This is a genomic window from Rhodobacter capsulatus, assembly GCF_052363185.1.
Taxonomy (GTDB): domain Bacteria; phylum Pseudomonadota; class Alphaproteobacteria; order Rhodobacterales; family Rhodobacteraceae; genus Rhodobacter; species Rhodobacter capsulatus_E.
In genome coordinates, this window is the sequence record NZ_CP198955.1 from 1921060 (window position 1) to 2372318 (window position 451259).

394 protein-coding genes, 3 tRNA genes and 16 pseudogenes (2 of these 413 only partly in view) are annotated in these 451259 nt (G+C 66.2%); 190 read left to right on the plus strand and 223 right to left on the minus strand.

What is annotated here, in order from left to right:
* A protein-coding gene (locus tag ACTTAG_RS09540) for a helix-turn-helix transcriptional regulator (protein ID WP_444462108.1) crosses the window boundary here: on the plus strand, window positions 1–501 show its 3' portion. The gene continues 258 nt to the left of window position 1, outside the view; 501 of the gene's 759 nt are visible here — the last part of the coding sequence; its start codon lies off the left edge, out of view; it ends in the stop codon at window positions 499–501.
* A 326-nt stretch (window positions 502–827) separates the two neighbouring features.
* Here the strand turns inward: ACTTAG_RS09540 and tsf are convergent, their stop codons facing one another.
* Window positions 828–1736 (minus strand): translation elongation factor Ts, encoded by a 909-nt coding sequence (tsf, locus tag ACTTAG_RS09545; RefSeq protein WP_444462109.1) that lies wholly within the window; start codon window positions 1734–1736, stop codon window positions 828–830.
* A gap of 70 nt (window positions 1737–1806) precedes the next feature.
* The gene (gene rpsB / locus ACTTAG_RS09550; RefSeq protein ID WP_444462110.1) at window positions 1807–2562 is read right to left on the minus strand and encodes a 30S ribosomal protein S2; all 756 of its coding nucleotides are present in this window, start codon (window positions 2560–2562) and stop codon (window positions 1807–1809) included.
* Window positions 2563–2875: 313 nt separating this feature from the next.
* Here rpsB and ACTTAG_RS09555 point away from each other — a divergent pair.
* The 3 genes and pseudogenes from ACTTAG_RS09555 to ACTTAG_RS09565 all read left to right on the plus strand — a co-directional run bounded on the left by ACTTAG_RS09555 (window position 2876) and on the right by ACTTAG_RS09565 (window position 5475).
* Window positions 2876–3775 (plus strand): annotated as a pseudogene (locus ACTTAG_RS09555) (PfkB family carbohydrate kinase).
* A complete protein-coding gene (locus ACTTAG_RS09560; protein ID WP_444462111.1) occupies window positions 3772–4689 on the plus strand; it encodes a pseudouridine-5'-phosphate glycosidase in 918 nt (305 codons plus the stop codon). The pseudogene ACTTAG_RS09555 and the gene ACTTAG_RS09560 overlap by 4 nt, the downstream one beginning before the upstream one ends.
* 60 nt (window positions 4690–4749) lie before the next feature.
* The gene (locus ACTTAG_RS09565; RefSeq protein WP_444462112.1) at window positions 4750–5475 is read left to right on the plus strand and encodes a DUF502 domain-containing protein; all 726 of its coding nucleotides are present in this window, start codon (window positions 4750–4752) and stop codon (window positions 5473–5475) included.
* 197 nt (window positions 5476–5672) lie between these two features.
* Here the strand turns inward: ACTTAG_RS09565 and ACTTAG_RS09570 are convergent, their stop codons facing one another.
* On the minus strand, window positions 5673–6446 hold the full coding sequence (locus ACTTAG_RS09570) for a 3-hydroxybutyrate dehydrogenase (protein ID WP_444462113.1): 774 nt from the start codon (window positions 6444–6446) through the stop codon (window positions 5673–5675).
* Window positions 6447–6708: 262 nt separating this feature from the next.
* On the opposite strand from ACTTAG_RS09570, the gene ACTTAG_RS09575 reads away from it, so the two are divergent.
* The 6 genes from ACTTAG_RS09575 (at window position 6709) to ACTTAG_RS09600 (ending at window position 12593) form a co-directional block, all read left to right on the plus strand.
* Window positions 6709–8532 carry an extracellular solute-binding protein gene (locus ACTTAG_RS09575; RefSeq protein ID WP_444462114.1) on the plus strand — a complete coding sequence of 608 codons (1824 nt, stop codon included), beginning with the start codon at window positions 6709–6711 and terminating at the stop codon, window positions 8530–8532.
* Window positions 8529–8645, plus strand: a complete 117-nt coding sequence (locus ACTTAG_RS09580) for an entericidin (RefSeq protein WP_444462115.1) — start codon at window positions 8529–8531, stop codon at window positions 8643–8645. The genes ACTTAG_RS09575 and ACTTAG_RS09580 overlap by 4 nt, the downstream gene beginning before the upstream one ends.
* Window positions 8646–8742: 97 nt before the next feature.
* Window positions 8743–9060 (plus strand): hypothetical protein, encoded by a 318-nt coding sequence (locus tag ACTTAG_RS09585; RefSeq protein ID WP_444462116.1) that lies wholly within the window; start codon window positions 8743–8745, stop codon window positions 9058–9060.
* A gap of 65 nt (window positions 9061–9125) precedes the next feature.
* Complete coding sequence (locus ACTTAG_RS09590; protein ID WP_444462117.1) at window positions 9126–10664, plus strand: class I adenylate-forming enzyme family protein; 1539 nt, start codon at window positions 9126–9128, stop codon at window positions 10662–10664.
* Entirely contained in the window at window positions 10661–11284 is a 624-nt protein-coding gene (locus ACTTAG_RS09595; RefSeq protein WP_444462118.1) for a DsbA family oxidoreductase, read from the plus strand. The genes ACTTAG_RS09590 and ACTTAG_RS09595 overlap by 4 nt, the downstream gene beginning before the upstream one ends.
* Before the next feature lie 91 nt (window positions 11285–11375).
* Entirely contained in the window at window positions 11376–12593 is a 1218-nt protein-coding gene (locus tag ACTTAG_RS09600) for a multidrug effflux MFS transporter (RefSeq protein WP_444462119.1), read from the plus strand.
* Between the two features lie 6 nt (window positions 12594–12599).
* On the opposite strand, the gene mfd is transcribed toward ACTTAG_RS09600, so the two are convergent.
* Together mfd and ACTTAG_RS09610 are read right to left on the minus strand one after the other, a co-directional pair.
* Window positions 12600–16046, minus strand: a complete 3447-nt coding sequence (mfd, locus tag ACTTAG_RS09605) for a transcription-repair coupling factor (protein WP_444462120.1) — start codon at window positions 16044–16046, stop codon at window positions 12600–12602.
* 38 nt (window positions 16047–16084) lie between these two features.
* Window positions 16085–16618, minus strand: coding sequence for a component of SufBCD complex (locus ACTTAG_RS09610; RefSeq protein ID WP_444462121.1), 534 nt, complete (start codon window positions 16616–16618; stop codon window positions 16085–16087).
* Window positions 16619–16785: 167 nt separating this feature from the next.
* Between ACTTAG_RS09610 and hemB the strand changes: the two genes are divergently transcribed.
* Together hemB and ACTTAG_RS09620 are read left to right on the plus strand one after the other, a co-directional pair.
* On the plus strand, window positions 16786–17784 hold the full coding sequence (hemB, locus tag ACTTAG_RS09615; RefSeq protein ID WP_444462122.1) for a porphobilinogen synthase: 999 nt from the start codon (window positions 16786–16788) through the stop codon (window positions 17782–17784).
* A gap of 108 nt (window positions 17785–17892) precedes the next feature.
* Window positions 17893–18450 (plus strand): YSC84-related protein, encoded by a 558-nt coding sequence (locus ACTTAG_RS09620; protein WP_444462123.1) that lies wholly within the window; start codon window positions 17893–17895, stop codon window positions 18448–18450.
* A gap of 75 nt (window positions 18451–18525) precedes the next feature.
* Here the strand turns inward: ACTTAG_RS09620 and ACTTAG_RS09625 are convergent.
* Window positions 18526–19147, minus strand: a pseudogene (locus ACTTAG_RS09625) (lytic transglycosylase domain-containing protein).
* Window positions 19148–19337: 190 nt separating this feature from the next.
* On the opposite strand from ACTTAG_RS09625, the gene ssb reads away from it, so the two are divergent.
* On the plus strand, window positions 19338–19862 hold the full coding sequence (gene ssb / locus ACTTAG_RS09630) for a single-stranded DNA-binding protein (RefSeq protein WP_444462124.1): 525 nt from the start codon (window positions 19338–19340) through the stop codon (window positions 19860–19862).
* A 183-nt stretch (window positions 19863–20045) separates the two neighbouring features.
* On the opposite strand, the gene ACTTAG_RS09635 is transcribed toward ssb, so the two are convergent.
* Window positions 20046–20918 (minus strand): NAD(P)-dependent oxidoreductase, encoded by an 873-nt coding sequence (locus ACTTAG_RS09635; protein WP_444462125.1) that lies wholly within the window; start codon window positions 20916–20918, stop codon window positions 20046–20048.
* A gap of 99 nt (window positions 20919–21017) precedes the next feature.
* Here ACTTAG_RS09635 and ACTTAG_RS09640 point away from each other — a divergent pair, with 99 nt between their 5' ends.
* Window positions 21018–23492 (plus strand): penicillin acylase family protein, encoded by a 2475-nt coding sequence (locus ACTTAG_RS09640; RefSeq protein WP_444462126.1) that lies wholly within the window; start codon window positions 21018–21020, stop codon window positions 23490–23492.
* 85 nt (window positions 23493–23577) lie between these two features.
* On the opposite strand, the gene hflX is transcribed toward ACTTAG_RS09640, so the two are convergent.
* The 7 genes from hflX to dusB all read right to left on the minus strand — a co-directional run bounded on the left by hflX (window position 23578) and on the right by dusB (window position 32451).
* Window positions 23578–24861 (minus strand): GTPase HflX, encoded by a 1284-nt coding sequence (gene hflX / locus ACTTAG_RS09645; RefSeq protein ID WP_444465226.1) that lies wholly within the window; start codon window positions 24859–24861, stop codon window positions 23578–23580.
* Entirely contained in the window at window positions 24858–25091 is a 234-nt protein-coding gene (gene hfq / locus ACTTAG_RS09650) for an RNA chaperone Hfq (RefSeq protein WP_013067525.1), read from the minus strand. The genes hflX and hfq overlap by 4 nt, the downstream gene beginning before the upstream one ends.
* Window positions 25092–25279: 188 nt before the next feature.
* Window positions 25280–26710, minus strand: a complete 1431-nt coding sequence (gene ntrX / locus ACTTAG_RS09655; RefSeq protein ID WP_444462127.1) for a nitrogen assimilation response regulator NtrX — start codon at window positions 26708–26710, stop codon at window positions 25280–25282.
* On the minus strand, window positions 26707–28956 hold the full coding sequence (locus tag ACTTAG_RS09660; protein WP_444465227.1) for an ATP-binding protein: 2250 nt from the start codon (window positions 28954–28956) through the stop codon (window positions 26707–26709). The genes ntrX and ACTTAG_RS09660 overlap by 4 nt, the downstream gene beginning before the upstream one ends.
* A gap of 76 nt (window positions 28957–29032) precedes the next feature.
* A complete protein-coding gene (locus ACTTAG_RS09665) occupies window positions 29033–30409 on the minus strand; it encodes a response regulator (protein ID WP_444462128.1) in 1377 nt (458 codons plus the stop codon).
* A gap of 3 nt (window positions 30410–30412) precedes the next feature.
* Window positions 30413–31480, minus strand: a complete 1068-nt coding sequence (locus tag ACTTAG_RS09670; RefSeq protein WP_444462129.1) for a two-component system sensor histidine kinase NtrB — start codon at window positions 31478–31480, stop codon at window positions 30413–30415.
* Window positions 31477–32451, minus strand: coding sequence for a tRNA dihydrouridine synthase DusB (gene dusB, locus ACTTAG_RS09675; RefSeq protein ID WP_444462130.1), 975 nt, complete (start codon window positions 32449–32451; stop codon window positions 31477–31479). The genes ACTTAG_RS09670 and dusB overlap by 4 nt, the downstream gene beginning before the upstream one ends.
* 192 nt (window positions 32452–32643) lie before the next feature.
* Between dusB and ACTTAG_RS09680 the strand changes: the two genes are divergently transcribed.
* The 4 genes from ACTTAG_RS09680 (at window position 32644) to ACTTAG_RS09695 (ending at window position 36076) form a co-directional block, all read left to right on the plus strand.
* Window positions 32644–33783, plus strand: a complete 1140-nt coding sequence (locus tag ACTTAG_RS09680) for a bifunctional 2-C-methyl-D-erythritol 4-phosphate cytidylyltransferase/2-C-methyl-D-erythritol 2,4-cyclodiphosphate synthase (RefSeq protein WP_444462131.1) — start codon at window positions 32644–32646, stop codon at window positions 33781–33783.
* A 1-nt stretch (window position 33784) separates the two neighbouring features.
* Window positions 33785–34279 carry a phosphatidylglycerophosphatase A family protein gene (locus tag ACTTAG_RS09685; protein ID WP_023915966.1) on the plus strand — a complete coding sequence of 165 codons (495 nt, stop codon included), beginning with the start codon at window positions 33785–33787 and terminating at the stop codon, window positions 34277–34279.
* Window positions 34276–34743, plus strand: coding sequence for a CinA family protein (locus tag ACTTAG_RS09690; protein ID WP_444462132.1), 468 nt, complete (start codon window positions 34276–34278; stop codon window positions 34741–34743). The genes ACTTAG_RS09685 and ACTTAG_RS09690 overlap by 4 nt, the downstream gene beginning before the upstream one ends.
* Before the next feature lie 154 nt (window positions 34744–34897).
* Entirely contained in the window at window positions 34898–36076 is a 1179-nt protein-coding gene (locus ACTTAG_RS09695) for an ammonium transporter (RefSeq protein ID WP_444462133.1), read from the plus strand.
* 72 nt (window positions 36077–36148) lie between these two features.
* Here ACTTAG_RS09695 and ACTTAG_RS09700 read toward each other — a convergent pair whose 3' ends face one another.
* A complete protein-coding gene (locus tag ACTTAG_RS09700; protein ID WP_444462134.1) occupies window positions 36149–36619 on the minus strand; it encodes a type II toxin-antitoxin system RatA family toxin in 471 nt (156 codons plus the stop codon).
* 81 nt (window positions 36620–36700) lie between these two features.
* On the opposite strand from ACTTAG_RS09700, the gene hpt reads away from it, so the two are divergent.
* Entirely contained in the window at window positions 36701–37249 is a 549-nt protein-coding gene (hpt, locus tag ACTTAG_RS09705) for a hypoxanthine phosphoribosyltransferase (protein ID WP_444462135.1), read from the plus strand.
* Window positions 37250–37297: 48 nt separating this feature from the next.
* Here hpt and ACTTAG_RS09710 read toward each other — a convergent pair whose 3' ends face one another.
* The 10 genes from ACTTAG_RS09710 to ACTTAG_RS09755 all read right to left on the minus strand — a co-directional run bounded on the left by ACTTAG_RS09710 (window position 37298) and on the right by ACTTAG_RS09755 (window position 45010).
* Window positions 37298–37828, minus strand: coding sequence for a DsbE family thiol:disulfide interchange protein (locus tag ACTTAG_RS09710; RefSeq protein WP_444462136.1), 531 nt, complete (start codon window positions 37826–37828; stop codon window positions 37298–37300).
* Window positions 37821–37979 (minus strand): heme exporter protein CcmD, encoded by a 159-nt coding sequence (ccmD, locus tag ACTTAG_RS09715; protein WP_444462137.1) that lies wholly within the window; start codon window positions 37977–37979, stop codon window positions 37821–37823. Before ccmD ends, ACTTAG_RS09710 begins: the two co-directional genes overlap by 8 nt.
* The gene (locus tag ACTTAG_RS09720; RefSeq protein ID WP_444462138.1) at window positions 37976–38704 is read right to left on the minus strand and encodes a heme ABC transporter permease; all 729 of its coding nucleotides are present in this window, start codon (window positions 38702–38704) and stop codon (window positions 37976–37978) included. Before ACTTAG_RS09720 ends, ccmD begins: the two co-directional genes overlap by 4 nt.
* Window positions 38705–38786: 82 nt before the next feature.
* Window positions 38787–39443, minus strand: a complete 657-nt coding sequence (ccmB, locus tag ACTTAG_RS09725; RefSeq protein WP_444462139.1) for a heme exporter protein CcmB — start codon at window positions 39441–39443, stop codon at window positions 38787–38789.
* 118 nt (window positions 39444–39561) lie between these two features.
* Window positions 39562–40206, minus strand: coding sequence for a heme ABC exporter ATP-binding protein CcmA (ccmA, locus tag ACTTAG_RS09730; protein WP_444462140.1), 645 nt, complete (start codon window positions 40204–40206; stop codon window positions 39562–39564).
* Window positions 40203–40577 (minus strand): Mth938-like domain-containing protein, encoded by a 375-nt coding sequence (locus ACTTAG_RS09735; protein WP_444462141.1) that lies wholly within the window; start codon window positions 40575–40577, stop codon window positions 40203–40205. The genes ccmA and ACTTAG_RS09735 overlap by 4 nt, the downstream gene beginning before the upstream one ends.
* A complete protein-coding gene (gene secF, locus ACTTAG_RS09740) occupies window positions 40564–41547 on the minus strand; it encodes a protein translocase subunit SecF (RefSeq protein ID WP_444462142.1) in 984 nt (327 codons plus the stop codon). Before secF ends, ACTTAG_RS09735 begins: the two co-directional genes overlap by 14 nt.
* 9 nt (window positions 41548–41556) lie before the next feature.
* Window positions 41557–43221 carry a protein translocase subunit SecD gene (secD, locus tag ACTTAG_RS09745; RefSeq protein WP_444462143.1) on the minus strand — a complete coding sequence of 555 codons (1665 nt, stop codon included), beginning with the start codon at window positions 43219–43221 and terminating at the stop codon, window positions 41557–41559.
* 22 nt (window positions 43222–43243) lie between these two features.
* Window positions 43244–43579, minus strand: a complete 336-nt coding sequence (yajC, locus tag ACTTAG_RS09750) for a preprotein translocase subunit YajC (RefSeq protein ID WP_444462144.1) — start codon at window positions 43577–43579, stop codon at window positions 43244–43246.
* A gap of 267 nt (window positions 43580–43846) precedes the next feature.
* On the minus strand, window positions 43847–45010 hold the full coding sequence (locus tag ACTTAG_RS09755; RefSeq protein ID WP_444462145.1) for a M20 aminoacylase family protein: 1164 nt from the start codon (window positions 45008–45010) through the stop codon (window positions 43847–43849).
* A gap of 62 nt (window positions 45011–45072) precedes the next feature.
* Here ACTTAG_RS09755 and mazG point away from each other — a divergent pair, with 62 nt between their 5' ends.
* Window positions 45073–45903, plus strand: a complete 831-nt coding sequence (gene mazG, locus ACTTAG_RS09760) for a nucleoside triphosphate pyrophosphohydrolase (RefSeq protein WP_444462146.1) — start codon at window positions 45073–45075, stop codon at window positions 45901–45903.
* A gap of 45 nt (window positions 45904–45948) precedes the next feature.
* Here the strand turns inward: mazG and ACTTAG_RS09765 are convergent, their stop codons facing one another.
* Together ACTTAG_RS09765 and dusA are read right to left on the minus strand one after the other, a co-directional pair.
* Window positions 45949–46764 carry a sulfite exporter TauE/SafE family protein gene (locus ACTTAG_RS09765; protein ID WP_444462147.1) on the minus strand — a complete coding sequence of 272 codons (816 nt, stop codon included), beginning with the start codon at window positions 46762–46764 and terminating at the stop codon, window positions 45949–45951.
* Between the two features lies 1 nt (window position 46765).
* Window positions 46766–47710, minus strand: coding sequence for a tRNA dihydrouridine(20/20a) synthase DusA (dusA, locus tag ACTTAG_RS09770; protein WP_444462148.1), 945 nt, complete (start codon window positions 47708–47710; stop codon window positions 46766–46768).
* A gap of 194 nt (window positions 47711–47904) precedes the next feature.
* On the opposite strand from dusA, the gene ACTTAG_RS09775 reads away from it, so the two are divergent.
* A complete protein-coding gene (locus tag ACTTAG_RS09775) occupies window positions 47905–48195 on the plus strand; it encodes a hypothetical protein (protein WP_444462149.1) in 291 nt (96 codons plus the stop codon).
* On the opposite strand, the pseudogene ACTTAG_RS09780 reads toward ACTTAG_RS09775, so the two are convergent.
* The 4 genes and pseudogenes from ACTTAG_RS09780 to ACTTAG_RS09795 form a co-directional block, all read right to left on the minus strand.
* Window positions 48196–48598, minus strand: a pseudogene (locus ACTTAG_RS09780) (transposase); the annotation flags it as partial. It lies immediately after the preceding gene.
* A 391-nt stretch (window positions 48599–48989) separates the two neighbouring features.
* Window positions 48990–49475 (minus strand): transposase, encoded by a 486-nt coding sequence (locus tag ACTTAG_RS09785; RefSeq protein WP_444462150.1) that lies wholly within the window; start codon window positions 49473–49475, stop codon window positions 48990–48992.
* A 175-nt stretch (window positions 49476–49650) separates the two neighbouring features.
* Window positions 49651–50394, minus strand: a complete 744-nt coding sequence (locus ACTTAG_RS09790; protein WP_444462151.1) for an FHA domain-containing protein — start codon at window positions 50392–50394, stop codon at window positions 49651–49653.
* Window positions 50394–51122, minus strand: a complete 729-nt coding sequence (locus ACTTAG_RS09795; protein WP_444462152.1) for a hypothetical protein — start codon at window positions 51120–51122, stop codon at window positions 50394–50396. Before ACTTAG_RS09795 ends, ACTTAG_RS09790 begins: the two co-directional genes overlap by 1 nt.
* A gap of 124 nt (window positions 51123–51246) precedes the next feature.
* Here ACTTAG_RS09795 and ACTTAG_RS09800 point away from each other — a divergent pair, with 124 nt between their 5' ends.
* From ACTTAG_RS09800 to ACTTAG_RS09860, 13 genes are all read left to right on the plus strand, one after another.
* Window positions 51247–51972 (plus strand): hypothetical protein, encoded by a 726-nt coding sequence (locus ACTTAG_RS09800; RefSeq protein ID WP_444462153.1) that lies wholly within the window; start codon window positions 51247–51249, stop codon window positions 51970–51972.
* Between the two features lie 62 nt (window positions 51973–52034).
* A complete protein-coding gene (locus tag ACTTAG_RS09805) occupies window positions 52035–52493 on the plus strand; it encodes a hypothetical protein (RefSeq protein WP_444462154.1) in 459 nt (152 codons plus the stop codon).
* Between the two features lie 74 nt (window positions 52494–52567).
* On the plus strand, window positions 52568–54187 hold the full coding sequence (locus ACTTAG_RS09810) for an FHA domain-containing protein (RefSeq protein ID WP_444462155.1): 1620 nt from the start codon (window positions 52568–52570) through the stop codon (window positions 54185–54187).
* 127 nt (window positions 54188–54314) lie between these two features.
* Window positions 54315–54923, plus strand: coding sequence for an FHA domain-containing protein (locus ACTTAG_RS09815; protein WP_444462156.1), 609 nt, complete (start codon window positions 54315–54317; stop codon window positions 54921–54923).
* Window positions 54920–56353 carry a protein phosphatase 2C domain-containing protein gene (locus ACTTAG_RS09820; RefSeq protein WP_444462157.1) on the plus strand — a complete coding sequence of 478 codons (1434 nt, stop codon included), beginning with the start codon at window positions 54920–54922 and terminating at the stop codon, window positions 56351–56353. The genes ACTTAG_RS09815 and ACTTAG_RS09820 overlap by 4 nt, the downstream gene beginning before the upstream one ends.
* A gap of 6 nt (window positions 56354–56359) precedes the next feature.
* Complete coding sequence (locus ACTTAG_RS09825; RefSeq protein WP_444462158.1) at window positions 56360–57508, plus strand: serine/threonine protein kinase; 1149 nt, start codon at window positions 56360–56362, stop codon at window positions 57506–57508.
* Entirely contained in the window at window positions 57508–58944 is a 1437-nt protein-coding gene (locus ACTTAG_RS09830) for a trypsin-like peptidase domain-containing protein (RefSeq protein ID WP_444462159.1), read from the plus strand. Before ACTTAG_RS09825 ends, ACTTAG_RS09830 begins: the two co-directional genes overlap by 1 nt.
* Window positions 58941–59651 carry an ATP-binding cassette domain-containing protein gene (locus tag ACTTAG_RS09835; protein WP_444462160.1) on the plus strand — a complete coding sequence of 237 codons (711 nt, stop codon included), beginning with the start codon at window positions 58941–58943 and terminating at the stop codon, window positions 59649–59651. Before ACTTAG_RS09830 ends, ACTTAG_RS09835 begins: the two co-directional genes overlap by 4 nt.
* Entirely contained in the window at window positions 59648–60841 is a 1194-nt protein-coding gene (locus tag ACTTAG_RS09840) for an ABC transporter permease (protein WP_444462161.1), read from the plus strand. Before ACTTAG_RS09835 ends, ACTTAG_RS09840 begins: the two co-directional genes overlap by 4 nt.
* A gap of 46 nt (window positions 60842–60887) precedes the next feature.
* Complete coding sequence (locus ACTTAG_RS09845) at window positions 60888–62534, plus strand: formylglycine-generating enzyme family protein (protein ID WP_444462162.1); 1647 nt, start codon at window positions 60888–60890, stop codon at window positions 62532–62534.
* Window positions 62535–62552: 18 nt separating this feature from the next.
* The gene (locus tag ACTTAG_RS09850; RefSeq protein ID WP_444462163.1) at window positions 62553–62828 is read left to right on the plus strand and encodes a hypothetical protein; all 276 of its coding nucleotides are present in this window, start codon (window positions 62553–62555) and stop codon (window positions 62826–62828) included.
* 14 nt (window positions 62829–62842) lie between these two features.
* The gene (locus ACTTAG_RS09855; RefSeq protein ID WP_444462164.1) at window positions 62843–64210 is read left to right on the plus strand and encodes a serine/threonine-protein kinase; all 1368 of its coding nucleotides are present in this window, start codon (window positions 62843–62845) and stop codon (window positions 64208–64210) included.
* A complete protein-coding gene (locus ACTTAG_RS09860) occupies window positions 64207–66264 on the plus strand; it encodes a vWA domain-containing protein (protein WP_444462165.1) in 2058 nt (685 codons plus the stop codon). Before ACTTAG_RS09855 ends, ACTTAG_RS09860 begins: the two co-directional genes overlap by 4 nt.
* A gap of 12 nt (window positions 66265–66276) precedes the next feature.
* Here the strand turns inward: ACTTAG_RS09860 and ACTTAG_RS09865 are convergent, their stop codons facing one another.
* The 3 genes and pseudogenes from ACTTAG_RS09865 to ACTTAG_RS09875 form a co-directional block, all read right to left on the minus strand.
* Window positions 66277–66426, minus strand: a complete 150-nt coding sequence (locus ACTTAG_RS09865) for a hypothetical protein (protein ID WP_444462166.1) — start codon at window positions 66424–66426, stop codon at window positions 66277–66279.
* Window positions 66427–66512: 86 nt separating this feature from the next.
* Window positions 66513–66713 (minus strand): annotated as a pseudogene (locus ACTTAG_RS09870) (type 1 glutamine amidotransferase); the annotation flags it as partial.
* A 253-nt stretch (window positions 66714–66966) separates the two neighbouring features.
* Window positions 66967–67419 carry an ATP-binding cassette domain-containing protein gene (locus tag ACTTAG_RS09875; protein ID WP_444462167.1) on the minus strand — a complete coding sequence of 151 codons (453 nt, stop codon included), beginning with the start codon at window positions 67417–67419 and terminating at the stop codon, window positions 66967–66969.
* A gap of 108 nt (window positions 67420–67527) precedes the next feature.
* Here ACTTAG_RS09875 and ACTTAG_RS09880 point away from each other — a divergent pair, with 108 nt between their 5' ends.
* A complete protein-coding gene (locus ACTTAG_RS09880; protein ID WP_444462168.1) occupies window positions 67528–67920 on the plus strand; it encodes a hypothetical protein in 393 nt (130 codons plus the stop codon).
* A gap of 52 nt (window positions 67921–67972) precedes the next feature.
* Here the strand turns inward: ACTTAG_RS09880 and tnpC (ACTTAG_RS09885) are convergent, their stop codons facing one another.
* From tnpC (ACTTAG_RS09885) to ACTTAG_RS09895, 3 genes are read right to left on the minus strand one after another with little or no spacing between them, the layout of a single operon-like run.
* A complete protein-coding gene (tnpC, locus tag ACTTAG_RS09885) occupies window positions 67973–69559 on the minus strand; it encodes an IS66 family transposase (protein ID WP_444462169.1) in 1587 nt (528 codons plus the stop codon).
* A 54-nt stretch (window positions 69560–69613) separates the two neighbouring features.
* Window positions 69614–69946, minus strand: coding sequence for an IS66 family insertion sequence element accessory protein TnpB (gene tnpB / locus ACTTAG_RS09890; RefSeq protein WP_444462170.1), 333 nt, complete (start codon window positions 69944–69946; stop codon window positions 69614–69616).
* A gap of 17 nt (window positions 69947–69963) precedes the next feature.
* Window positions 69964–70350: a transposase gene (locus tag ACTTAG_RS09895; protein ID WP_444462171.1), complete on the minus strand. Its 387-nt coding sequence runs from the start codon at window positions 70348–70350 to the stop codon at window positions 69964–69966.
* Between ACTTAG_RS09895 and ACTTAG_RS09900 the strand changes: the two genes are divergently transcribed.
* Entirely contained in the window at window positions 70349–70678 is a 330-nt protein-coding gene (locus ACTTAG_RS09900; protein WP_444462172.1) for a molybdate ABC transporter substrate-binding protein, read from the plus strand. The two genes, ACTTAG_RS09895 and ACTTAG_RS09900, sit on opposite strands and share 2 nt — an antisense overlap.
* A 460-nt stretch (window positions 70679–71138) precedes the next feature.
* Here ACTTAG_RS09900 and ACTTAG_RS09905 read toward each other — a convergent pair whose 3' ends face one another.
* The 10 genes from ACTTAG_RS09905 to recA all read right to left on the minus strand — a co-directional run bounded on the left by ACTTAG_RS09905 (window position 71139) and on the right by recA (window position 84829).
* Window positions 71139–71654: a chemotaxis protein CheD gene (locus ACTTAG_RS09905; RefSeq protein ID WP_444462173.1), complete on the minus strand. Its 516-nt coding sequence runs from the start codon at window positions 71652–71654 to the stop codon at window positions 71139–71141.
* A gap of 2 nt (window positions 71655–71656) precedes the next feature.
* Window positions 71657–72703 (minus strand): protein-glutamate methylesterase/protein-glutamine glutaminase, encoded by a 1047-nt coding sequence (locus ACTTAG_RS09910; protein ID WP_444462174.1) that lies wholly within the window; start codon window positions 72701–72703, stop codon window positions 71657–71659.
* Window positions 72704–72749: 46 nt separating this feature from the next.
* On the minus strand, window positions 72750–75827 hold the full coding sequence (locus ACTTAG_RS09915; RefSeq protein WP_444462175.1) for a methyl-accepting chemotaxis protein: 3078 nt from the start codon (window positions 75825–75827) through the stop codon (window positions 72750–72752).
* Window positions 75828–75841: 14 nt separating this feature from the next.
* On the minus strand, window positions 75842–76723 hold the full coding sequence (locus ACTTAG_RS09920) for a squalene/phytoene synthase family protein (RefSeq protein ID WP_444462176.1): 882 nt from the start codon (window positions 76721–76723) through the stop codon (window positions 75842–75844).
* Complete coding sequence (gene cimA, locus ACTTAG_RS09925; RefSeq protein WP_444462177.1) at window positions 76720–78342, minus strand: citramalate synthase; 1623 nt, start codon at window positions 78340–78342, stop codon at window positions 76720–76722. Before cimA ends, ACTTAG_RS09920 begins: the two co-directional genes overlap by 4 nt.
* Window positions 78342–79724 (minus strand): cysteine--tRNA ligase, encoded by a 1383-nt coding sequence (cysS, locus tag ACTTAG_RS09930; RefSeq protein ID WP_444462178.1) that lies wholly within the window; start codon window positions 79722–79724, stop codon window positions 78342–78344. Before cysS ends, cimA begins: the two co-directional genes overlap by 1 nt.
* A 67-nt stretch (window positions 79725–79791) precedes the next feature.
* The gene (locus ACTTAG_RS09935; protein WP_444462179.1) at window positions 79792–80586 is read right to left on the minus strand and encodes a class II glutamine amidotransferase; all 795 of its coding nucleotides are present in this window, start codon (window positions 80584–80586) and stop codon (window positions 79792–79794) included.
* An 88-nt stretch (window positions 80587–80674) separates the two neighbouring features.
* Entirely contained in the window at window positions 80675–80965 is a 291-nt protein-coding gene (locus ACTTAG_RS09940) for a DUF1330 domain-containing protein (RefSeq protein ID WP_444462180.1), read from the minus strand.
* Window positions 80965–83619: an alanine--tRNA ligase gene (gene alaS / locus ACTTAG_RS09945; protein WP_444462181.1), complete on the minus strand. Its 2655-nt coding sequence runs from the start codon at window positions 83617–83619 to the stop codon at window positions 80965–80967. The genes ACTTAG_RS09940 and alaS overlap by 1 nt, the downstream gene beginning before the upstream one ends.
* Window positions 83620–83761: 142 nt before the next feature.
* Complete coding sequence (gene recA / locus ACTTAG_RS09950; RefSeq protein WP_444462182.1) at window positions 83762–84829, minus strand: recombinase RecA; 1068 nt, start codon at window positions 84827–84829, stop codon at window positions 83762–83764.
* Window positions 84830–85072: 243 nt separating this feature from the next.
* On the opposite strand from recA, the gene ACTTAG_RS09955 reads away from it, so the two are divergent.
* Window positions 85073–85666, plus strand: coding sequence for a hypothetical protein (locus ACTTAG_RS09955; protein WP_444462183.1), 594 nt, complete (start codon window positions 85073–85075; stop codon window positions 85664–85666).
* A 9-nt stretch (window positions 85667–85675) separates the two neighbouring features.
* Here ACTTAG_RS09955 and ACTTAG_RS09960 read toward each other — a convergent pair whose 3' ends face one another.
* The 6 genes from ACTTAG_RS09960 to ACTTAG_RS09985 form a co-directional block, all read right to left on the minus strand.
* The gene (locus ACTTAG_RS09960) at window positions 85676–87979 is read right to left on the minus strand and encodes an ATP-binding response regulator (protein WP_444465228.1); all 2304 of its coding nucleotides are present in this window, start codon (window positions 87977–87979) and stop codon (window positions 85676–85678) included.
* Between the two features lie 134 nt (window positions 87980–88113).
* Entirely contained in the window at window positions 88114–89232 is a 1119-nt protein-coding gene (locus tag ACTTAG_RS09965; RefSeq protein ID WP_444462184.1) for an RsmB/NOP family class I SAM-dependent RNA methyltransferase, read from the minus strand.
* A gap of 48 nt (window positions 89233–89280) precedes the next feature.
* Window positions 89281–91131 carry a cation acetate symporter gene (locus tag ACTTAG_RS09970; RefSeq protein WP_444462185.1) on the minus strand — a complete coding sequence of 617 codons (1851 nt, stop codon included), beginning with the start codon at window positions 91129–91131 and terminating at the stop codon, window positions 89281–89283.
* An 8-nt stretch (window positions 91132–91139) separates the two neighbouring features.
* Window positions 91140–91433 carry a DUF485 domain-containing protein gene (locus tag ACTTAG_RS09975; RefSeq protein ID WP_444462186.1) on the minus strand — a complete coding sequence of 98 codons (294 nt, stop codon included), beginning with the start codon at window positions 91431–91433 and terminating at the stop codon, window positions 91140–91142.
* 293 nt (window positions 91434–91726) lie between these two features.
* Window positions 91727–92944, minus strand: a complete 1218-nt coding sequence (locus ACTTAG_RS09980) for an N-acetylmuramoyl-L-alanine amidase (RefSeq protein WP_444462187.1) — start codon at window positions 92942–92944, stop codon at window positions 91727–91729.
* A 56-nt stretch (window positions 92945–93000) separates the two neighbouring features.
* Window positions 93001–94140 carry a pyridoxal phosphate-dependent aminotransferase gene (locus ACTTAG_RS09985; RefSeq protein ID WP_444462188.1) on the minus strand — a complete coding sequence of 380 codons (1140 nt, stop codon included), beginning with the start codon at window positions 94138–94140 and terminating at the stop codon, window positions 93001–93003.
* Window positions 94141–94289: 149 nt separating this feature from the next.
* Here ACTTAG_RS09985 and ACTTAG_RS09990 point away from each other — a divergent pair, with 149 nt between their 5' ends.
* On the plus strand, window positions 94290–95036 hold the full coding sequence (locus ACTTAG_RS09990; protein WP_444462189.1) for a DsbA family protein: 747 nt from the start codon (window positions 94290–94292) through the stop codon (window positions 95034–95036).
* A gap of 43 nt (window positions 95037–95079) precedes the next feature.
* On the opposite strand, the gene ACTTAG_RS09995 is transcribed toward ACTTAG_RS09990, so the two are convergent.
* From ACTTAG_RS09995 to ACTTAG_RS10015, 5 genes and pseudogenes are all read right to left on the minus strand, one after another.
* A complete protein-coding gene (locus tag ACTTAG_RS09995; protein ID WP_444462190.1) occupies window positions 95080–96183 on the minus strand; it encodes a CaiB/BaiF CoA transferase family protein in 1104 nt (367 codons plus the stop codon).
* Window positions 96184–96273: 90 nt separating this feature from the next.
* Window positions 96274–96525, minus strand: coding sequence for a putative hemolysin (locus ACTTAG_RS10000; protein WP_444462191.1), 252 nt, complete (start codon window positions 96523–96525; stop codon window positions 96274–96276).
* A 90-nt stretch (window positions 96526–96615) separates the two neighbouring features.
* Window positions 96616–98427, minus strand: a complete 1812-nt coding sequence (locus ACTTAG_RS10005) for an ABC-F family ATP-binding cassette domain-containing protein (RefSeq protein ID WP_444462192.1) — start codon at window positions 98425–98427, stop codon at window positions 96616–96618.
* Between the two features lie 180 nt (window positions 98428–98607).
* Window positions 98608–99367 (minus strand): annotated as a pseudogene (locus ACTTAG_RS10010) (GNAT family N-acetyltransferase).
* Window positions 99368–99469: 102 nt separating this feature from the next.
* Window positions 99470–99934 carry an outer membrane protein assembly factor BamE gene (locus ACTTAG_RS10015; protein WP_444462193.1) on the minus strand — a complete coding sequence of 155 codons (465 nt, stop codon included), beginning with the start codon at window positions 99932–99934 and terminating at the stop codon, window positions 99470–99472.
* Window positions 99935–100046: 112 nt separating this feature from the next.
* On the opposite strand from ACTTAG_RS10015, the gene ACTTAG_RS10020 reads away from it, so the two are divergent.
* From ACTTAG_RS10020 to ACTTAG_RS10055, 8 genes and pseudogenes are all read left to right on the plus strand, one after another.
* Window positions 100047–100613, plus strand: a complete 567-nt coding sequence (locus ACTTAG_RS10020) for a YceD family protein (RefSeq protein WP_444462194.1) — start codon at window positions 100047–100049, stop codon at window positions 100611–100613.
* 198 nt (window positions 100614–100811) lie between these two features.
* On the plus strand, window positions 100812–101018 hold the full coding sequence (gene rpmF, locus ACTTAG_RS10025; protein WP_023912988.1) for a 50S ribosomal protein L32: 207 nt from the start codon (window positions 100812–100814) through the stop codon (window positions 101016–101018).
* A 126-nt stretch (window positions 101019–101144) separates the two neighbouring features.
* A complete protein-coding gene (gene plsX, locus ACTTAG_RS10030; RefSeq protein ID WP_444465229.1) occupies window positions 101145–102233 on the plus strand; it encodes a phosphate acyltransferase PlsX in 1089 nt (362 codons plus the stop codon).
* Complete coding sequence (locus ACTTAG_RS10035; protein ID WP_444462195.1) at window positions 102230–103204, plus strand: beta-ketoacyl-ACP synthase III; 975 nt, start codon at window positions 102230–102232, stop codon at window positions 103202–103204. Before plsX ends, ACTTAG_RS10035 begins: the two co-directional genes overlap by 4 nt.
* Window positions 103205–103315: 111 nt before the next feature.
* A complete protein-coding gene (gene ihfA, locus ACTTAG_RS10040; RefSeq protein WP_444462196.1) occupies window positions 103316–103618 on the plus strand; it encodes an integration host factor subunit alpha in 303 nt (100 codons plus the stop codon).
* A 54-nt stretch (window positions 103619–103672) separates the two neighbouring features.
* Window positions 103673–105544: a MerR family transcriptional regulator gene (locus tag ACTTAG_RS10045; protein ID WP_444462197.1), complete on the plus strand. Its 1872-nt coding sequence runs from the start codon at window positions 103673–103675 to the stop codon at window positions 105542–105544.
* 91 nt (window positions 105545–105635) lie between these two features.
* Window positions 105636–105713, plus strand: a tRNA-Pro gene (locus tag ACTTAG_RS10050).
* A 72-nt stretch (window positions 105714–105785) separates the two neighbouring features.
* Window positions 105786–106875, plus strand: a pseudogene (locus tag ACTTAG_RS10055) (2'-deoxycytidine 5'-triphosphate deaminase).
* A 233-nt stretch (window positions 106876–107108) separates the two neighbouring features.
* Here ACTTAG_RS10055 and guaB read toward each other — a convergent pair.
* The 3 genes from guaB to ACTTAG_RS10070 form a co-directional block, all read right to left on the minus strand.
* A complete protein-coding gene (guaB, locus tag ACTTAG_RS10060) occupies window positions 107109–108557 on the minus strand; it encodes an IMP dehydrogenase (protein ID WP_444462198.1) in 1449 nt (482 codons plus the stop codon).
* A gap of 68 nt (window positions 108558–108625) precedes the next feature.
* Window positions 108626–109591, minus strand: a complete 966-nt coding sequence (locus ACTTAG_RS10065) for a tellurium resistance protein (RefSeq protein WP_444462199.1) — start codon at window positions 109589–109591, stop codon at window positions 108626–108628.
* Between the two features lie 115 nt (window positions 109592–109706).
* Window positions 109707–110597, minus strand: coding sequence for a GNAT family N-acetyltransferase (locus ACTTAG_RS10070; RefSeq protein WP_444462200.1), 891 nt, complete (start codon window positions 110595–110597; stop codon window positions 109707–109709).
* Between the two features lie 56 nt (window positions 110598–110653).
* Here ACTTAG_RS10070 and ACTTAG_RS10075 point away from each other — a divergent pair, with 56 nt between their 5' ends.
* The 6 genes from ACTTAG_RS10075 to ACTTAG_RS10100 all read left to right on the plus strand — a co-directional run bounded on the left by ACTTAG_RS10075 (window position 110654) and on the right by ACTTAG_RS10100 (window position 115198).
* Window positions 110654–110818 (plus strand): hypothetical protein, encoded by a 165-nt coding sequence (locus tag ACTTAG_RS10075; RefSeq protein ID WP_444462201.1) that lies wholly within the window; start codon window positions 110654–110656, stop codon window positions 110816–110818.
* Between the two features lie 256 nt (window positions 110819–111074).
* On the plus strand, window positions 111075–112193 hold the full coding sequence (locus tag ACTTAG_RS10080) for an outer membrane protein transport protein (RefSeq protein WP_444462202.1): 1119 nt from the start codon (window positions 111075–111077) through the stop codon (window positions 112191–112193).
* 114 nt (window positions 112194–112307) lie between these two features.
* Window positions 112308–113222, plus strand: coding sequence for a DMT family transporter (locus tag ACTTAG_RS10085; protein ID WP_444462203.1), 915 nt, complete (start codon window positions 112308–112310; stop codon window positions 113220–113222).
* 25 nt (window positions 113223–113247) lie between these two features.
* On the plus strand, window positions 113248–114108 hold the full coding sequence (locus tag ACTTAG_RS10090; protein WP_444462204.1) for an ATPase: 861 nt from the start codon (window positions 113248–113250) through the stop codon (window positions 114106–114108).
* Window positions 114109–114147: 39 nt separating this feature from the next.
* Entirely contained in the window at window positions 114148–115068 is a 921-nt protein-coding gene (locus ACTTAG_RS10095) for a homoserine O-succinyltransferase (RefSeq protein WP_444462205.1), read from the plus strand.
* 54 nt (window positions 115069–115122) lie between these two features.
* Window positions 115123–115198 (plus strand) — tRNA-Val (locus ACTTAG_RS10100).
* Between the two features lie 631 nt (window positions 115199–115829).
* Here ACTTAG_RS10100 and ACTTAG_RS10105 read toward each other — a convergent pair.
* From ACTTAG_RS10105 to ACTTAG_RS10185, 17 genes are all read right to left on the minus strand, one after another.
* Complete coding sequence (locus ACTTAG_RS10105; RefSeq protein WP_444462206.1) at window positions 115830–118718, minus strand: hypothetical protein; 2889 nt, start codon at window positions 118716–118718, stop codon at window positions 115830–115832.
* On the minus strand, window positions 118718–120517 hold the full coding sequence (locus tag ACTTAG_RS10110) for a hypothetical protein (RefSeq protein ID WP_444462207.1): 1800 nt from the start codon (window positions 120515–120517) through the stop codon (window positions 118718–118720). Before ACTTAG_RS10110 ends, ACTTAG_RS10105 begins: the two co-directional genes overlap by 1 nt.
* Window positions 120518–120958 carry an NlpC/P60 family protein gene (locus ACTTAG_RS10115; protein WP_444462208.1) on the minus strand — a complete coding sequence of 147 codons (441 nt, stop codon included), beginning with the start codon at window positions 120956–120958 and terminating at the stop codon, window positions 120518–120520. It lies immediately after the preceding gene.
* Between the two features lie 2 nt (window positions 120959–120960).
* Window positions 120961–121488 (minus strand): hypothetical protein, encoded by a 528-nt coding sequence (locus tag ACTTAG_RS10120; protein WP_444462209.1) that lies wholly within the window; start codon window positions 121486–121488, stop codon window positions 120961–120963.
* Window positions 121485–121907, minus strand: coding sequence for a hypothetical protein (locus tag ACTTAG_RS10125; RefSeq protein WP_444462210.1), 423 nt, complete (start codon window positions 121905–121907; stop codon window positions 121485–121487). The genes ACTTAG_RS10120 and ACTTAG_RS10125 overlap by 4 nt, the downstream gene beginning before the upstream one ends.
* Window positions 121904–125038: a phage tail tip lysozyme gene (locus ACTTAG_RS10130; RefSeq protein WP_444462211.1), complete on the minus strand. Its 3135-nt coding sequence runs from the start codon at window positions 125036–125038 to the stop codon at window positions 121904–121906. Before ACTTAG_RS10130 ends, ACTTAG_RS10125 begins: the two co-directional genes overlap by 4 nt.
* 3 nt (window positions 125039–125041) lie before the next feature.
* Window positions 125042–125281, minus strand: a complete 240-nt coding sequence (locus tag ACTTAG_RS10135) for a DUF1799 domain-containing protein (RefSeq protein ID WP_444462212.1) — start codon at window positions 125279–125281, stop codon at window positions 125042–125044.
* Between the two features lie 104 nt (window positions 125282–125385).
* Window positions 125386–125718 (minus strand): hypothetical protein, encoded by a 333-nt coding sequence (locus tag ACTTAG_RS10140; RefSeq protein ID WP_444462213.1) that lies wholly within the window; start codon window positions 125716–125718, stop codon window positions 125386–125388.
* Window positions 125719–125734: 16 nt separating this feature from the next.
* Window positions 125735–126673, minus strand: coding sequence for a phage tail tube protein (locus tag ACTTAG_RS10145; RefSeq protein WP_444462214.1), 939 nt, complete (start codon window positions 126671–126673; stop codon window positions 125735–125737).
* Between the two features lies 1 nt (window position 126674).
* Window positions 126675–126836, minus strand: coding sequence for a hypothetical protein (locus ACTTAG_RS10150; RefSeq protein ID WP_444462215.1), 162 nt, complete (start codon window positions 126834–126836; stop codon window positions 126675–126677).
* Window positions 126833–127261, minus strand: a complete 429-nt coding sequence (locus ACTTAG_RS10155; protein ID WP_444462216.1) for a phage tail terminator protein — start codon at window positions 127259–127261, stop codon at window positions 126833–126835. The genes ACTTAG_RS10150 and ACTTAG_RS10155 overlap by 4 nt, the downstream gene beginning before the upstream one ends.
* Window positions 127261–127689, minus strand: a complete 429-nt coding sequence (locus tag ACTTAG_RS10160; RefSeq protein WP_444462217.1) for a gp436 family protein — start codon at window positions 127687–127689, stop codon at window positions 127261–127263. The genes ACTTAG_RS10155 and ACTTAG_RS10160 overlap by 1 nt, the downstream gene beginning before the upstream one ends.
* A 1-nt stretch (window position 127690) precedes the next feature.
* Complete coding sequence (locus ACTTAG_RS10165) at window positions 127691–128107, minus strand: hypothetical protein (RefSeq protein ID WP_444462218.1); 417 nt, start codon at window positions 128105–128107, stop codon at window positions 127691–127693.
* 80 nt (window positions 128108–128187) lie between these two features.
* Window positions 128188–129078 carry a Mu-like prophage major head subunit gpT family protein gene (locus ACTTAG_RS10170; protein ID WP_444462219.1) on the minus strand — a complete coding sequence of 297 codons (891 nt, stop codon included), beginning with the start codon at window positions 129076–129078 and terminating at the stop codon, window positions 128188–128190.
* A 19-nt stretch (window positions 129079–129097) separates the two neighbouring features.
* A complete protein-coding gene (locus ACTTAG_RS10175) occupies window positions 129098–129532 on the minus strand; it encodes a hypothetical protein (protein WP_444462220.1) in 435 nt (144 codons plus the stop codon).
* Complete coding sequence (locus ACTTAG_RS10180; protein ID WP_444462221.1) at window positions 129532–130506, minus strand: phage protease; 975 nt, start codon at window positions 130504–130506, stop codon at window positions 129532–129534. Before ACTTAG_RS10180 ends, ACTTAG_RS10175 begins: the two co-directional genes overlap by 1 nt.
* Window positions 130507–130944: 438 nt before the next feature.
* Window positions 130945–131421, minus strand: a complete 477-nt coding sequence (locus tag ACTTAG_RS10185; RefSeq protein WP_444462222.1) for a thermonuclease family protein — start codon at window positions 131419–131421, stop codon at window positions 130945–130947.
* A 135-nt stretch (window positions 131422–131556) separates the two neighbouring features.
* Between ACTTAG_RS10185 and ACTTAG_RS10190 the strand changes: the two genes are divergently transcribed.
* The 4 genes from ACTTAG_RS10190 to ACTTAG_RS10205 all read left to right on the plus strand — a co-directional run bounded on the left by ACTTAG_RS10190 (window position 131557) and on the right by ACTTAG_RS10205 (window position 135043).
* The gene (locus tag ACTTAG_RS10190; RefSeq protein ID WP_444462223.1) at window positions 131557–132345 is read left to right on the plus strand and encodes a DNA adenine methylase; all 789 of its coding nucleotides are present in this window, start codon (window positions 131557–131559) and stop codon (window positions 132343–132345) included.
* A gap of 173 nt (window positions 132346–132518) precedes the next feature.
* Window positions 132519–133598, plus strand: coding sequence for a nucleoid-associated protein (locus ACTTAG_RS10195; protein ID WP_444462224.1), 1080 nt, complete (start codon window positions 132519–132521; stop codon window positions 133596–133598).
* Window positions 133595–134578, plus strand: coding sequence for a GTP pyrophosphokinase (locus tag ACTTAG_RS10200; RefSeq protein WP_444462225.1), 984 nt, complete (start codon window positions 133595–133597; stop codon window positions 134576–134578). The genes ACTTAG_RS10195 and ACTTAG_RS10200 overlap by 4 nt, the downstream gene beginning before the upstream one ends.
* 210 nt (window positions 134579–134788) lie before the next feature.
* Window positions 134789–135043 carry a hypothetical protein gene (locus tag ACTTAG_RS10205; protein WP_444462226.1) on the plus strand — a complete coding sequence of 85 codons (255 nt, stop codon included), beginning with the start codon at window positions 134789–134791 and terminating at the stop codon, window positions 135041–135043.
* A 193-nt stretch (window positions 135044–135236) separates the two neighbouring features.
* Here ACTTAG_RS10205 and ACTTAG_RS10210 read toward each other — a convergent pair whose 3' ends face one another.
* From ACTTAG_RS10210 to tnpB (ACTTAG_RS10240), 7 genes and pseudogenes are all read right to left on the minus strand, one after another.
* Window positions 135237–135755 (minus strand): phage virion morphogenesis protein, encoded by a 519-nt coding sequence (locus ACTTAG_RS10210; protein ID WP_444462227.1) that lies wholly within the window; start codon window positions 135753–135755, stop codon window positions 135237–135239.
* An 11-nt stretch (window positions 135756–135766) separates the two neighbouring features.
* Window positions 135767–136714 (minus strand): phage head morphogenesis protein, encoded by a 948-nt coding sequence (locus tag ACTTAG_RS10215; RefSeq protein ID WP_444465230.1) that lies wholly within the window; start codon window positions 136712–136714, stop codon window positions 135767–135769.
* Window positions 136712–137670, minus strand: a pseudogene (tnpC, locus tag ACTTAG_RS10220) (IS66 family transposase); the annotation flags it as partial. The pseudogene tnpC (ACTTAG_RS10220) and the gene ACTTAG_RS10215, both read right to left, overlap by 3 nt.
* Window positions 137671–137776: 106 nt before the next feature.
* Window positions 137777–139470, minus strand: a pseudogene (tnpC, locus tag ACTTAG_RS10225) (IS66 family transposase).
* A gap of 63 nt (window positions 139471–139533) precedes the next feature.
* A complete protein-coding gene (gene tnpB, locus ACTTAG_RS10230) occupies window positions 139534–139887 on the minus strand; it encodes an IS66 family insertion sequence element accessory protein TnpB (protein WP_444462228.1) in 354 nt (117 codons plus the stop codon).
* Complete coding sequence (tnpA, locus tag ACTTAG_RS10235) at window positions 139884–140291, minus strand: IS66-like element accessory protein TnpA (RefSeq protein ID WP_444462229.1); 408 nt, start codon at window positions 140289–140291, stop codon at window positions 139884–139886. The genes tnpB (ACTTAG_RS10230) and tnpA overlap by 4 nt, the downstream gene beginning before the upstream one ends.
* A 228-nt stretch (window positions 140292–140519) precedes the next feature.
* Window positions 140520–141167 (minus strand): IS66 family insertion sequence element accessory protein TnpB, encoded by a 648-nt coding sequence (gene tnpB, locus ACTTAG_RS10240; protein ID WP_444462230.1) that lies wholly within the window; start codon window positions 141165–141167, stop codon window positions 140520–140522.
* A 176-nt stretch (window positions 141168–141343) separates the two neighbouring features.
* On the opposite strand from tnpB (ACTTAG_RS10240), the gene ACTTAG_RS10245 reads away from it, so the two are divergent.
* The 5 genes and pseudogenes from ACTTAG_RS10245 to ACTTAG_RS10265 form a co-directional block, all read left to right on the plus strand.
* A complete protein-coding gene (locus ACTTAG_RS10245) occupies window positions 141344–141646 on the plus strand; it encodes a transposase (RefSeq protein ID WP_444462231.1) in 303 nt (100 codons plus the stop codon).
* A gap of 61 nt (window positions 141647–141707) precedes the next feature.
* Window positions 141708–142058: an IS66 family insertion sequence element accessory protein TnpB gene (tnpB, locus tag ACTTAG_RS10250; protein ID WP_110807476.1), complete on the plus strand. Its 351-nt coding sequence runs from the start codon at window positions 141708–141710 to the stop codon at window positions 142056–142058.
* Window positions 142059–142115: 57 nt separating this feature from the next.
* Window positions 142116–143216, plus strand: coding sequence for an IS66 family transposase (gene tnpC, locus ACTTAG_RS10255; protein ID WP_444462232.1), 1101 nt, complete (start codon window positions 142116–142118; stop codon window positions 143214–143216).
* The gene (locus tag ACTTAG_RS10260) at window positions 143198–143434 is read left to right on the plus strand and encodes an IS66 family transposase (RefSeq protein WP_444465231.1); all 237 of its coding nucleotides are present in this window, start codon (window positions 143198–143200) and stop codon (window positions 143432–143434) included. The genes tnpC (ACTTAG_RS10255) and ACTTAG_RS10260 overlap by 19 nt, the downstream gene beginning before the upstream one ends.
* Window positions 143352–143714 (plus strand): annotated as a pseudogene (locus ACTTAG_RS10265) (IS66 family transposase); the annotation flags it as partial. The gene ACTTAG_RS10260 and the pseudogene ACTTAG_RS10265, both read left to right, overlap by 83 nt.
* 156 nt (window positions 143715–143870) lie before the next feature.
* On the opposite strand, the gene ACTTAG_RS10270 reads toward ACTTAG_RS10265, so the two are convergent.
* The 4 genes from ACTTAG_RS10270 to ACTTAG_RS10285 form a co-directional block, all read right to left on the minus strand.
* Window positions 143871–144482 (minus strand): helix-turn-helix domain-containing protein, encoded by a 612-nt coding sequence (locus ACTTAG_RS10270; RefSeq protein ID WP_444462233.1) that lies wholly within the window; start codon window positions 144480–144482, stop codon window positions 143871–143873.
* Window positions 144483–145829: 1347 nt separating this feature from the next.
* A complete protein-coding gene (locus ACTTAG_RS10275) occupies window positions 145830–146690 on the minus strand; it encodes a ParA family protein (RefSeq protein ID WP_444462234.1) in 861 nt (286 codons plus the stop codon).
* Between the two features lie 1168 nt (window positions 146691–147858).
* Window positions 147859–148437 (minus strand): PIN domain-containing protein, encoded by a 579-nt coding sequence (locus ACTTAG_RS10280; RefSeq protein ID WP_444462235.1) that lies wholly within the window; start codon window positions 148435–148437, stop codon window positions 147859–147861.
* Complete coding sequence (locus tag ACTTAG_RS10285; RefSeq protein ID WP_444462236.1) at window positions 148434–148895, minus strand: helix-turn-helix domain-containing protein; 462 nt, start codon at window positions 148893–148895, stop codon at window positions 148434–148436. The genes ACTTAG_RS10280 and ACTTAG_RS10285 overlap by 4 nt, the downstream gene beginning before the upstream one ends.
* A 361-nt stretch (window positions 148896–149256) precedes the next feature.
* Here ACTTAG_RS10285 and ACTTAG_RS10290 point away from each other — a divergent pair, with 361 nt between their 5' ends.
* The gene (locus ACTTAG_RS10290) at window positions 149257–150132 is read left to right on the plus strand and encodes a recombinase family protein (RefSeq protein WP_444462237.1); all 876 of its coding nucleotides are present in this window, start codon (window positions 149257–149259) and stop codon (window positions 150130–150132) included.
* A 137-nt stretch (window positions 150133–150269) separates the two neighbouring features.
* On the opposite strand, the gene ACTTAG_RS10295 is transcribed toward ACTTAG_RS10290, so the two are convergent.
* A complete protein-coding gene (locus ACTTAG_RS10295) occupies window positions 150270–150869 on the minus strand; it encodes a hypothetical protein (protein WP_444462238.1) in 600 nt (199 codons plus the stop codon).
* Between the two features lie 255 nt (window positions 150870–151124).
* Here ACTTAG_RS10295 and ACTTAG_RS10300 point away from each other — a divergent pair, with 255 nt between their 5' ends.
* Window positions 151125–151748, plus strand: a complete 624-nt coding sequence (locus ACTTAG_RS10300) for a hypothetical protein (RefSeq protein WP_444462239.1) — start codon at window positions 151125–151127, stop codon at window positions 151746–151748.
* A 31-nt stretch (window positions 151749–151779) separates the two neighbouring features.
* Here the strand turns inward: ACTTAG_RS10300 and ACTTAG_RS10305 are convergent, their stop codons facing one another.
* Complete coding sequence (locus ACTTAG_RS10305; protein ID WP_444462240.1) at window positions 151780–153426, minus strand: DUF6538 domain-containing protein; 1647 nt, start codon at window positions 153424–153426, stop codon at window positions 151780–151782.
* Window positions 153427–153897: 471 nt separating this feature from the next.
* On the opposite strand from ACTTAG_RS10305, the gene ACTTAG_RS10310 reads away from it, so the two are divergent.
* On the plus strand, window positions 153898–154995 hold the full coding sequence (locus tag ACTTAG_RS10310) for an MraY family glycosyltransferase (protein ID WP_444462241.1): 1098 nt from the start codon (window positions 153898–153900) through the stop codon (window positions 154993–154995).
* A 15-nt stretch (window positions 154996–155010) separates the two neighbouring features.
* Here ACTTAG_RS10310 and ACTTAG_RS10315 read toward each other — a convergent pair whose 3' ends face one another.
* The 14 genes from ACTTAG_RS10315 to ACTTAG_RS10380 form a co-directional block, all read right to left on the minus strand.
* On the minus strand, window positions 155011–156054 hold the full coding sequence (locus tag ACTTAG_RS10315) for an EpsG family protein (protein ID WP_444462242.1): 1044 nt from the start codon (window positions 156052–156054) through the stop codon (window positions 155011–155013).
* Window positions 156055–156056: 2 nt separating this feature from the next.
* On the minus strand, window positions 156057–157040 hold the full coding sequence (locus ACTTAG_RS10320; RefSeq protein ID WP_444462243.1) for a hypothetical protein: 984 nt from the start codon (window positions 157038–157040) through the stop codon (window positions 156057–156059).
* A complete protein-coding gene (locus ACTTAG_RS10325) occupies window positions 157037–158014 on the minus strand; it encodes a carboxylate--amine ligase (RefSeq protein WP_444462244.1) in 978 nt (325 codons plus the stop codon). Before ACTTAG_RS10325 ends, ACTTAG_RS10320 begins: the two co-directional genes overlap by 4 nt.
* A gap of 238 nt (window positions 158015–158252) precedes the next feature.
* The gene (locus ACTTAG_RS10330; RefSeq protein WP_444462245.1) at window positions 158253–159359 is read right to left on the minus strand and encodes a glycosyltransferase; all 1107 of its coding nucleotides are present in this window, start codon (window positions 159357–159359) and stop codon (window positions 158253–158255) included.
* Window positions 159356–160591 carry a glycosyltransferase gene (locus ACTTAG_RS10335; RefSeq protein WP_444462246.1) on the minus strand — a complete coding sequence of 412 codons (1236 nt, stop codon included), beginning with the start codon at window positions 160589–160591 and terminating at the stop codon, window positions 159356–159358. Before ACTTAG_RS10335 ends, ACTTAG_RS10330 begins: the two co-directional genes overlap by 4 nt.
* Window positions 160592–160595: 4 nt before the next feature.
* Window positions 160596–161738, minus strand: a complete 1143-nt coding sequence (locus tag ACTTAG_RS10340) for a glycosyltransferase (protein ID WP_444462247.1) — start codon at window positions 161736–161738, stop codon at window positions 160596–160598.
* Complete coding sequence (locus ACTTAG_RS10345; protein ID WP_444462248.1) at window positions 161735–162178, minus strand: acyltransferase; 444 nt, start codon at window positions 162176–162178, stop codon at window positions 161735–161737. Before ACTTAG_RS10345 ends, ACTTAG_RS10340 begins: the two co-directional genes overlap by 4 nt.
* Window positions 162179–162295: 117 nt before the next feature.
* A complete protein-coding gene (locus ACTTAG_RS10350) occupies window positions 162296–163189 on the minus strand; it encodes a sulfotransferase domain-containing protein (protein WP_444462249.1) in 894 nt (297 codons plus the stop codon).
* Window positions 163186–164517: a lipopolysaccharide biosynthesis protein gene (locus ACTTAG_RS10355; protein WP_444462250.1), complete on the minus strand. Its 1332-nt coding sequence runs from the start codon at window positions 164515–164517 to the stop codon at window positions 163186–163188. The genes ACTTAG_RS10350 and ACTTAG_RS10355 overlap by 4 nt, the downstream gene beginning before the upstream one ends.
* On the minus strand, window positions 164517–165815 hold the full coding sequence (tviB, locus tag ACTTAG_RS10360; RefSeq protein WP_444462251.1) for a Vi polysaccharide biosynthesis UDP-N-acetylglucosamine C-6 dehydrogenase TviB: 1299 nt from the start codon (window positions 165813–165815) through the stop codon (window positions 164517–164519). Before tviB ends, ACTTAG_RS10355 begins: the two co-directional genes overlap by 1 nt.
* The gene (locus ACTTAG_RS10365) at window positions 165800–166639 is read right to left on the minus strand and encodes an SGNH hydrolase domain-containing protein (RefSeq protein WP_444465232.1); all 840 of its coding nucleotides are present in this window, start codon (window positions 166637–166639) and stop codon (window positions 165800–165802) included. The genes tviB and ACTTAG_RS10365 overlap by 16 nt, the downstream gene beginning before the upstream one ends.
* Window positions 166581–167597, minus strand: a complete 1017-nt coding sequence (locus tag ACTTAG_RS10370) for an NAD-dependent epimerase/dehydratase family protein (RefSeq protein WP_444462252.1) — start codon at window positions 167595–167597, stop codon at window positions 166581–166583. Before ACTTAG_RS10370 ends, ACTTAG_RS10365 begins: the two co-directional genes overlap by 59 nt.
* Window positions 167598–167694: 97 nt before the next feature.
* Window positions 167695–168819, minus strand: coding sequence for a glycosyltransferase family 4 protein (locus ACTTAG_RS10375; protein WP_444462253.1), 1125 nt, complete (start codon window positions 168817–168819; stop codon window positions 167695–167697).
* A gap of 88 nt (window positions 168820–168907) precedes the next feature.
* A complete protein-coding gene (locus ACTTAG_RS10380) occupies window positions 168908–169105 on the minus strand; it encodes a hypothetical protein (protein ID WP_444462254.1) in 198 nt (65 codons plus the stop codon).
* Window positions 169106–169500: 395 nt separating this feature from the next.
* Here ACTTAG_RS10380 and ACTTAG_RS10385 point away from each other — a divergent pair, with 395 nt between their 5' ends.
* The gene (locus ACTTAG_RS10385) at window positions 169501–169974 is read left to right on the plus strand and encodes a hypothetical protein (protein WP_444462255.1); all 474 of its coding nucleotides are present in this window, start codon (window positions 169501–169503) and stop codon (window positions 169972–169974) included.
* An 86-nt stretch (window positions 169975–170060) separates the two neighbouring features.
* On the opposite strand, the gene ACTTAG_RS10390 is transcribed toward ACTTAG_RS10385, so the two are convergent.
* From ACTTAG_RS10390 to ACTTAG_RS10415, 6 genes are all read right to left on the minus strand, one after another.
* The gene (locus ACTTAG_RS10390) at window positions 170061–170357 is read right to left on the minus strand and encodes a hypothetical protein (protein ID WP_444462256.1); all 297 of its coding nucleotides are present in this window, start codon (window positions 170355–170357) and stop codon (window positions 170061–170063) included.
* A gap of 77 nt (window positions 170358–170434) precedes the next feature.
* Window positions 170435–171028 (minus strand): YjbF family lipoprotein, encoded by a 594-nt coding sequence (locus tag ACTTAG_RS10395; protein ID WP_444462257.1) that lies wholly within the window; start codon window positions 171026–171028, stop codon window positions 170435–170437.
* Entirely contained in the window at window positions 171025–173136 is a 2112-nt protein-coding gene (locus ACTTAG_RS10400) for a YjbH domain-containing protein (protein WP_444462258.1), read from the minus strand. Before ACTTAG_RS10400 ends, ACTTAG_RS10395 begins: the two co-directional genes overlap by 4 nt.
* A 134-nt stretch (window positions 173137–173270) precedes the next feature.
* Window positions 173271–175472 (minus strand): polysaccharide biosynthesis tyrosine autokinase, encoded by a 2202-nt coding sequence (locus ACTTAG_RS10405; protein WP_444462259.1) that lies wholly within the window; start codon window positions 175470–175472, stop codon window positions 173271–173273.
* Between the two features lie 81 nt (window positions 175473–175553).
* Window positions 175554–175994 carry an arsenate reductase/protein-tyrosine-phosphatase family protein gene (locus ACTTAG_RS10410; RefSeq protein WP_444462260.1) on the minus strand — a complete coding sequence of 147 codons (441 nt, stop codon included), beginning with the start codon at window positions 175992–175994 and terminating at the stop codon, window positions 175554–175556.
* Between the two features lie 6 nt (window positions 175995–176000).
* Complete coding sequence (locus ACTTAG_RS10415; RefSeq protein ID WP_444462261.1) at window positions 176001–177077, minus strand: polysaccharide export protein; 1077 nt, start codon at window positions 177075–177077, stop codon at window positions 176001–176003.
* A gap of 274 nt (window positions 177078–177351) precedes the next feature.
* Between ACTTAG_RS10415 and ACTTAG_RS10420 the strand changes: the two genes are divergently transcribed.
* Together ACTTAG_RS10420 and ACTTAG_RS10425 are read left to right on the plus strand one after the other, a co-directional pair.
* Window positions 177352–178752 (plus strand): phosphomannomutase, encoded by a 1401-nt coding sequence (locus ACTTAG_RS10420; protein WP_444462262.1) that lies wholly within the window; start codon window positions 177352–177354, stop codon window positions 178750–178752.
* Window positions 178753–178810: 58 nt separating this feature from the next.
* Window positions 178811–180088 (plus strand): mannose-1-phosphate guanylyltransferase/mannose-6-phosphate isomerase, encoded by a 1278-nt coding sequence (locus tag ACTTAG_RS10425; RefSeq protein WP_444462263.1) that lies wholly within the window; start codon window positions 178811–178813, stop codon window positions 180086–180088.
* A gap of 742 nt (window positions 180089–180830) precedes the next feature.
* Here ACTTAG_RS10425 and ACTTAG_RS10430 read toward each other — a convergent pair.
* On the minus strand, window positions 180831–181622 hold the full coding sequence (locus ACTTAG_RS10430) for a S24 family peptidase (RefSeq protein WP_444462264.1): 792 nt from the start codon (window positions 181620–181622) through the stop codon (window positions 180831–180833).
* A 163-nt stretch (window positions 181623–181785) separates the two neighbouring features.
* Between ACTTAG_RS10430 and ACTTAG_RS10435 the strand changes: the two genes are divergently transcribed.
* The 11 genes from ACTTAG_RS10435 to ACTTAG_RS10485 all read left to right on the plus strand — a co-directional run bounded on the left by ACTTAG_RS10435 (window position 181786) and on the right by ACTTAG_RS10485 (window position 187314).
* Window positions 181786–182025: a helix-turn-helix domain-containing protein gene (locus ACTTAG_RS10435; RefSeq protein ID WP_444462265.1), complete on the plus strand. Its 240-nt coding sequence runs from the start codon at window positions 181786–181788 to the stop codon at window positions 182023–182025.
* Window positions 182022–182339: a hypothetical protein gene (locus tag ACTTAG_RS10440; protein ID WP_444462266.1), complete on the plus strand. Its 318-nt coding sequence runs from the start codon at window positions 182022–182024 to the stop codon at window positions 182337–182339. The genes ACTTAG_RS10435 and ACTTAG_RS10440 overlap by 4 nt, the downstream gene beginning before the upstream one ends.
* Complete coding sequence (locus tag ACTTAG_RS10445) at window positions 182329–182823, plus strand: hypothetical protein (protein WP_444462267.1); 495 nt, start codon at window positions 182329–182331, stop codon at window positions 182821–182823. The genes ACTTAG_RS10440 and ACTTAG_RS10445 overlap by 11 nt, the downstream gene beginning before the upstream one ends.
* Window positions 182820–183776, plus strand: a complete 957-nt coding sequence (locus ACTTAG_RS10450; RefSeq protein WP_444462268.1) for a DNA-binding protein — start codon at window positions 182820–182822, stop codon at window positions 183774–183776. The genes ACTTAG_RS10445 and ACTTAG_RS10450 overlap by 4 nt, the downstream gene beginning before the upstream one ends.
* A complete protein-coding gene (locus tag ACTTAG_RS10455; protein WP_444462269.1) occupies window positions 183773–184219 on the plus strand; it encodes a phage protein GemA/Gp16 family protein in 447 nt (148 codons plus the stop codon). The genes ACTTAG_RS10450 and ACTTAG_RS10455 overlap by 4 nt, the downstream gene beginning before the upstream one ends.
* Window positions 184220–184438: 219 nt before the next feature.
* Entirely contained in the window at window positions 184439–184876 is a 438-nt protein-coding gene (locus tag ACTTAG_RS10460; protein ID WP_444462270.1) for a peptidoglycan-binding protein, read from the plus strand.
* Window positions 184876–185109: a hypothetical protein gene (locus ACTTAG_RS10465; RefSeq protein WP_444462271.1), complete on the plus strand. Its 234-nt coding sequence runs from the start codon at window positions 184876–184878 to the stop codon at window positions 185107–185109. Before ACTTAG_RS10460 ends, ACTTAG_RS10465 begins: the two co-directional genes overlap by 1 nt.
* A complete protein-coding gene (locus ACTTAG_RS10470; RefSeq protein WP_444462272.1) occupies window positions 185024–185344 on the plus strand; it encodes a hypothetical protein in 321 nt (106 codons plus the stop codon). The genes ACTTAG_RS10465 and ACTTAG_RS10470 overlap by 86 nt, the downstream gene beginning before the upstream one ends.
* The gene (locus ACTTAG_RS10475; protein ID WP_444462273.1) at window positions 185341–185604 is read left to right on the plus strand and encodes a hemolysin XhlA family protein; all 264 of its coding nucleotides are present in this window, start codon (window positions 185341–185343) and stop codon (window positions 185602–185604) included. The genes ACTTAG_RS10470 and ACTTAG_RS10475 overlap by 4 nt, the downstream gene beginning before the upstream one ends.
* Window positions 185594–186097, plus strand: a complete 504-nt coding sequence (locus tag ACTTAG_RS10480; RefSeq protein ID WP_444462274.1) for a DUF1804 family protein — start codon at window positions 185594–185596, stop codon at window positions 186095–186097. Before ACTTAG_RS10475 ends, ACTTAG_RS10480 begins: the two co-directional genes overlap by 11 nt.
* Complete coding sequence (locus tag ACTTAG_RS10485) at window positions 186094–187314, plus strand: hypothetical protein (RefSeq protein ID WP_444462275.1); 1221 nt, start codon at window positions 186094–186096, stop codon at window positions 187312–187314. The genes ACTTAG_RS10480 and ACTTAG_RS10485 overlap by 4 nt, the downstream gene beginning before the upstream one ends.
* A gap of 4 nt (window positions 187315–187318) precedes the next feature.
* On the opposite strand, the gene ACTTAG_RS10490 is transcribed toward ACTTAG_RS10485, so the two are convergent.
* Window positions 187319–188152 carry a sulfotransferase family protein gene (locus ACTTAG_RS10490; protein WP_444462276.1) on the minus strand — a complete coding sequence of 278 codons (834 nt, stop codon included), beginning with the start codon at window positions 188150–188152 and terminating at the stop codon, window positions 187319–187321.
* A gap of 47 nt (window positions 188153–188199) precedes the next feature.
* Window positions 188200–193431 (minus strand): beta strand repeat-containing protein, encoded by a 5232-nt coding sequence (locus ACTTAG_RS10495; protein ID WP_444462277.1) that lies wholly within the window; start codon window positions 193429–193431, stop codon window positions 188200–188202.
* 259 nt (window positions 193432–193690) lie between these two features.
* Here ACTTAG_RS10495 and ACTTAG_RS10500 point away from each other — a divergent pair, with 259 nt between their 5' ends.
* From ACTTAG_RS10500 to ACTTAG_RS10530, 7 genes are all read left to right on the plus strand, one after another.
* Window positions 193691–194251 (plus strand): ImuA family protein, encoded by a 561-nt coding sequence (locus tag ACTTAG_RS10500; RefSeq protein ID WP_444462278.1) that lies wholly within the window; start codon window positions 193691–193693, stop codon window positions 194249–194251.
* Window positions 194193–195665, plus strand: a complete 1473-nt coding sequence (locus ACTTAG_RS10505; RefSeq protein WP_444462279.1) for a Y-family DNA polymerase — start codon at window positions 194193–194195, stop codon at window positions 195663–195665. The genes ACTTAG_RS10500 and ACTTAG_RS10505 overlap by 59 nt, the downstream gene beginning before the upstream one ends.
* Window positions 195662–199012: an error-prone DNA polymerase gene (locus ACTTAG_RS10510; protein ID WP_444462280.1), complete on the plus strand. Its 3351-nt coding sequence runs from the start codon at window positions 195662–195664 to the stop codon at window positions 199010–199012. Before ACTTAG_RS10505 ends, ACTTAG_RS10510 begins: the two co-directional genes overlap by 4 nt.
* A gap of 217 nt (window positions 199013–199229) precedes the next feature.
* Window positions 199230–200981 carry a hypothetical protein gene (locus ACTTAG_RS10515; protein ID WP_444462281.1) on the plus strand — a complete coding sequence of 584 codons (1752 nt, stop codon included), beginning with the start codon at window positions 199230–199232 and terminating at the stop codon, window positions 200979–200981.
* Window positions 200982–201138: 157 nt separating this feature from the next.
* The gene (locus ACTTAG_RS10520; RefSeq protein WP_444462282.1) at window positions 201139–202503 is read left to right on the plus strand and encodes an NAD(P)/FAD-dependent oxidoreductase; all 1365 of its coding nucleotides are present in this window, start codon (window positions 201139–201141) and stop codon (window positions 202501–202503) included.
* Between the two features lie 10 nt (window positions 202504–202513).
* Complete coding sequence (locus tag ACTTAG_RS10525) at window positions 202514–202876, plus strand: DUF5368 domain-containing protein (protein WP_444462283.1); 363 nt, start codon at window positions 202514–202516, stop codon at window positions 202874–202876.
* A gap of 192 nt (window positions 202877–203068) precedes the next feature.
* Window positions 203069–205264: a Hint domain-containing protein gene (locus ACTTAG_RS10530; protein ID WP_444462284.1), complete on the plus strand. Its 2196-nt coding sequence runs from the start codon at window positions 203069–203071 to the stop codon at window positions 205262–205264.
* Between the two features lie 22 nt (window positions 205265–205286).
* On the opposite strand, the gene ACTTAG_RS10535 is transcribed toward ACTTAG_RS10530, so the two are convergent.
* From ACTTAG_RS10535 to ACTTAG_RS10610, 16 genes are all read right to left on the minus strand, one after another.
* The gene (locus tag ACTTAG_RS10535) at window positions 205287–206669 is read right to left on the minus strand and encodes a GGDEF domain-containing protein (RefSeq protein ID WP_444462285.1); all 1383 of its coding nucleotides are present in this window, start codon (window positions 206667–206669) and stop codon (window positions 205287–205289) included.
* A gap of 224 nt (window positions 206670–206893) precedes the next feature.
* Window positions 206894–208528, minus strand: a complete 1635-nt coding sequence (locus ACTTAG_RS10540; RefSeq protein WP_444462286.1) for a hypothetical protein — start codon at window positions 208526–208528, stop codon at window positions 206894–206896.
* A gap of 102 nt (window positions 208529–208630) precedes the next feature.
* On the minus strand, window positions 208631–209002 hold the full coding sequence (locus ACTTAG_RS10545; RefSeq protein WP_444462287.1) for a response regulator: 372 nt from the start codon (window positions 209000–209002) through the stop codon (window positions 208631–208633).
* A gap of 16 nt (window positions 209003–209018) precedes the next feature.
* Window positions 209019–209276: a hypothetical protein gene (locus ACTTAG_RS10550; protein WP_444462288.1), complete on the minus strand. Its 258-nt coding sequence runs from the start codon at window positions 209274–209276 to the stop codon at window positions 209019–209021.
* Window positions 209276–211549 carry a chemotaxis protein CheA gene (locus tag ACTTAG_RS10555; protein ID WP_444462289.1) on the minus strand — a complete coding sequence of 758 codons (2274 nt, stop codon included), beginning with the start codon at window positions 211547–211549 and terminating at the stop codon, window positions 209276–209278. Before ACTTAG_RS10555 ends, ACTTAG_RS10550 begins: the two co-directional genes overlap by 1 nt.
* On the minus strand, window positions 211546–212001 hold the full coding sequence (locus ACTTAG_RS10560; protein WP_444462290.1) for a response regulator: 456 nt from the start codon (window positions 211999–212001) through the stop codon (window positions 211546–211548). Before ACTTAG_RS10560 ends, ACTTAG_RS10555 begins: the two co-directional genes overlap by 4 nt.
* A 12-nt stretch (window positions 212002–212013) precedes the next feature.
* Window positions 212014–212889 (minus strand): CheR family methyltransferase, encoded by an 876-nt coding sequence (locus ACTTAG_RS10565; RefSeq protein WP_444462291.1) that lies wholly within the window; start codon window positions 212887–212889, stop codon window positions 212014–212016.
* A complete protein-coding gene (locus tag ACTTAG_RS10570) occupies window positions 212886–213476 on the minus strand; it encodes a HEAT repeat domain-containing protein (RefSeq protein ID WP_444462292.1) in 591 nt (196 codons plus the stop codon). Before ACTTAG_RS10570 ends, ACTTAG_RS10565 begins: the two co-directional genes overlap by 4 nt.
* Window positions 213477–213478: 2 nt before the next feature.
* On the minus strand, window positions 213479–214552 hold the full coding sequence (gene cheB, locus ACTTAG_RS10575; RefSeq protein WP_444462293.1) for a chemotaxis-specific protein-glutamate methyltransferase CheB: 1074 nt from the start codon (window positions 214550–214552) through the stop codon (window positions 213479–213481).
* Window positions 214553–214563: 11 nt separating this feature from the next.
* Window positions 214564–216198 (minus strand): chemotaxis protein CheW, encoded by a 1635-nt coding sequence (locus ACTTAG_RS10580; RefSeq protein WP_444462294.1) that lies wholly within the window; start codon window positions 216196–216198, stop codon window positions 214564–214566.
* Window positions 216199–216210: 12 nt separating this feature from the next.
* A complete protein-coding gene (locus ACTTAG_RS10585; RefSeq protein ID WP_444462295.1) occupies window positions 216211–218148 on the minus strand; it encodes a methyl-accepting chemotaxis protein in 1938 nt (645 codons plus the stop codon).
* Between the two features lie 235 nt (window positions 218149–218383).
* Complete coding sequence (locus ACTTAG_RS10590) at window positions 218384–219310, minus strand: FAD:protein FMN transferase (protein WP_444462296.1); 927 nt, start codon at window positions 219308–219310, stop codon at window positions 218384–218386.
* Complete coding sequence (locus ACTTAG_RS10595) at window positions 219300–221507, minus strand: PepSY domain-containing protein (protein WP_444462297.1); 2208 nt, start codon at window positions 221505–221507, stop codon at window positions 219300–219302. Before ACTTAG_RS10595 ends, ACTTAG_RS10590 begins: the two co-directional genes overlap by 11 nt.
* Window positions 221508–221531: 24 nt before the next feature.
* A complete protein-coding gene (locus tag ACTTAG_RS10600; RefSeq protein ID WP_444462298.1) occupies window positions 221532–221999 on the minus strand; it encodes a DUF2271 domain-containing protein in 468 nt (155 codons plus the stop codon).
* 11 nt (window positions 222000–222010) lie between these two features.
* Window positions 222011–222388: a hypothetical protein gene (locus ACTTAG_RS10605; protein ID WP_444462299.1), complete on the minus strand. Its 378-nt coding sequence runs from the start codon at window positions 222386–222388 to the stop codon at window positions 222011–222013.
* A gap of 138 nt (window positions 222389–222526) precedes the next feature.
* Window positions 222527–222883 carry a PepSY domain-containing protein gene (locus tag ACTTAG_RS10610; protein ID WP_444462300.1) on the minus strand — a complete coding sequence of 119 codons (357 nt, stop codon included), beginning with the start codon at window positions 222881–222883 and terminating at the stop codon, window positions 222527–222529.
* Between the two features lie 130 nt (window positions 222884–223013).
* Between ACTTAG_RS10610 and ACTTAG_RS10615 the strand changes: the two genes are divergently transcribed.
* Together ACTTAG_RS10615 and ACTTAG_RS10620 are read left to right on the plus strand one after the other, a co-directional pair.
* Entirely contained in the window at window positions 223014–223673 is a 660-nt protein-coding gene (locus ACTTAG_RS10615) for a response regulator (protein WP_444462301.1), read from the plus strand.
* Window positions 223670–224995: an ATP-binding protein gene (locus ACTTAG_RS10620; protein ID WP_444462302.1), complete on the plus strand. Its 1326-nt coding sequence runs from the start codon at window positions 223670–223672 to the stop codon at window positions 224993–224995. The genes ACTTAG_RS10615 and ACTTAG_RS10620 overlap by 4 nt, the downstream gene beginning before the upstream one ends.
* 131 nt (window positions 224996–225126) lie before the next feature.
* On the opposite strand, the gene ACTTAG_RS10625 is transcribed toward ACTTAG_RS10620, so the two are convergent.
* The 6 genes from ACTTAG_RS10625 to ACTTAG_RS10650 form a co-directional block, all read right to left on the minus strand.
* Entirely contained in the window at window positions 225127–227814 is a 2688-nt protein-coding gene (locus tag ACTTAG_RS10625) for a pre-peptidase C-terminal domain-containing protein (RefSeq protein WP_444462303.1), read from the minus strand.
* Between the two features lie 196 nt (window positions 227815–228010).
* The gene (locus ACTTAG_RS10630) at window positions 228011–231967 is read right to left on the minus strand and encodes a two-component regulator propeller domain-containing protein (RefSeq protein ID WP_444462304.1); all 3957 of its coding nucleotides are present in this window, start codon (window positions 231965–231967) and stop codon (window positions 228011–228013) included.
* A gap of 80 nt (window positions 231968–232047) precedes the next feature.
* The gene (locus ACTTAG_RS10635) at window positions 232048–234255 is read right to left on the minus strand and encodes a calcium-binding protein (RefSeq protein ID WP_444462305.1); all 2208 of its coding nucleotides are present in this window, start codon (window positions 234253–234255) and stop codon (window positions 232048–232050) included.
* Window positions 234210–234860 carry a calcium-binding protein gene (locus tag ACTTAG_RS10640; protein ID WP_444462306.1) on the minus strand — a complete coding sequence of 217 codons (651 nt, stop codon included), beginning with the start codon at window positions 234858–234860 and terminating at the stop codon, window positions 234210–234212. The genes ACTTAG_RS10635 and ACTTAG_RS10640 overlap by 46 nt, the downstream gene beginning before the upstream one ends.
* Window positions 234815–237703 carry a calcium-binding protein gene (locus tag ACTTAG_RS10645; protein WP_444462307.1) on the minus strand — a complete coding sequence of 963 codons (2889 nt, stop codon included), beginning with the start codon at window positions 237701–237703 and terminating at the stop codon, window positions 234815–234817. Before ACTTAG_RS10645 ends, ACTTAG_RS10640 begins: the two co-directional genes overlap by 46 nt.
* A gap of 464 nt (window positions 237704–238167) precedes the next feature.
* Window positions 238168–242265, minus strand: coding sequence for a calcium-binding protein (locus ACTTAG_RS10650; RefSeq protein ID WP_444462308.1), 4098 nt, complete (start codon window positions 242263–242265; stop codon window positions 238168–238170).
* A gap of 240 nt (window positions 242266–242505) precedes the next feature.
* Here ACTTAG_RS10650 and ACTTAG_RS10655 point away from each other — a divergent pair, with 240 nt between their 5' ends.
* The 7 genes from ACTTAG_RS10655 to ACTTAG_RS10685 all read left to right on the plus strand — a co-directional run bounded on the left by ACTTAG_RS10655 (window position 242506) and on the right by ACTTAG_RS10685 (window position 246619).
* Window positions 242506–243336 carry a metalloregulator ArsR/SmtB family transcription factor gene (locus tag ACTTAG_RS10655; RefSeq protein WP_444465233.1) on the plus strand — a complete coding sequence of 277 codons (831 nt, stop codon included), beginning with the start codon at window positions 242506–242508 and terminating at the stop codon, window positions 243334–243336.
* 2 nt (window positions 243337–243338) lie between these two features.
* Window positions 243339–244346 (plus strand): ArsJ-associated glyceraldehyde-3-phosphate dehydrogenase, encoded by a 1008-nt coding sequence (locus ACTTAG_RS10660; protein ID WP_444462309.1) that lies wholly within the window; start codon window positions 243339–243341, stop codon window positions 244344–244346.
* 39 nt (window positions 244347–244385) lie between these two features.
* Window positions 244386–244559: a hypothetical protein gene (locus ACTTAG_RS10665; protein ID WP_444462310.1), complete on the plus strand. Its 174-nt coding sequence runs from the start codon at window positions 244386–244388 to the stop codon at window positions 244557–244559.
* A 72-nt stretch (window positions 244560–244631) separates the two neighbouring features.
* On the plus strand, window positions 244632–244922 hold the full coding sequence (locus tag ACTTAG_RS10670; RefSeq protein ID WP_444462311.1) for an ArsR/SmtB family transcription factor: 291 nt from the start codon (window positions 244632–244634) through the stop codon (window positions 244920–244922).
* Complete coding sequence (locus tag ACTTAG_RS10675; RefSeq protein WP_444462312.1) at window positions 244919–245974, plus strand: permease; 1056 nt, start codon at window positions 244919–244921, stop codon at window positions 245972–245974. Before ACTTAG_RS10670 ends, ACTTAG_RS10675 begins: the two co-directional genes overlap by 4 nt.
* Window positions 245975–245985: 11 nt before the next feature.
* Window positions 245986–246216 (plus strand): thioredoxin family protein, encoded by a 231-nt coding sequence (locus tag ACTTAG_RS10680; RefSeq protein WP_444462313.1) that lies wholly within the window; start codon window positions 245986–245988, stop codon window positions 246214–246216.
* Between the two features lie 10 nt (window positions 246217–246226).
* Window positions 246227–246619, plus strand: coding sequence for a rhodanese-like domain-containing protein (locus ACTTAG_RS10685; protein ID WP_444462314.1), 393 nt, complete (start codon window positions 246227–246229; stop codon window positions 246617–246619).
* 127 nt (window positions 246620–246746) lie between these two features.
* Here the strand turns inward: ACTTAG_RS10685 and ACTTAG_RS10690 are convergent, their stop codons facing one another.
* Both ACTTAG_RS10690 and ACTTAG_RS10695 read right to left on the minus strand, forming a co-directional pair.
* A complete protein-coding gene (locus ACTTAG_RS10690; RefSeq protein WP_444462315.1) occupies window positions 246747–250172 on the minus strand; it encodes a DEAD/DEAH box helicase in 3426 nt (1141 codons plus the stop codon).
* Between the two features lie 167 nt (window positions 250173–250339).
* The gene (locus tag ACTTAG_RS10695) at window positions 250340–251068 is read right to left on the minus strand and encodes a hypothetical protein (RefSeq protein WP_444462316.1); all 729 of its coding nucleotides are present in this window, start codon (window positions 251066–251068) and stop codon (window positions 250340–250342) included.
* 164 nt (window positions 251069–251232) lie between these two features.
* Here ACTTAG_RS10695 and ACTTAG_RS10700 point away from each other — a divergent pair, with 164 nt between their 5' ends.
* The 3 genes from ACTTAG_RS10700 (at window position 251233) to ACTTAG_RS10710 (ending at window position 255727) form a co-directional block, all read left to right on the plus strand.
* Window positions 251233–253746, plus strand: coding sequence for a calcium-binding protein (locus ACTTAG_RS10700; RefSeq protein WP_444462317.1), 2514 nt, complete (start codon window positions 251233–251235; stop codon window positions 253744–253746).
* Between the two features lie 158 nt (window positions 253747–253904).
* Complete coding sequence (locus ACTTAG_RS10705; RefSeq protein ID WP_444462318.1) at window positions 253905–254642, plus strand: hypothetical protein; 738 nt, start codon at window positions 253905–253907, stop codon at window positions 254640–254642.
* Window positions 254643–254767: 125 nt separating this feature from the next.
* Complete coding sequence (locus ACTTAG_RS10710) at window positions 254768–255727, plus strand: GSCFA domain-containing protein (protein WP_444462319.1); 960 nt, start codon at window positions 254768–254770, stop codon at window positions 255725–255727.
* An 83-nt stretch (window positions 255728–255810) separates the two neighbouring features.
* Here the strand turns inward: ACTTAG_RS10710 and ACTTAG_RS10715 are convergent, their stop codons facing one another.
* On the minus strand, window positions 255811–256839 hold the full coding sequence (locus ACTTAG_RS10715) for an AraC family transcriptional regulator (RefSeq protein ID WP_444462320.1): 1029 nt from the start codon (window positions 256837–256839) through the stop codon (window positions 255811–255813).
* Window positions 256840–256969: 130 nt separating this feature from the next.
* On the opposite strand from ACTTAG_RS10715, the gene ACTTAG_RS10720 reads away from it, so the two are divergent.
* The 4 genes and pseudogenes from ACTTAG_RS10720 to ACTTAG_RS10735 all read left to right on the plus strand — a co-directional run bounded on the left by ACTTAG_RS10720 (window position 256970) and on the right by ACTTAG_RS10735 (window position 261352).
* Window positions 256970–258400 carry an APC family permease gene (locus tag ACTTAG_RS10720; RefSeq protein ID WP_444462321.1) on the plus strand — a complete coding sequence of 477 codons (1431 nt, stop codon included), beginning with the start codon at window positions 256970–256972 and terminating at the stop codon, window positions 258398–258400.
* A 54-nt stretch (window positions 258401–258454) separates the two neighbouring features.
* Window positions 258455–259594 carry a tyramine oxidase subunit B gene (locus ACTTAG_RS10725; RefSeq protein ID WP_444462322.1) on the plus strand — a complete coding sequence of 380 codons (1140 nt, stop codon included), beginning with the start codon at window positions 258455–258457 and terminating at the stop codon, window positions 259592–259594.
* Window positions 259595–259635: 41 nt separating this feature from the next.
* On the plus strand, window positions 259636–260055 hold the full coding sequence (locus ACTTAG_RS10730) for a Rid family hydrolase (RefSeq protein ID WP_444462323.1): 420 nt from the start codon (window positions 259636–259638) through the stop codon (window positions 260053–260055).
* A 3-nt stretch (window positions 260056–260058) separates the two neighbouring features.
* Window positions 260059–261352: pseudogene (locus ACTTAG_RS10735) on the plus strand (NAD(P)/FAD-dependent oxidoreductase).
* On the opposite strand, the gene ACTTAG_RS10740 reads toward ACTTAG_RS10735, so the two are convergent.
* Complete coding sequence (locus tag ACTTAG_RS10740) at window positions 261331–262263, minus strand: LysR family transcriptional regulator (RefSeq protein ID WP_444462324.1); 933 nt, start codon at window positions 262261–262263, stop codon at window positions 261331–261333. The pseudogene ACTTAG_RS10735 and the gene ACTTAG_RS10740 overlap by 22 nt on opposite strands.
* 97 nt (window positions 262264–262360) lie before the next feature.
* On the opposite strand from ACTTAG_RS10740, the gene ACTTAG_RS10745 reads away from it, so the two are divergent.
* The 10 genes from ACTTAG_RS10745 to ACTTAG_RS10790 all read left to right on the plus strand — a co-directional run bounded on the left by ACTTAG_RS10745 (window position 262361) and on the right by ACTTAG_RS10790 (window position 277534).
* The gene (locus tag ACTTAG_RS10745) at window positions 262361–263284 is read left to right on the plus strand and encodes a serine hydrolase (protein WP_444462325.1); all 924 of its coding nucleotides are present in this window, start codon (window positions 262361–262363) and stop codon (window positions 263282–263284) included.
* The gene (gene pip, locus ACTTAG_RS10750) at window positions 263281–264300 is read left to right on the plus strand and encodes a prolyl aminopeptidase (protein WP_444462326.1); all 1020 of its coding nucleotides are present in this window, start codon (window positions 263281–263283) and stop codon (window positions 264298–264300) included. Before ACTTAG_RS10745 ends, pip begins: the two co-directional genes overlap by 4 nt.
* Complete coding sequence (locus ACTTAG_RS10755) at window positions 264297–265880, plus strand: peptide ABC transporter substrate-binding protein (protein ID WP_444462327.1); 1584 nt, start codon at window positions 264297–264299, stop codon at window positions 265878–265880. Before pip ends, ACTTAG_RS10755 begins: the two co-directional genes overlap by 4 nt.
* A gap of 56 nt (window positions 265881–265936) precedes the next feature.
* Window positions 265937–266860 (plus strand): ABC transporter permease, encoded by a 924-nt coding sequence (locus ACTTAG_RS10760; RefSeq protein WP_444462328.1) that lies wholly within the window; start codon window positions 265937–265939, stop codon window positions 266858–266860.
* Complete coding sequence (locus ACTTAG_RS10765; protein WP_444462329.1) at window positions 266853–267962, plus strand: ABC transporter permease subunit; 1110 nt, start codon at window positions 266853–266855, stop codon at window positions 267960–267962. The genes ACTTAG_RS10760 and ACTTAG_RS10765 overlap by 8 nt, the downstream gene beginning before the upstream one ends.
* A gap of 1 nt (window position 267963) precedes the next feature.
* Window positions 267964–269556, plus strand: a complete 1593-nt coding sequence (locus tag ACTTAG_RS10770; RefSeq protein WP_444462330.1) for an ABC transporter ATP-binding protein — start codon at window positions 267964–267966, stop codon at window positions 269554–269556.
* 92 nt (window positions 269557–269648) lie between these two features.
* Entirely contained in the window at window positions 269649–270611 is a 963-nt protein-coding gene (locus ACTTAG_RS10775; RefSeq protein WP_444462331.1) for an ABC transporter substrate-binding protein, read from the plus strand.
* 45 nt (window positions 270612–270656) lie between these two features.
* Window positions 270657–271481: an ABC transporter permease gene (locus tag ACTTAG_RS10780; protein ID WP_444462332.1), complete on the plus strand. Its 825-nt coding sequence runs from the start codon at window positions 270657–270659 to the stop codon at window positions 271479–271481.
* Complete coding sequence (locus tag ACTTAG_RS10785; protein ID WP_444462333.1) at window positions 271478–272281, plus strand: ABC transporter ATP-binding protein; 804 nt, start codon at window positions 271478–271480, stop codon at window positions 272279–272281. The genes ACTTAG_RS10780 and ACTTAG_RS10785 overlap by 4 nt, the downstream gene beginning before the upstream one ends.
* 213 nt (window positions 272282–272494) lie before the next feature.
* On the plus strand, window positions 272495–277534 hold the full coding sequence (locus tag ACTTAG_RS10790; protein ID WP_444465234.1) for a RecQ family ATP-dependent DNA helicase: 5040 nt from the start codon (window positions 272495–272497) through the stop codon (window positions 277532–277534).
* Window positions 277535–277938: 404 nt separating this feature from the next.
* Here the strand turns inward: ACTTAG_RS10790 and ACTTAG_RS10795 are convergent.
* Window positions 277939–278022, minus strand: a tRNA-Leu gene (locus ACTTAG_RS10795).
* A 175-nt stretch (window positions 278023–278197) separates the two neighbouring features.
* On the opposite strand from ACTTAG_RS10795, the gene ACTTAG_RS10800 reads away from it, so the two are divergent.
* From ACTTAG_RS10800 to gluQRS, 7 genes are all read left to right on the plus strand, one after another.
* On the plus strand, window positions 278198–278782 hold the full coding sequence (locus tag ACTTAG_RS10800; RefSeq protein WP_444462334.1) for a YqaA family protein: 585 nt from the start codon (window positions 278198–278200) through the stop codon (window positions 278780–278782).
* 2 nt (window positions 278783–278784) lie between these two features.
* The gene (locus ACTTAG_RS10805) at window positions 278785–279270 is read left to right on the plus strand and encodes a disulfide bond formation protein B (RefSeq protein ID WP_444462335.1); all 486 of its coding nucleotides are present in this window, start codon (window positions 278785–278787) and stop codon (window positions 279268–279270) included.
* Between the two features lie 251 nt (window positions 279271–279521).
* Window positions 279522–282173, plus strand: coding sequence for a DNA gyrase subunit A (gene gyrA / locus ACTTAG_RS10810; protein WP_444465235.1), 2652 nt, complete (start codon window positions 279522–279524; stop codon window positions 282171–282173).
* Window positions 282174–282207: 34 nt separating this feature from the next.
* A complete protein-coding gene (locus ACTTAG_RS10815; RefSeq protein WP_444462336.1) occupies window positions 282208–282912 on the plus strand; it encodes a porin in 705 nt (234 codons plus the stop codon).
* Between the two features lie 60 nt (window positions 282913–282972).
* Complete coding sequence (locus ACTTAG_RS10820; protein ID WP_013067686.1) at window positions 282973–283323, plus strand: DUF6614 family protein; 351 nt, start codon at window positions 282973–282975, stop codon at window positions 283321–283323.
* 34 nt (window positions 283324–283357) lie between these two features.
* Window positions 283358–284698, plus strand: a complete 1341-nt coding sequence (trmFO, locus tag ACTTAG_RS10825; RefSeq protein WP_444462337.1) for a methylenetetrahydrofolate--tRNA-(uracil(54)-C(5))-methyltransferase (FADH(2)-oxidizing) TrmFO — start codon at window positions 283358–283360, stop codon at window positions 284696–284698.
* Window positions 284695–285531, plus strand: coding sequence for a tRNA glutamyl-Q(34) synthetase GluQRS (gene gluQRS / locus ACTTAG_RS10830; RefSeq protein ID WP_444462338.1), 837 nt, complete (start codon window positions 284695–284697; stop codon window positions 285529–285531). Before trmFO ends, gluQRS begins: the two co-directional genes overlap by 4 nt.
* A gap of 50 nt (window positions 285532–285581) precedes the next feature.
* On the opposite strand, the gene hisI is transcribed toward gluQRS, so the two are convergent.
* Window positions 285582–285944, minus strand: a complete 363-nt coding sequence (gene hisI / locus ACTTAG_RS10835; RefSeq protein ID WP_444462339.1) for a phosphoribosyl-AMP cyclohydrolase — start codon at window positions 285942–285944, stop codon at window positions 285582–285584.
* Window positions 285945–286001: 57 nt separating this feature from the next.
* Here hisI and ACTTAG_RS10840 point away from each other — a divergent pair, with 57 nt between their 5' ends.
* Together ACTTAG_RS10840 and ACTTAG_RS10845 are read left to right on the plus strand one after the other, a co-directional pair.
* Complete coding sequence (locus ACTTAG_RS10840; RefSeq protein WP_444462340.1) at window positions 286002–286430, plus strand: iron-sulfur cluster assembly scaffold protein; 429 nt, start codon at window positions 286002–286004, stop codon at window positions 286428–286430.
* Between the two features lie 66 nt (window positions 286431–286496).
* Window positions 286497–287906 carry a methyl-accepting chemotaxis protein gene (locus ACTTAG_RS10845; protein WP_444462341.1) on the plus strand — a complete coding sequence of 470 codons (1410 nt, stop codon included), beginning with the start codon at window positions 286497–286499 and terminating at the stop codon, window positions 287904–287906.
* A 113-nt stretch (window positions 287907–288019) separates the two neighbouring features.
* Here ACTTAG_RS10845 and ACTTAG_RS10850 read toward each other — a convergent pair whose 3' ends face one another.
* From ACTTAG_RS10850 to sciP, 5 genes are all read right to left on the minus strand, one after another.
* Window positions 288020–288142 carry a hypothetical protein gene (locus ACTTAG_RS10850; protein ID WP_444462342.1) on the minus strand — a complete coding sequence of 41 codons (123 nt, stop codon included), beginning with the start codon at window positions 288140–288142 and terminating at the stop codon, window positions 288020–288022.
* Window positions 288143–288213: 71 nt separating this feature from the next.
* Entirely contained in the window at window positions 288214–290307 is a 2094-nt protein-coding gene (gene recG / locus ACTTAG_RS10855; protein ID WP_444462343.1) for an ATP-dependent DNA helicase RecG, read from the minus strand.
* On the minus strand, window positions 290304–292424 hold the full coding sequence (gene ligA / locus ACTTAG_RS10860; RefSeq protein ID WP_444462344.1) for an NAD-dependent DNA ligase LigA: 2121 nt from the start codon (window positions 292422–292424) through the stop codon (window positions 290304–290306). Before ligA ends, recG begins: the two co-directional genes overlap by 4 nt.
* Window positions 292425–292488: 64 nt before the next feature.
* Window positions 292489–293202, minus strand: a complete 714-nt coding sequence (gene ctrA, locus ACTTAG_RS10865) for a response regulator transcription factor CtrA (protein WP_013067387.1) — start codon at window positions 293200–293202, stop codon at window positions 292489–292491.
* A 95-nt stretch (window positions 293203–293297) separates the two neighbouring features.
* Window positions 293298–293576 carry a CtrA inhibitor SciP gene (gene sciP, locus ACTTAG_RS10870; protein WP_444462345.1) on the minus strand — a complete coding sequence of 93 codons (279 nt, stop codon included), beginning with the start codon at window positions 293574–293576 and terminating at the stop codon, window positions 293298–293300.
* A gap of 125 nt (window positions 293577–293701) precedes the next feature.
* Here sciP and mnmA point away from each other — a divergent pair, with 125 nt between their 5' ends.
* Window positions 293702–294841, plus strand: a complete 1140-nt coding sequence (gene mnmA / locus ACTTAG_RS10875; protein WP_444462346.1) for a tRNA 2-thiouridine(34) synthase MnmA — start codon at window positions 293702–293704, stop codon at window positions 294839–294841.
* On the opposite strand, the gene ACTTAG_RS10880 is transcribed toward mnmA, so the two are convergent.
* From ACTTAG_RS10880 to ACTTAG_RS10900, 5 genes are all read right to left on the minus strand, one after another.
* Entirely contained in the window at window positions 294831–297080 is a 2250-nt protein-coding gene (locus ACTTAG_RS10880) for a PAS-domain containing protein (RefSeq protein ID WP_444462347.1), read from the minus strand. The genes mnmA and ACTTAG_RS10880 overlap by 11 nt on opposite strands.
* On the minus strand, window positions 297080–298246 hold the full coding sequence (locus ACTTAG_RS10885) for an FIST N-terminal domain-containing protein (RefSeq protein WP_444462348.1): 1167 nt from the start codon (window positions 298244–298246) through the stop codon (window positions 297080–297082). Before ACTTAG_RS10885 ends, ACTTAG_RS10880 begins: the two co-directional genes overlap by 1 nt.
* A gap of 49 nt (window positions 298247–298295) precedes the next feature.
* Window positions 298296–299009: a response regulator gene (locus ACTTAG_RS10890; protein WP_444462349.1), complete on the minus strand. Its 714-nt coding sequence runs from the start codon at window positions 299007–299009 to the stop codon at window positions 298296–298298.
* Window positions 299010–299166: 157 nt separating this feature from the next.
* Entirely contained in the window at window positions 299167–300936 is a 1770-nt protein-coding gene (locus tag ACTTAG_RS10895) for a PQQ-dependent methanol/ethanol family dehydrogenase (protein ID WP_444462350.1), read from the minus strand.
* Window positions 300937–301150: 214 nt separating this feature from the next.
* Complete coding sequence (locus ACTTAG_RS10900; RefSeq protein WP_444462351.1) at window positions 301151–301537, minus strand: c-type cytochrome; 387 nt, start codon at window positions 301535–301537, stop codon at window positions 301151–301153.
* Between the two features lie 187 nt (window positions 301538–301724).
* Here ACTTAG_RS10900 and ACTTAG_RS10905 point away from each other — a divergent pair, with 187 nt between their 5' ends.
* Genes ACTTAG_RS10905 through ACTTAG_RS10925 form a run of 5 tightly spaced genes read left to right on the plus strand, consistent with a single transcriptional unit; the run spans window position 301725 to window position 305788 of the window.
* On the plus strand, window positions 301725–302894 hold the full coding sequence (locus tag ACTTAG_RS10905; RefSeq protein ID WP_444462352.1) for an ABC transporter substrate-binding protein: 1170 nt from the start codon (window positions 301725–301727) through the stop codon (window positions 302892–302894).
* Complete coding sequence (locus ACTTAG_RS10910) at window positions 302891–303853, plus strand: YVTN family beta-propeller repeat protein (protein ID WP_444462353.1); 963 nt, start codon at window positions 302891–302893, stop codon at window positions 303851–303853. Before ACTTAG_RS10905 ends, ACTTAG_RS10910 begins: the two co-directional genes overlap by 4 nt.
* A 9-nt stretch (window positions 303854–303862) precedes the next feature.
* Window positions 303863–304288 (plus strand): hypothetical protein, encoded by a 426-nt coding sequence (locus ACTTAG_RS10915; protein ID WP_444462354.1) that lies wholly within the window; start codon window positions 303863–303865, stop codon window positions 304286–304288.
* On the plus strand, window positions 304281–305003 hold the full coding sequence (locus ACTTAG_RS10920; protein WP_444462355.1) for an ABC transporter ATP-binding protein: 723 nt from the start codon (window positions 304281–304283) through the stop codon (window positions 305001–305003). Before ACTTAG_RS10915 ends, ACTTAG_RS10920 begins: the two co-directional genes overlap by 8 nt.
* The gene (locus ACTTAG_RS10925) at window positions 305000–305788 is read left to right on the plus strand and encodes an ABC transporter permease (RefSeq protein ID WP_444462356.1); all 789 of its coding nucleotides are present in this window, start codon (window positions 305000–305002) and stop codon (window positions 305786–305788) included. The genes ACTTAG_RS10920 and ACTTAG_RS10925 overlap by 4 nt, the downstream gene beginning before the upstream one ends.
* Before the next feature lie 228 nt (window positions 305789–306016).
* On the opposite strand, the gene ACTTAG_RS10930 is transcribed toward ACTTAG_RS10925, so the two are convergent.
* Genes ACTTAG_RS10930 through ACTTAG_RS10940 form a run of 3 tightly spaced genes read right to left on the minus strand, consistent with a single transcriptional unit; the run spans window position 306017 to window position 308417 of the window.
* The gene (locus ACTTAG_RS10930; RefSeq protein ID WP_444462357.1) at window positions 306017–306610 is read right to left on the minus strand and encodes an ABC transporter ATP-binding protein; all 594 of its coding nucleotides are present in this window, start codon (window positions 306608–306610) and stop codon (window positions 306017–306019) included.
* On the minus strand, window positions 306607–307437 hold the full coding sequence (locus ACTTAG_RS10935) for an ABC transporter permease (protein WP_444462358.1): 831 nt from the start codon (window positions 307435–307437) through the stop codon (window positions 306607–306609). The genes ACTTAG_RS10930 and ACTTAG_RS10935 overlap by 4 nt, the downstream gene beginning before the upstream one ends.
* Entirely contained in the window at window positions 307437–308417 is a 981-nt protein-coding gene (locus ACTTAG_RS10940) for an ABC transporter substrate-binding protein (protein WP_444462359.1), read from the minus strand. The genes ACTTAG_RS10935 and ACTTAG_RS10940 overlap by 1 nt, the downstream gene beginning before the upstream one ends.
* A 195-nt stretch (window positions 308418–308612) precedes the next feature.
* Here ACTTAG_RS10940 and pedF point away from each other — a divergent pair, with 195 nt between their 5' ends.
* Window positions 308613–309296: a cytochrome c-550 PedF gene (gene pedF / locus ACTTAG_RS10945; RefSeq protein ID WP_444462360.1), complete on the plus strand. Its 684-nt coding sequence runs from the start codon at window positions 308613–308615 to the stop codon at window positions 309294–309296.
* Window positions 309293–310198 (plus strand): amino acid ABC transporter substrate-binding protein, encoded by a 906-nt coding sequence (locus ACTTAG_RS10950; protein ID WP_444462361.1) that lies wholly within the window; start codon window positions 309293–309295, stop codon window positions 310196–310198. The genes pedF and ACTTAG_RS10950 overlap by 4 nt, the downstream gene beginning before the upstream one ends.
* On the opposite strand, the gene ACTTAG_RS10955 is transcribed toward ACTTAG_RS10950, so the two are convergent.
* Window positions 310195–311046 (minus strand): FAD:protein FMN transferase, encoded by an 852-nt coding sequence (locus tag ACTTAG_RS10955; protein ID WP_444462362.1) that lies wholly within the window; start codon window positions 311044–311046, stop codon window positions 310195–310197. The two genes, ACTTAG_RS10950 and ACTTAG_RS10955, sit on opposite strands and share 4 nt — an antisense overlap.
* A complete protein-coding gene (locus tag ACTTAG_RS10960) occupies window positions 311043–313088 on the minus strand; it encodes a 4Fe-4S binding protein (RefSeq protein WP_444462363.1) in 2046 nt (681 codons plus the stop codon). Before ACTTAG_RS10960 ends, ACTTAG_RS10955 begins: the two co-directional genes overlap by 4 nt.
* A 174-nt stretch (window positions 313089–313262) precedes the next feature.
* Between ACTTAG_RS10960 and ACTTAG_RS10965 the strand changes: the two genes are divergently transcribed.
* From ACTTAG_RS10965 to ACTTAG_RS10990, 6 genes and pseudogenes are all read left to right on the plus strand, one after another.
* Entirely contained in the window at window positions 313263–316691 is a 3429-nt protein-coding gene (locus tag ACTTAG_RS10965; RefSeq protein WP_444462364.1) for a transglutaminase family protein, read from the plus strand.
* A 20-nt stretch (window positions 316692–316711) separates the two neighbouring features.
* Window positions 316712–319132, plus strand: a complete 2421-nt coding sequence (locus tag ACTTAG_RS10970; protein ID WP_444462365.1) for a circularly permuted type 2 ATP-grasp protein — start codon at window positions 316712–316714, stop codon at window positions 319130–319132.
* A 3-nt stretch (window positions 319133–319135) separates the two neighbouring features.
* Window positions 319136–320020: a transglutaminase family protein gene (locus ACTTAG_RS10975; RefSeq protein WP_444462366.1), complete on the plus strand. Its 885-nt coding sequence runs from the start codon at window positions 319136–319138 to the stop codon at window positions 320018–320020.
* On the plus strand, window positions 320017–320736 hold the full coding sequence (locus tag ACTTAG_RS10980) for a 5-oxoprolinase subunit B family protein (protein ID WP_444462367.1): 720 nt from the start codon (window positions 320017–320019) through the stop codon (window positions 320734–320736). Before ACTTAG_RS10975 ends, ACTTAG_RS10980 begins: the two co-directional genes overlap by 4 nt.
* A complete protein-coding gene (locus ACTTAG_RS10985; RefSeq protein WP_444462368.1) occupies window positions 320733–321746 on the plus strand; it encodes a biotin-dependent carboxyltransferase family protein in 1014 nt (337 codons plus the stop codon). Before ACTTAG_RS10980 ends, ACTTAG_RS10985 begins: the two co-directional genes overlap by 4 nt.
* A gap of 20 nt (window positions 321747–321766) precedes the next feature.
* Window positions 321767–322402: pseudogene (locus ACTTAG_RS10990) on the plus strand (5-oxoprolinase subunit PxpA); the annotation flags it as partial.
* A gap of 66 nt (window positions 322403–322468) precedes the next feature.
* Here ACTTAG_RS10990 and lpxB read toward each other — a convergent pair.
* The 13 genes and pseudogenes from lpxB to pyrH form a co-directional block, all read right to left on the minus strand.
* Window positions 322469–323622, minus strand: a pseudogene (gene lpxB, locus ACTTAG_RS10995) (lipid-A-disaccharide synthase).
* Complete coding sequence (locus ACTTAG_RS11000; RefSeq protein ID WP_444462369.1) at window positions 323619–324425, minus strand: LpxI family protein; 807 nt, start codon at window positions 324423–324425, stop codon at window positions 323619–323621. Before ACTTAG_RS11000 ends, lpxB begins: the two are co-directional and overlap by 4 nt.
* Window positions 324422–325216 (minus strand): acyl-ACP--UDP-N-acetylglucosamine O-acyltransferase, encoded by a 795-nt coding sequence (gene lpxA, locus ACTTAG_RS11005; protein ID WP_444462370.1) that lies wholly within the window; start codon window positions 325214–325216, stop codon window positions 324422–324424. The genes ACTTAG_RS11000 and lpxA overlap by 4 nt, the downstream gene beginning before the upstream one ends.
* Window positions 325217–325218: 2 nt before the next feature.
* A complete protein-coding gene (gene fabZ, locus ACTTAG_RS11010; RefSeq protein ID WP_110803939.1) occupies window positions 325219–325680 on the minus strand; it encodes a 3-hydroxyacyl-ACP dehydratase FabZ in 462 nt (153 codons plus the stop codon).
* A 100-nt stretch (window positions 325681–325780) separates the two neighbouring features.
* Window positions 325781–326383 (minus strand): OmpH family outer membrane protein, encoded by a 603-nt coding sequence (locus ACTTAG_RS11015; protein WP_444462371.1) that lies wholly within the window; start codon window positions 326381–326383, stop codon window positions 325781–325783.
* Between the two features lie 10 nt (window positions 326384–326393).
* Window positions 326394–328769 carry an outer membrane protein assembly factor BamA gene (gene bamA, locus ACTTAG_RS11020; protein ID WP_444462372.1) on the minus strand — a complete coding sequence of 792 codons (2376 nt, stop codon included), beginning with the start codon at window positions 328767–328769 and terminating at the stop codon, window positions 326394–326396.
* A gap of 121 nt (window positions 328770–328890) precedes the next feature.
* Window positions 328891–329064 (minus strand): hypothetical protein, encoded by a 174-nt coding sequence (locus ACTTAG_RS11025; protein ID WP_444462373.1) that lies wholly within the window; start codon window positions 329062–329064, stop codon window positions 328891–328893.
* A gap of 99 nt (window positions 329065–329163) precedes the next feature.
* The gene (gene rseP / locus ACTTAG_RS11030; protein ID WP_444462374.1) at window positions 329164–330504 is read right to left on the minus strand and encodes an RIP metalloprotease RseP; all 1341 of its coding nucleotides are present in this window, start codon (window positions 330502–330504) and stop codon (window positions 329164–329166) included.
* Window positions 330505–330507: 3 nt separating this feature from the next.
* Complete coding sequence (gene dxr, locus ACTTAG_RS11035; protein ID WP_444462375.1) at window positions 330508–331680, minus strand: 1-deoxy-D-xylulose-5-phosphate reductoisomerase; 1173 nt, start codon at window positions 331678–331680, stop codon at window positions 330508–330510.
* Window positions 331681–331683: 3 nt separating this feature from the next.
* Entirely contained in the window at window positions 331684–332478 is a 795-nt protein-coding gene (locus ACTTAG_RS11040; protein ID WP_444462376.1) for a phosphatidate cytidylyltransferase, read from the minus strand.
* On the minus strand, window positions 332475–333230 hold the full coding sequence (uppS, locus tag ACTTAG_RS11045) for a polyprenyl diphosphate synthase (RefSeq protein ID WP_444465236.1): 756 nt from the start codon (window positions 333228–333230) through the stop codon (window positions 332475–332477). Before uppS ends, ACTTAG_RS11040 begins: the two co-directional genes overlap by 4 nt.
* Window positions 333231–333250: 20 nt before the next feature.
* Window positions 333251–333814: a ribosome recycling factor gene (gene frr, locus ACTTAG_RS11050; RefSeq protein ID WP_444462377.1), complete on the minus strand. Its 564-nt coding sequence runs from the start codon at window positions 333812–333814 to the stop codon at window positions 333251–333253.
* Window positions 333815–333919: 105 nt separating this feature from the next.
* The gene (pyrH, locus tag ACTTAG_RS11055; RefSeq protein WP_444462378.1) at window positions 333920–334651 is read right to left on the minus strand and encodes a UMP kinase; all 732 of its coding nucleotides are present in this window, start codon (window positions 334649–334651) and stop codon (window positions 333920–333922) included.
* 50 nt (window positions 334652–334701) lie between these two features.
* Here pyrH and miaA point away from each other — a divergent pair, with 50 nt between their 5' ends.
* From miaA to ACTTAG_RS11070, 3 genes are all read left to right on the plus strand, one after another.
* Window positions 334702–335637, plus strand: coding sequence for a tRNA (adenosine(37)-N6)-dimethylallyltransferase MiaA (gene miaA / locus ACTTAG_RS11060; protein WP_444465237.1), 936 nt, complete (start codon window positions 334702–334704; stop codon window positions 335635–335637).
* A gap of 100 nt (window positions 335638–335737) precedes the next feature.
* A complete protein-coding gene (locus tag ACTTAG_RS11065; RefSeq protein WP_444462379.1) occupies window positions 335738–336634 on the plus strand; it encodes a helix-turn-helix domain-containing protein in 897 nt (298 codons plus the stop codon).
* A gap of 74 nt (window positions 336635–336708) precedes the next feature.
* On the plus strand, window positions 336709–337242 hold the full coding sequence (locus tag ACTTAG_RS11070; RefSeq protein WP_444462380.1) for a TIGR00645 family protein: 534 nt from the start codon (window positions 336709–336711) through the stop codon (window positions 337240–337242).
* A gap of 51 nt (window positions 337243–337293) precedes the next feature.
* On the opposite strand, the gene adh is transcribed toward ACTTAG_RS11070, so the two are convergent.
* The 4 genes from adh to ACTTAG_RS11090 form a co-directional block, all read right to left on the minus strand.
* Entirely contained in the window at window positions 337294–338820 is a 1527-nt protein-coding gene (adh, locus tag ACTTAG_RS11075) for an aldehyde dehydrogenase (protein ID WP_444462381.1), read from the minus strand.
* Between the two features lie 368 nt (window positions 338821–339188).
* On the minus strand, window positions 339189–340163 hold the full coding sequence (locus ACTTAG_RS11080; RefSeq protein ID WP_444462382.1) for a GAF domain-containing protein: 975 nt from the start codon (window positions 340161–340163) through the stop codon (window positions 339189–339191).
* Between the two features lie 93 nt (window positions 340164–340256).
* On the minus strand, window positions 340257–341036 hold the full coding sequence (locus ACTTAG_RS11085) for an RlmE family RNA methyltransferase (RefSeq protein ID WP_444462383.1): 780 nt from the start codon (window positions 341034–341036) through the stop codon (window positions 340257–340259).
* Window positions 341033–342163 carry a Ppx/GppA phosphatase family protein gene (locus tag ACTTAG_RS11090; RefSeq protein ID WP_444462384.1) on the minus strand — a complete coding sequence of 377 codons (1131 nt, stop codon included), beginning with the start codon at window positions 342161–342163 and terminating at the stop codon, window positions 341033–341035. The genes ACTTAG_RS11085 and ACTTAG_RS11090 overlap by 4 nt, the downstream gene beginning before the upstream one ends.
* A 398-nt stretch (window positions 342164–342561) precedes the next feature.
* On the opposite strand from ACTTAG_RS11090, the gene ACTTAG_RS11095 reads away from it, so the two are divergent.
* The 9 genes from ACTTAG_RS11095 to ACTTAG_RS11135 all read left to right on the plus strand — a co-directional run bounded on the left by ACTTAG_RS11095 (window position 342562) and on the right by ACTTAG_RS11135 (window position 350851).
* On the plus strand, window positions 342562–342885 hold the full coding sequence (locus ACTTAG_RS11095) for a virulence factor (protein WP_444462385.1): 324 nt from the start codon (window positions 342562–342564) through the stop codon (window positions 342883–342885).
* Entirely contained in the window at window positions 342885–343775 is an 891-nt protein-coding gene (locus ACTTAG_RS11100; protein ID WP_444462386.1) for a methylenetetrahydrofolate reductase, read from the plus strand. Before ACTTAG_RS11095 ends, ACTTAG_RS11100 begins: the two co-directional genes overlap by 1 nt.
* A 3-nt stretch (window positions 343776–343778) precedes the next feature.
* Window positions 343779–344750, plus strand: a complete 972-nt coding sequence (locus ACTTAG_RS11105; protein ID WP_444462387.1) for a methyltetrahydrofolate cobalamin methyltransferase — start codon at window positions 343779–343781, stop codon at window positions 344748–344750.
* 723 nt (window positions 344751–345473) lie between these two features.
* A complete protein-coding gene (locus ACTTAG_RS11110) occupies window positions 345474–346676 on the plus strand; it encodes a DUF2927 domain-containing protein (protein WP_444465238.1) in 1203 nt (400 codons plus the stop codon).
* A gap of 45 nt (window positions 346677–346721) precedes the next feature.
* Window positions 346722–347903: a vWA domain-containing protein gene (locus ACTTAG_RS11115; RefSeq protein ID WP_444462388.1), complete on the plus strand. Its 1182-nt coding sequence runs from the start codon at window positions 346722–346724 to the stop codon at window positions 347901–347903.
* Window positions 347900–348262, plus strand: coding sequence for a hypothetical protein (locus ACTTAG_RS11120; protein ID WP_444462389.1), 363 nt, complete (start codon window positions 347900–347902; stop codon window positions 348260–348262). Before ACTTAG_RS11115 ends, ACTTAG_RS11120 begins: the two co-directional genes overlap by 4 nt.
* Window positions 348259–348852: a DedA family protein gene (locus ACTTAG_RS11125; RefSeq protein WP_444462390.1), complete on the plus strand. Its 594-nt coding sequence runs from the start codon at window positions 348259–348261 to the stop codon at window positions 348850–348852. The genes ACTTAG_RS11120 and ACTTAG_RS11125 overlap by 4 nt, the downstream gene beginning before the upstream one ends.
* A 31-nt stretch (window positions 348853–348883) precedes the next feature.
* Entirely contained in the window at window positions 348884–349573 is a 690-nt protein-coding gene (locus ACTTAG_RS11130) for a M48 family metallopeptidase (RefSeq protein ID WP_444462391.1), read from the plus strand.
* A gap of 63 nt (window positions 349574–349636) precedes the next feature.
* The gene (locus tag ACTTAG_RS11135) at window positions 349637–350851 is read left to right on the plus strand and encodes a hypothetical protein (protein WP_444462392.1); all 1215 of its coding nucleotides are present in this window, start codon (window positions 349637–349639) and stop codon (window positions 350849–350851) included.
* A 146-nt stretch (window positions 350852–350997) separates the two neighbouring features.
* On the opposite strand, the gene ACTTAG_RS11140 is transcribed toward ACTTAG_RS11135, so the two are convergent.
* From ACTTAG_RS11140 to ACTTAG_RS11150, 3 genes and pseudogenes are all read right to left on the minus strand, one after another.
* Window positions 350998–352467, minus strand: a complete 1470-nt coding sequence (locus ACTTAG_RS11140; protein WP_444462393.1) for a carboxypeptidase M32 — start codon at window positions 352465–352467, stop codon at window positions 350998–351000.
* Window positions 352464–353651 (minus strand): COX15/CtaA family protein, encoded by a 1188-nt coding sequence (locus tag ACTTAG_RS11145; RefSeq protein ID WP_444462394.1) that lies wholly within the window; start codon window positions 353649–353651, stop codon window positions 352464–352466. The genes ACTTAG_RS11140 and ACTTAG_RS11145 overlap by 4 nt, the downstream gene beginning before the upstream one ends.
* A gap of 184 nt (window positions 353652–353835) precedes the next feature.
* Window positions 353836–354575, minus strand: a pseudogene (locus ACTTAG_RS11150) (RNA methyltransferase).
* An 81-nt stretch (window positions 354576–354656) separates the two neighbouring features.
* Here ACTTAG_RS11150 and ACTTAG_RS11155 point away from each other — a divergent pair.
* The 7 genes from ACTTAG_RS11155 (at window position 354657) to ACTTAG_RS11185 (ending at window position 359768) form a co-directional block, all read left to right on the plus strand.
* Window positions 354657–355274 (plus strand): thiamine phosphate synthase, encoded by a 618-nt coding sequence (locus ACTTAG_RS11155; RefSeq protein WP_444462395.1) that lies wholly within the window; start codon window positions 354657–354659, stop codon window positions 355272–355274.
* The gene (locus tag ACTTAG_RS11160; RefSeq protein ID WP_444462396.1) at window positions 355274–355957 is read left to right on the plus strand and encodes a hypothetical protein; all 684 of its coding nucleotides are present in this window, start codon (window positions 355274–355276) and stop codon (window positions 355955–355957) included. Before ACTTAG_RS11155 ends, ACTTAG_RS11160 begins: the two co-directional genes overlap by 1 nt.
* Before the next feature lie 193 nt (window positions 355958–356150).
* Window positions 356151–356795, plus strand: coding sequence for a PAQR family membrane homeostasis protein TrhA (gene trhA / locus ACTTAG_RS11165; RefSeq protein ID WP_444462397.1), 645 nt, complete (start codon window positions 356151–356153; stop codon window positions 356793–356795).
* A gap of 81 nt (window positions 356796–356876) precedes the next feature.
* Window positions 356877–357425, plus strand: coding sequence for a helix-turn-helix domain-containing protein (locus ACTTAG_RS11170; protein WP_444462398.1), 549 nt, complete (start codon window positions 356877–356879; stop codon window positions 357423–357425).
* A gap of 7 nt (window positions 357426–357432) precedes the next feature.
* On the plus strand, window positions 357433–358128 hold the full coding sequence (locus tag ACTTAG_RS11175) for an AzlC family ABC transporter permease (RefSeq protein WP_444462399.1): 696 nt from the start codon (window positions 357433–357435) through the stop codon (window positions 358126–358128).
* The gene (locus ACTTAG_RS11180; RefSeq protein WP_444462400.1) at window positions 358125–358454 is read left to right on the plus strand and encodes an AzlD domain-containing protein; all 330 of its coding nucleotides are present in this window, start codon (window positions 358125–358127) and stop codon (window positions 358452–358454) included. Before ACTTAG_RS11175 ends, ACTTAG_RS11180 begins: the two co-directional genes overlap by 4 nt.
* Window positions 358455–358547: 93 nt before the next feature.
* Window positions 358548–359768, plus strand: coding sequence for an NnrS family protein (locus tag ACTTAG_RS11185; RefSeq protein ID WP_444462401.1), 1221 nt, complete (start codon window positions 358548–358550; stop codon window positions 359766–359768).
* A 50-nt stretch (window positions 359769–359818) separates the two neighbouring features.
* Here ACTTAG_RS11185 and ACTTAG_RS11190 read toward each other — a convergent pair whose 3' ends face one another.
* Window positions 359819–360517 (minus strand): Crp/Fnr family transcriptional regulator, encoded by a 699-nt coding sequence (locus tag ACTTAG_RS11190; RefSeq protein WP_444462402.1) that lies wholly within the window; start codon window positions 360515–360517, stop codon window positions 359819–359821.
* A gap of 145 nt (window positions 360518–360662) precedes the next feature.
* Here ACTTAG_RS11190 and ACTTAG_RS11195 point away from each other — a divergent pair, with 145 nt between their 5' ends.
* The 9 genes from ACTTAG_RS11195 to ACTTAG_RS11235 all read left to right on the plus strand — a co-directional run bounded on the left by ACTTAG_RS11195 (window position 360663) and on the right by ACTTAG_RS11235 (window position 368623).
* Window positions 360663–361217 (plus strand): ferredoxin-type protein NapF, encoded by a 555-nt coding sequence (locus tag ACTTAG_RS11195; RefSeq protein ID WP_444462403.1) that lies wholly within the window; start codon window positions 360663–360665, stop codon window positions 361215–361217.
* The gene (locus tag ACTTAG_RS11200) at window positions 361193–361456 is read left to right on the plus strand and encodes a chaperone NapD (protein ID WP_444462404.1); all 264 of its coding nucleotides are present in this window, start codon (window positions 361193–361195) and stop codon (window positions 361454–361456) included. Before ACTTAG_RS11195 ends, ACTTAG_RS11200 begins: the two co-directional genes overlap by 25 nt.
* Window positions 361457–361471: 15 nt before the next feature.
* A complete protein-coding gene (gene napA, locus ACTTAG_RS11205; protein WP_444462405.1) occupies window positions 361472–363955 on the plus strand; it encodes a nitrate reductase catalytic subunit NapA in 2484 nt (827 codons plus the stop codon).
* 30 nt (window positions 363956–363985) lie between these two features.
* A complete protein-coding gene (gene napG / locus ACTTAG_RS11210; protein ID WP_444462406.1) occupies window positions 363986–364825 on the plus strand; it encodes a ferredoxin-type protein NapG in 840 nt (279 codons plus the stop codon).
* Window positions 364822–365697, plus strand: coding sequence for a quinol dehydrogenase ferredoxin subunit NapH (napH, locus tag ACTTAG_RS11215; RefSeq protein WP_444462407.1), 876 nt, complete (start codon window positions 364822–364824; stop codon window positions 365695–365697). The genes napG and napH overlap by 4 nt, the downstream gene beginning before the upstream one ends.
* Window positions 365694–366140 (plus strand): nitrate reductase cytochrome c-type subunit, encoded by a 447-nt coding sequence (locus ACTTAG_RS11220; RefSeq protein ID WP_444462408.1) that lies wholly within the window; start codon window positions 365694–365696, stop codon window positions 366138–366140. Before napH ends, ACTTAG_RS11220 begins: the two co-directional genes overlap by 4 nt.
* A gap of 21 nt (window positions 366141–366161) precedes the next feature.
* Window positions 366162–366878, plus strand: coding sequence for a NapC/NirT family cytochrome c (locus tag ACTTAG_RS11225; protein ID WP_444462409.1), 717 nt, complete (start codon window positions 366162–366164; stop codon window positions 366876–366878).
* A gap of 9 nt (window positions 366879–366887) precedes the next feature.
* On the plus strand, window positions 366888–367892 hold the full coding sequence (gene moaA, locus ACTTAG_RS11230; RefSeq protein ID WP_444462410.1) for a GTP 3',8-cyclase MoaA: 1005 nt from the start codon (window positions 366888–366890) through the stop codon (window positions 367890–367892).
* A 68-nt stretch (window positions 367893–367960) separates the two neighbouring features.
* Window positions 367961–368623: a GntR family transcriptional regulator gene (locus ACTTAG_RS11235; RefSeq protein WP_444462411.1), complete on the plus strand. Its 663-nt coding sequence runs from the start codon at window positions 367961–367963 to the stop codon at window positions 368621–368623.
* 24 nt (window positions 368624–368647) lie between these two features.
* Here the strand turns inward: ACTTAG_RS11235 and ACTTAG_RS11240 are convergent, their stop codons facing one another.
* Entirely contained in the window at window positions 368648–370039 is a 1392-nt protein-coding gene (locus ACTTAG_RS11240; RefSeq protein WP_444462412.1) for an aspartate aminotransferase family protein, read from the minus strand.
* A gap of 158 nt (window positions 370040–370197) precedes the next feature.
* Window positions 370198–372933: a Hint domain-containing protein gene (locus ACTTAG_RS11245; RefSeq protein ID WP_444462413.1), complete on the minus strand. Its 2736-nt coding sequence runs from the start codon at window positions 372931–372933 to the stop codon at window positions 370198–370200.
* 221 nt (window positions 372934–373154) lie between these two features.
* On the opposite strand from ACTTAG_RS11245, the gene ACTTAG_RS11250 reads away from it, so the two are divergent.
* Entirely contained in the window at window positions 373155–375653 is a 2499-nt protein-coding gene (locus ACTTAG_RS11250) for a putative bifunctional diguanylate cyclase/phosphodiesterase (RefSeq protein WP_444462414.1), read from the plus strand.
* A 19-nt stretch (window positions 375654–375672) separates the two neighbouring features.
* Here ACTTAG_RS11250 and ACTTAG_RS11255 read toward each other — a convergent pair whose 3' ends face one another.
* The 10 genes from ACTTAG_RS11255 to modA all read right to left on the minus strand — a co-directional run bounded on the left by ACTTAG_RS11255 (window position 375673) and on the right by modA (window position 385439).
* Complete coding sequence (locus ACTTAG_RS11255) at window positions 375673–376323, minus strand: pyridoxamine 5'-phosphate oxidase family protein (protein WP_444462415.1); 651 nt, start codon at window positions 376321–376323, stop codon at window positions 375673–375675.
* An 11-nt stretch (window positions 376324–376334) separates the two neighbouring features.
* The gene (locus tag ACTTAG_RS11260; RefSeq protein ID WP_444462416.1) at window positions 376335–376856 is read right to left on the minus strand and encodes a gamma-glutamylcyclotransferase family protein; all 522 of its coding nucleotides are present in this window, start codon (window positions 376854–376856) and stop codon (window positions 376335–376337) included.
* Complete coding sequence (gene anfO / locus ACTTAG_RS11265) at window positions 376853–377533, minus strand: Fe-only nitrogenase accessory protein AnfO (protein ID WP_444462417.1); 681 nt, start codon at window positions 377531–377533, stop codon at window positions 376853–376855. The genes ACTTAG_RS11260 and anfO overlap by 4 nt, the downstream gene beginning before the upstream one ends.
* Before the next feature lie 63 nt (window positions 377534–377596).
* On the minus strand, window positions 377597–378979 hold the full coding sequence (gene anfK, locus ACTTAG_RS11270; RefSeq protein ID WP_444462418.1) for a Fe-only nitrogenase subunit beta: 1383 nt from the start codon (window positions 378977–378979) through the stop codon (window positions 377597–377599).
* 13 nt (window positions 378980–378992) lie between these two features.
* Window positions 378993–379340 carry a Fe-only nitrogenase subunit delta gene (gene anfG, locus ACTTAG_RS11275; RefSeq protein ID WP_110806351.1) on the minus strand — a complete coding sequence of 116 codons (348 nt, stop codon included), beginning with the start codon at window positions 379338–379340 and terminating at the stop codon, window positions 378993–378995.
* A 10-nt stretch (window positions 379341–379350) separates the two neighbouring features.
* Window positions 379351–380934 carry a nitrogenase iron-iron protein, alpha chain gene (anfD, locus tag ACTTAG_RS11280; protein WP_444462419.1) on the minus strand — a complete coding sequence of 528 codons (1584 nt, stop codon included), beginning with the start codon at window positions 380932–380934 and terminating at the stop codon, window positions 379351–379353.
* Between the two features lie 56 nt (window positions 380935–380990).
* Complete coding sequence (nifH, locus tag ACTTAG_RS11285; protein ID WP_444462420.1) at window positions 380991–381818, minus strand: nitrogenase iron protein; 828 nt, start codon at window positions 381816–381818, stop codon at window positions 380991–380993.
* A gap of 443 nt (window positions 381819–382261) precedes the next feature.
* Window positions 382262–383878 (minus strand): sigma 54-interacting transcriptional regulator, encoded by a 1617-nt coding sequence (locus ACTTAG_RS11290; protein WP_444462421.1) that lies wholly within the window; start codon window positions 383876–383878, stop codon window positions 382262–382264.
* A gap of 163 nt (window positions 383879–384041) precedes the next feature.
* Window positions 384042–384728 (minus strand): molybdate ABC transporter permease subunit, encoded by a 687-nt coding sequence (gene modB / locus ACTTAG_RS11295; RefSeq protein WP_444462422.1) that lies wholly within the window; start codon window positions 384726–384728, stop codon window positions 384042–384044.
* Window positions 384729–384731: 3 nt separating this feature from the next.
* Window positions 384732–385439, minus strand: a complete 708-nt coding sequence (gene modA / locus ACTTAG_RS11300) for a molybdate ABC transporter substrate-binding protein (protein ID WP_444462423.1) — start codon at window positions 385437–385439, stop codon at window positions 384732–384734.
* Between the two features lie 109 nt (window positions 385440–385548).
* On the opposite strand from modA, the gene ACTTAG_RS11305 reads away from it, so the two are divergent.
* Together ACTTAG_RS11305 and ACTTAG_RS11310 are read left to right on the plus strand one after the other, a co-directional pair.
* Window positions 385549–386253, plus strand: coding sequence for an ABC transporter ATP-binding protein (locus ACTTAG_RS11305; RefSeq protein WP_444462424.1), 705 nt, complete (start codon window positions 385549–385551; stop codon window positions 386251–386253).
* Between the two features lie 16 nt (window positions 386254–386269).
* On the plus strand, window positions 386270–387001 hold the full coding sequence (locus ACTTAG_RS11310; protein ID WP_444462425.1) for a type 1 glutamine amidotransferase: 732 nt from the start codon (window positions 386270–386272) through the stop codon (window positions 386999–387001).
* 87 nt (window positions 387002–387088) lie between these two features.
* Here ACTTAG_RS11310 and ACTTAG_RS11315 read toward each other — a convergent pair whose 3' ends face one another.
* The 3 genes from ACTTAG_RS11315 to ACTTAG_RS11325 all read right to left on the minus strand — a co-directional run bounded on the left by ACTTAG_RS11315 (window position 387089) and on the right by ACTTAG_RS11325 (window position 389351).
* Window positions 387089–387655 carry an HNH endonuclease gene (locus ACTTAG_RS11315; protein WP_444462426.1) on the minus strand — a complete coding sequence of 189 codons (567 nt, stop codon included), beginning with the start codon at window positions 387653–387655 and terminating at the stop codon, window positions 387089–387091.
* A 404-nt stretch (window positions 387656–388059) separates the two neighbouring features.
* Window positions 388060–388722 carry an alpha/beta hydrolase gene (locus tag ACTTAG_RS11320; RefSeq protein ID WP_444462427.1) on the minus strand — a complete coding sequence of 221 codons (663 nt, stop codon included), beginning with the start codon at window positions 388720–388722 and terminating at the stop codon, window positions 388060–388062.
* Window positions 388719–389351, minus strand: coding sequence for a DNA-3-methyladenine glycosylase family protein (locus tag ACTTAG_RS11325; RefSeq protein ID WP_444462428.1), 633 nt, complete (start codon window positions 389349–389351; stop codon window positions 388719–388721). Before ACTTAG_RS11325 ends, ACTTAG_RS11320 begins: the two co-directional genes overlap by 4 nt.
* 81 nt (window positions 389352–389432) lie before the next feature.
* Here ACTTAG_RS11325 and ACTTAG_RS11330 point away from each other — a divergent pair, with 81 nt between their 5' ends.
* Complete coding sequence (locus ACTTAG_RS11330; RefSeq protein WP_444462429.1) at window positions 389433–390650, plus strand: MFS transporter; 1218 nt, start codon at window positions 389433–389435, stop codon at window positions 390648–390650.
* Between the two features lie 186 nt (window positions 390651–390836).
* Here ACTTAG_RS11330 and pgi read toward each other — a convergent pair whose 3' ends face one another.
* From pgi to ACTTAG_RS11355, 5 genes are all read right to left on the minus strand, one after another.
* Complete coding sequence (gene pgi, locus ACTTAG_RS11335) at window positions 390837–392450, minus strand: glucose-6-phosphate isomerase (protein WP_444465239.1); 1614 nt, start codon at window positions 392448–392450, stop codon at window positions 390837–390839.
* Window positions 392447–393118, minus strand: coding sequence for a 6-phosphogluconolactonase (gene pgl, locus ACTTAG_RS11340; RefSeq protein WP_444462430.1), 672 nt, complete (start codon window positions 393116–393118; stop codon window positions 392447–392449). Before pgl ends, pgi begins: the two co-directional genes overlap by 4 nt.
* On the minus strand, window positions 393115–394590 hold the full coding sequence (gene zwf / locus ACTTAG_RS11345) for a glucose-6-phosphate dehydrogenase (RefSeq protein ID WP_444465240.1): 1476 nt from the start codon (window positions 394588–394590) through the stop codon (window positions 393115–393117). The genes pgl and zwf overlap by 4 nt, the downstream gene beginning before the upstream one ends.
* Before the next feature lie 163 nt (window positions 394591–394753).
* Entirely contained in the window at window positions 394754–395314 is a 561-nt protein-coding gene (locus tag ACTTAG_RS11350) for an RSP_2648 family PIN domain-containing protein (protein ID WP_444462431.1), read from the minus strand.
* Window positions 395314–396522, minus strand: a complete 1209-nt coding sequence (locus ACTTAG_RS11355; protein ID WP_444462432.1) for an RSP_2647 family RNA methyltransferase — start codon at window positions 396520–396522, stop codon at window positions 395314–395316. The genes ACTTAG_RS11350 and ACTTAG_RS11355 overlap by 1 nt, the downstream gene beginning before the upstream one ends.
* A 230-nt stretch (window positions 396523–396752) precedes the next feature.
* On the opposite strand from ACTTAG_RS11355, the gene edd reads away from it, so the two are divergent.
* On the plus strand, window positions 396753–398573 hold the full coding sequence (gene edd, locus ACTTAG_RS11360) for a phosphogluconate dehydratase (protein ID WP_444462433.1): 1821 nt from the start codon (window positions 396753–396755) through the stop codon (window positions 398571–398573).
* A gap of 94 nt (window positions 398574–398667) precedes the next feature.
* The gene (gene eda, locus ACTTAG_RS11365) at window positions 398668–399321 is read left to right on the plus strand and encodes a bifunctional 4-hydroxy-2-oxoglutarate aldolase/2-dehydro-3-deoxy-phosphogluconate aldolase (RefSeq protein WP_444462434.1); all 654 of its coding nucleotides are present in this window, start codon (window positions 398668–398670) and stop codon (window positions 399319–399321) included.
* On the opposite strand, the gene ACTTAG_RS11370 is transcribed toward eda, so the two are convergent.
* Both ACTTAG_RS11370 and ACTTAG_RS11375 read right to left on the minus strand, forming a co-directional pair.
* A complete protein-coding gene (locus tag ACTTAG_RS11370) occupies window positions 399322–399591 on the minus strand; it encodes a hypothetical protein (RefSeq protein WP_444462435.1) in 270 nt (89 codons plus the stop codon).
* Between the two features lie 15 nt (window positions 399592–399606).
* Window positions 399607–402378: a glutamine-synthetase adenylyltransferase gene (locus ACTTAG_RS11375; RefSeq protein ID WP_444462436.1), complete on the minus strand. Its 2772-nt coding sequence runs from the start codon at window positions 402376–402378 to the stop codon at window positions 399607–399609.
* Between the two features lie 248 nt (window positions 402379–402626).
* Between ACTTAG_RS11375 and ACTTAG_RS11380 the strand changes: the two genes are divergently transcribed.
* The 8 genes from ACTTAG_RS11380 (at window position 402627) to ACTTAG_RS11415 (ending at window position 410557) form a co-directional block, all read left to right on the plus strand.
* Entirely contained in the window at window positions 402627–403079 is a 453-nt protein-coding gene (locus ACTTAG_RS11380; RefSeq protein WP_444462437.1) for a DUF2852 domain-containing protein, read from the plus strand.
* Between the two features lie 146 nt (window positions 403080–403225).
* Window positions 403226–404047: an arginyltransferase gene (locus ACTTAG_RS11385; RefSeq protein WP_444462438.1), complete on the plus strand. Its 822-nt coding sequence runs from the start codon at window positions 403226–403228 to the stop codon at window positions 404045–404047.
* A 228-nt stretch (window positions 404048–404275) separates the two neighbouring features.
* Window positions 404276–405373, plus strand: a complete 1098-nt coding sequence (locus tag ACTTAG_RS11390) for a TRAP transporter substrate-binding protein (protein ID WP_444462439.1) — start codon at window positions 404276–404278, stop codon at window positions 405371–405373.
* Between the two features lie 97 nt (window positions 405374–405470).
* Window positions 405471–406241: an SDR family oxidoreductase gene (locus ACTTAG_RS11395; protein ID WP_444462440.1), complete on the plus strand. Its 771-nt coding sequence runs from the start codon at window positions 405471–405473 to the stop codon at window positions 406239–406241.
* Window positions 406234–406569: a dihydroneopterin aldolase gene (locus ACTTAG_RS11400; protein WP_444462441.1), complete on the plus strand. Its 336-nt coding sequence runs from the start codon at window positions 406234–406236 to the stop codon at window positions 406567–406569. Before ACTTAG_RS11395 ends, ACTTAG_RS11400 begins: the two co-directional genes overlap by 8 nt.
* A gap of 65 nt (window positions 406570–406634) precedes the next feature.
* Window positions 406635–406949 carry a hypothetical protein gene (locus ACTTAG_RS11405; RefSeq protein ID WP_444462442.1) on the plus strand — a complete coding sequence of 105 codons (315 nt, stop codon included), beginning with the start codon at window positions 406635–406637 and terminating at the stop codon, window positions 406947–406949.
* Between the two features lie 63 nt (window positions 406950–407012).
* Window positions 407013–409358, plus strand: a complete 2346-nt coding sequence (locus ACTTAG_RS11410) for a glycoside hydrolase family 3 N-terminal domain-containing protein (RefSeq protein ID WP_444462443.1) — start codon at window positions 407013–407015, stop codon at window positions 409356–409358.
* Window positions 409355–410557: a glucoamylase family protein gene (locus tag ACTTAG_RS11415; RefSeq protein ID WP_444462444.1), complete on the plus strand. Its 1203-nt coding sequence runs from the start codon at window positions 409355–409357 to the stop codon at window positions 410555–410557. Before ACTTAG_RS11410 ends, ACTTAG_RS11415 begins: the two co-directional genes overlap by 4 nt.
* Here ACTTAG_RS11415 and ACTTAG_RS11420 read toward each other — a convergent pair.
* Entirely contained in the window at window positions 410554–412293 is a 1740-nt protein-coding gene (locus tag ACTTAG_RS11420; protein WP_444462445.1) for an ABC transporter ATP-binding protein/permease, read from the minus strand. The genes ACTTAG_RS11415 and ACTTAG_RS11420 overlap by 4 nt on opposite strands.
* A gap of 219 nt (window positions 412294–412512) precedes the next feature.
* Between ACTTAG_RS11420 and ACTTAG_RS11425 the strand changes: the two genes are divergently transcribed.
* The 5 genes from ACTTAG_RS11425 (at window position 412513) to ACTTAG_RS11445 (ending at window position 417993) form a co-directional block, all read left to right on the plus strand.
* Window positions 412513–413169 carry an SDR family NAD(P)-dependent oxidoreductase gene (locus tag ACTTAG_RS11425; protein WP_444462446.1) on the plus strand — a complete coding sequence of 219 codons (657 nt, stop codon included), beginning with the start codon at window positions 412513–412515 and terminating at the stop codon, window positions 413167–413169.
* A gap of 262 nt (window positions 413170–413431) precedes the next feature.
* Window positions 413432–414220, plus strand: a complete 789-nt coding sequence (surE, locus tag ACTTAG_RS11430) for a 5'/3'-nucleotidase SurE (RefSeq protein WP_444462447.1) — start codon at window positions 413432–413434, stop codon at window positions 414218–414220.
* Complete coding sequence (locus tag ACTTAG_RS11435) at window positions 414217–414864, plus strand: protein-L-isoaspartate(D-aspartate) O-methyltransferase (RefSeq protein ID WP_444462448.1); 648 nt, start codon at window positions 414217–414219, stop codon at window positions 414862–414864. Before surE ends, ACTTAG_RS11435 begins: the two co-directional genes overlap by 4 nt.
* 62 nt (window positions 414865–414926) lie before the next feature.
* Window positions 414927–416177, plus strand: a complete 1251-nt coding sequence (locus ACTTAG_RS11440) for a peptidoglycan DD-metalloendopeptidase family protein (RefSeq protein ID WP_444462449.1) — start codon at window positions 414927–414929, stop codon at window positions 416175–416177.
* 136 nt (window positions 416178–416313) lie between these two features.
* Window positions 416314–417993 (plus strand): putative transporter, encoded by a 1680-nt coding sequence (locus ACTTAG_RS11445; protein WP_444462450.1) that lies wholly within the window; start codon window positions 416314–416316, stop codon window positions 417991–417993.
* 161 nt (window positions 417994–418154) lie between these two features.
* Here ACTTAG_RS11445 and ACTTAG_RS11450 read toward each other — a convergent pair whose 3' ends face one another.
* From ACTTAG_RS11450 to tatA, 4 genes are read right to left on the minus strand one after another with little or no spacing between them, the layout of a single operon-like run.
* A complete protein-coding gene (locus tag ACTTAG_RS11450) occupies window positions 418155–418994 on the minus strand; it encodes an ATP-binding protein (RefSeq protein ID WP_444465241.1) in 840 nt (279 codons plus the stop codon).
* Between the two features lie 8 nt (window positions 418995–419002).
* Complete coding sequence (tatC, locus tag ACTTAG_RS11455) at window positions 419003–419848, minus strand: twin-arginine translocase subunit TatC (RefSeq protein ID WP_444462451.1); 846 nt, start codon at window positions 419846–419848, stop codon at window positions 419003–419005.
* Window positions 419845–420285 (minus strand): Sec-independent protein translocase protein TatB, encoded by a 441-nt coding sequence (gene tatB / locus ACTTAG_RS11460; protein WP_444462452.1) that lies wholly within the window; start codon window positions 420283–420285, stop codon window positions 419845–419847. The genes tatC and tatB overlap by 4 nt, the downstream gene beginning before the upstream one ends.
* 24 nt (window positions 420286–420309) lie before the next feature.
* Window positions 420310–420504 carry a twin-arginine translocase TatA/TatE family subunit gene (tatA, locus tag ACTTAG_RS11465; RefSeq protein ID WP_444462453.1) on the minus strand — a complete coding sequence of 65 codons (195 nt, stop codon included), beginning with the start codon at window positions 420502–420504 and terminating at the stop codon, window positions 420310–420312.
* A gap of 156 nt (window positions 420505–420660) precedes the next feature.
* On the opposite strand from tatA, the gene ACTTAG_RS11470 reads away from it, so the two are divergent.
* Genes ACTTAG_RS11470 through ACTTAG_RS11480 form a run of 3 tightly spaced genes read left to right on the plus strand, consistent with a single transcriptional unit; the run spans window position 420661 to window position 422325 of the window.
* Complete coding sequence (locus ACTTAG_RS11470) at window positions 420661–421020, plus strand: helix-turn-helix transcriptional regulator (RefSeq protein ID WP_444462454.1); 360 nt, start codon at window positions 420661–420663, stop codon at window positions 421018–421020.
* A gap of 55 nt (window positions 421021–421075) precedes the next feature.
* Window positions 421076–421708 (plus strand): MarC family protein, encoded by a 633-nt coding sequence (locus tag ACTTAG_RS11475; RefSeq protein WP_444462455.1) that lies wholly within the window; start codon window positions 421076–421078, stop codon window positions 421706–421708.
* A 41-nt stretch (window positions 421709–421749) separates the two neighbouring features.
* Window positions 421750–422325, plus strand: coding sequence for a retropepsin-like aspartic protease family protein (locus tag ACTTAG_RS11480; protein ID WP_444462456.1), 576 nt, complete (start codon window positions 421750–421752; stop codon window positions 422323–422325).
* Between the two features lie 173 nt (window positions 422326–422498).
* On the opposite strand, the gene ACTTAG_RS11485 is transcribed toward ACTTAG_RS11480, so the two are convergent.
* Entirely contained in the window at window positions 422499–423467 is a 969-nt protein-coding gene (locus ACTTAG_RS11485; RefSeq protein ID WP_444462457.1) for a magnesium transporter CorA family protein, read from the minus strand.
* Window positions 423468–423646: 179 nt separating this feature from the next.
* Between ACTTAG_RS11485 and ACTTAG_RS11490 the strand changes: the two genes are divergently transcribed.
* Both ACTTAG_RS11490 and ACTTAG_RS11495 read left to right on the plus strand, forming a co-directional pair.
* The gene (locus ACTTAG_RS11490; protein WP_444462458.1) at window positions 423647–423772 is read left to right on the plus strand and encodes a hypothetical protein; all 126 of its coding nucleotides are present in this window, start codon (window positions 423647–423649) and stop codon (window positions 423770–423772) included.
* A 116-nt stretch (window positions 423773–423888) separates the two neighbouring features.
* The gene (locus tag ACTTAG_RS11495) at window positions 423889–424263 is read left to right on the plus strand and encodes an ArsR/SmtB family transcription factor (RefSeq protein WP_444462459.1); all 375 of its coding nucleotides are present in this window, start codon (window positions 423889–423891) and stop codon (window positions 424261–424263) included.
* Window positions 424264–424804: 541 nt separating this feature from the next.
* On the opposite strand, the gene ACTTAG_RS11500 is transcribed toward ACTTAG_RS11495, so the two are convergent.
* Window positions 424805–428023, minus strand: a complete 3219-nt coding sequence (locus ACTTAG_RS11500) for an efflux RND transporter permease subunit (protein ID WP_444462460.1) — start codon at window positions 428021–428023, stop codon at window positions 424805–424807.
* Window positions 428016–428995 (minus strand): annotated as a pseudogene (locus tag ACTTAG_RS11505) (efflux RND transporter periplasmic adaptor subunit). The gene ACTTAG_RS11500 and the pseudogene ACTTAG_RS11505 overlap by 8 nt, the downstream one beginning before the upstream one ends.
* A gap of 341 nt (window positions 428996–429336) precedes the next feature.
* Here ACTTAG_RS11505 and serS point away from each other — a divergent pair.
* On the plus strand, window positions 429337–430626 hold the full coding sequence (gene serS, locus ACTTAG_RS11510) for a serine--tRNA ligase (RefSeq protein ID WP_444462461.1): 1290 nt from the start codon (window positions 429337–429339) through the stop codon (window positions 430624–430626).
* Between the two features lie 54 nt (window positions 430627–430680).
* On the opposite strand, the gene ispG is transcribed toward serS, so the two are convergent.
* From ispG to hemA, 3 genes are all read right to left on the minus strand, one after another.
* Window positions 430681–431802, minus strand: a complete 1122-nt coding sequence (gene ispG, locus ACTTAG_RS11515) for a flavodoxin-dependent (E)-4-hydroxy-3-methylbut-2-enyl-diphosphate synthase (RefSeq protein ID WP_444462462.1) — start codon at window positions 431800–431802, stop codon at window positions 430681–430683.
* A gap of 83 nt (window positions 431803–431885) precedes the next feature.
* Window positions 431886–433094, minus strand: coding sequence for a helix-turn-helix domain-containing protein (locus ACTTAG_RS11520; RefSeq protein ID WP_444462463.1), 1209 nt, complete (start codon window positions 433092–433094; stop codon window positions 431886–431888).
* 106 nt (window positions 433095–433200) lie between these two features.
* The gene (gene hemA, locus ACTTAG_RS11525; protein ID WP_444462464.1) at window positions 433201–434430 is read right to left on the minus strand and encodes a 5-aminolevulinate synthase; all 1230 of its coding nucleotides are present in this window, start codon (window positions 434428–434430) and stop codon (window positions 433201–433203) included.
* A 239-nt stretch (window positions 434431–434669) separates the two neighbouring features.
* Here hemA and ACTTAG_RS11530 point away from each other — a divergent pair, with 239 nt between their 5' ends.
* The gene (locus ACTTAG_RS11530; protein WP_444462465.1) at window positions 434670–436046 is read left to right on the plus strand and encodes a M20/M25/M40 family metallo-hydrolase; all 1377 of its coding nucleotides are present in this window, start codon (window positions 434670–434672) and stop codon (window positions 436044–436046) included.
* Between the two features lie 169 nt (window positions 436047–436215).
* On the opposite strand, the gene proB is transcribed toward ACTTAG_RS11530, so the two are convergent.
* The 11 genes and pseudogenes from proB to ACTTAG_RS11585 form a co-directional block, all read right to left on the minus strand.
* Window positions 436216–437322, minus strand: coding sequence for a glutamate 5-kinase (proB, locus tag ACTTAG_RS11535; protein ID WP_444465242.1), 1107 nt, complete (start codon window positions 437320–437322; stop codon window positions 436216–436218).
* On the minus strand, window positions 437319–438344 hold the full coding sequence (gene obgE / locus ACTTAG_RS11540) for a GTPase ObgE (protein ID WP_444462466.1): 1026 nt from the start codon (window positions 438342–438344) through the stop codon (window positions 437319–437321). Before obgE ends, proB begins: the two co-directional genes overlap by 4 nt.
* Before the next feature lie 223 nt (window positions 438345–438567).
* Complete coding sequence (locus ACTTAG_RS11545; RefSeq protein WP_444462467.1) at window positions 438568–439041, minus strand: GNAT family N-acetyltransferase; 474 nt, start codon at window positions 439039–439041, stop codon at window positions 438568–438570.
* A complete protein-coding gene (locus tag ACTTAG_RS11550) occupies window positions 439038–439577 on the minus strand; it encodes a GNAT family N-acetyltransferase (protein WP_444462468.1) in 540 nt (179 codons plus the stop codon). The genes ACTTAG_RS11545 and ACTTAG_RS11550 overlap by 4 nt, the downstream gene beginning before the upstream one ends.
* 213 nt (window positions 439578–439790) lie before the next feature.
* The gene (gene rpmA / locus ACTTAG_RS11555; protein WP_013068008.1) at window positions 439791–440060 is read right to left on the minus strand and encodes a 50S ribosomal protein L27; all 270 of its coding nucleotides are present in this window, start codon (window positions 440058–440060) and stop codon (window positions 439791–439793) included.
* Window positions 440061–440066: 6 nt separating this feature from the next.
* Window positions 440067–440513, minus strand: a complete 447-nt coding sequence (rplU, locus tag ACTTAG_RS11560; RefSeq protein ID WP_444462469.1) for a 50S ribosomal protein L21 — start codon at window positions 440511–440513, stop codon at window positions 440067–440069.
* A gap of 435 nt (window positions 440514–440948) precedes the next feature.
* Window positions 440949–442451 carry a ribosome biogenesis GTPase Der gene (gene der, locus ACTTAG_RS11565; protein ID WP_444462470.1) on the minus strand — a complete coding sequence of 501 codons (1503 nt, stop codon included), beginning with the start codon at window positions 442449–442451 and terminating at the stop codon, window positions 440949–440951.
* Between the two features lie 75 nt (window positions 442452–442526).
* Window positions 442527–443834, minus strand: coding sequence for an outer membrane protein assembly factor BamB family protein (locus ACTTAG_RS11570; protein WP_444465243.1), 1308 nt, complete (start codon window positions 443832–443834; stop codon window positions 442527–442529).
* Between the two features lie 49 nt (window positions 443835–443883).
* Window positions 443884–444528, minus strand: a complete 645-nt coding sequence (locus tag ACTTAG_RS11575; protein WP_444462471.1) for a hypothetical protein — start codon at window positions 444526–444528, stop codon at window positions 443884–443886.
* A 233-nt stretch (window positions 444529–444761) separates the two neighbouring features.
* Window positions 444762–446601: pseudogene (locus ACTTAG_RS11580) on the minus strand (ABCB family ABC transporter ATP-binding protein/permease).
* Between the two features lie 121 nt (window positions 446602–446722).
* Window positions 446723–447940, minus strand: coding sequence for a LysM peptidoglycan-binding domain-containing protein (locus ACTTAG_RS11585; RefSeq protein ID WP_444462472.1), 1218 nt, complete (start codon window positions 447938–447940; stop codon window positions 446723–446725).
* Between the two features lie 126 nt (window positions 447941–448066).
* On the opposite strand from ACTTAG_RS11585, the gene ACTTAG_RS11590 reads away from it, so the two are divergent.
* Complete coding sequence (locus tag ACTTAG_RS11590) at window positions 448067–448627, plus strand: TIGR00730 family Rossman fold protein (RefSeq protein ID WP_444462473.1); 561 nt, start codon at window positions 448067–448069, stop codon at window positions 448625–448627.
* Window positions 448628–448953: 326 nt separating this feature from the next.
* Here the strand turns inward: ACTTAG_RS11590 and rarD are convergent.
* Window positions 448954–449676, minus strand: a pseudogene (gene rarD, locus ACTTAG_RS11595) (EamA family transporter RarD); the annotation flags it as partial.
* 224 nt (window positions 449677–449900) lie between these two features.
* Between rarD and ACTTAG_RS11600 the strand changes: the two are divergent.
* On the plus strand, window positions 449901–451259 hold the 5' portion of the coding sequence (locus ACTTAG_RS11600) for a tryptophanase (RefSeq protein ID WP_444462474.1). Its footprint extends 6 nt past the window's final position; the window shows 1359 of its 1365 coding nt (coding positions 1–1359); it begins with the start codon at window positions 449901–449903; its stop codon lies off the right edge, out of view.

Sequence of the window (451259 nt, forward strand, 5' to 3'; positions counted from 1 at the left end):
GCCTGTTCCTGGCGCGTCGTCGCCGAACGCGCGGCGGCGGGGCTTCTGACCGAGGCGGAAAAGAAGGTGCTGGAGCTCAACCGGCGCTTCAATGTGCAGGCGGGCTATTCGATCGGCTTTGCCGACACCTCGGCCCGCGCCAAGGGGGCGATCGGTCTTTGCGCCAAACCCGGTCTGGATCAGGATGCGGTGGACGCGATCTGGGACCAGCACGGCCGCGACCTGCGGGTGTTGAACACGGTCATGCACATGAAGATGAGCGCCCTGCCCTTTTCCACCACCCGCCGCCCGCTGACGGCGCGCCAGCGCGAGGTGCTGGAATGGGTCGGCGACGGCAAGACCTCGGCCGATATCGCGCAGATCCTCGGGCTGAACATCGCCACGGTGGAGAAGCATCTGCGGCTGGCGCGCGAGGCGCTCGAGGTCGAAACCACCGCGCAGGCGCTGCTCAAGGCCTCGATGCAGAAGCAACTTTTCATCACCTCGCCAGGCCAGCACTGACAACCTGTCCAAAAGGCCTGCGACATTCCTTCACGGTAAGGAAAACCTGACTACTCCGAATCCTCGGAAAAGCCTTAGATACACGTGTTCCGTGAGTGGTGGCTTCGGCCAGGAACGGGGAAGCAGTCGAAGATTGATCCGACGAGATCCCACCCGGTTTTCCGGTACGGCCCAGCGGGTATATAGTCACCCGTCTGGGCCGTTTCAATTTCCGCCCCCGCCATCCCCCCCATCGTCATCGCCCGCCCGTTCCGGCGCGGAAGGCCTGCGGCCAAAGAAAACGCCGCCCCGAAGGGCGGCGCAAATCCGTGCCGAGGGGGCAGCGCTTACGCGCCGACCATCTTCGCCACTTCCGCGGCGAAATCCTCTTCCTTCTTCTCGACGCCTTCGCCCACGACGAGACGCGCAAAGCCGGTGATTTCCACGCCCGCTTCGGTCGCGGCCTGCGCCACGGTCACATCGGGGTTCATCACGAATTTCTGGTTCACGAGGGTCGATTCCTCGAGGAACTTCTTCATCCGGCCCGGGATGATGTTGTTGTGAATCACCTGCTCGGGCTTGGGCTTGGCCGAGGTGGCATTCTCTTCCAGCGCCTTGGCGGTCTGCACCTGCAGCTCGCGCTCCAGGATCGCCGGATCGAGGCTGGCCTCGTTCAGCGCCACCGGAGCCGTCGCCGCGATATGCATGGCGAATTGCTTGCCGATTTCCTGCGCCTTCGCGGCATCGCCCTTCAGCGCGACCAGAACGCCGATCTTGCCCATTTCCGGCGCGGCGGCGTTATGGACATAGGACACGATGGTGTCGCCTTCCAGAACGTGCAGACGGCGGAAGGTCATGTTCTCGCCGATGCGGGCGATGGCTTCGCTGATCACTTCGTCAACGGTCTTGCCGTTCAGCGCAGCCGCCTTCACCACTTCGACCGATTCGCCCACTTCCAGCGCGGTTTTGGCCACGTCGCGCACCAGCGCCTGGAAATCGGTGTTCTTGGCGACGAAGTCGGTTTCCGAGTTGATCTCGATCGCGACACCGCGGCCCGTGGTCACGGCCACGCCGATCAGACCTTCCGCGGCCACGCGGTCGGCTTTCTTCGCGGCTTTCGCCAGCCCCTTGGTGCGCAGCCAGTCGATGGCGGCATCCATGTTGCCGTCGCATTCGGTCAGCGCCTTCTTGGCGTCCATCATGCCTGCGCCGGTGGTTTCGCGCAGTTCCTTCACCATCTGAGCGGTGACAGCCATCGGATCTCTCCTCTGAATGGGGTGAGGGCGGGGTTACCCCCGCCCGATGTCATTTGCGTGACGGCCGGGCTCAGGCCTCGGCGACGTCTTCGACCGGGGCTTCTTCCAGCGCACCCAGATCGACACCGGCGGCGCCCATCTGCGCGCTCATGCCGTCAAGGGCCGCGCGCGAAACCAGGTCGCAGTAAAGCGCGATGGCGCGGGCGGCGTCATCGTTGCCGGGGATGATGTAATCCACGCCCTTGGGCGAGCAGTTGGTGTCGACCACCGCCACGACCGGGATGCCCAGCTTCTGCGCTTCGAGGATGGCCAGATCTTCCTTCGACACGTCGATCACGAAGAGCAGGTCCGGCAGACCGCCCATTTCGCGGATCCCGCCCAGCGAGGCCTGCAGCTTGGCCTGCTCGCGTTCCATGCCCAGACGTTCTTTCTTGGTCAGGCCTTCAGCGCCCGAGGCCATGATCTCGTCGATCTGCTTCAGACGGGCGATCGACTGCGACACGGTCTTCCAGTTCGTCAGCGTGCCACCCAGCCAGCGGTGGTTCATGTAGTATTGCGCGCATTTTTCCGCGGCATCGGCGACGGCTTTCGAGGCCTGACGCTTGGTGCCGACAAAGAGGATGCGGCCGCCCTTGGCGACGGTGTCACGGACCACGTTCAGCGCCGCGTCCAGCATCGGCACGGTCTGGGTCAGGTCGATGATGTGGATGCCGTTGCGCTCGCCATAGATGAACTCGCCCATGCGGGGGTTCCAGCGTTGCGTCTGGTGGCCATAGTGAACGCCAGCTTCAAGAAGCTGACGCAGCGAGAAATCGGGAAGCGCCATGTTCCATTTCCTTTCCGGTTTGCGCCTGAGCGGAGGATTTCAGGGTTTCCCCCAACCGGTGGACCGAACGGGGATGTCTCCCGCCGCTGGCCCGCCTCCGCCTGTGAAGTGCGCGCCCTATAGACCAGCCTTCCCTCTCTGGCAAGCCCCCGCGCCGGTCTTTGACGGCCGAAGCCTCCGGCGGGGATAATTGGCGCAAGATAAATCGGTGTTCCTTTATCTTGCCGCAAATATCCCGGGGGAGAGGCGCGAAAGCGCCGAGGGGGCAGCGCCCCCCCTTGCGCCCTCCGCGAAGCCGTAGCACCAAGGGACCATGAAAGACACGCCCGACATCCTTTGCATCGGTTCGGTTCTGTGGGACATCATCGGCCGCGCCCCGGTGCATATGCGGGCGGGGGCGGATGTGCCCGGGCGGATCACCCGCCTGCCCGGCGGCGTCGCCATGAACATCGCGATGACGCTGACCCGGTTCGGCCTTTCTCCCGCCATCCTGACCGCGATCGGCCGCGACACACAGGGGGCCGAGCTGATCCAGTCGGCCGAGCTGATGGGGATCGACTGCCGCTTCCTTTATCGCTCGGACGACCTGCCCACCGACCGCTACATGGCGATCGAGGGGGGCAAACGGGCTGATCGCCGCCATCGCCGATGCCCACAGTCTGGAAGCGGCGGGGGACAAGATCCTGCGCCCGCTGACCGATGGCCGTCTGGGCAGCGCCGCGCAGCCCTGGGCGGGGCCGGTGGCGCTGGATGGCAACCTGACCCAGGCGCTGCTGGCCGAGATCGCCCGTTCGCCGCTCTTTGCCCATGCCGATCTGCGCGTCGCCCCCGCCAGCCCCGGCAAGGCCGAGCGGCTGGCCCCGCTGCTCTCTCTCATCCCGGCGCGACGATCTATGTGAACCGCGAGGAAGCGGGCCTGCTGTGCCAGCGCGATTTCCCCACCGCCGAAGCCGCGGCCGAGGGGGTGCTGGCCCGCGGTGCCCGCCATGTCCTTGTCACCGATGGCGGCCGCGCCGCCGCCGATGGCAGGCGCGGGCAAGGCGTCATCACCGCCACCCCGCCCGAGGTTCTTGTCACCCGCGTCACCGGCGCGGGCGACACGTTCATGGCCGCCCATCTGGTGGCCGAACGCGAGGGGGCGGATCGGATCACCGCGCTTTCCCGCGCGCTCGCCGCCGCCGCCCGCTACGTTTCCGGAGACAAACCGACATGACCGACCTGCCGCTTGCCTTTTCCCCCGAGGTCCGCGCCGCCCTTGACACGGGCGCGCCCGTCGTCGCGCTCGAAAGCACGATCATCACCCATGGCATGCCATGGCCGCAAAATCTCGAAACCGCCCGCCGGGTCGAGGCCGAGGTCCGCGCCGCCGGCGCCACCCCGGCGACGATCGCGGTGATGGGCGGACGCATCCACATCGGCCTGACCGCGGCGGAGCTGGAGGCGCTGGCGCAGGCGAAAGGGGTGATGAAACTTTCGCGCGCCGATCTGGCCTTTTGTCTGGCCAGCGGCGGCATCGGCGCCACCACGGTGGCCGCCACGATGATCTGCGCGCATCTGGCCGGGATCGCGGTCTTTGCCACCGGCGGCATCGGCGGCGTGCATCGCGGCGCCGAGGAGAGCTTCGACATCTCGGCCGATCTGACCGAACTCGGCCTGACCCCGGTCACCGTCGTCGCGGCCGGGGCCAAGGCCATCCTTGATCTGAAGAAGACGCTGGAAGTTCTTGAAACGAATGGTGTTCCCGTGATCGCCTTCGGTCAGGAGGAGCTTCCCGCCTTCTGGTCGCGCGCCTCGGGCCTGCGCGCGCCGCTGCGCGCCGAGACCGCCGCAGAGATCGCCCGGGCGCATCTGATGCGCGCCCGTCTTGGCCTTGCGGGCGGCCAGCTGGTCGCCAATCCGATCCCGCCCGAGGCCGAAATCCCGCGCGAAGAGATCGTGCCGGTGATCGAGACCGCGCTGGCCGAGGCCGAGGTGCAGCGCATCGCCGCCAAGGAGGTCACGCCCTTCCTGCTGTCGCGGATCTTCGATCTGACCGGGGGGCGCTCGCTTGCGGCCAATATCGCCCTCGTTTTGAACAATGCCCGCCTTGGCGCCGCCATCGCGCGCGAAATCGGGGCGCAGAGGTGAGGGGGCGCATTGCGCCCGCCGCCCCCCGACCCTAACTGTGATGCAAACACGAGGCCCAGCATGACCGAGCACGACCCGCATCCGACGCCCCAAGAACAGCTGTCGCTGCTGCCCCATCCCCACAAGCGGGGCTTTCTGGCGGGGTTGCGCGCCTCGTTCTTCACCGGGCTGATCGTGATCGCGCCAATCGCCGCGACGCTGTGGCTGATGTGGACGCTGGCGGGAATGGTCGATGGCTGGGTGCTGCCCTTCATCCCCGCGCATATGCGCCCCGAAACCTATGTCGGCACCAATCTGCGCGGCGTGGGGGTGGTGATCTTCCTGCTCTTCACCCTCACCGTGGGGGCCTTGGCGCGCAACTTCATCGGCCGCGCGGTGATCCGCTTCGGCGAGGCGCTGGTGGACCGGATGCCGGTGGTGCGCTCGGTCTACAACGGCGTCAAACAGATCGCCGAAACCGTGCTGAGCCAGGGCGACACGAAATTCGACCGTGCCTGTCTGGTCGACTATCCGCGCCCCGGGCTGAAGGCGATCGCCTTCGTCTCGGCCCGCGCGAGGGGCGAGATCGCGGCACGGGCCGCGCCCGAGGATCCGCTGATCTCGGTCTTCCTGCCGACGACGCCGAACCCGACATCTGGCTTTCTGCTTTATGTCCCCGAAAGCCAGATCACCTATCTTGACATGTCGGTCGAGGATGCGGCCAAGCTGATCATCTCGGCCGGGCTCGTCTATCCGTCCGAAAAGAAAGCGGACCCGACGGTGAAGACGCCGAAGAAGGCGGCCTGAAACCGGTTTCGCCGCGCCGCAGCGCGGCGACCCGCGGGGGCGCTGCCTGCCCCCGCACCCCCGGCGTATTTTGCCAAGGAAAGGCAGGCCCGTCTTCCGGACTGCGGGCTTGCTTTTATCTTGCCTCAAATATCCCGGGGGTCCGGGGGCAGCGCCCCCGGCGGGTCGCCTCGGGCTTGCCCCGAGGCGAAATCCCCCTAGAGCGCCGTCCAGCCGCCATCCACCGATATCGTCGTGCCGGTGATCTGCGCCGCCGCCTCCGAGCACAGGAAGACCGTCGTCCCGCCCAGTTGTTCCACCGTGGCGAATTGCTTCGACGGCTGGCGCGTCAGCATCACCTCGCGGATCACCGTCTCGCGGTCCATCCCGTGCACCTTCATCTGATCGGGGATCTGCGCCTCGACCAAGGGCGTCAGCACATAGCCCGGGCAGATCGCATTGCAGGTGATCGGCTCCTCGGCGGTTTCCAGCGCCACCGTCTTGGTCAGGCCGACGATACCATGCTTGGCCGCGACATAGGCCGATTTGAACGGCGAGGCGGTCAGCCCATGCGCCGAGGCGATATTGACCACCCTGCCCCAGCCCGCCGCCCGCATCATCGGCAGCGCCGCCGCCGTGGTATGGAAAGCCGAGCTGAGGTTGATCGCCAGGATCGCCTCCCATTTCTCGACCGGGAACTGATCCACCGGGGCCACATGCTGGATGCCCGCATTGTTCACCAGAATGTCGCAGCGCCCCGCCTGCGCCACCAGCGCCCGGCACTCCGCGCCCTTCGACATGTCGGCCTTGATATACCGCGCCGTCACCCCGAACTCTGCCGCCAGCGCCGCCGCCAGCGCGTGATCTTCGGGCCGGTCGGTGAAGGAATTGAGCACCACATCGGCCCCCGCCCGGGCCAGTTCCCGCGCCACCCCCAATCCGATCCCCGAGTTCGACCCGGTGATGATCGCCGTCTTGCCCTTCAGGCTCATGCTGTCCTCCTGCGACTGTCTTGTGCAACCACATCCCACCGCGGAAAATTCTGCAACGGCCAAGGGCATGCCGGAAAGAAAAAGACGCCCGCACAAGGCGGGCGTCAAGTCATGAGGCAGGTTTCATACAGGCAAGAAACCTATCGAGCAGTAAGATCTTTATAAACCCGCACGCCGCCTCTTCCAAGGGAAAAGTTTGCCTGGGCCTGCGGCAGGCGTTAGCTTGGCGCCTGAAAATACAGGCAAACGGGAGATTGTTGCGATGCTGGGATCGGTGTTTTTCCGTGCTCTCGCCCTTGTGATATTGGCTTTCGGCGGGGTTTCGGCAGGCTTTGCGGTCCGGGCTGAGCCGATGTCGGGAATCGCCATGCAGGGGGCGCCGGCGCTGGACCCGGGGCGCCAGCATCTGCCCTATGCCGACCCGAATGCGCCCTTCGGGGGCCGGATGCGCATGGGCGAATCGGGCAGCTTCGATTCGCTCAACCCCTGGATCTTGCAGGGCCGCCCGGCCCAGGGGATTTCGGGCTATGTCGTCGAATCGTTGATGCTGCGCAGCTATGACGAGCCCTTCACCCTTTACGGGCTCTTGGCCGAGAGCATCGAGACCGACGCAAGCCGGTCCTGGGTCAGCTTCACCCTGCGCCCCGAGGCGCGGTTTTCCGACGGCAGCCCGGTCACCGTCGCGGATGTGATCTGGTCCTTCGAGACGATCGGCACCCAAGGCGCGCCGCGCTATCAGACCGCCTGGAAGAAGGTGAAGTCGATCCGTCAGACCGGGCCGCGCAGCCTGCGCATCGACTTCACCGAACCCGACCGGGAATTGGCGCTGCTGATGGGCCTGCGCCCCGTCTTGTCGAAAAAGCAGTGGCAAGGCCATGATCTTGCGTCTGAAATGCAAATGGTTCCGATGGGCTCCGGCCCCTATGTCGTTGAAAGCCTGGATATGGGGCGGTCGATCACGCTCAAGCGCAATCCCGATTGGTGGGGCAAGGATCTGCCGATCACGCAGGGGCTGCATCGGCTCGACCGTCTGCGCTGGGATTATTTCGGCGATCAGAACGTGATGTTCGAGGCCTTCAAGGCCGGGGAAATCGACCTTTACCGCGAAACCAACGCCGCGCGCTGGCACGGCGATTACGATTTTCCCGCCCTGACCGAGGGGCGCGTGATCAAGGCAGAGATCCGCAACCATGTGCCCTCGGGGATCAAGGGGCTGGTGATGAACACGCGAAAGCCCGTCTTCGCCGATTGGCGGGTGCGGCAGGCGATGATCCTTGCCTTCAACTTCGAATTCATCAGCAAGACCCTGACCGGCGGAACCGAGCCGCGGATTTCGTCCTATTTCGCCAATTCGGCGCTGGCGATGCAGCCCGGCCCCGCAACGGGCAAGGTGGCGGAGCTGCTGGCGCCCTTTGCCGCCGGTCTGCTGCCCGGAACGCTGGAGGGCTATGATCTGCCGGTTTCCGATGGCAGCCCGCAAAACCGGCGCAACATGCGCGCGGCGCTGCAGCTGCTTGAGGAGGCGGGCTGGCGGGCAGATGCGGACGGGGTGCTGAAAAATGCCGCCGGAATGCCCTTCGGCTTCGAGATCGTTCTGCAGCAGGGCGCCGCCGAATCGCATTCGGTGGTGGACATCTATCTGGAAGCGTTGCGGCGGCTGGGCATCTTTCCGCGGGTGACGGTGGTCGATGACGCGCAGTTTCAGGCGCGCAAGACCAGTTACGATTTCGACATGACCTGGATGTTCGTCGCCACCTCGCTTTCCCCCGGAAACGAGCAATCTCTTTACTGGGGCGCGAAGGCCGCCGAGGCGCCCGGTTCGCGCAACCTGATGGGGATACGGGATCAAGCCGCCGATGCGATGATCGCGGCGCTGCTGTCGGCGCAGGCGCCCGAGGATTTCACCGCCGCCGTGCAGGCGCTGGACCGGGTTCTGACCGCGGGGCGCTATGTGATTCCGATCTGGTATGCGCCGGTCACCCGGATTGCCCATGCGCGGGAGCTTCACTTTCCGGCGCGCGTTCCGCTATACGGAGACTGGCCGGGCGTGACGCCCGATGCATGGTGGCATGAGGCGAAAGAATGAAAGCGTTCCTGCTGATGGTGGCTCTGGCCGCGGGACTTTGCGGCTGCAACACGGTGGCGGGCGTCGGGGCGGATGTGACCGATGGCGCGCACAAGGTGCAAAGCTGGTTCTGACCGCCGATCCGCGGTCGGGACGGAATTTTCCCTTTTCACAGCGCGATTTGCGGCGCAAGATCGAGACCTGCAAAGGGGCTCGCAGAAGGAGGTCGGGATGAAATGGCATCATGTGCAGGACAATTGGCCTGCCTTCTTCGAGGCGATCCTCGACCGCTGGCCCGATGCCGAGGAGGCCGAGCTTGACGAGATCGACGGCGATCAGCGCGCCTTCATCGCCTATATCATCGAGCTGACCGGGCAGGAACCGGAAGAAGCCCGGGCCGACATCCGGGAATGGCTGACGGGCGAGTTGCCCTCGGATGTGGTGATGGACCCGCGTCACGACAATCACTCGATCGCGCTGTCGAAGAAATACGTCCCCGAGGGCGAGGACGAATACGACGACGACGCGCGTTTCGGCAACGAGGACTGATCGGCCACACGACAAGCTGATCCCGCGCGGCTTGCAAGCGCAGCCATCGCGGCTTAGCAAGGCGCATGCTGTCGATCCATCGTTCCGCCCCCCTGGCCCCGCCGCCCGCCGCCTTCAACATGGCGGCCCATGTGCTTGCCCGTGCCGATGAGCTGGCCGATCGCTCTGCGCTGCAGATCGTCGGGCCTTCCGGGGCCGAACGCTGGTCCTATGGCCGGCTGGCGGCTGCGGTGCGGGGCACCGGCACCGGGCTCTTGCACGCAGGCCTCGTGCCCGGGGATCGCGTGCTATTGCGTCTTGGCAACACGCCCGAATTCCCGGTGGCCTTTCTGGGCGCCATCGCGGCGGGGCTGATCCCGGTGCCGACCTCGGCGCAGCTGACCGCCGAGGAGATCACGAAGATGGCGGCGCAGATCGCCCCCGCCGCCGTGATCGCCGGAGAGGGGATTTCACTGCCCGATATGCCGCCGATGATCCTTTCCGAAGCCGATCTGCGCCGGTTCGAAACCCTGCCGCCCTGCGATTATGCGATGGGATCGGCGGATCGGCTTGCCTATATCGTCTTCACCTCCGGCACCTCGGGCTCTGCGCGGGCGGTCTGCCATGCCCATCGCGCGATCTGGGCGCGGCGGATGATGCTTGACGGCTGGTATGGGCTGAGCGGGTCGGACCGATTATTGCATGCCGGTGCGTTCAACTGGACCTATACGCTGGGCACCGGCCTGATGGACCCCTGGACGGTCGGGGGCACGGCGCTCATCCCCGCGCCCGGCACCGATCCGGCCCTGCTTCCATTGTTGCTGCGGCGTTTCGATGCGACGATTTTTGCTGCCGTTCCAGGTGTTTACAGGCAGATCCTGAAGCATCATGCGCAGCTTGACCTGCCGCGTTTGCGCCATGGGCTGACGGCGGGTGAAGCGCTGCCCGCGCTGACGCGGCAGCATTGGACAAAGGCCAGCGGTACCCCGCTTTTTGAAGCGCTGGGCATGTCGGAATGCTCGACCTTCATTTCCTCCTGTCCGGCGAACCCGGCGCCAGAGGGAACGATGGGCTGGCCGCAACCCGGCCGCCAGATCGCGGTTCTCTCGCCCGAGGGCCTGCCGGTGCCCCGCGGCGAAGCCGGGGACCTCTCGGTGCATCGCAGCGATCCCGGGCTTTTCCTGGGCTATTGGGGCGCCGAGGAAGAAGCCCGGGCGAAATTCACCGCCGACGGGGAATGGTTCCGCACCGGTGACATCGTGCGGATGACCGACGCCGGCGCCATCGCCTATCAGGGTCGCGGCGACGACATGATGAACGCGGGCGGTTTCCGGGTCAGCCCGCTTGAAGTGGAGGCCGCCATGGTCACCTGTCCCGAGGCGGGCGAGGTGGCCGCGATCGAATTGCGGCTGTCGGAAGAAACCAGCCTGATCGCCTTGGCCCATACGGGCCCGGCCACGACCGAGGCGCTTGTCGCACATGCCGGGGCGCATCTTGCGCGCTACAAACAGCCTCGAATCTACCAGCATTTTTCGACCCTGCCGCGCAACCGCAACGGCAAGATCGACCGAAAAGCCCTGCGCCAGCTTTGGCCGCCACTTGCAGACAGGCCCTTAACAAAATGATCGCGCTCGATATTTTCGCAGATCCCGTTTGTCCCTGGTGTTACCTTGCCAAGGCGCAACTGGACCGCGCGCTGGAAGCACGTTCCGCACACCCGTTTGTGCTTTCCTGGCATCCGTTCCAGCTCAATCCGACGCTGCCGCCTGAAGGCATGGACTGCGGCGCCTGGCTGCGCGCCCGATTTGGGGCCCAAGCAGACCAGGCCGACCTGCCCGTGCTGGAGGCGGCCCGGGCCGCGGGGGTGGCGTTGAACCTGCCGATAATCACCAGGATGCCGAACACGCTGAACGCCCATCGGCTGCTGCATTGGGCCGGGATCGAAGGGGCCCAGACCCCCGTGATGTCGGCCTTGCTGCGCGCTTATTGGCGCGATGGGCGCGACATCGGGCAGACAGAGGTGCTGGTGCAGATCGCGGCCGATGCCGGGCTTGATGCCGCCATGATCCGACGCCTGCTTGCCACCGAAGCCGACACCGACACGATCCGCCTGCGCGAGACACATGCACGCGAGCGCGGCATCGTCTCGGTCCCGACCTTCATCCTCGACAATACCCATGTGATCACAGGCGCGCAGCCCGCCAGGCTCTGGATGCAGATCATCGACGAGATTGCCGCGGCCTAGCTGCGCGGTCCTGCACGGCAATGTGCGTGAACGCGCACTGGCCTTCGGCGCGCAGTCGGCTATGGTTATGCGCAATTTTGAAAGGCTGTGCATGTCCGACCCTCACGCATCTGCGGCGCCTGCCCGCATCCCCGTTTTCGAATTCACCGCGCTGATGGCGCTTCTGGCGGCGACGGTCGCCTTTTCGATCGACGCGATGCTGCCCGCCCTGCCCGAGATCGCCGCCAAACTCAGCCCCGAGGCGATCAACCGGGCGCAACTTGTGCTGACCTTCTTCGTTCTTGGCATCGGGGTCGGCACTTTCGTCGCCGGACCGCTGTCGGATGCGATCGGACGCAAGCGGACGATCGTCGTGGGCGTGACCATCTTCGTCATCGGGGCGGTGATCGGGGCCCAGGCGCAAAGTCTTGAAGTGCTGCTGGCGGCCCGGTTCGTGCAAGGCCTTGGCGCCGCAGCCCCGCGGATCGTGCCGATGGCGCTGGTGCGCGACATGTATTCGGGGCGCGAGATGGCCAGGGTGACGGCCTTCATCATGATGGTCTTCATCCTGGTGCCCGCGCTCGCCCCTTCGGCCGGGCAACTGATCATCGGCTTCGCGGGCTGGCGCGGCGTGTTCTACGCCTTCATCCTTTTCGCGCTGATCGGGCTCGCCTGGCTGAGCCTGCGTCAACCCGAAACCCTGACCCCCGAGCGGCGCCGCCCGCTGCGCCCGGCCTTGCTCTGGACGGGCACCAAAGAGGTCCTCGGCGATCGCGATGTGCGGCTTTACATCCTGACGATGACACTTGGCTTCGGACAGATGTTCGCGCTTCTTTCCTCGTCACAACAATTGTTTGCGGCCTTCGGTGCAGTTGAGAGCTTTCCGAAATGGTTCGCTTTGATGGCCATTCTGGCGGGGTCCGGCACCGCCTTCAACGCGCTTTTCGTGATGCGTCTGGGGATGCGCCGGATGGTGCGGGGCACCTATATGATGCAGGTCGTCTCCTCGGGCGCGATGCTGGCGCTGGTGCTGGGAGGTGCGGTGACCCCGCCCGACGGTTTCGTCTTTCTTTTCGCCTGGACGGTCACGGTCTTCATGATGGCGGGGATCACCTTCGGCAATCTGAACGCGCTGGCGATGCAGCGGATGGGCCATCTGGCCGGTCTGGCGGCTTCGGTGGTTTCGGCGCTTTCGACGATGGGCGCGGTGCTGATCGCCGCCCCGGTCGGTTTGATGTTCGATGGCACCGCGCTGCCGATCGTCGTTGCGACGCTGAGCTGTTCGACCCTTGCCGTGATCCTGATGGGGTTTGTGCGCGAAAACGGCTAGGGGGCGTCACGCCCCCTTTTTCTTCTCGGCCTTCTTGCCAGCCACAACCTTTTCCGCCAGATCGCGGGCAATCGCGAAGGCGCCCTTGATCTTATCGGCATCATTGGCCCAGTCGCGACGGATCACGACCTTGTTGCCGTTGATTTTCGCCGTCCCTCGTTCGGCGTTCAGGAATTCCACAAGCCCGGCTGGATTCGGGAATTTGTCCAGATGGAACTGCACCGTGGCGCCTTTCGGCCCGGCATCCATGCGCGAGATCTGCGCCCGCTTGCACATCGCCTTGATCCGCACGACCAGCATCAAAGTGTTCACTTCCTTCGGCAGCGGGCCGAAACGGTCGATCAGTTCCGCCGCAAAACCCTCCATCTCGACCTTGCTCGCAAGGTTCGACAGGCGCCGGTAAAGCCCCAGCCTTACATCAAGATCTGGGATGTAACTTTCTGGAATCATGACAGGAACGCCAAGATTGATCTGCGGCGACCAATCCCCGTCACCGGTCGTTTCCGTCAACTCGCCCGATTTCAGCTTCGAGATCGTCTCCTCGAGCATCGCCTGATAAAGCTCGTAGCCGACCTCCTTGATATGGCCCGACTGCTCCTCGCCCAGAAGGTTGCCCGCCCCGCGCAGATCCAGATCCTGGCTGGCGAGCGAAAACCCCGCGCCCAGATTGTCGAGGCTGCCCAGAAGCCGCAGCCGTTTCGTCGCCTGCGGGGTCAGCGGCAGCCGCGGCTTTGTCGTCAGATAGCAATAAGCGCGCTGCTTCGAGCGCCCGACCCGGCCGCGGATCTGATAAAGCTGCGACAGGCCGAACATGTCGGCCCGGTGCACCACCATCGTGTTCGCCGTCGGAATATCCAGCCCCGATTCGACAATCGTCGTCGCCAGCAGCACATCATGCTTGCCGTCGTAAAAGGCGTTCATCCGGTCATCAAGTTCGCCCGCCGCCATCTGGCCATGCGCGACAATGAAACTGACCTCGGGCACATGGGTGCGCAGGAAATCCTCGACCTCGGCCAGATCCGAAATCCGCGGCACGACATAGAAGCTTTGCCCGCCGCGGTAATGTTCGCGCAGCAGAGCCTCGCGAATGGTGACGGTGTCGAACTCGCTCACATAGGTGCGGATCGCCAGACGATCGACCGGCGGCGTGCCGATAATCGAGAGATCTCGCACCCCGGTCAGGCTCAGTTGCAGCGTCCGCGGGATCGGTGTCGCGGTCAGCGTCAGCACGTGGATTTCGGACCGCATCTCCTTCAGGCGTTCCTTGTGCTGAACGCCGAAATGTTGTTCCTCATCAATGATCAACAGGCCGAGGTTGCGAAATTTCACCCCCTTGGCCAGCACCGCATGGGTGCCGATCACGATATCCACCGTGCCATCCGCCAGCCCGTCGCGGGTGGCGTTCGCCTCCTTGGCCGAGACGAAGCGCGAGAGCGGTTTCACCGTCAGTGGCGTGCCGCGGAAGCGTTCGGTGAAGGTCTTGGCATGCTGACGCGCCAGCAGCGTCGTCGGCGCGATCACCGCGACCTGCATGCCGGAACTCGCCGCGACAAAGGCCGCGCGCATCGCCACCTCGGTCTTGCCGAAACCGACGTCGCCGACGATCAGCCGATCCATCGGCCGCCCCGCGGCAAGGTCGCTTACCACATCCTCGATCGCGGCCATCTGATCGTCGGTCTCGGTATAGGGGAAGCGCGCCGCGAAGGCCTCCCAATCATGATGCGCCGCTTCAAGGATCGGCGCCGGGCGCAGCAGCCGTTCCGCGGCAATCCGCATCAGCCGGTCGGCGATCTGCCGGATCCGCTCCTTCAGCTTCGCCTTTTTCGCCTGCCAGGCGCCCCCGCCCAGCTTGTCGAGCAGACCTTCCTCGTGCCCATACCGCGACAGTAGCTCGATATTCTCGACCGGCAGATAAAGCCGGTCGCCCCCGGCATATTCGAGCAGCACGCAGTCATGCGGTGCACCCAGCGCCGTGACCGTTTCCAGCCCCTTGTAACGCCCGACGCCATGATCGACATGCACGACCAGATCGCCGGGGCTCAGGCTTTGCGCCTCGGTCAGGAAATTCTCGGCCTTGCGCTTGCGCCGCGGTTTCGCCACCAGCCGGTCGCCCAGAACATCCTGTTCCGAGATCACCGTCAGCCCGTCCGCCTCGAAACCCGATTCAAGCGCCCAGACGGCCAGACCCACGCCCTCGATACCACGCGCATCCGAAATCAGCTTTGCCCCGGACAGGCCCTCGTCTTCCAATAATCCCTTCAGACGTTCGCGCGCGCCTTCGGACCAGCTGGCGATGACCACCGGCCCCAGCCGCAATCTTGCTTGCACATGATCTTTCAACGCCCCGAAAAGGCTTACATTTTCCAGCTGACGCTCGGGCGCGAAATTTCGTCCGATGCGGGCTTCGGCGTTCAGGATGCCGGGCCCGGGCGGCGCGGGCAAGACTTGCAGCTTCAGCAGCCGATGCTTTGCAAGCTCGCCTTCCCAGCCCTTGCCATCGAGATAGAGCAGGTCGGGCGGCGCAGGTTTGTAGACCGTGTCCAGCCGGTCGCGCCGGTTCATCGCCTCGCGCCGGGTGTCGTATTGATCCGCGATCCCCTCCCAGCGCGCGGCCCGCTGCGGCTCGATCTGATCATCCAGCACCACCGTGGCCGCGGGCAGATAATCGAAAAGGGTCTCCAGCCGATCCTGGAAAAAGCCCAGCCAGTGCTCCATCCCCGCATGTTTGCGACCCGCCGAAACCGCCTCGTAAAGCGGATCATCCGTGCCGCCCGCGCCGAATTCGATCCGATAATTCTGCCGGAACCGGGTGATCGAGGCCGGATCAAGGATCACCTCGCTGACCGGGGCAAAGTCGATCTGGGTCAGCTTTTCCGTCGTGCGCTGGTTTGCCGGATCGAAGCGCCGCGCGCCATCCAGCACGTCGCCGAACAGATCCAGCCGCACCGGGCCGCCTTCGCCCGGGGGATAGATGTCGATGATACCGCCGCGCACCGCATAATCGCCGGGTTCCGACACCGTGGAGACCGGCGAAAACCCCATGCAGACCAGAAAGGCCTTCAGCGCCTTGTCGTCGATCCGCTGCCCGACCCGGGCCGAGAAGCTCGCCCCCGCCACCAGATCGCGCGCGGGCACCCGCTGCGTTGCGGCCGCAAGTGTCGTCAGCAGCACGAAGGGCCCTGTGATCACACCTTTTGCCAAAGCCGCCAGCGTCGCCATCCGCGCCGCCGAAATCTCGGGATTGGGCGAGATGCGATCATAGGGCAGGCAATCCCAAGCCGGGAAGGTCAGCACCACCGCCTGCGGCTCGAAAAACGCCAGCGCCGCCCGCATCGCCTCAAGACGCCGGTCATCCCGCGCGACATGGATAACCGGATGTCCCCTGGCCAGTTCCTTGGCCAGAAGTTTCGCGTCATAGCCCTCGGGGGCACCGGAAAGAAGGAAATGCTGCATGGGCGAGAGGTATCGGAACGCGCGGACCTGTCAAGGCCTCAGCCGAGCGGCGAGAGTTGCAGATTCTGGAACATGCCCCAAAGCGCCGAGACACAGAGCGCGACCATGCCCAGGGCCTGCACCATGACCCGATGCCGGATCAGGATCCGCGCCACCGTCTCCACCGCGGGCGCTTCGGCCAGAACCGGCTCCAACCGGGCGGCGGTGCGCAGGCTCAACAGCCCGACCCCGCTCAGCGGCACGACGATCAGCGCCACGGCCTGGGCGAATTCGACCCCGAAAACGAAGCCCAGCACCACGACCAGGCTGAGCAGGAACGAGACCACCAGCGTCAGCGTCACCCCCGCCTCGCGGCCGATCGCCAGCAGACGGCGCACATTGACGCCGGTCAGCATCAGCATGTCCTCGGCCACCGGCCCGCCTTGGCGCCGCGCCCGCACGATCAGATCGAAGGGCACGCCCAGAACGTAATGCGAGGCCGTGGACCAGGTCACCGCCAGGGCGATCCAGTACCACAGGTTCGAAAACGACCGCATGTCGATCAGGTCGAAGATCGTTTGCAGGATATCCAAGGTCTTGCCCGCCCGTTGCCTGCCCCCGGTTTCGCGCATCGGGGGCCGGGTTGCAAGCACGCCGTCGCGCGGGCGCGACAACAAGCACGCCTTCGCGCGGGCGCGACAATGCGGGGCTTGAGCCAGCCCGCGATCCATGGCACCCACGGCGACGAAGGAGACCGCCCATGACCCTGATCACCCCCCCCTTTCCCACCAATCGCCTGCGCCGGATGCGCCGCACCGAAGCCCTGCGCCACCTCGCCCAGGAAAACCGGTTGTCGGTCAAGGACCTGATCTGGCCGATCTTCATCACCGATGTGCCCGGCGCCGATGTCGAAATCGCCTCGATGCCGGGGGTTGTCCGCCGCACCATGGCGGGCGCGCTGAAAGCGGCCGAGGAAGCCGCGACGCTGGGCATTCCCGCGATCTGCCTTTTCCCCTACACCGATCCGGCGGTGAAGACCGAGACCTGCGAAATGGCCTGGCAGCATGACAATTTCGTCAACCGGGTGATCGCGGCGATGAAGGCGGCGGTGCCCGAAGTGGCGATCATGACCGATATCGCGCTTGATCCCTATAACGCCAACGGCCACGATGGTCTGGTGCGCGACGGCATCATCCTGAACGACGAAACGACCGAGGCGCTGGTGAAAATGGCCCTTGCCCAGGCGGATGTCGGCGCCGACATCCTTGGCCCGTCCGACATGATGGATGGCCGCGTCGGCGCGATCCGGCAAGCGATGGAGGCCGCCGGTCACAAGGATATCGCGATCCTGAGTTACGCCGCCAAATATGCCTCGGCCTTCTATGGCCCGTTCCGCGATGCGGTCGGCGCCTCGGGCGCGCTCAAGGGCGACAAGAAGACCTATCAGATGAACCCCGCCAACAGCGCCGAGGCCCTGCGCAATGTCGCCCGCGACATCGCCGAGGGCGCGGATATGGTGATGGTGAAGCCGGGCATGCCCTATCTCGACATCGTGCGTCAGGTGAAGGACGCCTTCGGGATGCCCACCTATGCCTATCAGGTCTCGGGCGAATATGCGATGCTGATGGCGGCGGTGCAGAACGGCTGGCTCAACCATGACAAGGTGATGCTGGAAAGCCTGATGGCCTTCCGTCGCGCCGGCTGCGATGGCGTTCTGACCTATTTCGCCCCCGCCGCGGCAAAGCTGATCGGCGCCTGACCGCGCATCTTTCCGCTTCGGCCGCGGGCGCAAGTGACAAGCGCCCGCGGCTGCGCTAAGCTTCCCTCAACCGGGCCGCGCAGGCCCGGACGGATAAGGAGCGAGCAGATGACAGAACTTACCCGACGGTCCCTTCTCGTGCTTGGTGGCGCCAGCCTTGGCCTTGCCGCCTGCGGCAATGGCGTGGGCTCGAATGGCGGCACCACCATTGATGCGCGCGTCGATGCCACCCGAGACTACATGTTGCGCAGCTTCCCCTCGACGCAGCAATTGCTGAGCAAATCGGTCGGTGTGCTTTACATGCCGCTGATGACCGAGGCGAGCTTCGGCTTCGGCGGCGCTTTCGGGCGCGGCGCCTTGCGGATCAACGATGTGACGGTGGATTACTATTCCGCCGCCTCGGCTTCGGTCGGCTTCCAGATCGGCGCGCAGCAATATGCGCATGCGCTGTTCTTCATGACCGAAAAGGCGCTGGCCGATTTCCGCCGCGCCGATGGCTGGGAGCTCGGCGCCGATGCCCGCTATGCCCTGCCCGATGGCGGCGCGGCGATCGGCACCGACACGACAACGACCCTCGCCCCGGTGGTGGTGCAGGTCTTCGGCCAATCCGGCCTGATCGTCGGCGCCTCGCTGGCCGGAACGAAATACACCCGCATCATTCCCTGAGCGGCCCTTCCAAAAACCCGAAAGGCGCGGATTTTTCCGCGCCTTTTTCAAATTCCTGCAGGGCGAAGCTGAGTCTCAGCCGCCATAGATGATCTTCACGTAATTCATCGTTTCCTGATAGTTCGGCACGCCGCCCGCCTTGTCCACCGCCTCGGGCCCGGCGTTATAGGCCGCCAGCGCCAGACGCCAGTTGCCGAACCGGTCATACATCATCCGCAGATAGCGCGCGCCCCCCTCCAGGTTTTCCAGCGGGTCATTGGCATTCACCCCCCAGAAGCTGCGCCGTGCCCGGCATCAGCTGCGCCAGCCCCGTCGCCCCTTTCGGCGAGACCGCCCCGGGGTTCCAGCCGCTTTCCTGCTGCACAAGGCGCAGGAACAGATCCTCTGGCACGCCATGACGGCTGGCCGCGGCCTTGGCATGGGCCAGATATTCGCCCTTGTAGCGGCCGCTGTAGCGCGGCACGGCAGCCGTCGCCTCGCCGCCGCCCTTGGGGGCATCGGGGCGCAACCGCGACGAGAAATCATACTGCCCCGCCAAACGGGTATCAAGAAGCGCAAACTGGTTGCGCCGCACCGTGGATTGCGATTTCGAGGAGGCCCGCCCCAGCACCAGCCCTTCGGCATCGGCCCGTTCGACGGCCGCGGGACTGACCGTCACCGCCATCGCAAGTCCAACCACTGCAACGATTATTCGCATCCGCACCCCTGCAAGCACACCTGCCCGGCGCAACTATAGGGGCAATCCCGCGCTTTGCCTAGCGTCTTGCGCAGCGGCGCAAAGTCTGGGCAAACTATTGCCCAACGGCCTCTGGCCTGCGCCGTGCCGGTGTGATTTGGCAGGGCAGATAAAGGAATCGCCGGCAATCCCGGCCAAAACGGAGTATTTCATGGCAGGCGTCAACAAGGTCATTCTGGTCGGCAATCTGGGCCGCGATCCGGAGGTGCGCACGTTTTCGAATGGCGGCAAGGTCTGCAACCTGCGCCTCGCCACTTCGGAAACCTGGCGCGACAAGCAGACGGGCGAGCGCAAGGAACGCACCGAATGGCATTCGGTGGCGATCCTGAACGAGAACCTGGCGAAGATCGCCGAACAATATCTGAAGAAGGGCTCGACGGTCTATATCGAGGGCCAGCTTGAAACCCGCAAATGGACCGACCAGCAGGGCCAGGAACGCTACACGACCGAGGTGGTTCTGCGCCCCTATCGCGGCGAACTCACGCTTCTGGGCGGCCGTGACGGCGGCGGCTCGGGCGGCGGCGGTGGCAATTATGGCGGCGGTTCGCAGGGCGGCGGCTATGGTGGCGGCTACGATGACGGCCCGGGCTATGGCGGGGGTGGCGGCGGCTCCTCGGCCCCCGCGTCGGGCGGCGGCAGCGGCCGCTCGGATTTCGACGACGACATCCCGTTCTGACAACAGGGGGCCGCAAGGCCCCTTTTCTCTTGTGGCCCGTTCTTTGGCGGACAGCGCGCGGGGGCGCTGCCCCGGCCCCCCCGAGATATTTGCAGCAAGATGAAGGGAAAACCGTTGCGGCTTTCACCTTGGCGCAAATATCCCGGGGGGAGGCGAAGCCGGGGGGCAGAGCCCCCCTCGCGCTCAGCCCAAAGCGCGGAGCCGGGCGATCAAGCTCGAAGTGTCCCAGCGCCCGCCGCCCATCTTCTGCACATCCTTGTAGAACTGATCGACCAGCGCCGTGACCGGCAGGCTGGCGCCCGTCTCATTCGCCGTGGCCAGGCAAATCCCCAGATCCTTGCGCATCCAGTCGACGGCAAAGCCGAAATCGAAGCGGTTTTCCGCCATTGTCTTCGAGCGGTTCGCCATCTGCCAGCTGCCCGCCGCGCCCTGGCTGATCACCTCGACCAGATCGGCGCTGTCGAGCCCGGCCTTTTCGGCGAAATGCAGCGCCTCGGCCAGCCCCTGCACCAGACCGGCAATCGCGATCTGGTTGCACATCTTGGCCAGCTGCCCCGCGCCGCTTTCGCCCAGCCGCCGACAGATCCGGGCATAGGCCGCAATCACCGGCTCGGCCGCGGCATAATCGGCCGCGCTGCCGCCGCACATCACCGAAAGAACGCCATTCTCCGCCCCCGCCTGCCCGCCCGAGACCGGCGCATCGACGAAACCCAGCCCCTTTTCGCCCGCCAGCGCCGCCAATTCGCGCGTCACCTGCGCCGAGACGGTGGTGTGATCGACAAAGATCGCCCCCGGCGCCATCTCCGCGAAAGCCCCCGTCGCGCCCAGACAGACCTCGCGCAGGTCATCGTCATTGCCGACACAGGCCATGACGAACTCCGCCCCCGAAGCCGCCTCGGCCGCCGTCGCCGCGCGCTGCCCGGCGTGCCTGTCCACCCAGGCCTCGGCCTTGGCGGCGGTGCGGTTCCACACCGTCACCGCATGGCCGCGCGCCGCCAGATGGCCCGCCATCGGAAAGCCCATCACCCCCAAGCCCAGAAACGCCACCTTTGCCATCGCCCACTCCCTGCACGCGTTTGCGCGTTGAACATTGCCTGGCTGTGACTTAGTAACGCCTGCGCTTGCCCCGTCAATTCCCGGCCAAAGGTCCGTCGCATGTATCGCCTGTTCATCTGGTTGGTCCGCCTCGTCTCGGCCGCGCTGACGCTCGGCCTTCTGGGCGCCTTCGGGATCTGGTATTTCGCCACCCGCTCGCTGCCCGATTACGACGCCAGCTATCAGATGGAGGGGCTCTCGGCCCCGGTCGAAATCGTCCGCTCGACCGAGGACGTGCCGCATATCTTCGGGCAGACCGATGCCGATGTCTATTTCGCGCTGGGGCTCGCCCATGCGCAGGACAGGCTGTGGCAGATGACGATGGCGCGCCGCACCGTGCAGGGCCGGCTGAGCGAGGTTTTCGGGGCGAAGACGCTGAAGACCGATGAACTCATGCGCCGGCTTGATCTTTACGGCGCGGCGCAGGCCTCGGTCGCGGTTCAGGACGGGCCGACTGTAGTGGCGCTCGAGGCCTATGCCCGCGGCGTCAATGCCTGGATCGAAGAGGTGAACCGCCGCGCGCTGGGCCGGGGCGCCCCGGAGTTTTTCCTCTTCGAGGCCGAAATCGCCTATTGGACCCCCGCCGACTCGATCGCGCTCCTGAAGCTGATGGCGGTGCAGGGCGCCACGCAGATCGACACCGAAGTGCTGCGCGCCCAGCTTTCCCTGCTCGGTCAGGGCTGGGCCGAGGATCTGATGCCCGCGGTTCCCGGCCCGGGCACGATGGCGCTGCCGCGCTATGCGGCGCTGTTTCCGACCCTGCCCGCAGGCGCCGCCCAGACCGCCGCCGACAGCACGCCGCCTCTCTCTCCCTTTGCCGGGCGCGACTTTGCCGCCGCCTCGAATGCCTTTGCCGCCGCGCCTGCGCGTTCGGCCGCGGGCGGCTCGCTTCTGGCCAACGATCCGCATGCGCCCCTCGCCGCGCCCTCGCAATGGTATCTGGCCCGGCTCGAGCTTTCCACCGGCGGCGTGATCGGCGCCACCATCCCCGGCATTCCCGCCATTCTCACCGGGCGCAGCGCCGCGCTGGGCTGGGGCATCAGCGCCTCCTTTGCCGATGACGCCGACCTTTTCGTCGAGGAACTCGACCCGAAAACCCCCGAGCGCTACCGCACCCCGACGGGATGGAGCGATTTCACCACCCGCAAGGTGATCGTCACGGTCAAGGACGCCGCCCCGGTCACGCTGACGCTGCGCTGGACCGAGAACGGACCGGTCCTGCCCGCCGGTCACTTCGATCTGGGCAAGATCACCCCGCCCGGCCATGTGATCAGCCTCGGCTGGTCGGCGCTTTCGCCCGCCGATACCTCGATGTCGGCGGCGCTGAAGATCATGCAGGCCAAATCCGTGCCCGCGGCGGTGGCGGCGGGCGAGGGCTTCCTTGCCCCCTCGGTCAACATGACGCTGGCCGATCAGACCTCGGTCGGGCTGGTGACGCTCGGCGCGCTGCCCGGCCGCGATCCGGCCAATGCCACGCAGGGGCGGATGCCGCAACCGGGCTGGGTGGCGGCGAACCGCTGGCAGGGCCGCCTGCCCTATGACGCCAATCCGCGCCTGCTCGACCCCGAGGGCGGGATCGTGATCAACACCAACAACAAGCTGACCGACCGGCCCTTTCCGCTGCATGTCAGCCACGACTGGGGCGACAGCCAGCGCGTCGCCCGGCTGACCCGGCTGATGGGCGAGCGCGAGGTGCATTCGCGCGAAAGCTTCATCGCGGTGCAGACCGACACCGTATCCCCGGCCGCGCGCGGGCTTTTGCCGCTTGTCGGCGCCGATCTGTGGTTCACCGGCACCCCCGCGCCCGAGGGCACGCCCGAGCGCTTCCGCCAACGCGCGCTGGAACTTCTGGCCGCCTGGGATGGCGACATGAACGAGCACCTGCCCGAGCCGCTGATCTATGCCGCCTGGATGCGCGCGTTCCAGAACCGGCTGATCCGCGACGAGCTGGGCCCCGAGCTGGCCGAGAAATTCCTGCATATCGAGCCGCTTTTCCTGGAACATGTGCTGCGCAACGTGAATGGCGCGGCGCGCTGGTGCGACGTGCTGCAATCGGCGCCCTCCGAGACCTGCACCGACATCGCCCGGGTGTCGCTCGATGCGGCGCTGCTCGGCCTGAAGGAAAAATACGGGCCGCAGATCGAAAGCTGGCGCTGGGGCGACGCGCATGAGGCGCATCACGACCATCCGGTGCTGGGACACAACCCGCTGCTGGGCTGGCTGATGAACATCCGGCAATCGACCTCGGGGGGGGATTTCACCCTCAACCGCGGCCTGACCGCGGGCACCGGCCCCGAGCCCTTCGCCAATGTCCACGGCGCGGGCTATCGCGGCGTCTATGATTTCGCCGATCCGGATTCTTCGGTCTTCATCATCGCCACCGGGCAATCGGGGCATCCGTTCTCGGCCCATTACGACGATCTGGCCGATCTGTGGCGGCGCGGCGAATATGTGCCGATGTCGCTCGACCCGGCGCTTGCGCGCGCCGCCGCCGCTGGCATCACCCGGCTGGAACCCCTCGGCGCTTCCGAGTAACGGCGAAAGGGCGTATTTTCACCAAGAAGAAACCGCAGCTTTTTCTTGGCTTAAATACGCCCTTTCAACGGCTTGCACCGCAAAGCTAAAGTGCGCTGAACTTCGCCTTTTGCGCCTCGGTCCAGCGCAGGCGCAGCTGCCAGCCCGCTTCGCCCTGCAGCTCGTTTCGGATCACGCCCTGGGCATGCAGCCAAGCATGTGCCTTGCCCGCGGTGAAGGGCAGATCCAGATCTTCCTCGATCCAGTCTTCGCCCAGACGCGCCTCGATCGCCGCCACAAGCGCGCCGATCCCTTCGCCCGACAGCGCAGAGACCGCCTGCACGTCCGCGCGCCGCGCATCCTGCGCGAGCAGGCCCGCCCGCACCGCCTCGGACAGCGCGTCGATCTTGTTCCAGACCTCGATCAGCGCCACATCCTCGGCCACGCCAAGGAATTCGAGGATCTCGCCGACATCTTCGGCCTGTTCCTCGGTCTCGGGGTGGGAAATGTCGCGCACATGCAAGATCAGATCGGCTTCCAGCACCTCTTCCAGCGTCGCGCGGAAGGCGGCCACCAGCTCATGCGGCAGATCCGAGATGAAGCCCACCGTATCCGACAGGATGATGCGCCGCCCCGAGGGCAGCACAAGGCCGCGCATCGTGGGATCGAGCGTGGCGAAAAGCATGTCCTTGGCCAGCACTTCGGCCCCGGTCATGCGGTTGAAAAGCGAGGATTTTCCGGCGTTCGTATAGCCCACCAGCGCGACAATGGGAAAGGGCACCTTGCGCCGCGCCGCGCGGTGCAGCTCGCGCGTTTTCACCACCTTGGCCAGCTGCCGCTTCAGCCGGATCACCTGATCGTCAATCGCGCGGCGGTCCGCCTCGATCTGGGTTTCGCCCGGACCGCCGACAAAACCGAAGCCGCCGCGCTGGCGTTCAAGGTGCGTCCAGGCCCGCACCAGCCGGGTGCGCTGATAGGAGAGCGCCGCCAGTTCCACCTGCAGCACGCCTTCGCGCGTGCGCGCCCGATCGGCAAAGATCTCCAGGATCAACCCGGTCCGGTCCAGAAGCTTGACGCCCCATTCCTTTTCCAGATTGCGCTGCTGGATCGGGCTCACCGGGCCATCGACCAACACCAGATCGACCTCGGCCGCCTGCAGACGCTCTTTCAGCTCGGCCATCTTGCCGGTGCCGAACAGATGCCCGGCATGAGGCTTCGGCAGGCGCACGATTTCGTGGCCCATGATCTGCAGATCCGGCAAAGCCGCCGCAAGCGACACCGCCTCGGCCAGCCGCAATTCCGGTTCGCGCCGGGCATCGACCGCCTTCAGGTCCGGGTGCAGCACCCAGACGCGGGTCGGACGGTCTTTCGAATGGATGGGGTCGCTCAGTCTTCGCCCTCGTAAAGAGAGATCGGCGAGCCGGGCATGATGGTCGAGATCGCGTGTTTGTAGACCAGCTGCGACTGGCCATCGCGGCGCAGCAGCACGCAGAAATTGTCGAACCAGGTGATCACGCCCTGCAGCTTCACCCCGTTGATGAGGAAGATCGTGACCGGAACCTTGGTCTTGCGGACGTGGTTGAGGAAGGCGTCCTGAAGGTTCTGTTTGTCGGCAGCCATTTTTTCTTATGCCTTTTTTTCTGTCTTGTCCTGTCGCGCGGGGCCGGGTGCGGTCTCCCTGATGCAAGTATGCGCAAAGGTGCAAGAGATTCCAGCCAAAAAGCAGAGACTTGCGCCCAAGGCACGGAATTTGACGTTTCCTGTCGCCCGCGGGGCGCAGTCGGGGGACCGGTCCGGCCCCCGCAGCCTCAGAGCTCGTCGCCCGCGGTCTCGATGTCGTCCTCTTCGGCCTCGTCAAAGCCCGCCCCGCCGCGCCCGGTCTTGCCCGAGGTGACGACGCCCAGCGACTTCAGCTTGCGATGCAGCGCCGAACGTTCCATGCCCACAAAGGCCGCCGTGCGCGAGATGTTGCCGCCAAAGCGGTTGATCTGCGTCAGCAGATATTCGCGTTCGAAGAGCTCGCGCGCCTCGCGCAAGGGCAAGGACGCCAGCTGCCCGCCGAGCACGATCCGCCCCGCATCGGGCTGGGCCGCATTGCCCGGCAGTTCCCGCGCCTCGATCGGGCCGCTGCCCTCGCCCAGGATCAGCACCCGCTCGATCACGTTGCGCAATTCGCGGATGTTGCCCGGCCAGTCCATCGTCTGAAGGCTGGCCACCGCTTCCTCGGACAGCGCCCGCAGTGCCAGCCCTTGGGTGCGGTTGAAGACCTCGATGAAATGGCTGGCGATCAGCGGCACATCCTCGCGCCGCTCGGAAAGCGAGGGAACGGCGATCGGCACCACATTGAGCCGGTCGTAAAGTTCCTGGCGGAACCGCCCGGCGGCGATTTCCGCGGTCAGGTTGCGCGTGGTCGAGGAAATCACCCGCAGATCGACGCGCACCTTGTCGGAGCCGCCGACCCGGGTGAATTGCTGCTCGGTCAGCACGCGCAGGATTTTCGATTGCGTGCCCAAGGGCATCTCGGCCACTTCGTCGAAATAGATCACCCCGCCATGGGCTTGTTCCAGAAGGCCTTTTTCAATGCCGCGTTCGGGGGTTTCGCGGCCAAACAGCACCTCCTCCATCCGCTCGGGGGCGATCGTCGCGGAATTCACCGTGACAAAGGGCGCCGCCGCCCGGGTCGAATGCTGGTGGATATAGCGCGCCGCCGATTCCTTGCCCGAGCCGGGATCGCCCGTCAGCATCACCCGGCCGTTCGATTTCGTCACCTTGTCGAGCTGATCCTTGAGCCGCCGGAACGCCGCGGAATTTCCGATCATGTCGCCTGAATGCAGATCCCGCCGACGCAGGCTGGAATTTTCCCGCCGCAACCGGCTGGTTTCCATCGCGCGCGAAATCACTACCATCAGCTGGTCGATGTTGAAGGGCTTCGAAATGAAATCATAGGCGCCCTGCTTGATCGCGGCCACCGCAATCTCGATATTGCCATGCCCCGAGATGATGATGATCGGAATATCCGGATTGTCGCGCTTCACCGTCTTCAGAATGTCGATCCCGTCCATCCGGCTGTCCTTCAGCCAGATGTCGAGGATCATCAGCGCCGGGGCCTCGGCATTGATCGCCTCCATGCAGGCGTCGGAATTGGCCGCCGTCCGCGTCGCATAGCCTTCATCCTTGAGAATGTCGGCGATCAGGTCGCGGATGTCCTTTTCGTCATCGACGATGAGAATGTCGCTCATGGCTCACTATCCTTGATGGCGCGCAGCCCGGAGCGGGCGCGGGGCAGTCTGATTTCGGCGCAGGCGCCCGGATGGGCCTCCGGGCCAAAGGCGGGGGCATCGGTCAGAACCAGCATGCCGCCATGTTCCTCGATGATCTTCTTGACAATGGAGAGGCCAAGGCCGGTGCCCTTGGCGCGGGTGGTGACATAGGGTTCGAAGAGCCGCGCCCGGTCGGGCGGCAGGCCGATGCCGTTGTCCATGATCCGGATCTCGACCGCTTCGGGCTCGGCGCGCAGGCTGACGCGGACCTGCGGCGCATAGCCCGCGGGGGCGCCCTTTTCGATCAGGCTTTCGATCGCCTCGCCGGCGTTCTTGATCAGATTGGTCAGCGCCTGGCTGATCATCGTCGCATCGAGTTCGACCACCACCGGCGCCTCGGGCAGATCGGCCGTCAGCTTCGCGCCATGCAGCGATCCCTCCTGCAACAGCACCGCATCGCGGGTCAGCGCTACGATGTCATGATCGCGCCGGTCGGGTTCCGGCATCCGGGCGAAGCGGGAAAATTCATCGACGATGCGGCGCAGATCGTCGGTCTGGCGCACGATCACCCCGGTCAGTTGCTCCAGCGCCTCGGCTTCGTCGGGGGCGACCTGACGGGTGAACTTGCGCTTGATCCGTTCGGCCGAAAGCTGGATCGGCGTCAGCGGGTTCTTGATCTCATGCGCGATCCGCCGCGCGACATCGCCCCAGGCCGCCATCCGTTGCGCCGAAACCAGCTCGGTCACGTCGTCAAAGGCCACCACATAGCCCTCGCGCTGCCCCGAGGCGCGCCGCTCGGCCATCCGCACCAGCAGGCTTTCCAGCCGCCCCTCGCGGGAGACCCGCACCTCTTCTTGCACGACCGCATGAAGACCGTCCTGCAACTTCTGGAAAAGAGAGGCGAATTCCGGAACGGCATCGGCCAGGGGGCGGTCGGTGTCCCGCGCGGCGGACAGCTTCAGGATCCGCACCGCCGAGGGGTTGAGAAAGTCGATCCGCCCCTCGGCATCCAGCCCGATCACCCCCGAGGTCACCGAGGACAGAACGGAATCGAACATCCGCCGCTGTTCGTCGGTTTCGCGATGCGAGGCCACCAGCTCGTCGCGCTGGCCCTTGAGCTGGCCGGTCATGCGGTTGAACACCTGCCCCAGCGTGGCGATTTCGTCATCGCCCTCTTCCTCGATCACCCGCGCGTCAAGATCGCCGCGCCCGACCCGCTCGGCCGCCGCGGCCAGCCGCCCGATCGGCCGCGACAGCCGCTCGGCAAACCACAGCCCGGCCCAGATCGCCGCCAGAATCAGGATCATCGCAAAGCCGACATAGACCAGACCGAATTCGAACAGCACCCGCCCGCGCGAGGCTTCCAGCTGCTGATAAAGGCTCACCGTCTCGCGCGTGTTGTCGAGCAGCGACAGGATCTGGCCATCGACCGCGCGCGAGACATACAGATAGCGGTCGACATAGGCATCGAGCTTGATCAGCGCGCGGAATTCCGAGGTCGGCCAATCCTCGATCAGCACGGTCGCGCCCTTGGCCGCCGCCACCACCTTTTCGGGCGGCGGGGTCTCGTAGTCGAACAGATACGAGCGGTCGCCGCGGGCCACGATCTCGGCGCCGCCGTCGATCACATAGGCTTCCTTGAGCCCGCGCTGGATGCCCTGCTGCCCCGCCACCAGCCATTCGCGCAGATCCCCATCATCGGCAAAGGTCGCCGCCTGCCGACGCAGGTTCAGAAAGCCGGCCAGCGCCTCGGCATCCTGCACAAGATCGTGGCGGTGTTCCTCCTGATAGGCTTCGGCTGCCGAAAGCGAGGTGCCGACGACCGAGCGGACACGATCGGAAAACCAGCCCTCAAGCCCGATATTGACCGTCAGCCCGGCAAAGAGTGCGACCAGCACCGTCGGCACCAGCGCGATCCCGGCAAAGACCCAGGTCAGACGCAGCGTCAGCCGCGAGCCGGTCGCCCGCGCCCGCCGCGCCGCCAGCATCTGCGTCAGCCGCAGCAGGATCAGCCCGGCCAGAACCAGAAAATAGACGAAATCGCCCAGAAGCGTCAGCCGCAGCGCGATGCTGTCGGCGCCCTGCCCCATCGGCCCCAGCACGACAAAGGTCAAAATCGCCAGCGCCGGACCCAGCACCGCAAGGCCGAAGACGAAGCCGCTTTGAACGCGACGCTGGCGACGCAGCCGCGAAAGCCGTTCCCAAGCTGAGCCACTCCTCGTCATGGACACGACGGGTCCCCCGGTTCTCCGCCGCGGCGAATCCCGTGAGGTGGATTTGCCACAAATACCTGTGGCCTATTTACATCAGTTTGCGCCGCCTTGTCACCTGAATATCCAGATCGGTGATCTTTTTGCGCAAGGTATTGCGGTTGATCCCCAGAAGATCGGCACATCTGGCCTGATTGCCGCCGGTCGCATCCAGGGCAATCTCGATCAGCGGGGCTTCCATTTCCGCCAGAATCCGGTCGTAAAGCCCGGGCGGCGGCAGGTTGCCGCCATGCAGGTCGAAATAGCGCCGCAGATGCCGCGCGATCGAGGCCGACAGCTTCTCGCCCTCGCCGCCCGGGCCGCGCAGCGGCTCGACCGCGGGCTGGTTGCCCAGCACGAATTCCACCTCGGCGCGGGTGATTTCCTCCTCGGACGCGGTCACGACGAGCCGCCGCACGGTGTTTTCCAGCTGGCGCACATTGCCCGGCCAGGCATAGGCCCGCACCAGCGCCATCGCCTCGGCCGAAAACCGCCGCGTGCCCAGACCGTCGCGCTCGGCCCGGCCGAGGAAATGCTCGGCCAGCAGCGGAATGTCCTCGACCCGCTCGCGCAACGAAGGCACCGCCAGCGTCACCCCGCCCAGCCGATAGAACAGATCTTGCCGGAACCGGCCCGCCTCCATCAGCGCGCCCAGATCGACCTGGGTCGTCGCCATGATCCGTGGCGCCGGATCGGGCAGCGCATCGAGCATGCGCACGATCCGCCCCTGGGTCTCGTCGTCGTAATCGCCGACCTCGTCAAAGACGAGCGAGCCGCCCTTGACGCGCGACAAAAGCGCCGAGGGGCCATCCGCCCCCGCCAGATCGGCCGCCTGCGCGACGACAAAGGGCAGCGTGCGCCGATCCGAGAAATCGTGAATCGCCTTGGCGATCAGCGACTTGCCGGTGCCCGATTCGCCCATGATCATCACCGGCAGATCGGCATTCATCACCCGCGCCACCAGCCGGTAAAGCGCCTGCATCGCCGCCGTGCGCCCGACCAGCGGCAGATCGGTGCCCTCGGGGCGGGTGCTTTCCACCACCTTCGGCACCACCTGCGCCCGGCGCTTGAGTTCCAGCGCCCGCGCCGCCCGTTTCATCAGATCGGGCAGATCAAAGGGCTTGGGCAGGTAATCATAGGCATCGGCTTCCGCCGCCTGAATCGCCGTCATGATGGTGTTTTGCGCCGAAATCACGATCACCGGCAGGCCCGGCCGTTCCCGCGCGATCCGCGGCAGCGCTTCGAGCCCGTTGCCATCGGGCATGATCACGTCGGAAATCACCAGATCGCCCTTGCCCTCCTCGACCCAGCGCATCAGCGTCATCAGCGAGGCCGTGGCATGGACCTTGCAGCCGGCGCGGGTCAGCGCCTGGGTCAGAACGGTGCGGATCGTGCGATCGTCGTCGGCGACAAGAACGGTGCCATCCATCGGTCAATGCTCCTTCGGGGCCACGGGCAGGGAAATGCGGAACACGGTGCGGCCGGGGGCGCTTTCAAGGCTGACCCAGCCATTGTGTTCCGAGACGATCTTCGAGACGAGGGCAAGGCCAAGGCCGGTGCCGTTTTCGCGCCCCGAAACAAAGGGTTCAAAGATCGAGCTGGCGATGTCGGCGGGAATGCCCGGGCCGTCGTCGATCACCTCGACCTGCAGCGGCAGGCGCTGCCCGCCACCATCGGGACGGCGCAGCCGCAGCGCGTAATCATAAAAGGTGCGCAGCCGGATCGTGCCTTGCCCCCGCGCCGCTTCCGAGGCGTTCTTCAGAAGGTTCAGGAAGACCTGTGTCAGCTGATCGGCATCGCCCAGCGTCGGCGGCAAGGAGGGGTCGTAATCCTCGACGATCAGCATATGGGCGCCAAAACCAACGGCGGCGGATTTTCTTGCCCGATCAAGCACATCGTGGATGTTGACCGGTTTCATCTCGGGCGGGCGGACATTGCCGAACTGCTCGACCTGCTCCAGCAGCTTCACGATGCGGCGGGTTTCATCGACGATCAGATCGGTCAGTTCCAGATCCTCGCCCGAAAGCCCCATCGACAAAAGCTGCGCCGCCCCGGCGATGCCCGCCAACGGGTTCTTGATCTCATGCGCCAGCATCTCGGCCATGCCAATGGCCGAACGCGCCGCCGATTTCACCATGCTCGCCCGGCCCAGCCGGTCGGCGATCTCGCGCGGCGAGATCAGCAGCAGCACGGTTTCCGGGTCATCGGCGATCGGCGCGGCCTGCAGATTGCACTGCACCGGCGCGCGTTCGCCGGTGGTCAGATCAACGTCGTTGACGAAAAGCGCCGAGCGGTTCTTGCGCACCCGGGCGAAGATTTCCTCAAGCGGCGCCGAAATCGCCAGCCGCTCGCCCAGCACCTGCCCCTTGAGCGCCCGCGCCGAAAGATTGAGGAAAAGCTCGGCCGCCGGATTGATCTCGATCACCCGATCATTGACGTCGATCATCAGCGCAGGCAGCGGCAGCGAGTTCCAGATGATGCCGGGCGGGGGCAGGTTCATGCGGCCTCCCTGTCGGAAAAGGCGCTGCGGATCAGCGCAAGCGTGGCGGCGGGATCGGTGGCGCGCATCATCTCGGCGCGCAGCGGCGCGGCGGCGGCCTCGGCATACCAGCCCAGATGCTTGCGCGCGATGCGCAAGCCCAGATCGCGGCCGTAAAAACTGAGGATCGCCTCGTAATGCTCTGACACAAATTCAGAAAATTCAGAACCAGAGGGCAGCTTCGGCATTGCCGTGCCAAAGATCGCGGCGGCGATCTGCGCCAGCCGCCACGGCGCGCCTTGCGCGCCGCGCCCCACCATCACCCCCGCCGCGCCACTTTGATCCAGCGCCGCGCGGGCCGAGGCGGCATCGACAATGTCGCCATTCGCCACCACCGGCACCGAAACCGCCTGCCGCACGGCGGCAATCGCGCGCCAATCGGCCGCACCGGTGTAGAACTGCATCCGGGTGCGGCCGTGAATGACGATCATCTTCACCCCCGCGGCTTCGGCCCGCCGGGCAATCTCGGCCGCGTTCAGCTGGTCGCTGTCCCAACCGAGCCGCATCTTCAGCGTCACCGGCAGATCGACCGCGCCCACGACCGCCTCGATCAGCCGCAAGGCATGATCGGGGTTGCGCATCAGCGCCGCGCCCGAAAGCCCGCCCGTCACCTTTTTTGCCGGACAGCCCATGTTGATGTCGATGATTTCGGCGCCCATGTCGGCCACGATCTTCGCCGCCTCGGCCATCGGCGCGGCCTCGCGCCCGGCCAGTTGCACCGAGGTCGGCAGCCCCGCCGCCAGTTCCGCCCGCGCCTTGGCCCGAACCGAGGGCTTGGCGGTCAGCATCTCGCCCGAGGCCACCATTTCCGACACGACGAGCCCCGCACCGAACCGCGCCACCATGCGCCGAAACGGCAGATCGGTGATGCCCGCCATCGGCGCCAGCAGCACCGGAGGATCAAGGTGAAGGGTCTCAAGGCGGATCGTCACGGGTTCTCTCGCGTTCAACTGCCCAAGGAACTAGCGGCACGGCCGGGGAATCACAATTGCTACCGACGCCTTGGCCCTCACATTGGCGAGAAAAATCGGCATATGCCCGAAATTTATGCAACCAGCTGCGGCTCTGTGTGCATTGCGCCCGGGCCGCGCATGGCCTAAGCCTTTGGCAAGCAAGGAGGCAGCATGTCGGTTGCGGTGATCATCGTCGCGGCAGGTCGCGGCACGCGGGCGGGCGAAGGCCTGCCGAAACAATGGCGCGATCTGGCCGGAAAGCCGGTTCTGGCGCGCACGGTCGAGGCTTTTGCCGGGATCGGGCGGGTTCTGGTCGTGCTGCATCCCGATGACATGGGGCTTGGCATGGATTTGCTGGGCGGCTCGGTCGTGCTGGTTGCGGGGGGCGCGACGCGGTCCGAAAGCGTCAAGAACGCGCTTGAGGCGCTGGATGGCTCGGATGTGACGAAGGTGCTGATCCATGATGCCGCGCGGCCGCTGGTTCCGGCCTCGGTCACCGCCGCGGTTCTGGCCGCTTTGGAAACCACCCCGGGGGCCGCGCCCGCGCTGGCCGTGACCGATGCGCTTTGGCGCGGCGCGGCCGGTCTGGTCGCGGGCACCCAGGACCGCGAGGGGCTGTACCGGGCCCAGACGCCGCAGGGCTTCCGTTTCCCCGAGATTCTGGCCGCGCATCGTGCCCATCCGGGCGGTGCCGCCGATGATGTCGAGGTGGCGCGGCACGCGGGGCTTTCCGTGGCGATCGTTCCGGGGCATGAAGACAATCTGAAGATCACCTATGCGCAGGATTTCGCCCGCGCCGAGGCGATATTGCGTGAAAGGAAGGGGCAAAAGATGGATGTGCGACTGGGCAACGGCTATGATGTGCATGCCTTTTGCGAAGGCGATCATGTGGTGCTGTGCGGGGTGAAAGTGCCGCATGTGAAGGCGCTGCTCGGTCATTCGGATGCCGATGTGGGCATGCATGCGCTGACCGACGCGATCTATGGCGCGCTGGCCGAGGGTGACATCGGCCGTCACTTCCCGCCCTCCGATCCGCAATGGAAGGGCGCCGCGAGCTGGATCTTCCTCGACCATGCGGCGAAACTGGCGAAATCGAAAGGTTTCCGGATCGGCAATGCCGATGTGACGCTGATCTGCGAACGGCCCAAGATCGGCCCGCATGCCGTGGCGATGGCGGCGGAACTCGCGCGGATCATGGAGATCGAGCCCGCGCGCGTCTCGGTCAAGGCCACGACGTCCGAGCGGCTCGGCTTTACGGGCCGCGAGGAAGGCATCGCCTCGATCGCCACCGTGACGCTGATCGGCGCGTAAGATGGCGGCCCGCTGGCTGCAGGCCATCACCACTTTCGGCTTCGTCGGCCGGTTGCGCCCTGCCCCGGGCACCTGGGGCACGGCGGCGGGTCTGGCCCTGCTTTGGGCGGTCGAACGCTTCGCAGGATTTGGCCCGCTTGTGGCGGCAACGGCTGTGATCACAGCCCTGGGCTTTTGGGCCGTGGCGCGCGAATTGCGCGACCGCCCGGGCGAGGACCCTTCGGAAATCGTCATCGACGAGGTGGCGGGCATCGGCGTCGCGCTGATCTTCCCGGCCGCCGGGTTCTGGCTGCGGGACATGTCGATGGTCTGGCCGGGGCCGGTGGCGGCGTTCCTCTTCTTCCGGCTCTTCGACATCTGGAAGCCCTGGCTTGTCGGCCGCGCCGACCGCCGCGGCGATGCGGCGGGGGTGATGCTTGACGATCTCTGGGCGGGGCTCTTTGCGGGGATCTGCACGGTGATCGCGGCCGGTCTCTGGCACGGGTTCATCAGATGATCGCCGCGCAAGTGCTTGATGCGGCGCGCGAAAAAGGCCTTCGCATCACCACGGCCGAAAGCTGCACCGGCGGCATGGTCGCCGCAGCGCTGACAGAGATCCCCGGATCGTCCAGCGTCTTCGAGCGCGGCTTCGTCACCTATTCGAACGCCGCCAAGGTCGAGATGCTGGGCGTTTCACCCGCGACGCTTGAGGCCTTTGGCGCGGTTTCCGAACAGGTCGCCCGCGAAATGGCGCTGGGCGCGCTGGCCCGGTCCAGCGCCGATCTGGCGGTGTCGATCACCGGCATCGCGGGCCCCGGCGGATCGGAGTTCAAACCCGAGGGCCGCGTCTGCTTCGGCATCGCCCGCCGCGGTGGCGCGGTCGAGACCGAAACGCAGGATTTCGGCGCCCTTGGCCGCGCGGCCGTGCGGACGAAATCCTGCGATCACGCCCTGTCGCTCCTGGCCGCCGCGCTTTCATAATGCGCCGCAATTCCCGGCTTGGCGCGGAAATTGCGCTCATTTCCCGGGCAACCCGAATACGCCCATGATTTGGGCGCCCCTGCCCCCCACTTGCGCCTTTTCACGGCGGTTTCGGCATGCTTCGCCGCTGCAAAACCGACAAGGAGGATTCGGGATGAACGGGGCAGATACCGCCTGGGTCAGCATGGCGACGGCGCTGGTGCTGTTGATGACGCTGCCGGGCCTGGCGCTTTTTTATGGCGGGCTCGTGCGGGCGCGCAACGTGTTGTCGCTCTTCATGCAGTGTTTCGCGCTGGCGGCAGCGATGAGCCTTCTTTGGCTGCTTGCCGGCTATTCGATCGCCTTTGGCGAGGTCGGCGGCGTCTGGGGCGGCCTGTCGCGTCTTGGCATGATCGGCGTCACCGCCGAGAGCCTGCGCGGCACCCTGCCCGAGATTCTGTTCTTCGCCTTCCAGATGACTTTCGCCGTGATCACACCGGCGCTGATCCTCGGCGCCTTTGTCGAGCGGGTGAATTTCTGGTGGGTCCTCAGCTTTTCCGCGCTCTGGATGCTGCTGGTCTATGCGCCGGTCGCGCATTGGATCTGGGGCGGCGGCTTCATGGCCGATGGCGGGATCTTCGGCGCCACGGGCACGCGCGACTTTGCCGGCGGCATCGTCGTGCATGAGACCGCAGCCCTTGCCGCCCTTTTGCTGGCGGTGATGATCGGACCGCGCCGCAACCGCCACACCCCGCCGCACAACCCCGGCATGGTGGCGATCGGGGCGGGCCTGCTCTGGGTGGGGTGGTTCGGGTTCAACGGCGGCTCAGAACTGGCCGCCGACGGCACCGCCGCAATGGCGATCACCGCCACGCATCTGTCGGCCGCGGCCGCCTCGCTGTCCTGGATGTTCTGGGAGCGGATCAAGTTCGGCCGCGCTTCGCTGGTCGGCATCGTCACCGGGGCAATCGCCGGTCTGGCCTCGGTCACCCCGGCCTCGGGCTATGTCTCGCCGCAGCAGGCGGTGATTATCGGCACGGTGGCAGGGGTTTTGTGCCAGGAAGCGGTGCTGATCGTGCGGGAACGGCTGAAACTGGACGATTCTCTCGATGTCTTCGCCGTGCATGGCGTCGGTGGCATCTTCGGCACGATCATGGTGGCAGTTTATGGTGCAGCAAGCTTTACGGCACAGTTCGGCGCGCTCATCATCGTCGGTCTTTACACGCTTGCGCTGACTTGGGGGATCGCCCGCGCCGTGGCGCTGGTCTTCCCGATGCGCGTCGACAAGGAATCCGAGACCAACGGGCTTGACATCTCGACCCATGGCGAACGCGCCTATGATTTCAACTCCTGACCGCAACCCATTGTAAAAAATAAAAAAGGCCGCCATGTGGCGGCCTTTTCCAGAAACCATGGGCCACGGTCGTCAGACCTGAACCCGCCCCGACCAGCCATAAAGCGCAATCGCCCGATCCTCGAAAGCCTTGACGATCATCCGCATCGCCTGATCGAAAACGATACCGATAACCCCCTGCAACAGCGCATTCTTGAATTCGAAATCGACGAAGAAATCGACCTCGCAGCCGCCCGGCCGATCCGAGAATTGCCACCAGGAATGCATGTGCTTGAAAGGCCCGTCGAGATATTGCGTATCGACGCGGAAATTCTCGGGGTCCAGCACGACGCGCGATCCGAAGCGCTCGCGGAACACCTTGAACGAGATCACCAGATCCGCTTCCATCAACTCGGTGCCCGGACGCGGCCCGGGTTTGCGCGCGCGGATGCGGGCGGCCGAATTCCACGGCAGAAATTCCGGATACCGCGCAACATCGGCCACAAGCGCATACATCTGCGCCGCCGAATAGGGCATGAAACGCTGTTCGGTGTGCCGCGGCATCGTGCCCGTCTCCCTTTTCCCGCGCCTCTTCTTGCGATAAAGCAACTGAAATGCAAGGGCCGAGAGGCCGCAGGAGGAACGATGTCGCAAAGCGGTTACGTGATCGACCAGATGATCTCGGCAAAGGCGATCGCCGCCCGGGTCGAGGCGCTTGGCGCCGAAATCACCGAGGCCTTCAAGGATACCGACCGCCTGGTCGTGGTGGGGCTGCTGCGCGGCTCCTTTGTCTTCATCGCCGATCTGATCCGGGAAATCGGCGTCCCCTGCGAGGTCGATTTCCTGGAGGCCTCGTCTTATGGCAACGACACCACCTCGACCCGAGAAGTGCGCGTTCTCAAGGACTTGCGGGGCACAATTGGCGGGCGCGACGTGTTGGTGGTGGAAGATATCGTCGACACCGGCCACACGATTTCAAAGGTGATGGAGATGTTGCGGGCACGCGCGCCGCGGCGGATCGAATGCTGCGCCATGCTCGACAAGCCGTCGCGCCGCGAGGTCGATGTGAAGGCGCGCTGGACCGGCTTCGAGATCCCCGACGAATTCGTCGTGGGCTACGGGCTCGACTATGCGCAGAACCACCGCAACCTGCCCTTCATCGGCACGGTGCGGTTCCTGGATCAGGCAAAGTGATCACACAGCGCCGGGCCAGCATCTTGCCCGCCCGGCGCAGAGCCGCAGCTATTCCCCGTCGCCCGCCAGAAGCGGATCGACCTTTTGTGTGATCACATCCGCGGTCAACGGCCCGGCAATGCGCATCACGATGCGCCCCTCGCCATCGACAACGAAGGTTTCGGGAACCCCCGCGACGCCCCAATCGAGCCCCATCTTGTTGCGCGGATCGGCGCCCAGCTTCGCATAGGGGCTGCCCATCTCGTCCAGGAAGGCCTGCGCCTTGTCGGGCGTGTCCTTCCAGTTCACACCTATAATCTCGATTCCGTCCTGTTTCAGACCGATCAGATTCGGATGTTCGACCCGGCAGGGCGCGCACCACGAAGCCCAGAAGTTCACCAGCTTGATCTTGCCATCACGCAGATCGGCATCGGTAAAGGGCATCGCCGCCCCCAGCGGTTCCAGCTGCACCGGCGGCGCCTCCTTGCCCGCAAGGGCTGTCGGCATGTCGTTCGGATCATTCTGCTGCATCGCGAAATAGCCCGCGCCGATGAAGCCAGCCATCACGATAAGCGGCAAAAACATCAGGGGCTTAGCCATCGTTCTTCATCCGTTCTTCCTGCGCCTTCAGCGCCCGTTTTACCTTTGCGCCGCGGATCAGCGTCACCGCGACCAGCCCCGCCAGCAGCACCAGCGTCGCCCCCCAGGACCCGAGGATGGTGACCGTGTATTTTCCGAACTCCGGCATCATGCCATGCGCTCCCTCTGCTCAAGCGCCTTGAGACGGCGCGCGCGGATCTCTGTGCGGGTGCGCAACAGCAGCAGCACCACGAAGAGCAGCCCGAAACCGACGATCGACAGCACCAAAGGCTGCCAATAAACATCGGCAATATGCTCTTCCTTGTCGAGGCTGAGCGTCGCGCCCTGATGCAGCCCCTGGTTCCAGAAGATCGCCGCATAGCGCGAGAGCACCGCAAAGACCGAGCCCACAAGACACAGAACCCCGGTCAGATCGGCGGCGGTATCGGGGTTTTCGATCGCCTCCCACAGCGCCATGTAGCCCAGATAGAACAGGAACAGGATCAGGAACGAGGTCAGCCGCGGGTCCCATTCCCACCAGGTCCCCCACATCGGCTGCCCCCAAAGCGCGCCGGTAACCAGCGCGATCAGCGTCATCACCATGCCGATCGGCGCCGCCGCCCTTGCGGCCAGTGCGGAAACATGGTGACGCCGGATCAGCCAGATCAGCGAGGCGACCAGCATCATCACCCAGATGTTGATCGCAAAGGTCGCCGCCGGAACGTGCACATAGATCACCTTCACCGTCGCCCCGAATTCGGCCGCGACCGGGGTGAAGAAGAACCCCCAGACAAGCCCCGGCACCAAAGTCAGAACCGTGGCCCCCACGACCCAGGGCAGCAGCCAGCCCGAAGTCTGCATGAATTTGACCGGGTTCGCATATTCCCAGATCGACATCGGCTTTCCTTCCCCTTGCGCCTTCCGCAGATGCCACGCTTTCGCACGGCGCGGATTGACGCGCATCAACTTGGAATCATTCTCACCGCAAATTGACCCGGATCGCGGCGGCCGAGGCAAAGGGCACCAAAGCCACGGTGGCCGCGGTGATCCCCGCCAGCATCGCCAGCGGCACTTCGACCGCCAGCCCCTCGACGCCGCGCCGCACCAGCTCGGCGCCAAAGATCAGCGTCGGCACATAAAGCGGCAGAACCAGCAGCGACAACAGCAAGCCGCCCCGCTTCAGCCCCACCGTCAGCGCCGCGCCAAAGGTGCCCAGAACCGAGAGCGCGGGCGTGCCCAGAAGCAGCGAGATCTCGAGCCAGAGATAGGCGGGCGTGGGCAGATGCAGCAGCACGGCGAAAAGCGGAGCCGCCAGCACCAGCGGCAACCCGGTGGTGATCCAATGCGCCAGCGCCTTGATCGTCACCACCGCCTCCATCGGGATCGGCGCGGTGGCCAGAAGATCCAGCGAGCCATCCTCGAAATCGAGCGCGAAGATCCGGTCAAGCGACAAAAGACAGGCGAGCAGCGCCCCCAGCCACAGGATGCCGCTGGCGATCCGCGCCAGAATCGCACCCTGCGGGCCGACGCCAAAGGGCACCAGCGTCACCACGATCAGAAAAAACGCGAGCCCCAGCCCGAAGCCGCCCCCGGCCCGGATCGCCAGCCGCAGATCCCGCGACAAAAGCGCCATCATGGCAACATCCTCCGCCCGTCGCAGATCTCGGCAAGTGCGTATTTGGACCAAGAAAAAGCCATGCCGTTTCTTCTTGGCGCAAATACGCCCTTTTGCGGCTGGACCCGGGCGCCGCGGCTCACAGGAAAGCCCCGTCAAAGCCGTGATCGAAGGCGCCGCGGTGGCCGCCCGCCTCGGGCGGACGCGCCTTGAACGGCGCCAGATCCAGCACCGCGGCCTCGGCCAGACCCAGGTCGATATGCGTCGCCATCAGCGCCGCGCCGCCTGCCGCCAGATGCGCCCGCACCGCTTCGGCAAAAAGCGCGACCGAGGCCGCATCAAGCGAAACCGTCGGTTCATCCAGCACCCAGACCGGACGCCCGGTGACCAGAAGCCGCGCCAGCCCCAGCCGACGCTTCTGCCCGGCCGAGAGGCTTGCCGCGGCGCGATGTTCGAGCGCCCGCAGGTTCATCCGTTCAAGCGCCGTCTCGACCCCGTCGGTGGCATGGATCGCCGCCCAGAACTGCAGGTTCTCGCGCACCGACAGCGTGGCCTTCAGCCCGTCGGCATGGGCGGCATAGGCGATCCCCTCGGGCGGCATCGACACCCGCCCGGCCAGCGGCGGCTGCAGCCCGGCCAAAGTGCGCAAAAGCGTCGTCTTGCCGATCCCGTTCGGGCCGCGCAACACCAGCGCCTGCCCCGCCGTCAGCGCAAAGCTCACCCCCTCCAGCACGGCAAGACCGCCCCGGCTGACGGTGAGATTTTCGACGGCGAGCAGCGTCATGCGGCCGGACCCGCGCCCGGCAGCGGCAAGAGCGCCGCGGCCACGCGGCGCCCTTCGGAAAGCAGCACATTGTAATGACGCGCGGCGGCGGGCGTGGCCATCGGCTCGACCAGCACGCCAAGCGCTTCAAGATCGAGCTGCAAGCCTTTGGGAAGATGGGAGATATCAGCCCCCATCCCGCACAGGAGCAGATCCACCTGCCCCGCCAGCGCGCGCAGCGCCGCAAGATCGTCAAAGCCGCTCCAGGCCGTCGCGCCCTCGGCCCGGATCAAAAGCCCGCCGCGATGCACCGCCCCGGCGACGCGAAAGAACCCCGGACCGAAACCGTCGATCGGCAGTGCCGCCCCGAAGCCCGGCTCACGGGGCGCCATCTTGCGCCCCGCCCGAGAAGAACTTGTCCGAGGGGTCCTTTTTCTCCTTGTTGCGGTCCAGCCCGATGAACAGCACCACATTCTTGGCCACATAGACCGAGGAATAGGTGCCCACGATCACCCCCCAGGTGATGGCAAAAACGAAGCCGCGGATCACGTCGCCGCCAAAGACCAGAAGCGAGACAAGCGCGATCAGCGTCGTCCCCGAGGTCATCACGGTGCGGCTCAGGGTCTCGTTGACCGAAAGGTTCATCACGTCGCGCAGCGGCATCGTCTTGTATTTGATCAGGTTTTCGCGCAGCCGGTCAAAGACGACGACGGTGTCGTTGATCGAATAGCCGAGGATCGTCAGCAGCGCGGCAATCGTCGTCAGGTCGAACTTGATCTGAAAGGCCGCAAAGATGCCGATGGTGAAGACGACATCATGCACGAGCGAGGCCAGCGCGCCGATCGAATACTGCCATTCGAAGCGCAGCCAGACATAGATGACGATCGCCACCGTCCCCGCCAGAACCGACCAGATCGCGGTCCAGATCAGCTCCCCCGAGACTTTCGGGCCGACGGATTCGGTCGAGACGAAGACCACCGCCGGATCGACGCCCTGCAGCGCCGCCTCGATCCGCGCCATGTCCTCGGGGTGCATCGCATCCTGCCCGGGCTGGGCCTGGATGCGGATCGAGGCCACATGCTGATCGGCGCGGAAATTCGGATCGAAGACCTCGGTGATCGCCACATCGCCCAGATCGAGCGGCGCGAGCGCGGCGCGATAGGCGGCAATCTCCAGCGGCTGCGTCGATTCCGTGCGGATCGTCGTGCCGCCGCGGAAGTCGATGCCGAAATTGAGCCCCATCACCACCGCGATCAGGATCGAGCCGATCACCGCCACCACCGAAAAGCCGAAGGTCAGCCATTGCCAGCGGAAGAAGTCGATCGCGGTATGTTCGGGGACGAGTTTGAGACGGAAAGCCATGGTCGCTCCTCACACCACGATCGTTTTCGGACGGCGCCAGCCATACCAGATGACCACCAGCAGCCGGGTCACCCAGATCGCCGTGAACACCGAGGTGACGATGCCGACAATCAGCGTCACGGCAAAGCCGCGCACCGGCCCCGCGCCAAGGACGAACAGGATCACCCCGGTCAGGAAGGTGGTGACATTGGCGTCGATGATCGCCGACATCGCCTTTTCATAGCCAAGCTCGATCGCCCGCGCCGGGCTTTTCGCCTGGCGCAATTCCTCGCGGATGCGCTCGAAAATCAGCACGTTGGCATCGACCGCGGTGCCCATCGTCAGCACGATCCCGGCGATGCCCGGCATCGTCAGCGTCGCGCCCACCGCGCCCATGAAGGCGAAGATCATCACGATGTTGAAGACCAGCGCCACGGCGGCAAAGACGCCGAAAAGGCCGTAGGACAGGATCATCCAGGCGATCACAAGGCCAAAGCCGACGACGGCGGCCTTCTTGCCCGACTCGATGCTGTCGGCCCCCAGTTCCGGCCCCACCGTCCGTTCCTCAAGGAAGGTCATGCCCGCAGGCAGCGCACCCGCCCGCAACAAGAGCGCCAGATCGGTCGCCTCCTCGATGCTGAAACGGCCGGTGATGATCCCCGATCCGCCCGCGATATGCGCCTGGATCGTCGGCGCCGAAATCACCTTGCCGTCCAGAACGATGGCAAAGGGCTCGCCGATATGGTCGGCGGTGTAATCGCCAAAGGCCCGCGCGCCGCTGACATTGAAGCGGAACGACACCGCCGGGGCGCCGTTGTCATCGGTGGTCGGGCGCGCATCGGTCAGATCGTCGCCCGTCACCACCGGAACCTCGTCCAGCATGTGATAAAGGCCCTGCCGCGAGGCATCGGGCAGAAGTTCATTGCCCGAGGCCACCGGCGCATCCGGGTTCGAGGTCGTGCCCAGCACCGGATGGAAGGTCAGTTTCGCGGTGGTGCCGATCAGATCCTTCAGCTCCTGCGCCGAGCCGATGCCGGGCACTTCGATCAGGATGCGATCGGTGCCCTGCCGCATGATCGTGGGTTCGCGCGTGCCCGCCGCATCGACGCGACGGCGCACGATTTCCAGCGATTGCTGCATGGTGCGGTCATCGGTGGCTTTCTGTTCGGCCTCCGACAGCCGGAAGACGACGGTGTCGCCCTCGCCCGTCACCTCGTAGTCGGACTGGCCGACCCCGGTCAGGCTGACCACCGGGCTTGCCAGCGTCCGCGCCACTTCGACGGCGCGGGCGATCTGCGTGCGCTCGCCGATCTGGATGCGCAATTCGCCCGCGGGCGAGGGCACACGGCGAATCGCGCCGATGGTGGCACGTTCGGCGGCCAGAACCTTGCGCGCCTCGGGCCAAAGCGCATCCATTCGGGCCTTGTGGACCTCGTTCAGATGCACCTCGGCCAGAAGATGCGCGCCGCCGCGCAGATCCAGCCCCAGATTGACCAGCGCCGAGGGCGCCCAGTCGGGCCAGGCGGCCTTGGCGGCGACCTGGGTCTCGGTCATCGCCCCGGTCTTGTCGAAGGCGGCAACGGCGTCGTTATGCCCCTCGACCCGGGAATAGAAGAGGTTGGGCGCCGCCGTGATCAGCGCCGCAAGGCACAGACCCAGAATGACGAAACGCTTCCAAAGCGAAATCTGCAGCATGGCGGCGCGGCCCCGGTTCAGGTCAGTTGTTGGCGGCCGGTTCGGTCTTCGACAGGACCTGAACGACGGCGCTGCGGATCATCCGCACCTTCATGTCCTTGGCGATCTCGACCTCGACTTCGCCGTCTTCGCGCAGATGCACGATCTTGCCGATGATGCCCGCCTGCGTCAGCACCATGTCGCCACGCCGCAGCGCATCGACCATCGCCTTGTGTTCCTTGGCTTTCTTTTGCTGCGGGCGGATCAGCAGGAAATACATGATCACGAAGATCAGGATCAGCGGCACGAACTGGCCGAAGGCTTCAAGGCCTCCGACAGCGGCAGAGGCATCCTGGGCATAGGCGGGAGTGACGAACATGGCATGGTCCTTTCGTTAGGGCCGTGGGGGCGGTGCCCCGGTTTTCGGCGGGCACCCTAGCCGTGGCCCCCCGCAATGGCAAGGCGCGAGCGGCAGGCCGGGGCCGCGATCACGGTTGTGTCAGGAAAAAGGGGGCGCTGCCCCCTCTTCGGCTGCGCCGAATTCACCCCCGGGATATTTGGACCAAGGTGAAAGGGCAACGGATCGGCTTTCACCTTGGCGCAAATATCCCGGGGACGCCGCTTGCGGATGGGGCAGAGCCCCCCCTCAGCGGGCCGGAAGCGCGCGCTCGACCAGCCGGGCGAAGAAGCTCGCGCCGATCGGCGCGGCCTCGTCATTGAAATCGAAGGCCGGATGGTGCAGCCCCGCCCCCGGCCCGGTGCCAAGGAAGAGATAAGCGCCCGGCCGCGCCTCGAGCATGTAGGAAAAATCCTCGGCGCCCATTTCGCGCCCGGCATCGTCCTTGACCGCTTCGGGACCCGAGACTTCACGCGCCACTTCGGCGGCAAAGCGGGCCTTGTCGCCATCGTTGATGGTGGGCGGATAGCCCCGGTCATAGCGGATCTCGACCGAGACGCCAAAGGCGGCGGCCGTGCCTTCGACGATCTCGTGGAAGCGGCGTTCCACCATGGCGCGGACATCGGGCGTGAAGGAGCGGATCGTGGCGCAGAACCAGCCGGTTTCGGGGATGATGTTGTTTGCCGTGCCGACATGGATCTGTGTCACCGAAACGACCAGCTCATCCATCGCGAAGAGGTTGCGCGAGACAATCGTCTGCAGCGATCCGACCATCGCGGTGATCGCCGGGATCGGGTCGATGCATTCATGCGGCGTCGCCCCGTGCCCGCCGCGTCCCGTCACCGTGACCCAGGCGGTATCGACCGCGGCCATCAGCGCGCCCTGGGTGGTGTGGAAATGCCCAAAGGGCAGGTTCGGCGCATTGTGGATGCCGTAAACCTCGGTGATCGCGAACCGCTCCATTACGCCTTCGCGCACCATCACCTCGCCGCCGCCGCCGTCTTCCTCGGCGGGCTGAAAGAGCAGCGCCACAGTGCCAGCGAAATTCCGCGTCTCGGCCAGATATTTGGCCGCCCCCAGCAGCATCGCCGTATGGCCGTCATGGCCGCAGGCATGCATCTTGCCGTCGTGTTCCGAGGCATAGTCCACCCCGGTGATCTCGTCGATCGGCAGCGCATCCATGTCGGCGCGCAGCCCGATCGTGGGGCCGTCCTGACGGCCCCGGATCAGCGCCACGATGCCCGAAGTGGCGATACCCTCGTGGATCTCGTCCACGCCGATCTCGCGCAGCCGTTCGGCCACGAAGGCGGCGGTTTTCGGCAGCTGGAATTCCAGTTCGGGGTGACGGTGCAGCCAGTGCCGCCATTCCTTCATCTCGGGGGCAAGGGCGGCGATGCGGTTGATCACGGGCATGGTGGACTCTGGGTTTTGGAAAGCGATAGGGAAGTAGATGGACCTGCAGGGGGCACAAGGCAATGGCGAAACCGACCGATCCGGGGATCTTCGTGGAAACCGACAGCGTGGGGGCCGAGACCGAGCGGCTCGCCGCGATCATGGCCTGTCTGCGCGATCCGGAAACCGGCTGCCCCTGGGATATCGAGCAGGATTTCGCCAGTATCGCCCCCTATACGATCGAGGAGGCCCACGAGGTCGCCGATGCGATCGAACGCCAAGCCTGGGGGGAGCTTTCGGGCGAATTGGGCGATCTGGCTTTGCAGGTTGTCTTTCATGCGCAGATGGCAGCCGAGGCCGGGCATTTTTCGCTGCTGGATGTGTTGCGCGGGATCAATGCGAAGATGATCGCGCGGCATCCGCATGTCTTCGGCGATGAAAGCCGTGTGAAGAGCGCCGCGCAACAGACGGAAGATTGGGAGAAAATCAAATCCGCCGAGCGTGCGGCCAAGGCCGAGACCGGGGTGCTGGATGGTGTCGCGCTGGGGCTTCCGGCGCTGACGCGGGCGTTGAAGCTGCAAAAGCGCGCGGCGCGGGTGGGGTTTGATTGGCCCTCTACCGCCGAGGTGGTGGCGAAGATCGTCGAAGAGGCGAACGAGCTGGTCGAGGCCCGCGAGGACTTGGGCCCCGCGGAGATCGCCGGGGAATATGGCGATCTGATGTTCGTCATGGTGAACCTCGGGCGGCATCTGGGGCTGGATGCGGAAGCCTGTCTGCGCGCGGCCAATGGCAAGTTCACCCGCCGGTTTGCCTTCATCGAGGCGGAACTGGCCAAGGCGGGCAAGCGGCCCGCCGACAGCGATCTGGCCGAGATGGATGCGCTTTGGGATGCGGCCAAGCGCAAGGGGCTGTAAGCGGGGCGCTGCCCCGCACCCCGGGATATTTTTTGCAAGATGAACTCAGAACAGCGCCTTGCGCAGCATGTTCAGCGCGACCAGCATCAGGAAGCCCGCAAAAAGGCGCTTGAGCGGTTTCGGGTCAAGCCGATGCGCCAGTGCAGCGCCCCAGGCTGCGGTGACGGCGGTGGTGGCGCCGATCACCACCAGCGCCGGAATGTTGATCGCGCCGAGGGTGAAGGGCGGCGCGTTTTCGACCGGCGTTAGCAGAAAGGCCAGCGTCGAGGGCACCGCCATGATCGCCCCGAAGCCCGCCGATGTAGCGACGGCGCGGTGCATCGGGATGCCGTGCAGCGTCTGCATCGGCGTCGAGATCGAACCGCCGCCAATGCCCAGAAGCACCGAAACCATCCCCATCAGCGGCCCGAACCAAAGCCGGAACCCCTGCCCCGGCATCCCCTCGGCGATGCGCCAGCCTTGCTTGCCGAAGGCCATGTAAAGCGCGATCGCCATGACGAGCGTGCCGAAAATGACCGTCAGCGCATGGGTGTCGAGCCGCGAGACCAGAAAAACCCCCGCCAGCGCCCCGATCGCGACATAGGGCGCCCAGTCGCGCAAAAGCTGCCAGTCGACAGCGCCCTTGCGGGCATGGGCGGTGACCGAACGGGTCGAGGTGATGATGATCGTCGCCATCGAGGTGGCGACACAGACCTGCATCAGCCCCGCCGATCCATAGCCCAGACCCTTGAAAAGATAGAAGAAGGCCGGAACCAGAACGATGCCGCCGCCCACCCCCAGCAGCCCCGCCAGAACCCCGGCGAAGGCGCCGACGGCCAGCAGGATCGCGAAAAGCGGCAGAAGAGTTGTCAGAGCGTCCATCTTACGTCTCTCGTGTGACTTCGGCCAGCGCCTGATCGTAAAGGGCAAGCCCCGCGCCCGGGCGCGTCGCGCCTTCCGACAGGACGCGCCGCCAGCCCCGCGCGCCGGGGCGGCCATGAAACAGCCCCAGCATGTGCCGGGTGATCTGATGCAGCCGCCCGCCCGCGGCCAGATGATCGGCGATATAGGGCTTCATCGCCTCGGCCACCTCGACGGCCGAAAGCACCGCGCCCGCCCCCCAAAGCGCGACATCGGCGCCCGCCAGAACCGCCATCGGCTCCTGATAGGCGGCGCGGCCGACCATCACCCCGTCCATGCCCGCGGCCAGATGCGCCTGCACCTGATCCAGCGTGCCGACGCCGCCGTTCAGGCTCAGATGCAGATGCGGAAATTCCCGCTTCATCGCATGGACCAGCGGATAGTCGAGCGGCGGGATTTCCCGGTTTTCCTTGGGCGAAAGCCCCTGCAGCCAGGCCTTGCGGGCGTGCAGGGTGAACCGTGTGACCCCGGCTTCGGAGACGGTTTTCAGAAAGGCGGGCAGCACCTCTTCGGGCGCCTGGTCATCGACGCCGATCCGGCATTTCACCGTCACCTCGACCGGCGAGGCTTCCTGCATCGCCGCGACACAGCGCGCGACCAGATCGGGGGATTTCATCAAGACCGCGCCGAAAGCCCCCGACTGCACCCGGTCCGAGGGGCAGCCGACATTCAGGTTGATTTCGTCATAGCCCCAGTCGCTTGCGATCCGCGTGGCCTCGGCCAGTTCGGCCGGATCGGACCCGCCCAGTTGCAGCGCCACCGGATGTTCGACCGGGCTGAAATCCAGCAATTGCGCCCGTTTGCCATGGATCACCGCCGGGGCGGTGACCATCTCGGTATAAAGCAGCGCATGGCGCGAGATCGTCCGGTGAAACACCCGACAATGACGATCAGTCCAGTCGAGCATTGGGGCGACAGAAAGCCTTGAGTGGTCGCATGTCATTGATTTTGCTTGATTATCCACTCACTTATTCTCCGCATTGATCATCTGATTTTCTGGAAAAATTCCGAAATCGCCTGACTTTTTTAAAAAATTTCGCTGTATGACTATCCGTCAGACGGCAATCTTGGCAGTCAGACGGTTCTTGGGCGAGGTGAGTCATGGCAAGCATTACCGAGAGAGCAAGGAAGGGCGGACGGAAGGCCTATCTAGTTCAGATCATCCGCAGAAGTTTCGATAACTATCGCGAGAGTCAGACCTTCGACAACCGCAAGGACGCGGAAAAGTGGGCAAAAAAACGAGAGGCCGAGATCGACTTGGCGATAGCCGAGGGCAGAGACATTCGCGGCCCGCAACCCGGCAAGGAAACTCTGGGAGACGCAACCGACAAGTATGTGAGGTGGTCCCCATTTTCCGGACAGATTTGCGGCGTTGCTAAGCTTGCCTGTTGATCATGCCGCCGCCTTCAGGTCTTGGCCCTGATGGGCCTCGATCGGTGTCCTTCCGCCAAGCGCCGAATGGGGGCGCTGGGTGTTGTAAAGTGAGGCCACGAACGCCACCGGTTCGAGAGAGTGGCCGAACGATCCACTTGCCAATGCCTGCGCGGGCGGCGGAGCCGGTCTCGAAGGCATGCAGATAGACGCACTCATAGTTCAACCGCTCGATCATCACATTGTCCATCCAGCGCCCGCGCCCGTCCATCGAGATCTTCACGGCAGCATCCAGCAGCACCCTGGTGAACCGCGGGCTGGTGAACTGGCTACCCTGGTCCGTGTTGAAGATTTCGGGTCGGCCATGGCGGGCCAAGGCCTCCTCCAGAGCTTCGAGGCAAAATTCATTCGACCTTGTTCTTGAACCATGTATGGATGGCTCCCGCGTGACAAGGGGGTCTGTGATTTCCGCCAACTGGTCGGGTGCGGCCATGTATTCGGCGTCTCGATTGCGGTGTGCCCGCGCGCCTTGATGAACGTCCGCGTGAGGCTCAGGTCCCTATCAATGGCACGCGCTCGCGGCGCTCCGGTTCGAACGGGGTGTCCCGGCCTCGTGTCCGTCAGTTTGCCATCATCTCACTTTGCCCTCGTCCTTTCGATCAGGCCTCTTGCGGCCCGAAGTTCAACGCCGTCACGCCGCTCGCCAGGCCTCGCCGGTTCTCAGCATCGCCCAGATCTGACGCGCCATGCGGTTGGCCAGCGCGATAGCGACGACCTTCAGCGGCTTCTTCTCCAGCATGCGTCCCAGCCAGTCCTCACCCGGATCGGCGCGTTTGCGGGCGGAAATCACCCCCATGGCGCCAAGGTAGAGCAACCGCCGGATATAGCGGTTGCCCATTTTGGAGATCGCCCCCCAGCCGTTCCTTGCCTCCGCTGGAATGCGGCTTCGGCGTCAGGCCGAGCCAAGCCGATAGATCGCGGGCCGAGCGGAAGGCCGACACATCAGGAAGCGTGGCGGCCAGAACGCTGGCGGTGATCGGGCCAATGCCGGGCATCGTTTGCAGCCGCCGCTCCGTCTCATCCGCCTCGGCGGCGCGGCGCAGATCGGCGGTGATGGCGTCGATACGCGCCTTCGTGTCGGTAAACTGCCCAACCAGCAGATCAAGCGGCATGCGCGCCTCGGGCGGCAGATCCGCCGCCTCCGCTTCGGCGACAAGACGCTTCATGTTGTGAACACCCTTCGGCACGACCAAACCGAATTCGCCCAGATGGGCGCGGATCGCATTCGCAAGCTGGGTCAATGGGGAAAGCCATCGCTTACGATCAAGCGGCGGAACGCCTCGACCTTCGCCTTGTCTTTTTGCGGGTCGATTCGAGGCCGGGGCCCCGCAAGACCTCAAGCGTATGAGGCATCCGCGCCCGGGCACGCCGGGAGCAAGGCAATGACCCGGGTGTCAGGGCCGCCGCGCGGCGGGATCAGCGCAGCACCAGGCGCAATCCGGCCACCGATATCTCGGCGCCGGGCGGAACGGCGGACCATTTCTGGGCCGCAACAGGCCGACCATTGATCAGCGTGCCATTTTGCGACCCCAGATCCAGAACGCAGGCCAAGCCTCCCTCGACGCGCAGCAAACAATGCCGCCCCGAGACGCCGGGATCGTCAAGCGGCACCTGGGCCCATTTGCGGTCGCGCCCGATGCGTATGGGGTCCTTCGGCGCATATCCGGGCAGCTTGCCCAGGGCCACCGACCGCCCCGCCAGCCGACCGTTGAGAAAGGCGATGCGCCGCGCCGCCGCCGACGGAACCCCCATAGGTCCATACCAGACCGTTTTCGCCACCCGGTCATAGCCCGCAGGCCCGGTCACGCGCAAACCGGTCAACCCGCCGAACATGACCCGGCCGATCGCCCGGGTGATCCGCCGCGGCAGCGACAACGGGCGCCCCTCGCGGTCGCGCATCGACAGCCCCAAGGCAAGGCGCCCCGGGCTGTGTCCCGCCAGAACCACATCGGTGAAGACCCAAAACGCCCCCAGAGCAAGCAGGATCAGAACCGCATTCGCATAGGGGGCAACTTCGGCAGGCAGGAATTCCCGCGCCTGCGGTGCCACGAACGGCGCTGCCAGCTGCACCAGGCCATAGACCGTCAGCAGGTCCATCGTCCCCGCCGCAAGCAGCAACGACGCGGCCGCCTTCCCCTCCAGAGATCCGCTGCCCGACATCAGTTTGCTCCAAGTTCGATGAACACGAGGAACGCCGCGATCGAGATCGCAAAGGCCAGCAGCACAAGGCTGCGCTCTTCGACTTCGGCGGTGCTGACGCCGGTCCGGCTGGCCGACAGATTCTCGACCGTGCAGCGCATCGCCACCATGGCGCCAAGCAGGGTCAGAACGAACTGCTGCGGCAGATCCGAGGGATGGCGCGGTGCGATCAACCAATCCCCGAAGCCGGTCAGAAACCCCGCCATCACCAGCGTCGCCAAAAGCGAGATCATCAGCCGGACGGTGCGCGCATGATGACGCAGAAGCTGCACGATCAGACCCAGAACCCAGCCAAGACCCGCCGAGAAAAGCCAGAACAGCGCCATGCGAATGGGCAACGGCGCCTGATCAAGCGGAAGTTGCGGAACCCCCAGATCGTTTCCGGAAGCCACCCAGCCGAACAATCCCGCAACCGTGCCGCCGACCGAAAGAATGTCGGAAAAGCTTCCAAGCACGCCCGCGATCGTCATGTAACGCGAAAAATAACTGTGAATCTGGGACTGACGTCGCGTCCTTGCCGGCAATACAGCCTCCTCCAATTCCATTTGCAGCCTTCCGGCCGAATCAACCTTGATCTTGCCAATCGTCCTGCGGCAGCGCGAGTCCATCTTTCCGGGATGGCCCGAATGCAGAGGGAAAATTGATTTGATTGCGATGGAAACCCTGCCACGAACAAGATTGCGGCACATAATATATGCCCCTAATAAATATATTCTTTTTCATCATATTGAGGACACAAATTCGTGTTGAGAATCGATGATCTGGATATAGTCTCTGCGAAAGACATTCGGCAATTGATTGGAGGCATCTCGAATGCGCAAGGTAATTGTGACCAGCCTTCTGCTGGCAACCATGGGGCTTGGCGCCTGCACCGAGACCACAGGCGGCATGGCGGGCGGCGGCGGGATCGGGCAGGCCTCGGTTTCGGCCCAGAAAACCCCAGCCGAGCGACAGCTGGAAGCCGATGCGAAAAGCCTGAATCAGGTCACCAGCAACATCATCGTGCGCAACACCGTGGAAGGCGCCGCGGTGGGGGCCCTGGCGGGCTGTGGCCTTGTGCTGTTGATGGGCGGCGATGGCGATGATTGCGCCCGGGGGGCTATGCTGGGCGCCGTCGCGGGCGGGGTCGCGGGCAATCAGGTCGGTCAGGCGGCGGCGGCGAAGAACACCGAATTGGTGAAGCGCGATCAGGTTCTGGCCAATCTCAAGGGGGTGAGCGCCAAGCTGAACGGCGTCGAAACCAGCCTGCGCGCGGTTTTGCGGTCGCAAAACTCCGAAATCGCCTCGCTCAAGCGGCAGCTTGCCAACAAACAGATCAGTGATGCGTCTTACCACGCGCGACTGAATGCGATCAACGCCAACAGGCGCACGGTCGATACTGCGCTGGCCACAAGCGAACGCAACATGATCAGCACGCGTAACGAATTGCAGGCGGCGTCGAAAGGCGGTCAGACAAACCTGGCCACGCTGTCCAGCGCCGCAGCCAGCACCCAGGCGCGTCTGGCGCGCAACCGCAAACTTCTGGCCATCGCCAATTGAGTTTTCCGGCGCCCCCCATTTGACGGGGAGGCGCCGGCTTTTAACCGGTCCGAGGAAATATCATGATGACACGTTTTCTTTTCGCGCTTCTTTTGCCAGGTGCCGTGATACTATCCGGGTGCAGCGGATCCACCGATCCGGAGACGGCGCATCTTTTCGACAACATGCGCAATCTCAACAATGGCGAATATGATCGGCAGATTGCCGCGAAAGATGCCGAAGCGGCCGCGATCATTCGCAACAACAATTCCGCCCAGGCGCGTATCGGTGGTCTGCAATCGCAAACGGCCTCCAACGCGCAAGCCATCGCGTCACTGAAGTCGCAGATTGCGGCCGTCCGGGGCGAGGCTGCGGCGGCACGGGCGCAGGTGGCGGGCAATCCCGCAAAGCTGGCTCAGCTGAATGCGCTCGAAGGGCAGATCAATGCGGTGCAGGCCGATGTGGAGGCCGGGGGCGACATCGCGGTGACACGGGCCGAATTGCGCCGTCTTTCGGCGTCGATCAGAGCCTTGGCCCGCTGACACGGGCTTGAGCAGTGGCGTGGCCCGGTTGGCGACGGCGCCCCAGCAGAATGCGCAGGACGGGGGACACCCAGATGAAGACGATTTCGCATTTCCGAACCGCCATGACGATGGCGGCCACCCTGCTTGCGATGGCCGCCCCCGTCGCGGCCCAGCAGATCGGCGCCGAAAAGCCCGCGCCCGGCACGACGGCCGTAGCCACGCGCTTTCCCGCCGAGGGGCTGGCGGTGCTCGACTGCGCCCCCAAGGCGCCTGCGCCCGCGGACAGTTGCGTGCTGCGGGTGCCGCCAAGCCGCGAACGCGACCGCATTTCGAAAGTCGAAACCGGTGCGGCCAAGGGCGATTTCGCGCTCAAGCGCGATCTGGCCGAGATCGACCCCGCCTTGCGGCTGGCAGAGACGATGGTGCTGATCGACACCACACCGGCGCTGGGCCTTGCGCGCAAGCCCAGCTGGCCGCGCGAACGCGGCGTCATCGCCGAGGTGCTGCGCGGCTTGCCCGCGGGGCAGCCGGTGGCGCTTTACGGCTTCAGCGAGTCGCTTGAACGCCTGTCCGATTTCACCACCGACCACGAAGCACTGGCCCGCATCGTCGAGACGCTGGAGCTGCGCGGCTCGAACACCCGCATCGCCACCAGCACCCGCGACGCGATCGACGTTCTGGCGGCACGATCCTCGACGGTGCTGCGTAACCTGATCGTGATTTCCGATGGCCAGGAAGAAGGCAACCGGACGATTGCCGAAGTGTCCCTGGCGGCGGCCGAAAAGGGGGTGACGATCTCGACGCTGGGGCTGTTCTGGCGTCCGGTCGGCGTGGTGGAAAACGGCAGCGGTCTTGATTACCTGCAAAAGCTGAGCGAGGGGACGCTGGGCGTCAGCAAGGGGATCGAACTGCAAAGCCGGGACAAGGGCCGGGTCGCGGCGGATGTCGCCGAGTTCCTTGCCACGGTGAACCGCGCCGCCGACAGTTCCGGTCTGATCGTCCCCAAGGGGGCACCGGTCGAGGCCGACATCACCGTGACGCTGCGCAAGCCGCGCGCCGGGGTGCCCGGGGTTTACGACGAAGAACTGATCACGGCGCGTTTCACGCCCGAGGCGTTGCGAAATCCGCCCGAAGTGAAACCGGCGCCGCCCGCCAAGCCGCCGGTCGCCACCCCTGCCCCCACCCCTGCCCCCGCCCCGGCCCCCGCGCCTTGGTATGAGCGCGAGTGGCAGGGCCTCAAGCTGATGTGGTGGGCGGCGGGCGGCGGCGGTCTTGTGGCGGTGCTGCTGATCGTGGGGCTGGTGCTGGGGCTCACGCGCAAGTCGGCGCCCGAGCTCGACCTTGAGGCGGACTTTGCGCTTGATCTTCCCGAGGATCTGCCCCCCGCGCCGCCGCCGCCGGTCACCAATGTCGCCCAGCCCGCGCCGCGCGCCTGGCTCGTGCGGACCGATACCGGCGAGCGGCTGGCCGTTCGCAAGGCGCGCGTCAGCATCGGCCGTTCGGACAGCTGTGAAGTCGTGCTTGAGGACAAGAGCATCTCGCGGCTTCATGCCGAGCTTGAGCAAGCCGGCCCCGACACCTTCAACCTGACCGATGCAGGCAGCCTGAACAAGACCCGGGTCAACGGCAAGATCATCACCAGTGCCAAGGCGATCAAGGCGGGCGACACGCTCACCTTCGGGGATCTTTCGGTCCGCTTCGTGCTGGCCTGAACGGCGATCCGGTGCGCCCTTCGGGGCGCGCCCAAGCACGTCTTCCAGAAACAAGTCTGGCCGAAACAAGTCTGGCCGAAGCAAGTCTCATTGGCCGCGCAAGGCGGCCCGAAACAGGAGTTATGACATGGGTGGAACCGACAAGACGAGCTGGCTCGAAGGGCTCGAGCATGACGCCGATGCCCCCTTTTCCGAAACCGACCCGGCGAACGCCTATACCGAGACGCTGGGCGCGGCGGGCTGGACCGACACGACAGTGACCCCGATCGGAGAGGCCAAGACGGTGCTGAGCACGAGCGCGCGCGCGGACCGCACCCAGATCGCCATCGGCCGCGCGATCGAGGACGACGGCGCCGCCGCAATGGAAGACCCCGTGACCGGCTGGCTCGTGGTGATCAAGGGGCCGGGCATGGGCCAGTCGATGCAGATCGGGGCCGGGCTCAACACGCTGGGCCGGTCCGACGAGGAACGCATCCCGATGCCCTTCGGAGACCCGCAGATCTCCTCGCACGATCATTTGCGCATCATCTATGACGACGACAGCCGCAGCTTCATGGCGGTGCCGGGCACCGGCAAGAACGTTTCGCGGATGAACGGGCAGATCATCGCGATGCCGGTGACGCTTGAAAACTATGCGACGATCCAGCTGACCAAACAGACCGCCGTGCGCTTCGTCGCCTTTTGCAACGCGGGGTTCGACTGGGCGGACCTGGCGGGCGACGGCGAGGGCAAATGAGCGTCGCCGTCGGCAGGCAGGGTCTGGGCGCGCGCGAGCGGCAGGAGGATGCCTTTGCGATCTCGTGCCAAAGCGAGACGGACCCGGCAACCGATTATCTGATCGTTCTGGCGGACGGCATGGGCGGCCATGTCGGCGGCGAGGTGGCCTCGCACATCGTGATCGACACGTTCGAGCGCCATTGCATCGCGCAATCGCGCAATCCCAAGCCTGCCGGACGCCTGTTCGAGGCGATGGAGGTCGCCAATGCCGCCCTGCGCGAGCGCATCGCGCGCGAGCCGCAGCTGGCGGGGATGGGCTCGACGCTGGTGGCCGCGATGAAACTGGGCAGCAGGCTTTACTGGCTTTCGGTCGGGGACAGCGCCCTCTATCTGCTGCGCGGCGGCGTGCTGCGTCGGCTCAACGCCGATCATTCGGTGCGCGGCGAACTGGCCGAACTGGTGCGCGCGGGCAAGATCCGGTTGCAAGATGCCGAGGCGAACCAGCGCAAGAATGCCCTAAGATCGGCGCTGATCGGGGAAAAGATCGCGCTGGTGGACGCCAATTCGATCCAGCTGGAGCGCAAGGACATCCTTTTGCTGGCCAGCGACGGGCTCGAGACCCTGGACGAGAGCCGCATCCGTCAGATCATGTCGCAGCCCGGGCGCAGCGCGCCGCAGGAGATTGCGGCCGATCTGCTGAATGCCGTCGATGCAGCACGGGCCCCGAGGCAGGACAATACCACCGTCGTCGTGGCCCGTTACGACCCCTCGGCGCTGCAGCAGCTGTCCACCAGTATTTTTTCCAACCGACGGAATGCGCTGCTGTCCAAGGTGCCGCCCGCGGTGGCGATCGGTGGTGCGGCTTTGCTGGTGGCGGGGCTGACGACACTGATCTATCTGATCGGCTGGGGCGGAGAGACCCCGCCAACTCCCGGCAAGATCGCCGCGACCGAAGACGCGAGCCCCGCAGAGCCCCCGCGCGACGCGACCTCCCCGAACGCCGCGGCGGTTTCCGCCGACCCCGGCGGAGACGAGGATGATCGGAAACAACCGGGGCCCGTGGCTCCGGGCTTGGCCGTGCCTGAAACGCCCCCGCCGACCGGGGGCACGCCGCCGACGGAAAAGGATGGGGCGGCAAGCAATCCGACCGATGCCCCCCCGGCCGCGGACGACGGGTTGATCGAGGGGGCGCCGGAAAGCCGGGCCGCGGTCGATGCGGCGGGCAAGCCCGCCGATACGATTGCGCCCGAAAGTGTGACGCCGCCCCCTGCGCCCGCGCAAGAGACGACAGCCCCCGAAGCCGCGACCGGGGCCCCGCAGGCCGCAGAGGCGCCAGAAAAGCCGCAGGGTCCGGCCATCTTGACCACCTCGCCTCTGCCTGTGCCGAAAAATCTGCCCCCTCTGCCGGCAACCGGGGGCGGCGGTGCAGCGGCACGGGCGGGGGAGTAACGACCGATGCAGGACGCGCTGCCGGTGGGAACGAAGATCGCAGGCTTCGTGCTTGACGCCCCCTTGGGGCAAGGGGAATTTGGCATCACCTATCGCGCCCGCTCGCAGGACGGGGCGGGCGATTACGCGATCAAGGAGTATTTCCCCTCGGATTTCGCCCGGCGGGCCGCAGACGGGATCGTGCTGCCGCGTGACGGCAAGGAAGCGGCACGCAATTTCGAGATCGGCCGCAAGGCCTTTCTGGACGAGGCTTTCATTCTCAAGGATCTGCCGCGTCAACCCGGCCTTGTCCGGGTCCGCGGTGCCTTCGAAAAGCTTGGGACCGCCTATTGTCTGATGGATTATGTCGCCGGTGATCCGCTGGACGTCTTTGCCCGACTGCGCGCGCAATCGGGCGAACTGCCCGACGAAAGGCAGCTGCGCAAACTGATCGTCACGCTGAGCCGGGCCTTGAGCGCTGTGCACAAGGCGGGCTTCATCCATCGCGATGTCAAACCCTCCAACATCATCATGACCGCTTCGGGCGCGCCGGTGCTGATCGACTTCGGCGCGGCACGCCGGATCGGCCAGGGACGCGGGCTGGGCTCGATGCTGTCGCGCAAATATGGGGCGCTTGAGCAATTCCCCGGTCTGCCGCGCAACTGGACCGGAGGACAGCCCCTGGTCGAAGGCCCCTGGACCGACCTCTTTGCCCTGTCGGTCGTGCTTTATGAGTGGATCACCCAAAGCGTGCCCCCCCCCGCCGATCAGCGCGCCGAGGACCAGGCGCGCAGCGGCAGCGATCCTTACGTGCCGGTGCGCCAGATGCTGCGTCGAAATCGCGTCGAGACGGTCTATTCCGACACGCTTCTTGCGCTGATCGACCGGGGCTGCGCGCTGATGCCCAAGGATCGGCCCCAGACCGCGCTCGACTATTGCCGCCCGATCGAGCGGATGGCACCGCTGCCCGGCGCTCCGACCGTGGCGCCGACGCCGCCTCCGCTTCCCGGCACCCGCGAGGAGGGCACGCCCCTCGGTCGCCCCCGGACCGTGCCGAACCTCAAACCCGATGCGCCGCGATCTGACCGCGCCAAGATCGTCACGATGCTTCTGATCATTTTGGGCATTGCCATTGGCGCGACGCTTTTCGGCTTGATCCCGCAGGAGAAATTCTGATGCGCAGCACCCTCCTCAGACTGCGTCGCCTTGCCTGCGCGCGCCTGTCGCGCGGCGCAGTGCTGGTGGGGATCTGCCTTGCGCTGGTGGGCGGGGGCCTTCCTTCCCTCGCGCCCGCCCAGACGCCCTCGCTCGAGGTGATCGTCTCGACGGCCGATCCTGCCGTGGGCCGGGTGCTGGTCGAGGGCCCCCAAGGCGCCGGAACCGGCTCGGGCTTCATTCTGGGGCGCTCAGGCCAGGGGGCCGAGCTTTACTTTCTGACCAACCATCACGTGATCGAGGGCGCCAGCACGATCCTTGTGGGGTTTCATCAAGATGGCAGGGTCTTCGTTTATGATGCCGAAATCGCCGCCCAAAGTGCGGAAATTGATCTGGCGGTGCTGATGCTGCGCCCCAATGCGGGCGCCAACGATCCTTCGAACCGGCACCGGATCAAGGCGTTGCCGATCCGTCGGGAGCTTGCGCGCAAGGGCGAAAGCGTGGTGGCGATCGGCTTTCCCGGGACTTCGGATTACCTGGGCACGACGCTTTTCGATCCGGATTTTTTCATCTCGACGCTGACCAGCGGCAATGTGTCGAAGATCACCCATGCCAATTGGGCCGATCCCGGCAGCGACACGCGTTTCGAGATCGTGCAGCACACATCGGCGATCAATCCGGGCAACTCGGGCGGTCCCTTGCTGGATCGCTGCGCCCAGGTCGTGGGGCTCAATACCGCGGTGGCGACAGACAGCGGCGAGGGCGACGCCGCCAACGACACCTATTGGGCGATCGGCGCGCCCAAGATGATCGGATTTCTGGACGATCATGACATTCCCTTCCTGGTCGCAAGCAGTGATTGCGCCGGGCCCGGGGCAGAGGCAGAGGCCGGGGCGCTGGCGCAAGCGCCGGCCCCCGCACCGCTGCCACCCGCAACCGCGACGCCGCCTGCCGCCCCCGCCGAGAGCCTGTCGCAGATGGTGTTCCGGCTTCCCAACTGGGCGGTCGCGGCAATGGCCTTCGCCGCCGCGCTTGTGGTGATCGGCGGTGCGGTGCTGGCGCTGCGGTCCCGGCACATGCCAGAGCTTGCGCCGGGGCACCTCCCCGAGCCGCTGATCCTTTCCGGGACCGGGCGCGCGGGGGCAACGGCTCTGACGCTGGTGTTCGGCAGCGGTTTGCGCCACGGCGTCGATCTTGACCGGCTGAACCGCGGCTTGCGCATCGGGCGTGGCCCCGAGGCCGATATCCGCGTCGATGGCGCGGGGATGAGCCGCCTGCATGCCGGGCTGCGCCTTGAGGGGCGGCGGCTGATGCTGACCGATCTGGGCTCGACCAACGGCACCCTTGTCGATGGCCGCAAGCTGGTCCCGAACCGCCCGGTGCAGATCACCTCGCGCATGCGCATCGTGATGGGGTCCGAGCCGGTGTCGCTGATCCCGACCGAGGCCCGCGGATGACCGGGCGGGTGCTGCAGGTGCGCAATCTGGGGATCCGGCTGAGCCCCGAATTCGCCGTGGTCATCGACCGGCTCGACCTTGAGCCCGGAGAGGTGCGGGTGTTCGACAGTGCTTCGGGCACCGGCAAAAGCACCGCGCTCGGGCTGATCGGCGCGGCGATCCCGGGCGGCGGCATGCAGGGGGAAAGCCTGCGGCTGTGCGGTCGGGCGGTGACGGGCGGCGCCGTCGACCGGGCGCATTGCGCGCCCCCCGACGTTCTGGGCTTCGTGTTGCAGACCGCAAGGCTGGTGCCGTTCCTGACGCTGGGCGAGAATATCGCCCTGCCGATGCGGCTGAACGGCCTTGCGCCCGATCCGGACTGGAGCCGCCATGTGCTTGACCGGCTGGGCATCGCGGATCTGCTGGGGCGGCGGCCCGATCAGGTGTCTGTCGGCCAGCGCCAGCGTGCGGCCGTGGCTCGGGCGCTTTGGGCGCGGCCGCGCCTGCTGCTCCTGGACGAGCCGGTCTCGGCGCTTGATCCGGGCAATACCGCCGCGGTCGAGGCGCTGATCGCCGAACTGGCGGCGGCGGCGGGGGCGGCGGTGTTGCTGGCCTCGCACAAGGCGACCGAGGGCGCCTTTGGCGGGGCGCCGCGCTGCGGGCACCGGCTGGTCATCGACCGGGACGGTGTGCAGATCAGCCTGTTTACCGGGCAGGAGGCGGCATGAAACAGGCGCTCATGATCGCCTGGCGCGAGATGCGTCACGAATGGCTGGCCAGCCTGTGTTTCGTTGCCGCCCTGGCGGGGGGGCTGGCGCCGCTTCTGGTGGTGCTGTCGCTGAAGAACGGCGTGATCGAGGCGATGGTGGATCGGCTTGTCGAGGACCCCGCCAACCGCGAGCTGATCGCGGTCGGCGCAGGTCAGCACGATGCGGCGTTTTTCGCGGCGCTGCGCCAGCGGCCCGACGTGGCCTTCGCGATGCCCGCCACGCGCTCGATCAACGCCCAGGCCAATGCCTTGCGCAACAGCGCGGGCCGCGAGACCGCGCGTGCGGTGACGCTGATCGGATCGGGCGCAGGCGATCCGCTGCTGGAAGGGGCGGCCCCCTTTGTCGTGCCCGGGGGGGTGGTGCTCAGCGAAGCGCTGGCCAAGGCGCTGCAGCTGCAGGCGGGCGGACAGGTCGAAATCCTGATCGCGCGCGATATCGACGGGCGGCAAGAGGCGGCACGGGCCGAGCTTGACGTGCTGGGCGTCCTGCCTGCGGTGCGCTATCCGCGCGCGGCGCTGTTTCTGGCGCTGCCCGATCTTCTGGCGGTCGAGATGTTTCGCGACGATCCCGCGATCACCCCGTCCGATTGGCGCAGCCCCCGGGCCGAGCCCGACAGCTACGCCTCGTTCCGGCTTTATGCCCGCCGTCTGGAAGACCTGACCCCGCTTGCCGCGGCCTTGCGCGCCCAAGGCGTGGAGACCCGGCCGCGGGCGCAGAACGCCGAACTTCTGCTGGGGTTTCGAAACACGCTCGGGCTTCTTTACGCGCTGATTGCGACCCTGGCGGTGGCCGGGTTCTGGGCGGCGATGGCGGCCAATCTGCGCGCCATGGTGGCGCGTCAGCGCGTTGCCTTCAGCCTGTTGTCGCTGATCGGCATGGCAAACAGGCGGCGTCGGCTGGTTCCGATGCTGCAATCGCTGATCCTGGTGATGGCCGGGATCGTTTTGACGCTGGCGCTGGTTCTGGGCCTCGATTTGGCGGTGAACCAGCTTTTCGAAAGCACGACCGGCGAAACTGTCGCCCGGCTGCGGCTGCGCGATATCGGCGTGACGTTGCTGCTCGGAGTCGTGACGGCGGTGACGGCGGCGCTTTGGGCGGTGCGGGCGATCGACCGCATCGGGGCCGAAGACGTGCTGCGGGAAGGGTGAGGACGGAGCTATGCCGATGCGAACAAGACTGATGCGGGCGGGATGGATGACGATGATCGCGACGGCGGCCGCGCTGGCCACCGTGTCGGGTGCGGTTTTCGCGCAGACCGCGGCCGCGCCTGCGATCACCTGGGAGGAAAAATATTACAACCCGCAACCCGCCGCAGGAGATCTGACCCTGCCCATGCCCTGTGGCGGGGCCATGGTGTTTCGCCGTATCGACACGCCCAACTCCGAGGGCGCGATCGGCGATGTCGCGGTGGTTCTGGGTCAGGAGGGAGAGGCGCAGCCCTATCTGGACGGGCTGCGGCGCGGTTACGTCTCGGGGCCGTTTTCGGATGCGGGCGGCGCGGCAGGCAGTTCGGTGCGCGGCTATTTCTGGATGGCGAAATACGAACTGGCCGAGGCGCAATATACCGCCGTGACCGCGCCGACCTGTCCCGACAAGGCACCGCGCAAACGCGATTTCCTGCCCGCCGTCGGCCACAGCAAGATCGACTACGATCTGTTCGCGCAGACTTACACGCTTTGGCTCTTGCACACTGCGCCGCAGATGCTGCCCACCGTCGGCGCCACGCGGGCCTTTTTGCGCCTGCCCACCGAGGAGGAATGGGAATTCGCCGAACGCGGCGGCACGGCGCTGTCCGAGGCCCAGTTTCGCGCGCCGCTGCCGCCGCTGGCAGAGGGCGAAAGCCTGTCGGAATATGTCGCCTATGGCGGCACCGACAGCGCGGGCGGCAAGATCCAGATCATCGGCACGCTCAAGCCCAACGCGCTCGGACTGCATGACATGCTTGGCAATGCCGCCGAAATCATCGGCGCGCCCTTTTACATGGTGCGGCACGGCAGGATGCACGGACAGGCGGGCGGCTATGTCAAGCGCGGGGGCGATGCGCGCACCCCGGCCGAGAGCCTTGGCCAGGCGATCCGCTACGAGGTCGCGCCCTATGATCTGATTTCGGGCACGGTGGCCAGCGACCGCTTTACCGGCACCCGGCTGGTGATTTCGGCCCTGTCGATCACCGCGCCCGATCAGCAGGCGGCGCTGATCGGGGCGCTTGACGATCTGGCGCGGCCCGATCCCGGGTTGAAGGGCACCGCCACGGAAACCGAGGCGCGGCAGTTGCTGGACCAATTGGCGGCGGCGGCGGCGGACGGGCGCGAGAAATCCCGCATCGACCGTATCCGCGCGGTGATCGACGCCGCCCAGGCCGAGCGCAACGCGCAGCGGGACCGCACCTTGCGGATGGTGATTTCCGCGTCGGTGATGGTGTGCGATCAGGCGGTGCAACGGCTGCTGAACGCCTTTGCCATCTCGATGCTGCTGCCCGATTACGACAGCATGGAGATGACGGCGATGGCCGCGCATGACACCGCTCTGGCGGCCGAGGTGCGTGCCGAACGCGAGGCGGCCTTGCAGAAGCTGCGCGAGTTGAAAGCCCTGACCGAGGGCGAGGTGAACGAATATTCCGATCTCGTCGAGGGGCTGGGGGCGGACTATTCCCCCGCGCTGCTTGCGGCGCAGGTGCAGTATCTGCGGCCCGAAATCCAGGCCCGCTCGGCCCGGCGGGGCTCGTGCCTGGCGCTTCTGGAAACCCATCTGGACGCCCGCCGCACCAGGGGATTCGCCGATATGTCACTGATCACCAAGGATTTTACCTCGATGGCCAAAGCCGCCGCCGATCTCAAGTAAGCCAAGGAAAGGGTTCAAATGCGCGATACACTCAACAAGTCTCTTGAAGTGCTGATCTGGATCGCCACCACGCTGATGGTGGTGGGGGCGTGCTATCTGGGCGCGATGGTGATCCGGCTTTCGGGGATGCCGGGCATCCCGGACCCCTCCTGGGTGATGGTCTTCGGCTTCTTGATGATCATCTTCGGGGTCACGATGTCCTTTGTGTTTGCGGGCATCTGCTTTCAGATCATGGACATCCGCACCTTCACCAAACACGCCGCCTTTGCGCTGCGCATGCCGCAAAAACGTTGAGCGGGGGGACAAGGATGTCCGCTGGGACGCAAGTGCTGAAACCCGGATCGGTGGTGCAAGACAGCTATCGGATCGAGTCCCTGTTGGGCGAGGGCGGCATGGGCGCCACCTACCGCGCAATCAATCTGGCCACGGGGCATCTGGTCGCGGTCAAGGTGATGTCGCCCGCCTTCGCAGCCAACCGGCAGGCGGTCGAGCTGTTTCGCCGGGAATCGACGCATTTGCGCGCGGTGCAGCACGACGCGATCATTCGCTATGAAACCACCTTGCAAGACCGCGAGGGGCGCCTGTTCCTCGTGATGGAATTCGTCGATGGCAAGCCGCTGAAACACTATCTGGCGCGCGGGCGGCGGCTGGGTTCGGCCGATGTTCTCGGCCTTGGGCTGCGCCTGGCGCAGGGACTTGCCTGCATCCATGCGCGCGGTCTGGTGCATCGTGACATCGCGCCCGACAACATCCTCATTCCGGACGAAAACGTGAAAAAGGCCAAGCTGATCGACTTCGGTCTGGCCTCTGACACGATCGGCACCGACAAGTCGATCATCGGCACCGGATTTGCGGGCAAACTTGACTTTTGCGCCCCCGAACAATTCGGGCTGTTCGGCAATCGCGTCGGGGCGGCCACCGATTGCTATGCGCTCGGGCTGGTCTTGATGAAGGTGGCGGGGCTGGCCGTGCCCGGCGAGGGCAAGGGCCTGGCCGCGATCGAAGACCGGCGCGACGATATCCGGATCGACGGGACGCGGATCTCGGAACCGTTGTGCCGCGTGCTGGAGCGGCTGCTGGTCGCCGATCCGGCCGGACGCGCCACCGACCTTGTGCCGCTTTTCGAGCAGGCCGTGCTTGAAACCGCGCACCGGCTGGACAAGACCCCCGCCGCCAAGGCGGTGCCGTCCTCTTCCACCGCGTCCTCTGGTGCGCCGCCCCTGCCGCCTGCGGTCGAACCGACCCACGGGAAGACGCATGCCCGTGCAGGTCTGCTGATCGCGCTTGGCCTTGTCGTTCTTCTGGCGCTTGGCGGTGCGGGTTTTGCGCTGATGGGCAAGCCCGGGTCGGACAAATCCGGCGCGGTCGCCCTGGCGGGGCAGGCCCTTCAGGCCGACGATCCGATGGTGCGGATCAATGCGCTGATCGCCACGGGGGGCGCGGACAATCTCAATGCGGCGCTGGGCAGCCTGATGAAGCTGGCCAATGACCCGGTTCAGCCGCTCGAGATCCGCCGCGAGGCGATGCTGGCGATTGCCCGGATGTATGATCCGGCAACGCATGACCCGGCCCGGTCCCCGTTTGCCGCGCCCGATCCGGCTGCGGCGCAGCGATTTTACCAGAAGGCGGCAGCGCTGACCGAAGATGCCGCCGCGCAAGCAAGGGTTTCGCCATGACGCTGTTGCGCTTTTCCGCGCTGATCCGCTGCGCGCTCCTGGGCCTTGGGCTGCCGCTGTGCAGCCTGGCCCTGGCCTGCCCGTCGCGCGCCGAGACCCCGCTTTTGATGGAGGGCAAGACCAGCCTGCATCAGCGGGTGCTGATCCGCGAGATCACGCCGCGTCACAGCGCCCCGGACCAGCCCTTGCCCGACATGCTCAAACCGCTGCAGGCGTTCTATGTCTATGCGCGGGAGGGCGATTGGCTGAAGGTCGGCCCCGAAGAGACCGGCGCGGATCTGTTCTGGGTCAGGGCCTCTGCCACGACCGACTGGAAACAGAACATCGTTGCGACGCTTGAAGGATCGGAAAATCTCGGGCGGCTGATGTTCTTTGACGGCTACGACAGCGCCTATGGCGTCGTGGAGGCCGAGGACCCTGCCCTTGCGGCTGCGGCCTTGCGCGCCGAGGCCGAGGCTGCCGAGGCCGGTGGCCCGCGCTCCGAAAGGCTGGTCGCGCTCGGGCCGCGCACGACGGTGGACATGCGGCGCAATCTTTACGTCATGCCGATCCTCTCCTCGGAAGAGGCGGTGTTCGAAAACGGGAATTTCGTCAACCTGTTGCAGGTTGCCGTGGCACGGGCGAACCCGGACCGGGCGGGGGCGCCCCCCGCTTCCGCCGCGGCCCCGGCCCCCCTGGCGGCCGCGGACGAGGTGGTGCTTGAGGACGGGGGGGCTTCGGGGCCTGCCGCGTCGGGCTCCAGCTATCGCGCCGGGGTCGTTTTCGTCGTCGACACGACGATCTCCATGCAGCCCTATATTGATGCCACCCGCGCGGCGCTTGCGGAAATCTATGCGCAGGCCGGGCGATCGGGGGCATCGGACAAGTTCGCCTTCGGTCTGATCGGCTTTCGCGACGATGCGGCCGCGGTGCCGGGTCTTGAATATCAGACCCGCACCTTCGTCACCTTGCAAGATGGCGCTTCGCCGGAAAAGTTCCTGGCCGGCATGGAGGAGATGACCGAGGCACGGGTTTCGACGCGCAGTTTCCGCGAGGATTCTTATGCCGGGATTGATCAGGCGATCAGCGCGCTCGACTGGACCGGCTTCGGGGCGCGGTTCATCGTGCTTGTCACCGATGCGGGCCCGCGCGAAGCGGGGGATCCGCTTTCCGCCACCGGGCTGAGTGCGGAAGGGTTGAGTGCGCTGGCGCGCGAACGGGCACAGGCGGCCATCATGGTGATGCATCTGCGCACGCCAAAGGGGGCGAAAGACCACGCCACCGCCGAGGCCGCCTATCGCCGCCTTGCCGCGCAACCCAATGGAGATCCGCTGTATTTTCCGATCGAGAACGGAACCCCCGAGATCTATCGGCAAAAGGCCCATGATGTCGGCGCCTTCATCGTCGATCAGGTGATGCGCTTTCAGGACAGCGCGGCAGGCGCCGCCGCAGCGGGCCTGCCCGGTTCCCCCGCTGTCGCACCGGAGCCCGACCCTGCGGATGCGGGCCTGGCCGCGGTCGCCTCGGTCGGGCGCACCATGCATCTGGCCTGGCTTGGCTCGCAAAAGGGTGAAAAGGCCCCCGATGTGTTCGAAGCGGTGGTCGCCGATCGCGACTTCGACCGGCCCGGGCTCAAGCCCCTGTCGATCCGGGTGCTGATCAGCAAGTCCGAGTTGAGCGATTTGCAGGAGGCGCTCAAGATCATCGTCCAATCCGCCGAGGACAATGTGATCGACCCCGACAAGTTCTTTGCGCAGGTCCTGGGCGCCGCCGCCGACATGAGCCGCAGCCCGGACAAGGTGAAACGCCGCGCCGATGCCAGCCTTGCCGATGTCACGGCGATCAGCGAATACCTCGAGGGGCTGCCTTACAAGTCGCGGATCATGGCGATCACCAACGACGACTGGCTTCGTCTGTCGATTTCCGAACAGCAGACGGTGGTGAACGAGCTGCACGAAAAGATCGAACGCTACAGCCGGTACAACGAGGCCACCGATGCCTGGGTGGATTATCTGGGCACCGGCGCCGGGGCCGCGGCGCTGGTCTATCCGATGCGGCTTGACGACTTGCCCTGAGCGCCCCCCCGTTCAGGCCCCTGCCATCCCGGTCGCAAGGGCGGCGTTCTTTGCCAGCACCACCGCGCCCTCGGGCGGGCGGGCAACCTCGGCGCCGTGCCATTGAAAGGTCGGCGGCGCATCGAACAGCGCATCCGCCGCCCCGGCCGCGGTGCGGCGCACCTCGCACAGGCCGACCTCGGGCGCGACCTTGCCCCCCCCCCCAGCGCCTCGGCCAGCAGTTGATGGCCGAGGCAGATGCCCAGATAGGGCCGCCCGAGATCCATCACCCATGTGCGGATCGCCGCCAGTTCCGCCCGCATCCTAGGCAGCGCCTCCTTTTGCCACTGATCCTGCGGCCCGCCCATCGCCACCATGAAATCGCAGCCTTCAAGCGGCGGGATCGCCGCGTCTTTATCCAGCTCGACCGTGGTCAGCCGATGCCCCGCCGCGGCCCAGATGTCGCGCAGGGTTCCGGGGTTCTCGACGGCAAGATTCTAAAAGACACGGATTTTCATGGGATCTCCGAAGGGTCAGCCATAGACAGGGCGCGGGGATGAAGGGCAAAGGGGCAGCGGGCCGAGCCGCCCGGCCTCAAGCCGTAAAACCCGGTCCGCAAGCCGCCTTGCCTCTGCCGGGTCGTGGCTTGTCATCAGTGTCGTGGCGCCGAAATGATCGTGCAGGCGGCGCAATTCGTCTTGCAGCCGGGCGCGGGTGTCGGGATCAAGCGCGGAAAGCGGCCCGTCGAGAAGCAGCAGTTTCGGGTGCCGCGCCAGGGCCCGAAAGCCCTGCCAGTTCAAGCATCTCGGCCACGCGCTCGGCCCGCGCGCGCCGGGGCAGATCGTGCAGCGCAAAGGCGATCTGCCTAGCCACCGTCATGTTCGGAAACAGCGCATAATCCTGAAAGACAAAGCCCAGCGGACGGGCGCGGACCGGCAGATCGACCCCGCGCACCGTGTCGCGCCAGACCTGCCCGGCCATCGAAACCGCCCCGCGCAAGGGCTGCGCCAGCCCCGCGATCAGCCGCAACAGCGTCGTCTTGCCCGCCCCCGATGGCGCCGGCAGCACCAGAAATTCCCCCGCTGCCACCGTCAATGTCACGTCCAGCCCGAACGGACCCTCAGGCCCCGACAGCCGGGTTTCAAGCCTCATCGCAAGGGGGGCGGCACTTGGCACGGCGTTCGTCCTGCTTTGGTGCGGCGAAGTTGACCTTTGCGCTATAAGCTAAGACTACATAGCGATAAGCGGCGCTTGTCCAGCCCGCAAAGCCGACAGGAGATCTGCATGCGCAAAAGCCTTGCCATCTTTTCCGTTCTCATCCTTTCCGCCTCGGCCGGCCTTGCCGAAGATCTCGTGATCGGCGCCGGGGCGCGGTATCGCCGCCCGATGACCGAGGCCGTCGCCGCCTGGAAGGCGCAAAGCGGCGAAAGCGTCGGCAAGGTCTATGGCAACATGGGCCAGGTGCTGGGTCAGGCGCGCGAAAGCGGCAAGATGGCGATGGTCTGCGGTGACAAGGCGGTGCTGGCCAAGGCCGAGGGGCTGGCCTTCGAACGCTTCCTGCCGATAGGCACGGGCAAGCTGGTCATTGCCTTCCGCAAGGGGGCAAGACTGACCGATGCCGCCGAACTGGCCGGGGAGAGCATCGCGAAAGTCGTAAGCGATGGTTTTCCCCATTGAGATTGCGGCTTTTGAAGCCGTTCGGGTCGCCTGACGGGGCTTCGTTTGCAGCTTAAGCTGCAGTTTTGATTGCAGCCTTGGGGAAGCTCCACGGGAGCAGCGCGTCGATCTCGGAGTTCGGATGCCCGGCGGCAATCGCTTCGAGCGTGGCTTTCAGCCAGGCATAAGGCTCGACATCGTTCAGCTTGCAGGTGCCGATGACCGAGGCGAAGCGTGCCCAGGACTGTCCGCCCTCGTCATGGCCGGCAAAGAGGGCGTTCTTGCGGCCAAGGGTCAGCGGCCGGATGCGGTTCTCGATGAGGTTCGAGTCCATCTCGATCCTGCCGTCTCCGGCGAAGAGGATGAGGCCAGGCCAGTGCTCGAGGACATAGGCCGCCGCCATCCCGAGGTTCGATTTTGCCGGGAGCCGGGCCGCCTGTTGTAGCAGCCAGGCGTGCATCGCCGTCAGCAGCGGGACCGAGCGTTCCTGTCGGGCCGCCAGGCGGGCCTCGGGGCTCTGGCCGCGGACCTCCTTTTCGAGGACATAGAGTTCGGCGATGCGGGGTCTCAGGGCCTCGTCGACGAAAGAGGATCCTGCGGCGGGGCGCGCGTCGATCAGTTTGCGCCTTGCATGCGCCCAGCAGAAGGCGAGTTGCACCCGGCCTCCTTCGGCCCGTCGGCCATCGGCGAGGCAGTTGTACCCCGTGTAGCCATCGACCTGCAGCACACCCTCGAAGCCCTTCAGCATCGTCTCGGCGTGAATGCCGGCGCGACCGGGTGCATAGGTGAACACGACCCCCGGCGGGTCGGCGCCGCCCCATGGCCGGTCGTCCCGCAACATCGCCCAGATGAAGCCTTTCTTCGTCTTGCCCGTGCTGGGTGCCAGAACCGGCATCGTGGTCTCGTCGGCAAAGAGCTTGCCCGAGCGCTTCAACATCGCAGCCATCCTGTCGACGATCGGGGCGATGTGGAAACTGACCTTGCCCATCCAGTCGGCCAGGGTCGAACGGTCGATCTCGATCCCCTGCCGGGCCATGATCTGGCTCTGCCGGTATAGGGGCAGGTGATCGGCGAACTTGGCAACCGCCACATGCGCGAGGAGTGCCTCGGTGGCCAGACCACCTTCGATCAGGGCGGGGGCTGGGGGCGCCTGACGGATCCCGGCGCGCCCCTTCGGGCAGGCGTAGCGGGGGCGGATGGTCACGATCAGCCGGAATTGCGCGGGCGTCACGTCGAGCCGTTCCGACCGGTCTTCCCCGATCCGCACCATCTGCCCGCAGCCGCAAGGGCAGCTCAGATCCTCCGGCACAAGCACCCGTTCCTCGCGCGGCAGATCCTTCGGCAAAGACCGCGGGCCACGCGGTGTCCGCGCCGGGCGTGCCCCGGTCCGGGCTGCGACGGCCGTGTCGTGCTCTTCTGTCGCCGTGGCCAGCGTCACCTCGATATCTTCGAATGCCAGTTCCATCTGCTCGGGATGCAGCTTCTCGGAGCGCGGCCCGAAACGGGCGCGCTGAAGCTCCCGCACCAGATGTTCCAGCCGCGCGTTGCGGCTCTTCAATTCGGCATTTTCCAGCGCAAGCGCCTGAACCTGCGCCTCGAGCGCCGCGCGCAAGGCGGGCGGCAACTGGGCCAGAAGATCGGGATCGAGCGCGGTGGACATGGGCCGATTTTACCCCAGGAACCGCCCCAAACCCAGCAAAACAAGGGGATTGATTCAACACGCCGCAGCCGGCGGGGCAATGCGCTGCGACATCATCCGGCGCCAGTCCAGACCTTCAAAGAGCGCCTCGAACTGCGCCCGCGAGAGCCGCATCGCCCCGTCCTGCACCTTCGGCCAGACGAAGCTGCCGCTCTCCAGCCGCTTGTAGATCAGCACCAGGCCGCTGCCATCCCACACAAGGATCTTCAACCGGTCACCGCGCTTCGATCGGAACACAATCGTCAAACCGGAATGCGGATCGAGCTTCAACTCGTTCTGGACCTTCGCCGCCAACCCGTCATGACCGCAGCGAAAGTCCACGGGCCGTGTCGCGATCACGATCGGCATCCTCTGGCCGGGGACGATCATCCGCGCCGCGCCCCAAGTGCCGCCGCGATCTCGGCCAGCTGTGCGGCCGACACCGTGGCAGGCAGGCGGATCGTCACATCGCCGAACGCGATCTCGATCCGATCATCCCGGATCGCCTGAGGGGCCGCCGCCCCGCCATCCAGCATCAGCGGCACGAAGGCGCCGACATCCGGAACGCCGGACACGTCCGGCGGCAGACCGAAACGCCCCTCGCGCGCCATCCGCCGCCAGGTGGTCAGCTGCGACGGAAGCAGGCGATACTTCCGCGCCACGTCACCGACCCGGGCACCGGGTACGTAGCTCTCCATGACGATCCGCAGCTTCTCATCGTCAGGCCACGTCCGCCGCCCCATCGTCTCGTCCAGGACCCGAAACGATCCCATGAACCCTTCGCCCATCTCTTGCCTCCACGCGCTGTCGCGCGAAGGATCGTCCGCAAACGCTCAGGCGGAAACCCGCGACTTCAATGGGGAAAACCATCGCTTACCGAAAGTCGGGATTCCCGACAAGAAATCAGCGATTTACGGCAAGGCCGGGCGGCAGTTTCCAAACCATGCCGGGCTTGCCGCCAAGGTCGATCCGAAGCTGATCACGGTGGCGACGGTGCCGCAGGTGACGGCCTATCTGACCTCGGGCGATGTCGATGCGGGGTTCCTCAACATCGCCGATGCGATCGGCGCCAAAGACGATCTGGGCGGCTGGAGGGCGTAGCCCGACTGAAGGCACAGGCCCGCCACGGCCTGCGCCTCGAATTTGGGTCTGCGATCGCGGTCGGTCCGATACGTTCAAGGTTTCCGTATGCGGCGGCCACGGCCCATTGATATTTTTCTTGCAGGTGTCGGAGGAGCGAGCGGACGGGTGGCTGCCTGCGCTATCCGCTGCCCTCGGATCCCGGGGTCTGGATAACTGCGGTGCACAAAACGCCCCGCCGGGCAGTGTCGGCGTGACCGAAGCCATCGTGTCGCAGATGGCCTGGCGCGCCAAACCCTGACGCGCATGCCGCTCTCGTCAGGGCGGCCTGTCAGGGGCGGCGTGACCGGATCAGGCGCAGCCCCCGCTCTGGACGGGTTTCCTGTCTTCCGCTGATCGTGACACGGCGAAAGCACGGCGGGATCCGGGGCAAGGACGGCCGCGAGGCACGGGGCCCCTGTTGCGGACCGCCGCCTTCCCGTCAGAACAGTTCGACACCGTTGCCCGAGGCCAGCACCGGCGGCGTTTCCACGACCCGGGTCTCGCCCAGAAGCCGCTGGCGGGCCCGACCGGTTCCGGGCCAGAATTCGACCCGCCGCGCCTGGGTGCCGCCCAGGCTCTGGCCGGTGCATTCGATCCCCTCCCGGCGCAGGAAATCGAGCACGAATTCGGCATTCTTCTGGCCGATGTCGGTCAGGCCCGCGATCATGCGCCCGCCGCCGAAAACCTTGGCCTTCAACCGCTTGCGATTTGCGCCCTCCTTGATCAGGGCGTTGATCAGCAATTCCATCGCATTGACGCCAAAACGCGCCGAATTGAGCGACGCCCCCGCCCCGTCCGGCAGCAGGAAATGGTTCATCCCCCCCGTCTGACTGGCTTCGTCATAAAGACAGGTCGCCACGCAGGAGCCGAGGATGGTCGAGATCGACGCATCCACCCCCTTTGCGGTGACGAATTCGCCCTGCGCGATGTGGAGGGTCTTGTGATGTCCTGCCATGGTTATTCCCCCCGTGACGATTTGAACTGCATCTGAGCGCCGGAGCACAATTGCAACACCGATTGCGCCATCTTGCCGATGGGGACCGGCTTTTCCGCCGCGCCGATCTCGAGCGCGGCGCGCGGCATGCCGAAGACGACACAGGTCGCCTCGTCCTGGGCAAGGCAGCGCGCCCCGGCCTGACGAAGCCGCTTCATCGCCTCCGCCCCGTCGCGCCCCATCCCCGTCAGCATCACCGAGACGACCTTTTGCGCGATAGGAATCGCCGAATCGAACAGGACCTCGACCGAGGGGCGATGGCCGTTACGCTTGTCGCTGGCGACCAGCTTGCAGCGCGGCGGCTCCCCCGGGGTGAGCGCCAGATGATACTCCCCGCCCGGGGCAAGATAGACATGGCCGGGCAGCAGCGGCGCCCCCTCGCGCGCGAGTTCGACCGTGGGCACCATCCGCCCGTCCAGACGGCGCGCGAAACTGGCCAGAAATCCCTCGGGCATGTGCTGGGTGATCAGGGTCGGCGGACAATTGCGCGGATAGCCGGACAACAGCGTCTCCAGCGCATCCACCCCCCCCGTCGAAGACCCGATCAGCACGCATTTGCCGTTCCATTTGAAATCCTCGGCCGGGGCGATCTGGGCCCGGGGGCCGGGGCTGCGCAACCGCGCATTCGCCGCCGCCACCAGCAATTCGGCCAGGTTGAGGAACGTGTCCGACAGCCGGTCGAAACTGGGCTTGCCGACGCATTCGACCGCGCCAAGCGACAGGGCCTCCAGCGCCGCCGCCGATCCCTTCTGCGTCTCGGTCGAGATCATCACCACCGGCATCGGGCGCAGCCGCATCAGTTTCTCGAGGAATTCGAGACCGTTCATCCGCGGCATCTCGACATCGAGGGTCAGCACGTCGGGCGACAGGGCCTTGATCTTCTCGCGCGCCTCGAAAGGATCGCTCGCCTCGCCGACCACGACGATGCGCGGGTCCGCGGCCAATTTGGTGCGGATCAGGGCCCGAATGGTCGGGGAGTCATCGACGATCAGAACGCGTTTCGGTGTCATGTCACTATCCGGTTGTGGCGGCGTTGCGCCCGGCCTCATTCCAAACTCAAAAATCTATCCAGTCCCCCCGTTCATCGGATATCGCCAGGGCGCCAAGGCTGCGGGGGACAGCGCCGACCCTGGCTTTTGCCGCGGGCGGGGCGGCGCGCGGCACCGCTGCCGGGGCCAGGCTCACCACCTTGGCCTCGGGCTCGACCTCGGGCGCGGTGGCGCGGAACCTTGCCGTCGTCGCCGTCAGGGCCTGCACGCCGCGGCTGAGCGCCTGGGCGGCCGCGGTCGTTTCCTCGAACATCGCCGCATTCTGCTGCGTCACCTGATCAAGCTCGATCATCGCGGCATTGATTTCGGACAGCCCGTTCGACTGTTCGCGGGCGGAATGGGCGATCTTCGAGACCCGCACCGCAATGTCGTTCACCGACACAAGAATGCCGTCAAGCGCCTGCCCGGTCTGGCCCACAAGATCGACGCCCACCCGCACATGATCCGAGGAGGCGGTGATCAGCCCCGCAATCTCCTGCGCCGCGGCCGAGGACCGCTGCGCCAGCGCCCGCACTTCCGAGGCGACGACGGCAAAGCCGCGCCCGGCCGTGCCCGCCCGCGCCGCCTCGACCCCGGCATTCAGCGCCAGCAGGTTGGTCTGGAAGGCGATATCTTCGATCACCTCGATGATGCGCGAAATCTTTTGCGACGACTCGGCAATCTCCCCCATCGCGGACACTGCCTGCTGCACCACGAGGCCAGAGCTTTCCGCGCCGATCCGCGCCCGTTCGACCACCTGATCGGCCTCGGAAATGCTGGCCGAAGCCGCACCGATCGAGGTGGTCAGCTGATCAAGCGCCGTCGCCGTCTGCGCCAGCGTCGCCGCCTGGCGTTCGGTGCGCTGGCTCAGATCCGAGGCGGCATTGGTGATCTCGTTCACCTCGCCGTCGATGCTGTGCGCATTGTCGATCACCACCCGCATCGCCGCCCCCAAGGTGCTGGCGGCATTGTTGAAATCAGTCCGCAGCTGCTCGTATTGCGGCGGAAACACCCGCTCGATGCGGCTGCCCAGATCGCCGCTGGCCAGATGTTCCAGCCCGATCCGCAGCGCCTCGACCACGCCCATCTGCTCGGCCAGCATGGTATCGTTGCGTGCCCGTGCGAGGTCCAGCGCCGATTGCGCCTCGGTGATGTCGTTGGCGATGAGAACAATCTTCAGCATGTTGCCGGCCCGGTCCGGTACCGGGGTAACGCTGCCCTCGGTGATCACCCGGCCGCCGTCGGCACGCAGCAGGTGGAAGCGGCCGATCACCGGCTCGAGCCGTTCCAGCCGCGACCAGAAATCCGCCAGCGCCCCCTCGCCCGCGATCAGCCCGTCGTGGCTGCGCCCGATCAGCGCCGCCTCGGTCTCGCCAAGCGCGGCCAGAAGATTGGCATTGCCGCGCGTGACCCGACCGGCGGGCGAGAATTCCAGCATCAGCTGCATGCCATCAAGCGCGTTCAGCAGCGCGCGGGTCATCCGCAATTCGGTCACGTCGCGCCATTCCACCACGAAGCCGATCCGGGTTCCGTCCGCCCGGCAGATCTCGGAGAAATCGACGCCATAGCGGCCTTCGCCCACCGCGACATCGCGCCGGAACGGCAGCTGCGCCGGGTCTTGCAGCCGCGCCTCGATATCGGGGGTCAGCGGATAAAGCGACGCAAGCGACTGGCCGACCAGTTCCCCGGCCGCCAGATCGGGCTGCCGGATCCGGAAATCGGCCAGTTTCGCTTCGACCAGGCTCTCCAGCGCCGCATTGACATAGGTGATCGTCAGATCGTCCGAGACCACCATCAGTGCCGCGGAAGAGTTGCGGAACGCCGTGCCCTGCACCGTCGCCGCATGGCGCGTCGCCGCCGAGGCGGCCAGATCGCCACGCAGCGCCTCGACCGCCTGGGCGATCTCGCCGACCTCGTCGCGCGTCGCGGTTCCGGGCACGGTGACGGCATGATCGCCGCCTGCGATCCGGTTCACCGCCCCGGCCAGATCCTGCAACGGCCGGGCGATGCCGCGTGCCATCCAGGCGGAAATCGCCGCCAGCGCCGCAATCAGCCAGAGCGCATTGAGGCCAAGCTTGCGTGCCAGTTCCCGCGCCGGGGCGAAAAGTTCGCTCTCGGCCTGTTCGACCACCAGCGCCATCGGCCGACCGAACAGCTGCACCGGCGCGTGAACCGCCAGCACCACGCCGCCGCCGATCCCGGTCTGCTCGATCCGGCCTGCGCCCCCGGCGAGGGCGGCGACAACGGCGGGGGTGTCGATGACGCTGCCGCGCGCGGGCGCCGCAGCACCCGGGCGCAGCTCCGATTGCAGCCGTCCCCCGGCATCGACCAGATAGGCCTGGCCGGTCTCGCCCAAAGATTGCGGCGCGGCGATCATCTGCATCAGCGGGTCAAGACGCACGGAAAACGCCAGCACGCCAAGGGTCAGCCCTTCGGTGCTGCGCACGGCCTGCGCCAGATGCACGACCGGCGTGCCACCCGGCCCGGCATCGGTGAAATCGGAGATCTGCGGCTGGTCTTCCTTGCTGGCGAGGACCTGGGCGACAAGCCGCGACAAGGGGGTTTCGGCCAGCGCAGGATCGGTCAGATCGGCGGCGAATTCCGGCCCCTTGCGCAGCGCATAAAGCACCCGCCCCCGCGGATCGACGAAGAAGATATCGGCCAGCCCGCGTTCCTCGGCCAAAGTGACGAAGCCCGGATGCGCGCGCCGGTGAATGATGCCGAAATCATTGATCTCGCCCGCGAAATCAAGCTTCCAACGCTCGGCTTCGGGATGCGGGTTGGTCTCGACCCAGGCGTGGCGCAGATTGTCGGCCGCCCCCGCGCCCAGCATTTTCCAGGCGCCCGCGAAATCGCGCATCAGCCGCGCCGTGCCCTGATCGACCGCCATCGCGCGCAGGTCCGACTGCACCTGATCGGCCCAGCCCTGCGCCCCCTGCGCCCGCGTTTCAAGCGCATGGTCCAGACGCTGGCTGCCCTGTTCCAGAAGCAGGCTGCGCGCCTCGCGATAGGAGGAAACCCCCATCACCGCCAGCGCGACCATCGCGATGGCAACGAGCATCAGCGGCAGCTTCAAGCGCAGCTTGAGGCTTGTCGAAAAGGGCATTCCTGATCTCCAGCTCAGCGCCCGGGCGGGCAATACGACGCCGTGCCCCGGGGCACTTTCTGGAACGTGACAGGAACTTTTGAAGATTCACTTAAACGCGACGGGCGTTTGTGACCTTTTTCTTGCGCGGCCTCACAGTGCCAGCCGCGCCCGCAGCAATCCGAACCGACGCGCGAATTCCGAGCCGCGCAGCCGCCCGGCCCCGATCCGCTCGGGCGCCGCCGCAGCCCGGCGCAACACCCCCCCCGCGCCTGCCAGCCGCCAAGCGCCGCCAGACGCGCGCCCACCGGCGCCGCCCGCAGCGCCGCCTCGGCCGCATCGAGCCGTGTCAGACCTTCACGCGCCAGCGCCGCCAGATCCGCAGGCCGCGCCCCGGCCAACGTCAGACGCCCGCGCGCGGCCAGATCCGGCTGCGCAATCAACCAGTTCGCCAGCCCCGATGCGGTGCCCATTCCATGCAAAGCCGCCGTCGACCCCGCCCCGAGACAGGCCCCCGCCGCCGCGCAGATCGCCCCCGAGGTGGCATCAAGATAATCCCACAGCCGCGCCGCATCGGTGAAGGGTGTGCGGTGGCAATCGGCCCGGCGGGCCTCGGCCGCGGTCAAAAGCCCCGCAATCGCCGCCCCGGGCAACCCAGTCAGCGCCGGACCGATGGCATGGGGCACCGGCCGCCCCTGCGCGGCCAAAGCCTCCAGCGCGTCGATCCACCATTGCAGCCGCATCTCGGCCACCAGCGGTTCGGCACTGGCCCAGGGCGCCTGCGCCAACATGAGGTTCGTCGCGTAAAGCGCGAAAAGTAAAGGACGATCCGGAACCGGGCAAGCCATCACCGCGGCCAGGCGGTCGGGGTCGCCCGCCGCCAGATGCTCGGCACAAAGGGCGACAGGATCGCTCATGCCGGGTCGGCCCCGTCGCGGATCAGCTTCCAGATGATCGCATCCAGAAGCGCCTCGAACGAGGCGTCAACGATGTTCGGGCTGACCCCCACCGTGGACCAGCGCTGGCCCTGCCCGTCCTCGCTGTCGATGATGACGCGGGTCACGGCTTCCGTGCCGCCTTGCGTGATGCGAACGCGGAAATCGACCAGCTTCATATCCTCGATGCAGCGGGTATAGGGGCCCAGATCCTTGACCAGCGCTTTTGACAGCGCGTTGACCGGGCCGCGATCATGCCCCTCGGCATCCATGCTTTCAGAGACCGACAGCATCTTCTGCCCGCCGATTTTCACGACAACAACCGCTTCGGACACCGAAACCATCTGGTCATAGCGGTTCTTGCGCCGCTCGACGATCACCCGATAGCGTTTGATTTCAAAGAATTGCGGGCAAAGCCCCAGCACGCGCCGCGCCACCAGCTCAAAACTCGCCTGGGCCCCGTCATAGGCATAGCCGCGATCCTCGCGCGCCTTGATCTCGTCAAGGATCTGCACCAGCCGCGGGTCCTTCGGATCGACCGCAATCCCCATCGCCGCCAGCCGCGCGCGCAGGTTCGACTGTCCGGCCTGATTGGACATCGGAATAAGCCGGGTGTTGCCCACCGTTTCGGGCGCGATATGTTCGTAGGTCGAGGGGTCCTTCAGGATCGCCGAGGCATGCAGCCCCGCCTTGTGCGCAAAGGCCGAGGCGCCGACATAGGCGGCCGAGCGCAAGGGCACACGGTTCAGAATATCATCCAGACGGCGCGACAGCCGTGTGATGCCTGTCAACTTCGCCTCGGAAACGCCTGTTTCGTAACGGCTTTTGTAGGGCTCTTTCAGCAGCAGCGTCGGGATCAGCGAGGTCAGGTTGGCATTGCCGCAGCGCTCGCCCAGACCGTTCAGCGTGCCCTGCACCTGCCGCGCCCCCGCGTCGATCGCGGCCAGCGAATTCGCCACCGCCGTGCCGGTATCGTCATGGCAATGGATGCCGAGGTGATCGCCCGGCACCCCCGCGGCGATCACCGCTGCGGTGATCGTACCGACCTCGGCGGGCAAAGTGCCGCCGTTCGTGTCGCACAGGATCACCCAGCGCGCGCCAGCCTGATAGGCCGTGCGGCAACAGGCCAGCGCATAGGCCGGGTTCGCCTTGTAGCCATCAAAGAAATGCTCGGCGTCAAACAGCGCCTCGCGCCCTTCGGCCACCATATGGGCGACGGAAGCGCGAATGTTTTCAAGGTTTTCCTCAAGCGTGATGCCAAGGGCTGCGGTCACATGGTAATCATGCGTCTTGCCGACCAGACAGACCGCGGGCGTGGCCGCATTCATCACCGCCGCCAGCACGTCATCGTTGGCGGCCGAGCGGCCCGCGCGTTTCGTCATGCCGAAAGCGGTAAAGGTCGCCCGCGTTCTGGGCCGCGCCTCAAAGAAATCGCTGTCGGTCGGGTTTGCCCCCGGCCAGCCGCCCTCGATGTAATCGACGCCGATATCATCGAGCGCCTGAGCAATCGCGATCTTTTCCGGCACGGAAAACTGCACGCCCTGCGTTTGCTGCCCGTCGCGAAGCGTGGTGTCGTAAAGGTAAAGCCGTTCGCGGGTCATCACAGCCCCTCCAGCTTCGCCGCGTCAAAGCCCGGCCCGGGCAGCAACTCGACGCCCGCTTTCGACATCCGCACCTCGACCCCCGCCGCCGTCAGCGCGGATTTCAGCGCATCGACCGGAGCGAAGTCCTTGGTTTCCATCGCTTTTGCGCGAAGCTCGGCGAGCTTTGCGGCAAGACCGGACAGATCAACCTCGGGCGCCTTCGCCCAGTCGCCCATCTCGTCCATGAGCAGCCCCAGCATCTGCGCCGAGCCCTTGAGCAGCGCAGGCTCGCCCGTCAGCCCATGCAGCACCGCAAGCGCGCCCGCGGTGTTCAGATCATCGGCCAGCGCCTCAAGCACGCCGGGCGCCACCTCATGCGCGGGCGCAACCCCGGCCGTCAGCGCGCGCCATTTGCGAAGCGTCGCCTCGGCCTGCGCGGCCTTTTCCGCGGTCCAGTCCATCGGCTTGCCGTAATGCGTCTGCAGGAAGACAAACCGGATCACCTCGCCCGGGATGCCCTGATCCAGCAAATCCCGCACGGTGAAGAAATTGCCCAAGCTCTTGGACATCTTCTTGCCCTCGACCTGCAACATCTCGTTGTGCAGCCAGAAATTCGCAAAACCGCCCTCGGGATGGGCGCAGCAGCTTTGCGCGATCTCGTTTTCATGATGCGGGAATTGCAGGTCGATTCCGCCCGCGTGAATGTCGAAACTGGCGCCCAGCAGTTCATAAGACATCGCCGAGCATTCGATATGCCAGCCCGGACGGCCGCGGCCCCATGGGCTGTCCCAGCCCGGAAGATCGTCGTCGGACGGCTTCCAAAGCACGAAATCCATCGGATCTTCCTTGAAGGGCGCGACCTCGACCCGCGCCCCGGCGATCATGTCATCGACCGAGCGGCCCGAGAGCGCACCATATTCGGCATAGCTGCGCACCCGAAAGAGCACATGGCCGTCCTTGGCATAGGCGTGGCCCTTGCCGATCAGATCGGCGATCATCGCGATCATCGCGCCGATGAAATCGGTCGCCCGCGGCTCGTGATCGGGGCGAAGCGCGCCAAGCGCGTCCATGTCGGCGTGATACCAGCCGATGGTTTCCTCGGTCCGGGCGCGGATCAGATCTTCCAGCGTGCCGGGGGCGCCCGCCTCCTTGCGCGCCAGCGCCGTCGCGTTGATCTTGTCGTCGACATCGGTGAAATTGCGCACATAAGTGACGTGATCGGCGCCGTAAACATGGCGCAGCAGCCGGTAGAGCACGTCAAAGACCACGACCGGCCGCGCATTGCCCAGATGGGCGCGGTCATAGACGGTCGGCCCGCAGAGATACATCCGCACATTTTGCGGATCGAGCGGGCGGAACGTTTCCTTGCGGCGGGTCTTGGTATTGTGCAGGCGGATCATCGGCTTCCTCGCAACTTTGTCCTTGCGGAGTAGCGCAATTGCAGGCGCGAGGGAACAGCAGAACCGCCTAGGCGGCCACGGCCTGCGGCTGCGGGGCAAAGGGTTCGATGCTCAGCGACGCGCCTTCGAAGATGCAAAAGGAGCCGGGCGGCACCGGGGTCCAGTCGCCCTCGCCATCCTCAAGCGGCTCGGACACGACGGCCCGGCCCTGCCGGGTGTCGGACCAGCGGTGATAGAGCGTCGGCGCCAGATCGTCGCTCGCATAGCGCACCGCATAAAGCCGCTGCCCGTCGGAAAAGGCCGCGGTCAGGCGCATATGCGGCCCCTGCCCGCGCTCGCGCGACAGCGCTTCCAACTGCGCCGTCGCCCGTTCCAAGGCGCCTTTCGGATCGTCATCGAGCCCCTCGGAGAGGGCAAGCAGAAACAAGGCCTCGCTGTCGGTCGCGCCCTTGCGGTGAGGATAGAGGTGATCGGGGATCAGCATTTCGCCCGCGCGGCGAAAGGCGTTGTAACCGCCGATCTGGCCGTTGTGCATGAAGCTCCAGCGGCCGACGACGAAGGGATGACAGTTGTTGCGGCTGGTGGCCGTGCCGGTCGAGGCCCGCACATGCGCTAGGAAAAGCGGCGATTTCACCTGCGCCGTGAGGGATTTGAGGTTCGGGTCCGACCAGGCGGGCATGACATCTCGGTAAAGGCCGGGCTCGGGGCGCTCGCCATACCAGGCGAGACCGAAGCCGTCGGCATTGATCGCCGTGTGGCATTGCGTGGCGCAATGGCTTTGGTGGATCAGCGAATGCCCCGGCTTCGAGACGATATCCTCAAGAAAGATCGGTTCCCCGACATAGGCTGCCCAACGGCACATTTTCCGGCCCCAAACAGGCGGTTGGCTCCGCCCCGGTTGGCGTTGACATGATGCTGTTACAGTAACGCAAACCGGGACGGGGCGAAAGTCAGGCGTTCTCCTCGACGATCACGAGATCGCGTTCCGAGGCCCCTTTGGCATGCGACAAAGCAGCCTGATAGGCCTCGGAGTGGTAGCAGGCGACCGCGGCTTCAAGGCTGGGGAAGCGCGCCACCACATTGCGGGCGCGGTCGTTGCCTTCGATCTGCACATAGCGGGTGGCGCGGGCAAGGAAGACCCCGCCATGCGCCGCAATCGCAGGACCCGCGGCGGCGGCATATTTGCCGTAAGCCTCGGCGTCGAGCACCTTCACATGGGCAATCCAGAGCGCCGAGGGCATCAGAGCGCCTCCAGCATGGCTTTGACCGCGGCCACGGCGTCGTCGGCTTTCGCCGGATCAGCCCCGCCCGCCTGCGCCATGTCCGGACGGCCACCGCCGCCCTTGCCACCCAAAGCCGCCGCCGCGACCTTGACGATCTCGACCGCGGAAACGGTGCCGGTCTTGTCCGCCGTCACCCCCGCCGCACAGGCCGCCTTGCCGCCGGTATCGGCCACGACCAGCACGGCACCCGAGCCGACCTTGTCCTTCAGCCCATCGACCAGCGCCGGAAGATCCTTGCCGGACACCCCCGAAACCACCTGAGCAATGAAGCGCAAGCCCTTGATTTCGATCACTTCCGGGCCACCAGCCGCACCGCCGCCCATGGCCAGTTCGCGACGCAGTTGCGCCACTTCATTGGCCAGCGCCTTACGTTCCTCGGCCAGCGCCTTGACCCGGTCGGCCACTTCCGCGGGCGAGGTTTTAAGCAGACCCGCCACATCCGAGAGCCGCGCATTCTGCGCCTTGAGCCAATCCAGCGCCGCCTGCCCGGTCAGCGCCTCGAAGCGCCGCACCCCCGCCGAAGACGCGCTTTCGCCAAGCGCCACGAAGGCGCCAATGTCGCCGGTGCGCTTCACATGGGTGCCGCCGCAAAGTTCAAGGCTGTAGGTCCGCCCGTCATTCCCCTTGCCCGAGCCCAGAAGTTCGCCCATCGAGACGACGCGGACTTCATCGCCATATTTCTCGCCAAAGAGCGCCTGCGCGCCAAGACCGCGGGCATCGTCGGGCGTCATGATCCGGGTTTCAACCGGGGTGTTCTGCCGGATGAAGCTGTTCACCTCGGCCTCGACCGTCATCAGCTCCTCGGCCGTCATCGCCTTGCCGTGGCTGAAGTCGAAGCGCAGCCGGTCCTCGGCATTCAGCGAACCCTTTTGCGCGACGTGATCGCCAAGCGCGCGGCGCAGCGCCTCGTGCAGAAGGTGCGTGGCCGAGTGGTTCGCGCGAATGGCCGAGCGCCGCGCGTGATCGACCTCCAGCTTCGCGGGCTGGCCCTTCGTCACCTTGCCCTCGGTGACCTCACCGATATGGATGAAGACACCCGCGACCTTTTTCGTGTCGGTGATGCGGATCTCGGCGCTGTCGGTGCGGATGATGCCGTGATCGCCGACCTGACCGCCGGATTCGGCATAAAACGGCGTCTGGTTGACGACGATCTGCACCGCGCCCGTGGCCTCGGCGACTTCCGCGCCTTCGATCACCAGCGCCTGGATCTGCCCCTCGGCGGTTTCAGTGTCATAGCCGAGGAATTCGGTCACGCCCGCGCGTTCGGCGATTTCGAACCAGAGTTTCGCATCTGTGGCCTCGCCCGAGCCCGACCAGCTGGCGCGGGCCTTGGCCTTTTGCTCCTCCATCGCGGCGTCAAAGCCCGCGGTGTCGACGGTGCGGCCCTTTTCGCGCAGGGCATCCTGCGTCAGGTCAAGCGGGAAGCCATAGGTGTCGTAGAGCTTGAAGGCGGCGTTGCCCGGCAGCTCCGCCCCTTCGGGCAGCGCGGCGAGTTCATCATCAAGCAGCTTCAGACCCCGTTCCAGCGTGACCTTGAACCGGGTTTCCTCGAGCTTCAGCGTTTCCTCGATCAGCGCCTGGGCACGGACGAGTTCCGGGTAAGCCGCCCCCATCTGCCGCACCAGCGCCGGCACCAGCTTGTGCATCACCGGATCTTTCGCCCCCAGCATATGCGCATGACGCGCGGCCCGACGCAAAATCCGGCGCAGCACATAGCCGCGCCCGTCGTTCGAGGGCATCACCCCATCCGCGATCAGGAACGAGGTCGAACGCAGGTGATCGGCGATGACGCGGTGATGCACCTTGCCCGCCCCGTCCGGATCGGCCGAGGTGGCATGCGCCGAAGCCTCGATCAGGCTGCGCATCAGGTCGGTGTCGTAGTTGTCATGCTTGCCCTGAAGCAGCGCGCCGATGCGTTCCAGCCCCATGCCGGTATCGATCGACTGCATCTCCAACTCGACCATCGAGCCGTCCTCGAACTGCTCGTTCTGCATGAAGACGTTGTTCCAGATCTCGATGAACCGGTCGCCGTCCTCGTCCTTCGAGCCGGGCGGGCCACCCCAGATGTGATCGCCGTGATCGAAGAAGATTTCGGTGCAGGGGCCGCAAGGACCGGTCGGCCCCATCTGCCAGAAATTGTCCTTGGTGGCGATGCGGATGATGCGCTCATCGGTCAGGCCCGAGACCTTCTTCCAGATCGCCGCCGCCTCGTCATCGGTGTGATAGACGGTGACCAGAAGCTTTTCCTTCGGAATGTCGAAATCCTTGGTCAGCAATTCCCAGGCATAGGTGATCGCCTTTTCCTTGAAATAATCGCCGAAGCTGAAATTCCCCAGCATTTCAAAGAAGGTATGGTGGCGCGCGGTATAGCCGACGTTGTCGAGGTCATTGTGCTTGCCCCCCGCACGCACGCATTTCTGCGCCGTCGTCGCGCGGACATAATCGCGCTTTTCCACCCCGGTGAAGCAGTTCTTGAACTGCACCATGCCCGAGTTGGTGAACATCAGCGTCGGGTCGTTGCGCGGAACCAGCGGAGAGCTTTCCACCACGCGGTGACCGTTCTTTTCGAAGAAGGCAAGGAAGGTGGACCGGATGTCGTTCAGACTGGGCATGGGCAAGCCTTTTTTGCGGATTTCCCTCCGTTTAGCGGCCCCGCACCGCCCTGTCCAGAAAGCAAAACGGCCGGGGGAGACCCGGCCGTCGCACCGCACCCTTCTGGTGCTGCTGCCTGTGGCAGCGGGCCGTTTCGGCCCCTTACTCTTCGGTCAGATCTTCCTCGGTCGGCATCACGCCGAAATCGAGCCCGTGGCTGGCCCGGATCTTGTCCTCGATCTCATAGGCGATGTCGGGATTGTCGCGCAGAAATTGCTTGGCATTCTCGCGGCCCTGGCCGATGCGCTCGTCGCCATGGGAATACCAGGCGCCCGATTTCGCCACCACCCCGGCCTTCACCCCCAGATCGACCAGCTCGCCGACCTTGGAAATGCCCTCGCCATAAAGGATGTCGAATTCGACCTCGCGGAAGGGCGGCGCCACCTTGTTCTTCACCACCTTGACCCGGGTCTGGTTGCCGATCACCTCGTCGCGGTCCTTGATGGCGCCGATGCGGCGGATGTCCAGACGCACGGAAGCATAGAATTTCAAGGCGTTACCGCCAGAAGTTGTCTCGGGGCTGCCAAACATCACGCCGATCTTCATGCGGATCTGGTTGATGAAGATCACCATGCAGTTCGACCGCCCGATCGAGGCCGTCAGCTTGCGCATCGCCTGAGACATCAGCCGCGCCTGCGCGCCCACCGTGGCATCGCCCATGTCGCCCTCGATCTCGGCCTTGGGCGTCAGCGCCGCCACCGAGTCGACGACGACGAGGCTCACCGCGCCCGAACGCACCAGCGTATCGACGATTTCCAGAGCCTGCTCGCCCGTGTCGGGCTGCGAGATCAGCAGATCTTCCAGACTGACGCCCAGTTTCTTCGCGTAATAGGGGTCCAGCGCATGTTCGGCATCGACAAAGGCGCAGACGCCGCCCTTTTTCTGCTCCTCGGCGATGCAATGCAGCGTCAGCGTGGTTTTCCCGGAGCTTTCCGGCCCGTAGATCTCGATGATCCGCCCCTTCGGCAGCCCGCCGATGCCAAGCGCGATATCAAGGCCCAGCGAGCCGGTCGAGGTCGCCTCGATCTCGGGTGGCGGGGTGTCGCCGCCGAGCTTCATGATCGAGCCCTTGCCGAACTGCCGCTCGATCTGGGCCAACGCCGATTCCAGCGCCTTTTGCTTGTCCGCCTTGCTTTTGTCGTTCATTTCGAAAAGGCCCGTCGTTGCCATCTGTCGTCCCCTTATCCCACAGGGCGCGCCGCGCGGCAATCGACCGGCGCAGCGCATTCGTTCCCCTCTTGTTCTCATGATATGAGTACAATTGAGGAACATTGCAATCAAATTCTCGACAATCAGCCTGCGCCTGCAGGGTTAAGATTTGGTTGACCGGCACAGGGAAAGCGTGTCGTGCGGCTTTACCCCGCCCGAGGCTTTCAGTAAGCAGGGGCGGAAACTGTCGGGAGACACCGGAACATGCTGATTTTCTGGGAACAACGACTGGTCTTTCTGGCGACGCCCAAGGCCGGGTCCACGGCGGTCGAAGTGGCGCTCGAATCGCTTGCCAGCGTGTCGATGCAGCGCCCCGCGCCGATCAAGCACATGAGCGCGCCCGATTTTCACCAGGTCCTTGGCCCCTGGCTTGCGGCGCAGGCGGGGGAACCCTTCACCACCGTGGCGCTGATGCGCGAGCCGATCGACTGGCTGCGCTCCTGGTATCGCTTCCGCACCCGCGACGACCTTGACGACCCCGATCATCCGATGGCGGGGAAAAGTTTCGACGCCTTCGCGCAGGATTACATGGCCAAGGCCCCGCCGCCGCATGCCGATATCGGTTCGCAATCGGCGCATCTGTGCGGCCCCGACGGGCGGCCGCGGGTCGATCGCATCTTTCGCTACGAAGATATCGACGCTTTCGTGCATTTCCTGGAAGACCGGCTGGATTGCGCCGTCACGCTGTCGCGGGTGAACGTGCCGCCCGCCGCGGATGTGGCGCTGCAGCCCGAGACCGAGGCCGCGCTGAACCGCGCCATGGCCGCGGATTTCCGGCTTTACGACAGCCTCGCCTGAGCGGATCGCTCAGGCCCGCACCCGCCGCGCGATCTGGTTCTGCACCGTCGCGGTCAACTCGCTCAGCGAGAAGGGCTTGGGCAGAAAGACCGAATTCGGCATCGGCGGGCGGCCCTCGCGGAACACGTCCTCGGCATAGCCCGAGACGAAGACGACGGCCGTATCGGGGCGGCTTTTCAGCGCCTCGGCCACCCAGGTCGGACCATCCATTCCGGGCATGATCACATCGGTGACGAAGACGTCGAACTGCAACTGGTCGTCTTCCAGGATGCGCAGGGCTTCCTCGGCATTTTCGGCCTCGAAGACCGTATAGCCGCGCAGCTTCAGCGCGCGCGAGGCAAAGGCCCGCACCGGCGCCTCATCCTCGACCAGAAGCACCATGGCGCTGGTGTTTTCCTCGATGCTCGGCAGCTCCATCGTCGGCTGCGCCGGTTCCTGCTCGATCTCCGAGGGCCGGTCATGGGCGGGCAGGAAGAGCGTGAAACAGGTCCCCGAGCCCAGCACGGAATCGCAGAAGATATAGCCGCCGGTCTGCTTGACGATGCCATAGGCGGTGGAGAGGCCAAGCCCCGTCCCCTCGCCCGGTTTCTTGGTGGTGTAGAAGGGTTCGAAGATCTTGCCCAGCTTGTCGGCCGGAATGCCGACCCCCTCGTCGGTCACCTTGACCACGACGTAATTGCCCTTGGGCACCGCGGCGCGGTCGCGTTTGAGATCCTCGATCAGATGCAGGTTTTCCGTCTCGATCCGGATTTCGCCGCCGCCGGGCATCGCGTCTCGGGCATTGACGACCAGGTTCATCATCACCTGTTCCAGCTGGCGCTTGTCGGCCCGGATCGGCGCAAGATTGGGGTCATGCGTCAGCGTCAACACGACCTTTTCGCCGGTCAGCCGGTTCAGCAGATGCGTCAGATCCGACAGCGTGTCGCGCAGGTCGATGATCCGCGGCTTCAGCGTCTGCTTGCGCGAAAAGGCCAGAAGCTGCCCCACCAGCGAGGCCGCCCGGTTGGCGTTCTGGCTGATCTGGTCCAGATCGGTGTAATCGGGGTCGCCCTTGTCGTGGCGCAGCATCAAGAGATCGCAATGGCCCGAAATCGCCGTCAGCAAGTTGTTGAAATCATGCGCAACGCCGCCCGCCAACTGGCCGATCGCCTGCATCTTCTGGCTTTGCACGAACTGGCCTTCCAGCGTCTTCAGCTGCGTGGCATCCGACAGCACCGCGATCAGACCCGGCCGACCCTCCTCGATCACCCGCGCCAGTGTCACCTGCAGGAAGACCTCGCGGTCGCCACGGCGCGCCCGCAGCACTTCGGGCCGACGCTCTGTGCGCCCGGCCACCGCATCGACCACCCAGTCATCGACCGGACGGCCCAGCCCCTCGAACAGCTCCGACAGCCTGGTCGAGGCCGGGATCTGCCCCAAAAGCCCGCGCGCGGCCCGGTTTACCTCGATCACCCGGCCATCCACCGTCAGCCGCATCAGCGCCACCGGCAGCGCCTCGAACGAGACCGGATCGGTCGAGGGCGCCCGGCCCGGCGCCACCGGCATCAGGTAAATTTCGTCGCGCCCGCCCGCGCCCTCGATCTGCGCCACCATGCAGCGCAAGGGCCCCTCGATGGTGGAAATCTCCTGCTCCTCGCCCGAGCGGATCGGCACTTCGGTGAAGATGCGGTCGAGCGTGCGCACCCGCTCCCCCACCAGTCGCCGCAGCGCCTCGTTCATGAACAGGATCGTGCCCGATTTCGACGCCGTCAGCATCGGCAGCGAAATGCTTTCCGCGCCCCGCCCGCCGACCGGCCGTTCCGCCATGTCTTCCAGCCGCCACAGAAAGCCGCCGCCCTCGATCTGATGCACCGACAGCCGCACATGGCCGCGCCGCGTCACCATATCCTCGCGCGCCGCGCCAAGCGCCGCCGCCTTCGACTGCAACCGCGTCAGCATCGCGCCGGGATTGGCGAAAATCTCCCCCAGTGCCCGGGTCAGCGTCTGCCCCCCGCGCGAGCCGAACCGTTCGACCGCGGCGCGGTTCTGATAACCGATCTCACCCTCTTCATCCGTGGTGAAAGAGGGCGAGGCATCATGCATGATGAAGGCCGAAATCGCCCCCGCCACCTGGGTGCGCCGCCGCGCCAGATGCCGCTGCGCCAGTTTCGCCAGCGCCGCAAGACACAGAAAACTGCCCGAGATCGACAGCAAAAGCGTCATCAGCACCCGGTCTTGCACGAAATAACCGGCCACCCCGGCCGCAAGGCCAAGGACAAGCAACCACAAGGCCCCGGGCGCAATCAGGGCCGCGGAGCGGCCAAGGGGCTGCATGGGCTGATCGGGATGTGCCACTGGCGTCTTCCTGCGCAGAATCGTCTCCTCGCATTGCGGGTCATTTGGGTTAAAGCCTGCTTAACAAAACCCGGCTTCAACCTAAAGATGTATCACAACTGTTCTCGTTACGTTCACGAGCGACGCAACAGCGCCGCGAAGAAGCCATCGCCGCCCTCGCGCGGGCTCAGGCAGCGCCGGCGCACCAGCACGAATCCCCCCCGCTCCAGAAAGCCGCAGATCCGCGCGTCATTTTCGACCGCCAGCAATGAACAGGTCATGTAAAGAAGCTGGCCGCCCGGCGCAACATGGCGTGCGGCCCGACCCAGGATCTCGTCTTGCAGCGCCGTCAGTTCGGCCAGACGCGCGGGGGTGAGGCGCCATTTCGCCTCGGGCGTGCGCCGCCAGGTCCCGGAGCCGGAACAGGGCGCATCGACCATCACCAGATCGAAACTGCCGCTGACCTGCCCCGGCGCGGCCAAAGCGATCCGCGTCCCGGCCCGGGCCGCCCGGGTCGGAATGTCCTTCATCCGCCCCGCATCGACGTCATGCGCGGTGATCCGCGCCCCGGGATGGGCCGCGGCGAGCGCCAGCGCCTTGCCGCCGCCGCCCGCGCAATAATCCAGCACCCGCGCCTTTTGCGGCAGCTCAAGCCCCGCCAGAACCGCCTGCGACGCCACATCCTGCAGCTCGACCAGACCGCGCAGATAGGCGCGCGACGGCGCAATCCGCCGCGCCCCCGACACCACCCGCAACGCGGTCGCGGCCAGCGGATGGGGCTGCGTCTCGATCCCCTCGCCCGCCAGCGCCGCCTGCGCCTGCGCCAGGCTGCCCGCCGCCAGATTGACCCGCAGGAAGACTGGCGCCCGCGCCTGCATCGCCGCGGAAACGGCGCCGAAATCCGCCCCCAGATCGGCGCGCAACTGCGGCAAGAGCCACTCTGGCCAATCGGCGGCCAGAAGATCCTCGGGCGCGGGCGCGGGCTGCGCCCCTCGCGCCCTCTCGGCCGGATCAAGCGCGGCAGGCGCATGGCCCTCGCCGGTGAAAAGCGCGTCGGGGTCAAGCCCCGCGGCCCGACACATCCCCAGCATCAGCCCGCGCCCATCGCCCGCCCCGCCAAGCATGGCGAAACTGCCGCGGCAGCGCAGCGCATCATAGACATGGTCCCGCACGGCAGCCCGGTCGCCCGACCCGGCAAAGCGATGCGCCCGGCCCCAATTCGTCAGCGCCCGTTCCGCAGGCTCGCCCGCCAAAATGGCGTCCAGCAGCGTGATGGCGGCGGCAATGCGGGCAGCGGGGGGTCATGGGCACTCCTTTGATCCACACCTAACCGCCTTGGCGCCAAACGAAAAGGCCCCGCCGCAGCGGAGCCTTTCGAAACGGTGAAATCCCACCGCGCCTGTGCTTTTCCTTGGCGAAATACGCCCTCTTTTTCGGGGGGTGCGGGGGGCGAAGCCCCCCGCGGGTCGCCTCGGGCAGGGCCCGAGGCGAAAGCTCAATGCGCCACCGCCCCCCGCCGCGCCAAGCCCGGTTTCCGAGCGCACGAATTGCGCGTCATAGCCCGCCTTGTCCTGCGCCGCCCGGGCCGATTTGTCGGTGACCGAGAAGAGCCAGATCGAGATGAAGGTCGTCGCCATCGAGAACAGCGCATATTGCGACCAGGGGAAGATCGGCGTTTCGAACTTGAGCACATCGACCCAGACCGCCGGGCCCAGCACCACCAGCACGATCGACACCACCAGCCCGATCAGACCGCCGATGAACGCGCCGCGCGTCGTCATGCCCTTCCAGAAGATCGACAGGAACAGCACCGGGAAGTTCACCGAAGCCGCCAGACCGAAGGCCAGACCCACCATGAAGGCGATGTTCTGGTTCTCGAACATCAAACCCAGCACGATCGCCAGCACGCCCAGCACCAGCGTCGCGATGCGCGAGACCCGCATCTCCGCCTTGTCGGCCGCGGCGCCCTTTTTCACCACATTGGCGTAAAGGTCATGCGCGACCGCCGAGGCCCCCGACAGCGCCAGCCCCGAGACCACCGCCAGGATGGTCGCGAAAGCCACCGCCGAGATGAAGCCAAGGAAGACGTTCCCGCCGACCGCCTGCGCCAGATGGATCGCCGCCATGTTGCCGCCGCCGATGATGCCCTTGGCATCGAGGAATTCGGGGTTCTTGCCGACAAGGGTGATGGCGAGGAAGCCGATCGTCGTCGTCAGGACGAAGAAATAGGCGATGAAGCCGGTGGCGAAGAAGACCGATTTGCGGGCCTCTTTCGCGTCGGGCACGGTGAAGAAGCGCATCAGGATATGCGGCAGACCGGCCGGGCCGAACATCAGCGCCAGCGCCAGCGACACGCCCGAGACCCAATCCGTCACCAAAGGTGTCGGCTGCAGGATCGCGGCGCCCTTGGCGTGATTGGCCAGCGCATCGGCCATCAGCCGCTCGGGCGAGAAGCCGAATTGCGCAAGGCCGAGCAGCACCAGCAGCGTCGCCCCCGACAGCAGCATCACCGCCTTGACGATCTGCACCCAGGTCGTGGCCAGCATGCCGCCGAACGTGACGTAAAGCACCATCAGCACGCCCACCATGATCACCGCGTAACTATAGGGAAGACCGAACAAAAGCTGGATCAGCTTGCCCGCCCCCACCATCTGCGCGATCAGGTAGAAGACAACGACCGTCAGCGCGCCAAGCGCCGAAAGCGTGCGGATGCGCGTCTGTTCCAGCCGGAACGAGGTGATGTCGGCAAAGGTGAACTTGCCCAGATTGCGCAGCCGTTCGGCGATCAGGAACAGGATGAAGGGCCAGCCCACGGTGAAGCCGATGGTATAGATCGCGCCATCGACGCCCTTGGCAAAGACCATGCCGGAAATGCCCAGAAACGCCGCCGCCGACATGTAGTCGCCCGCGATGGCGAGACCGTTCTGAAAGCCGGTTATGCCGCCGCCCGCGGTGTAGAAATCGGCGGTGGATTTGGTGCGTTTGGCCGCCCAACCGGTCAGGATCAGCGTGGCGACGACAAAGAACAGGAACATGCCGATCGCGGTCCAGTTCGTCGGCGCTTTCTGCACCTCGCCCTGAATCGCTTCGCCCGCCGCAAGGGCAGGACCGGCAAAGGCGGCCAGCGCCGCCGCAAGAATGTAACGGGTCATCATCGGCCTCAGTTGCGCAAAACGTCTTTGAGCATCCGGTCGAACTCGCCATTGGCGCGGCGCGAATAGATGCCCGTCAGAAGGAACGACAGCGCCAGCACGCCGAAGCCCGCGATCAGCCCGGTGCTCCAGGACCCCAGAAGCGGCGCGGCAAAGGCCGCGGGCGACAGGATCGCAAAGCCGATATAGGCCACATAGACCACGCAGATCAGCGTCGTCAGCGTCAGCGAAAACCGGTTCCGCCGGGCCACGAGCGCTTTGAACTCGGGCTTGGCGAGGATCTTCTCATGAATGGGTGTCATCCCGTCCTCCTCATAGTGACGGGTCTCGGTATCGCCGCGTTAATGATCTGCAAAGCCTCGCGGCGGCGCAGCGAAAGATTCTTGCGCAGCCCCTGTCAGCCCCCCGGCGAAACCTGTCGAAAATGTTGCAAAACCCTTCGAAATGTTAACACCATTTTGCACAACCGCAAAGTTGCTGCCCAAAACTTGTGCAATTACAAGGGAATGGCCGCGACAAACCGTCACCCATTCGCCAGGCGCGATTCGGCCATGCGCGTGCTGCAATGCAAAAAAAGCCCGACCTTGGTCGCGGGTTACTGCCGCAAGAGCCGCGCCTCGGCGGCATCGGCCTTGGCCCAGCGTTGCACCCCCGCGGTGATCGCCGCCACCATCTGCGCGCGCCAGGTCTCGTCATGCAGCCGCGCCCGGTCGATGTCCGAGGACATGAAGCCCAGTTCCAGCAGCGCCGAGGGAATGTCGGGCGAGCGCAGCACGGCGAAATCCGCCCCCTGCACCGGATGGCGGTGCATCCGCAGCCCCTCGCCCTTGATCGCGCCCGACAGCACCTGCCCGAAGCGCACCGCGCGGGGCTGGGTCTCGGTCCGGGCCAGATCCATCAGCACGCCCGCCACCGCATCGTCGTGCCCCGCCAGATCGACACCGGCCAGCAGATCGGCGCGGTCGTGCCGCTCGGCCAGTTTCTGCGCCGCGCTGTCCGAGGCGGTCTCGTCGAACAGATAGACCGTCGCCCCCATCGCCTCGCCCTCGGGCAGGGCATCGGCATGCAGCGACAGGAACAGATCGGCCTCGAAGTCATGTGCCACCGTCAGCCGGGTATCGAGCGGCACGAAAAGGTTCTCCTCGCGCGTCATCTTCACCTCGATGCCCGCGCGGGTCAGCGCCTCTTTCAGCTCGCGCGCGAAGGTCAGCACCAGCACGGCTTCGGAATAGCCATCCGCCTCGGCCCCGGGGTCAAGCCCGCCGTGCCCCGGGTCCAACACCACCCGCAAGGGCGCCGATCCGTCCTGACGGCGATGCGGGATGGCCGTCGGCGCGGGCTGCGGCAGATCCCACAGCGCCGATTGCGCGGCGCCGTCACGGGCGACGAACTCGGCCGCCTCGACCCGTTCGAGCACCAGATGCAGGGTCGGCGCCGCGCCCGTGCGCTCTTCGGCCGAGATCAGCCGCACCGGCCCCGTCAGCTCGGCGACAAAGCGCGACCAGCCCGGACGAAACGCCCCCCAGCGGATATCGCCCAAAAGCCCCTTTTGCGCGTAATCCTTTGGATTGGCAGCGGAAAAATCCACCTCGCGGAAATCGACGACGAGCCGCGGCGGGGCGTCGAGCAAAAAGGCGCGAAACGGCACCGGCTGGCTCAGCCCCAGCGTCACCTCGGTCACGAAGGCCGAGGGCTGGGCCACGCTTGTGCGCGCGGGCTCCAGCCGGGCCAGCGCCGAAAGCTGCGGCCCCTGCGCCGATGCGGGAACCGCGAGCGCCCAAAGCGCCGCAAGAACGAGGAAGATCCGTGCCATGCCTGCTCCGTTTTTCGCCACTATAGCGCAAGCGGGCAGGCACGGGAATCCCCCGCTCAGCGGGACGCCATGAAGCGGGTGAGCCGCTCAAGCCCTTCCTCGATATCCGCCGTCGCGCGCGCATAGGAAAAGCGCAAGGTGGTGGCGCCCCGCACCGGGTCGAAATCCAGCCCCGGCGTGACGGCCACGCCCGCCTTTTCCAGCACTTCCGCGGCAAAGGCGCGGCTGTCGCTGGTCAGGTCGGAGACATCGGCATAGATATAGAAGGCGCCATCCGGGGGCGCGATCTTGGTGAAGCCCGCCTTCGGCAGCCGGTCGAGCATCAGCGCCCGGTTCGCCGCATAGACGGCCCGGTTCGCCTCCAGCTCCTCGGTCGCCTCAAGCGCGGCAAGGGCCGCGATTTGTGACGCATGCGGCGGGCAGATGAACAGGTTCTGTGCCAGCCGCTCGACGGTGCGGATATGGGGTTCGGGAACCACCATCCAGCCAAGCCGCCAACCGGTCATGCTGAAATATTTCGAAAAGGAATTGATCACACAGGCTTCGTCGCCGATTTCCAGCGCCGAAACCGCGCGGCCCTCGTAATGCAGCCCGTGGTAGATCTCGTCGGAGACGAAGGCCAGATCGCGCTCGGCCGCGGTGGTCATCAGCGCGGCAAGCTCGGCCCGGCCCAGCATCGTGCCGGACGGATTGCCGGGCGAGGCGACGATCAGCCCCTGCACCCCCTCGGGGATCTCGGACGGCACCGGCTGGAAGCGGTTCTCGGCCCGGGTCAGGATATCGACCGGCGTCACCGACATCGCGCGCAGGATCTGCCGATAGCTCGGATAGCCGGGCGCGCCCAAAGCCACCCGGTCGCCCGCATCGAAGAGCGCCGAAAAAGCCAGGATGAAAGCGCCCGAAGAGCCCGGCGTCACCACCACGCGCTCGGGGTTCAGATCGACGCCATACCAGCGTTTGTAAAGATCGGCGATGCCCCGGCGCAGCTCGGGCAGGCCAAGCGCGACCGTATAGCCCAGACTGTCCCGTTCCAGCGCCGCCGCCATCGCCTGCCGCGCCAAAGCGGGCGCAGGGGTCGAGGGCTGGCCCACCTCCATATGGATGATGTGCCGACCGGCCGCCTCGGCCGCGCGGGCGGCTTCCATCACATCCATCACGATGAAGGGATCGACCTGTCCCCGGTTCGAAAAACGCATCGCTTCCTCCGTGGTTTGGCGGCGGCCATAGGCCCGCAAGCCGCCCGGGTCAATGGCGAAACCGGCAAGGCCGGTCTGCTTTTCCCTTGCACCGGACGCGGGCTTTGGCCACTCTCGCGCCGACCTGCCATGGCCCTGAAAGGACCACGATGAAATACGTCTCCCTTGCCGCCCTGACGATGGCCGCCGCTCTTGGCGCACCCGCAGCCGCGCTTGATCTGTCCACGATGAGTGCCGCGGAAAAGGCCGCCTTCGGCGAGGCGGTGAAGACCTATCTGATGGAAAACCCCGAGGTTCTGGTCGAGGCGATCAACAAGCTGGAAGAACGTCAGCAGGCGGCGCAGGCCGAAAATGACAAGGTTCTTGTGCAGACGAACGCCGAGGACATCTTCCATTTCGCGGGCGACTGGGTCGGCGGCAATCCCGATGGCGATGTGACGATGGTCGAATTCATCGACTACAAATGCACCTATTGCAAGAAGGCCTATGAGGTCGTGGACGAGGTGCTGAAGTCCGACGCCAAGATCCGGTTCGTGGTCAAGGAATTCCCGATCCTGTCGGATCAGTCGGTGCTGGCGGCGCGCTTTGCGGTGGCGACGCGGCAGGTGGCGGGCGACGCGGCCTATGAAAAGGTGCATGACGCGCTGATGGCGGTGCGCGGCGATATCACCTTGGACAGCCTGCAGCGGCTGGCCGAGGAGGCGCAGATCGACGCCAAGGCGGTGATGGCGCAGATGAATTCGGAAGAGGTGACGGCGGTGCTGCGCACGAATGCGCAGCTGGCCGAGCGGATGGCGATTGCGGGCACGCCCGCCTTTGTCGTCGGCGGGCAGCTCTTGCGGGGCTATGCCCCCGCCGAGGTGATGGCGCAGATCATCGCCGACGAACGCGGCTGAGCAATGACGCCGCGGCGTTGAAAGGGGGCTGCGGCCCCCTTTTTCAGGCCGCCCCCCAGCGTGCCAGCGCCGTTTCCGCCGAGATCCGGTTTTGCGCCGATCCCGCCCCGATCGCGCCGGGTGTGCGCGAAAGCTTCGGCGCCGGGGCGGGCTGGGCCAGCCCCTCATGCGCCAGATAGGTGCCGCGGGCGCGGTTGTGCGGATGGGTGGCGGCCTCCTGCAGGCTCAGCACCGGGGTCGCGCAGGCATCCGAGCCGTCAAATATCGCTTCCCAGTCCGCCCGGCTGCGTTCGGCAAACCGCGCCGCCAGCGCCGCGCGCAGGGCGGGCCAGTTGGCGGGGTCCCTCCGGTCGGGCAGCTCGCCCGGGGCAAAGCCCGCAAGGCGCTGAAAATCCGCCCAGAATTTCTCCTCCAGCGGGCCGATGGCGAAATGCCCGCCACAGGCGCAGCGATAGGTGGTGTAATAGGGCGCGCCGCCATCGAGCAGATTGCCGCCGCGCGGCGCGGGCCAGAGCCCCTGCCCCGCCATCCCCGAAATCATCCCCATCAGATGCGCCACACCATCGGTGATCGCCGCATCGACCACCTGCCCCTGCCCGGTGGCGCGGGCGTGCCAGATCGCCGCCAGCATCCCGAAGGCCAGATAAAGCCCGCCGCCGCCGAAATCGCCGACAAGGTTCAGCGGCAGAACCGGGGTCTCGGTCGTGCCGATGGCCTCCAGCGCCCCCGACAGCGCGATGTAATTGATGTCATGCCCGGCCGTCTGCGCCAGCGGCCCGGTCTGCCCCCAGCCGGTCATCCGGCCATAGACAAGGCGCGGGTTTTCGGGAAAGGCGTCGGGGCCCAGACCCAGCCGCTCCATCGCGCCCGGGCGCATCCCCTCGATCAGCGCATCGGCGCGGGCAATCAGGCGGCGCGCAACCGCCTGATCCGCGGGGGATTTCAGATCCAGCTCCAGCACGTCGCGGCCACGATCCAGCGGATCGACCGCCATCCCCAGCACATGCGCCGCAGCCCCCTGCGCGCCGGGGCGGGCAATGCGGATCACCTCGGCCCCCATGTCGGCCATCAGCTGCGCGGTGAAGGGCGTCGGACCAAGGCCCGAGATTTCGACAATGCGCAATCCTGCCAAGGGGCCCGTGGTCATGCAATCCTCCGCCGAAAAGGCCGGGGGCTTTGCGCCCCCGGACCCCCGCAGGATATTTGCGCCAAGGTGAAGGGGAAGCCGGTTTGAAAGTTACGCTGCGTCAGCGGGCGCGGGCTCGGGGCGGTGATGTTCGTTGTAATATTCCCATTCGCCCACCTTGCGGCCATCGGGCAGCCTGCAGGTGGCATCGCCGCCCGGGGTCATGTCGTTGAGCAGCACCTCGCCGCCCTGTTCGACGCAAAAGGCCGAGGCCGGGTTGGCCATGCCCACGGGCTTGTCGGCGGGCGGGGCGGCTTCGGTGCAGGCGGCCAGGGCAAGAAGCAACAGCGGAAGAGTTTTCATCGTGACCTCGAAAAGAGAACCGGACGCATCACGGCCAGCATCCCACAGAGGCGGCGCCGGGGCCAGCGATGATTGCGCCTCAGGGACGGGTCAAGACGACGCCTTTTCCTCCAGCACCAGCCATTCTTCCTCGGCCGCGGCCAGGGCCGCTTCGCGCTCGACCAGCATTTCAGAGGCCTTGGCGAATTTCACCGGCTCGCGGGTGAAAAGAGCGGGATCGGAGAGCAGCTCGTGCAGCTTGCCGATCTCGCGTTCGAGTTTCTCGAGGATCGCGGGCAGGGCCTCAAGCCGGTGCTTTTCGGTGAAGGTCAGCCCGGTTTTCTTCACCGTCTCTTTCGGGGCCTCGGCGGTCTTTTTCGGCGCGGGCTTGTCGGGCGCGGGCGGCGCCTCGGTCAGCGCCCTTTGCGTCTGATAATCGGTCCAGCCGCCCGCATAGACGGTGGCGCGGCCGTCCCCCTCCATCGCGATCGTGGTGGTCGCGACGCGGTCGATGAAATCGCGATCGTGGCTGACCAGAAGCACGGTGCCGTCATACTCGCCCAGCACGTCTTGCAGCAGATCAAGGGTTTCGACATCCAGATCGTTCGTCGGCTCGTCCAGAACCAGCAGGTTCGAGGGCTTGGCCATGATCCGCGCCAGCAAAAGCCGCGCGCGTTCGCCGCCCGAGAGCGAGCCGATCGGCGCCCGGGCCTGTTGCTCGTCGAACAGGAAATCCTTGAGATAGGCCACGACATGTCTGGGCTGGCCGCGCACCATTACCTGATCGGACCGGCCCGACACCCGCATCTCGGGATCGTTCACCAGCCCGTCCCAGAGCGTCATGGAAAAATCGAGCGTCGCGCGGGTCTGATCGAAAACCGCCATCTCCAGATTGGTGCCGTGGGTGACGCAGCCCGCATCGGGGGCGATCTCGCCGGTCAGCATCTTCAGAAGCGTCGTCTTGCCCACGCCGTTCGGGCCGACGAAAGCCACCCGGTCGCCGCGCAGCACCCGCAGATCGAAGCCCTTGACGATCGCCTTGTCGCCGAAGCTTTTCACCAGCCCTTTCGCCTCGATCACCCGCTTGCCCGAAACCGGACCGCTTTCCAGATCCAGCGCCGCCGTGCCCTGGCGCCGGATCTGCCCGGCGCGCTCGGCCCGAAGATCCTGCAGCGCGCGGACCCGGCCCATGTTGCGCTTCCTGCGCGCCGAAATCCCCTCGACCGCCCATTTCGCCTCGGCCTTGATCTTGCGGTCAAGCTTGTGGCGGGCCTCGTCTTCCTCGGCCCAGGTGGTTTCGCGCCACTCTTCGAAATGCTCGAAACCCTTTTCAAGCCGCCGCACCGCGCCGCGGTCGATCCACAGCACGGCTTGCGTCAGATGGCGCAGAAAGGCGCGGTCGTGGCTGATCAGAACGTAAGCCGTGCGGGTGTCGCGCAGATAGTCTTCCAGCCAGCCGATCGCCTGAATATCAAGGTGGTTGGTGGGTTCGTCGAGCAGCATCAACTCGGGCGCCTCGGCCAGAAGCTTGGCCAGCGCGGCCCGGCGCCGTTCCCCGCCCGAGGCGGTGGAAACCGGCGCCTCGGGGCGGAATTTCAGCCCTTCGGCCACCATCTCGATACGGTAACGCTCGGTCTCGGCCAGCCCCGAGGCGGCATAATCGCCCAGCGTCGCAAAGGCCGACAGATCCGGCTCCTGCTCCATATAGCCGACGCGGGTGCCGGTGGGCACGGTGCGGGCGCCCTGATCGGGCTCGACCAGCCCCGCCATCACCTTCATCAGCGTCGATTTGCCGGAGCCGTTGCGGCCCACAAGCGCGACGCGGTCGCCCTCCTGCACGGTCAGGTCGAGCCCGTCGTAAAGGGGATTGCCGCCGAAGGTCAGCGAGATCGAGGAAAGCTGAAGAAGAGGTGCGCGTGCCATGTCCCCCCCCGCTAGCCGGGCGGCGCGAAAAGGTCAACGGGGAGGGGGCGCTGCCCCCCGCGGCGGTGCCGCGTCCCCCGGGATATTTGCACCAAGGTGAAAGCAGAGCCCGGATGCCCTTTCACCTTGGCGCAAATATCCCGGGGGGTGAGGGCGCAGCCCGAGGGGGGCAGCGCCCCCCTACCCCGCCACCAGCCGCAGCGCGCGGGCGCGCTCGGGCGGGATCGCGCCGATTTCAAGCCCGGTGAAGACATGCAGCGTGCCCAGATCCTCGTCGACCACCGCATGATCGGAGACCCAGCCCCCCCATCCCCAGATAGGACCGCAAAAGCGGCGGCATCTTCAGCATCGCCTGTTTCGGATCGCCCTTGCGGCCCAGAAGCTGGCGGGCATAGCGGATCACCTTCGGCGCCTTTACCCGCACCCGCCAGCGCTTCGGCGCCAGATGACGCTCGGCCAGAACCGCAAAGGCATCGGCGCAGCTGTCGAAATCGGTGGTCAGGAAGGACGAGCAGCCAAACAGCATCCCGATTCCCTCGGCATCGACGAGCCGCGTCACCGCCCCCCAGGCCAGCCGCAGGATGTCGGGGTCGCGGCAGTCGGGATCGACGCAAAAACGCCCCATCTCCAGCATCCGCCCGGAATAGGCCGAAAGCGGCGTCAGGTCGTAAAATTGCGCCGAATAGCTGCGGTGCAGCTCGCGCCCGCTTTCCAGCGGCATCAGCCGGAAGCAGCACACCAGCCGCCCGCTGCCCGCCTCCTCGACCAGCACATGCCGGCAGGCGTCGTCGAAGGCATCGGCATCCAGCGCCTCGGCCGCGTCAAGCCCCCGGCCGCGGGCCGAGACGAAGGCCCGCCAGCGCAGCGCCTGCGCCGCCTGCACATCCGCCGGTGATTGCGCGAGTCGCGCCGCATAGCGGCCTTTCGAGAGCGAAAACATGGGAACCCCCGGGATCAGTCGCCCCGATCCTAAGCGAAAGAGCTGACAGCCGAAAGACACTCCGCTGCGACCGAGCGCCCCGTCCTGCGCGAAAGACGCCGCTCAGTCGCCCAGCAGCTTGCCCGCCGACACCCGGCCGAAGGATCCCAGAAGCTCGCGGATCAGGCCCAGCCCCTTGATGTTGCTTTTGGTGACGCGCCGCGACAGCACCACGACCTCGCCGCGTTCCAGCCCGAAACGCTCGACGTTTTCGACCGTGCCCCCCTCGTTGAAGGTGATCGCCACCACCTGGCGGTCGATCTCCTGCGGCGCCCGCGCGCCGTAATGCTTCCAGCGCGAGCCGACATAGAACCAGCCCGAGCCCTGCAGCACCCCCACCGAGGAGGGACGGCCGATCACCGCCGAAACCTCCTCGCGCGAGCTTTTGCCGACTTCGATGCGCGACAGCTCTTCCTCGGTGGGCACATAGCCGTGATTCTGATAGATCGGGGTGCAGCCCGCCACGACCAGCACCGCCGCAACGGTGACCAATCGCGCCATGCGGCGAATTCCGGACGTGCTGCTCAAGCCTACCCCCTCTTGCCTCGTGACCTCGGGCCTTCTATCCCGATTACAACAGGATGCGGCCGCCCTCAAGCGCCGTCGACCGCTTCCCCCGATTGCGACCCCGGAGACCGCGATGACACAGACCGAGCCCCTGCCCTTCAGCCACCCGCTGCGCCCTGCCGAACTGGCCGCGCGCAAGCCGACCCGCTTCGACATCGCCCCCGACGCAGCCAGCTGCGCCGCCATCGCCGCCTGGGCGGGCCTCGAGGCGCTGGACAGCCTGCGGCTGCGGGGCACGCTGACGCCCAGCGGCCGGTCCGACTGGGCGCTTGACGCGGAGTTCACCGCCCGCGTCGTGCAGGCCTGCGTGGTGACGCTGGCGCCCGTCACCACCGATCTGCGCGAGACCGTCACCCGGCGCTACCTGGCGCAGATGGAGACACCCACGGGCGAGGAAATCGAGATCCCCGAGGACACCGATGCCGAGCCGCTGCCCGACCGCATCGACCTTGGCGCCGTCGCGCTTGAAGTGCTGGAACTGGCGCTGCCGCTTTACCCGCATGCGCCGGATGCCGCGCCCGTCGCGGCGCAGGCCGCCCCTCCCGGCGCGGCGCCGATCCGCGACGAGGACACCCGTCCCTTCGCCAATCTGAAAAGCCTTCTGGGCGGCAAGACCGGGGAGGCGGACGACAAGTCCTGAGCGCGGCATTTCGGCCCGGTTGCGACGCTGTTGCGCCGGTGCCGAAAAAAGCTGCAAAAAGGGCTTGCAACGGGGCGGAACTGCAGTATGTTCCCGGCCTCATTCGAACGCAGGGTTCGCCCCCGGTCCGCCACTGGCTGCCGTGACGAAACCCCAGGAAAAACAGGGCCTTGCGCCCCCAGAACCGAGGTTAGACACATGGCCGTCCCGCAGAACCGAGTCACGCGCTCCCGTCGTAACATGCGCCGTGCGCATGACGCCCTTGTTGCCGCCAACCCGGCCTCGTGCCCGAACTGCGGCGAGCTGAAGCGCCCGCACCATGTTTGCGGCGCCTGTGGCCATTACGACGACCGCGAAGTGGTTGCGCAAGCGACCGAAGTCGATCTGGACGACGACGCGGCGTAAGCCCGTCCCCGCGCCATGGTCAAACTGTTCAAACAGGAGACGACCACGGTGGGGGCAGAAGCTGACGTTACGTCAAGTCGCGGCCGCGCTGCAGCCGCCCGAGCGCCGGAGCTTTCCGGCGCTTCGATTTCCGGCGTCCCGGTTTCTGCTCCGCTCGTGTTGTCGATAGATGCGATGGGGGGGGACCGGGGTCCCGCCGCGGTGCTGGACGGCATTGTCCTGGCCCGCAAGACCAACCCCGAGCTGAATTTTCTGCTGCACGGCCCCGAGGCCGAGCTGGCCCCGCTGGTCAAGGCGCGCAAGCTGGGCTCTTGCGTGACGATCCGCCATGCCAGCGGCGTGGTGACGATGCATGACAAGCCCTCGGCGGTGATGCGCTCGGGCAAGAACACCTCGATGTGGTCCGCCATCGACGCGGTGCGCGACGGCGCGGCGCAGGTCGCGGTCTCTTGCGGCAATACCGGCGCGCTGATGGCGGTGTCGATGCTGCGGCTGCGCAAGGTGGCGGGGGTGAACCGGCCTGCCATCGCCTCGTTCTGGCCGTGCAAGAATCCCTCTGGTTTCAATGTCATGCTGGACATGGGCGCGGATGTGAAGGCCGAGGCCCGCGATCTGCTGACCTATGCGCTGATGGGCTCTTCCTATGCCCGCAACGCGCTGGGGCTGGAGCGGCCGCGGGTCGGGCTGCTCAATGTCGGGACCGAGGAACACAAGGGCAATGCCGAGCTGAAGGCCGCGGCCGAGATGATCGCGGCGGCGCAGGCGGCGGGCGGCTATGATTTCGTCGGCTTCGTCGAGGGCAACGACCTGCCCGGATCGCGCGTCGATGTCATCGTCACCGACGGGTTCACCGGCAATGTCGCGCTGAAAACCGGCGAGGGCACGGCGAAATTCGCGGGCGAACTGATGCGCGAGGCTTTCACCTCAAGCTGGCTTGCGAAACTGGGCGCGCTTCTGGCCTCGGGGGCGCTGAAGCGTCTGAAGGCGAAGATCGACCCGCGCCGGGTGAATGGCGGGGTGTTCCTGGGCCTGAACGGAACCGTGATCAAGTCGCATGGCGGCGCCGATGCGACGGGCGTCGCGGCCGCGATCGACCTTGCGGCGCGGCTGGCCGGGCTGGGCTTTGCCGAACGGCTTGCGGCCCGGGTTGCCCTTGCGTCAGCAAACGGTCAGGATGCAGCCTCGGTGGAGGCAGGAATCGAGAACCCGAAATGACGATCAGAGCGGTGGTCCGCGGCGTGGGGCATTACCTGCCCGCCCGCGTGGTGGAGAATGCCGAATTCGAGGGCAGTCTCGATACGACGGATGAATGGATCAGGTCCCGCACCGGGATCGAGCGGCGCCATTTCGCGGCCGAGGGGGAAACCACCTCGCAGCTGGCGATCAAGGCGGCCACCGCGGCGCTGGCCGATGCGGGGATGACCGCCGATCAGATCGACGCGATCGTGGTGGCGACCTCGACCCCGGATTTCACCTTCCCCTCGGTCGCGACGATGGTGCAGGCGGGTCTGGGCAACACCAATGCCTTTGCCTATGACGTGCAGGCGGTCTGTGCCGGTTTCGTCTTCGCGCTGGCGAATGCGCAGGGGCTGATCCTGTCGGGTCAGGCGCAAAGGGTGCTGGTGATCGGCGCCGAGACCTTTTCGCGGATCATGGACTGGGCCGACCGCGGCACCTGCGTTCTGTTCGGTGACGGCGCGGGGGCGCTGATCCTCGAGGCGGCAGAGGGCACGGGCACGGCGCAGGACCGCGGCATTCTGGCGACCGATCTGCATTCGGACGGCCGCTACCGCGATCTGCTTTATGTCGATGGCGGCGTGTCGAGCAATGGCAAGTCGGGGCATCTGCGGATGCAGGGCAATGCCGTCTTCAAACATGCGGTGTCGAAACTGGCCGAAACCGCCCATGCGGCGCTGGCCAAGACCGGGCTGACGCCCGAGGATGTCAGCTGGATCGTGCCGCATCAGGCGAACCTGCGCATCATCACCGCCACCGCCGAACGCATGCAGGTGCCGATGGAGCGGGTGGTGGTGACGGTTGCCGATCACGGCAATACCTCTGCCGCATCGATTCCCCTGGCGCTCTCGACGGCGCGGGAACGGGGGCAGATCAAGCCGGGCGATCTGATCGTGACCGAGGCGATCGGCGGCGGTCTGGCCTGGGGATCGGTCGTGCTGCGCTGGTAAACGGGCGATTACGGCGGAAAAAGCCGTCTCAACCTTGCCGCGCAAGCCATTGATATTGACTCGGGAAATACTTGCCCCCATCGTGACGCATATCACTTCGGGGGGATTGAGATGTCAGAGAAAACCCTGACCCGCATGGATCTGAGCGAGGCCGTGTTCCGCGAAGTCGGGCTGAGCCGCAACGAATCCGCGCAGTTGGTCGAAACCGTGCTGCAGCACATGTCCGACGCGCTGGTGCGCGGCGAGACCGTGAAGATCTCGTCCTTTGGCACCTTTTCGGTGCGGGACAAATCCTCGCGCATGGGGCGCAACCCGAAGACGGGCGAGGAAGTTCCGATTTCGCCCCGTCGGGTGCTGTCCTTTCGGCCCTCGCATCTGATGAAGGACCGCGTCGCGGACGGCAACGCAAAATAGGACCGGTCGAACCGGTCCCCGGGATGAGCCCGAGCAGGAGATGAACGCGCCGCGATGACGAAGTCAGCCGAGGCCTTCCGCACGATTACCGAGGTGGCCGAGCTTCTCGAAACGCCCACCCATGTCTTGCGGTTCTGGGAAAGCAAGTTTCCGCAGATCAAGCCGGTCAAGCGGGCGGGCGGGCGTCGGTATTACCGGCCCGCCGATGTCGCTTTGTTGTTCGGCATCAAGCACTTGCTGCAGGTCGAGGCGCTGCCGATCAAGGAGGCGCAGGCGCGGCTGAAGGCGCAGGGCGCCAAGAAGGTCTCGGCGCTGGGGGCCGAGGTGCTGGAGGCCCGCGTGGTGCCGCTGTCGCCAGAGACCGCGGCGCAGGCGCCCACCGATGGCGCGGATGACGTGGTGGATGACGTCTTGGACGACGCCGCCCCGGCAGAAGACAGCGCCGCGCCGGAGGCCCCAGCCCCGGACGTGGCCGGGTTTGAGGATACGGCGCCCGCTGAAGTGGCGTCGGAAGAGACCGCCGAAGAAGAGACCGCCGAACCGGAGCCTCTCGCCCCGACGCCCGAGGCGGCCTTGGAAGAGATCGTCGGCTGGGACACGCCCGAGCCTGCACAGCCCGAGACAGAAACGACCGAAACGACCGAAACGACCGAAACCGCCCCGACGGCGGGCGATGACGAGACGGCGGACGGGTCTGGCGCGCCGGACCCCGTCGCGGAGGTTATAGCAGAATCCGTCGCAGAGGCGGGCGCAGAGGCTGTCGCGCCCGAAGAGCTTCTGGCCGACTGGGACGCGCCCGAGCCGCCCGCTCCCGAAGCGCAGGACGAGACCGAGACGCTGGCGGCCCCGGCGGAAGATCTTGCGGCAGAAGACCCTGCCCCCGGCCTGCCCGAGCCTATTCCAGAGCCTCTGGCCGATACCTTGGACGCGGCCGAGATCGGCCCCGCGGAACCGGCGGAGCTGACCGAGGAGGAGCGCGACCGGCTGGATGCCGAGCGCCGGGCCGAGCGGGCCCGCGCCGAGGCCGAAGCCGAAGCGCTGGAGGCGGCGCAGGCCGCCGTCGAGGCGGCCCGGCGCGAAGCCGAGGCGGTGCGGCTGGAACTGCAACGGCTGCGCCGCGAGGCCGAGATCGCCCGGGCCGAAGCCGCCCGCGCCAAGGCCGAGGCCGAGCTGGCGGCACAGGTGGCGGCGGCAGCCGCGGCGGTCCGACCGGCACCCGAGCCGGAACCTGAACCGGAGCCCGAGCCCGAACCCGAGGTCGCAATTGAACCGGAGCCAACGGCGGCCGAACCGGCGCCCGAACCACCGGAAGAGCCCACGGAACCTGAGCCCGCGCCCGAACCGGCGCCCGAGCTGGCGGAAGAGCCCTTCGAGGATATCGCCTATCGATTCATCGCGCCGCGCCCGGCCTATCCGACCCCGGTCGCCCCCGCGCCGGTCGCGCCCGAGCCTGAACCGGAGCCGGAGCCCGAACCGGCGCCGCCCCTGCCGATTCAGGGCTCGCTTTTTGATTACATTCCGCCGCCGCCGAAACCCGCGCCGCCGCCCCCTGAGCCCGAGCCAGAGCCCGAACCGGAGCCGGAGTCAGCGCCCGAGCCCGAGGGCATCCCCGCAACGGCCATCGAGCCGGAGCCCGAACCCGCAGCTGAGCCCGAACCTGAACCGGCCTCGGAGTTCGACCCGCTCGACCGGGTGGTGTCGCTGATCCTGAGCGGCACCGCGCCGCTGCAGGTGGAACTGGCGATGGCGGGGCAGATCGACCCGACGGCGAATCCGCTGGGCGCGCTGCGCGAGGATATCGCGCGCTTCGCCCCCGAGGCGCTGTCCCCGATCGAGCGGATGCGGCTTTTGTCGGCGCATGACCGTCTGGTGCGGCTGCAAAGCCGTCTGGCGCAGCCGCCCCGCCCGGTTCCGGCGCGGCGCTGAGGATGGCGCGGGCCCCCTCTTGCAAGCCCGTGCAAAAAGATGCGTTTTGCCGCTTGCACCCGACCGCGCATTGCCTCTATATGCCCCTCGTCGGGCCGTGGCGCAGCCTGGTTAGCGCGTCCGTCTGGGGGGCGGAAGGTCGTGAGTTCGAATCTCACCGGCCCGACCATCAAAAGAACGCCTGCTCCTGCCGGAGTGGGCGTTCTTTTTTGACCGACCGATTTTCCGCGAGGCTGCGATGATGCACGGTGTCCTTCCCGACAGCGCCTTGCGCGCGATGATCGCCCGCGGCGAGATTGCCGCCGACCGTCCCGTCACCGCCGAGCAGATCCAGCCCGCCAGCCTTGATCTGCGGCTGGGCGAGGTCGCCTATCGCATCCGCGCCTCGTTTCTGGCGGGGCGGGGCCAGCGGGTCGAGACGAAACTGGCCGAGTTCGAGATGCACCGGATGAGCCTTTCCGAAGGTGCGGTGCTGGAAAAGGGCTGCGTCTATCTGGTGCCGCTGATGGAGCGCCTGGCCCTGCCCGCCGGTCTGACTGCGGTTTCGAATGCGAAAAGCTCGACCGGGCGGCTGGATCTGCTGACCCGGGTGATCACCGATGACGGCACGGAATTTGACCGCATTCCCGAGGGTTACGCGGGCCCGCTTTATGCCGAGATCTGCCCGCGGTCGTTTTCGGTGCTGGTGCGGCCGGGGATGCGGCTCAACCAGATCCGCTTTCGCGCGGGGGAGGCGGCGCTTTCCGACCCGGAGTTGAAGGCGCTGCATGCCGCCGAACCGCTGGTCAGCGGCATGGGGAGCGGCGGGGCGGTGATCGACCATGGCCTTGGCTTTTCCGTCGATCTGCGCCCGGCGGAAGGCGATCTGGTCGGCTACCGGGCAAAGCCGCATGCCGGGGTGATCGACCTTGACCGGATCGCGCATTACCCGGCCTCGGATTTCTGGGAAGAGGTGCGCACGCGCGAAGGGCGGATCATCCTTGACCCCGGCGCCTTCTACATTCTGGTGAGCCGCGAGGCGGTGGTGATCCCGCCCGATTTTGCCGCCGAGATGGCGCCCTATCTGGCGATGGTGGGGGAATTCCGGGTCCATTACGCGGGCTTCTTCGATCCCGGCTTCGGCCATGGCGCGGCAGGCGGCGAAGGCTCCAAGGGCGTTTTGGAGGTGCGCTGTCACGAGGCGCCCTTTGTGCTGGAACATGGGCAGGTGGTGGGGCGGCTCGTCTATGAGCGCATGGCCGAACGGCCGGAGCGGCTTTATGGCGCCGGGATCGCCTCGAATTATCAGGGCCAGGGGGCTGAAGCTCGCCAAGCATTTCCGGGCGGGGTGAGGTGCGCCCGGAAAACGCTCCGGGGACACGTTTTCAGCACCGAACGCCCGAGCAGGCTTGCGAGGGCCGGGATGGATTTCGCCGCGGCTTTGCCCGCGGCGACCCGCCGGGGGGCGCTGCCCCCCGGACCCCCCGGGATATTTCTGGCAAGATGAAAGAGCGCGCAAGGCTTTTTGGCCAACGCAAAAGGCCGGGGTTTCCCCCCCGGCCTTTGTGATCTCTGCGCCCCGGTCTCAGCCGATGCGGTAGTTCGGGCTTTCGCGGGTGATCTGCACGTCATGGACGTGGCTTTCCTTCAGCCCGGCGCCGGTGATGCGGACGAACTGGCAGCCGCCCTGCATCGAGGCCACGGTGGCATGGCCGGTGTAGCCCATCGCCGCGCGCAGGCCGCCCACCATCTGGTGGATGACCGTCGCCACCGGGCCCTTGTAGGGCACCTGACCCTCGATCCCCTCAGGGACGAGTTTGTCGGAGGCCGCATCCTTCTGGAAGTAGCGATCCGCCGAGCCGCGCGCCATCGCGCCAAGCGAGCCCATGCCGCGGTAGGATTTGTAGGACCGGCCCTGATAGAGGATCACCTCGCCCGGGGATTCATCGGTGCCCGCGATCGCCGAGCCCACCATGGCGCAGGACGCCCCCGCCGCGATGGCTTTCGCGAAATCGCCCGAGAATTTGATGCCGCCATCGGCGATGATCGGGATGTCGCCCGCGCCCGAGCAGGCGTCCATGATCGCCGAAAGCTGCGGCACGCCGACCCCCGCGACGATCCGCGTGGTGCAGATCGAGCCCGGGCCGATGCCGACCTTGACCGCATCAGCCCCCGCGCCGATCAGCGCCTTTGTCGCCTCGGCCGTGGCCACATTGCCCGCGCAGACCTGCACCGCGGGCGCGAAAAGCTTGATCCGCTCGACCGCTTTCGCGACGCCCTCGGAATGGCCATGCGCGGTGTCGATCACGATCAGATCGCAGCCCGCCTCGATCAGCGCGACCGAGCGTTCATAGCCCGCATCGCCCACGGTCGAGGCGGCGGCGACGCGCAGACGGCCCTTGTCATCCTTGCAGGCCTGCGGGTGCAGCACCGAATGTTCGCTGTCCTTCAGGGTCAGAAGGCCGGTCAGCTTGCCATCGGCATTGACCACCAGAAGTTTCTCGATCCGGCGGGCTTTCATCAGGCTCATCGCCTCGTCGCGGTCGGCCGGTTCGCGCAGCATCGCCAGATTCTCGCGCGTCATCATCGCATGGACCGGGGTCGCGTCATCGGTGGCAAAGCGCATGTCGCGGTTCGTCACGATGCCGACGACCTTGCCCGCAACATCGACGACCGGAAAGCCCGAGACATTGTAGCGCTCGCGCAGGGCTTTCGCATCGGCCAGCGTCTGGTCGGGGGTCAGCGTGATCGGGTTGTAGACGATACCCGATTCAAAGCGCTTCACCCGGCGCACTTCGGCGGCCTGGCGCTCCACCGTCAGGTTGCGGTGGATCACCCCCATGCCGCCCGCCTGCGCCATGGCGATGGCCATGTTCGCCTCGGTCACGGTGTCCATCGCCGAGGAGAGGAGCGGGATGTTCAGACGGATCGAGCGCGTCACACGGGTGGAAACATCGGCCTCCGAGGGCAGCACGCTTGAGGCTGCGGGAACCAGAAGGACATCATCGAAGGTGAGGGCCTCGCGAATCTGCATGGGGGACTCCATCGGCAGGGAACGGTTGGCACGTCCCTGTTTCACGGCTTGGCCCCCGGCGCAAGCCCTCAGGCGATGGCGGCGCCGGTTTTCAGCGCCAATTCGCCTTTCGCCCAGATCTTGTAGATCCGCAGCGCGATCGGCAGCACGATCAGCGTGGCGGCAACAAGCGCCAGCCCCCCCGGGATACGCCAGATCCCGCCAAGCGTCAGCCAAAGCATCGCCGTTGCCGCCAGCGGGAAGGTCAGCGCCCCCCAAAGCGCCGAAAAGCCCCCGGCCAGAAGCCAGCGCCCGCGGGCCGCGAAGACCAGCAGCAGCACGGCCGCGCTGATCGCGAAGATCTGGGCAAGGGCCAGGCCGCCCAGATGGGCCGCGGTGGTGCCGATCACCGCCGCCGGGGCCAGATGGATCGCCAGCAGCGGACGCAAAGGCGCGGGCACGGTCTGGCGGGCGAATTGCTGCAAGGAGAGCACCCAGATCACCACCGCAATCACCAGCGCGCCCCAGAACAGCCAGACCGCCACCGCCATCAGCCCCAGCTGCGCCGCGGCCAACGCCGCCACGATCCAGCCCGAAAACAGAAGATGCCAAGAGGGGTTGACCCGGCGCTGTTCGGCCGGGCCGGTGGCAAGGACGTAAAGCATCGCCCCGGTCAGCGCCAGATGCAGCGCGGCCCCCGTGGCCAGAACCGTCCGCGCCGCCCCGGGCAGATAGGGCCCGATCGCCATCGCCAGCAGATAGACCACCAGCACCCCCGCCGCGAGCCCCGCCCGCCCGGGCAGGATCCGCAGATCGTCAAGCATCACGGCCGGACGGCGCAGCGCCTTGACCAGATAGGTCAGCAGAACGAAGCCGCACAAAAGCGTCACCGCCCCGGTCAGCACCTCGCCCAGTGCTGCGGGCAGATCGAAGACCTCGGCCCCCTTGCGCCAGCCAAGCGCCAGCGCCGCAAGGCCGAGCGTGGGGGGAAAGATCGCCGGGGGGGTGCGCCGCCACAGCCCGGGCGGGGTCGGTTTCGGGGGAACGGAAGCCATCGTGTCGTCTGCCTCGGCTCTGGAATGCAACGCGTTTCGGGATCAACTTGCCTTGCTGTCGCCCCCCATCTTGCAGAAGAACTGTGGCAAGGAAAGGGCGAAACCGCCGCGCGGGTCACCCCGGCAGCACAAGACAGGTGGCGCCCAGACGATGCACCGAAGCCCCGGTGCCCAGCTTGAAATGCATCAGCCCTGCCCCGGCCTCGGAATTGATGTCGCCCAGATCGAAGGACCGCAGGCCCATGCCCCGCAGCCGCAAGGCGGCCTGCCAGAGCAAGAGGTTATGCGCCCCCGCCGCGCGGCCCTCGGGCCCGGACCAACCCAGATGGTAGCTCGCCCCCGCGCCCGCGCGCAGCACCATCACCCCGGCCAGACGCGGCGCCGTGGCGGTGCCGGCCGAGAGCACCAGCGCCGACCCGGGGGACTGCTGCGCCCAGGCTTCGGCAAAAGCGGGGGGAAGGGCGCGATAGCCGCGGTCCGCGCGTTGCTGCGCCTCGGCCGCGATCAGCCAACCGGCCGCGCGCTCGACCCGGACCCGCAGCCCCGCCCGTTCCGCCGCAACCAGACGGTTGCGCCACTTGCCCTGCAGACCGGCGCGCAGCGCGCCTTCCTCGGGCGTCAGATCCCAGATCGCCTGATGGCGCGCGGTGACAAGCGGCACCAGCCCGAAACCCGCCACCGGCATCTCGGGCGTGGCGATCAGCACCCCCGGCAGCACCCGGGCCAGGGCCCGCAGGGCCTGCCGCCGCGTCACCTCGGGCAGGTCGGCGGCAAAGACCGGGCCGCGGCTGCACAGCCACAGCCCGCCCCGCCCCAGCACCTGCGCCAGCCCGACAAGCCTGCCACCGGCATGGATCTGCAGCCGCCGCAGCCCGCGCCCAGAGGACGCCGCAATCGCGCCATAGCCCGCATGCGCCTGCACCGGAGCGGCGGGCGCAAGCGCGGCCAGCGCCGCATCCCAGGCCGCGGCGGTGGCGGCAAAGGGGGTGATCTCGATCCTGTCCATGGCGCCATTAAAGCCCCGTTTACCTAATTCAGGGTTAATGGGTGCCGGAGGCCCCGATGACGCGCAAGAAAATCCCCCCTGCCCCGCCCCAGCCGCGCCGCCCGCCCGCGATCCCGGCGCCGCGGCCGACGCTTTGGGCGGCGCTGGGCCTTGCCGGGGGGCTGTCGCTGCTGTGGCTTTGCGGGCTGGGTCTGTGGCGGCTGATCGGGTCGCTGATCTGAGGCTGCCTCTCAACCCTTGCGTGTGCCGCAGCCGCCTTGCCGATGCGGCAACGCAGCGCAAAAACACCGCTCCCCATCGCAGCTGCGAAATCCAAACCGTTGAGTTCACATTGCTTTGTGGCAGTTGCGCCACATGACCCTACGGTAACCTCACGCGGACGTGACGTAAGGCCGCAGCCCGAATTGATTCACCTTAACAGCGTGATAGGGTCACCCTCGGGAGAAGAGTAAATCACGCTCGAGGGATGAGAATCACATGAAAAAAATACTGATGACGGCCAGCGCCCTTGCCCTTGGCGCCACAGCCGCCACTGCGGGGGGTATTGAACGGTCCAGCCAGTCGGTGGGGATCCTGTTCGAAAAAGGAAACTACGTCGAGTTGAACTTCGGCGGCTTCAGCCCGGATGTGTCGGGCACGGTCGGCGGCGGCGCAGTAAATTCGGGCGACATGACGGGGGGCTTTGGCACCTACAGCCTGGGCTACAAGCGCGCGCTGAACGACAAGATCGACATCGGCTTCGTGCTGGAAAACGCCATCGGCGCGAATGTGGGCTATCCCCTGACCACGGTCTATCCGCTGCGCGGCACCACCGCCGAAATCGAAAACATGTCGCTGACCGCGATGATGCGGTACAAGATGCCGCAAAACTTCTCGGTGATCGGCGGCGTCCGGGCGCTGCGCACCAGTGGCGAAGTCAGCCTGCCGGCCGTGAGCGTGCCCGGTCTGGGCGGCTACCGCATGAATTCCTCGACCGAGACAGACTTCGGGTATCTGGTGGGCGTCGCCTGGGAAAAACCCGAAATCGCCGCCCGGGTGGCGCTGACCTACAATTCGAAGATCACCCACGACTTCACCGCGAATGAAAACTTCTCTCCGGTGCCGACGCCGTTTTCGACCACCGTGCCGGAGTCGATCAACCTCGAATTCCAGACCGGCATCGCGCAGAATACGCTGGTCTTCGGCTCGGTGCGCTGGGTGCACTGGAAACAGTTCGACATCACCCCGCTGGTCTATTCGGGGATTGATCCCGATGGCCCCGGCCCGGCCGGTCCGCTGGGATCGCTTGTCGACTACAAGGCCAATACGACGACCTACACGCTTGGCCTTGGCCGCAAGTTCAACGACCAATGGTCGGGCGCGGTGGTGCTGGGCTATGAAGGCTCGAGCGGGCAGCGGACTGGCCAGCTTGGCCCGACCGACGGCTTCCGCTCGATCGCGCTGGCGGGCACCTATCAGGCGACCGAGAACGTCAAGGTCACGCTGGGCGTGCGCTATGTCGATATCGGCGATGCCAACACCAACCTGCCCGTCAACGGCGACTTTTCGGGCAACTCGGGCTGGGGCGCGGGCGTGCGCGTCGGCATCAGCTTCTGATCCTTCCGACCGTTCCGAAATTCACGAAAGGCCCGCTTCGGCGGGCCTTTCAATTGTCCTTGGCACAAGTTCCGGGTGGCCTGCCCGCCCTGCCCCGGCTAGCGTGCCGCCACCATGACCACGACCCGCATCCCCCCGCTTGCCTGGGCGCTTCTGGCGGCCCTTGCCCTGATCTGGGGCACCTCCTTCCTGTCGAACCGCGCCGCGCTGACCGGCACCGGCTTTCTGACCACCGTCACCTGTCGCGTCACCGGCGGCGCCGTTCTGTTGTGGCTCTGGGTCGCGCTGCGCCGCCTGCCCCTGCCTGCGGACCCACGCTTTCTGATCCGCTTCCTGATCATGGGGGCGCTCAACAATGCCATTCCCTTCTCGCTGATCGTCTGGGGCCAGCAGCATATCGACAGCGGGCTGGCCGCGATCCTCAACGCCTCGACCGCGCTTTTCGGCGTGCTGGTCGCCGCCGCGGTCTTTCCCGACGAACCGCTGACCCGGCGCCGCCTTGCGGGCGTGCTGATCGGCTTTGCCGGCGTCATCCTGGCCATCGGCCCTTCGGCGCTGGGCGGCTTCACGCTCACCTCGGCGGCGCAATGGGCGATCATCGGCGCCTCGATCACCTATGGTTTCGCGGGCGCCTATGCGAAAAAGGCGATCACCGGCCTTGCCCCCGAGGTCGCCGCCGCGGGCATGCTGACCGGCGGGGCGCTCTGGCTGGCCCCCGCGATGCTGATCTTTGAGGGCGTGCCAAGCTTCGATTACACGGCCGAGGTCTGGGCCGGGCTGATCTGGCTGGCCTTGGGCTGTTCGGCGCTGGCCTATCTGATCTATTACCGCATCCTGGCGATTGCGGGGGCGGGCAATCTCTCGCTGGTCACGCTGCTCATTCCGCCCGTCGCCATCGTCGCGGGGGCGCTGGTCTATCACGAACGGCTCGGGCCGCATGCGCTTTCGGGCTTTGCCGTGCTGGCTGCGGGACTTTGGCTCACCAATTCGCGGCCAAAACCGCGTGACGGCGCCCGCGACGCGCGCTAAACCCGGGCCAAACGAGGGGGCTCGCATGATCTACGCAAACCGCGCCGAATGGCGGACGGCCAGCCGCAAACGGGTGCTGTTCTTCGGCATGTCCGGTCTGGGCAAGACCTATCTGGCCAACATGCTGCGCGCCGCCCCCACGGGCTGGTTCCATTACTCGGTCGATTACCGGATCGGCACGCGCTACATGGGCGAATATATCGCCGACAACTTCAAGCGCGAGGCGATGAAAAACCCGTTTCTGGCGGAACTGCTGCTCTCCGACTCGGTCTATATCGCCTCGAACATCACCTTCGACAATCTGGCGCCGCTCTCGACCTATCTGGGCAAGCCCGGCTCCGAGGCCAAGGGCGGGCTGAGCTTCGAGAATTACATGGTGCGGCAAAACCAGCACCGCGCCGCCGAACAGGCCGCGCTGATGGACACGACCTATTTCATCGACCGCTCGCAGGCGATCTACGGGCTGCCGCATTTCGTCTGCGACTGCGGCGGCTCGATCTGCGAGGTGGTCGACCCCGAGGACCGGACCGACAAGATCCTGAAAGAGCTTTCCGATCACCTGCTGATGGTCTGGATCGAGGGCAGCGAGGAGCATACCGAGGAACTGGTGCGCCGTTTCGACCGCGCGCCGAAGCCGATGTATTACCAGCCCGCCTTTCTGGAAAAGAAATGGCTGCAATACCGGGTGGAACGGGGCCTGCGCGAGGATGAGGTGAACCCCGATGATTTCATCCGCTGGACCTATCATCAGGCGCTGGCGCATCGCCAGCCGCGCTATGCGGCGATGGCGCGGAACTGGGGGGTCAAGATCAAGGCCTCCGATGTCGCCCTTGTGCGCGACGAGAAAGACCTTACATCGCTGATTGCCGCGGCGCTTCCCGCCTGATCCCTGTTTGAACATCGCCTGCCAAGTATCGGAAAGACAATGCCCATCACGCTGCCTGCCACGCTGCCCGCCTTCGACATCCTGTCGCAGGAAGGCGTGATGGTGATGACCCCCGAGCGGGCGGCGCGACAGGAAATCCGGCCCTTGCGGATCGGGCTGCTCAATCTGATGCCGAAGAAGATCCAGACCGAAAACCAGTTCGCCCGGCTGATCGGCGCGACGCCCATTCAGATCGACTTCCAGCTGATCCGGATGACCGAGCATCAGACGAAGAACACCGCCGCCGAGCATATGGCCGAATTCTACCGCCCCTTCGCCGAGATCGCCGCCTCGGGCGAGAAATTCGACGGGCTGATCGTCACCGGCGCCCCGATCGAGCATCTGGCCTTTGAAGACGTGACCTATTGGGACGAGCTGCAGCGCGTCTTCGACTGGACGCAGACCCATGTCTTTTCGACCTTCGGCGTGTGCTGGGGCGGCATGGCGATGGCCTATCATTTCCACAATGTTGCCAAGCACATGCTGGATGCCAAGGCGTTCGGCTGCTTCCGCCATCGCAATCTGGCGCCGACCTCGCCCTATCTGCGCGGGTTCTCTGATGACGTTCTGGTGCCGGTGAGCCGCTGGACCGAGATGAAGCAGGAGGAGTTGGACCGGGCGGGGCTGCGCACGCTGATTGCGGGCGACGAGACCGGCCCCTGTCTGGTCGAGGACCCCTGCCACCGCGCGCTTTATGTGTTCAACCATTTCGAATATGACAGCACGACGCTGAAGGACGAATACGACCGCGACGTGGCGGCGGGCAAGCCGATCAACGTGCCCGCGAATTACTATCCCGACGACGATCCGTCCCGGCTGCCGATGAACCGCTGGCGCAGCCATGCGCATCTGCTGTACGGCAATTGGGTGAATGCGATCTATCAGGACACGCCTTACGACATCGCCCGCATCGGCGCCTGAGCGGCCCGATAGCCCTTGCGGTCCGCCCGCACGACAGGCTAAGAGCGGCGCGTTGGGTGATTAGCTCAGTTGGTAGAGCGCCTCGTTTACACCGAGGATGTCGGGAGTTCGAGTCTCTCATCACCCACCACGAACCCCTTTAATATCAATTACTTACATCAGAGCACCCGGCCTGTTGTGTAGCAGTTCGTGGTATGGTCTGTGGTGCAGTTTCTCTCATCGACCCGATCCACCTGTCACCCGACAAAAACACCCGGTACATCGGACAAAAACCGGGAACAGCTGGGAATAGCCGATAACAGGCGATAACGCGCGCATTTACAATGTGTTAGATGGAAATCGCGGCGTAGGGCATCGCTCGAACTTTGCACTCCGACGACATGACGAGTTGCGACGAGGGCGCAGATAATCGTCCAGACAGCGGTCGTCGGCACCTTGGACCCCGTTGCCGAGAAACAGCCTAAAGCATCGATTTTATGGCATTTTACGGCGCATCGAAGGGGACGCGAGACGCCGGAACTTTGCACTTCGGAGGCAATCAGGCGCGTTGAGTGCAAAGTTACGCGAAATCAGGTGCTTACGCGTGATCCGGGCGCCAAGCCGCGACTGTTGCACCATTCCGTCGACCGGGAAGACTTCTGCGGTGAGCTATGCGCTCACCGCATAGCCTTGCGGTGGGCGCTAGGCTCAGTCGGCCATCCGAGCATCTGCCAACAGCGCCATCTCAGACGATGATCGATAGGATAATCCACTGCCAACAGTCATGACCAACCCTTTGCAACCATCATGTTTGCGATCTTGGTTTGCCATTTAATCTGTCCAGTCGATGTCCCGAGGTGCCCGTCTGTAGCACTGACGCGCAGTGACCGCGGAACAAGCCCAGCCGCAATATCTGCATTGTCGTTTTCTCCACCGTTGCCCTGGGTCAGCAGGTAGGCGTAGATGTCGAGATAGTTGTCAGGCCATGTCACCGCCAGCAGGCCGCTCAACTCCATCATCTTTGCATAAGCCGCGCCGCCGATAGACCATTCACCACCTGCGCCATAAAATCCTGGGATGCCAGAAACGATAAACCGAGCGTTCGCCGCTTTGATCTGTCGAACCATTTCGCGGATGTTGTTGAAAACGTCAGTCACCGTGGCCGATCCATTGAAATCGTTCGTTCCGGCGCAGATGTGCCAAACATAGTCATCAGTATCCGCGTGGGTAACGGTCGTGATGTTGCTATCTTGGCCTGCCACATAGGCCCAATCCAGGTAGAAATCACCAAGCAGCGTGAGTGTCCCGCCGAAGGCCGAAAAGCTGATTGCAGGCCCGGCTGGGAACTCTGCCAGTTTGAACGTACTGCCTGAAACGTCGCGCACATAATATGTCTTTGCCTTGTAAGCGTTCGCCGGAGCTATGCTGTCAAGAAAATAAACATGATCTCCGGCGGCGAAGGGATGCCCAGAAGCAGTCAGCGTGTCGCCAGAAACCGTTGCTGTCGCCTTGAACCGCTGCGCGCTTGTGCCGATGTACCCCGTAGCAGAATAGAAATCCACGGCGCGCGGCTCAGTAATCGCCGACGAGTAGGCCTGCCAGCTCGATCGATATGCCTCATCTATGATCCGTGCAGGCACTGTGCGCCGTGCCCGCAGTCGCTTTGTTCCAGAAGTCCCGAAGGACAGCCCAGCCAGGTTCGGCAGAAACCCTCGTGCCCGGTTTAAGATTTGCGCCGATGTTTCCGCGCCGATGCCCCAAGTTGCAAATTGATACCCATTCAGGATTCCCAGAATGGTGGCGCCGTTCATGGCAGCACTTTGGCTGTCCCCAAGCGCAAGAATGGATTTCACCGGTTTGACCCGATGCGCCATACCAGTTGGGCCGATCCAGCGATCATTCGGGTTGATGCCACTACCCAAGCTAGCGTCAACCAAGGATCCGGCAATCCGCCTGATGTCATCTTCGAGGTTGCGGTCGAAATCCCGCAAATCGCCCGCATCGAACCAGGCCGCGAACAGCGTCTGCCAGGTCTGTACCCCGGACACCACACCAGAACCGGCGTCCATCTGGGTCCTGAACAAAAGGTCTATATAGGCCGCCGTCGCCTGCGACATGGGAATGTCGCAGACATACACACCCCATGCGCCCGCCGCTGGCTCGGCAACCGTTGACGGAAATGCAAAAATGCTTCCGACAGATGCACCATCAGCGTCCCGCCATGTGCCCAGAACGCTGAAGTGAACCGTCGGCGCACTGCGCTTGACCAGTTGCAAGATCCGTAAAATCTTGTTGGTGCCACGGAAAACTGCCGGGATGGCCACGCGCTGAGAAAACTGCCGATCAGTCCGGACAGTGCCATTGTTGTAGTGGTCAACCTCAAACACGTTGCAGGAGAGCACCGATGGCAGATCAGCTGGCGGGGCGGCAATACGCCATGCGGCCCCTGTGGTACCCGATCCGCCAGTGGCAACACCCCATCCAGTAGGTGCCGATGTCTGACCGATTGTGGCATCCAATAGACGCGCGTTGACCATCGGGTTTGTCATCGCGCGCGATGGGCGGCGAAGACCTGGAATAACAGTCTCGACCTCTGCAAAAGTGGTTTTGACTCGCATCTCGCGAGACGGCTCCCACCTCACCACATCAGGGCGGTCAAAATAGACGGCGATCGGGCCGATATAGGTTACTGCGTCGTGGTCCGCGACGAATTGGGTGTGGAGACGAGGGCCTGCCGCAACAAACCGCGCGGCGGGATCCGTGATCATTGCCCGGAAAACGCCGATTGTTTTGGAGCCAGCCACATGCTCGTTAACTCTTGTGGTGGCAACATCAGTGTAGCCACTGGTTTTCGTCGCGGATGTGGTCACAAGCGCCACCGGGGCGGCAGATGTCGCCTCGCTTTCATAGGCAAATACGACAGTCACGCTCAGGTCGGAGCGGCCCCAGTATTCCTCAGGAATGGGCATGATCTGACGCAACTGCATGTCGTCGAAAACGGCTGACGTCGCGCGGATCATACGGGCGCGAATGGCCCTCGTTGTGCCAAGGTCAGGCCAGATACGATCTACCAGCGCGAGTTCTTCGGGCCATCCCCCTGCCCCAGTCTTTGCGAGCACAAAACCGCCCGGCAGTTGAGGCACTGTTGATGTATATCCGCCGCTCCCAGTCGGTGGGGTGATCGTCCCGATGGGGCCTTGGCTGAGGTCGGCGTTCAGCATCTCGTTCGGGTGGATGAGGTCCGTGTCACGCGCCCGAGAATTGAGCAGCTCGATGCCCACCTTGCTGTCGATGTATTGTTTGCTCGCATATGTTGCGACCAAAACAGATGTCGTGGCATTCGTGCGGCGGTATTCGAGATACGCGACATCGCCCGAGCCGATCACCTTGAAGTAGGCGCCATCTGCAACGGCAGCGCGGCCCGTCGCCTCGTCGGGGTAGGTCGCCGAGTTCAGGACGGCGATATCCCGCGCCGACAGGGCAAGCTGCTCGACCGTCTGCAGCTCCGCCGCAGTCGGCAACGCTGCGATCTGCTCCGCCAACGGCCCAGATCCTGCCAGTTGCGTGGACAGATCCGCAACGCGCTGCCGCCCGGTGCTGCCGTTGCGGTTGACGATCACCTCGTCGGCGAGGGGCGCGTTGGGCAGGTCGCTGGTGGTGTAACCGGTCATCAGACAATCTCCAGTGTGTAGGGGCCGCTGATCGGGCCGGGCACGCCGTCGGCGGTCTGCGGCTCGATCCAGACGTGATGGGTGCCCGCCGACAGGCAGGCGGTGGTTTCGAGGTAGACGGCCACGTCGTCGATCGCGCCGTCGAAATCGGCGCTGGCGCGCAGCGCGAACGTGTCGTTGCCGGTGGCGGCCTGGATGCGGTCGCGGGCCGGACCGTTTGCGCTGACCGCCGTGCCGGGGCGGTCAGACCCGCCCAGCAGCCGCGCCTGGACAGATCCGGCAGACCGGCCGCTGACCTGGTAGCCGATCCGGTAGTACTTGCCGGACGCTGCCGACATCGGCTGCGACAGATCTCCGGCATCGCCCGCCGTGTGGGTTGCGGCACCGGCCGCAATCGCCCAGCCCGGGCCCGGCGTCCAGGCGGCCGCGCTGCTCATCGCCCCGCCGCTGATCAGGTTGGTGCGCGTGGTGTCGCCCAGCGTGGTCGAATAGCTCTGCTGCGGCACGACGGCGATCGGGGCGCCCACGGCATCGGTCTCGCGGTCGAGGAGATTGGTCATCGAGCGGTAGACCTGCACCCGGGCCGTGGCTGCATCGTCGCCGGTCGCAAACTGGATCAGCGCACCGCCCAGCAGCGTCGTGATCGAGATCGAGGCATCATCGAGCGCCGCGGGCAGATCCGCATCGCCCGCGCCGACGATGATCGCGATGGTGGCCGACCACGGCCCGGCGATGCCCGTCGCGCTGATGCCCCGTGCCCGCAGATCGACCGATTGCCCGATGGCATACATGTCGAGATTGCCGCCGCCATTTGCCGCGGGGATCGAGATCTCGGCCCATGCGCTGGTGCCGGTGACGCGATGCGCGATCACGAAACTGGCGGTCGGCACCGCGCCGGAGCCGGGCGCGATCGCATAGCTGACCCGGTTGGCGACACCTGTCGCCGCCAGCCCGGAGGTGACAGCGACAAAGCGCGGGGCCGAGGGCTGCAGCAGATTTTCGTCGATCTCCGACCCGACCCGGCTCGACCAGGCCGGGATCTCGGTCGCGGCGAGGATCGTATCAATCTGGGGGGCCGCATCGACGGTGCGCACGATCGCGCACATGTCCTGCGTCGCCTCGATCCGCGTCACGATCTGGGTGCAGCTCTCGACCGCCGCGGGCCCGAAATGCACCAGATCGCCCACCAGCGGCATCGGCCCGACCCCGGTCAGCGTCAGGATCTGCGTCTCGCCCGGCGCAGTCCTGACGGTGCGGACGACCGAGATCCCGATCGCGTCCTCATTCGTCTCGAAGACGCGGAACCGGAAGGCATAGGTCTCACCAGCTGTCATCGAGACGACGTCATCGATCTCGACCAGCGCGCCCTGCACCGATTTAACCCGGGCCGCGACCTGCACGCGGCTCAGCACATCATGGCTGAGAGCGATGGCATCGCCGCGGGTGGCGGTGCGCACGGCACCGTCCTGGGTGACCTCGTAGGTGTCGGGCCGATAGATCGTCTCCAGCTGCCGCCGCCGCGCCTCGCGCCAGACCTCGGCCGCATGCACCTTGCCCGGCAGGCTCAGCTGCTCGGTGAGCGTGATCTCGCCATCATAGCCGGGCCAGCGGACGACGCGCTCGGTCTCCTTGTAGTCGTTGCCCGCGTCCTTGAACTTGACGACGAAGGCGTGCGGCGGATTGCGATAGAGCGCGAGCGACGATATCTGCCACCGTAAGCCCGGGCGGCATTTCGAGGGAAATCCGCCGCTCGGCCTCGAAATGCGGCGCTGCCAAGACATGGATCGGGCTGAGGTCATTCATCGATCTGCCTCCGAGATGATCTGCACAGGGCGTTCAAAGGGGCTTTGAACGTGGCGCCAATGGCCGGTGAAACGGTGCGCCCAGGGGCCGCGGCGATAGTCCTCCAGCACCGCATGGGTCTGGCCGATATGGATCATCAGCCCATGTCGGATCACGATGCCAAGGTGGGTGGACAGGCGGCCGCGCCGGAAGACCGCCAGATCAAAGGCGAGCGCCGGGCCGGTGACCGGCACCCAGAGCGGCGAGGTCTTGGCGCCATCGATCAGCGCGGCAATCTCGCCATGCTCCTCGACCGAACCATAGCCCAGGTACTCGGGCAGCGTGATCCCCAGCTCCTCGCGGTAGATCACGCAAGCGAGGCCCCAGCAGTCCGCGCCCTCGGCAGAGCGGCCGTGATCCAGGTTGGGGATGCCGATGTAGCGGTTCGACCAGGTCATGATCACCGCCACAGTCCGGGGAATTTCTGACGGGTCATGCGGCCTGCCGGGAAATGCTCCAGCTCGATCTCGTCGCGCGAAAGCGACAGCGTAATCTCGGCCGAAGTACCGTCGGCGGTGCTGAGCAGCATCCCATGCCACTCGTCCTCGATCAGGTTCGGCGTCGCGGCCTCGACCACCGCGACCGCCACCGTCGCCATGTCCGTATAGGACCGGAGCACCTCGATCATCCGCGAGTCGAGGTTTTCGAGGACGATCTGCGCTTGCGCCGGGGCGTCCTCGGCATCGTCAGGCAGCACCGCCGAGGCGATGATCCAGAGATACGGATCGGTGTCCGGATCGGCGCCGCGCCAGGTTGAGCGCGTGCCGTAGATCCGCGGCTCGTCCGAGATCCGCTCTGTATTGTCGGTGCTCAGCCGGATCGGCGCATCGAGATCCGGGTGGGTGATCTCGATCAGCACCACGTCGATCTCTGCCGAGACCGGATCGACCAGCGCCTGCCTGGCATTGAGGGAGACACGACGGCTCATGGCATCACCACCACGCTGAACTGTTTGCGAAACTCGATGCCCTGAAGGGTCTCGATCGGCGGCGTATCTCCAAAGGCGCAAAGCCATTGTGAAGAAATCAGAAGAGACACCCCTCCTGGCCCGAGCAGCGGCGTGCCGTCAGTGGCGAGCAACGGCCAGCCGTCCCGCGTCGGGTCGGGCATCCAGAAGAGCGAAGCGCCCTGGGCGCAGGCGTCGCTGTAGAAGGCGTCGAACAACGAGCGTTGATGCGCCGTCAGGATCAACGACAGGCTGACCATCTGCGCCACCGCCGAAAACCGCCGCCGATAACCGGGCGGGCCGCTCTCGAAGCCGCGCTTGCGGCGGGCATCCTGCGGCTGCAGCTGATAGCTGTCGCGCTCGGGCCGGGGCAGATCGGTGGGCCAGACTGGATAGCTCATCGTGCAATCCCCACCGGATTGACCCCGTAGTAATCGCGCATCGTCCGCCGCGCCCGGCCGCCGCCGGCCGTGAGCCCAGAGGCCACCGCATCAGCCATCACCAGCTCAAACCGGCGTTGACCGCGGCTGTCCGTGGTTTCCTGCACTTCGCCCTGCACCGGCACCGAAGAATTGTTGGTGATGTTGATCACCGGCCGCGCGTCGATCTGCGTCGTGCTGGCGGCCGGAGCCCCACCAGTCAGGATCCGCCGCGTCAGGTCGGCGGGGACGATTGTGCTCGGGCCGGTATATTCGAGCTCGGGGCCGTCTTCCCCCACGATCCGCAGCCCGCCGGCGTGATTGCCGCCGCCCGCAAAGCCGGGGATGCCCAGCCCGCTCATGATCCCAGAAAACAACGTGCCCCAGAAACCGCCGCCCCCGCCGCCCTGCACCGCGCTGCCAAGCGCCTGGCCGAACTTGTCGAAGCCGGTGCCCATCGTGCCCAGCTGGCCGGTGGCCAGCGTCGTCGTGGTGCCGAATTTCGCCATCGCCTGTTCGGCCGCGCCGAGACGGGTTGCCCAGCTCTTTTGCATCGCCTCGTCGGAGGGCCGCTCGAACTGACGCATCCAGGCATTAGTCGCGCTCGACACATCCGGCGCGGCCTTAAGCGCGGCCAGTGCTCCGGAATGGGTCGTGTTTAGCTCGCGCCAGGCGTAATCGAGCTGGCCCTGCACATTGCCCAGGTTCTGACGCCCGCCGATGGCATCCAGCAAACCGGCGGCGCGTGGGCCATGGTGCTGGAACAGCCCGAAGCTGGTCGGCACGCCGTTTTTGATGTCACCGCCTGCAATAGGGTTGAAGCTGCTTTCCCCTTGCACGTTCCCCATGATCGCAGCGACCTGGTGGGGTTTCAGGCCCTTAGCGCTGAAGTAGCTCCAGACCTGCTTTTGCACGGCTTCCGAGCCCTGCAGCCCGCCCATGCCTCCGGCGGCGCCGATGCCACCTGCGAGACTGCCCACGCCCGCTCCGCCGATGATCACCGTGGCCGCGGTCACATTCATGCTGGCCACCGTGCGCATCGCAGCCGCGGCGGCTTGGCTCGGATCAACCTGGTGGGGCCCCTTGCCAGTGAAGCGGTCCCAGATGCCCTGCAGCCCGCCCACATCGCCGAGGGTGGCGTAGTTCGTGCCAAGGATCGCGTTTTTCAGGGGGTTCTTGATCGCCAGTTCCTCGAACATCGAGCCGATTTCGGAGGCGATTTTCTCCAAGGCGCCGCCGATGTCGCCTTGGTTCAGGGCATCAAAAACGCCATCAATCGCGTCCTCGCCCGCACGCTCGACAGCCTTCCAACCATCCTTGACCCGATCGATCTGCGCTTCGAATTCCTTGATCGCGACGGCATTTTGCCGGATGTCCGCCGCCAGCCCGCTTGACGGGCTGATCCCGCGCTCGCGGATCTGCAGTTCGGCCTCGTAAAGCGCCAGCGTCCGGCGGCGCGTTTCCTCGGATTGCCCGATCAGGCTCGCCTCAACCTGCAACTGTCCGAGGCTCTCGGCCTGCGTGCGCAGGATCTCGCGGCCGGCTTGTTGCATTTCAGTGCGGTATTTCGAGATGCTCTGAATACCCTCGCGTTGCGAACCGCGCTCGTCGTCAAGTCCACGCAAGCCCACTCCGGGAGCCGTCGCTGATGCCCATTCCCGCGATACCTGCAGGGCACGCATAGTCTCATCAGCCAGCCGTTTTGCAGCATCGGCGGCCTTTTCGAACGGATCAGCAATGCCCGCCTTTGCCAGCGACTGGGCCAGTTTGTCGGCCTGCTCAGTGTAGCCTTTCACTCTGAGCGCTTCGAGGGCGGCCCGGGCAACATTCGTTCCGAATGCCAGCGCGGCATCGGAGGCGCCGTCGGTGTTGTATTCGGCATCGGCCAAAGCTTTTGCCAAACGTTCGGCCGCGAGTTGTTGCTCTTCAAGGGTGCGTGCATGACGGAACAGATCGAGTGCATCCTTGACACGCACGGCACCCTTGTTCGTCAAATTGAACTTGTCTTCGAGCTTGTCCAACCTGACGACGCCGAAGGTCGAGACATCGCCAATCGCATCCGTTATCCCTGTGATCGAGTCCTTAACCGCCTGCGCGGCCTCGGCCCGTGCCAACGTCAGCAGCGCAAGGTTCATTTCCCGGGCTTTCGACGCGCCATCGCCAAACTCGTCAGTCAGGTCACCGATTCCGGTTCGCGCATCTTTCAACGCCGTTTGAACGGCCTTGGATGCCTTTTCGAGATCTGCGAGAGCGTCTTCGAACGACTTGGCCTTTTCGCGGCTTGCCACAAACCATTGCACAGCGGCGGCGCCAATGCCGATCACAGCCATAGTTGCGAGATTGGCCGGGTTCAGAAGTCCCATCAACGTCGAACGCAAGGCGGTACCGATCGACAGGCCGGAGGCACGCATCTGGTCGAAGACCTGCGTGACCTGAGAGCCTTGCTGCATCATCAGCATGACCGGATTCTGCCCGGCGGCGAGCATCATCGCGATGTCGTTGAACTGGTAGCCCAGGTTCGCGACATGGGCAGCCGAGGCCGCCGACGATGCGCCCAACGCCTGGAACTGTGCGGGCATGACCGTCAGCACCTGGGCGGCGCGGTCGCGGGCTGCGGCAGCTTCGTTGGCGCTCAGCGCGCCGAGTTTTTCGGCCTCGGCGATCTCGCGCAGCGTCATCTCATACTGCTTCGACGCCGCGAAGAGCGGGTTGAAGCGGGCACGCAGCTGATCGAGCTCAGACTGCCAGGCCGCGGTCTCCCGTTGCGCTGCCAGCATCTCGGTGACCTGCGCCGAGATGTTGGTGGTGAGACCAGTGACCGCGTTTTGCACCCCAGCGAGCGAGGTTGCCCCGCGCCCGGCCGCGGCCATCATGTTCGACATCGCGGCCGAGGTGTCGAGTGCCGCCACGCTGGCCTCGGCAAGGCTCTTGCCCGCGCCGGCCGCGCCGACCCCCAATACGGCAAGCCCGTCGCGACCTTGACCCGCCTGCGCCCCGAGATCGCGCGCCGCGCCGGTCAGCGCCTGCACATCGCCCTTCGCCTGCCCGAGTTCGCGCCGCGCCTGGTCGGCGACGACGCGCAGCATGATTTCGAGCTGGGTCTGCGTGGACATGCCTTAATCCCGGTTGAGTTCCGTGGCCGCCCCCGCCTCGATCGTGCGGAAATCGGCCCATTCGTCAGGGCTGAGAGTTATGCCCGCGAGCGCGAGGCCAGGCGCCACCGCCGCATAGTCGAGGGCCAGGTACCGCGCGCCGCGCATCCCCATGGGCACCATTCGCCATTGGCCGCAGACCGCTAGGAACGCTTCAAGAGGCCGAACATGGGCTTCCCAGAGCTCGAATGCCGGTCCGGCCAAGGCATCTGCGGGCAGGTCGATGCCCCAGCGCGCGGCGTCTTCCTGGGCTTCGTCGAGGGCGTTGCCATCGAGATCCCCGCGCGCCCAGCGTCGCCCGGCCTCGATCAGTTTCCCCGCTTCGCGCCCAGGAGCGCCGCGTTGTAGGTTTCGAGGAGCGCCATGCGGACATAGGGCGTCGAGATCAGCAGATCCCGCTCGACGTCCGAATAGGGCACCGGCGCCTTGTCCTCGTCGACGTAATCCTCGCCCCAGCCGACGAAGATCGTCTGCAGATAGGCGGTGGTGCCCTCGGTGGTCATGAGATCGAAGGGCTTCGCCTCGTCGATCGTGAGGACGCGGAAGCGGCCGGTGAAGGTGCTGTTGCGATGGCCGCCATCGACAGGTTCGGACACCTTCACCGGGTGGCTGAATTCGGGGTTCTTGACGCGCTTAAACATGTTCTCTCCGGGGTGGTCAGGTGAAGACGATCGTGCCCTGGTCGTTGCCGCTCACCGGCAGGGCGAGGCCTTTCAGGGGCCATTCGAGGATGTTTTGCTGGTTTTCCAGCGAGGTAAGCCGCTGCAGCAGCAGCGCGGGCTGGCTCACCGTCATGATCTTGCCCGCGGTGGTGCCATGCACGAGCGAGAGCGCCACCGTCGTCTGGTCGATCGAGAGCTGATAGGGGTTGAGCGTGGTCAGCGGCACGGCCTCGACCGTGGCGTCGATCGCATCGGCGCGGTCGGTGATCAGCACGCTTTCCGACCCGATCAGGAAACGAGTTTCGACCGAGTTCGCAAAACGCCAGGCGAAGGAGCGCATCACCAGCGAGACGCCGTTGATGGTGAACGTCGGCGTGCTGGCGCTGTTGGCGACCTTGGGCTTGTTGGCCAGTTGGGCGGCAAGATCCGGCGTCGCCCGCACGACTTCCGAAGCCACCGTGAAGAGGCCGGTGAATTCGAATTCGATATAGGGGATGTCCTGCTTGTCGACGTGCAGCGTGGCCGTGCCACGCGATCCCATCATCTTGTAGAGCGTGCCGCCGATCCAGAGGTAGAACGTGCCCGCCTCATGCCCGCTCGAGATCGGGTTGTAGGTCACCGATGTGGTGGCGACGATCGTTTCGGCCATGCCGCACGCCCGCAGGAGCGGGCCGAAGGACGGCGCGGTGCCTTTGGTGCCGGATCCCTTGGCCTCAACCCGGAAGGCAAGCTTCATGTGCAGTTCGGTCGGGATCGTCGGTTGCGCGCCGTGGTAGGGCAGTTCAAGCTCGCGGCTCTTGTCCTGACCTTCCATCGGCGAAAGCCGGATCTGCGTCGCCAGGATCGCGTTGAGCGCGCCCGTGGGCGTCGGGTCGGTGCCGTAGGCCGTCTCGATCTTGAACAGCAGCACCTTGGATTTCCAGTTGATGGCCATTTCAAGCCTCCTTCACGGTGGGTTTGCCTTTCGGCACGACCGCCTCGGCGGCAGGTTTTTCGGGCGTCGCCTCGGGCTCGACCTGCCGTTCCAAGGAGCCATCGGGCTGGCGAATGTAGCTGCCGCCCTCGGTGGGCAGCGCGGGGGTGACAGGTTCCGTCATCGTGCGATCCTCATCTGATCGGTCAGGGTGAAATCGATCTGGAAGACGATGAGCCCGGCCTGCATGCTCACCAGCCGCCCGGTGCGCAGGACGAGCGCGCCGCTCTCGTCGCCCGGCGTCCAACCGCCGAGCGTCTCGAAAATTTTCATCACCAAGGCGCGCAGCGGATCGATCGCGCGGGTGCCTGCCGCCTCGAATGACCGGATCGCCAGAATGATGCTCGCCGCCTCGTCGAAGGTCTGCACAAAGGCACCCGCCGCGGCCTCGGCACTCCGCCCGATCAGACCGGCGGGCAGGACGAAGGCGCTGTAAGTGGTCTGCGGCATCTTCCCGCCCGCGACCAGCGCGCCGAAATCCACCGCGCCCATCACCGGCCCCAGTTCGGGCACCTCGGCCGTGAGCTTCTGGATGATCGCCTCGATCATCAGATGAAGCCCTTCATGTTCGCCTCGGTGAAGGGGCGCTCGCGGTCGGTGATCATGGCCCCGGTCCCGCCGGTGGTGACCGGGGCAACGGTGGCGGCGTCCAGCTTGATCAGGCCTTTCGCGATGTCCTTCAACGCCGCCAGCGCATCGCGATAATCGGTCTCGATCTTCTTTCCGGGCTCGAAGCTGTGCAGTTTCCAGATTGTGATGGCAGCAGAGATCGCGGAGATTTCCGGCGGCGGCGAGGCCAGCGGAACGACGTAGCGCTCGCGCAGATAGCCATCGATCATCGCGTCCGCGTCGGAAATAGCCCGCGCGACCATGTCGGTGTCGATCTGGCCCGCGGCGGGCATGCCGATATCGGTCAAGCCGAGCAGCATCTGCTCGCCATAGCGCGTGATCAGATCCGCCTGCGTCGTGTAGCCCATGTCAGCCCACCACGATGGTCAGCATCGAATCGTCCCGCAGCACCGCGAGCTCATCCTCGGTCAGCGTGTCGATGTCGATCACGGTCGGCTCGGCCGAGAAATGACGCCCCGCGCGCCAGCGGCCGTGTTTCGGGCCGGTGATCGTCACCGTGATGCCCCCGGCGGCGGGTTGCACCTCGGCTTGGTCTTCCGCCTGGGCGGTGTCGAGGCTGTCTTCGGTGCGGCTCGGGGGGGTATCCTGATCTTGGGGCGCCGCCGGGGCGCTTTCGTCTTCGATCGGCCAGGTGCCGTCGCTGTCCGTGCCGTCGGCTTCGATCGCCACGGCATCGGCTTCGATCGCCACGGCATCGGCTTCGATCGCGGTCGTCACTTCGGCCACGGCTTCGGGTTCGACCTTGGTTTTGGGGCTGCGCGCCATCGCTCTCTCCTGTCGGCTTATCGTCGGGGGCGGTTGACCCGCCCCCTCGGGAAACCGACCGCCTTCCGGCGATCAGCCCCTTATGCGAGCCACGGCACCACCAGCACCTCGGCCGTGCCCTTCCACTCGTTGTCCGAGCCGTTGATCTGCTCGTTCTTCATCAGCTTGTTCGCCGCCCCTTCGAGCACGGGCGGAACGACGAGCAGGTTGGGCGTGATGCCCATCGGCCGGTCGTAATCGCCCTTCATGCCCATCAGCGCCGCGCGGGCGGAGGCATAGTTCGTCGCGTCGAGCGTCTGCTTCGAGCCGTAGGCCATCTGCCAGAAACCGAAGCCGACGTTGGCGCGGGCATCGGCGCCGTAGAGGAATTCCTTGTTCATGAAGACGTGGTCATCGTCGGTCTTGGTCTTCGAGACGAATTCGAAGTCGCGACGGCGCTGCATGATGATCGGCTTCAGCGCCCGCGTGGTATCGAGAAGGAACCAGGGCGTGCCCGATCCGCCGCCCGTGTTCGAGACGGTGATGGTGTTGCCGTCGGCGTCGAGCACCGGGTGATCCGTGTCGAAGAAATACTGCCCGTCGTAACAGTTGGTCGTGAACCCGGCCTTGAGCTGCGCGAACACCAGCTGATCCCATTTCGCACCGGTCGAGCGGCCGAATTCGGTGAAGAGCGGCGTGTAGATCCCGAGGTTGTCGGTCTCGATGTCGTCGCGGTCGACGCCGAGGGTCAGTTCCCAGGCCTTTTCCTTGATCGAGTAATCGGACTGCGACAGGTTCTGCACGGCGCGGGGGCCGATCCATTCGCGGACGTTCGGGATCTTGCCGAGCCAGCCATATTTCACCTCTTTGGTGTTGGCGGGCACGATGGTGGCAACACGTTCGTACTGGCTCGGCGCCTGGCCGAGCCCGTTCTGAAACGAGGTCTTGAAGCCGACGCGCAGCGCGTCGAGGGTAGCGGCATTGACGAGCATGGTCAGTCCTTTCGGGGGATCACGAGAGCGCGGCGCGGGTCAGCGCCGCGTCGAAACGCACCCAGACGCCGTTCGCATCGACCGAGTCGATGGTCCCGGCCGGGGAGCGCGTGTTGGTGGCGGAGGTCAGCGCGACGGTTTCGTCGTCGACGGCGTAGCAGGCCTGGCCGATGTTGGCGGTCGTGATCAGGTCGCCCGCGGACGAGTTCTTGAACCGGTAGGTGCCCGGCTTGTAGCGCAGCGTGAGCGCCCCGGCGGCACCGGCCGAGTTGTCGACGCGGCTCTCGGCCCGGCCGACGCCGATCAGGCCGGTGGCGGTCTGCCCCTTCACCAGGTAACCGGCGGCATTCAGCATCACCATGGCCCCGGCGTAGATCAGCTGCGCGGCGGCCACCGGCCCCTCGCGAAGGTCGCCCGCATAGGCAGGCGTGTTGCGGTCAGCGGCGAGGGCCATCAGAGGGTCTCCGTTTTCAGGGTGGCGGCGTAAGCCTTCGGATCGATGCCGAGCGCCTTCGCGGCTTCGATCTGGGCGGATTGCAGGGCGACCTCGCCATTGGCGGGCTGCGGCGTGGGCGGCACGACGACGCCACCGTTGAGCACCGGCATCGCGCCGATCTCCTTCTCGACCCGCGCCGGATCCTGCATGTGCATGGCGATGTAATGGTCGCGCATATGCTTGACGCTCCAGCGCCCGTCCCGGATCGCGCCATCAACGAACGCCGTGGCCAGATCGCGAGCCCGCGCTTCCTTGATCGTGTTCAGCTCGTTCGAGATTGCCACGGCCTCGGCTTGAAGCGCGACGAAGGCCTCCTCGGAAACCTTGCTCGTCTTGCCCGCTTTCGCCGCGGCCAAGATGTCCTCGGGCTCCGCCGAGGTGACGCCGAGCGCCACGCCGATCTCGGCCAGGCTCGATTGCAGCGCGGTCTCGGTCGCGCTGGGTTTCTTGATTTCGCCGATCGCGCCGAGGATCTGATCCTCGCCCGCATCATCGGACAGGCCAAGCGCCTTGGCCACAGCCGCAAGGGACATGCTGGTCTCCTGGTGGAGCGCGGTCAGCCCGCGCAGGTTGGGTTTGTTGGTGAGCGAGGCCCGGGCGAGGCCGATGATCAGCTTTTCGCCGTCATGCACGACGGCCGGGCTGATCCCGAGGTAAGCCCGGTCGGCCATCAGCGCCCGACCGGCCTCGGTCCAGTCGACGCGGCCCCAGATGCCGTCGGCCCGCGCCTGCAGTTCGGTGATGTAACCCCGCGCAGGCGAAGGCTCTCCCCGCGGTCCTGCGAGGTCGATGGCATGGTTTTCGTCGATGGGAAGCTTCGCGCCCGGGGCCAGCGAGGCCACGACGCTGTTCGTATCGAGCCGATACGGCCCGCGCCGGTCCTGCGTCATGATCTCGGCCCCGGCCGGGATCAGATGGATCCAGTCCGGCACCTCGCCCTGGTGGGGCAGAGGCTGGGCTTGCATGAGGGCGATATGGGGTTTCGATGTGCTCATGCCTGCGACAATCGCAGGTCGGCGGGCACGATTTCAGCCACAACGGTGTGTGGAGACGCGGCCTCAGGCCACGGGATCATCCTGCGCGAGATCGCCCGACGCGGTCAAGGGGGGCAGTTTCTGCCCCGGCGCCGCTCTACCCGCCCGGGCAGATGTCTTCGCAGGGCACCCCGTCATGGTCGCGGTCCAGTTTCCCGCCCCAGGAGCAATTGGCCAGAAGCCATAGAGCCTCTTCGCAACTGCCGATTTTCGGGCATGTCTTCTTTGGGCTGCAGGATGGAGATGAGGCCAAGATAAGCAGGTCGGTGCGAGGGGTTTCGCTCGGTTCAAACGAAAGCAGCGACCCCACCAAGACGAGCGTGCCACCAAGGTACGTCATCGCTGCCCCTTCCTCCACTCGGCTGGCGGCACGAAGCGGCTTGCCCAGATGCCCCTTTGCGCTTTGCGCGCACGGTCTTCGGCCGGGACATATTCAACGCCATAGCGGCGGTAGGCCACGGCCCAACCATTCTCGACCATCCAGCCCCCAAGGTCTTCGCCCCGCAGGCGGCAAACGGCGACCGAGCGCCCGTAACGATCATGCCCGCTCACCGCGCAGGACACTGGCGCGCGTCCGATCTTGTCAGAAAGAGCGAAAGCCGCGTCGCGCCCGCAGTTCCATTCTCGGCCTCCCGGCAAGGAGCAGCGCTGGCGGCTTTCTATGGCGTCCATCGCGCTCAGGCGAATGCGGGTGCCGTGGATGTCGAGTGTGTCGCCATCAATGACCGAAGCCGTGCCGGTGATCGTCTCGGCCGCGACGGGCGAAACGGCAAGAACTGTTGCGAGAACGGCGATGAGTTGAAAGGGCTTCATTTTCCGAGATTACGACGGCGCGCGCACAAAGCAATCACGACAGATTGCCGCCGTTCGCACCGCGCCGGGTTATTGATCCCCTCGATCGCAACGGATGTTCATGTTATGTTCTGATTTGAGAATGAGGAAATCACCATGAACGTCGAGCCCACGTCCCCCGTCGCCCCTTGGCTGGGCGGCAAGCGCAACCTTGCCAAGCGCCTTTGCGCCATGATCGATGCGATCGACTGCACCACCTATTGCGAGCCCTTCGTGGGCATGGGAGGGGTGTTCCTGCGCCGCACGCGGCGCCCGAAGGCCGAGGTGATCAACGATCGCGGCCGAGACGTGTCGAACCTGTTCCGGATCCTGCAGAGGCACTATCCGCAATTCCTCGAAGTGCTGCGCTTCCAGCTCACCACCCGTGCCGAGTTCAACCGCCTGGTCGACACGAACCCTGAAACGCTGACCGACCTCGAACGCGCCGCCCGGTTCCTCTACCTCCAGCGCACCGCCTTCGGCGGCAAGGTGAGCGGGCGTAACTTCGGCGTCTGCAAAGATCGCCTAGGGCGTTTCAACCTCACGACGCTGGAGCCGATGCTCGAAGATCTGCACACGCGGCTCTCCGGCGTGGTGATCGAGTGCCTGGACTGGGCGGAGTTCATCCCGCGCTATGATAGCCCTGAAACGCTGTTCTACCTGGATCCGCCCTACTGGGGCTGCGAGGACGATTACGGCAAGGCGATGTTCAGCCGAGAGGATTTCGGGCGGATGGCTGAGGTGCTGCGTGGCATCAAGGGGCGGTTCGTCCTGTCGATCAACGACGTGCCCGAGATCCGCGACATGTTCTCCTGGGCGATGATCGAACTGATCCGCACGACTTACTCGATCGCAGGGAACGGGCAGAACACCGAGGCGGCTGAGCTTTTGGTGTGGGGCAGATGAACCGTTGTTTTCTTTAGATGAATCGTGACGCGGGCGTTTGGCTGGTTAGCATGAACATAGGCGACTATTTCTGCTCACCGCGCACTTCTGTCGCTAACAGTCTAGCGACGTCTGCGACCCAATCCCTACAATGCTAAAATGAAGTGATTCGATTGCAAATTTGAGGGGGGGACATGCTTGAAAACTTGCGCGTTACCGACATCGCAGTGCATGAGGTTTTCCAACGGGGGCCAGATCGGGCAGCTCGTTCGGCTGCGCATGCCGCGGCACTTGAGGACCTATCACAGGACGCACAGGACGCATTCACCCTGCGAGTGACAACAGCGCTTTCACCTTCGAGCAAGGCCTTAGAAATGAAGATCCTAAAGTTCGGATCTGATAGGCTCCATGGCATCGCTCGAGAACTCGTCGCCGCGGAAACACCTGAAGATTTTCTGCGATTGTCTGGCATCGTTGCCGATAAGCTCGTCGAGGCACAAACATCTCAACGAATTCCTGGCGGGATCGTGGTCGTCTTTAGGGGAGTGAGCGGACGAGACGACAACAAAGTGCTTGGTGTCATCAAGGCCGAAGTGCAAGACGGTTTCATGCGTCATCAAGCGGATGGGACGATTATTACAGAATTTGTCAGGGATCTCTTTTTGACTAAAGCGACCCGTCTCTACAAGATCGGGCTGTTTCTATGTCCAGCTGGTCACCTCAGTCGCGACGAAGCTTGGCGATGCTTGGTGTACGACCACCAGATCGCGGCGAACAACCGAGAACTCGCAGCAGCCTACTTCTACGAAGTCTTTCTTGGCTGCGGATTCTTGGAGGATGCCGCATATGAGACCGCGCGGTTCTTCAATCTGACTCGCGAGTTTGCCTCGAAGAAAATCGCTGATAGGGAGGTGCGCCACGACGTAGTGGATGCACTCTTCCCGTATCTAAAGACCGAAAAAGCTGAAACGTTCACAGTGGAGGAGTTCACCGAACGCTTTATGCCTGAAGAGCTTCAAGACGAGTTTCAGCAGTTCATGCGTGCAAAGAGTTTTCCCGAGCGAGCCATTCGCCGCGACACGGAGAACCTCCGCGGGCGCCTACGCCGCAGAAGATTTAAGTATGAGGGCAACATCGAGCTTTCCGCGCCGCCTGAGGCATTTAACGAAGGCAGAGCCAAGATCGATTTTGTCCCGAATGATCGTAGTGGCGATGATGAACCCGAAAAGATCACCGTCGTGACGATTAGAGGAAAATTCATCGGCGAAACATGACAAATAGAGAAGAAGATTTTCTATCAAAATGGAGGTCAGAAAAAGCGCACTACCAGCGCTGGGGTGACTATGTCGCTCAGAGTATTCATGTACTGATTTCCGGGAAACTCTCGCGCCAAGAGAACTATAACTTCATCCGGGTTCCCATCGAGCCTCGTTTAAAAGGCGAAGAATCTCTGCTGCAGAAGGCTTTCCATCGCAACAAGAACTATGATGACCCATACGGACAGATAGAAGATAAGGTCGGGCTGAGGGTGATCGTACTTCTTGAAGCAGACACTAGGCTTGTCGAGTCACTAGTCATGGCCAACGACAAATGGTTTGCAGTCAAAGCCCGTGACTATGAAGAGGAAATAGAAACCAAGCCATATGAATTCGGATATCAATCACGCCATTTAGTGGTGCGATCAAAGGGCGCACAGGAATACAGCGACCAAGATATACCAGAAGGATTGCCGTGTGAGATACAGATTAGAACTTTGCTGCAGCACGCTCACAGCGAACTGACTCACGACACACTTTATAAGTCGAATATTAAGGCAACCTCCCGGATGCGAAGGGAGTCCGCTAAGAGCATGGCATTGCTTGAGGCGACAGGAGACTACTTTGATAAGTTAGCGTCGCTGATATCCGAGCAAGTGGCTCCTTTGAGGGCCCTCGATGATGCAGTGCAGGCCCTATATCTAGATTTGGTGGGTGCTGCCCCTGCGGGCGTCGAAACCCCATTGAATGACCAGCTACTAGATCGGTACGGACCCGGGGTAGATTTGAATGCTTTGTCAGCTTGGTTGCTAGACAATGAGTTTATTGGAAAAAAGATTGCTGCACGACTCGGTCAACGCATTTGGTTCCGACTTCCATCAATCCTTCTTGTCTACTACGCTGTTGGCACTGCAGAACGTACCGCTAAACGAGGTACACCGATCCCTGACGACGACCTTGAGTTTGTGTACAGCGATCTCGGTAAGTCCCTCTTCTAGGCTCCATGCCCGTTGATTTCAGGCTTTCTGCACGAGTCAGACGCCGCAAGGGTTCCTGATAGATGAGTAACTCTTGCTAATTTACCGAAGCCCAGATGGAGAGTCGCAAGCCGTTCTTTCCAAGTCCAGGTGTCTGATCAACAAAGATCTTTGCGAATCGCTCCATTGCGGGTCTTATGCGCGTCACATTGTGATCAGATGGAGGCCGTAATGGCTCAGATGACTGCCGCTCTTGTGAAGGAGAAAGGCGTAACTTTCGCAGTGGTTCTCGTTAAAGATTATATTCTAAACTCTACTCATCAAGCGGACGAGACGATACGAGCCGTAGCCCTTTCGCTTGGCTGTCCGCTGGTCGTTCTGATGGGGGAGAGCAATCGAAAACTGCGAGGCAACCGTCAGGACGTAGTGAATTTCGTATCGCAACTGCATCCGTCTCAACTGCCGTGGAAAAAGTGGACCATTTAACTATGGTTTGATCCAGCAGTTCGATAGCGTCAAGTAGCGCGTGCCTGCACGCGGCACGTTCCTTTTTGTCCATTGGCACTTGGACCAGACCATTGGGGCCTATCCATAACAAAAGGTCGCTGCCAATCTCGATTTTGAGTTCCATTTTTCCTCTCTCCAAGCCACAGCTTAGATTATTCACGTTGCCTAAGCGTTAACTGCGCGTCTGAGCGATCCACTCATCGATCGCCGCCAACACGTTCTCCTCGTCTTCCGCAGAGATCCCGAGGAAAGGCCGCGCAGGGATGTCGCCCCATGGGATGGAGTGGAAATGCCGCCGCCCGCGCTTGTCGATGCCCATGAAGGCCCCGAAGGCGCCTTGCGGGGCCCCGAACTGCATCACGGCCGACTGGATGGCGCGCGAACTGATCCGGGCCCAGTCGTCGCCCGAGGCGGTGGCGAAGTTGCTGATGTCGCTCAGGCTCTTCGTCGGCCCGATCAGCGGTTTGAGGGAGACGGGCTCCTTGCGGGCCTCGTAAGCTGCGATCGTGGTCGAGCTTTTCGGCGCCCAGGGCGTGCCGTCGGGCGCCGTGCCCGTCTGAAACCGTTCGACGGTGCTGTCGAGCAGCAGCTCGGCGATCTGCGCCATGAGTGCGCCCTGGTTCGCGAGCTTGCCCTCGATCCCGGCCAGCGTGGCGGTGATCTGCTTGTCGTTCACTTCCACCGAGATCACGGTGACACTCCTTATAGTATATGCGCTGCGCCAGAGGTCCTGATCATCAGGCGCCATAGGCGCAATTGCTGGCGCCCCGCCTCAAAGCTGAAGAACGCTTCGATCACCTCGCCATTGCGGATCGCCTTGCGGAACCGGACCATTGGCAGCTGGCCGACAGTTTCCATGGTGACGGAATCGGGCTGGTTGATCACCTCGCCAAGCCGGGCGAAATCGGCAGCTGTCGGCCAGCGCCGTCCCGGCAATGGTGGCGTCTGTCGCATCGAGGCCAGCACGTCATCGCGCAGCATGAGCATGTCGACGGGCTCACCGCCGAATGTTTCGGGCACGACCCCATTGATCTGCGCCTTCAGGTTTTCGGTCGCGAGCCCGAGCGTCCGCTGCGGCTCGACCAGGACATCGGGCGAGATCGGCGCCCCGCCGCGCTCGCCCAGGACGCGCTCGACCCAGCGTCGGATGGTATCGGCGGTGGACGGCGCGTCGCGATAGCCGGTGGCGATGGCATCTCGAGTCGCGGCCGGAACTTCATGCATGAAGTTCGTCGCCAAGCTGGTCGGCCATTTCCCGGCCTTTTCGGCCAGCGCCGTGATGGTGTTGGCGACGGTTGCGCCGGGCGCATGATCCCAACCGCGGTCGATGCCCTTCGGGGCGCCGGTGCGCGGATCCGGCATCGCCCAGTCCGAAGGGAGTTTCTTCGACGGATCGCCGCCGAGCCGGATCGCCATAGCCATGGACATCGCGCCGCGCACGGAACAGCCGCAGCCCCAGCCGTTCGGGGGGAAGTGGCTTTGCCAGAAGGGATGGTCGATCGGCAGGATCAGGCCGTCCCAGGCAAGATGCTGCAGGCGGGGATGCTCGGCATGGCTGTGCCGATAGACGAGGAACTTGAAGCCCTTGGCATTCAGCTGGGCCCAGCGACCCGCGGCATAGGAGGTCGAGATGTTCGTCTTCCAGATCAGCTGGTCATAGCCGCCGTGGCCATCGACCAGCAGCGTGCCGCCGGAGAACCCCTTGAGGATCTCTTGCGCGACCTTGCCTGCGCGACTGCGCGCGTGATGAAAGACCACGATCGGGGGATCGCCGCCACCCCAGCCACGCTGATCGCGCAGCACCACCCAGAGCCAGTCGGTGCGCACCTCCCGGTGCCCGGCGCCAGCACCGGCACGGTGGTCTCATCCATCTGCAACCGGTCGCTGCGGCGCAACTCTGTCATCATCGCGTCGATCACCGGCGCCAGAAGCTGTGCCGCCCGCCCGGACCATTCCGCCAGCATCGTGCGGTCAAGATCGAGCCCCTGGCGGCGATAGATGTCGGCCTGACGGTAAAACGGCAGGTAATCGCCGAATTTGGCGACCATGCAATGCGCCACCAGCGCCTCGGTCGGCAGGCCGCGCGGCACCAGCCATTCCGGCGCCGGAGCCTGGGCATGCTGCGCGCCCGCGCAGGTCCGGCAGACATATTTCGGGCGCACCGTCACCAGCACGCGGAATTGCGCCGGGATCACATCGAGCCGCTCCGTCCGGCTTTCGCCAACCCTTTGCATCGCGCCGCAGCCGCAGGGGCAAAGGATGCTCTCCGGTTCGATGACCTGCTCGATCCGGGGCAGATGCGCGGGAAGATTGCCCTTGTTACGCTGCGGCGGAGCAGCTGGCGCCTTCCGGGGGCCGATCACCTTCTCGGCCGCTTCGCTGGCCGCCGCCAGCATCCCGGCCGCAGCCTCGACATCTTCGAATGGCAGGTGATGCTGGTCCGGATCGCCCTTCTCGGACTTCGCGCCGAAAGCATCGCGGCGCATCTGCGAGAGCAGGCGTTCCAGCCGCGCGCGCGCCTCCTCGACTGCGGCAAGACGTGTTTCCGCCTCGATCCGCGCGGTCTCGGCGGCAGCCCGCGCGGCTTCGGCGTATGCGGCGGCCACGGCCCATTGATATTTTTCTTGCGGGTGTCGGAGGAGCGAGCGGACGGGTGCGCGTTGCGGCTTTGTATCGCCCTCAAATGATCTCACTGGGGAATCCCTGATGAGTTCATTTCACGAGATCTGAGGGGGCCTCATTTTCCGCCCCCCGGGCATAGGCCCATGGCATCAGCGCGTCGATGTTGCTGGCCAGGTGGCCATTGGCGAGGCGGGTGAAGAGATCGCGCAGATAGGCGTAAGGCTCGACACCGTTCATCTTGCAGGTGCCGATCAGGCTGGCGAAGCGGGCCCAGTTGCGGCCGCCCTCGTCGTGACCGGCGAAGAGCGCATTGCGGCGGTTCATCGCCGGGCTGCGGATGGCGTTCTCGACCAGGTTCGAGTCCATGTCGACCCGGCCATCGTCGAGGAAACGCCGGAAACCATCCTCGCGCTTGAGCATGTAGATCATCGCCTTGCCGAGGTCGGTTTTGCTCGAGACCCGCTTGGCCTGGGCCGCGAGCCAGAGGAAGAACGCGTCCACCAACGGGCGGGAGAGGTCCTGCCGCATCGCCCGGCGTCGGTCGGGCGCGGCGCCGCGGATGGCATCCTCGATCTTGTAAAGCGCGGCGATGCGCAAAAGCGCCTCGTCGACGATGGGCGAGCCTGTCTTTGGCTTGGCCTTGATCAACTGGCGTCGGCCGTGCGCCCAGCAGAACGCCAGCTGCAAAGGCTTGCCGCCCGCGCGTTTCGGCGTGGCCAGATGGGTATAGGCGCCATAGGCATCGACCTGGATCGTGCCCTCGAAGCCCGCGAGGATTTCGTCGGCATATGTGCCCTTCCGGCCGGGGCGATAGTGGAACACCACCCCCGGAGGCGCCGTCCCGTCCCAGCCGCGATCATCGCGCAGCACCGCCCAGAGATAGCCGGTCTTGGTTTTGCCTTTCCCCGGATCCAGCACCGGGGCCGTCGTTTCATCAACGTAAAGACGGGTGCTTTCCGCAATCAGGCGCTTGGCCATGTGCTCGACCACGGGGGCGATCAGCGCGCCGGTGCGGCCCATCCAGTCGGCCAGAACCGAGCGGTCGATCGGCACGCCATGCCGCGCCATCACCACCGCCTGGCGGTTCAGCGGCATGTGCTCGGAATGTTTGGAGACGGCGATTTGCGCCAGCAGCGCCTCGGTCGGCCAACTCCCCTCGAGCAGATGCGCGGGAGCTTTGGCTTGCACCACACCTGTGCGGCCCTTCGGGCAGGCATATCGGGGGCGGATCGTGGCGATCACCTGATAGCGCGCCGGGATGTAATCGAGCCGCTCGGTCTTGTCTTCGCCGATCCGGACCATGTCGCCACAGCCGCAGGGACAGATGATGCTTTCGGGCTCGATCACCCGCTCGACCCGCGGCAGGCTCTCGGGCAGAGCCCCGGGCCTTGCGCGGGGGGGCGCGGCGTTTGTTTCTCGGGATCCGGTTCGTTGGCGGCGATCCGGTCTTCGACGGCGGCAATATGGGCCTGCGTTTCGGCAATCGCCGTTTCCAGATCTTCCAGCGCCAATTCCAGCTGCGCCGGATCGAGCTTTTCCGACTTCGGCCCGAACTTCGTGCGCCGGTAATCCTGAACCTGACCTTCCAGCTTGGCGAGCAGCGCCTTCAGCTCGGCGATGAAGGCGTCCTTCTCGGCCCCAACCGACTGCTCATGCTCCCGTGCGGCGCGCTCCACCGAGGCTTCGAACCGGGCCGCTTCCAACGCCGCCTGTTGGGCCGCAAAGGCCTGCACCACCTCGGGCGGCAGGTCCGGAAACTGGCTGAGATCGAAAGGCTGCGACATGCGCCTTTCTACCCGATCCGGGAGGAAAGCCCAATAAAACAAGCCCAAAATCTGCCCGCCGAGTCATCCCGCCGCAGTCGGCGCCTGCACCCGCTGTGCCAGAACCCGGCGCCAGTCGAGGCCCTCGAACAAGGCCTCGAACTGCGCCCGCGAAAGTCGCATCACCCCGTCCTGCACCTTCGGCCAGGCGAAGCTGCCCTGTTCCAAAACCTTGTAGACCAGCACCATCCCGGTTCCGTCCCACACCAGGATCTTCAGCCGGTCGCCGCGCTTCGAACGGAACACCACCGTCACCCCGGAATGCGGGTCGAGCTTCAGCTCGCTCTGCACCATCAGCGCGAGCGCCTGATGCCCGCAGCGGAAGTCCACAGGCTTCGTCGCGATCAGGACAGGCAGACGCTGGCCCGCGACGATCATGCCAGATCCCGCAGGGCTTTGACCAGTTCGGCCACCCGGGCGCCCGGAATGCCGTCGGGAACCCGCAACACGACGCCCTTGCCGATCTCGATGCTCACGCCGTCGGTCGCGGCCGCCGCGTCGCCGTCAACCGCCGGTTCCACCGACAGCGGCACGAAAGCAGCGGCGAAGTCCGCCACCGCCTCCTCCGGCAAGGCCAGACGCCCCGCCCGCGCCTGACGGCGCCAATCCGACAGCTGGTGCGGCAGAACCCCATGACGACGCGCGACATCGCCGACCCGTGCGCCGAGCTGAAAACTCTCCGCCACGATCCGCGCCTTAACTTCATCCGGCCAACGCCGATAACCCCGTGTCCGCGAAATCACATCGATCCGGCCACCAAAACCTTCGCCTCCATCCGCCATCACGGCCTCCTTCTGAAACTTCAGAAGGAAAATCGCCGTTCACGCGACCGGCTGGAACCGACGATTTCAATGGGTCAGAGACGGCGCATACGCTTCGGCCTCGGCCAGACGCCGTTCAAGATCTGCCACCCGGGCCGTGCTGGTGCTGCGTGATGCCATGGCCCGAGACTACCCCACAACACCCCGCAAGGACGCCATAAAACACGGCCCGAGTCACCCTGTCGCGGCTCACCCTGCCAGCCGCGGCCTCTGCCTGCGCTCGGCCCGGACAGCCCGCCAATCGACGCCCTCGAACAGAGCGGCGAATTGCGCCGGGGACAGCCTAATGACCCCATCCGCCGGCTTCGGCCAGGCAAAGGCACCGCCCTCGAGCTTCTTGTAGATCAGGATCAGACCGGTCTGGTCCCAGACCAGGCACTTCAGCTGATCGCCGCGCTTCGAGCGGAACAGATACACCGCGCCATTGTAGGGATCGTGGCCGAGCACGTTCTGCACGACCAGCGCGAGCCCGCGTGACCTTTGCGGAAGTCCACCGGCCGCGTCGCCAGATAGGCGCGAGTGATCCCGCCCGGCAGGATCACGACGATGTCTCCCGCAATGCCGCAACCACCCGCCCAAGATGCGCCGCGTCGAAGCCGGTCGGCACGAGGATCCGCACCCGACGATCTCCAGCTGAAGGCTGGTCCCGGGTTGATCGCCCGGCACGGCGCCCCCGCTCACCATGATCGGCACGAGCCCGAGGGCATCATCCTCCGGCATCGGCAAAAGCCCCTCGCGCGCGGCCCGACGCCAGGCATGCAATTGCGGCGCCGAAACCCCATGACGCCGGGCCACGTCGGCCACCGTCACCCCGTCCCGAAACGTCTCGAGCACCATTGCCGCCTTCACATGCTCGGGCCAGCGACGGCGACCGGTCGGCCCCGTCACGATGTCGATACGACCAGCGTATCCAGGATCATCACTGTAAGCCTGCGGCGAGGGCCGTCTTTGAGTGACGCGGGTGCGGGGTTAGTGGACCGTCTATATTGAGCTCTTTATGGACGGTGCATGACATGCTGGAAATTCTGGACGTGACGAATACGGGGCGTCGCCGTCGGTTCAGCCTCGCGGAGAAGATCCGAATAGTCGAAGAAAGCCTTTCCGGGCCGAAGCTCGCGCGGGCGACGGCGCGCCGGTATGGCATTGCATTGTCGGGGCTTTACCAATGGCGACGGCAGTATCAGCGCGGCGAGTTGGGCGGGAGGTTCCCGCGTTTCGGGCCGTCGAGTTGTTTCCGGATGGGATTGCCCCAGCGGTTTCCACCGCAGTCACGTCGGGTCCGATCGAGATCGCCCTTTCGAATGGGCGGCGGGTGATCGTGCCGCCGGATGTCGATGCCGGGGTGCTGACGCGGTTCGTGCAGATCCTGGAGCGGGCATGATCGCGTTTCCAGCGGGAACGCGGGTCTGGATCGCCGGTGGCGTCACCGACATGCGGTGCGGCATGAACAGCCTCGCGCTGAAAATCCAGCAGGGGCTCGGTCGGGATCCCCACAGTGGCGAGATCTTCTGCTTTCGCGGGCGCAAGGCGGATGTGGTGAAGCTCTTGTGGTTCGACGGGATCGGCGTTTCGCTTTACGCCAAGCGCCTTGAGGCAGGGAAATTCGTCTGGCCGTCAAGCGCCACGGGCGAAGCTGTTGCAATATCCGCTGCGCAGCTCGGCTATCTTCTCGACGGAATTGACTGGCGCAATCCGCGCTGGACCCAGAAGCCGAAGAAGATGGGCTGATGGAGCGGAAACGCCTGTATTTGTTGGCTTCCGTGGCCGTTCATGGTAAAAGCGGCCATGTCCGATCCCGTCTCAGACCTCGAGAAACTCCGCGCCGAGCTGGCGGCCACCAAGGCCGAACTGGCGCAGGCGCGCGCGGTGGTTTCGACCTCGGAGGCGATGATCGCGGGCCTGAAGCTCGAGATCGCGCTGCTCAAGCGCGAGCAATATGGTCACAGTGCCGAACGCACGACCCGGCTGATCGATCAGTTGGAATTGCAGCTCGAGGAGCTGGTGACCGACGCTGCCGAGGATGCGGCTCGAGCCGAAAAGACCACGAAGGTCGCGGCGTTCGACCGCAAGAAGCCGGTGCGCAAACCCTTCCCCGAGCATCTGCCGCGCGAGCGGGTGGTGATCGAAGCGCCGACCAGCTGCAGCTGCTGCGGCTCGGACCGCATCGTTAAGATGGGCGAGGACATCACCGAAACGCTCGAAGTGGTTCCGCGGCAGTGGAAGGTGATCCAGGCCGTCCGGGAAAAGTTCACCTGCCGCGACTGCGAGAAGATCTCGCAAGCGCCGGCGCCGTTCCATCCGACGTCGCGCGGTTGGGCCGGGCCGAGCCTGCTGGCGATGATCGTGTTCGAGAAATTCGGCCAGCATCAACCGCTGAACCGGCAGGCCGAGCGGTATGCCCGTGAGGGCGTCGACCTCAGTCTCTCCACGCTCGCCGATCAGGTCGGGGCCGTGGCCGATCTGCTCAAGCCGCTCCATGATCTGATCGCGGCGCATGTCCTGGCGGCCGAACGCCTGCACGGCGATGACACCACCGTGCCGCTGCTGGCCCGCGGCGGCACGAAGACGGCGCGGCTCTGGACCTATCTGCGCGACGACCGCCCCTTCGGCGGCACCGCGCCGCCAGCGGTGATCTTCCGCTTCTCGCGCGATCGGGGCGGCGCGCATCCGACCGAGCATCTGAAAGGCTGGCAGGGCATCCTGCAAGCAGATGCCTATGCCGGCTACAACGACCTCTACCGCGGCGACCGCAAGCCGGGGCCGGTTCTCCCGGCTCTGTGTTGGAGCCACGCGCGGCGCAAGTTCTTTGAACTGGCCGATGTCGAAGGAACATCCGCAAAGGCAAGGATGCCAAGGAAATCTCGCCAATCGCCTTCGAGGCGGTGAAGCGCATCGATGCGCTGTTCGACATCGAGCGCGGGATCACCGGCCTCGACCCTGCCGTCCGTCTGGAGGCCCGCAAGGCGCGCTCGGCCCCGCTGGTCGCGGCCCTGGAGCGCTGGCTTCGGGCGCAACGCGCGCAGCTCTCGAAGCACGCCAAGGTCGCCAAGGCGATCGATTATTCTCTCGCCCGAACACTGGCCTGGCTTCACCCGGTTCCTTGACGATGGCCGGGTCTGCCTCACCAACAACGCGGCGGAACGCTCCCTGCGCGGGGTCGCCCTGGGCAGAAAATCCTGGCTCTTCGCCGGTTCCGAGCGCGGCGGGCAGCGCGCGGCCTTCATATATTCCCTGATCGGCACCGCCAAGCTCAACGGGATCGACCCGCAGGCTTGGCTCGCCGACGTCATCGCCAGGATCTCAGATCTGCCGCTCTCGCGCCTGCCCGAATTGCTGCCGTGGCATTGGAAGCCGCTGGAAAAAGCCGAAATCAAGGCTGCCTGACCACGGCCGTCACCGGAGGAATACTCATCACTGTGAGAACTTACGTAAGTTTGTATGTCGCTATCCATCGACGCCTCCGTTGTTACGGGCGTCATCTCGGATGACATCGCCCCTCAAACAACGAGGGCGATGGCCGGGCGCTTACGAAGAGATCGCTCATTTGCCGAAGATCCCACGCAATGCGCTCCGCCCCCGCGCCGTGATCCGAGGGTCGCTGTTGTTCGACGCATCACGCAGCTCGTCCAGCCACGCCTTTTCGTTCACGGTCACGGGCGTGCCGAAGATCTCGGTGATCGCCTTCGCCGCCGTCACGCCCACCGCCTGTTCAAGCGCAATGCGCATCAGATACGCCGGGTCGACCTCGAGCGCCTTCGCGAGCGACGGCACACGGTCGAGTGGTAACTTGCTTTTCCCGGACTTCAGGATCGAGATGAAGTTCGCGTTCTGAAACCCGGCCTCGGCCGCGATCTCGTTCTGGGTCTTGCGATGCGCGAGCGCATCGACGCGATCGGTGATGAGCTTGGCGACTTTGCTGGTTTTGAAAGGGGTCGTCATGGTTGTGTTCGTCTCGCTGTTGTTGCTGATGAGACGACCGTAACGAACCGCACCGAGCGCGTCGGGTGGGAGTTGCGCATGAAAGACCGGGATCTGACTGAACGACCGAAGTCTTAGAAAAAACGCGTCGTGGTGATGGGGATGCAGCCGGTGCCAGCCGGTCTGGAGCGTCTGAACCCTCCACTCCCGATCGACATGGCCATGACGGCCCATACCTGGCTGTCAGCGCCCCTGCGCAGGCACCTCCGCGCTCAGGCCCCACAGCGTCAATTGACACTGACAATTCGAATGGAAACACTTTGTTCGTAACAGGTTAGAAAGCAGTAACGCCAAAGCGTGATTATCGCCGTTCGAAAGTCGCGCGCAAGAATCCCAATCTCAGACTAGGTTTCGAACCCGCATTACATGCGGAGTTTCTCCCTAGCGCTCGCGGGCGTGAACCGAGAAACGAGGTTGCAGCTAACGGATTTTGGAAGTGAGAGCCAATTGCTGTCGAAACACGAAACATGGACGTCGTTCAGGAACTCACTTGTTGACAGGAAAATGCTCTCAGCTTGCGTAAGGATTGAACTCTCCTCGACCAAATCCTGAGGCACCGTAGCCTGAGATATCGAATGCAAGGCCGTTCCATGCGCTACACCGGAAAGCGCGTCGTAGCAGTCCTCTTGGCTCCTCGCCTTATTTTTGGAAAGCTCCTTAAAGCGTTCATCGAATGCTGGAAAGTTATCCTTAAGATATTTCTTGTTGACGCCCGGAAGGGTTGGCTGATTTCGAAACGATAACACGTTACGCCATTCTATTGGGTGATCTCTGTAAAACAAAAACTGTAGGCTTAATTCGTAGTGTGATCTTAGAGATAGAATCGCTGGGCGTAGCAAACCCGCGGCGACTAATGATACGGATTCAACTCCAGCGCCGTAGCAACCCCGGAGCAGCAGATCACAGTGAATTCCCTTATGGAGGTGCATAAAATGAGCGGTCCACGCAAGGGAAAGGCGCAAATGTTTCGCACAGGCATCCGCGATCACACTATTAGATGCTAATTGCGACTGTGCCCGGTTGAGCAGGGCGCGGTATTCTGCTTCATTCATCTCAGTTTCCAGTCTGATTCCTTAAATGATCCTCCGATCTTCTCGGTCCGAATAGCTGCGTGAAGGACGAATTGTTCTCCAAAGTTTCTAACGAGACGTTCGATCCAAGCTTGCAACCCGCGACGAGAGTCGAAATGAGGGATATCTCCTGCATGAACTTCCTTGGATTCGAGCATGCTTGATGTCATCAGTTCCGCAAACCGCGTCACAGGTAGCCGAAGCCTATTCTTTCGAATTGCGTCAAGCTCGCGAAATATGTTTTCCGCCTCAAACGGCCTTGAACTTCGCTCCGTATTTCGCTCAACTGTGAGGCTCAACGAATTTTCGACTTCGTCCTCAATGTCCCGCACAAGCTCGATGAAGGCGCTCGGGCTCATTGACGAAACCTCATCATGAAATCGCCTCAGCTCAGACTCGCTGGGACTTTGAAGTGCAATCGTTGCGAATATGCGGTAGCGCCCAGATTTTATCATGATGACTTAAATCCTAGTTTCCCGGCGATCTCATCGCTGATTTTTCCGATTTCGTCTCGAAGGATGCCGCTATAGGGTCCTCCCATGTCTGTCGCAAAGCCCGTGTAGGTAGGCTCAGCAGCAAGAAGCTTGCTCGTTACCAGTCGAGAGACCAATGTCTTTGGTCCGAACTTCGAGTGCGCCCGAAGTTCAGTTTCAACTTGTGATCGTGGCGCGTGTCTTCTCACACCATTGAACAGGATCATATGGTTGACTGAAACTCCCAAGTGGTCAAATAGTTTATCGACCATTCCTACGCCGAGAATCGAGAACTTATCCGATCGCACTGGAGAGAGGACGTTAGTGGAGTTTTCAAGCGCGCACTTTGTTACAAAAGAACTACTTGGATTGCAATCCAAGACAATCAAATCGTATTCATCGCGAGTTTGGGAAATAAATCTGGCGAAGTGCTGCGCCGCCATTTTTAGTTGTGCGGGGTCATCGATCATTGAGTATTTCATCAAATCAAATGCGCCGGGGATAAGGTCCAGCCGTGCTTTATCGCCCCTTCCGATATGTCGCAGAGTTATAGCCAATTCAGAAGCTTTAGGCGGCGGCTGGTCAGAATGTTTGACTTTGAAAAAGTCATTTGACGGTGTCGGCTCGAAAGCTGCTAACACAGTCTCACCTGAGGCCAATACTCCATCATAAACGCTTTGCTTCACGACTGCCTGCGTCAAATTGAATTGCGCATCTAGGTCAACAAGTAGGACTTTCTTCTGCCATTTGTGGTAAAGGACGCGGATTACGTGTGCAGAAATTGTCGTCTTTCCGACGCCACCCTTCATGTTGAGAATGGAGAGAACCGGACACTTCAATTGTAGTCTCCTCTTTGCTCGTCAGTAAGCTTTACTTCAAATCCCCGTTACATTGGGGCAGTTATGCGGGGCGTTGCAACAGCTTTGGTTAAGTCGGTGTGGTTCAGATGGAATGCTCGGGACAGAACCCGTTAATCATCCGGGTGAATCCAGAGTTCTTTGTCTAACGCGGCGCACTTGCGTTATCATATCGATGGGCGATGTGCCCAGCAACCAGTTGCGTGAAGTTCATAGCCCTAAGTGATGCGCTGGGTGTCGGTCATCGCGCCATCAACGTTCGTTGAAATGAGTGTTGAGGATGCACCACCTTGGAGTGGGCGTCAACGATCGTTGAAATTGCGATTTGACATAGGCAGTCCGGCAGGCCGCCTCAATGATCGTTGATATGCGGTCTCGAGCAGGCCGAGGCAGTCAACGATCAAAGGTGCAGGTCGTCGGGCTCAGGCGCGAGGGCTCTGGAAGGTTGACAGCATGGTTGACAACGTAACATTTTGGTTGACAAAAACAGGTCCAAAGTTGACAAAACCCAACATTTTGGTTGACAAGCGACGCTGAAAACGTCGTTTTTGTCAACTTTTCAGGTCAGCTTGTCAACCTTTTCAACCTCGAAACCCCAATAAAATAAGGCTTCGACGCTCCCAAGGTTGACAAAAACCTCGGAAAACTTTTTTCCACCGAAAGCGCTGACTTCAGGATGGGGCATCCTGAAACGAAATCCATCGAAACCGGATCGAAAACCCTGCTCTGCGGCATGAAAGCGCGTCGGCCCATGACGATCGCACCGGCGCGTATTTCGATCCGAAGGTGGTGATTTCGATCTCGTTTCCTGCGCCGCGCTGCGTAATATGACTGTAGCTCATCAGCTGAACAGCTATTCAGCTATGTAGACAGCGCGGCGAAGGACGGCGTTTCTCCGGTTCGATGAAAATGCGCATGGGGCGGTCACAGGCTGTGATCTCGCGCGGGTGCACCATGACCTAATGCGTGATGATGGATGCGACTCAGCGCGCGCCCCAATGGGTCTGGCATGCGCTATGTGGTCGATCTGCGGTGGTTGATGTCGATCTGCATGATGAAGTGCGAAGCTAAAGGGTGGAAGACTGCCGCGCCAGCCGTCTTCGTTTTCCGCCTTGGTTCCCGCCCGCATGCTCCGCTCACGCTGCGGGGTTCACTCGGGCAGCAACACTTCGAGCGGTTCGATCAAGCCAGCGAAGTTCGGAACACCCGCCTTCGCGAGGCCCTCGCGATAGGACGAGAAGGTGAGCGGTGGCGTTCGGTAATGCAGGAAGTCGGCAAGCACTGCTTGCGCCATGTCTTCCGGATCAAGGTTGAAGGTTTCGATCAGGAAATCGTCCGGATGTCTCGTATGCAGTTGAAACCCACTGAGTGCTTCGGCGGGAAAGTCCTTTGCATTGAAGGTCACGATGACATCCGCGCGAGCGACAATCGCCGCAGCCACCACATGCCGGTCATCCGGGTCAGGCAGGGTGATCGCAGGGATGAGCGGGCCAAAACCGGAGACGAGGCAATCAGCGACGGCCGCGTTCATCAAACTGCGTGTGCGATCGAGGTCTGAAGCCTTCAGGTCCGGTCGGTTCTTCAACAGGTTGCGGACCCACTCGTCATGCACCATGTCGCTCCAGCGCGCCCGAAACAGCTTGGTCTGAGCCGCGTAAAGCATGAGACTTCGCAATCTCGCGCCGTAAAAGACGTTCGCATCAAAGAAGGCTGTGAAGGTCGAAATCATTCGAGGCCTAGGCGCTTCTCTTCATCATGCAGCTCGGCGAGCGCTTTCGACTGCTCTTGCCGACACTGGCGCTCGTAGGCCATCAGATCGGAAAAACGGACCCTGCGATGGGCACCGACCTTGCGATAGGCGAGAACCCCGCCCTCGAGCTGACGGATCAGGAACGGACGCGAGACGTTGAGGAAGTCGGCGGCTTGCTGGGTCGACAACTCCGCGTCATGCGGGATGAGCGAGATCGGCGTGCGGTTCGCCATCGCCTCGAGCACTGCATGGAACATCGCGACGGCCGACGCGGGCAGCGGCACCACGATGTTCGCATCGGGACCGCCAATCGACACCTTCACGCTTTGATGCGTTTCGGCGACGGCCTTGAGGCTGTCAGCAGCACGACGTGCGACGACGGCCTCGGCCTCGTCAGCAACGAAGGGTGCTCGGGTTTGGTCCATCAGGGCGAGCATGAGTCGTGTCCTCGGTATTGCGGGTGAAGCAGATCACCTCGGTGCATCGTAGCACAGGGGAAAGGCGCGCGTCACGTCTATTCGAAATAAACGCAACGGATGAAATAAGTGTTGCTCCAGCGAAGTCCATAGCAACGCGCTTGACGCTATGACGTCATGGCCACCGAGATGACGGATTCGAGTTTCAGATCAAGCAGATATGCCGCGCGCACAAGTCGGGTCACCCCCGATCTTCCTTGCTCCGGGCCCATGAAAGTCGTATTATGCTATTCATCACTTGTGGCGACGGTCATGATCCGATGCCTCAAAACCCGACCGCAACCCCCCGTAATTCATCACCCTCTCAAAGACCCCACCCAACATGAGCACTAGCAAAGATCGTCCAAGCATAGCAGTAGGTTACATCCGTCTCTCTACAGAGAAGCAAGCTCAGGATGACACAGAATTCGAAAAGCAGGCCGCGCGCATCAGGAAAGCCTGTGCAAGCCGTCGCTTTACCCTTCTCGGTATCTACGAAGACACCGCTTCCGGTGCAGATCCTCTTGGAGGTGTGCGTCGTGATGGTCTGATCGAAGCCGTCGCCCGCGCTCGTGCCGAGGGTGCTTTGTTGATCATTCCCGAGCCGACCCGTCTGTTTCGAAACGTCGAGGCCGCGCGTGACTTCCTCAAGACGCTCGATGTTCCGGTCTTTTCCGTGAAGGATGGACGCTTCATGAAGGCACCCGCCCTGCTTCGGGCGATCACGCGCGGAGAGGAAGTCGTTCACAACATCCGCAAAGGCACGTCCGAGGCGCTGTCGACAAAGAAAGCTGACGGCGTAGAATTCTCCGACACGTCTGTTCGCAAGAAAGCGGCCCAGGCTTCTGCAAAAGCCAGGTCAGAGAAATCCGAGGCCATCGTCATTCGAGTGGCGAACATCCTCCGGTCCGATCCTGCTTACCGTGATCTGTCGCACAAGGCGCTTGCGGATCTTCTGAACCGTCACCGTATCCTGACCGGGTGGAAACGACCCTGGACGCAGAACAGCGTCAGGGACGTGCGCAGGAAAGCCGAAGAGTTCATCGCGATGCAGGACGAGATCGACAACATGGACGACGATCTGGAGGCCCTTCCTGCGGTTCAAGGTGTCTCTACCCCCGTTCCGGTCGTTGAAGCCACCAAACCGCCTGCTGAGCCCACCGAGGAAGAGCTGGTGCTGATGGAGTTGCAGAAGAACCCCAACTTCGGGGTGTTTTGAGGCCGATCTGCTGCCCGGTCGTAATCTCCCTAGCGCCGTAGAATTCTACACCTGCAAGCGTCCGTGCATGGCGTCCGATGTCGGGGAACGGCTACAAGGTGGGACCGACCGCCGGGCGAACGTGATCCGTTTGAGGGTCAGGATTTCCGGTTCGTTTCGATCCAACGACGCAGCTGGTCGAGAAGATCGGCCGTGAGCGTCGTTCCTCGATGCAAAGCTTGGCCAAGCGACGCATCGAGTGGCTTGCGACCCAGTTCACGCATGACCTGGCCGACCCTCATCCCGCGCCGGTCCATGATCTCTCGCACATCGGCGCGCTCGTCATCAGTGAGCTGGCCGCGGCCCGGCTGCAGATGTTTTGACATCAGAACGGGCGTGGTTGCGACGTTGTTTGGTCGCCCCGGCGCAGGATAGGCCACAGGATTCACGGAGCGAGTCACTGGCTGCGTTGATGGCGCTACGGCCGCCAACTCACCACCCGGCGCAGAGATGACTGCAGGAGCGCCTGTGGCGGCCATGCAGCCTATGCGCATCTTGAAGGTATCGCGCTCTACCGCGGATGCCTCGGTCCACGCCTCTTCGAGCTTCTCGAGCGCCGTCTTGACCTTGATCTGACCAGCGGCCTTTCTCGCCTCGGTGATGTTCTTGAACTTCCCAGCGAGGAAATCGGCATGGATCTGCGGGTGTTCGCGGCGCAGGCGCTCAAGGTAATAAGTGTTGTCGCGCTTCTGCTTCATGGTCGTGTTGGCGTTCTTGTCCGATGATCTGCGTAGAATTCTATGGTGGGCGATCAGGCTGATGCTCGGCCGGTAGAATTCTACGCGCCTACTTTATGGCTCGGCATGACGAATACACATCCGGGGAACGGCAGCAAAGCGGGATTGGTCAGACATCACCTTGCCCACTGCCTCGGCTATTGCCCGGGCCCGGCTCAGAACCTAAGACGAGGACTGTTTTTCGGATGTTTGAGGTGAAGCTGCACGAAAAGGACGGTGTTCGAGGTGGCAATCTGTGACAAATGCGGCGGCGAGATCGCGTTTCGCTATGTCGATGGTGTGCTCAGGCCGCTTCACATCGGTGGCGGGCTGTGTGACGGCCTGGAACGCGTCACTGAACCGGTTCCGCGTCACGGCTGGACGCACGACTGTTACCTCGATCCGAACGCGTCCTGCCCGGTCTGCGGGGCTCGGGTGTATTTCTACCAAAGCCGTCACGGTGGACGGGTCTTGTTCGACGATGTCGGCTGGCCTTGGCCAAAGCATGGATGCACGGACGATGATCAGCGGTCGATCAGGGTCAAGCGTGCCCCGTCCGGTCGGTCTCGCGTGTTTCGTGACAGATCCGGTGCGCTGCTCAAGGTCTATGACCTCGACGACATTGAGGACCGGGGTCGCACCTACCTGCTCGTGCTACGCAACCAGATGACCGGCTCCCGGGTGCGTGTCCTCGTCGGCAAGACGAGGCTCGCGCAAGGTAAAATTCGTCTTGCAGACTTCCAGAACGCGCCGAGCATCGTCGTCCACGAGTTCGAACAAGGAGCGAGCCACATTCGGCTTGATTTCGTCTGCGTGAGGTTGGGCAAGGTCGCGCGGGTTAAGCTGAGAGCCGCGCGGTGACCTGCTCTGCTTGACCTCCAGCGCGACGTCGTCATGATCCGCTTAGAAACCTTGGAAACTTCGACATCTGCTTCGCCAACGCAGGCAGCATCGCTTGCGATTTGCCGTAACCGGCTGCGGAGCCCTTTATCGAACGACCAGTGATGTAGTTCGAACCGTCGGTCTCGATCGCACCAAAGCGGAGATCTTCGAAAAGATGACGAAAACCGTGGTTCGGGCCGGGTTTCGGGTAAACCAACTCCGGCAGGACCTGTTCCCTTATCCAGTCGCGGAGGTTACCGTCCATACGCGCGTTGGTGAATATCTTACCCCCGGGCCTGCTGTCGACAAAGTTGATCAGTCCTTCATCGACAAGCGCAGGATGAACAGGGACTGTCCGGCTCGTTTTCGTCTTCGTCGTGCGATCGCCGCCATGCCGAATATGATAGAACCAGTCCTGCCCGATTTGGAAGAAGTCCTCCTTGGTCAATTGAAGGATCTCTCTCACGCGCGCGCCGCTATAAGCGAGCATCCACGGCACCCAGCGCTTATAACTGGCATCTTGCGCCCGCGCTGCGATCAAAACCCTCTCGGCCTGCGCGACGGTGTAGGTGCGTTCTGCGCTGTCGCGTTCCTCAAGCTCAGGAAGCTCGAAGCCATCGAGAGGCACCCCTGCAGGAAAGAGCTTCTCGCTCGACTGTGACTGCCCCCAGTTCAGCACCGATTTGATGCAACTGACTTTGTCGCGCACCGTCTTTGTCGCGAAATCGTTGTCGATCAGCTCGTCACGCCAACGTTCAACTTCTTCCTTCGTCACTGTCGCGGCACGCGGGCTCTTGCGCCACTCTACGAATTCCTTGGTGATCGTGCGATACTTGCGAAAGGTGCTCTCGGACTTCGTCCGGCCGAGGCCCCGCCGCGAGCGCTTCTCCTGTTCGTCGATGATGTCGGCGAACGAAGTGAGGTCGAGCTTGGCATTGCCCTTCCGAAGCATCGCGTCTTCCGGGACACCGCCAAAGTTTCCTTCGTCGCGCTCGTTTTGACGCTTAAGCAATTCGATCTCTGCGCGCATCAGACGATCACACAACTTGATGAACTCCTCGGAGAAGTTCTCTGGATCGAGCGGGTCCTCTCGCGTGATCGGCAGCGACTGACTTTCGATCAGATGCTCGGCCTCGTGCGCGATCAAGGCGTATTCTCGTCTAAAGTGGTGCGCGCGCAATTCATCCAGGCGGATACGCCTGTGCTCCTGTGCTATCTCCGTTAGATCCAAGTTGCCGATTTCGTCGAGCAACAGATCCAGCGCCTTAAATGGATCAGCATTTGCACCGGCTTGACGAAGACGAGCAGCGAGCCGACCGACCGCCTCTTCCATCCAAGCATCCTTCTGCGCCGCAAGCGGGCGCTTGTCACGTTCTGCCAGATCGGCCTGCTCTTGCTGGTGGTAGTAATACCGCGCCAAGGTTTCGGCATCGGCGGTGCTCAACTCAGGCTTTCGGCTGGCCTGTTCAAACTGATGCTCCCATTCGGCAATAACCGTGCGTGCCTGCTTGCGCGCCACGCGCTCGTCGCTCGTTCGCAGCGACTTGCTGAACTCCTCCTTCCCGAAGGCTTTCACGAGGTCAGTCGGCACGCGCAATCGTGCATACCAGATGCCGTTCTTGCCCCGCTTTTGGATGTAGTCCGCCTTCTTGCTCATCACCCGCCTGTGTAGCAGCCTGTGGTGCAGGTGGTGTATCAGCCAACCCGAAAAACATCAAGATTCCGGTATGTTGCTGTATTTCAAGGGGTCGAGTGGGTGACAGAGGAGAGTTCGAGTCTCTCATCACCCACCAGACCGCGCCGACAGTCCCGGACAGGGTCCGAACGACCGAATAAAGACGCTTGATTCGCCGTCAATTCCGTCATGACCCGGCGCAAATCGTTAAAATGCCGGTGACGTCACCCTGAAGCGGTCCTGTTTCTGTGTATCTCGCCACAATTCGCACAGCTTGCACCGGGAAAGGTTCGCCAATGGCGCAACGTCCGGGCCTTTTGCGCGAAATCCGACAGTCGCGGCAAAAACAGGCATGAATCCTCTAGGTTGTAATTCATTCAACCTATAGGATATATCCACCCTTTATGGCGCCATCCGCATACATCTTTTCAGTCGAAGCAACGGGTGGAGGCGATGATCCTGTCTGCAGTCCTTGGCGTTTCGCTGTTCGCCAGCCTGTCGGTGGCCGTGGCGATCATCCTGACCCAGCGGTTTCATGGGCATCTGACCCATGACAGCCATGACGGCGTGCAAAAACTTCACAAATTCCCGACCCCAAGGGTCGGCGGGGTGGCGCTGCTGGCCGGGGCCTGCGCGGGCGGGCTGCTTCTGCCCGAGGAGAGCCGCAGCCTGTGGTGGGGGATGGCGCTTTCTGCCCTGCCCGCCTTCGCCTGCGGCCTGCTCGAAGACATCACCAAGCGCACCGGCGTCAGATTGCGGTTTCTGGCCACGATCTGCGCCGGGTTGATCTTCTGTCTGCTCACCGGTCAGCATATCGCCCGCGTCGATATCGTCGGGCTTGACCGGATCTTCGCCGTCACACCCTTCGCGGTGCTGTTCACCGCCGTCGCCATCGGCGGCATCGCCAATGCGATCAACCTGATCGACGGGGTGAACGGGCTCGCCTCGGGCACGTCGATCATCATCCTGTCGGGCTTTGCGATCCTGGCCGCAGAGGTCGGAGACAGGCAGATTCTGGGCATCAGCCTGATCCTTGCCGGGGCGCTGGGCGGGTTCTTCCTGACCAATTTTCCGATGGGGCGGATCTTTCTGGGCGATGCCGGGGCCTATGCCACCGGCTTCATGCTGGCGGCGCTGGCCGTCGCCCTGCCCGCCCGCAACCCGGAAATCACCCCGCTGGTCGGCCTTTTGGCGCTGTCCTATCCGGTGACCGAAACCCTCGTCTCGATCCACCGCCGTCTGGTGCGCGCGGGCACAAGCCCGGGCCAGCCCGACCGGCTGCATCTGCACAGCCTGATCTACCGCTCGCGGGCGCGGCGGCTGGCGGCGCGGCTGGGCGTGCCGAAGATGCGCAATGCGATGTCGGGGATGGTGGTGATGACGCTGCCGCTTGGCTCGACCGCGCTGATGCTGCTGTGCGCCACAAGCCCGATCCTGACGCTGCTTTCGATCATACTGGTGAGCACCGTCTATCTGATCCTTTACCGCAAGGTGGCGCTGCTGGGCCCTTTCGGCCTTGGCCCGCGTCCCGCAACGGTCCCGGAGATCTGAAGCCGCAGGCCGGGGTTACGGCAGCAGATAGCTGCGATAGGGCAGGAAACAGGCCTGCGCATGGGCCGACAGCAGCTGCCAGGCAATCGTGTAGACCGCATGGATCAGCACCGGCAAGAGCCGCCCCCAGATCTGCCACGCCGGGGGAAAAATCAGATGCGACAGCGACACGAAGGTGAGGATGCTGATCGGCATGACGTAATAGGTCAGCCGGTGCAGCGCCAGCGACGACAGCACCAGCAGCGGCGCCAGCGCCAGCGCGATGATCGCAAAGAGCTTCATCAACTCGAAATGCTGCGGAAAGGCCGCCTGCACCTGCCGGTGATGAAACAGGAACAGCACCGTCGGAAGCAGCACCAGAAGATAGCGGAACCCCGCCCCGCCCGAGGTCATCTCGCCATAGATCTGTTCGACATAGCGATCCTGATAGACCTCGATCCGGTCGGCGATCAGATAGGCCGCGACCGGCCCCGCCAGCATCACCCCCAGGCCCAGCCGCAGCGTGGAAATCTGCCGTCCGGCCAGAAAGGCGATCGGCAGGAAGGCCGCGACCGAGGCGTGAAACTGGGCGCCAAACAGGATCCACAGGCCGGTCGCAAGGCGCTGCCCCTTGAGAAACGGCACCGTCGCCGCCGCCAGCGCCGCCGTGGCCAGCCCCTGCCGGATGCCCGACATGCTCAGTTGCATCAGCACGACCGGAAACAGCAGCGCGAGGATCATCAGCGGGTTATATTGCGCGCGCAGGAACAGGAAATACATCCCCATCGTCAGCGCCGCGGCAATCAGGTTGAGCCAGAGGAAATCCAGCCCCACCGCCACGACAAGGCGCAGCAGAAGCTGAAACCCCGGCTCGGCCTCGGACAGCGCGGTCAGCACGGGCACGCTCGGGTCGATGCTTTCGAAGCGCAGCAGATAGGGGCCGAAATCGCAGCCGACATGGTCGCGCGTGCCGATGAAAACCACAAGCCCCAGCACAGCGGCCACGAGCCAAAGGCCGGTGTCGCGGCGCGAGACGAAAAGCCCCAGCGCCACCAGAAAGGCATAGACCGCCACATACATCCTCAGCCCCCGGTCGCCGGGGCCAGAGGGGCGCCCAGGTCGGCCATATGGGCGCTTGCAAAGCCGTAGCGGTCGCGCAGCTGCGCGAAATGCGCCAGCAGCGCGTCAAGCTGCGCCAGATTGGCCTCGGTATCGCGGCCCATGTTGTGGGGATGCCACCACAGATGATAGCACCGCCCCGCCCGCGCGGCCGCCGTCATCTCGCGCATCACCCGCGCCAGATGCAGCCGCGAATAAAGCGGCAGCCGCAGGTTCCACGGCCGCAGGAAGCGGCTTGCGGGCACGTCGATGCCGCCATGCCGCGGCACCGGCGCGGCGAAATCGACCCGCCCGGCAAGGGGCACCACCGCATCGGCAAACCTTAGTCCGCGCAGCAGCGCGGTGGTTCCGCCCGCCCCCCGCGGCCGATGCAGATAGCTTGCGGGCGTGCCGCGGAAAATCGCGATCCCCTGCGCCGCGGCTTCCTGCACATGCGCCGGGCTGATCTGGTTGCGCGGAAAGACGATGCTGCGCAGCCGATGCCCGGCCGCTGCCGCAATCGCCCGCGCCGCGCCCAGATCGGCCGCGAAAGCCGCCAGATCCGGCCCCGGTTCCAGACAGAGGTAATGCGAAAAGGTATGGGTGCCGATTTCCTGCCCCTCGGTCTGCGCCACACGGTCGAGCAGCGAGCGGCCGAAATGCCAGGGGTCCTCGGTCTCGTTGCGGCCGATCCCGGTCAGGATGTCGCGATAGGGCGAGAGCCGCGGATCGGCATAGGCCGGACGCAGGCGGGGCACATGGTCCAGCATCTCGTCGCGGTCGCGGGCGAAAAGCAGCCCGACCGTCGCCCAGGTGGCGCGGATGCGGGCGCGGGCGAAACGCTCTAGCAGAGCGGGCAGCGCCCGGCGCCCCCCCAGCACCGCATCGCCATAGTCGCGCAGGCTGCGGTGATCGCGCACCCCCCACATCAGCTCGAAATCGAGCGACAGGATCAGATGGCCGCTCATCCTGCCCCCTTGTCGGAAAATTTCGCCAGCCGTTTCAGCGCCTTGGTGAAAAAGCTGCCAAGCTCGCCCAGCGCGGGCAAGGGATCGTCCGGAGCAAAGACTGCCCAGACCCGTTCCCGCGCCGGGCCCAGACAGCCGATGTCGGGCGGCGGCAGCAGAAAGCCCGGGTGCAGCCGGTAAAACAGCGCCGAGGCAAGATCCTTGAGCGCATGGCGCCAGCGCAGCCCGTCGCGCTGCGGGATTTCGGGCGCCGCGGGCAGCCCCGCCAGCTCGCGCCAGGCCGCCAGCACGACATCGCGCCCGCTGGCCGAAGTGAGGGCAAACCACAGCGAGGGACGGACGTTGATCTCGATCAGCGCCAGCGCGCCGGTCTCGGGATGGCGCTTGAATTCCGCGGCCGCGATGCCGTGATAGCCCAGCGCCTGCAAAAACCGCGCGGTGATCGCCGCGGTTTCGGGTTCAGGCGCGCCTTGCACCAGCGAAGCCGAGCCGAAACCGGGCGGAAACTGCCGCAGCTTGCGCGCGGTAAAGCTCTGGCGCGGCACGCCCGCGGCATCGACATGGGCGCACCAGAGCGTGATCGCGCTTTCCGGCCCCGGCACGATTTCCTGCACCAAGAGCGTGCCCGCCCCGTCGGGGATCCGGGGCAGGATGCGCTGCAGCGCCCCGGCATCGGCCAGCGCCCAGCCCTTGCGGCCGCCCATCCGGTGCTTGATCGCATGGATGCGCGCGGGCTTGATCAGCACCGGAAAGCGCAGATCTGGGACAAGCCCGGGCAAGGCATCGCGCGTGCAACTCCACAGCCGCGGATAGGCGATGCCATGCGCCGCGCAAAGCGCATAGAAGCTGTCCTTTGACAGCATCGCCGCCGCCAGCCCGTCGCGATAGGAGCGCTGAAAGGCAAACCGCCGCGCCAGCCGTTCGGCATGGGTGATGACGAAATCGACATCCTGATCCGAGGTCGGGATCAGCACCGGCCGGCCCGGCTGCCCCCTCGGGGGTTTCGGGGGCCAGCGCCTCGAGCGCGGCCAGCCGCCCGGCGGGATCGGCCAGGGTGATGCAGCGCGTCAGATGGCGCGACAGCCGCCCCGGCTGCGCGGGCTCGCCCAGCCCGATGACCGGCACCCCGGCGCGGCCAAGCGTGCGCACGACATGCAGCCCGGTGGGCGAAAGCCCCATCACCACCGCGGGGGGCCGGATCGGCAGGGGCGCTCATCGGACCTCCTTGCGTCTGTCGCGGATGTCATGAAACAGCCCGCACAGCCGCTGCGCCTGCCGGGCGGGGGCAAAGCGGGCCGCGACCTCGGCCCGGGCCGCCCGCCCCACCCGGGCCCGCAAGGCCGGATCGACCAGCAGCCGTTCGATCGTGTCTTCCCATTCTGCCGCGGTCGCGCACAGAAAGCCGGTCTCGCCGGGGCGGATCAGCTCCAGATTGTAGCCCAGAGCCGCCACCACCGGCACCACCCCCGCCGCCATGTAGCTTCGCGCCTTGCCGCCCGATTTGCCCTTCGACCAGTCTTCCAGCGGCAAGGGCATCAGCCCGATATCATAGCGCGCAAGGGCCGCGCCTTCGGCCGCAAGCGACCAGTCCTGCAGCTGCCAGGGCACCCCGGGCATGGCAAAGGCGCCCCCGCCCATGATCTCCCAGCGCAGATCGGGATGGCGGGCGGCGATGCGGGCCAGCGGCGCGGCGATCAGATGCAGATATTTCACCGTCGAGGGCGAGCCGAGCCAGCCGATCGTCACCGGCCCCGCCGCGTCGCGGGGCGCACGGGCGGGGATGCGCGTGATGTCCTCGGCCACTTCGACGGTCTCGGCGCGGCCGCCCTCGGCGCGGGCGACATCGCGCAGCCAGTCGTTGCCCGCCACCGTGCAATCGGCCAGCCGGAACATCTCGCGCGTCTTGCCGGGGGCGCGCAGCAGCGTCGCCAGCGGCGTGTAGCGGCTGGGCTTGGCGATGAAGAGCGCATCGTCGTAATCGAAGATCAGCACCGCGCCGCGCCGTTTCAGCCAGCGCTCGATCAGCGGCGGGCCAAAGGGGAAAAGTTCGCGCTGCAGGTAAAGGCTGTCATAGCGCCGCCAGTGCCGCAGCGCCCAAAGCCTGCGCAGCAGCGCAAACCCCGTCGCAACCAGCTTCGCGCCGATCCGCCCCGGCTTCTGGCTGAGCCGGTAAAGCGCGCCGTCCATGAAGCTTTGCACGGTGCATTCGACCCCCAGCGCGCGCAGATGCGGCAGATACTGGAAGACGCGATAGCGGCTTGACGCCCCCTCGACCGGGTAGCGCGTCAGGAACAGCACCGAAAGCGGGCGGCCGGTCATGCGGGCCCCGCCGCGGCCAGACGGTCGTAGATGCGGGAATATTCCGCCACGCCCCGGGCCAGGGAAAACCGCGCCTCGGCGGCGGCACGGCAGCGCGCCGCGGTATCGTGCCGCCCGGCCAGCGCGATCAGATCCGCCAGCGCGGCATCCAGCCCCGCGGTGACCAGACGCCCCTGCCCGTCCACCGGCAGCGTGATCCCGGTGCCGGTCTCGGCGAAATCACTCTCGACATCGCCCACGCCCGCATTGGCCAGACAGGGCTTGCCGCAGCCCAGAAACTCGCCCATCCGGGTCGGACAGGAGGCGCGCTTGGACCAGGCGGGCTTGATGAAGAAGATCCCCGCATCCATCCGCGCGATCTGCCCGGCCACATCGTCAAAGGCGACCTCGCGCAGCTCGACCCGGGCCATGTCGACGCCCGCCGCCTGCAGATCCTGGCGGATCTGCGCATGCGCCCCCTTGTTGAGCACCAAAAACCGCGCATCCGGGCGCAGATCGAAAAGCCGGTGCACCGCCCGCGCCACATCGTCGAACATGTACCAGCTGCCCGAGGAGCCGACATAGCCCAGCGTGAACCCCGTGCGCGCGGCGGGCATCGGGCGGAACAGATCCAGATTGGTGCAGGTCGGGATCACCGAGACCGGCGGCAGCCGCCCCTGCAGATAGTCGAAAGCCGCGACTTCGCGCAGCCCCGCCCGCGTCAGCGAAACGAGATGATCGGCATTGCAGAACAGCACCCGTTCGAGGCGCTTGGACAGCCGGTAAGACAGGGCGTTGCGCGACCACAGGCCGCCATCCACCCGCTCGTCGGCCCAAAAGCCGCGCATGTCGAAGATCAGCCGCGCCCCGGTGCGCCGCTTCACCGCCAGCCCGATCAAGGCGCCGACATAGCTGCGGCCATGCACGATCTGCACCCCGCCCGCGCGGGCCAGGCGGATGGCGGCGCGCATGCCCGAAAGCAGGTCGAACAGCGCGACGGGCAGCGCGGCGGGTAGCACGGCGGGCAGGCCCGGGCGGCCGTGCCAGACCCGCCAGTGCCAGTCGATCCCGGCGGCCCGGCAGCGCGCCTGCAACGCCGCGTGGCGGGCGGTATCGGCCAGATTGGCGGGCTTTTCGAAGCTGAGCACCGTCATCCGATGCGTCGCGGCCAGAGCCAGGACATATTGCAGAACCTGGCTTTGCCCCAGAGGGTCCATCAGGCCGGTGTAGCTGAGATAAAGGACGCGGGCCATGCGATCACCGCGGTCCGGGGGGGCTGGCGGGCGGGCCAAGGATCTCGGCATAGACTTGCTTGAGCCGGGCGGCGACGGCGGGCAGATCGAAGGCGGCGGCGGCGCGGGCGGTGCCCAGCGCGCCCAGACGCGCCCGCAGATCGGGATCGTCCGCCAGAAGGGCAAGCGCCGCGGCAAGCGCGTCGGGATCGGCCACCGGAACCACGATCCCGGCCGGGCCCAGCGTCTCGGGCAGGCCGCCCGCGGCGCTGGCCACCACCGCGCGCCCCAGCGCCATCGCCTCGAGCGCGGTCAGCCCGAAGCCCTCGTGGCGCGAGGGCACGGCGACGATATCGGCCGCGGCGACGATCCGCAGCAGCGCCGCATGTTCCAGCGCGCCGGTGAACCGGACCCGATCGCCAAGGCCAAGCGCCCGCACCTGCGCCGCGACGCGCCCGCGCAAGGGGCCATCGCCCGCGATCGTCAGCCCGGGGCAAAGGCCGCGGGCGCGCAGCCGCGCCAGCGCCGCGATCAGGTCTTCATGGCCCTTTTCCGCCACGATCCGCCCGGGCAGGACGATCCGCACCGCGCTGCCGCGGGCCGGAACCGGCGGATCGGCGGGCATAAGGCGGCGCAGCGCCGTGACATCGACCGGATTGGGCAGCACATCGACGCGGGCCAGACCAAGCGCCTGCCGGGCATGCCCGGCCACCGCCGCCGAGACCGCCAGACAGCGGTCGATGCCACGCGGATAAAGCACCTGCGCCAGCTTGCGGCGCGCCCGAAGCCCCGGACCGGGCCGGTTCGCCCCGGCATAGGCGAGATTGTGGAAGGTGACGCAACTGCGCAGAGGCGCCAGCCGCAAGACCCGCAGCAGCGCCGTCGCCACCGCCGGAAAATACAGATGCGCATGCAGCAGATCCGCCCCCTCGCGCCGGGCCAGGGCGGCGATCTCGCGGGCCATGCCGATCAGGTTCCAGCGATGGCGCGGCGCCAGCCGGATCACCGCAATCCCCGCCGCGCGCAGCGGCACGGCCAGATCCATCGGCCCGCCGCGCACCAGCACCGCGCCCTCGACCCCCTGCCGGCGCAACTCGGGCAAAAGCGTCACCAGCGCCTGCTCGGCCCCGCCACGCCCCAGAGTGTCGATCACCTGCAAGACCTTCATCGCCGCGGCTCCGGCGCGACAAGGCGGCGAATGACCCGGGCCGGGGCCCCCACCGCCACCACATTGTCGGGCAAATCGCGGCTGACCACCGAATTCGCGCCGACGATGACATTGTTGCCGATCGTCACCCCCTTCAGCACCGTCACCTTCGCCCCCAGCCAGACATTGTCGCCCAGGCGGATCGGCGCGGTCACGAAGCCGTTGCGGGCCGTTGGCGGGTCGAAGCCGAACCGATGGTCCTGATCGCGCAAGGTGACATATTCGGCGATCAGCACATCGCGCCCGATCACGATCGAGTGCCGCGCCACAAGGATCGCGCCCGGACCGACATGGCCGCCCGGCCCGATTTCCAGCCGCCCCGCCAGAACCTGAAGCTGCGCATCGCGGTCGATCTGCGTTCCCGCCCCGATCACCAGCCGCCCGCCGCCGCGCAGCCGCACCCGCGCCCCCCGCCGCCACCCCGACCCCGGCCCCCAGCGCCGCCCGGCCCAGCTGCGCGCGCCACAGCGCCGCCCGCAGACGGGCCCGCCAGCGATGCCACAGGGCGAGGCTTCGGCTCAGCATGCGCAGTCCTCCCGCAGGCGGCGCAAGAGCGCCTGATCCTCGGCCAAGGCGGCGCGGATCTCGGCCGCAAGGCCTTGATCCAGCCCATCGGGGCGGCGCTGATAGCCGGGTGTTTCGTTCAGCCGCCCCAGCTTGCGCGCCAGTCCCAGCCGTTCCAGCCCGAGACCGCGCCGCACCGCCCGCGCCGCCCAGAGCACCGGGGGCGGTGGGCGCCGCACCAGCCGCGCCAGCATCCGCGAGCGCGGCCGCCGCCCCGCATGCAGGCGGGCGAAATCGCTGCGGCCATCGTCGGGCAGGCCCAGAAAGGCCAGGACGCGCAGATAGCTGGCGCGCGGCGCACCGACCCAATCCTCGAAGCCCAGCACCATCACCTGTGCGGGCGGAAAGACCTGCAGCCAGCGCTGCAGATGCGCGCCGAACCGCGCCACGGCGGGATAATCCAGAAACCGCGGCTCGCGGCAATGCGGCGGCAGACCGGCCCCCTCCCGCCGCCCCGAGGCGGCCCAGGCGGTGGCGAAATCGGCAATGTTTTCATCAAGGTTCAGCAGCAGCTGGTTGTGGTAGGACAGCAGGAAATCCAAAGGCTCGCGCACGAACAGCAACAGCCGCGCCTGTGGCGCAAAGCGGGCGATATTGCCGGGCGCCTCCTGCGAATAAAGATATTGCACCGAGGCCTCGCCCACGGCGGCCTTGCCGGTGCAGTGGCGAAACTGGGCCAGATAGTCCGTCTCCTGGCGCAGCCAGCGGAAAGCCTTGAAATCGGTGCAGAAATAATGCGGCTCTTTTTGTCGCGAAAAGCCGATGGCGGGGTGGCTTTGCAGATAATGCACCCAGGCGGTGGTGCCGCATTTCGGCGCGCCGATGATGAAGAAATTCGGGGCGGTCATGGCGTCACCGGTTTGCGCAGGACGCCGAAGATCGTGGTGTCGATGCCGGTGCGCCGCAAGGCGCTGCGCCAGAGCATCAGGTTCCACACCACCATCGCGGTGCTGGCGGCAATCGCCGCCCCCATCGCCCCGCCCGCCGCCCCGCCCCCGGGCACCAGCGCCAGCGCGACGACCAGATTGGTCGCCGTGCCGACCGCGATGCCCTGCAGGGTGAAGCGCTCGTTGCCGGTCATGTTGAGCAGGCTGATCGTGGTTCCGAAAAAGGCGTTCACGCATTGCCCGACCAAAAGCACCATCAACAGCGGCCAGGAGGCCAGGTAATCGGGACCATACAGAAAGCTCAGCAGCGGCTGGCCCCAGACCACCAGCACCGCCACCGCGGGCAAAAGCGCCGCAAGCGACAGCGCCGCCCCGATCGCCACCAGCCGCTGCAGCGCCGCCCTTTCGCCGCGCGCCTGCATATGCGCGATGCGCGGGGCGATCATCAGGCTGACCAGCCCCAGACCGACGACGGCCAGACCATTGGCCGATTGCGCGATCTTGAAATGGGCGACATCGGTGGCGGCGGCAAAGCTGCCAAGAATGACCACCCCCAGATGCTGCCCCAGCCCCTGCACCGCGACCAGCCCGGCCAGCGGCCAGATCGCCCGCGCCCAGGCCGGATCGACCGGCGCAGGCGCCGCCTCGCGCAGCTGGCGGGGCCGGTGGCGCGCCAGAAGCCAGATCCCGAAGCCAAAGGCAATCGCCGCCGCCAGCACCGAAAGCGCCATCGCCAGCCCCGGCCCCACCCTCTGCCCGCCGATCCCCCAGGCCAGCGCGATCAGCACCAGCGTCGCCGCCGGGCGCAGGATCGTTTCCGACACCTGCCCCAGCATGATCCGGTGCAACCCGCGCAGCGCCGCATCGCGCGCCAGACCCAGCGCGATCAGCGGCACCAGCGGCGCGCCGATCAGCGCCACCGCAACGGCATTGCCCGGCGCGAAAAGCGCGATCCCCCCCAGCCCCGCCACCAGCGCCAGTGGCGCCATCAGCACGATCCGCCGCGTCGCCCAGGCCCAGACCGCGCGCATCCGCCCCCAGTCCCCGACCGCCGCGCTGCCCGAGGTTTCGCGCAGCACCAGCGTCGGAATTCCCATCTGCACCGGAATCCCGATCAGCGACAACAGGCTGAGCGCCAGCGCATAGCTGCCGTAGCCCTCGACCCCCATGGCTCTCGCCAGCACCACCGAGGCCAGAACGGTCAGGCCGATGGCCGCCCCGCGGATGACCAGAAGGCCCCCCCCGGCGATCAGGATGGCGCGACGTGACGTGGGGGCTTGCGCCGGCATCACAACCTCAAGTCGGTGTCTTCCGCTGGAAATATCAACTTAAGGTCGTATAGCACATGCGTGCCCTTGCCAAGATGGCGCAGCGCCGCCGCGCCGCGGGCCCGAAAGGCCTCATGCGCCACCGCCAGCACGATGCCGTCATAACGGCCCGGCGGCGGCGCGGCGAGCAGCTCAAGCCCATAGGCCTGCCGCGCCTCGGCCGGATCGGCAAGCGGGTCGTGGACATCGACCAGGACACCGTAGTCGCGCAATTCGGCAACCAGATCGACAACGCGGGTGTTGCGCAGATCGGGGCAGTTTTCCTTGAAGGTCAGCCCCAGAACCAGCACCCGCGCGCCGCTCACCTCGATGCGTTTCTTCAGCATCGCCTTGATCAGCTGGCCCGCGACATAGGCCCCCATGCCGTCGTTGATCCGCCGCCCGGCCAGGATCACATCGGGGTGGTAGCCCATCGCCTCGGCCTTGTGGGTCAGGTAATAGGGATCGACGCCGATGCAATGTCCGCCCACAAGCCCCGGACGAAACGGCAGAAAATTCCATTTCGTCCCGGCCGCCTTCAGCACCGCCCCGGTGTCGAGCCCCATCCGGTTGAAGATGATCGCCAATTCGTTGACCAGCGCGATATTCAGATCGCGCTGGGTGTTCTCGATCACCTTGGCGGCCTCGGCGATGCGGATGCTTTCGGCCTTCCAGGTCCCGGCGGTGATGATGCTGGCATAAAGCGCATCCACCGTCTCGGCGGTTTCGGGGGTCGACCCGGCGGTGACCTTGCAGATCGTGCTCAGCCGATGCGCCTTGTCGCCGGGGTTGATCCGCTCGGGGCTGTAGCCGCAAAAGAAATCGACGTTGAAGCGCAGCCCCGAGACCCGTTCCAGCACCGGCACGCAATCCTCTTCGGTGGCGCCGGGATAGACGGTGCTTTCATAGATCACGATGTCGCCCGGCTTCAGCACCCGTCCCACGGTTTCCGAGGCCCGCAGCAGCGGCCCCAGATCGGGGCGCTTGTGCGCGTCGATCGGGGTCGGCACGGTGACGATGAAGATCTGCGCCGCGCGCAACGCCGCAGGCGCGGCGCTGAAGCGCAGATGCCGCGCCGCGGCCAGCTCGGCCTCGCTCACCTCGCGCGTGCGATCGCGCCCCGCCGCCAGCTCCGCAATGCGACCGGCGTCGATGTCGAAGCCGATCACCGGGCGGTGCTTGCCGAATTCGACGGCCAGCGGCAGACCGACATAGCCCAGTCCGATGACGGCAAGCTGCGCAGGGGGGGCGGCCTGCCCTGTTGTCAGATGCCCGGCCATGCACAGCCCCTTTCGTCGCGCGCAAAACCGTCAAGAATGGGCAGCTCCAGCATCTGCGCGCCGGTCATGCAGGCCCCGGCACGGGTCAAATGCGCCCCGTCATAAGAAAGAAGACGCCCCTCGGTATCGAATAAGGGGCAGCCCTGCGGGCAGATATTTTCCAGAAGATCGACGAATTGCCCGGCGGCAAGAGACGTTCGAAGCGTGTCATTTATAGCCCGGATCTCCGGGGAAACCGGGAAACGCGCCTGTCGGATCTGGTCCGCGGGAAGGCGCAGCAAGGCCCGCCGGTTCGGCGCGAAGGATTTCGGCCCCAGCACGAAGACGCGGGTCCGCTCCGGCAATGCCATGGCGCGAAGCGATGCGGCAAAACGGGCGGCAGACCACATTTGCCACTTCGACGCAAAGAAAACGACCTCGGCCTGTCGAATCATTGCCACGGCCTCCGTGTCGAGAAAACCGCGCGCACACAGGCGACGATCCTCGGGGGCGATGAAACTGTCCAGTTCGTCCCTTTCAAGTCCGTAATGCAACTGGCACCGGGCCGGAACAGGGAGCGTCGTGACAGCATACCCCGAAAATCCGCCGTTTTCGACAATCATGTTGAACAGGTCCTGGCCGAAACTGTCGCCGAGGATCACCAGATCGGGCCGACAAAATGCAGATGCCGGAACAGCCGCTCGGGCAGCGGGACAGCGATGCGGCGCAGGGCATTCGCAACGGGGCGAACCAGGGCGCGAAGCAACTGCTTCCCTCCCTTGCGGCTCACTTTCCGGAATAGTCGCGATACCATTGCACGAACCGCGCGATGCCGTCGCGGAAATCGGTCTGCGGGCGGTAGCCGGTCAGGCTTTGCAACAGCGTCGCATCGGCCCAGGTCGCGGGCACGTCGCCCTTCTGCATCGGCATGTAATTGCGGATCGCGGTCTTGCCCAAGGCGGCCTCGATCGCATCGACGAAATCCAGCAGCCGCACCTTGTCGGAATTGCCGATATTGACGATGCGGAACGGCGCCACCGGCGACAGGCTGTCGCCCTCGGGCACCACGCCGCCTTCGGGACGCACCGGCACGGCGTCGATCAACAGACGGATGCCGCGCACGAGGTCATCGACATAGGTGAAGTCGCGATACATCTCGCCGTGGTTGTAGATGTCGATCGGACGATCCTCGAGGATCGCATCGACGAATTTGTAAAGCGCCAGATCCGGCCGCCCCCAGGGACCGTAAACGGTGAAGAACCGAAACATCGTGGTCGGCAGGTTCCACAGATGCGCATAGGCATGGGCCATGCTTTCATTGGCCTTTTTCGTCGCCGCATAGATCGTCAGCTGGGCATCGGCCTTGTCCGTCTCGGAAAACGGCATCTCGGTATTGGCGCCGTAAACCGAGGAGGTCGAGGCCATCAGCAGATGGCCGACCTGCAGCCGCCGCGCCGCCTCCATCACGGTGAAGGTGCCGATCACATTGCTGTCGAGATAGGCGCGCGGATTTTCAAGGCTGTAGCGCACCCCCGCCTGGGCGGCCAGATGCACGATCACATCGGGGCGGAAATCGTCGGCCAGCGCATCGAAGCGGGCCTGATCCTCCAGCATCCCCTCCACCGCGCTGAAATTCGGGTCTTGCAGCAAGATCGCATGGCGGCGGCGCTTCAGGGCGACATCGTAATAATCGGTCATCCCGTCATAGCCCTGCACGCGAAAGCCCTCGGCCAGCAGCAGTTTCGCCAGATGAAAGCCGATGAACCCGGCGGTTCCGGTGATCAGGATGCGCCTTTGGTTCACGTCGTTTCTCCGGTCAAAAAGAACCGCCTTGCGGCAAGGCCGTCGAAGGGGGGTATGACCGTGATGCCCGCTTCAAGACCGGTTCGTCAAGCCGCGATCATGCGGCACGGCCGGGGGGCAGGCCGATCTCGGCCAGGGCCGCGCGATAGGCCGCGACCACGCGTTCCTCGTCATAGGCGCGTTCCATATGGGCGCGGGCGCTTTGCCCCATCGCGGCCCGTTGCGCCGCTGGCAGGTCCAGAAAGCGCAGCATCGTCTCGGCCAGGCTGCCTGCATCGCGCGCCCGGCACAGCAGCCCCGAGACCCCGGGTTCGACCACCGCCCGGCAGCCCGGAACATCGGTGGCGATCAGCGGCCGCGCCATCGCCGCCGCCTCGATCAGCGTCCGCGGCGCCCCCTCGCGGTAGGAGGGCAGGACGACGCAAGCGGCGGCGGCGATGAAGGGGCGGACATCCTCGGTGGTGCCCAGATACGCGACCCAGCCCGCGTCGATCCAGCCCTGCAAGGTTGCGGCCCCGATCGCGCTGCGGTTTTCGGCCGCCACCGGGCCCAGCAGCTGGAAGCGTGCCTGCGGATGGCGGGCCTGCACCCGCCGCGCCGCCTCGACGAATTCGACCACGCCCTTGTCGCGCAAAAGCCGGGCGATCAGCAGAAAGACCGGCGCCGCCGTCGCGGGATAGGGCGCGGGGGCGAAATGGCGCAGGTCGATCCCCGAGCCCGGCAGAAGCCGCACCTGCGCCGCCCGCACCAGCCCGCGCGCCTGAAACAGCGCCGCATCCTCGGCATTCTGGAAGAACACCACCGGCACGGCGGCAAAGGCCTGCCGATACAGCCCCTCGACCAGATGCCGCAGCAGGCCGCCCGACAGGAAGGCCGTGCCGAGCCCGCTGACATTGGGCAGAAACGGCACCCCCAGAGACCGCGCCGCCAGCGCGCCGAAGATGTTGTTCTTGATCGTATAACTCAGGATCACGTCGGGCCGTTCGCGGGCGAAAATCCGCCGCAGCCGCAGCATCAGCGCCAGATCGCGGAGCGGATTGATCCCCTTGACATCCATCCGCAGCGGCAGCACCCGGCAGCCAAGCGCGCAAAGCTTGCCAACGCTGTCGTCGGGCGGGGCAAGGATGGTGACCGCATGGCCGTCGCGCAGCAGGGCCGCGACCACGGGACGCCGGAAATTCCAGATGTTCCAGGCGGTGTTGACCGTCATCAGCACATGCATCGGCAGGGCTCCGGGCGTCTCGATCCGGGGACAGGACCGTGCTAGCACGAACCCGCCCGGCCGCAAAGACGCAGATCGGCGCCGCTGCTCAGAGCTGCGCCGAGCCGGGCGCCAGAGCCCCAACAGGCGCCGGGGCGGCGGCATCGGCGGGCACGCGGTCAGGCCGGTCTGCCCGCGGCGGCACCGCCACGTCGCAGCCGGGGGGCTGATCCTCGACCAGATCGAACCAGGCGTTCAGCATCACCCAAAGCAGGGCGCAGACCGGGAAAAGAAGCAAGGCAAGCATGCTGTCAGAAACCTCCCGCAACTCGTGCCGCGCAGCATGGGTGTTCGTGCACTACAACCCGAAGTTTCTAAGGTCAAGTTAACGCCGCCGCAAGAACGGGCGGTCCGGGCGCAAGGGCTGCGCTTTGGGGGCCGCACGTTGGGGGCCAAGATCCGGAAGGCCCGGAATTTAGGAAATTTTATGACGATTGAGCGCTGCTTCCGGCCTGCGCTGCAAACGACTCCTTAAGACCCTTGTTGTTTCCATGCATCCGGGTGTCGGGGAAACAGGGCGGTGAGGGCCCTTCCCCGGCTTGAAGTGGGACCGAAGGGGTGGTTCGTATGCATAAACATGTGTCCCGGTTACGGGAAAGATGGAGTATTGCCGCGCGCAAGGGGGGCCTTGCGGGCGGTCTGGTGAACAGTCTGGCGGGAAAGCGGGCGGCGGCGCGGGCGATGGCGGCGCTGGCGCTGGCGGCCACGGTCGGCACGGCGGCGCGGGCGGATTATCTGTTTCTGGCGGCGTCGAAGACGATGGTCGTCACCTCGGATCGCGGCGGCTATCTGACGCAACGCAGCGACCAGATCTCGCGGCTGCGCGCGGCGGGGGATCGGGTGGAGCTGCGCGGCACCTGCCTGTCGGCCTGCACGATGTATCTGAGCCTGCCCAATGTCTGCGTCGCGCCGACGGCGATTTTCGGCTTTCACGGCCCAAGCCTGAACGGCGTGCCGCTGCCGCCGCGGGATTTCGATTACTGGTCCGAGGTGATGGCCTCGAACTACAACCCGCCGCTGCGGTCGTGGTTCATGAAAAAGGCGCGCTACAACACCTCGGGCTATTATCAGGTCACCGGGGAACAACTGATCCGGCTGGGCTATCCGACCTGCTGAGCCCGGTCAAACCGATGATCCCGCCGCTCCGGGCCGCAATCCGGGGCGGCGGGACCTGACAGGGATCGGGACCGGAACGGGCGGCCCTATTGCGTGTCGGTGGTCGCGCCGCCGCCGCCGCCCGCCAGCGCCACCGCGGCCACACCGGCCGCCGCCACGCCGCCCAGCGCGCCAAGACCGCCGAGCAGCGGGAAAAACCCCGTCGCCCCGGTGGTGACACCGGCCGCGGCCGCGGCACCGGCCGCCGCCCCCTCGACCGATACCGCCGCGCCCGCGGGCACAACCGGAGATTTCGTGGCGGAACGCACCGCGCCAGAAACTTCCTGCGCCGAAAGGCTTGCTGGAAGGGCACACAGAAGCATGGCGCTGCAGATCTTCATCATGGCACTCTCCCTATGATTGTAATTTTCATAGCATGCCCGGGTGATTCTGCCCAGACGATCCTAGTCGGCGGTGCCGCTCAGGGCGGGGCCACGCCCGCAGGCAGGCGGAACGGGCCGATCTCGACAGAACCGAGCCCGGGCGACAGCCATTGCCGCGACTGCGCCACCCGCCCTGCCCCGTCCAGCAGATAGATGTTGGTGAAACTCTCGTCGCGGGCCTGACAGGTTTCCTCGAACCGGCGTAGCCCCGCCGTGCCCTCGGCCTGCCGCATCGTGCAGCCCGCCGTCAGCCAGGTCGAATGGTTGTCGCCGGTCAGATAGCGCATCTTGCGGCGGTAGATCCCGGGCGCCTCGCCCGCCAGCGCCGCCCGCGTCGCCTCGGGATCGGCCGCCATCAGATCCTGCCCAAGCCCCCGGCTGGCCACCAGAATGCCCTGGCGGAACGACAGGGTGATGTTGTCGACCGTGGTCCAGGTGGTGACCGCGCCGTTCTGGCCAAGCGGCCGCAAGACCGCCGTCGCCCCGCGCGCGGGCAGATCGGCACGCAGCAGCGGCGCGGTCAGGAAGGGCCGCGCGGCCTCGGCCCGTTGCGCCTGTTGCGCGGGGTCGGACAGGGTGCAACCGGTCAGGGCCGCAACAAGCGCCAGGGCTGCCATCGCTTTCGTCGTCATCGCCAGAACCGTCCCCAGGAGGCGTCAAGCGTCGAGGCCTGCTGGCCGCGCACGGTTTCGTAAAGCCGCCCCGGCACGTTCAGACGGGCGCCGCCATCGCGCTGCACCGGGCGGATCGTGGTCGAGATGGCGCGGCGGTCGGGCTTGCCGGTGATCCAGTCGATCGGGATCGTCAGGGTGATGCCCTTGTCAAAGGAGCCCTCGCCGAAGTCGCGCGCCGAGACATCGGTCAGCGTCGCAAAGGCGCCGATCTTCCAGCCGTTGTCGAATTCCCGCGCCAGCGTCAGCGTCGCGCCGATATCCCCCGCCAGATAACGGCCGACATCAAGCTGGCCGTAATAGCCGCGGTCGAACTGATAATAGGCCGAGACATGGCCGGTGCCGGTCGCATAATCGGCAAAGCCGAAGATCTCGTCGAAGGCGCGCTGCTGGACGTAGTTCAGCTCGGCCCCCAGCGCCAGACGGCTGTTTTGCGGCTTCCAGAGCAGCTCGGTCGAAACCCCGCCATACATCGTCTCAAGATAGCCCGCCGTCACCCGGCCGAACAGATCCTGCCCCGGGCGGAAGTACCAGGCGGCGGTCAGTTCGGGCACCGAAGTGTCGCCGCCCTTGGCGTAAAGATAGCCATCCGAGCGCACATGCGGCAGAACCGAGGTCGAGGGGCGGATCGTCTTGTCGAGATTGCCGACGAGCTTGCGGTGCAGCTTGCCCGCGATCACCAGCCCCGCCATCGGCTCGACGCGCAGCGACAGCGCCGCCCCGGCATCGGCCCGCAGCGGCGAATCCGGATCAAAGAAGCTGGGCGTCAGATAGGGGTCGAGCCCCCAGCTGAAGGCGGGATAGCGCGCCGGATCCGGGGCAAGCGGCACGGGCGCATCGGTGATGCGGCTGCGCGCCCGCATCAGATCGGGGGCGACGGGGTGGAATTCCAGCTCTTCCAGATCGGCGCGGCGCAGCACGACCGAGGTCACCGGCATGCCGTTCGCCGCCAGCCGGATATCGAACCGCGCGACCGCTTCCGGGGCAAGGCCGGTCAGCAGCCGGGCGGTGCGGCCCAAAGCCTGCGCGGCGATCGCGTAGCGGGCATTGTCGATCTGCACCCGCAGCGTCGCGCCGTCGCGTTCGAGACCGGACAGGCTCAGCCCCTCGGCCGCGAGCGCGCGGCGCAGCGCGGCGGGAAGATCGGCGTCCACAAGGTCGGGCGCCTGCCCCGCCAGCGCGGCCCGCGGCACCACCGGCGGCGGCGCCTTGTCCAGACCGGAGCCGTGACGCGGCCGTTTCGGGTTCAGCGCATAGCTGAATTGCAGCCCGATCTCGGAGCCGTAAAGATAGCGCGCCGACAGCGTCATGCGGTCGCTGCTGCGATAATCCACCCCGAAGTTCAGCGGCGATCTGCGGGTGAAGGCCGCACCATCCTCGCGCGCATAGTCATCCGAGGAATATTCCGCCACCAGCCGCAGCCGCTCGGTCGGGCGCCATTCGAGGCCGCCGAAAAAGGCGGCATCGCCATGAAACCAGGTTTTCGGCTCGAAGCCGCCGCCCAGACCGTTGCTGTGCCGTGCCCGGGTCCGGAAGTCGCCGCCCAGCGGATTTGAAAAACTGCCGAAAGAGCCAAGCCGCCCCCAGCCGATGCCGAACGTGCCCCGCCACTGCGGCGAAAAGGTCTTGGAAGCAACGACATATTCGCCGCCATAAATGCCGGTGCCGACGATGTCGTTGATGCCCAAAGCCAGCGCCGGGCGATGGTCCCCCTCGTCCAGAAAGCGGTAGTGCAGCGAAAAGCTGCGGTCGTAGCGATGCGGCACGACGCTGTCCCCGGGCTGCGGGCGCACCTCGTAAAGCAGCGCATAGCGGAACGAAGCCGAGAGCCGGTCGGAGATCTGGAACGTCAGCGCATTCCGGGTCTGGTTCCGGAAATGGCTGATCGAAAAGGCGAATTCGGCATCCTCGCGGCCAAGCGCGGCGGGCATGTCGATCAGCCCCGGCACGCCGAAACTGTTCATGCCCCAGCCGCGCCCATAGTCCTGCGCCGAAGCCGCCGCGCCAAGGCAGATCGCCGCAAGGGCGGAGAGGCCCGGCCATCCCCAGAGTTGACTATGCTGCCTCATCCTGTCCTTGCGCTGTTGCGGGGCGATGCCGCGGCGGGTCCGGGGCCTTCGGGAAATGTGCGGGGCCGCGGCCGATCCGTCAACCAAAAGCAGAGTGCGCCACACGCGGAAAGGGAAAAACGCCGCAGCCCGGGTCAGTCGCGGTCGGTGCGGTAGTCGTAGCGGACATCATAGGCCTGACTGGCGCCGCCGTATTTGCGGCCCTCGGCGACCTTGTAGCCATTGAGGATCGCCCCGGTGATCTTGCTGCCCGCGGTTTCGAAGGCGCGTTTGACCGCCTCGACCTCGCTTGCCATCGTCTCCAGATGCCGGGCAACGATGATCCGCGCCCCGGTGCAGCGGCCGATCACCACCGGATCGGTCACCGCAAGCGCGGGCGGGCTGTCGACGATCACCAGATCGAAGGCCGCCCCCAGCCGCTGCAGCAGCGCGCCGAACTCCGCCCGCATCAGCAATTCCGACGGGTTGGGCGGAAACCGCCCCGAGGCGATGACCTTCAGCCCCGGCACCGGACCGTCCTGCAGCACCGTCTCCAGCGGGTGTTCCTGCGCCAGATAGTCCGACAGACCCGGCGCGCCCTTCTCGATGCCGAAATAGCGCCGCAGATAGCCCCGGCGCAGATCGGCGTCGATCAGGCAGACGCGCTGCCCGGCCTGCGCGGCGACGACGGCGAAATTGGCCGAGATGAAGCTCTTGCCCGCCCCCGGCGCGGCCGAGGTGATCAGGATCGTGTGCGTCTCGGCATCGAGCATGCCGAAATGCAACGAGGTGCGCAGGCTGCGCAGCGCCTCGACCACCAGATCCTCGGGATGGCTCAGCGCCATCAGCGGCAGCCAGCCCTTGCGGCGGCGGTGATGCACGGCGTCGGGGGAATGGTTGATCGTGGCAAAGACCGGCAGGCCCAGCTTTTCGATCTCCTGCGCGCCGCGCAGCCCGCGGTTGCGCAGCCGCTGCCCCAGCACCGCCCCCGCCCCCAGCACCAGCCCCGCCAGCAGCGCCCCGCCAAGGATGCGGCCGGGGCGCGGCGCGATCATCACCCCGTTCGAATAGGCGGTGTCGATCACCCGCACCGAGCCCACGGTCGAGGCCTGCACCACCCGCAATTCCTGCTGCCGGTTCAAAAGCTGCACATAGACCTGTTGCGCCACTTCCAGATTGCGCGTCAGGTTGAAGATTTCCTTTTGCGTTTCCGGCAGGTTGGCGGTCGATCTTCGCAGATCGGAAAGCTGCGCCTCCAGCATGGCGCGGTTTTGCAAGAGCGCCTGATAGGCCGGGTGATTGACCGTGTAGCGGTCCTGCAGCTCCTCCTCCTTCAGCGCCAGCGCGTTCAGCTCGGTCTCGATCCGGGTGGCGCGGTCGAGCAGGGTCTTGGTCTCGTAATCGACATCGACCGATTGCTGCGCCTGCCGATAGGCATTGAGCGCATCTTGCGCCTGTTTCACCGATGCCGCCGCCAGCGGCAGCTGCTGGTCGACGAACTGCAGGCTGTTGCGCGCCTCGGCGGCGGAGCGCGAGATGTTCTGGCGCACATAGGCCCGGGCGATCGCATCCAGAATCCGCTCGGCCCGGCGCGGCGAGGGATCGTCATAGCTGACCCGCAGGATCGAGGAGCCCTTGGGGGTTTCCGCCACGGTGAAATGCGCCTGCAGCCGCTGCACCTCGGCCGCCAGAGAGCGCCGCGCGATCAGGAATTGCCGCCCCGGCGGACCTTCGAGCGCATCAAGCATGATCGTCACCGCCGGATCGGCGCGCGCCAGCCGCTGCCGGACCGGCCCCGCCAGGCTGTGCCCGTCGGGCAGATCCAGCCGGAACTGCCCCGGGGCGGTGATCGTCAGCACCATGTCGCGGTCGATCCACGCCTCGGGCACGTCGAATGCGCTGACCTGAATGGATTCAGTGCCGCGCCGATAGGCGGCAAAGGCGCCAAACCACAGATCGGGCAGGCCGATCCGCTCGGGCAAAAGCCCCAGCACCGGCCAGGGCCGCGGCCGCGCCGAAACCTGCAGGTTCAGCTCCTCGACCACCGCGGCCATCACGCTGCGCGAGGACATGATCGCCATTTCCGCCGTGCCCGAGGCCTTGGCGCCCGGATCGGCGTCGATCAGGCTCTGCATCCGCTCGGGCAGGCCAAGCGTGCCAGAGCGCGCCTCGATCTGCAAAAGCCCCGCGGCGCGATAGACCGGCTCGGCCCGCAGCAGGAAGAACAGCCCCGTTATCAGCGACAGCGCGGTGATGGTCACGATCCAGAGCCTGCCCGCCCAGAGATGCCGAAGAAATTCCATCAACTGGATGTCGTTTTCGCCGACAGGAAGAAGGCGGGGCGCGCTGCTCGTCATCTTGTGTCCCTGTCGCTGGCAAAAGCATCATTCATCAACAAACCGGCCCCGCACGGGCCCCGCGCGGCAGCACATGGCGCGTCATTTTACCCCAGAAAGCCGTGAAATCCAAGGCTCGGACGCGGCCAGGATCCGGTCGCGCGCCGCCCGATGCGCCGAGGCCGGGCCGTGGTAGGGATCGGCGACGCCCGTGCCGCCGATCCAGTGATCGAACAGCATCACCCGCCCCGAGAGCGCCGGAAAGCGGCGAAACATCTCGGCCCGGTGCGCGGGTTCCATCACCAGGATCAGGTCATGGGCGGCGCCGATCGCCTCGGTCAGCTGCCGCGCCACATGGCCACCCAGATCAATGCCGCATTCGGCGGCGGCGCGGGCGGTTTCGGCATCGGCGCCCCGCCCGACCAGGGCGGCCAGCCCCGCCGAACGGACCGCAAGCCCCGGCAGCCCCCGCGCCAGCACCCGCTCCCCCAGCGGCGAGCGGCAGATATTGCCGACACAGACCACAAGGACCGCGCCGAACATGCGGTCTCAGCCCGCGCCAAGATCGCCGGTGGTGCGCACCACCGTCATCGTCGGCAACAGGCTGGAGATCAGCCGGTTCCAGCGATAGACCGGCGCCGAGGTGACATAGATCACGTCTTGCGGCAGCACCACGAAGCGGGTGCCGATCAGATAGGCGGTCGGGTTCGAGGCGTCGAGCTGATAGACGGTGATCCCCATCGGCGTGTCGCGGAAGACGAAGATGCCGCGGGCATCGGCCTTGTCCTCGCTCAGCCCGCCGACCCGGGTCAGCGCCTGCGTCAGGGTGATGTTTTCCTTGGTCAGGTCGATGGTCGAGGGCTTGACGATCTGGCCCAGCATGAAGGCTTCCTCGGCCTGCTGACGGCCGACGCTGACGACGTCGCCGCTTTGCAGCACCGGGTTGTTCGCGCCCACGCCCTGTTCCAGAAAGGCCTTCATGTCGACGGTATGGCTGCGCCCGCCGCGGCGGATGATCACGCGGCGCGGATCGGCGGATGAGGTCAGCCCGCCCGCCGCGTCGATCGCATCGAGCAGCGTCAACGGCACATCGGTCAACGGCTGGCGGCTGGGGTCGTTCACCTCGCCGGTGACCGAGACCGACTGGCTCTTGTAGCTGGCCACCCGGACCTCGACCTGCGGATCGGGGATGAAGGCGGCAAGGCGCTTTTTCAGATCGTCGCGGATGGTTTCGGGGGTGCGGCCGCGCGCCTGCACCTGCCCGACATAGGGATAGAAGAAGGTGCCATCGGCCTGCACGCGCTGCCCGGCCTGCTCGACCGAGCGCCCCGCCCCCGCCGCCTGGGTCAGCTCCGGATGATCCCAGACCGTGATGTCCAGCACGTCCCCGACGCCGACGCGATAATCCCACCCGCCCGAGGCGAGCGAGCCACGATTGCCCGACAGATCGCGCGGCGTGTTGAAGGCGTCGATATTGTCCGCGGTCAGCTTGACGATGACGACATTCGTCGACATTTCCTCGACCTCGGCCCGGACGGCTTCGGTGCGGACCGGAAAGTCGGTCTTCGTGACATCGCAAGCCCCGAGCAGGAGCGCAGAGACCAGCGCAAGCGACACGATTCGCATGACATCACCTGTTACGCAACCGGGCAGAGCCAGACCTGCATAGCCGATGCGACGCGCGAATCCAACCGTCACGGCCCGCGGCGCCCCGATGGCGCGCGCTGTCGCGGCGGGGAAATCGGCGCGGCCCCCCTTTCGCGCCGACGGGGCGGCAGGCCGCAGGCGGGATCGCCCCGAAGAAGGTCCTGAAAGTCCGCGCAATTGTGGTCATGCGAAGGCTCGACACATGCGCACGGGCTGGCTTAGATACGGCGCGAACAGGATCAAGGAGCATGCGATGGCCCCGAAATTCGGCACAAGCGGCCTGCGCGGTCTGGTGGTCGAGCTGACCCCGGAGCTGATCGGCGCGCATGTCGCGGCCTTTGTCGCTGCCTGTCCGACCGGAACCGGGCTTTTCGTCGGGCAGGATCTGCGCCCCTCCTCGCCGCGGATCGCCGCGGATGTGATCGCCACGGCGCGGGCGGCGGGTCTGGCCGTGACCGATTGCGGCGCGCTGCCGACGCCCGCGCTGGCGCAGGTGGCGATGGCGGCGGGGGCGGCGGCGGTGATGGTGACGGGCAGCCACATTCCCGCCGATCGCAACGGGCTGAAGTTCTACCTGCCCACGGGCGAGATCGCGAAATCCGACGAGGCGGCGATTCTGGCGGCCTTGGGAACGGCGGTTCCGGCCCCTGCCCCCGGCCCGCTGCAGCATTTCCCGGACGCGGCCCGGGCTTATCTCTCGCGGGCGGTGACGGGCTTTGGCGCCGGGGCGCTGGCGGGGCTGCGGCTGGGGCTTTACGAACATTCCTCGGTCGCGCGGGATGTTCTGCACGACATCCTTGCGGCGCTGGGGGCCACGGTGATCCGGCTGGCGCGGTCGGATACGTTCATTCCCGTCGATACCGAGGCGGTCGATCCCGAGACCCGGGCGCAACTGGCCGATTGGTGCGCCGCGCATCGGCTGGATGCGGTGCTGTCCACAGATGGCGACGCCGACCGGCCGATGCTGGCCGATGCGACGGGCAGGGTGATCGCGGGCGACGTGCTGGGGGTGCTCACCGCGCGGCTCTTGGGCGCGAAGGTGATCTGCACCCCGGTCTCGTCGAATTCGATGGTCGAGTTGATGCCGGAGTTTACCACCGTCACCCGCACGAAGATCGGCTCGCCCTTTGTCATCGCGGCGATGGAGGCGGCCCTGGCGCAAGACCCCGCCGCGCAGGTGGTGGGGTTCGAGGCGAATGGCGGGTTCCTGCTCGGCTTTGCCGCTACGGGACCGGCAGGCCCCCTGCCCGCGCTGATGACCCGCGATGCGGTCTTGCCGATGCTGGCGCCGCTTGTGGTGGCAAAACGCGCAGGCCTGGGCTTGGCCGATCTGGTGGCGGCACTACCCGCCCGGGTCACCGCCGCCGACCGGCTGACCGACACGCCGACCGAGGCGAGCGCGGCCTTTCTGGCGCATCTGTCGGGCGATGCCGCGGCAAGGGCGGCCTTTCTGGCGCCCTTTGGCCGGGAGGAATCGCTTGATCGCACCGACGGTCTGCGGATGGGGCTCTCGGGCGGCCGGGTGGTGCATCTGCGCCCCTCCGGCAACGCGCCCGAGTTTCGGATCTATACCGAGGCGGACACCGCCACGGATGCCGAAAATCTGCTCAGGGCGGTGATGGCGGCCGTGGCCGTGAAATCAACCCAAGGTTGAAAATTGCAACTCCGCAGCGATTCTGAAGCCCTCCTCGTGTTACCAAGGGGGCCAGTCGATGATCTATCCGACGATTCTGTGCGGCGGTTCCGGCACCCGCCTTTGGCCGCTGTCACGCAAGAGTTACCCGAAGCAATTCGTGCCGCTTCTGGGGGATCAGACGCTGTTTCAGGCCTCGGCGCTGCGTCTGTGCGGGGCGGAATTTGCCGCGCCGCTGGTGCTGACGAACAGCGATTTCCGCTTCATCGTCACCGAACAACTGGCCAAGATCGGCCTTGATCCGGGCGCGATCCTGATCGAGCCCGAGGGGCGCAACACCGCCCCCGCGGTTCTTGCGGCGGCGCTGCACCTGCTGGCCACCGACCCCGAGGCGGTGCTGCTCGTCGCGCCCTCCGATCACGCCATCCCCGACGCGGCGGCGTTCCGTGCAGCGGTGATGCGGGGCATGGCGGCGGTGGCGGCGGGCCAGATCGTCACCTTCGGCATCACGCCGCAGCACCCCGAAACCGGCTATGGCTATCTGGAACTCTCGGCGCCGCCCGGGGCCGAGGGCGCCCCGGTGGCCCTGACCCGCTTCGTCGAAAAGCCCGATCTCGCCCGGGCCGAGGCGATGCTGGCGGCCGGGAATTTTCTCTGGAATGCCGGGATCTTTTTGTTCCGCGCCGCCGACATGATCGCCGCCTTCGAAGCCCATGCCCCCGAGGTTCTGGCCCCGGTCCGCGCCGCCGTCGATAGTGCCCGCGCCGATCTGGGTTTTCTGCGCCTCGCCCCCGAGCCCTGGGCCAAGGCGCCCGATATCTCGCTCGATTATGCGGTGATGGAGCGGGCGGCGAACCTGGCCGCCGTGCCCTTCAGCGGCGCATGGTCGGACCTTGGCGGCTGGGATGCGGTCTGGGCGGCCCAGACCCAGGACGGCGCGGGGGTTGCGACCTCGGACGGTGCCACCGCGATCGAGTGCCGCGACAGCCTGCTGCGTTCGGAAAGCGAGGGGGTGGAACTGGTCGGCATCGGCCTGAAGAACATCATCGCCGTGGCGATGAGCGATGCGGTTCTGGTCGCCGACATGTCCCGCGCGCAGGACGTGAAAAAGGCGGTCGATGCGCTGAAGGCCCGCAAGGCGGCGCAGGCGGTGCAATTCCCGAAGGATCACCGCCCTTGGGGGTATTTCGAAACCCTGGCGCTGGGGCCGCGGTTTCAGGTCAAGCGCATCGTCGTGCATCCGGGTGTAGGGGGGGGACTACCTTCCGGACAGGAGCGATGGCCCCGCGGCGCAATGGCAAGCGCATTGAAAACGTTGATGTATATGGAGCTTTCAGGCGCGCCGAGGCGGTGCTGATGATTGCAAGTTGGTGTCGAAAATGGCGGGGAAAATCGACATGGGGACCGCAAATCCTGTCGAATGACGCTCGCGAAGGCATCACCCGCGAGCAACAGCTATCACTTTGACAAATAAAGGCGTTCGGACGGTGAAAGCTGACGTGATAGCGCCAAGATGGATGATCGGGTGATCGCAGGGATGAGGCGAAGTGGGAAATCGGTTCCCGCTTTCCAAAAACGCCGAAAGAAGCTTGCAAGCCGTTGATTTATAATAATAATGACTTCTGAAAATGCGTTTTATAAACCGGCAGCAAGTGGGAACCGTGTTTTGCTCTGCAAGTCGTCAGGATGAGGGCTTCCGCGGTAGGTCTTGACGCTCGTTCATGCCGATTGCGATAGTTATGTCTGAGGGTTAGCGTCGTCTGGCACATCTCCAATCAATGGTGCGATCATGAGATACTCAGCGGCTGTTGCACTTCTAGCGTCGGCGCCGACGCTGGCGCATGGGCAGGACGGAAAAGCGCTCTGCGCTGCCGCGGGAGACCTGGCGAAGAATTCCGTCGATGCGACCGTGGAGCAGGCGCACCAGGTCAACTATCTGAGGATTGCGGTCAGCCTGTGGTTTGACGTTCCGGAGTCCCGCAGAGGGGAGCTGCAGGCTTCATCGATAATCTGACGGAGCATCAAAACGCTGAAATTGAACGGACACTCGATGACACCCGGGCGATCGCGTCACTCTGTAACCAGCGGTAGCAGCCCGCTCACGGTGTCCGCCCGAAGTAGACAACCCGGCCGACGACGCGCAGCTGGTCCACGGATTCGGCCCCGAAGGTCTCGACCGGGTAGCCCTCGTCGGTGTTGTCAGAGACGAGTTCGAGGCGGCCGTCGAGGCGCCAGCGGGCGCGTTTGACCAGGAGCCTGTCTGAGACGTTGAAGACGTAGATGCAGCCGTGTTCGACCTCGCGCTGGCTGTGGTCGACGACGAGGAGCGCGCCGTCCGGGATGGTCGGCTTCATCGAGGTTCCACGCGCCCAGATGACCGAGCAATGATCCGGTCTTGCGCCCTGGTTGGAGAGAAAGCGGCGGGTGAAGGCGACGACACCGTCGGCCTGTTCTGAGGCGGGAACAGTGCCCGGCCCGGCCGAGGCATGCACATCGTTGTAAATAGGCAATCTGACAAAATCCGGTTGGTTGAAATCCATGATCGGCGCTGTAGGCCGTTCGTCCCTTCGGCCCCTCTCGGAGATGCCGACGATGACATCACGCAGCCGCTGAGCGGCTCCATTTCTGGAGATGTCGCCTTCTGAGAAGGCGATCTGATCGAGCGTAACGCCCGCCGCTGCCGCGATCTTTGCGGCATTCACAAAGGAGGCAGTGGACGTCTGCGCCGCATACTTCTCCATTGTCCCTTTCGGAATGCCAGTCTTTTCAAACATTTCCTTCACGCCCCCACCGGCAGCAATTGCCGATGCTACCCGAGCGCGCAGCCTCGCCTCCTCCACATTTGGTTGCGAAGGCGGAAGATCATCCAGATTTGGATTTGCCGTCTCCATTTGCGGAGTTATCCCTTGCCTATGTCGGCGGCTCGCGCTTCCGACGATTGCAACAAACGAAACTGAAAAAAGCCGATGCGCCAACATCGACTTTCCCCAGGAGGTTCCCAGATGAGCAAAATCTGGGAAAGCCCAGATCAAGTGCGCCCTTGAGGAGAAATGCATGACCTTGACGGGTCTCGCCATCCTTAGCGACGTGAGCCCGAGCCAGATGCGGTCCGTTTGGTGCCGCCCCACGCGCCCCGCCGAAAAGGCCCTTGCCGACTTCCTCGGCGTGACCCCGGCTGAGCTTTTCCCGACTCGTTATCCTCATCGGAAATCCTCGCTTCTTTCTGCCGAGAATGAAGCCCTGATCGCAAGGAAAAAAGCGCAGCAGCTTTCGGACAAAGGAGCGGCCGCATGAGCCCGGTTTTGTCCAAACCCACGCCCGTTCTTGACGGGTCCGCGGCCGGTTTCCGGCGCGCGGCCGGTGATCTTGGTGAGGCGATCGCCGTTCTGTCGGGTGGCTTGCCGCCCGATCAGTGGACGCGGTCGCGCCTTGCCCAGGCGCTGCGCGAGATCCAGTCGTTCCTGGTGGCGGAAGCGCATGAGCAGGATGGCCGCGCGGCGGTCAGCGAAGATCTGCTGCTGCGCGCCGCCGTGGCGTCGATGATGGCGCATCCGGTGAGCGTGGCGATGCCGGTGACCGTGATGGCGGAGGCCGGTCATGGGCGGTGATGAACGTTTCGGGCCGATCGAGATGATCGAGGATGTGATCGGCGTGGCGTCGATCATCCTGACGATTTGGGCTGGGTGTTTCCTGGCCGGGGGGCTCGGCGGCATCGGACGCGGGCGGCTCGACAGCAAGATCGCTCGGATCATCACCCATGCGCTGCGTGATGCACGCGATGGTGGCCAGTCGAGAGCGCAAATCGCGCGCGACATGGCCGAGTTTCTTGGCCGCCCGGTGTCGGAGGCGATCCTGAACAAATGGTGCTCCGAGGGATCTGAGGAGCACCGCATCCCGCTCGACGCCTTCATCGCGCTCGTCAAGGTCACTGGAGCGCGGGACCTGCTTGGTTTCGTGCCGGGCGAGTTCGGTCTGACGGTGATCGAGGATGAGTATGCCGCGCTGATCGAAGAGCGGCTGCTCGAAGAGCACATCGAAGAAATGCAGGCACGCCGGGCGGCGCTGGCCGCTCGTCGGAGGGTGAACCGTTGAAAGACCTCGTAACGACTTCCACGACCCAGACCTTCTTCACGGCACGCGAGTTGGCGGAAATCGACAAGAATAAGGGGCTGACCTGCTTTCCGCAGACGAAACGAGGTGTTTGCGACTACGTTTCGCGTGCAGGTTGGGATGACCTTGGCCCAAAGCTGGCCCGCAAGCGCATCGGCAAAGTGGGCGGCGGGATGGAATACCATATCAGCCTGATGCCGGAGCCGCTGCGTCTGGCTTATGAAGGCAGCCTGATCACCGCCGGTCTGAAAGCCCGTCTGGAGGCCGAGCACTCGGCAGATGATCGCCGGATCGCGGCGCTGAAGGCAAGCACGCTGCCCGCCCGCGCCCGCAAGGTGATGGAGGCCCGTGCCGAGATCCTGAAGGCGATCGAGGGCTATGCGATTTCGCAGGGGATGTCGCGTGCCTGGGGCGTGGCGCAGTTTCTTGAGGCGCAAGCCGCGATGGTGTCGCGTCAGGAAATCGAGGCGCGGCGCGATTTCGGGGAAATCCTGACAGAGCGCGAGATCGCCAGCCTGGCGCGGCCGCTGCTGCTGAAGACCGGGTTCATGATCGACCCGGAGCGGATCGTGGTGGCGAATGGAGGTCTTGGCCGACGAGATCGGCAAGGAGGTCGGGGAGTGCAAAACGCGCTTCATTGCGCTGACGCCGAACGGCGTGACGATCGAGCGGCAGACCCAGCTGCTGCAGGTGCTGCGCGCCCGGGCCGGTGTCCTGAAATGATGATCTCGACCGACTTCGGGGTGCACATCAACCCGCAGTTCGTCGCGGCGATGGAGTGGGTCTGCGGACCCACTCCTAATACCAGCGGCTTTCGGGCGCTGCGGGTGACGATGTGCGCGGGTGCCGTGTTTCACATCGAGGCGGCTCCGACGAACTTCGGGGCCGAAGAGATCGAGCTGACGATCCTCAAAGCGCATGCGGGGCTGTCATGAACCTGAACGCCGTGATCAACATCGCCAAGGACAAGCTGAAAATGGCCGAGGACGATTACCGGGCCATGCTGGAGCGCGTGACCGGTCAGGCCTCGCTCAAGCTGATGACAGACCGTCAGAAAACCGCCGTTCTTGACGAGATGAAGCGCATGAGCTTCCAGAAGACCGGCGGAAAGCGCGCCCCCGCCGCCCGCAAGGATGTCCGGTACTGCCATGTCCTGTGGGGCAAGCTGAACAAGGCGGGCGTTGCCAATGTGGCGGGCGCGAAGGGGCTGAACGCCTTCATCCGGTCGCGCTACGGCGCCAGCTGGGGCGCGGTGCCGATCGACATCGACCGGATGACCGATGCCAAGCAGATCAGCACCGTGATCGAGGCCCTGCAGGCCTGGTGCAAACGCCACAACATCCCCACCGAATTGCCCAGAGAGGGAGATCGGAAATGATGACCTTCGTGCTCGACTATCTGCGCGATCATTACTGGCTCACCGTCGCCGCGCCGGGCGCGATGATCGTGGCCACCGCCGTCGTGTTCTGGGGGCTGAAATGTTCGAACTGAAGCCGATTTCCACGGCACCAAAGACCGGCGACAACTGGACCGCCTATGCGTTCTTGGGCTGGTGCTGAGCGAGCCCTCGCGGCCGTCGGTGAGTGTCGCGCGCTGGGTGCTGCAGCTCGATTTCGCCGAGAAGATTGCGGCGATGACGGCCTTCAACAAGCTCGGCTATCCGGTCGGGCTCGATTCCGCGGCCATTCCCGCGGCCGAGATCCGCCGCTTTCAGAACGACCACGGGTTGACCGCGGACGGCAAGATCGGCCGCGCCACCCTGTCCACCCTGCAGCGGCGCATCGATGCCGCCGAGAAGGCCAAGCCCGTCGCCTTGGCGAGCGTCAGCACCACTGCCACCGGCATCACCGCTACGGCCCCGACCGGCACCTCGGACATCACCGACTGGATCGCCGCCCAGCCCTGGGCGATTGGCGTCGCGGCCGGGGCTGTCGGCCTCTGGGGCCTGTGGCTCGCTTGGGCATACCGCGACGTGATCGCCGCAAAATTCCAAGGCCGTGCGCCGCGCCTGGCCGCCGCCCTGAGGAGCCTCTGATGTCCGCCCTTGTTGCCCTGGCCGGATTGGCCGGTCTGAAAGTCGTCGAGAAGATCGTCGCCCGCAAATTCGGCGACGGCGCGGGCCAGCTCGCCGGTGATATCCTGGGCGCGATCGCCGATCAGGTCGGTGTGCCGGTCGATCAGCTTGACCAGGCCGCCGAGGATCAGCCCGGAACTGATCGCGCTCTACGCCTCCGGGCTGGAGCTGCAGAAGGCGCAGCTCGCGGCTGAGGCCTCGGAACCGCTCTGGATGCGCGCCTGGCGCCCGGCCGGAATGTATCTGCTGGCCGCGCTCTGGCTTTGGTCGGTGATCGTGCTGCATGTCGTCAATGCCGCTTTCGGGACCGCGATGCCGCAGATGCCGATCGACCAGTTGCTGACGCTCTCCGGGATCTACATGGGTCTCTACATGGGCGGGCACACGGCCAAGGACATGGTCGCGAAATGGGCGGGGGCGCAGAAATGACCGCGCTGCCCAGCCATCCCGCCGTGCCGCCCTATGTCGCCGAGTCGATAGAGCGCGCCCACAAGCGCATCGATGGCCACGAAGAGCGGATCCGCAAGATCGAGATCGATGGGGCGACCATGGCCGAATGGCGCAAGGGCACCACGGACGCGCTCGAGTCGATCCACTCCGGGATCACCTGGCTGACCCGCCTTGTCCTTGGCGGCCTTCTTGCCGCCGCCATCACGTTTGTCATCTCGGGAGGCCTCAATGGCGCGTAATAACGAGGATGTGCGCCGCAAGGCCCGGTCCGACTATGTCTTTCGGCGCTTCACCGCCGCCACCATCGCCGCCGCTTACGGGATTTCCGAAGCGACGGTTGGGCGCTGGAAGAAAGCCGCCAAGGAGCAGGGCGACGATTGGGACAAGGCGCGCACCGCCCATGTGATCGCGGGCGAAGGCGTCGAGGCCGTGGTTTCGACCGTGGTCGAAGACTTCATGATGCAGGCGCAGGAGATCCTTGAGGAGATCAAGTCCGGCGAGCACTCGACCAAGGAAAAGGTCGCGATGCTAGTCTCGCTCTCGGACGCGATGACGAAGATGGCCGCCAGCGCCAAGAAGTTCGCGCCGAAGATCTCGGAACTGGGCGTGGCGCAGCATGTCATGCGCGAGATGCTGGATTTCGTGCGCGAGAACTTCCCCCACCATTCGGCCGCGATCCTTGAGATCATCGAGCCCTTCAGCGAGCGGCTGGCCGAGATCTACACGTCATGACCCGGCGGCCGCAGCTGAAGGCCGCTGTCAGCAAGAAGGACTTCCGCGACACCATCGCGGAAATGGCGAGCGAATTTGCCCGTCACATCGAACTGAGCGTCGAGGCTTTCGCGCCCGATCTGGCCGCCAAGAAAGAGCGTCTGCGTCGGGTTGCCGAGGCGGACGGCTTCCAGTTCTTCATGGAAACCTATCTGCCGCACTATGTCCGCGGCGAGCATAGCCTGTTTCACCAGCACATCTTCGCCCGGGTGCCGGAGATCCTCGCCTCGGAAAAGGGCGTGCGGGATCTCTTCGTCGCGCCCCGCGGGGCCTCGAAATCGACCCACCTGTCGTTGGGCTTTGCGCTTTATTGCATCATGCGCGGGCTCAAGCGCTACATCATCGTGGTCTGCGACGTCTATGAGCAGGCAGCGCTGCTGATCGAGGCGATCAAGGCCGAGCTGACGACGAACGTCCGGCTGCAGAACGACTTTCCTGACGCTTTCGGCCAGGGGCGGTTGTGGCGCGAGGGCGAGATCGTCACGCGCAACAACATCCGCGCCGAGGGACTGGGCGCCGCGAAGAAGATCCGCGGCCGCCGTCATGGACCCTATCGGCCCGATCTGCTGTTCCTTGACGACATCGAGAACGATGAGCTGGTCCGCAGCCCCGAGCAGCGCACCAGCCCGATGATCCTGATCGACAAGATCGACAAATTCAGCGGCAAGGCGGGGAGTGGCGGAGATCCCCGCGCGGCTCTCCTGCCGCTTTTGCAGCGATCGACCGCGGCCAGTTTCGTCTGTCCCTATCTGCAGGCGCCCATTGATCTGAGCCGCGTCAGCTGGATTTTGTGCGCAAACACCCTCGACGGCCTCAGCCGCCCGCTGCTTGATCGCTCGCCGTCGTCGAAGTCGCCGCCCCTCGCCCTGCCCGAACCGCCCCCTGCCGAGGCCCGCGGTCGGCGCAAGGCGGCGCGCGTCGGAGGGGCGGTCATGGCTAGGCCCGCCCTGCAACTGCTTTATGCCAGCGACCGCACCGCGGCGCGGTTGCTCGATCTGAAACTGGCCGAGTTTCGCGATCTTGTCGCCGCGGGCGCCCTCCCCCGCCGACCCGGATCGGCGCATTGGAGCGGTGGAGCGTCGAGGATCTCGATGCGATCCTGCGCGGCCGGGCGTTTCGGCCGCAAGACGACTTCACCCTGTGACCGCCACTTTCCCCGGGGAGCGGCGCGCGGGTGAAATGTCAGGCCTTGGTCTCGGCCGCGGCGATGCGCCAGGCTTGGCTTTGCCCCCCGGTCCAGAAATCCAGCCCGGCAAAGCGACGAAACAGGTCAGGCGGCAGGCAGGTCGGGCGCGGCTTCGCCTCGACCCGGCCGGTGACCGCATGCAGCCCCCGCGCCATCAGATAGCTGTCGAATTCCTCGGCCTGATAGCTGACATTCTCGAAATCATGCGCGAAGGGGGGCTCGCCCAGAAAGCGATAGATCAGCGTCATCGCATCGGCGGGATGGCGCACCAGCGTGTCATAATCCAGCAGCAGCAGCGCGCCCGCATCGGGGCCGAAAAAGGCCTCCTTGAGCGCGGTATGCGCCCCGCCGATCAGCCGCCCCCGCCCCATCAGCGCATCGGCCCGGGCATAGACCGAGGAACGCTCGGCCTCGGTGCCGAACAGCCGTGGCGTGTCCAGCGCATTGCGCCGCAACAGCTGTTCGATCGAATCCAGCACCCAGGCCGGGTTGCGCACGCAGGCAATCACCCGCGCCCCCGGAAACAGCCGCAGCAGCGCCGGCATCCGCGAGGTCCACATCCGGTTGGTGTCAAACAGCACCTCGGGCGTGGGGCCCTCGAGCCCCTCGACATAGCCGCGAAACACCCCCTGCAGCATCGCGTGTTTCTGCGTCTCGTTCAGGAACGGCGCATATTCGTTGCCCGCCCCCATCGCCGCCAGCGTGGCATTGAAGACACCAAAGACGGGGCTGGACATGCCGGCGCGGAAGCGCGGGTTTTGCGACAGCAGCGCCGCCAGCAGGGTCGAGCCCGACCGCGGCAGGCCGGAAATGAAATGCAGTCTGGTCAAGGTCTCTCCTGCATCGGATTGGTTCCGGCCTGCCCCTGCGCGGCAGGTCAGTTGAAGGCCCAGTCGCCCAGCATGCCCGCGCTGGTCATGCCGGTCAGGGTGATGGTGAAATCCGACGTGCTGTCGCCGTCGTAATCGACCTCCAGCCGCGACCCGTTCCAGCGCACCTCGGTCGTGCCATAGCCGCCAAAGGCCGCATCGCCGATATAATCGACCGCAGAGGCCCCGCCGGTGATCGAGATTCTCGGTCCGCCGATGATTTCGTTGTCAAAACCGAAGCCCGAGATCGTGTCATTGCCGCCGATCGCCGTGGCATCGAAGACGAAGTTGACCGTATAGAGGCTGTAGCCGCCGACCAGCAGGTCGTCACCCGCGCCGCCGTTGAAACTGCCCGAATTGTCGTTGTCGGCATAGATCGTATCGTTGCCAAGGCCGCCATTGACGTCGATCGTGCTCCAACGCTGAGTGATGTCGAACAGATCATCACCGGCGCCGCCATCGAAGACCACGAGGTCACCGCTTACCACACTGCCGGTAAAGCTGTCGGCGCCGCTGTTGCCATTGATCGTCAGAGTACCATTCTCGCGATCGGAAATGTCGACCGAGAGGCTGTTGGTCCCCGCCGCAAGGTTCAGCGTGCTGCAGTTCACCGCGCCAAGGGTCAGCGTTCCGGCCTGGGTCAGCGTCAGCGTGCCCGAGGAGATCTGCGCCGCCAGCGCCACCGCCGAGGCGAGATCGGAGGCGACGTTTTCAAAGCCCTCCAGCACCTCGATCGAGGTCAGGGTGACGCCGCTCAGGTCGATGGTGGCCGAGCCGAAGGCAGAGCCGTCCAGCGTGTCACGGCCTTCGCCGCCGTCGATCACCTCGCCCGCGACCAGATCGCCCGAGGCCAGCACGAAGCGGTCATATCCGGCGCCGCCGGTCAGCGTGTCGGCACCCGCGCCACCGATGAGCGTGTCGTTGAACGACGATCCGGTGATCACGTCGGCACCGCCGTTGCCATCCAGCGTGGCCCCGGGATACGAGGAATATCCGGCCGCCCCCGACGCGACAAAGCCGATCGTGTCATTGCCCGCCCCGCCCTGCACGGTGCCGGTGAAGCCCTGCTCGAAATCGCCATAGGCGCCCATCCCGCCGTCATTCAGCAGGACAGTCGTGGCGGTGTCGGACAGCTGCAGAACGCCCAGCCGCACGACGCTATCTTGCAGATCAAGCGTGCCGCCATTGCTCAGCGTCAGCGTGCCCGAGGTCATCAGCCGCGCAATTCCCCGCGCCGAGGCGACATCGGAGACGACATCCTCGAAACCCTCCAGCACCTCGATCGAGGTCAGGGTGACCCCGGTCATGTCGATGGTGGCTCCCTCGAGCGCCGAGGCGTCCAGCGTGTCGATGTCAGCGCCGCCGTCGATCACCTCGCCTGCGACCAGATCGCCCGAGACCAGCACGAAGCGGTCATATCCGGCGCCGCCGGTCAGCGTGTCGGCCCCCGCGCCACCGATGAGCGTGTCGCGGAACGACGATCCGGTGATCACGTCGGCACCGCCGTTGCCATCCAGCGTGGCCCCGGCATACCCGGAATATCCGGCCGCCCACGACGCAACGAAGCCGATCGTGTCATTGCCAGCCCCGCCCTGCACCGTGCCGGTGAAGCCCTGCTCGAAATTGCCATAGGCGCCCGGCCCGCCGTCATTCAGCAGAAGGTTGGTGGCGGTGTCGGAGAGTTGCAGAACGCCCAGCCGCACGATGCTCTCTTGCAGATCAAGCGTGCCGCCATTGCTCAGCGTCAGCGTGCCAGAGGTCATCAGCCGCGCAATTGCCCGCGCCGAGGCGACATCGGAGATGACATCCTCGAAACCCACCAGCTGCTCGATCGAGGTCAGGGTGACCCCGGTCATGTCGATGGTGGTTCCCTCAAACGCCGAGGCGTCCAGCGTGTCGATGTCGGCGCCGCCGTCGATCACCTCGCCCGCGGCCAGATCGCCCGAGGCCAACACGAAGCGGTCATATCCCGCCCCGCCGGTCAGCGTATCGGCGCCCGCGCCACCGACAAGCACGTCGCTGCGGCCCCCGCCGGTGATCACGTCATTGCCGCCCGCGCCGTCGATCGTCACGCCGGCCTCTGTGGTCTCCCAGCTTGGGACCGCGCCCAGCACCGAGATCGTGTCATGGCCCGCCCCGCCCTGCACGCGGCCATGAAACGCCGGACTGTAGCCGTAGCCGTAGTCGCTTTCGCCGCCGATGGCCGAAATCCGCAAATCGGTCGCGGTGTCGGACAGATGGATGTCCTCGACCGTTTCGATATTGGTGTCGGTCAGATCCACCAGCCCGCCACTGGCCAGGGTCAGCGCGCCCGCCCGCAGCGCCTGCAGCGCATCGGCCTGCGCCGCGGTCAGCCGCACCGCAGCGAAATTCGCCAGCCCCTCGATGCCGCTCAGGGTTGCGCCGCTCAGGTCGATGGTGGCCGAACCGACGCCCGAGACACCAAGGATCCAGTCATCCCCCGCCCCGCCGTCATAGACCTCGCCCGTGCCAAGATCGCCAGCGCCGGTGAGGTAAAAGCGGTCATCGCCCGCCCCGCCGCGCAGCGTATCGACCCCGGCCCCGCCGGTCAGCGTGTCATTGCCGTTGCCGCCGGTGATCAGGTCGTTGCCGCCGCCGCCCTCGATCAAAACCCCGGCGTAAGCGGCATCGCCGTCGATGACGGTGATCGTGTCATGGCCGGCCCCGCCGATCACGGCGCCATAGAAGTCGCCGGTCAGGCTGCCATTGCCCGCCAGCCGCAGATCGGTGGCGGTGTCCGACAGGCGCAACTGGTCGACCTCGATGGACTGGCCGGTCAGATCGACCACCCCGCCGGTGGTCAGGGTCAGCACCGGAGCCCAGTCAACACCCAAGTTAAAGGCCATCAACTGTCCCGCGGTCATGCGCAGGTTGACGTTGCTTTGCAGCACTTCGATGCCGGTAATGGTATAGTTGGTCAGGGTAATTTCCGAGCTGCCCGACAGCGTCAACCTGTCGAAGTCGGCGCCGCCGTCAAGGATTTCACCGTTGACCAATCCGGCTTGATCGATCTCGAAAACGTCATAGCCCGCGCCGCCGCGCAGCGTGTCAAGCCCTGCCCCACCTTCAAGCACGTCGCCGCCCGCCCCGCCGTCAAGCACGTCATTGCCCGCGCCCCCCAGCAGATAATCCCGATTGCCGCCGCCGGTGATCGTGTCGTTGCCCGCCCCGCCGTCGATCCGGAACGCGCCGGCCCAATCCGTATCGCCCGCCGCGACCACGGTGATGCCGTCATTGCCATCCCCGCCCGCCACCAGGCTGATCGCGCTGTCATCGTTCAGCCGCAGGCTGTTGCCCCCGGCCGCAAGCGTCACGACTCCGGCGATAAGCGGCAGGTCCGACAGGTCAAGCGCCCCGGCATCGGCAATGCTCAGCCCGCCCCAGATGCTGGCACTGCCGCCGCTGAACGCCTCGAGCTGCGCCCGGCTCATCCGCGCGCCGCCCTCGATCCGCAGCATTTCGAAATCGGCAAAGCTCGTGCCCAGCGCCGCCAGATCGACCGCGCCGGTTTCCGGATCGACCTGCTGGATCAGGACCCGGTCATAGCCGCCATTGCCGTCATAGACCTCGCCCGCGGCCAGCTCGTCCGCGGCTTCGACAAGGAAGGTTTCCGCCGCCGCGCCGCCGATCACGCTGTCGGCGCCATGGCCGCCCGAAAGCGTCGTATAGCCCTCGTCCGCGCCGATCAGCGTGTCATTGCCGTCATTGCCCCAGACCGCGATCGCCCCGCCGAGCTCCGCCGCATAGCCGCCCAGCAGGACCACCCGGTCCGCCCCCGCGCCGCCATGCACCTCGCCCGCGAAACCGCCCGCCTCCAGATCGCCCGGCAGGCCGCCCGCCAGCGTCACGCTGTTGCCGCCGTTCGACAGGTAAAGATCGCCCGCCAGCAGGTTGATCCCCGACAGATCGACCGCCCCGGCATCGGCGATGCGGATGCGGTCAATGTCGATTTCCCGGCCGATGGCGCCCAGCTGGGCACAGCTGAAGGTGGCCCCGCCATGGAAGCCCCGCACCGCCTCGATCGCCAGGAACGAGGTGCCGAGCGCGGCAAAATCGACCGCGCGATAGATGCGGTTGCCGGTCAGCACGTCAAAGCCCGCGCCGCCGTCATAGATCTCGCCCGTGGCCAGTTCCGTGATCGCGCGCAGCGCCAGCAGGTCGTTGCCCGCGCCGCCGCGCAGCGTGTCGGCGCCGGTGCCGCCATAAAGCGTGTCGGCGCCGCTGGCCCCGGTCAGCGCGTCATTGCCGCCGCGCCCGTCCAGCAGGCTGCCGCGCAGCGCGTTGGCGCCCGACAGCGTCACCGTGTCGGCCCCCGCCCCGCCCAGCACCGTGCCCGCAAACAGCCCGCCCGCCCGGCCGCGCCCGACCGAAAGCAGCAGCGTGTTGCCGGCATCGGACAGCGCGATCATCTCGGTCAGGACATGCGCGCCCCGCAGATCGACCGTGCCCGCATCCGAAAGCGCCAGCGTGCCGCCCACGTCGATCTCGCCACTCATCCCGTTCAGCTGCGCCGCCCGCAGCGTCAGGCCATCGTCGAAGCCCTCGATCGATTCAACGTTGGTGATGGTCAGCCCGCTCAGATCGGCCGCGCCGACGAAGGCCTGACCCGACAGGATGTCAACGCCCTGCCCGCCGTCGATCACGCCGCCCGCCGCCACCTCGCCCGCGCGCAGGTCGAACAGGTCGGCGCCGCCATTGCCGCGCAGCGTGTCCATCCCGCCCGCGCCGCGCAGCGTATTGGCCCCGGCATTGCCCTCGATCAGGTTGTCAAGCGCATTGCCCGTGCCCGAAAGCGCCGCCGTTCCGGTCAGGATCAGCGTCTCGATCTCGTTGCCCAGCGTAAAGCTGACCGAGGAGGAGACGGTGTCGCTGCCCCCGCGCGCCGCCTCGACCACCCGATCGAGCGTGGAATCAACCAGATACAGATCGTTGCCGGTGCCGCCCGTCAGGATGTCGGCGCCGGTGCCGCCATCAAGCAGGTCGTTGCCCGCCCCCCCGCGCAGCGTGTCGTCACCCGCAAGCCCGCGCAGCGTATCATCGCCCGTCCCGCCGGTCAGCGCATTGTCGCCCGCGGTCCCGGTCAGCACCTTGCCCGCCGCAGCAGCCCGCACAGGCGCCGCCGTTTGCGGGGCGATGCCGGAACCGATGTCCGACAGAAGATCCGCCATCCCGAAAAGGCCATTTGCGCCGGAATGTTTCTTCGAGAAAGTGTTTGTCATTGATGACCCCTGAAACCACACAACTTGAAGGGAACCGGACAGCACCGCCCGTAAGAAATTGGCACCACCCGTAAGAAATTGAGGAAAATAAACCGCGCCGGAAGGCTTTGTGTCAATGGAAAATTAACCAAGACCTTCAAGCTCTGCGGCGGGATGTCGCAGCCCTTCCGGCTGCCCCGCTCCGGTGCCGCCACGGCTTTTGCGGGGCCAGCGCCTGCCCGCCGTTGGAAAGCCCGGGCTTTCGCGTTACCCTCTGCGCATGTCCCGCGCTGATCTTCCCTTCTTCCCGCTGCGCCCGGGCCGCGTCCACGAGGTCTGCGGCCCTTCCGCCGCCGTCTTTGCCGCCTGCGCCGCCGCCAGCCTGCAAGGCCCGGTTCTGTGGCTGCGCGAGGCCTGGCTGGCCGAGACCCTCAACCCCCTGGGGCTTTTGCCCTTTCTCGATCCCGCCCGGCTGCTGCTTGGCCGTCCGCCAAACCAGATCGACAGTCTGGCGCTCGCCGAGGAGGCGCTGAAGGACGGCAGCCTTGCCCTTGTCGTGCTGGAAATCACCCGCCCGCTCGATCTGCGCGAGGGGCGGCGGCTGCAGCTGGCGGCCGGTGCGGGGGACACGACGGGGCTGTGCCTGATCCCCGAAGGCATGGGCTCGAATGCCGCCGAAACCCGCTGGCGGGCGACGCCGATCTTTGATGCGGCGGGGGCGGACTCGACTCCGATGCGGTGGGAAATTATAAAGAACAAAATGGGAACATTGGGCGCGTGGAATGTTTGCTGGGACGCACAGGCGCATCGTCTCGATCTGGTTTCCCCGGCTGGCGACTGACCGGGCCCTGCGCGCCTGCCCGGTCGAGGGCCCCTTCGCGCTGGCGCAACGACTTGGCAGCGCCGAGACGATTTTTTGCCTGAACGCCGAAGCCGAGGCCGCCGGTCTCTCGCGCGGCATGCGGATGGCCGATGCCCGCAGCTTCTGCCCCGGGCTGATCAGCCGCCCCGCCCGCCCCGATCTGGACGCCCGGTTTCTGGCCGGGCTGCGGCGGTGGGCGGAGCGCTATTGCCCTTGGGTCGGGCTTGAGGGGGCCGACGGTCTGGTGCTCGATGTCACCGGCGCAGCGCATCTGTGGGGGGGCGAGGGGCCGATGTGCGCCGACATCCGCGCGCGGCTCGCCCGGGCGGGGATCACGGCGCAGCTGGGCCGCGGGGAAAGCCGCGGCGCCGCCTGGGCGCGGGCGCATTTCGGCGACCCGACGCCCGAGGCGCCCGAACCCGATCTGCTCGCCTTGCCCGTTGCGGCGCTGCGGCTCGACCCCGACACGGTCACCGGGCTGCAACGGCTGGGGCTGCGCCGCATCGGCGATCTGGCCGCCAGCCCGCGCGCGCCGCTCTCCCGCCGCTTCGGCCCCGATCTGCTGACCCGGCTCGATCAGGCGCTGGGCCACAGCCCCGAACCTGTCACCCCCGCGACCGAGCCGCCGCGCTTCGCCACCCGGATGACCCTGCCCGAGCCGATCGGGCTGGAAAGCGACGTGATGGCGGGGCTGACCCGGCTTCTGACGCCGCTTTGCGCCAAGCTTTCCGCGCATCAGGCCGGGGCTAGGCACTTGTTGTTAACCCTGCGCCGCGTCGATCAGGCGAGCCAACAGGTCGAATTGCGTCTGGCCGCGCCGATGCGCGACCCGGCCCGGATCCTGCCGCTTTTTGCCCGCGGTCTGGCACAGGTGGATGCGGGGTTCGGCATCGACCAGTTGCGGCTGGAAGCCACCCGGGTCGAGCCGCTCGCCCCCGCGCAGCTGGGCACGGCCCATGCCGCCAGCCCCGACCGGCTGGCCGATCTCATCACCCGGCTCGGCACGCGGATCGGGCTTGAGAACATCCACCGCTTCCTGCCCGCCGAAAGCCACATCCCCGAACGCGGCTTCCTGATCGCCCCCGCCGCCTTCAGTGCCGCGCAAGGCGGGTTTCACGCCCCCCGCCCGCGCCCCCTGCGCCTCTTTCCACCCGAGCCGATCATGGCAACCGGCGCCACCCCGCCCGCAAGGTTCTGCTGGCGGGCCATGCCCCTCACCACCGCGCGGGCCACCGGACCGGAACGGATCACCCCCGAATGGTGGCTGGAGGATGAGAACTGGCGGCACGGGTTGCGCGACTATTGGCGAGTGGAGACCGCCGAGGGCCGCCGGCTCTGGCTGTTCTTCACGCCGCAAAACCCCGGCTGGTTCGTGCAGGGGGAATTCGCATGAGCGTTTTTCCTGGTCCAAATACGCAAAATCCCGCCGCTTATGCAGAGCTTTGCGTGACCTCGAATTTCACCTTCCTCACTGGCGCCTCGCATCCCGAGGAACTGGTGGCCCGCGCGGCGGAACTCGGGCTGGCGGCCATCGCGATCACCGATCGCAATTCGCTGGCCGGGGTGGTGCGGGCCTTCTCGGCGCTGAAGACCCTGCGTCAGGAAACCGAGGCGCTGCGCATCCGCTCGGCCACCCGAACCGATCCCTCCTCGCGCCAGAGCCTCGACCCGGCCCAGCCGCTGCCCCGGCCCGCGGCGCCGGATCTGCCGCGGCTGATCATCGGCACGCGGCTTGCCTTGCGCGATTGCGCGACGGAATTTCTGGCCCTGCCCACCGACCGCCCGGCCTACGAGCGGCTCTCGCAACTGCTGACCCTTGGCAAGCGGCGGGCGGGCAAGGGCGACTGCGCCCTGAGCCTCGACGATCTGGCCGCGGGCGGGGCCGGGCTGATCCTGATCGCGCTGCCGCCGCCCGATCTGGCCAGCGCACTGCCCCCCCTGCAAAAGCTGCACCGGCAATTCCCCGGCCATGTCTTTCTGGGAGCCGCGCCACGCTATGACGGCACCGATCAGGCCTGGTTTCGCGGCTGTGCCGATCTGGCCTTGCGGGCCTCGACGCCGATGGTGGCGGTGGGCGATGTGCTGATGCACCGCGCCGCCCGCCGCCCCTTGGCCGATGTGCTGACCTGCCTGCGCGAGGGGGTGACCATCGACGCCATCGGCACCCGCGCCCTGCCCAATGCCGAGCGCCGCCTGAAAGGCGCGGCCGAGATGGCGCGACTGTTCCGCCACCACCCCGCCGCGATCCGCCGCACGCTGGAGATTGCCGCGCGTTGTGCCTTTGACCTTGCGGAACTCAGCTACGATTACCCCGGCGAAGACGACACGGAACCGCCGCAGGCCCGGCTGGAACGGCTGGCCCGCGACGGGCTGGCGCGGCGCTATCCGCAAGGCGCGTCCGAGCGGGTGCATCAGCTGATGGCCAAGGAACTCGCGCTGGTCGCGGACCTCGGCTATGCGCCCTATTTCCTGACCGTGCAGGACATCGTGCAATTCGCCCGCTCGCGCGGCATCCTGTGTCAGGGTCGCGGCTCGGCGGCGAATTCGATCCTGTGCTATCTGCTTGGGATCACGGATGTTTCCCCCGACATGATCGGCATGGTGTTTGAACGCTTCATCTCGCGCCATCGCGGCGAGCCGCCCGATATCGACGTCGATTTCGAACATGAACGGCGCGAAGAGGTGATCCAGTGGATCTACGAGAAATACGGCCGCGACCGCGCCGGGCTCTGCGCCACGGTGATCCATTTCCGCACCCGCGCCGCGATCCGCGAGGTGGGCAAGGTGATGGGGCTGTCGGCCGATGTGACGGCGGCGCTTTCGGGGCAGATCTGGGGCCTGTCGAACCGGGGCGCCGATCCGGCGCGGCTGCGCGAGATCGGCCTGAACCCCGAGGACCGGCGGCTTTCGCTGACGATCCGGCTGATTTCGGAAATCATCGGTTTTCCCCGCCATCTGAGCCAGCATGTCGGCGGTTTCGTCATTACCCGCGGGCGGCTCGATGCGCTCTGCCCGATCGAAAACGCCGCGATGGAAGGGCGCACTTGCATCGAATGGGACAAGGATGACATTGACGCCTTGGGCATCCTCAAGGTCGATGTGCTCAGCCTGGGCATGCTGACCTGCCTGCGCAAAAGCTTCGATCTGCTGGCCGCGCACAAGGGGCTGCGGCTGGATCTGGCCAAGGTGCCGCAGGAAGACCCGGCCACCTATGCGATGCTGACACGCGCCGATGCGGTGGGGGTGTTTCAGGTCGAAAGCCGGGCGCAGATGAATTTCCTGCCGCGGATGAAACCGGCCACTTTCTACGATCTGGTGATCGAGGTGGCGATCGTCCGCCCCGGCCCGATTCAGGGCGGCATGGTCAAGCCCTACATCCGCCGCCGTCAGGGGCTGGAGGCGCCCGAGCCCTTTGGCCCCGCCTTGGCCGCCGTCACCGCGAAAACGCTGGGTGTGCCGCTGTTTCAGGAACAGGCGATGCAGATTGCCGTCGTCGGCGCGGGCTATTCCGCGGAAGAGGCCGATCAGCTGCGCCGCTCGCTCGCCTCGTTCCGGCGCATGGGCACGATCGGCGCGCATCGCGACCGTTTCGTGCAGGGGATGACGGACCGCGGCTATCCGCTGGCCGTGGCCGAGGCCTGTTTCGCCCAGATCGAGGGCTTTGCCGATTACGGTTTCCCCGAAAGCCATGCCGCGGCCTTCGCGATGCTGACCTATGTCTCGTCCTGGCTGAAATGCCACCACCCCGAGATCTTCGCCTGCGCTTTGCTCAATTCCCAGCCGATGGGGTTTTACGCCCCGGCGCAGATCGTGCGGGACGTGCGCGAGCATGGGGTGGAGGTGCGGCCGATTTGCGTGAACCGCTCGGACTGGGATAACCGGCTGGAACGGCGGGCCGATGGGCGGCTGGCGCTGCGGCTGGGCTTTCGGCAGATCAAGGGCTTTCGCGCCGAGGATGCAGGCTGGATCGTCGCCGCCCGCGGCAATGGCTACCCGGATGTCGAAAGCCTGTGGCTGCGCGCGGGGCTCTTGCCCGCCGTTCTGGAACGTCTGGCCGAGGCGGATGCCTTCGCCGGTCTTGGCCTGACGCGGCGCGATGCGCTTTGGGCGGTGCGCGCGATCCGGGCGCCGAAGCCCCTGCCCCTCTTCGCCAATCCGCTGGATGGCGAGGGCGGGATCGAGCCCGCCGTGACCCTGCCGCCGATGCATCTGGGCGAGGAGGTGGTCGAGGATTACATCGCCCTGCGCCTGACCCTGCGCGCCCATCCGATGGAGCTGTTGCGCCCCGGCCTGCCCGGCTTGACCTGCCACGACCGGCTGGTGACGGCGCCGCTCGGGCGCACCTCCGTTTGCGGCCTGGTGATCACCCGACAGCGCCCCGGCACCGCCTCTGGCGTCATCTTCCTGACCCTGGAAGACGAAACCGGCGTCGCGAATATCGTTGTCTGGCCCAAGGTTTACGAGCGTTTCCGCCGCGCCGTGATGGGCGGGCGGCTCTTGCGCGTCACCGGGCGGCTCGAACGCGAGGGGATCGTGGTGCATCTGATCGCCGAGCGGATCGAGGATCTGTCGTCCCGGCTTTCGGACCTTGGCCACCCGCTCGATGGCGCCATCGGCCAGACCCGCCCCGAGGCCGACGATGCCCCCCGCACGCCCGCGCGTCCCGCCCGCCAGCCGCCCCGCGCGCAGCATCCGCGCGAACAGGCCAAGCGGCTTTTTCCCAGCCGGGATTTCCATTGAACCCCGCGGGCCAAGGGTGTCACGACGCGCCGGGCGCATTGCATTGCGGCCATGCCGCCCTTGGTCTAGGCTCTTCGCATATTGCAGTCTTCGGGCGCGGCCATGGATTTGACATTGAGGATATCGGACCCGGGTCACCGGGTGTCACGCGGGCGGTCGGGGAGGACCCCGAGGCTGGCAGCAAATGGGTAAGCCCGTGGCAGGGGCCGGGTCCGACTTGACCGCCAGTTTTCAGCGGCTGCAATCGGTGCTCCTTGCGCCATGGCGGGAACGGAACGACGCCTTTTGCGCCGCCTTCCCCGATCCCTTGCCGCTGATCGAGACATGCCGGGCGGATGGAACGGTGGCCAAGGCGCTTGTCGCCCTGCATGCCGAGGAGGTGCCCGCCCTCATCACCGCGCTGCTTGAGCCGGGCCAGGGTTGGCTGGCGCCAGCCTGTCCCCGTGATTGGCCTGTCCGGCTGTCGACCCTCGGCGCTGAAGACCTGACGGAGGCGCGCAAGACACCCGGCGAACGGGCGACATGGGGCAGCGAAAAGGACATCTGGCGCAAGCTGCTCGACCGGCTCGAGCATCTGAAATCCGCCGATCTGGAGGGCGTGACCGGCTGGGTCTGGCAGGGCACGCGGCCCTATCCGCTTTTCACCGGCGGTCTGCGCTATTTCGTGCGCGAAAGCGAATATCTGATCCGCGATGGCGACCTTTGGGTGGATCTGCCGCTGCGCGGCGCCGCCAAACACGGTGCCTATCACAGCGGCTTTGCCTTCACGCCGCCCGACCGTCTAGCGCTGACCCATCCCACCGGCTGCATGCAGGCTTTCGACGTTCAAGACGGGTTTCTCGGCCCCGCGGATTTCGTCTGGCTGCGCGCGCTGCGCACCGCCGCCGATGCCGCAGCGGCGTTTGAAGGGGTTCGGGAAAACGACCTTGGCCCCGAAGCGGCCTTTGTCGATCTGCCGGGGCACAGATGGCCCTTGATCACGCGCAGCCATATCTATGGCAGGGGGTCGCAGCCGGGCACCCTTGCCCGCCTGACGCCCGCGGGCCTGTCGCTCTTGCCCAACAACGCCATGTGCGATCCGGGGGCGGCGCAGGTGATTTCGCTGCTGGCGCAGGAGGAGGCGGCCTTCACCGGCCCCTGGCGCGCGGCGCGGGATGGGGTTGACCGTTTCGGCCCCGAGGTGGATGAGGTCAAGGCTCACTGGTGGGGCTTTGGCCTGCAGGACCGCGACAGCCCCGGCCGCTGGTGGATCTTGCCGCGCGGCACCGGCCGGTTTGCGCCCCGGCCACTGGACGGAATGCCAAAGATCGGGCCGCTCTCGGAACTCCTGATCGGCTCCGGGGCGGGCATGTTCGGCGCGCTCGACATTCACACCGGCGCAGAGGTGATCCCCTTCGTCCATCCCGAATGGCACGAACTGATGTTCTCGCCCGAACATGCCGTTGTTTTCGTTGATGCTGACGGGCGTTTCAGCGCCTATGACGAATACGGCGCGCGGCTTGTCGGGCCGCTTGGGCTCTTCGAAATTGACAAGACGCTTTGGCCGTCATGGCGCCGCCCCTTCGGGCCCGAGGGCAAGAGCGATGACGAAAAGCGCCTGCTCTATATCCGTCACGACCTGGGGGAAATGGTGCGCAGCGCGCGTCGGCTCAGACGGTTCGGCGATCTCGATCCCCTGGCGCCGACGCTGGCCGCCTATGCCGGGCGTCTGACCGAAGGCCGCAAGGACGCCGATCTGTGCGGGCTCTGGCGGGCCTCGGTCGAAGTGGCGTCGGACATCGAGGCCTGTGGCACGATCCTGCTGCAAGGCCAGCGCGGCCGCATCGGCTTCGGCGATGCGGCCCCCTATGGCGGATCCTCGATGTTCAACTGGCTGGAGGAACTGCCGGTGGAAGGGCTGATCGCGGGCAGGTCCGGCGCGGTCATCGGCGTGCCCTTTGCGGCGCTGCGGATCGTCCGGGGCAGATAGTGCGCCCGGCAAGCCCCGCCGCAGCGCCCGTGCGATCATGCCGCAGTTCTGCGGCGATTTGCCACACTCAACACATCGCATCCTCTTTCTTTTCGGGTCGCAAACCTTGGCCCTCTGTGATATTCAAATTTTTGAATAAAAGAGGGGGATCACATTCATGTCCGACCGTCAGGACTTCCGCCCGTCGCGCCGGGGTTTTCTGGGCCTTGCCGGAGGAGCGGCCATGCTCGGGCTTGCGGCGCCCGCACCAGCCAAGGCGCAAAGCGTTGCCACCAAAGCGAAAATCGTCATTCTGGGGCCGGGGGCCGGCGGCACCGGCATTGCCAATCGCCTGGTCGAGCGGCTCGAAGGCGCCGAGATCACCATTCTCGATGCGCGCAAGCAGCACTGGTATCAGCCGGGCTTCACGCTGATCGCCGCGGGGCTCAAACCCGCCGGTTACGCGGTCTCGGGCACCGGCGACTGGCTGCCCAAGGGCGTGACCTGGATCGCCGAGGCCGCGGCCGGGATCGACCCCGAAGCGCAGGTCGTCACCACCGCAAGCGGCACGAAACTGCCCTATGATTATCTGATCGTCGCCACCGGGCTGACGCTTGACTGGGAGGCGATCGAGGGGTTCTCGCTTGATCAGATCGGCCAGAACGGCATCGGCGCGGTCTATGCCGGCCCCGATTACGCCGAGGCGACCTGGCGCGCCATGGATGCCTTTACCGCCAAGGGGGGCGTCGGGCTCTTCGGGCGCCCCGCGACCGAGATGAAATGCGCCGGTGCGCCGCTGAAATACACGTTCATCACCGATGACTACCTGCGCCGCAAGGGCACGCGCGACGCCTCGCAGATCATCTATGCGGCGAATAACGAGGCGCTCTTTTCGGTGCCGGTGGTGAACGAGAAGGTGAAGCTGCTGTTCACTGATCGCGGCGTCGACACCCGCTGGAACCACATCCTGACCGGCATCGACGCGGGCGCGAAGACCGCCTATTTCAAGGTGCCCGAAAAGCGCAGCCTTGCCGCCGATGGCACGGTGGAGGTGACGCCCGCGAAGACCGAGGCGATCGCCTTCGATTTCACCAATGTGATCCCGCCGCAACGCGCGCCGAAAGTGGTGCGCGAGTCGGGGCTGAGCTGGGCCGACAAATGGGTGGATCAGGGCTGGATCGAGGTCGATCAGGGCACCTTGCGCCACCTGCGCTACCCCAATGTCTTTGGCGTGGGCGACATCAACGGCGTGCCCAAGGGCAAGACCGCCGCCAGCGTGAAATGGCAGATCACCGTGGTCGAGGATCATCTGGTTTCCGAGATCGCCGGGCGTCAGGGCACCGAGATCTACAACGGCTACACCTCCTGCCCGATGATCACGAAGATCGGCCGGGCGATGCTGGTCGAATTCGATTACAAGAACAACCTCACCCCCTCTTTCCCCGGGGTGATCGCGCCGCTGGAAGAACTGTGGATTTCCTGGCTGATGAAGGAAATCGCGCTCAAACCCACCTATAACGCGATGCTGCGCGGCAAGGCCTGAGGAGAGGATCATGAAGGAACTGACGCTGCAAACCCTGATCGCGGTTTTCGAGGAGATCTTCGGCCGGGGCCTGTTCTGGACGATGGTCGCGGTCGCGGCGGTGATCACGCTGGCCTATCTTTACGTGCTGCTGCGCGACCGCCACCTGTCGGCGCGCAAATTCCTCACCGCGCAGCTTTTCATGCCGGTGGGGGCGCTCGCGGCGGTGGTGTTCGTGCAATGGGTGACCCATTCGGGCTTTGGCGACATCGGCGGGCCGATCGACTGGATCGTGCTTTTGTGGGTCGCGACCCTCGGCGCGGGCGGCGCGGCGATCCTCGTTTACACGGTCGAGGCGCTGATCACGGGCAAAAGCACGAAACACACCGGCTGAGCCCCGCGGCCCCGGCCCGACACACGACCCGGAAGGCGGCCTTTTGGCCGCCTTTTTCCGTGGCACCACCTGCAATGCAAGGCCACAAGGCCCCCATATGTTCACGGTTTATTCGCCAATCGCTGCGATCATCGACCCCGCATTGCACGGTCACATCGTTTGACATCGACGGGATGAGAGGAGCGCAGGGGCGTGGCGGGAACGGCCGGAAACGACACGTTGACCGGGGGCAGCGGTGCCGACAGCCTTGATGCGCTGGCCGGGGACGACCTTGTTTTCGCCGGCGCGGGCAACGACTCGATCCTTGGCGGCAGCGGCAATGACACGATCCGCGCCGATTACGGCCCCGTCAATCAGATCACCACCGGCCGTTTCGACACCAGCCAGGGGTGGAGCACCTCCGGAACCGGCTATACCAGCGGCGGGCGCTACATCGCCGATGTGGATTATTCTTCCAGCACGCTGACTTATGCAACGACGCTCAGCGGGCTGTCGCTTGGCCCGGGCAGCCACGGCGCCGGGCAGGTGGTTTTCGATCTGGCCTGGAACGACGGCAACCCGGCCCCCTCCAGCGGTTACGCCACCTTCGAGATGCAGATCAACGGGGTCGTCTATGCGCGGGTCACGACGCCCGACGGCGACGGCTCGCAAGCCACCGTCACCTATCTGAACGGGGCCACCGGCACCGTCGCGACCATCGCCGAGGGCAGCGCCCTTGGCGCCACGGGCTATCAGACCCTGACCGTCAACCTGCCCAACGGCGTTCCCGACAGCGGCACGCTGCGCTTTGTCGTCAATGCCGCGACCGGGATGGACGATTTCAGTCTCGACAATGTTCAGGTCATCACCTGCGCCGAGACCGGCAGCGGCGACGATACGGTGCGGGCGGGGCTTGGCGACGATATCGTGCTGGGCAACGGCGGGGCCGACAGCCTTTTGGGCGAGGACGGGCACGATACCCTTGATGGGGGCGCGGGCAATGACACGCTGATCGGCGGCAGCGGCACTGATTATCTGGCCGGGCAGGCGGGCGACGATCTGATCGACGGCGGCACCGGGGACGATAGCGTTCATGCCGGGATCGGCAACGACAGCGTTCTTGGCGGCGACGACAACGACTGGCTGAGCGGCAACGAGGGCAACGACACGCTCTTGGGCGAGGCGGGCAATGACCGGCTCTTTGGCGATGGCGACGACGATCTGCTGCAGGGCGGCATCGGCGACGACACGCTGGAAGGCGGGGACGGCAACGACCTGGTTCAGGGCGGTGACGGGAATGACTCGCTCGATGGCAACGACGGCAACGACACGTTGCAGGGCGGCGCGGGGCGGGACATCATCGAATCCGGTCTGGGCGACGATCTGGTCGATGGCGGCGACGACGCCGATTTTCTGCATGGCCGCGAGGGCAATGACACCTTGATCGGCGGCGAAGGCGCCGACACGCTGACCGGCGGCACCGGCGCCGATCTGTTCCTGGTAGAGGGCGCCGACCGGATCACCGATTTCGACGCCCTCACGAACAGCGCCAATGGCGACGAGGCGGACAACGATGTGGTTGATCTGTCTGGCTTTTACAACCAGGCCAGCCTTGATGCCTGGAATGCCGCCAATCCGGGGCAGACCTATCCGAACCCGCTGGCCTGGCTGAAGGCCGATCAGGCCGACGGGGTGCTGGATCAGGCAGGCGGGCTTGAACTTTACAGCCCCGACGGCACTCCGGTCACCCCGGCCGATCTGAGCGGCGAAAATACCCGGGTGCTCTGTTTCGCCCGGGGCACCCGCATCCTGACCCGCAGCGGCGCGCGGCCGATCGAAGCGCTGCGCGCGGGGGATCTGGTGGTGACGGCCGATCGCGGGGTGCAACCGGTGCGCTGGATCGGCTGTTTCCGTCTTGACCCCGCGCAGCTGGCGGCGGCCCCGCAGCTGCGCCCGGTGCGGATTGCGGCCGGGATGCTGGGCCGGGGGCTGCCGTTGCGCGATCTGGTCGTGTCGCCGCAGCACCGGATTCTGGTGCAATCGCCAATCGCGCGGCGGCTGGCCGGCACAGAGGAGGTGCTGGTGGCGGCGCATCTGCTGGCGGGCCTGCCGGGCATCGGCCTCGACACCCGGGGGCAGAGCGTGGAATACTGGCATCTGCTCCTTGACCGCCACGAGGTGATCTTTGCCGAAGGGGCGCCCTCGGAATCGCTTCATCTCGGAGCGGAGGCGGACAAGACCTTCAACGCAGAGACTCGCGCCGAAATCCTGCGCCTGCTTCCCGCCCTGCCCGCCCCGGCACGCCCCTTCCTGCCCGGCAGGCTGGGCCGACAGCTTGCCGCGCGCCATGCGAAAAACGGCAAACCCCTGCTTTGCCCGCGCCCCGTCACGGCCCGCCTGCGCAGCTGACCGGGGCGGTGGCGAAGGCGGTTCAGGTTTTGTGCGCTTTCGCGCGCGGCAGCACCGCAATACGGTTCCGGCCGCCGCGCTTGGCCCGCAAGAGCGCCTGATCGGCGCGCTGCATGAAGCGGTCGCCGGTGTCGCCCGGGGCAAGGCAGGTCAGCCCGATGCTGAGCGTGATCGACTCGGGGCAGGTGCGAAACCGCACGCGCGGCATGGCCGTCAGGATCTCCAGCGCCGATTTCCGGGCCGTCGTCTCGTCGGCGCCCGGCATCAGCAAAACGAATTCCTCGCCGCCGATCCGCGCCAGATGGTCGACCGGCCGCGCCGCCGTGCGCAGGGTGGCGGCAATGCCCGCCAGCACCGCATCGCCCGCGCCATGGCCATAATCGTCGTTGATCCGCTTGAAACGATCGGCATCGACATAGAGCATCGCCAGCGGCCGCCCGCCCGACCGGGCCAGAGCGATTTCGGACTGCAGCCTTTCCTCGAAGGCGCGACGGTTCAAAAGCCCCGTCAGCGGATCGGTCCGGGCCAGGATTTCAAGCTGCTCCGTCCGGTCGGCCACCTCGCGTTCCAGATTTTCGGTCAGCCGTTTCATCACCGTGATGTCGGTGGCCGCGGCGATCAGACCGATGAAGCGGTCCCCGTCCAGCCGGGGAATGATCCGCTCAAGCAGCCAGCACCAGGCGCCGCCACTGTCGCGTACGCGATATTCGATTTCCCCCGGCTCTCGGCTTGCCGACAGATGGGCCAGACAGGCGCTGTAACGCGCCTGATCCTCGGGGTGGATGAACTCCGCCCATGCAAGCGCGTCGGCCCAGCCCTCGGGCACCCCCAAGAGGGTGCTCCAGCCCTTGTTGACGAAATCGCGCACGCCCGAAGGGCCGCTGAACCAGATCAGGACCGGCGCCTGCTCTGCGATCAGCCGGAACCGCCGATCGGTCTCGATCAAGGCCGAGACCAGCACCCGCTCCACCGAGGGGAAACTTTCGGCCAGATCAGAGGGGCGTTGGAGCGGCAGCGCCCGAACAAGGCGCCGGTCCATCTGCATGATATGGCTCACCAGCCAGTTGACCAGAAATTCGAGAAATTCGGAGACGACCTCGGCCTGCCCCAGATCGTCCCTTGCGGCAATTTCCGAGACACGCGTGACAAACCTGCGATGCGCGCAGATATGGCGATCCGTCGCCTCCGTGCTCAGCCGCGCCTTGCAGAACAATCTTTCTTCCGCGCAGAAATGCTCGGCGGCATAGGTCATGAGTTCGTCCACCAAAGGCGCAACTTCGGGAAGCCTGCCGTTGCCGCCGACGATATCGGCAAGCCGATTGGTCAGTTCAAACAGATGCTTGTGCTGCGCGTCAACCAGCGCATTCCCGGTTTCAAGTTGCGGATTCCAGTAGAACAGCGTCATCTGACAAAGCCCGGTGAAACCTGTGTGGCGTCCATGTTAGCACGAATTTTGGTCAGTTATCCTTGATTTGCCGCAAGTTTACGCAGCGAAACAAGGGCTTTTGCGACCGCCCTTGTCGGCAGCGACAGGCGCCCCGACGCCCCGCGCGGATGGATGCGCGCCGCGATCCAACGCGGCATCGGACCACGGGAGCGCGGGAAGGGCAGTTTGACAACCCGCCCCGTTCAGAACAGCACGATATCAAGCCCCGTCGTGCCCGTTGCCGGGGCGATGTCGTCCTGGCGCACCTCCTGACCGATCCGGGCAAGCCAGGCGTCGTGAACGACCCGCTCCGCCTCGATCGACAGAAGCGACCGCAGCTCGGCCAGAATGTCGCTTTCCCCGGGGCTGACGTGCAGCGCGGTCGGGGCCGCGGTTTCGGGCACTGCGGCTTTCAGCGCTTCGGCCATCCGGCCAATCTCGTCGCGATGCTCGGTCATGGCGCGCAGACCTTCGGACAAGGTCTCGGCCAGCAGCCGCTGGTTGTCGGAAATCGCGGCGCGCGTCGCGGCCAAAGACCCGCGCAGCGCCGCAAGACCCGAGGCGACCTTGGTTTCCAGCTCGTCGCGAATGACCTGCATTTCCGTCGATTGCCGGTCGAACAGCTCCGCCACGGCGCGGGACGAATTCCGGATCGCATCAAGATGGCTGGTCAGATCGGCCACGCGCCCGCCGCTTTCCTCGACCAGTTCGCGCAGCTGATGCGCGATCACCTTCAGCGGCAATCCATCCGGGCCAAGCCCCGCACAGGCGATGACCGCATTGATGCCGATCAGATTGACGCGCATCTCGATCGCGCCGATATCGTGGACGATGTCCTGCACCGTGTCGACCGAGATCGACAGCGCGCGGGCCTCCTCGCCCAGGGCGCTTTGCAGCCCGGCGCCTTCGTCCAGAATGCCGTCGATCCGGGCATAGGCATCCAGAAGATCCTTGATCCCGGTGCGCCCGGGCCGGAACAGATCTTCCACCTCGTGCAGGAAATCCTCGGTCCTTGCCGTGGCCTCGGCAAGCTCGCGTTCCAGCTGGTGCAGATGCGGCCGATGCCGCTCGATCGCGGCGGCGGCTTGCTGCCCGCCCAGATCCAGAACCGCCGCGCGCAGCGCCGCGCCGATCCGGGGATCGCAGGTGGCCCGAAAGACCAGATCGGCATGTTCAAGCCCCTGACGCATCGCATCCCCCGCCTGCAGCGCCAAAAGCGCCTTCGAGACCGCCGCGCGGATCGCCGCCGCGCCTTGCGCCAGCTTGCCGCCGCGCGTCGTCAACATGGACATATGCGTGTCAAGCCGGGTGATCCCGGACAGGATATCCTCCAGCGCCGCGGTCGCATGGTCCGCAAAGAGCCCCCCCAGCCCCGCGGAGCGGCTTTGCGCCGTTCCCACCTTGGCGGTCAGCGCCTCCAGCGCGGCGTGGATTTCCGCGACCCGCTGCGCGGCCATGCGCACCAGTTCGGGCGCATCGCGCGAAAACACCGACATCGAGCCCGTCGTGTCGGCGATCTGCGCCACGGCAACGCGGGCATTCAGCGCCACGATGGTCATGGTCCGGATCACCCCCGAAAGACGCCCGGCCTCTCCCTGCATGGCCCGCACCTCGCCGCAGATCTGGTCAAGCGGCTGACGGCAGCGGGCAAGATCGGTCAGCAGATCGCGCAAGGCCGCCTCGTTGCGCCGGATCGTTTCCGTCAGATCGCGCGCCCCGTCCGAGGAGGCGAAAGCCGCAATCTGCTGGATCGGCTGGTCGAGCGCGTCGAACCGCGCGCAGACCGAGGTCAGGGCCGTGCCCGCGCGCAGGAATTTCTTCTCGGTCTCGACGCTCACGCCCCGCAGAAGATCCGCGCAGGCCTGTGCCTGAGGGACGCACGGATGAAACACCGCTGTCATGGTCTTCCCCTGTTCAAGGATTGCGCCGCAAAGGCCCCCTCAGGCGCTCGGCAGGATCTGCCGGACCACCCCCACCAGCGCATCGGGCTCGACCGGCTTGACGATCCAGCCGGTGGCCCCGGCGGCCTTCGCCTCCTCCTTGCGCGATTGCGCGGATTCGGTGGTCAGCATCAGGATCGGCATGAACCGGCCCGCCGGGGACTTGCGCACCTCGCGGATCAGATCGAGGCCGCTCATGCCGCCCATGTGCAGGTCGGTGATCATCAGATTGGGGCGGTTTCCGCCCGCCATGCCCTGCAGGGCGGCCTCTCCGCTGGCGGCCTTGATCACGCCATAGCCCGCGCGGGTCAGGGTGGCTTCCATGCTCATCAGCATGGTGGGGCTGTCATCGACAAGCAAGATGGTTTTCATGTCTTCCTCTTTGACTTCAATACATTGCCTTGTTTTCACCGGTCCGCGGAAGCGACGCCAGACAGGCCGCGACGAAAGCGTCCGGGGGCGGATGGACAAGCGCGGGGCGCATCGCCAGAAGGCATTGCAGAACCGCGCTGTGGATCGGGCCCGCCGTGGCAAGATCCACCTGCGGCGCCTCGGTCGCGCCCAGCCACTGGGCGAAATCGAGCGCCTCCTCGACCGTGGCGGCGCCCTCGATCCGGGCCAGCGCCCCCTCGTAAACGATCGCCATCACAGCAACTCCTTGACATCGAGCACCAAAAGCACCCGCCCGTCGCCCAGAACCGCGGTCCCCGCATAGCCGGGCACACCGTTCAGAAGGCCGCTCATCGGCTTCATGATCACATCCATGCCCGCCACGAATTCATCCACCACCAGACCGACCGGGGCGCCGTCGATCCGCACCACCAGCACGGCCTCTTCTTCCGCGGGACGCGGCGGCAACAGGAAGCGCTCGCGCAGCCGCACGATCGGCACAAGGGCGCCGCGCAGATGCGCCAGTTCGCGCCCCTTCACCTTGCGGATCGTCGGCGCGGGCATCCGCACGGTTTCCGCCGTCAGCGCCATCGGAATGCCGTAAAGCTGGCCGCCGATCTCCACCGCCATCACCTTGGAGATTGCCAGCGTCAGCGGCAGATGCAGATCGACCGTGGTGCCCAGCCCGACCACCGAGGACAGCCGCACCGTGCCGCCCAGACCCTCGATCGTGTGGCGCACCGCATCCATGCCGACGCCCCGCCCCGACAGGTCCGAGACCGTCTCGGCCGTGGAAAAGCCCGGCAGAAAGATCAGGTTGACCGCCTCCGTCTCCGAAAGCCCCGCCGCAGTTTCCGGCGAAATCAGCCCCTTGCGCAGCGCCGAGGCGCGGATCTTTTCGGGGTCGATGCCCCGCCCGTCATCCTCGATCTGGAGGACGACCTTGTCGCCTTCCTGCGTGGCGCGCAGCACCAGCCGCGCGGTCTCGGGCTTGCCCGCCGCGCGCCGCTCCTCGGGGGTCTCGATGCCGTGGTCCAGACTGTTGCGCATCAGATGCAGCAAAGGGTCGGCCAGCGCCTCGATCACGCCCTTGTCGGCCTCGGTGGTCTCGCCCTCGATCCGCAGATCGACGCTTTTGCCAAGCTTGCGGCTGATGTCGCGCACAAGGCGCGGGAAGCGGCGGAACACCACCGCGACCGGCAGCATCCGGATGCCCATCACCGCGGCCTGCAACTCTTGCGCGATCCGGTCCAGAACGGCGAAATGGGTCTTGATCTCGCGCGCCATCTCGCGGCTGCCGAAGTGGTTTTCGGCGCGGTTGGCCAAGAAGGGCAGCGCGTTCTTGGCCACGACCAATTCGCCGACCAGATCGACAAGGCCGTCGATCTTCGCCGGTTCGATCTTCAGCGCCCGGTCGGCGGCGGCCCCGCCCTCCGAGGCGGGCACCGTCGGGGGATCGGGCGGCGCGCAAGGCGGGGGGACCGGCTCGGCAAAGGCCTCGCCCGTCACCACCGCGCGCAGGCGCCGCAACGGCAGGTCCGACCCGCTTTGAGAGGCGTTTTGCACCGCAAGGGCCAGGGTGTCGGGCGCCACATGAAAGCCCGCGCCGCGAAACAGCGCCAGGATCGCACTGCCGATGGCCGCCACCGCCGCCTCGGGCGCGCAGGCCAGACGGAACTGGGTGGCCAGCAGTTCCGCGGTGACCGGATCGAAGGGGCCATCGAAGATCTGCGCCCGGCCGATCTCGATCACCTCGGTTTCCGCCACGACATAGCGCAGCAGATGGTCGATTTCGGCGCGCGGTGCGGCGCTGAGCAGATCGAACCGCAACTGACAGTGATAGGGGTCGAACTCCTCGGGCGCAGCCCAAGGCGCCGAGGGGACGACGCGGAACCACAGCCGCCCCGGCACCTGCGCCATCAGATAGGCCGGGTCTTCGCCGGAAAAGAAACATTCGGCGCGCGGGCTGTAGCGGATCAGCGCGAAGCGGGTTTCGGGCGCGGCATCGGCCAGAACCTCGGCCAGGGTCGCGCGCAGCGGCAGATCCAGCCAGTCGGGCAGGTCCGACACCAGCGGCTGATCTGGCGCGGCGGGCGTTTCGGTGGCGGAGGTATCGGCGGCGCCCCCCGCGCCCAACCAGCCGCGATAGCGACGCGCGCGGATGCGGGCGAAATCGGCCGATCCCTCGGGCAGTCGGCCCGCGGTGTCGATCGCCTCGACCCAGCCGGAGAGCGTGTCGAAACAGCCCAGCAGATCATCGACGATCTCGGAATTGAGGGCGATCCGCCCCTCGCGCACCGCCCCCAGCAGATCCTCGGCGGCATGGACGAGTTCGACCAGGATCGGCAGGTCGAACATCCCCGCCGTGCCCTTGATCGTATGCACGACACGGAAGAGGTCGTTCACCGCCACCGCATCGGCGGGATGGGCCTCAAGCCGCAACAGCGCATCGGCGGCGGTTTCCACAAGATCGCGCATTTCGGGCACGAAGCCGTCGCGCAAGAGGTCAAGATCAGGCGACAGGCTCATGCGGCCCTCCCCGAAAGGCGGTCGCGGCCGGTCGCAGCGCGCGGCGCCAGCCCGCACAGCGCCCGCGCCACCGCGATGAAAAGATCGGGATCGACCGGCTTCGTCAGATAGAAATTCGCCCCGGCGGCAAAGGCGCGGGCCTGTTCGGCGGCGCTGTGCGAAGAGCTGACGATCACCGCAGGCACCCCGGCCAGATCCGGCGTGGCCCGGGCGGCGCGCAGAAAGCTCAGCCCGTCCATCATCCGCATGTTGATATCGACAAAGAACAGATCGAATCGCGCCTGCAAGGCGATTTCCATCGCTTCAAGGCCGTTGATCGCCTCGTGCAGATCGACGCCCTCGTCGGCCAGCAGGCTGGCGCAATAGCGGCGCATCGTGAAGGCGTCGTCGATCAGCAGAATCCGCGGACGCGGCGGCGGCAGGCTGGCGATCTTGCTGTGCGGTTTGGGCATGGCGGCGCGACCTCAGAGCGACGAAACGGACAGGGGTTTTTGATGCACGAGCGCATCGGGGAACTTGCGGGGGGTGAAGAGCGGCGAGATCCGCGACATGCTTTCGGAATGGCCAAGGCAGATGAACCCGCCCGGGCGCAGACAGTCGAAGAACGCCTCGGCGACTTGCCGCCGCGAGGCCTCGTCGAAATAGATCAACAGGTTGCGGCAGAAGATCACGTCGATCTGCCGGACCCGCGCCATCTGCGCCGGATCGACGACATTGATCAGCGAAAAGTCGATCGACTGGCGCAATTCGTCGATCACCTGCCATTTGCCGCCCGCGACGGCGTGGAAATAGCGGCTGCGCAAGGCCTGCGGCACCCGATGCAGGGCGCGTTCCTCGTAAAGCCCGTCGCGCGCCCTGGCCAGCACCCGGCTGTCCACATCCGAGGCCAGGATCTCGATGTCATAGGCATCCGCCCTGCCCCAGTTTTCCAGGATCGAAATGGCCAGAGAATAGGGTTCCTCGCCGGTCGAACAGGGCACCGACCAGATCCGCAGCCGATCCCCCGGCGCGCGGCCCCGCACCACCTCGTCCAGCATGTTGTTCACCAGACAGTCGAACTGGTAATCCTCGCGCAGGAAATAGGTCTCGTTCACCGTCATCTCGTTGATCAGGTGCTGCAATTCCTGCTCGCCGGGCTGAAAGCGCACGCGCATGAAGTAATCGCGGAAGCTGCGCGATCCGGTCAGGCGCATGCGCTCGGCCAGGCGCCGGTCGGTGAAGCTGCGCCGTTTCGCATCCAGCCGGATGCCGGTCTTGCGATAGAAGAAATCCTGAAAGGCCTGCATCTCTTCGGGGCTGACAGGGATCGGGTCATTGGGCAGCGGACCATGCGCGCTCATGGCTGTGCCGCCGCAAAAGCGCCGCCCAGGGTCGGCGCCTGCGCCAGCAGGAACTGCACGAAAGGATCGGTGCGAAAACGCTGCGCCGTGCTGGCCCGCAACGGCCCCGGCAGCGCCTGACCGAGCCCCTGCAGCACCTCGAGCAGCGTGGCGCAGACATTGGCGTCGGTCTCGTCTTGCAGCCGCGCAAACAGCGTCAGCTCGATCCCGGACAGCGGCAGATCCCCGGCCAGAAGCACGCCGAAGATGCGCAGCGCGGGGTCGGGATCGTGCAGCAGCTCTCCCAGCACCTCGGCGGCGGGGCCCGGCATCGCGGTCAGCGCCGCCAGCGCGCTGTTGCGCAGCCCCGCATCCGCGGCGCGCAGATGATCGGCCAGAACCCGGGCGGCGACAAGATCGCCCTGCGCGACAAGGGCGCGAAACAGCACCTCGCGCATCGCGGGATTGGTTTCGGACTGCAGGCGCCGCCCAAGCTCCGCCGCGGCGCCGGGGGTCTGCCCCAGCGCCTGCGCCTCGCGCCGACGCGCCTGCGTCGCATCTTCGGCCCCGGTTTCGCGCATCCGGCTGTCGGCGCGGACAAGTCCCATGGTCAGGCCCCCCTTTTGCGCTGCGGACGTTGCAGCCAGACGCCAAGCCGGGCCGGGATCCGCCCCGGTGGCAAAACGGCCTCGGCGCCGCCCGCGGCAATCAGCGCCGCCGGCATGCCGAAAACGACCGAACTCGCCTCGTCCTGCGCCACGGTGCGTCCGCCCGCGCGCAGCAGTTTCGTCATTTCCGGCGTGCCGTCATCGCCCATGCCGGTCAGCATCACGCCGATCAGCCGCTCCGCCGACAAAAGCCCCAGCGCACTCTCGACAAGCCGCCCGATCGAGGGATGCCAGGGCCGGGCATCAATAGGAACCGAGGTCGCCATCAGCTTGCCCGCCCGCCGCAGCAGCACGAAATCGGCATCGCCCCGGCCGATATAGACATGCCCGGGGGCAAGGGCGGTCGGGCCGGTGACCTCCTGCACGGCAAGCGCCGAAATCTGGTCGAGCCGGTTGGCAAAGGGGCCGGTGAAGGCCGCGGGCATGTGCTGACAGATCAGCACCGGGGCCGGGAAATCACCGGGCAGCGCGGAAACGAAATCTTCAAGCGCGCGCGGCCCGCCCGTCGAAGCCCCGACCAGCACCAGCCTTTCCGGCCCGTCAAGCGGCGCCAAGGTCGGCACGGGCGCAGGTCGCCGCACCCGCGGAACGGGGGGCGCACGCCGCGCGGCGCCCGGTTGTGGCAGCCGCGCCCGCACCGCCGCCGCCACCTTGGCGCAGATCTCGTCCTCGACCCGGTGCAGATCCAGCGACACCGTGCCATCGGGCTTGTGGACGAAATCGACCGCGCCAAGCTGCAGCGCCTCGAAAGTGGCCAGCGCCCCCGCCTCGGTCAGCGAGGACACCATGACCACCGGTGTCGGGCGCCGGTGCATCAGATGGCTGAGAAAGGTCAGCCCGTCCATCTCGGGCATGTTGATGTCAAGCGTGATCACATCCGGGGCGCAGGCCTCGACCATTTCGAGCGCCTGAGCCCCGTTGCGGGCCGTTTCCACCTGCCAGTGCCGCGCCTGCAGCATTTGCGACAGGCGTTTGCGCATCAGCGCGGAATCGTCGATCACCAGAACCTTGGGCATGATCTGTCCGATCAGGCCGCGTCCAGGGCAGCCAGTTCGGCGCCATCCAGCAGCCGGTCGCTTTCCAGCAGCAGGATCATCCGCTGCCGCTCGGCCAGATTGGCGACGCGGCGGATCATCTGCGCCTGTTCCTGGGTCAGATCGGGGGCCGCCTCGATCCGGGCGCGGGCGATGCGCATCACCTCCGAGACGCTGTCGACGATGAAGCCGGTCTGCACGCCGCGGATGGTGAAGACCATGACCCGCTGCCGGTCGTTGCGCGCCTGCGCGGGCAGGCCGAAGCGGCTGCGCTGATCGACAAGCGGAATGACCGCGCCGCGCAGGTTGATCACCCCTTCGATGAAATCGGGGCTGCGCGGCACCCGGGTGATGGTCTCGGGCAGACGCAAGATTTCCTGCACATCGGCGATGGCGACACCATATTCTGCGTCCATCAGACGGAAGACGACGAATTGTTCTTCCTCCGCACTGGCGGAAGCGGTTTGCGAACCGGCCATGTCCTGTCCCTCCCCGGTCAGGGCGGCAAGGCTGCCCTGCAGCGCGCCGTCATCGAAGATCTTGTCGGCCGACAGCACCGAAACGATGCGGTTGCCGTTGTCGAGCCGGCACACGGCCTTGATGTCGCGCAGCTGCGCATCGGCGGCCAGCAGCGGCGGCATCGGGTCGATCAGGCCGCGGGCCACCCGCAGCACTTCGCGCACGCGGTCCATCACCAGACCGACCGCGCTTTGCCCGCCGTCCAGCGAAACGACAACCACCCGGTTGTGATCGGCCAGAGGCGCCGGGTCCATGCCGAACAGCGCACGCATCGAGAGCACGGGCAAAAGCCGCTCGCGCAGGCTCATCACGCCCAGCACTGCGGGCGCGGCTTTCGGCACCTTGGTGATGCGCTCGGGCACCTGAACGATTTCCTGCACGCAGCTGATTTCCAGCCCATATTCCTGCCCCGCCACATCAAACGAGACGAGCTGCATCTGGTCATCGGCGCCGCCTGTGGCGGTCGCACTCGCCGCCACCGGCTGCAGCCGCAGCGCCGTTTCGGGGCTGCGCGCGTCGAAACTGTCGAATTCGCGGGCAATCAGCGCCAGCGCATCCAGCACCATGATCATGCCGCGCGCATCCTCGGACCGGATCACCCCGTCCAGCAGATCCGAGCGCAGCGTGGTGGTGACCGATCCCGCCGGCTCGATCCGGTCGGCCTCGACGGTGACGACATTGGCGACATCATCGACCACGATCCCCACCGGCCGCGCCCCGTCCAGAATGACGACGCGGTTGGCATCGTCATGGGCGGCTTCGGGCAGGCCGAACAGACGGCGGGTATTGACCACCGGCAGCACCGAGCCGCGCAGATTGGCCAGCCCCTCCAGCGCGGCGGGCGCCAGCGGCAGCCTGACGATGGCGGGCACGCGGATGATTTCGCGCACCGCAGCCAGCGCAACGGCGAAACTTTCGCCCGCGATCGAGAAGATCACGAATTGCCGCGCCGTCCCGGTCATCCCAGCGCCGGTAGCCGATGCCGCTTCGGCCCCGGGGCGGGCGGCGGGCTTTTTCGGCTTGCCGGACCGGCCGTCTTTCACCGCCGGTTTCGGGGTGGCCGCGGGGGGGGCGGCCGGATCGCCGCCTGCGTCGATGCTGTCGGTCATGACCCGTCCGCCTCAGAGCCCGGTTTGCAGTTCATCGGCGAGCGAGGCGATCGACTCGACCGCCATGGCGAGTTCCTCGGCCCCCTGCGCCTGCTGCTTGGCCGCCGCGGCCGCGCGGGCCGAGTTCTGGTTCGCCTGCCCCGCCGCCGCCGCGATCTGGTTGATCCCGGTCTGCACATCGGTGATGCGCGAGATCATCGCCTCGGATTCGCTGGCGATGATGCGGTTGCCTTCCAGCACCTGCGCCATGTCCGCGGTGACCCGGGCAATATCGGCGGTCATCGCGCGGTTCTTTTCCACCTCGATCAGCGCCGCGGCCGAGATTTCGTCCAGATCGACCCGCACGAAGCCGATCTGTTCCTGGATCATCTTGACCATGTCCTTGATCCGCGATGCATTTTCGCTGCTTTCTTCGGCCAGGTTGCGGATGTCGGTCGACACCACCGCAAAGCCCTTGCCGAATTCGCCCGCCCGCGCCGCCTCGATCGAGCCGTTCACCGCCAGCATGTTGGTCTGGATGCCGACGGTCGAAATCGCGTCGACGATCTTGTCGATCCGCCCCGAAACCTGCGCCAGCGCGGTGATCTGCTCGCGCAAGAGACCGTTCGCCTCGACCGATTGCTGCACGCCGGACACAAGGCCATCCACCGCCGCGCGCGAGTCCGCCAGAAGACCGGAAATCGCCGTGCCCCGGTCCAGCGCCTGTTCGGCGCGGGCGCGGGAAGTTTCGGCCCCGGCCTGAATTTGCGTCACCGCTGCCGCCGCCTGCGTCGTCGCCGCCGCCTGCGTGTTCGCCCCCGCCGCGATCTGATCGACCGCGGTCAGGATCTGCGCCGCCGCGCGGTTGATTTCCTCGATCGCCGAGGACAGTTCCTCGGCCGCCGCCGCCACTTCCTCGGCGCTTTTGCGCACATCGGCGCTGTTGCGCAGCTCGTCGGCGATTTCGGACAGCACGGCGGAAGAGGCCTCGCTCTCCGAAAGCGCGACATTTTGCTGATCCAGCGTCGAGAGGATTTCCTCGCAGGCCGCCGCCTGAGTGTTCGCGGAATTGGAAATATCCTCGGCGCCGCGCTGCGCCTCGCCCGCGGCGGCTTCGGATTCGCGCGCCTGCAGCGCGATGTCGCGCCCGCCCTCGACGATCGTCGCCATGTCGTCACGCACCTGCACCAGCTGGTGATTGACCTTTTCGCCGCGCTCGACCTCGGCGCGGGCGGTCTCGGCCGATTGCTTGATCCCCTCGGCGATCACCTGCACCTCTTCCTGGATCTTGCCGATCAGATCCTGGATTTCGCGGGCAGATTTTTCCGAGGTCTCGGCCAGCGTGCGCACCTGATCGGCGACGACGGCAAAGCCCTTGCCATGTTCGCCCGCCCGCGCCGCCTCGATCGCGGCATTCAGCGCCAGAAGGTTGGTCTGATCGGCGATCCGCGCCACCGCCTTGACGATCTCGCCGATGGTCGAGGCCTGATGCTCCAGCTCGCGGGCGATCTTGACCGAATTTTCCTGCCGCGCCGCCGCGCGCGCGATGGCGGCGATCGAATTCACGATTTGTTCGCGCGTGGTATCGACAAGCCGTTGCAATGTCTCGGTCTTTTCGACCGAAATCCCCGCCGCCTCGCGCGAGGTGACCAGAATGGCCGACATTTCCCGCACCGCCTTGAGCGAGACACTGGCCGCGCTTGACGCTTCTTCGGCCCCGGCGGCGATTTCCTCCATCGCGCGTTTCAGTTCTTCGCTGGCCGAGGTGGCCTCGGCCACGCCGGTCGCCAGTTCGGTCGTCGCCGAGGCGATCTGCTCGGCCGCGGCCTGCTGACGCGCGAAGGTGCGGGCCTGACGGCGCTGCGCATCGACGGGCGCGGCGCCGCGGGCCTTGGCCGGGGGTTCATCTGTGACAAGGGCCGCTTTCGCGGCGGCCTGAGCGGAAATCTGGGTGCGTTTGACCAGTGCCATGAGACCTGACTTCGGTTGCCGGAATGCCCGGGTGTTGACAAGGATAGGCGGAGGCAAAGGGTCGCCTTCGGCCCCAGGGCGCAGCAGATGCCATGGGTGAATGACCGTCCGAAGGAGGCGTGTCAGCCTCGGTGGACAGTCTGATAGTCGATTCGGGTTAACAGCCCGTTCCCGGGCATACATCTGACACCCAGCCCTGACAGGTGTCGGGCGTAGCCGGTCGCCGGGGCACCCGTCACGAGGCCCTTTGCCCGGCCGGATTGCGGTCGGCCTCGGTCAGGCAGATCAGCTCGGCGCCGAAGCGGGCCGCGAGCGCCTTGCCGCGGCTTTCGCCGAGCACCATGCAGGCGCTGGCCAGCGCATCGGCGCGGATGCAGCTCTCGGCCAGAACGGTGGCCGAGGCCGGACCGCCGATCAGCGGCGCGCCCCGGGCCGGGTCCATCGTATGGGCCAGACGGCGCTCGCCCACCCGGACCCAGTGCCGGTAATCGCCCGAGGTGGCGATGGCGAGATCGGTCATCTCGATCATCGCATGGATGGCGCGATGGCCGAAATCGGGCCGTTCCAGCGCCACCGCCCAGCCGCGGTCCCCCGGAGGTTTGCCGATGGCGCGCAGCTCGCCATCAATCGCCGCCAGCGCCGCGGTGATCCCCGCCGCACGGGCCGCCGCGATCAGCCGGTCCACCCCGTAACCCTTTGCAATGCCGCACAGATCAAGGCTCATCTCGGCATGCTTGCGGGCCCGACCGCGGGCCGGGTCCAGCTCCAGCACCTCGTAGCTCGGGCGGCGCGGCTTCGCCATCGCGGCGCGGATCGCGGTTTCATCGGCGGGGACCGGGCCGAAGCCCCAGGCGCGGATGGCATCGCCCATCGCGATCTCAAAGGCGCCACCGCTTTCGCGGCCGATGACCAGCGCTTCGGCCAGCACCTCCATCAGCTCGGGCGGCAGATCCTGCCAGACCCCCAGCGGCGCGGCGTTGAAGCGCATCAGATCGCTTTCGGGGGTTCGGCTCGACATCTGCGCCGTGATCCGGTCCACCTCGGCCTGACAGGCGGCGCGCAGGGGGGCGGTGTCGAAGCCCGGCTCAGGATGCAGCGTCAGCGCCCAACGCGTGCCCATCGTCGCCCCGTTCAGCACCTGACGGGCGGTCTCAGTAGACATCTTCGGCATAGCGTCCCTCGGCTTTCAAGGTGGCGGGCGTCTGCCCGATGGGAACCAGGATCTCGGCCAGCGCCTCGCGGACCGCGGCGGCCATGTCGCGCCCGCCGCAGACCATGATCTGCGCCCCCGCCCGGATCAGCCGGGCCAGTTCAGGCGCATCGGCGCGCAGCGCGTCCTGCACATAGGTTTTCGGCCCGTGGCGGGAAAAGGCGGTCTTCAGGCGCGTCAGCTGCCCTGCGGCCTGCCAGTCGCGCAGTTCGGCATCATAGAGCAGGTCGCTTTGCGGCGCGCGGGCGCCGAAATAAAGATGCATCGGCCGGTGACGACGGTTGGCGCGCAGGAACCCCGCCAGCGGCCCGACGCCGGTGCCAGCGCCGATCAGAATGACCGGCTTGCGGCCCTTTTGCGGCCGGAAACCGGGGTTGCGGCGGACAAAACCCGCGATCGTCGCGCCGGGGGTCAGATCGGTCAGTTGCCCCGAACAGAGCCCGCCCGGATGGCGGCGCACACAGATTTCCAGAAAGCCGTCCCGCGCCGAGGAGGCGAGCGAGTAAAACCGCGGCAGGTCCGATCCCCGGGGCAGCACGCCGATCAGATCGCCCGCCTCGAAACGGGCCAGCCCCTGCCCGGTCAGCCGCTCCCACAGCGTCGGGCGCGGCAGGGCAAAGCGCAGGATCGAGGTCGGCGCCTGCACCTCGGCGCCATAATCGCGCCGCGAGATCAGGGTGAGCGTGCTGGTCTTCGGCCGTTCGGGCAGATGCGTCAGATCAAGCGGCAGGGTCAGGACGGCGCCCAGATCGCGGCTCCAGCGGGCAAAATCCTGCGGGGATTGCCGGTCGACGGTGGCCATCGGCAGCAGCTCCGCCCAGCCGATCGCGGCCGCAGCCTCGCGCAGGCTTTCGGCAAAGGCACAGAACTGCGGGAAGGAGCGGTCGCCAAAACCAAGGATTGCCAGCGGCGCTTCGGGGGCTGTCTTCAGCGCCGCGATGCGGTCAAGGACGCCCTTGGCGGCGGTCGGGGCCTCGCCCTCGCCATAGGTGGCGGCCAGGATCAGGAAGCGGCGGGCATGGGCGTAACGGGAAGGGTCGAAGGTGGCGAGCGGCCCGGTGTGAACCTTTTGCCCGGCGGCGGTCAGGCCATCGTGAAGCGTGCGGGCAAAGCCCCAGGTCGTGCCGCCTTCCGAGGCCACCAGCACCACGGTTTCGGCGCTGTCGGAACGGGCATTGCGGCGGATGCGCCGGGTCGCACGCAGACCGGCCCACCATTGGCTCGCCCCGGTCAAGGCCAGCGCCGGCACCGACAGGGACATCAGACCGAGCAGCAGACCCAGCACCGAGGCCCCCTGCCCCGTATGCAGCATCACCATGATTTCCGTGGCCTTTTCGAAAAAGCCGGGGGTGGCCGAGGACAGCATAACCCCGGTGCCCGGATCAATCAGCGCCACGCCGCCCGCCGTCACCAGCTTGAACGTGTCGGTCGGATCCTCGGGCGAGGGCAGCGAAAGTTCCCTCAGCGCCGCGGCGGGCGTATTGGCCAGCGCCGGGATCTGGTCATAGGCCAGCCGCGGCAGATTCGCCGTGGCCAGCGCGGGCGCGGGTTCCGCCGCAGCATCGGGCAAAAGCGAGAACATCGAAGCGGTCATCCAGAGCGCGGTGAGGGACGACAGGATCAGCCCGCCCACCGCAAACCGCGCCAGCTCCACATGCAGCCGCCCGGCAAAGGGGCCGCGGGTGCGGCCAAACCAGCGGCTCCAGCCGCCCATCCGCCGCGCCACGAGCCAAAGGCCCGAGATCGCCAGCGCCAGCATCAGCGCCGCGCCGGCCGCCGCGACCAGTCGCCCGGTGTCCCCGGCGAACAGTTCGCGGTGCAGGTCGGTCAGGAAGCGCGATCCGGGCAGCGGATCGGGGCTGCCAAGATCGGCGCCGGTCGCGGGGTCGATCACCGCCGCGCCGGGCCTGCCGCCCTCGAACCACCAGGCCACCACGCGCCCCGAAGGCGCGCGGCGGATCTGTTCCAGACCGGGATGGGCCGAGGCCACCCGTGCCGCCAGATCGGCGACCGTCAGCGTGCTTTCGGCCTGCGGCACGGCAAGCCGTTCGAGCGCCGGGTAAAGCGACAGCGCCGCCCCCGAAAGCGCCAGAACGAAAACAAGAAGCGCCGCCACAAGGCCGGGCCAACGGTGCAGATGTCGCAGCACGGGAATGCCTCCTATTTCAGTGGGTTACTTGGAAATGGTCAGGCTCTGGACGAAGTATTTCCCCGCCACCGGCTTGCCCAGATTGTCCGAGGTGAGCGGGATCGTGACCTCGTCGCGCACGTCCGACATCTTCTCGACCGAGGCATCGACATGCAGCACATAGCCCTGATCGAACAGCGTATCGGCCAGATCGAGGGTGATCGTCAGATCCCGCCCGGCCCCCACCGAAGCCCCGGTGATGCCGTCAACCTGCGCGGTATTGCCGCCGGTCGCGGCATACCAGCCGCCCAGGTGGCTGTAATATTTCGCCTTGCCGCCCGCCATCCAAAGGCTGCCGACATAGCCGCCGCTCGCATCGGTGACGTAATAGGCGAGATAGGCGCCATCGCCGCCGTAGGCGCTCATCTGCGTGGTGAAGGTGACCGGGGTGGCCAGCGCCATCCCCGGAACAAGCGCGGTCGTGACTGCAAGCGCGGTGTGAAGCGGTTTCATCGCGGCCCCCCTCAGTTCGTTTGCACTTGCGGCTTCGCGCCCGGCGCGAAAAGCCCGTTCGAAGGCGGGGCAACGGTGCCCGCCGCCGCCGGGGCGGCGCCGCAGCCGGTCGCGCCGGGCGGGCAGTTGCGACGGCCGTGATCATCATCATCGTCGTCGTCATCATCGTGATGGCCGTGGCGCCCGTGATGGCCGAACCAGCCGAAGAAGCCGTCGTCATCGTCATCATCGTTGTCGGCCAGCTGCACCGGCTGGGCGGCCGGGGCCGCGGCGGTCGCGACGGGGGAACCGGCCAGAAGCGGCGCGTCGATCGGCGCGGCCGAAAGCGCGCCCACCACGGTCGAAGACAGAAGCGCCGCAAGGGCGATCAGGGGAAGAGAGGATTTCATCAGGGATTTCCTTTGGTTGTGTCAGGCATGAGTCACCCGGCCCGGACATCGGGTCCGGGGCAGAGGCGATTTCGGGAAAGCGGGCGGCGGCTCCGACCAAGGAAAAACCGCCGCCCTGCCCGGGGTCGGGGCCCCGGATCAGTCGTCGTGATGGGAGGAGCGGTCCCCGTCGTCGTGGTCCCCGTCGTCGTGGTCATCGCCGCGGCGGTGGTGGTCATCGTCGCTGCCGCGGCGCAAGATCACCAGCGTGCCGGGGTCAAGCCGCATCCGCACCCGTTGCCCGGCCGCATCCCGCGCATCGACTTCGTAACAGCCATCGTCGATCTTGATGCGCCGCACCGTCAGGCCCTGCTGTTCCACCAGCGCCTGCACCGCCTCGCGCGGTTGCCAGTCGGCCATCGGCACGGTGCAGTCATTTTCATGCGCGGCGGCGGCGGGGGCCTGTGCCAGCACCGCCAAGGCGACGCAAGCGGACAGGAAGCGGGAAGCGGTCATGGTGTCCTCCAATCAGGATGAGGCCCTTTTGCCCCGCGTTTCTGACGACAAGCTGAAGCTTTCGAAAAACCTGCTTCAGCTTCCCGTCAGCTTGGCACAGGATAGGACAAGGGGGAACAAGGAGCCCGCCATGCGCATCCTCATCGTGGAAGACGACGCCATTCTGGGGGCCGCGGTGCGCGATCAGGTAGCGGCCGACGGCCATTCGGTCGATTGGGCGATGCGGCTGGATCAGGCCACCGATGCGCTGGCGGTGGCGGCCTATGATCTGATCCTGCTGGATCTGATGCTGCCCGACGGTCGCGGCATTCCGTTTCTGAAAACCCTGCGCACACAGGGGGTTGCGACGCCGGTGATCATTCTGACCGCGCTGGATCAGGTCTCGGACCGGATCGAGGGGCTGAATGCCGGGGCCGATGATTATCTGGTCAAGCCCTTCGATCTGGCAGAGCTGACGGCGCGGATCGGCTCGGTCGCGCGGCGCTATGCGGGCAATCCCAATCCGATCCTCAGCCTGGGCGAGCTGACGATTGATCTGGCCGCGCGGGATCTGCGCCGGGCGGGCAAGGCCGTCGCGCTGACGGCGCGGGAATGGGCGCTCTTCGAGCTGCTTCTGTCCCGCCCCGGGCAGATCTTTCCGAAGCGCGACCTTGAAGACCGGCTTTACAGCTTCGACGACGAGATCGGCTCGAACACTTTGGAAGTGCATATCTCGCGGCTGCGCAAGAAGCTGGGCGCGCGCGTGATCGAGACCGAACGCGGCCTTGGCTACCGGCTGGTGCGGCCATGAAACCCGCCTCGCTGCAGCGGCGTCTGGCGATTGCGGTCGGGCTTCTGGTCACGGTGCTGTGGATCGCGGCGGCCAGTTTCACCGCCTACCGGCAGCGGCTGCAGATGGATGCGATGTTCGATGCCTCGCTGCAGGAAACCGCGCATCGGGTGCTGCCGCTCGTCGTTTCCGACATCCTTTCCCGAGGCGATCTGGTCACCGGCACGCAAAGGGTGCCCGCGGTGCGGCCGCATGACGACAGCTTCAGCTATATCGTGCGCGACGACAAGGGCGCGATCCTGCTGATCTCGCATGGGGCCGATCCGGGGCTGTTTCCGGCCTGGGACGGGATCGGCTTTCGCACCACCCATGCGCTGCGGCTTTACAATGACGAGGCCCTGCAGGGCACGGTGCGGATCTCGGTGGCCGAGCCGATGGTGCACAGGAAACGCATGGCCTTCGAGGTGCGGATGGGCCTTCTGGCGCCGATCGCGCTGGTGCTGCCGCTGACACTTGCCGGGATTGCCGGGCTGATCCGCTGGGGTTTCGCGCCGCTGCGGCAGTTCCGGCTGCGGCTCGCGCGGCGCGGGGCGGCCGATCTGACGCCGGTTGACGCGACCGACCTGCCCGCCGAGGTGCAGCCGCTGGCCCAGACGCTGAACGCGCTGCTCACCCGGCTTGACGAAGCCTTTCAGGCCGAGCGCAGCTTTGCCGCCAATGCCGCGCATGAATTGCGCACGCCTCTGGCCGGTGCCATCGCCCAGGCGCAACGGCTGCGCGCCGAGACCACCGATCCCGCGGTGATCGCCCGGGCGAGCGACATCGAAACCGTGCTGAAGCGGCTGACCCGGCTTTCCGAAGGGCTGATGAGCCTTGCCCGCGCCGAGGGCGGTCGGCTGCGCCGGGACATGGTGCAGGATCTGCGCCCGGTGGTGCGGATCGTCACCGAAGATGCGATGCGTCTGGCGGGCGGGGCCAGGGTGACGATGGACCTGCCCGAGGCGCCGGTGCTCTCCGATCTTGACCCGGATCTGTTCGGAATTCTGGTGCGCAATCTGGTCTCGAACGCGCTGCGCCATGGATCGGAGGTGCGGCTCTGGCTGGAACCGGGGCTCTTGCGGGTCGAGAATGATTGCGATCCGGTTGCGCCCGAGGATCTGGCGCGGATCGGCGCACGATTCGAACGCGCCCCGGGGGCGGTGCGCGGCGGCGCGGGGCTTGGGCTGGCCATCGTGCAGACGATCCTGACCCGCGCCGGGGGGACGCTGCGGCTGACCTCTCCCCTGCCCGGCCAAAGCCGCGGTTTTGCCGCCGAAGCGCGGTTTGAGGTCCGCCGATCATAACTCGCCCGGATGTGCAGCGGCGCCCCCCGCACGCGTCGCGCGGGGGGCACGGGTCAAATCTAGAGGGAAATCCATGCCCGACCGGGGGATTTCCATCGGGGCGCGGCACGCGGCACGGCCCGAGCGTCTCCTCAGGCGAAGACCAGATCGTCTGCCAGCGCGGCAAGGGTGCCAACGTCATTCAGGGCGATCCTGTGCCCGTCGCCAAGCTCGAACGCGTTCGCGCCCGAATGCGCCGCTGCAACGCTCTCCGCAATTTGCTGTGCCGTCATCCCCCCGGCCGAACGGGCCGGGAAAAGATGCAGGCTGCCCTCTGGGTCGTCCGAACCGATGGTCCGATCCGATCCAAAGCCGAAGAGGAACGCGAAGACATCGCTTCCACTGCCTTCCTCAAGGCCCGCGTCGCCAAAGTCACCGCGCAACAGATCGCCGCCGCGCCCGCCCCAGAGAGCAGGGCTTCCCGAACCGCCGGACAGGAGATCGGCTGACGACGCCTCCGAAAGACCGACCGACGCGGAGGTCGCTCTTGCCGCGCTGCCGGAGCTGACGCTGATGGTGTAGCCGCCGGTGCTCGTGTCGTAGCCCTGCGCGCTCAGGTAATAGGTCCCGCTCGACGTCGCGGTGAAGGTGATCAGCGAGTTATTCCCCGGGCCATCATCATCACTGTAGGTAAGTTGCGTCCCGGAGCTGTTCAGCAGCCGCAGATAGCAGTCAAGGCTGGAGCCGCTGGCGGCATTCTGGGCAAAGGTATAGGTCTGACCCCCGGTCAGGCTGATCCGGAACCAGTCCTGATCCCCCGAAGTGGCGATCGTCGAAGAGGTGCTGCCACCGGGCGACAGCGTCGAGGTCGTCGCGGTGCTGCCCGCAATGTCGGTCGTGGTCGTCGATTGAATGGCGCTGACCGTGTAGCTGCCGGTGCCACTGTCGGCGCTATAGGCCGAGATGAAATGGTAGCCGGTCTGGGTCGCGGTGAACCCCGTGATCCGGGCATCGCGCACGCCGCCGCCGTTATCATCCGTGATCAGGATCGTCTCGTTCGGCGACCGCAGCCGGATCATCGGATCGTTGAGGTTGCCATTGCCGCTTTCGTTGCCGCGCACCGCAAAGGAATAGGTTTGCCCCGCAACGAGATAGACCCTGAACCAGTCCGATTCCCCCGACCTGTCGACGGAAGAACTCTGCGAGCCCCCGACGGTCAGAACCGCAGTCGTGGCCGAGGTGTCGGGAATGTCGGTCGTGCCCGATGTTGCGGTGGTGAAGTTCAGATCCGAGTTGTTGCTGAAGCCCGCAAAACCATTGCCGGCCGTGTCACGGATGACGCCGGCCCCCATCCTGACATAGTAACTGGTTCCGGCCGCCATATCGACAGACGGGTTGATCGTCACCGTCGAGCCGGAGAAGGTGACCTGCGAGCTATCCGTGACCGAAATCGAGCGCCACAAAGTGCCGCTGCTGGTATAGATGTCGATCGTGCCCGAGCCCGCCCGCACAGCTTCGTTGAAGTTCAGGACCAGGTTCGCACCGACCGCGACGGCGGGCGCATTGTCGGAGGGGGACGACGACGAAAGCCGCGGCGCCGTGGTATCGGTCGCGCCGCCAGAGCTGACGCTGATGGTGTAGCCGCCGGTGCTCGTGTTGTAGCCCTGCGCGCTCAGGTAATAGGTGCCACTCGACGTCGCGGTGAAGGTGATCAGCGAGTTATTCCCCGGGCCATCATCATCACTGTAGGTAAGTTGCGTCCCGGAGCTGTTCAGCAACCGCAGATAGCAGTCAAGGTCGGAGCCGCTGGCGGCATTCTGGGTGAAGGTATAGGTCTGACCCGCCGTCAGGCTGATCCGGAACCAGTCCTGATCCCCCGAAGTGGCGATCGTCGAAGAGGCGCTGCCACCGGGCGCGAGCGTCGAAGTCGTCGCGGTGCTGCCCGCAATGTCGGAGGTGGTCGTCGATTGAATGGCCCGGATCGTGTAGCTGCCGGTGCCGCCATCGGCGCTATAGGCCGTGACGTAATAATAACCGCTCTCGGTTGCGGTGAACCCCGTGATCCGGGCGTCGCGATCGCCACCGCCATTATCACGCGTGATCAGGATCGTTTCGTCTGGCCCGCGCAGCCGGATTTTCGGATCGTTGAGGTTGCCGTTATTAAATTCATTGCCGCGCACCGCAAAGGAATAGCTCTGCCCCGCAACCAGATAAACCTTGAACCAGTCCGAGTCACCCACCGTTTCGATGGAAGATCGCTGCAACTCTCCGAGGGTCAGCACCGCCGTCGTGGCAGAGGAGCCGGGAATATCCGTCACGATGGTCCTGTGGCTATCGATGAACCGCGTCGGGTTCACATAACCGTCCGTGAAAGGATAGGGGTCGGGCGAAGAGCTGTACCCATCACCTGGACGGCTCATACTGCCAAGGTAGACTTCAAAATGCAGATGCGCGGCATAGAGACCGCCCCCCGTTCCAATCGTCCCGATCTGCTGGCCAATCGTAACGTCGCCAGCCGAAACGTTGATCCGGTCAAGATGCCCATAAAGCGTGCTGACCGTCGAACCGTCCGGCATCGTGTGCTGAATGATGACGACATTTCCCCAACCCGTTCCGCCATTGCCGGCAAAAACGACCCTGCCATTCGCCGCGGCATAAACCGGATCGCGCAGATCGGTGTTTCCGCCACCATCCCCGTTCCAATCCTCGCCCAAATGATAGCCATGACCCGCATAATAGGAGCCATGACCTTGAGAGGTATAATAGCCGTCGCCATCGCGTGCGCGCGTGACAGAACCGTCCCCAACAGGATGCCGGAAAGAAGTCGCAAGCTGAGGCATATTAAGAAGTCTCCACTTATGAGGTTAAGGGATCTCTCGAACGCGGTCCCCTCGAACGCTGTCCCGGTGATTGCGCCCGGTCTCACTGGTCACCCCGATCCCATTGGTCACGATTACTCACGATACCGCAGCGCAATCCGTCAAACCTTCCGAGGTTCAGGACAAACATGGTAGGGCCGCCTTCGCGGATCGGTCATCACACCTCGAGTTTGGCGCGGAGAGCATCTTCATTGGCACCAACGGCACAGCCGTCTTCAATGGCCTTTCGGAACTCGGTGGGGCTTGATCCATGCACGTCACGGAACGCGCGCGAAAAACCCGAATGATTCGTATAGCCGCAGACCGCGGCGACCTCGGATATCTTTGTTCCTTCCCGGATCAGTTCCGCGGCCCGCGCCATGCGTGCCGTGATCAGGAGTGTGGAGAAACTCTGTCCGTAAAGGGCATCAAGCTTTCTCTGCAAGGCGCGTTTACTTACCCCGCAATGCGCCGCGGCCTCTTCGATGCTTGCCGCGGGATTGCCGATCTGTGCGTCCAGAAAAGCCTGAAAGCGTTCCACGAAGCGCGCATCTGCGGGCGGCAGGGTCGGATTATCTTCGGCACCCGGAAAATCTCGGGCGATCTGCTTGACCAGATATTCGCGCATCCGGGTCACCGCGCGCAGGCGAATGCGAATTTTCGCAAGGAGTTCGGAGGGCTGAAACGGCTTGGTCAGATAATCATCTGCCCAGACGTCGAGACCTTTCAAATAAGAAGGCTCGTCACTGCGCGCAGTCAGAAACACAAGCGGAATATGCGAGGTCTCGATCTCTTCCTTGAGGCGCTTTCCGAAATCAAGCCCGCAGCCGTCGGGCAAATTCACGTCGCAAAGGACCAGATGGACTATCTGCCCCTCGACCGCGCGGCGGGCCGCCCCCAAAGACGCCACGGTCTGAACTTCCGCAAGGGGGGACAACAATTCGGACAGGTATTCCCGCAGGTCCCGGTCGTCTTCAACCACAAGAATGCGCTCTCGGCCGGTCGCGGGTGTTTTCGCCCTGTCCTCTTCGCCGGTCGAATGGGCGGGCAGGCACACAAGCAGCGCGGCTTCCTCTGCCGTCGCCTCGAGACTGCCCCCGGCGGCGCGCACGCTGGTCCCGATCAGCTCGATCCCGCGCTGTGCGGGGGGAAGGTCGTCTCGTGTCGCATAGTCCATCAGGTTCCGAAGCGCCGCTGGCGGCAAGCCCGGCCCGTCATTGCGGATCGCCAGATCGAGACGCTCGGCCCGGACCGCGCAAGAGAAGGTGATGGTGCCGCCCGACGGGGTGTTTTTCACCGCGTTGGAAAGCATGTTGTGCAAGATGGTTTCTGCCGCGGCAGGATCGAACGTCACCGCCATGCGGGGAAGGGATGCCGTGACAAGCCTTGCGCCCTTGGTTTCGGCGCTTTCGCGGTAGAGGGTCAGGATCGGTTCCAGAAAGGCGGCAATGTCCACGCTCGCCTGCCCGCTGCGGATCTTCGCCTTTCCTTGGGAGACGGCGGCCATTTCGTCGGTGATCTGCACAAGGCGCTGCGTGGCCCGGTCAATCAGTTCGGCATCATGCCGATCCCGTGCGGAAAGCGCCTTGCCTTGCAGGATGTTCTGCAGTGGCGCGCGGATGAGCGACAAAGGGGTGCGGATTTCATGGGCCGTGCGGCAGTAGAAGTTTGCACGCTCCTGGGCGGCCGCTTGCAGCGCGGCGTTGCTGGCCTGAAGCTCGCGGGTCTTTTCCGCGACCTGCGCTTCAAGTTCGGCGTTTCGCTTGCGCACCTGGGCCGTGCGCAGCGACAAGAGCGCCGCCACCGCCAGGGCGGCAAGCAGGCCATAGCCTGCCAGCGCATACCAGCGCACCCAGGGGCTCGGGGCAACCCGGAAGCGCAGCGTGAGTTCCGGACTTTCCACACCCGCAGGGCTGAGCCCCACCGCGCGAAGCGTGTAGTCTCCGGCAGGCAGGTTTTCACGCAAGATCGGATGCGACACCCCCCTCGCCACGTTCCAGTCGCGGTCCACCGGCTCAAGGCGCCACCGCAGGCGGTTCTCGCCCGGTTCATCATAGTGATGGACCCCGAATTTCAGGCTCAGGGTCTCTGGCGCGTTGGCGCTTGCCGTCCTTCCGTCGGGCGGGTTCCGGCGAAGCTCGTCCCCCCCATAGAGCACGAGACGCGGCGGAAGGGTGTTCGTGGTGATCTGCTCTGGATCGAACATCGAAAAGCCGTTGATGCCGCCGACGACGATCCGGCCATCGGCCAGAACCTTGTGCGCGTTGAAATTGAACTCCGCGCCCTGCAAACCATCCCGCGCGCGGTAAACGCGGATCTCCTCGGTGGCAAGATCGAACCGGGCCAGACCGTTGTTCGTCGTGATCCAGATTGCGCCCTTGCCGTCGGGCAACAAGGCGTAAAGCGTCTCGTTCGGCAAACCGTGCTGACGCTGCACGAAGCGCGCCGTGCCGCGCGCAAGATCAAGGATGGAAAACCCGCCCTGTGTCGCCGCATAGACGGTCGTGGGGGTCGCCTGAAACACCGCCCGAACATCGTCATCCGGCAAGAAGTCCGGTCCGGACCAGGTGAAGAAACGCTCCGTTTTCGGGTCATAGCGGCTCAGGCCGCCGCTGCTGCCGATCCAGATCGTGCCATCGGCCGCTTCGTAAATCGCCCGGGTGCGGGCATGGGGCAGCGCACCGGACGCCCCGTCCGCCTTGAAATGCCGCAGCAGGTTCAAGGCGCCATCAAGGTGGAACACCCCGGAATGGGTTCCCACCCACAATGTCCCGTCGCGGGCCTGCACCAGCAGCCGGATGTAGACCCCGTCAAAGAGGTTCTTCCCCTCGGCATCCGTCACATCCCGCAGCGCAAGCGTTTCGGGATCGAACGCGACCAGGCCGCGATCCCGCACCGCCAGCAAAAGCGTCTCGCCACGCCGCAAGATGGCGCGAACGTCCTTTGGGCCGTCGCCAAGATCAATGGTCTCGAAGCGATGCTCGCTTTGCCAGAAGCGGGAAAGACCGCGCTTCGTCCCGATCCACAGATCGCCCCTGGTGCCATCTTCGATGGACCAGATCACCCCGGAGACCGGCCCTAAAATGCCCGCTGAATCAGGATAATAGGTCTCGAACGAATCCCGAAAGACGGAAACGGAACTTGCGCCGCCATCGGCAGTGCCGATCCAGATCCGGCCCATCCCATCCTCGGCCAAGGCGAGGATGGAGTTGCTGCTCAGACGGAAGGGCTGTCCCTCGCGGAAGCGGTAGTTCTCGACGGCGCCGTTTTTCGGGTCGTAAACGAACACGCCATTGGCATCGCTGCCAAACCAGAACCGGCCATCGCTCGCCTGCAAAAGCGCCGGAATATTCGGGTCGGGCAGCGTTATGGGGGTGTCAAAACGGCCCTCCTGCGGGGAAAAGCGGACCACCCCGGCATCTTCCGTCCCGATCCACAATGTCCCGGTCGCAAGCTCGATCAGACTGTGGACGGCACGGGCGGGAAAGTCAGAGGTCTCGGGGGTATATTGGGTCAGGGAATTGGCCGCCGGGTCGAAACGCAGCAAGCCCTCCTCTGCCGTCGCGACATAGATCTGGCCGCTTCGGGCGACATGCACATTCCGGGCGGACGCATGGGCCAGAAGCTCGGGCAGCCCGGCCATGTCCAGCGCATATCCGTTTGCGCCTTTGGTCAGCCGAAACGTGCCGGCCTCACTGGCCACCCAGATCGCGCCCTGATCATCCTGCGCAAAGTCATAGATGTCGATGGCCGGGATCTCTCCGTGCTCTTTCTGAAAGCCGAACAGAAAGCGCGCATCCTGCCCGAAGACCGAAATGCCGCCCCCATAGGTTCCGACCCAGATCTGGCCATCGCGATCCTCGAAAAGCGTGCGGGTATAGTTGCCTTGCAGCCCGTCCCGGCTCTGGGCGTTGCGGTAAAGATAGTCGAACCCCTGGCCATCATGGATGCTGATGCCGTCGCCGGTCGCAAACCAGATGCGCCCGTCTTGCGCAATGTAAACGGAGCCCACCGTGCTTTGCGAAAGACCCTGGTCGATTGTCAGTTGCAGGGCCTTCTTCGGCGCCTCTGCCGCGGCAAGGACCGGGCACAGAAGACAGATCAACAGGACAAAGAACCGCGCGGCAAATCCCATATTCGTCTCCAAGATCTCCCTTGCCGAAGGCCCCGGGTCTGCCGAGGGCGATCCGCCGCGGACCGCCCCGCCGCGACCTGTCACACGACGAGGAAATCGGCCGCCGTCATCGCAAGTCCGGTCTCCAGCACCGCGAAAAGCACGCGCTGGCTTGCCCCCGTCCCGTCGGCGTCGAAATAAAGCCGCCCCGTGTCCGTCTCATAGATCACCCGGTCCAAGGCATCGGTTGCAAGCCCGCTCCTGTTCGCGGTGAAGGCGCTGGCGGCAAGGGCCCCCGCGGACACTCCGACGAAAACCGCATTCTCAAGCCGGATCTGGTCGTCGATGACCGAAAAATCGGTGATGCGATCGACATTGCCCCCGGCCAGAGCCGTGTTGAACAAGAATGCGTCTTGCCCGGCACCGCCCGTCAAGGTGTCTGCGCCCCAGCCCCCGTTCAGCAGGTTCGCCCCGCGGTTGCCGGTCAGGCTGTTGGCCAGCGTGTTGCCGGTGCCGTTGATCGCGGCAGATCCGGTCAGCACCAGATTTTCGAGGTTGGCCCCCAGCGTCAGGCTGACCGAACTGCGCACGGTGTCGGTGCCCGCGCTGGCCACCTCAAGGATCCTGTCGCCGCCATCGGTGACATAGGTGTCATCGCCAAGCCCCCCGGCAAGCGTATCCGCGCCCCCGCCCCCGTTCAGCGTGTTCGCCCCGCGGGTGCCGGTCAGGCTGTTGGCCAGCGCATTGCCGGTGCCATTGAGCGCGCCCGATCCGGTCAGCACCAGGTTTTCCAGATTGGCGCCCAGCGTCAGGCTGACCGAGCTGCGCACGGTGTCGGTGCCCGCGGCCGCCGCCTCGGTGATCGTGTCACCGCCGTCGGTGACATAGGTGTCATTGCCAAGCCCCCCGGCAAGCGTATCTGCACCCCTGCCCCCGTTCAGCGTGTTCGCCCCGCGGTTACCGGTCAGGCTGTTGGCCAGCGCATTGCCGGTGCCGTCAATCGCGGCAGATCCGGTCAGAACCAGGACCTCCAGATACTCCCGCAGGGTATGATCGACGCTGGCCATCACGGTGTCCCGTCCGCCCGCATCGATTCCGCTTCTCAAGGTTGTCGTTTCGGCGGCGATATCGCCAAGGGCATCCACAACATAGATGTCGTTCCCCGCGCCGCCCAACAAGCTATCCGCCCCGGCCCCGCCATCCAGCCGGTCATTGCCCGCCCCGGCCGCCAGAACCTCGCCAAGCGCGGCGCCGGTCAGGAAATCGGCCCGCGCGCTGCCCTGAACCGCTTCGACGTTGCGCAAACGATCGCCCTCGGCCAGCCCGCCGGAACATTCCGTGCCATCCAGCCACACCCGCACGCCCCGCGTCGACTCCGCATAGCTGACAAGATCGGTGCCCTCGCCTCCGTCGATCAGATCGCTTCCCGCCGAGGCGTAGACGACATCGTCTCCGCCTTGCAGCAGAACGAATTCGCCAATCGGGAACAGGTGCCAGGCCTGCGCCGCATCAGAACCGACGCGCGAGACATTGCGGCCCAGGCCATCCCAGAAATCGGCAAGGTTCGAGGTGTCAAGCGCGTGGCCCGCACCATCAAAGGTGAAGGTCCAGCTTCCCCCCGAGGTGAAATAGTTGGTGATGCGCACCTCGTCGGTGCTGTTGGCAAAGGACATCACCAGCGTGGAGCCATCGCGGGTCAGCCGAAGGTCATCGAAACTGTGCCCGGTGAAGACAAGCGTGCCGCCATCGAGATCTTGCAGGCTGTCGGCCCCGAAGCCTTCTTCGAAGATATAGGTATCGTTCCCGTTTCCGGCCCCGACGAAATCGTCACCAATACCGCCTTCGATCAGGTCGTCACCATCTTCTCCGGTCAGGAAATCGGCGCCATCACCGCCCAGAACGGTGTCGTTGCCCCCGCCTCCGGCAAGAAAGTCATCGCCCGCGCCGCCATCGATGCGGTCATCGAAGCCCGCCCCGGTCAGGCTGTCATTCCCCGAGCCCAGGGCGATGTAAAGCGCATCAAGATTGCCGACGGTCACACCATTGGCCAGCGTCTTCCAGAATTCGCGCCCCATATCCCAATTTATCGCGACGGTCTGGTCGGACCAGTTGGCAAGGAAGCGTTCGTATTGATTTTCGCTGCCGATGGTGCGGGTGCCGCCAAGGTTCCAAAGATCGAGCCAATTGTAGATTGGTTCGCTCCAAGGGTCGTAGTATGTCGACCCGCGCAGGTCGATATTGAGAGCCTCTACCTCATGGACCGTCAGGGCCGAACCGCCGCAGACGAATTGGAGCGATCCGGTGGACATGTACCCGCGCACGTCGGCGAAAAGTCTTCCAGCGAAAGCACATTGCCATTCGCATCATAGGCGGCGAAGCTCAGGGGAGATTGCCAACCAGCATAACCACCGGCGGTGAAATTCACCACGTCACTGCCCGCACCGCCGAAGACCGTGTCGCTCCCCGTCCCCGCATCAAGCGTGTCATCGCCCGCGCCGCCGTCGAGCAGGTCATTGCCGCCACGCCCGGTCAGAACATCGTCGCCCGCTCCGGACTCGATGTGGTCATCGAAGTCACCGCCGCTCAACCTGTCATTGCCACTGCCGGTCGCGATATAAAGCGCATCAAGGTTGCCGACTGTCACACCATTGGCGAGCAGGCTCAGGGCCGTGTGCGTGACGTCCCAGTCGATCGCGACGGTCTGGTCGGACCAGTTGGCAAGGAAGCGTTCGTATTGATTTTCGCTGCCGATGGTGCGGGTGCCGCCAAGGTTCCAAAGATCGAGCCAATTGTAGATTGGTTCGCTCCAAGGGTCGTAGTATGTCGACCCGCGCAGGTCGATATTGAGAGCCTCTACCTCATGGACCGTCAGGGCCGAACCGCCGCAGACGAATTGGAGCGATCCTGTGGACATGTACCCGCGCACGTCGGCGAAAAGTCTTCCAGCGAAAGCACATTGCCATTCGCATCATAGGCGGCGAAGCTCAGGGGAGATTGCCAACCAGCATAACCACCGGCGGTGAAATTCACCACGTCACTGCCCGCACCGCCGAAGACCGTGTCGCTCCCCGTCCCCGCATCAAGCGTGTCATCGCCCGCGCCGCCGTCGAGCAGGTCATTGCCGCCACGCCCGGTCAGAACATCGTCGCCCGCTCCGGACTCGATGTGGTCATCGAAGTCACCGCCGCTCAACCTGTCATTGCCACTGCCGGTCGCGATATAAAGCGCATCAAGGTTGCCGACTGTCACACCATTGGCGAGCAGGCTCAGGGCCGTGTGCGTGACGTCCCAGTCGATCGCGACGGTCTGGTCGGACCAGTTGGCAAGGAAGCGTTCGTATTGATTTTCGCTGCCGATGGTGCGGGTGCCGCCAAGGTTCCAAAGATCGAGCCAATTGTAGATTGGTTCGCTCCAAGGGTCGTAGTATGTCGACCCGCGCAGGTCGATATTGAGAGCCTCTACCTCATGGACCGTCAGGGCCGAACCGCCGCAGACGAATTGGAGCGATCCTGTGGACATGTACCCGCGCACGTCGGCGAAAAAGTCTTCCAGCGAAAGCACATTGCCATTCGCATCATAGGCGGCGAAGCTCAGGGGAGATTGCCAACCAGCATAACCACCGGCGGTGAAATTCACCACGTCACTGCCCGCACCGCCGAAGACCGTGTCGCTCCCCGTCCCCGCATCAAGCGTGTCATCGCCCGCGCCGCCGTCGAGCAGGTCATTGCCGCCACGCCCGGTCAGAACATCGTCGCCCGCTCCGGACTCGATGTGGTCATCGAAGTCACCGCCGCTCAACCTGTCATTGCCACTGCCGGTCGCGATATAAAGCGCATCAAGGTTGCCGACTGTCACACCATTGGCGAGCAGGCTCAGGGCCGTGTGCGTGACGTCCCAGTCGATCGCGACGGTCTGGTCGGACCAGTTGGCAAGGAAGCGTTCGTATTGATTTTCGCTGCCGATGGTGCGGGTGCCGCCAAGGTTCCAAAGATCGAGCCAATTGTAGATTGGTTCGCTCCAAGGGTCGTAGTATGTCGACCCGCGCAGGTCGATATTGAGAGCCTCTACCTCATGGACCGTCAGGGCCGAACCGCCGCAGACGAATTGGAGCGATCCGGTGGACATGTACCCGCGCACGTCGGCGAAAAAGTCTTCCAGCGAAAGCACATTGCCATTCGCATCATAGGCGGCGAAGCTCAGGGGAGATTGCCAACCAGCATAACCACCGGCGGTGAAATTCACCACGTCACTGCCCGCACCGCAGAAAATCGTGTCGTTCCCGGTCCCCGCATCAAGCGTGTCATTGCCCGCGCCACCGTCGAGCAGGTCATTGCCAGCGTAGCCGAAGATCACATTGGCACAGGAGGAACCGGTCAGCGTATCGGCCTCCCCGGTGCCGCGCAGAATGCAGCTTGCGGGAACGCCAATCGTCGGATCGGGGACACCGGGCGGGGTCACGACGGTGTAGGGATTCTCGGGATCGGGCGCTTCGACGAAATCCACGGTGAATTCCTGCGCATCGGACACGAACTCCACGGCATTCGTGAAGGCAAAGCCCGGAATCGCGACGAAACTGCTTTGCGCCAGCCGAAAGGTATTTTCATAGCCGGTGAAGCCCCAGGCGTCGTCGGGGATGTCCGGTTCGGTAAAGCCATGGCCATCCACCGCGAATTCCAGATCGCCCTGCCAGAACCGCACGTCCAGCAGGGTCACCGGAACGTCGATATAGAAAACAAAGCCATAGCGCGTGGTCAGATCGCCTTCGACCGTATAGGTGGCGTCATAGGTCGCGCTGCCTTCGGTATCGAGCCCGTCAAAGCGCAGCGTGGTTCCCATCTCCCCCGTCGCCAGCGTGGTGCCACCTTCGCTGATCGTCACCGTCGAAGACGTCTGGGTGAAACTGGTTTGCTGCACCAGTTCAAGACCGACAGTCACCCCAAGATCGATCAGCGTCGCAAGGAACGTGATGTCTTCGAGGTCCAGCCAGTCTTGCAGATTGTTCACGGCATTGCCGATGCGGGTGCGATCCAGCTCGGTCGTCGACCAGTCGTATTCGAACAGGCTCAACAGCGGGTTCGCGGGATTGGACACAACGGGAAGCAGATACTGCGCGGCCAGATCATCCAGATCGAGCGTGGCCGACAGAAAGCCTTCGCCAGAGCTGTCCAGAACGGTGAAATCTGCCCGATCGCCCGTTGTGGCCGTTGTTTGCGTCGTGGCCTCGAAGCCGATCGCCCCCAGATTCCAGTCGATATCCAGCGGCACCTGCGGCACCTGCCAGCTGCCCTCCATGAACCCCTCGACATCAAGGTCGTTCAGGTCGTCTTGCAACCTGTCGATGATGGAGGTGAAATGCTGCCCCTCGGGTGCGGCCAGATCGAAGCCGAAAAGATCAAGATCCTGAGCCCCCTCGGTGCCGATGACAAGATCGGGCAGCGCGACGGGGGAGGTCACCGGCGTATCCACCGCAATCCCGGTCAGACCCGCCGCCAGATCGACCCGCAATCCGGTATGAAAAGCCAAGGTGCTGAGATCAAGCGCCGCGGTTGTTATGGCCTCGCCGAAAAAGCAGCCGTCGGTGTAGAATTCGACATCACCTCCCGCGACGGTCTCGCTTGCGCTCCAGCCCCCCTGGGCGAGCAACAGGCTGCCGTCGAAGCTGTTTTGCGGCAGCGTCAATTCGGCGTAAAGATCGACATGGGCTTCCACGACGGCCGTCGCAGTCAGTTCGAAAAAACCCGGGACAGAATATTCCACCGCCGAAGATCTTGAAATATCGAGCAAGGAACACTCGAAATTCACTTCATTGGGGGTATTCACGTCGGAAAATGACTCTTCCGACAGGTTAAGCGCAATCGCTGAAGTCATTTTGAAATACCGGCACTGACACGAACCTTGTGTCACACTATCCGCTTTTACGTCTTAAGCAACTGATAACCACCTGCCCCGCTGGCCGCCCCCCGAAAGAACAGCGGCGAGCGCAAGGGCCCGCGCGAGCCATGTGCAAAGCGAGACGCACTGGATGCACGCCCCCCTTGTGCCGAACGGGCTGGAGGGCGCATGAGAAAAACCGGCAAATCGAGAGCGCCCTCGGCGCAGCAGTAACGCGCCTGTGCAAGGCCGCGACCCCACGGGCACTCGCCTCCAAGCCGCTCGTCGCCCCGCCCCCCGCACCACATCGGGCGCCCGCCATCCCGCCTTCTGCCGAGCGCCGCCAATCATCACACGACGATGAAATCGGCGGCCGTGAGGGTCAATCCGGGGTCCAGCACCGCAAAGAGCACGCGGTGACCCGCCCCCGTGCCGTCGGCGTCAAAGTAAAGGCGCCCGGTGTCGGTCTCGTAGATGAGCCGGTCCAGCGCATCCGTTGCCAATCCGCTCGTGTTCGACGTGAAGGCGCTGGCCGCGAGGGCGCCCTCCGTCAGCCCGGTGAAGACGGCATTCTCGAGCTGGATCGTATCGTCGACACCCGAGAAATCGGTGAGGCGATCCGCATTGCGCGCCGAGAGGGCCGTGTCGAACAGGAACGTGTCACTGCCCGCCCCGCCCGCCAGCGTGTCGGCGCCGGTGCCGCCGTTCAGCGTGTTGGCCGCGCTGTTGCCGGTCAGGCTGTTGGCCAGGCCGTTGCCGGTGCCGTTGATCGCCGCCACCCCGGTCAGCACCAGGGTTTCAAGGTTCGCCCCCAGCGTCAGGCTGACCGAGCTGCGCACGGTGTCGGTGCCCGCGCCAGCCGCCTCAAGGATCGTGTCGCCGCCGTCGGTCACATAGATGTCGTCGCCCGCCCCGCCCGCCAGCGTATCGGCACCCGTGCCGCCGTTCAACGTGTTTGCCGCGCCATTGCCGGTCAGGCTGTTGGCAAGGCCGTTGCCGGTGCCATTGATCGCCGCCGTCCCGGTCAACACCAGATTTTCAAGGTTGGCGCCCAGCCTGTAGCTGACCGAGCTGCGCACGGTATCGGTGCCCGCGCCCGCCGCCTCGGTGATCGTATCGCCGCCATCGGTGATATAGGTGTCACTGCCCGCCCCGCCCTCCAGCGTATCATTGCCATCGCCGCCGGTCAGCGTGTCCCGCCCCTCACCGCCCGACAGGGCGTCGTTGCCGCCATTCCCCGCCAGGGTGTCATTGCCCGCCCCGCCGAAGACCGTCTCGGCCGCCTGCGCGCCAAGGAAGGTGTCATCGCCCGCATAAAGCTGGAACCGCGCCAAAGCGGCATAGCTCTGCACTCCGGTCAGGGTGAACATGTCATCGAGATCGCTGCCCAGGACATCGGCATGGGTGCTCAGAACCTCGATGCTGGCGGCCTCATCCAGCATCAGCCATCTGATCTCATGCCCGAACATGCCGGGGAACTGCGCGATCTGCATCATGTCGAGCCCCTCGCCGCCGCGCAGCGTGTCGAAGCCGAAGGGCTGGGTGAAGACATCGTCGCCCGCGCCACCGTCCAGCCAGTCGCCGCCTGCGCCGCTGGTCAGCGTATCGTTGCCCGCACCCCCCGACAGCGTCGAGCCGCCCGCGTCGCCGCCACGGATCACGTCGTTGCCCGCATCGCCCATCAGCAGGTCCTGCCCGTCGCCGCCGCTCAGATCGTCATCGCCCGCACCGCCCGAGAGCGTGTCAGCACCCGCGCCGCCCTCCAGCGAATCTGCAAAGGCAGAGCCGGTCACCCGGTCATCCCCGGTGCCGCCAAGCAGCGTGACCGCTTCCGTCGCGGCGGCCCCCTCCAGCACATCCGCCGCCGCGGTGCCCTCGATCCGTTCGATTTCGCTGAACCTGCCCGAGGCTCCCGCGCCCAGATGCCAGCGGCCCGCCCCGGCCCCGTCCAGAGTCACCGTCACCCCGCCCTCGGAACTCGCAAAGCGCAGCGTGTCGAGATCGGTGCCGCCTTCGCCCCCGACAAGACTATCCGTGCCGTCGCCGCTGCCGATCAGGAACAGATCGGAGCCGTCGCCCCCCTGCAGGGTGTCGTCGCCCGCATCGCCCGCAAGCCTGTCCTCCCCCGCGCCGCCCCAAAGCCGGTCATTGCCGCCGCCGCCCGCAAGCTCATCATCGCCCGTGCCGCCCCAGAGCCGGTCATCGCCCCGGTCGCCCTGCAGCGTGTCATTGCCGTCATCGCCCTGCAGATCGTCATTGCCCGGATCGGCGCCGATGAAAACGCCGCCCGCAAACATCCAGTCGTCGCCATCACCGCCGCGCAGCGTGTCATTGCCCGACCCGCCATATATCCTGTCGTCGTCGTCATTCCCCTCCAGCCTTTCCGCGCCGCCGCCGCCGCTGATCGTGTCATTGCCTGCGCCGCCCTCCAGCCGGATTGCCGCGACACTGACCGAGGCGTCGAATTCATCGGCAGAATAGGAGCCCACGACCCGCTCGATCTCGCCGAAATTGCCTGCGCCCCGCCCCGCGCCAAAGGTCCACCTTCCCGCGCCAGAGCCGTCGAAGGTGATACTGACCCCGCCCGAGGCCGTGACAAAGCTCAGCGTGTCGGCGCCGCTGCCGCCAAGGATCGTGTCGCTGCCTGCGTCAGAGCCGATCAGGAACAGATCCGCATCGGCCCCGCCCGTCAGGCTGTCGTTGCCCGCATCGCCCAAGAGCATGTCGTTGCCGGTGTCGCCGCGCAGCGTGTCGTCGCCCGTTCCCCCGAAAAGCCGGTCGTTGCCCGCCCCCCCGAAAAACGCGTCGTTGCCCGCGCTGCCGGTGACGCTGTCGTGGCCCGATCCAAGGATCACAAGCTCGAAATCGTGGAAAGAGGCGCGATCCAGAGAGGAGACGAAGAATTCCAGCACCCTCTCTGCGCCCTGCACGGTCGGGGCGATGGTGATGTCTTCTGTCAGGCTGCTGGCATCCAGCGTGTCGCCAGAGCTTTCGGCCCCGCTGCCGCCATCAAGACTGTCCGCGCCAAAACCCGCCGTCAGGACGATCGTGTCATCGCCCGCGCCGCCGCTGATCGAATCCGCGCCCGCGCCGCCAAGGGCCCTGTCCGCGCCGATCCCGCCAAGGATCGTATCGTCGCCCTCGCCCCCCAGGAACAGGTTCCCGCCCTCGGTGTCTTTCAGCAGGTCGTTGCCGGCGTCGCCGCGCAGCGTGTCGTCGCCACTGCCCGCGTCCAGAAGGTCGTTGCCCGCACCGCCCGAAAGCTGGTCGGCACCGATGCCGCCCACCAGCGTATCGACACCGTCACCGCCCGAAAGCGTGTCATTGCCATCATCGCCGCTCAGGGAATCGTCATGATATCCCCCTTCGAGCAGGTCGTTGCCAAACCCGCCCAGAAGCGTGTCGACACCCGCGCCGCCGTCAAGCGTGTCATTGCCGTCATCGCCGCGCAGGAGGTCGCGGCCATAGTCGCCGTCCAGCAGGTCATTGCCGAGCCCGCCAAGAACCGTATCCTCCCCCACGCCCCCGCAAAGACTGTCGCTGCCGCCCCGGCCGTCGATGAGGTCGTTGCCATACCCGCCGTCCAGCATGTTCGTATAGGCACTGCCGGGGACCGTGCTTTCCGCATCAAAACCGATCAGCGTGTCGTTGAAATCCGACGCGATGAAGCCGTCGATCCCCGATATCAGAAGGGTCAGGCCGTCGATACCTGTCACGGTCTGCGCCTGCAGATCGACCCGCAGCCCCGCGTTCATCCCCACCAGCTTGACAATGTCCTGTCCGTCATCCCCGAACGCGCTGAGCGTCTGACCCGCGAACCAATGGACATAGATGTAGAAGCTGTCGTCGCCGCTGCCGCCCATCATGGTATCGGAGCCGCCGATGTCCGTGCGGTAGGTGCTTGGAAACGTATCGTCGCCCGTGCAGAATTCGAACCGATCATTGCCATCGCCGCCGATGAGCAGATCGTTGTCGCACCAGCCCTGCAATGTGTCATCGCCCGCGCCGCCGTAAATCGTGTCGCGGCCATATCCGCCGTAGATACGGTCGTTCCCGTCGCCGCCATCCAGCACTGCGCCGACCGTGGTCGTGTCATTGCCCGCCGTGCCGACCTCGAAGGGATAGGCGTCCAGCGTATCGTTGCCCGCTCCGCCGTAAAGGCTGTCGCCGGGCGAATATCCTTCCAGATGATCGTCGCCATCGCCGCCGTAAAGAATGTTGGCCCCCTCTCCGCCGCTGATCCAGTCGTTGCCGGCGTCGCCATAAAGGAGATCGTTGCCATCGTGGCCATAAAGGGCATCGTCGCCGCCGTTGCCATGGATCAGGTCCGGCCCGCCGCCGCCATGAATCGTGTCACGCTCTTCGCCGCCCGAAAGCGTCTGGGGAGCGGCCGACCCCGCATTCGTGACCTGAGAAACGCGGGGATCATCAAGGGCGACGCACGTCATGGGAACACTCCGGCGAATGGGATTGTGCGCAAAGACCGTGCGGCAAGGGCAAGGCACCGGAAACGGCTGCGGCATTTCTTCAGAAATCTCCTTTCGGTTCTGCGCCTCGCCGAGTTGAGCCGTCAACTCGGGTCTCTGCGGCGTGGTGCCGCGGGCCGAAAGCCGTCGCGCGCGGCGCAAGGCTGGGCTGTCATGAAAGCTTCACTGGACATCCGCCCTGAAATCCATAATTCCTGCATCATGGAACAATCAGCCGCCCTCAGCTTCGCCTGCCTTGGCCATCCCGGCCGCCTTGCCGTGTTCCGGCTTCTGATGCGCTTTGCGCCGCAAGGCGTGCGGCCCACGGAAATCGCCAGCGCACTGGGGATCAAGCCAAACACCCTCTCGCATCATCTGGCGGATCTGAGCGCCTGCGGGCTGGTCACGGTCACCCGGCAAGGGCGGTCGCTTTTCTACGCCGTCGACCTTCACAAAACCGAATCCCTGATCGGCTATCTCGCCCTCGATCTGGGCCGGGCCCGTCCCGATCTGCTGCCCAAAGCCCTTCCTGAAAAGGCAAATCTCATGCCCGACACTCCCTTTCGCGCGCTCTTCATCTGCTCGGGCAACTCCGCCCGCTCGATCTTTGCCGAGGCGCTGTTGCGCGATCTGGGGGCGGGCAAGTTCATCGCCCATTCCGCCGGCACAAGGCCCGGAACCGCGATCAACCCCTTCGCGCTCGAGGTTCTGGCCCGCAACGGCCATGACACCGAGGGCCTGCGCGCCAAACATCTGTCGGAATTTCAGGGCCCCGCCGCCCCGCAGATGGATTTCGTCTTCACCGTCTGCGACACCGCCGCCGCCGAGGAGTGTCCGCCCTGGCCCGGCCAGCCGATCACCGGCCATTGGGGCCTGCCCGATCCGGTGAAGGCCACGGGGACCGAGGCGGAAAAGGCGCTCGTCTTCGCCCAAACCTATGGGGCGTTGCGTCGCCGCATCGCCGCCTTTGTCGACCTGCCCTTCGACACGCTCGACCGCCTGGCCCTGCAAACCCGCGTCGACGCGATCGGCGCCACGCTTGAAAAGGAATGACCATGGCGAGAATTGCAATCAACGGCCTTGGCCGGATGGGAAAACTCGTGCTGCGGCGGCTGGTCGATCTGGGCCACGGGGCCGAGATCGTGCTTTTGAACGACGCGGTGGGCGATGCGGAAACCCATGCGCTGCTGTTGGAATTCGACACGGTGCATGGCCGCTGGCCGACGCCCGTTGCCGCCACCGAAGGCGCGCTGGTGATTGCTGGCAACCGCATCCCCCTGACGCGGGAAAAGACGCTCGAAGCCCTGCCGCTGGCCGAGAGGAGCATCGATCTGGTGATCGACTGCACCGGCCATTTCAAGACGGCCGCCAAACTCGCCCCATACTTCGATGCAGGCGTGCGCAAGGTCGTCGTCTCGGCCCCGGTCAAGGACGCGGGCGCGCTGAACCTCGTCTATGGCGTCAACCATGGGCTTTACGATGGCAGCCAGCGGCTGATCACGGCGGCATCCTGCACCACCAACTGCCTGGCGCCGGTGGTGAAGGTGATCCACGAAGCCCTTGGGATCAAACACGGATCCATCACCACCCTGCATGACGTGACGAACACGCAAACCATCGTCGACCGCCCCGCCAAGGATCTGCGCCGCGCCCGCTCGGCGCTGATGAACCTGATCCCGACCACCACCGGCTCGGCCACGGCGATCACGCTGATCTACCCGGAGCTTAAGGGGCGGCTCAACGGCCATGCCGTCCGGGTGCCGCTGCTCAATGCGTCCCTCACCGATTGCGTCTTTGAGCTTGAGCGTCCGACCACGGTCGAGGAAGTGAACGCCCTGCTGAAGACCGCCGCCGAGGGGCCGCTCAAGGGCATCCTCGGCTTCGAGACCCGGCCGCTGGTGTCGTCGGATTTCACCAACGACCCGCGCTCGGCGATCATCGACGGGCCCTCGACGATGGTGGTGAACGGCACGATGCTCAAGCTTTACGCTTGGTATGACAACGAATGGGGCTATGTCTGCCGGATGGCCGACATCACCCGGATGGTCGCCGCAAGCCTCTGATATTCTTTTCACCTTGGTGCAAATATCCTCGGGGGTGAGATGGGATCGAGCAGCCTTCCGGTGGAAGGCTGCCCCATCGAACGGGGCAGACACCCCCCGGCGGCCCGGGCAGGAGCCCTGATCTCCGAAAACCCGATCCGCGTTTATGCCGCCTGTTGGCCCTTCCGGCTCGACGAAGTCGCGGGCATCGCCACCAACCTTGGCGCGGGCTGACCCGCGACCCCATGCGCCTTGACGCATGGGATGCGCCGGCACGAATATGCGTCAAAGCGCAAAAGGTGTCCGATGATTCTTCCCGTTCTCACCGCCCTGGCCGAGCCGACCCGTCTGGCTGCGATGATCCGTCTGGCCGATGGGCGCGAGCATTGCGTCTGCGAGCTGATGGCGGCGCTTGACGCCACGCAAAGCCGGATGTCGCGGCATATGCAGGCGCTGAAACTTGCGGGGCTGGTGGTGGACCGGCGCGACGCGCAATGGGTGCGCTACCGGCTGAACCCCGAGATGCCGCCCGAAATCCGCGCCGTGCTGACCGCCGTTCTGGACGCGGCCCGAACCGGCGAAAGGAACGCCGCATGAGCGATCACCCCCTTTCCACCCGTCCGGCCCCGGACTGGCTCTGGCATCTCGGCCTCGCGGCGGGGCTTGTGCTTTGGGGGGCGCTCTATCGCCAGCTTGCGCCCCTGTCCGAGCGGCTCACCGCGCTGATCCCGGTGGACCGTCACAGCGCCACCGGCGAAGCCATCGCGTTCTTCCTGTATGACGTGCCCAAGGTGATGATGCTGCTGGCGCTGATCGTCTTTGCCATGGGGGTGGTGCGCAGCTGGTTTGCGCCCGAACGCACCCGCGCCCTTCTGGCCGGGCGGCGCGAGGGGGTGGGCAATGTGCTCGCGGCTGGGCTTGGGGTGGTGACGCCGTTCTGCTCCTGCTCGGCGGTGCCGCTGTTCATCGGCTTTGTCTCGGCCGGGGTGCCCTTGGGCGTCACCTTTTCCTTCCTGATCTCGGCGCCGATGGTGAACGAGGTCGCCTTGTTGCTGCTTTTCGGTCTGGTCGGCTGGCAGGTGGCGGCGGTCTATTTCGGCTTCGGGCTGGCCGTCGCCATCGTCTCGGGCTGGGTGATCGGGCGGCTGCATCTGGAGGGCTGGCTGCAGGATTGGGTGCGTGACATCCATTCCGGCGCCTCTGCCCCCGCGGATTTCGAGGGCGACCGGCTGAGCATGGTGGACCGCTACCGTCTGGGATTTGCGGCGCTGCGCGAGATCGTCGGCCGGGTCTGGCTGTGGATTTTGGCCGGGATCGGCTTGGGGGCGTTGATCCACGGCTATGTGCCGCAAGATCTGATGGCGCGGATCATGGGGGCGGAGGCCTGGTGGTCGGTGCCCGCCGCCGTTGTGATCGGCATTCCCATGTATACCAATGCCGCAGGCGTGATCCCGATCGTCGAGGCGCTTCTGGGCAAGGGGGCCGCTTTGGGCACGGTTCTCGCCTTCATGATGTCGGTGATCGCGCTGAGCCTGCCCGAGATGATCATCCTGAAACAGGTCCTCAGCCTGCGGCTGATCGCGGTTTTCGTCGCCGTGGTGGGCAGCGGCATTCTGGCGGTGGGCTATCTCTTCAACGTTCTGTTCTGAAAGGACAAGCCATGGACATCAAGGTGCTGGGCACGGGCTGCGCCAAGTGCAAGGCCACCGCCGATCTGATCACGCAGGTGGCGGCCGAGGCGGGCAAGAAGGTCGAGATCGTCAAGGTCGAGGAGATGCGCCAGATCGTCGGCTATGGCGTGATGACGACGCCCGCCGTGGTGGTGGGCGAGAAGGTCGTTCACAAGGGCTCGGTGCCGAGCCGCGCGCAAATCTTGGCTTGGCTGGCATGAGGAGACGATGATGACCGAACAAAAAGACCTGCCCGAGGCGCGCGAAGCCTGCCCGACCGCGTCGCAAAAGCTCTTGGCCGAGGGGGCGCTGCTCGTGGACGTGCGCGAGGCCGACGAGGTGGCGGCCTGCGGTTTTGCGGGCTGCGCGGTGATGCCTCTGCCGCTGAGCCAATTCGAGGCCCGCTTTGCCGAAATCCCGCGCGATCGCGAGGTGATCTTGGCCTGTGCCAATGGCGATCGCAGCCTGAAGGCCACCTATTTCCTGATGTATCAGGGCTATACGAAGGTGACGAACATGAAACACGGGCTGGCGCGCTGGGTCGCCCGGGGCTTTCCGATCACCGGCACCGCCGCCGCCATCACCGAGGGCGGCGGCGGCTGCGGCTCGGGGAATTGCTGCTGAGGCCCGCGCCGCGCCCGAGGGGAAACCAAAGAAGCTGATCGCCACCGCGAGTTCGAAGACATTCGACGCCCCGATCCGCGCCGAGGGGGCGGCAGCGCAATGCGCCGAATTCCTGCTTCGCTTCCCCTCACCCAGCCCCGCCGATCGGGCGGAAAAGCTCGGTGAGGGTTGCGTCGTCGAGGGCGAGCCGATCCCCGGCCTTGCCCTCGAACAGAGCATCGGCGAGGGCTTGTTTGCGGGCCTGCAGCGCCAGGATCGCCTCTTCGACCGTGCCTTCGGCCACCAGCCGATAGACGAAAACCGATTTCGTCTGCCCGATCCGATGCGCCCGGTCCATCGCCTGGCGCTCCACCGCCGGGTTCCACCAGGGGTCGTAAAGGATCACCGTATCCGCCGCCGTCAGCGTCAGCCCGACCCCGCCCGCCTTCAGGCTGATCAGGAAAATCGGCGCAGCACCACCCTGAAACCTCTCGATCGCGCCCTCGCGGTCGAGGGTCTCGCCGCTGAGCCAGGCATAGGGCCAGCCGCGCGCCTGCACATCGGCCTCGATCAGCCGCAGCATCTCGACGAATTGCGAGAACACCAGCACCCGCCGCCCCTCCGCCATCAGGGCCTCGAGCATCTCGAGCAGCCGGTCGCGCTTGGCGCTTTCAACCACCCGCGCCCCGTCCTTGAGCAGGCCCGGATCGCAACAGGCCTGCCGCATCTTCAACAGCGCGTCGAGAATGGTGATCTGCGCCCCTTCGAGGCCGCGGGCGGCAATCGCCTCGCGCACACGGGCGTCCATCGCCACCCGGACCGTCTCATAAAGCGCCTGCTGCTTTGCACCCAGCGTCACGAATTCGGTGATCTCGGTCTTGGGCGGCAGATCGAGGGCGACCTCGTCCTTGGTGCGGCGGAGCAGGAACGGCCGGATGCGCCGGTTCAGCCGCGCCTGCGCCAGCGCGTCGCCCGCCTTTTCGATCGGGCCCTGAACCTCGGCCTTGAACCGCTTGCGATCGCCCAGAAGCCCCGGCACCAGCCAATCGAACAGCGTCCAGAGATCGCTCAGGCTGTTTTCAACCGGCGTGCCGGTCAGCGCCAGCCGCATCCGGCCGCGCAGCTCGCGGATGCGTTTGGCGGCGTTCGAGGCCGGGTTCTTCACCGCCTGCGCCTCGTCGAGCACGACGATTTCCCAGGTCCGCGCCGTGAGAACCGCGTGGTCGCGGTGCAAGAGCGGATAGGTTGAGATCACCAGATCGGCGCGGTCGATGGCGTCGAACCGGGTCTTGCGGTCGGGGCCGTGCAGCACCAGCACCTTCAGATCGGGGGTGAATTGCGCCGCCTGCCGCGCCCAGGCCCGGGCAAGGCTGGTCGGCACGATCAGAAGGCTCGGCCCCTCGGCCTTGCGGTCCAGATGGTGGCGCGCCAACAGGGCCAGGGCCTCGAGCGTCTTGCCCAGCCCCATGTCATCGGCCAGAAGCCCGCCAAAACCGGTGTCGGCCAGCGCCGCCAGCCAGCCGTAGCCGGTCGCCTGATAGGGGCGCAGCACGGCGCGCAGGGCGACGGGGGGCGTGATCGCCTGCGGGTCGACAAGCGCGTTCAGGCGTCGGCCAAGCTGCAAAAGGCTCTCGCCGCCGTGGAACGGAATGCCGTGGCCCGCCAGCGCCTCGGCCAGCTGCGCGACCTGCCCGGCCTCGGCGGGATGGACGCGGGCGATCAGCCCGAGGCTGGGCAGTAGCACCCGCATCAGCCCCACGAGCTGGTCGGTCTGCACCCGCGCATGCCGCCCATCGGCCAGCGCGACAAAGACCGGGGTCGCCGCGACAAGGGCCGCAAAATCCGGGGCGGCAATGTCCTCTTCGCTGAGGTTTTTCGGCAGCCGGGCCAGCAGCTGCGCGATCAAGGGCGCAAGATCGACACGTTCGTCCTCGACGAAAAGCGAGAGCCCGAAATCGAAGAACCCCGACCCCGCCGGGCTGCCCAGAGACGGGTCAAGATGCGCCGTGATCTCGGCCGGGGCATCCACCAGCGTACAGGGCCAGCTGTCGTCCTGTTCGATGCGCCAACCCGAGGCCCGCAGCGCAGGCAGCGTCTCGGCCTGAAACAGCAGCGCGCGGGGCAGCGCCTCGGAAAAGCTGACCCGGTCTTGGTCCCATTCGTCTTCGACGAAGATCCGGTCGAGCGGCCCGGCCTGTTTGCCAAAGCTGTGCCGCTCGATCTGCGCGGGGAGAAGCGCGCCCAGACCGCGCAGCCGATCCAGCGCCGCCGCCTCTGCGGCTGTGTCGCGCAGGAGCGTGACGACCTTGCCGGCCTCGTCAAAGCGCAACGGGGTGGCGGGATGGGCCGGAACGACATGGCCGTCATAGTCGAAGCCCAGCCGCAGCGCCGGGGCGACGACGGGGATGGTCTCGCGCCGCCAGGCCTCGCCGATCTGTTTTTGGCCCCGCAGGCCGATCAGCCGCAGCACCGGCACCGGGGCGCGGCCCTGCCGGGTCTCGACCCCGATCGCCTGTGGCGCAGGCAGGCCCGGGGCGGCAAGGCCAAGCCGGTGGGCCGCCTCGGCCGCATGTTCGGGGGCGATCCGCGGCGCGCGGGCCAGGTGGCGCAGCGCTGCCGTGGCATGGGGCGTGTGCAGATCGCCAAAGGCCCCGGTCGCCGGATCGAGCCAGAGGGGTGGCGTGAGCGGCAGGGCGATCAGGGCCGCGCCGGTGACGTCCTCGATCAGCCGCAACTCCTGCGCGCCCCCGGGCAGGCTGTGCCAGCGGAACTGCCCGGACCGCGCCGGACCCTCGTGCAGAAAGGGGCCGTTGCGCTCGCCCCAGCGCGCCCGGCCGGTGGCGGCGATGCGGCGCAGGAGCGGTGCCAGATCGGTTGGATCGTCCGAAAGGAAACGCGGCTGGGGAGCGCCCCAACGATGGCCCAGAACAGACCCGTTGACCGGCACCCGCGCCGCCTCGAGATCGCGCAGAAGCTCCAGATCGGTGCGGCGGACGAATTGCGGTCGGGTCTCGGGGCGCCGCAACCGCTCGACATCATAGCGCGTGGCCCGGTCCGAGACCTTTCCCTGCGCGCCGATCGTGGCCTTCATCACCGTGACCGCAAGTACTCCGTTCGAGAGATCAAGCACATAGACCAGCCGATCCCGCACGGTCGGGGGATAGGTGTCGGCGGCGGGTTCGGGGTGATCGAGCGCCTGCGCCACCCCGTCGAGCCATTGTGCCAGGGGCCAAGGTAGCTGGGCGGGGGCGGGCGGCTTGGGCCGGGGAATTCCGGGCAAAGGGGCGGCATCGGTCGCCACCTCGATCTGCCAGGCCAACAGCGCCGCCACCATATGCTTGCACCGTTGCCCGACCGGACAGCTGCAGGCCCCGTCGATCCGTGTCAGGCGCAGATCATCGCTGAACGTCAGCCTGAGACGCAAGCTGTAGGTTTCCCGATGCGATCCGGTCACCCGCGCCGTGAAGCGCCCGTCGTCGTCGGCCCGGGTCTCGAGCACCCGCCCCTCGCGCCAAGAAACCATGCCCCGCGCCAAGGTGCCGCTGTCAAAGAGCCGCTCCAGCCCCAGTTGCATGCCATCCGCCCCGTCTGAACGGCGCGACGCTACAGGGCGGAGGGGAGAGGCGCAATGACCTGCGAAGACGCAAAATGGCCTGTCCATAAAGACCCGCGACCGGCGATCGGGGGGGCATCGGATCATCCAAGGGGGGCGTTCAGGGGCTCCCCCTGCCGCCCCGCCGCTCAGCGTCGGAAGCGAAGCTCGGTCGTCAGCGTCAGCCGCTCGCCGGAATATCCGCGCGCCGCGAAGGCAAGCTCCAGACCGATTGCGCCGTCATGGCTTGGCGGCATGCTCAGTGCCGCGCCCAACTCCAGGAAATTGGCGTGCAGGGTCGCGTTGCTGCGAACGCGCAGCACCGGATTGTCGACGCGGGTCCGGATGAAGGCGATCTCATGGCCGATGCCAAGCCGCGTCCGGAGCGTGAAACGGTCACTGCGCGGCACGGGGGCGTGCCATTCGAGCCCCAGCGTCGGATCAATTTCGAGGGTCTTGAAGCCGACCGTCCCGGGCTCGGACAGAACCCGCGTGAACCCCTGCGGAAAGGCGTAGCGGCTTTGGCCAAAGGCCGCCGAGACCGTGAAGGTCGCGGCCAGGCTTTCCGAAAGCTCCCGGTCGGCCTGCAGCCCAAGGCCGATCCGGCGACTGCTCCGGCGATACCATGGCAGCGCATCCTCGAACCCAAAGACCTCGCCCTGCGCGCTTTTCGCGGCCCGGGCATGCGCCTGCGCCCAGGTCTCGCCGCATCGCGACGGGCCACAAAACTGCGCCAGCGTCGCGGACAGGGCCCCGCCGATCTGGCCATCCCGACTTTCGCCCAGAACAAGAAAGATCCGCGGCTCCGCAGAGGCCGGAAAGGCCGCAAGCACAAGGAAAAGGACCCGGCATCCCCGGGACAGGACGGAAAAGAACATGCGGCGGGCGCACTCCCATGCGTTCGAAACACCCCTTTAGAAGCGCGCCACCCGCAGGGCGCAAGCAAGATCATGCCACGCGCGGATTGCGGCACGGGATTTTGCACCTATAGTGGCGCCGATCCGTGACGGATTTGGTTCGAAGGTTCTTGGAGGATTTTCCTTTGGTCGCAGTTTCCTTTTCGACAGCCCTCTTTGGTCTTGTCGCCCGTGTCGAAGACCAGATCGAGGCGGGCGAGCTGACGCCCTCGAACCTCTATCTCGACTGGATTTCGGGTTTCGATGAGGCGCTTTCGGCGTATCGGATGCGCGTTGATGAACTGACCTCGACAGAGGTGCGGATCAGCGTGCCCTCCCTTACCCCCGCGGCCTTGCGGTATTCGCTCTCCCTCACCGGGGCGGGTTTCGGGCCGGTCGGCAGTTTCGACGCGCTGATGACCGCGATCGACGAGGGCCTCGCGACCGGGGTTTTCACCGCCTTGACCCTGCGCCTTGGCGCGACGACGCTGTGCCAGATCAACTTTGCCACCGACCATTACACGATGACGAGCGGGCAGGAAACCTTCACGCTGCAGGGCGCCCTGCCCCAGAGCTTTCAGGATCTCACCGATCTGGGGGCGATGCTGTCCTATCTCGACATGGAGACGCTGGCCTCGCTTGGCAACACCATGCGCACGCAGCTGTTCAACGCGCTTTCGGCTTACGGCCTGACCGGGATCAGCGCCGCCACCAGCGCCTCGGGCACGAATGCGACGATTTTCGCCCTGAACGTCACCGACAGCGCCATCTCGCTGCAGATCGGCGAGATGCAGATCGCGCTGACCGGCACCTTCCCCACCGATCTGGGCGCGGCGGCGTCGATTGCCTGGCAGGTCTGGCAGATGACCGCAAGCTCGGGCGGGGATTACGATCCGACACAGATCACCGGGCTTGGCATCGAGGGTCTGGAGATCCGCGACGGCCGCGGGGCTATCGTGCTCGACATCAATGCCCCGATCGACTTCGATGGCAGAAATATCCTCACCGTCACCGGAACCGCCGGGGCGGACAGCTTCGACACCGCGGCAACCGGCCTCATCGACGGCGCCATTGCGCGGGCCGCGATCACCCTGCAGGGCGGCAACGACCGCGTGACGCTGGATGTCGAGGACATGTTCACGGGCGTCTACGAGGACGGCACGCCCACGACAAGCATCGCCATGGTCACGCTGAACGGCGGCCTTGGCAGCGACACGCTGACGATCTCCGGCTACGGGTACGAGGGCGGAATGGACTATGTCCTGCTCAACCTTGGCAGCGGCAGCATTTCGGGCTTCAACCTTTGGGAAAGCGCCCGGGTATGGGCTGCGCAATACAGCGATTTCGAGCGGATCGTCTTCGGGGCGCGCAACGGCGTGGCGCAGGGCGGCACCGGCGCCGATCTGGTCGCCCTGACCGGGACCACGACAGAGGACGGCTGGGTCATCCCCGTGAACACCTTCACCTTTGCGGGCGGAACGGGAACCGATACGCTCGATCTGTCGGGCCTCTTGTGGTATGACGCCTCCTATACCCTGCACCGCGGCATCACGCGGGCGGAATTCACCGCGCTTTTCGAAGGGGTTCGCAGCGCCGGAAGCGCCCGGGCGGTGTTCTCGTCCGAGTTGTACCTGCTGCCCGAACTGACCTTGCAGGATGTCGAGGCATTGCGCTTCAGGACGGCGGGGGGCGGCGTCGAGACCATTGCCCTTTCGAGCATGACGATCGTGACGCAACTGGGCCGCGCGGGGTCGTTCACCGGCGGCACCGGAGCCGACAGCATTCGCGGCGGCAGCGGAAACAACCATATTCTTGGCGGCGGCGGCGCGGATACCATTGCGGCAGACGCTGGCGCGGATGAGGTTTCCGGCGGGACCGGCGACGACCTGATTTCGGGCGGCGAGGGCAACGACACGGTGAACGGCGACGCCGGCCATGACACGATCCTCGGCGACGGCGGCAACGACCTGCTGCTTGCCGGGACCGGGGGCGACACGCTGCTGGGCGGCGCGGGCGATGACACGCTTTCGGGCTCGACCGGGATCGACGCGCTTTATGGTGGCGCGGGCAACGATGTCTATGTGGTGAACTCGGGGCTTGATGTTGTCAGCGAAGGCCATTTTGGCGGTCCGCAAACGGATCTGGGCGGGATCGACACGGTGCGGAGTTCGGTCAGCTTCTCGCTCGCGGGGGGCGGCCGTCAATTCATCGAGACCCTCTCCCTGACCGGCACGGGCGATACCGAGGCCATCGGGAACAGCCTGGCGAACCGGCTTGTCGGCAATGCCGGGGACAATCGTCTGGCCGGACGCGGCGGCGCGGATGTGCTGACCGGTGGCGCGGGCGCCGACATTTTCGTCTTTGACACCCGGGCTTACACGAGCACCGCGGATCGGATCACCGACTTCACCGTGACCGAGGACTGGATCCAGTTCGAGCTTGACGTCTTCACCGGACTGTCCGCGGGCCCGCTGCAGGGCTCGGCCTTCGTTGCGAATACCACGGGCCGCGCCGCGGATGCGAGTGACCGGATCATCTACGAAACCGACACGGGGGCCTTGTGGTATGATGCCGATGGCTCCGGGGCCGGTGCCCGCGTGCTTGTCGCCACGCTGAGCAGCGGTCTGGCGCTGACGGCGCAGGATTTCGCGGTGATCTAGGCCGCGCCGCGCCCCCTGCCCCCGATGCGCACTCCCCCCGGCGACAGGCGCCGCCGGGCGGGTTTTCCGCCGGAAGGCATGCCCCCGCCTCCGACCAAGAGCCTTGCGCGGCAGAGTCGCCTGCCGTAAGCTTTCCGCATGAACGGAGTATTTTGCGCATGAATGATCGTCCCAGCATTCTGGTCATCGGAAACAGCCACATCGAATGTCTTGTGGCCGCGCTCAAATTGCAGTCCGACGGGGCGGTCAAATGCCTGAACCTGCGCCAGACGAACAACAGCGATGACATGTCGGCCGCGGAGATTTCCGATTGGGTCAAGGCGCAGACGCCGCTGACCGACCCCGATGTGGTCTGCCTCTGCGTGAAGGGCAATCAGCACAATATCTACGGCATCGTCGAAAGTCCGAAGCCGTTCTCGCTGGGCGCCGAAACGACCGGGGCGCCGGGGCTGAACGATCCCACGCGCAGCTTCATTCCGTTCCATCTCATGGTCGATCATCTGGTCGAAACCTTCAAGCCAGAGCAGGTCAAGGCCATTTACGACACCTTTCCCCGGGCCGCGCGGCTTTATCTGAACGCGCCGCCGCCGATCGGCGACTGGGATCATATCGTGGCCCATCCGCGCCTGTTCGCCGACCGGCTGGGCCAGGGCCCGGCGCCGAAACCCCTGCGTCTTCAGCTTTATGCCGCCCAGACCGCCGCCTTGCGCCGGATCGCGCACAGCTGCAAGGCGCGCTTCGTGGAGCCCCCGCCCGACAGCGTCGATGCCGAGGGCTTCATGGTCGCCGATTTCTGGGGGATCGACCCCACCCATGGCAACGCGGCCTACGGGGCGCGGGTGCTGGAGAGCCTGAGCAAGGTGGCGCAAGAGCTTTGCGCCGAAGGAGCGGTCTGATGCGTCAACCCTATGCCGGACTGCCGAACGCGCAATTCTGGAAGAAAGAGCCGGGGGTCGCCGATCCCGCCCTGCTCGATCCGGTCTCTGATCCGCCCTTCCGCATCAGCAATTAGGATCGGATCGTGACGGCGGGCAGCTGTTTTGCCCAGCATGTCGCGCGCACCATGGCCGATGCCGGTTTCAATCATCTGATCACCGAAACGGTGCATCCGATCATCCGCCCCAAAGTGGCGCGGGCGCATCAATATGGCGTGTTTTCCGCCCGTTACGGAAATGTCTATACGGCCCGGCAATTGCTGCAACTGCTGCATCGGGCCTATGGCCTGTTCACGCCGCAGGTCGCCTGCTGGCCTGCGCCGAAGGGCGCGCCCGGCGTTGTCGATCCGTTCCGGCCGCAGATCCAGCCCGGGGGCTTCCTGTCCGCAGCCGAGCTGGAGGCCGACCGCGCGGTGCATTTCGCGGCGGTGCGGCGCGCCATCGAACAGATGGACATCTTCGTCTTCACCCTGGGCCTGACCGAGGGATGGGCCGATCGGCGCGACGGCGCCGTCTATCCGATCGCGCCGGGGGTGGCCGGTGGCACCTATGACCCCGAGACCGTCGGCTTCGTGAATTTCGACGAGACCGAGACCTATGCCGATCTGGCTGCCGCGCTGGAGTTCATCCGGGACAAGAACCCCCGGGTGAAGGTCATCCTGACCGTCTCGCCGGTGCCGCTCAACGCCACCTACGAGCCCCGCCATGTGCTGGTTTCGACCACCTGGTCAAAGGCGGTGCTGCGCCTTGCCGCCGAAAAGGCGACCCGGGCCTTTGCCGATTGCGTGTATTTCCCGTCCTACGAGATCATCACCAGCCCGCATGTGCAGGGGCGCTATTACGCCGAGGATCGCCGCGAAGTGACCGAGGCGGGGGTCTCGCATGTGATGCGGCTCTTCCGCAAGCATTTCACCGAAGGCGCGCGGCAGCCCGAGGCGCCCGCCCCTGCCCCGGCGCTGGAGGATGCGGCGCGGCAGCATCTGGAACAGATGTCCGCGCGCATCGAGATCCTGTGCGACGAAGCCGCCATCGACAACGAGCGCTGAGCCCCCCCGCAACCGGCCTCCTCTGATCGGACCGTCTTCGGAACGGTCCGGGGATAAAGCCTTGCGCAGGACGCGGCCGCCGCTCAGGCGGCCTCGGGACCGCGGCTGGGCGGCGCCCCCGTCCAGTGGCGCCAGGCCCGCCAGAACACCGTGCCATCGGCATAACCCAGCGCCTGCGCCACCGCCTCGACCGACAGGCCGCGCTCGCGCAGCAGCACCTCGGCCCGGCGTTGCCGTTGCTGGCGCAGAAGGCCGCTCAGGCTGTGCCCCTCGGCGGCGAGCCGCCGCTGCAGGCTGCGCGGCGCCATCCGCAGCGCCGCCGCAATCGTGGGCAGGTCGATCGGCCGCACGCCCAGATAGAGGTCGATCAGCGCCTCGACCTGCGTCGCAAGGCTTTCGGACCGGCCCGCATCGGCGGTCAGATCCTGCAGATGCCGCTCGATCAGCGCGATCATGTCGGGGTCTTCGGCGCGATGCACCCGGTCGGCCTCGGCGGCGGAAAAGACGATGGCATTGACGGGCTGGGAATGCCGCACCGGCGCGCGGAAGAGCGCCTCGAGCCGCGGTTTCTCGGCAATCGGCGGATGGGTGAAGCGGATCTCCAGCGGCCGCCAGCGCGGATCGAAGGCGCCGCGGATCAGCCGACAGACCGCCGCCAAGCTGAATTCCGTATCCTGCCGTGAGGCGATCAGCACCGGCGCCGTCAACCGATAGGTGAAGACAAGCTGGTCCTCCTCCTCGGTCAGGCTGGATTGCGTGGCGCTTTGCAACGCCCCCGACCAGCGCGCAAAGGCGGCGAGCGCCCCGCGGATCGTGCCCGCCTGCACCGCGCGCAAGCCGATGGGCGCCAGATTGCCCGGCCGCATCCCGAAGCCCAAGCGTGCGCCAAAGAGCGGATCCCCCGCCAATTCCGCCGCAGCCTCGAAAATCGAGAGATAACTTTGCAAGGGAATCGCTTCGTAAGGGTCGGCCAGCACCTCGGGCGAGAGCTGTTCGCGGGAAAGCAGAGTTTTCAACTTGCCCGGATCATCGGCAAAGTATTCCAGAATGGGCCCAAAAATCAGGGCCCTGACAGACAGCATTCCGGGCAGCGGGGTGCTGATCGTGGACATTTTTCCTCATTTTTCCCCCAGAGGGGGGCTTTGGCGCAAACTATCGGATTTTTGGCGCGGATTGCAATGGCCGCTCTTGCCGGGGGACCTGCAGACCGGAGTCAAAGAAACCGAAACAGGGATCGGTAGAATGGAAAACCAACCGGGCGCAAACCGCCTGCAGGCCAATTCGATAGGGCTTGCGCATATCATCTTCTTTGTCGTCGCGGCCGCCGCGCCGATGACCGCCGTCGTCGGCGCCACCCCGCCCGCCTTTGCCTTCGGCAATGGCGCGGGGGTGCCGGGCGCCTTCATCCTGGCGGGGATCCTTTACCTGCTGTTTTCCGTCGGCTTCACCGCGATGACCCGGCATGTGAGCGGCGCCGGGGCGTTTTACGCCTATATCACCCGCGGTCTGGGCAGCCCGGCGGGGATCGGCGGCGCGCTGACGGCCCTTCTCGCTTATTTCGCCATCCAGATCTCGGTCTTCGCACTCTTTGCCGTCTTCGTCTCGGGCTTTGCCGCCTCGCTCGGCCTCGATCTGCCCTGGTGGGTCTGGGCCTTTGCGGGGCTCGCCATCGTCGTGCTTCTGGGGCGGCGTCACATCGCGGTCTCTGGGGTGATCCTCGGCCTGTGCATGATTGCGGAACTCGTGATCCTTCTTGTCCTTGATATCGCGATCCTCGCCCATGGCGGCGGCGAGGCCGGGATCTCGGTCTCGGGCTTCCGGCTTTCGGATGTCTTCGGCCCCGGCCTTGGCGTCACCATGGTCTTCGTGCTGGGCTCTTACGTCGGGTTTGAAGCCACCGCGATCTTCGGCGAGGAAGCCTCGAACCCCGACCGCACCATTCCCCGCGCCACCTATATCGCGGTGATCCTGATCACCGCCTTCTATGCCTTTTCCACCTGGGCCATCGTGCAATATTACGGCCCCGACAAGGCTCAGGAAGCGGCAAGCGCCTCGCTTGAGGGGTTCTATTTCGCCCCGATGGAGGCGCTTCTGGGCGGCTGGGTGGTGAAACTGGCCAATATCCTCCTCATCACCAGCCTCTTCGCCTGCCTGCTGTCCTTCCACAACACGCTCAACCGCTATTTCTACGCGCTGGGGCATGAGGGGTTGCTGTCCTCGCATGTGACGAAGGTCCATGACGATCACGGCTCGCCGCATGTGGCGGGGCTGGTGCAGGCGGCGCTGGTGGCGACGATCCTGGGCCTCTTCGCGCTGATCGGCGCCGACCCCTACGGCGTCGTCTTTTCCTGGATGTCGGCGCTTGCGGTGCTTTCGATCGTCGCGGTGCAGATCATGGTCTCGGTCGCCGTCATCGCCTTCTTCCGCCGTGACAGCTTTGGCCGCTCGCCCCTTGTCACCCTTGTCGCGCCGGTTCTGGCGACGCTTGGCCTGATGACCGCCTTTGGCCTTGTCTGGTCGAACCTCTCGATGCTGACCGGGTCCGAAAGCCCGGTGGTGCAGGCCTTCCCGGTGATCGTCGTCTGTGTCGCGGCCTCGGGCTCGGCCCTTGCGCTGCGGATCAAGCGCAGCCAGCCCGAGCTTTACGCCCGCCTGGGCCGCGCCTTCGACTGAGTTTCCCGCCCTGCCACGCGGCAGGGCATCCCTTCCCCAAAAGTGAGAAATCCCATGAACGCCGAAACGCGTATCGACTTTCTGTACCTTTCCGAACCCGACATGATCAAGGCGGGCGTCACCGACATGGCCGCTTGCGTCGATTGCATGGAGGAGATGTTCGGCCTGCTGCACACGGGCGATTACCGCATGGCCGGGCCGAACAATGACAGCCACGGCGCGATGGTGGTCTTTCCGGCTGAAAGCCCCTTCCCGACGATGCCGAAACCCACCGCGGACCGCCGCTTCATGGCGATGCCCGCTTATCTGGGCGGCCGGTTCTGCACCACCGGGATGAAGTGGTATGGCTCGAATATCGCGAACCGGGACAAGGGCCTGCCGCGCTCGATCCTGATGTTCACCTTGAACGACACCGAGACCGGGGCGCCCTTGGCCCATATGTCGGCGAACCTTCTGTCGGCCTATCGCACCGGGGCGGTGCCCGGGGTGGGCGCGCGGCATCTGGCGCGGCCCAACTCGAAGATCGTCGGTATCCTGGGGCCGGGCGTGATGGCGAAAACGACTTTGGCCGCCTTCATGGTCGCCTGTCCGAAAATCGACACGCTGAAGGTGAAGGGGCGCGGTGAAAAAAGCCTGCAGAACTTCCTTGCCTGGGTGGCCGAGACCTATCCGCAGATCACCAGCGTGACCGTGGTGGACAGCATCGAAGAGGTCGTGCGCGGCTCGGACCTGTTTTCCTATTGCAACTCGGGCGAGACGGGCGATCCCTCGACCTATCCGATGGTGAAGCGCGAGTGGGTGAAGCCCGGCGCCTTCATGGCGATGCCCGCGGTGTGCAACATCGACGAGGGGATGCAGGCCCCCGATGTGCGGAAAGTCCTTGATAACACCGGCCTTTACGAGGCCTGGTATGAAGAGGTGCCAAAGCCCGCGCACAACACCATCCCCGTCATCGGCGTGAAGTTCATGGACATGATCGCCGAGGGCAAACTCTCCCATGACGATCTGGAAGACCTTGGCGCCATCGTCGCGGGCGACGCGCCGGGCCGCCGGAATGATCAGGAAATCATCATCATGTCGGTGGGCGGCATGCCGGTCGAAGACGTCGCCTGGGGCACGGTGCTTTACCGCAACGCGGTCGAACGCGGCATCGGCGTGAAGCTGAACCTTTGGGAAGAACCCGTCCTGCGCTGACACAAGGGGGGCGCAGGCCCCCCGAACCTTCAGGAAAATCAATGACAAAGATCGTGAAGCTGAAATCCGGCGCGGTGCTGGAGGACAAAAGCAGCTATTCCCGTCTGGTCGCCGTGGGCGACTGGATCCAGGTCTCGAACACCGCCGGGCGCAATCCCGAGACAAAACTGATCCCCGAAGACGTGGCCGACCAGACCCATCAGGTCTTCGCCAATATCGCCCGCGCGCTTGCGGCCGTGGGCTCGGGTCTGGGCGACGTCATCGCCGCCCACGTCTTCATTCAGGAGCCCGCCGACACGCCCGCGGTGATGGCGATCTTCGCCGAGGTCTTCCGCGGCGTCGATCCGGCGCTGACCGTGACCTGCCCGCCCTTGGGCTCGACCGTCTACAAGGTGGAAATCGAGGTGACCGCCTTTCGCGGCGCGTCGCAGGGCGCCGAAGTGATCCGGCTGGGGGTGTAAGCCATGGAACCGCTTGCCAATCTTCCGCCCTCCACCCCCGACATTCCGGCGCAAACCACCGTTGTCGTGATCGGCGCGGGCATCGTGGGCCTCTCGGCCGCGCTGACGCTGACCGAGCGCGGCATCCCGGTGACGGTGCTGGAAAAGGGCCGCATCGGCGCCGAGCAATCGGGGCGCAATCTGGGCTGGGTGCGGAAAACCTCGCGCGCGCCCGCCGATGTGCCGCTCGCACAGGCCGCTGACCGGCTTTGGGCCGACATGCCCGCGCGGATCGGCGCCGATTGCGGCTATCGCGCCGCGGGGATCCTGTTTGTCACCCGGTCGCAAAAGCAGATGGGGATTTACGAGGATTGGCTGAAGGCTGTCGCACCGCTGGATCTGGGATCGAGCCTCGTCTCGCCCAAGGACATTGACCGCCTTGTGCCCGGCGGCAAGGGCGATTGGCTCGGCGGCGTGCATACCCCCTCGGACGGGCGGGCGGAACCCTCGCTCGCCTGTGCGGCGCTGGCGCGGGCCGTGCTGGCCAAGGGCGGTCAGATCGTCGAGAATTGCGCCGTGCGCAGCCTTGTAACCAAGGGCGGCCAAGTCTCGGGCGTCATCACCGAACGCGGCGAGATCGGCTGCGAAAAGGTGATCCTGGCCGCCGGGCTCTGGTCGCGGCGGTTCCTCGGCAACCTTGGGATTTTCCTGCCGACGCTGCCGCTCATCTGCTCGGTCCTGCGCACGGCGCCGATGGAGGGGCCTTGCGACACCGCCGTGGGCGGGCCGGATTTCTCCTTCCGCAAGCGTCAGGATGGCGGCTTCACCATCACCCAGCGCGGGCGGCTGGATGCGCCCTTGACCCCCGATCACCTGCGGCTGGGGCTGCGCTACCTGCCGGTTCTGCGCGCGCAGAAAGGCGCGACGCAGGTGGGTTTGGGGCGGCATTTCCTGCATGAGCTTCTGTCGGCAAGGCGCTGGAAAGACAGCGATATCACGCCCTTCGAGCGCTGCCGGATCATGGACCCCGACGTCAATCCCGCACTGAACGCCGAGGCGATGGCGGCGCTGCGCAAGGCCTGGCCCGTCTTCGATCAGGCCCGCATCGCCGCCGCCTGGGCCGGGATGATCGACGTCACCCCCCGACAGCGATCCGGTGATCGACACCGTGGCCGCGCTGCCCGGGCTGATCCTGGCCACCGGCTTTTCCGGCCACGGCTTCGGCACCGGCCCGGCGGCGGGGCATCTGGCCGCCGATCTGGCCACCGGGGCCACGCCGATCGTCGATCCCGCCCCCTATCGGCTGCGCCGGTTCTGAGACCGGCCCCGCCGCGGCCGCCTGCTGAAGACGCGACCCGGGCTCAGCAGGCGGCCAGCGCCCGCAAAAGCTCCTGCGCCCGGGCGCGCAAGGGCGTGTCGCGGCGATAAAAGGCGCGCAGCGGCAGCAGCGGCACGCGCGTGATCGGGCGGGTGACAAGACCCCCTCGTCAGCAGGCTTTCGGCCGTCATCGCGTCGATGATGCCGATCCCGCCGCAAGCGGTGATCATGTGGCAAACGGTCGAACTGTAGGGCACCTGACAGGCCAGCCGATAGGGCAGCCCCTCGGCCCGGAAGGCCCGGCGGATCACTGCGCCCATCGGCGACCAGTCCGGATCGAAGCCGACCAAAGGCTGATCGCGGAAATCGGCAATGACCAGCGTGGGCCGCGCGGCCAGCGGATGATCGGGCGGCATCACGGCGACCAGCGCCACATCGCACAGCGTCTCCTCGGCCAGATCGGGGCGGGGCGGCACGGCCAGCTGCATGCCGATATCGGCGCGGCCGCGGCCGACGTCGTCTTCGGGCTCGCCCACCCACAGCCGCAAGGACCGCGCCCAGCCGCGATAGCCCGCCCGCGCCAGCCGCGGCGCGAGATACCCCTCCACCACCGCGGGCGTGGCCGAAATCGTCACCGGGCGGCTCTGATCGCCGCGGATCGTCTCGATCCGCGCGCGGATGTCCTTTTGCGCGGCAAAGACGGCGCCGGTCTGCGCGTAAAGCTCCAGCGCCTCGGCCGAGGGTTCGAGCCGGTTGCCCCGGCGCTGAAACAGCAAGAAGCCCAGACGGCTTTCCAGCCGCTTCAGCCGGTCGCTGACCGCCGGCTGCGAGACACCCAGCACGCGGGCCGTCTCGATCGTGGTGCCGACCCGCATCAGCGTGCCGAAAAGCTCGATTTCCGCCAGATCCATTATCAGATATCCGATTGAGACCCCATGATTTCTCATTATCGCGATTGTACATCGCGATCTAGCCTGATCCGGACGCAGAAAGACAGGAGCGGATTCGGTGTTCTTCGACCCCGACAACGACTGGTCGCGCCGCGCGGCGCAGGTGGTGGCAGAGCTGCCGGTGCGGTTTGCGGCCGACGGGCTGCGGCCGGACAATCATGCCGTCGTCGCCCTGCGCGAGGAGGGCACGGGCCGCCCGAGCGGCCATGCCCATCGCGGTGACTGGCGCTGCTATCCCTGTTCGCTGGTGAAGAGCTTCCATCTGGTGCATGCGCTGGCGGCGCTGGACGCGGGGGGCTTGACGCCACATCCCGAACTCGACCGGGCGATGCGCGACATGATCCTGTGGTCTTCGAACACGGCGACGAATTACGTGATCGACCTGTTGACCGGGACCACGGGCGACACGCTTCTCGATGGCAATGCGCTGGCCGACTGGATCACCGCGCGCGAGGGGCTGAACCGCTGGTTCGACCGTCTGGGCTGGCCCGAGATGGCGGGCTGCAATCTGACGCAAAAGCTGATGGATGACACCCGCTATGGCCGCGAGGCGCAATTTGCCGCGCAGCGGGGCGGCTATCTGAACCTGCTCACGCCGCTGGCCACGGCGCGGCTGATGGCGGCGATCTTTGATGGCAGCCTGCCGCTGTCGCCCGGCGCGCAGACCCGGGCGCAGGCGCTTTTGGCGCGCGATCCGCAGGGGCGTGAGGCCGCAAATCCGAACTACCAGCTCTCGGAATATCTGGGCGGGCAGATGCCTGCGGGGGTGCGGATCTGGTCGAAGGCCGGGCACAATCTCTGGACCGGCGACCCCAAGGCCTCGTGGTTCAAGCATGACATGATCCGGCTCGCCGCGCCGGGGCAAAGGCCGCTGATCTTCGTTCTGATGACGCAGGGCGAGCGTCTGGCCAACGAGGTGCCCGATGCCTTCCCGCGCATCGGCCGGTTCCTGTTCGACGCCCTGAGCGGTTCGGGCGCATGACCCCATCGCTGCGGCCGCTTTTCCCCGAGATCACGCCGCGTCAAACCGGGCGGCTGCGCGTGTCCGACCGGCATGAAATCCACTATGAGGAGTGCGGTAATCCCGCGGGCCAGCCGGTCCTGATCCTGCATGGCGGGCCGGGGGCGGGCATCGCGCCGTTTTTGCGCCGCAGCCATGATCCCGCGCGCTATCGGATTGTGCTGGCCGATCAGCGCGGGGCGGGGCAATCGACGCCGCCGGGCGAGCTGAGGGAAAACACCACCGCCGATCTGGTCGCCGATATCGAGGCGCTGCGGGATCATCTGGGCATCGAGCGCTGGCAGATCGTCGGCGGCTCCTGGGGCTCGACGCTGGCGCTGGCCTATGGCGTCGCCCATCCCGAGCGGATCACCGGCATGATCCTGCGCGGCATCTTCACCGGGCGGCGGGTGGAACTCGACTGGTTTTACCAGCACGGCGCCGGGATGATCCTGCCCGAGGCCTTTGCCGCCTATCGCGCCGCGATCCCGGCTGCGGAACAGGGCGCGATGATCACCGCCTATCACCGCCGCCTGACCGGCCCCGCCGGGCCTGAACGACGTGCCGCGGCGCAAGCCTGGGCAGCATGGGAAGAGGCCGCGCTGCGGCTGATCCCGCGCCCCTCCGCCCCCGAAGACCCGGCGCAAACCGAGGCCTTTGCCCGGATCGAATGCCATTACTTCGCCAACGGCTGTTTCTTTCCGAGTGATGGCTGGCTACTGGATCAGGTCCGCGCCTCGGCCGCCCTGCGCGCCCTGCCCTGCCACATCATTCAAGGCCGCTACGATCTCGTCACCCCGGCCGCCACCGCGCTTGCGCTGGCAAAGGCCTGGCCGGAGGCCACCCTGACCCTTGTTCCCGATGCCGGGCATTCCGGCACCGAACCCGGCATCGCCGATGCGATGGTGCGCGCGGCCGCTGCCCTTTCCGATCAAGACCCGCATCAAGACGGGTCCTCCCTGCCCTCCCAAAAGTCCACAGAGGAACGCCACCCATGACCCTTCCGTTCAAGACAATGCTCACCGCCGCCTCGCTGATCGCCCTGATGGCGGGCAGCGCGATGGCCGAAACCGTGCTCAACCGCGGCAACAACGGCGATCCGGAAACGCTTGATCCGCACAAGAATTCGACCATTCCCGAGGCGAACCTGATGCGCGATCTTTTCATGGGGCTGACCATGCATGACGGTGCGGCCAATCTGATCCCGGGCGCGGCGGAAAGCTGGAGCGTGTCGGAGGATGGCAAGGTCTGGACCTTCAAGCTGCGTCCCGGTGCGCTCTGGTCGGATGGCACGCCCGTCACCGCCGCGGATTTCGTCTGGTCCTGGCAGCGCGTCGTGTCGCCCGCCACCGCGGCGGAATATGCCTATATGCTGGCGCCGGTGCTGAACGCCGAGGCGATCACCAAGGGCGAGAAACCGGCCACCGATCTGGGCGTGCGGGCTGTCGATGCGACGACGCTGGAAGTCACGCTGAAGGCGCCGACCCCCTATTTCCTTGAAATGCTGACGCATCAGGCGACCTATCCGCTGCAGCGCGCCGATGTCGAAAAATTCGGCGCCGATTTCACCAAGCCCGGCAATCTGGTCTCGAACGGCGCCTACACGCTCGACAGTTTCGTGCCGAACGATCACATCTCGCTGGTGAAGAACCCGAAGTTCTACGACGCCGCGCAAGTCGCCTTTGACCGGGTGAATTTCTACCCGACCGAGGATGCCACCGCCGCCGTGCGCCGCTTCGAGGCGGGCGAGCTGGACATGATGCTTGATTTCCCGGCCGAGCAGACCGCGGCGCTGAAGGAAACGCTGGGCGAGAGGGTCAAGATCGGCCCGACGCTTGCCACCTATTACTATGGCTTCAAGCTCGACAAGGCGCCGTGGTCGGAGCTGGAGATCCGCAAGGCGGTCTCGATGGCGATCGACCGCGATTATCTGGCCGAGGAAGTCTGGCAAAACACGATGATCCCCGCCACTACGCTGGTGCCGCCGGGCATCGCGGGCTATGCGGTCACGCCGCCCGATTGGGCGGGGCTGAGCCAGATCGACCGCGAGGATCAGGCCCGCGCCATTCTGGAAAAGCATGGCTACACCGAGGCGAACCCGCTGAAGATGGAAATCCGCTTCAACACCAATGAAAACAACGCCAATACCGCGGTGGCGCTGCAGGAACTGCTCAAACCGATGGGGATCGCGGTGACGATGGTCAACCTTGATATCGCCGCCCATTACGCGCATCTGGAACAAAAGGGCGATTTCGACGTGGCCCGGGCGGCGTGGTTTGCCGATTACAAAGACCCGGAAAACTTCCTGTCGCTCTGCACCACCGGCGCGGGGAACAACTATTCGCTCTATTCCAACGCCGATTACGACGCGATGCTGCAGCAAGCCGCGGTCGAACCCGATGCGGCCAAGCGCATGGAGCTGCTGGCGAAAGCCGAAACCAAAGGCGTGATCGAGGATCACTGCGTGATGCCGCTGATGTTCTACAGCTATCGCGGCCTTGTCTCGGACAAGCTCGCGGGCTGGCAGGCGAACAGCCTTGACGTGCATCCGAGCCGCTTCCTCGCCCCGGCCCAATGATCCCCGCCCCGGCCGGGCTTCCGTCTGGCCGGGGTTTCCTGCACAAGGCCGGGACCATGACACGTTTCATCCTGCGACGTCTGCTGACCGCGATCCCGACGCTCTTTCTGATCGTCACGATTTCCTTCTTCCTGATGCGCGTCGCCCCCGGCGGCCCGTTCAATCAGGAAAAGGGGCTCAACCCCGCGGTGATCGAGAATCTCAAGCGCGTCTATCAGCTCGATCAGCCGCTCTGGAGCCAGTATCTGCACTATCTCTCGAACCTGCTGCATGGCGATCTGGGGCCAAGCTACACGCGGCCCGATTTCACCGTGACCGAGATGTTCGCGACCGCCCTGCCGATCTCGATCCAGATCGGCACGCTGGCGCTTTTGCTGGCGCTGACGATCGGCTCGGTTCTGGGCATCATCGCGGCGCTGAACCAGAACCGCGGGCTGGATTACCTCGTCGTCGCCACCGCCACGGCGGGCAGCACCATCCCGACCTTTGTCATCGCGCCGCTGTATCAGCTGACCTTCGCGCTTTCGCTCAGCCTCGTGCCGGTCGCGGGCTGGGGCGGCGGGGCGCTAGTGAACAAGATCGGCCCGGTGCTGACCTTGATGCTGCCGCAACTCGCCGTCGTCGCCCGGTTGATGCGCGGCGCGATGATCGAGGCTTTGCGCGCCCATCACATCCGCACCTGCCGGGCGATGGGTCTGTCGGAATTCTCGGTCGTCGGGCGCCATGCGCTGCGCTCGGCGGTGATGCCGATCATCTCCTATGCCGGACCGGCGGCGGCCTCGCTTCTGACCGGATCGGTGATCGTCGAGACCGTCTTCGGCATCCCCGGCATCGGGCGCTATTTCGTCGAGGCGGCGCTGGCGCGCGATTACACCGTCGTCATGGGCACGGTCGTCGTGCTGGCCGCTTTCACCATTCTTTTCAACCTGATCGTCGATCTGCTTTACGCCATCGTCGATCCGCGGGTGCGCCATGACTGAGACTGCCCCCCTTGCCCCCGGCCGCTCGCTCTGGTCCGACGCCTGGGCGCGGCTGCGCGCGAACCGGGCCGCCAGCCTCTCGGCGCTTTACCTGCTCCTGATGGCGCTTTGCTGCGGGATCGGGCCTTTTGTCGTGCCGAACGATTTCACGACGATCCATCAAAGCTACACCAAGGTGCCGCCGCGGCTTTCCGCCTATCCGACGCCCGAGATGATCGCCCCCGCGCTGGACCAAGTGGCCAAACGCGCCCGGGTCGAGATCCGGGATTGGCAGCAAACGGGGGCCGAGATCACCGCGACCCTTGCCGCGCCGCGGGGCGTCGATGCGCGCTCCGCCCGTTACTTCGACCGCTCCGATCTGTTCGAGGGCAGCCAGATCACCCCCGGGGCCGATCCGACCACGGCGACGCTGACCGCCACGGTGGAACGGAAATGGTTCTTCTTCGGCACCGATGCGACGGGCCGCGATCTGCTGGCCCGCACGCTCGTCGCCGGTCGGGTGTCGCTTGCCATCGGGCTGTTGGCCGGGCTGGTCGCCGTGGTGATCGGGGTGCTTTACGGCGCCACCTCGGGCTTCATCGGCGGCAAGGTCGACGAGGCGATGATGCGCGTCGTCGACATCCTCTATTCCCTGCCCTTCATCTTCTTCGTGATCATGCTCGTCGTCTTCTTCGGGCGCAATTTCCTGCTGACCTTCCTCGCCGTCGGCGCGGTGATGTGGCTCGACATGGCGCGGATCGTGCGCGGGCAAACGCTGGCCTTGAAACGGCTCGAATTCGTGCAGGCGGCCGAGGCCTTGGGCGTCAGCCGCGCGGGCATCCTGCGCCGTCACATCCTGCCGAACCTGCTGGGCCCGGTGATCATCTACATGACGCTTCTGGTGCCCACCGTCATCATCATGGAAAGCTTCCTGTCCTATCTCGGCCTTGGCGTGCAGGAGCCGATGTCCTCCTGGGGGGTGCTGATCTCGCAGGGCGCGAAGAACATCCCGCATGCGAACTGGCTGCTGGCCTTCCCGGCGCTCTTCCTGATTTCCACCCTTTTCGCGCTGAACTTCATTGGCGACGGGCTGCGCGATGCCCTCGACCCAAGGGACCGCTGAGATGACCACACCCATTCTGGAGCTGCGCGACATCCATGTGCGCTTTGCCACGCTTGACGGCGCGGTCGAGGCGGTCAAGGGCGTCTCGTTCGCGATCAAGCGGGGCGAAACCGTTGCCGTCGTTGGGGAATCCGGCTCGGGCAAGAGCCAGATCATGATGGGGGTGATGGGGCTTCTGGCGCAAAACGGCCAGATCAGCGGCACCGCCGAATTCCACGGCATGAACCTGATCGGCCTGCCGCGCCGGGCGCTGAACCGCATCCGCGGCGAGCGCATCGCGATGATCTTTCAGGAACCGATGACCTCGCTCGACCCGCTTTTTCCCATCGGCGCGCAGCTGATCGAGCCGCTTTGCCGCCATCAGGGCCTGTCGCGCAAGGCCGCCCATGCCCGCGCCATCGAGCTCTTGCATCTGGTGCAGATCCCCGAGCCCGAGCGGCGGATGCGGTCTTTCCCGCACGAACTTTCGGGCGGGCAGCGCCAGCGGGTGATGATCGCGATGGCAATCTCGAACAACCCGGAACTGCTGATCGCCGACGAGCCGACCACCGCGCTCGATGTCACGATCCAGGCCGAGATCCTGACGCTTCTGCGCGATCTGCAGGAGCGGCTGGGGATGGCGATCCTCTTCATCACCCACGATCTGCATGTGGTGCGGCGCATCGCCGACCGGGTGGTGGTGATGCGCCGCGGCGAGAAGGTCGAGGAAGGCGCGGTCGAAGCGGTCTTCACCGCGCCGCAAAACGCCTATACCCGCGCGCTGATCGACGCCGAGCCCGAGGGGCGCAAGCCCCCCGTCGCCGCCGATGCCCCGGTGGTGCTGGAGGTGCGCGAGGCCGCCGTGACTTTCGGGCGGCGACGGCGGCTCTTTCAGCCCGCCGAGCCCGGGTTTCGCGCGGTGAACGGGCTTTCGCTGACCCTGCGGCGGGGCGAAACCATTGGCATCGTGGGGGAATCCGGCTCGGGCAAAAGCACGCTGGCCCGCGCGATCCTGCGGCTTTTGCCCGCGACCGGGTCGATCCGGCTGCATGGCCGCGCGATCGAGGATCTGTCGCCGCGCGCCCTTCTGCCGCTGCGCCGTGACATGCAGGTGGTGATGCAGGACCCTTTCGGCAGTCTCTCGCCGCGGATGACCGCCGGGCAGATCGTGGCCGAGGGCCTTTTGGTGCATCACCCGGACATGAGCGCCGCCGCACGCGACCGGGCCGCGGCCGAGGCGCTGGCCGAATGTCAGTTCGACCCAGGCTTGCGCAACCGCTACCCGCATGAATTTTCCGGCGGCCAGCGCCAGCGCATCGCCATTGCCCGGGCGCTGGTGCTCAAGCCCAGCATCATCGTGCTGGATGAACCCACCTCGGCGCTGGATCGGCAGGTGCAAAAACAGATCGTCGATCTGTTGCGGCGGCTGCAGGCGGAACACGGGCTGAGCTATCTCTTCATCAGCCACGATCTGGCGGTGGTGCGCGCGCTTTCCGACCGGATCATGGTGCTGAAATCGGGCGCGCTGGTCGAGGAAGGCCCCGCCGCCGCGGTGATCGAGGCACCGCAACAGGACTACACCCGGCGCCTCGTGCAAGCCGCGTTTCTGGCCTGAGCGGACGTCTGCCCTTGTCGGCGCCGCCGCACTGAGCGTATCACAGGCGCAGCGCCGATCCGACAAACGCCCATCCGACAGCGGAGATACCCATGCTGAAACTCACGACCCTTGCGACCCTGCTGCTTGCGGGCAGCGTCACCGCGACGCTTGCCGATCCGGTGAAGATCGGCCTGCAACCCTGGCTTGGCTATGGCCCGCTCTGGGTGGCCGAGGAAAAGGGCTTCTTTGCCGCGCATGGTGTCGAGGTCGAGCTGTCGAATTTCAACTGGGATCAGGACATGACCGCGGCGCTGGCCTCGGGCAATCTGGATGTCGTGGCGGCCGCGACCAACACGGCAATTGCCAGCTTCAACCATGGCGTTGATCAGAAAGCCTTTCTGGTGATGGACGTCTCCACCACGGCCGATGCGATCCTGGCGGGCGAAGGCATCGCCGATGTCGCCGGGCTGAAGGGCAAGAAGGTCGCCTTTGAAAGCGGCGCCACCTCGGATCTGCTGATGAACTACGCGCTCAAGGTCAATGGCATGAGCCTGGCCGATATCGAACATGTGCCGATGGGCGCCTCGGAGGCCGGGCTGGCGCTGCTGGCGGGTCAGGTCGAGGCCGCGGTGACCTATGAACCCTATATCTCGGCCGCGCTGGGCAAGGATGCCTCCTACAAGGTGATCTATGACGCCGCCGAAAAGCCCGGTCTGATTTCCGACGTGCTGACCGCGCGGGGCGACTGGATCGCCGCCAATCCCGCGCTGGTCGAGGGGATGATCCAGGCCTGGGACGATGCCGTCGTCTTCATCCGCGAAAACCCCGAGGAAGGCGGCGCGATGATCGCCAAGGCGGTCGGCAGCCCGATGGAGGAATTCACCCCGGCCTTCAAGGGCGTGAAGCTTTACGACGCGGCCGAGAATGCGGCGCTGGTGCAGGGCGAATTCCCCGCCACGCTGCGCGAGATTGCCGAGATCATGCAAACCTCGAACCCCGAGGAGATCAGCAAGATCCCGGCGATCGGGGATGTGATGGTGACCGCCCCGGTGCTCAAGGTGGCGGGCAAGTGATCCACGGGCCTGCGCGCGTCGCAGGCCCCCAACCCGCAAAGACCGATGCCTGTTTCCGACAAACGCTCCGCCGCCCCGGGCCGCTATCTGCGCCTGCGCAAGGACATTCCGCACTGGCTCTTCACCACGGCGGGGGTGCTTTTCCCCGCCGTGCTGCTGCTGATCTGGGCCCTTGTCACCGAATTCGGCCTTGTGAAGCCGCTCTTCCTGCCCGGCCCGGGCGAGGTGCTGGCCGAGGGCATCCGGCAAGCGCGCGAAGGGATCCTGTGGGCCGATGCCTCGGTCAGCTTTTATCGCATCTGTGCGGGCTGGCTGACGGCCACGGTTCTGGCGGTGCCGGTCGGCATCTTGATGGGCAATTTCCGGCTGATCGAGGGGGCGCTTGAGCCCTTTGTCTCGACGATCCGCTACATGCCGGTCGTCGCGCTCATTCCGCTCTCGATCCTCTGGGCGGGGATCGGCGACGGGCAAAAGATCCTGATCCTGTTTCTGGGCACCTTTTTCCAGCAGGTGCTGATGGTGATGGACAATGTGAAAACCATCGACATGAACCTGATCCGCGCGGGCCAGACGCTGGGCTTTTCCAACCGCGAAATCCTGATCCGGATCATCCTGCCCGCTGCCGCGCCCGGGATCTGGGACACGTTGCGCATCACCATCGGCTGGACCTGGACCTATCTCGTTGTCGCGGAACTCGTTGCCGCGAACGAGGGGCTGGGGCGGCGGATCATGGATGCGCAACGCTACCTTGCGACCGAGACGATCCTGTTCGGCACGCTTTTCATCGGGTTCTTGGGCTTTCTGACCGATGTCTTCTTCAAATACACCGGGCGGGTGCTTTTCGCCTGGAACCGGCAGAGGTCCCGATGAGCGCGTTTTTGCAACTGACCGATCTGGGCAAGACCTTCGACGTTGACGGCAAGCCGGTGGTCGCGGTCGAAAGCGTGAGCCTGTCGATTGCGCCCAATGAATTCGTCTCGATCGTCGGCAGCTCGGGCTGCGGGAAATCCACGCTTCTGAACATTGTCGGCGGGCTCGAGGAAGCCAGCCGAGGCGAGGTGCGGATCGGCGGGGTTCCGGTCACCGGCCCCGGGCGCGACCGCGGCTTCGTGTTTCAGGGCTACAGCCTGTTCGAATGGCTGACCGTCGCGGGCAACATCCGCTTTGCTTTGGAAAAATCCCGGCTCTCGCGCGCGGAAAAGACCGAGCGGGTCGCGCATTTCGTCAATGCCGTCGGCCTGCGCGGCTTCGAGAATGCCTATCCAAGGCAGCTTTCGGGCGGCATGCGCCAGCGCGTGGCGATTGCGCGCGCGCTCGTTTACCGGCCGCAGATCCTGTTGATGGACGAGCCCTTCGGCGCGCTTGACGCGCAGACCCGCGGCATGATGCAGGAATTGCTGTTGCAGGTCTGGGAAGATCACAAGGTCACGGTGCTGTTCGTCACCCATGACGTCGACGAGGCGGTCTATCTGGCCGATCGCGTCGTGGTTCTGGCCAGCCGCCCCGGCCGGATCAAGCGCGAGATCCCGGTGCCGCTGGCCCGGCCGCGCGATTACGACATCGTCGCCGATCCGGAGTTCGTGGCGATCAAGCGCGAGATCCTTGCCGACATCCGCGAGGAGACGTTGAAGACGATGCCCGCGATGCCGTTTGCGACCCGCGGGCGCTGACCGCCCTGCGGCACCTGGCAGCGGCAAAACCCTGTCTGCAGATATTGCGGGGCCGGTTTCGGCGCTTTAGTCTCGGGCAACCGTTTTTGTTGCACGGGCTTGATGGCATTCCTGAATTTCATACGGCGGCGGGGAGAGGACAAGACGCCTCTCCTGGAGCGGTGTCTTTCGGTGGATCTTGAGGTCGATCCGAAAACGGGCAAGATTTTCGACATGGCGGCGGTGCGGTTCGCCGATGCGCACCCCGTTGTGGCGCCGAAGGGGGGGCTTGGCCGGGGGCTGGAGGCGCTCGAGGCGGCGCTGGGCAAATCGCAGCACATCCTTGGCCACAATATCCTGCGCCACGATCTGGAACATCTGCTGGCGGCCCGGCCCCGGCTGTCGGGCAAGATGGCAGCGCCCATTGACACGCTCTGGCTCAACCCCTTGGCCTTTCCGCGCAACCCCTATCATCATCTGGTGAAACACTATCACGACGGGCGCTTGCAGGCGGGGCATGTGAACGACCCTGAACAGGACGCGCGGTTGGTGTTCGAGGTGCTGGCAAACCAGATCACCGCGCTGACAGACCTCAACGCAGCCTCGCCCGACACCCTGCTCGCCTATCATCATCTGACCACGCGAACCGACCGCTCCGAAGGGTTCGACGCGGTGTTCACCGAAGTTCGCAAGGCCCCCGCGCCCGACCGGACCACGGCGCTGGCGGCGATCCGGTCGCTGCTGTCGGGCAAGGCCTGCGGCGCGCGGATCGGGCCGGTGATTGAGACGCTGTCGGACCCGCAAACGGGTTGGCCGATGGCCTATGCGCTGGCCTGGATCTCGGTGGCGGGCGGGGACTCGGTGATGCCGCCCTGGGTCCGGGCGGCCTTTCCGCAAGCGGCGCTGATCGTGCGCGATCTGCGCGACACGGCCTGCGGCGATCCCGCCTGCCTCTGGTGTGCCGAGCGCAACACCCCGGTGGGGGCGCTGAAGAAATGGTTCGGCTTTCCGGGCTTTCGGCCAGAGCCCGCCGACAGCGCGGGGCGGCCCCTGCAAGAGGCCATCGTGGCCGAAACCATGGGCCATGCGCATGTGCTGGGCATCCTGCCCACCGGCACCGGCAAATCGGTCTGCTATCAGGTGCCCGCGCTCAGCCTTTATGACAAGACCGGGGCGCTCAGCGTGGTGATCTCGCCCCTCGTCGCGCTGATGGCCGATCAGGTGCAGGGGATGGAGCGGGCGGGGATTTCCGCGGCGGTCACCGTCAACGGCATGCTTTCGATGCCCGAACGGCAGGATGCGCTGGACCGGGTCCGGCTGGGCCAGGCGGCGATCTTGCTGATTTCGCCCGAACAATTGCGCTCGGTCTCGGTCCGCTCTGTGTTGAAGCAACGCGAGGTCGGGCTTTGGGTGCTCGACGAGGCGCATTGCGTCTCGAAATGGGGGCATGATTTCCGCCCCGACTATCGCTACATCGGCCGCTTCATCCGCGAGTTCACCGGCGACGCCCCGCCCGCGCCGGTGCTGTGCCTGACCGCGACGGCGAAGCCCGAGGTGGTGCGCGACATCACCGCGCATTTCCGCGACCGTCTGGGCGTCGATCTGGCGCTCTTCGATGGCGGGGCGACGCGCACGAACCTCACCTTCGCCGTGCGCGCGACCAGCAAGGGCGCGAAGCTGGGCGACATCCTGAGCGTGATTGCCGAACACCTGCCCGAGAGCGAAAAATCCGGCGCCGTGGTCTATTGCGCAACCCGCGCCGAGACCGAGCGGGTAGCGGCCTTTCTGAAACAACAGGGGCTGGCCGCCGAGCATTTCCACGCGGGCCTGACGCCCGACGACAAGCAGACGGTGCAGGAACGCTTTCGCATCGGCGATCTGCGGGTGATTGCCGCCACCAATGCCTTCGGGATGGGGATCGACAAGCCCGACATTCGGCTGGTGGTCCATGCCGACATCCCCGGCTCGCTTGAAAACTACCTGCAAGAGGCGGGCCGGGCGGGTCGCGACCGGGCCCCTGCAAATTGCGTGCTGCTTTATCATTCCGACGATGTCGAGCGGCAGTTCACCCTGACGGCCCGCTCGCGCCTTGCGCAACACGAGATCGGCGCGATCCTGAAAGCCCTGCGCCGGATCGACGAGCATTCCCGCAACAGCGGCACGGTGGTGGCGACGGCGGGCGAGATCGTGCGCGAGGAAAAGGACCACGACTTCACCCGCGACAGCGCGACCGATGACACTCGGGTGAAAACCGCCGTGTCCTGGCTTGAAGAGGCCGCCCTTCTTGCGCGCGAGGAAAACCGGGTGCAGGTGTTTCCCTCCTCGCTTCTGGTGCGCACGCTGACCGAGGCGGAGGCGCGGCTGAAGGGCGCCGAGATCACCGAGGCCCGGCGCCGCCAGCTTTTGTCGATCGTGCGCCATGTGATGAACACGCCCCCCGATCAGGGCATCACCACCGACGAGTTGACCGGCATCAGCGGGCTGACACATCGCGCGCTGGCCAAGGCGATGGCCGATCTGGAAATCCTTGGCATCGCGCGCAACGACATTGCGATCACCGTTTCGGTGCATGTGGCGGTCAAGAACCACTCGCGCCAGCGCCTGACCCAGGCAATCCGGCTGGAAAAGGCGCTGATCGGGCGAATGCGCGAGATGGCGCCCGAGGCCGATGTCGGCGATGGCGCCCCCCTCGATCTGGCGGCGGCAAGCCAGCTTTTGCGCGGGGATGGCCATGAAGATGCCAGCCCGCATGGGATCGACCGGCTCTTGCGCAGCATCGCGCGCGACGGGCGCGACAGCGACGGCGGCACGGGCAACATCCGGCTCAAGAAGCTTTCGTCGAAAACGCTGGAGGTGGTGCTGCAACGCTCATGGCGCGTGGTCGAGCAGACCGCCGCGCTGCGCTGGATGGCGGCCGAGAAACTCCTCGATTTCCTGATCGCCAAGGTGCCCGCAGGCACCAGCGGCAAGGATCTTCAGGTCGACACAACGATCGGCGATCTGCTTGCGGCGCTGAATGGCGATGCGCTGATCGCGGCTGCGGGCGTCAAGGACATGACCAAGCTGATGGAACGGGCGCTTCTGTGGCTGCACGAGCAGCAGGTGCTGACGCTGGGCAAGGGGCTGACGGTCTTCCGCTCGGCGATGACGATCCATCTCAACCCCGGGCGGGCGGGGTTCACGAAAAAGGATTTCCTGCCGCTTGAGGAACATTACCGCGAACAGACGCTGCAAACCCATGTGATGGCGGCCTATGCCGAAAAGGGGCTGGCGCAGATCGACGAGGCGGTGCGGCTTTCCGAGGACTATTTCGCCCTCGATCAGGACCGGTTCGTGCAACGCTGGATGCCGGGCCGCAGTGTCGAATTGCGGCGCCAGACCACCGGCCGCGCGTGGAAGCAGATCGTCGACGACCTCTCCAATCCGGTGCAGCAGGAGATCGTCGCCGACGACCGCGAGGAAACCAACGTGCTGGTGCTGGCCGGTCCCGGCTCGGGCAAGACGCGGGTGCTGGTGCATCGCATCGCTTACCTTTTAAGGGTCAAGCGCGAAGACCCGCGCGGCATTCTGGTCTTGACCTACAACCGCCATGCCGCCGCCGAGATCCGCGCCCGGCTGCGCCATCTGGTGGGCGAGGATGCCGCCCGCGTCACCGTTTCGACCTGTCATGCGCTGGCGATGCGGCTGGTGGGGGCGAGTTTCGCGGGCACGGCAGCCGAGACCCGCGATTTCGACGCGGTGCTGATGGAAGCCGTGCGCCAAATCACCGGCGAGGGGCTGAGCCGATCCGAGGCCGAGGCGCAGCGCGAGGCGCTGATCCAAGGCTATCGCTGGATCTTGGTCGATGAATATCAAGACATCGGTCCCGGCGAATATGCGCTGATTGCCGCCGTGGCCGGGCGTTCGCTTGACGATCCCGACCAGCGGCTGAGCCTTTTTGCGGTGGGCGACGATGACCAGAACATCTACGCCTTCACCGGCGCCTCGATTTCCTTCATCCGGCAGTTCGAGGAGGATTACCGCGCCAAGCCGAAATTCCTGACCGAGAATTACCGCTCGACCCGGCATATCGTGGATGCGGCCAATCAGGTCATCGCCCCCGCGCGCGGCCGGATGAAGGCGGGCCATCCGATCACCGTGGACAAGATGCGCAGCCTTGACCCGGGCGGGGGCGTGATGGCGGGCTATGACCCGGTCGGTCAGGGGCGGGTGCAGTTTCTCGATGTTGCAGGCGACGACACGGCGCAGGCGGTGGCCGCGGTGGACGAGCTGGTGCGGATCGCGCGGCTTGATCCCGGGTTCAGCTGGGCGCGCTGCGCGATCATCTCGCGCGATTGGCGCCGGCTTGGCCCGGTGCGTGCCTATGCCGAAAAACTTGGCCTGCCGGTCGAGATGGCGAATGAAAAGCTCCCCAACATCTGGCGGCTGCGCGAGATGCAGCGCCTTGTGGCGGGGTTGCGCCGACGCCCGGCCATGATGCTGGGCATTCAGGACATCCTTGATGCGCTGAACGCTCAGCCCTCGACCCGATGGGTCGATCTGATCGCCGAGGGCATCGCCGATCTGGCGCGGGAACTGGGCAACAAAACGATCCCGGTGCCCGATGCGGTCGAATGGTTGGCCGAATGGGCGCAGGACATTCGCAGCGCGCAACGGGGGCTGCTGCTTTTGACCGCGCATCGCGCCAAGGGCCTTGAGTTCGACCATGTGGTGATCCTGAACGGCGGCTGGCAGGTGCTCTCCAAGGGTGAAGACGGCGAGGCCCCGCGTCGGCTGTTCTACGTCGCCATGACCCGCGCGCGCCGCAGCCTTGCGGTGGTGACGCAGGGCGCGCATGCCTTTGTCGCGGCTGACAGCGACTGCGAAATGCTGCGCAAGATCGAGGTGCCAGCGCGCCGCGATCTGCCCGAGCCCGACCAGTATCAGCTTCCCGAGATGGGGGCGGTGGATCTCTCCTATGCCGGGCGGCTGCCCGAGACGAACCCGACCTTGGCCGCCATTGCGGGGGCCAAGGTGGACGATCCGGTGACGCTGGCCATGCGCGAGGGGAGATGGCTGATCCTTGACGAAAAGGGCCGCGTACTGGGCCGGATGGCCGGGACCTGGGCCCCGCCTGAGGGCACGTCAATGGTGTCGGGCAAGGTCGGCGCGGTGGTACGCTGGCGCAAGGCGGACAACGAAGAGCAATATCGGACCTATATCAAGCGCGAAGACTGGGAGACGATCCTGCCGGAATTCGTGTTTCGAAAGACCGGGGCAGACCGGAAGCTCTGAAAGTCTCAAGGAGTCCTGGCCTCTTGGGGGAGTGGCGACCCGCAAAGCGAGGAATGGGTTTCAGCACTGAACCGGGACCAAGCGGACCTGACGCACCCTCGCGCCAAATGTGCGGTCAAACGTCAGTTCCCCGCGCAGGCGGGGTTTCACCGCAGGACAGGCGGCTGAACCTGAAGGTCCGGGGTCACCTCGGGCCTTTCCTGTCACGGGCCACCAACAGCACCCCGGGCGGAAACGGCCCGCCCAAGCCGCGGGGGCGAATCAAACCCGCTCAGATCGCGGCGGAAAAGCCGCTTGAACAAAGGAGGACGAAACCAGGAACGTGGGAACTGCCTGTGGGAACCAGCGGCGCAAGGGCGCAACAGCACAGCAGGCGCAGCCAGATTTTTCCTTGGATTTCAAGCTGGTGCCCGAGGCGAGACTCGAACTCGCATACCTTGCGGCGGAGGATTTTGAATCCCCTGCGTCTACCATTCCGCCACTCGGGCCAGCCCCTCGCATCTAGCCCCGCAAACCGCCGCTGACAAGAGCAAACCGACCCCGTCGCGCAAGGATCAGGGGCGGCTTTGGCCGCGCGATCCGGAAAACCTCGCGCTGCGCCTTGACGCCGCCGCCCCGCCTTGCGATGCACGGCATGAAGACCGGAACAAGCCGCGGGGGCCCATGTTCGACCGACTTTACCGCTGGACCATCGGCCTGGCCGGGCATCGGCGCGCGGAATGGGCGCTGGGCACCATCTCTTTCGTCGAAAGCTCGTTCTTTCCGATCCCGGCCGATGTGCTGTTCGTGCCGATGGGGCTCGCGCGGCCCGACAAGATCTGGCGCTATGCGCTGATCGCCTCGGTCACCTCGGTGCTGGGGGGCATCTTCGGCTGGTGCATCGGCCATTACGCCTTTGACCTGCTCGCGCGCCCCTTCCTTGAGGCCACGGGCAAGATCGGCACCTTTGAAGCCCTGCGCGACGGCGCGGGCACCTGGGCGATCCTGATCATGCTGATCACCTCGGGGCTGGCGCATATCCCGCCGATGAAGGTGGTGACGATCCTTGCGGGGGTGCTCAGCTTCGATCCGGTGCTGTTCATCGCCTCGGCCATCGTCGCGCGCTCGGCGCGGTTTTACGGGCTGGCCTGGCTTCTGGCGCGATTCGGCGAAAGGATCACCACCTTCATCGAGCGCCGCCTGGCCTGGGTTGTCGCCGGGCTGCTGCTGGTGCTGGCGGCCGCCTGGCTTGTGCTGAAAGGAGCCTGAGAATGCTGTCGGTGCTGACCCCGCGCGTGCTGATCGCGCTGGCCGCGGCCGGATCGGCCGCAGTGCTGATCGCGGCGCTGGTGTTTCAGGCGCTGGGCGTGCCGCCTTGCGATCTGTGCATCCTGCAGCGCTGGCCGCATCTGGTCGCCGCGGTGCTGGGCGTGCTGATGATCCTGTTGCGCCTGCCGATGGCCTTTGCCGGTTTCGGCGCGCTGGCGGCCCTGACCACCGCGGCCTTCGGCCTCTATCATTCGGGGGTCGAGCGCCACATCTTCGCCGGTCCCGACAGCTGCACCTCGAACCCGATCGCCAGCCTTTCGGCGCAGGATCTGATGGCGCAGATCTCTGCCGCGCCGCTGATCCGCTGTGACGAGATCGCCTGGCAGATCATGGGCATCACCATGCCGAACCTGAACGCGCTCTTTTCGCTTGGCTTCGCGGGGCTCTGGATCGCGGCCTTCCTGACCGATCGTCGCGCCCGGCGCTGAGCGCGCAAGGGCGTATTTGAGCCAAGAAAAAGCAGCCGGTTTTTCCTGGTCCAAATACGCAAAATCCGACCTTTGCCCCCGGCGCGGCCATTCGCCGTTGCACCCAAGCCATGGGTTGCGATATAAGGCTGCACAACAAAATCTGGCAGAAGAAGCCCCGCGTGACCGAGATCATCGACCCCACGGACCCCTCCGGCGACACCCCGAAACGTGCCCACCATGCGGGCCCGGTGGTTTCCATCGCCGAGGAAATGAAGACCGCCTATCTCGATTACGCGATGAGCGTGATCGTGTCGCGCGCCATTCCCGATCTGCGCGACGGGCTCAAGCCCGTGCACCGGCGCATCCTTTATGCGATGCATGAAACCGGCAACACCCATGACAAGCCCTATCGCAAGTCGGCGCGTCCGGTGGGCGATGTGATGGGGAAATACCACCCGCATGGCGACGCCGCGATCTATGACGCGCTGGTGCGGATGGCGCAGGACTTCTCGATGTCGCTGCCGTTGCTGGATGGGCAGGGCAACTTCGGCTCGATGGACGGCGACAGCGCCGCGGCGATGCGCTACACCGAAGTGCGGATGGACAAGCCCGCCTCGTTCCTGCTCGCCGATATCGAGAAAGACACGGTCGATTTTCAGGACAACTACGACGGCAAGGACCGCGAGCCCACGGTTCTTCCGGCGCGTTTCCCGAACATGCTGGTCAATGGCGCGGGCGGCATTGCCGTCGGCATGGCCACGAACATCCCGCCGCACAATCTGGGCGAGGTGATCGACGCGACGCTGGCGCTGATCGAAAACCCGGATCTGAGTTCGGAAGCGCTGATGGACTATGTGCCCGGGCCCGATTTCCCGACCGGGGCGCAGATCATGGGCCGCGGCGGCGCCCGCAAGGCCTATCTGGAGGGTCGTGGCTCCGTCATCATCCGGGCGAAAACCCGGATCGAGGAAATCCGCAAGGACCGTTTCGCCATCATCATCGACGAGATCCCCTATCAGGTGAACAAGGCGACGATGATCGAGAAGATGGCCGATCTGGTGCGCGAAAAGAAGCTGGAGGGGATTTCCGGCATCGCCGACGAATCCGACCGCGTCGGCGTGCGGGTGGTGATCGAACTCAAGCGCGACGCCACCGCCGATGTGGTGCTGAACCAGCTTTATCGCTTCACGCCGCTGCAAACCTCGTTTGGCTGCAACATGCTGGCGCTGAACGGCGGCCGCCCCGAACAGCTGACGTTGCGTGATTTCCTGAGCCATTTCATCACCTTCCGCGAGGAAGTTGTGGCGCGGCGCACGGCTTACGAGCTGCGCAAGGCACGCGAGCGCAGCCATATCCTGTGTGGTCTGGCCGTGGCCGTCTCGAACGTCGATGAGGTGGTCGCCACGATCCGGTCTTCGAAAGACCCGGCCGAGGCGCGTGACCGGCTGATGGCACGGCGCTGGCCCGCCCATGAGATCGTCGAATATCTGCGGCTGATTGATGACCCGCTGCATCCGGTGAATGACGACGGCACCTACAACCTGTCGGAAATTCAGGCCCGCGCCATTCTGGATCTGCGGCTGCAGCGCCTGACCGCGATGGGGGTGCAGGAAGTCACCGACGAGCTGGCGGAACTGGCGGGCAAGATCCGGGATTATCTGGCGATTCTGGCGAGCCGCGAGCGGATCATGGAGATCATCGCAACCGAGCTGCGCGAGGTCCGCGCCGCCCATGCCGTGCCGCGCCGCACCGAGATCGTGGACTGGGCCGGGGATCTCGACGACGAAGACCTGATCGAGCGCGAGGATATGGTGGTGACCATCACCTCGGGCGGCTACATCAAGCGCACGCCTTTGGCCGAATTCCGCGCGCAGCGGCGCGGCGGCAAGGGGCTTTCCTCGATGGCGACCAAGGAAGACGATGTCGTCACCACGCTGTTCGTCGCCAACACCCACACCCAGCTTTTGTTCTTCACCACCGACGGCATGGTCTACAGCCTGAAATGCTGGCGCCTGCCCTTGGCCGGGCGGACGTCCAAAGGCAAGGCAATCGTCAATATCCTGCCGATCCCGCAAGGCGTCACCGTCGCCTCGCTGATGCCGGTCGATGAGCCCGAGGAAACCTGGGACGATTTCCAGGTCTTCTTTGCCACCTCAGACGGCGACGTGCGCCGCAACGCTTTGTCGGATTTCGCCAAGGTGATGCGGAACGGCAAGCGCGCGATGGAACTCCCCGAAGGGGTGACGCTGGTCGATACCCGGATGTGCCACGAAGACGACGACATCATGCTGGTGACGGCCTCGGGCCGGGCCATCCGCTTCCCGGTGCCCGAGGTGCGGATCTTCAAGGGCCGCTCCTCGACCGGCGTGCGCGGCGTGCGGCTGGCCGAGGGCGACAAGGTCGTCTCGATGTCGGTCATTCGCCATTTCGAGGCCGAGCCCTGGGAACGCGAAGCCTTCGTCAAGCGCTACCGCGCGGAGCTGGGCGGCGAGACCGAGGACGAGGCCGAGACCGAACGCGATGCCGAGGACGACGCCGAAACCGGCGAAGGCGTGTTGTCGGATGCCCGTTATGCCGAAATGCTGGCGGCGCAGGATCTGATCCTGACGATCACCGCCAAGGGGCTGGGCAAGATTTCCTCAAGCCACAGCTACCCGGTGCGCGGTCGCGGCGGTCAGGGCGTCACCGCCTTTGAAAAGTCGATGCGCGGCGGGGCGCTGGTGGCCTCCTTCCCGGTCGAGCCCACCGATCAGGTGATGCTGGCCACCTCGACCGGCCAGTCGATCCGCTGCCCGGTGGCGGGGATTTCCTTCCGCTCCCGCGCGGCCGGGGGGGTGAAGGTGTTCAACACCGGGGCCGAGGAAGAGGTCGTTTCGGTCGCCCGCGTTGCCGATCCGGGCGATGACGAGGCCGAAGCGTAAGACAAGACCAAGAACAAACTCCATGAGGTTGAAGATGCAGAAGATTGTCCCGCTGGCGCTGGTTGCGGCGCTGCTTCCCGCGACCGTCCTGGCCGAGGGCTCGGTGCGCGGCGCGGAACTGGGCTTCACCTGGTCCGGGCTGATCGAGGGCCAGGAGCGGCACAAGAACAACATCGCGCTGGAAGGTGCGGTGGACTATGGCTTCACCCCCGGCTTTTCCGCCCAGCTGGATGTGGCGCAGCACCATTTCACCAACAGCGACAAGGAAGCCACCAACGTCACCCTGCATGCCATCGGCCATGTGAACGACGGCTTCGCGGTCGGCGGCTTTCTGGGTCACGAATGGGTCGGCGGCAACCATATGGAGCATTACGGCCTTGAAGCCACACGGGATTTCGGTCTGCTGACGGTCGAGGGCAATGCGACGCTGCTGAAGAATGACGGCAATGACGCGACGATCTTCGGGCTGGATGGCCGCTATGCGATGAGCGATGCCCTGTCGCTGGGCGGGCGGCTGAAGACGGTCGATGCAGATCACGGCGCCGATACGCAGGCGCTGGATGCGACCATAGGCTATGCGATGCCCTCGGGGGTGAAGATCGACGGCTCGCTCGGGCTGGTCGATGGCAACCGGATGGATCGGGAACTGACCGTGGGTCTGGGCGTCAAGCTCCTGATGGGCGGCAATGGCGTGACCTTCGGCAAGCGCGGGCTGTCGCAGGCGATCATCGGCGACTGAGCCGCTTAAGCCAATCTCAAGAAATCCATGCTTTCCTGCCCTGACCCGAGGGAGAAAAGCATGGATCTTTACCACTGCATGATCGAGCTGAAGAGCGATGCCAAGGCGCTGGCCTTTGCCGCCTCGGTCGAACAATGGATGAGCGAGCTGAAGCAGGAAGGCCTGATCGGCGGCTGGCGGCTGATGCGGCGCAAGATGGGGCTGGCCTCGGGGCCGCATACCGGCTTCATTCTGGAAGTCGAGTTCGAAAGCATGGCGGCGCTGGAAAAGGCCTTCCGTTCGGTCGCGCAATTCACCGAGGGGGAGATGCGGCATTACGAGCTGATGCATGCGATGATCGCCTCTTACTCGGTCGGGCTTTACCGGCCCTTCCCCGATGCCGAACGGCGCGAGCGGATCGCGCTGATCTGATTGCACGCGGCCCCCCGGGGCGGTATCAGGCGGCATGGACACACTTCACATCATCGGCGCCGGTCTGGCCGGCTCGGAAGCGGCATGGCAGGCGGCACAGGCGGGCGTGCCCGTGGTGCTGCATGAAATGCGCCCGCGCGTGGGCACCTTTGCGCATCGCTCGGGCGATTTCGCGGAAATGGTCTGCTCGAATTCCTTCCGCTCGGATGACGACGAACGCAATGCCGTGGGCTTGCTGCATTGGGAAATGCGGGCGGCGGGCGGGCTGATCATGGCCACGGCCGACCGCCATGCCCTGCCCGCGGGCGGGGCGCTGGCCGTCGACCGCGAGGCCTTTTCGGGCGCCGTCACCGCGGCCTTGCGGGCGCATCCGCTGATTTCGGTGTCGGAAGAAGAGATCACCGAATTGCCCACCGACGGGCATTGGATCATCGCCACCGGGCCGCTGACCTCGGGCGCGCTGGCCGAAAGCATCCGGGCGGTGACCGGGGCGGAAAGCCTGGCCTTCTTTGACGCGATCGCGCCGATCGTGCATGCCGAGACCATCGACATGTCGGTCGCCTGGCGGCAAAGCCGCTATGACAAGGGCGAGACCGAGGAAGAACGAACCGCCTATATCAACTGCCCGATGACCAAGGATCAGTATGAGGCCTTCATCGACGCGCTGCTGGCAGCCGAAAAGACCGAGTTCCACGAAGGCGAAACGGCCAGCTATTTCGACGGCTGCCTGCCGATCGAGGTGATGGCGGAACGCGGCCGCGAGACGCTCCGCCACGGGCCGATGAAGCCGGTCGGGCTGACGAATGCGCATGACCCGGCGACCAAGGCCTACGCGGTGGTGCAGCTGCGCCGCGACAATGCGCTGGGCACGCTCTACAACATCGTCGGCTTTCAGACCAAGATGAAGTATGGCGCGCAAACCGCTGTTTTCCGGATGATTCCGGGGCTGGAGCAAGCCTCCTTCGCGCGTCTGGGCGGCATTCACCGCAACACGTTTTTGAACTCGCCGACGCTGCTCGATGACCAGATGCGGCTGCGCGCGCGCCCGAACCTGCGCTTTGCGGGCCAGGTCACCGGGGTCGAGGGCTATGTCGAAAGCGCCGCGATGGGGCTTTTGGCGGGGCGGATGGCCGCGGCCGAGATCCGCGGCGCCAGCCTGCCCGCGCCCGGCCCCGAAACCGCGATGGGATCGCTTGTGCATCACATCACCGGCGGCGCGGTGGCGAAAACCTTCCAGCCGATGAACGTGAATTTCGGCCTCTTCCCGCCACTTGACGACGCGCGCGGCGGACGGCGCGGCCGCAAGGACCGCTACAAGGGCTACACTGACCGCGCCAAGGAGATCTTCACCGCCTGGCTCGCCGGTCAGGCGTGATCACCCGCTTTGCCCCCTCGCCCACCGGCCCGCTGCATCTGGGCCATGCCTATGCGGCGATCCTCGCCCATGACATGGCGCGGGCGGCGGGCGGGCGGTTCCTGCTGCGCATCGAGGATATCGACCGCGCCCGCGCGAAACCGCAGTGGGAGGCGCAGCTTATGGACGATCTGCGCTGGCTTGGCCTCACCTGGGACGGGCCGGTGCTGCGGCAGTCCGACCGCCTGCCCGCCTATCGCGACGCCCTTGAAAGGCTGTGGCAAAGCGGGCTGATCTACAGCTGCACCTGCAGCAGACGCGACATCGAACAGGCCGCCTCGGCCCCGCAGGAGGGCGCCCCCCTTGGCCCCGACGGCCTCCTCTATCCCGGCACCTGCCGCGAAAAGGGCGCGCCCCGCCCCGGCCAGAAACTGCCCGAAACCGCGCTGCGCCTGCGCATGGACCTTGCCGCGACCGAGACCAGCTTCGAAGAAACCGGCCCCCTCCATCGCGGCCGCCACGCCGTGACCCCCGAAACGATGATCCGCGAGATCGGCGATGTCGTCCTTGCCCGGCGCGAGATGGGGACCTCCTACCACCTCGCCGTGGTGCTTGATGATGCGCATCAGGGCGTCACCCATGTCACCCGCGGCGCGGATCTGTTCGAGGCGACCTGCATCCATGTCACGCTGCAATGCCTGTTTGGCCTGCCCGTGCCCCGCTACCACCACCACGACCTGATCCGCGACGCGGCGGGCAAGCGGCTGGCCAAACGCGACGACGCCCGCGCGCTCGCAAAATACCGGTCCGAGGGCGCCAGCCCCGAAGACATCCGCCGCCTGATCGGCCTTTGATTTTTCTTGGCCCAAATACGCCGGGGTCCGGGGCAGCGCCCCGGCCCGGGTCAATCGGCCATCGGCGTCAGAATCTCGACCTCTTCGCCCCCGCGCACCGCAGTATAGAAACACGACCGGCGGTTGGTGTGACAGGCCGGGCCGATCTGCTCGACCAGAAGCAACAGGCAATCGCGGTCGCAATCCAGCCGCAACTCGACCAGCTTTTGCACATGGCCCGAGCTTTCGCCCTTGGCCCAGAACGCCTGCCGCGAGCGGCTCCAATAGGTGACCTGCCCCGTCGCCAGCGTCCGCGCCAGACTTTCGGCATTCATCCAGGCCAGCATCAGCACCTCGCCCGTGCCCGCCTCCTGCGCAATCGCCGGGATCAGGCCATTCGCATCATATTTCAGGCTTTGCGGATCGAAACCCATGCTTTCCTCCCTGCGCGTCCCGGTCTATCTAACCTGCGCAGCCTGCGGGGAAAAGCCATGAGCGACGCCGATCTTTTCAAACTCTATGCCGATCGCGTGCTGGCGCTGGCGGCCGCGATCCCGCACACCGACCCCCTGCCCGATCCCGCACAGCGGGCCACGAAACGCGCGCCGCTCTGCGGCTCGACCGTCACCGTCGCCCTGCGGCTCGAGGGGGGGCGCATCGCCGCCTTTTCGCAGACCGTCCATGCCTGTGCGCTGGGGCAGGCCTCGGCCGCGATTTTCGGCGCAGCCGTGATCGGGCGCACGCAGGAAGAGGTGGCCGCGCTGTGCGAGGCGCTGGTGGCGATGCTGAAAGGCGGGCCGGTGCCCGCCGCGCCCTTTGGCGATTATGCGGTCTTGACGGCGGCGCGCGACTACCCCAACCGCCATGCCTCGATCCTGCTCGCCCCCGAGGCAACATTGGCCGCTTTGACGGCAGTTTGACCGGCGCAGTTAACGCTTGTGCAAGGCCGAGATGCGACGATGTGCCGTCGCTGAACCGGACCTTTCATGAATCACCTTGCCGCCTCTCCTGCCCTGCCGCCCTCCTCGGAAGGCCGCATCACCCGCATCGCCACCGATGCGATCGACCTTGGCCGCGATGTGGCCGAGGTTGCGGGCGCGCTGGAAGCGCTCGAAAAGCTCGCCGATTCGCAACTGTCGCTGCTGCGCACCGCGCAGACGGCGGCCGAAACGGTGCAGGACGCCAATGCCCGCGTGCTGGACGGTGCGCAGCGCGTGGGCGCCAGCGCCGATGCCACGCTTGGCATGGTCGAGGAGACGGCGGCGCAGCTGCGCGAAACCTCGGCCCATGCGCAGACGATCGCCAGCTGGGTGCGCTCGGCCATCGCGCGGATGGAGGAGCTGAACGAGACCCTGACCCGGGTGCAGGCGGAAAACGCCGGCATCAAATCCGTGGCGATGCAGGTCAACATATTGGCGATCAACGCAAAAATTGAAGCCGCGCGGGCGGGGGATGCCGGGCGCGGCTTTGCCGTCGTGGCCGAGGCGATCAACGAACTGTCGCGCAAGACCGCCGCCGCCTCCGAGGGGATCGGGGGCGCGGTGGGCGGGCTGACCACCTCGCTGCGGGCGCTGCATGACGAAGCCGGGGCGATTTCGACCGATGCCGATGCGGTGCTGACCGGCGCTTCGGGCACCGATGCGGCGCTTGGCCGGATGCTCGGCGGGCTGACCCAGACCCGGGCCGCCGTCACCGAAATCGCCACCCGCGCAGCCGAGGTGAACAGCGCCAATGCCTCCTTCGGGCCCGCGTTCCGGCGCATGGCCACGGGGATGCAGGACACCTCGACCGAGGTGCACGCGGCAACGCAAAAGACCCGCACGCTGATCGTGGCGGGCGAAACCATCGTGCAGGAAGCGGTGGAACTGGGCGGGGAACTCTCCGACAACCGGTTCATCGAGGCGGTGAAAGCCGCCGCCGAAGAGGTGGGGCAGCTCTTCGAAGCGGGGATTGCCGCGGGCCGCACCAGCGTGGCGACGCTGTTTGATCAGCGCTACACGCCGATCGCGGGCACCGATCCGCAGCAGATGATGGCGCCCTTCACCGGCTTCACCGATGCCGTCCTGCCCGAGGTGCAGGAACGCGTGCTGGGCCTCTCGCCGGAGATCGTGTTTTGCGCCGCGGTCGATCGCAACGGCTATCTGCCGACGCACAATCGCAAATTCTCGCAGCCGCAAGGCGCGGACCCGGTCTGGAACGCCGCCAACTGCCGCAACCGGCGTATCTTCAACGACCGCGTCGGGCTGCGCGCCGGGCAATCGACCGCGCCTTTCCTGCTGCAGATCTACCGCCGCGACATGGGCGGCGGCAATATCGTGCTGATGAAGGATCTTTCGGCGCCGATCTTCGTTTCGGGACGGCATTGGGGCGGGCTGCGGCTGGCCTATCGGATGTGAAAAAACGCCGCCATCCGGGGATGGCGGCGCAGGAAGCGCTTTCCGGGCAAAGCCCTTGGGGACAGGCGGCCTTGACGTGACGTCAGGGGCGCGAAAGCGCGAGGCAGTGACGGTCAAAAAAGGCCGGGCAGGTACAGCACGGCCAGGAAAGTGACGCAAAGCGACAGCGCCCCGATCATGTCTTGCGCCATCTCGGCGGTTTCACGGGCAACGAACGGGGTCGGACGGTTCTGCATCTCAGGTCTCCTTCCTGTTGCTCTTTTGTTCTCATGTTCTGCGACTTGCGTCAAGAACATTTTAAGAACTCTTAACCGACGTCGATCAACCGGATCGCCCGATCCTGTTCGGTGAGCCACATCAGCACCCGGGCCGCCTGCCCGCGCGGGCTTTCCAGCCCCGGGTCCATCGCCAGCAGCACCCGCGCATCGCTTTGCGCCAGCGCCATCAGCCCGGCCTGCCGTTCCAGATCGGCGATGCGAAAGCGCGGCAGGCCCGATTGCGCCGTGCCGATCACATCGCCCGCGCCGCGCATCGCAAGGTCTTCTTCCGCAATGCGAAATCCGTCCTCGCTGTCGCGCAGGATCGACAGCCGCCGCTCGCCGCTTTCGCTCAGCGGCGCCTGATAAAGCATCAGACAGGTCGATTTCGCCGCGCCCCGCCCGACCCGGCCCCGCAGCTGGTGCAGCTGCGCCAGACCAAAGGTCTCGGCCCGCTCGATCACCATGATCGAGGCATCGGGCACGTTCACCCCCACCTCGATCACCGTCGTCGCCACCAGAACCCGGGTCTTTCCCGCCACGAAATCCGCCATCGCGGCGTCCTTTTCGGCGGGCGGCAGCTGCCCATGCACCAGCCCGACGGTGCCCTCGCCCAGCACCATGCGCAGATGCGCGAAGCGCTCCTCGGCCGAGGCCAGATCGACGCGTTCGCTTTCCTCGACCAGCGGACAGACCCAATAGGCCTGCCGCCCCTCGGCCACGGCGCGGGCCAGATGCGCCACCACCTCGCCGATCCGCGCGGTCGAGATCAGCGCCGTCGTCACCGGCAACCGCCCCGGCGGTTTTTCGTCGAGCAGGCTCACGTCCATGTCGCCATATTGCGCCAGCGCCAGCGAGCGCGGGATCGGCGTCGCCGTCATCACCAGCACATCCGCCATCTCGCCCTTGGCGCCCAGCTCCATCCGTTGTGCCACGCCAAAACGGTGCTGCTCGTCGATGATGACCAGCCGAAGATCCTGAAAAACCACGTCTTTCTGAAAGACCGCATGGGTGCCCAGCAAGATCTGGATCCGCCCCTCGACCAGATCCGTCAGCTTGCGCGCCCGTTCCGCCCCCTTGTCGCGGCCGGTCAGAACCGCCATCCGGACGCCTGCCGCCGTGGCGAGCGTGCCCAGCCCCTCGAAATGCTGCCGCGCCAGAATTTCCGTCGGCGCCATCAAGACGCCCTGCCCGCCCGCCTCGACCGCGGTCAAAAGCGCCAGAAAGGCCACCAGCGTCTTGCCCGCGCCGACATCGCCTTGCAAAAGCCGGTTCATCCGGCTGGGCGTCGCCATGTCGGCCGCAATCTCGCGACTGGCGCGCAGCTGCGCGCCAGTGGGCTGAAACGGAAGTGATTTCAGCACCTTGCCGGTCAATTCCCCGGTGCCTTCGGTGATCCGCCCCTTGGGGTGGCGGGCCTGACGACGGGCGAGCGCCAAGGTCATCTGATGCGCGAAAAGCTCGTCATAGGCCAGGCGTTGCCGCGCCGGCGCGGTGGCCGCGGTGTCGGACTGCGCCTGCGGCGCATGGGCCGCGCGCAGCGCCGCAGCCCAGTCGGGCCAGCTTTCGCGGGCCTTCAGCGCCGCGTCGATCCATTCGGGCAGATCGGGCAACCGCGCCAGCGCCCCCTCGGCCGCCTTCGCCATGACCCGCTGCGTCACCCCGGCGGTCAGCGGATAGACCGGCTCGAATCGCGGCAGGCTCGCCGCCTCGTCGGGCGCCAGAACATGATCCGGGTGGACCATCTGCGCCGTGCCGTCAAAGAGTTCCAGCCGCCCCGAGACCAGCCGCCGCGCCCCCTTGGGCAGGATCTTGTCCAGATAATCGCCGCGCGCGTGAAAGAAGACGAGCGCGAATTCCACCCCCGCGCCGTCGCGCACCAGCACCCGCGACGGGCCCGCGCGGTTGCGCGCCGCCAGATGGGTCAGCACCTCGACCTCGACCGTCAGCGTCAGCGGCGGCGTGACATCACGGATCGTCTGCACCGGACGGCGGTCGACCACAGCCGAGGGCAGCGTGAAAAGCACATCGCGCGGGCGGGTAATTCCCAGGTTTTCCAAAGCCTTCGCCGTCTTCGCCCCGACGCCGGGCAAAGTCTCGGCCGAGGCGAAAAGCGGAAACAGAACGGCAGGCCGCCCCGTCATGCCGCCCCGATGAGGCGCAGCCAGGCCTCTTCGTCGATGACCCGGACCCCAAGCGCGGCCGCCTTCGTCGCTTTCGACCCCGCCCCCGGACCGGCCACCAGAATGTCGGTCTTGGCCGAGACCGAGCCCGCGACCTTGGCGCCAAGCGCCTCGGCCCGGGCTTTCGCCTCGGCCCGGGTCATGCGCTCCAGCGTGCCGGTGAAGACGACGGTCAGACCGGCCACCGGGCTGTCGGTTGCGCGCGGCGTGGCGGGCTCGACGGTCAGATGGGCGGCAAGCCGGTCGATCGCGGCGCGTTCGGGGCCAGGATGAAAGGCCGCGGTCACCGAGGCGGCCAAAGTCTCGCCAACGCCGTCGATGCTGAGCAGCTCCTGCCAGTCGGGCGACCCGGGAACGGCGGCCTGCATCGCCGCCGCGAACCGCTCCCAGCTCAGGTAATGCGTCGCCAGAAGCGCGGCCGAGCTTTCCCCGACATGGCGGATGCCAAGCGCGAAGATCAGCCGGGCGAGTGGGATTTTTCGTTTTTCCTCAATGGCCTGAAACAGGTTTTGCGCGGATTTCTCGCCCCAGCCCTCGCGGTTCTTCAGCTGTTGCAGACCCGCACCGAAGCGCGCCTGCAGGGTGAAGATCTCGGCCGGTTCGCGGATCCAGCCATCCTTGTAAAAGGCCTCGATCTGCTTGGCGCCCAGCCCCTCGATGTCGAAGGCGGCGCGCGAGACGAAATGTTTCAGCTTCTCCACCGCCTGCGCCGGGCAGATCAGACCGCCGGAGCAGCGGCGCACGGCATCGCCCTCCTCGCGCAGGGCCTCGGCGCCGCATTCGGGGCAAAGATGCGGGAAAACAAAAGGTTGCGCCGCAGGATCGCGGCGCGACAGATCGACATCGGCGACCTTGGGGATCACGTCCCCGGCGCGATAGACCTGCACCCAGTCGCCCTCGCGGATGTCCTTGCCGTCGCGGAGCACCTCGCCTTTCGAGGAGCGCCCGGCGATGTAATCTTCATTGTGCAGCGTCGCATTCGAGACGACGACGCCGCCCACGGTGACCGGCGCGAGCCGCGCGACGGGCGACAGCGCCCCGGTGCGGCCGACTTGAATCTCGATCTTTTCCAGCCGGGTCCAGGCCAGTTCGGCGGGAAATTTATGCGCGATCGCCCAACGCGGCGTGGTCGAGCGAAAGCCGAGCCGCGCCTGCAACGCCAGATCGTTCACCTTGTAAACCACCCCGTCGATGTCATAGCCGAGCACCGCCCGCTGCGCCTCGATCGCGCGATACTGGGCCAGCATTTCGGCCGTATCGGCGCAAAGGCGGGTCAGCGGATTGGTCTTGAAGCAGAGATCCTTGAGCCGTTCGATCGCGCCAAATTGCGTGTCGGCCAGCGGTTCGGACAGAGCCCCCCAGGAATAGGCAAAGAACTTCAACGGCCTGGAGGCGGTGATCCGGGCATCGAGCTGGCGCAGCGAGCCCGCGGCGGCATTGCGCGGATTGGCAAAGGTCTTGTCGCCCCGCTCCGCCTGCCGCGCATTCAGCGCCGCGAAATCGGCATGGCTCATGTAAACCTCGCCGCGGACTTCCAGCACGGCGGGCGCGCCGGTCAGGCGCTGCGGAATGTCGGCAATGGTGCGGGCGTTTTCGGTGACATTCTCGCCCGTCTCGCCATCGCCCCGGGTCGCGGCCTGCACCAGCAGCCCGTCTTCGTAGCGCAGCGAGAGCGAGAGCCCGTCGATCTTCGGTTCCGCGGTGCAGGGCAAGGACACCTCGGGGCCAAGGCCCAGATAGCTGCGCATCCGTCCGTCGAAATCCGCCACATCCGCGTCCAGAAAGGCGTTTTCCAGACTGAGCATGCGAATCTCATGCGCGACCTTGCCGAAGCCCTCGGCCAGGGCGGCCCCGACTTTCACCGTCGGGCTGTCGGGGCGGGCAAGATCGGGAAAGCGCGTCTCGATCGCCGTCAGACGCCGCTTCAGCGCGTCATACTCGGCATCGGAGATCTCGGGGGCGTCATGGGTGTGATAGGCGGCATTGGCCGCCTCGATCCGGGCGGCAAGCGCAGGAAGTTCCGCCTCTGCTTCGGCGCGGGTCAGGCTGTCCAGATCAGCAAAAGGCTCTGCACTCATCTTCGTCTCCCTCCGGCTGCCCCAGATTTAGGGGCAGCCGCCGGGAGCGTCCAGCGAGAAGAGGTCAGGCGCCAACGACCATGCGGCGGTCGAGATCGCCCTGATCCGGGTCGCGCAGCACATAGCCCCGGCCCCAGACGGTTTCGATGTAGTTTTCGCCGCCGGTGACTTCGGCCAGCTTCTTGCGCAGCTTGCAGATGAAGACGTCGATGATCTTCAGTTCCGGCTCGTCCATGCCGCCATAAAGGTGGTTCAGGAACATCTCCTTGGTCAGCGTCGTGCCCTTGCGCAGGCTCAGAAGCTCCAGCATCTGATATTCCTTGCCGGTCAGATGCACGGGCTTGCCGCCCACTTCCACCGTCTTGGCGTCAAGGTTGACCGAGATCTTGCCGGTGCGGATGATCGACTGCGAATGCCCCTTGGAGCGGCGGATGATCGCATGGATCCGGGCCACCAGCTCTTCGCGATGGAAGGGCTTCGTCATGTAATCGTCGGCGCCAAAGCCGAAGCCCTTGATCTTGTTCTCGGTGTCATCGGCACCGGTGAGAATCAGGATCGGCGTGTCGACCCGCGCCAGACGCAGCTGTCGCAGCACCTCGAGCCCGTTCATGTCGGGAAGGTTGAGATCGAGCAGGATCAGATCGTAATCGTAAAGCTTCGCAAGGTCGATGCCTTCTTCACCGAGATCGGTGCAGTAGACATTGAGGTTGGCATGGGTCAGCATCAGCTCGATGCTGCGAGAGGTCGTCGGGTCGTCCTCCACCAACAAAATCCGCATCCTGGGTTCTCCGCATTAATCCCTCGATCACCTTCGAACTTGGCACCAAATGGTTAACACGTAGTTACTGTCGCAGGATTCTGTTCATTTGCAACTTAAAGTTGTCTATACTTCTGGATAGCCGTCACTTTCAGCCCGGCAATGCCGTGTTTGCGGACCGCTTCGGCCCAGATATCGAATTCTTCCTCCGATAAGCCGTAACGTTCAAGTACTTCCGAACGGCCAATGAGGCCATGCGTCACCGCATGCACGATGATTGCCTTGCGCGACGCCACCCAACGACGCGTTTCTTTCGGCGGCAGATCGGCACGGGTCAGAATCGTGCCATCGGGCAGGGTCACTGCGCGCGGTCCGTCGACTTTTTTCAGATACATGGGCTCACCCCCTCGTCTTCATGGGGGCAGAATGCGCGGCGGGCCTTAACGCTGGGTTTAGCCAAGGGTTGAGAGTAGATCGCATTTTCCTATATTCCTGCGGGTCTGGTTAAAGGACTGTTGCGATGCCGAAAGATCTTCCCCTGAATTCGCTGGGCCTGCCGAAAGCGCCCGCCGACACCCGCGTGGTCGTCGCCATGTCGGGCGGCGTCGACAGTTCGGTCGTCGCCGCGATGCTGAAGGAGGAAGGCTACGATGTCATCGGCGTGACCTTGCAGCTTTACGATCACGGCGCGGCGCTTGCGAAAAAGGGCGCCTGCTGCGCGGGGCAGGACATTCACGACGCCCGCCGCGTCGCGGAGGCGATGAACTTTCCCCACTATGTCCTTGATTACGAAAACACTTTTCGCGAGGCCGTGATCGAGGAATTCGCCGATGCCTATCTGGCCGGGGCGACGCCCGTGCCCTGCATCCGCTGCAACGAGCGGGTGAAGTTCAAGGATCTGCTGGAAACCGCCCGCGATCTCGATGCCGATTGCATGGCGACGGGCCATTACATCCAGCGCAAGATCGGCGCGCAGGGGCCGGAGCTGCACAGCGCCGCCGATCCGATGCGCGATCAAAGTTACTTCCTGTTCTCGACCACGCCCGAGCAACTGGCGTTCCTGCGATTCCCGCTGGGCCATCTGCCCTCGAAAGCCGAAACGCGTAAACTTGCGGCCAGATTCGGTCTCGTTGTCGCCGACAAGCCCGACAGCCAGGACATCTGCTTCGTGCCGAACGGCAATTATGCGAGCGTGATCGAGAAGTTGCGCCCCGGGGCCGCCGATCCGGGCGAGATCGTCGATCTGTCGGGGAAGGTGCTTGGACATCACAAAGGCGTGATCCACTACACGATCGGGCAGCGCCGCGGTCTGGGAATCGGGGGGCTGGGCGATCATCCGCTTTATGTGGTGAAGCTTGACCCCGACACGCGCCGGGTCATCGTCGGCCCCAAGGAGGCGCTGGCGACGCGGCTTCTGCGGGTGGCCGAGATCAACTGGCTGGGCGATGCGCCTTTTGACAGCCGCCCGGAATGGGAGGTCTCGGTGCGCATCCGCTCGACCCGGGCGCCGCGTCCGGCGCTGGTGCGCCCGCTCTCGGCCACCACGGCCGAGGTCGAACTGATCGAGCCCGAGGAAGGCGTCAGCCCCGGACAGGCCTGCGTCTTTTACGAAACCGCGGGCAGCCGGATCTTCGGCGGCGGCTGGATCGTCAAGGCCTAGGGGGCGCGAGGGTCGATCCCGCGCCGAACAGGAACTCCGCCAAGGCCTCGGTCGGGGTCGGTTTTTGCAGCACCGAAACGCCCAGCGCCCGGGCCTCGGCGCCCAGCGCCTCGCTGCGGTCGGCGGTGACGATCAGCGCAGGCACCGGGCCCAGCCGCCCCCGCAAGGCCGCCAGACAGTCCAGCCCGCTCATCCCCGCGCCCAGTTGATAGTCGATCAGACAGCGGTCGGGCACCAGCCCCGTGGCCGCGATCAGCTCCAGCGCCTCTTCGCCCGAGGGGACATCCAGCACGCTGACCCCCCATTTCTCCAGCAGCTGCACCATCGCGCGGGACAGATCGGGGTCGTTCTCGACCAGCAGCACCACCAGATCCCGCGCCTCGGCATCGCGGCTCAGCGGTCCGACATGGCCCGGTTCGGGCAGCGCCAGCGGCCGCGCCGCCTGCCCCAGATCCAGCGAAAAGGTCGCGCCGCAGCCGGGCGCCGAGCGCAGCGCCAGCGGATGGCCCAGAAGCGCCGCCGCCCGTTCGACGATGGCAAGACCAAGCCCCATCCCCTCCGAGGCTGAAGCATGGGCGTCGATGCGCTGGAATTCGCGAAAGATCAGTTCCTGATGTTCCTCGGCGATGCCCTGACCCGAATCGCGCACCTCGACCCGCCAAAGCCCGCCGCGGCGGCGCGCCGCCACCAGAACCGAACCCCGGGCGGTGTAGCGGATCGCATTCGAGATCAGGTTTTGCAGAATGCGGCGCAGATAGGCGCGGTCGGTGAAGACCACCGCCTCGGTCGGGCGCACCCGCAGCCGCAGCCCCTTCAGCGCCGCCGCCGGGGCAAATTCATCGGCCAGCTGCCGGAACACCGGCCCCAGCGGCACCGCCGAAGGGTCGATCGCCGCCCGCCCCGATTCGAGCCGCGAGATATCCAAGAGCGCGCCCAAAATCCCCTCGACCGACATCAGCGCGTTTTGCGCCTTGTCGAGCGTCCGCCGCGCGGGCGCGGTCAGCGCGTCATCGCCCAGCGACGCCAGATAAAGCTTGGCCGCCGACAGCGGCTGCAGCAGGTCATGGCTGGCCGCCGCCACGAAGCGCGCGCGCGAGGCATTCGCCCGTTCGGCACTTGCCAAAGCGTCTTCGAGTTCGCAGGTGCGCTCGGTCACCCGGGCTTCCAGCGTCTCGTTCGCCCGGCTGAGTTCCGCCAAGGTCGAGCGGACCTCGGTGATATCCTCCAGCGACACCACAAAGCCGCCATCGGGCAATTCCTGCGCGAAGATCTCGTAGACCTGCCCGCCGTCGCGGGTGACCTCGATCTGAAAGGTCTCGAGCCTGCGGGCGCGTCGCACCCAATCCGACAGGTGCCGCGCCGAATGGCCGCCCGGAAAGATGAACTGGCCGCGCACCTGTTCCAAAAGCGCGTCGAAATGCATCCCCCGCCACAGCCGGTTGCGCGGCAGGGTCAGGAATTCCGCCAGCCGCTCGTTCCAGACCAGCAGATGCAGCCGCACATCGAACAAACAGACACCGATCTTCAGATGTTCCAGCGTCGGCCGCAGCACCGCCGCCTGATCGTCCAGCCGTCGCCCCCGCGCCTCGCGTTCGCGGCGGATGAAATCGGTGACCTCGGTCTGCAAGATCACCGTCCCCCCCTCGCGGGTGCGATGTTCGGACACCTGCACCCAGCGATCCTCGCCCATCTGCTGCGTCAGGATGAAATGGTGCTGCTGATGGCGCATCAGCCGCATCCGCACCCAGTCGTTGCGCGTCATCCCGTCGGGCATGCCCAGATGGCGGGAACTGGCGGCGATCTCGACATAGCGGGTGAAGCTCAGCCCCGGCTGCATCTGCGCGCGGATGTCGGGCAAGAGCGCGTTGAAGCGGGAATTGCACATCACCAGCACATCGCTGGCGTCAAACAGCGCGAAGCCCTCCTGCACCGTCTCGATCGCCGAGGCCAGGTTCGAGCGCGCGGTTTCGGTTTCGCGATGCGCCTCGGCCAGACGCGCATTCGAGGCATTGAGCAGATCCAGCGCCCGTTCCAGATCGCGGGTGCGGTCGCGGACCTGTTCTTCCAGCATCGCGGCGCGTTCGAATTGCGCCCAGGCGGCGCCGCGATCCTCGGGGGTTTCCTCGGCATGGCGGATCAGCGCGCCGACGATGGTCAGAAGCTTTTCGGTCTGCCGCGCCGGGCTGTCGGCCGGATCGACCAGCGCGCGGGCGGCGGCCAGATTGTCGACGGGGGCCATCAGCGCGCCTCCGGCGGATAAAAGGCAAGGCCGGTGATCGTCTGGTTCACATGCATCGCCCCCACCTGCTCGCCATAGGTCGACAGACCGCACACCCGATGCGCGACCAGAAGTTCGGAGATCTGCCGCCCAAGCTGCCGCCCCTCGGCCTCCAGCCGCCGAAAGAAACAGTCAAAGGCCAGGATCGTCGCCGGGGCCCCCGTCTCGGAGAGGCCCGCCAGCTCTTCGCGCAGATGCGCCACCATGTCGACCGGCTCGGCCAGGGTCAGCACCAGCCCCTCGTCGATGGCGGCAAAGAAGGTCAGCCCGCCATCGGGCTCGACCTGCTGGATCGAGCGCACATGATGGCGCCCGCCCGCGCGCACCAGCACCGGATGGGCGGCAAACAGGAACGGCGTCAACCGGTCGGGGGCCAGGCCCAGATGGCGGGCATATTCCTGCGCCGCCGGTTCGTCATTGATCCGCGCCACCAGCCGGCGCGAGGGATCGGCCCGCGTCACCACCATGCGCCGCGCGGTCGGGCGCTGATGGGCAAAACAGAAGGGCCGCATGTCCCAGGCCGAGCGGATCAGCGTCAGCACGGCGGCATTCTCGCGCAGCGCGCCGCGGGCAAAGACCGGGGCGCGTTCGAACCGCGCCGCATCCCCCGCCGAACCGCCCACCACAGGCACCGTGCCAAGCCCGCCCGAGAGCGCCGCGACCAGCGCATCTTCCTGCCCGGAAAGCCCGTCGACCAGCAGCACCGCGCATTCTTGCGGCCAGTCGGGCGCGCGCCGCCCCAGCGCCTGCCGCGCCCGCAACAGATCGGCAATCAGCGCCCGCGGGTCCAGCCCGTCGAGCCGCTCGATCAGCATCTGTTCGACCGCGAACCCCCCGGACGGCAGGGCAAAGGCGACGATCTGGCCGCTGTCATAGCCGCGCCCGGTGATCTCGCCCGAGGTGGAACAGCCGCAGACCCGTGCCGGGGCAAAGACCGCAGGCGCCCGGGCCGCCAGCGCCGCCAGATCGGCCTCGGGGCTGGCAAACAGGAACACCTGCGCGAAGGGCCCGGGGCCCAGCGCACGCGCGAGCGCCGCCAGCGCACCGGGCGTCGATGCCGCCACCGCGGCACGCACCGGCACCGCCGCCCCCGGCCCCCGCCAGGGGGCGCTGTCGGGATGATCCATCGCAGCCTCCTCCCTCTGCCGCTGTGGCGTCCCACCTTCTGCGGGCAGACTAAGGCTTGCGCCAGCCTTCGGGCAAGGGCGCCGTGATCTGCGCCTCGCGCGCCAGAAGCACGGCCTGGGTGCGGGAATAGACGCCCAGCTTGCGCATGATCGCCGTCACATGCGCCTTGACCGTGGTTTCGGCAATCGACAGATCAAACGCGATCTGCTTGTTCATCTTGCCCGCGCAGATCTGTTCCAGAATGTTCGCCTGTTGCCGCGTCAGCAGGCTCAGCCGCCGGATCGCCTCGTCCTGCGGGCTCATGCCGTCGCCGGTGGCCAGGCTCTCGCCGGTCGATTCCGGCACGAAGATTTCGCCGCGCGCGATGGCGGCAAAGGCCAGGCGGAACAGCTCGCGGCGCGAATGCTTGGGCACGAATCCCGCCGCCCCCGCCGAGATCGCCGCCCGGATCACCCGCGGATCGTCGATCGAGGAGACGACGACGATCGGCATCTCGGGCGCGGCCTGACGCAGCCGCATCAGCCCGTCCAGCCCGTTCACATCGGGCAGGTTCAGATCCAGCACCAGCACATCGGCCGGTGCCCCCGCGGCGCTTTCGACCCGGGCCAGCGCGGTTTCCAGACTGTCGGCGCTGGCGATCTCCTCGATCCCGGCCACCGCCTGCAGCGTCATCGCCAGCGCATCGCAAAACAGCGGGTGATCATCGACGATCAGCGCCGAGCGGAAATCGGGGCGCGGGCTGGCGGCGGGTTCCGGGGTCATCGGGCCTGTCCTGTCTCTCTGCGCCCCTTGGGCGATAAGTGTCTTTGCACCCTAACAATCATAGCGCCGCCCCCGTATTGTCCAATGGTCGCATTGGCCCGGCACAGGCAAAAGGCGCCCGGGTTGCCCCGGACGCCCCCTTGCCGTTCTGCCCCCCTCAGTTCGCCGCGGCGAGCTGCTTGGGCAGCCGGAAGGTCCAGACCGTGCCGCCCTGATTCAGATAGTTGACGCGCTTGGCCACTTCGCCGCCCCAAAGCGGCACCGCACCGCCCCAGCCCGAGATGATCGAGACATATTGCTCGCCGTCCTGTTCCCAGGTGATCGGCTGGCCGACGATGCCCGAGCCGGTCTGGAACGACCAGAGCTTCTCGCCGGTTTCGGCATCGAGCGCCATGAACTCGCCCTCGGGGTTGCCGGTGAAGACAAGATTGCCCGCGGTGGTCATCACCCCGCCCCAAAGCGGCGCGTCGTTCTTGTATTCCCATTTCACCGCGCCCGTATTCGGGTCGATGGCCTTCAGCGAGCCGATGTAATCCTCGAAGAGCGGCTTGATGGTGAAGCCCGCGCCCAAGTAAGCCGCGCCCTTCTTGTAATTGATCGGCTCGTTCCAGATATCCATCCCCCATTCGTTCGAGGGGACATAGAAAAGGCCCGTGGTCTGGCTGTAGGCCATCGGCATCCAGTTCTTGCCGCCCAGGAAGCTCGGCACGGCAAAGATCTGCTGGCCCTTGCCGCCTTCGGCCGCGGCATCGGGGGCGCCGGGGCGGTTCTCCTCGTTGTAGATCGGGCGGCCATCCGGGCCGATGCCCTTGGCCCAGGTGATGTTCTTCACGAAGGGCCAGGCATTGACGAATTTGCCGTCTTCGCGGTTCAGTACATAGAAGAAGCCGTTGCGGTCGGCGGTGGCGTAGCGCTTGTTGCCGTCCTTGTCGACAAAGCCCACGACCTCGTTCACGCCGTCGAAATCCCAGCCCTCGCGCGGGGTGGTCTGGAAATGCCACTTGATCTCGCCCGTCGCCGGGTCGATCCCAAGACGCGAGGCGGCGTAAAGGTTGTCGCCCGTGTTGCCCTCGACCGGCGTGCCCGCATTGCGCAGGTGGCTGTTCCAGGGCGCCGGGTTGCCCGCGCCGAAGATCAGCGTGTTCGTGTCGGCATCATAGCTGCCGCCGAGCCAGGTCGCCCCGCCGCCGGTCTTCCACAGATCGCCCGGCCAGGTCGCATTGAGCGTGCCCGTCATCGTCGAGGGCTGGCCGTTCAGCGTGCCCATATGCCCCTCGATCACCGGGCGGGTCCAGACCAGCTCGCCGGTTTCCGCATTGCGGGCCTGCACCTCGCCGACGATGCCGAATTCGCCGCCCGAATTGCCGGTGATGACGAGCCCGTTCACGATCAGCGGCGCCGCGGTATAGCTGTAGCCTTCCTTGTAATCGGCGATCTTCTTGTTCCACTTGACGTCGCCGGTCTTGCGGTCAAGGGCGACGATGCGGGCATCGAGCGTGCCGAAATAGACATTGTCGCCATAGATCGCCGCGCCGCGGTTGATCACGTCGCAGCAGGGCAGGATGCCCTCGGGCAGGCGGGCATCGTATTGCCACAGCTCCTTGCCGGTGTGGATGTCGATCGCGTAAAGCCGCGAATAGGACCCGGTGATATACATGATGCCGTCATAGACGATCGGCTGGCTTTCCTGACCGCGCTGCTTTTCGCCGCCCAGGCTGAAGGCCCAGGCGGGCATCAGGTTCTTGACGTTGTCGCGGTTGAGCGTGGTGAGCGGGCTGAAACGCTGCAGATCGCGCCCCATGCCGTTCGTCACCACATCGCCCGCGGTCTGCTGGTCGTTGCGCAGATCGTCTTCGGTCACGCCCCCCGCCTGCGCGGCGCCGAAACATGTCAGGGCCACCACCGCGGCCAGAACGAAACGGTTCATTTTCTCTCCTCCCTGTTGTCCGATCACGCCCCGCAAAGGTCTGATCACGGCTTTGCGAAGTATCGGCGAGCGGCGGGGGCGGCGGGTATTGTCCATTGGTCTTACGACCCTGTGGCGCGCGAGGGGCCAAGGCCCCGCGATCCCTTTGCCCCATGACCGACGGGGGCCCAAAGGCCCCCGGGCAGCGCCCCCACCCGAAGCAAGGCCACCCGTCTCAGGGCTTCAGGCTGGCCAGATATTCGACGATGAAATCCTGCACCGTCGGATCGGTGATGCCGACATGGCGCATTTTCGTGCCGGGCACGAGCTGGTCATTCGCCTCGATCCAGGCGCGGATCGCCCCCTTGGTCCAGACGAAACCCGCCGCCGCCAGCGCCTTTGAATAGGGATAGCCCGGAAACGACCCGGCCCGGCGCCCGACGACGCCCTCAAGCAGCGGCCCATAGCTGGCCTTGTCGGCATCGACCGAATGGCAGCGGTGGCAGTTGGCGTCGAAGAACTGCCGCCCGGCGTCGATCTTGATGCGCTCGGTCGGGTCCGCCTGCGCGCCGGAGCCAAGGGCCACGGCCAGCACGGCGGCAAGGATGAAGCTTTCTTTCATGGCCAACTCTCCTGATCATTCGGCGCCAGTCTAATCCGCTTGCCGCACCCTCGGTTGATCCGCATCAACTGCGCCATTGGACTTTGGTCGAAGAAAGCGCCGAAACCCGCCCGCGCCCCCGGCCCTAGACCTTGGTCGTATTGCGCCCGCGCGCCGGGGCGGGAAGCCTGAGCCCGGGGGGAAAAGCATGAAAAACCTTGTCGCATCCGCAGCCCTGATGCTCGCCTGCGCGCCGCTTGGCGCCGAGACGATCCGGCTGGACTGGCTCGAACGGCAGATCGAGGCGCCACCGGTGCTGTCGAACCTTGCGGGCGATCCGGCCGATCTTGGCCTTGGCGGCGCCCGGCTCAGCCTGGCCGATATCGCGACGACGGGAAAATTCCTCAAGATCGACTGGCAGTTGCACGAAACCATCGTGGCACCCGAGGAAGACTTCCTGACCGCCGCGAAAAAGACCCTCTCCGAGGGCGCCCGGGTGCTGATCGTCCGCGCGCCCGCCGCCGATCTGCTGGCGCTCGCCGATCTGCCCGAGGCGCGGGGGGCGCTGATCTTCAACACTGCCGCCCCCGAGCCGCAGCTGCGCGCCGAAGACTGCCGGGCGAATGTGCTGCACACGCTGCCCACGACCGCGATGCGCACCGATGCGCTGGCGCAGCAATTGCGGGCGAAACGCTGGACCGATCTGGCGCTGATCACCGGCCCGCAGCCCGAGGACCAGGCTTTCGCCGCGGCGCTGAAAGCCAGCCTGACGAAATTCGGCCTGTCGCTTGCGGGGGAAAAGGACTGGCCGCTGAGTGCCGACATGCGCCGCTCCGGCGCGGCCGAGGTGCCGCTCTTCACGCAAGACCTGCCCGAACATGATGTGCTGCTTGTGGCCGACGAACGCGGCGATTTCGCCCGCTACATCCCCTTCAACACCTGGGCCCCGCGCCCCGTCGCGGGCTCCGAGGGGCTGAGTGCGAAAGGCTGGACCGAGGTGGTCGAGGATTACGGCGCCGCGCAACTGCAGCTGCGCTTTCGCGAGGCCGCGGGCCGCCCGATGCAGGACGAGGATTTTTCCGCATGGGTGGCGATCGCCGCGATTTCCGACGCGCGCACCCGGGCGGGCACGGCCGATCCCGAAACGCTGCGCAGCTTCCTGATCTCGGACAAGGCCCGCATCGCCGCCTTTCTGGGCCAGCCGGTCAGCTTCCGCCCCTGGGACGGGCAGATGCGCCAGCCGATGCCCTTGGTGACAGACCGCGCCGTGGTGGCGATGGCCCCGCTTGAGGGCTTCCTGCACCAGACGAACGAACTTGACACGCTGGGCACCGACCGCCCCGAAACCCTGTGCAAAGCCTTCGGAGCCAATCCATGATCCGCGCCCTTTTGCTGACAACCCTTCTGGCCACGCCCGCCCTTGCCGATGAAATCTGGGTGACGAACGAATCCGACGACACGGTGAGCGTGATCGACGTGGCGACGCTCGCCGTCAAGGCCACCTATCCCACCGGCGAACGGCCGCGCGGCGTCACCTTTTCGCGCGATTTCAAGCGGCTTTACATCTGCGCCTCGGACAGCGACGCGGTGCAGGTGATGGACCCGGACACCGGGGCGATCCTGCATGACCTGCCCTCGGGCGAGGACCCCGAGCAATTCGTCCTCGCCCCAGATGACCGGCTTCTCTACATCGCGAACGAGGATGACGCGATCACCACCGTCGTCGACACGCAAAGCCGGTCGGTGGCGGCGCAGATCGACGTCGGCGTCGAGCCCGAGGGGATGGGGATTTCCCCCGATGGCAAGCTGCAGGTGACGACCTCGGAAACCACCAACATGGCGCATTGGATCGACACCGCGACGCATCGGATCGTCGCGAATACGCTGGTCGACAGCCGCCCGCGGCATGCGGAATTTTCCCCCGATGGCGCCGAGCTGTGGGTGAGTTCCGAAATCGGCGGCACGGTGACGGTGTTTGATACCGCGACGCAGACCGAGAAGGGCAAGATTTCCTTTGAAATTCCGGGCGTGCGGGCGGAAAAGCTGCAGCCCGTGGGGATGAAATTCTCGCCCGATGCGACGCGGGTTTTCGTGGCTTTGGGCCCGGCCAATCATCTGGCCGTGGTCGATGCGAAGACCCTGCAGGTCGAGCGCTACATCATGGTCGGCCGCCGCGTCTGGCACATGGCGCTCTCGCCCGATCAGACCCGGCTTTTCACCACCAACGGCGTCTCGGGCGATGTGACGGTGATCGACATCGCCACGCTCGAGCCCCTTGCCACGATCAAGGTCGGCCGCTTCCCTTGGGGTGCCGCCGCCCGCCCCACCCAGAATTAAGGAGTTCCCATGCGCCTCTTCCCGCTGCTGCTCGCCCTTGCTTTGGCAACCCCGGCCTTGGCCGAAGATGACGACGCCCCCGCAGGCCTGCTGGCGGGGCCGAACAAACACACGCTGCCCGAGGTGATGCTTTCGGTCGGCGAGCCTTTGGGCGGGCCTTGGGCGCTGAAATCGGGCGCCTATTACGAGGTCGAGATCACCGCCGACGGCTCGGGCGAGATCGGGCTTGCGGGGGGCGATTTCTTCCGCGCGATCTGGGTCGACGAGGTGGTGATCGAAGGGCTGGAAATCCGGCCGATGGGGCTGCATTCGATCGAATTCGATCAGGCGGGCACGATGGAGATCGGCTTTGTCGCGGTGAAGCCGGGACGCTATGCCCTTGAAATCCCGGGGGCGAAAGGCGCCGATCAGCGGATCGAGATCACCATTGACTGAGCCCGCCCTGGCCGTTGCCGGGCTGTCCCACCGCTGGGGCGCGAAACCCGCGCTGGACGGCGTCAGCTTCACCCTGCCCGCGGGGCGGTTTTGCGCGCTTCTGGGCCCGAACGGGGCGGGCAAATCGACCTTGATGGCGGTGCTGACCGGGCTCATTCGGCCGCGTCCCGGGGTGGTGACGGTGGCCGGGGTGGACATGGGCCGCAGCCCCCGCGCCGCGCTGGAGGGCATCGGCGTCGTCTTTCAGCAGCCGACCCATGATCTTGATCGCACGGTGGCGGCGAACCTGCGCTATTTCGCGGCGCTGCAGGGGCTCGGCCGGGCCGAGACCGAGGCCCGGATCGAGGAAGCCCTGACCCGGCTTGGCATGGCCGAACGGGCGGGGGAAAAGGTCGGCCGGCTGAATGGCGGGCACCGGCGGCGGATGGAGATCGCCCGCGCGCTGATCCACCGGCCGCGGCTTTTGCTGCTTGACGAGCCGACGGTGGGGCTGGATGCCCCCGCCCGCGCCGCGATCACCACGCATGTGCATGATCTGGCCGCAACCGGCATCAGCGTGCTTTGGGCGACGCATCTGGTCGATGAATTGCGCGACAGCGACGACATGGTGCTTTTGCATCGCGGCCGCGTCGCCGCCACGGGTCAGGTCGGCGCGCTGCGGGGCACGACCCCGCTTCCCGACTGGTTTTTGGCCCAGACCGGAGCCGTGGCATGAGCGCCCTGCGCGCCGCGGGCGCCATCATGACCCGGGAACTGGCCCGGTTCCTCACCCAGCGCGAACGCTTTCTGGCGGCGCTGGTGCGTCCGCTCGTGTGGCTTTTCGTCTTTGCCGCGGGCTTTCGCGCCGCTTTGGGGATGTCGATCATCCCGCCCTATCGCATCTATATCACCTATGAAACCTATATCGCGCCGGGGCTTTGCGGGATGATCCTGCTCTTTTCGGCGATGCAAAGCTCGCTTTCGCTGGTCAATGACCGGGAAAGCGGCACGATGCGGCTGATGCTGACGGCGCCTTGGCCGCGCTGGTTCCTGCTCGGCGCGAAACTGCTGGCGGGGGCGCTGGTCGGGCTGGTGCAGGTGGCGGTCTTTCTGGGCATCGGCTGGCTTTACGGCATCCACCTGCCGCCGCTGGGCTATCTGGCCGCCCTGCCCGCGCTGGCGCTGTCGGGGCTGATGCTTGGATCGCTGGGGCTTTTGCTTTCGGCCCGGGTGCGGCAGCTGGAGAACTTTGCCGGGGTGATGAATTTCGTGATCTTCCCGATGTTCTTCCTGTCCTCGGCGCTGTATCCGATCTGGAAGATGCAGGAGGCCTCGCCCGCGCTCGCCTGGATCTGTCGGCTCAACCCCTTTACCCATGCGGTGGAGCTGATCCGGTTTTCCCTTTATCTGCAAGGCAATGCGCTGTCGCTGGCGGTGACGGCAGGGGCCACGGCGGTGTTCTTTGCGCTCGCGCTTTGGGGCTATGAACCGGCGCGGACACGGCCGCCGAAGGGCGCGTGACTTGCCTTGGCCGAGGCCATCGCCGAGGCCCAGCGCAACATCGGCCCCGTGACCGCCGAGGGCCCCAAAGGCCCTCGGCCTGCGCCCGCCCCGCCCATGGCGGGCGCATTCGCGCCGCCGGGGCTGGGCGCAGGCCTCTGTCACGCTTGGGGAAACGGTCGTGCGACGGGCGTTGCACGGCGGGCGGGGAAAGGCGATGCCTTTCCTGATCCGCCCGAAGCAAGGGGGTCACCCCTCGCTCAGCCGTGCCGGACGCCCCGCAAGCCGCGCGCGCCGCGTGGCCAGTCGATCGAGTTCCGCCGCCGCATGCGAGGCCAGAACCACCGCAGGCCGCGTTTCGGCGATCAGACCGGCCGTCAGATCGAGCAGTTCCTCGACCCGGCCCGGATCGAGCGACACGAAAGGTTCATCCAGAATGAGCAGATCGGGCCGCGCCGCGAAGGCCCGCGCCAGCCCCACCCGGCGCGCCTGACCCAGCGACAATTGCCCCGGCCAATGCGCGCCATAGCCCGCCAGACCGACGCGCGCCAACCAGGCCTCGGCCGTCGCCGCATCGACCCCGGTCGGCAGGGTGACATTGTCCAGCACGCGCCGCCAGGGCATCAGATTGGGCTCCTGAAACACCATCGCGCGGCGGCCCGGACCCTGCAGCGCGCCCCGAAACCGCGTGTCCACCCCGGCCAGAATGCGCAAGAGCGTCGATTTCCCCGCCCCCGAGGGCCCCGCGATCCCCAGCACCTCGCCCGGCGCGACGCGCAGGCTCAGCGCGCCCAGAATGACCGTCTCGCCGAAGCGTTTCTCGACCAGATCCAGCGCGATCATTCCCGCCTCCAGCGGTTCGCCCGCACCGAAAGCGGCGCGAGGATCAGCCATTCGACGGCCAGCATCACGCAGACGAAAGCCGCCGCCCAGGAAAGCACGCCCGCAATGTCGAACATCTGGAAATTCAGATGGATGCGGAACCCGATCCCGTTCGAGCGGCCCAGAAATTCCACCACCAGCACGACCTTCCAGATCAGCGCCAACCCGGCGCGGGCGGCGGCGATCAGATGCGGCATCAGCTGCGGGATCAGGATGTGACGGTGCCGCGCGACAAAGCCCATGCCGAAGACGCGGGCCATTTCCGACAGCGCCGGATCGCGCGCCCGCACGCCTTCGCGCAGGATCACCGCCACCAGCGGCACCTTGTTCAGCGCCACGGCGGTGATCGCCGCGGTCTCGTTCAGCCCGATCCAGAGGTAACAGAGCACGATCAGCACCAGCGCCGGAATGTTGTTCCAGATCGTCAGCCAGGGGTCGAACCAGTCGTTCACCCGCCGCGACAGGCCAAGGACAATACCCAGCACCGTCCCCGCCAGCATCGCCAGCCCGAAGGACGCCCCCACCCGCAGAAGCGTCGCGCCCAGATCGGGCAGCATCCGGCCCGAGACGATCCCCTCGGCCAACTGCGGCAAGACCTGCTGCGGCCCGGGCGCATGGGACGGATCGCCCAAAGCCGCGGCAATGCCCGCCCAGACGAGCAGCGCCGCCAGGATCGACAGGCCCGTGCGCCCGACCGCGCGCCATTCCCGACCGCCCGACACCGGGGCGGCAGGGGCGATGATCCCCCCTCCTGCCCCGGATTGCGGCTTGCGCGCCATCGTCAGCATCAGTTCGACAGGAAGGTGCCCGGGGGCAATGCCTTGACCGGGCCCAAAAGCTCCTCGCCGCCCAGATCGGCCATCAGCTTCAGCATCCTGTCGGCCGCCGCCGGATCGACCGGCGCATCGACCGGAATCCCCGCCCGATACCCCGCCACCAGCGCCAGATATTGCGCATCGGATGTCGCCTTCATCCGCGCCCGCAGCCGGGCGAAGGCCGCGTCATCGCTGGCCAGCAACGCCTTGGCCGCCTTCGAGGCCGCGCGCAGCCCGGCCACCACCGCGGGCTTGTCCGCTTCAAGCTTTTCCGAGAACACATAGCCCAGAAGCGGCGTTTCCGGATCGAGCCCCAGCGCCGCCGCCGCGTCAGAGGTCGAAACCAGCGTCTCCATCCCCCGCGCCTGCATCTTCGCGCCGAAATGCCAGAAGTTGATCGCCGCATCGACCTCGCCCGAGAGCGCGGCCTCCATGATCAAGGGCGGCGCGCCAAAGACCTGCTCGGTCTCGGCGGCCAGATCCATGCCGTATGTCTGGCGCGCATAGGCACGCAGGATCAGCCAGCTCTTGTCCAGCGGCCCCCCGGCAATGCCGATCTTTTTCCCTTTCAGATCCGCCAGATCCATGATCCCCGATTGCGGCTTGACCAAAAGACCGCCGACCGCGCGCGAATAGGGCAGGAAGGTGAAATCCTTGCCCGCGGCGCGCATCCGCGCCACCCAGACCCAATCGGTCACGATCGCCTCGGCCTCGCCGCCCTGCAGCGCCACCTCGGCCGCCGGGTTGCCCGCGACGGGCAGCACCTCAAGCCGGAACCCGTTCGCCGCATCAAGACCGTAATGCGTGATCGTGTCGAGTTCCCAGCTCACCGTCCCGCCTTCAAGCGCGGCAACCGTCAGCACCGGCAGATCCTGCGCCCGCGCGGGGGCCGTGGCCGCCAGCAGCGCCGCAAAACCGCACACCAGCGCCGCCCGGCGTGTCATCGTGATCATGCTGTCCTCCCTCGTTTCTTGTCGAAAGGCTAACCGCGCCCCCCGGCCCTTCCTATTAGACCAATGGCCAATACGCCCCCGGGCCCGGCTGGGGCAGGATCGCCCCAGACCCCGCCCCCTCGACCAAGGTCGAATGGAAGCGGGCGGGCCCGTGCCGTTACCACCTTGGCAGCACCGATCGTTAGGGAGAGAGAGATGCTCGACATCCGCAACCGCCGTTTCCTTGCGGCCCTGCTGCTCGCCGGTCTTCCGGGGCCGCTCTTCGCGCATGGCGATGTGGCGCCGCAGCCGGTGAACACCGATGCCCTGCCCGAGGTGGGAGAGGAATGGCTGACCGAAAACCCCTATCGCGCCGCGAAGGCGGGCGAAGCGGTCTGGAAGGCGGCGGTGAAGATCGGCGATTCCGGCTTCAACCAGAATTGCGCGCGCTGTCATGGGCTTGGCGCGGTTTCGGGCGGTCTGGCGCCGGATCTGCGCTTTCTGGAAGCCGAGGAATATGGCGATGAATGGTTCGCCGAGCGGTTCCAGCACGGCTACACCCAGGACGGCACGACGAAGATGCCGGCCTTTGGCCCGGTGCTGGGGCAAAAGGCGGGCTGGGCGATCCGCACCTATATCGAGACCCGGCCCGAGGATGGGGCGCTGGACAGCCACACCGACCGGCTGCGGGCCATCGTCGCCGAACTGGAGGCGGGCACGGCCGATGGCGCGGCGCTCAAGGCCGAGCTTGAGCAGATCAATTCCGAGGTGAAGACCTTTTCGGGCGCGCCGGTGGCCGACAGCACGGTCAGCCGCGCCGCCGAGGTGCTGAGCGCGGACAAGGCCAGCTTCAAGCACGCGGCCGAGCTGCTGACGCTGGGCCTCTCGGCGGCGCAATGAGCGGGCCGGCTCTGCTGCGGTCCTGGGCGCTGGGGCTGGCCCTTGCCGGTCTGCTGCCGCTTGCCGCGATGGCCGCCTGCGAGGGGCTGGCGCCCGAGCAGAAGCTGCAAAACACCCCCGCGCAGGATATCGGGCGCAGCCTGGATCGCATCCGCGAGGAGGGCTGGATCGAGGTCGCGCTTTACGAGGATTTCAGGCCCTGGTCCTGGGCGGAGGGCGGGCAGCCGAAGGGAATCGACGTCGAGATCGCCCGACTGATCGCCGCCGATCTGGGGGTGGTGGCGCGCATACGTCTGGTGCAGCCGGGCGAGACGCTGGATGCCGATCTGCTCAATTACGTCTATCGCGGCGCCGCGGTGGGGGGGCATGTGTCTGATCTGATGGGACATGTGCCCTATGATGTCGACTATGCCTGCCGCTTCGATCAGGTCGTCTTCACCGGCCAATATGCGACCGAACGGCTGGCGATTGCCTATGACAAGGCCAGCTATCCGGAGAAGCCGCCGGTGCCCGCGGTCTTTCGCTACGATCCGGTCGCGGTCGAGAATGACTCGATTTCGGATTTCTTCCTGACCTCGCTCGCACAGGGAGCGACGGCGGACAAGCTGCGGCGTTACAAGACCACCGCCGCGGCGATGGCGGGGCTTGCCGCGCAGGAGGTAAGCGCCGCGATGGGCCCGCGGGCCGAGCTGGAAGCCGGGCTTGCCCCCGGCATCGGGGTGCACACGCCGCCGCTGCTGGGGCTCGCACGGCCCAGCTGGACTTTGGGTCTGGCGCTGTCCTTTCAGCATCGCGACCTTGGCTATGCGGTCGATGATGCGATCGCGGCGGCGCTGGCCGATGGCCGGATCGCGAAGATCTTCGCCGATCACGGCATCAGCTTCGAGCCGCCCGCGCGCTAGAGCAGCGTCTCGAAATTGCCCTGAAAATCCACCGCCGTCACCGCGCGCAGCCGCATCCTGCGGGCGGCTTCGATGATCTCGTCGCGTTCCATCAGCACGAAGGCGGTCGAGGCGGCATCGCAGAGCGTCGCACTGGCCCCCTCCACCGTCACCGTGGACCAGCGCGGAATTTGTCCATGCGGGCCAAGGATATGGCTGCCGCCCGGAAAGGCCATCGCGGCGGGGGAAGAGGTGGCCATCGCGCCCGCCGTCAGGGAGCGCACCGCCACCAGACCCGCTTCGGGATCCTCGATCCCCAGCCGGAACGGCCCGCCCAGCGCCTGAAACTCGCCCATGTCGATCAGGCATTCGCCCAGACCCGCGCGCGCGCAGATCCAGGCCACGCGCTCGGCGCCATGGCCCTGCGCGATGCCGTTCAGCGTCAGCGCCTGCCCGCGCGCAAGCACCACTTCCCGCCCGATCTGCACCCGATGCAGGCCGACTGCCGCGCGCGCTTGCCGCGGATCGCCCCCCTCGGCCAGCGCGCGCCAAAGCGGCTGCACCGTCGGGTCAAAGGCGCCGCGGGTCAGGTCATGCACGCGCTTCGCCACCGCCAGCACGGACCGCAGCCGCGCCGATCCGGGCCCGCGGCCGGTCGCATTGAGCCGCGTCAATTCGCTGTCGGCGTAAAGCGAAAAGGTGGCCTCGATGGCGGCAATCTCGGCGCGGATCGCGGCCAGCGGAAGCGCCCCCGGCGCGGTGATCCGCAGCTCGGCCCCAAAGGCCCGGCCCGTCCAGGTCTCGGCCCTTGCCCCCTGCCCGATCAAGGCCGCCCCGGCGATGATCTGCAAAAACCGCCGCCGCCTCATGCCCGCCCCTTTCGTTTCGCCGCCAGCACCAAGGGCACGCAACGGCTTTTGTCGTCATGGATCGCCACGCAGTCAAGGCACTGGAAACACTCGGAATAGCGAATCTCGCCTGTGCGCCTGATCGCGCCATAGGCACAGCGCACCTTGCACAGCTGACAGGGCGTGCCACACTCCGCCCGGCGCGGGATGAAGGCGCGCAGCCGCAAGAGCCCGCCCAGCCGCATCACCGCACCCAAGGGGCAAAGCGAGCGGCAAAAGCCCTTGAACCAGACCATGGAAATCGCGATCCAGCCGCCCGCCCAAAGCACATAGGGCCAGGGGCGGTCGAAATGCAGCGTGATCGCGGTCTTGAAGGGCTCAAGTTCGGCTGCGGCTTCCGCATGTCGGGGCGCAAGGAAGGCCACCGCGACCAGCCCCGCGACCGCCACCGGACCGGTCCAGAGCAGCGCCCGGGCCAGATTTGCGGGCGGCTCGATCCGCGGCAGGCGCAAAAGCCGCCCGGCGTGATGGGCGAATTCCTGCAACGCGCCAAAGGGGCAGAGCCAGCCGCAAAAGAACCCCGGCCCCCAGAGCAGAAAGCCGATCCCCGCCGCCGCCCAGAGCATCAGCCCGAACGGGTCGTAAAGCAGCACGTCAAGGCCCCCCGCGACAAGCCCGCGCGCCACCGCCATCACCGTGACGATGGAGAGCTGCCCCTGCCCCCAGAAGCCGACAAAGCCGATCACCACGGCCAGAATCCCCAGCCGCACCGCGGGGAAGGCGCGCAGCCCCGCCAGCCGCGATTGCGCCAAAAGCGCCGCGATCAAAAGGGCCAGAAACCCGCCCAGCGCCCAGAGATCATTGGCGCGGTTGCGCAGGGCCTCGGCCAAAGGGCTCAGCCGTTCGGGGGCCGCCGGGCGCAGGAAGAAGCGCTCGGGCGTCTGCAGCCGCAGCGGAAAATGCACGGAACCGATCTCGGGCTGGAACATCCCGTGTTCGCGCACGGCTTGCAGGCGCAACTCCCACGGCCGGGTCGGATCGAAGCCCAGACGGCGGTCGAGCCGCACCACCATCTTCGTCGCCTCGCTCAGCTCCGGCGGCAGATCCGCCGCCAGTTCGGGCAGGATATCGGCATCGCGCAGGACCAAGGGCAGCCCATCCTGCGTGGCCGTCAGCCGGTCGGGCGCGGTGTTGCGGGTGAAGTCTTCCGAGACAAGGCCATGCCGCCCGGCCTCGATCAGCAGGACCAATTCGTCCTCGGGGGCGCGGGCGGTGAAGCGGGCGATCTCGGAAAGCGTCTCGGGCGCCAGCACGGCGCGGGCGAGCGATGGCGGGCCAAGGTCGAGCGCGTAAAGGTCGATGAAGGAGGCGTCCGGGTCGGCGCCGGTCCCGTCCTGTGCCCATTTCGTGCCCGCAAAGGCCGCGTCCAGATCGGCCTCGCTCACCCGCAAGCGGCCGACAAGGCCCTGATCGACAAGGTCTTTCCAGGTCAGCGCCTCGTCATGCGCGGGATCGGGCCTGGGCGCGGGGCCTGCCGTCACGCCCTGCATCTTGTCGCGCGCCACCGCCAGCGTCGCCGCCAGGATCGAGTCATGCGCGATGCGAACCGAGGCCGTCGCCTTGGTCACGCCCTGCAGATAGACATTGTCCGAGGCCGCGCCCCCCGCGCCGTAGGGGGTGCCCACGACCAGCGGCTCGCTGATCGCATGGCCGCGATATTGTTCAAGAAAAGCGCGGAACGGCGCCTCGCCCAGACCCGAGACGAAGATCGGCTCGTTTTGCGCAATCAGCCGGACATCCAGAAACCGCCCCTCGCGATCGAGCACCACCAGAAGGTCGATGGGCGCGCCGGAAAACCCGGGCAAGGGCGCCAGCGGCTCGGTCTGAAAGACGAATCCCGCCTCGCCGCCGCCGGAATTCAAAAGCGTCCACACCCCCTTGTCATTCACCGGCACCCCCAGTTCGTAAGGCGCAAGGATCATCGCCGACAGCTGATCGCGCGTCAGCGGGCCCGCGCAAAGCGGGGTCGCAACGACAAGCAAAAGAAGCAAAAACCGGATCATCACGTCACTGTGCTTGAGCCGGGACAGCCTGCCTATTCGACCTTGGTGCAAGACGCGTGGCGCCCAAATTTCAGGCAGATGCCCGAAAATCACCGCCCCCGCCGCGGCCCGGGCCGGTTTCCCGTGGCATCCGCCGCCCGCCTTTCTACAGTCGGGGCAAAACGGGGGAAGACCATGGCGATCCACGCATCCATCCATCACCTGACGCATTATGTTTACGACCGCCCGGTGACATTGGGGCCGCAGATCATCCGGCTGCGCCCCGCCCCGCATTCGCGCACGCGGGTGATTTCGCATTCGCTCAAGGTCAGCCCGGGCGGGCATTTCGTCAATCACCAGCAGGACCCCTATGGCAACTGGCTGGCCCGCTTCGTCTTTCCCGAGCCGGTGACCGAGCTGAAGATCGAGGTCGATCTGGTCGCCGACATGACCGTTTACAACCCGTTTGACTTCTTCCTTGAGGAAACCGCCGAGCATTGGCCTTTCGACTACCCCGAGGATCTGCGCGACGATCTGTCGATCTACCGCACGCCCGAGCCCGAGGGGCCGCATCTGGCGCGGTTCATCGGCACGATCGACTTCACCCAGACCCGCACCGTCGATTTTCTGGTGGCGCTGAACGCCCGGATCGCGCGGGAAATCCGCTACACGATCCGGATGGAGCCCGGCGTGCAGACGCCCGATGAAACCCTGACGCTGGCCTCGGGCTCGTGCCGGGATTCATCCTGGCTGCTGGTGCAGGTGCTGCGGCATCTGGGCTTTGCCGCGCGCTTCGTTTCGGGCTATCTGATCCAGCTTGCCCCCGATGTGAAGGCGCTCGATGGCCCCTCGGGGACCGAGGTCGATTTCACCGATCTGCACGCCTGGGTCGAGGTGTTCCTGCCCGGCGCGGGCTGGGTGGGGCTCGATCCGACCTCGGGGCTTTTGGCGGGGGAAAGCCATATCCCCTTGGCGGCCACCCCGCATTACCGCAATGCCGCGCCGATCGCCGGGGGCTTCACCGCCGCGGGCACGCCCGAGACGACCTTTGCCTTTGACATGCAGGTGAAGCGGGTGGCGGAACATCCGCGCATCACCAAGCCCTTTTCCGACGAAGCCTGGGACCGGCTGAATGCGCTTGGCCACAAGGTCGATGACGCTTTGCAAGCGGGGGATGTGCGGCTGACGATGGGGGGCGAGCCGACCTTTGTTTCGGTCGATGATTTCGAGACGCCGGAATGGAACACCGAGGCCGTCGGGCCGCAAAAGCGCGCCTTGGCCGATGATCTGATCCGGCGCTTGCAGGCCCGCTTCGCGCCCGGGGGCTTTCTGCATTACGGGCAGGGCAAGTGGTATCCGGGCGAAAGCCTGCCGCGCTGGACCTTTTCCCTCTATTGGCGCCACGATGGCGTGCCGGTCTGGCAAAACCCCGATCTGATCGCGCGCGAAGCCGCAGCCACGGGGGTCGGCCCCGCCGAGGCCGGGCGCTTCATGGAAAGCTTTGCCACGCATCTGGGGCTTGATCCGATCTTTGCCCAGCCCGCCTATGAAGATCCGGGCGAATGGATCCTGAAGGAAGCGAACCTGCCGCCGAATGTCAGCCCGGAAAACCCGAAGCTGAAGAACCCCGAGGACCGCGCCCGTTTCGCCCGCGTCTTCAGTCGCGGTCTGACCGAGCCCTCGGGCTTCGTGCTGCCGATCCAGCCCTGGCAAGGCCGGGCCGAGGGGCGGCGCTGGCGCTCCGAGCTGTGGAAACCGCGGCGCGGGCATCTGTTCCTGGTGCCGGGCGACAGTCCGGTGGGGTTCCGCCTGCCCTTGGGCGCGCTGCCCTATGTTCCTCCCGCGGCCTATCCCTATTCCTACCCGGCCGATCCCACGGTCGAGGTCGGGCCGCTGCCGGATTTCAGCGCCGCCATTGCCGAACGGCGCGCGAAGATTCAGGCCGAGATCGACCGGCTGGCCGCCGAGGAAGCCCTTGAACAGGCGGCCTTTATGCCTGCGGTCAGCCCCGAGCATCAGCAGAAAGCCACCCGCAGCGAGCGGGACCCGACCGAGCGGGGGGCGCTTTTGGCGCAGGGCACCGATCCGACCACGGGCGCGGTGCGCACGGCGATTGCGATCGAGCCGCGCGACGGGCGGCTGTGCCTTTTCATGCCGCCCTGCGACACGCTGGAAGATTACCTGGACCTGATCGCCAGCGCCGAGGCGACGGCGGCGGAGCTGAACCTGCCCATCCATATCGAGGGCTACGCGCCGCCGCATGACCCGCGGCTCAATGTGATCCGCGTCGCCCCCGATCCGGGCGTGATCGAGGTGAACATCCACCCCGCCCACAACTGGGAGGATTGCGTCGCCACCACCGAGGCGATCTATGCCGAGGCGCGGCTCTCGCGCCTTGGCGCCGACAAGTTCATGATCGACGGGCGCCACACCGGCACGGGCGGCGGCAACCATGTCGTCGTGGGCGGGGCAACGCCGAATGACAGCCCGTTCCTGCGCCGCCCCGATCTGCTCAAATCGCTGATCCTGATATGGCAGCGCCATCCCTGCCTGTCCTACCTCTTCTCGGGCCTCTTCATCGGGCCGACAAGCCAGGCGCCGCGGATCGACGAGGCGCGGCATGACACGCTTTACGAGCTTGAAATCGCGCTCGCCCAGATCGGCGATCCGGTGAACGGGGGCAACCTGCCGCCGCCGTGGCTGATCGACCGGCTGCTGCGCAACATGCTGATCGACGTCACCGGCAACACCCATCGCGCGGAAATCTGCATCGACAAGCTTTATTCCCCCGATGGCCCCACCGGCCGTCTGGGTCTGGTCGAGTTCCGCGGCTTCGAGATGCCGCCGCATCCGCGCATGTCCTTGGCGCAGCAACTGCTGATCCGGGCGCTGATCGCGCGGTGCTGGAACGCCCCCGTCACCGGCCGCCCCGTGCGCTGGGGCACGGTGCTGCATGACCGCTTCATGCTGCCGCATTACCTGTGGGAGGATCTGCTCGCCCTGCTTTCCGATCTGCGCGCGCATGGGTTCGATTTCGACCCGGTCTGGTTCGAGGCGCAATCGGAATTCCGCTTCCCCTTCTGCGGCCAGATCGAGGCCGAAGGCGTGCATCTGGAACTGCGTCAGGCGCTGGAGCCCTGGCATGTGCTGGGGGAAACCGGCGCCATCGGCGGCACCGTGCGCTATACCGACAGCTCGGTCGAGCGGCTGCAGGTGAAGCTGACAAGCCTGCATCAGGACCGCTATACCGTGATGTGCAACCGCAGACCCGTCCCGATGACGCGCACGGGCACGACGGGAACCTCGGTCGCGGGGGTGCGCTTCAAGGCCTGGCAGCCGCCCGCCGCGCTGCACCCGACGCTGCCGGTGAACACGCCCCTTGTGTTTGACATCTACGACCGCTGGTCGGGGCGGGCCCTGGCGGGCTGCACCTGGCACGTCGCCCATCCGGGCGGGCGCAATTACGACACCTTCCCGGTCAACGCCTACGAGGCCGAGGCGCGGCGTCTGGCCCGCTTCGAGCCGATGGGCCACAGCCCCGGCGCCTATGCCCCCGCCCCCGAGACGCCGCACCCGGAATTTCCGCTGACCCTTGACCTGCGCCGTCCCATCGGGCTTGAGTGAGGCTCAAGCCCCGGTGCCCCATGACCCAGACGCCCCCGCCCCATCCCGCGAATGACCTTTTCGCCAGCTACCGGCTCTCGCCCGGGGTGGCGGATGAATTGTTCGATGCGGCAGGCCAGATGCGCCCGGTCTGGCGCCGCTTCGTCGAGCGCTTTGCGAAGCTTTCCCCCGCCGAGATCACCGCGCGCTTTGAACGGGCCGATCAATATCTGCGCGATGCCGGCGTCTTCTTCCGGCACTATTCGAATGACCCCTTGGCGGAACGGGAATGGCCGCTCTCGCATATTCCGGTCATCCTGCATGAAAGCGAATGGGAGACGATCTGCGCCGGGCTGACGCAACGCGCGGACCTTCTGGAAGCGGTGATGGCCGATCTTTACGGCCCCGGGCGGCTGGTCAGCGAAGGCCACCTGCCCGCGGAACTGATTGCGGGCTCGCGGCAATGGCTGCGCCCGATGGTCGGCATTCCCCCGCGCGGCGGCCATTTCCTGCATGTGCTGGCCTTTGAGATCGGCCGCGCCCCGGATGGGCGCTGGTTCGTGCTGGGGGATCGCACGCAGGCGCCCTCGGGCGCGGGCTTCGCGCTGGAAAACCGCATGGCCACGGGCCGCATCTTCCCCGAACGCTTCCCGCGCGCCCATATTCACCGTCTGGCGGGCTTCTTCGGTACCTTCCGCGCCGCGCTGGAGCGGCTGGCGCAATCGGGCGGACGCGAACGGGCGGCCGCGATCCTGACGCCGGGCCCCTCGAACGACACCTATTACGAGCACACCTATATCGCCCGCTATCTGGGCCTGATGCTGCTTGAAGGCGAGGATCTGCTGGTGCAGGACGGCCAGGCGATGGTCCGCACGATCGAGGGGCCGCAGCCGCTTGGCGTGCTGTGGCGGCGCATCGACGCGGCCTTTGCCGATCCGGTGGAACTGGATGCCACCAGCCAGATCGGCACCCCGGGTCTGGTCGAGGCGATCCGGGCGGGCAATCTGGCGCTGGTGAATGCGCTGGGCTCCGGCGTGATGGAGATGCGGGCGATGATGGCCTTTTTGCCGCGCATCTGCGAGGTTTTGCGTGGCCAGCCGCTGAAAATCCCCAATATCGCGACCTGGTGGTGTGGCGGGGCCACCGAACGCGCCTTCGTGCGCGACCATGCCGAGCGGATGATGATCGGCTCGGCCTATGCCTGCGATCTGCCCTTTGATCTGGGCGCGGCAACGGCGCTGGGCGGCACCTTGCGCGGCACGGCGCGGGCCTCGATTTCCGACTGGCTGGAGGCCGAGGGGCAGATGCTGGTGGGACAGGAGGCCGTGACGCTCTCCACCACCCCCGCCTGGGTCGACAGCGGCACCGGCGCGAACCGGATCGAGCCGCGCCCGATGACGGTGCGGGTCTTTGCCGCCCGCGATGCGCAGGGCAACTGGACCTTCATGAAGGGCGGCTATGCCCGCATCGGCCGCTCGGGCGACACGACCGCGCTGGCGATGCAGCGCGGCGGGGCGGTGGCCGATGTCTGGGTTGTGGCCGACCGCCCGGTGCGTCAGGAAAGCCTGCTGCCGCGGCCGGACAAGGGCGTGCGCCGGGCCAGTCCCGGCATCCTGCCCGCGCGTTCGGCCGACAATCTCTACTGGCTCGGCCGCTATGTCGAACGCACCGAAGACGCGATCCGGCTCATCCGCGCCTATCACCTGCGTCTGGCCGCCACCGACAATGCCGAAGACGCCCGGCTGCGGCTGTTGCGCAGCTTCCTTGGCGGTTACGGCATCACCACGACCCAGCCGGTGCCCGGTGCGCTGATCGACCGGATCGAGGCCGCCCGCGGCTGCGCCGCAAAGGTCCGCGACCGCTTTTCCACCGATGGCTGGGCGGCGCTGGCCGACCTTGCCCGCACCGCAAGATCCATGAGCCAGACCGCGAAACCGGGCGATGATGCCGCCCGGGCGATGTCCGTGCTGCTGCGCAAGATCACCGGCTTTTCCGGCCTTGTGCATGAAAACATGTATCGTTTTTCCGGCTGGACCTTCCTGTCCTTTGGCCGCGCGCTCGAACGCACCGATGCGCTCGCCGCCCTTCTGGCCACCTTTGCCGATGCCAAGGCACCCTCGGGCTGTCTCGATATCGCCATCGAGGTGGCCGACAGCGTGATCACCCACCAGCGCCGCTACCGCATGGAACGCTCGCGCGAGACGGTGGTGGATCTGCTGGCGCTGGATGGCGACAACCCGCGCTCGATCCTGTTTCAGATCGCGCGGATGCGGGCGCTCGCCGCCGATCTGCCGCATGCGCGCGAGAACGGGCGGCTGGCCGCACTGTCGCGCGCCATCGTGCCGGTCGAAAGCCTGCTTTCCGTCGCCGCGCCCGAGGAGATCACCACGCATCGGCTGATCACCCTGCGCGGAGAGGTGGCGCAGATGTCGAACCTCGTCACGCAAAGCTATCTGGGGTAGGTCATGCGCTACGAGATCAAACTGGCCATCGACTACGATTACGCCGCGCCCTCGGACCATCTGCGCAATCTGGCGCGGCTGCTTCCGCCCGACATTCCCGGCGCGCAGCGCGTGCTGACGCGGCGGCTGACGCTGGACCCGGCCCCGGATGAACGCCGCGAGGGGCTCGATTTCTTCGGCAATGCGGTGACCTCGGTGGTCTGGCACCGCCCCGTCGCCGATGTGCGCTTCGAGCTTTCCGCAAGGATCGAACGGCTGACCCCGCCCGCGCCGCTCGACCTCTCGCCCTCGCTTCTGGCGCTTGGCGCCGAGGTCGCGGCCGAGATGACGCTTGATCCGAAGGCCCCGCATCACTTCCTTGGCGCCTCGCCCCGCGTCGTGCCCTGCCCCGAGATCACCGCCTTTGCCCGCGCCGCGACCAATCGCACGATGACCGCCGCCACCGCCGTTGCCGCCGTCGGCCATGCGCTGCACAAGCACATGACCTTCGACGCCGAGGCGACGACGGTCGACACCCCCCCGCGCGAGGCCTTTGCGCGCGGCCGCGGCGTCTGTCAGGATTTCACCCATGTGATGATTGCGGGGCTGCGCGGCATCGGCATTCCTGCGGGCTATGTCTCTGGTTTCCTGCGCACTTTTCCGCCGCCGGGGCAACCGCGGCTGGAAGGCGCGGATGCGATGCACGCCTGGGTGCGGGCCTGGGTCGGGCGCGAAATGGGCTGGATCGAGTTCGATCCGACGAATGATCAGGCCGCCGGGGTGGATTTCGTCACCGTCGCGATCGGGCGCGATTACGACGATGTGGCGCCGATCCGCGGCGCGCTGCGCTCGGCCGGGCGGGCCGAAACGCGGCAGGCGGTCGACGTGCTGGCGCTGGATGCCGAATGACTTGCCCCGAGATCCTGCCGCTTGGCCTGGACGGCGTGCTGGTGCGCTTTGCCACCACCTGGTCGGAGGCTGCGAATACCGCGGCGCAGCGGCTTGCGGCGGCGCTTTCGGCCGATCCGCTGCCCGGGCAGACCGAGGTTGCACCGGGTCTGGGCTCGGTCCTGCTGCGTTTTGATCGGCTGGAAACGACGCGCGCGGCGATCATCGGCAGCTTGCGCGACCGGCTCGACCATGCGGCCCCCGTGGACACTGCGGCGCAGCATTGGCTCGTGCCCGCCTGTTTCGGCGGCGCTTGGGGGACCGATCTGGCCGAAGCCGCGGCCCTGGCTGGTCGCAGCGAAAGCGCCCTGATTTCAGAGCTTTGCGCCACAGATCTGCGGGTTCTGGCGCTGGGTTTCGCGCCCGGCCAGCCCTACCTTGGCACCCTGCCCGCGCATTGGCAGATGCCCCGCCTGCCCGCGCTGACGCCGCGGGTCGCGGCGGGGACGATCACCACCGCGCTGCGGCAGATCGTGCTGTTCGCCGCCCCCTCGCCCACCGGCTGGCGGGCGCTTGGCCGCACCGCCTTTCGCCCTTTTGCGGCCTTGGCCGCGGAGCCGTTCCTGCTGCGCCCGGGCGATTTTCTGCGCTTCACCCCGACAAGTGCCGAAAACATCGCCGAACTGATCGCAAAAGGCGATCCTTTGGGGGGTGCAATTCGGAGTTTTCCGAAATGACGGGATATCTGGAAGTGATTTCTGCCGGTCCCGGAATTTCCGTGCAGGATCTGGGGCGGCCGGGCTTTACAGCCCTTGGGCTTTCAACCGGAGGCGCCGCGGACCGCCGCGCGCTGTGGGAAGCGGCCGCGCTTTTCGGCCAATCCCACCCGCAAGCCGCGCTGGAACTGCCGCTGACGGGCGGGCGGTTTCGCGTCACCGCCCACACCCGGATCGCGCTGACCGGTGCGCCGATGCAGGCGAGCCGCGATGGCAAGCCCTTGATCTGGAATGCCTCCCATCCGCTCGCGCCCGGCGAACTGCTGGATCTGCGCCCCGGCGAGAGCGGCGTTTACGGCTATCTGTCGCTCGCGGGTGGGCTTTTGACGCCCGAAACGCTCGGCGCCCGCGCCACCCTTGCCGCGGCGGGGCTGGGCACGCCGGTTCACGCGGGCCTGCGCCTGCCCTTTGGCGCCGATCCGACCCCCGATGCCGCGCCGCAGCGCCTGCCCCCCGACGACCGTTTCACCGGCGGCGCGCTGCGGGTGATCGCGGGGCCGCAGACCGCGCTTTTCGACGCCGAGACGCGGGCCCGCGTCTTTGCGACCCGCTTTCAGGCCGGTCCGGCCAGCCGTCAGGGGCTGGCGCTGCTGCAAGACGGCGCCGCCTTTGGCACCGAAACCGCGGGGTTGCTCTCGGATTTCATCGGCCCGGGCGACATCCAGATGACCGGGACGGGACAAGTGGTTGTGTTGCTGGCCGATTGCCAGACCATCGGTGGCTATCCCCGCCTTGGAACGGTGATCCCGCTTGATCTGCCGCGCGCCGCGCAGGCCGGCCCCGGAACCGCCCTGAGGCTGGTTGAAATCCCGCTGGACGTGGCAGAGACCGCCTCGCCGCCCGAGGCGCTGTGGCTCGCGCAGATCCGCCGTCTGCTTCGCCCGCTGACCCGCGATCCGCGCGACATTCCCGATCTTTTGGCCTATCAACTGATCTCGGGCATGATCCGCGGCGACGAGGAAGACGCATGAAACTTGATCTCAATTCCGACATGGGCGAAGGCGCGGGCGCGGATGCGGCGCTGCTTGAGGTTGTGACCTCGGCCAATATCTGCTGCGGGCTGCATGCGGGCGGGCCGCTGGAAATGGCCCGGGTGATGGCGCTGGCGGCCGAAAAGGGCGTCGGCATCGGCGTGCATCCGGGCTTTGATGACCGCGCGAATTTCGGCCGCACGCGGATGGTGCTTTCGAAACCCGAACTGGTCGATCTGATCGCGTATCAGACCGGGGCCATGGCCGCCGTGGCGCAGGCCAAGGTATTGAAATTGCGTCATTTCAAGCTGCACGGGGCGCTGTCCAACATCACCTCGGAAGATGCCGATCTGGCCCGCATCTGCTACGCGGCAGCACTTTCCGTCGTGCCAGATCTGAAGCTGATGGTGCTTTCGGCCACCGCGCAAGAGGCTGCGGCGCGGGATCTGAACGCCGATTGGGCAGGCGAGATTTTCGCCGACCGCGCTTACAATGACGATGCAACGCTGGTCGATCGGTCGCTTCCGGGCGCCGTTCTACACGACGCCGAGGAGGCCGCCGCGCGGATTCTGGCGATGCTGCGGGCGGGTGCGATCCTCTCCGCCAGCGGGCACCGCATCCCGGCGCGGATCGACACCGTCTGCCTGCATGGCGACACGCCGCAAGCCCTTGAAATGGCGAAATTGCTGCGCAGCAAATTGCAGGCCGAAGGGGGTCGTGCTTCAGCCCCTTTGAAGGAAGGCCAGAACCGAGCGCGCGGCGCGCAGGCCCGGGGGGCTGCGCCGCCCTCGCCCAGCCGCAGCATCGTCGTTTCCATTGCAGCAACCTGCGCCGCGCGCCGTTGCGGATCTTGCCACAAATCCTGCAGCGCCCGCGCCATCGGCCTTGCCCGACAGGCCGGGCCCAGAAATTCCGGCACGGCGCGGGTCTCGGAGACCAGATTGACCAGCGTCACCGTGTCGATCAGCATCGCGCGCTTCGTGATATGCCAGGTCAGCCAGTTCATCCGGTAGCCGATCACCATCGGCACCCGGTTCGCCGCCAGCTCCAGACTGACCGTGCCCGAGGCCGCCAGCGCCAGATTGGCCGTGGCAAAGGCCGCGCGTTTCTCGGCCGGGTCCGAAATCACATTCGGCACCTCGTCCCAATTGCAGGCCATCTTGCGCACCAAAGGCGCGACCCCGCGCACGGTGGGAATAAGCACGCGCAGGCCGGGCAAATCACGCCGCAGCGCAGCAACAGTGGCCGCAAAACGCGGCATCAGCCGCTTCACCTCGCCGCGCCGCGAGCCGGGCAGACAGAGCAGCACCGGCTGATCCGCCCCGATCATCAGCGTCTGGCGCAGCGCGGTGGCCTCGGCTTCGGTCGCGCGCGGCTCGGCCACGACCGGATGGCCGACGAAATCGCAACTCATCCCCGCGGCGGTCATATAGGGCGGCTCAAAGGGCAGCAGCGCCAGAACATGGTCGATCACCTCGGCCATCTTCGCCGCGCGCCCGGGCCGCCAGGCCCAGACCGAGGGGGCGACGTAATGCACGGTCTTTTGCGCCGGTCGCGCGGCTTTCACGATCCGCGCCACGCGCAGGCAGAAATCCGGGCTGTCGATGGTAATCAGCGCATCCGGCGCCGTCTCCAGCACCGCCTGAGCCGTCTCGGCAATGCGGCGCTTCAGCTGGCGATATTTCGGCAGCACTTCCAGAATGCCCATCACCGACAGCTCTTCCATCGGAAAAAGGCTTTTCAGGCCAAGGGCTTCCATCTGCGGCCCGCCGATGCCCGCGAAAGTCACACCGGGAACAAGGTCGATCAGCGCCGCCATCAGTGCCGCGCCAAGCTTGTCGCCAGAGGCTTCACCGGCGACGAGGAAGAGCTTCACGGAGAGCGCCCCCAAAGGAAGATCCCCGCCGCTTCGGCCGCCGCAAGCGTCGCGGCGCGGTCCAGAAGCAGCACCCCGCCCGCTTCGAAAACGATGCCGCAAAGACCGGCGGCGGCGACCTTGGCCACCGTCTGGGGCCCCAGCGCGGGCAGGTCGATGCGCCGATCCTGACCGGGTTTCGGCGCCTTGAAGAAGACGCCCGCCTTCGGCAGCGGCACCAGCCCGCGATGGGCGGCGACGAAATCCAGCAGCGCATCGGTGCCCGGAAGCGCCTCGACGCCGAGGCAAAGCCCGCGCGCGACAACCGCCCCCTGCCCGACATCGACCGCGCCCAAGGCCGCGACGATCTCCGCTGCACGCGCAGCATCGAGCTGGTCCTGATCGCCGACCGTGCCGCACAAAAGCCCGTCGCCGGGGACAAGATCCGGGGCGATGGCGTCGGCGCCGATCACCTCGAACTCCCATTCCTCGAAAAGCGCGATCACCGCGCGCAGCGTCGCATCATCGCCCGCCTGCATCGCACCGACGAGCCGCGGCACCAGCGACGCCGTGCGGGCGTCGAAGAGTTCGGGCTCCAGCTTCGGCCGTTGCATCGCGCCGGCAAAACAGACGCGCTTGATGCCGCGATCCGCCAAAGTGTCGAGGAACGGCACCAGCCGCTCGATGCGGAAGGGCAGCACCGATCCCCCCGGCGCGGGCTGGCCTTCGAGCGCGCAAACGAGCATCCCGGGCGCGGCCTGAACCAGAAGCCCCGGCAAAGCGCCGCCGCCCGCGATCAGCGCGGTTTCAGATCCCACGCTCATCGTGGCGTCAGGAAACTGCGGTCCGAGGGACCGAGAATGAAATCAAGCACTTCGCGGACATGGGCGCTGTCGGTCCCCTCTTCCGAGAGTTTGCGGGCCTGTTCGCGGAAGTTGCCTTCGCCAAGCGCCATGTAAAGTTCGCGCAATGCTGAAATTTCCGAACGTTCCACACCGCGGCGTTTCAGCCCGACAAGGTTCAGCCCCTCAAGCCCGGCGCGCGGCCCCGCCACCAGCGCATGCGGGATCACATCCGAGGCCACCATGGACAAGGCGCCGATGATCGCGCCATGCCCGATGCGCACCCATTGATGCACGCCCGACAGCCCGCCGACGATCACATCATCTTCAATGACGCAATGGCCCGCGATGGCGACCGAATTCACCAAAATGACCCGGTTGCCGATCTGCACATCATGGGCGACGTGACAATTCGCCATGAACAGACCATCGTCACCGACCCGGGTCACGCCGCCGCCGCCCTCGGTGCCGCAGTTCATCGTCACATATTCGCGGATGCGGTTGCGCGCGCCGATCACCAGCCGGGTCTTTTCGCCCCGGAATTTTAGATCCTGCGGGATCTGACCAAGCGAGGCAAAGGGAAAGACCACGGTGCCCGCGCCGATCTCGGTCGCGCCCGCGATCACCACATGGCTTTTCAGCTCCACCCCCTCGGCCAGCACCACCTCGGGGCCGATGTGGCAAAAGGGACCGATCACGCAGCCCGGGCCGATCACCGCCCCCGGCTCGATCACCGAGGAGGCATGCAGGCGGGCCGTTGCGTCAACGCCCATGGTCAGCCCTTCAGATCCATCATCGCGGTGAATTCGGCGGTCGCGGCCAGTTGCCCCTCGACAAAGGATTCGCCCAGGAATTTCCACACCTTGCCGCCGCCGCGCTTGACCGTGACCTTCATTTCCAGCACGTCGCCCGGCACCACCTTGCGGCGGAACTTGCAGGCGTCTATCGCCATGAAATAGGTGCCCAAGGGCTTGTCGATCACATTCATCGAAATGCCCACGACCACCGCCGCGGTCTGCGCCATGGCTTCGACGATCATCACGCCCGGCATCACCGGTTCCTCGGGGAAATGGCCGGTGAATTGCGGTTCGTTGTTCGTCACGCATTTGATCCCGGTCGCGCTTTCAAAGGGCACGATGTCGCGCACCTTGTCGATCATCAGGAAAGGATAGCGGTGCGGGATGATCCGCTTGATCAGGCTCAGATCGGCGCTGGTATAGGGGGCGGGTTCGGTCATCTTCGATCCTTCCAAAACGGGCCATGCTGCGGGAACGGCGGCCTTTGGCCGTTGCTACCCTTGCCGCGCCCGCTTGGCAAGGACGGGGCCGCCCGGGCGGCTATTCGCCGCCGCCGTCCTGATCTTGCGGCCCCGGCCCGGCGCCCAGCCGCGCATCCATCAGCCGCGCCAGATCCTCGGTGATGTCGGCCGCATCCAGACCGCGGATGATCGCGCGCCGGTCGAGCACCATCACCGCGCCGCGGCTGGCCAGAACCTCGTCGATCAGCGGCCCCGAGGCCAGATAAAAGGCCTGCCGCGCCGCATCATAGCTTTGCGTCAGCGCCTGCGCCTTGGCCTTCTGCGCCGAGCGGATCCCCGTCGCGCGCTGGTCAAAGGCCGTGGCCTCGGCGCGGAAGACCTCGGGCGTCAGCTTGGCCCGACGCTCGGTCAGGCTCTTTTCCTCGGCGATCAGGTCTTCGGCGATCCGGGTGTTTTCGGTGTTCAGCGCGGCAGACTCGCGCGCCATATCGGCGCTGATGCGCTGCCCCCAGAGGGTTTCGGCAAAGAGCCGTTCGAAATCAAGCGTCAGGACCGGCACCGCGGGCGGGGCCTCCTGCGCCGAAGCGGGCGGCGCTGCCAGCATCAGGCCAAGCGCCAGAAGGCAGAGGCGCAAAAGGCCGGGGATCCCCCCCGGCCCGGCGTTTCGCAGGCGGCGCGCCATCCGCATCGGCTCAGAACTTCGTCGCGATGGTCAGATCGAAGTTCTGCTCCTCGTCGTAATCTTCCTTTTTCAGCGCCGTCATGAAGTTCAGCCGCAGCGGCCCAAGCGCGGAATCCCAGAACACCGAGAAACCGACCGAGGAGCGCAGGTTCATGTCGTCATCAACAGTGCCACCGTTGGCGCCGCGGGTGTCGTCAAGCCCCCAGACCGAGCCGGTATCCCAGAACAGACCGCCATGGATGCCGTATTCCTCGGGCAGGCCCAGCGGGAATTCGGTTTCCAGACGCAGCGCAGCGTAATACTTGCCGCCAAGGGCGTCTTCGTTGCCAGCCAGGGTATCGCGCGGGCCGTAGCCATTCCCCTCGAAGCCGCGGACCTTGTTGTTGCCCGAGAAGCGGTCAAGGATCGTCAGGCTGGTGTCGCCCCGCGCCGCGATCGCCCCGCCTTCCAGCTCGGCGCGCAGCGTGACGTCTTCGTTCCAGACCTTGCGTTCGGCGCGCATAAGCGCCGTGGTCTTCAGCGCCTCGACATCGCCGCCCAGACCGTAAAGATCCTGGCTGAAGCGGAAGGTGAAGCCGGTGCGCGGGTCGATGCCGGTGCGGCGGGTGTCCAAGGTGTAGGTATAGCCCGGGCCCATGCTGGTGCGGGTGCCTTCCTCGCGAACGAGGATCGGTGAAGACCAGTCACTCGCAGTGGCCCCGCCGGCCGCAATGGCCTCCGCGCGCGACGTGACATTGGACAATTCATTGCGCATGAAAGTATAGCGCGCCTCCAGCCGCGCATTGCGCGCGAGCGGGAATTCAAGCGAGGGCGAAATCCCCATCATCTTGGTGTTGTAATCGGAATTGTCACTTTCCGAGGTGTTGTACCAGATGTGGAAGCGCCCCTTCAGATCGCGGCCCAGCAGATGCGGCTCGATGAAGTCGATCGAGTTCTGCTGGTTGTCCGAGGTGGTGCCGATCGAAATCCCCAGATATTGCCCGCGGCCCAGGAAGTTCGATTCTTCAAGCGAGGCGTTCAGCCCGAACCCGGCCGAGGCGCCATAGCTCGCGCCGAAGGACAGCGAGCCGGTCGGCTGTTCCTCGACATCGACGCCGACGATCACCTGATCGGGGCCGGTGCCCTGTTTCGTGCCGACATCGGCCTTGGAGAAGAAGCCAAGCGCGCGGATGCGTTCGGCGGCATTCTTGATTTCGCGCGGGTTGAAGGGGTCGCCTTCGACCGTGTTGAACTCGCGCCGGACGACGCTGTCAAGCGTGGTCGTGTTGCCCTCGATGTCGATGCGTTCGACAAAAAGCCGCTCGCCCCGCACCAGCGCGAATTCGATGTTCAGCGTCTGCGTGCGCGGATCGCGGGTGATGCGCGGATCGACGCGGACGAAATTGACGCCCTTGCGCAGCGCCACTTCCTCCATCCGGGTCACGGCATAATCGACATCGGCGGGCGAATAGACCCGGCCCGAGCGGATCTTCGCCAGCGCCTCGAACTCCCTGACGTCCAGTTCGGGGATTTCCGACACGGTGGTGATCTGGCCGAACTTGTATTGCTGACCTTCGCGGATGTTGAAGGTCATGAAGAAACCTTCGCGGTCGCGGGTCATTTCCGAGGACACGCCGGTCACTTCCACATCGGGGTAGCCGCGCGAATGGTAGAAGTCGATCAGCATCTGCCGGTCAAGCTGGACGCGCTCGGGCACGAAGGTGTCGCGCTGGATCAGCCGGTGCAGGATGCCCGCCTGTTTCGTGCCAAGCACGTCGCGCAGACGCCGGTCCGAGAAGGAGCGGTTGCCGGTGAAGGTGATGCGGTTGACCTCGGAGGGCGAACCCTCCTTGATCTCGAAGACGACATCGACGCGGTTGCCGTCGCGCTTGATCACCTTGGGATCGACGCGGGCGGCCAGACGGCCCGAGGTGGCATAGCCCTCGGCCAACGCCGCGGCATCGGCCTCCAGCGTCGCGGGAGAGAACACCTTGCGCGGCTGGGTCTTGACGATCTCGGCCAGTTTCTCGTCCTTGAGGATCTTGTTGCCCTCGAAATCGACGACGTTGACGGTCGGATATTCCTTGACCCGGATCACCAGCGTTCCGCCCTGCGGCACCAGTTCGACGGTCTCAAAGAGGCCCGAGTTCTGCAGCCGCTGGAAGGCGTCGTTGAGCCCGCCGGCGCTGACCCGGGCGCCCTTGGCGATTCCGGCATAGCTGAGGATCGTGGCCGGTTCGACCCGGTCATTGCCCTCGATCTTCACGCTTTGAAAGGCGTAGTCCTGCGCCAGCACGGGCGCGGCCACAAAGGCGCAAGGTATTGCAAGGGCAAGGAAAGTGCTGGTCGCGAGCGTGCCCAGACGGGTTTTCGCCGTGCTCTTGGCAAGTTGCAGCCGGATCGTCATCGCACTCTCCCCGTCAGGTCGCTTTGCGCAGTTCTCTGACGTGACTAGCGAGAAAGACCGCCCTTGTCAAAGCGACTGAACGCGTTCGGGCAGAAGGAAAGCGCGAGATATGGTAGATCGGTCAGAGCGTGTAAGGCGCAGCATCGACCGGGGCCAGCAGCGCCGAAACCTCGACCCCGATCACCACCGCCCCCGCCAGCGCCACGAAAAGCGCCACCGGCACCAGAATGCGATCGGCTGCAAGGTCGAAAACGAGCGAAAAGCTCCGGTATCCTTCGGTCAGAATCGCTTGCATGATCGGGTCTCCTCGTCCTTGCGGGACAAGGTTACGCGTTCATTGCGGCCGAATTTGGGCCGATTGCGGCGCTTTTGCGAAAAACCCGCGCGGCAGACCTCAGCAGACCAGATCGTTCCACAGGCCAAAGGCCATCAGCGACAGCACCAGCGCCAGCCCGACCGAGACCATCAGGCTCATCACCCGGTCCGACGGCGGCTTGCCGGTGACGCCTTCCCACAGGTGGAACATCAGATGGCCGCCATCCAGCACCGGGATCGGGAAGAGGTTCAGGAACCCCACCGCGGTCGAGAGCATGGCGATGAACCAGATGAAATCCGCCACCCCGGCCTTGGCCGCCGCGCCCGAGCCCTCGGCGATGCCGATGGCGCCGCGCAGGTTGCAGCTGGAAATCTTGCCCAGCACGATATGCTGGATCGCCGAGACCGAGGCGGTGATCGCCCCCCAGGTCTGTTTCGCCCCGCCCGCCAGCGCCTCGACCGGGCCGATATGGGCGGTCACCGGGGTAAAGCCCGTGCCCGCGATCAGGCCGATCTTGTAATCGCTGACAAAACTGCCATCGGGGCGCGGCATGTCGACGATCTTCGGCGTCAGCGTGACAGACAGCGTCTGCCCGCCCGGGCCCTCTGCCGCCGGACGCCACAGATCGAGCGTCAGGGGCGCGCCCTTGCCCGCCGTCACCGTCTTCACCAGATCGTCAAAGCGCCAGATCGGCTGGCCGTCGATCGCGGTGATCACATCGCCCGCCCGGATGCCCGCCGCATCGGCGGCCGATTGCGGCAGCACCTGTGCGGCCCGCGGCGGCGCCAGTTGCGGCCCCTCGATCACCATGTCGGTGCCCTCGCGCAGCACCCGGTAGCTGAGGAAGGGCTGTTCCGGCGTCACCACGTCGCGCAGCCCCGCGTAATCGGGCAGCGCCACGCCTTCGATGGCCAGAAGCCGGTCGCCCGGCCGCAGATCGCCCGAACCGCCGGGCAGCGCCACCAGTTCCGCCACCTGCGGCGGCACGGCGGGCTTGCCCTCCCAGGCCATCGCCCCGGCAAAGACCAGGATCGACAGGATGAAGTTGAAGACCGGCCCCGCCGCAACCGTCGCCGCCCGCGCCCAAAGGGGCGCGCCATGCATGGAATGGCGGCGTTCCTCGGCGTTCAGACGGGCCATGGTTTCCTCGTCCACCCCGGCCGAGGTGGCGTTGGCATCGCCCAGAAACTTGACGTAACCCCCAAGCGGGAAAAGGGAAATCTTCCAGACCGTGCCATGCTTGTCGACCCGGCTGATCAGCTTTGGCCCAAAGCCGATCGAGAAAGCCTCGGCCTTGATGCCGCACAGCCGCCCCACGATGTAATGGCCGTATTCATGCACCGTCACGATGATCGAAAGGGCCACGACAAAGGCCAGCGCAGTCTGGATCAGCGAAACGAAGTCGGGAAGGAAGTCCAAAGGTCAGGTCCTTACTGTCGGCACAAGGCTGCGCGCAAGCGCCCGCGCGGTGGCATCGGTGTCCATCACCATATCGAGGCTCTCGAGCGGTTTTCCAAGACCATGCCGCGCGGTCATTTCCGAAAGCACGGCTTCGACCAGACGGCTCATCGCCAGAAAGCCGATCTCCTCGCCGATGAAGGCGTCAAGCGCGGCTTCCTTGGCGGCGTTGAAGGCCGCCCCCGCGGTGCCGCCCATCGCCATCACCTCGCGCGCCAGACGCAGCGCCGGGAAGCGGTCCTCGTCGGGCGCCCGGAAGGTCAGCGCACCGATCTTCGCCAGATCAAGCCGCGCCACCGGCAGCTCGGCCCGTTCGGGCCAGTTCAGCGCATAGCCGATGGCATGGCGCATGTCGGGCGCGCCCAGATGCGCCATCAGCGCGCCATCCTTGAAGCCGACCAGCGCGTGCACAAGGCTCTCGGGGTGCACCAGAACCTCGATCTGCTCCGGCCGCACACCGAAATATTCCCTGGTTTCAATCAGTTCCAAGGCCTTGTTGAACATCGAGGCGCTGTCGATAGTGATCCGTTGCCCCATCGCCCAGTTCGGATGGGTCGAGGCCTGCGCCACCGTCGCATGGGCCAGCTTCTCGATCGGCCAATCACGGAACGCCCCGCCCGAGGCGGTGATGATGACGCGTTCGACCGCCGCCATCTCTTCGCCCACCAGCGCCTGAAAGACCGCCGAATGCTCGCTGTCGACCGGCAGCAGGCGGGCGTTGTGTCTCGCCGCCTCGGCCAGAAGCAGCGGCCCGGCGGTGACGAGCGATTCCTTGTTCGCCAGCGCCAGCGTCGTGCCCTGGCTCAGCGCGGCAAAGCCCGGCGCCAGACCCGCGGCACCGACGATGGCCGACATGATCCAGTCGGCCGGACGCAAGGCCGCCTCGATCAGCGCCTCTTTCCCGGCGGTCGCCTCGATCCCGGTTCCGGCCAAAGCCTCGCGCAGCGCCGGCAGGCAGTCTTCATGCGCTGTCACCGCAACCTCGGCCCGGAAGGCCCGCGCCTGTTCGGCCAGAAGCTTGATGTTGCGCCCGCCAGACAGGGCCACCACCTGAAAGGCCTCGGGGCGGCGGGCGATCAGGTCAAGCGTATTGACCCCGATCGAGCCGGTGGACCCGAAAACCGTAATGCGTCGCATGACTTAGCCTCCGAAAAGCGTTTGCGGCATCAAGGGCACGAGCAAAAGCACCACCAGAGCCGCGCCGATCAGCGCGTCGAACCGGTCCAGCACTCCGCCGTGACCGGGGATCAGGGCCGAGGAATCTTTCACCCCCATCCGCCGCTTGATCGCGCTTTCCGCGATGTCGCCCATCTGCCCGGCAAGCGCCACAATCGGCGAAAGCCAGACAAGCGCAAGCCCGCCCGCGCCCGCTGCGGCGAAAAGCCCGCCCACCGCCGCCGCGCCGAACCAGCCCGCCACCGTGCCCGACCAGGTCTTCTTCGGCGAGACCCGCGGCCAGAATTTCGGCCCGCCCAGGGCCCGGCCAACGAAATAGCCGCCCACATCCGAGGCGACGACGACGCAGACCAGCCACAGGATCACCCCCGGCCCGACCCCCAGACGCAGCGCGACCAGCGCATAGCCCGCCAGCAGGATCAAGATCGCATAGGCGGCGAAAATCGTCCGGTCGCGGCGCGGCGTGGCAAAGCTGCCCAGTGCCGCGGGCAGGATCAGAAGCGGCATCAGCTGCCACAGATGCAGCCAGACCACCGCGAAAAGCGCCCCCGCCGCCACCAGCCCCAGCGCAGCCGCGGGCCAGGACGCCCCCCCCTCGGGGCGGGTCATCATCGCCAGTTCCCAGATCATCAGCCCGGTGACGAGCACCGCCAGCGCGATGAAGGGCAGCCCCCCCAGCCAGATCGCCAGCGCCCCCGCCGCCACCATCGTCAGCCCCGATGCCGTGCGCGCGCGCAGATCCGACCAGTTGCCGCTCATCCCTTCACCCCGCCGAAACGCCGCTCGCGGCTGGAAAATTGCGCAAGGATCGCCGCCAGCGCCGCCGGGTTGAAATCCGGCCAAAGCGTCGGCGTGAAGTCATATTCCGCATAGGCCGCCTGCCAGGGCAGGAAATTCGACGTCCGCGTCTCGCCCGAGGTGCGGATCACCAGATCCGGATCGGGGATCGCCGCGGTGTCAAGATGGCCCGCAAAGACCGCCTCGGTGATCGCTTCGGGGGCCAGCCGCCCGGCCGCCACCTCCTGCGCGATCGACACCGCCGCCCGGCGCAATTCATCACGCCCGCCGTAGTTGATCGCCACGGTCAGGTTCAGCCGCGCATTCATCGCCGTGCGCGCCTCGATCCCGTCCATCAGCCCGCGCAGCTTGCCATCGAGCGGCCCGCGGTCGCCGATGAAGCGCATCCGCACCCCCTCGGCCGACATCGCATCGGCCTCGCGCTGGATGTAGCGGGCGAAAAGCGCCATCAAACCAAGGACTTCCTCGGTCGAGCGCTTCCAGTTCTCGGTCGAAAAGGCATAGATGGTCAGCCATTTCACCCCCAGATCGGGGCAGGCGCGGACGATCTCCTTGACCCGTTCCGCGCCCTTTCTGTGACCGACCAGCCGCGGCCAGCCGCGCTGCTTGGCCCAGCGGCCATTGCCATCCATGATGATCGCGACATGCGGCACACCGTAATCGGTCACGCCACCACCGCCAGAGGGCGCGGGTCGGGGCTCGGTCGCGGTCATCATCAGCCTTTCCGCACGTCTCAGACGTGCATGATTTCCGCCTGCTTGGCTTCAAGCGCCTTGTCGACCAGACCGATGTGCTTTTTCGTCAGCTCTTCGATCTCGCCTTCCCAGAACTTCACGTCGTCTTCCGACATGCCGTTCCCCTTCGCCTTCTTGATCTGGTCCATGCCGTCGCGGCGCACGTTGCGGATGGCGACGCGGGCATGTTCGGCATATTGCGCGGCGACCTTGGTCAGCTCGCGGCGGCGTTCCTCGTTCAGCTCGGGGATCGGCAGCATGATGATCGGGCCGTTCGTCTGCGGGTTGATCCCCAGCCCCGAATCGCGAATGGCCTTTTCGACCTTGTTGATCATGCCCTTGTCCCAGACGTTCACGGTGACCATCCGCGGCTCGGGCACGTTGATGGTGCCGACCTGGTTGATCGGCACCAGCGAACCATAGGCATCGACCATGATCGGCTCGACCATCGAGGCCGAGGCGCGGCCCGTGCGCAGCGTGCCGAATTCATGCTTGAGCGCATGCATCGCGCCCTCCATGCGGCGTTCGAGGTCGTCGGTGTCGATTTCGAAGTCGTCGGACATGGGTTCCCCCGTTCTTTTCCGTTTTGGTCTTCATAACGGCGCAAGGGGCGCTTGGATAGAGGCCAAGCGCGCACACCCGTTCCGTTGCGTCACATCGGGCCGGTCTCAGCCCTGCACGCGGGTATAGGTGCCCTGCCCCGCCAGAATGGTGCGGAACCCGCCCGGCTCATCGAGCGAAAAGACGATGATCGGCAAGTTGTTGTCCCGCGCCAGCGCGATCGCCGAGGCATCCATGACGCCCAGATTTTTCTGCAGCACCTCGTCATAGCTGACGGTGTCGTAGCGCTTCGCATGGGCGTGTTTCTTCGGGTCCATGTCATAGACGCCATCGACCTTGGTGCCCTTGAAGATCGCCTCGCAGGACATTTCGTTGGCGCGCAGCGTCGCGGCCGTGTCGGTGGTGAAATAGGGGTTGCCGGTGCCCGCGGCAAAGATGCAGACGCGCTTTTTCTCCAGATGCCGCACGGCGCGGCGGCGGATGTAGGGTTCGCAGACCTGATCCATCGGAATCGCGCTGATCACCCGGGTAAAGACCCCCATCGATTCGAGCGCGCCCTGCATGGCCAGCGCATTCATCACCGTGGCCAGCATCCCCATGTAATCGGCCGTCGTGCGCTCCATCCCCTGCGCCGAGCCCGCAAGGCCGCGGAAGATGTTGCCGCCGCCGATCACCATGCAGATCTCCACGCCCAGATCGCGGACCGATTTGATCTCGCGGGCGATGCGCTCGACGGTCGGCGGGTGCAGGCCATAGCCCTGATCGCCCATCAGCGCCTCGCCCGAGATCTTCAGAAGCACGCGTTTGTATTTCACGATCGGTTCGTTGGCTTCGGTCATCGCGGCTCCTTGGCGGTCACTGGTTGTCATCGGGGCGCAAAATGTCGCAAATGGCGTCCGGGATCAACCTCCACCGCAGCTTCAGGATCACCGCCGTGTTCGACCTTGCCGCCCTGCCCGCTGACCGCCCGGTGCTGATCGCGGGGGCGACGGCCTCGGGCAAATCCGCTCTGGCGCTTGAAATCGCTGAAAAATCCGGCGGCGTGGTGGTGAATGCCGATGCGTTGCAGGTCTGGTCGTGCTGGCGCGTGCTCTCGGCCCGGCCTTCCGCGGACGAAGAAGCCCGCGCGCCCCATGCGCTTTACGGCCACCGCGCCCCGGGCGAGGAGTATTCCGTCGGCGCCTGGCTGCGCGAGATCGGCCCGATCCTTGCTGCCTTTCGCGCGGGCACCGGGCCGCGCCCGATCATCGTGGGCGGCACCGGACTTTATCTCTCCGCGCTGACCGAGGGGCTGGCCGAAATCCCCGCCACCCCGCCCGAGATTCGCGCGAGGGCCGACCAGCGCCGCGCGGCCGAAGGTTCTGCGGGGATGCTGGCCGAGCTGGACCCCGCCAGCGCCGCCCGCGTCGATCCGCGCAATCCGATGCGGGTGCAGCGGGCGTGGGAGGTGCTGCAGGCCACCGGCCGCGGTCTGGCCGCCTGGCAGCACGAGACGCCGCCGCCGCTGCTGCCGCTAGCCGAGGCGACGGCGCTTCTGCTCTCGCCCGAGCGCGACCTTCTGGCCGCCCGGATCGACCGCCGCTTCGAGACGATGCTTGAGTCGGGCGCGCTTGACGAAGTCCGCACCGTCCTGCCCCAGTGGGACGCTTCCGCGCTGTGGGCCAAGGCGATCGGCGCCCCCGAACTGGTCACGCATCTGCGCGGCGAGATCGACCTGGCCACCGCGACCGAGCGCGCCAAGGCCGCCTCGCGGCAATATGCGAAGCGCCAGCGCACATGGTTTCGTGGCCGGATGGGGGGCTGGCACAACATCCTGCGGGGCTGAAACCGGGCCGCGCCAATTTCGGCGCGCCCGTGTTTTTCGTTGGATTAACAAGGGCATCTTCCCTATTCTTGCGACGACCCCCGCTGCCCCGGAAGCTTTCGTGACCCTGTTCAAGACCCCTCCGCTTGCGCCCTTCGCCAAGACCATGCGACCGGGCGCCTCTGCCGCGTCGCTGGCGGCCAAGCCGCCGCGGCCGAAGTCGCTTTTGCCCGAGCCGCCCTCGGTGCCGCGGATCGTGCCGATCGCGCGGCTGGCGCAGGGCGGGCGCTGGCGGGTGGAGGCGATGCGGGCGCTGTCCGAACCCTGTTTCCTGTGGTTCACCCGTGGTCAGGGCCGCATCACCATGGGCGGCGTCACGCGCGGCTATGGCCCCTATACCGCCGCCTTCCTGCCCGCGGGGGTGATGCACGGCTTTGAAGTGTCGAGCCAGACCACCGGCATGGCGGTCTTTTTCGGGCAGAATTCCGATCTGACGCTGCCGCATGCGGCGCAATATCTGCGGGTGCGCGAACCCCCGGTGCAGGCGGAAATCTCGGGGCTGATTGAATCGGTGCTGCGCGAGCTGGAAAGCACCCGTCCCGGGGGGGATCGGGCGGCGCTGCATTATCTGGGCCTTTTGGGCGTGATCATCGAGCGTCAGGGCACCTCGCAGGCGGCCGAGCCGCGCGCCTCGGAAGCGGCGCGCAAGCTGGTCACCCGCTATGCCGCGGTTCTGGAACGCGATTTCCGCTCGGGTCTGGGCGTGGCCGAGTATGCCGCGCAGCTGGGCGTGACGGCCACCCATCTGACGCGGTCGTGCCGGGTCAGCTGCGGGCGCGCCGCCTCGGACCTGTTGCAGGACCGCCGCCTTTATGAGGCGCGGCGCCTGCTGAGCGAGACCGGAACCCCGGTGAAAGACATCGCCGCCGCACTGGGCTTCACCAGCCCCGCCTATTTCACCCGCGCCTTTCAGGCCAAGGTCGGCAAGACGCCCTCTGCCTTCCGCAAGGGCGGCTGAGCCGTCCCGCACCGCCCCTTGCGCCTGCTGCGGCTTCTCTTATCTAGGCAGGGACCGATTTGCAGGGAGATTTCATGGAACGCGCAATCGAACGGGTGCTGTTTGCCAGTCGCTGGCTGATGGCGCCGATGTATCTGGGGCTGGTGGGCACGCTGGCGATCCTGCTTTGGGCCTTCGTGCTGGAACTTTACCACTTCGCGCTCGAAATTCCGCAACTGACGGTGGATCACGCGGTGATGGGGGCGCTGTCGCTGATCGACCTCAGCCTGGCGGCGAACCTGCTGTTGATCGTGATCTTCTCGGGCTACGAGAATTTCGTCTCGCGCATGGACACCCATGAACACGAGGACCGGCCCGATTGGCAAAGCGAGGTCGATTTCTCGACGCTGAAGCTGAAGCTGGTCGCCTCGATCGTGGCGATTTCCGGGATTCACCTGCTCAAGGTCTTCATGGATATCGACAAATATTCCGGCGAGAAGATCACCTGGATGGTGGTGATCCATCTGGTCTTCGTGATCTCGGGGGTGCTTCTGGCGCTGATGGACTGGATTGCCAATCACGCCAAGTCGATGAAGAAAGCCGCGAAATACGACACGGCGAAATCCTGAGACACGACAGTCGGGCCGCGTCGAAACGCGGCCCGGGCCGGGCGGGAGGGATCAGAAGAAGCCCAGCTTGTTCGGGTTGTAGCTGACCAGCATGTTCTTGGTCTGCTGGTAGTGATCAAGCATCATCTTGTGGGTTTCGCGCCCGATGCCCGATTGCTTGTAGCCGCCAAAGGCCGCATGGGCCGGATAGGCGTGGTAGTTGTTCACCCAGACGCGCCCGGCCTGGATGTGGCGGCCAAAGCGATAGCAGGTGTTGATGTCGCGCGACCAGACGCCGGCGCCCAGGCCATACATCGTGTCATTGGCGATGTGCAGGGCTTCGTCTTCGTCCTTGAAGGTGGTCACCGAGACGACCGGCCCGAAGATTTCCTCCTGGAAAACCCGCATCTTGTTGTGACCCTTGAGGATCGTCGGCTGGATATAGAAGCCGTTCGACAACTCACCGCCAAGGCTCGCCGCATCGCCGCCGCACAGGACCTGCGCCCCTTCCTCGCGGCCGATTTTCAGATAGGACAGGATCTTGTCCTGCTGTTCTTGCGACGCCTGCGCACCGACCATCGTCTCCATCAACCGCGGGTCGCCCTGCTTGATCGCCTTCACCCGGGCAATGGCGCGGGCGATGAACTCTTCGTAGATGTCCTCCTGAATGAGCGCGCGCGACGGGCAGGTGCAGACCTCGCCCTGGTTGAAGGCGAAAAGCACGAAGCCCTCGACCGCCTTGTCAAGGAAGGCGTCATCCTTGGCCATGACATCCGAGAAGAAGATGTTCGGCGACTTGCCGCCCAGTTCCAGCGTGACCGGGATCAGGTTTTCGGTCGCATATTGCATGATCTTGCGGCCGGTCTCGGTCGAGCCGGTGAAGGCGATCTTGGCAATCCGGTTCGAGCGGGCGAGCGGCGCGCCGACATCGGGTCCCATGCCGTTGACGATGTTCAGAACGCCGGGCGGCAGCAGGTCCTTGATGACGTCGATCAGCACCATGATCGCCGAGGGGGTCTGTTCGGCCGGTTTCAGCACGATGCAGTTGCCCGCCGCCAGCGCCGGGGCCAGTTTCCACGCCGCCATCAGGATCGAGAAGTTCCACGGGATGATCTGTCCGACGACGCCGAGCGGCTCGTGATAGTGGTAAGCCACGGTGTCATTGTCGATTTCCGACATCGAGCCTTCCTGCCCGCGCAGCACCCCCGCGAAATAGCGGAAGTGGTCAACCGACAGCGGAATGTCGGCGGCGGTGGTTTCGCGGATCGGCTTGCCATTGTCCCAGGTTTCGGCGGCGGCGAGCAGGTCGAGGTTCTGTTCCAGCCGGTCGGCGATCTTCAGAAGGACGTTCGAACGATGCGCGGCCGAGGTGGTGCCCCAGTCGCCTTTCGCGGCATGGGCGGCATCGAGCGCCAGCTCGACGTCAGCGGCGGTCGAGGCGGCAACTTCGCAGATCTTCTCGCCGGTGATCGGCGTGATGTTGTCGAAATACTTGCCGCCCACCGGCGGCGTCCACTTGCCGCCAATGAAGTTGTCGTAGCGCGGCTTGAAGGGCGACACCATCACCCCCTTGAAGTCGTGCGGCATGTCGTTGGCCATCTTTTCCTCCCTGATGGTCTGACCCCCTCCCCGGGGTGTCGATGGGAAAAGACTGCGCTTCTTTGCGATTCTTGCATAGCGGCTTTGTTCTGCACTCATGCCCCATCTGTTTCAGAGCCGAGACAGGTGCAGCTGCAGCATCGCAAAAGTCGTAAAGGCGGCGCAGGGTCGCAGGCGGGGAAAGGGGGGCTCTGCCCCCCTCGGCTGCGCCTCACCCCCCGGGATATTTCGGCCAAGGTGAAAGAGCAAAAGGCGCTCCGTTTCCGGGCGCCCTCCTGCCTGTCCTTTCACCTTGGTGCAAATATCCCGGGGGGTGAATTGCCCGGCACGGGCAAGAGGGGGGCAGCGCCCCCCTGCCCCTGCCACCGTCAGACTGTCAGACCAAGCGCCTTGGCCTTGCGATAGAAGGTGGCGCGGCCGATCCCCAGATCGCGCGCCGCGGCAGAGACATTGCCGCCCGTGCGCGCCAGCGCCCGCACCATCTCGGCGCGCTGCGCCTCGGCGAGCGCGCCCTGGCCCTCGTCGCGCTTGCCCCCGAACAGATCGGTGGCGGGCACCCGGCCCATCTGCGCCTCGTCCAATCCCAACTGGCGCCGCGCCGCCCGCGTCGCCCCGATCACCAGATCGTCGCGGTCAAGCGCCAGAAGCACCACCCCCTGCGGGCTCTCCTCGGCCGAGCCGGTCGAGAGGATGCGCGCCCCCTCAAACGAGGCGCGAAACAGATCCGCCTCGATCCGGCTCGCCGCATCCTGCACCGTCAGCGCGACCAGACGGGCATAGCCCTCGGTCATGTCCTCGCGCGCGGAGCTGACGTCGATCACCCCGGCCAGCTCGCCCCGGGCGCCGAAGACCGGCGAGCCCATGCAGGTCAGCCCGGTGTTCGTGGCGCGGAAATGCTGGTCGCGCCAGACGGTGACGGGCCGCCCCTCGGCCAGACAGGTGCCGATGCCGTTCGTGCCCTCGCGCCCTTCGGACCAGTCCGAGCCCGGGGCCAGGTTCGATCCGTGAAAGGCCCGCCGGTCGGCGTCGCGCATCCGTTCCTCCAGCACCAGTCCCTCAGCATCCGACAGGAAGACCGCACAGCCCGCCTCGCAGGCGGCCCGGGCGAGCCGGTCCAGCACCGGGGTCGCCACGCGCAGCAACAGCCCCGCCGCCTCGCGCCGGGCGGCGATATCGGCGGCGGTCAGCCGGTCGGCGACCCGGGCCCGGGCCGGATCAAGCTTGTGATGCAGCATCGAGCGCCGCCAGCTTGCGGCAAAGCCCGGCCGCGCCCCGGCCGCGGACGAGGCGACGACCGATTGCACGATCTCGGCATGATTGCGCGTGGGGGCAGAAAGACGCATCGGAAAGCCTCCCCTCTTTTCGGTGCTTTCCGCAGGATAGGCGCTTTGCCGCCCGACGCAAGAGAGGCGGCCTACGACCTTGGTCTGAGAGGCTCAGTCCGCGGCGGGCTCGGCCTGCCCCTCTTCGTGGCGCTTGCCGCGAAAGCCCGTGGCGACAACGAATTTTTCCGAGCTGTCCTTGCGGCTGGACGGCGGTTTCATGTTCACCACCTTCTCGAAATTCTTCTTCAAGACCGTCATCAGCCCCTGTTCGGCCCCGCCCGCCAGCACCTTGGCGACAAAGGTGCCGCCCAGCTCCAGCACGTCGAAGGCGAAATAGGCCGCGTGTTCGCACAGGGTGATGATGCGGAGGTGATCCACCTGCTGGTTGCCCGAAGCGGCGGCGGCCATGTCCGACATCACCACATCGGCGCGGCCGCCCAGCCAGGCTTTCACCTTTTCGTCGGCACCGTCTTCCAGAAAATCGAGCTGATGCAGCTCGGCCCCGGCAATCGCCGCCACCTCCTGCAGGTCAACGCCCAGAACGGTGCCGACCTTCTTGCCGGATTTCTCGCCCAGCGCATTCACCCGGGCGACCGCCACCTGACACCAGCCCCCCGGCGCGCAGCCAAGGTCGACCACCCGCGCCCCCGGCACGAGGAAACGAAACTTGTCATCGAGTTCCAGGATCTTGTAGGCGGCGCGGCCGCGATAGCCCTCTTTCTTGGCGCGCACCACATAGGGGTCGTTCAGCTGGCGTTCGAGCCAGAGCGTCGAAGAGAGCTTGCGCCCCTTCGCCGTCTTCACCCGCACCCGCAGGTCGCGCTGCCCGCGCCCCGAGGTGTTCTTGCCGGAGCCCGCACCGCCCGATTTGCCGCTGGGGGGTTTCGTCATTTCATCTCTCCCTCGATCGGCTTCATTTCTTCGATCACGCCATCTTCGGCCATCTGCGCGTAAAGCAACCCCTCGCGCAGGCCGCGGTCCGCCACCGACATCCGGTCGGTCGGCCAGACCCGCATCAGCGCCTGCAAGATCGCCGCCCCCGACATGATCAGCGTGTGCCGGTCGCGCCCGATGCGCGGATCGGCGCGGCGCCCCTCGGGGCCGAGGTTCAAAAACGAGCGGATCACCGCGTCAATCTCGGTCGAGGTCATCGTCAGCCCGTCGACCCGGTTGCGGTCATAGCGCTTCAGGTTCAGATGACAGGCGGCCACCGTGGTCACGGTGCCCGAGGTGCCGATGACCTGAAACCCCTCCTGCGGCATGCCCGAGGCATAGGGGCTGAAATCGGCCAGTTTTTCCTCGAAGAACCAGGACATCAGCGCGAACCGCGCGGCGTCATCCTCGACATCGCCGAACTGGTCCTTGAGCGTGGCAACGCCCAGCGGAACGGAAATCCAGTCCACCACGCGGGCCTGCGGAATGTCGCCCTCGGGCTGATCGAAGCCGCCCGAAAGCCGCATGATCGAGCGCGGCCGGTCCGAGGGCGGCACCTTGGAAATGTCGATCCAGACAAGCTCGGTCGAGCCGCCGCCGATATCGACCACCAGCACCTGTTCGCTGCGCGGATTGACGAGCGAAGCGCAGGAGATCACGGCCAGCCGCGCCTCTTCCTCGGGCGGGATGATTTCGAGCGGCAGGCCGGTCTCGCGCCGGACATAGCGGATGAAATCGCGCGCATTGCCCGCGCGGCGGCAGGCCTCGGTGGCAACCAGCCGCATGCGCTTGACGCCATGCGTCTCGATCTTGCGCCGACAGATCTGCAAGGCCTGCACGGTGCGCGCCATCGACGAGCGCGACAACCGGCCCGAGGCTTCCAGCCCCTGACCGAGTTGGACCGCCTTGGAAAAGCTGTCCACGACCTGAAACTGATCGCCCTTCGGTCGGGCAATCAGCATCCGGCAACTGTTGGTGCCGAGATCGAGCGCAGCATAAAGCTCGCCCGGCTCGGCGGGGTGGGATGCGGCGCGTTCGACCAGTTTCGGGATCGCGCCCGCAGCCCGAGGACGCCTGGGCGCCATCTTACGCCCTCCGATTTCAAGTTACCCCCTAGGTAGCGCGGGGGGGCCGAAGGTTCAAGCGCCCGATGACATCTTCGTGACGCGCAAAAGCCGAAGCAAGGCGGGGGGCGCTGCCCCCCGGGCCTGCGGCCTCCCCCCGGGATATTTGAGGCAAGATAAAGGGGGGGGATTTATCTTGCTGCAAATATCCCCGCCGGAGGCTGTGCCGCGTGATCTCCGGCGACCGGGCGGGGCCTTGAGCGCGCCTCATCATCTTGATGCATCTTTTGAAGATGCACGGATGGGCGCAGCAGGGGTAAGGAAGCGGCACGGTTGTCGCCAATCTGGCGCAACATGTCGAAATCCGTCACCGGGCGCGTCGCAAACGGGCGTATCCAGATCTCAGAGGGAATCACGAAATGGCTGAGATCACGATCGTCTTCTGGCGCGACATCCCGGCGCAGATCATTGCCGGGACCGGTCGCAAGGCCGTCAAGAAACCTTTGCCCGAACGCTTCGAGCAGGCGATTGACCGCTGCGCGATGAAGATCGGCGCGAAGGACAGCGACGCTTACTTGGCCGAATGGCGCAAGGTGGTGATCGGCACCCGCGACGGCTCTGACGCCGAGGCGGCCGAGGCCGAGCTGGCCCGGGTTCTCTCCGACTACGACACCGCGGAACTTGTGCGGTTGATTGGCAATGATGGCTGGGACCAGGCCCGCCCCCCTGACGGAGAGATCTGATGGCGCTTTTGAACTTCCGCCGCGAGGCCGAGACCCCCACCAACGGCACGCTGACCGCCTTCCTTGACGGTTTCTCGATGGAGGTGATGCCGCGCACCGCCGAAAAGATCGAAGATTTCCGCGCCCTTCTGCCCGCGGGCACCCGCGTCTATGTCGCCCATATCGAGGGCACGCCGATCGAGGAGATGGTCGCCACGGCGAAACGTCTGCGCGACGAGGGTTTCGAGCCGATGCCGCATTTCCCCGCCCGGATCATCCGCGACGCCTTGCAGCTGCGCGACTGGGTCGCCCGCTACAAGGGCGAGGCCGGGGTGAAACAGGCGCTGCTTCTGGGTGGCGGCGTCAAGACCCCGGTCGGTGATCTCGACAATGCGATGCAGCTGGTCGAAACCGGCGCTTTCGCGGGCTTCGAGCGGCTGCATTTCGCCGGTCACCCCGAGGGCAACCGCGACATCGACACCGACGGCACCGACAAGATCGTCATGCAAGCGCTTAAGCTGAAACAGAAATTCGCCGACAGCACCGATGCCGACACGGCCATCGTGACGCAATTCGCCTTTGAAGCCGGGCCGATCATCCAATGGGTCGACCGTCTGGCCGCCGAGGGCATCAAGATGCCGGTGCATATCGGCATCGCGGGCCCGGCGAAGCTGCAGACGCTGCTCAAGTTCGCGATTTCCTGCGGTGTCGGGCCCTCGCTGAAAGTGCTGCAAAAACGCGCCAAGGACGTGACGAAGCTGCTGACCCCCTTCGAGCCCACCGATCTTCTGATGGATCTGGCCCGCCACAAGGCCAAGCATCCCGATTTCGGCATCGAGGCGGTGCATTTCTTCCCGCTCGGCGGTATCAAGACCAATGCGACCTGGATCGCGGACAAAACGAAAGGCTGAGGCATGACCCGTACCGTTCTGGAAAGCAAATCGAAGACCGTGGTGATCGGCTTCGACGAGCCCTTCTGCGTCATCGGCGAGCGGATCAACCCGACCGGCCGCAAGAAACTGGCGGCCGAGCTGGAGCTGGGCGATTTCACCACCGTCGAGAGGGACGCGCTGGAACAGGTGGCCTGCGGGGCGACGGTGCTGGATATCAACTCGGGCGCGGTCTTTTCGAACAAGATGGCCGAAGATCCGCGCTATGCCGACAACAACTTCGTCGAGCCGCCCCTGATGCGCGATCTGATCACCCGGGTGCAGGCGATCACCGATGTGCCGCTCTGCATCGACAGCTCGGTTCCGGCCGCTTTGGAAGCGGGCCTCGCCGCCTGCGAGGGGCGTCCGCTGCTGAATTCCGTGACCGGCGAGGAAGAGCGGCTCGAACGCGTGCTGCCGCTGGTGAAGAAATACAATGTGCCGGTGGTGGCGATCTCGAACGACGACACCGGGATTTCCGAAGACCCCGACGTGCGCTTTGCCGTGGCGAAGAAGATCGTCGAACGCGCCGCCGATTTCGGCATTCCGGCGCATGACATCGTCGTCGACCCGCTGGTGATGCCGGTGGGCGCCATGGCCTCGGCGGGGCGGCAGGTCTTCACGCTGGTGAACCGGCTGCGGACGGAGCTGGGCGTGAACACCACTTGCGGCGCGTCGAACATCAGCTTTGGCCTGCCGAACCGGCATGGCGTCAACGCGGCCTTCCTGCCGATGGCGATTGGCGCGGGGATGACCAGCGCCATCATGAACCCGGTCCGCAGCCAGGAGATGGAGGCCATTCGCGCCGCCAACCTGCTGATGAACCACGACGACAATGCGATGGACTGGATCCGGCTTTCGAAAGTGCTCGAGGCGATGAAAGAGGGCGCAAGCTTTGCCGAGGCCTCGGCCGCGGCCGCTTCGGCCTCGCGCGGTGGGCGCCGTCGCGCCCGCTGAGCCCCGACGATTCGCACCCCCGACAGCGCCCCGGCCCCGGCCGGGGCGTTTCGTTTCCGGCCCCGCGCATAATCGCGCCCGATTGCCGGGCGTGGCGGCGCCAATGCCGCCCCCGCCCCCGCCGGCCCCGATCCGCGCCGCGACATTCGACATAATAATTAAGAAAGTGTTTACACGCCCGATGTTTCTCGGCGGGAAACGAGTCGGCCCCCCGGCCGCCACAATCCCGACGCGATTCGCTATTTCCAGGACGCTGCGTTTCCAGATCCGGCCCAGATCAAGCCCGGAAATCCGGAATGTGACCACAATAAGGCGTATATTTGTTGCTATCATGACACTATATCTGGTCGTGCCGCAGAAATATCCCAATGGAAACCAAAGAATTACTGGTCGCAATTAAGCCCTGTGCCTAAGCTGGCACCACAACCTGGGATACGCACTGCCATGCGTTTGAACTGTCTGCCGCTTCGTGCGGTTTCTGCGGCTGCCACCGCGGGAACGGCCCGGCCCGAGCGTTCCTTTGCGCTTCGGGTCTCTCGTGCTCTTGTCGGCCTGACCGGGCTGAGCCTTGCCACCGCGCTGGCAGGCTGCTCTGCCGTGCCGGTGGCGAAGAACGTGCCCGCCTCGCGCGCCTCGACCGCCGCGCTTGACATGCCGCTGGCCGATCCGACGATCGGGCTGGACAGCGCCCCCCCGCGCGCCGGGGTTCTGCCCGCCAACAGCGTGCTGGCGCGCGATTTCATGGAGCTGAACTTCGCGCTGGAATCGGGCCGGGCGATCCCGCAATTCTCGCGCTTCGAAGGCCCGATCAGCGTGACGCTGCAAGGCGCCGTGCCGCCCTCGGCCCCGACCGAGCTGAACCGGCTGGTGCAGCGGCTGAACCGCGAGGCGCAGATCCCGATCTCGACCGCCTCGGGCGCCGCCAACCGCATCACCATCGCCTTCGTGCCCCGCGCCGAAATGCGCCGCGAAGTCCCCAATGCCGCCTGTTTCGTCGTGCCCAATGCCGCCACCTGGGCCGAGTATCGCGCCACCCGCCGCAGCGCCGCGGGCGACTGGACCAAGGTGCAGCGCCGCACCGCCGCCACCGTCTTCATCCCGGCCGAGGCGACGCCACAGGAATTGCGCGACTGCCTGCATGAAGAAACGAGCCAGGCGCTCGGCCCGCTCAACGATCTGTATCGGCTGTCGGATTCGGTCTGGAACGACGACAATTTCCACGCCGTGCTGACCCGCTACGACATGATGCAGCTGCGCGCCGTCTATGCGCGGGAGCTGCACTCGGGCATGACCGCCCCCGAGGTGCAGGCGAAACTGCCCGCCATCTTCGCCCGGATCAACCCCGGCGGCGGCAAGGTGACCGGCCTGCGCGACGATCCCACGCCCCGCGCCTTCGTCAATGCGCTGGAACGCGCCATCGGCCCGGGTGCGCAGGCCACGCGCAAGGCCGGGGCGACGACCGCGATCCAGATCGCGGCCGCGCAGGGCTGGCGCGATTCCCGCGCCGCCTTTGGCTGGTTCGCGCTTGGTCGGCTCAGCGTCTATGACGATCCCGACACCGCGCTGACGGCCTTTGCCAATGCGGGCGCGATCTACCGCGCCACCCCGGGCGCGGGCATCCAGTCGGCCCATGTCGACATGCAGCTGGCGGCCTTTGCACTGTCTTCGGGGCGGGCCTCGGATGCGATCGCGCTGGTGAACCGGGCGATCCCGCAGGCGCTGTCGGGGGAAAACGCCGCGCTGATGGCGACGCTGTATCTGATCCGCGCCGAGGCCTATGAAACGCTGGGCAATCCGGCGCAGGCACGGCAGGCGCGGCTCGACTCGGCGCAATGGGCGCGTTACGGTTTCGGCTCGGATGCCGCCGTGCGGGCCCGGGCTGCCGAGGTGGCGGCGCTGGCGCGGGCCGGGGCTCGGTTCAACTGAGGCGCGGCGGCCCCCGCGCCTTGGCAGCGGCGCGGGGGGTTAACGATGTTCCTGCCATTCTTCGACAGCCTGCGCCGGCATGGCGTTCCGGTCAGCCCGCGCGAATATCTTTCGTTCCTCGAAGGGCTTGCGGCGGGTCTTTGTCTTTATGACATCGACGGCTTCTACTATTTCGCCCGCGCGGCGATGGTGAAGGACGAACGCCACCTTGACCGCTTCGACCGGGCCTTTGCCGACAGCTTCCACGGCCTGGAGGCGATCCCGGCCGAAGCGGTGCTGGAGGCGCTGAACCTGCCCGAAGACTGGCTGCGCAAGCTGGCGGAAAAGCACCTGACCCCCGAGGAAAAGGCGCAGATCGAAGCTTTGGGCGGGTTCGAGAAGCTGATGGAAACCCTGCGCGAGCGGCTGAAAGAGCAGCACGAACGCCATCAGGGCGGCAACAAATGGATCGGCACGGCGGGGACCTCGCCCTTTGGCGCTTACGGTTACAACCCCGAAGGGGTGCGGATCGGACAAGCCGAAAGCCGTCATCAGCGCGCGGTCAAGGTCTGGGACAAGCGGGAATTTCGCGATTTCGACGACCGGGTGGAACTGGGCACCCGCAACATCAAGGTGGCCCTGAAACGGCTGCGAAGCTGGGCCCGGCACGGCGCGGCCGAGGAGCTTGACCTGCCCGGCACGATCCGCGCCAGCGCCGAAAGCGGCTATATCGACGTGAAGACCCGGCCCGAGCGGCACAATGCGGTCAAGGTGGTGCTGTTTCTGGATGCGGGCGGCTCGATGGATGCGCATGTGCAGCTGGTCGAGGAACTCTTTTCCGCCGCCCGCAGCGAATTCAAGCATCTTGAACACTATTACTTCCACAATTGCCTTTACGAAGGGGTCTGGCGCGACAACCGCCGCCGCTGGGACGAGGTGACCCCGACCTGGGAAGTGCTTCACCGCTATGGGCCCGATTACAAATGCATTTTCGTGGGCGATGCCTCGATGTCGCCCTATGAGATCAGCCATGTCGGCGGCGCCAACGAACATTGGAACGCCGAGGCCGGATCGGTCTGGCTTGACCGCGCGCGCAGCCAATGGCCGGGGCATGTCTGGCTCAACCCGGTGCCCGAACGGCACTGGGGCTACACGCAGTCGATCGCGATGATCAACGCGGCCTTTGAAGGGCGGATGTTTCCGCTGACGCTCGAGGGCATCACCCGGGCGATGAAGGTGCTGGGATGAGCGCGCTCAGGCGGCTTTGGGCGGAACAGCGGCTGGCGCTGGTGGCGTTTCTGGTCGCGCTGGCGCTGGCCGGGTTCTTTGGCGGGCGGATGATCAGCCGGGCACTTTACTGGGCCGATCCCGCGCATCACCGGCAGGCGCCCGAGGGCTGGATGACGCCGGGCTATATCGCGCGCAGCTGGCATGTCGAGGTGCAGGCGGTCGATGCGATCCTTGGCATCGCGGATGCGCGCAAGCTGGTGGAGGACGACCGCCCGACGCTCGAGGCGATCGCGGAAAAGCTGGGTGTCCCGGTGGCCGATCTGATCGCAAGGCTTGAAGCGGGCTTGCCGGATACCCCGCCCGGATCGGCCCCATGACCGACTGGATCTTGGCGCAGCTGCCGCTTTACGGGGTCTGGCTGGTGGGGCTCGCGACCTTCCTCAGCTGCCTTGCCCTGCCGATCCCCTCGTCGCTGACGATGATCGCGGCGGGGGCTTTCGTCGGCTCGGGCGATCTGGCGCTGGCGCCGGTGGCGGGCGCGGCCTTTGTCGGCGCCCTTCTGGGCGATCAGCTGGGCTATTGGGTCGGGCGGCGTGCGGCGCATCTTCTGCCCGCGCCGGGCACGAAACGGGCGGGGCTGGTCGCGGCGGCGCTCGACAGCCTGGCGAAGAACGGCGCGGTGGCGGTGTTCCTGACGCGCTGGCTGTTTTCGGCGCTGGGCCCCTGGGTGAACCTGGCGGCGGGGGCCTCGGGCTACGGGCCTTTGCGCTTCACCCTGGCCGATATCGCGGGCGAGGCGGTCTGGGTTGCGGTCTATGTGGGGCTGGGCATCACCTTCGGCGCCAATCTTCAGGCCGCGGCCGATCTGGCGGGCAATGCGCTGGGCCTGATGGCGACGGGGGTGGTGGCGCTGCTGCTCGGGCTGTGGCTGATCCGCGCGCTGCGCCGCCCCGCCACCGGGGATTGACCCGGGCGGCCCCGGCCCCCATCTTGGCCCCATGCTCCTGCGCCTTCTGCCCATCCTGCTGACGATCCTTGCCGCGCTTGCGATGTGGCATTTCTCCTCGCGCAACCTGTTGCGCCAGCTTTCGGCCCGCTCGGTGCCGCTGGCGGAGCCCGGCCTTGCCCCGGTGCTCGATCGGCTGCGCGCGGCGCTGAATGTCTCTGCCCTGCCCGTCTTCGTGCTCGATGACCCGAAGGTGAACGGCCTTGCCGCCCCCGACGGAAGGGTCTTCCTGACCGAGGGTTTTCTGGCCCTTTACCGCAGCGGGCAGGTCACCGCCGAGGAACTGGCCTCGGTCATCGCCCATGAGATCGGCCATGTGGCCAGCGGCCATGCGCGGCGGCGGATGATCGACTTCACCGGTCAGAACCTGCTGCAGCTGCTGCTCGTGGGCGTGCTGGGCCGGATCGTGCCCTTTGCCGGGGTCTGGATCGCCAATCTGATCACCACGGCGCTCGCCGCGCGGCTGAGCCAGCGCGACGAATACGAGGCCGATGCCTTTGCCACGGCGCTGCTGATCAAGGCGGGGATCGGCGCCGAGCCGCAGCTGAGCCTGTTTTCCCGGCTCGACCGGCTGGTGGGCGCGGGGGCGGGCACAGCGCCCGCCTGGGCCTCCTCGCACCCCGAGACGGCGCGGCGCATGGCGGCCATCCGCGCCAATGCAGATCGCTGGACTGCGGCGTAAGTCACAGCGCGGGGACGATTTTTCCGCTATGACCGGGGCAGGCAACGCGCAGGACCACGACCGATGACCCAGACCGTCCGCAAGCGCCGGGTGTTCTATATCCCCGGCTACGACCCGATCCACCCCCGCCGCTACCGCGAACTGTACCGCACAGAGGGCACGGCGCAGGCGGCACTCTCGGGCTATGCGCTGGCGCTGGCACCGAAACGCGCGGGCGGCCCCTATGGCTGGCATGTCAGCGCGACCCAGGACGGGCAGCCGGTCGAGGCCGATGTGGAGGTGCTGATCTGGGCCGATATCGTGCGCGACAGCATGGCGGCCACGATCCCCGCGACCTATCTGCAGCTTGTGCGCACCGCCTGGGCCTATATCGGCTCAGGCGCGCTTTTCCGGCTGATGCGGCTCAGGAAGGGGCCGGTGATCGCGGCGCTTTACCCGATCTTCGCACTGATCCTGCAGGCGCTGGCGGGGCTTGGCGCGGGGGCGGCGCTGGCCGGGCTGATCCTCTGGCCGCTGCCGGATTTCCGCTTCGATTGGGCGCTGGGCCTTGCGCTCTGCGGCCTCGTCACCTGGGCCGTTCTGCGCTGGTTTCGCAAGCACGATGGCACCTTCTACGCCTATTACCTGATGCACGACTACGCCTTCACCGCGCGCTGGGGCGGCGCCAATCCGCAGGCGCTTGAAACCCGGATGGCGGCTTTTGGCGACACCATTGCCCAGGCGCTGACCGAAGACTGGGACGAGGTGCTCGTCGTCGGCCATTCGTCGGGCGCGCATCTGGCGATCTCGGTTCTGGCCGATCTGATCCGCGCGGGCCGGGTGCCTGCGACGGGACCGCGGCTGGGCTTCCTGTCGCTGGGCCATGTCGTGCCGATGGTCAGCTTCCTGCCCAAGGCGAGCCGGCTGCGCGGCGATCTGGCCTATCTGTGCGCGCGAACCGAGCTGACCTGGGTCGATGTCACCGCCCCGGGCGACGGCTGCGCCTTTGCGCTCTGCGATCCGGTCAAGGTCTCGGGCGTCGGCCCGGCGGGTCAGATCCAGCCGCTGATCCTCTCGGCCGCCTTCACGCGGACGCTCTCGCCCGCGCGCTGGAAGCAATTGCGCTGGCGCTTCTTCCGGCTGCATTTCCAGTATCTGTGCGCCTTCGACCGCCCCGGCGCCTATGATTACTTCCGCATCACCGCTGGGCCCCTGACCCTGGCCGAGCGCTTCGCACAGACGCCGCCATCAAAAAGCGTGATCGACACGCCGGTGAACCGCTTCACCTCGGTGGCGTAAGGAGGGGGGCGCTGCCCCCCGTCCCTGCGGGACTCCCCCCGGGATATTTCGGCCAAGGTGAAACGAAACCCGGGGCCCCTTTCACCTTGGTCCAAATATCCCGGGGGGCCGAGGCATCGCCTCGGCGGGGGCAGCGCCCCTTCCCCTCACAGCCGGTAGATCGCCGCGTATTTGCTTTCGAGATAGTCCAGAAGCGGCTCTTCCGTGGGCTCAAACCCGCAGGCGGTGACGATCGTCTCGCGCGGGGGGCGCAGCCCGCCATGGCGTTGCAGGGTTTCGCGCAGCCAGTCGGTCGCGGGTTTCGCCGTGCCCTCGGCCAAAGCCGCGTCGATCCCGGGCACCGCCGCGCGCATCGCGCTGTTCAGGCAACCCGCATAGACATTGCCCAGAGTATAGGTCGGGAAATAGCCAAAGAGGCCCGCGGACCAATGCACATCCTGCAAGAAACCCTGCGAGGGCTTTTCGACCGCGACGCCGAAATCGGCCAGGAACCGCGCATTCCAGGCCGCTTCCAGATCGGCGACCTCCAGCTTGCCGGTGATCAGCTGCCGTTCCAGATCGAAGCGCAGCATGATGTGCAGATTGTAATGCAGCTCGTCGGCTTCCGTGCGGATGAAGCCCGGGTTCACCCGGTTCACCACCGCATGGAAGGCCTGCGCATCCGCGACGCCGAAATCGCCGAAAGCATCGACCATGCGCTGATAAAGCCAGCCGGTGAAGGCGGCCGAGCGGCCAAGCTGGTTTTCATAGATCCGGCTCTGGCTTTCATGCACCCCCATCGAGACCCCGCGGCCCAGCGGCGTCAGCGCATAATCGGCCGCGATCCCCTGTTCGTAGCAGGCATGGCCGACCTCGTGGATGGTCGAGTAAAGGCAGTTGAACGGATCGCTTTCGCAGACCCGCGTGGTGATGCGCACATCCCGCCCCGAGCCCGAGCAGAACGGATGCACGACCAGATCCAGCCGCCCCGCCGTCCAGTCATAGCCGAAGGCCGAGGCGCAGATCCGGGCGATGCGCAGTTGCGTCGCCTCGGGGAAGACATGGTTCAGCGCGGGCGGCTGATGCTCCGATCCCAGCACCTTTTCGCGCAGGCTGACCAAACGCGGGCGCATCCGGTCGAACATCGCGCCAAGCGCGCGATGCGTGGCGCCCGGTTCGTAATCATCCAGCAGCGCATCGTAAAGATCGCCTTCCGACAGGCAGGCGGCCTCCTCGCGCTTCAGCGCCACCATCTGCGCCAGCGTCGGCAGGAAGGCGGCCGGGTCTTCGGCGGCCCGCGCCTCGGCCCAGACGCCCTGGGCAAGCGAGGTGAGGCGGGCCAGTTCTGTGGCCAGCCGTGCCGGAATCCGCGTCGCGCGGTTGTAATTGCGCCCGGCCAGATCCAGCAGCCGGGCCTCGGCCTCGGTCTTCGCCTCGGCGCGGGCCAGCCAGTCTTCGAGCCGCGGATCGGTGCGGCGCGCATGCAGCACCGTTTCCAGCGCTGCCAGCTCCTCGGCCCGCTGTTCGGCGGCGCCGCGCGGCATCATCGTTTCCTGATCCCAGCCCAGACGCTCGGCCACGCAGGTCAAGGCCTCGGTATCGCGCAGAAAGGCTTTCAGGTCGGCCAGAGCTGTCATTTGATCCCCCGGATGGATTGCACGCGCGGATAGCGCGCAAGGAAACGCGCGCGGATGAGAAAGAGCCACAGCACCAGCGCCCCGCCCAGATGCGCCAGCCGCAGCGCCAGCGGATCGCCATGCAGCAGCGTCACGACGCCCAGCACCGCCTGCAGAACCATCCAGACCGTGGCCAGAACAAAGGCCGTGCGGGTGACGCCATGCACCGACCGGCGCGCCCGGATCAGCGCGAAAAGTGCAAGCGCCACAAGCAGATAGCCAAGCGCCCGGTGGCTGAACTGCAAAAGCGCCTGATTTTCCAGCGCATTGCGCCAGATCGGCTGCAGCGCGAGCATGTCGGGCGGCAGCCAGACACCGCCCATCATCGGCCAGTCGGTGAAGACCGCCCCGGCGCCAACGCCGGTCACGAGCCCGCCCACCAGCAGCTGCAGGAAGCTCAGATGCATCAGCCCCGTCGCCAGCCCGACGAGCCCCGGTTCCGCCTGACGGCGGGCCGAGATCAGCGCCGCCTCGGTCCGCGCGGCCAGGAGCGCATACCAGAAGGCAAAGCCCGCCAGCGCGAAGGCCAGCCCAAGGCGCAGCGTGGCAAAGGGGGGCAGCGCCAAGGGTCGTCTGCGCCCGTTCGATCTGTGCCACGACCAGATCGGCGGCCTGTGCCACCCGCTCCTGCGGGGTCGGGGGGGGGCCACCACGGGCGCAGGCGTCGGCGGCGTGGCGGGCAAGAGTTGCAGCGGCGGCAGCGCGCCCGTTTGCGGCAGCACCTCGGCCACAGGTTCGGGCGACAAGGCCTTGGAAAGCTGGGACATCGGCGCGGGGTCGGAAGCCGCCAGCAGCAGGCAGCCCAGCCCCAGACCGGCGACGCGCATCCCCCAGCCCGGCGGCAGGCGGCGACTGACAGCCAGCCCCAGCGCGCCAAGCGCCCAGACAGCAAAGAGCGCCAGCCCGGTGTAGGGCTGCACCAGATCAAGCTCGGCAATGCCGAAGCCCGGCGTCGCATCCAGCCCCAGTTGCAGCACGGCGAGCACGATCAGCGACACCATCCAGAGCAGCACCGCCTTGCGTGCCCCCTTGGGCCGCGCGTCGATCATGCCGCCTTTCGGCGCCACCGGCATCTGTTTCGGGGTCTCGACACCCACCTCCTCGAAGATCGCGCGCGAGCGGTTCTTGACGGGTTTCATCCCCATGCGGGCCTCCTGTCGCTTTCGCGCGACACTAGGGCGCGGGGCGCGCGGGGGCAAGGGGATTGGCACTTGCCCGGGCGGTGGCGCGGTGCGGATCGCCCTGCAACCCTCGGGGCAGGCAGGGTTTTTCGGCAAAGGCGGCAGGCGCCAAAGCGGTCCTTGGCGCAAATGTCGCGCCCCCGGCGGATCAGTCGCGGTTGCGCAAGAGCTGGCGCAGCATCCCGTGCAGTGTCTGCACATCGGCGCGTGTCAGCCCGAACCGGCTCCACATGTTGCGCAGGTTGCGCTTCATCATCGCCGCCTTGCCCTCGGGAAAGAAGAACCCGGCCGCCTCAAGCCGTTCCTCGTAATGATCGCCGAGCTTCTCGATTTCCAGCGCCGTGGCCATCTCGGCCCCCGCCAAGGCCGGGGGCGATCGCGGGGGGCGTCGCTGCCCTGACGGGCGAATTCGTAAGCCGTCAGCAGCACCGCCTGCGCGAGGTTGAGCGAGAAGAAGTCGGGGTTCACCGGCACGGTGATGATTGCATTCGCCCGGATGATGTCGTCGTTTTCCAGCCCGGTGCGCTCGGGGCCGAACATCACGCCGACGCGCTGACCGGCGGCGATCCGCGCCCGCGCCTCGGCCATCGCGGCCTCGGGGGTGTAAATGGGCTTCGTCAGCTCGCGCCCGCGCGCGGTCGTCGCAAAGACGAAATCGCAATCGGCAATCGCCTCGGCCGTGGTGGCAAAGACGCCCGCATGGTCCAGCACCTTGCCCGCCGCGCCCGAGGCCATGGCGACCGCCTTCGGGTTCGGCCAGCCGTCGCGCGGATCGACAAGCCGCAGGGTCGACAGCGAGAAATTCAGCATCGCCCGGGCGGCGGCACCGATATTCTCGCCCATCTGCGGACGGATCAGGATGAAGACGGGGGGCAGATGCGAAGTCATGCCCCCCGATACAGAAGCGCAAAGCCGCTGGCAAGGCGGGGCCGCCTGCGCTAGAAGGCGCGAAACCCGAAAGGAGCCATCATGTCCGAGGATCGCCCGCAGCTTTATCTGGCCACCCCGCCCAGCTTCGATCTCGATGTCTTCCCGCAGCTGCTGGCGCGCGTGCTGGGCGCACATGAGATTGCCTGTCTGCGTCTGGGTCTGGCGACGAAGGACGAGGACAAGGTGATGCGCGCGGCCGATGCGGTGCGTCAAGTGGCGCATGAGTTCGACGTCGCGCTGGTGATCGAGAACCACATCGCGCTGGTGGAACGGCACGGGCTGGACGGCGTGCATCTGACCGATGGCGCCCGCACCGTGCGCTATGCCCGCAAGGAGTTGGGGCAGGAGGCGATCGTCGGCGCCTTTTGCGCCGCCTCGCAGCATGACGGCATGACCGCGGGCGAGGCCGGGGCGGATTACGTCTGCTTTGGCCCGGTCGGCGAAACCGGCCTTGGCACCGGCGCCCGGGCCGAGCGCGACCTCTTCCAATGGTGGTCCGAGGTGATCGAGGTTCCGGTGGTCGCCGAAGGCGCACTGACCGAGGATCTGGTGCGCGACTTTGCCCCGGTGACGGATTTCTTCGCCGTGGGCGAGGAAATCTGGACCGCCGAAGACCCGGTGGCGGCGCTGGGCCGTCTTGTTGCGGCGATGGGCTGATGGCGGAATTCTGGCTCGGCGATTCCAACGGCCCGATGGGCGATGTGGGGGCCTCCATGGGCTCCGAGCTGCGGGTGGACCGTGCCGATCTGGCCGGTCACATCGGGCAACTGGGCGAGGAGCGCGTTCTGGTGGCGCTGGTGGGCGCGCCCGGCTCGGGCAAGTCGCATCTGGCGGCGGAACTGGCCGAGGCGCTGAATTCCCGCAGCCCCGGCCGCGCCGCGATCCTGCCGATGGACGGGTTTCATCGCGACAATGACTGGCTTGACGCGCAGGGCCTGCGCGCCCTCAAGGGCAATCCCGACACCTTCGATGTCGCGGGCCTTGCCGGCTGTCTGGCACAGGTGAAAACCGCCACGGCGGATTGCCCGGTGCCGATCTTTGACCGCAGCCTTGACGCCGTCCTGCCCGCAGGCGCGGTGATCCCCGCCGCGGCGCAGGTGATCCTGGTCGAGGGCAATTACCTGCTGCTGACCCGCCCGGGCTGGCGCGATCTGGCGCCGCTTTTCGATCTCTCGGTCCGGCTTGCTGTGCCCGAGACCGAGCTGCGCCGCCGCCTCATGGCGCGCTGGGCCGCCCTGCCGCTGGCGGAAGCCACGCGCCGGACCGAGGAAAACGACCTGCCGAACGGGCGGCTGCTGGCGACCGAAAACCGCGCCGCCGATCTGGTGATCTTCGGCTGAGCGGGGCTCTGCCCCGCACCCCGGGATATTTGCACCAAGGTGAAAGGGCGCTGTTTCACCTTGGACCAAATATCCCGGGGGGAGTCCGCAGGACGGGGGGCAGCGCCCCCCTGCCCGGCCTGCAGCTGACGCGGCGTCAGCCTTTGGCTTGGCCCGGCCGGGTGTTAGAAAGCGACATTCCCCGGAGGTTGCGATGACACGACATGAGCTGGCCCATTCGTTCCGCGAGCATTTCGCCGATGGCGTGATGCATGTGCTGGGCGTCACCTTTGCCGTGGCCGCGGTTTCGGCGCTGCTGGTCTGGGCGGCGATGGCGGGGCTTGGGCCGAAGATCTGGCCGCTTGTCGTCTATGCCGTGGGGCTGATCGCCTCGTTCGGGTTTTCGGCGGGCTACAACCTGACGCTTTACGCCCCCGCCCGCGCGGTGCTGCGCCGTTTCGACCATGCCGCAATCTACCTTCTGATCGCGGGCACCTATACGCCGATGGCGCTGATCGGGCTGGGCGGCAAGGTCGGCATCGCGCTGACCGTGACGATCTGGGCCTTGGCGCTGATCGGCATGGTGATGAAGCTGGGCTTCTTTCACGCCGCCGAGCGCTTCGGCTTCTGGCTTTACCTGATCATGGGGCTTTTGGGCCTGACCGCGATCTGGCCGCTGATCGAGCGCTTGCCGCTGGCCGTGCTGATCCTTCTGGGCATCGGCGGCGCCGTCTATCTGACCGGCACGGTGTTTTACAAGCTGAAGCGGCTGCCGTTTTCGCGTGCGATCTGGCATGGCCATGTCATCGCCGCCGCCGCCACCCATTACGCCGCGGTGATCCTGATCGCCGGGCGCTGAGCGGGCGGGGCGTTTCGCGCAAGGCGGTTGCCACGGCGAACGACGTTCGATACAATGAACGGGCCCGATGCCGGAGGCCCGATGACCCCCAATGTCCTGATTGCCCGTGCGATCTGCCGCGAACGTGAGGCGGCGGGGCTGAGCCTGTCGGCGCTGGCCGCCCGCGCCGGGCTGGCGAAATCGACGCTCTCGCAACTGGAAGCGGGCAAGGGCAATCCGAATGTGGAGACGCTCTGGGCGATTGCCACGGCGCTTGGCCTGCCGTTTTCGGCGCTGTTCGAGACCGCTTCGGACCGGCGCACGCTGATCCGCGCCGAGGAGGGCACGGCGGTGGACGCCACCCGGGCCGATTTCAGCGCCGTGCTGCTCGACCGCGCCCCGCCGGACCGGCGCCGCGATCTGTATCGGTTGCGGCTTCTGCCCGGATCGGTCCGCCATGCCGAAGCGCATCCGCGCGGCACGCTGGAACATGCGCTGGTGCTGTCGGGGCGGGTCCGGCTGGGCCCCGAAACCGCGCCCGAGCTGCTGGGCCCCGGCGATTACTTCCGTTTTCCGGGCGATGTCGCCCATCTTTACGAGGCGATCGGCGCCCCGGCGCTGCTGGCCGTGATGATGGATGCCCCGCAATGAGGTGCCGATGACCGCCACAGCCCCCCGGTTCCGCGACGGACTTCTGGCCGCCCTGCCGCTGATCCTCGGCTATGTTCCCATCGCCTTTTCCTTCGGGGTCGCGGCCGTCCGGGCGGGGCTGAGCCCGGCCGAGGCGGTGATGTTCTCGATCGTGATCTTTGCCGGGGCGGCGCAGTTTCTGGCGCTGGCGCTGGTCGGCAGCGGCGCGCCGGTGCTGGTCTCGGTCGCCACGCTGGCGGCGATGAACCTGCGCCATGTGATCTATGGCCCGGCGCTGCTGGAACGGGCCGGGGCGGCGGCGCGGACGCGGTTTTCCTGGGCCTGGGGCTGGTGCCTGACCGACGAGGTCTTTGCCGCAAGCCTCGGCGCGCTGGCCCGCGGGCAGGGCTTTTCCGAACGCTTCGTCGGCGGTCTGGGCCTTGGCGCCTATCTGTCCTGGATCGCGGGCACGGCGCTTGGCGCGGTGCTTGGCGGCGAGGCGCTGGCCGATTGGCCTGCGCTCGATGCTGCACTGGGCTTCATGCTGCCCGCGCTGTTTCTGGCGTTGCTGCTCTCGATCCTCGAGCGGCGGCAGCTGCCGACCGTCGCGGTGGCGATCGGCGCCGCCGCCGCCGTCAGCCTGGCTTTCAGCCCGACGCTGGGCATTCTGGCGGGCATCGCCGCGGGCGCGGCCACCGGCACCCTGCACAGGAGCCCCGCATGAGAACCGAACTTCTGGCCCTGGCCGCGCTGACCGGGCTCGCCACCTGGGCCTTTCGCGTTGTGCCGACGAAACTGCATGCGGGCCGGACCGCCCCCGAGGGCCCGCTGCGGCGCTTCTTTGCCGCCACCGGCCCGGCGGCGATTGCCACGCTCTTCACCGCCTCGGTGCTGCCGATGCTGCAAGATCCCGCGCTTGACCCGGTCCCGTTCTTCGCAGGAACCGCGGCGGTTCTGGGGCTTTGGGGGCTGCGCCGCTCGGTCGTGCTGGCGACTTTGGGGGGGGCTGCCGCCTATGGTCTGGCGACGCTCTTGCCCTTTGCGTCCTGAAGCCCGCCTGTCGCGGCAAGGGTCTTGACTTTCATCAAGGGGCGAAGGGCGGTTTCGCCCGAGGATCGGCGGACCGTCGCGAAAGGACCTGCCATGACCGCCCTCGCCCGCCTGTTCTCGGAAGGGTTCCGCCTGTTTTTCCTGCTGGCCGCGCTTTGGGGCGCGCTGGCGATGCTGGTCTGGGGGCTTTGGCTGGCCGTGCATGCCCTGGGCGGCATGATGGACCTGCCCGCCGGGGTGCCGCCGCAGTGGTGGCACGGGCACGAGATGATCTTCGGCTTCGGGGCTGCCGCCGCCGCGGGGTTCCTGCTGACGGCGGTGCCGAACTGGACCGGCGCCCCCCCGGCCGGGCCGCGGTTCCTGATCGCCGCCGGGGCGCTTTGGCTGGCGGGGCGGCTGGGCCTGTGGCTTTGGGGGCTTGTGCCCGGGCCGCTCGCCGCCGCGCTGGCGCTGGCCTTCCTGCCGGTCCTCGCCGGGCGGATCTGGCGGATGCTGCGGGCCGCGCCGAAACCGGCCAATCTGCTGGTGCTGGCGCTGGTCGGGCTGATCTGGCTGGCCGAGCTGCGGGTGATGCTGGACCTGCTGGGCTGGCCCCTGGGCGATGCCCCGGCCGGGCTGCGCGGGGCTCTGGCCGGGCTGATCGCGCTGATCGTCATCGTTGGCGGGCGCATCACCCCGGCCTTCACCCGCAATGCGCTGGCGCGTCGGGCGATGCAGGCGGGCGCCGCCCCGGATCTGGGCCGGGCCAAGGCCCCGGGCCTGCCCGTCAGCCTGCCCCGGGTCGAGCGGACGGTCATCGCTGCGGCGATCACCGCCGCGCTCGCCATCACCCTGGGCCTGCCCGATCCGCTGATCGGCGTGGCGGCGCTGACACTGGGCGCGGCGCAGCTGATCCGGGTCAGCCGCTGGCAGGGCTGGGCGGTGCGGCACGACCCGATTCTGGCGGTGCTGCACGGGGCGATGGCGCTGGTGGGCCTTGGCGCGCTGTTGCAGGGGCTGGCCGCCTTCGGCATCGGCTCCGAGATCGGCGCGATGCATTTTTCCGCCGTGGGCGGCATCGGCACGATGGTCGTCGCGGTGATGAGCCGCGCCACGCTCGGCCACACCGGCCGCCCGCTGATCGCCCCCTTCCCGGTCGCGCTGGCCTATGCGCTGATCCCGCTCGCCGCGCTGATCCGCTGGGCCGCCGCCGTCGGGCCGCTGGCGCTTTATTACCCCGGCACGATCCTGGCCGCGACGCTCTGGGCGCTGGCCTTCGTGCTGATCCTGCTGGCCCTTGCCCCCGCACTTCTGGGCCCGCGCAGACCCGCCTGACGGCATGCGCCCCCCCGGGCCGGGATGGGGGCGCGACGGTCGATCCCGGCCTAGCGCGCCCAGGACTGGCCCGGGTCTTCCTCGACATAGTCGCGCAAGACCGCGACCTCCTCGATTTCGGCCACCGACTGGCGCACCTGCACGCCCTTTTCGCGCAACCGCGCAAAGGCGCGGCTCAGGCTTTCGGGCTTCATCCCAAGACGCCCGGCGATCAGCACCTTGTCATAGGGCAGCACGACGGCACAGGGGCCGCGCTCCTCGCTCACATGTTCCAGCAGGAATTCCGCCACCCGTTGCGCCCCCGAACGCGCCTTGAGCTGCTCGATCTGCCCCACCAGCCGGTGCAGATGCGCGAAGGTCGCCGCCAGAAGCGACACCGCAAGGCCCGGTTGCCGCTCGATCAGACGCAGGATTTCGGCGGTCTCGATCCGCACCAGAACGACATCGGTCGCGGCCTCTGCCGAGACCGGATAGGCGTCGCCGGTGAAGGCCACCGCCTCGCCGAAACTGTCGCCGCGGGTGAAGACGCCCACCACCGCCTCGGACCCGTTCGGCGCGACGCGGTATAGCTTCACCCAGCCCTCGATCACCACATAGACGGCGCTGGCCGGTTCGCCCTGCAAAAAGATCGTCGCGCCGCGATCGAAGCTGCGCTCGCGCGCCGTGGTCAGGATCAGATCCTGCGCCGGTCTGGGCACATTTCCCAGAAGCAGGGATTTCCGGGCGATCCGGTCGGCATCGGGTTTCATCGGCGGCACTCTCCTTGGCGGCGTTATGACACGCAAGGGGCGCGGACGAAAGCCGCGGCTGCGGGAAAACAGGCCCGGCCTAACCAAAGTCAAGGCGCCCGATCACCGCGGCGTGATGATGACGACATCGAGCAACGAGGCCGAAATGTCGTCGGGACTGCGCCCCTCTCCAGCCATGTCAGATCCTCGACCCGGGGGGCTGAGCCGCCGCGCCCTGCTGCGGGGCCGCGTCAGGGCAGAAGACCTGCCCCGCCCGCCCGGAGCGGGGGCCGGGTTCGAAGCCCTGTGCACGCAATGCGGCGACTGCGCCCGGGCCTGCCCCGAGGGGATCTTGCTGCGCGACGGCGATGGCTTTCCGGTGCTTGACCCGCGCGCGGGCGGCTGCAGCTTTTGCGGCGCCTGCACCGCGGCCTGCCCCAGCGGCGCGCTTGTCGCGGATCGACCCTTCCCGTGGCGCGTCACGCAGGGCGCGGGCTGCCTGTCGGGCGCGGGCACCGGCTGCCGGATCTGCGAAGATCACTGCGACGCCGCCGCGATCCGGTTTCGCCCCGCCCTCGGCGGCCGCGCCACACCCGCCATCGACCCCGCCGCCTGCACCGGCTGCGGCGCCTGCATCGCGCCCTGCCCGACAGGGGCCCTGACCCTTTCGCCCATCCACACAGCGGAGCCTGCATCATGCACAACATCTGTGGCTGTCTGATCCAGACCGCCCCCGCCCTTGCCCCCGCCGCCCGCGATGCCATCGCCGCCACCCCCGGCTGCGAGGTCCATGCCGAAGATCGCGGCCGCCTTGTCGTCACCGTCGAGGACACCGCAGAGTGCCGCGCCGCCGACATCATCATGGACCTGCACCAGATCCCGGGCGTGCTGGGCGTGACGCTGACCTACCACCATTTCGAGGCGCGCGATGATGCTGCGCCCGCCGCCACCGCCGCCTGATTTCGGAGACCCGCCATGACGCTGACCCCCTCTCGCCGCAGCCTGCTCAAGGCCACTGCCGCCGCCGCGACCGCCGCCGCCGCGGGCATTCCGCTGGCCGCCCCCGCGCAAACCGCCGATGCCGACATCCGCTGGGACAAGGCCGCCTGCCGCTTTTGCGGCACCGGCTGTTCGGTGCTGGTGGGCACGAAAGACGGCCGCGTCGTTGCCACGCAGGGCGACCCGGAAGCCGCGGTGAACCGGGGGCTGAACTGCATCAAGGGCTATTTCCTGTCGAAGATCATGTATGGCAAGGACCGCCTGACCCAACCGATGCTGCGCAAGACGAATGGCGTCTATGACAAGGAAGGCGAGTTTACCCCGATCAGCTGGGATGAAGCCTTCGACATCATGGCCGAGAAATGGAAGGCCACGCTGAAAGAGAAGGGCCCGGACGGCATCGGCATGTTCGGCTCGGGCCAGTGGACGATCTGGGAGGGCTACGCCGCGGCCAAGCTGATGAAGGCCGGGTTCCGCTCGAACAACCTTGATCCGAATGCGCGGCACTGCATGGCCTCGGCCGTGGCGGGCTTCATGCGCACTTTCGGCATCGACGAGCCGATGGGCTGCTATGACGATTTCGAACAGGCCGATACGTTTGTGCTTTGGGGCTCGAACATGGCCGAGATGCACCCGATCCTGTGGTCGCGCCTGACCGACACAAGGCTGACGAAACCGGGGGCCGAGGTGCATGTGCTTTCGACCTATGAACACCGCAGCTTTGAACTCGCCGACAACGGGATGGTGTTCAAGCCGCAGACCGACCTTGCGATCCTGAACTTCATCGCGAACTACATCATCCAGACCAACCGGGTGAACTGGGAGTTCGTCAACGCCCATACGGTGTTTTCCAAGACCCAGACCGACATCGGCTATGGCCTGCGCCCGACCCATGCGCTGGAAGAAGGCGTCGATCAGAAGACCACCGGCAAGATGGACCCGATCGACTTCGAGACCTTCAAGGCCGCCGTTGCGCCCTATACCGTTGAATACGTTTCGGAACTCTCGGGCGTGCCTGCCGACAGCCTGCTCAAGCTGGCCGAACAATATGCCGATCCGAGCCGCAAGGTGATGAGCCTCTGGACCATGGGCTTCAACCAGCACACGCGCGGCTCTTGGGCGAATTCGCTGTGCTACAACATCCACCTGCTGGTTGGCAAAATCTCGGAGCCGGGCAACTCGCCCTTCTCGCTGACCGGGCAGCCCTCGGCCTGCGGCACGGCGCGCGAGGTGGGGACCTTCTCGCACCGGCTGCCCGCCGACATGGTGGTGACGAACGAAGATCACCGCAAGCATTCCGAAGAGCTTTGGGGCCTGCCCGCGGGCACGATCAACGAAAAGGTCGGCGCCCATGCGGTGTTGCAAAACCGGCTTTTGAAGGACGGCAAGATCAACGCCTATTGGGTGCAATGCACCAACAACATGCAAGCCGCCGCCAACATGAACGAAGAGACCTGGCCCGGCTATCGCAACCCGTTGAATTTCATTGTTGTTTCAGATCCCTATCCGACGGTGACCGCGATGGCGGCCGACCTGATCCTGCCCACCGCGATGTGGGTGGAGAAAGAGGGCGCTTACGGCAATGCCGAGCGGCGCACGCAATTCTGGCGCCAGCAGGTGGTGGCGCCGGGCGAGGCGAAGTCGGATCTGTGGCAGCTGGTGGAGTTTTCCAAGCGCTTCAAAGTCGAGGAGGTCTGGCCGGAAGAGCTGATCGCGCAGAAACCGGAGCTGCGCGGCAAGACGCTCTATGACGTGCTCTTCGCCAATGGCGTGGTGAACAAATTCCCGCTGTCCGACACCTACAAGGGCTTCGACAACGACGAGTCAAACCACTTCGGCTTTTACCTGCAAAAGGGTCTGTTCGAGGAATATGCGAGCTTCGGGCGCGGCCATGGCCACGACCTTGCCCCCTTTGACACCTATCATCAGGCGCGCGGCCTGCGCTGGCCGGTGGTTGACGGCAAGGAAACGCTCTACCGCTTCCGCGAGGGCTATGACCCCTATGTGAAGCCCGGCGAGGGGGTGAAATTCTACGGCAACAAGGACGGCAAGGCGAAGATCATCTTCGCCCCCTATGAAGCGCCGCCCGAAACCCCCGATGCGGAATTCGACCTGTGGCTGTCCACGGGCCGGGTACTGGAACACTGGCACTCGGGCTCGATGACGCGCCGGGTGCCGGAACTGCACAAGGCCTTCCCGGCAGCGGTGGTGTTCATGCACCCCGACGACGCGGCGGCCCGCGGGCTGAAGCGCGGGCAAGAGGTAAAGATTTCCTCGCGCCGGGGCGAGATGGTCAGCCGGATCGAAACGCGCGGCCGCAACAAGCCGCCGAAGGGTCTGGTCTTCGTGCCCTGGTTCGACGAGGGGCAGCTGATCAACCAGCTGACCCTGGATGCGACCTGCCCGATTTCCAAGGAAACCGACTACAAGAAATGCGCCGTCAAGGTCGAGCGCATCTGATCCAAACCCCTGTGAGATAAGGAGAAACCCATGCCCGCCCCCGGGACAGCCAAGCCGATCGACCGGCGCCGTTTCCTGACGGAAACGGCCCGGATGGCGGCGGGCTGCGCGGTGGCGGGCACGCTTTTGGGGTCGTTTGTCAGCCGGGCCTCGGCCCTGCCCGCAACGGCGCTGCGGCCCCCGGGCGCGCTGGCCGAGGCGGATTTTCTGGCCGCCTGCTCGCGCTGCGGGCTTTGCGTGCGCGCCTGCCCCTATGACACGCTGAGCCTGGCCGTGCCGGGCGAGGATGTGGCAACCGGCACGCCGTTTTTCACCGCCCGCGAGATCCCCTGCGAGATGTGCGAGGACATTCCCTGCGTCGCCGCCTGCCCGACCGGGGCGCTGGACCCCGGCCTGACCGACATCGGCGCGGCGAAAATGGGCGTCGCGGTGCTGGTCGATGAAGAACATTGCCTGAATGCGCTCGGGCTGCGCTGCGACGTCTGCTATCGCGTCTGCCCCGTGATTGATCAGGCGATCACCTTGGAAATGCGGCACAATCCGCGCTCGGGCCATCATGCGATCTTTCTGCCCGTGGTCCATGCCGAGTTCTGCACCGGCTGCGGCAAATGCGAGAAAAGCTGCGTCCTGCCCGAGGCCACGATCAAGGTCCTGCCGCTGGCTCTCGCCCGCGGCGAGGCCTCGGATCACTACCGGCTGGGCTGGGAGGAGATGGAGCAGAAAGGCGCCCCGGTGGTCGAGGGCATCGTCGATCTGCCCGACCGCCTGCCCGGCCCCGGCACCGACAATCTGGCCGCGCCGGGGGGGTTTGCCCCCGAGGGCGCCTCCGATTTCGCCCCCGCCTTCAAACTTCCGGGGGGAAAACCATGAGCACCCCCAAAGGCCGGTTGGCCGCCCGCAAATGGCTGATCGCCCGGCGGCTGTCGCAGGCAGCCTTTCTGATGCTGTTCCTTTCGGGTCCATGGCTTGGCCTCTGGATCGCCAAGGGCAATCTGGCCGGGTCGATGACGCTTGATGTGCTGCCGCTGACCGATCCTTTCGTGGCGCTGCAATCGCTGGTCGCCGGGCATCTCCCCGCCCTGACCGCGCTGATCGGCGCGGCGATCGTCACCGTCACCTATGCGCTGATCGGCGGGCGGGTCTATTGTTCCTGGGTCTGCCCGATCAACCCGGTGACCGATGCCGCGTCCTGGGCGCATCGGCGGCTGAACCTGCCCAAGGGCTGGCAGCCCGCCCGGGCCACGCGGCTGTGGATTTTGGCCACGGTGCTGGCGGTTTCGGCCGCGACCGGCACGGTGGCTTGGGAATTCGTCAATCCGATCAGCCTCTTGCATCGCGGTCTTGTGTTCGGCATCGGCTTTGGCTGGACCTTTGTCCTGGCCGTCTTCCTGTTCGATCTTTTCGTCTCGCGGCAGGGCTGGTGCGGCCATCTGTGCCCGGTCGGCGCCTTTTACGGCCAGCTGGGCCGCAAGGCGCTGCTGCGCGTCACCGCCCGAAACCGCGCCGCCTGCGACGATTGCATGGATTGCTTCGCCGTCTGCCCCGAGCCGCAGGTGCTGAGCCCGGCGCTGCGCGGCGCGACCGGGCAGACGCCGCTGATCCTGTCGCCCGACTGCACCAATTGCGGCCGCTGCATCGACGTCTGCGACCTTGACGTCTTTCGCTTCACCCATCGCCTCGACGCCACCCCGGTGCCCGGACGCGTCGCCCCCGGATCGAGACTTACGGAGACCCAGCCATGAAAAAAGTCATTCTGTTCAGTGCCCTGCTGGCGGCGGCGGGCGCCGCGCCGCTGGGCTTTGCCACCGCGCAATCCGCCCCCGCAACCGCCCCCGTCCTGTCGCTGCGCGGCGCCGACCCTGACAGCGCGGTCTCGGTGAACCCGGTCTATCACCAGCAGGAAGGCCGCAAGGATCGCAACTACCGGCTGCAACCGCCGATCATCCCGCATACGATCGACAAATATCAGATCGACCTGCATGCCAACGAATGTCTGGCCTGCCACGACTGGAAAAACGCCGCCGAACGCCGCGCGCCGACGCTGTCGATGACCCATTACACCACCCGCGACGGCGTGCAAACCGATGCGATCGCGCCGCGGCGCTGGTTTTGCAACCAATGCCATGTGCCGCAGGTCGATGCCCCCGCGCTGGTCGACAACCTGTTCAAGGGTTCGGACGAATAAGCCGGGACGAGGAACCATATCATGTCCGACACCAACGCCCCCCGCCCCGATCCTGCCCGCTCCGGTCTGATCCGCCGCCTGTGGTCCGCGCTCTGGAGCCCGCCCGCCGCCATCTCTCTGGGCATGCTTCTGATCGCGGGCTTCGGCAGCGGGATCCTGTTCTGGGGCGGCTTTCACACCGCGCTGGAAATGACCAACACAGAGACCTTCTGCATCTCCTGCCACGAGATGCGCGAGAATGTTTACGCGGAATATCAAGGCTCTGTGCACCAGAACAATTCCTCGGGCGTGCGGGCGACCTGCCCCGACTGCCATGTGCCCAAGGAATGGGGGCCGAAGATGATCCGCAAGGTGCAGGCCTCGAAAGAGCTGTGGGGCCATTTCGTCACCGGCTCGATCTGGACCCGCGACAAGTTCGTCGATCGCCGCCTGGAACTGGCCAAGCACGAATGGGAACGGATGAAGGCGAATGACTCTCAGGCCTGCCGCAACTGCCACAGCCTTGTCTACATGGATTTCACGCTGCAGGAAAACCGCGCCGCCGAGAACCATCAGCGCGCGCTGGACGAGGGGATGACCTGCATCGACTGCCATCAGGGCATCGCCCATGATCTGCCCGACGATTACCTGACCGCCTATCGCGAGGTCGTGGACCGGCTGCAGGCCGAGGGCACGATCCCGGCGCCAAAACCGGTCAATGCCGCGGCGATCGACAGCTATCTCAAGACCGCGAACTGAGGGGGCAAGATGCACGCCGCTCTTTGCGATGGCTTCGGCCGCGATGTGCGCTACCTGCGGGTGTCGGTCACCGACCGCTGCGATCTGCGCTGTTCCTATTGCATGAAGGAAGACGTGACCTTCCTGCCGCGCCATCAGGTGCTGAGCCTTGAGGAGCTTGACCGGCTCTGCTCGGCCTTCGTCTCGCTTGGCGTGCGCAAGCTGCGGGTGACCGGCGGCGAGCCGCTGGTGCGGCGCGGCATCCTGGGCTTTTTCGCCGCGATGGGGGCGCATCTGCGGGCCGGGCGGCTGGACGAATTGACCCTGACGACGAACGGCACCCAGCTTGCCCGCCATGCGCAGGCGCTGGCCGGCTGCGGGGTGAAGCGGGTGAATGTCTCGCTCGATACGCTCGACGGGGCGAAATACACCCGGCTGACGCGCCTTGGCCGGATTGAGCAGGTGTTTGACGGCATTGCCGCCGCGCAGGCCGCCGGGCTGCGGGTGAAGCTCAATGCGATGGCGCTGCGGGGCGTGAACGACGACGAGATTTTCGCCCTGACCGACTGGGCGGCGGCGCATCACTGCGATCTGACCTTCATCGAGCTGATGCCGATGGGCGAGATCCCGGCGGGCACCCGGCTTGCGCAGTTCTGGCCGCTTGATGAGCTGCGCGCGCAGCTGGAAACCCGGTTCCGGCTGATCGACTCGCAGCTCTCGACGGGCGGCCCCGCGCGCTATGTGACATTGGCCGAGACCGGGCAGCGGATCGGCTTCATCTCGGCCCTCAGCCACAATTTCTGCAACAGTTGCAACCGGGTGCGACTGACCTGCAAGGGCGAGCTTTACACCTGTCTGGGTCAGGAAGGCGCCACCGACCTGCGCCCCGTGCTGCGCGCGGGGGTCGAGGGCGAAACGCTCGCCCGCGAAATCCGCGCCGCCATCGCGCGAAAACCCGCGGGCCATGCCTTCGGCTACGGCCCCTGCAGCGTCGCGGGCGCGATGCCCCGTGGCATGAACCACACCGGCGGCTGAATTTGATCATCTTTCGCGGCGTGGACAAAGCGGTTACTCTGGGCCGTCAGCAGCCCGAAGGAACGCCGGTGGAGAGCCTTGTCGCCAAAGAACCTGCGCATCTGCGCGTCTATCGCGGCATCCGCGATCTGATCCTGTCGGGCGATCTGGCGCCCGGTCATCCGGTGACGATTCAGGGGCTGGTGGCGCGGCTGGATGCGGGCGTGACCCCGGTGCGCGAGGCGATCCGGCGACTGACCTCGGAAGGGGCGTTGCAGTTTCACGACAACCGCCGCGTCACCGTGCCGGTGCTGAGCGTGGCGCAGGTCGATGAGCTGATCTTTGCCCGCAATGCGCTGGAACCCGAACTGGCACGTCAGGGCGCCATGCGGGCAAGCGCGGCCGATATCGAGACGCTGGCGGCGATCGACGCCGCCCATACCGCCGCCATCGCCACGGGCAACACGCATCACTACATGGTGCAGAACCACCGCTTTCACATGACGCTTTATGCGCTGGCGGGGACCGAGGTGATCCTGCCCGTGGTCGAGGCCTTGTGGCTGCGCTCGGCCCCGGCCTTGCGGGTGATGTGCGGGCGCTTTGGCACCTCGAACCTGCCCGACATGCATCAGGCGGCGCTGGCGGCGATGCGGGCGAATGACCCGGCGGGCGTGGCCGAGGCGATCCGGCGCGATATCCTGCAAGGCATGGAAAACGTCCGCGAGCTTTTGGCGGCGGCGCATCCCGGCTGAGGCGCCGGGCCGCGTCAGGTCACGTCAGGCGCTTTGGTTCAGCCCCTCGGCATTGATCCGTTCCAGCGTTTCATCCAGCGATTTCAACGCCCGCTCGATCAAGATGTCGATTTCCGCGGGGGTGATGACCAAGGGCGGCGAGATGATCATGCGATCGCCGACATGGCGCATGACGAGGTTGTTGGCAAAGCAGCGCTCGCGGCAGATATAGCCCACAGTCCCCGATTTCGACGCAAACTTCGCCCGCGTCGCCTTGTTCGGCGTCAGCGCGATCGAGCCCATCAGCCCGACGATCTTCGCCTCGCCCACCAGCGGATGCGCGGTCAGGCTTTCCCATTTCGCCTTCAGATACGGCGCGGTCTCGGCCGCGACCTTGGCGACGATCCCCTCCTCGTCCAGCAGCCGCAGATTTTCCAGCGCGACGGCGGCGGCGACCGGATGGCCCGAATAGGTGTAGCCATGCGCGAATTCATCCGAGCCGTTGATCACCGCGGCGACCTTGTCCGAGACGATCGAGGCACCCATCGGAATATAGCCCGAGGTCATCCCCTTGGCGACGGTCATGATATCGGGCGTGATCCCGAAGGTCTGGCAGCCGAACCAGTTGCCGGTGCGGCCAAAGCCGGTGATGACCTCGTCGGCGATCAGCAGGATGTCATATTGGCGGCAGATGCGCTGGATTTCCGGCCAGTAGGTCGCGGGCGGAATGATCACGCCGCCCGCGCCCTGCACCGGCTCGCCGATGAAGGCGGCAACGTTTTCGGCGCCGATTTCAAGGATCTTGTCCTCAAGCTGGCGGGCGCGGGCCAGACCGAAATCCTCGGGGGTCATCTCGCCGCCCTCGGACCACCAGTCGGGCTGGTCGATATGCACGATGCCCGGGATCGGCAGCCCGCCCTGCGCATGCATCCCCTTCATCCCGCCCAGGCTCGCCGCGCCCATGGTCGAGCCGTGATAGCCGTTCCAGCGCGAAATGATCACATTCTTTTCGGGCTTTTCCAGCGCCTGCCAGTAGCGCCGCACCATGCGGATGTTGGTGTCGTTCGAATCCGAGCCCGAACCGTTGAAGAAGACATGGTTCAGATCGCCCGGCGCGAGTTCCGCCAGACGCTTGGCCAGCTGGATCGCCGGGATATGCGAGGTCTGGAAAAAGGTGTTGTAAAACGGCAGCTGGCGCATCTGCCGCGCCGCCGCCTCGACCAGCTCTTCGCGGCCATAGCCGACATTGACGCACCAGAGCCCGGCCATTCCGTCAAGGATCTCGGCACCTTCGCTGTCGGTCACCCAGACGCCTTTCGCCTTGGTGATGATCCGCGCGCCTTTCTTCGCCAGCCCGTCGCCATCGGTGAACGGATGCATGTGATGGGCGGCGTCCAGCGCCTGCAATTCCGCGGTGGGAAGGTGATTTTCGAACATCCTCTGTCCTTTCCGGTCTGGGTGCCGCCGCGCGGCAGATCGCGCCGGGGGGGGCGCGCCGGGGCGGCGCTGCCGGGCCATCGGGCCCCTTGGGAAAATATGATCAAATTCCGCGGCAAGGTCAATCCGCTCTCTGACCCGGCGACGAAGAGACCGGTCTAGGCCGCCGATCCGGGCACAAGCGCCGGCAGCCGCGCCAGCAAGGCGCCGACCTCGCGGCGCAGGGCCACGGGGCGGGCGCGCGGGGAATAGACCGCCTCGACCGGCAAGGCGCCGTAAAGCGCGGCGGCAAGGGCGGGAAAGGCCCGCAACAGCCGCTGCCGCGCCGCGGGGGCCAGCGCGGCAAAGCCCGCCGGGCCGGGCCAGAAGCTTTCCGCCCAAAGCCCGTCCAGCCGCACCAGCGCATGGCGCGGCAGCAGCAGGTGATGATAGCTGCAGCCCCGCCGCCCCGCCATCACCCGCGCCCCGCCCCAGCCGCTTTCGGCCAGATGCCGGGCCCGCACCAGCCGCGCGCCCGTATCGCCCAGACACAGGCAATGCTGCGCCGAAACCCGCACCGGACCCGCATTGCCCAGCGCCCCGGCCCGGATCTCGACCGGCAAGAGCCGCGGATCGGCCCGCATCTGCGCCGCGCCAACCTGCCGCGCCGCCGTCCAGAGCACCGGCAGCGGCGGCCCGTCCCGCACCGTGACCAGATCGCCCACCCGCAAATCCTCGACCGCGACGGGACCGCGCGGCGTGTCGATCCGCCCGCCCGCGACGAAACAGGGAATGCCCATCGCATGCAGCGTGGCGAAGCGGTCGGCATTCAGCACCGCCGGATCGACCCCCGCAAGCGTCACGCTTTCGCCATTGGGAAAGGTCAGCACCGCATTGCCCGCGCCGTCGTCGGTGATCGTGACATCCTTGGCGGTGACCGGATTGCCATCGAGATCGGTCAGATCGGCCACGTCCAGCTGATCGACCGTGGGCCCGCCCGGCCCGGTCCGGGTCAGATCGAAGCCATCGACCACATCGGACCCCGCGCCGTCGCCCAGAACGATGGTGTCGGCCCCCATCCCCGCCACCAGATCGAGCGTGTCGTTCCCGGCGCCGCCGATCAGGCGGTTGTTGCCCGGATCGCCGGTCAGGTAATCATCGCCCGCGCCGCCATCGAGCGTGTCATTGCCCGATCCGCCCGAGATCACGTCATCGCCGTCGCCGCCCGCGACGCTGTCGTCGTCATTGCCCGCAAGGATCGTGTCGGCCCCGGCGCCACCGTCGATCGTGTCGGCCCCCGCGCCGCCCGCCAGCACGTCATCGCCCCCGCCGCCCGCGACGCTGTCGTTGCCAAGCCCGGCCGAAAACGTATCCGCCCCCGCCCCGCCCGTCAGCGTGTCGGCGCCGTCGCCCGCATCGACATTGACCCCGCCCGCGGCGCCGGAGGCATTGACCAGATCGGCCCCGGCCCCCAGGGTGATCCGCTCGATCTCGGTGAAACTGGCGCTCGAAGCGCCATCCGAAAGCGTCCCCGCCTCGGCCCCGGTCAGCGTCAGCGTGACGCCGCCGCCCAGCCCCGAGGCATCCAGCCAGTCGCCCGCGGCATCGTTCAGGCTGCCGCCGTTGATCGTGTCATTGCCGAAACCCGGGCCGAGGACGATCCGGTCCGCCCCCGCCCCGCCCGCGATGATATCGGCGCCGCTGCCGCCGTCGATCGTGTCGGCGCCGCTGCCGCCGGTGATACTGTCGGCGCCGCCGTTGCCGTAAAGCATCGCCCCCGCGGCATCGGCGGCGGCATTGATCGTATCGGCGTGATCGGTGCCCGAAATCGCCTCGATCGCCGAGAAACTGCCGTGATCGGTGGGGGAATAGCTCCAGTTGCCCGCGCCCGAGCCGGTGTAGGTGACGCTGACCCCGGTGCCCAGCAGATAGTTGTAAAATCCGATCGTGTCGCTGTCGGCGCCACCGTCGATCGTGTCGCCCTCGTGGCCGTCGGTGATGATGAACAGATCATTGCCCGCATCGCCGTAAAGCAGGTCGTTGCCCCAGGCGCCCGAGATCGTGTCGGCGCCGTCATCGCCATGCAGCGTGTCGTTGCCGCCGCCGCCCAGGATCAGGTCGTTGCCGGACCCGCCGCGCACCGAATCGTTGCCGGCTTCGGTGCTCCAGTCGGCATTGTTCCCGAACGTGTCGTTGCCCGCGCCCAGATCGACCGAATCGTCGCCCTCGCCGCCCAGCACGACATCGTTGCCCGCCCCGGCAGCAACGGTGTCATTGCCAAGCCCGGCGCGGATCGTGTCGGCCTCGCCATCGGCGCCGTCGATCAGATCGCCGCCGCCATCGGCATGGCCGACCCCCATGGAATCGGCGCCGCTCGTGCCCTCGACCTGGCCGGTATGGGTGAGGATCCCGTCCCAGGGATCCCGGTTTGCGCCAAGGTTCCAGCCCGACCCCGTCGGCACGATATAGCTGTTGAGCGTGATCGCGCGGATCGCCCCAGCCTCGAGCGTGATCTGGTCGGCGTCATAACCGGCGCGGGGCGCCAGATAAAGATTGCCGGCCGTATCCTGAAACACCGAGATCTGGGTCAGGCTGGCGGTCGTGCCGTCGACATAGGTGACGGTGGCCGTAAAGGGCATGACGCTGTCAAAAGTGTGCAGCGCCCCGCCATTGATGTAAAACGTGTCGTTGGTGGCGAAATTGTTGGTGTCGTAGCAGGTCGCCGAGGTGGCGGGGTCATAGCCGCCCGCATAGCTGCCCGCCGAGAGCACCTGCACATGGTTGCACAGCGGATCATTCAGGCTGCCGAAGGTGTGCCCCGCAAGCTCGGTCGCGTTTTCCGCAACCGAATTGCCCTCGGTCGGATCCAGATCCGACCAGGTTCCAAGCGAGATGACGTTGAACGTCGTGCTCACCGCAGGTGTTCCTGTTTGCCGCCGCGTCCCTAAAGCTGCGCGCAGGGTAACGAGCGCGGATTAACGATGACTTGCCCATGCCGTGAAATCAGCGGCGTGGTTAACAGGGCCGCCGCGACGGCGCAGCCGCTTTGCATTTTCCGAAATCCCTGTATCCTTCGGCGGCTGCCCGCTGTCCGGACGGCTTTCGTATCCTTGCGTCGACCGTGTTCCGAGGGGCCATGACCGCACCGTTTCCGCCGTTTCCCGACGAAACCCCGGAAAGCCCGTCGGCGCTTCCGAAGGCGCTTTACGGCGGCTGGACGCGGGTGATGAGCTGGCGGGCGCGGGCGACGCTGGGGCGGCAGGTGCTTGTCGGGCTGGGGCTGCTGGCGGTCGGAACGCTGATCCGCGAGGGGCTGCATGCGCTCGGGGCAGAGCTGAACTATCTGCCGCTTCTGCCCACGGTGACGCTGGCGGCGGTGCTGTTGCGCCTCGAGATCGGGCTGGCCGTGGTGCTGCTTTCGGCGCTGCAGATCCATTTCCTGTTCGTGCCCGAGGCCGGTCCGGGCCATGACATCGCGCAGATCATCTATGTTCTGGCCTCGGCCTTTCCGCTTGCGGTGGCGGAGCTGTTCGTGCGCGCGCAACGGGTGGCCCTGGTCGAGCATCGCCGCGCCGACCGGATCGAGCGGCTGAACGCCGCCGTGGTCGAATATTCCAACGATGCCATCCTGACGCAGACGCTGGACGGTATCGTGACCAGCTGGAACCGCGGCGCGGAACGGATGCTGGGCTATCTGGCTTCCGACATGGTCGGACGGCCGATTCAGGATCTGTGCGCGGCCGTCACCCCGATCGGCCCCGATCTGCTCGACAGGCTGCGGCGCGGCGCGGCGATCGAGCAATTCCGCACCCGGTTTCGCGCCCGCGACGGCCAGATCCTTGACGTGTCGGTGACGCTGTCGCCGATCCGCGACCCCGCGGGGGCGATCATCGGCGTCTCGACGATCCTGCGCGACATCACCCAAAGCATGCAGGTCTTCGACGCGTTGCGCCAAAGCGAGGAAAAGCTGCGCTTCGCACTGGAGGCGGCGCGGGCGGGATCGTGGCAGTGGAACTGCGTCGAGGACAGCTCCGAATGTTCCGAACGCTACCTGCAGCAGCACGGGCTGCCTGCCGCGGCGCCCTCGGTCAGCCTGGCGCAATGGCTCGACTGCCTGCATCCCGAGGACCGCGCGGGCGTGGAAGATCTGGTGCGGCGGGCGCTGGGTTCCGCCGGGCAGCGCGATCTTTCGGTGCAATATCGCGTCGCGCTGACGGGCGGGCGCGGGCCGCGCTGGATCGAGGCCTTCGGCCGGATCGAACGCGACGCCGAGGGACGGCCGCTGAAGATCAGCGGCATGTCCTTTGACGTCACCGACCGGTTCGAGGCGGTCGAACGCATCGCCCATCTGGCGCATCACGACGGGCTGACCGGGCTGCCGAACCGGGCGCTGTTTCTGGACCGGCTCGAGGCGGCGCTGGGGCGGGTGCGGCGCGGTCAGGGCTGCGCGGTGCTGCTGGTCGATCTGGACCGGTTCAAGGAGGTGAACGACACGCTCGGCCATCCGGCGGGGGATGCGCTTTTATGCGCGGTGGCCGCACGGCTGCAGGCCGAGGTCAGCGCGGCCGACACGCTGGCGCGGCTCGGGGGCGACGAATTCGCCATCCTCTTGACCGAAACCGATGCGCCGCAGGCGGCGGTGGCGCTGGCGGAACGGCTGATCGCCGCGGTCGAGACCAGCTTCGATCTGGATGGCCGCGCCGTCGCCATCGGCGCCAGCGTCGGCATTGCCACGGCGCCCTCGGACGGGCTGAGCGCGAAGGCGCTGGTGAAGGCGGCCGATGTGGCGCTCTATCGGGCCAAGGCCGACGGCTCGGGCTGTCTGCGGTTCTTCGAGCCGGAAAGCGACACAAGGATGCAGCTGCGCCGGGCGCTGGAAAGCGATCTGCGCCGGGCTTGGGCGGCACGGGATTTCGAGCTGTTCTTCCAGCCGATCATCGACATGAGAACGCGCCGCGTTTCCTGTTTCGAGGCGCTGTTGCGCTGGCACCACCCGGACCGCGGCTGGGTCTCGCCCGAGACCTTCATTCCGCTGGCCGAGGAAATGGGGCTGATCGTGCCGATCGGCGAATGGGTGCTGGCCGAGGCCTGCGCGGCGGCGGTGCTCTGGCCGGGCAGCCTGCGGGTGGCGGTCAATCTGTCGCCGGTGCAGCTGGCGCATATCGGGCTGGCCGAGGCGATCACCGCGGCGCTGCGGCGCACCGGGCTCGCGGCGAACCGGCTGGAGCTGGAAATCACCGAAACGGTGATGATGAAGGAGACCCGGGCGACCCTGGCGACGCTGGAGCGGCTCAAGGGGATGGGGCTGCGCATCGCGATGGATGATTTCGGCGCCGGCTATTCGTCCTTGCGCAACCTGCAGCGCTTTCCCTTCGACAAGGTCAAGATCGACCGCGCCTTCACCGCCGGGCTGGGCAGCTCGCGGCAAAGCGCGGCGATCGTGCGGGCGGTGACGGGGATGTGCCTGAGCCTGGGCATGGTCTCGACCGCCGAGGGGGTCGAGACCGAGGCGCAGCTGGCCGCGCTGGACCGCGAGGGCTGCGCCGAGGTGCAGGGATTCCTGTTCAGCAAGCCGGTTCCCGCCCGCGAGATCCCCGCCCTGCTGGACCGTCTCGACTGCGCCGACGTCGCCTGAGCGCGCGACCGCGCCGCTGTCAAAGCCGGAAGGCGGCGACGAAACCGGGCATCGCGATGCCCTTGCGCAGTTTCGGATCGGGCACCGGGGCGTCTGTGACCATCCGCACCGGCACATGCCCGGCCCAAAGGTCCAGCGCCATGTCGGCCTCGTCCTCCTCGGGCAGGCCTGCGGCGACCTTGGCCGAAACCTCGTCGAGCTTCATCCGGATCACCTTTGACGCCTTCCATTCCTGCTCGGTCGGCGGGCGGGCATAGCCCCAGAGCCCCGGTGCCAGACGGGTGACAAAGGCTTCAAGCGCGGTCTTTTTCTCCTCGCCCTCGACCAGTTCGGTTTTGCCGAAGGCCATGACGGACCGATAGAGGATGTTGTGATCAAAGGCGGCGCGGGAAAACGCCACGCCGTCCAGATGGGTGACCGAGAAGCAGACCGGCACGCCGCTTTCCTGCGTGCGCAGCATCCGGCTGGCGGAAGAGCCGTGCCAATAGACGTAATCGCCCATCCGCCAGTGGCAGGTCGGCGTCACGATCGGCGCGCCCTCGACCACATAGCCGATCTGGCACACCAGCGCGGCGTCGATGATCGCGTCGATGGTGGCGCGGTCATAGGCGGCCAGCCAGTGGTAGCGCTTCAGGCGGGTGCGCTCGGTGGGCGCTTGGGTGTCGGTCATCGTCTTTCCTTTCAACAGCAGGAGCCAGCAAAGATCGGCAGGGTGATCGCCATCGGCACCGGATAGGCGGGCTCGGTGGCGGGCAGCGCGCGCAGCGCCGCGATGTAATCGGGGTCAAGCCCGTGCAGCCGCGCGCCTTCGGCGATGCGGTCACGATAGGGGCGGCTCGGCGGCTTTTCCGCCCGCCGTTCGGTCTTGATCAGCGCCACCGCGCCAAGGGCCGTGCCGTCTTCGGTCACGACGTCGATCGGGGTATGGAAATAACGCCCGGTGCCGTTCAGCTTCACGCCCCGGGCGGCTTCGAGCATCTCGGCCTCCGACGGCGCAAGGCTGTAGATCACGCCGGGCACATGGGCGTCGGGATCGGGGATCAGGCTTTCCTCGGCCCCGTCCCAGACCCGCGAATGACCGAAAAAGCCGATCCGCCAACCCCGCGCACTGGCCCGGGTGAGCGGCTTGGCCGAGGGGCAGAGCTTGCCGATTTCCTCGGGATGCAGATCTAGACCGTAAGCAAAAACAAGCACTTTCTTCATCGCACAGGCTCCGGTTCCAGCGTGAGGGTGACGAAAAGCGCGCCGTCGCGGCGCTCTTCGGTGCTGTGCAATCCGCCAGCCTGCACCGCCCGGGCGAACCAGCGCGGCGGGTGATCCATGCGGATCGTCAGCGGGCGGAACGGCTCGGCCATCAGGATCGGGCCAAGGACCGAGCGCGAGTTGTGCCGCGCATCCGAGGCCAACGCTGCGGCCAGATCGACAAAGCGGCTGCCGTCGGGGCGGTTTTCTGCCTGCACCGCGGGCGGCGGGCTGATCGCTGCGACCTTGCCGCCGCAGCCGCCGCAGCCGCCCTCGGGTTTGGTGTCGCAGCAGGCGGCCTGTTGCGCGCGTTCCTCCTCGCCCGCGCAGACCGAGGCGAGCATGGCTTCAACGGGCCCGGTCGAGCGCCAGACGCTGAAGCCGTATTGTTCCTGCAACAGCGAATAGACATAGCCGCGGACCTCGGCCGAGATCAGCACGGTGCAGGGGGCCAGCGCGAAAACCATCCGCTCGACGGCGGCGCGCAGGGCGGGAATTCCGCCCTCGCGCGGCAATTCGAGCGGCCAGTCTTCGACCAATGTCCAGTCGGTGCCGCTGCCTTCGTAAAGGAAAAGCCGACCGGGGGTGTTCAGGGAAGCGGGTTGGCCCGCCGCGTCCAGATGAAGGGCAATCTGCATGGGAACCTCCGAAGGAAAAGGCCGGGCCGCCGCGACGGCCCGGCAGGTTGCGCGGCGATGCCGTCACCACACGTTGAGGATCCATTCCTTGTTTTTCTTCGCCTCCATGTCGGCGAAAAGCGTGTTGGCCATCGTCTCGGCCAGGAACATCGCGCCGCCGTAGCCCAGCACCGGATGGCGATACATCCCGGCGCGGTCGTAGGTCGGAAAGCCCACGCGCACCATCGGCACCTTGTAGTCGATCGAGATGAACCGGCCTTTCGAATGGCCAAGGATCAGATCGAGTTCGAGCCCCTGCTGGATGCGGCTTTCCAGATCCCAGAAATCGGCGTTCGTGACGATTTCCAGATCGGGGGCGTTTTCCTGCAGCGCCAGCACGCGGGGGTCTTTCACATACCCCGAGTTGTCATCGCCCAGAAGCAGCAGTTTCGGCTTCATTTCGAGGTCAAGACAGAACTCGGTCAGGCCGATGGCCAGATCCGGGTTCGCATAGATCGCCACCCGCTTGTCAGCCAGAAACATGTGGCCGATGTCGGCGATGGCATCGAGCGCAAGGCCGCGTTCCCTGACCAGCTGCGCCGGGATCGGCTGGCCGGTCATTTCCGAGACCGATTTCAGGAAGGCATCGGTGTTGCGGATGCCGACCGGGGTCGGCCCGATCACCGAGGGAACCTTGAACTTCTTCTTCAAGTAATCGGCCGCCTTCATCCCCTCGTAGCGGTTCAGTGCGATGGTGCCCTTGGCGTTCGCGGTGTCGCGCAGATCGTCGATGGTGGTCGAGCCGTGCGAGTGATGCTCAAGATCCGGCATCAACGGGCTGTCGAAGCTTTCGACTTCAAACAGCACGTTCGCCTTGACCTCCATCACCTCGAGAAGGTGCTTCAGCTCCTTCACATCGCCCGGGTTCACCCAGCCGGTGATCAGGTTGATCTTGTCGCTGGGCTCGTCTTTCGTCGCGAATTTCTTCACGAAATCATGCACCGCCTTGTCATAGCCGGTGATCATCGAGCCGACGAAGCTGGGGCAATGCACGGTCAGCAGATGCACTTCGCGGCCGGGGAATTTGGTCGGCAGAAGTTCATCTTCCAGCTTCGACAAAAGCCCGTCCACATCGTCACCGATGATCTCGGTCGAGCAGGTGGTGATGATCGGCACCACCTTCACATCGGGGTAGCGGGTCAAGAGCACCTCGACCGCGGTTTCGACACGGTCGAGCGCGCCGAAGACCGCGCCGTCTTCATGGACCGACGACGAGGCGATCTCGAAGCTTTCCTTCATGTGCTGCGAGATCAGCAGACGCACGAACATCACGCAGCCCTGGCCGCCGTGAACGATGCCGATACAGTCCTTGATCCCGATCGAGGCGAATTGTGCGCCTGCGGGCTGACAGGTGAAGATCGGGTTGATCGTGCCTTCCCGCGCCTTCTGGGTGACCTGGCAAGTCATGGGTCTGATCCTTTCAATAATGCGGGACGGTCAGCTCGGTATTGAGCGAGCCGTGAACGGTGAGGTGGTCGATCTTTTCGTGCAACGCCTTGAACAGGCTCTTGATCTCGGGCTTGGTCATGGCCATCAGCCAGGGAAACCGGGTCTTGAAGGCGCGCGACAGGATCACCGCATCGACCCAGTAGCAGCGGTCCATCGCGGTTTCATGCACAGGCTCTTCGCCGCACAGGATCTCGCAGGTCTGGCTGAGGATCCCGGCGTTCTGCTTCAGCCGGTCCCAGCCGCGCGAGTTGAACTGCCACAGGCAGTTCTTCATGATGTAATCGACGAGCGGGGCGATCTTTTCGACGGTGTCGGTCATGGTGTCCCCCTCACTCGGCGGCAGGTTGGGCGGCGTCGCGGAGCGCTTTCTGCTCGGCGGCATAGGCCAGGTTGCGGGCGCGGACTTCGGCGATGGAATCGTATTTGCCGGTGTATTCGTGCAGCACCTCGCTGAACTTCACCGCGTCCGAGACGGTCAGATCGGCGTTCATCTTCGCGGTGCGGAAGCCCGAGGTGATCGGCGCATCCGGGGCCGAGATGTCGATCGCCGCCAATTGGCGCATCGGCGCATAGATCGCGTTGTAGATGTCGCGGGCGAAGCGCACCCAGCCTTCGAAGCCCTTGTAGGGGCCGTTGTGATAGGCATGGGCGTTCAGATAGGGCACGCCGTGTTTCTTGACGAATTCGCCCGGGCGCTTGCCGGTGAAGATGATGTCGGGCTTGAGCATTTCGATCGCCTCGACCGATTCAAGCTCGTTCGGATCGTCGATGGCGAGCGCACCTTCACCGCAACGCGAGACACCCTTTTCCATGTCGCCCTGATGGCCGAACTTGGTGTAGACCGAGACGACCTTGAGGCCCATTTCCTCTTCGATCGCATGCGCCCAGTGCCAGAGCTTCGAGCCGCCCGGCCAGAGGCACACTTTCTTGCCCTGCAGCCGTTCCTTGTACCAGTCGAGTTGCGGTTTCCACTTCGCATATTCCTCGGCGATCAGCGCCTCGGCCTTGTCTTCGATGCCGAAGAACAGCGCGACCTTGCGCAGCGAATTGGCGAGCGGCTCGAAGCCGAAGCCGTCGATGTCGAGCCGGGGAATGCCGTAGCGCACGCGCAGCTCGTCGCAGATGTATTCGGCCGAGCGCGCGCATTCGAGCACGTTCAGTTGCGCGCGGTGCATCATCCGCAGGCTGTCATAGCTGCCGTTGCCGGTGAAGGTCGACAGGACATGGATGCCGATGCGATTGAAATAGTCGATCATCACCTCCTGATCGCCCTGGATGTTGTATTCGCCCACGTAGTTGATGACGTGTTCGCCGAGGTATTCCGGCTCGACCGTGCCGACCTTCTGATTGAGCCAGGCGATGTTGATCTTGTGGTGGCCGCCCGATTGGCTCGGCCCCGCGAAGCCCGGCGAGTTGCAGACGAACACGTCGACATCGCCGCGTTCCGCCATCACTTCCTTGGCGATGGCGTCGACGTCATCGCCGATCAGCGCCGTGGTGCAGGTCTGATAGACCGTCATGCGCTTGATGTTCGGGAAGGCGTCGAACGCCTCGTGCATCGACTTTTTCAGCAGCCCTTCCGCGCCGAAGACGACGTGCTTTTCCTTCACGTCGGTGGCGAAGGTGTATTTCAGCTGGAAGTTGTCGTTGTCCGAGATGTAGCGCTTCGTCTGCCAGGTGTCGTAGGTGCAGCCGTTCGGCCCGTGCGAAATGTGGATCACGTCCTTCATCGGCGTGCCGATCACGTGTTTCGCGCCGCAATAGGCGCAGCCGCGTTCGGAAATCGTGCCGGGGATCGTGTTCAGGTAGCCTTTCGGCAGGCAGGAGGTCAGATCCTCGCCCGCCGCCTTCATCACCGCGTGCTCGCGCCGCTCGGGGATGCATTTCGAGACTTCAAACTCATGGTAGGGCATCGGCCTAACTCCATGGAAATTCGGGGAAAGGGCGCCGGGCGCGGCGCCCCGGTGCGTCAGTCCATCAGGCCGTATTTGACGACCATGGCTTCGAGTTCATCCATGGCGAGCGGCTTCGGGATCACGAAATCCTCGTTCTCGATGATCTTGCGGCCCAGTTCGCGATATTCCTGCGCCTGATTGGCCTCGGGCTGGAATTCGGTCACGGTCTGCTTGTTGAACTCGGCCTTCTGCACGATGTTGTCGCGCGGCACGAAGTGGATCATCTTCGAGCCGATGGCCTTGGTGAATTCATCAAGGAACTCTTTCTCGCCATCCACGTTGCGGCTGTTGCAGATGATCCCGCCCAGACGCACGCCGGATTGCCGGGCATATTTCGCCAGACCCTTGCAGATGTTGTTGGCGGCATAGATCGCCATCATCTCGCCCGAGGCGACGATATAGACTTCCTCGGCCTTGCCGTCGCGGATGGGCATGGCGAAGCCGCCGCAAACCACGTCGCCCAGCACGTCGAAGAACAGGAAATCAAGGTCTTCGCTATAGGCCTCGTTTTCTTCCATCAGGTCGATGGCGATGATGACGCCACGCCCGGCGCAGCCCACGCCCGGCTCCGGCCCGCCCGATTCCACGCAGCGGATGTCCTTGAAGCCGGTCTTCACCACCTTGTCGACGGTGACACGCTCGGCGCCCTCGATGCGCAAGGTGTCCATCACGGTGGCCTGCGGCAGACCGCCGAGGATCAGACGGGTGCTGTCGGCCTTGGGGTCGCAGCCGTGGATGAAGACGTTCTTTTCGTGGAAATAGGCAAGGGCTGCGGCGGTGTTCTGGGTGGTCGTCGATTTGCCGATACCACCTTTGCCGTAAATGGCGATCTTGCGGGTCATGGGTCGCTCCTTGGGAAGGGATGTCTTGCGACGGCGTTTCGCTGCCGTCTGAACCTTAAAGAGCAGCCCTCGTGCCAAGGTGATTTTCGGGTGGAAATTGACTGTCAGTGCCCTGATATAAAAAGATATTTTACGGCCCACCCTGCCCCGCCGCCCGACCGGAATTCCTTACCGTTATGTAACCGATTACCGTTCGGTAAATGGCCCTCCGAACGCCGGGCAGGATCGGGCGGAAAAGGAAAGGCACTGCCTTTCCCCGCCCGTTTCGCCGCGCAGATGAAAAGACCGTTTGCACCGGGCACAACAAAGGCCGGCGCCAGCCCCGGCGGGCGAGACGCGCCCGCCAATGGCGGGGCGGGCGCTGGCCGGGACGCTTTGGCGCCCCGGCGGTCTTGGGGACAGGGTCCGCGTGACCTCGGCAATGGCCTCGGTCAAGGCCGCCATCAGGCCGAGGCGCGATAGCGGTGCGGGTCGATGCCCAGCCGCCCCATCCGCAGCCCCAACACGCGGCGCGAGACCTGCAGCACCTCCGCCGCCTGCCCGATATTGCCCTGCGTCGTCTTCAGCGCCTCGATGATCATCTCGGTCTCGACGAGGCGCACCTTTTCCTCCAGCCCCACGCCCAAGGTCGTGCCGCTTTCCTTCGCCGTCTGCAACGAAGGCGGCAGGTTCCAGGCGTGGATCACCGCATCATCTGACAGGATCACCGCCCGCTCGATGACGTTTTCGAGTTCCCGCACATTGCCCGGCCAATGATAGGCCATCAGCATGTTCAGCGCCGGGGTCGAAATCCGCTTGACCGATTTCTCCATCGCCTTGCAGGCCTTGGCGACGAAATGATCGGCCAGCAGGATGATGTCCGAACCGCGCTCGCGCAGGGGCGGCACGGTGATCGGCACGACGTTGAGGCGATAGAACAGATCCTCGCGGAAGCGCCCCTCGGCCACCATCCGCACCAGTTCCCGGTTCGTCGCCGCAATCACCCGCACATCGACCTGCACCGGGGTCGTACCGCCGACCCGTTCCAGCGTGCGATCCTGCAGCACGCGCAACAGCTTCGCCTGCACCGAGGGGCTGAGTTCGCCCAACTCGTCCAGAAACAGCGTGCCGCCATCGGCCTGCTCGAACAGCCCCTTGCGCAGCGCCAAAGCCCCGGTAAACGCCCCCTTTTCATGGCCGAAGAGCAGGCTTTCCGCGAGCGTCTCGGGGATCGCCGCGCAGTTGAACCGCACGAAGGGCTTGCCCGCCCGGTCCGAGGAATAATGAATGGCCGAGGCCACCAGTTCCTTGCCGACCCCGCTTTCGCCCAAGATCAGCACCGTCGCCCGGGTTTTCGAGACCTTGCCGATCAGATCATAGACATCGGCCATCATCGCCTTGGAATTGCCGATGATATTGCCAGGCTTGAAGCGCTCGCGCAGGGCATCGCGCAGCTCGCGGTTCTCGCGCTCCAGCTCCAGCTTCTCGACATTGGCGATCAGGTAAAGCTCGACCGTCGGCGCGATCATCAGCGCGATCGCGGCCAGAAACTCGGCATCCTGCTTCAAAAGCCGCTGGTTGATGTAGCTGCGTTCACCGCCGATCGTGCCCAACACCCGCTGCCCCAGCATGATCGGCACACAGACGAAGGCGACCTTGCGCCGGGATTCCCCCGCATGCGCCCCGGTGCGATCGAGGAAATCGGGGCTCTCGTGCAGCCGCGGCGCGATGATCACCCGGCCCGTCTCGGCCACCTTGCCGGTGATGCCCTCGCCCATCGCATAGACGCCCCGGCTTTCCTCCTCCGGCGTCAGGCCGAAGCTTTGGTGGATGAAGACCTGCCCGCGGCGGCGATCCATCAGCGCAACGCTGCCGCGCTCCATCCGCATTTCGCTGCGCATCATCTTCAGAATCATGCCCAGACTCTCGCCCAGATCGGGCGCTTGCGAGATCACCGCATTCAGCCGGTAAAGCGTCGGCAACAGGTTCACCCGGCATTCCCCGGTGAAACATTGGCCGAATTCGTCCTCGGGGCTTGTCTGCCCAAGCTCAAGCGCCTCGAGCTGATCCTCGCCGACCATGACCGCCTCCGTTATATAGTGATTCCACATATCGAAGGCTGCGCTGCAAAAGGGCGCAGATCCAAGCCCCGCGCCGCCAGCCGTGCAGGAATGCGGGAAAGAACACCGGGCCTGCCCAGTATTCGGGCAAGCCTGCGCCCTCGGAAGGCGCTTTGGGAAGGGCTCAGGAAAGCGGCGCCGGGCGGCGGCGCAGCACGATCAGCACCAGCGTCGAAAAGAGCCCGAGCGCCGCCGAAAGCACCAGCGCGCGGCGAAATTCGCCCACCGTGACCGCGTTGTAGATCTCGAGCGAGATCGTGTTGGTGCGGCCAAGGATATTGCCGCCCAGCATCAGCGTGACGCCCACCTCGCCCAAAGATCGCGCCGTGGCCATCAAGAGCCCCGCCCCCAAGGCGCCCGCGATATTGGGCAGGATGACGCGCGCAAAGATCGAGATCTCGCCATGGCCAAGGGTGCGCGCCGCCTCGGCCAAGTTCCGGGGCAGCGCGGAAATCGCCGCCTCGACCGGTTTCACGACCAGCGGCAGCCCGACGATGACCGAGGCCAGCAGCACCCCCGCCTGAGAAAAAATGAAGCCTGCACCGAAGCTTGCCTCGATCCAGCCGCCAAGGCCGCGACGCCCCAGAAGCATCAGCAGAGCAAAGCCCAGCACGATCGGCGGAAAGACCATCGGCAGCGTCACCGCAATGTCGACCAGGCTGCGCCCGGGCCAGCGCCGCTTCGAGAGCGCCCAGCCCAGCGCCACCCCCAGCGTCGCATGAACGGCCAGCGTCGCCGCCATGATCCGCAGGCTCAGCCCCAGTGGAAAGGCCAGCCCCGGATCGCCGAGCACGGCGGCGACCGTCTCCACCGCCTAGAGCCCGTAACGGTGCAGGATCTCCTGCGCGGGCGGCGTGGCCAGAAACGCCGCAAACCCCTCGGCCGAGGCATCAAGCACGCCGCAACTGATCTCGATCGGCGCATAAAGGCCCGGATCGACCGCGACCCAGCCGCCCAGATCCCCCTTGGCGCCGATCGCATCGGTGATGTTCAGAAAGCCCGCATCGACATCGCCGGTGCTCAGATAGGCCGTCACCTGCGGCACCGTCGCCACCGTGACAAGCTTCGGATCGACCTGCGCGGCCAGCCCGGCATGGTCGAGATATTGCCGCCCGGCCTTGCCGTAAATCGCTGATTTTTCGTCAGGAATGCCGACTTTCGCGATACCGTCCCCGGCCAGTTCGGCCGCATCGGCAAGGCTGATCCCCTTGCGGAAGGCGACGACCAGCTTGCCCGTGCCCATCGGCAGGAAGCGTTCGAATGTCAGCCCCTCGGCCTTGGCCAGCACCGCCTTGTCACCACAGACCATCGCCATCTTGCCGCTTTCGCGCGCTTGCCCCAGCACCTGGCCCATATTGCCATAGACCTCGCCCACGGATTTGCCGCTTTGCGCCTCATAGGCTGCGATGGCCTCGGCGATCGGGCGGCGATAGCCCGCCCCCGCGCCGATCACCAGATCTTCGGCCAGCGTGGCGGTGGCGGCACAGAGGAACACGGCCGAGATGGCAAGACTTTTGCGCATGGGAAACTCCTGTCGGTTTTGCGGGCTGGACAAGCGCCGCCTCTCGCTATGTAGTCCAACCTAATAGCGATCAGGTCAACTCCCCCCGCGCCACCGCAGGACAAACACCGTGCCAAGTGCTACCCCTCTTGCCGTCACGCTTGAAACGCCGCTTGCGGGGCCGGAGGGTCCGTTTCAGCTTGATGTCGCGCTGAGCGTGGCGGCGGGGGAGTTTGTGGTGCTGACGGGGCCTTCGGGGGCGGGCAAGACGACGCTGTTGCGGCTGATCGCGGGGCTGGCGCGGCCCGCGCGCGGCACCGTCGCGATGGCCGGGCAGGTCTGGAGCGACACCTTGCGCGGGACATCCCTGCCGGTGCGCGCCCGGCCGCTGGGCTTCGTGTTTCAGGATTATGCGCTGTTTCCGAACCTGACGGTGGCGGGGCAGATCGGCTTTGCGCTGCACGACCTGCCCCGGCGCGACCGGGCGGAACGCGTCGCCGAGATGCTCGATCTGGCCGGGCTTTCGGGGCTGGCCGCAGCCTTTCCGGCGCAGCTTTCGGGCGGGCAGAAGCAACGCCTCGCGCTGGTGCGGGCGCTGGCGCGGCGCCCGAAACTGCTGCTTCTCGACGAGCCGCTGTCCGCGCTCGACCCCGACACCCGCGCCCGTCTGCAAACCGAATTGCGCCGCCTGCATGACCATTTCGGCGCCACGACGCTGATGACCAGCCACGACCCCGCCGAGGCGCAGCGTCTGGCCGACCGGGTGTTGCGGCTTGACAGAGGGCGGCTTGACACCGCGCCAGCCCCCCCATCCCTGCGCCTCGTGCGTGCCTGAAAGCCCCGGAGACCCGATGAAGATTCTTGTTTTCCAGCACCTTGCCGTTGAACACCCCGGCACCCTGCGCGATCTTTGGGCCGCGGCAGGGCATGAGATGACCACGGTCGAGCTGGATGAAGGCGCGCCGATCCCGCCGCTTGAGGGCTTCGATCTCTTGGTGGCGATGGGCGGGCCGCAGGATCTGTGGCACAAGGACGACCTGCCCTGGATGCGGGCGGAACTGGCGGCGATCCGGGCTTGGGTCGTGGATCTCGGGCGGCCATACTGGGGCATTTGTCTCGGCCATCAGCTGCTGGCCGAGGCGCTTGGCGGGCGGGTCGGGCCGATGGCCGCGCCCGAGGTGGGTCTGTGCGAGGTCACCCGCACCGCGGCCGGGGCGAGGGATGCGCTCTTCGGCACCCTGCCCGCGCGGCTCTTGACCTTTCAATGGCACGGCGCCGAGATCGTGACCCTGCCCGACGGCGCGGAGGTTCTGGCCGGGAATGCGGCCTGCGGCGTGCAGGCGATCCGCTGGGGCCGCCACGCCTGGGGGCTGCAATTTCACGTCGAGATCACCGAAACGACGGTGGCGGACTGGCAGCAGATCCCGGCCTATGCCGAAAGCCTGCGCAGCGCGCTTGGCGAGAGCCGGGCGGGGGGGCTTGCGGCCGAGGTCGCGCCGCATCTGGCGGCCTTTCGCGCCACCGCCGCGCAGATGAACGCGGCCCTTGCGGCGGCGATGGCGCCCAGCAGCGCGTCACGCTAGCGCCCGGCCGCAACCGCCCGCCGCGGGACATCCGATCCGCCCCGGGGCCAAGCAGAGCGCCTTTCCGCCCTGCGCCGCCTGCCGGGGTCAGTCTTCCAGCTCGCTGTCCCAGTAAAGAAAGTCGAGCCAGGTCTGATGCAGCCCGTCCTTTGCCATCGGCAAACGCCGCGCGATGTCGTCCAACTGGCGCGGGCTCGGTTCGAAAGGGGCGCGCAGAAGCCGCATCCCCGCCTCTTTCGGGGTGCGGCAGCCCTTGCGCAGATTGTCGGGCCCGCAGGCGGTGACGATATTCGTCCAGCGGCTGCCCCCCGCCCGCGCCCGCGGGATCACATGGTCAAAGGTCAGTTCCGACACCGCAAAGCGCTTGCCGCAATACTGGCAGCGGAATTCGTCGCGCAAGAACACGTTGAACCGCGTGTAGGGCACCTTCTTGCGCCGCCGATAGGTCTTGAGCGCCACCACCGCCGGGATCTCGAAACTGGCATTGGCCGAGGAGACCCGCAGCCCCTCGTAGGTCTTCACCTGAATGACGCGGTCTTGCAGCACCGCCACCAGCCCCTGTTGCCAGCTCCAGGCCGAGAGCGGCGCCCAGGAAAGCGGCTGCATGTCGGCATTCAGCACCAGCGTGCGCAGATTGCCAATTGCCGCATTCATCCCCGCCCCCTTTCGGCAAGGTCTTGCGCGCAAAGAAAAAAGCGCGTGGAATGCACGCGCTTTCGCAAGGTATGATCCAGATCTTTCGCCGCCATCGGGGTCGGCACGCCCGGCGCGCAAAGGCAGGCAAAGCCGCCATCGGAAGAAATCCGCGCCCGCCGGTCCCTGCCCGGACTTCGCCCTTGCCCCCCCGAAGTCGATCGCCGCATCCTTCATCCCCCGCCTTGCCCAGAGCGGACAGCACGGCGGAGAAGCCCCCGCCTCTGCCACATCCCGACTATATCTCGCGTTCGCCTCAGGACAAGGCCCGCGATCTGCACAGAGTGCCGATGCGCACAGGCATTGCATGCCTTTGCAACGGCGATGTGACGGGTTGCCCGGAAATCGGGCAGGCGGGCGGCGACTCAGGCGGGCAGATGCGCGCGCAGGAAGGCCAGCGCCTGCCCCAGCCCGTCGGGCGAGATGCCATGCCCGGTGCCGCGCATCACATGGGTGCGAATGTCGAAGCCCGCGGCCGTCAGCGCATCGGCCGCCTGTTTCAGATCGCCGAAGGGCACGATCTGATCGACATCGCCATGCAGCAGCAGCATCGGCGGTTTCGTCACCGTCTCGGCGGCCAGCACATCGGCGCGCAAAAGCCGACCGGAAAAGCCGACGACCCCGGCCAAAGCCTGCGCACGCCGCGGCGCCACCTGCAGCGCCATCATCGTGCCCTGCGAAAAGCCGACCAGCGCGATCTGCGACGCCGCCAGCCCCTCGGAGGTCATCACCTGATCGAGGAAGGCGTTCAGATCTTCGGACGAGCGCGCCAGCCCCGCCGCGGCCTCTTCGGGGGCGGAGCCGTCAAGCCAGGGGATCGGGAACCATTGCCGACCAAAGGGATTGGTGACGCATTCCTCGGGCGCGTCGGGGGCGAGGAACAGCGTGTTCGGCAGATGCGGAGCCAGCGGCTCGGCCAGACCCAGCAGGTCATCGCCGTCGGCGCCATAGCCATGCAGGAAGATCACCGCCGAGGTCGCCTTGCCCGACCGGGCCTCGACCCGTCCCACCTTCATTTCCCGCGTCATGGCGCCACTCCTTCACGATCCTTCATCGCCGCGTAATAGGCCCAAAGCCCGCGCGCGGCAACCGCCCGCCAGGGCGACCAGGGGGCAGAAAGCGTGCCAAAAGCCCGCGGCTTCGGCCGTTCGGGCAGGTCAAACAAGAGCCGCGCCGCCTCGGCCAAGGCCAGATCGTCGACGGCAAAGACATCGGCGCGGCCAAGGGCGAACATCAGATACATCTCGACCGTCCAGCGCCCGATGCCGGGCAGGGGCAGAAGCGTGTCGATCACCTGCGCGTCGGGCAGGGTCCGCAGCGCCGGAAAGTCGATCCCCGAACGGGCAAGCGCCTGCAGATAGCGCACCTTTTGCCGCGAAAGTCCGCAGGACCGCAGATCGTCCTCGGAAGCCTCGGCCAAAGCGGGGGCGGCGCCGAAGCCCGCTTCCACCAGCTTGCCGCGGATCGCGCGCGCCGCGGCGGTGGAGACCTGCTGCCCCAGGATCGCATCGCGCAGGGCTTCGAACCCGTCTTCGCGGCGGCGCAGCGGCCAGGGGCCGGTCCGCGCCAGCGCGCGGGCAAAGCGTGGCTCGGTCGCGGCGAGCCAGGCCGCGCCCTCGGCGATATCGTCTTCGGTGGTGATGATGCGTCCGACCATGCGCCCAGCCTGCCCGGTTTTCGCGCCTGCCGCCAGCCTCGAAAGCTTGCCAGCCCGACCGGCGCAGGATAGGCCTTGGCCATGACCGAGAGTGCCGCCCCTGCCCCGCCGCTGCCGCTTCGCAACCTGATCGTGCTGGTCGCGGCCCAGGCCTTTCTGGGCGCGCAAATGTCGATGATCTTCACCGTGGGCGGGCTGGCGGGAAAGTCGCTGGCCACGAACCCCTGTCTGGCGACGCTGCCGCTCTCGCTGATCGTGCTGGGTTCCGTGCTGACGGCGCAGCCGATGTCGTCCTTCATGGCCGTGCACGGGCGGCGCGCGGGGTTCATTCTGGCCACCACCGCGGGGGGCATCGGCGCGGCGATTTCCGCCCATGCGCTGGCCATCGGCTCTTTCCCGCTCTTCTGCCTTGGCTCGCTGCTGGCGGGCATCTACATGTCGGCGCAGGGCTTTTACCGCTTCGCCGCAACCGACGGCATCGCGCCCGAACACCAGAGCAAGGCGATTTCCTGGGTGCTGGCCGGGGGCCTGGCGGCGGCGGTGCTGGGGCCGCAGCTGGTGAAGTTGACGGCGCAGGCGCTGGTGGTGCCGTTTCAGGCGACCTATCTGGCGATCATCGCGATAAACCTGGCGGGGCCGCTGCTCTTTGCCTTCCTGCGCATCCCCGCGCCGGGCCGCCGGGTGAAGGGACAGGCGGCGGGCCGGACACGGGCGCAGCTGCTGCGCGATCCGGTGATCCTGGTGGCGATGGTCTGCGGCATGGTTTCCTATGCGCTGATGAACCTCGTGATGACCTCGACCCCCTTGGCCGTGGTCGGCTGTGGCCATACGACAACGAATGCGGCCGATATCGTTTCGGCGCATGTGCTGGCGATGTATCTGCCCTCGTTCTTCACCGGCCATCTGATCGCCCGCTTCGGGCGCGAGGTGATCGTGGGCATCGGTCTCGTCATTCTGGCCGTTTCGGGGGCGGTGGCGCTGACCGGGGTGAACCTCGAGCAATTCTTCCTGGCGCTGGTGCTGCTGGGGCTGGGCTGGAACTTCGGCTTCATCGGCTCGACCGCGATGCTGACGGCGGCCCATGCCCCCGAGGAACGCGGCACGGTGCAGGGGATGAATGATTTCGTCGTCTTCGGCGGGGTGTTTCTGGCCTCGCTCAGCTCGGGCGGGCTGATGAACTGCAGCTCGGGCGATGCGGTGGCGGGCTGGCAGGCGGTGAACCTCGCCATGCTGCCGTTCCTGACGCTCGCCGGCGCGGCGCTGATCTGGCTGATGCTGCGCCCGAAAGACACCCGCTAAGGGATTTCGCCGCGCGCGCTGCGCGGCGACCCGAGGGGGGCGCTGCCCCCCTCTTGCCTTCGGCAATTCACCCCCCGGGATATTTGCGCCAAGGTGAAAGCAGCCCCGTTTGCCCTTTCACCTTGGCCTAAATATCCCGGGGGGAGTCCGCTTGCGGACCGGGGGGCAGCGCCCCCCCGCCTTTGTTCAGGCGCGCGCCGCGCGGATGCGCGCTGCCAGCCCGAGGGTCGAGCCGTCCTTGCCCGCGCCCTCGGATGTGCCCTCCAGCACCGGGGCCAGAGCCAGCGCAAGTTCCTTTCCGAGTTCGACCCCCCATTGGTCGAAGCTGTTGATGCCAAGGATCACGCCCTCGACAAACACCCGATGTTCGTAAAGCGCGACGATGCCGCCCAGCGTGAAGGGGGTCAGGATCTCGATCAGCAGCGTCGTCGAAGGGCGGTTGCCCGGGAAGACGCGGTGGCGGGCTTGTCGGTCCAGTTCCGCGCCGGTCAGACCCTTTTTCGCCATGATCGCGGTGGCTTCTTCCAAAGACCGCCCGCGCAAAAGCGCCTCGGATTGCGCAAGGCAATTCGCCACCAGAAGCAGGTGCTGGTGTTCCAGATAGGGCTCGCGCCCCCGCGCGGCGAGGAGGAATTCGCAGGGCACGACCCGGGTGCCCTGGTGGATCAGCTGGTAAAACGCGTGCTGGCCGTTCGTGCCGGGCTCGCCCCAGACCACCGGGCCCGAGTGATAGGGCAGATCGGCGCCGTCCATCGAAACGCGCTTGCCGTTGCTCTCCATCTCCAGCTGCTGCAGATAGGCGGGCAGCCGCGCAAGGCGCTGTTCATAGGGCAGCACGGCGCGGGTGGCATGGCCGAGCACCTGATTGTGCCAGATCCCGACCAGCGCCAAGAGCACAGGCAGGTTTTCGGCCAGCGGCGCCTGCCGGAAATGGCGGTCCATCGCGGCGGCCCCGGCGTGGAATTCCGCGAAATAACCGGGGCCGATGCCGATCATCAGGCTCAGCCCAATCGGCGACCAGACCGAATAGCGCCCGCCGACCCAATCCTCAAAGCCGAAGACGCGCTCGGCCGGGATGCCGAAAGCGGCCGTCTTGTCGGTCGCGGTCGAGATCGCGGCGAATTGCGCCGCCGGGTCCGCGACCTTCGCCGCCATCCAGGCGCGGGCGGTTTCGGCATTGGTCATCGTCTCGATCGTGGTGAAGGTCTTGGACGCCACGATCACCAGCGTCGTTTCGGGATCGAGCCCCGACAGAACGTCATGCGCATGGGCGCCATCGACGTTCGAGATGAAATGCAGCCGCGGCCCGTCGGCGAAGGACGAACAGGCAATCGAGGCCATCACCGGTCCAAGGTCAGACCCGCCGATGCCGATATTGACCACATCGGTGATGCGCCCGCCCTGCCCGGTGAAGCGGCCTTCCCGCACGGCGTCGGCGAAATCCTGCATCCGGCCGATGGTGTCGCGCAGCGCGGGCATCACGTCCTCGCCATCGACGCAATAGGGGTCGTAGATGTTGCGCCAGGCGGCGTGCAGCACCGCGCGGCCCTCGGTCTCGTTGATCTTCTCGCCCGCGAACATCGCGTCACGCCGCGCGGCAACGCCGGTCTTTTCCGCCAGATCGACGAGCAGCTTCAGCCCCGCGGCGTCGATGTTGGTTTTCGAGAAATCGAAGAACCAGGACCCGAATTCGGCACTGAAATGGGCGGCGCGCTCTGGATCGGCGGCGAAAAGATCGAGGATATGCCGGTCCTTGACGGTCGCGGCATGGGCAAGAAGGTCATCGAAACGGTTCATCAGGGGGCCCAATGGATGGTGGCGTTGGAAAGGACGATGCGCACCGGGGCCTCGGTTTCGGGAAGGCTCGCGGCACGCTCGAGTGCTGCGCGCTTTTCTGCACCGGTGATCAGAAGATGGCAATGCATGGCCGCGCGCAGGACGGGCGCGGTCAGCGTGATCCGCGGCTCGCCCGCAGCATCGGCGCGCAGCGCCATCACCGGGGGGGCATCGGGGGCCAGCGCCTCGGCCAGACGGTCAGCGCCGGGGAAGAGAGAGGCCGTGTGCATGTCCGCCCCCATGCCCAGAAGCAACACCGTCAGCGGCAGCGCGGAGCGGACGCCCCGGGAAAGGTCGTCCAGCCGTTCTTCCGGCGTCTCGGCGGGGGCGTAAAGCGGCACCAGATGCGCCAAAGCCGCCGCGCCCCGCAGCAGCCGGGCACGCAGCAGCGCGGTGTTCGAGCGCGGGCTGGTCTCATCCACCCAGCGTTCGTCGTTCAGCAGCACCCAGACCCGCGCCCAGTCGAGATCGAGGCCCGAAAGGATATCGAAGACCGGACCGGGCGTCGTGCCGCCGGGCACGCAAAGCGTCACCCGCTCCTCGACCTCCAAAGCGCGGCGCAGCTGGCTGGCGATCTTGTCGGCCAAGGCCAGCATCATCAATTCCCGGTCGGGATATTCGATCAGGGTCATTCGCGGATCTCCCGCCAGCGACGGCCGTCGCGGTGCATCAGCATCAGCGCATCTTCCGGGCCCGAAGACCCGGCGTCATAGGGCCGCGGCCGGTCGCCCCGGGCTTCCCAGCCCGCGATGATCGGATCGGTCCAGGCCCAGGCGGCCTCGACCTCGTCGCCGCGCATGAAGAGCGTCTGGTTGCCGCGGATCACATCCATGATCAGCCGTTCATAAGCGTCGGGAATGTCGGCGCCATCCTCGCCCAAAGCCTCGGCAAAAGACATGTCAAGCGGCACCTGCACCAGACGCATCCCCCCCGGACCCGGTTCCTTGATCATCACTTTCAGATTCATGCCCTCATCCGGTTGCAGCCGGATGACAAGCACGTTTTCGCGCCAGCTGGCTTCCTCTTGGTCGAAGATCGAATGCGGCGGCGCCTTGAAGGTGATGGCGATTTCGCTGGCCCGGCCGCGCAGCCGCTTGCCGGTGCGCAGATAAAAGGGCGTGCCCTGCCAGCGCCAGTTCGCCACCTGCACCTTCAGCGCGATATAGCTTTCGGTCCGGCTGTCGGGGTTTTCGCTGTCGGCCAGATAGCCCGGCTGCTCGGCCCGCCCCGCCCCGGCCTTCACGCCCAGATATTGCCCGCGCACGATGTCGGCCGCAGGAACGGGCTGCAAGGCACGGATAACCTTCACCTTTTCGTCGCGCACCGCATCGGGGTCGAAGTGATAGGGCGGCTCCATCGCGATCAGGCACAACAGCTGCATCAGGTGGTTTTGCACCATGTCCCGCATCGCACCCGACTTGTCGTAATAGCTGCCGCGCCCGCCGACCCCCACGGTTTCGGCCACGGTGATCTGCACATGGTCGATGTATTGCGCGTTCCAAAGGGGCTCGAACAGGATATTGGCGAAGCGCACCGCCATCAGGTTCTGCACCGTCTCCTTGCCCAGATAATGGTCGATCCGGTAGATCTGGCTTTCCTCGAAATGCGCGGCCAAGGTGGCGTTCAAGGCCCGGGCCGAGGCCAGATCGCGGCCGAAGGGCTTTTCGACGACGATTCGCGATTGATCCCCGGCGATGCCATGCGCCTTGAGCCGGTCGGCCAGCGGGCCAAACAGCATCGGCGCCACCGAGAAATAGAACGCATTGATCCGGGCGGGATCGACCTTTTCCTTCAGCGCCTCCCAGCCGCCCTCGCCCGTCGCATCGACCGAGACATAGTCAAGGCTTTGCAGAAAGGCGGCGATCGTCTCGTCATCATGTTTCGCCGGATCGACGAAATCGGCGATCGCCTTCGTCACCTGCACCCGGAAGCCTTCCGCGTCCATGTCGGAACGGGCGGCGCCGATGATCCGCGCGCCCTCGGGCATCTGGCCGGCATGAAAGCGGCGGTAAAGCCCGGGCAGGATCTTGCGCTGCGCAAGATCGCCCGTGGCGCCGAAGACCACGAGGTCGAAAAGGTCCACCGGAATGACGCGCGACACCATGGGGCTGGCTCCGATTCTTGGCATGACTGGCCCCTTTCTGCGATGGCGCCATCCTGCGTTGCACATGTTAGCGGTAACACGGGCCATTTCTACCTTGGCGCATGGCGCAAGTCTAGCCCGGTGTCGGGCGATCTCAAAGCGGTTTGGCAAGAAGGGGACGCGTTCAGGCGGTTTCGAGCGCACGGGCCAGGCGAAAGAGTTTGGCCTTTTTCAACAGCGCCCGGGTGGGCCAGGGCTGAGCGGACAAAGCCTCGGCCTTGGCGCGGACACGCACGACCACGGCCGCGACCTGGGCGGGGTGATCGGCGGCCAGCGCCCACAGGAAGCCATCGGCATCAAGACGCTTGAGCCCCTCGGCGGCCAGCACACCGCGGGGAAAATCGGCCCGGTTTTGCGTCACGATCGCCTCGGCCCCGCCAGATATGGCGGCGGCAAGCACATGGATGTCGTTTTCATCGGGCAGATGCAGCCGCGATTCGAGCCCCGGGCGGGGGGCAACGCTGGCCCTTGGAAAGCGGGCCTTGAGGGTCGCAATCTCGCCCCGCGCATAGGCCTCGTCGCCCGCCGAGAGCCGCGCCGCCGCCCGGGCCCATTCCTCCATGATGCGGTCAGACCAGAGGGGCTGATACAGCCCCTCGGCCGCGCAGCCGGTCAGGATTTCGCGCAAGACCGTCGGGTAAAGCACGCAGGCGTCGAGCAAAACCTTGCCGGGGGCGGCGCGCATCAATCCAGCCGGAAGACCAGCGATTTCAGGTACGCCGATTCGGCCAGTTGCGGCAGCATCGGGTGATCGGGCCCGGCAAAGCCGGTGTGAAGAAGCTGCGCCCGCCGTCCGCCACGGCCCAGACCGCGGGCCGAGGCATTGCGGAACGCCACCAGATCCGCGGCGTGGGAGCAGGAGCAAAGCACGATATAGCCGCCGGGCGCCGCCAGCGGCGCCGCCAGCCGCGCGATGCGTTCATAGGCGCGCAGACCGGCATCCAGCGCCTGTTTGTTCGGCGCGAAGGCGGGCGGATCGCAGATCACCAGATCGAACTGCGCCCCCTCGGTCGCCAGCGCCTCCAGCGTCGCGAAGGCATCGCCCTGACGGGTGGCGAAACGCGCACCCTGCCCCATCGCCGCGGCGCCCTGCGTCGCAAGCTCCAGCGCAGCAGCCGAGGCATCGACGGCCAAAGCGCTTTCCGCCCCACCGGCCAGGCAGGCCAGCGCGAAACCGCCGACATGGGAGAAGACGTCCAGCACCCGCGCCCCCCGCGCCAGCCGCGCGGCGAATGCGTGGTTCGGGCGCTGATCGAAGAAAAGCCCGGTCTTCTGCCCGCCCAGCACGTCGGCCATATAGGTGGCGCCGTTCATTTCGACCGGCACCGGGCCATTGATCGCGCCGCACAGCACCACGGTTTCCTCAGGCAGACCTTCAAGCCCGCGCGAGCGGCCGGAGCCGTTCTTGATCACCGTCTTCACCCCGGTCACCGCGACAAGGGCCGCGCAAAGATCGTCGATCAGCGCCTCGGCCCAGGCGGCGTTCGGCTGCACCACCGCCACATCGCCGAAACGGTCGATGATGACGCCGGGCAGGCCGTCGGCCTCGGCATGCACCAGCCTGTAAAAGGGCCGTTCGAACAGCCGCGACCGCAAATCCAAAGCGCGCGAAAGGCGCGCCGCGATCCAGTCGCGGTCGATCACGGCCTCGGCGTCGCGATCGAGCATCCGGGCGATGATCTTCGAGCGCGGGTTCACCGTGACCGTGCCCAGCACCCGGCGTTCGGCATCTTCCAGCGTCGCGATCACGCCCGGGGCGAGGCCCTGCGTGCGCCGGTCGGTCACCAGCTCGTCGGCATAGACCCAGGGAAAGCCGTGCCGGATCGCGCGGGCCTCGGCCTTGGGGCGCAGCCGCACGACGGGACGGGACTTCGGCGCTTCTTCTTCGGTCATGGCGGGCCTGCTGCTAAAGGATGGTGCGCCCCCTCTATCCCGAGTTTCGCGCCGCGCAAAGCCCGCATCGGCGCGGTTTTGCTTCATCCGCGCCACACCATTCGGATTTTCCGCGAAATCGGCTGGACCTTGCCCCCTGCTCCGCAGAAAAGGGAAAGCAGGATTGATTTGTTAGCGCTAACTAAATATATCAAAAGCATCCCGAGCCTTCGCCAAAGCTGGATCCGACCATGACCGAGACTGCCGCACCGCTGAACGCCACGATTGCCCGGGTGACCGACCGCATCCGCGCCCGCTCGGCCGCGCGGCGGGGCGACTATCTGGCGCGGATCGCCTCCGCCGCGGCCGCGGGTCCGGCGCGGGCGCATCTGACCTGCGGCAATCAGGCCCATGCCTATGCCGCGATGGGGCCGGACAAGGCGCCGCTTTCCGAGGGACGCGGACCGAATATCGGCATCGTCACCGCTTATAACGACATGCTGTCCGCCCATGCGCCCTATGCGGATTACCCCGCGCAGATCAAGGCGGCTTTGCGCGAGATCGGCGCCACCGCGCAGGTGGCGGGCGGGGTGCCTGCGATGTGCGATGGTGTCACGCAGGGCCGGGCGGGGATGGAGCTGTCGCTTTTCTCGCGCGAGGTGATCGCGCTGGCGGCCGGAGTTGCGCTCTCGCATGACACCTTTGACGCGGCGATCTTTCTGGGCGTCTGCGACAAGATCGTGCCGGGCCTTGTGATGGCGGCAGCGACCTTCGGCCACCTGCCCGCGATCTTCCTGCCCGCGGGGCCGATGACGGCGGGCCTGCCGAATGACGAAAAAGCCAAGGTGCGGCAACAGTTTGCCACGGGCGAAGTGGGGCGCGAGCAACTGATGGCGGCCGAGATGGCCTCTTATCACGGGCCGGGCACCTGCACCTTTTACGGCACCGCGAACACCAATCAGATGCTGATGGAGGTGATGGGCCTGCATCTGCCGGGCGCAAGCTTCGTCAACCCGCACACGCCCTTGCGCGATGCGCTGACGGTGGCGGGCGCGCAGCGTGTGGCGGCAATCACTGCGCTGGGGGAAAACGCGCTGCCGGTCGGGCATCTTCTGGACGAGCGCGCCTTCGTCAACGGTCTGGTCGGGCTGATGGCCACGGGCGGCTCGACCAATCTTGTGCTGCACCTGCCCGCGATGGCCCGCGCGGCCGGGATCGAGCTGGATCTGGAAGACTTCGACGAGATTTCCGCCACCGTGCCCCTGATGGCCAAGGTCTATCCGAACGGGCTGGCCGATGTGAACGCCTTCCACGCCGCGGGCGGGCTGCAATTCCTGATCCGCCACCTGCTGCGCGCGGGGCTTCTGCATGCCGATGTGAACACCGTCGCGGGACCCGGCCTTGCGCGCTACACACGGGAACCGAAGCTGATCGAGGGCAGCCTGACCTGGGTCGAGGGGCCGGAGGAGAGCCTCAATGACCGCATCCTGCGCCCCGCCGCCGATCCTTTCGCGGCGACGGGCGGGCTGAAGCAGCTCGCGGGGAACCTCGGTCGCGGCGTGATCAAGGTCTCGGCCGTCGCCCCTGACCGCCATGTGATCGAGGCCCCGGCCCGCATCTTCGAAAGCCAGGACGCGGTGAAGGAGGCCTTCAAGCGCGGCGAATTCACCAGTGACACCGTGGTCGTCGTGCGCTTTCAGGGACCGCAGGCAAACGGCATGCCGGAACTGCACTCGCTCACCCCCACGCTTTCGGTGCTGCAAGACCGCGGCTTGCGCGTCGCGCTGGTCACCGATGGCCGGATGTCGGGCGCATCGGGCAAGGTCCCCGCCGCGATCCATGTCAGCCCCGAAGCTGCCTGTAGCGGACCGCTCGCCAAACTCATCGACGGCGATCTGATCCGGCTCGATGCCGACACCGGCACACTCAGCTGCCTGACCGAAGGGTTCGAGACCCGCACCCCCGTCCCCCCCGATCTGAGCGCCAATCGCACGGGGCTCGGCCGCGAGTTGTTCGAGACGTTCCGCCGCAACACCGGCCCTGCCACCTCCGGCGCGTCCGTGATAGTGTGACGGCAGAGGCGTATTTGGGCCAAGAAAAAGACCGCAGCTTTTTCTTGGCAAAAATACGCACTTAGCCAGTTTCAATCCCCTCAGGAGGCCCCTCATGACCCCCACCGCCCAATCCGCGAAAGCGCGTGAATTCTGCGCGCTTGCCCCCATCGTGCCCGTGATCGTGGTGCAGGACCTGGCCCATGCGCAACCGCTGGCCAAGGCGCTGGTGGCGGGCGGGCTGAAGGCGCTCGAGGTGACCCTGCGCAGCGCCTGCGCGCTCGATGCGATCCGCGCCATGGTCGATGTCGAAGGCGGCGTCGTCGGTGCGGGCACGCTTTTGACCCCCGCCGATGTGAAGGCCGCCAAGGCCGCGGGCGCGCAATTCGGCGTCGCCCCGGGCCTGACCGAAAGCCTTGTCAAAGCCTGCGAGGACGAGGGCCTGCCCCTTCTTCCCGGCGCCGTCACCGCGTCGGAAGTGATGCGGGCGCTGGAACTGGGCTATGACATGCTGAAATTCTTCCCCGCCGAGACCTCGGGCGGCGCGGCCGCGCTGAAAGCCATGGGCGGGCCGCTGCCGAAAGTGTCCTTCTGCCCCACCGGCGGGGTCAGCCTGAAGAATGCCCGCGATTACCTGACGCTGCCGAACGTCATGTGCGTCGGCGGGTCCTGGGTGGCGCCGCAGGGCATGATGAGCGCGGGCAACTGGGCCGCGATCGAGGCGCTGGCGACCGAGGCCGCGGCGCTCTCGCGCGCGACGCTCGGCTGATCAGGCCGACATCCGACCTGCCCGGCCGCCGCGCCGGGCGGGCGGGGTTTCCGCGCGGGTCAGCCCCTCGGCCAGCACCTGCGACATCGGATGGCCCGCATCCGCGCCATAGCGTGTCAAAACCGCCCGCATCGCCCCGGTCTGATCGGTGCCGGGCGCCAGGCTCAGCGCCCAATCCAGAAAGATCGAGCGGCATTCAACCAGCCCGATCCCCTCGATGCGGTAGCTTTCGCGAATGAGCCCCTTGGGGTCGGCCAGTTTCAGATCCATCACGCCTGTTCCTTTTCAGTGCAGCGCCGTCTCGACGATGGCCGCCACCTCGGATGTGGTGCGCTCCAGCCGTTCGGCAAGGGTGTCGAGGTTCTCCTCCCCGGCTTCGCGCAGCAAAAACGCCCGCCCCCCCTCGCCCAGCGCCTGCAGATCCAGCGGGCGGTCGGTCAGAAGCCGCCCCCCCGCCTGCAGCCGCCACAGGAACCGATAGGCCGAGGCCAGCGTCTCGCCCGCCTCCTTGGTGACATAGCCCCGGCGCGGGCCGATGCGCAGCTGCGCCTCGACCTTGCGGGCGGGCTCGCCCGCGCGCAGCGCGAAGCTTTGCGCCAGAAGCTCGATGTCCTGCAGCCGCCCGGGGCCGATCTTCGCCTCCCAGGCGCCATCGGGGGCCTTGGCGGCAAAGATCCGCGCCCGCATCTCGGCCAGATCCGGCATCACCTTCGGATCGCCGCCCTTTTCGGCCAGCACCGCCAGCCGCACCGCCTCGACATCGGCGCCAAGGCTGGCATCCCCCGCCAGCACCCGCGCCCGCGTCAGCGCCAGATGTTCCCAGGTCCAGGCCTCGCTCATCTGATAGTCGCGGAAACTTTCGAGCGAGACCGCCACCGGCCCGCCCCGCCCCGAGGGGCGCAGCCGCATATCGACCTCGTAAAGCCGCCCCTCGGGCATCGGCGCGGTCAGCGCGGTGATGAAGGCCTGTGTCAGGCGCGCGAAATATTGCCGCGTCGCCAAAGGCTTCTGCCCTTCCGACTGCTCGACGCCCTGCGCGTCATAGATCATGATCAGATCGAGATCCGAAGCCGCATTGAGCCGCTCGGCGCCCAGCGACCCCATCCCCAGCACCACCGCCCCCCGCCCGGGCGGCGGGCCATGCCGACGCGCGAATTCCGCCACCACCTCGGGCCAGAGCCCGGTGACGGCCGTGCCCGCGATATCGGCATAAAACCGCGCCGCCTCGGCCGCGTCGATCAGCCCGCGCAGATGATGCACGCCGACGCGAAAGCGGAATTCCTTGGCCCAACGCCGCGCCGCATCCAGCTTTTTCTCGTAATCCGGCACCGCCGCCAGCGTCGCGCGAAAGCTCTCGGCCAAAGCCTCGGCGCCGGGCCAGACGGCAAAGAACGACCCGCCGATCACCGCATCGAAAACGCCGGGATTGCGGCTCAGATGCGCGGCAAGCCCGGGCGCGGTGGCGCAGATATCGACGATCAGATCAATCAGCGAGGGATTCGCCTCGAACAGTGAAAAGAGCTGCACCCCCGCGGGCAGCCGCGCAAGGAAGCCGTCAAACTGGCGCAGCGCCTCTTCGGGGCTTGCGGCGCGGTCCATCCGCTTCAGGATCTCGGGTTCGATGCGCCGGAAGATCGCCTGCGCCCGGTCCGAGCGCAGCGCCGGATAATGCGCCCAAGCCTCGACGATCGCCTCGGCCTCGGGGCCAAGATCGGGGCGCTCGGCCACCGCGCCGGGGGCAAAGAACGCCCCCGTCAGCGCCTCGACCCGGGTCAGCCGATCCTTCAGCCGCGCCGCCCAGGCCGCGGTATCGCCCGCCCCCATCATCCGCGCGATCCGGTCGATCCCCTCGGGCGTGGTCGGCATCAGCTGCGTCTGCGCATCGTTCACCATCTGGATGCGGTGCTCGATCTCGCGATGCTCGCGGTAGTGATCGGCCAGTTCGCGCGCCACATCGGCAGGCACCCAGCCCTTGACGGCCAGTTTCGCCAAGCCCCCCACGGTGGTGCGGTCGCGCAGATCGGGGTCACGCCCGCCCGCGATCAGCTGCCTTGTCTGGGTGAAGAATTCGATCTCGCGGATGCCGCCCTGACCCAGCTTCAGATTGTGCCCGGCCACCTCGATCGCGCCGCCCAGACCCTTGTGGGCGCGAATGCGCAGCCGCATGTCATGGGCATCCTGAATCGCGGCGAAATCCAGATGCTTGCGCCAGACAAAGGGGGTCAGCGCCTTCAGAAACCGCTCGCCCGCCGCGATGTCGCCCGCACAGGGCCGCGCCTTGATATAGGCGGCGCGCTCCCAGGTCCGCCCCTCCGCCTCGTAATAAAGCTCCGCCGCCCCCATCGAGATGCAGACGGGCGTGACCGAAGCATCAGGGCGCAGCCGCAGATCTGTGCGAAAGACGTAACCCTCGGAGGTGATGTCATTGATCAAGGCCGACATTTTCCGCGTCACCCGGATAAACGCCGCCCGCGCCTCCATCCGGTCATCGGGGGCGAACTGGGTCTCGTCGAAAAGACAGATCAGGTCGATATCCGAGGAATAATTGAGCTCGAACGCCCCCATTTTGCCCATCGCCAAAGCCACCATGCCGCCCGCGCGGGCGGCGTCGTCCGGGCCCTTGCCCGGCAGCTTGCCCCGGCGGATCTCGTCGGCGACAAGACGGCGCAAAGCCAGATCGACAGCCGTGTCGGCAAGCTGCGTCAGCGCCAAAGTGACCCGTTCCAGCGGCCAGACGCCCCCCAGATCTGCCAGCGCCGTCAGCACCGCCACCCGCCGCTTCGCCCGGCGCAACTCGGCCCCCAGCGCCTCAAGCTCGACCGCCTGCAGCCGGGCGATCTCGGCCTCGAACGCCGCCTGCAGATCGCCCGACAGCGCAGCGCCAAGCCACTCCGCCTCGCGCTCCAGAAGCCCGGCCAGATAGGGCGAACAGCCCGCCGTCCCCGCGACAAGCCCCCGGATTTCGGGCGGAAAATCGCCGTAGCGGGCGGCGACATCGGCGCCACGGGCAGGGTCAAAGGGGATCGGCGTGCGGGTCAGGCGGGATGCAAGGCTCATGGCGCCAGACTATCCGCCGCAGGGGCCGGGTCAATGGGGGGCAAGTCCCCCTACCCTTTCACCTTGGCGAAAATATCCCGGGGGGTGCGGGGGGCAGCGCCCCCCGCCGGGTCGCCGCGGCCCAGCCCGCGGCGAAATCTCTCCCGGCCAGGGATGTAAATAAGTTTCACATCCCCTCTTGAAGGCCGCCCCCCGCTTCCCATCTTCCTCAATGTGAAAAGACTTCACATCCAACCCCGGAGGGTTCCATGACCTATACCACCGCCGCCCCCGCCCCCGAGCGCCCCGGCACGATCGCCCGCACCCTCACCTGGCTTGACGAGCGCGGCCCGATGAGCTGGATCGTGGTGATGATCGGCTCGTTCATCTTCGCCGGCCCGCTCGGTCTTCTGGTGCTGGGCTTCATCCTGATGACCGGCCGCTTCAGCGGCCGCACCTGCCGCGCCCGCGCCGGTTTCGTGCCCCGCTTCGGCCGCGGCTATGCCTTCCACGCCATGCGCCCGACCGGCAATGCCGCTTTCGACGCCTATCGCGCCGACATGCTGGCCCGGCTTGAACGCGAACAGGAAGAATTCGAATCCTTCCTGATCCGCCTGCGCGAGGCCCGCGACAAGGCCGAATTCGACCAATACATGGACGAACGCGCCCGCGCCGCCGCGGCCGCCCCGGTCCCTGCGGAGCCGCAAGACGCCGCGAAATGACCGCCACCGCGCCCCAAAGGCCCTGCCCGCGTCCCGCGGGCGGGGTCAATGCCGCGCTTTCGAAGGAAATCCTTGGCGCGCGGCCCGGGCTTTGATAGCCTCACCCTCGCGTCTGCCGCCCCTGGACGCGTCAGCCCCCGTCTCTCATGCGCCATTCGCTTCCGCTTGCACCGCAATTCTACGTGACCGCCCCGCAGCCCTGCCCCTATCTGGACGGGCGGTCGGAGCGCAAGCTGTTCACCGCGCTGCAAGGCGAAGGCGCCGAGAAACTGAACAATGCGCTCTCGCGCCAGGGCTTCCGGCGCTCGCAGAACGTGCTTTACCGCCCCTCCTGCGCCGATTGCTCGGCCTGCCTGTCGGCGCGCATCCGCGTCGCCGATTTCGTGCCCACCCGGACGCAGCGCAAGGTGCTCAACCGCAACACCCATCTCAAGCGCACCGCCACCAGCCCCTGGGCGACCGAGGAGCAGTTCACGCTCTTTCGCCGCTACCTTGACGCGCGGCATGCCGATGGCGGCATGGCCGACATGGACATTTTCGAATTCGCCGCGATGATCGAGGAGACGCCGGTCAAGACCCGGGTGATCGAATATCGCGATGGCCGGGTCGATGCCGGACCGCGCCCGCTGACCGCGGTCTGTCTGACCGATGTGCTCGATGACGGCGTGAGCATGGTCTACAGTTTCTACGACCCTGACCAGATCGACCTGAGCCTTGGCACGCATCTGATCCTTGACCATGTCGCCATCGCCAAACGCGCGGGGCTGCCTTACGTCTATCTGGGCTATTGGGTGCCCGGCTCGCGCAAGATGGGCTACAAGGCGAAATTCTCGGCGCTCGAAATCTTCAAGGCCGGGCGCTGGCAAGCGCTGGGCGACCCCGAGGATCATTCGGGCGAAACCCATCCGCTTTCGGTCGATCCGATCGCCGAACAGGTCGCGCGAATCCAGCTTCCCGACATGCGCTAGGGCAAACGCCGCCCCGATTGCCCGCAGATGCGGCAGTTCCGCGCAGGATGTTCCACCCAGACGCGAACCCGCGTTCATCTGGTCATGTTTTCGGACCGGTTCGCGCAATTTTCCTGCGCGACGTCTGGACAGAACCGGTCCGCGATGCCAGTTTGAGCGCCGGACCGCCCGGGCCGGAACCCGGTCGGCATGACAGAACCAGACGGAAACAAACGGGAGGAGAACCCAATGGATCGTCGTTCATTTCTGACCAAGGCCGCGATCGGCGGCGCAGCGGCCACCACGCTGGCCACGCCGGCGCTGGCGCAATCGACGCCGAAAGTGACGTGGCGGCTGACCTCGTCCTTCCCGAAATCGCTCGACACCATCTATGGCGGCGCCGAGGTGCTCTCGAAGATGGTTTCGGAAGCCACCGACGGCAATTTCCAGATCCAGGTCTTCGCCGCCGCCGAGATCGTCCCCGGCCTGCAGGCCGCTGACGCCGCCGCCGCGGGCACGGTCGAGGCCTGCCACACCGTCGGCTATTACTACTGGGGCAAGGACCCGGCCTGGGCTTTGGGCGCGGCCGTGCCCTTCGGGCTGTCGGCGCGCGGCATGAACGCCTGGCAATACCACGGCGGCGGCATCGACCTTTACAACGAATTCCTGGCGACCCAGGGCCTGATCGGCTTCCCGGGCGGCAACACCGGCGCCCAGATGGGCGGCTGGTTCCGCAAGGAAATCAACACCGTGGCCGATCTTTCGGGGCTCAAGATGCGGGTCGGCGGCTTTGCCGGCAAGGTGATGGAGAAGCTCGGTCTCGTGCCGCAGCAGGTGGCGGGCGGCGACATCTATCCGGCGCTGGAAAAGGGCACGCTCGATGCGACCGAATGGGTGGGCCCCTATGACGACGAGAAGCTCGGCTTCTACAAGGTCGCGCCCTATTACTACTATCCCGGCTGGTGGGAAGGTGGCCCGACCGTCCACTTCATGTTCAACAAGGCCGCCTACGAAGGCCTGCCGAAAGCCTATCAGGCGCTTCTGCGCACCTGCTGTCAGGCCGAAGATGCCGACATGCTGCAGAAATACGACGCCAAGAACCCGACGGCGCTGAAGTCGCTCGTGGCCAATGGCGCGCAGCTGCGCCCCTTCAGCCAGGAGATCCTGGAAGCCTGCTTCAACGCCGCGCAAGACGTCTATGCCGAGATGACCGCGACCAACCCGGGCTTCAAGAAGATCTACGACTCGATGGTGGCCTTCCGGGCCGACCACTACATCTGGACGCAGGTCGCCGAATACAACTACGACACCTTCATGATGATCCAGCAGCGCAACGGCAAGATCTGAGCCCTTGCACCGCAAGATCCGGCCCCGGGGGAAACCTCGGGGCCTTTTTCTTTCGGCCCCCGCGCCCTAGATAGGCCAAAGGACGAAAGGAGACCCCATGCCCGGCATTCTGATCACCGGCGGCGCCAAGCGCATCGGCGCGGAAATGGCCCGCGGTTTCGCCGCGCGCGGCTTTCGCGTGATGCTGCATTACAACGCCTCCGCGACCGAGGCCGAGGCGCTGGCAGCAGAGCTGAACCGCGCGGGCGAGATCTGCCGTGTGGTGCAGGGCGATCTGTCCGACGCCGCGTCCGTGCAGCGGGTCTTCGATGCGGCCGAAGCTTGGCTCGGCCGGGTCGATGTGCTGTTGAACAACGCCTCGAACTTCATGAATGACGACATCTTCACGCTTTCGGACGCGAAGATGGATGCGCATTTCGCCGTCAACCTGAAGGCGCCGCTCGCGCTCGCAGCGCGGATGGCGGCGCAGGACATGGGCGGCGGCGATGCGCTGATCCTCAACATGCTGGACAACAAGGTGCTGGCGCTGAACCCGGATTTCTTTTCCTACACGCTCTCGAAAGCCGCCCTTCACGCCGCGACCGAGATGCTGGCGATGCGCTTTGGCGGCTGCCCGCGGGTCAATGGCATCGCCCCGGCGATCACGCTGATTTCCGGCAAGCAGACCCCGGAGAATTTCGAGAAATCAAGCCGCATCAACCCCTTGGGGATTCAGGTGCAACCGGCCGATCTGCTGCGCACGGCGCTTTACTTCTGGGAGGCAAAGGGCGTGACGGGCGAGGTGATCGCAGTCGATGGTGGCCAGACGCTGTGGCAGTTGCCGCGCGACGTGGCCTTTCTGGTGAAAGAGGGACATGTGCATGGCTGATCTGATCATCCGTCTGGAAGAGCTTGAAATCACGATGTTTCTGGGCATCCATGACTTTGAGCGCGCGCGCATGCAGCGCGTCCTCGTCTCGGCCGAGATCACCGTGACCGGCACCGATTGGCAGGAAGGGCGGTTTTTCGATTACGACCGGGTGGCGGAATTCATCCGCTCCTTCAACGGCGCCCGGATCGACACGCAGGAAGAACTGGTCTCGCGCATCCATGCCTTCGTGCACGGGCTCGAGGGCGTGGCCCATGCCGCGATTTCCTCGAAGAAACCCGATGTCTACCCCGATGCGAAAGCCGTGGGCGTGGTGCTGCGCGGCTAACCCGCCGCGTTGCGAGCCCGCAGCGGTTCTGCTAGCCTGTTGCCACGATCCCGAAAGGCCCCCCGATGTTCTATGTCATCGTTCTTTACATGCTGCTCTCGCTTGGTCTGCTCTTTGGCGCCGCGGAACTGGAACGCCGCGCCATCGTCGCGCGCCGCCGCGGACCGAATGGCCGGGCGATGCTGCTGTCGCTCTTGATCTCGGCGCTGGCCTCGCTCGTCGTGCTGGTGATCGGCGGCTTCTCGGCGGGCTGGATCTATATCCTGCATATTCTGGGCGGCTCGATCCTCTATCACGGCTTCATGGGGATCTCGCTGGTGCATGGGCTGCAGGAAGTTTCCGCCCGCACCGCCCGCGAACGCCTGCCCGCCCGCGCCTGACCTTTCCCCTTGCGCCCCCCCTGCCGGGGAGTAATCTGGCCTCAGGCAACCGGGGGTCAGACCATGCGCAAGTCCACGGAAGACAAGGGTTTTCTGGATGATCTTCTGGGCAGGATGAGCCTGGCCGACAAGATCGGCCAGCTCAACTTTCCCCATGCCGCGGGCCTGCCCACCACCGGCGCCGCCGCGGGGGCCGATACCGAAACGCTGATCCGCCGCGGCCATCTGTGCGGCACCTCGGCGGGGGCCAATATCGCCGAGCGGCGGGTGCTGCAGCGCATGGCGCTTGAGGAAAGCCCGCATGGCATCCCGCTGTTCTTCGCCCGCGACAGCCTGCAACGCTACATCACCTGCGGCCCGATCCCGCTGGCGCTGTCCTGTTCCTGGGATCTGGACCTGATCACCCGCATCGCGCAAATGACCGCGCGCGAGGCCCGGGCGGATGGCGTCTCCCTCACCTGGGCGCCGATGCTGGACATTTCCTACGACGCGCGCTGGGGCCGCATCGCCGAGGGCCATGGCGAGCTGCCGCATCTGTGCGCCGCCATCGCGCGGGCCATCGTGACGGGCTATCAGGGCGCGGATGGCGACATGGCCCGGCCCGACCGGATGATGGCGACGCTGAAGCATTTCGCGGGCTATGGCCTGTCCATCGCCGGGCGCGATTATGCGGCGGTGGAGGCCAGCCCCGCCACGCTGATGCGGATCATGGCGCCGTTTCAGGCGGGCGTGGCCGCGGGGGCCGGTGCGGTGATGGTCGCGTTTTCCGCGATCAACGACATTCCCGCCACCGCGCATCGGGTGCTCTTGCAAGACATCCTGCGCGATCGCTTCGGTTTTGACGGCATGATCGTCACCGATTTCACCGCCATCGACCCCGAGCTGATCCACCACGGCATCGCCGCCGACGCGCGCGAGGCCGCCTATCTCGCCTTCAAGGCCGGGGTGGCCGTCGATCTGGTCTCGGGCGCCTTCCTGCATCATCTGGCGGCGCTGGTCGAGGAGGGCAAGACCGCCCCCGACGCTCGTCCTTGGGGCCCGGTGACGGAAGACGAAATCACCGCCCGCTGTCGTCAGGTTTTGCGCGCCAAGGAACGGCTGGGGCTTTTCGCCGATCCCTTCATGGGGCTGGATGAAGCGGCGCGGGCGAAAGTGGTCCGTTGCCCCGAGCACATCGCATTGGTCCGCGAGGCTGCGGCGAAGTCCTTGGTTCTTTTGAAGAATACGGGCGCCCTGCCGCTGGCCCGCGGGGCCACGTTTGCGGTGATCGGGCCTTTGGCCGAGGATCGGATCGACCTGCAGGGCAGCTGGGCCATCGACGTGAACCCGATGGACAGCGTGACCCTGGCCGAGGGGCTGGCCGCCGTCGCGGGCCCCGAAACCGAGGTTCTGATCGCCAAGGGCTGTTCCATCGTCGAAGACCCGGCGCTGGCGGCGCGGCTGAATGTGCACAACCGCGCCATGCCCTCGGTCCCGCCGGAAAGCCGCTCGCGTGACGAGATGCTGGCCGAAGCCCGCGCGGTGGCAAGCCAAGCCGATGCGATCGTGCTGGCCTTGGGCGAGGCGAAGGAACATTCCGGCGAAAGCTCGACCCGGGTTGACATCACCCTTCCCGGCGCGCAGCCAAGGCTTGTCCGCGAGATGGCGCAGATCGCAAAAGACCGCGGCATCCCGCTGATCCTGCTGGTGATTTCCGGCCGCCCCTTGGCGCTGACCGAGGAGGCGGCGGCTTCCGATGCGCTGATCTGGACCGGCCAGCCGGGCGCCGAGGGGGGCCCGGCCATCGCCGAAATCCTCTTCGGCGACCGCGCGCCCGAGGGGCGGCTTTCGATCTCGCTGCCCCGCCATGTGGGCCAACTGCCCCTGCGCATCGAGGATCTGCCCTCGGGTCGGCCGCAAGACGGGATCGGCGTCGATGTGATGGGCGACGATGAAACCGACGCGACCGGGCGGCATGTGTTTCGCAAATTCACCACCGCCTGCATTCTGGAAAGCCCGCATCTGCCGCTTTTCCCGGCGGGCTTCGGGCTTGGCTACACAAGCTTCGCCTATGGTCCACCGCAGCCCGGCGCGACCGAGTTGCAAGGCGCCGAGGCCGTGCTGGATGTGACCATCGAGATCACCAACACCGGCACGCGGACGGGCACCGAAACCGTGCAGCTTTACCTGCGCGATCCGGTCGCCGAAATCTCGCGGCCGCTGCGCGAGCTGAAGGGCTTTGCGCGCCTCACGCTCGCCCCCGGGGAAACGGGCACCGCGCGGTTCCGGCTGACCGCGCAGGATCTGGAATATGATCGCGGCCCCGATCTGGCGCAGATGCGCCGCGACTGGGAGGGTGGCGAGTTTCGCCTGAACATCGGCCCGCATGCGCTTGACACGCAAGAGATTTCCATCCGGTGGACGAAATGAGGACGGCGGCCCTTCTGGATCGCATCCAGTCCGAAACGCTGCGCTATTTCACCGAATTTGCCCATCCCGTCAGCGGGATGGCGCGGGAAAGATACGGCGACGACGGCTGGCTGGACACGGTGACAACGGGCGGCACCGGCTTTGGCCTGATGGCGCTGATCGTGGGCGCCGAGCGCGGGTTCATCGCCCGCGAAACAGTGCTGGCGCAGATCGACCGGACGGTGGCGCATCTGGAAGCCGCCCCCCGCCATCGCGGCGCCTTTCCGCATTGGATGCACGGCGCGACCGGCGCCACCATCGCCTTTTCGCCCCATGACGACGGCGGCGACATTGTCGAAACCGCCTTCCTGATGATGGGGCTTTTGACGCTGCGGCAATGGCTTGCGCCCTTTGCCCCCGCCTTGGCCGCGCGCATTCAGGCGCTGTGGTGGGCGGTCGACTGGGCGGGCTTCTGCCCCACCCCCGACCGGCTGCACTGGCACTGGAGCCCCAATCACGGCTTTGGAAAACTGGCCCTCATGGGCTGGCACGAGGGGCTCATTGCCTTCGTCCTTGGCGCGGGCTCGCCCACCCATCCGATCGACCCGGCCGCCTATACGGAAGGCTGGAAGCAAAGCCCCGGCTTTCGCAACGGGAAAAGCTACCACCGCATCCGCCTGCCGCTCGGCCCGGCGCAGGGCGGCCCCCTGTTCTTCAGCCACTATTCCTTTCTGGGCCTGGACCCGCGCGGGCTGATCGAAGACGGCATCGACTATTTCGCGCAAAACCGCGCCCAAACCCGGATCAACCATGCCCATTGCGTGGAAAACCCCGGCAAATTCGTGGGTTACGGCCCGTTCTGGGGGCTGACCGCCTGCGATGGCCCCGATGGCTACAGCGCCTTTTCCCCCGCGAACGACAAGGGCGTGATCGCCCCCACCGCGGCGCTGTCGGCACTGCCATATCTTCCGCGCGCGAGCCTTGCGGCCGCCCGCGCCATGGCCGCGCGCCCCGAGCTTTGGGGCCCCTACGGCCTGCGTGACGCCTTTGACGACACGCGCGGCTGGGTCGCGTCAAGCCATCTGGCGATTGATCAGGGCCCGATCATAGGCATGATCGAAAACGCCCGCACGGGCCTTTTGTGGCGGCTTTTCATGTCCGCCCCCGAGGTCAGGACCGGCCTGCGCCGCCTTGGCTTTGCAAGCCCGCATCTGGGCTAAAGGGCCACGCCCTCGCCCGCCAGAATCTCGACCGTGCGGGTAAAGACCCCATGCGGCGTGCCGCCATTGCCGATGTCGATCAGACCCAGATGCGCCAGCGGCCCCTTGAGCAGCGTCACGATCCGCGCCCGCGCCTCGGGGTCAAGCTGCGGCAGCGTGTCATCCATCACCAGCCATTGCGGCCGGTTCAGGATCACCCGCGCAAAACTCACGCAGTGCTTTTCGCTTTCCGAGAGCAGCTTTTCCCAATGCTCGTCCACGTCAAGGCTGGCCGTCAGATGGCCAAGCCCCACCGCCGCCAGCGCCGCCTCGACCTCGGCGCGGGAGAAATGCGCCGCCGTATGCGGATAGCCCAGCACGTCGACAAGCCGCCCCGGCGGCACATAGGCGCGCGTGGGCAGATACATCACCGCGCCGGGCTGCGCGGGCATCGCAAGGCGCCCCGCGCCGCGATCCCACAGCCCCGCCAGCGTGCGAAAGAGGATCGTCTTGCCCGACCCCGACGTGCCCTTGAGCAAGAGCCGCTCGCCCGGCGCCAGCCGGATCGGGTCTTGCGAGAGCCGCACCGACACATAGGGGGTCAGGATCGACAGCCCCGCAATCTCGACCTCGCCGCCCGAGGTCTCGCGCCGAATGCGCCCGGGGCCGCCCGCGCAATCCTGCTGCGCCAGATCGCGCAAGGCCCGGTGAAAGCTGATCACCCGGTGCAAGATCGCCCGCCAATTCGCGATGCCCGCGAAATTGTTGATGAACCAGCGCAAGGCGCCCTGCACCTGGTTGAAGGCGCCGACCACCAGCATCAGCTCGCCAATCGTCATGTCGGTGCTGAAATAGAACGGCGCCGCCGCAAGGATCGGCGCCACCGTGTTGAACCAGCCCGAGCCCGCCGTGACCCAGGTCAGCCCGACCGTGGCGCGGATCACGCCATGGATCACCTCGACCAGCCGCCCGAAAGCCGCCTTGATCCGCCGCGCCTCGACCCGCTCGCCGCGTTCCAGCGTGATCGCCTCGGCCGCTTCGCTGACGCGGACGATCTCGAAGCGGAAATCGGCCTCGCGCGCGGCGCGTTCGGCGCTCATCGCGACCAGGGGGCGGCCGACGCGCCAGCTCAGCCAGGAGGCCAGCCCGGCATAGAAAAGCGCGCACCAGACCATGAAGCCGGGGATCTCCACCTCGCGTCCCGCAATCGGCAGCGCCAGCCCGTGCGAATGCTGCCACAGCACGCCGATAAAGGAGAACAGCAGCAGCCCGGCCTGAAACAGCCCCACCCCCAGCGCCACCGTCAGATCGGCCAGCGCATCGACATCGGCCTGCAGCCGCTGATCCGGGTTCTCGCCGATCCGCCCCGCCCGCGACAGCCGCAGCGCCTGACCGGGCCGCGTCCAGTCGTGCAAAAGCGCCGCGAAGATGCCCCGGCGCAGCGTCAGCTTCAGCGTCTGATCGAGCCACAGCTGCCCGACATTCAGCGCCAAAGGCCCCCCCGCCAGCACCGCGAAAACGCCAAGCTGCACCACGAAGGCCGGAAAATCCTTGCGCGTCAACGCATCGTAAAAAGGCTGGTTCCAGGCATTGAGCAGGATCTGCGCCGCCGCCGTCACCCCGATCACCGCGACCAGACCGCCCACCAGCCACAGGATGCGCCGCCCGCTGCGCACGGTGCGCACGATCCGGCCCAGATCGGCCAATTGCCCGAACAGGTCGGGATGCGGGTCGGTTTCGGTCGTCAGCTCGGTCATTCCGGAACCTTGTCTGGGGCTGGCCCTACAGAACCGCCAAACCGCGCCGGGCGCAAGCCGAGGCCGGGCGATTTCTCGTGAACAGCGGCGCGCCCGTCAAAGGCCCGGGTCGAAAAGCGGCGATCGGGCGCACCGCCGCCGCCCGCCCGCGCCAATGCGCCCCTTGCGCCGCGGCGTGCTGGCGCCTAAAACCCGCGCGAAACGCTCAGGAGTTGCGCGATGACCGGAACAGCCTTCAAGAAACTCGCCCTCGTGACCGGCGCCTCGCGCGGGCTCGGCTTTGCCATCGCCGAGGAACTGGCGGCCGAGGGCTGGCACATCATGGCGGTGGCGCGCACCGTGGGCGGGCTGGAATCGCTTGATGACCTCATCCAGGCCAAGGGCGGCTCGGCGACGCTGGCGCCTTTGGACATCACCAAGCCCGAGGAAATGGAAACGCTGGCGAACGGCATTCTGGGCCGCTGGGGGGGCTTGCAGCTTTGGGTTCATACGGCAGTCCATGCCGCGCCGCTCTCGCCCGCCGCCCATTCCGACGCCGAAGACATGGAAAAATCGGTGGCGACGAACCTGACCGGCACCGCGACGCTGATCCCGCTGATTGACCCGCTTTTGCGCGCGGGGGAGGGCACGGCGGTCTTCTTCGAGGATGACCGGGCGGGCCAGCCCTATTTCGGCTCTTACGGCGCGACGAAGGCGGCGCAGATGGCGCTCGCCCGCAGCTATGCCGCGGAAACGGCGAAGATCGGCCCGAAGGTGCGCATTCTTTCCCCGCGCCCGATGGCCACCGCGGTGCGGGCGCGCTTCTTCCCCTCGGAAGACCGCGCGCCCCTGATCGATTGCCGCGTCGAGGCGAAGCGGCTCCTTGCCGAGATCTGACAGAGGGGGGCTCTGCCCCCCGCTGACGCTCCCCCCGGGATATTTGCGCCAAGGTGAACCGAACCCCGGGGCTGCTTTCACCTTGGTCCAAATATCCCGGGGGTGAATTGGCCGAGAGGCCAAGAGGGGGCAGCGCCCCCTGCCCCGCCCGACGCTGTGAAACCGGGTCCGCAAGGGCACACCTGCGCGCCAACTGCAGCACCTTGCTTGTTCCCGTGCGGCGCAGCGGCTAATCAGACACAAACCGGGCAACGAGGGTCGCATGCGCATTCTGATCACCAATGACGACGGCATCAACGCGCCGGGGCTTGCGGTGCTCGAAGCGATCGCGGCCGAGCTGGCGGGCCCGGCGGGCGAGGTCTGGACCGTCGCCCCCGCCTTCGAGCAATCGGGCGTCGGCCATGCGATCAGCTACAACCGGCCGATGTCGATTGCCGAGCTGGGACCGCGCCGCTTCGCCGCCGAGGGCAGCCCGGCCGATTGCGTGCTGGCCGGGCTTTACGACGTGCTGACCGACGGGCGCCCCGATCTGGTGCTGTCGGGGGTCAACCGCGGCAACAACTCGGCCGAGAATGCGCTTTATTCCGGCACCCTTGGCGGGGCGATGGAAGCCGCGCTGCAGGGCATTCCGGCGATCGCGCTGAGCCAGTTCCTGGGCCCGGCCTGCCTTGGCCCCGGGATGGACCCGTTCGAGGCCGCCCGCCTGCATGGCCCGGCGCTGGTGCGCAAGATCTGGGAAAACGGCATCTGGGACGACGGCCCCTATCGGGTCTTTTACAACGTCAACTTCCCGCCCGTCCCCGCCGCCGCGGTCAAGGGCACGCGCGTCGCGGCGCAGGGCTACCGGAGCGACAGTTTCTTCACCGTCGAGCCCGCGGTTTCGCCCAATGGCCGGCGGTTTTTGTGGATCAAGGGCGGTCCGCAGCATGGCGCCACCGCGCCCGGCACCGATGCGATGGTGAACCTTGAGGGCCATATCTCGGTCACGCCGATGCGCGCCGATCTGACCGCGCATGACGTGCTCGCCGATCTCGAGGCGCGGCTCGCATGACCGAAGACGAGGCCGCGCAGATCAAGATGCAGTTCCTTTACGCGCTGCGCTCGAAGGGCGTGACCGAGGCCCGCATCCTCTCGGCGATGGAACGCATCGACCGCGGCGCCTTCGTGCGCGGCATCTTTGCCGAACGCGCCTATGAGGACATGCCGCTGCCCATCGCCTGCGGGCAGACGATTTCGCAGCCCTCGGTCGTGGGCCTGATGACGCAGGCGCTGTCCGTGGGCCCGCGCGACCGGGTGCTGGAGATCGGCACCGGCTCGGGCTATCAGGCCGCGGTGCTCTCGCTTTTGTGCCGCCGCGTCTATACGGTCGACCGCCACCGCCGTCTGGTGCGCGAGGCGCAGGCGGTCTTCGAGGCGCTGTCCTTGCCCAATATCGTCGCGCTGGCCACCGATGGCTCGCGCGGGTTGCCCGATCAGGCGCCCTTTGACCGGATTTTGGTCACCGCCGCCGCCGAGGACCCGCCCGGGCCGCTGTTGTCGCAGCTGAAGATCGGCGGTATCATGGTGTTGCCCGTGGGGCAGTCCGACACCGTGCAAAGCCTGATCCGGGTGACGCGGCTGGAAACCGGCTTCGATTACGAGGAGTTGCGTCCGGTGCGCTTCGTGCCGCTGGTCGAGGGCATGGCAAGCGACTGACCCGGCCCGGCGCAAGACGAACCGAACGACGCGAAGAACGACAGACCGAACGAGGACGAGCGATGCAAGCCCCCCTTTCCTGCCGCCCCGATTTCCGTCGCATTGGCCGGGTGCTGATGACCGGCGTCGCGCTGGCCGCCCTGGCCGGTTGCGGCAAGGACGGCAGTTTCGATGCCGACCTGCGCCATTTTGGCAAGACCGGCTTCGACACCACCGAGGCCGTGCGCCAGGCCACCGCCGCCCGCCCCGCCCCCGATGCGCGCGGGGTGATTTCCTATCCGAATTATCAGGTCGCCGTGGCGCGGCAGGGCGACAGCGTCGGCTCGGTCGCGTCGCGGCTGGGGCTCGATGCGGCGGAACTGGCGCGCTACAACGCGCTGGCCCCGAACACGCCGCTTGGCAAGGGCGAGGTGCTGGCCCTGCCTAAACGCGTCAGCGAACCGGCCGCGGCCCCCGCCAGCCCCGGCGGCGCCGAGCGGATCGACATCACCTCGCTGGCCGCGGGCGCGATCGACCGCGCCGCCGTCAGCCAGCCCGCCCCGGCCCCCGCTGCCCCTGCCGCCGCAGCCCGTCCGGCCACGCCCAGCGCCAGCCCGGTGGCGAAACCCGCCGCCCCCGCCCAGACCGGGGCCGAGCCGGTCCGCCACCGCGTCGCCCGCGGCGAGACCGCCTATTCGATCGCGCGCTATTACAATGTCCCGGCGAAATCGGTGGCGGACTGGAACGGCCTGCCCGCCGATCTGAGCGTGCGCGAAGGCCAGATGCTGATGATCCCGCCCGCGACCGGCGCCGCGCCGCCCCCGGCCACCGCCGCCCTGACCGAGCCGGGCGAAGGCTCGCCCACGCCCGAGCCGCCCTCGGCGGCGAAACCGCTGCCCAAAGAGGTGCCGCCCAAGGCCTCGGACCCGGTGGACACCTCGGCCGCGCCCGATCTGGGCGCGACGCGCACCGCCGCCTCGGGCAGTTCGAAATTCGTCATGCCGGTGCCGGGCGCGATCATCCGCCCCTATGCCAAGGGCAAGAATGACGGGGTGGACATCCGCGCCAGTGCCGGAACCGCGGTCAAGGCCGCCGATGCGGGCACCGTCGCCGCGATCACCAAGGACACCGAACAGGTGCCGATCCTGGTTTTGCGCCACGAGGGCGGGCTGCTTACCGTCTACGCCAATATCGACGGCATCACCGTGGCCAAGGGCGACCGGGTGAGCCGCGGCCAGAGCATCGCCAAGGTCCGCGCGGGCAACACCGGCTTTTTGCATTTCGAGGTCCGCAAGGGCTACGATTCGGTCGATCCGATGCCCTATCTGGAATGATCCGGCCCGGCCTTGCCGCCGGTTGCGCCGCGGCAGGCCTTTGCCCCTTTTCCGGCCGGTAACAAGAACTTGACCTCTCGGGCCGGGAAGCGCAATTTGCCGCGGGGTGAGGGCGCCCCGACAAGAAGGGCTGGCCATGGCTGTATTGGATTTCCTCAACACGATTTCGCCGGTGGGTCTGGCCACGGCGGCGCTGGCGCTGTCGGGCGCGCTGGGGTTGCTTCTGGGCGGGCTGAACTGGCGCGGCATCGGGCTGGGCATCGGGGGCGTGCTCTTCGCCGGGTTGTTCGTCGGTCACTGGACCTCGGTCGCGGGCCTGCATCTGGCGCCGGAAATGCTGGAATTCGTGCGCGAATTCGGCCTGATCATCTTCGTCTTCACGATCGGCATCCAGGTCGGGCCGGGCTTTTTCGCCTCGCTGCAAAAGGCCGGGTTGCAGTTCAACCTGATTGCCGCCTCGATCGTCATTCTGGGCGTGGCCACCACGGTGGCGCTGCATTTTCTGGCCGACATTCCGGTGCCCGCACTCGTCGGGCTGATGTCCGGGGCGGTGACCAACACCCCGGGGCTGGGCGCGGCAACGCAGGTGCTGAAGGATTCCGGCATCCCCTCCGAGGTGATTTCCGAAGCCTCGCTCGGCTATGCCGTGGCCTATCCGTTCGGCATCATCGGCATCTTGCTGACGATGATCGCGGTGCGGCAGGTGCTGGCGATCCGCATCGAGCGCGAAGAGGCGGAATTCGAGGCCACCCGCGCCAAGGGCGGCTCGAAGGAGTTGCCCGCGCTGAATGTGGTGGTGCGCAACCCCAACCTTGAGGGGCTGGAGCTGGGCGAAGTGCCCGATCTTTACGATCAGGGCGTGGTGGTGTCGCGGCTCAAGCGCGGCGAGGTGCTGATGCATCCCCTGCGCTCGATGGCGCTGCACATGGGCGATGTGCTGCATCTGGTCGGTCCGGCCGACAAGCTTCATGCGATGGTGCTGATCCTCGGCGAGGAGGTGGATGTCTCGCTCACCTCGACCAAGGGCACGCAGCTGAGCTGGCAGCGCGTCGCGGTGACGGCGCAAAAGGCGCTGGGCAAACATATCCGCGATCTGGGGCTTGAAGAGCGCTCGGTCTCGATCTCGCGCGTCACCCGGGCGGGCACGCAGCTGCCGGTCGAACCCGATCTGTCGCTGCAGTTCGGCGACATCCTGACCGTGGTCGGCGCCCCGGCCGATATCGAGGCGGTGAAGCCGCTCTTCGGCGATCAGGTGAAAAGCCTCGATCTGGTGCAGTTTTCGGGCGTCTTCTTCGGCATCCTGCTGGGCGTGATCCTCGGCTCGATCCCGATCGCCTTTCCGGGCCTGCCCGCGCCGCTGAAACTGGGTCTGGCGGGGGGGCCGCTCGTCGTGGCGATCCTGCTGTCGCGGGTCGGTTTCCTCGGTCCTTTCGTCTTCTTCATGCCGCCCGTCGCCAACCATGCGCTGCGCGAATTGGGGATCGTGCTGTTCCTCTCGGCCGTCGGGCTGAAGGCGGGCGGGCAATTCGTGCAGACGCTGATCAACGGGCCGGGGCTCGAATGGATGCTTTACGGCATGGTGATCACCCTCGTGCCGCTGATGATCGTGGGCTTCATCGCCCGCGCCCTCTATCGGGTGAACTATCTGAGCCTCTCGGGCGTGCTGGCGGGCTCGATGACCGACCCGCCCGCGCTCGCCTTTGCCAATGGCATGTCGAACTCGGCCGCCGCCTCGGTCGGTTATGCCTCGGTCTATCCGCTGGTGATGTGCATGCGGATTCTGGCGCCGCAGATCATCGTTCTGCTGCTGTTATAGGCAGGCCGGGGGGGGCGCTGCCCCCCGGACCCCCCGGGATATTTGTGGCAAGATAAAGACGAGATCGAAAAGGCGCCCGTTTCCGGACGCCTTTTTCATTTATCTTGCCGAAAATATCCCGGGGAGCCGAGGCATCGCCTCGGCGGGGCAGAGCCCCCCTTTTACAGCGCCAGCCCGTGGCGCCCGGCCAGATCGGTGAAGAACTGCCACGCCACCCGACCCGAACGCGACCCCCGGGTGCGATACCATTCCACCGCCTCGGCGCGCAGCATGTCGGGGTCGATCTGCAGACCATGGGCGGCCACATAGCCCTCGATCATCGCGAAATATTCGTCCTGATCGCAGGGATGAAAGCCCAGCCACAGCCCGAAGCGGTCGGAGAGCGAAACCTTTTCCTCGACCGCTTCGGAGGGGTTGATCGCGGTCGAGCGTTCGTTTTCGATCATGTCGCGCGGCATCAGATGGCGCCGGTTCGAGGTGGCGTAAAAGATCACATTCGCGGGCCGCCCGGCAATGCCGCCATCCAGCACGGCTTTCAGCGATTTGTAATGCTGGTCGTCGTGGCTGAAGCTCAGGTCATCGCAGAACAGCACGAAGCGGGTCTCGGGCGCGGCGCGCAACAGGGTCAGCAGCCGGCCGACCGAGGGCAGATCCTCGCGCGAGAGTTCGACCAGTTTCAGCGCCAGCCCCTGCCGCAGCACCTCGGCATGCACCGCCTTGACGAGCGAGGATTTCCCCATCCCCCGCGCGCCCCAGAGCAGCGCATTGTTCGCCGCAGCGCCGCGGGCGAATTGGAGCGTGTTCGCCAAAAGCGTGTCCCGCGCCCGGTCAATGCCGCGCAAAAGGCCCAGATCGACGCGCGACACCTCGGCCACCGGCTCCAGCCGGTCGGGCGCGGTGTGCCACAAAAACGCCTCCACCCCCGCAAGATCGGGGGCGGGCGCGGGCGCGGGGGCAAGGCGTTCCAGCGCCGCGGCAATCCGGGTCAGGGGCCGCATCATCGGATCGGTCATGCGTCGTCGTCCTCGTCGTCGATCCAGGTGCCTTCGGCGCGCATCTGCGCCTCGCGCTTCTTCTCGATCCGGCGGACCAGGAAGATCGAGCCCTCGTAAAGCGGATAGATCACCACGAACATGATGACTTGCGACATCACGTCGGGCGGGGTCACGAAGGCCGAGACCGCCAGCATCGCCACCACCGCATATTTGCGCACCGAGGCCAGCGCCTCGGCCGAGACCAGCCCCGCCTTGCCCATCAGCGTCAGCGCCACCGGCATCTGGAAGCAGATCCCGAAGGCCATGACGAATTTCGTCGTGAGCTTGAGATATTCCTCCATCGACCCGGCAAAGCCGATCACCGCCATCTGGTTGGCCGGATCGGCCGCATCCGCCCCCGCCACGACATCGCCCATCTGGAAGCCCAGAAAGAAGCTGAAGGCCATCGGCAGGATGATGTAGTAGCAAAAGGCCGCGCCCGCGAAGAACATCAGCGGCGAGGCCACAAGGAACGGCAGGAAGGCCCGCTTTTCATTGCGGTAAAGCCCGGGCGCGACAAAGCGCCAAAGCTGGAAGCCGATCATCGGGAAGGCCAGCGCGAAACCGCCCAGCATCGCGATGTTGATCGCGACAAAGAAACCCTCCTGCAGCTTGATCAGCGACAGCTGGCACGCCTGTCCACGGGTCGCCAGCGCGTCGCAGATCGGATGGGTCAGGAAGGTGAAGATCGGGTGCCAGACAATGTAGCACAGCACCACCGCCACCACATAGGCGGCAAGCGCATAAAGAATGCGGGTGCGCAGCTCCGCCAGATGCTCGATCAGGGGCGCCGCGGTTTCGTCGATGTGATCGGCCGTCATGCCGCCCCTCCCGGCCCTTCGGCGCGTTTGGCGGCAGGTTTCGGGGCCGGTTTCGGCGCAAGCTCGGGCTCGGGCGCCAGGTCGGCCGCGTCCAGATCGGCCTCAAGCTCGGGGTCGGGCGCAAGCGCCGCCGCCGTCTGCCCGGGCCGCTTCGGCTCCCATTTCTCGAACCGCTCGGTCGCGCGTTCCAGCGCGTCGATGCCAAGCCCCTTCTTCGTGGTCAGCGATTTCAGGTCGGTCAGACTGTCCGCCGCCTCCTTCACGCCGGTGTCCCGGGCCGCCTCTTCCATCGCCGCGGTGAAGTCCCGGCCCAGCCGCCGGGCCTTGGCCGTCAGCCGCCCCAGCGCCTGAAACATCCGCGGCAGGTCCTTTGGACCCACCACGATGAGGGCGACGATGCCGATGAGCAGAAGCTCGCTCCAGCCGATGTCGAACATGCGCTATCCGCCTTTGGTCAGGGATCAGACCTTGTCCTTGTCGGAGGTCTTGGGCTCTTCGACCGCCTCTTCGACCTCTTTCGCGCCTTCGCTCACGCCTTTCTTGAAAGCGGTGATGCCCTTGCCCACTTCGCCCATCAGCGAGGACACCTTGCCGCGGCCAAACAGCACCAGCACGACGACGGCGATCAGCAGCAGCTGCCAGGGACCCATTTGCATCTCAGTTCTCCTATCACGGGGTTTGCGCCGATCTTTCCCGCAGCCCGCCCGGCTGACAAGGTTCAATCCCGCCGCAGCCCCCGCCCTGTCGCGCGATTACTGACAGTTATTTGTCAGTTGCCCCCGGATGTGCGATACCGGAGGCCGGAGGGCGCGATGACACGCAACGAAAGGTTCGAACAGATCCTGCTGCTTTTGCGCGAGGGCGCGCTGCTGCGGGCGCGCGATCTGGCGGCGCGACTCGGGGTGTCGGAACGCACGATCTGGCGCGACATGGCCACGCTTGTCGATTACGGCGTGCCGATCGAGGGCGAGCGCGGCGTGGGCTATATCCTGCGTCGCCCGCTGGCGCTGCCGCCCTTGGTGCTGACGCATGAGGAAATGGCGGCGCTGCGCCATCTGCTGCGTCTGGCCGAGGCGCATGCAGATACCCGCATCGGCACGGGGGCACGCACGCTGGCTGCGAAGATCCGCGCGGTGATGCCCCCCGAGCCCGAGGAAGACGCGGCGGTCTGAGGCCCTCCCCCAGGCCCTACTGGCGCGGCCGGGCGCAAAGCGATAGGGTCCGGCCATGAGCACGCCCGAATTCATCACCGCCTTCGTCACCCTTTTCGTCGTGGTCGATCCGATCGGCCTCGTGCCGCTGTTTCTGGCGCTGACCCAGGGGATGAGCGCCCAGATGCGCCGCACGGTGGGCATCCGGGCGCTCGTCATTGCCGCCATCCTGCTGACCGCCTTCGGGCTTTTCGGCGATGCGCTGTTGCGCGGCATCGGCATTTCGATGCCCGCCTTCCGCATCGCGGGCGGGGTGCTTTTGTTCCTGACCGCGCTGGACATGCTGTTCGAGCGCCGCACCCAGCGCCGCGAGGGCCAATCGGCCGAGCCCCATGCCCCCGATCCGTCGGTCTTTCCGCTGGCCACGCCGCTGCTGGCGGGGCCAGGCGCGATGGCGACGATGATCCTTCTGGCGGGCTCGGGCACGGGCGGGCTGCATCTGGCGGCGGTGCTGGCGGTGATGGCGGCGGTTCTGGCATGCGTTTTCGTGCTGTTCCTGCTCTCGACGCCGCTCGAGCGCGCGCTGGGGCGGACCGGCACGATGGTGGTGACGCGGCTTCTGGGGATGCTTCTGGCGGCGCTGGCGGTGCAGTTCATTCTGGACGGGCTGCGCGGGGCGGGGATCATCGCCGCACCGCTCGGGGGGTGACAGGGGGGCCTCGTGCCCCTACATCGGGGGCAGGAGGCACCATGGACCCCGATATTCCCCGCGTGATCTACTATCTTCTGCTGCTTCTGGCGATCGGCGGCTATCTGGTCGCGGCGCTGCGCCGCCGCCCCGGTCAGGCGCTGCAACAGCTGATGATCTGGGCGCTGATCTTTCTCGGCATCGCCGCCGTGGCGGGGATCTGGCCCGATGTCCGCGCCGCGATCCTGCCTGCGCAGACGGTGACGCAATCGGGCCGGATCGAGCTGCCGCTGCGCGCCGACGGGCATTATTACCTGCAGGCCGAGGTGAACGGCGCCGCCATCGACTTCGTCATCGACACCGGCGCCTCGCAGATCGTGCTGAGCCGCGCGGATGCGGAACAGGCCGGGATCGACACCGGCAATCTCGCCTATATCGGCCGCGCCTTCACCGCGAATGGCGAGGTGGCAACGGCGCCGGTGCGGCTTGACAGCCTGAGCGTCGGCCCCTTCACCGACCGCGACGTGCCGGCGGTGGTCAATCGCGGCGCCATGGACGGCTCGCTTCTGGGCATGAGCTACCTGACCCGCTTCGGCAAGGTGCAGTTCGACGGCCGTCGGATGATCCTTGAACGCTAGCCCCGGCCGCGCTGTCGCAAGGTGCGTATTTGCACCAAGAAAAAGCGGCACCGGTCTTTTTCTTGGCAAAAATACGCAAGGGGGCGCGGGGGACATCGTCCCCCGTCAGCGGGGGGTGCGGGGGGCGGCAGCCCCCCGCGTTCCGGGCGCCCAAGCCAGCGCGGGCGCAATCCCTAAAGCCAGTCCTTCCACTTGAAGAAGGCCCAGGACAGAAGCGCCGAGGCCACCATCAGCGCCAGCGCGAAAGGATAGCCCCAGGGCTGGTTCAGCTCCGGCATGTTGGCAAAGTTCATCCCATAGGCAGAGGCGATCAGCGTCGGCGGCAGGAACAGCGCCGTCACCACCGACAGGATCCGCACCGTGTTGTTCTGCGCCAGGTTGATCATGCCCAGCGTCGCATCGACGGTCAGCGACACCCGCGAGGACAGGTAATCATTATGCACCGCCAGCGCCGTGATGTCGCGCATCAGCGCCTTGGCCAGCGGGCGCAGCTCGGCGCCCTGCGCATGGGCGGCAAGCGTCTGGTCGTAAAACGACAGCGCCCGCTCCAGCGTCAGAAGCGCCAGCCGGATATGCCCCAGCAACTCCCCCTGCTTGCCCACCGCGCCCAGGGCCGCCTTCAGCTCGGCCGCGCGCGCCTCGCCCAGCACCCGCGCCGAGACCTGGTCCAGCGCTCGCCCCGATCCTTCCAGAAGATCGGCCTGCCGCGCGACGATTTCCTCGATCAACCCCAGAAAGATCCGCTCGGGCGTGCGGCAGCCCGCCGTCGTGCGCTCGGCCCGGTCGGGATAGGTGGCGAAACTGCGCGGCGCATGATGGCGCACCGTCACCAGTCGCGCGGGCGACAGGATGAAGCTGACCGGCCCCGAAATATGCTCGCCCGCGGGCGTGTGACCGGGCAGGACCACGGTCATCACATCCACCCCCTCCTCGCGGTAGAGCCGGTTCGAGATCTCGATCTCTTCCATGTCGGCCAGCGTCGGCACCTCGACCCCCAGCGCCGCCACCGCCGCCACCTGGCTGTCGAGCGGGCGGTACAGGTCGATCCAGAGGGCCTGTTCCAGATCGGCGCCGATCTCGGTCGGGCTTTGCTGGCCAAGGCGGGCAAGGCCGCGCGGCAGGGGTCTGTAGGCGTGCAGCATGGGCTCTCGCAGGGTCGGCGCCCCGGCCGGGGCGGCTTTGCCCCACAAAGCCGCGGCCCGTCGCCCCGGTCAAGCCCCCTGCCCGCGCCGCATGACGCTGTTTTTCCCCGGCCCCGCCGCGATTGCGCCACAATCATGCCGCACCACGGGTCCGGACCCACAGCAAAGGCAGGGATCAGATGGACTTCCCCGGTTTCGACGCGCTTGCGATTGGCCTCATCCTGTTCGTGGCGCTGCGCGAGGCGGGGCTTCGTCTGCGTCGGCTGCGGGAAACCCGGGCCGCCCGCGATCCGCTCGAAGCCTGAGCGGACCGGCGCGCAGCCCGGAACCGGCCGCGAAGCTTCTCTCGATTCCGCGCCGTGGCCGTGGTATGGCGCAGGCTTGACCCCTGATCTGCGACGACGAGGAAGCCACCTTGGCGATGGATACTGCCCAAGACCCGCAAGACGAATTCGACCCCGAGACCGCCGCCGAAACCGACGAGCGCTGTGCCGCGCTTGACGCCGAGGAGATGGCGACGCGGGCGCGGGCGGCGGCCAATCTGCTCAAGGCGCTGGCCCATGAGGGGCGGCTGATGATCATGTGCTATCTGGCCTCGGGCGAGAAATCGGTGACCGAACTTGAAACCCGGCTGGAGACGCGGCAGGCGGCGGTCAGCCAGCAACTGGCGCGGCTGCGGCTGGAGGGTCTGGTACAAAGCCGACGCGAGGGCAAGACGATCTATTATTCGCTCTCCGATCCGCGCGCCGCCCGCGTGGTGCAGACGGTCTACGAACAATTCTGCTCGGGCGCCTGAGGCGCCAAGCGGCCGCCAAGGAGGCCGCCAAAAGACACCGCAAAAGGAAAAGGCCGACCCCGCCGCCGGGATCGGCCCCCTGTGTCGGACGTATCCGGAAAACTGTCTTTTCGCCAAGCCGCAGACGGCATTGCCGAGCTTTCACCGCATTTGCTGTCCGGCCGAATCAACTACCCTCACGCCTGCATGGAACGCCCCATGCGCCATTGACGCGCCGTCTTTTCGAACCTTGAGACCTGTGCAAACCGGTCAGGCGTCAGCCTGTCACCGCAGGGCAGCGGCCTGAAGCATCAGCGTCAAGACAGAAACCGGATCAAGATTCTTCATATCTATCAAGCCTCCATCATGACATCGCCTGCGTGCGACAAGACCACGTTACGCCTTTGCGCGAGAGTCGGCGCAAAAATCGTATGCGACATTCCGTCGCATGTCTTTTGCGGGAAATGTCAGAGTGTCGCAGTCAGGAAAGACAGGCGCCCCCGGGGGTCGGGGGCGCCTGCAGGCCTTGTCGGGACCCTTGCCGGGAGCCTTGCCGGGGGGCTCAGGTCTTGAAGATGCGATAGATCGCCGGGATCACCAGAACCGTCAGCAGCGTCGAGCTGAGCAGCCCGAACAGAAGCGAAATGGCGAGCCCCTGAAAGATCGGATCGAACAGGATCACCGCCGCCCCGATCATCGCCGCCACCGCCGTCAGCAGGATCGGCTTGAAGCGGATCGCGCCCGCCTCGATCAGGATCTCGATCTCGGTCTTTCCCGTGCGGTCGGCGTGGCGGATGAAATCGACGAGCAGGATCGAGTTGCGCACGATGATCCCCGCCAGCGCGATGAAGCCGATCATCGAGGTGGCGGAAAACGGCGCCGCAAACATCATGTGACCGAGCATGATGCCCAGGAAGGTCAGCGGCACCGGCGTCAGCACCACCAGCGGCAGCCGGAACGAGCCGAATTGCGCCACCACCAGAATGTAGATGCCCACCAGCGCGATGCCAAAGGCGCCCCCCATGTCGCGGAAGGTCACCCAGGTCACCTCCCATTCGCCGTCCCACAAAAGCGTCACATGGCTTTCGTCCTCGGGCTGGCCATGCAGGCTGATTTCTGGCTTCGTGCCCGGGGCCCAGTCCATCGCCTCGATCGCGTCCCCAACGGCCAGCATGCCGTAAAGCGGCGCCTCGAACGTGCCCGCAAGCTCGGCTGTCACCATCTCGGCGGCGCGGCCGTTGTGGCGGAAGATCGGGAAACTGGCCATCTCGGGCGTCACCGTGACGACATCGCCGAGTTCCACCACACCGCGCGCGCCGGGCAGGACATTGGCGGGAATGGGGGTCGAGAGCGTCGCCGCATCCATCACCTTCGCGCCCTTGGCCCGTTCCATCACGATCGGCAGCGGCATCCGCTCGGCGCCGCGATGCGAATAACCGACCGTGGTCTGGCTGTTCAAAAGGCCAAGCGTGTCAAAGACATCGCTTTCCTCGACCGCGTAGAATTCCAGATTGTCGGGATCGATCACCGCGCGCAGCCGGCGCGCCTGTTCGCCAAAGCTCGTGTCCACATCGACGATGAAGGGCACGGACCGGAACGCCTGTTCGATCTGCCCCGCCGCCGCGCGCCGGGTTTCGGCATCCGGCCCGTAGACCTCGGCCAGAAGCGTGGCGATGACGGGCGGCCCGGGCGGCGGTTCCACCGTCTTCAGCACCGTGCCCGCGGGCAGGGCGAGCTGCGTCACGATCTGGCGGACCTGAAGCGCGATTTCGTGGCTGGTGCGGTCGCGCGCGTCCTTGCCCGCGAGGTTGATCTGCACGTCCCCCTCCCACGGGCGGCCGCGCAGATAGTAATGGCGCACCAAGCCGTTGAAGTTGAAGGGCGAGGCCGTGCCCGCATGGGTCTGCACCGACACCACCTCGGGCAGGCGCGTCACCGCCGCCGCCACCTGCTGGGCGACCGCATCCGTCGCCTCGACCGAGGAGCCCTCGGGCAGGTCGATCACCACGCTCAGTTCGGATTTGTTGTCAAAGGGCAGAAGCTTGACCGTGACATCCTGGGTGTAAAGCAGGCCGAGCGAGCCGAAGGAAAGAACGATGGTGGCCAGCAAAAACGCCCAGGACGCGCGTTTCGTGGCCAAAACCGGCCGCGCGACGCGGGCATAGATCGCGCCAAGCTTGCCGCCATGGGCATGGGCGCCGCCGTCATGCGCCGACATGTCGGCCCGGCCCGCGATCTTCACCATCAGCCAGGGGGTGATGATGACAGCGACGAAGAACGAAAACACCATCGCCGCCGAGGCGACCGAGGGGATGGGCGACATGTAGGGCCCCATCAGCCCGGCCACCGCCAGCATCGGCAGAAGCGCCGCCACCACGGTCAGCGTGGCGACGATGGTGGGGTTGCCCACTTCGGCCACCGCCTCGATCGCCTTTTTCACCCGCGACCCCGGCCCCGGCATCGCCCAGTGCCGGGCGATGTTTTCAATCACCACGATGGCGTCGTCGACCAGAATCCCGATGGAAAAGATCAGCGCGAACAGGCTGACCCGGTTCAGCGTGAAGCCCATCGCATTGGCGGCGAAGAGCGTCAAAAGGATCGTCACCGGAATGACGATGGCCACGACGATGCTTTCGCGCCAGCCGATGGCAAAGAACACCAGCGCGATGATGGAAATGGTGGCCAGCCCCAGATGGAACAGCAGCTCATTGGCCTTTTCATTCGCCGTCTCGCCATAATCGCGGGTGAAGGCCAGATCGACGCTGGCGGGGATCAGGCTGCCCTCCAGCTCCTCCAGCCGCTCGTGGATCTTTTCGCCCACGATCACCGCATTCGCCCCCGCCCGCTTGGCGATGGCAAGCGTCACCGCGGGGGTGCGCTCCAGCCTGTCGCCGTCACGGGTGACATTCGCCACGATCTGCTCCGACGTGTCGGGCACGTAGGCCACATCGGCCACATCGGCGACATAGACCGGGCGGCCATCGCGGGCAGTCAGCAAAAGCCCCGCGATCTCGGCCGGGGCGGTCAGCGTCTTGCCCGCCACAAGGTCGATCTGCTGGCCCTTGTCCCGAAGCTTGCCGGTGGTGAAGCTGCGGTTCGCCTGCTCGACCTTGTTGGACAATTGCTGCAGCGTGATGCCGTAAAGCGCCAGCCGCTCCGGGTCGGGGGCGATGCGGATCACCTCGCGCGCTTCACCGACGATATAGGTCAGGCCGACGTTTTCGATCTTCGTCACCTCGGTCTGCAATTCGCGCGCGATCCGGGTCAGATCGCCCGCGCCGATCCCGGTTCCGGGCCGGGCCGAGAGTGTCAGCGACATGATCGCCACATCGTCGATGCCGCGCCCGACAATGATCGGCTCGGGGATGCCCTTGGGGATGCGGTCGAGGTTCGCCTTGACCTTTTCATGCACCCGCAGGATCGCCGCATCGGACGAAGTGCCAACGATGAACCGCGCCATCACCAGCGAAGCATCGTCGCTGGTCTGGCTGTAGACATGCTCCACCTCGTTGATCGAGGTGATGATCGTCTCCATCGGCTCGGTCACAAGCTTCATCGCATCTTCCGCCTTCAGGCCGGGCGCCTGCAGGTGGATATCGACCATGGGAACCGAGATCTGCGGCTCTTCCTCGCGCGGGAGTGCCCCCAGTGCCACCAGCCCCACCGCCAGCGCCGCCAGCACGAACAAGGGCGTCAGCGCCGAGCCGATGAAGCCCTTGGTCAGCCGCCCCGCAAGGCCAAGGCCCGCCGTCGGCAGATCGTCCTCATGCGGATCATTCATCGCCGATCACCTCTTCGCCGCCCGAAAGCCCGGACAGGATCTCGACCATCTCGACCCCGTTGATCCTCTGCCCGGGCCCCGGAACCACGGCACGCTCGATCACCCCATCAGCGCCCCGCAGCCGCAGGAAGTCGAGCCCCGAGCGGGTGTGCAGCAGGCTTGCGGGCACCATGAAGGCCTGACGACGCGCCAAGGGCAGCTTGACCAGCACCCGTTCGCCCACAAAATCCGATTTCAGATCAGGCACTTCGACGTCGGCATTCACGCGCCCGCCGGCAATCGTCGGATAGACCTTGGCCAGCTTGCCGGCCACCGAACGGGCGCCGGTTTCGATGGCGATCGCATCGCCCTCGTGCAGCGTCGCGGCGAAACGCTCGGGCACCGACAGCCGCAGGAACACCCCGCCGCCGCCCACCGTCGCCACGGTTTCCCCCCGCCATCACCACCGCACCCTTGGCCACCGGCACCTCCAGCACCCGCCCCCGCGATCGGCGCCAGCACCGCGCCTTCGGTCGCCTGCTGCTCCGTCACCTGCCGCGAGGCCTTTTGCGCCTCGATCTGCTGGCCCAAGACGCTGACCTGCGTCTTCAGCGCGTCATAGGCCTGCGCCGTCATCACCCCGCGCGCCTTCAGCGCCTCGCCCCGGGTCAGATCGTTCTGCGCATTCGCAAGCTGGCTTTCCAGCGCCGAAATCTGCGCGTCGATCGCGTTGATCTGAAAGGCGATCTTCGCATCGACGACCTTGCCGAGTTCCTGCCCCGCGGTGACCAGATCGCCCTCCGACACGCTCAGCGCCACCAGCGTTCCGCCCAGCCGCGCCCGCGCCGGGATCATGTCCTTGGCCTCGATCTGGCCATAGACGGTCTTCCAGTCGGTCACCTCGGTCGGCGCGACGGCAAAGGCACTTTCGGCAAGGGCCAGTCGCGGCAGCCCCAGCGCAAAAAGCGCCATGAGCAGGACGAAAGCTTTCATCGCGGCATCTCCCTTTGGCGATCACTTGATCCCTTTTACATTCCGCGTTTTGAATGTGTCAAACCGTAAATCACTTTGGCCAAGGCCATCGCCTTGGCCATGCCGGACATTGGCCCCATGAACCCCGAGGGCCCAAAGGCCCTCGGGCAGCGCCCGCCCCGCCCATGGCGGGCGCTGCCCTCTGTCGCATGGGTTGAAACGGCCTTGCCGCAACCGGGAGTTTGCGGGCGGGGAAAGGCAGTGCCTTTCCCTTTTCGCCCGAAACAGCGGTCGCGCCGGGGCTTTTCTCGGGTCGCAATTGTGCTAAACGCGAAGCCAACCCCTTGCGACAGGTGAGCCCCATGCACGACATCCGCGCGATCCGCGACAACCCCGCCCAATTCGACGCCGATCTGGCCCGCCGCAGCCTGCCGCCGCTTTCGGCCGAGGTGCTGGCGCTGGACGAACGCCGCCGCGCCGCGATCCTGGCGGCCGAGACCGCGCAGGCGGCACAAAATGCCGCCGCGAAAGAAGTGGGCGCGGCCAAGGCCAAGGGCGACGAAGCCGAATTCGAACGGCTGCGTGCCCTCGTGGCGGAAAAGAAATCCGAAGTGGCCGCGATGCAGGCCGAGGCCGGGCGGCTGGATGGCGAGCTGCGCGACCGGCTGATGCTCATTCCGAACGCACCGCTGCCCGAGGTGCCCGAAGGCGCCGACGAGGCGGGCAATGTCGAGGTGAAACGCTGGGGCACGATCCCGAGCTTCGCCTTCAAACCCCTTGAACATTACCAGCTTTCCGCCGTGGGCAAGGCGATGGATTTCGAAACCGCGGCAAAGCTTTCGGGCGCCCGCTTCGTCGTGCTGCGCAATGGCGTTGCCCGGGTGCATCGCGCTTTGGCGCAATTCATGCTCGATCTGCATGTCGACACGCATGGCCTGACCGAGGCGATCACCCCGGTTCTGGTCCGCGCCGAGGCGATGCAGGGCACCGGGCAGCTGCCGAAATTCGCCGAGGACAGCTACAAGACCACGGACGGCTGGTGGATGATCCCGACCGCCGAGGTGACGCTGACGAACTTCATCGCGAACGAGATCTGGGACGAGGCCGCCCTGCCCTGCCGGATGACCGCGCATACCAATTGCTTCCGCTCGGAAGCGGGTTCGGCAGGCAAGGACACCGCGGGGATGCTGCGCCAGCACCAGTTCGAAAAGGTCGAGATGGTGACGATCTGCCGCCCCGAGGATGCGATTGCCGAACATGAACGCATGACCGGCTGCGCCGAGGCGGTGCTGGAGGCGCTCGGCCTGCCCTATCGCCGCATCGTTCTGTGCACCGGCGACATGGGGTTCGGCTCGCAAAAGACCTATGACCTTGAGGTCTGGCTGCCCGGGCAGAACACCTTCCGCGAAATCTCCTCGGTCTCGACCTGCGGGCAGTTTCAGGCCCGCCGCATGAACGGGCGCTACAAGCCCGCCGCGGGCGGCAAACCGGACTTCGTCGCCACGCTGAACGGCTCGGGTCTGGCCGTCGGGCGCTGCCTGATCGCGGTGCTGGAAAACGGCCAGCAAGAGGACGGCTCCGTCACCCTGCCCGCCGTGCTGCACCCCTATCTGGGCGGCAAGACCCGTCTGGTGGACGGCGCGCTCGTCTGAAACGCACCGGCGCGCCCCGCAAGGGACGCGCCGTGAATTCCGCTCAGGCGGGGGTTATTCCGCCGCCTGCTCTGCCGCCGCGATCTGTGCCGCGCGGTCTTCGACCAGACGGACGATTTCCTCGATCATCTGGTCGTTCGACATCCGGTGGCTTTGCTTGCCCGCCAGATAGACCATGCCGGACCCCGCCCCGCCGCCGGTGAAACCGATATCGGTCATCAGCGCCTCGCCGGGGCCGTTCACCACGCAGCCGATGATCGACAGCGACATCGGCGTCTTGATATGCTCAAGGCGTTTTTCCAGCGCATCCACCGTCTTGATCACATCAAACCCCTGCCGCGCGCAGCTGGGGCAGGAGATGATCTGCACGCCGCGTGCCCGCAGGCCCAAAGATTTCAGGATCTCATAGCCGACCTTAACTTCCTCGACCGGATCGGCGGAAAGGCTGACGCGGATCGTGTCGCCGATCCCCGCCCACAGCAGATTACCCAGACCCACGGCCGATTTCACCGTGCCCGCCATCAGGCCGCCCGCTTCGGTGATGCCCAGATGGATCGGCGCATCGGTGGCCTCGGCGAGCGCGGTATAGGCGGCCGCGGCGAGGAACACGTCCGAGGCCTTCACCGAAATCTTGAATTCGTGGAAATCATTGTCTTGCAGGATCTTGATGTGATCCATGCCGCTTTCCAGCATCGCCTCGGGGCAAGGCTCGCCATATTTGTCGAGCAGGTGCTTTTCCAGCGAACCGGCATTCACCCCGATCCGCATCGAGCAGCCGTGATCCTTGGCGGCCTTGATCACCTCGCGCACGCGGGTCGCATCGCCGATATTGCCCGGGTTGATGCGCAGACAGGCCGCGCCCGCCTCGGCCGCCTCGATCGCGCGCTTGTAGTGGAAATGGATGTCGGCCACGATCGGCACCGGGCTTTCGCGGCAGATTTCCTTCAGCGCCGCCGTCGCCGCCTCGTCGGGGGCCGAGACGCGGACGATGTCGGCACCCACTTCGGCGGCGCGCAGCACCTGCCCCAGCGTCGCCTTGACATCCGAGGTGATGGTGTTCGTCATCGTCTGCACCGAGATCGGCGCATCGCCGCCCACCGGCACCTTGCCGACCCAGATCTTGCGCGAGGGACGGCGGGTGATGTTCCGCCACGGACGATGGGGATTGAGCGACATGGGAAAGCCTCCGTTCAGCTGTCCCACAAATAGGTCAGCCGTCGCCCAAGGGCAACGGCCGCTTTGTCGCGTTCGAAAGACTGTTACTGCTCGGGCGTCTCGGCGCCCGGCACGACCGAGGAGGCATCGGCCACCGCGATCATCTTCGCCAGATCGCCATCGGCGGCCATGTCGGCCACGGCATAGGCCGTGCCCAGGGCTTGCGCTGACAGCTCGACATTCTTCGACACCGCGCCCTTCGAGCCCGCAGGCCCATGCGCAACCCCGTTCACCGCAAAATAGATCGCGCCCGATTCCCCGGTGCGCAGCTTCGGCGGCTCTTCCAGCTTCGGCACGGCGAAACGCTCGCCCGCATCCATCACCTTTTCGAAGATCACCGAGCCGTCGGAGGCGGTGATCCGCACCCAGGAGGGCCGCACCGCCAGAACCTCGACTTCGGGGGCACCTTCGCCCAGCGTCTGCACCACCGGCATCTGACCGGGAAGACCCGGCGCCGGTCCGGCCTCGGCCAGCTGCATCCCCATCGCCTGCGCCTGACCGGGCAGCACGCCCGCCTCGCGCGGGTCGATGGCGGCAATCGGGCCGTCGCGGGCGATCAGCACAGGCGTATCCAGCGCGGCGGGGCGATAAAGCCGGTCAAAGGCCTCCTCGGTCGGGGCACTGGGCACCACATCGGCGGCGGTCGCAGTCTGCACCGGCAGCACCGATTGCAGCGGGTCGATCTCGGCCACGACACCCGGGGCCTGTTCGACCGGGGTCAATTGCACGCGCTGCACTTCCTGCAGCACCGACCAGGCGCCATAGCCGATGCCACCCGCGACCATCACCACGACGGCGAGCGAACCCACGGCACGCGGGTCGATCTTGGTCCAGATCGGCGCCTGTTTCGGGATGAAGGAGGCATTGGGATTGGCGAGCGAACTGGCCAGATCGGCGGTGCGCCGCGGCGCTTTCGGCCCCGAGGCGGCAGCGGCCAGACCATGCGTGGGGGTAAAGCCCGATTCCTTGCAGAAGCGGTCAAAGGCCCAATCGGGGTCCAGCCCCAGATAGCGCGCATAGGACCGCACGAAGCCCGCGATGAAGGACGGGCTTTCGAAGGCGGTCGGATCGCAATTCTCGATGGCGGCGATATAGACCGCCTTGATGCGCAGCTCGCGCTGCACATCAAGCAGCGATTTCGCCAGGGTCGCACGTTCGCCGCGAAGCATGTCGCCAAGCTTCATGTCGAAGTCGTCAAAGCCTTTTTGCGCGGCCTCAACCTGCGTCGAAGGTTTGCCCTTCCACCTGATCATCTGCCTGTCCCGCCCTCGGTGTGGTTTGTCCGATTCGAACCTGTCGGTCCCGAATTCTTGACGAATCCCTAGCATAATCCCGAGGGCGGTGCATCCGCAGAATGGCTCAGGCAGAGGCCTCGGCGCGATTCAGCGCACAGCGCGCCCAGAGCAGATCCATGGCATGAACCAGCCCGTCGATCTGCTTCAGATCATGCACCGGCGAGGGGGTGAAGCGCAGACGCTCCGTCCCGCGCGGCACGGTCGGATAGTTGATCGGCTGCACGTAAACGCCGTAATCCGACAGCAGCATGTCCGACACCGCCTTGGTGTGCACGGGATCGCCGATGACCACCGGAACGATGTGGCTGCCATGGTCGATGATCGGCATGCCGAGCGCCTTCAGCCGCATCTTGAGAACCTTGGCGTGCATCTGTTGCGCATCGCGCAGCTTCTGCCCCTCGGCGGTTTTCAGGAAGGCGATCGAGGCCTGCGCCCCCGCGGCGATCGCAGGCGGCAGCGAGGTCGAGAAGATGAAGCCCGGCGCATAGGAGCGCACGGCATCGACCATCCGCGCCGAAGCCGCGATATAGCCGCCGAAGACGCCATAGGCTTTCGCCAGCGTGCCGTTGAAGATGTCGATCCGGTGCATCAGCCCGTCCCGCTCGGCCACGCCCGCGCCGCGGGGGCCATACATGCCGACGGCATGGACTTCATCGATATAGGTCAGCGCGCCGAATTCCTCGGCGATATCGCAGATCTCGGCGATCGGGCCGAAGTCGCCATCCATCGAATAGATCGATTCGAAGGCGATCAGCTTCGGCGCGGCCGGATCATCGGCACTGATCAGCTCGCGCAGGTGGGCGACGTCATTGTGACGGAAGATCCGCTTCGGCCCGGCATTGCGCTTGATCCCCTCGATCATCGAGGCGTGGTTCAGGCTGTCGGAATAGATGATCAGGCCGGGGAAGAGCACGCGCAGGGTCGAAAGCGTCGCGTCGTTGGCGATATAGGCCGACGAAAAGACCAGCGCCGCTTCTTTCTGGTGCAGATCGGCAATCTCGGCTTCCAGACGGCGGTGATAGGCCGTGGTGCCCGAGATGTTGCGGGTGCCACCCGAACCGGCCCCAACAGCTTCCAGCGCCTCATGCATGGCGGCCAGAACGGCCGGGTGCTGCCCCATGCCCAGATAGTCGTTGCCACACCAGACGGTGATGTCCTGCTTGCCGCCATCGGGGCGGTTCCACTGCGCCTTGGGGAAGGCGCCCTTCTCGCGTTCGATGTCGATGAACGTGCGGTAGCGTCCCTCGTCATGCAGCTTCTGGATCGCTTTTTCGAGCGCGAGATTGTAGTCCATGTCTGTCACCCCTGGCTTTAAGCACTTGGTTGTGGATCGCCGGGTCGGCTCTGCGGCCCTGTCCGGCGCGCACAGGTTTACGCGCATCGCCCAAAAAATGGGAGTTCTAAATTGTCGCATCCCGGTGCATCATTTTCTTGCGCGCCCGATGCGGCCCCGCGCCCTGCCCGCCCCCCGCGTCCCCGGGCTCTGGCCATGCCCGGGAACCGCTGCTAGGCTTGGGCCATGGAGGCCCTTCAATGACACTCGACGCCGTTCTTGCCCGTATCGACGACACTCTGCCCGACGCCTGCGACAGGTTGATTGACCTTTTGCGCATCGCCTCGATCTCGACCGACCCCGCCTTTGAGGGCGATTGCGCCCGCGCCGCCGCCTGGCTTGTGCAGGAGCTGAAATCGCTGGGCTTCACCGCCTCGGCGCGGCCCACGCCGGGCCATCCGATGGTGGTGGCACGCCATGCGGGCCCCGGCCGGCACATCCTGTTCTACGGGCATTACGACGTGCAACCCGTTGACCCGCTTGAGCTTTGGGATCGCGACCCCTTCGATCCGCAACTCGAGGAAACGCCCCGGGGCGTGGTGATCCGCGGCCGCGGCGCCGCCGATGACAAGGGCCAGCTGATGACCTTCCTGGAGGCCTGCCGGGCCTGGAAAGAGGTGCATGGCTCCCTGCCCGGCAATCTGACGATCTTCTTCGAGGGCGAGGAAGAGTCGGGTTCCCCCTCGCTCATACCGTTCATGAAGGACAATGCCGAGGAGCTGGGCGAGGCCTCGCTCGCGCTCATTTGCGACACCGGGCTTTTCGCCGACAAGGTGCCCGCGGTGGTGACGATGCTGCGCGGTCTGGCGAAGATCGAATTCACCCTGAAGGCGGCCGACAAGGACCTGCATTCGGGCAGCTTCGGCGGCGCGGCGATCAACCCGATCCGGGTGCTCACGCGCATCCTCGGAAAGCTGCACGACGATCAGGGCCGCGTCACCGTGCCGGGCTTTTACGACGATGTGGCGGAACTCCCCGAAGCGGTGCGGTCACAGTGGCAATCGCTCGGCTTCGATCACGCGGCCTTCCTCGGCGGGGTCGGTCTGACCACCCCCGCGGGCGAAGTGGACCGCACACCGCTCGAACAGATCTGGTCGCGGCCCACGGCGGAAATCAACGGCATCTGGGGCGGCTATACCGGCGCGGGCTTCAAGACCGTGCTGCCCGCCGAAGCCAGCGCGAAGGTCAGCTTCCGTCTGGTCTCGCACCAGGACCCCGAGAAGATCCTTGCCGCGTTCAAATCCTGGATCGAGGCGCAGCTGCCCCCCGATGTCCGGCTTGACTGGAAGGCGCCAAACGGCTCGCCCGCCTCGGTGATGGCGATCGACGACCCGGCGTTTGACGCCGCCCGCGCCGCGCTGACCGAGGAATGGGGCGTGCCCGCGGCCTTCGTCGGCTGCGGCGGCTCGATCCCGATTGCGGGCTATTTCAAGGACATCCTTGGCATGGATGCGATGCTGATCGGTTTCGGCAAGGACGACGACCAGATCCACAGCCCGAACGAGAAATACGATCTGGAAAGCTTCCACAAGGGCATCCGCAGCTGGGCGCGAATTCTGGACCGCATTGCGGGCTGACCGGGCGGCAGCGGGGGTTTCACACCCCCGCACCCCCGTGGGATATTTGAGGCAAGATAAAAGCAAAGGGCGCTCGGATCGGGCGCCCTTTTCGCGTGCCCTTTCACCTTGGGACAAATATCCCGGGGGTGAGGGCGAAGCCCGAGGGGGCAGCGCCCCCTGCCCCGCCTCAGCCGATCACCATGTCATCGCGATGCACGAGCGCGGCGCGGCCCGGATAGCCCAAAAGCGCCTCGATCTCGCCCGAGCGGTGCCCGGCGATGGTGCGGGCTTCCTCGGCGGTGTAGCGCACCAGACCCTTGCCGAGCGCGGCGCCGTCGGGCCCGGCAATGGTCACCGGCTCGCCGCGGCCAAAACGGCCGGTGACCTTGGTCACCCCGGCGGGCAGAAGCGAGCTGCCCTGCGACAGCGCCCCCACCGCGCCCGCATCCACGATCACCTCGCCGCGCGGTTTCATCGCCGCGATCCAGCGCTTGCGCGCCGCCTGCGGGTCGCCCTCGGGCAGGAACCAGGTGCAATTCGCCCCCTCGGCCAAAGCGGTCAGCGGCCGCAGGGCCGAGCCCTCCATGATCGCCATGGCGCAGCCCCCCGCCACCGCGGTCTTCGCCGCCAGAAGCTTCGTCTTCATGCCGCCTTTCGACAGGCCGGAAATCGGATCGCCCGCCATCGCCTCGATCTCGGGGGTGATGTGCTCGACCAGTTCGAAACGCACCGCGCTCGGGTCTTCCTTCGGGTTCGCGGAATAAAAACCGTCGACGTCAGACAGCAGGATCAGCTGATCGGCGCCCACGGTGACGGCGATCTGCGCCGCCAGCCGGTCGTTGTCGCCAAAGCGGATTTCGTCGGTGGCGACGGTGTCATTCTCGTTCACGATCGGCACGACGCCCATCGAGAGCAGCGTCTCCATCGTCGCGCGGGAATTCAGATAGCGGCGGCGGTCGTCGGTATCTTCCAGCGTCACCAGAACCTGCGCCGTGGTGACCCCATGCGGCGCAAGGATTTCCTCATAGGCGCGGGCCAGACGGATCTGACCCACCGCCGCCGCAGCCTGCGATTGTTCGAGCGGCAAGGGCCCAAGCGGCAGGCCCAGCACCCGCCGCCCCAGCGCGATCGAGCCCGAGGAGACCAGCACCACATCGGCGCCGCGCTTCTTCGCGGCGACCACATCCAGCGCCAGCGCCGTCAGCCAGTCAGTCTTGAGCCCCTCGGCCCCGACGAGCAGCGCCGAGCCGATCTTCACCACCAGCCGCTTTGCGGCCGAAACCTGCGGCGTCACGGCTGCCACGGCGCCACCTCTTCCATGCCCTTGCGGTCGTCCTCGATCTCGGCCCAAAGCGCGCGCAGCACCTCGGCCACGCCCTTTTTCGACACGCCCGACATCACCAGAACCGGCCCTTCGGAGGCCTTCTCCAAAGCGCGCTTGCGGCTTGACAGGGTCTTTGCATCCAGCGCATCGGCCTTGTTCAGCACGGTGATCCGCGGCTTTTCGAACAGCTCCTCGGAATAGGCCTCTAGCTCGCCGATGATGGTGCGATAATCCTTGGTGATCGTGCTCGACGTGCCATCGACCAGATGCAACAGCACCGAGCAACGCTCGACATGGCCCAGGAACTGATCGCCAAGGCCCCGACCTTCCGAGGCGCCCTCGATCAGCCCCGGAATATCGGCCATGACGAATTCCTTGCCGTCGATCCCGACCACGCCCAGGTTCGGCACCAGCGTGGTGAAAGGGTAATCCGCAATCTTCGGCCGCGCATTCGACACGGCGGCGAGGAAGGTCGACTTGCCCGCATTCGGCAGCCCCAGAAGCCCGGCATCCGCAATCAGCTTGAGCCGCAGCCAGAGCGTGCGCTCGACCCCCTCCTGCCCCGGGTTCGCATGGGCGGGGGCGCGGTTCGTGGCCGTCTTGAAACGCTGGTTGCCCCAGCCTCCATTGCCGCCCTTGGCCAGAAGCACGCGTTGCCCCGGCACCGTCAGATCGGCGATCACCGTTTCCTCGTCCTCGTCGATGATCTCGGTGCCGACCGGAACCTTGAGGACGATGTCCGCGCCATCCTTGCCGGTGCACTGGCTGCCCATGCCATGCTGGCCGGACTGGGCGAAGAAATGCTGCTGATAGCGGAAGTCGATGAGCGTGTTGAGCCCCTCGACCGCCTCGGCATAGACCGAGCCGCCCTTGCCGCCATCGCCACCATCGGGGCCGCCGAATTCGACGAATTTCTCGCGCCGGAAGCTGACGCAACCGCCGCCACCGCCGCCCGAGCGGATATAGACTTTCGCAAGGTCGAGAAATTTCATCGCAGTCGCCCCTTTCGCAAGGCGTCTGATTACGCGCGCGCGCGCGCCAATCTGCAAGCGAAGCATGGGGGCTCTGCCCCCAAACCCCCGGGATATTTGGGGCAAGATAAAGGGGCATGCTTTTATCTTGCCCCAAATATCCCGGGTGGGGTTCGGGGAGGGCAGCGCCCTCCCCGCCCGGTTCACCCCGCACAGGCGGCGTCAAAAGCGGCGCGGCTCAATCTCAGTTCCACATGCGGCAGCACCGCATCGAGCGCAAGCGAATGCACACGAGAGAGCGGCCGATCTCGTGAAAGCCGAGGTTCGCGAGCACCCGGGCCGAGCGGGCATTGCCCTCGAAATAGCCCGCATGCACCGGTTCGGCGGCGGGATCGGCGAAATGGGCGACCAGAACCGCCCGGGCGGCCTCGCGGGCAAAGCCCTGCCCCCAGGCCGGACGCGCCAGCCAATAGCCGAACTGGTGATCAAGCCCGATCATGCCAAGGAAAACGCCCTCGCGGCAGATCACCCAGCGCGCCGCGGGCACGGGATCGGCCAGAAAGGCGCGGAACTCCCCGGCCCCGTAGGGCCAGGGCACGGGAGCAAGCCAGCGCACCACCTCTAAGTCCGAGAGCGCCGCAACGCAGGCGGCCTCGTCTTCCGCCGCAAGCGGGCGCAGCGCCAGCCGGTCTGTCAGCAGATGCGCGGGCAGGCTCACCCGAGTTTCTTGACATAGGTCCAGGTCGGCACGCGCGCCCCGCGCGCCAGCGACCAGGCCTCGGCGTCGCCCAGATAGGCGAAGCCATTGTGGGTCAGGACGCGGGCCGAGCCGGGGCTGTCCTGAAACACCTCGGCGATCAGCGTGCGGGCGCGATGCGGATTGGCCGCGATCAGCGCCGCCACCGCCTCCGAAGCGAAGCCGGTGTTCCAGAACCCCGGGCCGACCCAGAAGCCGACCTCGGATTGCGCGCCCTCGTGGCGGGTGAGCGAGACGAGCCCCAGCACCTCGGCCAGACCATGCGCCGAGCCGTCCAGCGCCCAGACATCCTCGCTGCGGGTCTCGGCCATGGCGCGGGCGATGAAATTCTCGGTCGTGCCCGGCGGCAGCGGATGCGGAATCGCGCGGGTGCCTTCGGCCAGGCGCTTGTCGGCGGTATACATGGAAATCAACCCGGCGTCGGAGCGACGCAAGGGGCGCAGGATGAACCGCTCGGCCTCGATCACCGGCTGGTTGGATATGGTCGTCTGAAACATCGCGTTCTCCTCAAACGCTGGCCGTTTTGGCCCTTTAACCTTGAAAATCGACAGCCGTGTGACGGGACTTGGGCATCCCCCCGACTGTTTTCAACTGCGACCCGTTGGCCCACCGCCCTCCCCGCGATGGCCCGACGGTCGCGACACGCGCAACGAAAAGGGGGACCGGCCCTTGGCCGATCCCCCCCAAACTGATCCGGGTTCCGGTTCGGCTTACTCGGCGGCCTCCGCGACCGGGAGAACCGAAACGAAAGTGCGGCCCTTGAGGCCCTTCTTGTAGGTCACCTTGCCTTCGACGACGGCAAAGAGCGTGTGATCCCGGCCCATCATGACGCCTTCGCCCGGCCACCAGGTGGTGCCGCGCTGACGGATGATGATGTTGCCCGGAATGGCCGCCTGGCCACCGTAGAGTTTCACGCCAAGGCGACGACCGGCAGAGTCGCGGCCGTTACGGGAAGAACCGCCAGCTTTCTTGTGTGCCATGGGGGATTACTCCTGAGCTGCAGCGGCTTTTTTCGCACGCTTCGGTTTCGCGGGGGCTTCGGCCGGGGCGGCCGCGCCATGGGCGGCACGACGGGCTTCGGCGGTGCCCACGGCTTCCTTCACGCCCGAGGTTTCGGCGCCCGAGGCGAGAACCTCGGTCACGCGCAGCAGCGTCAGTTGCTGACGGTGGCCACGGGTGCGCTGCGACGAATGCTTCCGGCGGCGCTTGTGGAAGGTGATGACCTTGTCGGCCTTGATGGTGTCGATGACTTCGGCGACCACGGCGGCACCGGCCACGGTGGGGGCGCCAACGGTCACGGCCTCGCCGCCGACCATCAGGATCTCGTTGAACTGGACTTTTTCACCAGCCACGGCGGCAATCAGTTCCACGCGCAGCACGTCGCCCGCCTGAACCTTGTATTGCTTGCCGCCAGTCTTGAGGACCGCAAACATGCGTTCTTCCCTTTTTTCAGCCGCGTCCTGTGGCCCCCGGAGCTTTCGGCCCCTGCAGTGTTGCCGGGTTTCCCCGCCTCGGACAGCGCACCCCATCGGGTGGTGTTGCAAATGATACCCGGGCGGAGAGCAGACTCACCGCCGGGCCTCGCGCTTATGCGGAGGGAAGGCGGGGCTGTCAAGGAATTTCGGGCATTCCCCGCCTTGGCCCGTTGCGAGGGGGGATTTCGCCCCGGCTGAAGCCGAGGCGACCCGCCGGGGGCTCCGCCCCGCCGAGGCAATGCCTCGGCCCCCCGGGATATTTGCCCCAAGGTGAAAGGAACCACGGTCTCCCCCAACCGAACGGCCGAGGCTTTTCCTTGGCCAAATACGCAAAGCGGGGGTGCGGGGGGCGCAGCCCCCCGCGGGTCGCCTCGGGCCTTGCCCGGGGCGAAATCAGCCCTTCGGTTTCGAGGGCAGGCGCCGGTCCTTGCGCGCGGCGTGTTTCTTCGCATCGACGTGCTTCGTCAGCCGCGAGGGGATCGACTTCTTGCGTTCCTTGTAAGGGTTTGTGCTGCCCTGATCGCGGAAGTAAAGCCGAATGGGCGTGCCCGGCATGTCGAAATCGGCGCGCAGCCCGTTCACCAGATAGCGGCTGTAGCTTTCCGGGATCTGGTCGGTATGGGTCGCCTTGATCACGAATCCCGGCGGCCGGGTCTTCGCCTGGGTGATGTAGCGCAGCTTGATCCGGCGCCCGCCCGGCGCGGGCGGCGGATGCGCCTCGGTCATCGCGCCCAGCCAGTTGTTCAGCTTCGCCGTCGAAATCCGCCGGTTCCAGACCTCATAGGCCTTCAGGATCGCATTGTGCAGCCGGTCAAGCCCCTTGCCGGTCTTGGCCGAAACCGTCACCAAAGGCGCACCGCGCAGCTGCGGCAGCAGCCGCTCGAAATTCTCGCGCAGCTCCTTCAGCTTCTCGGTCTTCTCTTCTTCCAGATCCCACTTGTTCGCCGCGACGACCACGGCCCGCCCCTCGGTCTCGGCAAAATCCGCAATCCGCAGATCCTGCACCTCGAAGGGGATGTTCACATCCAGCAGCACCACCACGACCTCGGCAAAACGCACCGCGCGCAGACCATCGGCGACCGAAAGCTTCTCGAGCTTGTCCGAGACCCGCGCCTTCTTGCGCATCCCCGCCGTGTCCCAGATCCGCATCGGCGTGCCCATGAAGGTCTTCGTCACCGAAATCGCATCGCGGGTTATGCCCGCTTCGGGGCCGGTCAGCAGCCGATCCTCGCCCAGGATCTTGTTGATCAGCGTCGATTTCCCGGCATTCGGGCGGCCGATGACCGCCAGTTGCAAGGGCCGCGCCTCGGTCGGCATGCGAATGGGCGCGTCTTCGTCTTCCAGATCCTCGGGCAGATCCACATCCACCTCGGGCATCTGCGCGACGTTCTTCGCGGCAAACCCGTCGGCCAGCGGCTGCAGGATGTCATAAAGATCATCGAGCCCCTGCCCGTGTTCGGCCGAAAGCGCGATCGGCTCGCCCAGACCAAGGCTCCAGGCCTCCAGCGCGCCGGCCGCGCCCGCATTGCCCTCGGCCTTGTTCGCCGCAAGGATCACATGGGCGTTCTTCTTGCGCAGAATCTCGGCGAAGATCTCGTCGGCCGGGGTCACGCCCACCCGCGCGTCGATCAGGAACAGGCAGATGTCCGCTTCCTCGACCGCGCGTTCGGTCAGCCGCCGCATCCGGCCCTGCAGGCTGTCATCCTCGGCCAGTTCAAGCCCGGCCGAGTCGATCACCACGAAGCGCAGATCACCGAGCCGCGCGTCGCCCTCGCGCAGATCGCGGGTCACGCCGGGCGTGTCATCCACCAAGGCCAGCCGCTTGCCGACGAGCCGGTTGAACAGCGTCGATTTGCCCACATTCGGGCGGCCCACGATGGCAAGGGTGAAACTCATGGCATGCTCCTGTGGCGGCCGGAAGCCCGCCGCGAAACCGCCCCCTTACACCGCTTTTCCCGCGACGAAAAGCCCTCACCGGAAGGCGAGCAGCTGCCCCTTGCGCGAAACCACGTAAAGCGTCTGCCCGGCGACGATGGCATCGGTGGCAGCCCCCCCCGGCAGGTCAGCCTGACCGAGAAGCGCCCCCGAGGCCGGATCGAAGCTGCGCAACAGCCCGTCCGAGGAGACGACGAAGAGCCGGTTGCCCGCCAGAACGGGGCCAAGGTTGACGTGGATCTCGCGCTGGCGCTTGATCTTGTCCTTGACGTAATAGGGCAGATCCTGCGCCCAGACCGTCGCGCCCGTCGCCGCATCCAGCCGCACCAGCTGCGCCTGATCGGAAATCAGGAAGACCGCATTGCCCGCCACCTGAACCGGGCTCACGGCGCCCTCGCCCGCGGTCCAGCGGGTCTCCCCCGTGGTCGCGTCGAAGGCGCCAAGCTTGCCCGCCGAAGACCCGGCATAGACCGTGCCGCCCATCACCACCGGATCGCCGGTCAGATCCGAGACGATCGCATAGCCGCGCCCGGGGCGGCCACCCGCCACCTGCGCCTGCCAGGCCGGAACGCCGCTCGCCCGGTCCACCGCCAGCATCTGCCCGGTGGCAAAGGGGAAGATCACCAGCTTGCCCGCAATCGCCGGGGCGGAAACCCCCGACATCCCCGCCACCGCGGGGGTGCCCGCCACCTGCCAGATCACCTTGCCATCCGCCGCGTCGATCGCCCAGGCCGAGCCGTCGCGCGCCAAAGCATAAACGACGCCATCGGCCACTGCGGGGGCCCCGCCGACGCCCGCGTCGAAATCCTGCCGCCAGATCACCTTGCCCGAGGCGGCGTCAACCGCGACCAGCTCGGCAAAGCCGGTGGTGGCAAAGACCCGCCCGCCCTCGACCGCGAGCCCCGCGCCCGAGGCGTCATCGGCTCGATCGCCCGGACGGACGATCTCGGTGGCCCAAAGCGTCGCGCCATTGGTGCCGGTCGCGGTCAGCCGGGCCCGGCTGTCCAGCGTGAAGACACGCCCGCCCGCGACCACCGGGGCGGCGGCGATTCGATAGCGCTGCGACTGCCCCTGCCCGACCGGCGCCGACCAGACCAGCGTCTGGGCATTGCCCAGCGCGGCATTGACCAGATCATGCCGGGCGCTGCCCGCCCGCTGCGGCCAGTCGGCATTGGCCACCGGACGCGGCAGGCTGACCGGGCGGCTCTCGTTCACCGGCGCGGCGGCGACCTCCGCGCCCTCCAGCACCGCGCGCGGATCAAGCCGTTCGCCTTCAAGATGCACTTCCTTCTCGCAGGCGGCCAGCACCATGGCGACGCCCAGAACGGCGATCGACGACCTCAGCTTCACCGCAACCCCCCTGCCTTCATGTCTTTTTCGCGAAACCGGCGCCTCATGGCGCGGCCGGATCGCCACCCAGCGCCACAATCAGCTCTGTCGCGCGCTGTTGCAAGCCCGAGGTGACGCCGTCTTCAGCCAGAATCTCGCGCGCCCGGGCGATGGCCCCGGCCTTGTCGCCCGCCGACACCGCCGCCAGCGCCTGTTGTTCCATCGCCAGCAACCGGAACGGCGCCCCGGGCGCCGCCAGCGCGTCGAGCTCCGCCGCGCGCTCTTCGGCGCCCATCGCCGCACCGGCCACCAGCACCGCCTTGAGCCGCGCCAGCTGGCGCAGACTGTCGGGCAGGGCCGCATCGGCAGCCATCGCGCGCAGATCGGCCAGCGCCGCCTCGGCCCGGCCATCCTCGGCCGCCTGTGCCGCGGTCAGAAGCAGGACCACCCCGACCTGCGGCCCCGTGGCGGGCAAGGTCGCCACCGCCTCGGCGGGGTTCTCGGTCTCGAGCGCCGCCAGAAGACCATCGCCGAAGGCCTCGGCCCGGGCGCGGGCCTGGGTCTTGTCCCATTCGACATAGGCCGAGCCGCCCACCAGGCCAAGGATTGCGACAACCCCGATCCAGCCATATTTGCGAAACGCCGCAAACAGCCGGTCGCGGCGGACTTCCTCGGTGACTTCGTCGATGAAACTGTCGGTCTGATCCACGCGCGGGCTCCTCGTCTTTGGCCTATCTATACGCAAGGTCGCCCCATTGCCAAGGCCGGGCAACCATTGCCGCCGTCACGAAAAAGAAGGGGGGCTCTGCCCCCCGTCCCTGCGGGACTCCCCCCGGGATATTTGTCCCAAGGTGAAAGCAGCGCGGGTTTCGTTTCACCTTGGCCGAAATATCCCGGGGGGTGAATGGCCGAGAGGCCAGAGGGGGGCAGCGCCCCCCTGCCTTATTCCGCCGCCTCGGCCGCCTCTTCGGCCGATTGCGCCGCCCACATCGCCGCATAGCGGCCCGCGCGCGCCAAAAAGCGCCTCGTGCGTGCCTTCCTCGACGATCTCGCCCGCCTCCAGCACCACGATCCGGTCGGCATCCGCAATCGTCGAAAGCCGGTGCGCGATCACGATCACCGTGCGCCCGCGCCCCATCGCATCGAGACTTTCCTGAATGTCGCGCTCGGTTTGCGTGTCGAGCGCCGAGGTCGCCTCGTCCAGAAGCAGGATCGGCGGGTTCTTCAACAGCGTGCGCGCAATGCCCACCCGCTGCTTTTCGCCGCCCGACAGCTTCAGCCCGCGCTCGCCCACCTGGGTGTCGTAGCCCTCGGGCAGGGACATCACGAAATCATGGATCTTCGCCGCCCGCGCCGCCGCCTCGATCTCGGCCTGCGTGGCCTCGGCGCGGCCATAGGCGATGTTGTAGCGGATCGTGTCGTTGAAGAGCACGGTGTCCTGCGGCACCACCCCGATCGCCGCATGCAGGCTTTCCTGCGTCACATCCCGGATATCCTGCCCGTCAATGGTGATCGCGCCGCCCGTCACCTCGTAGAACCGGAAAAGAAGCCGCCCGATGGTGGATTTGCCCGAGCCCGAAGGCCCGACCAGCGCCACCTTTTGCCCGGCGGCCACCGCCAGATCGACCCCCTTCAGGATCGGACGCTCCGGGGAATAGGCGAAATCGACGCCCTTGAAGGCAATCGCGCCCCCAGAAACCGCCAGCGGCTTCGCCCCCGGCTTGTCGGTGATCTCGGCCGGTTGGTGCAGCAGATCGAACATCTCGCCCATGTCCACCAGCGCCTGGCGGATCTCGCGGTAGACCGTGCCAAGGAAGCTCAGCGGCATGGTGATCTGGATCATGTAGGCCTGCACCATGACGAAATCGCCCACCGTCAGCGTGCCCGCCTGCACCTCCATCGCCGCCATCACCATCACGGCGACCAGCCCCGCGGTGATGATCAGCGTCTGCCCGGCGTTCAGCGCGGCCAGGCTTTGGCCGGTCTTCACCGCCGCGCCCTCGTAGCGTTCCATCGAGGCGTCGTAACGCGCCGCCTCGCGCTTCTCGGCGCTGAAATATTTCACCGTCTCGAAGTTCAGAAGGCTGTCGATCGCCTTCTGGTTCGCCGCCGTATCGGCATCGTTCATCTTCTTGCGGATCGCCACGCGCCATTCGGTGACGCGGAAGGTGAAGGTGACATAGGTCCAGATCGTGCCGACGACGACGAGCGCATAGCGCCAGTCAAACAGGAAGGCGAAGATCAGCGTGACCAGCGTCAGTTCCAGGATCAGCGGCCCGACCGAAAAGAGCATGAAGCGGAGCAGGAAATCGACGCCCTTCACGCCGCGCTCGACGATGCGCGACAGCCCCCCGGTCTTGCGGGTGATGTGATAGCGCAGCGACAGCGCATGGATGTGCTGGAAGGTTTCCAGCGCCAGCGCCCGCAGCGCCCGCTGCGCCACGCGCACGAAGACCGCATCGCGCAGCTCGCCAAAGCCCACCGACATCAGCCGGGCGAGCCCGTAAGCCACGGTCAGCGCGATGGCGCCAAAGCCCAGAAGCCAGGTCTCGTCGCGCGCCTCGCCCGCAAGGCCGTCCACCGCCGCCTTGTAAAGAAAGGGCGTCAGCACCGCGATCACCTTGGCCGCGACCAGGAACGCCATCGCCAGCACCACGCGCTGCTTCACCCATCCGTGCCCCTCGGGCCACAGATAGGGCGCCACCGCCCGTATCGTGCTCCAGCCGCGCGCCCGCTCCGAGCGGTCAAGCTTGCCTGCCTGCGTGATCTGAGAGGGCGGCATGGCCCCTCCTTCCGAAGTCTCATGTGTCCGGGAAGCCGGGGCGATGCCCCGACCGTGCGGGCAACCTAGGGGGTCGGGCGCGATTGTCCAGCCCCCGCGCGCATTTGCCCCCCTGCCCGGCTCATTCGGGCAGGGTGAAGACCTGACCCGGATAGATCAGGTCGGGGTCGCGGATCTGGCCGCGGTTCGCTTCGAAGATCTGCACGTAAAGCAGCGGATCGCCATAACGCGCGCTGGCAATCGCCCAAAGCGTGCCGCCGGGGGCGACGGTCACCATGCGGCTGCGGGCGGCGGCGCCCTCCGCCGCGGGCGCGGCCGGGGCCGCAAGGGCCGGTTCAGGCGGCGGGGCGAGGCCTTCGAACCGCTGTTCGGCGCGGGCGAGCACCTTGCCCGCGGCATCCAGCGCATCGACGCGCAGGACATGCGGCCCGGGCGCCGCCGCAGGCAGGCGCATGGCGAAGCGGCCATCGGCCGCGCCCTGCACCAGCCCCACTTCGGCATTGTCGACATAGGCACGCAAGAGCGCCCCTTTCGGCGCGCCGCGGCCGGAGATCGTCACGGTTCCATCGTCCGAAAGCGCCAGCGTGTCGATCACCAGCGTCTCGGAGACCCCCGCCAGCAGCCGCGCCGTGCCATCCGCCCCGGTCAGGAGCGGCGTTTCGGCCAGCGCCTGCGCCGCCTCGACCGCGGCGGCGACGGTGTCGGGCGCGGCGCCCTTGGCGGTGGCGGCCTGCGCCACGGCAAGCGGACTTGGCGCGACGGTCAGGCTCTCCTCGGAAAGCCGCGCCACCCCATCGGCGCCGGTCACCCGCAGCTGCAAGGTGCGCGGTTCGGCCGAGGGCGCGGCCGAGGTGACGGCGGCAAAATCGCCCTGCGCATTCGCGGTGACAGTGTCGATCACCACGCCCTCCAGAAGCAGCTCCACCCTGGCCCCGGGCGCGACATCGCCCGCCAGCGTCAAGGCCCCGGCGGGGGTGACGCGCAAGGTGTCGAAGCGGGCCACCGCGGCGGGCTCCGCTTCGGCATCTGCCGAGGAGACGGGATCGGCCGTTTCGCGGGCAGTTTGGGGGGCCGTTTCGGGGGCCCCTTCGGGGGCCGCGGCCGGGGCGGGCGATGGCTCCTGCGCGGGCGTGGCCGGGGCGGGAGATGGCGCAACCGCGGCGGGCACCGGGTCAACCGCAGCCGGGGGCGCAGGCGTGGCGGCCGGGGATGCCGGGGACGGCACCGGCTCGGGCGCGCCCTGCCCCAGCGACCAGAGCGCCGCAACGGCGGCCACCACCGCCACGGCCACCCCGCCGCCCATCACGACCCCCGCCGCCGTCTTCCTGCCCTCGGCCATGCTGTCTTTCCCTCTGTCCGGCCCTGCGGACCGGGCTTTCGCGCCGCTTGCTTGCGACCATCTGACCCGGTATCCCTGCGGAAAGCAACACCTTGCGCAGCGATTTCCAGCACGAAAGCCCGCCTCATGTCCGCCAAATCCGCCCCCTCGGTCTGTGTCTTCTGCGGCTCGCGTCCCGGCGCCCGCCCCGCCTATGCCGAAGCCGCCCGGGCCACCGGCCGGATGCTGGCCGCCCGCGGCTGGCGGCTGGTCTATGGCGCGGGGGATGTGGGCCTGATGGGCGAGGTGGCGCGGGCGGCGCAAGCGGCGGGCGCGGCGACCTTCGGGGTGATCCCCGAACATCTGTTCCGCCTTGAAGTCGGCAAGCGCGATCTGACCACCTTCGTCGTCACCGAGAACATGCATGAACGCAAGAAGGTGATGTTCATGAATTCGGATGCGGTGGTGGTGCTGCCGGGTGGCGCGGGCAGCCTTGACGAATTCTACGAGGTGCTGACCTGGCGCCAGCTCGGCCTGCATGAAAAGCCGATCCTGCTTTTGAACACCGAAGGCTACTGGGACCCGCTTCTGGCGCTGAACGCCCATGTCGTGGCCGAGGGTTTTGCCGGGCAGAACCTGCTTGACGGCGTGATGACCGTGGCGACGGTGGCGGCGCTGGAAGCGGCGCTCGAAACCGCTTTCGGCTGAGGGCCACAAGCGGCGCAAGGGGGGGGCTCTGCCCCCCGTCCCTGCGGGCTCCCCCGGGATATTTGCACCAAGGTGAAAGCAGACCCCGGTTTCGTTTCACCTTGGCCGAAATATCCCGGGGGGTGAATTTTCCGCAGGAAAAGAGGGGGGCAGCGCCCCCCTGCTACCCCCGCCCCCGCAGCGCCGCGGCGGAGTAAAGCGCGAGCGCCCCCCAGATCAGCGCGAAGGCGATGGCATGGGCGCGGGTGAAGGGTTCGGCAAAAAACCGCGACCGCCACGCCGAATTGCAGCGTCGGGTTGAGATATTGCACAAGGCCCATGGTCGCCATCCGCACCCGTTGCGCGGCATAGGAAAACAGCATCAAGGGCCCGCCCGTCATCACCCCGGAAAAGGCCAGCATCAGCGAAGACCCGACATCGCTGCCGAACCGGCCCGAGCCCGGCGCAAGGCCGAACCAACCGAAATGCGCCGCCGCCAGCAGCAGCAGGGCGAGCGGCGCCAAGAGCACCACCTCGGCCAGGACCGAGACGACCGAGGGCACGGACAGCCCCTTTTTCAGCAAGCCGTAAAGCCCGAAGGTGGTGGCCAGCATCAGCGCGATCCAGGGCGCGGCGCCCAGCGCCCAGGTGAGCCAGCCCACCGCCGCCGCGGCAATCATCACCGCAACCGCCTGCGCGCGCCCCATCCGCTCGCCGTAAAACACCATGCCCAGCGCCACCGCGACCAGCGGGAAGATGTAATAGCCCAGCGACGCCTCTACCGCGCGGCCGTTCTGAACCGACCAGATGAAGCCGAACCAGTTGAGCGAAATCACCACCGCCGCCGCCGCCAGAACCCGCAGGCTGCGCCCGGTGAGTGCCTGCGCCAGCACGGCGCGCTGTCCCTGCACCGCCACCACCGCGCCCAGAAACAGCACCGACCAGAGCGTGCGATGGGCGAGCACCTCCAGCGGCGGCACCTCGGAGAGCGCCTTGTAATAGATCCCCGACAGGCCCCAGACACAGCAGGCGGCCACCATCGCGAAAAAGCCCTTCGTGGTGTCCGTCATGCCCGTCTCCCCTGCGCCAAGGCGGCCACAGAACCCCGCCGCGCCGGTGCCGTCAATCCCGATCCCACCGCCTGACTTGACGGAACCGACGCGGGATGCGAAATTCGGACTTGCAACCTCTTTGGGCGTCGAGCGCGGTCCGGGTCTCCGGGCAACCGCGACGCTGCGGCCCCATCGTGCGACGGTTGCCACGGGTATATGGGGCCATCGACAGGAGCCCCGTGATGAAAACCATCATCGAACCTTTCCGCATCAAATCGGTCGAGCCGATCCGTCTCACCTCGCGCCCCGAGCGCGAACGGCTGGCCCGCGAGGCCGGATACAACCTCTTCGGCCTGCACTCGGATGACGTGCTGATCGACCTTCTGACCGACAGCGGCACCGGCGCGATGTCGTCCTTGCAATGGGCGGCGGTGATGCGCGGCGACGAAAGCTATGCCGGCAGCCCGAGCTTCTTCCGCTTCGAGGCCGCGGTGCAAAACCTGATGCCCTTCAAGCACATCATCCCGACGCATCAGGGCCGCGCGGCGGAAGCGATCCTGTTCTCGATCTTCGGGGGCAAGGGCCGTCGCATTCCGTCCAACACCCATTTCGACACCACCCGCGGCAATATCGAGGCCTCGGGCGCCATTGGCGACGATCTGGTGATTGCGGAAGGCAAGGACCCGCAAAGCCTGCATCCGTTCAAGGGCAACATGGATCTGGCGCGGCTTGAAGCTTACCTTGAGGCGCATCACGCCGAAGTGCCTTTGGTGATGATCACCATCACCAACAATGCGGGCGGCGGCCAGCCCGTCAGCCTTGCCAATATCCGCGCCGTGGCCGATCTGGCGCATCGCTGGGGCAAGCCTTTCGTCATTGATGGCTGCCGCTTTGCCGAAAACGCCTGGTTCATCAAGACCCGCGAGGAGGGTCAGACCGATCGCTCGATCCCCGAGATCGTGCGCGATTGCTTTGCGGTGGCCGATGGCATGACGATGTCGGCGAAGAAGGACGCCTTTGGCAATATCGGCGGCTGGCTGGCGCTGAACGATGACGATCTGGCCGAGGAGGCGCGCGGCCATCTGATCCGGACCGAGGGCTTTCCGACCTATGGCGGGCTTGCGGGCCGCGACCTTGACGCGCTGGCGCAGGGTCTGGTCGAGATCGTGGACGAGGATTACCTGCGCTACCGCATCCGCACGCATCAATATATCGTCGAGCGGCTCGATGCGATGGGGGTTCCGGTGGTGAAACCGGCGGGCGGGCACGCGGTCTTCATCGACGCGCGGGCCTGGCTGTCACATATTCCGCCGCTCGAATATCCGGGGCAGGCGCTGGCGGTGGCTTTGTATGAGCTTGCAGGCGTCCGGTCCTGCGAGATCGGCACGGCGATGTTCGGCCGTCAGCCGGATGGGTCCGAGAAACCGGCGGCGATGGATCTGGTGCGGCTCGCCTTCCCGCGCCGGACCTATACCCAAAGCCATGCCGATTACATCGTCGAGGCTTTCGAGGAGCTGGCGGCGACGAAGGACAGCCTGCGCGGCTACCGCATCGTCAAGGAGCCGAAGCTGATGCGGCATTTCACCTGCCGCTTCGAGAAG

Excerpts from the sequence above, each read along its gene's own strand:
- ACTTAG_RS11490 (WP_444462458.1), top strand. The coding sequence starts at position 423,647 with ATGGACTTCCCCGGTTTCGACGCGCTTGCGATTGGCCTCATCCTGTTC.
- ACTTAG_RS10070 (WP_444462200.1), bottom strand. The coding sequence starts at position 110,597 with ATGGACAGGATCGAGATCACCCCCTTTGCCGCCACCGCCGCGGCCTGG.
- ACTTAG_RS11040 (WP_444462376.1), bottom strand. The coding sequence starts at position 332,478 with ATGAGCGGCAACTGGTCGGATCTGCGCGCGCGCACGGCATCGGGGCTG.
- ACTTAG_RS10525 (WP_444462283.1), top strand. The coding sequence starts at position 202,514 with ATGAAGGAACTGACGCTGCAAACCCTGATCGCGGTTTTCGAGGAGATC.
- ACTTAG_RS09845 (WP_444462162.1), top strand. The coding sequence starts at position 60,888 with ATGACGATGATCGCGACGGCGGCCGCGCTGGCCACCGTGTCGGGTGCG.
- ACTTAG_RS10170 (WP_444462219.1), bottom strand. The coding sequence starts at position 129,078 with ATGCTCGTCAATGCCGCTACCCTCGACGCGCTGCGCGTCGGCTTCAAG.
- ACTTAG_RS10075 (WP_444462201.1), top strand. The coding sequence starts at position 110,654 with ATGACGCGCAAGAAAATCCCCCCTGCCCCGCCCCAGCCGCGCCGCCCG.
- ACTTAG_RS10165 (WP_444462218.1), bottom strand. The coding sequence starts at position 128,107 with ATGGCGCGCAGCCCCAAAACCAAGGTCGAACCCGAAGCCGTGGCCGAA.
- ACTTAG_RS11550 (WP_444462468.1), bottom strand. The coding sequence starts at position 439,577 with ATGTTTCAGACGACCATATCCAACCAGCCGGTGATCGAGGCCGAGCGG.
- ACTTAG_RS10465 (WP_444462271.1), top strand. The coding sequence starts at position 184,876 with ATGTCCGCCCTTGTTGCCCTGGCCGGATTGGCCGGTCTGAAAGTCGTC.
- tviB (WP_444462251.1), bottom strand. The coding sequence starts at position 165,815 with ATGGCCGGGCATCTGACAACAGGGCAGGCCGCCCCCCCTGCGCAGCTT.
- ACTTAG_RS10175 (WP_444462220.1), bottom strand. The coding sequence starts at position 129,532 with ATGGCCCTCGCCGCTGACCGCAACACGCCTGCCTATGCGGGCGACCTT.
- ACTTAG_RS11090 (WP_444462384.1), bottom strand. The coding sequence starts at position 342,163 with ATGGCGCCCAGGCGTCCTCGGGCTGCGGGCGCGATCCCGAAACTGGTC.
- rpmA (WP_013068008.1), bottom strand. The coding sequence starts at position 440,060 with ATGGCACACAAGAAAGCTGGCGGTTCTTCCCGTAACGGCCGCGACTCT.
- ACTTAG_RS10045 (WP_444462197.1), top strand. The coding sequence starts at position 103,673 with ATGACGAAGTCAGCCGAGGCCTTCCGCACGATTACCGAGGTGGCCGAG.
- hemA (WP_444462464.1), bottom strand. The coding sequence starts at position 434,430 with ATGGACTACAATCTCGCGCTCGAAAAAGCGATCCAGAAGCTGCATGAC.
- ACTTAG_RS11180 (WP_444462400.1), top strand. The coding sequence starts at position 358,125 with ATGAGAACCGAACTTCTGGCCCTGGCCGCGCTGACCGGGCTCGCCACC.
- ACTTAG_RS10120 (WP_444462209.1), bottom strand. The coding sequence starts at position 121,488 with ATGAGCCGTCGTGTCTCCCTCAATGCCAGGCAGGCGCTGGTCGATCCG.
- mnmA (WP_444462346.1), top strand. The coding sequence starts at position 293,702 with ATGCCGAAAGATCTTCCCCTGAATTCGCTGGGCCTGCCGAAAGCGCCC.
- ACTTAG_RS09935 (WP_444462179.1), bottom strand. The coding sequence starts at position 80,586 with ATGTGCCGTTGGGCAGCCTATGTCGGGGAACCGATCTTTCTTGAGGAT.
- ACTTAG_RS10980 (WP_444462367.1), top strand. The coding sequence starts at position 320,017 with ATGACTTGCCCCGAGATCCTGCCGCTTGGCCTGGACGGCGTGCTGGTG.
- pgl (WP_444462430.1), bottom strand. The coding sequence starts at position 393,118 with ATGACCCTGATCGAATATCCCGACCGGGAATTGATGATGCTGGCCTTG.
- der (WP_444462470.1), bottom strand. The coding sequence starts at position 442,451 with ATGAGTTTCACCCTTGCCATCGTGGGCCGCCCGAATGTGGGCAAATCG.
- ACTTAG_RS10630 (WP_444462304.1), bottom strand. The coding sequence starts at position 231,967 with ATGGGATTTGCCGCGCGGTTCTTTGTCCTGTTGATCTGTCTTCTGTGC.
- ACTTAG_RS10755 (WP_444462327.1), top strand. The coding sequence starts at position 264,297 with ATGACCCTTCCGTTCAAGACAATGCTCACCGCCGCCTCGCTGATCGCC.
- ACTTAG_RS09915 (WP_444462175.1), bottom strand. The coding sequence starts at position 75,827 with ATGCCCTTTTCGACAAGCCTCAAGCTGCGCTTGAAGCTGCCGCTGATG.
- ACTTAG_RS11290 (WP_444462421.1), bottom strand. The coding sequence starts at position 383,878 with ATGGTCGGCGAGGATCAGCTCGAGGCGCTTGAGCTTGGGCAGACAAGC.
- ACTTAG_RS11520 (WP_444462463.1), bottom strand. The coding sequence starts at position 433,094 with ATGATCAGGTGGAAGGGCAAACCTTCGACGCAGGTTGAGGCCGCGCAA.
- ACTTAG_RS11070 (WP_444462380.1), top strand. The coding sequence starts at position 336,709 with ATGGAACGCGCAATCGAACGGGTGCTGTTTGCCAGTCGCTGGCTGATG.
- ACTTAG_RS10790 (WP_444465234.1), top strand. The coding sequence starts at position 272,495 with ATGGCGGCGGTGCGGTTCGCCGATGCGCACCCCGTTGTGGCGCCGAAG.
- ACTTAG_RS10610 (WP_444462300.1), bottom strand. The coding sequence starts at position 222,883 with ATGACCGCTTCCCGCTTCCTGTCCGCTTGCGTCGCCTTGGCGGTGCTG.
- ACTTAG_RS11160 (WP_444462396.1), top strand. The coding sequence starts at position 355,274 with ATGGCGGAATTCTGGCTCGGCGATTCCAACGGCCCGATGGGCGATGTG.
- ACTTAG_RS10160 (WP_444462217.1), bottom strand. The coding sequence starts at position 127,689 with ATGGGCTACACGACGCAGGCGGATCTGATCACGCGCTATGGCGAGCAG.
- ACTTAG_RS10955 (WP_444462362.1), bottom strand. The coding sequence starts at position 311,046 with ATGAGGCGGCGGCGGTTTTTGCAGATCATCGCCGGGGCGGCCTTGATC.
- ACTTAG_RS11240 (WP_444462412.1), bottom strand. The coding sequence starts at position 370,039 with ATGTTCGAAAATCACCTTCCCACCGCGGAATTGCAGGCGCTGGACGCC.
- ACTTAG_RS10670 (WP_444462311.1), top strand. The coding sequence starts at position 244,632 with ATGATTCTTCCCGTTCTCACCGCCCTGGCCGAGCCGACCCGTCTGGCT.
- ACTTAG_RS10140 (WP_444462213.1), bottom strand. The coding sequence starts at position 125,718 with ATGTTTAAGCGCGTCAAGAACCCCGAATTCAGCCACCCGGTGAAGGTG.
- surE (WP_444462447.1), top strand. The coding sequence starts at position 413,432 with ATGCGCATTCTGATCACCAATGACGACGGCATCAACGCGCCGGGGCTT.
- dusA (WP_444462148.1), bottom strand. The coding sequence starts at position 47,710 with ATGCTCGACTGGACTGATCGTCATTGTCGGGTGTTTCACCGGACGATC.
- ACTTAG_RS10775 (WP_444462331.1), top strand. The coding sequence starts at position 269,649 with ATGCTGAAACTCACGACCCTTGCGACCCTGCTGCTTGCGGGCAGCGTC.
- ACTTAG_RS10600 (WP_444462298.1), bottom strand. The coding sequence starts at position 221,999 with ATGAAACCGCTTCACACCGCGCTTGCAGTCACGACCGCGCTTGTTCCG.
- ACTTAG_RS10590 (WP_444462296.1), bottom strand. The coding sequence starts at position 219,310 with ATGTCTACTGAGACCGCCCGTCAGGTGCTGAACGGGGCGACGATGGGC.
- ACTTAG_RS10480 (WP_444462274.1), top strand. The coding sequence starts at position 185,594 with ATGGCGCGTAATAACGAGGATGTGCGCCGCAAGGCCCGGTCCGACTAT.
- ACTTAG_RS11425 (WP_444462446.1), top strand. The coding sequence starts at position 412,513 with ATGACCGGAACAGCCTTCAAGAAACTCGCCCTCGTGACCGGCGCCTCG.
- ACTTAG_RS11220 (WP_444462408.1), top strand. The coding sequence starts at position 365,694 with ATGAAAAAAGTCATTCTGTTCAGTGCCCTGCTGGCGGCGGCGGGCGCC.
- gyrA (WP_444465235.1), top strand. The coding sequence starts at position 279,522 with ATGAAGACCGCCTATCTCGATTACGCGATGAGCGTGATCGTGTCGCGC.
- adh (WP_444462381.1), bottom strand. The coding sequence starts at position 338,820 with ATGGCCAACGACATGCCGCACGACTTCAAGGGGGTGATGGTGTCGCCC.
- ACTTAG_RS10705 (WP_444462318.1), top strand. The coding sequence starts at position 253,905 with ATGAATGATCGTCCCAGCATTCTGGTCATCGGAAACAGCCACATCGAA.
- ACTTAG_RS11420 (WP_444462445.1), bottom strand. The coding sequence starts at position 412,293 with ATGACCGAGCTGACGACCGAAACCGACCCGCATCCCGACCTGTTCGGG.
- ACTTAG_RS11145 (WP_444462394.1), bottom strand. The coding sequence starts at position 353,651 with ATGGGGATGAAACCCGTCAAGAACCGCTCGCGCGCGATCTTCGAGGAG.
- ACTTAG_RS11500 (WP_444462460.1), bottom strand. The coding sequence starts at position 428,023 with ATGAATGATCCGCATGAGGACGATCTGCCGACGGCGGGCCTTGGCCTT.
- ACTTAG_RS09805 (WP_444462154.1), top strand. The coding sequence starts at position 52,035 with ATGATGACACGTTTTCTTTTCGCGCTTCTTTTGCCAGGTGCCGTGATA.
- ACTTAG_RS10885 (WP_444462348.1), bottom strand. The coding sequence starts at position 298,246 with ATGGATCATCCCGACAGCGCCCCCTGGCGGGGGCCGGGGGCGGCGGTG.
- ACTTAG_RS10435 (WP_444462265.1), top strand. The coding sequence starts at position 181,786 with ATGACCTTGACGGGTCTCGCCATCCTTAGCGACGTGAGCCCGAGCCAG.
- ACTTAG_RS11260 (WP_444462416.1), bottom strand. The coding sequence starts at position 376,856 with ATGAAGAAAGTGCTTGTTTTTGCTTACGGTCTAGATCTGCATCCCGAG.
- tnpB (WP_110807476.1), top strand. The coding sequence starts at position 141,708 with ATGATCGCGTTTCCAGCGGGAACGCGGGTCTGGATCGCCGGTGGCGTC.
- ACTTAG_RS09790 (WP_444462151.1), bottom strand. The coding sequence starts at position 50,394 with ATGTCGGGCAGCGGATCTCTGGAGGGGAAGGCGGCCGCGTCGTTGCTG.
- ACTTAG_RS11140 (WP_444462393.1), bottom strand. The coding sequence starts at position 352,467 with ATGACAGCTCTGGCCGACCTGAAAGCCTTTCTGCGCGATACCGAGGCC.
- ACTTAG_RS10715 (WP_444462320.1), bottom strand. The coding sequence starts at position 256,839 with ATGTCCACGATCAGCACCCCGCTGCCCGGAATGCTGTCTGTCAGGGCC.
- sciP (WP_444462345.1), bottom strand. The coding sequence starts at position 293,576 with ATGTATCTGAAAAAAGTCGACGGACCGCGCGCAGTGACCCTGCCCGAT.
- ACTTAG_RS10090 (WP_444462204.1), top strand. The coding sequence starts at position 113,248 with ATGATCTACGCAAACCGCGCCGAATGGCGGACGGCCAGCCGCAAACGG.
- ACTTAG_RS09960 (WP_444465228.1), bottom strand. The coding sequence starts at position 87,979 with ATGCAGCCCCTTGGCCGCTCCGCGGCCCTGATTGCGCCCGGGGCCTTG.
- ACTTAG_RS10625 (WP_444462303.1), bottom strand. The coding sequence starts at position 227,814 with ATGCCTCAGCTTGCGACTTCTTTCCGGCATCCTGTTGGGGACGGTTCT.
- ACTTAG_RS10650 (WP_444462308.1), bottom strand. The coding sequence starts at position 242,265 with ATGACGTGCGTCGCCCTTGATGATCCCCGCGTTTCTCAGGTCACGAAT.
- ACTTAG_RS10965 (WP_444462364.1), top strand. The coding sequence starts at position 313,263 with ATGGCGATCCACGCATCCATCCATCACCTGACGCATTATGTTTACGAC.
- ACTTAG_RS10570 (WP_444462292.1), bottom strand. The coding sequence starts at position 213,476 with ATGGGACTTGTCCGCGCCGACAGCCGGATGCGCGAAACCGGGGCCGAA.
- ACTTAG_RS11370 (WP_444462435.1), bottom strand. The coding sequence starts at position 399,591 with ATGGATCTGAAACTGGCCGACCCCAAGGGGCTCATTCGCGAAAGCTAC.
- ACTTAG_RS10510 (WP_444462280.1), top strand. The coding sequence starts at position 195,662 with ATGAGCGTTTTTCCTGGTCCAAATACGCAAAATCCCGCCGCTTATGCA.
- ACTTAG_RS10205 (WP_444462226.1), top strand. The coding sequence starts at position 134,789 with ATGGCTCAGATGACTGCCGCTCTTGTGAAGGAGAAAGGCGTAACTTTC.
- ACTTAG_RS10605 (WP_444462299.1), bottom strand. The coding sequence starts at position 222,388 with ATGAAATCCTCTCTTCCCCTGATCGCCCTTGCGGCGCTTCTGTCTTCG.
- ACTTAG_RS09815 (WP_444462156.1), top strand. The coding sequence starts at position 54,315 with ATGGGTGGAACCGACAAGACGAGCTGGCTCGAAGGGCTCGAGCATGAC.
- ACTTAG_RS11325 (WP_444462428.1), bottom strand. The coding sequence starts at position 389,351 with ATGGTCGGACGCATCATCACCACCGAAGACGATATCGCCGAGGGCGCG.
- ACTTAG_RS10555 (WP_444462289.1), bottom strand. The coding sequence starts at position 211,549 with ATGAGCCTGTCGCCTGATCTTGACCTCTTGCGCGACGGCTTCGTGCCC.
- ACTTAG_RS10760 (WP_444462328.1), top strand. The coding sequence starts at position 265,937 with ATGACACGTTTCATCCTGCGACGTCTGCTGACCGCGATCCCGACGCTC.
- ACTTAG_RS09820 (WP_444462157.1), top strand. The coding sequence starts at position 54,920 with ATGAGCGTCGCCGTCGGCAGGCAGGGTCTGGGCGCGCGCGAGCGGCAG.
- ACTTAG_RS11415 (WP_444462444.1), top strand. The coding sequence starts at position 409,355 with ATGAGGACGGCGGCCCTTCTGGATCGCATCCAGTCCGAAACGCTGCGC.
- napG (WP_444462406.1), top strand. The coding sequence starts at position 363,986 with ATGCCCGCCCCCGGGACAGCCAAGCCGATCGACCGGCGCCGTTTCCTG.
- edd (WP_444462433.1), top strand. The coding sequence starts at position 396,753 with ATGACCGAGACTGCCGCACCGCTGAACGCCACGATTGCCCGGGTGACC.
- ACTTAG_RS10270 (WP_444462233.1), bottom strand. The coding sequence starts at position 144,482 with ATGGGCCGTCATGGCCATGTCGATCGGGAGTGGAGGGTTCAGACGCTC.
- ACTTAG_RS10680 (WP_444462313.1), top strand. The coding sequence starts at position 245,986 with ATGGACATCAAGGTGCTGGGCACGGGCTGCGCCAAGTGCAAGGCCACC.
- ACTTAG_RS10095 (WP_444462205.1), top strand. The coding sequence starts at position 114,148 with ATGCCCATCACGCTGCCTGCCACGCTGCCCGCCTTCGACATCCTGTCG.
- ACTTAG_RS10550 (WP_444462288.1), bottom strand. The coding sequence starts at position 209,276 with ATGGCGATCGTTTACGAGGGGGCGCTGGCCCGGATCGAGGGCGCCGCC.
- ACTTAG_RS09595 (WP_444462118.1), top strand. The coding sequence starts at position 10,661 with ATGATCGCGCTCGATATTTTCGCAGATCCCGTTTGTCCCTGGTGTTAC.
- ACTTAG_RS10285 (WP_444462236.1), bottom strand. The coding sequence starts at position 148,895 with ATGCTCGCCCTGATGGACCAAACCCGAGCACCCTTCGTTGCTGACGAG.
- ACTTAG_RS11390 (WP_444462439.1), top strand. The coding sequence starts at position 404,276 with ATGGATCGTCGTTCATTTCTGACCAAGGCCGCGATCGGCGGCGCAGCG.
- ACTTAG_RS11000 (WP_444462369.1), bottom strand. The coding sequence starts at position 324,425 with ATGAGCGTGGGATCTGAAACCGCGCTGATCGCGGGCGGCGGCGCTTTG.
- ACTTAG_RS11375 (WP_444462436.1), bottom strand. The coding sequence starts at position 402,378 with ATGAGCCTTGCATCCCGCCTGACCCGCACGCCGATCCCCTTTGACCCT.
- ACTTAG_RS10725 (WP_444462322.1), top strand. The coding sequence starts at position 258,455 with ATGAACGCCGAAACGCGTATCGACTTTCTGTACCTTTCCGAACCCGAC.
- miaA (WP_444465237.1), top strand. The coding sequence starts at position 334,702 with ATGGCGTCCGGGATCAACCTCCACCGCAGCTTCAGGATCACCGCCGTG.
- ACTTAG_RS09905 (WP_444462173.1), bottom strand. The coding sequence starts at position 71,654 with ATGGCAGGACATCACAAGACCCTCCACATCGCGCAGGGCGAATTCGTC.
- ACTTAG_RS11350 (WP_444462431.1), bottom strand. The coding sequence starts at position 395,314 with ATGCGCGCCGCCCCCGGCAAGGTTTTGCTCGACGCCTGCGTGCTTTAC.
- ACTTAG_RS10390 (WP_444462256.1), bottom strand. The coding sequence starts at position 170,357 with ATGATGAAGATCTGCAGCGCCATGCTTCTGTGTGCCCTTCCAGCAAGC.
- ACTTAG_RS10690 (WP_444462315.1), bottom strand. The coding sequence starts at position 250,172 with ATGCAACTGGGGCTGGAGCGGCTCTTTGACAGCGGCACCTTGGCGCGG.
- ACTTAG_RS11405 (WP_444462442.1), top strand. The coding sequence starts at position 406,635 with ATGTTCTATGTCATCGTTCTTTACATGCTGCTCTCGCTTGGTCTGCTC.
- ACTTAG_RS10505 (WP_444462279.1), top strand. The coding sequence starts at position 194,193 with ATGTTTGCTGGGACGCACAGGCGCATCGTCTCGATCTGGTTTCCCCGG.
- ACTTAG_RS10545 (WP_444462287.1), bottom strand. The coding sequence starts at position 209,002 with ATGAAAACCATCTTGCTTGTCGATGACAGCCCCACCATGCTGATGAGC.
- ccmA (WP_444462140.1), bottom strand. The coding sequence starts at position 40,206 with ATGACGCTGCTCGCCGTCGAAAATCTCACCGTCAGCCGGGGCGGTCTT.
- ACTTAG_RS11185 (WP_444462401.1), top strand. The coding sequence starts at position 358,548 with ATGACCGCCCTCGCCCGCCTGTTCTCGGAAGGGTTCCGCCTGTTTTTC.
- bamA (WP_444462372.1), bottom strand. The coding sequence starts at position 328,769 with ATGACGATCCGGCTGCAACTTGCCAAGAGCACGGCGAAAACCCGTCTG.
- ACTTAG_RS10940 (WP_444462359.1), bottom strand. The coding sequence starts at position 308,417 with ATGATCACGATGACACGCCGGGCGGCGCTGGTGTGCGGTTTTGCGGCG.
- ACTTAG_RS09970 (WP_444462185.1), bottom strand. The coding sequence starts at position 91,131 with ATGACCCGTTACATTCTTGCGGCGGCGCTGGCCGCCTTTGCCGGTCCT.
- mazG (WP_444462146.1), top strand. The coding sequence starts at position 45,073 with ATGGCGAAACCGACCGATCCGGGGATCTTCGTGGAAACCGACAGCGTG.
- ACTTAG_RS10820 (WP_013067686.1), top strand. The coding sequence starts at position 282,973 with ATGGATCTTTACCACTGCATGATCGAGCTGAAGAGCGATGCCAAGGCG.
- ACTTAG_RS10440 (WP_444462266.1), top strand. The coding sequence starts at position 182,022 with ATGAGCCCGGTTTTGTCCAAACCCACGCCCGTTCTTGACGGGTCCGCG.
- ACTTAG_RS11475 (WP_444462455.1), top strand. The coding sequence starts at position 421,076 with ATGAGCACGCCCGAATTCATCACCGCCTTCGTCACCCTTTTCGTCGTG.
- napA (WP_444462405.1), top strand. The coding sequence starts at position 361,472 with ATGACGCTGACCCCCTCTCGCCGCAGCCTGCTCAAGGCCACTGCCGCC.
- ACTTAG_RS09565 (WP_444462112.1), top strand. The coding sequence starts at position 4,750 with ATGACCGAGCACGACCCGCATCCGACGCCCCAAGAACAGCTGTCGCTG.
- ssb (WP_444462124.1), top strand. The coding sequence starts at position 19,338 with ATGGCAGGCGTCAACAAGGTCATTCTGGTCGGCAATCTGGGCCGCGAT.
- frr (WP_444462377.1), bottom strand. The coding sequence starts at position 333,814 with ATGTCCGACGACTTCGAAATCGACACCGACGACCTCGAACGCCGCATG.
- ACTTAG_RS10925 (WP_444462356.1), top strand. The coding sequence starts at position 305,000 with ATGAGCGCCCTGCGCGCCGCGGGCGCCATCATGACCCGGGAACTGGCC.
- obgE (WP_444462466.1), bottom strand. The coding sequence starts at position 438,344 with ATGAAATTTCTCGACCTTGCGAAAGTCTATATCCGCTCGGGCGGCGGT.
- ACTTAG_RS10315 (WP_444462242.1), bottom strand. The coding sequence starts at position 156,054 with ATGTATGTGGCGGTCTATGCCTTTCTGGTGGCGCTGGGGCTTTTCGTC.
- ACTTAG_RS10560 (WP_444462290.1), bottom strand. The coding sequence starts at position 212,001 with ATGCCCAAACCGCACAGCAAGATCGCCAGCCTGCCGCCGCCGCGTCCG.
- ACTTAG_RS09840 (WP_444462161.1), top strand. The coding sequence starts at position 59,648 with ATGAAACAGGCGCTCATGATCGCCTGGCGCGAGATGCGTCACGAATGG.
- ACTTAG_RS10655 (WP_444465233.1), top strand. The coding sequence starts at position 242,506 with ATGGAACAATCAGCCGCCCTCAGCTTCGCCTGCCTTGGCCATCCCGGC.
- guaB (WP_444462198.1), bottom strand. The coding sequence starts at position 108,557 with ATGCAGATTCGCGAGGCCCTCACCTTCGATGATGTCCTTCTGGTTCCC.
- ACTTAG_RS09835 (WP_444462160.1), top strand. The coding sequence starts at position 58,941 with ATGACCGGGCGGGTGCTGCAGGTGCGCAATCTGGGGATCCGGCTGAGC.
- ACTTAG_RS11585 (WP_444462472.1), bottom strand. The coding sequence starts at position 447,940 with ATGGCCGAGGGCAGGAAGACGGCGGCGGGGGTCGTGATGGGCGGCGGG.
- ACTTAG_RS10580 (WP_444462294.1), bottom strand. The coding sequence starts at position 216,198 with ATGACCGACAGCATCGACGCAGGCGGCGATCCGGCCGCCCCCCCCGCG.
- ACTTAG_RS10640 (WP_444462306.1), bottom strand. The coding sequence starts at position 234,860 with ATGTCCACAGGATCGCTCCAATTCGTCTGCGGCGGTTCGGCCCTGACG.
- ACTTAG_RS10415 (WP_444462261.1), bottom strand. The coding sequence starts at position 177,077 with ATGCGAATCGTGTCGCTTGCGCTGGTCTCTGCGCTCCTGCTCGGGGCT.
- ACTTAG_RS11190 (WP_444462402.1), bottom strand. The coding sequence starts at position 360,517 with ATGAAACCCGATGCCGACCGGATCGCCCGGAAATCCCTGCTTCTGGGA.
- ACTTAG_RS10620 (WP_444462302.1), top strand. The coding sequence starts at position 223,670 with ATGAAACCCGCCTCGCTGCAGCGGCGTCTGGCGATTGCGGTCGGGCTT.
- ACTTAG_RS11410 (WP_444462443.1), top strand. The coding sequence starts at position 407,013 with ATGCGCAAGTCCACGGAAGACAAGGGTTTTCTGGATGATCTTCTGGGC.
- ACTTAG_RS09635 (WP_444462125.1), bottom strand. The coding sequence starts at position 20,918 with ATGGCAAAGGTGGCGTTTCTGGGCTTGGGGGTGATGGGCTTTCCGATG.
- ACTTAG_RS10935 (WP_444462358.1), bottom strand. The coding sequence starts at position 307,437 with ATGCTGACGATGGCGCGCAAGCCGCAATCCGGGGCAGGAGGGGGGATC.
- hpt (WP_444462135.1), top strand. The coding sequence starts at position 36,701 with ATGTCGCAAAGCGGTTACGTGATCGACCAGATGATCTCGGCAAAGGCG.
- dxr (WP_444462375.1), bottom strand. The coding sequence starts at position 331,680 with ATGCGACGCATTACGGTTTTCGGGTCCACCGGCTCGATCGGGGTCAAT.
- ACTTAG_RS11330 (WP_444462429.1), top strand. The coding sequence starts at position 389,433 with ATGACCGAGAGTGCCGCCCCTGCCCCGCCGCTGCCGCTTCGCAACCTG.
- ACTTAG_RS09955 (WP_444462183.1), top strand. The coding sequence starts at position 85,073 with ATGCTGATTTTCTGGGAACAACGACTGGTCTTTCTGGCGACGCCCAAG.
- ACTTAG_RS10425 (WP_444462263.1), top strand. The coding sequence starts at position 178,811 with ATGATCTATCCGACGATTCTGTGCGGCGGTTCCGGCACCCGCCTTTGG.
- ACTTAG_RS10905 (WP_444462352.1), top strand. The coding sequence starts at position 301,725 with ATGAAAAACCTTGTCGCATCCGCAGCCCTGATGCTCGCCTGCGCGCCG.
- ACTTAG_RS11080 (WP_444462382.1), bottom strand. The coding sequence starts at position 340,163 with ATGCGTCTTTCTGCCCCCACGCGCAATCATGCCGAGATCGTGCAATCG.
- ACTTAG_RS10635 (WP_444462305.1), bottom strand. The coding sequence starts at position 234,255 with ATGTCCACCGGATCGCTCCAATTCGTCTGCGGCGGTTCGGCCCTGACG.
- ACTTAG_RS09775 (WP_444462149.1), top strand. The coding sequence starts at position 47,905 with ATGGCAAGCATTACCGAGAGAGCAAGGAAGGGCGGACGGAAGGCCTAT.
- ACTTAG_RS10295 (WP_444462238.1), bottom strand. The coding sequence starts at position 150,869 with ATGAAGCAGAAGCGCGACAACACTTATTACCTTGAGCGCCTGCGCCGC.
- ACTTAG_RS10280 (WP_444462235.1), bottom strand. The coding sequence starts at position 148,437 with ATGATTTCGACCTTCACAGCCTTCTTTGATGCGAACGTCTTTTACGGC.
- ACTTAG_RS09910 (WP_444462174.1), bottom strand. The coding sequence starts at position 72,703 with ATGACACCGAAACGCGTTCTGATCGTCGATGACTCCCCGACCATTCGG.
- ACTTAG_RS10430 (WP_444462264.1), bottom strand. The coding sequence starts at position 181,622 with ATGGAGACGGCAAATCCAAATCTGGATGATCTTCCGCCTTCGCAACCA.
- ACTTAG_RS11590 (WP_444462473.1), top strand. The coding sequence starts at position 448,067 with ATGTCCGCCAAATCCGCCCCCTCGGTCTGTGTCTTCTGCGGCTCGCGT.
- ACTTAG_RS11135 (WP_444462392.1), top strand. The coding sequence starts at position 349,637 with ATGACCCAGACCGTCCGCAAGCGCCGGGTGTTCTATATCCCCGGCTAC.
- ACTTAG_RS09800 (WP_444462153.1), top strand. The coding sequence starts at position 51,247 with ATGCGCAAGGTAATTGTGACCAGCCTTCTGCTGGCAACCATGGGGCTT.
- ACTTAG_RS10150 (WP_444462215.1), bottom strand. The coding sequence starts at position 126,836 with ATGACGGAACCTGTCACCCCCGCGCTGCCCACCGAGGGCGGCAGCTAC.
- ACTTAG_RS11105 (WP_444462387.1), top strand. The coding sequence starts at position 343,779 with ATGACCCGTACCGTTCTGGAAAGCAAATCGAAGACCGTGGTGATCGGC.
- ACTTAG_RS09860 (WP_444462165.1), top strand. The coding sequence starts at position 64,207 with ATGACGCTGTTGCGCTTTTCCGCGCTGATCCGCTGCGCGCTCCTGGGC.
- ACTTAG_RS09710 (WP_444462136.1), bottom strand. The coding sequence starts at position 37,828 with ATGGCTAAGCCCCTGATGTTTTTGCCGCTTATCGTGATGGCTGGCTTC.
- ACTTAG_RS10660 (WP_444462309.1), top strand. The coding sequence starts at position 243,339 with ATGGCGAGAATTGCAATCAACGGCCTTGGCCGGATGGGAAAACTCGTG.
- ntrX (WP_444462127.1), bottom strand. The coding sequence starts at position 26,710 with ATGAGCGACATTCTCATCGTCGATGACGAAAAGGACATCCGCGACCTG.
- ACTTAG_RS10765 (WP_444462329.1), top strand. The coding sequence starts at position 266,853 with ATGACTGAGACTGCCCCCCTTGCCCCCGGCCGCTCGCTCTGGTCCGAC.
- ACTTAG_RS10185 (WP_444462222.1), bottom strand. The coding sequence starts at position 131,421 with ATGAAGCCCTTTCAACTCATCGCCGTTCTCGCAACAGTTCTTGCCGTT.
- ACTTAG_RS09825 (WP_444462158.1), top strand. The coding sequence starts at position 56,360 with ATGCAGGACGCGCTGCCGGTGGGAACGAAGATCGCAGGCTTCGTGCTT.
- ACTTAG_RS10380 (WP_444462254.1), bottom strand. The coding sequence starts at position 169,105 with ATGCTTGCCTTGCTTCTTTTCCCGGTCTGCGCCCTGCTTTGGGTGATG.
- ACTTAG_RS10005 (WP_444462192.1), bottom strand. The coding sequence starts at position 98,427 with ATGGCACGCGCACCTCTTCTTCAGCTTTCCTCGATCTCGCTGACCTTC.
- ACTTAG_RS11310 (WP_444462425.1), top strand. The coding sequence starts at position 386,270 with ATGAAGATTCTTGTTTTCCAGCACCTTGCCGTTGAACACCCCGGCACC.
- ACTTAG_RS10520 (WP_444462282.1), top strand. The coding sequence starts at position 201,139 with ATGTCCGACCGTCAGGACTTCCGCCCGTCGCGCCGGGGTTTTCTGGGC.
- ACTTAG_RS11115 (WP_444462388.1), top strand. The coding sequence starts at position 346,722 with ATGTTCCTGCCATTCTTCGACAGCCTGCGCCGGCATGGCGTTCCGGTC.
- ACTTAG_RS10355 (WP_444462250.1), bottom strand. The coding sequence starts at position 164,517 with ATGCCGGCGCAAGCCCCCACGTCACGTCGCGCCATCCTGATCGCCGGG.
- ACTTAG_RS10585 (WP_444462295.1), bottom strand. The coding sequence starts at position 218,148 with ATGGCACTGGTCAAACGCACCCAGATTTCCGCTCAGGCCGCCGCGAAA.
- ACTTAG_RS11155 (WP_444462395.1), top strand. The coding sequence starts at position 354,657 with ATGTCCGAGGATCGCCCGCAGCTTTATCTGGCCACCCCGCCCAGCTTC.
- ACTTAG_RS09810 (WP_444462155.1), top strand. The coding sequence starts at position 52,568 with ATGAAGACGATTTCGCATTTCCGAACCGCCATGACGATGGCGGCCACC.
- ACTTAG_RS10915 (WP_444462354.1), top strand. The coding sequence starts at position 303,863 with ATGCGCCTCTTCCCGCTGCTGCTCGCCCTTGCTTTGGCAACCCCGGCC.
- ACTTAG_RS10145 (WP_444462214.1), bottom strand. The coding sequence starts at position 126,673 with ATGGCCATCAACTGGAAATCCAAGGTGCTGCTGTTCAAGATCGAGACG.
- secF (WP_444462142.1), bottom strand. The coding sequence starts at position 41,547 with ATGGCTTTCCGTCTCAAACTCGTCCCCGAACATACCGCGATCGACTTC.
- ctrA (WP_013067387.1), bottom strand. The coding sequence starts at position 293,202 with ATGCGGATTTTGTTGGTGGAGGACGACCCGACGACCTCTCGCAGCATC.
- ACTTAG_RS10305 (WP_444462240.1), bottom strand. The coding sequence starts at position 153,426 with ATGAGCAAGAAGGCGGACTACATCCAAAAGCGGGGCAAGAACGGCATC.
- ACTTAG_RS10740 (WP_444462324.1), bottom strand. The coding sequence starts at position 262,263 with ATGGATCTGGCGGAAATCGAGCTTTTCGGCACGCTGATGCGGGTCGGC.
- tnpB (WP_444462228.1), bottom strand. The coding sequence starts at position 139,887 with ATGATCGTCGCGGGCCAGCGTCTGCCTGTCCTGATCGCGACGAAGCCT.
- ACTTAG_RS10495 (WP_444462277.1), bottom strand. The coding sequence starts at position 193,431 with ATGACAAACACTTTCTCGAAGAAACATTCCGGCGCAAATGGCCTTTTC.
- rpmF (WP_023912988.1), top strand. The coding sequence starts at position 100,812 with ATGGCCGTCCCGCAGAACCGAGTCACGCGCTCCCGTCGTAACATGCGC.
- ACTTAG_RS10930 (WP_444462357.1), bottom strand. The coding sequence starts at position 306,610 with ATGATCGCGCTGGATCTGGTCGAGAAACGCTTCGGCGAGACGGTCATT.
- ACTTAG_RS09995 (WP_444462190.1), bottom strand. The coding sequence starts at position 96,183 with ATGACCACGGGCCCCTTGGCAGGATTGCGCATTGTCGAAATCTCGGGC.
- ACTTAG_RS09670 (WP_444462129.1), bottom strand. The coding sequence starts at position 31,480 with ATGAACCTGCCCCCGCCCGGCATCATCTGGAACTCGCTGCCGCTGCCT.
- hemB (WP_444462122.1), top strand. The coding sequence starts at position 16,786 with ATGACCCTGATCACCCCCCCCTTTCCCACCAATCGCCTGCGCCGGATG.
- ACTTAG_RS11085 (WP_444462383.1), bottom strand. The coding sequence starts at position 341,036 with ATGACGAAACCCCCCAGCGGCAAATCGGGCGGTGCGGGCTCCGGCAAG.
- ACTTAG_RS10350 (WP_444462249.1), bottom strand. The coding sequence starts at position 163,189 with ATGACCGCCCCGAATTTCTTCATCATCGGCGCGCCGAAATGCGGCACC.
- ACTTAG_RS10975 (WP_444462366.1), top strand. The coding sequence starts at position 319,136 with ATGCGCTACGAGATCAAACTGGCCATCGACTACGATTACGCCGCGCCC.
- ACTTAG_RS11495 (WP_444462459.1), top strand. The coding sequence starts at position 423,889 with ATGGATACTGCCCAAGACCCGCAAGACGAATTCGACCCCGAGACCGCC.
- anfD (WP_444462419.1), bottom strand. The coding sequence starts at position 380,934 with ATGCCCTACCATGAGTTTGAAGTCTCGAAATGCATCCCCGAGCGGCGC.
- hisI (WP_444462339.1), bottom strand. The coding sequence starts at position 285,944 with ATGGGTTTCGATCCGCAAAGCCTGAAATATGATGCGAATGGCCTGATC.
- cheB (WP_444462293.1), bottom strand. The coding sequence starts at position 214,552 with ATGCCCAAGGTTCTGGTGATCGACGATTCCGCGCTGATGCGCAAACGC.
- ACTTAG_RS09795 (WP_444462152.1), bottom strand. The coding sequence starts at position 51,122 with ATGTGCCGCAATCTTGTTCGTGGCAGGGTTTCCATCGCAATCAAATCA.
- ACTTAG_RS09765 (WP_444462147.1), bottom strand. The coding sequence starts at position 46,764 with ATGGACGCTCTGACAACTCTTCTGCCGCTTTTCGCGATCCTGCTGGCC.
- anfO (WP_444462417.1), bottom strand. The coding sequence starts at position 377,533 with ATGCAGATTGCCCTTCATCTGGACGCGGCGGGCCAACCCGCTTCCCTG.
- ACTTAG_RS09830 (WP_444462159.1), top strand. The coding sequence starts at position 57,508 with ATGCGCAGCACCCTCCTCAGACTGCGTCGCCTTGCCTGCGCGCGCCTG.
- tnpB (WP_444462230.1), bottom strand. The coding sequence starts at position 141,167 with ATGGTGCTCGAGACGTTTCGGGACGGGGTGACGGTGGCCGACGTGGCC.
- ACTTAG_RS09600 (WP_444462119.1), top strand. The coding sequence starts at position 11,376 with ATGTCCGACCCTCACGCATCTGCGGCGCCTGCCCGCATCCCCGTTTTC.
- ACTTAG_RS11435 (WP_444462448.1), top strand. The coding sequence starts at position 414,217 with ATGACCGAAGACGAGGCCGCGCAGATCAAGATGCAGTTCCTTTACGCG.
- ACTTAG_RS11395 (WP_444462440.1), top strand. The coding sequence starts at position 405,471 with ATGCCCGGCATTCTGATCACCGGCGGCGCCAAGCGCATCGGCGCGGAA.
- ACTTAG_RS10395 (WP_444462257.1), bottom strand. The coding sequence starts at position 171,028 with ATGACGACGAAAGCGATGGCAGCCCTGGCGCTTGTTGCGGCCCTGACC.
- ACTTAG_RS11470 (WP_444462454.1), top strand. The coding sequence starts at position 420,661 with ATGACACGCAACGAAAGGTTCGAACAGATCCTGCTGCTTTTGCGCGAG.
- trhA (WP_444462397.1), top strand. The coding sequence starts at position 356,151 with ATGACACGACATGAGCTGGCCCATTCGTTCCGCGAGCATTTCGCCGAT.
- cimA (WP_444462177.1), bottom strand. The coding sequence starts at position 78,342 with ATGACCCGCGAACGGCTTTACCTTTACGACACCACGCTTCGCGACGGG.
- tatA (WP_444462453.1), bottom strand. The coding sequence starts at position 420,504 with ATGCAAATGGGTCCCTGGCAGCTGCTGCTGATCGCCGTCGTCGTGCTG.
- ACTTAG_RS11355 (WP_444462432.1), bottom strand. The coding sequence starts at position 396,522 with ATGACCGAAGAAGAAGCGCCGAAGTCCCGTCCCGTCGTGCGGCTGCGC.
- ACTTAG_RS10330 (WP_444462245.1), bottom strand. The coding sequence starts at position 159,359 with ATGACCGGCCGCCCGCTTTCGGTGCTGTTCCTGACGCGCTACCCGGTC.
- ACTTAG_RS11530 (WP_444462465.1), top strand. The coding sequence starts at position 434,670 with ATGACACTCGACGCCGTTCTTGCCCGTATCGACGACACTCTGCCCGAC.
- tnpC (WP_444462169.1), bottom strand. The coding sequence starts at position 69,559 with ATGTCCACCGCGCTCGATCCCGATCTTCTGGCCCAGTTGCCGCCCGCC.
- ACTTAG_RS10730 (WP_444462323.1), top strand. The coding sequence starts at position 259,636 with ATGACAAAGATCGTGAAGCTGAAATCCGGCGCGGTGCTGGAGGACAAA.
- ACTTAG_RS09975 (WP_444462186.1), bottom strand. The coding sequence starts at position 91,433 with ATGACACCCATTCATGAGAAGATCCTCGCCAAGCCCGAGTTCAAAGCG.
- ACTTAG_RS11200 (WP_444462404.1), top strand. The coding sequence starts at position 361,193 with ATGCACAACATCTGTGGCTGTCTGATCCAGACCGCCCCCGCCCTTGCC.
- ACTTAG_RS11195 (WP_444462403.1), top strand. The coding sequence starts at position 360,663 with ATGTCGTCGGGACTGCGCCCCTCTCCAGCCATGTCAGATCCTCGACCC.
- serS (WP_444462461.1), top strand. The coding sequence starts at position 429,337 with ATGCACGACATCCGCGCGATCCGCGACAACCCCGCCCAATTCGACGCC.
- ACTTAG_RS10400 (WP_444462258.1), bottom strand. The coding sequence starts at position 173,136 with ATGAGGCAGCATAGTCAACTCTGGGGATGGCCGGGCCTCTCCGCCCTT.
- ACTTAG_RS10895 (WP_444462350.1), bottom strand. The coding sequence starts at position 300,936 with ATGAACCGTTTCGTTCTGGCCGCGGTGGTGGCCCTGACATGTTTCGGC.
- ACTTAG_RS10535 (WP_444462285.1), bottom strand. The coding sequence starts at position 206,669 with ATGACGCTGTTCTACTGGAATCCGCAACTTGAAACCGGGAATGCGCTG.
- modA (WP_444462423.1), bottom strand. The coding sequence starts at position 385,439 with ATGCGCAAAAGTCTTGCCATCTCGGCCGTGTTCCTCTGTGCCGCCACC.
- ACTTAG_RS11125 (WP_444462390.1), top strand. The coding sequence starts at position 348,259 with ATGACCGACTGGATCTTGGCGCAGCTGCCGCTTTACGGGGTCTGGCTG.
- ACTTAG_RS09680 (WP_444462131.1), top strand. The coding sequence starts at position 32,644 with ATGTCGGTTGCGGTGATCATCGTCGCGGCAGGTCGCGGCACGCGGGCG.
- ACTTAG_RS09640 (WP_444462126.1), top strand. The coding sequence starts at position 21,018 with ATGTATCGCCTGTTCATCTGGTTGGTCCGCCTCGTCTCGGCCGCGCTG.
- anfK (WP_444462418.1), bottom strand. The coding sequence starts at position 378,979 with ATGACTTGCCAGGTCACCCAGAAGGCGCGGGAAGGCACGATCAACCCG.
- cysS (WP_444462178.1), bottom strand. The coding sequence starts at position 79,724 with ATGATCCGCCTGCACAATACCAAGACCCGCCGCAAGGAAACGTTCCGC.
- ACTTAG_RS09700 (WP_444462134.1), bottom strand. The coding sequence starts at position 36,619 with ATGCCGCGGCACACCGAACAGCGTTTCATGCCCTATTCGGCGGCGCAG.
- ACTTAG_RS10985 (WP_444462368.1), top strand. The coding sequence starts at position 320,733 with ATGACGGGATATCTGGAAGTGATTTCTGCCGGTCCCGGAATTTCCGTG.
- tatC (WP_444462451.1), bottom strand. The coding sequence starts at position 419,848 with ATGACGGCCGATCACATCGACGAAACCGCGGCGCCCCTGATCGAGCAT.
- ACTTAG_RS10910 (WP_444462353.1), top strand. The coding sequence starts at position 302,891 with ATGATCCGCGCCCTTTTGCTGACAACCCTTCTGGCCACGCCCGCCCTT.
- ACTTAG_RS10445 (WP_444462267.1), top strand. The coding sequence starts at position 182,329 with ATGGGCGGTGATGAACGTTTCGGGCCGATCGAGATGATCGAGGATGTG.
- mfd (WP_444462120.1), bottom strand. The coding sequence starts at position 16,046 with ATGCAGCATTTCCTTCTTTCCGGTGCCCCCGAGGGCTATGACGCGAAA.
- ACTTAG_RS10780 (WP_444462332.1), top strand. The coding sequence starts at position 270,657 with ATGCCTGTTTCCGACAAACGCTCCGCCGCCCCGGGCCGCTATCTGCGC.
- ACTTAG_RS11445 (WP_444462450.1), top strand. The coding sequence starts at position 416,314 with ATGGCTGTATTGGATTTCCTCAACACGATTTCGCCGGTGGGTCTGGCC.
- ACTTAG_RS10115 (WP_444462208.1), bottom strand. The coding sequence starts at position 120,958 with ATGACCTGGTCGAACCGCTACATCGGCATCCCCAACCTGGATCACGGC.
- lpxA (WP_444462370.1), bottom strand. The coding sequence starts at position 325,216 with ATGGGCGTTGACGCAACGGCCCGCCTGCATGCCTCCTCGGTGATCGAG.
- ACTTAG_RS09590 (WP_444462117.1), top strand. The coding sequence starts at position 9,126 with ATGCTGTCGATCCATCGTTCCGCCCCCCTGGCCCCGCCGCCCGCCGCC.
- ACTTAG_RS11225 (WP_444462409.1), top strand. The coding sequence starts at position 366,162 with ATGTCCGACACCAACGCCCCCCGCCCCGATCCTGCCCGCTCCGGTCTG.
- ACTTAG_RS10565 (WP_444462291.1), bottom strand. The coding sequence starts at position 212,889 with ATGAGCGCGCATGGTCCGCTGCCCAATGACCCGATCCCTGTCAGCCCC.
- ACTTAG_RS11450 (WP_444465241.1), bottom strand. The coding sequence starts at position 418,994 with ATGATGCGGCCCCTGACCCGGATTGCCGCGGCGCTGGAACGCCTTGCC.
- napH (WP_444462407.1), top strand. The coding sequence starts at position 364,822 with ATGAGCACCCCCAAAGGCCGGTTGGCCGCCCGCAAATGGCTGATCGCC.
- fabZ (WP_110803939.1), bottom strand. The coding sequence starts at position 325,680 with ATGACCGAACCCGCCCCCTATACCAGCGCCGATCTGAGCCTGATCAAG.
- tatB (WP_444462452.1), bottom strand. The coding sequence starts at position 420,285 with ATGTTCGACATCGGCTGGAGCGAGCTTCTGCTCATCGGCATCGTCGCC.
- ACTTAG_RS11480 (WP_444462456.1), top strand. The coding sequence starts at position 421,750 with ATGGACCCCGATATTCCCCGCGTGATCTACTATCTTCTGCTGCTTCTG.
- ACTTAG_RS10785 (WP_444462333.1), top strand. The coding sequence starts at position 271,478 with ATGAGCGCGTTTTTGCAACTGACCGATCTGGGCAAGACCTTCGACGTT.
- ACTTAG_RS11320 (WP_444462427.1), bottom strand. The coding sequence starts at position 388,722 with ATGACGCGGGAAATGAAGGTGGGACGGGTCGAGGCCCGGTCGGGCAAG.
- ACTTAG_RS10850 (WP_444462342.1), bottom strand. The coding sequence starts at position 288,142 with ATGCAGAACCGTCCGACCCCGTTCGTTGCCCGTGAAACCGCCGAGATG.
- ACTTAG_RS10320 (WP_444462243.1), bottom strand. The coding sequence starts at position 157,040 with ATGAGCGGCCATCTGATCCTGTCGCTCGATTTCGAGCTGATGTGGGGG.
- ACTTAG_RS10410 (WP_444462260.1), bottom strand. The coding sequence starts at position 175,994 with ATGTTCGGCGCGGTCCTTGTGGTCTGTGTCGGCAATATCTGCCGCTCG.
- ACTTAG_RS10125 (WP_444462210.1), bottom strand. The coding sequence starts at position 121,907 with ATGAGCTATCCAGTCTGGCCCACCGATCTGCCCCGGCCCGAGCGCGAC.
- pyrH (WP_444462378.1), bottom strand. The coding sequence starts at position 334,651 with ATGACCGAAGCCAACGAACCGATCGTGAAATACAAACGCGTGCTTCTG.
- ACTTAG_RS10845 (WP_444462341.1), top strand. The coding sequence starts at position 286,497 with ATGAATCACCTTGCCGCCTCTCCTGCCCTGCCGCCCTCCTCGGAAGGC.
- ACTTAG_RS10405 (WP_444462259.1), bottom strand. The coding sequence starts at position 175,472 with ATGACGAGCAGCGCGCCCCGCCTTCTTCCTGTCGGCGAAAACGACATC.
- ACTTAG_RS09665 (WP_444462128.1), bottom strand. The coding sequence starts at position 30,409 with ATGGATGGCACCGTTCTTGTCGCCGACGACGATCGCACGATCCGCACC.
- ACTTAG_RS09735 (WP_444462141.1), bottom strand. The coding sequence starts at position 40,577 with ATGGCGCCCCGTGAGCCGGGCTTCGGGGCGGCACTGCCGATCGACGGT.
- ACTTAG_RS10880 (WP_444462347.1), bottom strand. The coding sequence starts at position 297,080 with ATGGCCCCCGTCGACAATCTGGCCGCCGCCCGCGCGCTGGTCGATCCG.
- ACTTAG_RS11255 (WP_444462415.1), bottom strand. The coding sequence starts at position 376,323 with ATGACCGACACCCAAGCGCCCACCGAGCGCACCCGCCTGAAGCGCTAC.
- ACTTAG_RS09855 (WP_444462164.1), top strand. The coding sequence starts at position 62,843 with ATGTCCGCTGGGACGCAAGTGCTGAAACCCGGATCGGTGGTGCAAGAC.
- ACTTAG_RS09980 (WP_444462187.1), bottom strand. The coding sequence starts at position 92,944 with ATGGCACGGATCTTCCTCGTTCTTGCGGCGCTTTGGGCGCTCGCGGTT.
- ACTTAG_RS09685 (WP_023915966.1), top strand. The coding sequence starts at position 33,785 with ATGGCGGCCCGCTGGCTGCAGGCCATCACCACTTTCGGCTTCGTCGGC.
- anfG (WP_110806351.1), bottom strand. The coding sequence starts at position 379,340 with ATGACCGACACCGTCGAAAAGATCGCCCCGCTCGTCGATTACATCATG.
- ACTTAG_RS10420 (WP_444462262.1), top strand. The coding sequence starts at position 177,352 with ATGGCCCCGAAATTCGGCACAAGCGGCCTGCGCGGTCTGGTGGTCGAG.
- ACTTAG_RS10815 (WP_444462336.1), top strand. The coding sequence starts at position 282,208 with ATGCAGAAGATTGTCCCGCTGGCGCTGGTTGCGGCGCTGCTTCCCGCG.
- ACTTAG_RS10310 (WP_444462241.1), top strand. The coding sequence starts at position 153,898 with ATGATCCTGTCTGCAGTCCTTGGCGTTTCGCTGTTCGCCAGCCTGTCG.
- nifH (WP_444462420.1), bottom strand. The coding sequence starts at position 381,818 with ATGACCCGCAAGATCGCCATTTACGGCAAAGGTGGTATCGGCAAATCG.
- ACTTAG_RS09570 (WP_444462113.1), bottom strand. The coding sequence starts at position 6,446 with ATGAGCCTGAAGGGCAAGACGGCGATCATCACCGGGTCGAACTCGGGG.
- tsf (WP_444462109.1), bottom strand. The coding sequence starts at position 1,736 with ATGGCTGTCACCGCTCAGATGGTGAAGGAACTGCGCGAAACCACCGGC.
- ACTTAG_RS10950 (WP_444462361.1), top strand. The coding sequence starts at position 309,293 with ATGAGCGGGCCGGCTCTGCTGCGGTCCTGGGCGCTGGGGCTGGCCCTT.
- ACTTAG_RS10290 (WP_444462237.1), top strand. The coding sequence starts at position 149,257 with ATGAGCACTAGCAAAGATCGTCCAAGCATAGCAGTAGGTTACATCCGT.
- ACTTAG_RS09660 (WP_444465227.1), bottom strand. The coding sequence starts at position 28,956 with ATGACGAGGAGTGGCTCAGCTTGGGAACGGCTTTCGCGGCTGCGTCGC.
- ACTTAG_RS10105 (WP_444462206.1), bottom strand. The coding sequence starts at position 118,718 with ATGACCGGTTACACCACCAGCGACCTGCCCAACGCGCCCCTCGCCGAC.
- ACTTAG_RS11400 (WP_444462441.1), top strand. The coding sequence starts at position 406,234 with ATGGCTGATCTGATCATCCGTCTGGAAGAGCTTGAAATCACGATGTTT.
- ACTTAG_RS09895 (WP_444462171.1), bottom strand. The coding sequence starts at position 70,350 with ATGGGATCGTTTCGGGTCCTGGACGAGACGATGGGGCGGCGGACGTGG.
- ACTTAG_RS09720 (WP_444462138.1), bottom strand. The coding sequence starts at position 38,704 with ATGTCGATCTGGGAATATGCGAACCCGGTCAAATTCATGCAGACTTCG.
- ACTTAG_RS10685 (WP_444462314.1), top strand. The coding sequence starts at position 246,227 with ATGACCGAACAAAAAGACCTGCCCGAGGCGCGCGAAGCCTGCCCGACC.
- ACTTAG_RS09940 (WP_444462180.1), bottom strand. The coding sequence starts at position 80,965 with ATGCCCTCGGCGCTCTGGATTGCCCATGTGAAGGTGCTCGACGCCGAG.
- ACTTAG_RS09575 (WP_444462114.1), top strand. The coding sequence starts at position 6,709 with ATGCTGGGATCGGTGTTTTTCCGTGCTCTCGCCCTTGTGATATTGGCT.
- ACTTAG_RS09580 (WP_444462115.1), top strand. The coding sequence starts at position 8,529 with ATGAAAGCGTTCCTGCTGATGGTGGCTCTGGCCGCGGGACTTTGCGGC.
- pip (WP_444462326.1), top strand. The coding sequence starts at position 263,281 with ATGACCCCATCGCTGCGGCCGCTTTTCCCCGAGATCACGCCGCGTCAA.
- ACTTAG_RS10245 (WP_444462231.1), top strand. The coding sequence starts at position 141,344 with ATGCTGGAAATTCTGGACGTGACGAATACGGGGCGTCGCCGTCGGTTC.
- ACTTAG_RS10615 (WP_444462301.1), top strand. The coding sequence starts at position 223,014 with ATGCGCATCCTCATCGTGGAAGACGACGCCATTCTGGGGGCCGCGGTG.
- ACTTAG_RS11385 (WP_444462438.1), top strand. The coding sequence starts at position 403,226 with ATGCGCCATTCGCTTCCGCTTGCACCGCAATTCTACGTGACCGCCCCG.
- ACTTAG_RS10130 (WP_444462211.1), bottom strand. The coding sequence starts at position 125,038 with ATGTCCACGCAGACCCAGCTCGAAATCATGCTGCGCGTCGTCGCCGAC.
- yajC (WP_444462144.1), bottom strand. The coding sequence starts at position 43,579 with ATGTTCGTCACTCCCGCCTATGCCCAGGATGCCTCTGCCGCTGTCGGA.
- moaA (WP_444462410.1), top strand. The coding sequence starts at position 366,888 with ATGCACGCCGCTCTTTGCGATGGCTTCGGCCGCGATGTGCGCTACCTG.
- eda (WP_444462434.1), top strand. The coding sequence starts at position 398,668 with ATGACCCCCACCGCCCAATCCGCGAAAGCGCGTGAATTCTGCGCGCTT.
- ACTTAG_RS10085 (WP_444462203.1), top strand. The coding sequence starts at position 112,308 with ATGACCACGACCCGCATCCCCCCGCTTGCCTGGGCGCTTCTGGCGGCC.
- ACTTAG_RS10695 (WP_444462316.1), bottom strand. The coding sequence starts at position 251,068 with ATGTTCTTTTCCGTCCTGTCCCGGGGATGCCGGGTCCTTTTCCTTGTG.
- ACTTAG_RS10485 (WP_444462275.1), top strand. The coding sequence starts at position 186,094 with ATGACCCGGCGGCCGCAGCTGAAGGCCGCTGTCAGCAAGAAGGACTTC.
- ACTTAG_RS10340 (WP_444462247.1), bottom strand. The coding sequence starts at position 161,738 with ATGAAGGTCTTGCAGGTGATCGACACTCTGGGGCGTGGCGGGGCCGAG.
- ACTTAG_RS11175 (WP_444462399.1), top strand. The coding sequence starts at position 357,433 with ATGACCGCCACAGCCCCCCGGTTCCGCGACGGACTTCTGGCCGCCCTG.
- ACTTAG_RS10900 (WP_444462351.1), bottom strand. The coding sequence starts at position 301,537 with ATGAAAGAAAGCTTCATCCTTGCCGCCGTGCTGGCCGTGGCCCTTGGC.
- recG (WP_444462343.1), bottom strand. The coding sequence starts at position 290,307 with ATGACGGGGCGGCCTGCCGTTCTGTTTCCGCTTTTCGCCTCGGCCGAG.
- ACTTAG_RS09990 (WP_444462189.1), top strand. The coding sequence starts at position 94,290 with ATGAAATACGTCTCCCTTGCCGCCCTGACGATGGCCGCCGCTCTTGGC.
- rplU (WP_444462469.1), bottom strand. The coding sequence starts at position 440,513 with ATGTTTGCGGTCCTCAAGACTGGCGGCAAGCAATACAAGGTTCAGGCG.
- ACTTAG_RS11250 (WP_444462414.1), top strand. The coding sequence starts at position 373,155 with ATGACCGCACCGTTTCCGCCGTTTCCCGACGAAACCCCGGAAAGCCCG.
- ACTTAG_RS10200 (WP_444462225.1), top strand. The coding sequence starts at position 133,595 with ATGACAAATAGAGAAGAAGATTTTCTATCAAAATGGAGGTCAGAAAAA.
- ACTTAG_RS10375 (WP_444462253.1), bottom strand. The coding sequence starts at position 168,819 with ATGCATGTGCTGATGACGGTCAACACCGCCTGGAACATCTGGAATTTC.
- ACTTAG_RS10960 (WP_444462363.1), bottom strand. The coding sequence starts at position 313,088 with ATGATCCGGTTTTTGCTTCTTTTGCTTGTCGTTGCGACCCCGCTTTGC.
- ACTTAG_RS10665 (WP_444462310.1), top strand. The coding sequence starts at position 244,386 with ATGGGATCGAGCAGCCTTCCGGTGGAAGGCTGCCCCATCGAACGGGGC.
- ccmD (WP_444462137.1), bottom strand. The coding sequence starts at position 37,979 with ATGATGCCGGAGTTCGGAAAATACACGGTCACCATCCTCGGGTCCTGG.
- ACTTAG_RS09985 (WP_444462188.1), bottom strand. The coding sequence starts at position 94,140 with ATGCGTTTTTCGAACCGGGGACAGGTCGATCCCTTCATCGTGATGGAT.
- ACTTAG_RS11315 (WP_444462426.1), bottom strand. The coding sequence starts at position 387,655 with ATGAATGCGGCAATTGGCAATCTGCGCACGCTGGTGCTGAATGCCGAC.
- ACTTAG_RS11440 (WP_444462449.1), top strand. The coding sequence starts at position 414,927 with ATGCAAGCCCCCCTTTCCTGCCGCCCCGATTTCCGTCGCATTGGCCGG.
- zwf (WP_444465240.1), bottom strand. The coding sequence starts at position 394,590 with ATGGTGTCGCGCGTCATTCCGGTGGACCTTTTCGACCTCGTGGTCTTC.
- ACTTAG_RS09850 (WP_444462163.1), top strand. The coding sequence starts at position 62,553 with ATGCGCGATACACTCAACAAGTCTCTTGAAGTGCTGATCTGGATCGCC.
- ACTTAG_RS10195 (WP_444462224.1), top strand. The coding sequence starts at position 132,519 with ATGCTTGAAAACTTGCGCGTTACCGACATCGCAGTGCATGAGGTTTTC.
- ACTTAG_RS10110 (WP_444462207.1), bottom strand. The coding sequence starts at position 120,517 with ATGACCTCAGCCCGATCCATGTCTTGGCAGCGCCGCATTTCGAGGCCG.
- ACTTAG_RS10890 (WP_444462349.1), bottom strand. The coding sequence starts at position 299,009 with ATGACCCCGGAACCCGCCGCCAGCCCGCGCCCCGATTTCCGCTCGGCG.
- ACTTAG_RS10800 (WP_444462334.1), top strand. The coding sequence starts at position 278,198 with ATGTTCGACCGACTTTACCGCTGGACCATCGGCCTGGCCGGGCATCGG.
- hfq (WP_013067525.1), bottom strand. The coding sequence starts at position 25,091 with ATGGCTGCCGACAAACAGAACCTTCAGGACGCCTTCCTCAACCACGTC.
- ACTTAG_RS10155 (WP_444462216.1), bottom strand. The coding sequence starts at position 127,261 with ATGATCGAGGCGATCATCCAGAAGCTCACGGCCGAGGTGCCCGAACTG.
- pedF (WP_444462360.1), top strand. The coding sequence starts at position 308,613 with ATGCTCGACATCCGCAACCGCCGTTTCCTTGCGGCCCTGCTGCTCGCC.
- ispG (WP_444462462.1), bottom strand. The coding sequence starts at position 431,802 with ATGTCGCTCAATCCCCATCGTCCGTGGCGGAACATCACCCGCCGTCCC.
- ACTTAG_RS10000 (WP_444462191.1), bottom strand. The coding sequence starts at position 96,525 with ATGAAAACTCTTCCGCTGTTGCTTCTTGCCCTGGCCGCCTGCACCGAA.
- tnpB (WP_444462170.1), bottom strand. The coding sequence starts at position 69,946 with ATGCCGATCGTGATCGCGACACGGCCCGTGGACTTTCGCTGCGGTCAT.
- secD (WP_444462143.1), bottom strand. The coding sequence starts at position 43,221 with ATGCTGCAGATTTCGCTTTGGAAGCGTTTCGTCATTCTGGGTCTGTGC.
- ligA (WP_444462344.1), bottom strand. The coding sequence starts at position 292,424 with ATGAGTGCAGAGCCTTTTGCTGATCTGGACAGCCTGACCCGCGCCGAA.
- ACTTAG_RS10065 (WP_444462199.1), bottom strand. The coding sequence starts at position 109,591 with ATGGCTTCCGTTCCCCCGAAACCGACCCCGCCCGGGCTGTGGCGGCGC.
- ACTTAG_RS10720 (WP_444462321.1), top strand. The coding sequence starts at position 256,970 with ATGGAAAACCAACCGGGCGCAAACCGCCTGCAGGCCAATTCGATAGGG.
- ACTTAG_RS09900 (WP_444462172.1), top strand. The coding sequence starts at position 70,349 with ATGAACCCTTCGCCCATCTCTTGCCTCCACGCGCTGTCGCGCGAAGGA.
- ACTTAG_RS10455 (WP_444462269.1), top strand. The coding sequence starts at position 183,773 with ATGAACCTGAACGCCGTGATCAACATCGCCAAGGACAAGCTGAAAATG.
- ACTTAG_RS11120 (WP_444462389.1), top strand. The coding sequence starts at position 347,900 with ATGAGCGCGCTCAGGCGGCTTTGGGCGGAACAGCGGCTGGCGCTGGTG.
- alaS (WP_444462181.1), bottom strand. The coding sequence starts at position 83,619 with ATGCCCAGTCTGAACGACATCCGGTCCACCTTCCTTGCCTTCTTCGAA.
- ACTTAG_RS10475 (WP_444462273.1), top strand. The coding sequence starts at position 185,341 with ATGACCGCGCTGCCCAGCCATCCCGCCGTGCCGCCCTATGTCGCCGAG.
- uppS (WP_444465236.1), bottom strand. The coding sequence starts at position 333,230 with ATGACCGCGACCGAGCCCCGACCCGCGCCCTCTGGCGGTGGTGGCGTG.
- ACTTAG_RS09880 (WP_444462168.1), top strand. The coding sequence starts at position 67,528 with ATGCGCAAAAGCCTTGCCATCTTTTCCGTTCTCATCCTTTCCGCCTCG.
- ACTTAG_RS10500 (WP_444462278.1), top strand. The coding sequence starts at position 193,691 with ATGTCCCGCGCTGATCTTCCCTTCTTCCCGCTGCGCCCGGGCCGCGTC.
- ACTTAG_RS09695 (WP_444462133.1), top strand. The coding sequence starts at position 34,898 with ATGAACGGGGCAGATACCGCCTGGGTCAGCATGGCGACGGCGCTGGTG.
- tnpA (WP_444462229.1), bottom strand. The coding sequence starts at position 140,291 with ATGGCGGATGGAGGCGAAGGTTTTGGTGGCCGGATCGATGTGATTTCG.
- ccmB (WP_444462139.1), bottom strand. The coding sequence starts at position 39,443 with ATGATGGCGCTTTTGTCGCGGGATCTGCGGCTGGCGATCCGGGCCGGG.
- ACTTAG_RS09920 (WP_444462176.1), bottom strand. The coding sequence starts at position 76,723 with ATGAGCGATCCTGTCGCCCTTTGTGCCGAGCATCTGGCGGCGGGCGAC.
- ACTTAG_RS09585 (WP_444462116.1), top strand. The coding sequence starts at position 8,743 with ATGAAATGGCATCATGTGCAGGACAATTGGCCTGCCTTCTTCGAGGCG.
- ACTTAG_RS10190 (WP_444462223.1), top strand. The coding sequence starts at position 131,557 with ATGAACGTCGAGCCCACGTCCCCCGTCGCCCCTTGGCTGGGCGGCAAG.
- ACTTAG_RS10840 (WP_444462340.1), top strand. The coding sequence starts at position 286,002 with ATGAGCGACGCCGATCTTTTCAAACTCTATGCCGATCGCGTGCTGGCG.
- trmFO (WP_444462337.1), top strand. The coding sequence starts at position 283,358 with ATGGACACACTTCACATCATCGGCGCCGGTCTGGCCGGCTCGGAAGCG.
- ACTTAG_RS11485 (WP_444462457.1), bottom strand. The coding sequence starts at position 423,467 with ATGCTGCACGCCTACAGACCCCTGCCGCGCGGCCTTGCCCGCCTTGGC.
- ACTTAG_RS11100 (WP_444462386.1), top strand. The coding sequence starts at position 342,885 with ATGGCGCTTTTGAACTTCCGCCGCGAGGCCGAGACCCCCACCAACGGC.
- ACTTAG_RS10035 (WP_444462195.1), top strand. The coding sequence starts at position 102,230 with ATGACGATCAGAGCGGTGGTCCGCGGCGTGGGGCATTACCTGCCCGCC.
- ACTTAG_RS11095 (WP_444462385.1), top strand. The coding sequence starts at position 342,562 with ATGGCTGAGATCACGATCGTCTTCTGGCGCGACATCCCGGCGCAGATC.
- ACTTAG_RS10805 (WP_444462335.1), top strand. The coding sequence starts at position 278,785 with ATGCTGTCGGTGCTGACCCCGCGCGTGCTGATCGCGCTGGCCGCGGCC.
- ACTTAG_RS09560 (WP_444462111.1), top strand. The coding sequence starts at position 3,772 with ATGACCGACCTGCCGCTTGCCTTTTCCCCCGAGGTCCGCGCCGCCCTT.
- rpsB (WP_444462110.1), bottom strand. The coding sequence starts at position 2,562 with ATGGCGCTTCCCGATTTCTCGCTGCGTCAGCTTCTTGAAGCTGGCGTT.
- ACTTAG_RS09755 (WP_444462145.1), bottom strand. The coding sequence starts at position 45,010 with ATGCCCGTGATCAACCGCATCGCCGCCCTTGCCCCCGAGATGAAGGAA.
- ACTTAG_RS11380 (WP_444462437.1), top strand. The coding sequence starts at position 402,627 with ATGACCTATACCACCGCCGCCCCCGCCCCCGAGCGCCCCGGCACGATC.
- ACTTAG_RS10020 (WP_444462194.1), top strand. The coding sequence starts at position 100,047 with ATGACACAGACCGAGCCCCTGCCCTTCAGCCACCCGCTGCGCCCTGCC.
- ACTTAG_RS10080 (WP_444462202.1), top strand. The coding sequence starts at position 111,075 with ATGAAAAAAATACTGATGACGGCCAGCGCCCTTGCCCTTGGCGCCACA.
- ACTTAG_RS11015 (WP_444462371.1), bottom strand. The coding sequence starts at position 326,383 with ATGGCGCGCCGCCTGCGAAACGCCGGGCCGGGGGGGATCCCCGGCCTT.
- ACTTAG_RS09690 (WP_444462132.1), top strand. The coding sequence starts at position 34,276 with ATGATCGCCGCGCAAGTGCTTGATGCGGCGCGCGAAAAAGGCCTTCGC.
- ACTTAG_RS11025 (WP_444462373.1), bottom strand. The coding sequence starts at position 329,064 with ATGCAAGCGATTCTGACCGAAGGATACCGGAGCTTTTCGCTCGTTTTC.
- ACTTAG_RS11170 (WP_444462398.1), top strand. The coding sequence starts at position 356,877 with ATGACCCCCAATGTCCTGATTGCCCGTGCGATCTGCCGCGAACGTGAG.
- recA (WP_444462182.1), bottom strand. The coding sequence starts at position 84,829 with ATGGCAACGACGGGCCTTTTCGAAATGAACGACAAAAGCAAGGCGGAC.
- ACTTAG_RS09620 (WP_444462123.1), top strand. The coding sequence starts at position 17,893 with ATGACAGAACTTACCCGACGGTCCCTTCTCGTGCTTGGTGGCGCCAGC.
- ACTTAG_RS10675 (WP_444462312.1), top strand. The coding sequence starts at position 244,919 with ATGAGCGATCACCCCCTTTCCACCCGTCCGGCCCCGGACTGGCTCTGG.
- ACTTAG_RS10335 (WP_444462246.1), bottom strand. The coding sequence starts at position 160,591 with ATGGCCCGCGTCCTTTATCTCAGCTACACCGGCCTGATGGACCCTCTG.
- ACTTAG_RS11130 (WP_444462391.1), top strand. The coding sequence starts at position 348,884 with ATGCTCCTGCGCCTTCTGCCCATCCTGCTGACGATCCTTGCCGCGCTT.
- ACTTAG_RS10970 (WP_444462365.1), top strand. The coding sequence starts at position 316,712 with ATGACCCAGACGCCCCCGCCCCATCCCGCGAATGACCTTTTCGCCAGC.
- ihfA (WP_444462196.1), top strand. The coding sequence starts at position 103,316 with ATGTCAGAGAAAACCCTGACCCGCATGGATCTGAGCGAGGCCGTGTTC.
- tnpC (WP_444462232.1), top strand. The coding sequence starts at position 142,116 with ATGTCCGATCCCGTCTCAGACCTCGAGAAACTCCGCGCCGAGCTGGCG.
- ACTTAG_RS10770 (WP_444462330.1), top strand. The coding sequence starts at position 267,964 with ATGACCACACCCATTCTGGAGCTGCGCGACATCCATGTGCGCTTTGCC.